Origin of the sequence: Streptomyces asoensis, from assembly GCF_016860545.1 — a bacterium.
In the GTDB taxonomy this organism is placed as follows: Bacteria; Actinomycetota; Actinomycetes; order Streptomycetales; family Streptomycetaceae; genus Streptomyces; species Streptomyces asoensis.
In genome coordinates this window covers 2,362,840-2,824,212 of the sequence record NZ_BNEB01000005.1, presented here as the reverse complement: position 1 = coordinate 2,824,212, position 461,373 = coordinate 2,362,840, and the positions used below count along the sequence as shown (strand labels likewise).

General features: G+C 71.4%; 379 protein-coding genes, 6 tRNA genes, 7 pseudogenes and 2 riboswitches (2 of these 394 cut by a window edge). Of the genes and pseudogenes, 249 read left to right on the top strand and 143 right to left on the bottom strand.

Going from position 1 to position 461,373, the window contains the following annotated elements; genetic code table 11:
* The 3 genes in view from Saso_RS34965 to fxsT are tightly spaced (each overlapping or abutting the next) and all read left to right on the top strand, a layout consistent with a single transcriptional unit that may run on beyond the window.
* On the top strand, positions 1–681 hold the 3' portion of the coding sequence (locus Saso_RS34965; protein WP_189919820.1) for a magnesium chelatase. It extends 1,188 nt beyond the left edge of the window; 681 of the gene's 1,869 nt are visible here — the last part of the coding sequence; its start codon lies beyond the left edge, outside the window; its stop codon occupies positions 679–681.
* The gene (locus tag Saso_RS34960) at positions 671–1,981 is read left to right on the top strand and encodes a CHAT domain-containing protein (RefSeq protein WP_229901166.1); all 1,311 of its coding nucleotides are present in this window, start codon (positions 671–673) and stop codon (positions 1,979–1,981) included. The genes Saso_RS34965 and Saso_RS34960 overlap by 11 nt, the downstream gene beginning before the upstream one ends.
* A complete protein-coding gene (gene fxsT, locus Saso_RS34955; RefSeq protein ID WP_189919816.1) occupies positions 1,975–5,517 on the top strand; it encodes an FxSxx-COOH system tetratricopeptide repeat protein in 3,543 nt (1,180 codons plus the stop codon). Before Saso_RS34960 ends, fxsT begins: the two co-directional genes overlap by 7 nt.
* 99 nt (positions 5,518–5,616) lie before the next feature.
* Here fxsT and Saso_RS34950 read toward each other — a convergent pair whose 3' ends face one another.
* The 4 genes from Saso_RS34950 to Saso_RS34935 form a co-directional block, all read right to left on the bottom strand.
* Positions 5,617–9,417 carry a multifunctional oxoglutarate decarboxylase/oxoglutarate dehydrogenase thiamine pyrophosphate-binding subunit/dihydrolipoyllysine-residue succinyltransferase subunit gene (locus Saso_RS34950; RefSeq protein WP_189919814.1) on the bottom strand — a complete coding sequence of 1,267 codons (3,801 nt, stop codon included), beginning with the start codon at positions 9,415–9,417 and terminating at the stop codon, positions 5,617–5,619.
* 302 nt (positions 9,418–9,719) lie between these two features.
* Positions 9,720–10,835: a HAMP domain-containing sensor histidine kinase gene (locus Saso_RS34945; protein ID WP_189919812.1), complete on the bottom strand. Its 1,116-nt coding sequence runs from the start codon at positions 10,833–10,835 to the stop codon at positions 9,720–9,722.
* Positions 10,832–11,572 (bottom strand): response regulator transcription factor, encoded by a 741-nt coding sequence (locus Saso_RS34940; protein ID WP_189919810.1) that lies wholly within the window; start codon positions 11,570–11,572, stop codon positions 10,832–10,834. The genes Saso_RS34945 and Saso_RS34940 overlap by 4 nt, the downstream gene beginning before the upstream one ends.
* Before the next feature lie 122 nt (positions 11,573–11,694).
* On the bottom strand, positions 11,695–12,381 hold the full coding sequence (locus tag Saso_RS34935) for a spermine/spermidine synthase domain-containing protein (protein WP_189919808.1): 687 nt from the start codon (positions 12,379–12,381) through the stop codon (positions 11,695–11,697).
* Between the two features lie 618 nt (positions 12,382–12,999).
* Between Saso_RS34935 and Saso_RS34930 the strand changes: the two genes are divergently transcribed.
* Positions 13,000–13,704, top strand: coding sequence for a rhomboid-like protein (locus Saso_RS34930; RefSeq protein WP_359070369.1), 705 nt, complete (start codon positions 13,000–13,002; stop codon positions 13,702–13,704).
* Between the two features lie 18 nt (positions 13,705–13,722).
* Here Saso_RS34930 and Saso_RS34925 read toward each other — a convergent pair whose 3' ends face one another.
* Together Saso_RS34925 and Saso_RS34920 are read right to left on the bottom strand one after the other, a co-directional pair.
* Positions 13,723–14,742 (bottom strand): DUF5954 family protein, encoded by a 1,020-nt coding sequence (locus tag Saso_RS34925; protein WP_189919806.1) that lies wholly within the window; start codon positions 14,740–14,742, stop codon positions 13,723–13,725.
* Between the two features lie 131 nt (positions 14,743–14,873).
* Complete coding sequence (locus tag Saso_RS34920) at positions 14,874–15,530, bottom strand: GNAT family N-acetyltransferase (RefSeq protein WP_189919804.1); 657 nt, start codon at positions 15,528–15,530, stop codon at positions 14,874–14,876.
* 179 nt (positions 15,531–15,709) lie between these two features.
* On the opposite strand from Saso_RS34920, the gene lon reads away from it, so the two are divergent.
* Positions 15,710–18,124: an endopeptidase La gene (gene lon, locus Saso_RS34915; RefSeq protein WP_189919802.1), complete on the top strand. Its 2,415-nt coding sequence runs from the start codon at positions 15,710–15,712 to the stop codon at positions 18,122–18,124.
* Between the two features lie 183 nt (positions 18,125–18,307).
* Positions 18,308–18,787, top strand: a complete 480-nt coding sequence (locus tag Saso_RS34910) for a MarR family winged helix-turn-helix transcriptional regulator (protein WP_372442545.1) — start codon at positions 18,308–18,310, stop codon at positions 18,785–18,787.
* A gap of 52 nt (positions 18,788–18,839) precedes the next feature.
* On the opposite strand, the gene Saso_RS34905 is transcribed toward Saso_RS34910, so the two are convergent.
* The gene (locus tag Saso_RS34905) at positions 18,840–19,631 is read right to left on the bottom strand and encodes a hypothetical protein (RefSeq protein ID WP_189919799.1); all 792 of its coding nucleotides are present in this window, start codon (positions 19,629–19,631) and stop codon (positions 18,840–18,842) included.
* Between the two features lie 368 nt (positions 19,632–19,999).
* Between Saso_RS34905 and Saso_RS34900 the strand changes: the two genes are divergently transcribed.
* The 5 genes from Saso_RS34900 to Saso_RS34880 are packed head-to-tail and all read left to right on the top strand — an operon-like array spanning position 20,000 to position 25,954.
* Positions 20,000–23,113, top strand: a complete 3,114-nt coding sequence (locus Saso_RS34900; protein WP_189919798.1) for a sensor histidine kinase — start codon at positions 20,000–20,002, stop codon at positions 23,111–23,113.
* On the top strand, positions 23,110–23,613 hold the full coding sequence (locus Saso_RS34895; protein WP_189919797.1) for a roadblock/LC7 domain-containing protein: 504 nt from the start codon (positions 23,110–23,112) through the stop codon (positions 23,611–23,613). Before Saso_RS34900 ends, Saso_RS34895 begins: the two co-directional genes overlap by 4 nt.
* Entirely contained in the window at positions 23,610–24,041 is a 432-nt protein-coding gene (locus tag Saso_RS34890; protein ID WP_189919796.1) for a DUF742 domain-containing protein, read from the top strand. Before Saso_RS34895 ends, Saso_RS34890 begins: the two co-directional genes overlap by 4 nt.
* Entirely contained in the window at positions 24,022–24,678 is a 657-nt protein-coding gene (locus Saso_RS34885; protein WP_189919795.1) for a GTP-binding protein, read from the top strand. Before Saso_RS34890 ends, Saso_RS34885 begins: the two co-directional genes overlap by 20 nt.
* Before the next feature lie 22 nt (positions 24,679–24,700).
* On the top strand, positions 24,701–25,954 hold the full coding sequence (locus Saso_RS34880) for a styrene monooxygenase/indole monooxygenase family protein (protein ID WP_189919794.1): 1,254 nt from the start codon (positions 24,701–24,703) through the stop codon (positions 25,952–25,954).
* On the opposite strand, the gene Saso_RS34875 is transcribed toward Saso_RS34880, so the two are convergent.
* The 10 genes from Saso_RS34875 to Saso_RS34830 all read right to left on the bottom strand — a co-directional run bounded on the left by Saso_RS34875 (position 25,927) and on the right by Saso_RS34830 (position 36,449).
* Positions 25,927–27,225, bottom strand: a complete 1,299-nt coding sequence (locus Saso_RS34875) for a C40 family peptidase (protein WP_372442544.1) — start codon at positions 27,223–27,225, stop codon at positions 25,927–25,929. The two genes, Saso_RS34880 and Saso_RS34875, sit on opposite strands and share 28 nt — an antisense overlap.
* A gap of 207 nt (positions 27,226–27,432) precedes the next feature.
* A complete protein-coding gene (locus tag Saso_RS34870) occupies positions 27,433–27,780 on the bottom strand; it encodes a hypothetical protein (RefSeq protein ID WP_189919792.1) in 348 nt (115 codons plus the stop codon).
* 14 nt (positions 27,781–27,794) lie between these two features.
* Entirely contained in the window at positions 27,795–28,445 is a 651-nt protein-coding gene (locus tag Saso_RS34865) for a TetR/AcrR family transcriptional regulator (RefSeq protein WP_189919790.1), read from the bottom strand.
* A gap of 46 nt (positions 28,446–28,491) precedes the next feature.
* On the bottom strand, positions 28,492–29,430 hold the full coding sequence (locus Saso_RS34860) for an AurF N-oxygenase family protein (protein WP_189919788.1): 939 nt from the start codon (positions 29,428–29,430) through the stop codon (positions 28,492–28,494).
* Positions 29,431–29,565: 135 nt separating this feature from the next.
* Positions 29,566–31,023 (bottom strand): peptidoglycan D,D-transpeptidase FtsI family protein, encoded by a 1,458-nt coding sequence (locus Saso_RS34855; RefSeq protein WP_189919787.1) that lies wholly within the window; start codon positions 31,021–31,023, stop codon positions 29,566–29,568.
* Positions 31,020–32,468 (bottom strand): FtsW/RodA/SpoVE family cell cycle protein, encoded by a 1,449-nt coding sequence (locus tag Saso_RS34850; protein WP_229901164.1) that lies wholly within the window; start codon positions 32,466–32,468, stop codon positions 31,020–31,022. Before Saso_RS34850 ends, Saso_RS34855 begins: the two co-directional genes overlap by 4 nt.
* 62 nt (positions 32,469–32,530) lie before the next feature.
* Positions 32,531–33,346 (bottom strand): SH3 domain-containing protein, encoded by an 816-nt coding sequence (locus tag Saso_RS38995; protein WP_307822323.1) that lies wholly within the window; start codon positions 33,344–33,346, stop codon positions 32,531–32,533.
* Between the two features lie 70 nt (positions 33,347–33,416).
* Complete coding sequence (locus Saso_RS34840; protein WP_189919785.1) at positions 33,417–34,715, bottom strand: ATP-binding protein; 1,299 nt, start codon at positions 34,713–34,715, stop codon at positions 33,417–33,419.
* Positions 34,712–35,536 (bottom strand): hypothetical protein, encoded by an 825-nt coding sequence (locus Saso_RS34835; protein ID WP_372442543.1) that lies wholly within the window; start codon positions 35,534–35,536, stop codon positions 34,712–34,714. Before Saso_RS34835 ends, Saso_RS34840 begins: the two co-directional genes overlap by 4 nt.
* A 403-nt stretch (positions 35,537–35,939) precedes the next feature.
* Entirely contained in the window at positions 35,940–36,449 is a 510-nt protein-coding gene (locus tag Saso_RS34830) for a protein-tyrosine phosphatase family protein (RefSeq protein WP_189919783.1), read from the bottom strand.
* 111 nt (positions 36,450–36,560) lie between these two features.
* Here Saso_RS34830 and Saso_RS34825 point away from each other — a divergent pair, with 111 nt between their 5' ends.
* Positions 36,561–37,364, top strand: coding sequence for a nuclease-related domain-containing protein (locus Saso_RS34825; RefSeq protein ID WP_189919780.1), 804 nt, complete (start codon positions 36,561–36,563; stop codon positions 37,362–37,364).
* Between the two features lie 226 nt (positions 37,365–37,590).
* Here Saso_RS34825 and ligD read toward each other — a convergent pair whose 3' ends face one another.
* Complete coding sequence (ligD, locus tag Saso_RS34820) at positions 37,591–38,472, bottom strand: non-homologous end-joining DNA ligase (RefSeq protein ID WP_189919778.1); 882 nt, start codon at positions 38,470–38,472, stop codon at positions 37,591–37,593.
* A gap of 100 nt (positions 38,473–38,572) precedes the next feature.
* Here ligD and ku point away from each other — a divergent pair, with 100 nt between their 5' ends.
* The gene (gene ku, locus Saso_RS34815; RefSeq protein ID WP_455712502.1) at positions 38,573–39,691 is read left to right on the top strand and encodes a non-homologous end joining protein Ku; all 1,119 of its coding nucleotides are present in this window, start codon (positions 38,573–38,575) and stop codon (positions 39,689–39,691) included.
* Positions 39,692–40,048: 357 nt separating this feature from the next.
* Here ku and Saso_RS34810 read toward each other — a convergent pair whose 3' ends face one another.
* Both Saso_RS34810 and Saso_RS38860 read right to left on the bottom strand, forming a co-directional pair.
* On the bottom strand, positions 40,049–41,296 hold the full coding sequence (locus Saso_RS34810; protein WP_268253208.1) for an acyltransferase family protein: 1,248 nt from the start codon (positions 41,294–41,296) through the stop codon (positions 40,049–40,051).
* On the bottom strand, positions 41,221–41,553 hold the full coding sequence (locus Saso_RS38860; protein WP_268253207.1) for an acyltransferase family protein: 333 nt from the start codon (positions 41,551–41,553) through the stop codon (positions 41,221–41,223). The genes Saso_RS34810 and Saso_RS38860 overlap by 76 nt, the downstream gene beginning before the upstream one ends.
* Before the next feature lie 353 nt (positions 41,554–41,906).
* Between Saso_RS38860 and Saso_RS34805 the strand changes: the two genes are divergently transcribed.
* From Saso_RS34805 to Saso_RS34795, 3 genes are all read left to right on the top strand, one after another.
* Positions 41,907–43,661: a glycoside hydrolase family 35 protein gene (locus tag Saso_RS34805; RefSeq protein WP_189919775.1), complete on the top strand. Its 1,755-nt coding sequence runs from the start codon at positions 41,907–41,909 to the stop codon at positions 43,659–43,661.
* On the top strand, positions 43,661–46,099 hold the full coding sequence (locus Saso_RS34800) for a beta-galactosidase (protein ID WP_189919773.1): 2,439 nt from the start codon (positions 43,661–43,663) through the stop codon (positions 46,097–46,099). Before Saso_RS34805 ends, Saso_RS34800 begins: the two co-directional genes overlap by 1 nt.
* 100 nt (positions 46,100–46,199) lie before the next feature.
* Positions 46,200–47,270 carry a LacI family DNA-binding transcriptional regulator gene (locus tag Saso_RS34795; RefSeq protein ID WP_189919771.1) on the top strand — a complete coding sequence of 357 codons (1,071 nt, stop codon included), beginning with the start codon at positions 46,200–46,202 and terminating at the stop codon, positions 47,268–47,270.
* Positions 47,271–47,300: 30 nt separating this feature from the next.
* Here Saso_RS34795 and Saso_RS34790 read toward each other — a convergent pair whose 3' ends face one another.
* Positions 47,301–48,200 carry an ANTAR domain-containing protein gene (locus Saso_RS34790; protein WP_189919769.1) on the bottom strand — a complete coding sequence of 300 codons (900 nt, stop codon included), beginning with the start codon at positions 48,198–48,200 and terminating at the stop codon, positions 47,301–47,303.
* 58 nt (positions 48,201–48,258) lie between these two features.
* Between Saso_RS34790 and Saso_RS34785 the strand changes: the two genes are divergently transcribed.
* Positions 48,259–48,795: a hypothetical protein gene (locus Saso_RS34785; protein ID WP_189920590.1), complete on the top strand. Its 537-nt coding sequence runs from the start codon at positions 48,259–48,261 to the stop codon at positions 48,793–48,795.
* Between the two features lie 81 nt (positions 48,796–48,876).
* On the top strand, positions 48,877–49,359 hold the full coding sequence (locus Saso_RS34780; protein WP_189920588.1) for a hypothetical protein: 483 nt from the start codon (positions 48,877–48,879) through the stop codon (positions 49,357–49,359).
* Between the two features lie 113 nt (positions 49,360–49,472).
* Here the strand turns inward: Saso_RS34780 and Saso_RS34775 are convergent, their stop codons facing one another.
* Positions 49,473–49,955, bottom strand: coding sequence for a hypothetical protein (locus tag Saso_RS34775; protein WP_189919767.1), 483 nt, complete (start codon positions 49,953–49,955; stop codon positions 49,473–49,475).
* Between the two features lie 271 nt (positions 49,956–50,226).
* Here Saso_RS34775 and Saso_RS34770 point away from each other — a divergent pair.
* Positions 50,227–50,448 (top strand): annotated as a pseudogene (locus Saso_RS34770) (tyrosine-type recombinase/integrase); the annotation flags it as partial.
* Positions 50,449–50,834: 386 nt separating this feature from the next.
* Here the strand turns inward: Saso_RS34770 and Saso_RS34765 are convergent.
* From Saso_RS34765 to Saso_RS34740, 6 genes are all read right to left on the bottom strand, one after another.
* Positions 50,835–52,535, bottom strand: coding sequence for an Hsp70 family protein (locus Saso_RS34765; RefSeq protein ID WP_189919766.1), 1,701 nt, complete (start codon positions 52,533–52,535; stop codon positions 50,835–50,837).
* Positions 52,532–53,857, bottom strand: coding sequence for a hypothetical protein (locus tag Saso_RS34760; RefSeq protein WP_189919763.1), 1,326 nt, complete (start codon positions 53,855–53,857; stop codon positions 52,532–52,534). Before Saso_RS34760 ends, Saso_RS34765 begins: the two co-directional genes overlap by 4 nt.
* A complete protein-coding gene (locus Saso_RS34755) occupies positions 53,854–55,191 on the bottom strand; it encodes a hypothetical protein (protein WP_189919761.1) in 1,338 nt (445 codons plus the stop codon). The genes Saso_RS34760 and Saso_RS34755 overlap by 4 nt, the downstream gene beginning before the upstream one ends.
* A 434-nt stretch (positions 55,192–55,625) precedes the next feature.
* Positions 55,626–61,076: a DEAD/DEAH box helicase gene (locus Saso_RS34750; RefSeq protein WP_189919759.1), complete on the bottom strand. Its 5,451-nt coding sequence runs from the start codon at positions 61,074–61,076 to the stop codon at positions 55,626–55,628.
* On the bottom strand, positions 61,073–62,044 hold the full coding sequence (locus Saso_RS34745) for a hypothetical protein (RefSeq protein ID WP_189919756.1): 972 nt from the start codon (positions 62,042–62,044) through the stop codon (positions 61,073–61,075). Before Saso_RS34745 ends, Saso_RS34750 begins: the two co-directional genes overlap by 4 nt.
* Positions 62,038–64,068: a hypothetical protein gene (locus tag Saso_RS34740; RefSeq protein ID WP_189919754.1), complete on the bottom strand. Its 2,031-nt coding sequence runs from the start codon at positions 64,066–64,068 to the stop codon at positions 62,038–62,040. The genes Saso_RS34745 and Saso_RS34740 overlap by 7 nt, the downstream gene beginning before the upstream one ends.
* Positions 64,069–65,216: 1,148 nt before the next feature.
* Between Saso_RS34740 and Saso_RS34735 the strand changes: the two genes are divergently transcribed.
* Positions 65,217–66,536 (top strand): ATP-binding protein, encoded by a 1,320-nt coding sequence (locus tag Saso_RS34735; protein WP_189919752.1) that lies wholly within the window; start codon positions 65,217–65,219, stop codon positions 66,534–66,536.
* A 17-nt stretch (positions 66,537–66,553) separates the two neighbouring features.
* Here Saso_RS34735 and Saso_RS34730 read toward each other — a convergent pair whose 3' ends face one another.
* The 9 genes from Saso_RS34730 to Saso_RS34690 form a co-directional block, all read right to left on the bottom strand.
* Positions 66,554–68,527: a DNA cytosine methyltransferase gene (locus tag Saso_RS34730; protein ID WP_189919750.1), complete on the bottom strand. Its 1,974-nt coding sequence runs from the start codon at positions 68,525–68,527 to the stop codon at positions 66,554–66,556.
* A gap of 600 nt (positions 68,528–69,127) precedes the next feature.
* A complete protein-coding gene (locus Saso_RS34725; protein ID WP_189919748.1) occupies positions 69,128–71,131 on the bottom strand; it encodes an AIPR family protein in 2,004 nt (667 codons plus the stop codon).
* Positions 71,124–72,125: a PD-(D/E)XK motif protein gene (locus tag Saso_RS34720; RefSeq protein ID WP_189919746.1), complete on the bottom strand. Its 1,002-nt coding sequence runs from the start codon at positions 72,123–72,125 to the stop codon at positions 71,124–71,126. Before Saso_RS34720 ends, Saso_RS34725 begins: the two co-directional genes overlap by 8 nt.
* Positions 72,122–74,908, bottom strand: a complete 2,787-nt coding sequence (locus tag Saso_RS34715) for a Z1 domain-containing protein (RefSeq protein ID WP_229901163.1) — start codon at positions 74,906–74,908, stop codon at positions 72,122–72,124. Before Saso_RS34715 ends, Saso_RS34720 begins: the two co-directional genes overlap by 4 nt.
* A gap of 67 nt (positions 74,909–74,975) precedes the next feature.
* Positions 74,976–76,478: an ATP-binding protein gene (locus Saso_RS34710; RefSeq protein ID WP_229901162.1), complete on the bottom strand. Its 1,503-nt coding sequence runs from the start codon at positions 76,476–76,478 to the stop codon at positions 74,976–74,978.
* 1,723 nt (positions 76,479–78,201) lie between these two features.
* Positions 78,202–78,645: a hypothetical protein gene (locus Saso_RS34705; RefSeq protein ID WP_189919742.1), complete on the bottom strand. Its 444-nt coding sequence runs from the start codon at positions 78,643–78,645 to the stop codon at positions 78,202–78,204.
* A gap of 246 nt (positions 78,646–78,891) precedes the next feature.
* A complete protein-coding gene (locus Saso_RS34700; protein WP_189919740.1) occupies positions 78,892–79,515 on the bottom strand; it encodes a hypothetical protein in 624 nt (207 codons plus the stop codon).
* 881 nt (positions 79,516–80,396) lie between these two features.
* A complete protein-coding gene (locus Saso_RS34695; RefSeq protein ID WP_229901161.1) occupies positions 80,397–80,783 on the bottom strand; it encodes a hypothetical protein in 387 nt (128 codons plus the stop codon).
* Between the two features lie 234 nt (positions 80,784–81,017).
* Positions 81,018–81,332: a hypothetical protein gene (locus Saso_RS34690; protein WP_203833578.1), complete on the bottom strand. Its 315-nt coding sequence runs from the start codon at positions 81,330–81,332 to the stop codon at positions 81,018–81,020.
* A 555-nt stretch (positions 81,333–81,887) separates the two neighbouring features.
* On the opposite strand from Saso_RS34690, the gene Saso_RS34685 reads away from it, so the two are divergent.
* Positions 81,888–82,850 (top strand): restriction endonuclease, encoded by a 963-nt coding sequence (locus Saso_RS34685; protein ID WP_189919738.1) that lies wholly within the window; start codon positions 81,888–81,890, stop codon positions 82,848–82,850.
* Between the two features lie 243 nt (positions 82,851–83,093).
* Here Saso_RS34685 and Saso_RS34680 read toward each other — a convergent pair whose 3' ends face one another.
* Entirely contained in the window at positions 83,094–83,579 is a 486-nt protein-coding gene (locus Saso_RS34680; protein ID WP_189919736.1) for a DUF4265 domain-containing protein, read from the bottom strand.
* 553 nt (positions 83,580–84,132) lie between these two features.
* Here Saso_RS34680 and Saso_RS34675 point away from each other — a divergent pair.
* Positions 84,133–85,878, top strand: a complete 1,746-nt coding sequence (locus Saso_RS34675; RefSeq protein WP_189919734.1) for a DUF4209 domain-containing protein — start codon at positions 84,133–84,135, stop codon at positions 85,876–85,878.
* Positions 85,879–86,200: 322 nt separating this feature from the next.
* On the opposite strand, the gene Saso_RS34670 is transcribed toward Saso_RS34675, so the two are convergent.
* Together Saso_RS34670 and Saso_RS34665 are read right to left on the bottom strand one after the other, a co-directional pair.
* Positions 86,201–86,458 (bottom strand): hypothetical protein, encoded by a 258-nt coding sequence (locus Saso_RS34670; RefSeq protein WP_189919732.1) that lies wholly within the window; start codon positions 86,456–86,458, stop codon positions 86,201–86,203.
* Positions 86,455–87,567, bottom strand: a complete 1,113-nt coding sequence (locus Saso_RS34665) for a DUF1152 domain-containing protein (protein WP_189919730.1) — start codon at positions 87,565–87,567, stop codon at positions 86,455–86,457. Before Saso_RS34665 ends, Saso_RS34670 begins: the two co-directional genes overlap by 4 nt.
* A gap of 81 nt (positions 87,568–87,648) precedes the next feature.
* On the opposite strand from Saso_RS34665, the gene Saso_RS34660 reads away from it, so the two are divergent.
* The 3 genes from Saso_RS34660 to Saso_RS34650 all read left to right on the top strand — a co-directional run bounded on the left by Saso_RS34660 (position 87,649) and on the right by Saso_RS34650 (position 89,923).
* A complete protein-coding gene (locus Saso_RS34660; RefSeq protein WP_189919728.1) occupies positions 87,649–88,389 on the top strand; it encodes a GntR family transcriptional regulator in 741 nt (246 codons plus the stop codon).
* Between the two features lie 284 nt (positions 88,390–88,673).
* The gene (locus Saso_RS34655; RefSeq protein WP_189919726.1) at positions 88,674–89,111 is read left to right on the top strand and encodes an ATP-binding protein; all 438 of its coding nucleotides are present in this window, start codon (positions 88,674–88,676) and stop codon (positions 89,109–89,111) included.
* Positions 89,112–89,194: 83 nt separating this feature from the next.
* Entirely contained in the window at positions 89,195–89,923 is a 729-nt protein-coding gene (locus Saso_RS34650; RefSeq protein ID WP_189919724.1) for a GntR family transcriptional regulator, read from the top strand.
* Between the two features lie 49 nt (positions 89,924–89,972).
* Here Saso_RS34650 and Saso_RS34645 read toward each other — a convergent pair whose 3' ends face one another.
* The gene (locus Saso_RS34645) at positions 89,973–90,188 is read right to left on the bottom strand and encodes a hypothetical protein (protein WP_189919722.1); all 216 of its coding nucleotides are present in this window, start codon (positions 90,186–90,188) and stop codon (positions 89,973–89,975) included.
* 364 nt (positions 90,189–90,552) lie between these two features.
* On the opposite strand from Saso_RS34645, the gene Saso_RS34640 reads away from it, so the two are divergent.
* The 11 genes from Saso_RS34640 (at position 90,553) to Saso_RS34590 (ending at position 97,783) form a co-directional block, all read left to right on the top strand.
* A complete protein-coding gene (locus Saso_RS34640) occupies positions 90,553–90,909 on the top strand; it encodes an SCO3933 family regulatory protein (protein WP_189919721.1) in 357 nt (118 codons plus the stop codon).
* Positions 90,910–90,914: 5 nt separating this feature from the next.
* Positions 90,915–92,300 (top strand): FtsK/SpoIIIE domain-containing protein, encoded by a 1,386-nt coding sequence (locus tag Saso_RS34635; protein ID WP_189919719.1) that lies wholly within the window; start codon positions 90,915–90,917, stop codon positions 92,298–92,300.
* Positions 92,301–92,303: 3 nt separating this feature from the next.
* Positions 92,304–92,939: a DUF2637 domain-containing protein gene (locus tag Saso_RS34630; protein ID WP_189919717.1), complete on the top strand. Its 636-nt coding sequence runs from the start codon at positions 92,304–92,306 to the stop codon at positions 92,937–92,939.
* A 19-nt stretch (positions 92,940–92,958) separates the two neighbouring features.
* The gene (locus Saso_RS34625) at positions 92,959–93,159 is read left to right on the top strand and encodes a hypothetical protein (protein ID WP_189919716.1); all 201 of its coding nucleotides are present in this window, start codon (positions 92,959–92,961) and stop codon (positions 93,157–93,159) included.
* Positions 93,159–93,350 (top strand): mobile element transfer protein, encoded by a 192-nt coding sequence (locus Saso_RS34620; RefSeq protein ID WP_189919714.1) that lies wholly within the window; start codon positions 93,159–93,161, stop codon positions 93,348–93,350. Before Saso_RS34625 ends, Saso_RS34620 begins: the two co-directional genes overlap by 1 nt.
* A gap of 9 nt (positions 93,351–93,359) precedes the next feature.
* On the top strand, positions 93,360–93,554 hold the full coding sequence (locus Saso_RS34615) for a hypothetical protein (protein ID WP_037680541.1): 195 nt from the start codon (positions 93,360–93,362) through the stop codon (positions 93,552–93,554).
* A gap of 13 nt (positions 93,555–93,567) precedes the next feature.
* On the top strand, positions 93,568–93,813 hold the full coding sequence (locus Saso_RS34610; RefSeq protein ID WP_189919712.1) for a SpdD protein: 246 nt from the start codon (positions 93,568–93,570) through the stop codon (positions 93,811–93,813).
* 130 nt (positions 93,814–93,943) lie between these two features.
* Positions 93,944–95,266: a replication initiator gene (locus Saso_RS34605; RefSeq protein WP_189919710.1), complete on the top strand. Its 1,323-nt coding sequence runs from the start codon at positions 93,944–93,946 to the stop codon at positions 95,264–95,266.
* Positions 95,266–95,436, top strand: coding sequence for a helix-turn-helix transcriptional regulator (locus Saso_RS34600; protein ID WP_060900682.1), 171 nt, complete (start codon positions 95,266–95,268; stop codon positions 95,434–95,436). The genes Saso_RS34605 and Saso_RS34600 overlap by 1 nt, the downstream gene beginning before the upstream one ends.
* Entirely contained in the window at positions 95,433–96,806 is a 1,374-nt protein-coding gene (locus Saso_RS34595) for a tyrosine-type recombinase/integrase (RefSeq protein ID WP_189919708.1), read from the top strand. Before Saso_RS34600 ends, Saso_RS34595 begins: the two co-directional genes overlap by 4 nt.
* 119 nt (positions 96,807–96,925) lie before the next feature.
* Positions 96,926–97,783, top strand: a complete 858-nt coding sequence (locus tag Saso_RS34590; protein ID WP_229901160.1) for a nuclease-related domain-containing protein — start codon at positions 96,926–96,928, stop codon at positions 97,781–97,783.
* Between the two features lie 61 nt (positions 97,784–97,844).
* Here the strand turns inward: Saso_RS34590 and Saso_RS34585 are convergent, their stop codons facing one another.
* A complete protein-coding gene (locus Saso_RS34585) occupies positions 97,845–98,477 on the bottom strand; it encodes a hypothetical protein (protein ID WP_229901159.1) in 633 nt (210 codons plus the stop codon).
* Positions 98,478–98,754: 277 nt separating this feature from the next.
* Positions 98,755–98,826: transfer RNA gene (locus Saso_RS34580), tRNA-Arg, on the bottom strand.
* Positions 98,827–98,922: 96 nt separating this feature from the next.
* Here Saso_RS34580 and Saso_RS34575 point away from each other — a divergent pair.
* The 26 genes from Saso_RS34575 to Saso_RS34450 all read left to right on the top strand — a co-directional run bounded on the left by Saso_RS34575 (position 98,923) and on the right by Saso_RS34450 (position 128,322).
* The gene (locus Saso_RS34575; protein ID WP_189919702.1) at positions 98,923–99,408 is read left to right on the top strand and encodes a response regulator; all 486 of its coding nucleotides are present in this window, start codon (positions 98,923–98,925) and stop codon (positions 99,406–99,408) included.
* A gap of 184 nt (positions 99,409–99,592) precedes the next feature.
* On the top strand, positions 99,593–100,759 hold the full coding sequence (gene nrtL, locus Saso_RS34570; RefSeq protein ID WP_189919700.1) for an ArgS-related anticodon-binding protein NrtL: 1,167 nt from the start codon (positions 99,593–99,595) through the stop codon (positions 100,757–100,759).
* 15 nt (positions 100,760–100,774) lie between these two features.
* A complete protein-coding gene (gene lysA / locus Saso_RS34565; RefSeq protein WP_189919698.1) occupies positions 100,775–102,166 on the top strand; it encodes a diaminopimelate decarboxylase in 1,392 nt (463 codons plus the stop codon).
* A 214-nt stretch (positions 102,167–102,380) separates the two neighbouring features.
* Positions 102,381–103,679: a homoserine dehydrogenase gene (locus tag Saso_RS34560; RefSeq protein WP_189920489.1), complete on the top strand. Its 1,299-nt coding sequence runs from the start codon at positions 102,381–102,383 to the stop codon at positions 103,677–103,679.
* 6 nt (positions 103,680–103,685) lie between these two features.
* Positions 103,686–104,744 carry a threonine synthase gene (gene thrC / locus Saso_RS34555; protein ID WP_189919696.1) on the top strand — a complete coding sequence of 353 codons (1,059 nt, stop codon included), beginning with the start codon at positions 103,686–103,688 and terminating at the stop codon, positions 104,742–104,744.
* A gap of 1,359 nt (positions 104,745–106,103) precedes the next feature.
* Positions 106,104–107,048: a homoserine kinase gene (thrB, locus tag Saso_RS34550; RefSeq protein ID WP_189919695.1), complete on the top strand. Its 945-nt coding sequence runs from the start codon at positions 106,104–106,106 to the stop codon at positions 107,046–107,048.
* 424 nt (positions 107,049–107,472) lie between these two features.
* On the top strand, positions 107,473–109,512 hold the full coding sequence (rho, locus tag Saso_RS34545; RefSeq protein WP_189919693.1) for a transcription termination factor Rho: 2,040 nt from the start codon (positions 107,473–107,475) through the stop codon (positions 109,510–109,512).
* A 192-nt stretch (positions 109,513–109,704) separates the two neighbouring features.
* Positions 109,705–111,510 carry a trypsin-like serine protease gene (locus Saso_RS34540; protein ID WP_189919691.1) on the top strand — a complete coding sequence of 602 codons (1,806 nt, stop codon included), beginning with the start codon at positions 109,705–109,707 and terminating at the stop codon, positions 111,508–111,510.
* A 169-nt stretch (positions 111,511–111,679) separates the two neighbouring features.
* On the top strand, positions 111,680–112,819 hold the full coding sequence (locus Saso_RS34535; RefSeq protein WP_189919689.1) for an LCP family protein: 1,140 nt from the start codon (positions 111,680–111,682) through the stop codon (positions 112,817–112,819).
* Positions 112,820–112,969: 150 nt separating this feature from the next.
* A complete protein-coding gene (gene rpmE / locus Saso_RS34530) occupies positions 112,970–113,194 on the top strand; it encodes a 50S ribosomal protein L31 (RefSeq protein WP_189919687.1) in 225 nt (74 codons plus the stop codon).
* Between the two features lie 108 nt (positions 113,195–113,302).
* On the top strand, positions 113,303–114,379 hold the full coding sequence (gene prfA / locus Saso_RS34525; protein ID WP_189919685.1) for a peptide chain release factor 1: 1,077 nt from the start codon (positions 113,303–113,305) through the stop codon (positions 114,377–114,379).
* Positions 114,380–114,424: 45 nt separating this feature from the next.
* A complete protein-coding gene (gene prmC, locus Saso_RS34520) occupies positions 114,425–115,270 on the top strand; it encodes a peptide chain release factor N(5)-glutamine methyltransferase (protein WP_189919683.1) in 846 nt (281 codons plus the stop codon).
* A gap of 56 nt (positions 115,271–115,326) precedes the next feature.
* On the top strand, positions 115,327–115,974 hold the full coding sequence (locus Saso_RS34515) for an L-threonylcarbamoyladenylate synthase (protein ID WP_057584058.1): 648 nt from the start codon (positions 115,327–115,329) through the stop codon (positions 115,972–115,974).
* The gene (locus Saso_RS34510; RefSeq protein WP_189919681.1) at positions 115,971–116,648 is read left to right on the top strand and encodes an arsenate reductase/protein-tyrosine-phosphatase family protein; all 678 of its coding nucleotides are present in this window, start codon (positions 115,971–115,973) and stop codon (positions 116,646–116,648) included. Before Saso_RS34515 ends, Saso_RS34510 begins: the two co-directional genes overlap by 4 nt.
* 147 nt (positions 116,649–116,795) lie before the next feature.
* Positions 116,796–118,058, top strand: coding sequence for a serine hydroxymethyltransferase (locus Saso_RS34505; RefSeq protein WP_189919679.1), 1,263 nt, complete (start codon positions 116,796–116,798; stop codon positions 118,056–118,058).
* 174 nt (positions 118,059–118,232) lie between these two features.
* On the top strand, positions 118,233–119,621 hold the full coding sequence (locus Saso_RS34500) for an MraY family glycosyltransferase (protein WP_189919678.1): 1,389 nt from the start codon (positions 118,233–118,235) through the stop codon (positions 119,619–119,621).
* 304 nt (positions 119,622–119,925) lie between these two features.
* Positions 119,926–120,381 carry a hypothetical protein gene (locus tag Saso_RS34495; RefSeq protein ID WP_189919676.1) on the top strand — a complete coding sequence of 152 codons (456 nt, stop codon included), beginning with the start codon at positions 119,926–119,928 and terminating at the stop codon, positions 120,379–120,381.
* 225 nt (positions 120,382–120,606) lie between these two features.
* A complete protein-coding gene (gene atpB / locus Saso_RS34490; protein WP_189919674.1) occupies positions 120,607–121,428 on the top strand; it encodes a F0F1 ATP synthase subunit A in 822 nt (273 codons plus the stop codon).
* A 68-nt stretch (positions 121,429–121,496) separates the two neighbouring features.
* Entirely contained in the window at positions 121,497–121,727 is a 231-nt protein-coding gene (gene atpE / locus Saso_RS34485; protein ID WP_009321656.1) for an ATP synthase F0 subunit C, read from the top strand.
* 37 nt (positions 121,728–121,764) lie between these two features.
* Positions 121,765–122,310, top strand: coding sequence for a F0F1 ATP synthase subunit B (locus Saso_RS34480; RefSeq protein WP_189919672.1), 546 nt, complete (start codon positions 121,765–121,767; stop codon positions 122,308–122,310).
* The gene (locus Saso_RS34475) at positions 122,307–123,128 is read left to right on the top strand and encodes a F0F1 ATP synthase subunit delta (RefSeq protein ID WP_189919671.1); all 822 of its coding nucleotides are present in this window, start codon (positions 122,307–122,309) and stop codon (positions 123,126–123,128) included. Before Saso_RS34480 ends, Saso_RS34475 begins: the two co-directional genes overlap by 4 nt.
* 134 nt (positions 123,129–123,262) lie before the next feature.
* On the top strand, positions 123,263–124,852 hold the full coding sequence (atpA, locus tag Saso_RS34470) for a F0F1 ATP synthase subunit alpha (protein ID WP_189919670.1): 1,590 nt from the start codon (positions 123,263–123,265) through the stop codon (positions 124,850–124,852).
* Between the two features lie 21 nt (positions 124,853–124,873).
* Positions 124,874–125,791, top strand: coding sequence for a F0F1 ATP synthase subunit gamma (locus Saso_RS34465; protein ID WP_189919669.1), 918 nt, complete (start codon positions 124,874–124,876; stop codon positions 125,789–125,791).
* Complete coding sequence (gene atpD, locus Saso_RS34460) at positions 125,791–127,227, top strand: F0F1 ATP synthase subunit beta (RefSeq protein WP_189919668.1); 1,437 nt, start codon at positions 125,791–125,793, stop codon at positions 127,225–127,227. The genes Saso_RS34465 and atpD overlap by 1 nt, the downstream gene beginning before the upstream one ends.
* A gap of 132 nt (positions 127,228–127,359) precedes the next feature.
* Positions 127,360–127,734: a F0F1 ATP synthase subunit epsilon gene (locus Saso_RS34455; protein WP_189919667.1), complete on the top strand. Its 375-nt coding sequence runs from the start codon at positions 127,360–127,362 to the stop codon at positions 127,732–127,734.
* A gap of 141 nt (positions 127,735–127,875) precedes the next feature.
* A complete protein-coding gene (locus Saso_RS34450; RefSeq protein ID WP_189919666.1) occupies positions 127,876–128,322 on the top strand; it encodes a DUF2550 domain-containing protein in 447 nt (148 codons plus the stop codon).
* A 122-nt stretch (positions 128,323–128,444) separates the two neighbouring features.
* Here Saso_RS34450 and Saso_RS34445 read toward each other — a convergent pair whose 3' ends face one another.
* From Saso_RS34445 to Saso_RS34435, 3 genes are all read right to left on the bottom strand, one after another.
* On the bottom strand, positions 128,445–130,268 hold the full coding sequence (locus Saso_RS34445; RefSeq protein WP_189919664.1) for a glycoside hydrolase family 18 chitinase: 1,824 nt from the start codon (positions 130,266–130,268) through the stop codon (positions 128,445–128,447).
* 112 nt (positions 130,269–130,380) lie between these two features.
* Positions 130,381–131,061, bottom strand: coding sequence for a response regulator (locus Saso_RS34440; protein WP_189919662.1), 681 nt, complete (start codon positions 131,059–131,061; stop codon positions 130,381–130,383).
* Entirely contained in the window at positions 131,058–132,254 is a 1,197-nt protein-coding gene (locus Saso_RS34435) for a sensor histidine kinase (protein WP_189919660.1), read from the bottom strand. Before Saso_RS34435 ends, Saso_RS34440 begins: the two co-directional genes overlap by 4 nt.
* A gap of 144 nt (positions 132,255–132,398) precedes the next feature.
* On the opposite strand from Saso_RS34435, the gene Saso_RS34430 reads away from it, so the two are divergent.
* Positions 132,399–132,968, top strand: coding sequence for a hypothetical protein (locus tag Saso_RS34430; RefSeq protein WP_189919658.1), 570 nt, complete (start codon positions 132,399–132,401; stop codon positions 132,966–132,968).
* On the opposite strand, the gene Saso_RS34425 is transcribed toward Saso_RS34430, so the two are convergent.
* On the bottom strand, positions 132,965–133,537 hold the full coding sequence (locus Saso_RS34425; protein WP_189919655.1) for a cob(I)yrinic acid a,c-diamide adenosyltransferase: 573 nt from the start codon (positions 133,535–133,537) through the stop codon (positions 132,965–132,967). The two genes, Saso_RS34430 and Saso_RS34425, sit on opposite strands and share 4 nt — an antisense overlap.
* Before the next feature lie 424 nt (positions 133,538–133,961).
* On the opposite strand from Saso_RS34425, the gene Saso_RS34420 reads away from it, so the two are divergent.
* The gene (locus Saso_RS34420; RefSeq protein WP_189919653.1) at positions 133,962–134,285 is read left to right on the top strand and encodes an STAS domain-containing protein; all 324 of its coding nucleotides are present in this window, start codon (positions 133,962–133,964) and stop codon (positions 134,283–134,285) included.
* A gap of 235 nt (positions 134,286–134,520) precedes the next feature.
* Entirely contained in the window at positions 134,521–137,064 is a 2,544-nt protein-coding gene (locus Saso_RS34415) for an ATP-binding protein (protein WP_189919651.1), read from the top strand.
* A 73-nt stretch (positions 137,065–137,137) separates the two neighbouring features.
* Here the strand turns inward: Saso_RS34415 and nucS are convergent, their stop codons facing one another.
* Positions 137,138–137,809: an endonuclease NucS gene (gene nucS / locus Saso_RS34410; protein WP_189919649.1), complete on the bottom strand. Its 672-nt coding sequence runs from the start codon at positions 137,807–137,809 to the stop codon at positions 137,138–137,140.
* A 356-nt stretch (positions 137,810–138,165) separates the two neighbouring features.
* Between nucS and Saso_RS34405 the strand changes: the two genes are divergently transcribed.
* Entirely contained in the window at positions 138,166–138,558 is a 393-nt protein-coding gene (locus Saso_RS34405; protein ID WP_189919647.1) for an SCO5389 family protein, read from the top strand.
* Positions 138,559–138,641: 83 nt separating this feature from the next.
* Here the strand turns inward: Saso_RS34405 and Saso_RS34400 are convergent, their stop codons facing one another.
* Complete coding sequence (locus Saso_RS34400) at positions 138,642–139,670, bottom strand: LLM class flavin-dependent oxidoreductase (protein ID WP_189919645.1); 1,029 nt, start codon at positions 139,668–139,670, stop codon at positions 138,642–138,644.
* Positions 139,671–139,893: 223 nt separating this feature from the next.
* Between Saso_RS34400 and Saso_RS34395 the strand changes: the two genes are divergently transcribed.
* Positions 139,894–140,226: an ATP/GTP-binding protein gene (locus tag Saso_RS34395; RefSeq protein ID WP_189919642.1), complete on the top strand. Its 333-nt coding sequence runs from the start codon at positions 139,894–139,896 to the stop codon at positions 140,224–140,226.
* Between the two features lie 16 nt (positions 140,227–140,242).
* On the opposite strand, the gene Saso_RS34390 is transcribed toward Saso_RS34395, so the two are convergent.
* The 7 genes from Saso_RS34390 to mce form a co-directional block, all read right to left on the bottom strand.
* On the bottom strand, positions 140,243–141,124 hold the full coding sequence (locus Saso_RS34390; protein WP_189919640.1) for an ABC transporter permease subunit: 882 nt from the start codon (positions 141,122–141,124) through the stop codon (positions 140,243–140,245).
* The gene (locus Saso_RS34385; RefSeq protein ID WP_189919638.1) at positions 141,121–142,440 is read right to left on the bottom strand and encodes an ABC transporter ATP-binding protein; all 1,320 of its coding nucleotides are present in this window, start codon (positions 142,438–142,440) and stop codon (positions 141,121–141,123) included. The genes Saso_RS34390 and Saso_RS34385 overlap by 4 nt, the downstream gene beginning before the upstream one ends.
* A gap of 110 nt (positions 142,441–142,550) precedes the next feature.
* A complete protein-coding gene (locus Saso_RS34380) occupies positions 142,551–143,321 on the bottom strand; it encodes an ABC transporter permease (protein WP_189920487.1) in 771 nt (256 codons plus the stop codon).
* Positions 143,321–144,307, bottom strand: coding sequence for an ABC transporter ATP-binding protein (locus tag Saso_RS34375; RefSeq protein ID WP_189919636.1), 987 nt, complete (start codon positions 144,305–144,307; stop codon positions 143,321–143,323). The genes Saso_RS34380 and Saso_RS34375 overlap by 1 nt, the downstream gene beginning before the upstream one ends.
* A gap of 85 nt (positions 144,308–144,392) precedes the next feature.
* Positions 144,393–145,331 carry a coiled-coil domain-containing protein gene (locus tag Saso_RS34370; protein ID WP_079659495.1) on the bottom strand — a complete coding sequence of 313 codons (939 nt, stop codon included), beginning with the start codon at positions 145,329–145,331 and terminating at the stop codon, positions 144,393–144,395.
* Between the two features lie 183 nt (positions 145,332–145,514).
* On the bottom strand, positions 145,515–149,396 hold the full coding sequence (scy, locus tag Saso_RS34365; RefSeq protein WP_189919634.1) for a polarized growth protein Scy: 3,882 nt from the start codon (positions 149,394–149,396) through the stop codon (positions 145,515–145,517).
* A 232-nt stretch (positions 149,397–149,628) separates the two neighbouring features.
* On the bottom strand, positions 149,629–150,069 hold the full coding sequence (gene mce, locus Saso_RS34360; RefSeq protein ID WP_189919632.1) for a methylmalonyl-CoA epimerase: 441 nt from the start codon (positions 150,067–150,069) through the stop codon (positions 149,629–149,631).
* 151 nt (positions 150,070–150,220) lie between these two features.
* On the opposite strand from mce, the gene Saso_RS34355 reads away from it, so the two are divergent.
* From Saso_RS34355 to Saso_RS34345, 3 genes are all read left to right on the top strand, one after another.
* On the top strand, positions 150,221–151,432 hold the full coding sequence (locus Saso_RS34355) for an acetyl-CoA C-acetyltransferase (protein ID WP_189919630.1): 1,212 nt from the start codon (positions 150,221–150,223) through the stop codon (positions 151,430–151,432).
* Positions 151,433–151,495: 63 nt separating this feature from the next.
* Positions 151,496–152,452 (top strand): methylmalonyl Co-A mutase-associated GTPase MeaB, encoded by a 957-nt coding sequence (gene meaB / locus Saso_RS34350; protein WP_189919629.1) that lies wholly within the window; start codon positions 151,496–151,498, stop codon positions 152,450–152,452.
* A 562-nt stretch (positions 152,453–153,014) separates the two neighbouring features.
* The gene (locus Saso_RS34345; protein ID WP_189919627.1) at positions 153,015–154,247 is read left to right on the top strand and encodes an MFS transporter; all 1,233 of its coding nucleotides are present in this window, start codon (positions 153,015–153,017) and stop codon (positions 154,245–154,247) included.
* Positions 154,248–154,361: 114 nt separating this feature from the next.
* Here Saso_RS34345 and Saso_RS34340 read toward each other — a convergent pair whose 3' ends face one another.
* The 4 genes from Saso_RS34340 to Saso_RS34325 form a co-directional block, all read right to left on the bottom strand.
* On the bottom strand, positions 154,362–154,838 hold the full coding sequence (locus Saso_RS34340) for a MarR family winged helix-turn-helix transcriptional regulator (RefSeq protein ID WP_189919625.1): 477 nt from the start codon (positions 154,836–154,838) through the stop codon (positions 154,362–154,364).
* A gap of 92 nt (positions 154,839–154,930) precedes the next feature.
* Positions 154,931–155,737, bottom strand: a complete 807-nt coding sequence (locus Saso_RS34335; RefSeq protein ID WP_189920485.1) for an AIM24 family protein — start codon at positions 155,735–155,737, stop codon at positions 154,931–154,933.
* 2 nt (positions 155,738–155,739) lie between these two features.
* Positions 155,740–156,390, bottom strand: a complete 651-nt coding sequence (locus tag Saso_RS34330; protein ID WP_189919623.1) for an AIM24 family protein — start codon at positions 156,388–156,390, stop codon at positions 155,740–155,742.
* A gap of 1 nt (position 156,391) precedes the next feature.
* Positions 156,392–157,024, bottom strand: a complete 633-nt coding sequence (locus Saso_RS34325) for an AIM24 family protein (protein ID WP_189920484.1) — start codon at positions 157,022–157,024, stop codon at positions 156,392–156,394.
* 195 nt (positions 157,025–157,219) lie between these two features.
* On the opposite strand from Saso_RS34325, the gene Saso_RS34320 reads away from it, so the two are divergent.
* The 3 genes from Saso_RS34320 to Saso_RS38855 all read left to right on the top strand — a co-directional run bounded on the left by Saso_RS34320 (position 157,220) and on the right by Saso_RS38855 (position 158,984).
* The gene (locus Saso_RS34320; protein WP_189919621.1) at positions 157,220–157,564 is read left to right on the top strand and encodes a DUF3817 domain-containing protein; all 345 of its coding nucleotides are present in this window, start codon (positions 157,220–157,222) and stop codon (positions 157,562–157,564) included.
* Positions 157,561–157,890, top strand: coding sequence for an MTH1187 family thiamine-binding protein (locus Saso_RS34315; protein ID WP_189919619.1), 330 nt, complete (start codon positions 157,561–157,563; stop codon positions 157,888–157,890). The genes Saso_RS34320 and Saso_RS34315 overlap by 4 nt, the downstream gene beginning before the upstream one ends.
* Positions 157,891–158,006: 116 nt before the next feature.
* Positions 158,007–158,984 carry a matrixin family metalloprotease gene (locus Saso_RS38855; protein WP_189919617.1) on the top strand — a complete coding sequence of 326 codons (978 nt, stop codon included), beginning with the start codon at positions 158,007–158,009 and terminating at the stop codon, positions 158,982–158,984.
* Between the two features lie 9 nt (positions 158,985–158,993).
* Here the strand turns inward: Saso_RS38855 and Saso_RS34305 are convergent, their stop codons facing one another.
* Positions 158,994–159,980: an ArsR/SmtB family transcription factor gene (locus tag Saso_RS34305; protein ID WP_189919615.1), complete on the bottom strand. Its 987-nt coding sequence runs from the start codon at positions 159,978–159,980 to the stop codon at positions 158,994–158,996.
* 74 nt (positions 159,981–160,054) lie between these two features.
* On the opposite strand from Saso_RS34305, the gene Saso_RS34300 reads away from it, so the two are divergent.
* The 4 genes from Saso_RS34300 to Saso_RS34285 all read left to right on the top strand — a co-directional run bounded on the left by Saso_RS34300 (position 160,055) and on the right by Saso_RS34285 (position 164,144).
* Positions 160,055–161,392: an MFS transporter gene (locus tag Saso_RS34300; RefSeq protein WP_189919614.1), complete on the top strand. Its 1,338-nt coding sequence runs from the start codon at positions 160,055–160,057 to the stop codon at positions 161,390–161,392.
* 11 nt (positions 161,393–161,403) lie between these two features.
* Positions 161,404–161,913, top strand: coding sequence for a MarR family winged helix-turn-helix transcriptional regulator (locus tag Saso_RS34295; protein ID WP_189919612.1), 510 nt, complete (start codon positions 161,404–161,406; stop codon positions 161,911–161,913).
* A gap of 43 nt (positions 161,914–161,956) precedes the next feature.
* A complete protein-coding gene (locus Saso_RS34290; protein WP_189919610.1) occupies positions 161,957–162,295 on the top strand; it encodes a DUF3817 domain-containing protein in 339 nt (112 codons plus the stop codon).
* Between the two features lie 148 nt (positions 162,296–162,443).
* Complete coding sequence (locus tag Saso_RS34285; RefSeq protein WP_189919608.1) at positions 162,444–164,144, top strand: acyl-CoA mutase large subunit family protein; 1,701 nt, start codon at positions 162,444–162,446, stop codon at positions 164,142–164,144.
* A 214-nt stretch (positions 164,145–164,358) separates the two neighbouring features.
* Here the strand turns inward: Saso_RS34285 and Saso_RS34280 are convergent, their stop codons facing one another.
* On the bottom strand, positions 164,359–165,018 hold the full coding sequence (locus Saso_RS34280; protein WP_189919606.1) for a TetR/AcrR family transcriptional regulator: 660 nt from the start codon (positions 165,016–165,018) through the stop codon (positions 164,359–164,361).
* Between the two features lie 239 nt (positions 165,019–165,257).
* Here Saso_RS34280 and Saso_RS34275 point away from each other — a divergent pair, with 239 nt between their 5' ends.
* The 4 genes from Saso_RS34275 to Saso_RS34260 all read left to right on the top strand — a co-directional run bounded on the left by Saso_RS34275 (position 165,258) and on the right by Saso_RS34260 (position 169,669).
* Positions 165,258–166,232, top strand: a complete 975-nt coding sequence (locus Saso_RS34275) for a tetratricopeptide repeat protein (RefSeq protein ID WP_189919604.1) — start codon at positions 165,258–165,260, stop codon at positions 166,230–166,232.
* Between the two features lie 645 nt (positions 166,233–166,877).
* A complete protein-coding gene (locus Saso_RS34270; protein ID WP_189919603.1) occupies positions 166,878–167,510 on the top strand; it encodes a DUF6230 family protein in 633 nt (210 codons plus the stop codon).
* Positions 167,511–167,628: 118 nt separating this feature from the next.
* Positions 167,629–168,255, top strand: a complete 627-nt coding sequence (locus Saso_RS34265) for a DUF6114 domain-containing protein (protein WP_189919600.1) — start codon at positions 167,629–167,631, stop codon at positions 168,253–168,255.
* Positions 168,245–169,669, top strand: a complete 1,425-nt coding sequence (locus Saso_RS34260) for a hypothetical protein (protein ID WP_189919598.1) — start codon at positions 168,245–168,247, stop codon at positions 169,667–169,669. The genes Saso_RS34265 and Saso_RS34260 overlap by 11 nt, the downstream gene beginning before the upstream one ends.
* Positions 169,670–169,838: 169 nt before the next feature.
* Here the strand turns inward: Saso_RS34260 and pyk are convergent, their stop codons facing one another.
* From pyk to pta, 3 genes are all read right to left on the bottom strand, one after another.
* Complete coding sequence (pyk, locus tag Saso_RS34255) at positions 169,839–171,269, bottom strand: pyruvate kinase (protein WP_189919597.1); 1,431 nt, start codon at positions 171,267–171,269, stop codon at positions 169,839–169,841.
* A 127-nt stretch (positions 171,270–171,396) separates the two neighbouring features.
* Positions 171,397–172,602, bottom strand: a complete 1,206-nt coding sequence (locus Saso_RS34250) for an acetate kinase (protein WP_189919595.1) — start codon at positions 172,600–172,602, stop codon at positions 171,397–171,399.
* Entirely contained in the window at positions 172,599–174,689 is a 2,091-nt protein-coding gene (pta, locus tag Saso_RS34245) for a phosphate acetyltransferase (protein ID WP_189919593.1), read from the bottom strand. Before pta ends, Saso_RS34250 begins: the two co-directional genes overlap by 4 nt.
* A gap of 175 nt (positions 174,690–174,864) precedes the next feature.
* Here pta and Saso_RS34240 point away from each other — a divergent pair, with 175 nt between their 5' ends.
* A complete protein-coding gene (locus Saso_RS34240) occupies positions 174,865–175,890 on the top strand; it encodes an ATP-dependent 6-phosphofructokinase (protein ID WP_189919591.1) in 1,026 nt (341 codons plus the stop codon).
* A gap of 22 nt (positions 175,891–175,912) precedes the next feature.
* On the opposite strand, the gene Saso_RS34235 is transcribed toward Saso_RS34240, so the two are convergent.
* The 3 genes from Saso_RS34235 to Saso_RS34225 all read right to left on the bottom strand — a co-directional run bounded on the left by Saso_RS34235 (position 175,913) and on the right by Saso_RS34225 (position 179,123).
* Positions 175,913–176,701 carry an XRE family transcriptional regulator gene (locus Saso_RS34235; RefSeq protein ID WP_229901158.1) on the bottom strand — a complete coding sequence of 263 codons (789 nt, stop codon included), beginning with the start codon at positions 176,699–176,701 and terminating at the stop codon, positions 175,913–175,915.
* 74 nt (positions 176,702–176,775) lie between these two features.
* Positions 176,776–177,471, bottom strand: coding sequence for a response regulator (locus Saso_RS34230; protein ID WP_189919589.1), 696 nt, complete (start codon positions 177,469–177,471; stop codon positions 176,776–176,778).
* A complete protein-coding gene (locus tag Saso_RS34225) occupies positions 177,468–179,123 on the bottom strand; it encodes a sensor histidine kinase (RefSeq protein ID WP_189919587.1) in 1,656 nt (551 codons plus the stop codon). The genes Saso_RS34230 and Saso_RS34225 overlap by 4 nt, the downstream gene beginning before the upstream one ends.
* 120 nt (positions 179,124–179,243) lie before the next feature.
* Between Saso_RS34225 and Saso_RS34220 the strand changes: the two genes are divergently transcribed.
* From Saso_RS34220 to Saso_RS34205, 4 genes are all read left to right on the top strand, one after another.
* A complete protein-coding gene (locus Saso_RS34220; protein WP_189920482.1) occupies positions 179,244–180,671 on the top strand; it encodes a cation:dicarboxylate symporter family transporter in 1,428 nt (475 codons plus the stop codon).
* 186 nt (positions 180,672–180,857) lie between these two features.
* Positions 180,858–181,286 (top strand): MerR family transcriptional regulator, encoded by a 429-nt coding sequence (locus tag Saso_RS34215; protein WP_189919585.1) that lies wholly within the window; start codon positions 180,858–180,860, stop codon positions 181,284–181,286.
* Complete coding sequence (locus Saso_RS34210) at positions 181,283–181,630, top strand: thioredoxin family protein (protein ID WP_307822313.1); 348 nt, start codon at positions 181,283–181,285, stop codon at positions 181,628–181,630. The genes Saso_RS34215 and Saso_RS34210 overlap by 4 nt, the downstream gene beginning before the upstream one ends.
* Before the next feature lie 143 nt (positions 181,631–181,773).
* Entirely contained in the window at positions 181,774–184,050 is a 2,277-nt protein-coding gene (locus Saso_RS34205; RefSeq protein WP_189919583.1) for a HelD family protein, read from the top strand.
* A 59-nt stretch (positions 184,051–184,109) separates the two neighbouring features.
* On the opposite strand, the gene glgB is transcribed toward Saso_RS34205, so the two are convergent.
* The 4 genes from glgB to Saso_RS34185 all read right to left on the bottom strand — a co-directional run bounded on the left by glgB (position 184,110) and on the right by Saso_RS34185 (position 191,968).
* Complete coding sequence (gene glgB, locus Saso_RS34200) at positions 184,110–186,350, bottom strand: 1,4-alpha-glucan branching enzyme (protein ID WP_351010003.1); 2,241 nt, start codon at positions 186,348–186,350, stop codon at positions 184,110–184,112.
* Between the two features lie 262 nt (positions 186,351–186,612).
* Entirely contained in the window at positions 186,613–187,992 is a 1,380-nt protein-coding gene (locus Saso_RS34195) for a maltokinase N-terminal cap-like domain-containing protein (RefSeq protein ID WP_189919579.1), read from the bottom strand.
* A 92-nt stretch (positions 187,993–188,084) separates the two neighbouring features.
* Entirely contained in the window at positions 188,085–189,809 is a 1,725-nt protein-coding gene (gene treS / locus Saso_RS34190; RefSeq protein WP_203833577.1) for a maltose alpha-D-glucosyltransferase, read from the bottom strand.
* Entirely contained in the window at positions 189,806–191,968 is a 2,163-nt protein-coding gene (locus Saso_RS34185; protein WP_203833576.1) for an alpha-1,4-glucan--maltose-1-phosphate maltosyltransferase, read from the bottom strand. The genes treS and Saso_RS34185 overlap by 4 nt, the downstream gene beginning before the upstream one ends.
* Positions 191,969–192,784: 816 nt before the next feature.
* Here Saso_RS34185 and glgP point away from each other — a divergent pair.
* The 5 genes from glgP (at position 192,785) to Saso_RS34160 (ending at position 201,042) form a co-directional block, all read left to right on the top strand.
* Positions 192,785–195,409 (top strand): alpha-glucan family phosphorylase, encoded by a 2,625-nt coding sequence (gene glgP / locus Saso_RS34180; RefSeq protein ID WP_189926836.1) that lies wholly within the window; start codon positions 192,785–192,787, stop codon positions 195,407–195,409.
* Positions 195,410–195,530: 121 nt separating this feature from the next.
* Positions 195,531–196,742: a hypothetical protein gene (locus Saso_RS34175; RefSeq protein WP_229901481.1), complete on the top strand. Its 1,212-nt coding sequence runs from the start codon at positions 195,531–195,533 to the stop codon at positions 196,740–196,742.
* A gap of 112 nt (positions 196,743–196,854) precedes the next feature.
* Entirely contained in the window at positions 196,855–198,345 is a 1,491-nt protein-coding gene (locus Saso_RS34170; RefSeq protein WP_189926834.1) for a hypothetical protein, read from the top strand.
* A gap of 118 nt (positions 198,346–198,463) precedes the next feature.
* Complete coding sequence (locus Saso_RS34165; protein WP_189926832.1) at positions 198,464–199,771, top strand: AAA family ATPase; 1,308 nt, start codon at positions 198,464–198,466, stop codon at positions 199,769–199,771.
* Entirely contained in the window at positions 199,768–201,042 is a 1,275-nt protein-coding gene (locus Saso_RS34160; protein WP_372442529.1) for a vWA domain-containing protein, read from the top strand. Before Saso_RS34165 ends, Saso_RS34160 begins: the two co-directional genes overlap by 4 nt.
* A 762-nt stretch (positions 201,043–201,804) precedes the next feature.
* On the opposite strand, the gene Saso_RS34155 is transcribed toward Saso_RS34160, so the two are convergent.
* From Saso_RS34155 to glgX, 8 genes are all read right to left on the bottom strand, one after another.
* Positions 201,805–202,323: a DUF1990 domain-containing protein gene (locus Saso_RS34155; RefSeq protein WP_189926830.1), complete on the bottom strand. Its 519-nt coding sequence runs from the start codon at positions 202,321–202,323 to the stop codon at positions 201,805–201,807.
* Between the two features lie 71 nt (positions 202,324–202,394).
* Positions 202,395–204,059, bottom strand: a complete 1,665-nt coding sequence (locus Saso_RS34150; RefSeq protein WP_189926829.1) for a M4 family metallopeptidase — start codon at positions 204,057–204,059, stop codon at positions 202,395–202,397.
* A 318-nt stretch (positions 204,060–204,377) separates the two neighbouring features.
* Positions 204,378–206,423 carry a M4 family metallopeptidase gene (locus Saso_RS34145; protein ID WP_372442528.1) on the bottom strand — a complete coding sequence of 682 codons (2,046 nt, stop codon included), beginning with the start codon at positions 206,421–206,423 and terminating at the stop codon, positions 204,378–204,380.
* A 301-nt stretch (positions 206,424–206,724) separates the two neighbouring features.
* Positions 206,725–208,590, bottom strand: coding sequence for an ABC transporter ATP-binding protein (locus Saso_RS34140; protein ID WP_229901480.1), 1,866 nt, complete (start codon positions 208,588–208,590; stop codon positions 206,725–206,727).
* Positions 208,587–210,395 carry an ABC transporter ATP-binding protein gene (locus Saso_RS34135; protein WP_189926825.1) on the bottom strand — a complete coding sequence of 603 codons (1,809 nt, stop codon included), beginning with the start codon at positions 210,393–210,395 and terminating at the stop codon, positions 208,587–208,589. The genes Saso_RS34140 and Saso_RS34135 overlap by 4 nt, the downstream gene beginning before the upstream one ends.
* Before the next feature lie 54 nt (positions 210,396–210,449).
* Positions 210,450–212,315 carry an ABC transporter ATP-binding protein gene (locus tag Saso_RS34130; protein WP_189926823.1) on the bottom strand — a complete coding sequence of 622 codons (1,866 nt, stop codon included), beginning with the start codon at positions 212,313–212,315 and terminating at the stop codon, positions 210,450–210,452.
* Positions 212,312–214,177, bottom strand: a complete 1,866-nt coding sequence (locus tag Saso_RS34125) for an ABC transporter ATP-binding protein (protein ID WP_189926821.1) — start codon at positions 214,175–214,177, stop codon at positions 212,312–212,314. The genes Saso_RS34130 and Saso_RS34125 overlap by 4 nt, the downstream gene beginning before the upstream one ends.
* A gap of 208 nt (positions 214,178–214,385) precedes the next feature.
* Positions 214,386–216,617 carry a glycogen debranching protein GlgX gene (gene glgX / locus Saso_RS34120; protein ID WP_189926819.1) on the bottom strand — a complete coding sequence of 744 codons (2,232 nt, stop codon included), beginning with the start codon at positions 216,615–216,617 and terminating at the stop codon, positions 214,386–214,388.
* Between the two features lie 153 nt (positions 216,618–216,770).
* Between glgX and Saso_RS34115 the strand changes: the two genes are divergently transcribed.
* The 6 genes from Saso_RS34115 to Saso_RS34090 all read left to right on the top strand — a co-directional run bounded on the left by Saso_RS34115 (position 216,771) and on the right by Saso_RS34090 (position 223,665).
* Positions 216,771–218,012: a L,D-transpeptidase gene (locus Saso_RS34115; RefSeq protein ID WP_189926817.1), complete on the top strand. Its 1,242-nt coding sequence runs from the start codon at positions 216,771–216,773 to the stop codon at positions 218,010–218,012.
* A gap of 170 nt (positions 218,013–218,182) precedes the next feature.
* Complete coding sequence (locus tag Saso_RS34110) at positions 218,183–219,436, top strand: L,D-transpeptidase (protein ID WP_234483094.1); 1,254 nt, start codon at positions 218,183–218,185, stop codon at positions 219,434–219,436.
* A 128-nt stretch (positions 219,437–219,564) separates the two neighbouring features.
* Positions 219,565–220,332 carry an enoyl-CoA hydratase/isomerase family protein gene (locus Saso_RS34105; protein ID WP_189926815.1) on the top strand — a complete coding sequence of 256 codons (768 nt, stop codon included), beginning with the start codon at positions 219,565–219,567 and terminating at the stop codon, positions 220,330–220,332.
* 288 nt (positions 220,333–220,620) lie between these two features.
* Positions 220,621–221,124, top strand: a complete 504-nt coding sequence (locus Saso_RS34100) for an ATP-binding protein (RefSeq protein WP_189926813.1) — start codon at positions 220,621–220,623, stop codon at positions 221,122–221,124.
* 538 nt (positions 221,125–221,662) lie between these two features.
* Positions 221,663–222,475 (top strand): polysaccharide deacetylase family protein, encoded by an 813-nt coding sequence (locus tag Saso_RS34095; protein ID WP_189926812.1) that lies wholly within the window; start codon positions 221,663–221,665, stop codon positions 222,473–222,475.
* Entirely contained in the window at positions 222,475–223,665 is a 1,191-nt protein-coding gene (locus tag Saso_RS34090; protein WP_189926810.1) for a YncE family protein, read from the top strand. The genes Saso_RS34095 and Saso_RS34090 overlap by 1 nt, the downstream gene beginning before the upstream one ends.
* On the opposite strand, the gene Saso_RS34085 is transcribed toward Saso_RS34090, so the two are convergent.
* A complete protein-coding gene (locus Saso_RS34085) occupies positions 223,662–224,426 on the bottom strand; it encodes a GNAT family N-acetyltransferase (RefSeq protein ID WP_229901479.1) in 765 nt (254 codons plus the stop codon). The two genes, Saso_RS34090 and Saso_RS34085, sit on opposite strands and share 4 nt — an antisense overlap.
* A gap of 130 nt (positions 224,427–224,556) precedes the next feature.
* On the opposite strand from Saso_RS34085, the gene Saso_RS34080 reads away from it, so the two are divergent.
* Together Saso_RS34080 and Saso_RS34075 are read left to right on the top strand one after the other, a co-directional pair.
* Positions 224,557–224,769, top strand: coding sequence for an EF-hand domain-containing protein (locus tag Saso_RS34080; protein ID WP_189926865.1), 213 nt, complete (start codon positions 224,557–224,559; stop codon positions 224,767–224,769).
* Between the two features lie 175 nt (positions 224,770–224,944).
* Positions 224,945–225,607 carry an NADPH-dependent F420 reductase gene (locus Saso_RS34075; protein WP_189926807.1) on the top strand — a complete coding sequence of 221 codons (663 nt, stop codon included), beginning with the start codon at positions 224,945–224,947 and terminating at the stop codon, positions 225,605–225,607.
* Positions 225,608–225,649: 42 nt separating this feature from the next.
* Here Saso_RS34075 and Saso_RS34070 read toward each other — a convergent pair whose 3' ends face one another.
* The 4 genes from Saso_RS34070 to gcvT form a co-directional block, all read right to left on the bottom strand.
* Positions 225,650–227,017: an L-serine ammonia-lyase gene (locus tag Saso_RS34070; protein ID WP_189926805.1), complete on the bottom strand. Its 1,368-nt coding sequence runs from the start codon at positions 227,015–227,017 to the stop codon at positions 225,650–225,652.
* Between the two features lie 76 nt (positions 227,018–227,093).
* On the bottom strand, positions 227,094–228,371 hold the full coding sequence (gene glyA / locus Saso_RS34065) for a serine hydroxymethyltransferase (RefSeq protein WP_203833575.1): 1,278 nt from the start codon (positions 228,369–228,371) through the stop codon (positions 227,094–227,096).
* Positions 228,372–228,385: 14 nt separating this feature from the next.
* Positions 228,386–228,763 carry a glycine cleavage system protein GcvH gene (gene gcvH, locus Saso_RS34060; protein ID WP_020131386.1) on the bottom strand — a complete coding sequence of 126 codons (378 nt, stop codon included), beginning with the start codon at positions 228,761–228,763 and terminating at the stop codon, positions 228,386–228,388.
* 118 nt (positions 228,764–228,881) lie between these two features.
* Complete coding sequence (gcvT, locus tag Saso_RS34055) at positions 228,882–230,024, bottom strand: glycine cleavage system aminomethyltransferase GcvT (protein WP_189926803.1); 1,143 nt, start codon at positions 230,022–230,024, stop codon at positions 228,882–228,884.
* Between the two features lie 82 nt (positions 230,025–230,106).
* Positions 230,107–230,222, bottom strand: a riboswitch (glycine riboswitch).
* A riboswitch (glycine riboswitch) is annotated at positions 230,223–230,322 on the bottom strand.
* 169 nt (positions 230,323–230,491) lie between these two features.
* Here gcvT and Saso_RS34050 point away from each other — a divergent pair.
* From Saso_RS34050 to Saso_RS34010, 9 genes are all read left to right on the top strand, one after another.
* Complete coding sequence (locus Saso_RS34050; RefSeq protein WP_189926861.1) at positions 230,492–231,184, top strand: AAA family ATPase; 693 nt, start codon at positions 230,492–230,494, stop codon at positions 231,182–231,184.
* Positions 231,185–231,312: 128 nt separating this feature from the next.
* Complete coding sequence (locus tag Saso_RS34045; protein ID WP_189926801.1) at positions 231,313–232,131, top strand: enhanced serine sensitivity protein SseB; 819 nt, start codon at positions 231,313–231,315, stop codon at positions 232,129–232,131.
* A gap of 176 nt (positions 232,132–232,307) precedes the next feature.
* Entirely contained in the window at positions 232,308–233,057 is a 750-nt protein-coding gene (locus Saso_RS34040; RefSeq protein ID WP_189926858.1) for an enhanced serine sensitivity protein SseB C-terminal domain-containing protein, read from the top strand.
* Positions 233,058–233,369: 312 nt separating this feature from the next.
* Positions 233,370–234,377: an ABC transporter permease gene (locus Saso_RS34035; protein ID WP_189926799.1), complete on the top strand. Its 1,008-nt coding sequence runs from the start codon at positions 233,370–233,372 to the stop codon at positions 234,375–234,377.
* Between the two features lie 119 nt (positions 234,378–234,496).
* Positions 234,497–236,296, top strand: a complete 1,800-nt coding sequence (locus Saso_RS34030; RefSeq protein ID WP_189926798.1) for an ABC transporter substrate-binding protein — start codon at positions 234,497–234,499, stop codon at positions 236,294–236,296.
* 110 nt (positions 236,297–236,406) lie between these two features.
* Complete coding sequence (locus Saso_RS34025; protein WP_189926796.1) at positions 236,407–237,405, top strand: ABC transporter permease; 999 nt, start codon at positions 236,407–236,409, stop codon at positions 237,403–237,405.
* Positions 237,402–238,499, top strand: a complete 1,098-nt coding sequence (locus Saso_RS34020; RefSeq protein ID WP_189926794.1) for an ABC transporter ATP-binding protein — start codon at positions 237,402–237,404, stop codon at positions 238,497–238,499. Before Saso_RS34025 ends, Saso_RS34020 begins: the two co-directional genes overlap by 4 nt.
* On the top strand, positions 238,496–239,818 hold the full coding sequence (locus Saso_RS34015; protein ID WP_189926792.1) for an ABC transporter ATP-binding protein: 1,323 nt from the start codon (positions 238,496–238,498) through the stop codon (positions 239,816–239,818). Before Saso_RS34020 ends, Saso_RS34015 begins: the two co-directional genes overlap by 4 nt.
* Before the next feature lie 64 nt (positions 239,819–239,882).
* Positions 239,883–240,566 carry a trimeric intracellular cation channel family protein gene (locus tag Saso_RS34010; protein ID WP_189926790.1) on the top strand — a complete coding sequence of 228 codons (684 nt, stop codon included), beginning with the start codon at positions 239,883–239,885 and terminating at the stop codon, positions 240,564–240,566.
* Here Saso_RS34010 and Saso_RS34005 read toward each other — a convergent pair.
* On the bottom strand, positions 240,448–241,692 hold the full coding sequence (locus Saso_RS34005; RefSeq protein ID WP_189926788.1) for an alpha/beta hydrolase: 1,245 nt from the start codon (positions 241,690–241,692) through the stop codon (positions 240,448–240,450). The genes Saso_RS34010 and Saso_RS34005 overlap by 119 nt on opposite strands.
* 188 nt (positions 241,693–241,880) lie before the next feature.
* Here Saso_RS34005 and Saso_RS34000 point away from each other — a divergent pair, with 188 nt between their 5' ends.
* Both Saso_RS34000 and Saso_RS33995 read left to right on the top strand, forming a co-directional pair.
* Positions 241,881–242,762 carry a thioesterase family protein gene (locus tag Saso_RS34000; protein WP_189926786.1) on the top strand — a complete coding sequence of 294 codons (882 nt, stop codon included), beginning with the start codon at positions 241,881–241,883 and terminating at the stop codon, positions 242,760–242,762.
* A gap of 220 nt (positions 242,763–242,982) precedes the next feature.
* Positions 242,983–243,366 (top strand): hypothetical protein, encoded by a 384-nt coding sequence (locus tag Saso_RS33995; RefSeq protein ID WP_189926784.1) that lies wholly within the window; start codon positions 242,983–242,985, stop codon positions 243,364–243,366.
* 181 nt (positions 243,367–243,547) lie between these two features.
* On the opposite strand, the gene Saso_RS33990 is transcribed toward Saso_RS33995, so the two are convergent.
* On the bottom strand, positions 243,548–244,174 hold the full coding sequence (locus Saso_RS33990; protein ID WP_189926782.1) for a TetR family transcriptional regulator: 627 nt from the start codon (positions 244,172–244,174) through the stop codon (positions 243,548–243,550).
* 122 nt (positions 244,175–244,296) lie between these two features.
* Here Saso_RS33990 and Saso_RS33985 point away from each other — a divergent pair, with 122 nt between their 5' ends.
* Genes Saso_RS33985 through Saso_RS33975 form a run of 3 tightly spaced genes read left to right on the top strand, consistent with a single transcriptional unit; the run spans position 244,297 to position 245,988 of the window.
* Positions 244,297–244,464, top strand: coding sequence for a hypothetical protein (locus Saso_RS33985; RefSeq protein ID WP_189926780.1), 168 nt, complete (start codon positions 244,297–244,299; stop codon positions 244,462–244,464).
* A gap of 35 nt (positions 244,465–244,499) precedes the next feature.
* Complete coding sequence (locus Saso_RS33980; protein WP_189926779.1) at positions 244,500–244,766, top strand: DUF4190 domain-containing protein; 267 nt, start codon at positions 244,500–244,502, stop codon at positions 244,764–244,766.
* A gap of 58 nt (positions 244,767–244,824) precedes the next feature.
* Positions 244,825–245,988, top strand: a complete 1,164-nt coding sequence (locus Saso_RS33975; protein WP_189926777.1) for a cysteine desulfurase family protein — start codon at positions 244,825–244,827, stop codon at positions 245,986–245,988.
* Positions 245,989–245,993: 5 nt separating this feature from the next.
* On the opposite strand, the gene Saso_RS33970 is transcribed toward Saso_RS33975, so the two are convergent.
* Both Saso_RS33970 and Saso_RS33965 read right to left on the bottom strand, forming a co-directional pair.
* Positions 245,994–247,577, bottom strand: coding sequence for a multicopper oxidase family protein (locus Saso_RS33970; RefSeq protein ID WP_189926775.1), 1,584 nt, complete (start codon positions 247,575–247,577; stop codon positions 245,994–245,996).
* A gap of 311 nt (positions 247,578–247,888) precedes the next feature.
* Positions 247,889–248,548: an N-acetylmuramoyl-L-alanine amidase gene (locus Saso_RS33965; RefSeq protein WP_189926773.1), complete on the bottom strand. Its 660-nt coding sequence runs from the start codon at positions 248,546–248,548 to the stop codon at positions 247,889–247,891.
* An 83-nt stretch (positions 248,549–248,631) separates the two neighbouring features.
* On the opposite strand from Saso_RS33965, the gene mnmA reads away from it, so the two are divergent.
* On the top strand, positions 248,632–249,762 hold the full coding sequence (gene mnmA / locus Saso_RS33960; RefSeq protein WP_189926771.1) for a tRNA 2-thiouridine(34) synthase MnmA: 1,131 nt from the start codon (positions 248,632–248,634) through the stop codon (positions 249,760–249,762).
* Positions 249,763–249,766: 4 nt separating this feature from the next.
* Here the strand turns inward: mnmA and Saso_RS33955 are convergent, their stop codons facing one another.
* The gene (locus tag Saso_RS33955) at positions 249,767–250,552 is read right to left on the bottom strand and encodes an alpha/beta fold hydrolase (RefSeq protein ID WP_189926768.1); all 786 of its coding nucleotides are present in this window, start codon (positions 250,550–250,552) and stop codon (positions 249,767–249,769) included.
* 53 nt (positions 250,553–250,605) lie between these two features.
* Positions 250,606–250,938, bottom strand: coding sequence for a DUF427 domain-containing protein (locus tag Saso_RS33950; RefSeq protein ID WP_189926766.1), 333 nt, complete (start codon positions 250,936–250,938; stop codon positions 250,606–250,608).
* A gap of 50 nt (positions 250,939–250,988) precedes the next feature.
* Here Saso_RS33950 and Saso_RS33945 point away from each other — a divergent pair, with 50 nt between their 5' ends.
* The 16 genes and pseudogenes from Saso_RS33945 to Saso_RS33870 all read left to right on the top strand — a co-directional run bounded on the left by Saso_RS33945 (position 250,989) and on the right by Saso_RS33870 (position 270,236).
* Complete coding sequence (locus tag Saso_RS33945) at positions 250,989–251,552, top strand: LOG family protein (RefSeq protein WP_189926764.1); 564 nt, start codon at positions 250,989–250,991, stop codon at positions 251,550–251,552.
* 27 nt (positions 251,553–251,579) lie between these two features.
* On the top strand, positions 251,580–252,269 hold the full coding sequence (locus Saso_RS33940) for an SDR family oxidoreductase (protein ID WP_189926762.1): 690 nt from the start codon (positions 251,580–251,582) through the stop codon (positions 252,267–252,269).
* Between the two features lie 86 nt (positions 252,270–252,355).
* A complete protein-coding gene (locus Saso_RS33935; protein ID WP_189926760.1) occupies positions 252,356–253,357 on the top strand; it encodes a methionine synthase in 1,002 nt (333 codons plus the stop codon).
* Positions 253,358–253,372: 15 nt separating this feature from the next.
* Positions 253,373–255,565: an NAD-dependent DNA ligase LigA gene (gene ligA, locus Saso_RS33930; RefSeq protein WP_189926758.1), complete on the top strand. Its 2,193-nt coding sequence runs from the start codon at positions 253,373–253,375 to the stop codon at positions 255,563–255,565.
* A gap of 267 nt (positions 255,566–255,832) precedes the next feature.
* Positions 255,833–258,163: a putative bifunctional diguanylate cyclase/phosphodiesterase gene (locus Saso_RS33925; RefSeq protein ID WP_189926756.1), complete on the top strand. Its 2,331-nt coding sequence runs from the start codon at positions 255,833–255,835 to the stop codon at positions 258,161–258,163.
* Between the two features lie 257 nt (positions 258,164–258,420).
* The gene (gene gatC, locus Saso_RS33920; protein ID WP_007384860.1) at positions 258,421–258,717 is read left to right on the top strand and encodes an Asp-tRNA(Asn)/Glu-tRNA(Gln) amidotransferase subunit GatC; all 297 of its coding nucleotides are present in this window, start codon (positions 258,421–258,423) and stop codon (positions 258,715–258,717) included.
* A 5-nt stretch (positions 258,718–258,722) separates the two neighbouring features.
* Positions 258,723–260,225: an Asp-tRNA(Asn)/Glu-tRNA(Gln) amidotransferase subunit GatA gene (gene gatA, locus Saso_RS33915; protein ID WP_189926754.1), complete on the top strand. Its 1,503-nt coding sequence runs from the start codon at positions 258,723–258,725 to the stop codon at positions 260,223–260,225.
* On the top strand, positions 260,222–260,461 hold the full coding sequence (locus Saso_RS33910; protein WP_020131415.1) for a hypothetical protein: 240 nt from the start codon (positions 260,222–260,224) through the stop codon (positions 260,459–260,461). The genes gatA and Saso_RS33910 overlap by 4 nt, the downstream gene beginning before the upstream one ends.
* A 15-nt stretch (positions 260,462–260,476) precedes the next feature.
* Positions 260,477–261,991 carry an Asp-tRNA(Asn)/Glu-tRNA(Gln) amidotransferase subunit GatB gene (gene gatB / locus Saso_RS33905; protein WP_189926753.1) on the top strand — a complete coding sequence of 505 codons (1,515 nt, stop codon included), beginning with the start codon at positions 260,477–260,479 and terminating at the stop codon, positions 261,989–261,991.
* 507 nt (positions 261,992–262,498) lie between these two features.
* A pseudogene (locus Saso_RS33900) lies at positions 262,499–262,750 on the top strand (hypothetical protein); the annotation flags it as partial.
* A 235-nt stretch (positions 262,751–262,985) separates the two neighbouring features.
* A complete protein-coding gene (locus Saso_RS33895) occupies positions 262,986–265,214 on the top strand; it encodes an MMPL family transporter (RefSeq protein WP_189926751.1) in 2,229 nt (742 codons plus the stop codon).
* Entirely contained in the window at positions 265,192–265,767 is a 576-nt protein-coding gene (locus Saso_RS33890; protein WP_189926749.1) for a GNAT family N-acetyltransferase, read from the top strand. Before Saso_RS33895 ends, Saso_RS33890 begins: the two co-directional genes overlap by 23 nt.
* Positions 265,768–265,802: 35 nt before the next feature.
* On the top strand, positions 265,803–266,399 hold the full coding sequence (locus Saso_RS33885) for a hypothetical protein (RefSeq protein ID WP_189926747.1): 597 nt from the start codon (positions 265,803–265,805) through the stop codon (positions 266,397–266,399).
* 197 nt (positions 266,400–266,596) lie between these two features.
* Positions 266,597–266,806 (top strand): hypothetical protein, encoded by a 210-nt coding sequence (locus tag Saso_RS33880; protein ID WP_189926745.1) that lies wholly within the window; start codon positions 266,597–266,599, stop codon positions 266,804–266,806.
* A 95-nt stretch (positions 266,807–266,901) separates the two neighbouring features.
* Entirely contained in the window at positions 266,902–269,991 is a 3,090-nt protein-coding gene (locus Saso_RS33875) for a helix-turn-helix transcriptional regulator (protein ID WP_189926743.1), read from the top strand.
* 23 nt (positions 269,992–270,014) lie between these two features.
* Positions 270,015–270,236: a DUF6191 domain-containing protein gene (locus Saso_RS33870; RefSeq protein ID WP_189926741.1), complete on the top strand. Its 222-nt coding sequence runs from the start codon at positions 270,015–270,017 to the stop codon at positions 270,234–270,236.
* A gap of 16 nt (positions 270,237–270,252) precedes the next feature.
* Here the strand turns inward: Saso_RS33870 and Saso_RS33865 are convergent, their stop codons facing one another.
* Entirely contained in the window at positions 270,253–271,413 is a 1,161-nt protein-coding gene (locus Saso_RS33865; protein ID WP_189926739.1) for a PQQ-dependent sugar dehydrogenase, read from the bottom strand.
* Positions 271,414–271,527: 114 nt separating this feature from the next.
* Positions 271,528–272,523 (bottom strand): aldo/keto reductase, encoded by a 996-nt coding sequence (locus Saso_RS33860; RefSeq protein WP_189926737.1) that lies wholly within the window; start codon positions 272,521–272,523, stop codon positions 271,528–271,530.
* A 77-nt stretch (positions 272,524–272,600) separates the two neighbouring features.
* On the opposite strand from Saso_RS33860, the gene Saso_RS33855 reads away from it, so the two are divergent.
* From Saso_RS33855 to serA, 6 genes are all read left to right on the top strand, one after another.
* A complete protein-coding gene (locus Saso_RS33855; protein WP_189926736.1) occupies positions 272,601–273,554 on the top strand; it encodes a 2-hydroxyacid dehydrogenase in 954 nt (317 codons plus the stop codon).
* A gap of 412 nt (positions 273,555–273,966) precedes the next feature.
* A complete protein-coding gene (locus tag Saso_RS33850) occupies positions 273,967–277,077 on the top strand; it encodes a putative bifunctional diguanylate cyclase/phosphodiesterase (RefSeq protein WP_189926735.1) in 3,111 nt (1,036 codons plus the stop codon).
* 271 nt (positions 277,078–277,348) lie between these two features.
* Entirely contained in the window at positions 277,349–279,199 is a 1,851-nt protein-coding gene (locus tag Saso_RS33845) for an acetolactate synthase large subunit (protein WP_189926734.1), read from the top strand.
* A gap of 21 nt (positions 279,200–279,220) precedes the next feature.
* On the top strand, positions 279,221–279,745 hold the full coding sequence (gene ilvN, locus Saso_RS33840; protein WP_020131429.1) for an acetolactate synthase small subunit: 525 nt from the start codon (positions 279,221–279,223) through the stop codon (positions 279,743–279,745).
* A 139-nt stretch (positions 279,746–279,884) separates the two neighbouring features.
* Positions 279,885–280,883, top strand: a complete 999-nt coding sequence (gene ilvC, locus Saso_RS33835; RefSeq protein WP_020131430.1) for a ketol-acid reductoisomerase — start codon at positions 279,885–279,887, stop codon at positions 280,881–280,883.
* A 234-nt stretch (positions 280,884–281,117) separates the two neighbouring features.
* Positions 281,118–282,707, top strand: coding sequence for a phosphoglycerate dehydrogenase (serA, locus tag Saso_RS33830; RefSeq protein WP_189926733.1), 1,590 nt, complete (start codon positions 281,118–281,120; stop codon positions 282,705–282,707).
* 177 nt (positions 282,708–282,884) lie between these two features.
* Here serA and Saso_RS33825 read toward each other — a convergent pair whose 3' ends face one another.
* Entirely contained in the window at positions 282,885–284,405 is a 1,521-nt protein-coding gene (locus Saso_RS33825) for an MFS transporter (protein ID WP_189926732.1), read from the bottom strand.
* Positions 284,406–284,502: 97 nt separating this feature from the next.
* Here Saso_RS33825 and Saso_RS33820 point away from each other — a divergent pair, with 97 nt between their 5' ends.
* Positions 284,503–285,099 carry a TetR/AcrR family transcriptional regulator gene (locus tag Saso_RS33820; protein ID WP_189926731.1) on the top strand — a complete coding sequence of 199 codons (597 nt, stop codon included), beginning with the start codon at positions 284,503–284,505 and terminating at the stop codon, positions 285,097–285,099.
* Between the two features lie 15 nt (positions 285,100–285,114).
* Here the strand turns inward: Saso_RS33820 and Saso_RS33815 are convergent, their stop codons facing one another.
* Positions 285,115–286,302: a PucR family transcriptional regulator gene (locus Saso_RS33815; RefSeq protein WP_229901478.1), complete on the bottom strand. Its 1,188-nt coding sequence runs from the start codon at positions 286,300–286,302 to the stop codon at positions 285,115–285,117.
* A 164-nt stretch (positions 286,303–286,466) separates the two neighbouring features.
* On the opposite strand from Saso_RS33815, the gene Saso_RS33810 reads away from it, so the two are divergent.
* Both Saso_RS33810 and pruA read left to right on the top strand, forming a co-directional pair.
* Positions 286,467–287,447, top strand: a complete 981-nt coding sequence (locus Saso_RS33810) for a proline dehydrogenase family protein (RefSeq protein ID WP_189926730.1) — start codon at positions 286,467–286,469, stop codon at positions 287,445–287,447.
* 128 nt (positions 287,448–287,575) lie between these two features.
* Complete coding sequence (pruA, locus tag Saso_RS33805) at positions 287,576–289,207, top strand: L-glutamate gamma-semialdehyde dehydrogenase (RefSeq protein WP_189926728.1); 1,632 nt, start codon at positions 287,576–287,578, stop codon at positions 289,205–289,207.
* Positions 289,208–289,317: 110 nt separating this feature from the next.
* On the opposite strand, the gene Saso_RS33800 is transcribed toward pruA, so the two are convergent.
* Entirely contained in the window at positions 289,318–290,214 is an 897-nt protein-coding gene (locus tag Saso_RS33800; protein WP_189926726.1) for an alpha/beta fold hydrolase, read from the bottom strand.
* A 403-nt stretch (positions 290,215–290,617) separates the two neighbouring features.
* Between Saso_RS33800 and Saso_RS38850 the strand changes: the two genes are divergently transcribed.
* The 8 genes from Saso_RS38850 to cimA all read left to right on the top strand — a co-directional run bounded on the left by Saso_RS38850 (position 290,618) and on the right by cimA (position 299,448).
* A complete protein-coding gene (locus tag Saso_RS38850) occupies positions 290,618–290,749 on the top strand; it encodes a hypothetical protein (RefSeq protein WP_107085114.1) in 132 nt (43 codons plus the stop codon).
* A gap of 160 nt (positions 290,750–290,909) precedes the next feature.
* Positions 290,910–291,953: a 3-isopropylmalate dehydrogenase gene (locus Saso_RS33795; RefSeq protein ID WP_189926725.1), complete on the top strand. Its 1,044-nt coding sequence runs from the start codon at positions 290,910–290,912 to the stop codon at positions 291,951–291,953.
* Positions 291,954–292,202: 249 nt separating this feature from the next.
* Positions 292,203–293,291, top strand: a complete 1,089-nt coding sequence (locus tag Saso_RS33790) for a branched-chain amino acid aminotransferase (protein ID WP_189926723.1) — start codon at positions 292,203–292,205, stop codon at positions 293,289–293,291.
* A 153-nt stretch (positions 293,292–293,444) separates the two neighbouring features.
* Complete coding sequence (gene ureA / locus Saso_RS33785) at positions 293,445–294,170, top strand: urease subunit gamma (protein WP_189926721.1); 726 nt, start codon at positions 293,445–293,447, stop codon at positions 294,168–294,170.
* Positions 294,167–295,840, top strand: a complete 1,674-nt coding sequence (locus tag Saso_RS33780) for an urease subunit alpha (protein WP_189926719.1) — start codon at positions 294,167–294,169, stop codon at positions 295,838–295,840. Before ureA ends, Saso_RS33780 begins: the two co-directional genes overlap by 4 nt.
* A 9-nt stretch (positions 295,841–295,849) precedes the next feature.
* Positions 295,850–296,887 carry an agmatine deiminase family protein gene (locus Saso_RS33775; protein ID WP_189926717.1) on the top strand — a complete coding sequence of 346 codons (1,038 nt, stop codon included), beginning with the start codon at positions 295,850–295,852 and terminating at the stop codon, positions 296,885–296,887.
* 34 nt (positions 296,888–296,921) lie between these two features.
* A complete protein-coding gene (locus Saso_RS33770; RefSeq protein WP_189926715.1) occupies positions 296,922–297,536 on the top strand; it encodes a TetR/AcrR family transcriptional regulator in 615 nt (204 codons plus the stop codon).
* Positions 297,537–297,843: 307 nt separating this feature from the next.
* On the top strand, positions 297,844–299,448 hold the full coding sequence (gene cimA / locus Saso_RS33765; protein ID WP_189926713.1) for a citramalate synthase: 1,605 nt from the start codon (positions 297,844–297,846) through the stop codon (positions 299,446–299,448).
* A gap of 102 nt (positions 299,449–299,550) precedes the next feature.
* On the opposite strand, the gene Saso_RS33760 is transcribed toward cimA, so the two are convergent.
* A complete protein-coding gene (locus tag Saso_RS33760; RefSeq protein WP_189926711.1) occupies positions 299,551–301,416 on the bottom strand; it encodes a ricin-type beta-trefoil lectin domain protein in 1,866 nt (621 codons plus the stop codon).
* Positions 301,417–301,656: 240 nt separating this feature from the next.
* Here Saso_RS33760 and Saso_RS33755 point away from each other — a divergent pair, with 240 nt between their 5' ends.
* Both Saso_RS33755 and Saso_RS33750 read left to right on the top strand, forming a co-directional pair.
* The gene (locus Saso_RS33755) at positions 301,657–304,680 is read left to right on the top strand and encodes a glycoside hydrolase family 3 protein (protein ID WP_189926709.1); all 3,024 of its coding nucleotides are present in this window, start codon (positions 301,657–301,659) and stop codon (positions 304,678–304,680) included.
* A 61-nt stretch (positions 304,681–304,741) separates the two neighbouring features.
* Entirely contained in the window at positions 304,742–306,112 is a 1,371-nt protein-coding gene (locus Saso_RS33750; protein ID WP_189926707.1) for a hypothetical protein, read from the top strand.
* 88 nt (positions 306,113–306,200) lie between these two features.
* Here the strand turns inward: Saso_RS33750 and Saso_RS33745 are convergent, their stop codons facing one another.
* The 3 genes from Saso_RS33745 to Saso_RS33735 all read right to left on the bottom strand — a co-directional run bounded on the left by Saso_RS33745 (position 306,201) and on the right by Saso_RS33735 (position 308,593).
* On the bottom strand, positions 306,201–306,986 hold the full coding sequence (locus tag Saso_RS33745; RefSeq protein WP_189926705.1) for a S1 family peptidase: 786 nt from the start codon (positions 306,984–306,986) through the stop codon (positions 306,201–306,203).
* A 269-nt stretch (positions 306,987–307,255) separates the two neighbouring features.
* Positions 307,256–307,894, bottom strand: coding sequence for a hypothetical protein (locus Saso_RS33740; RefSeq protein WP_189926703.1), 639 nt, complete (start codon positions 307,892–307,894; stop codon positions 307,256–307,258).
* Between the two features lie 93 nt (positions 307,895–307,987).
* A complete protein-coding gene (locus Saso_RS33735; protein ID WP_189926701.1) occupies positions 307,988–308,593 on the bottom strand; it encodes a YceI family protein in 606 nt (201 codons plus the stop codon).
* A gap of 356 nt (positions 308,594–308,949) precedes the next feature.
* Between Saso_RS33735 and Saso_RS33730 the strand changes: the two genes are divergently transcribed.
* Both Saso_RS33730 and Saso_RS33725 read left to right on the top strand, forming a co-directional pair.
* Positions 308,950–310,554, top strand: coding sequence for an acyl-CoA carboxylase subunit beta (locus tag Saso_RS33730; protein ID WP_189926699.1), 1,605 nt, complete (start codon positions 308,950–308,952; stop codon positions 310,552–310,554).
* 67 nt (positions 310,555–310,621) lie between these two features.
* A complete protein-coding gene (locus Saso_RS33725) occupies positions 310,622–310,813 on the top strand; it encodes an acyl-CoA carboxylase subunit epsilon (RefSeq protein WP_189926697.1) in 192 nt (63 codons plus the stop codon).
* Positions 310,814–311,005: 192 nt separating this feature from the next.
* On the opposite strand, the gene Saso_RS33720 is transcribed toward Saso_RS33725, so the two are convergent.
* The 8 genes from Saso_RS33720 to Saso_RS33685 all read right to left on the bottom strand — a co-directional run bounded on the left by Saso_RS33720 (position 311,006) and on the right by Saso_RS33685 (position 321,615).
* A complete protein-coding gene (locus Saso_RS33720) occupies positions 311,006–311,587 on the bottom strand; it encodes a GTP-binding protein (RefSeq protein WP_026248371.1) in 582 nt (193 codons plus the stop codon).
* Positions 311,568–312,146 (bottom strand): DUF742 domain-containing protein, encoded by a 579-nt coding sequence (locus Saso_RS33715; protein WP_189926695.1) that lies wholly within the window; start codon positions 312,144–312,146, stop codon positions 311,568–311,570. The genes Saso_RS33720 and Saso_RS33715 overlap by 20 nt, the downstream gene beginning before the upstream one ends.
* Positions 312,147–312,242: 96 nt before the next feature.
* Complete coding sequence (locus Saso_RS33710) at positions 312,243–312,656, bottom strand: roadblock/LC7 domain-containing protein (RefSeq protein ID WP_037737006.1); 414 nt, start codon at positions 312,654–312,656, stop codon at positions 312,243–312,245.
* Between the two features lie 10 nt (positions 312,657–312,666).
* A complete protein-coding gene (locus Saso_RS33705) occupies positions 312,667–315,987 on the bottom strand; it encodes a sensor histidine kinase (RefSeq protein WP_189926693.1) in 3,321 nt (1,106 codons plus the stop codon).
* Positions 315,988–316,363: 376 nt separating this feature from the next.
* The gene (locus tag Saso_RS33700; protein ID WP_054239771.1) at positions 316,364–316,939 is read right to left on the bottom strand and encodes a GTP-binding protein; all 576 of its coding nucleotides are present in this window, start codon (positions 316,937–316,939) and stop codon (positions 316,364–316,366) included.
* Positions 316,920–317,318, bottom strand: a complete 399-nt coding sequence (locus tag Saso_RS33695; protein WP_009190816.1) for a DUF742 domain-containing protein — start codon at positions 317,316–317,318, stop codon at positions 316,920–316,922. Before Saso_RS33695 ends, Saso_RS33700 begins: the two co-directional genes overlap by 20 nt.
* A gap of 112 nt (positions 317,319–317,430) precedes the next feature.
* Positions 317,431–317,844, bottom strand: a complete 414-nt coding sequence (locus Saso_RS33690; protein WP_020128762.1) for a roadblock/LC7 domain-containing protein — start codon at positions 317,842–317,844, stop codon at positions 317,431–317,433.
* A 9-nt stretch (positions 317,845–317,853) separates the two neighbouring features.
* Entirely contained in the window at positions 317,854–321,615 is a 3,762-nt protein-coding gene (locus Saso_RS33685; protein WP_189926691.1) for a sensor histidine kinase, read from the bottom strand.
* Between the two features lie 604 nt (positions 321,616–322,219).
* On the opposite strand from Saso_RS33685, the gene Saso_RS33680 reads away from it, so the two are divergent.
* The 9 genes from Saso_RS33680 (at position 322,220) to Saso_RS33640 (ending at position 326,313) form a co-directional block, all read left to right on the top strand.
* Entirely contained in the window at positions 322,220–322,408 is a 189-nt protein-coding gene (locus Saso_RS33680) for a hypothetical protein (protein ID WP_189926873.1), read from the top strand.
* Positions 322,409–322,554: 146 nt separating this feature from the next.
* Positions 322,555–323,340 carry a fumarylacetoacetate hydrolase family protein gene (locus tag Saso_RS33675; RefSeq protein WP_189926689.1) on the top strand — a complete coding sequence of 262 codons (786 nt, stop codon included), beginning with the start codon at positions 322,555–322,557 and terminating at the stop codon, positions 323,338–323,340.
* Positions 323,333–324,856, top strand: a complete 1,524-nt coding sequence (gene gltX, locus Saso_RS33670) for a glutamate--tRNA ligase (protein ID WP_189926687.1) — start codon at positions 323,333–323,335, stop codon at positions 324,854–324,856. Before Saso_RS33675 ends, gltX begins: the two co-directional genes overlap by 8 nt.
* Before the next feature lie 120 nt (positions 324,857–324,976).
* On the top strand, positions 324,977–325,705 hold the full coding sequence (locus tag Saso_RS33665; RefSeq protein ID WP_189926685.1) for an HAD family hydrolase: 729 nt from the start codon (positions 324,977–324,979) through the stop codon (positions 325,703–325,705).
* 92 nt (positions 325,706–325,797) lie between these two features.
* A tRNA-Gln gene (locus tag Saso_RS33660) sits at positions 325,798–325,869 on the top strand.
* A 42-nt stretch (positions 325,870–325,911) separates the two neighbouring features.
* Positions 325,912–325,984 (top strand) — tRNA-Glu (locus Saso_RS33655).
* A 62-nt stretch (positions 325,985–326,046) separates the two neighbouring features.
* Positions 326,047–326,119 (top strand) — tRNA-Glu (locus tag Saso_RS33650).
* Positions 326,120–326,140: 21 nt separating this feature from the next.
* Positions 326,141–326,212, top strand: a tRNA-Gln gene (locus Saso_RS33645).
* A gap of 28 nt (positions 326,213–326,240) precedes the next feature.
* Positions 326,241–326,313, top strand: a tRNA-Glu gene (locus tag Saso_RS33640).
* Positions 326,314–326,364: 51 nt separating this feature from the next.
* On the opposite strand, the gene Saso_RS33635 is transcribed toward Saso_RS33640, so the two are convergent.
* Entirely contained in the window at positions 326,365–327,009 is a 645-nt protein-coding gene (locus Saso_RS33635) for a MerR family transcriptional regulator (RefSeq protein WP_189926683.1), read from the bottom strand.
* 38 nt (positions 327,010–327,047) lie between these two features.
* Between Saso_RS33635 and Saso_RS33630 the strand changes: the two genes are divergently transcribed.
* Entirely contained in the window at positions 327,048–327,545 is a 498-nt protein-coding gene (locus Saso_RS33630) for a DUF4188 domain-containing protein (protein ID WP_189926681.1), read from the top strand.
* A 142-nt stretch (positions 327,546–327,687) separates the two neighbouring features.
* On the opposite strand, the gene ndgR is transcribed toward Saso_RS33630, so the two are convergent.
* The gene (ndgR, locus tag Saso_RS33625; RefSeq protein ID WP_007384919.1) at positions 327,688–328,404 is read right to left on the bottom strand and encodes an IclR family transcriptional regulator NdgR; all 717 of its coding nucleotides are present in this window, start codon (positions 328,402–328,404) and stop codon (positions 327,688–327,690) included.
* A gap of 190 nt (positions 328,405–328,594) precedes the next feature.
* On the opposite strand from ndgR, the gene leuC reads away from it, so the two are divergent.
* The 4 genes and pseudogenes from leuC (at position 328,595) to Saso_RS33605 (ending at position 331,932) form a co-directional block, all read left to right on the top strand.
* Positions 328,595–330,025 carry a 3-isopropylmalate dehydratase large subunit gene (gene leuC, locus Saso_RS33620; protein WP_189926679.1) on the top strand — a complete coding sequence of 477 codons (1,431 nt, stop codon included), beginning with the start codon at positions 328,595–328,597 and terminating at the stop codon, positions 330,023–330,025.
* A 6-nt stretch (positions 330,026–330,031) separates the two neighbouring features.
* Positions 330,032–330,625 carry a 3-isopropylmalate dehydratase small subunit gene (gene leuD / locus Saso_RS33615; protein WP_189926677.1) on the top strand — a complete coding sequence of 198 codons (594 nt, stop codon included), beginning with the start codon at positions 330,032–330,034 and terminating at the stop codon, positions 330,623–330,625.
* Between the two features lie 274 nt (positions 330,626–330,899).
* The gene (locus Saso_RS33610) at positions 330,900–331,130 is read left to right on the top strand and encodes an SCO5555 family protein (RefSeq protein ID WP_189926675.1); all 231 of its coding nucleotides are present in this window, start codon (positions 330,900–330,902) and stop codon (positions 331,128–331,130) included.
* Positions 331,131–331,268: 138 nt separating this feature from the next.
* Positions 331,269–331,932: pseudogene (locus Saso_RS33605) on the top strand (HU family DNA-binding protein).
* Positions 331,933–332,004: 72 nt separating this feature from the next.
* On the opposite strand, the gene Saso_RS33600 reads toward Saso_RS33605, so the two are convergent.
* Positions 332,005–332,208 (bottom strand): hypothetical protein, encoded by a 204-nt coding sequence (locus Saso_RS33600; protein WP_189926671.1) that lies wholly within the window; start codon positions 332,206–332,208, stop codon positions 332,005–332,007.
* Between the two features lie 9 nt (positions 332,209–332,217).
* Positions 332,218–332,856 carry a 2-phospho-L-lactate guanylyltransferase gene (gene cofC / locus Saso_RS33595; protein ID WP_189926669.1) on the bottom strand — a complete coding sequence of 213 codons (639 nt, stop codon included), beginning with the start codon at positions 332,854–332,856 and terminating at the stop codon, positions 332,218–332,220.
* Positions 332,857–333,019: 163 nt separating this feature from the next.
* Between cofC and Saso_RS33590 the strand changes: the two genes are divergently transcribed.
* Genes Saso_RS33590 through Saso_RS33580 form a run of 3 tightly spaced genes read left to right on the top strand, consistent with a single transcriptional unit; the run spans position 333,020 to position 336,104 of the window.
* A complete protein-coding gene (locus Saso_RS33590; RefSeq protein WP_189926668.1) occupies positions 333,020–333,880 on the top strand; it encodes a lysophospholipid acyltransferase family protein in 861 nt (286 codons plus the stop codon).
* Positions 333,877–334,887, top strand: coding sequence for an NAD(P)H-dependent glycerol-3-phosphate dehydrogenase (locus Saso_RS33585; RefSeq protein ID WP_189926667.1), 1,011 nt, complete (start codon positions 333,877–333,879; stop codon positions 334,885–334,887). Before Saso_RS33590 ends, Saso_RS33585 begins: the two co-directional genes overlap by 4 nt.
* A 59-nt stretch (positions 334,888–334,946) precedes the next feature.
* Positions 334,947–336,104: a D-alanine--D-alanine ligase family protein gene (locus tag Saso_RS33580; RefSeq protein ID WP_189926666.1), complete on the top strand. Its 1,158-nt coding sequence runs from the start codon at positions 334,947–334,949 to the stop codon at positions 336,102–336,104.
* 69 nt (positions 336,105–336,173) lie between these two features.
* Here Saso_RS33580 and Saso_RS33575 read toward each other — a convergent pair whose 3' ends face one another.
* Both Saso_RS33575 and Saso_RS33570 read right to left on the bottom strand, forming a co-directional pair.
* The gene (locus Saso_RS33575; RefSeq protein ID WP_189926665.1) at positions 336,174–336,674 is read right to left on the bottom strand and encodes a DUF3515 domain-containing protein; all 501 of its coding nucleotides are present in this window, start codon (positions 336,672–336,674) and stop codon (positions 336,174–336,176) included.
* 20 nt (positions 336,675–336,694) lie between these two features.
* Positions 336,695–336,928: an Lrp/AsnC family transcriptional regulator gene (locus Saso_RS33570; RefSeq protein WP_020128743.1), complete on the bottom strand. Its 234-nt coding sequence runs from the start codon at positions 336,926–336,928 to the stop codon at positions 336,695–336,697.
* Positions 336,929–337,134: 206 nt separating this feature from the next.
* Here Saso_RS33570 and Saso_RS33565 point away from each other — a divergent pair, with 206 nt between their 5' ends.
* Together Saso_RS33565 and thiD are read left to right on the top strand one after the other, a co-directional pair.
* Positions 337,135–338,100: a thiamine-phosphate kinase gene (locus tag Saso_RS33565; RefSeq protein WP_189926664.1), complete on the top strand. Its 966-nt coding sequence runs from the start codon at positions 337,135–337,137 to the stop codon at positions 338,098–338,100.
* A complete protein-coding gene (gene thiD / locus Saso_RS33560; protein WP_189926663.1) occupies positions 338,097–338,912 on the top strand; it encodes a bifunctional hydroxymethylpyrimidine kinase/phosphomethylpyrimidine kinase in 816 nt (271 codons plus the stop codon). Before Saso_RS33565 ends, thiD begins: the two co-directional genes overlap by 4 nt.
* Positions 338,913–339,075: 163 nt before the next feature.
* Here the strand turns inward: thiD and rpmB are convergent, their stop codons facing one another.
* Complete coding sequence (rpmB, locus tag Saso_RS33555; protein WP_013000438.1) at positions 339,076–339,261, bottom strand: 50S ribosomal protein L28; 186 nt, start codon at positions 339,259–339,261, stop codon at positions 339,076–339,078.
* Between the two features lie 279 nt (positions 339,262–339,540).
* On the opposite strand from rpmB, the gene Saso_RS33550 reads away from it, so the two are divergent.
* Complete coding sequence (locus Saso_RS33550) at positions 339,541–341,268, top strand: DAK2 domain-containing protein (RefSeq protein ID WP_189926661.1); 1,728 nt, start codon at positions 339,541–339,543, stop codon at positions 341,266–341,268.
* 42 nt (positions 341,269–341,310) lie between these two features.
* Here Saso_RS33550 and Saso_RS33545 read toward each other — a convergent pair whose 3' ends face one another.
* Together Saso_RS33545 and Saso_RS33540 are read right to left on the bottom strand one after the other, a co-directional pair.
* Positions 341,311–344,298 (bottom strand): tetratricopeptide repeat protein, encoded by a 2,988-nt coding sequence (locus tag Saso_RS33545; protein WP_189926659.1) that lies wholly within the window; start codon positions 344,296–344,298, stop codon positions 341,311–341,313.
* Positions 344,298–346,154, bottom strand: a complete 1,857-nt coding sequence (locus Saso_RS33540) for an HSP90 family protein (protein WP_189926658.1) — start codon at positions 346,152–346,154, stop codon at positions 344,298–344,300. The genes Saso_RS33545 and Saso_RS33540 overlap by 1 nt, the downstream gene beginning before the upstream one ends.
* A gap of 167 nt (positions 346,155–346,321) precedes the next feature.
* On the opposite strand from Saso_RS33540, the gene recG reads away from it, so the two are divergent.
* From recG to mutM, 8 genes are all read left to right on the top strand, one after another.
* Positions 346,322–348,541 (top strand): ATP-dependent DNA helicase RecG, encoded by a 2,220-nt coding sequence (recG, locus tag Saso_RS33535; protein ID WP_189926656.1) that lies wholly within the window; start codon positions 346,322–346,324, stop codon positions 348,539–348,541.
* A gap of 122 nt (positions 348,542–348,663) precedes the next feature.
* Entirely contained in the window at positions 348,664–349,248 is a 585-nt protein-coding gene (gene rsmD, locus Saso_RS33530; RefSeq protein WP_189926654.1) for a 16S rRNA (guanine(966)-N(2))-methyltransferase RsmD, read from the top strand.
* Between the two features lie 26 nt (positions 349,249–349,274).
* Positions 349,275–349,754, top strand: coding sequence for a pantetheine-phosphate adenylyltransferase (gene coaD, locus Saso_RS33525; RefSeq protein ID WP_189926853.1), 480 nt, complete (start codon positions 349,275–349,277; stop codon positions 349,752–349,754).
* A 111-nt stretch (positions 349,755–349,865) separates the two neighbouring features.
* A complete protein-coding gene (locus Saso_RS33520; RefSeq protein ID WP_189926652.1) occupies positions 349,866–350,996 on the top strand; it encodes an ATP synthase F0 subunit B in 1,131 nt (376 codons plus the stop codon).
* A 202-nt stretch (positions 350,997–351,198) separates the two neighbouring features.
* Positions 351,199–351,852: a YceD family protein gene (locus Saso_RS33515; protein WP_189926650.1), complete on the top strand. Its 654-nt coding sequence runs from the start codon at positions 351,199–351,201 to the stop codon at positions 351,850–351,852.
* A gap of 2 nt (positions 351,853–351,854) precedes the next feature.
* Positions 351,855–352,028: a 50S ribosomal protein L32 gene (gene rpmF, locus Saso_RS33510; protein WP_007493396.1), complete on the top strand. Its 174-nt coding sequence runs from the start codon at positions 351,855–351,857 to the stop codon at positions 352,026–352,028.
* 19 nt (positions 352,029–352,047) lie between these two features.
* Positions 352,048–352,848, top strand: a complete 801-nt coding sequence (gene rnc, locus Saso_RS33505; RefSeq protein WP_189926648.1) for a ribonuclease III — start codon at positions 352,048–352,050, stop codon at positions 352,846–352,848.
* Between the two features lie 81 nt (positions 352,849–352,929).
* A complete protein-coding gene (gene mutM / locus Saso_RS33500) occupies positions 352,930–353,790 on the top strand; it encodes a bifunctional DNA-formamidopyrimidine glycosylase/DNA-(apurinic or apyrimidinic site) lyase (RefSeq protein WP_189926646.1) in 861 nt (286 codons plus the stop codon).
* Here mutM and Saso_RS33495 read toward each other — a convergent pair.
* The gene (locus tag Saso_RS33495) at positions 353,763–354,164 is read right to left on the bottom strand and encodes a winged helix-turn-helix transcriptional regulator (protein WP_189926644.1); all 402 of its coding nucleotides are present in this window, start codon (positions 354,162–354,164) and stop codon (positions 353,763–353,765) included. The two genes, mutM and Saso_RS33495, sit on opposite strands and share 28 nt — an antisense overlap.
* A 116-nt stretch (positions 354,165–354,280) precedes the next feature.
* Between Saso_RS33495 and Saso_RS33490 the strand changes: the two genes are divergently transcribed.
* On the top strand, positions 354,281–354,898 hold the full coding sequence (locus tag Saso_RS33490) for a flavodoxin family protein (protein WP_189926642.1): 618 nt from the start codon (positions 354,281–354,283) through the stop codon (positions 354,896–354,898).
* Positions 354,899–354,965: 67 nt separating this feature from the next.
* Here Saso_RS33490 and Saso_RS33485 read toward each other — a convergent pair whose 3' ends face one another.
* On the bottom strand, positions 354,966–356,120 hold the full coding sequence (locus tag Saso_RS33485; RefSeq protein ID WP_189926640.1) for a CAP domain-containing protein: 1,155 nt from the start codon (positions 356,118–356,120) through the stop codon (positions 354,966–354,968).
* Positions 356,121–356,318: 198 nt separating this feature from the next.
* Between Saso_RS33485 and Saso_RS33480 the strand changes: the two genes are divergently transcribed.
* From Saso_RS33480 to Saso_RS33465, 4 genes are all read left to right on the top strand, one after another.
* Positions 356,319–356,600 (top strand): acylphosphatase, encoded by a 282-nt coding sequence (locus Saso_RS33480; RefSeq protein ID WP_189926638.1) that lies wholly within the window; start codon positions 356,319–356,321, stop codon positions 356,598–356,600.
* Between the two features lie 380 nt (positions 356,601–356,980).
* Positions 356,981–357,184: a hypothetical protein gene (locus tag Saso_RS33475; protein ID WP_020128723.1), complete on the top strand. Its 204-nt coding sequence runs from the start codon at positions 356,981–356,983 to the stop codon at positions 357,182–357,184.
* A gap of 280 nt (positions 357,185–357,464) precedes the next feature.
* Positions 357,465–361,022, top strand: a complete 3,558-nt coding sequence (gene smc, locus Saso_RS33470) for a chromosome segregation protein SMC (RefSeq protein WP_189926636.1) — start codon at positions 357,465–357,467, stop codon at positions 361,020–361,022.
* 218 nt (positions 361,023–361,240) lie between these two features.
* Positions 361,241–362,659, top strand: a complete 1,419-nt coding sequence (locus tag Saso_RS33465) for a sugar porter family MFS transporter (protein WP_189926634.1) — start codon at positions 361,241–361,243, stop codon at positions 362,657–362,659.
* An 85-nt stretch (positions 362,660–362,744) separates the two neighbouring features.
* Here the strand turns inward: Saso_RS33465 and Saso_RS33460 are convergent, their stop codons facing one another.
* Complete coding sequence (locus Saso_RS33460) at positions 362,745–363,716, bottom strand: LLM class flavin-dependent oxidoreductase (RefSeq protein ID WP_189926632.1); 972 nt, start codon at positions 363,714–363,716, stop codon at positions 362,745–362,747.
* A gap of 171 nt (positions 363,717–363,887) precedes the next feature.
* Here Saso_RS33460 and ftsY point away from each other — a divergent pair, with 171 nt between their 5' ends.
* Positions 363,888–365,093: a signal recognition particle-docking protein FtsY gene (ftsY, locus tag Saso_RS33455; protein WP_189926630.1), complete on the top strand. Its 1,206-nt coding sequence runs from the start codon at positions 363,888–363,890 to the stop codon at positions 365,091–365,093.
* 90 nt (positions 365,094–365,183) lie between these two features.
* Here the strand turns inward: ftsY and Saso_RS33450 are convergent, their stop codons facing one another.
* Positions 365,184–365,840: a bifunctional DNA primase/polymerase gene (locus Saso_RS33450; protein ID WP_189926628.1), complete on the bottom strand. Its 657-nt coding sequence runs from the start codon at positions 365,838–365,840 to the stop codon at positions 365,184–365,186.
* A 448-nt stretch (positions 365,841–366,288) separates the two neighbouring features.
* On the opposite strand from Saso_RS33450, the gene nsdA reads away from it, so the two are divergent.
* The 5 genes from nsdA to ffh all read left to right on the top strand — a co-directional run bounded on the left by nsdA (position 366,289) and on the right by ffh (position 373,926).
* On the top strand, positions 366,289–367,773 hold the full coding sequence (nsdA, locus tag Saso_RS33445; RefSeq protein ID WP_189926626.1) for a transcriptional repressor NsdA: 1,485 nt from the start codon (positions 366,289–366,291) through the stop codon (positions 367,771–367,773).
* 337 nt (positions 367,774–368,110) lie between these two features.
* On the top strand, positions 368,111–369,454 hold the full coding sequence (locus tag Saso_RS33440) for an ammonium transporter (protein ID WP_189926624.1): 1,344 nt from the start codon (positions 368,111–368,113) through the stop codon (positions 369,452–369,454).
* The gene (locus Saso_RS33435; RefSeq protein WP_003997576.1) at positions 369,451–369,789 is read left to right on the top strand and encodes a P-II family nitrogen regulator; all 339 of its coding nucleotides are present in this window, start codon (positions 369,451–369,453) and stop codon (positions 369,787–369,789) included. The genes Saso_RS33440 and Saso_RS33435 overlap by 4 nt, the downstream gene beginning before the upstream one ends.
* Before the next feature lie 26 nt (positions 369,790–369,815).
* Positions 369,816–372,263 (top strand): [protein-PII] uridylyltransferase, encoded by a 2,448-nt coding sequence (locus tag Saso_RS33430; protein ID WP_189926622.1) that lies wholly within the window; start codon positions 369,816–369,818, stop codon positions 372,261–372,263.
* Positions 372,264–372,375: 112 nt separating this feature from the next.
* Positions 372,376–373,926 (top strand): signal recognition particle protein, encoded by a 1,551-nt coding sequence (ffh, locus tag Saso_RS33425; RefSeq protein ID WP_189926620.1) that lies wholly within the window; start codon positions 372,376–372,378, stop codon positions 373,924–373,926.
* A 215-nt stretch (positions 373,927–374,141) separates the two neighbouring features.
* On the opposite strand, the gene Saso_RS33420 is transcribed toward ffh, so the two are convergent.
* Positions 374,142–375,014 carry an SAM-dependent methyltransferase gene (locus Saso_RS33420; RefSeq protein ID WP_189926618.1) on the bottom strand — a complete coding sequence of 291 codons (873 nt, stop codon included), beginning with the start codon at positions 375,012–375,014 and terminating at the stop codon, positions 374,142–374,144.
* A gap of 200 nt (positions 375,015–375,214) precedes the next feature.
* Here Saso_RS33420 and proS point away from each other — a divergent pair, with 200 nt between their 5' ends.
* From proS to Saso_RS33330, 18 genes are all read left to right on the top strand, one after another.
* The gene (proS, locus tag Saso_RS33415; RefSeq protein ID WP_189926616.1) at positions 375,215–376,630 is read left to right on the top strand and encodes a proline--tRNA ligase; all 1,416 of its coding nucleotides are present in this window, start codon (positions 375,215–375,217) and stop codon (positions 376,628–376,630) included.
* 282 nt (positions 376,631–376,912) lie between these two features.
* Positions 376,913–377,509 carry a hypothetical protein gene (locus Saso_RS33410; RefSeq protein ID WP_189926614.1) on the top strand — a complete coding sequence of 199 codons (597 nt, stop codon included), beginning with the start codon at positions 376,913–376,915 and terminating at the stop codon, positions 377,507–377,509.
* A gap of 372 nt (positions 377,510–377,881) precedes the next feature.
* Complete coding sequence (gene rpsP / locus Saso_RS33405; protein WP_189926612.1) at positions 377,882–378,310, top strand: 30S ribosomal protein S16; 429 nt, start codon at positions 377,882–377,884, stop codon at positions 378,308–378,310.
* Between the two features lie 5 nt (positions 378,311–378,315).
* Positions 378,316–378,555: an RNA-binding protein gene (locus Saso_RS33400; RefSeq protein WP_189926610.1), complete on the top strand. Its 240-nt coding sequence runs from the start codon at positions 378,316–378,318 to the stop codon at positions 378,553–378,555.
* A gap of 124 nt (positions 378,556–378,679) precedes the next feature.
* Positions 378,680–379,321 carry a ribosome maturation factor RimM gene (rimM, locus tag Saso_RS33395; RefSeq protein WP_189926608.1) on the top strand — a complete coding sequence of 214 codons (642 nt, stop codon included), beginning with the start codon at positions 378,680–378,682 and terminating at the stop codon, positions 379,319–379,321.
* On the top strand, positions 379,321–380,154 hold the full coding sequence (trmD, locus tag Saso_RS33390; protein ID WP_189926607.1) for a tRNA (guanosine(37)-N1)-methyltransferase TrmD: 834 nt from the start codon (positions 379,321–379,323) through the stop codon (positions 380,152–380,154). Before rimM ends, trmD begins: the two co-directional genes overlap by 1 nt.
* A gap of 137 nt (positions 380,155–380,291) precedes the next feature.
* Complete coding sequence (gene rplS / locus Saso_RS33385; protein WP_023416775.1) at positions 380,292–380,642, top strand: 50S ribosomal protein L19; 351 nt, start codon at positions 380,292–380,294, stop codon at positions 380,640–380,642.
* Positions 380,643–380,687: 45 nt separating this feature from the next.
* Positions 380,688–381,419: a signal peptidase I gene (gene lepB, locus Saso_RS33380; protein WP_189926605.1), complete on the top strand. Its 732-nt coding sequence runs from the start codon at positions 380,688–380,690 to the stop codon at positions 381,417–381,419.
* Positions 381,412–382,512, top strand: coding sequence for a signal peptidase I (gene lepB, locus Saso_RS33375; protein ID WP_189926603.1), 1,101 nt, complete (start codon positions 381,412–381,414; stop codon positions 382,510–382,512). Before lepB (Saso_RS33380) ends, lepB (Saso_RS33375) begins: the two co-directional genes overlap by 8 nt.
* Complete coding sequence (gene lepB, locus Saso_RS33370) at positions 382,400–383,380, top strand: signal peptidase I (protein ID WP_189926601.1); 981 nt, start codon at positions 382,400–382,402, stop codon at positions 383,378–383,380. Before lepB (Saso_RS33375) ends, lepB (Saso_RS33370) begins: the two co-directional genes overlap by 113 nt.
* A gap of 142 nt (positions 383,381–383,522) precedes the next feature.
* Positions 383,523–384,308, top strand: a complete 786-nt coding sequence (gene lepB, locus Saso_RS33365) for a signal peptidase I (protein WP_189926599.1) — start codon at positions 383,523–383,525, stop codon at positions 384,306–384,308.
* 40 nt (positions 384,309–384,348) lie between these two features.
* Positions 384,349–384,870 carry an NUDIX hydrolase gene (locus Saso_RS33360; RefSeq protein ID WP_189926851.1) on the top strand — a complete coding sequence of 174 codons (522 nt, stop codon included), beginning with the start codon at positions 384,349–384,351 and terminating at the stop codon, positions 384,868–384,870.
* 56 nt (positions 384,871–384,926) lie between these two features.
* Positions 384,927–385,235, top strand: a complete 309-nt coding sequence (locus Saso_RS33355) for a DUF2469 domain-containing protein (RefSeq protein ID WP_005311352.1) — start codon at positions 384,927–384,929, stop codon at positions 385,233–385,235.
* Between the two features lie 162 nt (positions 385,236–385,397).
* Complete coding sequence (locus Saso_RS33350; RefSeq protein WP_189926849.1) at positions 385,398–385,805, top strand: YraN family protein; 408 nt, start codon at positions 385,398–385,400, stop codon at positions 385,803–385,805.
* Position 385,806: 1 nt separating this feature from the next.
* Positions 385,807–387,429 (top strand): YifB family Mg chelatase-like AAA ATPase, encoded by a 1,623-nt coding sequence (locus Saso_RS33345; RefSeq protein WP_189926597.1) that lies wholly within the window; start codon positions 385,807–385,809, stop codon positions 387,427–387,429.
* Positions 387,426–388,715, top strand: a complete 1,290-nt coding sequence (dprA, locus tag Saso_RS33340) for a DNA-processing protein DprA (protein WP_229901477.1) — start codon at positions 387,426–387,428, stop codon at positions 388,713–388,715. Before Saso_RS33345 ends, dprA begins: the two co-directional genes overlap by 4 nt.
* A 263-nt stretch (positions 388,716–388,978) precedes the next feature.
* The gene (gene whiG, locus Saso_RS33335) at positions 388,979–389,821 is read left to right on the top strand and encodes an RNA polymerase sigma factor WhiG (RefSeq protein ID WP_189926595.1); all 843 of its coding nucleotides are present in this window, start codon (positions 388,979–388,981) and stop codon (positions 389,819–389,821) included.
* Between the two features lie 107 nt (positions 389,822–389,928).
* Positions 389,929–390,486 (top strand): TetR/AcrR family transcriptional regulator, encoded by a 558-nt coding sequence (locus Saso_RS33330; RefSeq protein ID WP_189926846.1) that lies wholly within the window; start codon positions 389,929–389,931, stop codon positions 390,484–390,486.
* 207 nt (positions 390,487–390,693) lie between these two features.
* On the opposite strand, the gene Saso_RS33325 is transcribed toward Saso_RS33330, so the two are convergent.
* A complete protein-coding gene (locus Saso_RS33325; RefSeq protein WP_372442542.1) occupies positions 390,694–391,287 on the bottom strand; it encodes a murein hydrolase activator EnvC family protein in 594 nt (197 codons plus the stop codon).
* 424 nt (positions 391,288–391,711) lie between these two features.
* Here Saso_RS33325 and rpsB point away from each other — a divergent pair, with 424 nt between their 5' ends.
* From rpsB to Saso_RS33275, 10 genes are all read left to right on the top strand, one after another.
* The gene (gene rpsB / locus Saso_RS33320) at positions 391,712–392,626 is read left to right on the top strand and encodes a 30S ribosomal protein S2 (RefSeq protein WP_189926591.1); all 915 of its coding nucleotides are present in this window, start codon (positions 391,712–391,714) and stop codon (positions 392,624–392,626) included.
* A 149-nt stretch (positions 392,627–392,775) separates the two neighbouring features.
* Positions 392,776–393,612 (top strand): translation elongation factor Ts, encoded by an 837-nt coding sequence (gene tsf / locus Saso_RS33315; protein ID WP_189926589.1) that lies wholly within the window; start codon positions 392,776–392,778, stop codon positions 393,610–393,612.
* A 186-nt stretch (positions 393,613–393,798) separates the two neighbouring features.
* Positions 393,799–394,557, top strand: coding sequence for a UMP kinase (gene pyrH / locus Saso_RS33310; protein ID WP_189926586.1), 759 nt, complete (start codon positions 393,799–393,801; stop codon positions 394,555–394,557).
* Between the two features lie 173 nt (positions 394,558–394,730).
* A complete protein-coding gene (frr, locus tag Saso_RS33305) occupies positions 394,731–395,288 on the top strand; it encodes a ribosome recycling factor (protein WP_057580535.1) in 558 nt (185 codons plus the stop codon).
* Positions 395,288–396,484, top strand: a complete 1,197-nt coding sequence (locus tag Saso_RS33300; protein WP_189926584.1) for a phosphatidate cytidylyltransferase — start codon at positions 395,288–395,290, stop codon at positions 396,482–396,484. The genes frr and Saso_RS33300 overlap by 1 nt, the downstream gene beginning before the upstream one ends.
* A gap of 233 nt (positions 396,485–396,717) precedes the next feature.
* Positions 396,718–397,551 carry a hypothetical protein gene (locus Saso_RS33295; RefSeq protein WP_189926582.1) on the top strand — a complete coding sequence of 278 codons (834 nt, stop codon included), beginning with the start codon at positions 396,718–396,720 and terminating at the stop codon, positions 397,549–397,551.
* Positions 397,552–397,699: 148 nt separating this feature from the next.
* Positions 397,700–398,806 (top strand): dual-specificity RNA methyltransferase RlmN, encoded by a 1,107-nt coding sequence (gene rlmN / locus Saso_RS33290; RefSeq protein ID WP_189926580.1) that lies wholly within the window; start codon positions 397,700–397,702, stop codon positions 398,804–398,806.
* Between the two features lie 209 nt (positions 398,807–399,015).
* Entirely contained in the window at positions 399,016–400,107 is a 1,092-nt protein-coding gene (locus tag Saso_RS33285) for a thiamine ABC transporter substrate-binding protein (protein WP_229901476.1), read from the top strand.
* Entirely contained in the window at positions 400,083–401,762 is a 1,680-nt protein-coding gene (locus tag Saso_RS33280) for an ABC transporter permease (RefSeq protein ID WP_189926576.1), read from the top strand. The genes Saso_RS33285 and Saso_RS33280 overlap by 25 nt, the downstream gene beginning before the upstream one ends.
* Positions 401,762–402,781, top strand: a complete 1,020-nt coding sequence (locus Saso_RS33275; RefSeq protein WP_189926574.1) for an ABC transporter ATP-binding protein — start codon at positions 401,762–401,764, stop codon at positions 402,779–402,781. Before Saso_RS33280 ends, Saso_RS33275 begins: the two co-directional genes overlap by 1 nt.
* An 83-nt stretch (positions 402,782–402,864) precedes the next feature.
* On the opposite strand, the gene Saso_RS33270 is transcribed toward Saso_RS33275, so the two are convergent.
* The 7 genes from Saso_RS33270 to Saso_RS33240 form a co-directional block, all read right to left on the bottom strand.
* Complete coding sequence (locus Saso_RS33270) at positions 402,865–403,578, bottom strand: LAETG motif-containing sortase-dependent surface protein (protein ID WP_189926571.1); 714 nt, start codon at positions 403,576–403,578, stop codon at positions 402,865–402,867.
* Between the two features lie 162 nt (positions 403,579–403,740).
* On the bottom strand, positions 403,741–404,868 hold the full coding sequence (locus Saso_RS33265) for an LOG family protein (RefSeq protein WP_189926569.1): 1,128 nt from the start codon (positions 404,866–404,868) through the stop codon (positions 403,741–403,743).
* 35 nt (positions 404,869–404,903) lie between these two features.
* On the bottom strand, positions 404,904–405,323 hold the full coding sequence (locus tag Saso_RS33260; RefSeq protein WP_189926568.1) for a VOC family protein: 420 nt from the start codon (positions 405,321–405,323) through the stop codon (positions 404,904–404,906).
* 100 nt (positions 405,324–405,423) lie between these two features.
* Complete coding sequence (locus Saso_RS33255; RefSeq protein WP_189926566.1) at positions 405,424–407,028, bottom strand: hypothetical protein; 1,605 nt, start codon at positions 407,026–407,028, stop codon at positions 405,424–405,426.
* Positions 407,010–407,753 (bottom strand): ABC transporter ATP-binding protein, encoded by a 744-nt coding sequence (locus Saso_RS33250; protein ID WP_189926565.1) that lies wholly within the window; start codon positions 407,751–407,753, stop codon positions 407,010–407,012. The genes Saso_RS33255 and Saso_RS33250 overlap by 19 nt, the downstream gene beginning before the upstream one ends.
* A gap of 196 nt (positions 407,754–407,949) precedes the next feature.
* Entirely contained in the window at positions 407,950–409,314 is a 1,365-nt protein-coding gene (locus tag Saso_RS33245; protein WP_189926564.1) for an aspartate aminotransferase family protein, read from the bottom strand.
* Positions 409,315–409,333: 19 nt separating this feature from the next.
* Positions 409,334–409,852, bottom strand: coding sequence for an Lrp/AsnC family transcriptional regulator (locus Saso_RS33240; protein ID WP_189926563.1), 519 nt, complete (start codon positions 409,850–409,852; stop codon positions 409,334–409,336).
* 164 nt (positions 409,853–410,016) lie between these two features.
* On the opposite strand from Saso_RS33240, the gene Saso_RS33235 reads away from it, so the two are divergent.
* A complete protein-coding gene (locus tag Saso_RS33235) occupies positions 410,017–411,456 on the top strand; it encodes a gamma-aminobutyraldehyde dehydrogenase (RefSeq protein ID WP_189926562.1) in 1,440 nt (479 codons plus the stop codon).
* A 374-nt stretch (positions 411,457–411,830) separates the two neighbouring features.
* Positions 411,831–413,024 carry a polyamine ABC transporter substrate-binding protein gene (locus tag Saso_RS33230; RefSeq protein ID WP_189926561.1) on the top strand — a complete coding sequence of 398 codons (1,194 nt, stop codon included), beginning with the start codon at positions 411,831–411,833 and terminating at the stop codon, positions 413,022–413,024.
* Between the two features lie 264 nt (positions 413,025–413,288).
* Here the strand turns inward: Saso_RS33230 and Saso_RS33225 are convergent, their stop codons facing one another.
* On the bottom strand, positions 413,289–415,463 hold the full coding sequence (locus Saso_RS33225) for an FUSC family protein (protein ID WP_189926560.1): 2,175 nt from the start codon (positions 415,461–415,463) through the stop codon (positions 413,289–413,291).
* A gap of 408 nt (positions 415,464–415,871) precedes the next feature.
* The gene (locus tag Saso_RS33220) at positions 415,872–417,005 is read right to left on the bottom strand and encodes a hypothetical protein (protein ID WP_189926559.1); all 1,134 of its coding nucleotides are present in this window, start codon (positions 417,003–417,005) and stop codon (positions 415,872–415,874) included.
* Between the two features lie 214 nt (positions 417,006–417,219).
* Here Saso_RS33220 and uvrA point away from each other — a divergent pair, with 214 nt between their 5' ends.
* Positions 417,220–419,688 (top strand): excinuclease ABC subunit UvrA, encoded by a 2,469-nt coding sequence (gene uvrA, locus Saso_RS33215; protein ID WP_189926558.1) that lies wholly within the window; start codon positions 417,220–417,222, stop codon positions 419,686–419,688.
* A 142-nt stretch (positions 419,689–419,830) separates the two neighbouring features.
* Here the strand turns inward: uvrA and Saso_RS33210 are convergent.
* The 4 genes and pseudogenes from Saso_RS33210 to Saso_RS33195 form a co-directional block, all read right to left on the bottom strand.
* A pseudogene (locus Saso_RS33210) lies at positions 419,831–420,398 on the bottom strand (type 1 glutamine amidotransferase domain-containing protein).
* Between the two features lie 124 nt (positions 420,399–420,522).
* Complete coding sequence (locus tag Saso_RS33205; RefSeq protein WP_189926556.1) at positions 420,523–420,972, bottom strand: DUF1931 family protein; 450 nt, start codon at positions 420,970–420,972, stop codon at positions 420,523–420,525.
* A 274-nt stretch (positions 420,973–421,246) separates the two neighbouring features.
* The gene (locus tag Saso_RS33200; protein ID WP_189926554.1) at positions 421,247–422,092 is read right to left on the bottom strand and encodes an aldo/keto reductase; all 846 of its coding nucleotides are present in this window, start codon (positions 422,090–422,092) and stop codon (positions 421,247–421,249) included.
* Positions 422,093–422,194: 102 nt separating this feature from the next.
* Entirely contained in the window at positions 422,195–423,577 is a 1,383-nt protein-coding gene (locus tag Saso_RS33195; protein WP_359070989.1) for an MFS transporter, read from the bottom strand.
* Positions 423,578–423,622: 45 nt separating this feature from the next.
* Here Saso_RS33195 and Saso_RS33190 point away from each other — a divergent pair, with 45 nt between their 5' ends.
* The 3 genes and pseudogenes from Saso_RS33190 to Saso_RS39265 form a co-directional block, all read left to right on the top strand.
* Positions 423,623–424,723, top strand: coding sequence for a LysR family transcriptional regulator (locus Saso_RS33190; RefSeq protein ID WP_229901474.1), 1,101 nt, complete (start codon positions 423,623–423,625; stop codon positions 424,721–424,723).
* Positions 424,724–424,772: 49 nt separating this feature from the next.
* Positions 424,773–426,197, top strand: coding sequence for an NAD-dependent succinate-semialdehyde dehydrogenase (locus tag Saso_RS33185; protein WP_189926550.1), 1,425 nt, complete (start codon positions 424,773–424,775; stop codon positions 426,195–426,197).
* A 69-nt stretch (positions 426,198–426,266) separates the two neighbouring features.
* Positions 426,267–426,371 (top strand): annotated as a pseudogene (locus tag Saso_RS39265) (IS982 family transposase); the annotation flags it as partial.
* Between the two features lie 151 nt (positions 426,372–426,522).
* Here the strand turns inward: Saso_RS39265 and Saso_RS33180 are convergent.
* Entirely contained in the window at positions 426,523–428,301 is a 1,779-nt protein-coding gene (locus Saso_RS33180) for a PucR family transcriptional regulator (protein WP_189926548.1), read from the bottom strand.
* Positions 428,302–428,590: 289 nt separating this feature from the next.
* On the opposite strand from Saso_RS33180, the gene dnaK reads away from it, so the two are divergent.
* The 13 genes from dnaK (at position 428,591) to Saso_RS33115 (ending at position 440,293) form a co-directional block, all read left to right on the top strand.
* Positions 428,591–430,492, top strand: coding sequence for a molecular chaperone DnaK (dnaK, locus tag Saso_RS33175; RefSeq protein WP_189926546.1), 1,902 nt, complete (start codon positions 428,591–428,593; stop codon positions 430,490–430,492).
* Between the two features lie 8 nt (positions 430,493–430,500).
* Entirely contained in the window at positions 430,501–431,109 is a 609-nt protein-coding gene (locus tag Saso_RS33170; protein ID WP_057604185.1) for a nucleotide exchange factor GrpE, read from the top strand.
* A gap of 6 nt (positions 431,110–431,115) precedes the next feature.
* The gene (locus tag Saso_RS33165; RefSeq protein WP_189926544.1) at positions 431,116–432,066 is read left to right on the top strand and encodes a DnaJ C-terminal domain-containing protein; all 951 of its coding nucleotides are present in this window, start codon (positions 431,116–431,118) and stop codon (positions 432,064–432,066) included.
* Complete coding sequence (locus Saso_RS33160) at positions 432,066–432,473, top strand: chaperone modulator CbpM (RefSeq protein WP_189926542.1); 408 nt, start codon at positions 432,066–432,068, stop codon at positions 432,471–432,473. The genes Saso_RS33165 and Saso_RS33160 overlap by 1 nt, the downstream gene beginning before the upstream one ends.
* Complete coding sequence (clpB, locus tag Saso_RS33155) at positions 432,464–435,103, top strand: ATP-dependent chaperone ClpB (protein WP_189926540.1); 2,640 nt, start codon at positions 432,464–432,466, stop codon at positions 435,101–435,103. The genes Saso_RS33160 and clpB overlap by 10 nt, the downstream gene beginning before the upstream one ends.
* Positions 435,100–435,546, top strand: coding sequence for a thioredoxin (trxA, locus tag Saso_RS33150; RefSeq protein WP_189926538.1), 447 nt, complete (start codon positions 435,100–435,102; stop codon positions 435,544–435,546). Before clpB ends, trxA begins: the two co-directional genes overlap by 4 nt.
* 5 nt (positions 435,547–435,551) lie before the next feature.
* Positions 435,552–435,815, top strand: a complete 264-nt coding sequence (locus Saso_RS33145; RefSeq protein ID WP_067378125.1) for a UBP-type zinc finger domain-containing protein — start codon at positions 435,552–435,554, stop codon at positions 435,813–435,815.
* On the top strand, positions 435,815–437,629 hold the full coding sequence (locus Saso_RS33140) for an FAD-dependent oxidoreductase (protein ID WP_189926536.1): 1,815 nt from the start codon (positions 435,815–435,817) through the stop codon (positions 437,627–437,629). Before Saso_RS33145 ends, Saso_RS33140 begins: the two co-directional genes overlap by 1 nt.
* Positions 437,630–437,843: 214 nt before the next feature.
* Positions 437,844–438,014 carry a hypothetical protein gene (locus Saso_RS33135; RefSeq protein ID WP_189926534.1) on the top strand — a complete coding sequence of 57 codons (171 nt, stop codon included), beginning with the start codon at positions 437,844–437,846 and terminating at the stop codon, positions 438,012–438,014.
* Between the two features lie 246 nt (positions 438,015–438,260).
* Positions 438,261–438,638, top strand: a complete 378-nt coding sequence (locus tag Saso_RS33130) for a Tat pathway signal sequence domain protein (RefSeq protein WP_189926532.1) — start codon at positions 438,261–438,263, stop codon at positions 438,636–438,638.
* Positions 438,635–439,270, top strand: a complete 636-nt coding sequence (locus Saso_RS33125; protein ID WP_189926530.1) for a class F sortase — start codon at positions 438,635–438,637, stop codon at positions 439,268–439,270. The genes Saso_RS33130 and Saso_RS33125 overlap by 4 nt, the downstream gene beginning before the upstream one ends.
* Positions 439,267–439,767, top strand: coding sequence for an RNA polymerase sigma factor (locus Saso_RS33120; RefSeq protein ID WP_189926528.1), 501 nt, complete (start codon positions 439,267–439,269; stop codon positions 439,765–439,767). The genes Saso_RS33125 and Saso_RS33120 overlap by 4 nt, the downstream gene beginning before the upstream one ends.
* Positions 439,751–440,293: a hypothetical protein gene (locus tag Saso_RS33115; protein WP_189926871.1), complete on the top strand. Its 543-nt coding sequence runs from the start codon at positions 439,751–439,753 to the stop codon at positions 440,291–440,293. Before Saso_RS33120 ends, Saso_RS33115 begins: the two co-directional genes overlap by 17 nt.
* A gap of 85 nt (positions 440,294–440,378) precedes the next feature.
* On the opposite strand, the gene Saso_RS33110 is transcribed toward Saso_RS33115, so the two are convergent.
* The 3 genes and pseudogenes from Saso_RS33110 to Saso_RS33100 all read right to left on the bottom strand — a co-directional run.
* Complete coding sequence (locus Saso_RS33110) at positions 440,379–441,530, bottom strand: serine hydrolase domain-containing protein (RefSeq protein WP_189926526.1); 1,152 nt, start codon at positions 441,528–441,530, stop codon at positions 440,379–440,381.
* A 256-nt stretch (positions 441,531–441,786) separates the two neighbouring features.
* Entirely contained in the window at positions 441,787–442,530 is a 744-nt protein-coding gene (locus Saso_RS33105) for a glycerophosphodiester phosphodiesterase (RefSeq protein ID WP_189926524.1), read from the bottom strand.
* A 26-nt stretch (positions 442,531–442,556) separates the two neighbouring features.
* Positions 442,557–443,767, bottom strand: a pseudogene (locus tag Saso_RS33100) (adenosine deaminase); the annotation flags it as partial.
* A 255-nt stretch (positions 443,768–444,022) separates the two neighbouring features.
* On the opposite strand from Saso_RS33100, the gene Saso_RS38845 reads away from it, so the two are divergent.
* Positions 444,023–444,871, top strand: coding sequence for a DUF4190 domain-containing protein (locus Saso_RS38845; protein ID WP_268253250.1), 849 nt, complete (start codon positions 444,023–444,025; stop codon positions 444,869–444,871).
* 139 nt (positions 444,872–445,010) lie between these two features.
* Here the strand turns inward: Saso_RS38845 and Saso_RS33090 are convergent, their stop codons facing one another.
* Positions 445,011–445,571 carry an NADAR family protein gene (locus tag Saso_RS33090; RefSeq protein WP_189926522.1) on the bottom strand — a complete coding sequence of 187 codons (561 nt, stop codon included), beginning with the start codon at positions 445,569–445,571 and terminating at the stop codon, positions 445,011–445,013.
* A 222-nt stretch (positions 445,572–445,793) separates the two neighbouring features.
* On the opposite strand from Saso_RS33090, the gene Saso_RS33085 reads away from it, so the two are divergent.
* The 7 genes from Saso_RS33085 to Saso_RS33055 all read left to right on the top strand — a co-directional run bounded on the left by Saso_RS33085 (position 445,794) and on the right by Saso_RS33055 (position 453,516).
* Positions 445,794–447,308, top strand: a complete 1,515-nt coding sequence (locus Saso_RS33085; protein WP_189926520.1) for a gamma-aminobutyraldehyde dehydrogenase — start codon at positions 445,794–445,796, stop codon at positions 447,306–447,308.
* Positions 447,309–447,364: 56 nt separating this feature from the next.
* Positions 447,365–448,612 (top strand): ABC transporter substrate-binding protein, encoded by a 1,248-nt coding sequence (locus tag Saso_RS33080; protein ID WP_189926518.1) that lies wholly within the window; start codon positions 447,365–447,367, stop codon positions 448,610–448,612.
* 5 nt (positions 448,613–448,617) lie between these two features.
* Complete coding sequence (locus Saso_RS33075) at positions 448,618–449,763, top strand: ABC transporter ATP-binding protein (protein ID WP_372442526.1); 1,146 nt, start codon at positions 448,618–448,620, stop codon at positions 449,761–449,763.
* Positions 449,763–450,692, top strand: coding sequence for an ABC transporter permease (locus Saso_RS33070; protein ID WP_189926514.1), 930 nt, complete (start codon positions 449,763–449,765; stop codon positions 450,690–450,692). Before Saso_RS33075 ends, Saso_RS33070 begins: the two co-directional genes overlap by 1 nt.
* Entirely contained in the window at positions 450,692–451,492 is an 801-nt protein-coding gene (locus tag Saso_RS33065) for an ABC transporter permease (RefSeq protein ID WP_189926512.1), read from the top strand. The genes Saso_RS33070 and Saso_RS33065 overlap by 1 nt, the downstream gene beginning before the upstream one ends.
* 29 nt (positions 451,493–451,521) lie before the next feature.
* Positions 451,522–452,940 (top strand): NAD(P)/FAD-dependent oxidoreductase, encoded by a 1,419-nt coding sequence (locus tag Saso_RS33060; protein WP_189926510.1) that lies wholly within the window; start codon positions 451,522–451,524, stop codon positions 452,938–452,940.
* A 123-nt stretch (positions 452,941–453,063) separates the two neighbouring features.
* Positions 453,064–453,516, top strand: coding sequence for a bifunctional DNA primase/polymerase (locus tag Saso_RS33055; RefSeq protein WP_189926508.1), 453 nt, complete (start codon positions 453,064–453,066; stop codon positions 453,514–453,516).
* Positions 453,517–453,619: 103 nt separating this feature from the next.
* On the opposite strand, the gene Saso_RS33050 is transcribed toward Saso_RS33055, so the two are convergent.
* The gene (locus Saso_RS33050) at positions 453,620–455,242 is read right to left on the bottom strand and encodes a PucR family transcriptional regulator (protein ID WP_189926506.1); all 1,623 of its coding nucleotides are present in this window, start codon (positions 455,240–455,242) and stop codon (positions 453,620–453,622) included.
* A gap of 169 nt (positions 455,243–455,411) precedes the next feature.
* On the bottom strand, positions 455,412–457,793 hold the full coding sequence (locus Saso_RS33045; protein ID WP_189926504.1) for an ATP/GTP-binding protein: 2,382 nt from the start codon (positions 457,791–457,793) through the stop codon (positions 455,412–455,414).
* A gap of 237 nt (positions 457,794–458,030) precedes the next feature.
* Here Saso_RS33045 and gabT point away from each other — a divergent pair, with 237 nt between their 5' ends.
* The 4 genes and pseudogenes from gabT to Saso_RS33030 all read left to right on the top strand — a co-directional run.
* On the top strand, positions 458,031–459,365 hold the full coding sequence (gene gabT / locus Saso_RS33040; protein ID WP_189926502.1) for a 4-aminobutyrate--2-oxoglutarate transaminase: 1,335 nt from the start codon (positions 458,031–458,033) through the stop codon (positions 459,363–459,365).
* Positions 459,366–459,487: 122 nt separating this feature from the next.
* A pseudogene (locus Saso_RS38565) lies at positions 459,488–459,715 on the top strand (phosphatase PAP2 family protein); the annotation flags it as partial.
* A gap of 156 nt (positions 459,716–459,871) precedes the next feature.
* A complete protein-coding gene (locus tag Saso_RS33035; RefSeq protein ID WP_189926501.1) occupies positions 459,872–460,633 on the top strand; it encodes a phosphatase PAP2 family protein in 762 nt (253 codons plus the stop codon).
* Positions 460,634–460,654: 21 nt separating this feature from the next.
* Positions 460,655–461,373: the beginning of an aldehyde dehydrogenase family protein gene (locus Saso_RS33030; protein WP_372442525.1), read on the top strand. Its footprint extends 745 nt past the window's final position; the window shows 719 of its 1,464 coding nt (coding positions 1–719); the start codon lies at positions 460,655–460,657; its stop codon lies beyond the right edge, outside the window.

Below are 461,373 nucleotides of genomic sequence, written 5' to 3'. Positions count from 1 at the left end.
GTCCATCAGCGCGTACGGCAGACCGCGCGCTTCACCGTCACCCCTGCCGACCTGCGCAGTCATCTCCGGGCAGGCGCCTCCGAGCGCCTGCTGGTACTTCTTTTGGACCACACCTGCCGGGACGCTGCCTGGGACTGGACGCACGCGCTCACCCCGTTTCTGCAGTGGGCGTACACCGGAAGGGCTGCCGCGCAGGTGATCGAGGTCGGCGGTGCCGACGCCGCGGACGAACTGAAAGCCCAGTCCTTCTCCGCGCGCAACGTGCTCGATCCGCGTGTCCTCACCGCCCTGGAGCGCCCCGCCGGACGTGCGACGCCACTGGCACACGGGGTCCACGAGGCGGGCCGGGTCCTGCGTGCGGCCTTCCGGCAGCATGGCAATGCACTCGTCGAGGCCTGGCTGGTCGTCGTCACCGACGGCCGGGGCAACGTGCCACTGACGGTCAGTCAGAGCGGTCGGCTCGCAGGTCAGGTGGGCGCGGAAGGCGTCGAGGACGCTTTGGGGGCTGCGGAGAGGATCGGAGCCATGGACCGTACGAGAGTGCGGACGGCGGTCGTGGACCCGGCTCGGGAACCCTATGGCGATCTGCCCTTCAGACTGGCCGCCGCTCTGGGCGCCACCGTCGTCACGGGACGGCCGGCACCGGAGACGGACGATACGGGAGAACCTGGTGAGCGGTGAGCAGCAAGCACGTCCGCCGTGGCAACAGGTGCCGGCACTCCTGTCCAAGGTGCCCCGCATCCCGGCCGTGACCCGGCGCAGAGTGAAGGACGCGCCCCGGGCCGGTGGCCCCTCGGGCCCTCCCGCCGGCCTCGGCGGCAACGACGCCCGGCTCGGGACCCGGCTGGAGGACGGGCTGGCCGTCCTCCAGGTACAGCGCAGTCTGGGCGCCGACGGAGGGGCGGGCTACCGGCTCCTCGGATGGTGCGGCGACCTCAGTGTGTCGTGCCCTGCCGGTCCGACCCGGCGCGCCGCACCTGCCGTCAGGCTCGCCAACCTGCGCCAGGAGAACGGCGCCTATCCTTCGGAGGTACTGCGCGCCATCCGCCTGTGGTCCGGCAACCAACCCGAACTGGTGCGCTGGATCAACCGCATCCGCAGCCGACACGGTGACGCACTGCGCGTCATCATCTGCGACGACACCGGGTACGAACTGCCTTGGGAACTGCTCTGGCTGCCCGCGGACGGCGAGAAGGGGCTGTCAGCCGGTCTGTTGGGCGCTCTTGTCGTCGTCGTCCGCTGGACCACCGTGCGCGACGTCGGCCTCGGTCTGCCGCACCGGATCGGTGACTGCCACGGCCGGGTCCTCGGGTATCTGCACAAGGACATGGCCGACGACAGCATGGTGTTCACCCGGTACGCCCACCGGTTGCACCTGGAGATGACACCGTTCCTCCAAGCGCTCGACACCGAGCTGGACCGGACCGGACTGGTGTACCTCGGTTGCCATGGCGGATACGGCGACTCGGTCACCCACCTCACGCTGGGTGACCGCACCTGGGCCGAGTTCGACGGGGAGACGATGCTCGTGCTGCGCAGGGACCGTTCGCTCGTCTGCCTCAACGCCTGCCACTCCGGTCGGTTCGTCGACAACAGCGCCCAGGGGGAGGAGGCACTGCGTGGATTCGCCGAGCTGTTCCTGAGGAAAGGAGCGGGAGGCTGCATTGTGACCGCGGGGAAGGTCGGGGACATCGAAGCGCGCTTACTGGTAAGGCAGTTGATGCACGAGGTCGCGGCCCGTCCGCAGAGTCCGGTCACCCGCACCCTGCGTTCCTTCAGGGCACGGGCCGTCGATGAGTTCGGCTCTCTGACCGACATCCCGAGCGTCCGCGACGACGACGGGCGGATCGACAGGGTCGGCCAGAAACGCGTGCTGAGGCTTCTGTCCACCTTCATGTTCCACTTCTACGGACATCCGGACACCACCTTGCGTCTCTCCGAAGGCGGCACCCGTGCCGCGGGAGGACGGGAAGGATGGTGAGCAACGCCGGAAGGCACCGGGAACAGTCCCTCCGCGTCGACCCCGTCGTGGCATGGCCACGGACGGCAGAGGCCGGATGCGCGTACCTCGTCACGGTGGACCTGCGCGGTCCGTTGCCGTCCGCGGACGGCACGTCCGACGGCTGGCCCCACAGCGCCGAGGAGTTCACCTTCTCCGTCTCGTTGGAGGGCGCCCCGTCCTTCGTCTGCGACGCCGTCGACGAGCCGAGTGTAGTCCTGCACCGGTTCGGCGGGACCTACGGGCCGGCCTGCTTCCAGGTGACGGCGGTACAGGCGACGGGATCTGCCTCCCTGTGGCTGACCATCAGCAACCAATGGGGTGTACCGGTCCGCAAGGCGGAACTGCGGTCGCGGATCCTGCCCCGAGAACACCCGGCTGGTGGCGCTCGCGAAGCAGGGCAGGAAGAGCCGGCAGGACAGACGGAACGGCTGTCGACGCCGACGTTCGAACCCTCGGCTCGGGGCCAGTCATCCCTGGAGCGAGTCGAGGGCCAGCCGCACACCGTCGGATCACCTCGCGGCGCCCGGCCGCTGCCGCCGCCGGACCGCCTCGGAGCGGATACACGCCGGCAGACCCTCACCGTTCACTACGCTGGCTTCAACCGGGCCTGGGCGAACTGGATCTCGGACCGGCTGGAGCGGCGTGGGCTGCGCGTGGTGCTCCTGCGCTGGGACGCTCCGGTGGCCGTGCCGCTGGCGGAGGTGCTGCGCGACCTCCTGCTGGCCCCCGGCACGGTCCTTCTGGTGCTCAGCGAGGGCTACCTCCTCCTCGGTTCCCGCGCGCGTGATGAGTGGATCGCGGCTCTGCGAGAGGTGGTGGGCCGGAATCCGTCCCGCTTCGCCGCGGTCTCGGTGACCGCCGCGCCGCTTCCCGTGGACACGGAGATCCTCGCGCCGGTCGTCCTGGCGGAAAAGGGCGAGGAGGAAGCCGAACGCCTGCTGCTGACCCGCCTCGGCCTGGCACGCGAGCCTCTGCCGGACCCCCGGGAAGAGCGGGCCAGAGCGCCGCGGTACCCGGCCGTGCTGCCGGAGGTGTGGGGAGGAGTGCCACGTCGCAACACACGCTTCACCGGTCGTGAGGTGCTTCTGAACCAGGCGTACGACCTGTTGCAGGGCGCGGCGCCAGGTGCGGGCGTGGTGACGTTCCATGGAATGTCGGGGATGGGCAAGACGCAGATGGCCACGGAGTACGTCTACCGGTTCGGCACCGAGTACGACGTCGTGTGGTGGGTCAATGCCCAGACGCGCGCCACCTACCGGCGGGCGATGGCGGAGCTGGCGCCGAAGCTCGGGTTGCCGACGGGCCACGAATACGGGGAGCGGTTGCGCGCGGTGCGCGACTCCCTGCGCCGGGGCGACCCGTTCGCCCGTTGGCTGCTGGTCCTCGACGGCGCCGACGAGCCGGAAGCCGTAGGGGACCTGGTGCCGACGGGGCCGGGACACGTGATCATCACCTCACGCAACCTCGAATGGGGGCAGCACAACAGCAGGTTGCTCGAGGTGCCGGTATACACCCGGGACGAGTCGGTCGCCTTCATCCGGCGCCGCGCCCAGCGGCTGACGCGTGCCGAAGCCGATCAGCTGGCGGACGCCTTGGAGGATCTGCCACTGCTGCTGGACCAGACAGCGGCATGGCTGGACGACTCGGACCTCTCGGTGAGGGACTACATAGCCCTGCTGGAGGACGGTGTGAACAGCGCTGTGGTGAAGGTGTCGGCGGACTTCCCCCTGGCCTTCCAGACAGCCTGGTGGATCTTGCTGGAGAGACTGGCCCAGAGTGTTCCCGAAGCGGTTGAGCTGCTGCGCCTGTGCACCTTCTTCGCTCCTGGATTCATCCCCGCCCACCTGCTGAAACAGATGCCGACCAGCGGACTTCCACCGACCGTTGAGCCCCTGCTGACGGATCAGGTCCTGTGGAACAGGGCCATCAGCCAACTACGACGGTACTCCGTGATCCGCCTCGAGGCGCGCGACGCCGACTCGCCGGGTGAGACCTTCTACCTGCACCGCATGGTCCATCAGATCGTCCACCAGGGCATCCCGTTCGACGTACGGCAGCAGCTCAGGGAAGTCGTCCGGACCGCACTGGCTGCCGCCGACCCGGGCCGTCCCACCGATACCGATCTGTGGCCGGGTTACGCGGAGATCGTCCCCCACCTGAAATACGCCGACGTCCTCAGAACCGACGACCAGGACGTACAGCGCTTGGTCTTCAACTGCCTGCGCTACCTGTACTTCTCGGGCGAGTACGCCTCGGGCATTAGGTTCGGCGAGCGTGCTCTGACCGCGTGGCGGACCTTGCTGGGCGAGAACCATCCACGTCTGTGGGAGCTGATCTACCACTACGGCAACCTGTTGCGCGCGGCCGGTGACTACCGGCGCACGGCCGAGATCGAACGAGAGGCCGTCGTGCACCTGCGGGAACAGCGAGGCGAGCGCGACCTGGAGTACCTGCGCGCACTCGGCGGTCTGGCCGCCGATCTCAGGGGGCTCGCCGCCTACGACGAGGCCATGCATCTGTCGGTCCAGGTCCTCGACACCTGCCGCGAAGTCGTCGGGGACCAGGACGCCAGGACCCTGGCGGCCCAGAACAACCTCGCTGTCTCCATGCGCCTCCTGGGCAGGTACGAGGAATCGCTCGAGGTCGACCGGCGCACCATGGAGGCGCGACGCGACCTGCTACGGGCCCGGCATCCCTGGACCCTGTACTCGGAACTCTCCGTCGCCGTCGGGCTGCGGTTGCTCGGCCGGTACCCGGAAGCCGAGTCGGTCCAGACCCGGAACCTGCGGGAGTGCCGCATCGTGATGGGCCACGCCAACCCGCAGACCCTGCAGGCCGAGTACAACCTCGCCCTGTGCCTGTACCGGGGAGGTGACCGGCAGGAGGCGGGCCGCATCTTGGCCGGGGTGCTGGAACGTGGTGAGCGCGTGTTGAGCGAGAGCCACCCGCTGACTCTGATCTTCGCCTCGGCGCAGAGCTGCTTCGCCCGCGAGCACGGCGACGTGGACCTGGGGCGCGAGTTGAGCGAGACGGTTCTCTCGCGCTATGCGACGTCGCTGACCGACGAACACCCCTACACAGCCGGAGCCCGTGCCAACCATGCCCTGGTCCTGCGACGGGTCGGCGAACGGGAACAGGCCCTGGCGGCGTCCGAGGAGTCACTGAGGGTCATGATCCGGGCCGTACGGGAGGACCACCCCTGGGCTCTGGGCTGTGCTCTGAACACCTCGGCTCTGCTCAGTGCGGTCGGCGACCACGACGGGGCCCTGGCGCTCAGCGGCGCCACGGTGAGAGGTGCCGTCGCACGACTCGGCGACAGCCATCCGCTGACCCTCGCCGCCCAGGTCGCGCTGGCCGCCGATCTTCGTGCTACCGGGCAGCGGACGGACGCCGACAAGACAGAGACGCACACCCTGGCCGCGCTGGCCGCCACTCTCGGCCCGCAGCACCCCGATACACTCCTGGCTCGCACCCGCAGCCGCCCGACCTGGGACTTCGAGCCACAGCCGACATGATCGGCCGAACCGTCGGGGACGCGTGACCGCGGACAGACTAAGGGCCCGCCCCCGGAGAACTCCCGGGGGCGGGCCCTTGTGCGGTGCGGGGTGGGGAGGCTACGCCTCGAACACCTCGCGGACCAGCTGTTCCTGCTCCGCCTGGTGGCGCTTGGCGGAACCGACCGCCGGGGACGAGCCGTGCGGTCGCGAGATGCGGCGCAGGCGCTCACCGTGCGGGATGTCGGCGCCGACCGCCAGGTCCAGGTGGTCGATCAGGTTCAGGGCGATGAACGGCCAGGCACCCTGGTTGGCCGGCTCCTCCTGGACCCACAGGTACTTCTCGGCGTTCGGGTACTTGTTGACCTCGGCCTGGACCTCGGCACCCGGCAGCGGGTACAGCCGCTCGAGGCGGATGATCGCCGTGTCGGTGATCCCGCGCTTCTGCCGCTCGGCCTCGAGGTCGTAGTAGACCTTGCCGGCGCAGAAGACGACCTTCTTCACCGCGTTCGGCTCGACCGAGGTGTCGCCGATGACCGGGCGGAACTGGCCGCTCGTGAACTCCTCCGCCTTGGACGCGGCGGCCTTGAGGCGCAGCATCGACTTCGGGGTGAAGACGACCAGCGGCTTGTGGTGCGGGTTGTGCACCTGCCACCGCAGGAGGTGGAAGTAGTTCGACGGGAGCGTGGGCATGGCCACCGTCATGTTGTTCTGGGCGCAGAGCTGGAGGAAGCGCTCGACACGGGCCGAGGAGTGGTCCGGGCCCTGGCCCTCGTAGCCGTGCGGGAGGAGCAGGGTGACGCCGGACGTCTGGCCCCACTTCTGCTCGGCCGCCGAGATGTACTCGTCGACCACCGTCTGCGCGCCGTTGACGAAGTCGCCGAACTGCGCCTCCCACATCACGAGCGCGTCGGGGCGGGCCAGCGAGTAGCCGTACTCGAAGCCCATGACCGCGTACTCGGACAGCAGGGAGTTGTAGACGTTGTAGCGCGCCTGCTCCTCGGCGAGGTACTGGAGCGGGGTGTGCTCCTCGCCCGTCTCGCGGTCGATGAGCACCGCGTGGCGCTGACCGAAGGTGCCGCGCTGGGAGTCCTGGCCGGAGAGCCGGACCGGGGTGCCCTCGAGGAGGAGGGAGCCGACGGCCAGCGTCTCGCCCATGCCCCAGTCGATCGTCCCGTCCTCGACCATCGTCGCCCGGCGCTGGAGCTGCGGCAGCAGACGCGGGTGGACGTGGAAGTAGTCCGGGATGTTGACCTGCGACTCGGCGATCCGCTTGACGGTCTCCGTGGAGATCGCCGTGTTCACGGCGACCGGGAACTCCGCCTGCGGGTCCGACTCCGGGCCGCTGCTCGGCTGGGCGGTGACGGCCTCACGGACCTCCGTGAAGACCTTCTCCAGCTGGCCCTGGTAGTCCTGGAGCGCCTGCTCCGCCTCTTCCAGGGTGATGTCGCCGCGACCGATCAGGGACTCGGTGTAGAGCTTGCGCACCGAGCGCTTCTTGTCGATCAGGTCGTACATCAGCGGCTGGGTGAAGGCCGGGTTGTCCGACTCGTTGTGACCGCGGCGGCGGTAGCAGATGAGGTCGATCACCACGTCCTTGTTGAACGCCTGGCGGAACTCGAACGCCAGACGCGCGACGCGCACGACGGCCTCGGGGTCGTCGCCGTTCACGTGGAAGATCGGGGCCTCGATCATGCGGGCCACGTCGGTGGCGTACATCGAGGAACGCGACGACTCGGGAGCCGCCGTGAAGCCGACCTGGTTGTTGATGACGATGTGGACCGTGCCGCCGGTGCGGTAGCCGCGCAGCTGCGACATGTTCAGCGTCTCGGCCACGACGCCCTGGCCCGCGAAGGCCGCGTCGCCGTGCAGGGCGACCGGCAGGACCGTGAAGTCCGTGCCGCCCTTGTTGATGATGTCCTGCTTGGCGCGGGCGATGCCCTCGATGACCGGGTCGACCGTCTCCAGGTGGGAGGGGTTCGCGGCCAGCGAGACCTTGATCTGCTCGCCGTCCAGGCCGGTGAAGGTGCCCTCGGCGCCCAGGTGGTACTTCACGTCGCCGGAGCCGTGCATCGACTTCGGGTCGAGGTTGCCCTCGAACTCGCGGAAGATCTGCGCGTACGACTTGCCGACGATGTTCGCGAGGACGTTGAGGCGGCCGCGGTGGGCCATGCCGATGACGACCTCGTCCAGGCGCGACTCGGCGGCGCTGTCGATGACCGCGTCCAGCAGCGGGATGACGGACTCGCCGCCCTCCAGGGAGAAGCGCTTCTGGCCGACGTACTTCGTCTGGAGGAAGGTCTCGAAGGCCTCCGCCGCGTTCAGCCGGCGCAGGATGCGCAGCTGCTCCTCGCGCTCCGGCTTGCTGTGGGCGCGCTCGATGCGGTCCTGGATCCAGCGGCGCTGCTTGGGGTCCTGGATGTGCATGAACTCGACGCCCGTGGTGCGGCAGTACGAGTCGCGCAGCACGCCCAGGATGTCGCGCAGCTTCATCAGGGACTTGCCCGCGAAGCCGCCGACGGCGAACTCGCGCTCCAGGTCCCACAGGGTGAGGCCGTGCTCGGTGATGTCCAGGTCGGGGTGCTTGCGCTGGCGGTACTCCAGCGGGTCGGTGTCGGCCATGACGTGGCCGCGGACCCGGTAGGAGTGGATCAGCTCGAAGACGCGGGCGGCCTTGGTGACGTCGTCGTCGTGGCTGGCGTCGATGTCCTTGAGCCAGCGGACCGGCTCGTAGGGGATGCGCAGCGCCTCGAAGATCTCGTCGTAGAAGCCGTTCTCGCCGAGGAGGGCGTTGGCGACGACGCGGAGGAACTCGCCGGAGGCGGCGCCCTGGATGACCCGGTGGTCGTAGGTCGACGTGAGCGTCATGACCTTCGAGATGCCGAGCTTGTTCAGGGTGTCCTGGCTGGTGCCCTGGAACTCCGCCGGGTAGTCCATGGAGCCGACGCCCATGATGACCGACTGGCCGGGCATCAGGCGCGGCACGGAGTGCACGGTGCCGAGGCCGCCGGGGTTGGTCAGGGAGACGGTGACACCGGTGAAGTCGTCCATCGTCAGCTTGCCGTCGCGGGCGCGGCGGACGATGTCCTCGTAGGCCTGCCAGAACTCGAAGAAGTTCAGCGTCTCGGCCTTCTTGATGCCGGCGACGACGAGCTGGCGGTCACCGTTCGGCTTGACCAGGTCGATGGCCAGGCCGAAGTTGACGTGCGGCGGCTTGACGAGGGTGGGCTTCCCGTCCTTCTCCGCGTAGTGCCAGTTCATCGACGGCATGGCCTTGATGGCCTGCACCATCGCGAAGCCGATCAGGTGCGTGAAGGAGATCTTCCCGCCCCGGGCGCGCTTGAGGTGGTTGTTGATGACGATGCGGTTGTCGAACAGCAGCTTCACCGGGACGGCGCGCACGGACGTGGCCGTGGGCAGCTCCAGCGAGGCGTTCATGTTCTTGGCGACCGCGGCGGCCGGGCCGCGCAGCGTCACGAACTCGGGACCGTCCGCGGGCGCGGCCGCAGCCGCGGCGGGCGCGGGCTTCGCGGCGGCCGGCTTGGCCGCGGGGGCCGCCTTGGCCGGAGCCGGGGCGGCGGGCGCGGCGGCCGCGGGCTTGGGGGCGGCGGCCGGCGCGGGGGCCGGAGCCGGGGCGGCGGGTGCCGCCTGGGCCGGAGCGGCGGGTGCCGGGGGAGTGGTGGTCGCTGCGGCCCCCGCGGCCGCAGTACCCGCCGGAGCCGGGGGAGTGGCCGCCCCCGGCTTGTAGTCGGCGAAGAAGTCCCACCAGGCACGGTCTACCGAGTTCGGGTCCTGGAGGTACTGCTGATAGATCTCGTCGACGAGCCACTCGTTCGGCCCGAACGCGGCAGCGGGATTCTTGCCCGCTTGGTCTGCGTCGGTCGAGATGCTCGATGCGTTACTGGGGGACTGTGGCGACACGGCGGCAACCGCCCTCTTCCGCTTCACAAGGTGATGGACAGCGGGAATAAAGGCTACGCCCCCTGGAGGGGGAAGGTCAGGCCGGGCCCGTGCATCGTCGTGTAAGTCACATCGGAAAAGGCGTTTCGCGGCCGTAAATGGCGGGAAACAAGCGCGGTTGCGCGTCAAAAGGGTGTGTTGGTGCCCGGTCGCGCACGCCTGGCGTACGGACCCGTGCCGACCTGGGACGGCCCGCGGCCTGATCACACGTGTCAGGCTGCGCGGACGCCGGTGGATCTTGTGGCTCCGGTTCGAACTTTACGTCAACTTGGGACGGAGGAGTCCCCGGGAAGGGTGACAAGAATCCGGCAACCTCGATCGGATTCGGCCACCCCGATGCGGCCGCCGTGAAGATCGACCGCCCAGCGGGCGATCGCCAGTCCCAGTCCCGTGCCGCCGTCGCTGCCCGGGCCGTGCGGCCGGCGGACGGCTCCCCGGTTGAAGCGCTCGAAGACGCGGCGCCACTCCGAGCGCGGGATCCCGGGTCCCTCGTCCAGCACCTCGAGCTCCAGCGACTCCGGCAGCGGGCCGCGTCGTGCCTTCACCGTCACCCGTCCGTGCGGCGGGCTGTGCTTGACCGCGTTGTCGATCAGGTTGGCCACGACCTGGTGGATGCGCTCCGGGTCCGCGTGCGCGGTCAGCTCCGGCGGGGTCACGTCCAGGTGCAGATGGACGTCCGTGCGCGTGTGGGTGCCGCCCGAGCCCATCGTGGCGCGCGCCGAGGCGACCATGTTGGCCTCCTTCAGCACGCCCGACAGATAGGGCCACACCTCGAAGCGCCGCTTGCGCAGCGGGACGACGCCGTTGTCGAGGCGGGACAGGTCCAGCAGCGTCTCCACCAGCCGACCGAGGCGCTCCGTCTGCTTCAGGGCGGTGCGCATCGTCTCGGTGTCCGCCTCGGCGATGCCGTCGACGACGTTCTCCAGGACGGCCCGCAGACCCGCGATGGGCGTGCGCAGCTCGTGCGAGACGTTGGCCACCAGCTCCTTGCGCTGGCGGTCCTGCGCCTCCAGCTCGTCCGCCATGACGTTGATCGTCTGGGCCAGGTCGCCCAGCTCGTCGCGGCGGTTCTCGCTCACCCGGCGGGTGTAGTCGCCGTGCGAGATGGACCGGGCGACCGTGTTCATCTCGTCCAGCGGCGCGGTGAGCGAATGCGCCACGAACTGCGTTATCAGCAGTGTGGCGATCATCGAGAAGACCGTGATGAAGCGCAGCTCCGTCTTGGTGTGCACCGCGATCATCGACAGGCCGGTGGTGATCAGCACCGAGATGACGACCAGCGCACCCAGCTTGGTCTTGATCGAGAACGGGCGCACGCGGCCCCAGGGCTCCTCGGTTCCGGGAGCGGGGCTTCTCGGTCCGTCCGGCCCGGGGCTCATGGCGTGGGGGTCTCCAGTGCGTAGCCGACGCCGTGCACCGTGCGGATCCGCTCGGCGCCGATCTTCCGTCGCAGCGCCTTGATGTGGCTGTCGACGGTCCGGGTGCCCGAGGCGTCCGCCCAGTCCCAGACCTCCGCGAGGAGCTGCTCGCGGGAGAGCACCGCGCGCGGGGTGTTCGCCAGGCAGACCAGCAGGTCGAACTCGGTGGGCGTGAGGTGCACGTCCTCCGAGCGGACCCGCACCCGGCGCTGTGCGTGGTCGATCTCCAGCTCGCCGAGCCGCAGGATCCCGCTGCGGGGCGTGGTCGCCGCGACCGCGGCCCGCTCCACCCGGCGCAGCAGGACGTGCACGCGGGCCGCCAGCTCCCGCATCGAGAAGGGCTTGGTCATGTAGTCGTCGGCGCCCACGCCGAGCCCGACCAGCATGTCGGTCTCGTCGTCGCGCGCGGTGAGCATGAGCACCGGCACCGGACGGGCGGCCTGCACACGACGGCAGACCTCCAGGCCGTCGAAGCCGGGCAGCATGATGTCGAGGATCAGCAGATCGGGCTGCCAGGCCTCCGCCGTGTCGACGGCCGCCGGGCCGTCACCCGCCGTTTGCACGAGGAATCCCTCGGCGCGCAGCCGGGCCGCGATGGCGTCGACGATCGTCGCGTCGTCCTCGACGACCAGAACGCGCCGCTGCGCGCCCTGTGTGGCCGTCGCCGTGCTGTTGTGTGCGGTGTGTGTCTGCTCCATCGCCCGCCCCTGAGTGTGCTTTCCGGAACCAGTGGGGTGATCCCATGTCTGCGCATGACTGCGGTTGACGCGTAAATGATCGGCGTCAGGGGTGCAGCGTACGGGGAGTCACCACGGCTTTGCTATTCAGGTCGGACGGCGAGGTGCACGACGTCCGGCACGCCTCGGGCAACGGGGATCTCTTCGGTACGCACCTGATGGAACCCGGCATTCCTCATGGTTCCCTCGAATTCCGGAGAGGGGCGGGCCGACCACACCGCCAGTACCCCGCCGGGTTTCAACACCCGTGCGCAGCCTGTGAGTCCGGCCGCCGAGTAGAGGCTGTCGTTGCCCTCGGTGACGGTCCAGTCGGGCCCGTTGTCGATGTCGAGGCATACCGCATCGAATGTGTCGCAAGTCTCATTGACGTAATCGAGCAGATCCGCCTCGACGATCTTCGTCCGCGGGTCGGCGAGCGCGTCGCCCGAGAGCGCGGCCAGCGGGCCGTCGAGATGCCAGTCGATGACGGCGCGCTCGCGCTCCACGACCGTGACCGCGCCCCAGCGGGGTTCGGCGGCGGCGTGCGCGAGGGAGAAGCCGACGCCCAGGCCGCCGATCAGCAGGTCCGGCGAGGGGCGGTCGTCCAGCGCGGTCAGGGCGGCGTCGACCAGCAGCCGTTCCGAGCGGCCGTCGGAGGTGTCCATCAGGAAGCAGCCGTTGGCGATGATCTGGAGGAACTCCCCGTGCCGGCGCAGGACCACCTCACCGTAGGGGCCCTCGCGACGGTCCAGGACGACGGGCGCGTCGGGGATGTCGTACGGGATGGGCATCGGCCCATCCTGGCACTTCCGCGACCGCCCGTTGCGGAATTTTCGTGCGCCGCCCATCGGCCGCCCATGAGCCTCCCCGGAGCCGGGCGTGCGTCGCTCGTGGACGGGCCGAGGACGCGTCGGCATCGCGTGAGGAACGGGTGGGAGCCGGCCCGCAGGAGCCTCGGAGCTTCCTGTGAATCCCCTCGGGCGTGGCGCCGGTCACAGACAGCGGGCGCCCGCGCCACGAAAAGTGAGGCGCGACGCAAGGAGGGCCTCACGGTGGAACGCACGGCCGCAGCGACGGGTCTGCCGTCGCACGACACGCGGGGGCTGCTGGACGGCATCCCGTGCCAGCCCGCCCCCGTCCGGTCCGCTCCGCCGCGCACCGGGCCCCCGCCCGCCCCCCGGACCACCGAGGCTCCCCTCGGCACACCGATCTCTGCCGAGCCACTCCCCACCGAGCCGCCCCTCGCCGTGCCGCCCCCGGCCAAGCCGCTCTCTGCCGCGCCGGGCACTGTCGAGCCGCTCTCTGCCGCGCCGGGCACCGCCGTGCCGCTCTCTGCCGAGCCGGGCACCGTCGTGCCACTCCTCGTCGTGCCGCTCTCCGTCGAGGCGGGCGGTGCGTCGGCCGCCACCGTGCGCCCCCGTGCCGGGGTGCTCGACGCCTCGGGTGCCGGGGCCGTCCGGCCGGCCGGACGGGGCGGCGCGCCGTCGGACGCCGGTGCGCGCCGGCGCCGGTTCCGGGTGCCGGCTCCCTTCACCCTGGCGTACACCGCCGTCCTCGCCGTGACCTCGTACGTCACCGCCCACGCCGGTCCCGCCCTGGTGCACGCGCTGCACCAGGGCTCCAGTACCGACGTCGCGCATCTGGTGCGGACCCCCGTCCTGGTGCTGCTGGCCAGCGCCCTGTGGGTGGCGGGAGGTTTCGCCTCCCCGTTCACGCTCGGGTTCCTGGTCGTCCTGACCGCGCTGGAGCGGCGCGTCGGCGGGGCCCGCACGGCCGTCGTCTTCCTCCTCGGGCACGTCCTGGCCACCCTCGCCACGGAGGTCCCGGTGGGCCTCGCGGTACTCGCGGGCGGGCTGCCCGGCAGTTCGCTGCACCGTCTCGACTACGGCATCAGCTTCGGCGTCGCCGCGAGCGTGGGTGCGCTGGCGGGCCTGTTGCGCCCGTGGCTGCGGCTGCCGCTCCTCGCCGGCTTCGGCGCGATGCTGCTCCAGGACCTCGTCGCCTATACCGACCCGCTGACGAACTGGGGACACCTGATAGCCCTGGCGATCGGCGTCGCCACCTGGCCCCGGCTGCGGAACTGGGAGCGGGCGCACCGGCTCGCGGCCGGCTGAGGGGACGCGCAGCCCCTCTCAGTCGTCGAACTGCACCGTGCCGTCCTCGCGCAGGGTGGGGTGGAGCTTCATCGGGCCGTACTCGTCGAGGTCGGACGGCCGGGGCGGTTCCGGGCCGTCGGGCCCCAGGCGGACCATGCGTTCGACCCGGCAGATCCGGAACAGCCGGTCCTCCACCCGCGCCTCGTCGGCCCGCCCGGCGGCACGGAAGGCCTCCGCGGCCCGTGCGTACAGGACCTTCTTGTGCTCGTCGAAGCGGTAGAGCATCGCCCAGACGCGGGCCATCCCCTCGTACAGCGAGCGGCGCGCCTCGTGCGGGGTGGCCGACAGCGGCCCGCAGGGGGTCCAGCCGCAGTCGTCGCGTTCGGCGACGGAGAAGCCGACGGGGAGGCGCACGACGTCCGGGTGGGTCCGGGCCGCCCACTCGGAGTCGGCGCGCACGTCCGAGGGGAAGCGGGCGCCGGTGTACGTGAAGTCGCGCAGGCCCAGCCGCAGGGCGCCCGCCATCGGGCCCTCGTCGCGTTCGGGGTCCAGGACGTAGCCGACGTCCGGTGAGGGGGCGGCGCCCGGGTCCTCCCACGACGGGTCGGGGGGCTCGACATCGGTGGGGCGGGGCGGCTCCAGGCCGTCGTCACCGGTGCGGGCGAACTCGTCGCCGCGCACCACCCGGTAGCGCACGCCCAGCGCCTCCACCTCGTCGGCCGGGGCCCGCTCCAGCACGGCGACGGCCGCCAGCAGTTCCCGCCGGACGGCGGGGTCGTCGGGACCGTCCTTGGCCTTGAACCACAGGTGCGAGTTCAGCCCGTCGCGGGCCTGCTGGGGCATGCCGTCGACCACGGGCTTGAGCAGCCGCCAGCCCGGTTCGGCGGCGGCCTCGTCCCGCGCGGCGACACCGAAGACGGGTCCGCGCAACGCGATGTGCGGATAGCGCCGTGAGGCCTCGACGGCGTCCGCCTCCGTCACCCAGGCGACGGGGTCGTCACGGCGGACCAGGTCGGCGTGGAGGGCGTCGAGACGTCGCTTCCAGTCATCGGTCATACGCGCATTGTGGTCGCGGCGGCGGGCGGCTTCGGGGTGAATGCCGGAAGTGGGCGGGGTACGGGCCGGGGGCGCGAGGGGCGTGCCCCGTCGTGCGGTGCCGGAGGGTGCGCCCCCCGGGCCGCCGGACGTCATGCCCGCGCGTCCCCCGTGAACTCGGCGCTGGTGAGCGAGGACTCGACGCGCCACCCCAGGGACTCGTACAGTGCCCGCCCCTGCGGGGTCGCGCCCAGCACGCCGGTGCGGGCGCCCTGGCCGGCCGCCGCGTGCTGGAGGGTGCGCATGACGAGGGCGCCGAGTCCGCGGCGGCGGTGGTGCGGGGAGGTCTCGATCTGGTCCACGACGGCCGTGGCGCCGGTCGGGGCGATCTGCCCGCGCGCCGCCAGGGAGCCGTCGGGTGCGGCGATCATGGTGCGGATCACGCCGCCGCGCGACCAGGTGCGGGTCCGGTACCCCGCGGGTGCCGAGCCGGGCGGGACGGCTGTGAGCGGGGCCGTCATCAGGGAGCCGGGTTCGGGGTCGATCCACCAGCCGGGCCCCAGCCAGGGGCCGACCACGGACGGGTCGGCGAACGCCTTCAGCCACACGCCGGCCCCGGTGACCGCGCCCGCCACCGTCCGCACGGCCGACTCGGTCACCGCGTCGTTCGTCGCGCCGAGGACGTGCCGGGTGGCGTGCCGGGTCCCCGTTCCCACGTCGATGGTCCAGCCCCAGGGCCGGGCGACGGGCGGTGCCGCCCCGCGCGAGACGACCCAGCCGTCCACCCAAGCACGGACGAAGCGGTCCATACCGACCCCCTGGTAATAGCCTTAAGTATGCGGCGTCTATTACTTCCGACCGTATGCCGGGAGGCCGTCCGGGCGGCAGGCGTGATCGCCCACAGCGAACGCGACGGCCTCCGGGGAACATCCGGGGGCTCATGTGCATTGAGTCGGCATAGCTCAACTTGACTGCCGAAGGGGAGATCATGGCATCGACGTCCGCTCCGCTCACTCTGCCCGTACTGCCTCTCGACGACGAGGTCGTGCTCCCCGGCATGGTGGTTCCGCTGGACCTCAACGACGCCGACGTGCGGGCCGCCGTCGAGGCGGCCCAGGCCGCCGCCCGGTCGGAACCGGGCAAGCCCCGCGTGCTGCTGGTGCCGCGCATCGACGGGACGTACGCGAGCACCGGTGTGCTCGGCACCGTCGAACAGGTCGGCCGGCTGGCCGACGGCGACCCGGGCGCGCTGATCCGCGGCCGCGGCCGCGTACGGATCGGGGCCGGCACCACCGGGCCGGGTGCGGCCCTGTGGGTCGAGGGGACCCGGGTCGACCAGACCGTTCCCGAGCCGCTGCCCGGTCAGGTCGGCGACCTCGTGAAGGAGTACAAGGCCCTCGCCACCGCCTGGCTGCGCAAGCGCGGCGCCTGGCAGGTCGTCGACCGCGTCCAGGCCATCGACGACGTCTCCGCGCTCGCCGACAACTCCGGCTACTCGCCGTTCCTGACCACCGAACAGAAGGTGGAGCTCCTGGAGACCACCGACCCGGTGGCCCGGCTGAAGCTCGCCACCCAGCAGCTGCGCGACCACCTCGCCGAGCAGGACGTGGCCGAGACCATCGCCAAGGACGTCCAGGAGGGCGTCGACAAGCAGCAGCGCGAGTTCCTGCTGCGCCGCCAGCTGGAGGCCGTGCGCAAGGAGCTGCGCGAGCTCAACGGCGAACAGGAGGGCGAGGAGTCCGACGACTACCGAGCCCGCGTCGAGGCCGCCGACCTGCCCGAGAAGGTCCGCGAGGCCGCCCTCAAGGAGGTCGACAAGCTCGAGCGCTCCAGCGACCAGTCGCCAGAGGGCTCCTGGATCCGCACCTGGCTGGACACCGTCCTCGAACTGCCGTGGAACGAGCGCACGCAGGACAGCTACGACATCCAGGGCGCCCGCGGCGTCCTCGACGCCGAGCACGCGGGGCTGGACGACGTGAAGGAGCGGATCACGGAGTACCTCGCGGTGCGCAAGCGGCGCGGCGAGCGCGGCCTGGGCGTCGTGGGCGGGCGGCGCGGCGGTGCCGTGCTCGCCCTGGTAGGGCCCCCCGGTGTCGGAAAGACCAGTCTGGGCGAGAGCGTCGCGCACGCCATGGGCCGCAAGTTCGTCCGGGTCGCCCTCGGCGGCGTCCGCGACGAGGCCGAGATCCGCGGCCATCGCCGCACCTACGTCGGCGCGCTGCCCGGCCGGATCGTGCGGGCGATCAAGGAGGCCGGGTCGCTGAACCCGGTGGTGCTGCTCGACGAGATCGACAAGGTGGGGTCCGACTTCCGGGGCGACCCGGCGGCCGCCCTCCTGGAGGTGCTGGACCCGGCGCAGAACCACACGTTCCGCGACCACTACCTGGAGGTCGAGCTCGACCTGTCGGACGTGGTGTTCCTCGCCACCGCCAATGTGCTCGAAGCCATCCCGGAGGCCCTGCTCGACCGTATGGAGCTGGTCCGCCTCGACGGCTACACCGAGGACGAGAAGGTCGTCATCGCCCGCGACCACCTGCTCCCGCGCCAGCTGGAGCGGGCGGGCCTCGACCAGGACGAGGTGACCCTCGACGAGAGCGCGCTGCGCAAGCTCGCCGGTGAGTACACCCGCGAGGCGGGGGTGCGCACCCTGGAGCGGTCCCTCGCGCGGCTGCTGCGCAAGGTCGCGGCCCAGCACGAACTGGGCGAGCGGGAACTGCCGTTCACCATCGGGGACGGGGACCTGCGCGCACTGATCGGCCGCCCGCACCACGTGCCCGAGTCCGCCCAGGACCCGGCCGAGCGGCGGACCGCCGTGCCCGGTGTCGCGACCGGACTCGCGGTCACCGGCGCCGGGGGCGACGTCCTCTACGTCGAGGCGTCGCTGGCCGACCCGGAGACGGGCGCGGCGGGCCTGACCCTCACCGGTCAGCTCGGCGACGTGATGAAGGAGTCGGCGCAGATCGCGCTCAGCTTCCTGCGCAGCCACGGCGCCGAACTGGAACTGCCGGTGGGCGATCTGAAGGACCGGGGCGTGCACATCCACTTCCCCGCGGGCGCGGTCCCCAAGGACGGCCCGAGCGCCGGCGTCACCATGACGACGGCCCTCGCGTCCCTGCTCTCCGGGCGGCTCGTGCGCACGGACGTGGCGATGACCGGCGAGGTCTCGCTGACCGGGCGCGTCCTGCCGATCGGCGGGGTGAAGCAGAAGCTGCTCGCCGCGCACCGGGCGGGTGTCACCACCGTGATCATCCCCAAGCGCAACGAGCCCGACCTGGACGACGTCCCGGCGGAGGTGCTGGACAAGCTGGACGTCCACGCCGTCACCGACGTCCGCCAGGTCCTGGAACTGGCGCTCGCGCCCGCCGCGAGCGGAGCGGCGCCGGAGGTTCCGGTCGCGGCGTGACGAGCGCGCTCCCGCGGGGGCGCCGTCCGCGGTGACCGGACGGGGAGGGCCCGGGTCCTGTGACGGAGACCCGGGCCTTCCCCGTGCCCGGCGCGCGGCCCCGGGACCGGCCGCCTGCCTCGGCCTGCGAAATACTGAGGAGCTGCACCGATGGCAGCGACCGGCGAGATCAGGGGTGCTGACGTGCACGAGGACACAGGCGGCGGGACGCCGTCGCGTGGGGTGGAGCAGGGCGACCGGGAGTTCCTGTCGCTGGAGCGGGAGCTCACGGTGCTGCTGCGCCGCGCCCGCTCCAACCAGGGGGAGATGGCCCGCGAGGTCCACCCGGACCTGGAGTCCGCCGCGTACGGCCTCCTCGTCCGGCTCGAGGAATGCGGCCGCCAGCGCGCCACCGAGCTGGCCGGCTACATCGGCGTCGGCAAGGCCACCATGTCCCGGCAGCTGCGCGCCCTGGAGCAGCTCGGCCTGGTCGCCCGCGAGCCCGACCCGGCGGACGGACGCGCCTGGCTGGTCGACCTCACCGAGGAGGGCCGCACCCGGGTGAGCCGGGTCCGCGAGGCCCGCCGCGAGCGGTACGTCAGCCACTTCTCCGACTGGGACCGCAGGGAGGTCGCGGAGCTGGCCCGGTTGCTGGGCCAGCTGAACCGCGGCATGGAGAAGTGACCCACCGCCCCCGCAGGGCCGGACGGCACACGCTCACCTCCGCCGCCGTCCGTCAGAGGTCCACGCAGACCACCGTCGCGTCGTCGTGGGTCTTCGCGCGGCCCAGCAGGGGGCGTCCCGCCCGGTCGTCCGCCCGTTCCAGGTCCCGTACCCGCCGGACCAGCGCCCCCGCCCCCTCCCGGCCGACCAGGGCGGACAGGGCCGTCCAGTCGCCCTGCCGGAACAGCTCCGTCCAGCGGGCGGCCCCGTCCGAGAGGCCGGCCAGCGAGCCGACCTCCTCGCGCGGCACGCTCACGGTGACGGCGCGGGCGGCCACCGCGGGGTCGGCCGCGGCCGTGAAGAACCCGCCCTCCCGGTTGCGGAGCGTGCCGTCGACGGTCTCGGCGCTGCGCAGCAGGGCACGCGGCAGACGGGCCAGCCGGTCGTCGCGGACCGGGGTCACCGTGCCGTCCGGCGCCGTCAGCAGCAGCGTCGCGTCGCACAGGACCAGGCACTCGACGGTCCGCGGCGACCAGCGCGCGAGCGCCACGGTGGCCTGCGGGGTGCGCGGGTGAGAAAGGTCACAGGATTCCCGGTGGGCGCCGGCGGTGCGCGTGATGGCCAGGGCGAGCGCCTCGGCCAGCGGAACATCCGGGAGTGAAACGGTCAGTTCGGTCAGGGCGCCGCCCAGGCGTGCCGTGAACCAGGGGACCGAATGCAGACAGCCCGCGCCGTCCGGCGGTGGTGTCACCCCGTCCAGGAGGACGAGCGAACCGCCCTGTCCGGAGGCGGGAAGTCCGATGCTCGCGAAGTCCTCGTTGGGGCGGGCCGGATCGCCGGCCTCCGACACAAGTTCCGTACGCATCACGCCAGTCTGCACGACCCCTTCACGACCTTCGCGAAAGGCTGGCATCGCCCCCCGAACTCCCGTACAGCCGCAGGTCAGACGCCTGGTTTGGGCGGGAATGAAGCAGTCCGGGAAGGCGTGGCGGCGAATACTGTCAAAGCGCGCCGCCCACGTCCAACCGGCCTGCCGCGCAAGGCGGCTGCACACGCCAGAGGAACTTGCCCGCCCGCTCCCCTCCGATGTTCACTCCTTCGGGTGGCGGGGCAAGCGATGCGCGGCCCCTGCCCACCGGCACTGGGAGGGTCGGGAACCGTACCGGACGTACGCACCAGTTGACGGAGCGTCATATCCGGCCCATGGCACACGAGTCAGGAATGCGAGCACCGGTGCAGAAGACGCGGCCTCGGCGTACGGGCAGGCAGACGGCCTCCGAAGGGGGCGCGCAGCACACCCCTGTCGGCAAGGGCCGCCCGACCCATGTACGCAACCGGCTGATCGTCGCGGTGGCCGTCGTGGCCGCCGCCGTCGCCGGGGCGGGCGCCCCCTCCGTCCTCGCCGCCTCCGGGCAGCTGAAGGACTCCCAGGACCTGGTCACCCTGGCCGAACAGTCCCAGGACGCCCTCGCCCTCGCCCAGTCCCTCGCGGACGAACGCGACGAGGTGACCGCCTACGTGGCGGCCGGCCGGGTGAAGACACGGGCGCCCTCCACCGAGGGCAGCGCCCGGGTGGACCGGCAGACCCGCGAACTGACGGCCGACACCGAGGTGTCCCTCGCGCTGCGCGAGGCCCTCGCGGCCGTGCCGTCCGTACGGCAGTCCGCGCTCACCGGCAAGGACACCGCGCTCGAGGCGCACCAGGCGTACTCCAAGGCCATCGCCGCGCTGCACACCCTCGTCGACCGGCTGGCGGAACAGATGCCGCCGCGCGCCGGATCCGGCGCCTACGCCCTCGCCGAGCTCGACACCGCCGTCCAGCAGGCCTCCGCGACCCGCGGGCTGCTCCTCGCGGCGCTGAACGTGCCGACGCGCGAGGAGAGCTCGTACGACCCGGTGAGCGGCCGCACGACCACCGAGAAGGTCTCCTCCGCCGCCGACGCCAAGCAGCGCGACGCCCTCACCGCCGCCGCCCAGCAGGCCCGGGTGCGCTCCGACGCGGCCCTCGCGGACTTCCGGGAGGGCGCGCCGCAGGACGCGGTGGCCACGTACGACTCCACGGTCACCGGCGGCGACGCCGACACCGCCGAGGCCTACCTCGCCTCCCTCACCGACCAGCCGGAACTCAGCGACCGCGAACTCGGCACCGGCGTCAAGAAACTCGACGCCGCGCTCTCCGCCCGGGTCGACCTGATGCGCGGGGTCGAGTCCTCCCTGTACGGCAAGCGCGGCCAGGACCTCGCCGCGCTGCGCGACGACGACGTCACCGACCTCGAACTGCGCGTCACCCTGCTCGGGGCCCTGATGCTGCTGGCGGTCGTCGTCGCCACCGGTTCGGCGCGCAGCCTCACCAGGCCGCTGTCCGTGCTCCGCCGCGGCTCGGCGAGGCTCGCGGAGGCCGAGGACCCCGCGGCGCAGGAGCCGGTCCGGTTCACCGGCCGCAACGACGAGTTCGCCCAGGTCGTCCGCTCCGTCAACGCCCTGCACCAGCACGCCGTCGCGCTGCACGAGCGGGTCGGCACCCTGGAGTCCGACCGCAAGCACCTCGTCGGACAGCGGCAGCGGATGGCCGACGCGCGCGAGGAACTGCGCGCCGCGCTCGACGGGTCCGCGGCCCAGCTGGACGGCCTGCGGGACAGCATCAGCGGCACGTTCGTCAGCCTGGCGCTGCGCACCCTCGGTCTCGTCGAACGGCAGCTGGCCGTCATCGAGAGCCTGGAGGAACGCGAGCAGGACCCGGACCGGCTGGCCACGCTCTTCAAGCTCGACCACTTCGCCACGGTCATGCGCCGGCACAGCGAGAACCTGCTGGTCCTCGCCGGCACGGAACACGTCCAGCAGCACGCGGGACCCATCCCGCTGGTGGACGTGGTCCGCGCGGCGGTCAGCGAGATCGAGCGCTACGAGCGCGTGCGCATCTCCGCGCTCCCGCCCCACGCGCACGTGGTGGGCTTCGCCGCGGACGACCTCTCCCACCTGCTCGCCGAACTCATGGAGAACGCCACCTCGTTCTCCCCGCCGGACCTGCCCGTCGAGGTCTCCGGCTGGCTCCTGGAGAACGGCGAGGTCATGCTCTCCGTCCAGGACGAGGGCATCGGCGTGGCCGAGGAGCGGATGAGCCGCCTCAACGCCCGCCTCGCCGAGTTCGACCCGGAGACGCCCTACGACCAGGAGGGCGAGGAGGGCCTCGGCCTCGGCCTGTACGTGGTGGCCCGGCTCGCGCACCGGCACGGCGTGCGGGTACGGCTGCGCGAGCAGAAGCAGGGCGGGGTGGCGGCGGTCGTCGTCCTCCCGGCGGCGCTGCTGTCGGCGGCCCCGGCCGCCGCGATCCCGGTGACCGGCACGGCGTCCGCGGCCGCGCACGCCTTCTCGCTGCCGGGCGCGGACGCGGAGGCCAACTCCAACGTCCTGCCGGGCCGTACCGACCCCGCGGATCCGCTGGTCGCCCTGGCGGAGCGGGCCGTACGCGACTCCGGCCCCGTCCCGGACGCACCGGCGCACTCCCCGGCCGGCGCCGCACCGCAGGCCACCGACACCCCGCACCCGGCGCCGGAGGAAACCCCGGCCGGCTCCCGGGACACCACCGCGGACGCCTCGGCCGAGGCCCCGCCCCGGCCCGCGCCCGACACGGCGGCCGGACCCGCGCAGGAGTCGCCGGACACGCCGGTCCCGTCCCCGGCGGAGACCCCGGACGGGACGGCTTCGCAGGCCCCGGAGGAAGGGGCGGCACGCTCCCCGAAGGTCCCGGCGCAGCTCTCGCGGCGGAGCGCCGCGGGCCCGACCCGGGCGCCGGCGGAGACACCGGCCGAGACGACCATGGAGCTGCTGCTGCCGAGCCCGCAGGGCGAGGAGGCAGCAGCGGCGAAGGACCGGGACGCCGCCGACGGCCCCGGCCCGGAGTCCGCCGCCCCCGACGGGGACGGGGCGACCCACCGCGGACCGCAGGACCCGCCCGCACCCGGCCGCGGACCCGCCGGGGAAGGAATCCGGGGCGCGGACGCGCAGGCCGCGCCGGAGGCGGAGCACGCGCGGACGCCGGACGCCCCGGAAGAGCTCGTCACCGACAAGGGTCTCCCCAAGCGCACCCCCAGGATCACCGCACCCACCCAGGCCCCGCGGCAGCGGACCGGATCCGTCGACGCGGACGCCCTCCGCCGCCGGCTGGGCGGTTTCCGCCGGGGGGCGGAGGCGGGGTACCGCGACGTGGAGGCGGAGATCGCCGAACGGACGGGCCAGAACCGGGTCCCGTCCCCCGACGCGGCGCGTGACAGCCGCCGCACGGCTCAAGAAGTACCCGCACACGCCGAAGAAGACACGGGGGGCACAGTCGAGGAGGCAAGCAGTTGACCGCGCCCAGTACCTTCGGACTGAGCAGTGAAGCCCGTAACCTGCACTGGCTGTTGACCAACCTCGTGGAGGAGGTCCCCGGCATCCAGTCCGTCGCCGTCGTGTCCTCGGACGGCCTGCTCCTGCTGTCCTCGGACGCCACGCGCAACGTCCAGGCCCGCGAGGCCCGCGAGGCCAAGGTCTCCGGCCCGCGCGGCTCCTCCGCCGATCTCGCCACCATCGTCTCCGGCATCGGCAGCCTCACCATCGGGGCCGCCAAGCTCATGGCGTTCGGCGGGGTGAAGCACACCATGATCGCCATGGACGAGGGCAGCCTCTTCGTCATGTCGATCAGCGACGGCTCGCTCCTCGGCGTGCACGGCTCCGCGGACTGCGACATGAGCGTGGTGGCCTACCACATGGCGTTGTTCGTGGGCCGCGCCGGCCACGTCCTGACGCCCGAACTGCGCAGCGAGCTGCGGCAGTCACTGGAGTCCGCGACGGCGGGAGGCGTGCGATGAGCGCCTTCCCGCAGCCGCCGCAGGGCGGCAGGCAGCAGCTCCCCGTCCGCGGCGGCGACCGCAAACCGGCCCGGGTGCGCCCCTATTCGCTCACCGGCGGCCGCACCCGCTTCGGTCACGTCCTGCTGGTCGAGACCTTCGTTGCGGCCCTGGACGCTCCAGAGGAGCGCAAGGAGCTGACCAACGGCTCGCTCAAGTCGACGGTCATGCCCGAGCTGCGGGCCATCGTCGAACTGTGCCGCCGGATGCGCACGGTGGCCGAGATCGCCGCGCTGCTGAAGATGCCGCTCGGCGTGGTCCGGGTGCTCCTCAGCGACCTCGCCGACCAGGGAAAGATCCGTGTGTACGGCACCGGTACCGCTCACGGTACGGGCCGTCCCGACCGCGCTCTGCTGGAAAGGGTGCTGAGTGGACTCCGTCGTCTCTGACGCCGCCTCCTCCTTTGGCGTCGCTCCCCTCGTCGGCCCCGGGACCGAGCCCGACGAACCCCTCCAGCCGTGGCAGACGGACCGCACCCGTGCCCCCATCGCCACGAAGATCGTGGTGGCGGGCGGGTTCGGCGTCGGCAAGACCACCCTCGTGGGCACCGTCTCGGAGATCGAGCCCCTCCAGACGGAGGCGCTGATGACCGAGGCCAGCGAGGAGACCGACGACCTGACCGGCACCCCGGAGAAGGTCACCACCACGGTCGCCATGGACTACGGCCGGCTGACCCTCGACGACGACCTGGTGCTCTACCTGTTCGGCACGCCGGGACAGCAGCGGTTCTGGTTCATGTGGGACGACCTGGTGCGCGGCGCGATAGGCGCGGTCGTGCTGGCCGACACCCGCCGTCTGAAGGACTGCTTCCCCGCGCTGGACTACTTCGAGAGCTGCGGACTGCCGTACGTCGTCGCCGTCAACCACTTCGACGACAGCGAGCTGTTCGAGCCGGCGGACGTGCGGGAGGCGCTGACGATCCCCGCGCACATACCTGTCATGATCATGGATGCGCGGCGCCGGATCTCGGTGATCGAGACCCTCCTGGCCCTGGTGGGCCACGCGCTCGACGAAACCCCCGAGTAAGGCCCTCAAGGAGAGTCCCCCCATGCGGAAGATACTCGTCGTCGGAGCCGGTCAGTCCGGTCTCCAGCTCGCCCTCGGCCTCCAGTCGCGCGGGTACGAGGTCACCCTGATGTCGAACCGGACGGCGGACGAGATCCGCTCCGGCCGGGTCATGTCGACGCAGTGCATGTTCGACACGGCCCTCGGGCACGAGCGCGACCTCCAGCTGAACTTCTGGGAGCAGCAGGCCCCGAAGATCGAGGGGCTCGGCGTCTCGGTGGCGGCCCCGGGCTCGCACGACCCCGGTCCCACGCAGCGCGCGATCGACTGGCTGGGCAGGCTCGACGGGTACGCGCAGTCCGTCGACCAGCGGGTGAAGATGGCCGGCTGGATGGAGACGTTCGCCCAGCGCGGCGGTCAGCTGGTGATCCACGGAGCGGCGGTCTCCGACCTCGACTACTTCTCCCGCGCCTACGACCTGGTCCTGGTCTCGGCGGGCAAGGGCGAGCTCGTCCAGATGTTCGCCCGGGACGCGGAGCGTTCCCCCTACGGCGAACCGCAGCGCGCCCTCGCCGTCGCCTACGTCCACGGCCTCGGCCCGCGCCCGGAGCACCCGGACGTGGACGCGGTCCGCTGCAACCTGGTGCCCGGTGTCGGCGAACTGTTCGTCATGCCGACGCTCACCACCTCGGGCCGGGCGGACATCCTGTTCTGGGAGGGCATACCCGGCGGCCCGCTGGACGTCTTCAAGGGTGTCAAGGACCCCGCGGAGCACCTCTCCCTGACGCTGGAGCTCATGGAGAAGTTCACGCCCTGGGAGTACGCGCGGGCCACCCGGGTCGAACTGACCGACGCCGGCGGCACCCTGGCGGGCCGCTACGCGCCCACCGTCCGCAACCCCGTCGGCCGCCTCCCCGGCGGCGGGCTGGTGCTCGGCGTCGCGGACGTCGTGGTCGCCAACGACCCGATCACCGGCCAGGGCTCCAACTCGGCGTCCAAGTGCGCGGCCGCGTACCTCTCCGCCATCCTCGAGCACGGGGAGAAGGAGTTCGACGAGGACTGGATGCGGGCCACCTTCGACCGGTACTGGGACACCGCGCAGCACGTCACCAAGTGGACCAACGCGATGCTCGCCCCGCCGCCGGAGCACATCGTCAACCTGCTGGGCGCGGCCGGCCAGCTGCCCCCGGTGGCCGACCGCTTCGCCAACGCGTTCGACAACCCGGCCGACTTCGAGAACTTCTTCTACGACCCGGAGAAGACGGCCGCCTACCTGGGGTCCGTCTCCGGGGTCTGAGCGGCGGACCCGGCGGGGGTCCGGGCGGGTGAGCGGACGGGGGGCGCGTCCGGGCGTACGGCGCCGAGCACCGGCTGGGCGGCGATGCCGGTGATCTTGACCTGTTCGCCGGTCCTGGGCGCCTGGACCACCTTGCCCCCGCCGATGTACAGCGCGACATGGGTGGCGTCGGGGAAGTAGATCACCAGGTCACCGGGGCGCAGCTCCTTCAGCGGGATCCTCCGCAGCCGCGCCCACTGCTCCTGGCTGGTCCGGGGGATGGGTGTCCCGGCGTCGCCCCAGGCCCGGGAGGTCAGCCCGGAGCAGTCGTACGATCCCGGGCCCTGCGCACCCCACGCGTACGGCTTCCCGAGCTGCCGCACGGCGTAGCGCACGGCCTTCTCGCCCCCCTTCGACGGCTTGCCGTCGTCACCGAGCGCGCCGGACGCCACGAGCGCCTGCTGGGCCCGGTCCGCCCCGTCCTTCTCCAGCGCGGCCAGGGCGGTGAGCTGCTCCGCGGTGAGGGAGGCGAGGAGTTCCTCCACGTCGTCGAGGCGCCGGCGCACGTCGTCGCGTTCCTTCTTCCGGCGCTCCATGAGGGTGAGCTGTCCGTCGAGGGCGGCGCGGGCCTTGCGCGCCAGGCCGTCGGCCTTGTGTTCGCCGCTGGTCAGCCGCCCGAGCGTGCCGGCCCGCTCGCGCGCCAGCCGGCCGAGCAGATGGCCCTCGTCCAGGGCGTGCTGCGGATCGCGGGCCAGCAGCAGCCGTACGTACGAGGAGATCTCCGTGCTGCCCTGGTACTGCTGGCGGGCGAGCCGTCCGGCGGCGCCCCGGCTCGCGTTCAGGGAGAGCCGGGCCTTCACCAGGTCGGCGTCCAGCCGCCCGGTCTCCGCCCGCCGCCGCTTCAGCTGTTCCTCGGTGGAGTTGAACGCCTCGGTGGCCTTCTCGGCTTCCCGGTACAGCCGCTGAAGCTCCGTCAGCAGCTCGGCCACGGTCCGCTCCTCGCCGTCCGGGGGGCCGCCGTCCGGTGTTTCGCTCTCCGGGGACGCATCGTCCGAAGGGCCGCCGTCCGTGGGCTCGGTGTCCCGCGGGGTGCCGGTGGCGTCCGGGCCGGGGGAGGCGGCGGGAGCGGCGGGAGCCGCGGGACCGGCCGGGGTGGCCGTCCCGGCCGTCGGCGGTGCGTCCGGCCCGGGGACCCGCCGGGCGGCGGCCGGTGTCCGGCCCGGCGCCGGGGGCGGGAGGACGGCCGGCGGCCTGGCCCCGGCCGGTGCGGTGACGGTGCGCCCGCCCGGCACCCGGTGCTCGGGTACGGCCACGGCGAGCGCGGGGACCAGGGCGGCCTGCGCGGCGAGCGTCGCCGTGGAGACCGTACAGGCCAGTCGCAGCAACCTTCCTGACACGCCATCACCTCCGCCGGGGGCGGCCCCTCCGCCCCCTACGGCGAGCATCGGGGGTGGGCGCCCGGCCCGCGCGCCGGAGGTGCGCGGTTCGGCGCAACCGGGTCACTCGTCGGCGTCATCCCGTCGGCCGTCCGGCGTGGCGTCGGGCGTGGCGTCCGGTCCGGTGCGGGGTTTCGACCACGGCCAGCGCAGTCCCCTCGGGCCGCCGAGCCCGCCCGCCCCCTTGTCGCCCTCGGCGGCGAACTCGTACTTCCAGCCCTGGGGCAGTCCGAGCCGTTTGCCGTGGCCGCGGGGCACACGCCGGTAGACCAGCACGGTCGGCGGGCCGCCGGCCGCGGCGGGGACGGGGATGCGGTACGTCTTCGGCGGGTGCCCGGTGGGGCCCAGCAGCACGGGCAGGACCCGGCCGTCCATGGGGCCGCCCTCGAAGGGGGTGTCTTCGCTCTTCACCGCACCAGTGTCGATCAGGTCTGCGCGCTCAGCGCGCGCCGGACCAGATCGGCGGTCTGTGCGTCCCGCGCCGCCGTCACCGACAGGACGGCGACGAACTGGTCGACCAGCCAGTCGCGCAGCTCGTCCGCGGGCGGCTGCTTGTCCTCGTCGAGCCAGATCAGGGAGGCCGCCTCGACCGCGGTGATCCACATCCGTACGGTCATCCGCAGCCGGGGCCCGGGCTCGGGGAGCCCGAGGTGGCTGTAGATGGCCTCGGCGGCGGCCCGTCGCACACCGTCCACGATGGCCGTCGTCCGCGAGGTCTCGACGACGCTGCCGCCCTGGAGCAGGGCGCTGAAACCGGCGTCGTGGCGGCCGACGAAGGTCAGGTAGCGGTCCAGGACGCGGGCGAGACGGGGGAGCAGCGGGCCGTCCTGCGGCTCGTCGAAGCAGTGGCGCAGCTCCTCGGCGGCGGACCGCAGGGCGGCCTCGTAGAGCTGCTGCTTGCCGCCGGGGAAGTACCGGTAGACGAGCGGCCGGGAGACCCCGGCGGCCTCCGCCACGTCGTCCAGCGAGACGTCCTCGGGGACGCGGTGCGCGAAGAGCGACAGCGCGGCCTCGAGCAGCTGGCTGCGGCGTTCCTCGACACTGAGACGGCGGTACGCGGGGGCGGCGGGGGTCATGACGTGCAGCGTAATCGCCCGCCCCCGCCCCGTGCCCGCCGTCCGCTCAGGCCAGCAGCCCGGACGACCGCCACAGCCGCCGCCCGACGCCCCGCAGCACGCCGATGTCGTCGAGGAAGTCGGTCAGCCGCTTCGAGCCGGTCTGCATGACCTCCCGCCGGTGCCCGCTGGCCCGTACCTGCGACATGGCCTCGCGCTTGTCCAGTCCCACGTTCGTGTAGACGTCCGGATTCACGAACGCCACCGAGAAGACCCGCGCGAACTCGCCGGACGTGACCCGGGTGAACTCCTGCGACCACCGCGGCGCCGTCACCATCTGGCGGCGCAGCTCCTCACGGGCGTAGCGCACGTGCCGGGCCTCCTCCACGACGTGGATGCGGGTGACGCCCCGCACCAGCGGCTGCACCCGCTCGTCGGGGAAGGTCAGCCGCTGCATCCAGTCGAGGACCTCCTCGCCGAGCAGCGTCGCGGTGAACGAGCCGGGGGTCGTGGAGATCGTCTTGAACAGGCGCCCCAGGTGCTGGTGGGCGCGGCTCACCGGGTACCAGGGCGTCCCGCCCTGAGTGATCAGCCGGGCGAACATCCTCGAGTGCCGGCACTCGTCCTCGATCTCGGTCAGCGCGTACCGCACGTGCGCGCTCGTCGCGGCCTTGTCGTAGATGTGCCGGACGAGCAGCTGCATGAGGATGATCTCGAACCAGATGCCGAGCGAGGCGAGGGCCGCGGCCTCGTGCTGGGACAGCAGGATGCGCTGCTCCTCGCTCATCCGCCGCCACATCGGCGTGTCGTACAGGGACACCAGCTCCGGCGGCCAGAACCACTTGCCCTCCTCGAAGGGGGCGTCCCAGTCCAGCTCCTTGTCCGGGTCGAAGGAGTGCTTGGCGGAGGACGCGAGGAGCCGCTCGGCCACCTGCTCCCGGTCCTTGAGCGCGCCCAGCGCGTCCCGCAGGCCGTCCAGCGCGTCGGCATCGGTGAGGGTCGTCATGCCCTTATGAGACTGCTTGTCAGCAAGGCCGTCAATCCCTCGCGCGGCAGCAATCCGCCCCGTTCCCCGCGGCGAAGGGCCGGCGCCGGGACGAACCGGCACATCCCGCCGCACCGACGGGACCGGCCGGCGGTCTCACGAGCCGAGCACCGCCTCCATCACGGCACGCGCGATCGGCGCCGCCATGCCGCCACCGGTGATGTCCCCGCGGCGCGCCGACCCGTCCTCCACCACCACCGCGACCGCGACCCTGGGCTCCACGTCCCGCTCGCCGCGCGCCCAGGAGACGAACCAGGCGTACGGGATGCCGGCGTTGCCGACGCCGTGCTGGGCGGTGCCGGTCTTGCCGCCGACGACCGCGCCGGGGATCGCCGCGTTCGTGCCGGTGCCCTCCCGCACCACGCCCTCCATCAGCTCCCGCATCCGCCGCGCCGTCGAGGGGTACATCGCCTGGCGCGACGGCCGTGAACCCGCCGTGGCCACAGTGGCGCCGCCCTGCCGCGTCGTCCGCTCCACCAGGTACGGCGTCCGCACCTGCCCCCCGTCGGCCACGGCCGCCGACACCATCGCCATCTGGAGCGGGGTCGCCCGCGTGTTGAACTGGCCGATCGAGGACAGCGCCAGCTGGGCCCGGTCGAGCGAGGTGTCGAAGGTGCTCGGCGCGACGGCGAACGGGATCCGCACGTCCGTGTCGTTGAAACCGAACGCCTGCGCGGTCCGGGTCATCCGCGCCAGCCCCGTGTCCACCCCGAGCTTCGCGAACACCGTGTTGCACGACCACTCGAAGGCGTCCCGCAGCGGAGCGTCCTCGCAGCCCTCGCCCTCGTTCGTCAGCCGTGTCGTCGTCCCGGGCAGCCGGTAGGGATCGGGGGAGCGGGTGGCCGCGTCGAGGTCGGTGACGACACCCGCGTCCAGTGCCGCCGCCGCGGTGACCACCTTGAACGTCGACCCGGGCGGATACGTCTGCCGCACCGCCCGGTTGAGCATCGGCCGGTCGGGGTCGCCGTTGAGCCGCGCCCAGGCCCGCGCGGCCCCCGCGTCGTTCCCGGACAGCACCGCAGGGTCGTACGAGGGACTGGACACCAGCGCCAGCACCCGTCCCGTCGACGGTTCGATCGCCGCGACGGCGCCCTTGCGCCCGTCCAGCCCTTCGTAGGCGGCGCGCTGGGCCGCGGGGTTCAGGGTCGTCACCAGGTTGCCGCCGGGGGGCCGGCCGCGGGTCACGTCGTTCCACAGCGGGAACGCCGAGAGCAGCGGATCCGCCCCTGACAGCACGTCGTCCCCGGCGTGCTCCAGGAACGTCGTCCCGTACACCTGGGAGGCGAAGCCGGTCACCGGCGCGTACAACGGCCCGTCGCGGTAGGTGCGTTCGTAGCGCAGCTGCTCGCCGGTGTCCCGGGAGCCGGTCACGGGAACCCCGCCGACCAGGATGTCACCGCGCGGCTGGGCGTAACGGGCGATGGCGTCACGCCGGTTGGCCGGGTTGCCGTCGTAGGTGCCGGACTGGACGACCTGGACGCGCAGGGCGTTGGCCAGGAGCGCCACCAGCAGCAGGGCGCAGAACGCGGCGGCGTGCCGGATGTGCCGGGTCAACCGGACCTCCCGGAGATCTTGTCGCCCGGCGTGCCGTGCGGCTCGTCCCGCGGGGCGTCGGACGGTGTCCGGCCGGGCCGCCTCGCCGAGTGGCTCACCCGGATCAGAAGCGCCACGATCGCCCAGTTGGTGACGACCGAGGAACCGCCCTGCGCGAGGAACGGCATCGCCATACCGGTCAGCGGGATCAGGCCGGTGACCCCGCCCGCGATCACGAACGCCTGGAGCGCCACGATCGAGGCGAGACCGGTCGCCAGCAGCCGGCCGAACGGGTCGCGCAGGGACAGCCCCGTCCGGTAGCCCCGCTCGACCAGCAGGCCGTACAGGAGGAAGAGCGCCGACAGGCCCGCGAGCCCCAGCTCCTCGCCCGCCGTCGCCAGGATGAAGTCCGACTTCGCGGCGAAGCCGATGAGGACCGAGTGGCCGAGGCCGAGCCCGGTGCCGGTCACCCCGCCGGCCGCGAAGGAGAACAGCGACTGCGCGAGCTGGTTGGCGCCCTGACCCGCCTCGATCGTCGCGAACGGATGCAGCCAGTCCTCGACCCTGCTGTGCACGTGCGGCTCCAGGCGGCCCACGGCGACCGCGCCGAGCGAGGCGAGCAGCAGACCGACGGCGATCCAGCCGGTGCGGCCCGTGGCGACGTAGAGCATGACCACGAACAGCCCGAAGAAGAGCAGCGACGTGCCGAGATCCCGCTCCAGGACCAGCACGCCGACGCTGAGCAGCCAGATCGTGACGATGGGACCCAGCACCCGCCCGGTGGGCAGCTGCAAGCGGTCGAAGCGCGAGAACCTGCGGCCCGCGTACGTCAGCGCCGTGCGGTTGGCCGCCAGGTAAGCGGCGAAGAACACCGCGAGCAGCACCTTGGCGAACTCGCCCGGCTGGATGGAGAACCCGGCGATCCGGATCCAGATCCGGGCACCGTTCACGGCGGGGAAGAGGATCGGCAGGGCGAGCAGGGCGAGCGCGGCCACCACGCACAGGTACGCGTACCGCTGGAGCTCGCGATGGTCGCGCAGCGCCGCCACGACCAGGATGAACAGCGCCACGCCCAGCGTGGACCACACCAGCTGGGTGGGCGCCGCCCGGTCGTGCGGCGTCTCCAGGTCGAGGCGGTAGATCAGCACCAGGCCGATCCCGTTGAGCAGCACGGCGATGGGCAGCAGCAGCGGGTCGGCGCACGGGGCGCGCAGCCGCACCGCGAGGTGCGCCAGCAGCGCGAGCACGCCGAGCCCGGCGCCGTAACCGGCGGCGCCGGGCGGGACGGTGCCGGTCTTGGCCAGACCGACGGCGCAGTAGCCGTAGACGCAGAGCAGTACGGCCAGGACGATGAGGGACAGTTCGACGCCGCGGCGCCGGGGGAGACGCGCCGCGGGGGCGGGGGCGTCGGCCGCCGCCACGGTGGCACCGGCTCCCGCCCTCGCCCCGACTCCGGCTTTCGTCATGTCCGGAACCTACCTAAACATGGCTCTTTGTGAGCCTCGGACGCTTCGGTGTCGGTATCGGGTCAGCACCAGCGGGGCGTCGTCCCGATCGTCTGGATGTACCGTGCGGAACCCCAGGCCCAGGTGCCGTCCGTGAGCAGGTACCACACGGAGTTGCCCTGCACCTTCTGTCCGGGGGTCCGGCAGAAGATGGAGACGATCTGGCCGCGGCGGACCACCCGGATCACCTGGCTGGCGCGGGTGGGCGCGCTGCGCAGCAGCAGTTCGCCCGCGGTGACGCGTCCGCGGTAGCGGCGCGCGTCGTTGTGGCCGCCCTGGTTGCCGCCGCCGTTCTGCCAGTTGTCGCCGCCACCGCCACCGCCACCGTTCTGCCAGGTGCTGGTGCCGTTGCCGTTGCCGTTGCCGTTGCCGTTCTGCCAGGTGCCGGTGCCCCCGGACTGCCAGGGCGCGTTCTGGTTACCCTGACCGACACCGTTGGCCTGGTTCTGACCCTGACCCTGGCCCTGGCCCTGGGTCTGGTTCTGGCCCTGACCCTGGTTCTGGTTCTGGCCTTGGGGTCGGCCTTGGCCCTGGGGCTGACCTTGGCTCTGCGTCTGGCCTTGGCCCTGACCCTGGGTCTGGCCCTGGCCCTGTGTCTGACCTTGGCCCTGGCCCTGGTTCTGGCCGTTGCCCTGGGTCTGGCCTTGCTGTTGTGCGGTGCCGCTCTGGCCGTCGCCGCCCTGGTTCTGCCAGTCGTACGAGCCGTCGTCCTGGCTGCTGACGGCGTCGTCCTGGCCGTCCCAGTCGTCGGCGAGCACCGGGGTGACGGTCGCGGTGAGGGTGAGGGCACCGGCTGCGGTGACTATGGCGAGACGAGTGAGAGCGGTACGCAGGGGCATGGCGATACCTCCATGAAGAGGGTGAAGCTGACTAATCGCCACATTAGGAGCGGTTCACGCGGGTCGCCCGTCACGCTGCGCCATCGGGAGGGCCGCTCCCGGCGGGCGGGCTCTGAGGGAGCGTCAGCGTGGCCACCGCGCCGCCGTCCGGCGCGTCGGCGAACGTCAGCCGCGCTCCCAGCACTTCCGCCTGGCCCGCAGCGATCGTCAGCCCGAGCCCGTGCCCCTTCGCCCCGCCCTCGGTGCGGAACCGCTGCGGCCCGTGCGTGAGGAGGTAGTCCGGATAGCCGTCCCCGTGGTCCCGCACGGTCACCACCGGACCGTCCACGCTCAGCACGACGGGCGGCCGCCCGTGCCGGTGCGCGTTGGCGAGCAGATTGCCCAGCACCCGCTCCAGACGCCGCCGGTCGGTCTCCACGCGCGCGTCCCGCACGATCCTCACCTCGGTCGCCGGGGCGCCCTCGGCGTCCGGGGCACCGGCCGCCCGCACCACCCGCAGCGCCAGCGCGCCCAGCGCCTCGGTGTCCAGTTCCAGCCGCTCCCGTCCGGTGTCCAGACGGGAGATCTCCAGCAGGTCCTCGGTCAGCGTGCGCAGTGCCGCCACCCGGTCCCTGACCAGCTCCGTCGGCCGTCCGGGCGGCAGCAGTTCCGCCGCCGCGTGCAGCCCGGTCAGCGGAGTGCGCAGCTCGTGCGCCACGTCGGCGGTGAACCGCTGCTCGCTCAGCAGCTTGCCCTGGAGCGAGGACGCCATGGAGTCCAGCGCGACGGCGACCGCGCCCACCTCGTCCTGCGGCCGGCCCGGCTCCCTCGCCCGGGAGTCGTCCACCCGGGCGTCCAGATCGCCGGCGGTGATCCGCCGGGCCACCCGGGCCGTGGCGTGCAGCCGCCGGGTCACCCGGGTCACCGCGACCGCGCCGACCAGCAGCGTCGCGCCGATGGCCAGGACCGACGACCACAGGATCGCGGTGTCGAGGGCCTCGATCGTGCGGGCGCTCTGCGAGTAGTCGACGCCGACGGCGAGGGCGCGTCCCCCGTCGGCCGGGCCCGCAGCCCACATCGTGGGGCGCCCTTCGTGGTCGGCGACCATCGTGCCGCGCTCCCCGGACAGCGCCAGCGTCCGCAGCGACGCCGGCAGGCCCGGCGGGTCGAGGCTCGCGCCCCACCCGGGGGTGTCACCGGCCTCGAAGGCGGTCGTCGCGTCCTTCAGCCGGGACAGCGCGAGGTCACGGGCCTGACCGACGGTCTGGTTCGTCACCGAGACGTGCACCAGGATGCCGAGCAGGGCGGCCAGCGCGCAGCACATCACCGTGATGAACGCGGCGGCCTTCACGGCGAGCGTGCCGGCCCACGAGGGGAACGCGAGCCTCATCGGCCGCTCGCGGAGCCGGAAGCGGAATCCGGGGCGGAGGTGGGGGAAGGCCCGGGGCTGGAGGAAGCCGGGCGAGGACTCGTGGAGGCGTGGGGGCCCTTGGAGACGTGGGGCCGGGGCGCGTGCTTGCGGTTCCCGGCGCGCAGCATCTCGTCGTGGGTGAGCAGCATCGCCCGCTGCTGCGGGTCCCAGGTCCACTGGAGCCGGTACTCGTACCCGGCGACCTCCGAGGGCGCCCGGATGATCACGGACCGCCCGGCCAGCTCGACCGAGCTCACGGCGTCCTCGTAGGCCATGACCTTCACGAGTCGGTCCTTGCGGACGGTGTAGACGCGTACGGCCGTCAGGTTGCCGGGCAGCTGCCGGAAGCCCAGCGTCAGATCGTCGTGGCCGTCGCCGGTGAGGTCCCGGTAGTACGCCTTGAGCACGGGGCACCGCGATCCCGCGGCCCCGCTCTTGCCGCAGTCGGCCATCCGGCGGGCGGTCTCGTAGTAGGCGCCGGCGCCGTAGTCGCCCGGGTTCGCGGCGATCTCCGCGCGCACGACCGCCACGGGGTCCACCTCGCGGATGCCGCCGCCGGGCACCTTGATGCCCTTGACGACCTCGGTGTCCACCTCGCCGATGTCGAAGGCGGGACTGGACGCGGGCGTCAGATCCGGCCACAGCTTGTCCGGGCTGACGGCGGTCGGGGTCGCCCCCGCGCCCTGGAGGTCACCGGCGTCACCGCAGCCCACGGCGAGCGAGGCCAGCAGCACGACACCGACGGCGGCCGACCCGCGCCGCGCGGTCCCCGAACGGCCCGCGGTCCCCGAGCGGCGCACCGCCTCCGAACGGCCCGCCGCCCGGGAGGAGCAGGCCGCCTCGGAGGAGCGCACGGCCCCGGAAGAACGCACCGCCTCGGGCGAGCGCGCCGCCCCGAAAGAGCGCATGGCGTCGATGAGCGAGATCCCGGAGACGCGTGCAGCCCTCAAGAGGCTCGCGGGACCGGAGGGGCGCGGGGCGCCGGTGGGGCCGCCGGAGCCGGTGGGGCCGGTGGGACGGACGGGGCGGGTGCGGGGCACGGGGACTCCTGGGACTCCTCTGGGTCGCGACGGTGTCAGACCCGTTCACCTTATTCGTAAGGAAGTCCGTTTTGCGTACCGGTGAGCGCCGACGAGGTCCGGGCTCTGATCGCGGCGGAAGGTGACGGATGGTGACGGATGGTGACGGATCATGGTGAAACGATTATTCGGCCAGTTCCTCCAAGAGTCTGGCCGTCGTCAGCCCCGCCCGCAGGTACTCCACGAACAGCTCGTTGTGCAGGGCCCACGGCGAGCGCCGTGACCGTATCAGCCGGATCGCCGCCTCGGCCGAGTGGCCCCGGCGGGCCAGCGCGTGGGCGACGACCAGGCCGGACCGGTTGTAGCCGCTGTAGCAGCGGACGAGGACCGTGCGGCCGTCGTCCATCGCCTCCTCGGCGGCCCGCGCCAGCCGGATCACCCCGGCCAGCTGCGTACCGTCCAGCGGACCGTCCGGAATCGGCCACACGTGGTGCCGTACGCCGGGGTCGGGCCCGTGCCCCGGACGGGCGCGGGTCAGCGTCTGGACGAGATCGAACTCGGCCCGCACCACGGCGGGTTCCACCGCCCCCGAACGCCCCCGGAACTCATGGCCGCCCATCCACAGGCCGGGCACGATCTCGCTCCACGGACGGTCCGGAACCGGTACGTCGGACTGCTTCCTGCGGGTCCGCAACGGCGCCTCCCCAAACGCGCTGTCCGGTCCCTGCCCAACTCGTCCGGGGACTAACCGCCTTCTTGCCCCGCGGCGCCCCTCCTGTTCCCATGGTCATAGGGGTGGTGCTGCATGAACGGACTGCGTGTCGTACCGGCCTGGCGGCATGGCCAGGAGCGGCTCTACGTCTGTCTCAAGGACGGCAGGAACATCGCCTGGTACGACCGTGAGGCGGCCAGGATCAACCTGATCGGGGACGACCGCAGGGAGGCCGTCCTCGAGGTCCTGGGTCCCTTCATCACCGGCCCCGTGACGGTGGGCCCGCCCCCGGTGCCCACCCCCGCGGAACTGGCCCGCCTCTCCCTCCATCCGGACGACGACCTGGCGCCGAACCGCCCGGGTGAGGCTCTGCTGGTCGACCTGGACCGCGACCCCGGCCCCGCCCACCGGCTGCGGGCCGACCCGCGCCGCCGCGCTCTGGCGGCCGAGCAGACGGTCGGCGAGGCCCTGGACCGCCTCGACGGCGCGGGATGGCGCACGGTGCACTCCCTGCCCCTGCCCGGCGGGGACCGTGTGCACCACCTGGCCATCGGCCCGGGCGGCCTCTTCGCGATCCACGCGCTGTACGCCCGTAAGCAGCGGGTCAGGGTCGCCGACCCGCTGGTCGCCCTGGGCCGCCGGGACCCGCAGCCGCTGCTGCGCCGGGTGCGCGCCGACGCCGACCGCGCCTCCCACGCCCTGACCGCCGAGGTCCGGCCCGTGCTGGTCCTGGTCGGCGCGGCGGACGCCCTGGTGACCGTCCCGGCGCGTGAGGTGCGCGTCCTGCGCGACGGCGAGATCGGCGGGCTGGCCCGGCTCGGCGGTGTGCTGAAGCCGGCGGACGTGGAGGCGCTGCACGCGATGGCCCGCGACCGGGGGACGTGGACCAGGGTCTAAGGGGTGTCGGACAGCCCCTGGACCAGCCCTTGGAGGGTGGCGGACACCCCCCGAGGGCGCGGCCCGGAAGGAGCGGCGTCGGCCCGCAGGCCGGGCAGAGGGGACCTGCGCTCGGGGCGCTCCCCGGCGGTCCCTGGTGCCCCCCGGGCGCTCCCCGGCGGTCTCTGGTGCCCCCGGGTGCTCCCCGGCGGTTCCTGGTGCCCGGTGGCGCCCCCCCGGTGCTTCCTCACGGCACCGACCCGGCCCGGTCCGCGTCGAGCACCGGGGCGAGCAGGTCGCCGTGGTCCTGGAGGCGCGGGGCGATGTCCGCGGCCAGGAAGGCGAGCGGGTCCGCGGACCGGCACCGAGCGACCTCGTCCCAGGTGACGGGCGCCGACACCGCCGGCTCGGCCCGCGCCCGCAGCGTGTACGGCGCGGCCGTCGTCTTGCGTGCCGCGTTCTGGCTCCAGTCCACGAACACCTTCCCCGGCCGCAGGCTCCGCGTCATCCGGTGCACCACCAGCCCGGGCATCGCCTCCTCGGCCTCCACCGCCAGCCGCTTCGCGTACTCCGTCACCCGTTCGGAGGACGCCCCGCGCACCGCCGCCAGCAGGTGCAGCCCCTTCGAGCCGGAGGTCTTCGGGTACGCCTCGATCCCGTCCGCCGCGAGCCGCTCCCGCAGCCACACCGCGACCTCGCAGCACTCGACCACGGTCGCGGGCGCGCCCGGATCGAGGTCGAGGACGAGCCGGTCGGCGATCTCGGGCTCCTGGACGACCCACTGGGGCGTGTGGAACTCCGTGACGAGGTTCGCCGCCCAGACCAGACTCGCCAGGTCCTGCACGACCACCATCCGGGCGGGCCCGTCGGACCGGGGCACCCGGGCGGTGGTGACCCATTCGGGCGTCCCCGGCGGCACGTTCTTGGCGAAGAAGACCTGGCCGTCGGGACCGTCCGGATAGCGCAGGAAGGACAGCGCCCGGTCACGCAGATGAGGGAGCAGGGCGTCGGCGACGGTCGCGTAGTAGTGCAGCACCTCGCCCTTGGTGAAGCCGGTCGCCGGATACAGCACCTTCTGGAGGTTGCTGAGCGCGAGCCGTCTCCCCTCCACCTCAGTGATCGGCGTCATACGATGAGAATCACACGAAATTACCGGCTATCGCCTCATCTCATGTCAAAACGTATGAAACACCCTCATGGCGCACTCTGTGGCCGGAAAGGCGCTGCACGTGAGATCCATCTGGAACGGTGCCATCTCCTTCGGTCTCGTCAGCATCCCGATCAAGCTGGTGAACGCCACCGAGAACCACTCGATCTCGTTCCGCCAGATCCACACCGAGGACGGCGGCCGCATCCGCTACCGCAAGGTCTGTGAACTGGACGACCACGAGGTCAGCTCGGCGGAGATCGGCAAGGGGTACGAGGACGCGGACGGCACGATCGTCCCGATCACCGAGGAGGATCTGTCCCACCTGCCGCTCCCCACCGCGAAGACGATCGAGATCGTGGCCTTCGTGCCGGCCGACCGGATCGACCCCCTCCAGATGGACGCCTCCTACTACCTCCAGGCGGGCGGCGCCCCCGCGGCGAAGCCGTACACGCTGCTGAGGGAGGCGTTGAAGCGCAGCAACAAGGTGGCCATCGCCAAGTACGCCCTGCGCGGCCGCGAGCGCCTCGGGATGCTGCGCGTCGTCGGCGACGCCATCGCCATGCACGGCCTGCTCTGGCCGGACGAGGTCCGCGCACCGGAGGGCGTGGCGCCGGAGACCTCGGTCACCGTCCGCGACAAGGAACTCGACCTCGCGGACGCCCTGATGGACACCCTCGGGGAGGTCGACCTGGAGGACCTGCACGACGAGTACCGCGAGGCCGTGGAGGAGGTCGTGGCGGCGAAGGCGGCCGGCGAGACACCCCGCGAGATGCCGGCTCCGCCGTCCAGCGGGAAGGTACTGGACCTGATGGCGGCCCTGGAGAAGAGCGTGCGGGCGGCCAAGGAGTCGCGGGGCGAGAAGCCGGACGGCGGGGCCGGGGGGCCGGGGGAGGAGCAAGAGGAGGAGCAGGGGGGCGAGGTGGCCGCGGAGGCCGGGGTCACCCGCCTCGCGCAGCGCAGGTCCGTCCGTACGGCGCCCAAGGGGACGGGCGGCAAGAAGTCCACGTCGACGGCGAAGAAGACCGCGGCGGCGCCGAGGAAGTCGACGGCGAAGACGGCCCGGGCCGAGAAGAAGCCGACGGCGTCGAAGAGCACGGCCAGGAAGACCGCCGCGAAGAAGGCGACGGCGTCCAAGGCGGCGACGGCGACGAAGAAGACGGCCGCGAAGAAGGCGGCCCCCCGCAAACGCACGGCCTGACCCCACCCGGCCTGCCCCCGGCGGCCTCTCCCCGGTGCGCCCACCGGCAGTCCGCTTCCCCGGCCGGCCCTCACCCCACCCACGCCCCCTCGCCGACGCGCCCGCCGGCACACGCCCGCGCAGGATGCCGTAAGGCCCCTCGCCAGTTCAGACGGCCCGCCCGGCCCCCCCACCGGGTCAGGTGGCCCGTCCGGCGCGCCCGCCGGGTCAGGCGGCCCGCCCGGCCCCTCCACCGGGTCAGGTGGCCCGTCCGGCGCGCCCGCCGGGTCAGGCGGCCCGCCCGGCCCCTCCACCGGGTCAGACGGCCCGTCCGGCGCGCCCGCCGGGTCAGGCGGCCCGCCCGGCCCCTCCACCGGGTCAGACGGCCCGTCCGGCGCGCCCGCCAGGTCGGACGGCCTGCCCGGCGTGACCACCGGACGTGCCCGTCCCGGCCGTGCCGTCCTCCGCACCCTCGTCCGAGGCCCCGTCCCGCAGCTCGCCCCGGCCGTACGGGAGCGTCGCGCACAGGGTGCCTGCCGCCAGGGCGGCGGCCGGCCAGGCCGGGAACGTGCCGCCGTACGCGAAGCCGTGGCCCGCGAACCAGGTCAGTGCCCCGCCGCTCAGGGCGAGCCCCGCCCACACGCGCCAGGCCGCCGCTCCCCGCAGGCCGGGGCCGGGGCGCACTCGTGCGTCGAGGGACGCCAGCGCCCGTTCGAGCGGCCGCAGTGCCCGGACCACCGCCGCCAGGACGGCCGCGAGCACCAGGAGCCACGGACCGCGCAGGGCCCACCAGCCGGGTGAGCCGTAGCGGGGCTGCGGGGCCAGGTCCGTCAGATAGAACGCGGCGGCGACGATCAGCACCGGCAGCATGTGCCACAGGTAGAGCGTCATGCTGCCCGCCCCCAGCACCCGCACCGCCCGCCGCACCCCGGCCCGTTCCAGTACCCGCCGCACGGCCGGTGCGACCAGCAGCGCCACCCCGACCTGGGCGAGGCTCCAGGCCAGCAGAGCCGCCGACGGGGGATCGGTGTTGCCCGGTTCCTGCCCGGTCACCAGGATCAGACTGACCGGGAACGGCCCGGCCCCGACCAGCAGCGCGAACCCGGCCAGCCCGCCCGCCGCCAGGGCCGCGGCCCGTCCGTACACCCGCCACCCCGTCGGTCCCTCGCCCTGCCTTCCCTCGTCACCCTGCCGTGCCGTGCCGCCCTGCCGGGCTCCGCCACCCCGCCGACCCTGCCCGCCCAGCAGCCCGTCCCGCCAGCAGAAGCCGAGCTGGTGGACGACGCCCCACACGAGCAGGTAGTTGAGCGCCCCGACCGCCTCGACGGCCGTGCCGCGCGAGGAGGCGTCGCCCACCGCCACGAGCGCGCCCACGCCGAACCCCGCCACGCCCATGGCCACGGGGACGCGCGTCCCCCACCGCTCGTGCAGGGCGTACAGGACCGGCGTCAGGGCGCTGATCAGGAGGTACACCGGCAGGAACCAGAACTGCATGGCCATCGCCCACCCCACCAGCGCGAGGGTGGCGGGGTCGACGCCGAGCGCCGCGCTCACCCCGACGGCGAGCAGCACCAGGCCGCTGTACGCGGCGGTGGGCAGCAGCAGGCGCACCGCCCGCTTGCCCACCCACCCCGCGGCGGTCCCGCCGGCCGCCCGCCGCGGGACCAGGAGCCCGCGGCGGCGTGCCCGCCGGCGAGGAAGAACAGCGGCATGATCTGGAAGCCGAGGGTCAGCCACTGCGTCCAGGGCAGCGTCGCGAGCAGCTCCGGCGCGGTGATCGTGCCGTCCGGCCGCCGGACCAGCGCGGTGATCAGCCAGTGCCCGAGGACCACGAGCAGGATCGCCCAGGCCCGCAGGAAGTCGACGTACCGGTCTCGGCTCATGCCTCGATGCTCGCGTCCCGCCGACTCCCGGTCAGGCAAAAGGCCTTGTCGCAACCAACCCGTGCCCGGGACGACACCGGCTGCCCACGCGCGGCCCCTCCCTGCGTCCCGCACACAGCCCGTCCCGGCTGCCCACGCGCGGCCCGTCCCTGCGTCCCGCGCGCGCACGGCCCGTCCGGGGCCCGTCCCGGGGCCGTCCCGGGGCCGTCCCGGGTCAGGCTCGCCACCCGCCCTCCCAGGTCCACCCCAGGTCCATCCCGGGCCCTCCCCGGACCCTTCCCCTGCCCTTCCCCGGCATCTTGACGAGCCGTATGTTACCGGTAACATCGTTGTCCCCCGACGAAGGGACCCGTATGCCTGCCCTGACCACGACCCCCGACGGATTCCTCCTGCACGGCGAACCGTTCCGCATCCTCTCCGGCGCCCTGCACTACTTCCGCGTCCACCCCGACCAGTGGGCCGACCGGCTGCGCAAGGCCCGTCTCATGGGCCTGAACACCGTCGAGACGTACATCCCGTGGAACCTGCACGAGCCCGAACCCGGCACGCTGGTCCTCGACGGACTCCTCGACCTGCCCCGCTTCCTGCGCCTGGCCGCAGCGGAGGGTCTGCACGTCCTCCTGCGCCCCGGACCCTTCATCTGCGCCGAGTGGGACGGCGGCGGCCTGCCCCACTGGCTCACCACCGACCCCGGCATCCGCCTGCGCACCAGCGACCCCCGCTTCACCGAGGTCGTGGACCGCTACCTGGACCTCCTCCTCCCGCCGCTCCTGCCCTACCTGGCCGCGTCGGGCGGACCGGTGATCGCCGTGCAGGTGGAGAACGAGTACGGCGCCTACGGCGACGACATCGCCTACCTCGAACACCTCGAACGCTCCCTGCGCTCACGCGGCGTCGGCGAACTCCTCTTCACCTGCGACCAGACCGACGGCGACCACCTCAAGAACGGCGTCCTGCCCGGCGTCCTCGCCACCGGCACGTTCGGCAGCCGGGTGGACCGCTCCCTCGCCCGCCTGCGCGAGGCACAGCCCGAAGGCCCCCTGATGTGCGGGGAGTTCTGGATCGGCTGGTTCGACCACTGGGGCGGCCCCCACCACGGCCGGGACGCCGCGGACGCCGCCGCCGACCTCGACCGGCTCCTCGCGGCGGGCGCCTCCGTCAACATCTACATGTTCCACGGCGGCACCAACTTCGGCCGCACCAACGGCGCCAACCACCACCACACCTACGTCCCCACGGTCACCTCCTACGACTACGACGCCCCCCTCACCGAGAGCGGCGACCCGGGCCCGAAGTACCACGCGTTCCGCGAGGTCATCGCCCGCCACGCCCCGGTCCCCGACGAACCGGTGCCCGCCCCCTCGCCGAAACTCCCGCCGGCCACCGTCCGGCTGACCCACCGCGCGCCCCTCCTCCCGCTCGCCGACCGCCCCGTGCACGCACCCGACCCCCGCTCCGCCGACGACCTCGGCCTGCGCGCCGGATACACCCTGTACCGCACGACCGCCCCGGCCGCTGGGACCGGCCTGCTGCACTTCACCGGCGGGGTCGGCGACCGCGCCCAGGTCTTCCTGGACGGCGCCCCCGCGGGCGTGCTCGAACGCGAGCGCCGGGAGGAGACCCTGCCCGTCCGCGTCCCCCGCGCCGGAGCCGTCGTCGAGGTGCTCGTGGAGAACATGGGCCGCGTCAACTACGGCCCCCGCATCGGCGCCGCCAAGGGACTGCTGGGCCCGGTCACCCTCGACGGCGCACCCCTGCGCGGCTGGGACTCGTACGCCCTGCCCCTGGACGACGTACCGGCCACGGCACGCTTCGCGCCCGCCGCCACGCCCGCCTGCGCCGAACCGGCCTTCCACCGCGGCACCTTCGAGGTGACGACCCCCGCCGACACCTTCCTCTCCCTGCCCGGCTGGACCAAGGGCGAGGCCTGGGTCAACGGGTTCCACCTCGGCCGCTACTGGAACCGCGGCCCGCAGCGCACCCTCTACGTCCCCGGCCCCGCCCTGCGCCCCGGCACCAACGACCTCGTCCTCCTCGAACTCCACGGCACCATCACCCCCGAGGCGCACCTCACCGACGCCCCCGACCTCGGCCCGGCGGCGTCCTGATGCGGCACACAGCGAGCGTCGCGCCCGCCCCGGCACCTCCGCCGCGCGGCCACCTGCCGTTCACGGACGCCCCCGCCGTCCCCGACCCCGTCGAGGTGACCGGCCGCTGGCTGACCAGGGGCGGCCGGCCCTGGTTCCCGGTCTCCGGCGAGTTCCACTACTCCCGCCACCCGGCCCGCCACTGGGAGGAGGAACTCCTCAAGATGAAGGCGGGCGGGATCACGGCCGTCGCCTCCTACGTCATCTGGATCCACCACGAGGAGACCGAGGGCCGGATCCGCTTCGACGGCGACCGCGACCTGCGCCGCTTCGCCCGGCTCTGCGCCCGCCACGGCCTGGACTTCGTGCCCCGCATCGGCCCCTGGTCCCACGCCGAGGTCCGCAACGGCGGCCTGCCGGACTGGGTCCTGGCCCGCACCGCCGCCACCCGCACCGACGACCCCGCCTACCTGGCCGCCGTCCGGCCCTGGTTCGAGGCGATCGGCCGCCAACTGGCCGGGCTGGAGCGGGCGTCGGGCGGCCCGGTCGTCGCGATCCAGATCGAGAACGAGCTCTACGACCGCCCCGGCCACCTGAGCACCCTGAAACGCCTGGCCCAGGAAGCCGGCCTCAGCGCCCCCCTGTGGACCTCGACGGCCTGGGGCGGGGTCCGGCTCCCCGGCGACGAACTCCTCCCGCTCTTCGGCGGCTACTCCGAGGCGTTCTGGACCGAGGCCGACGGCGGCTGGCCCGACACCTGCCGCAAGCACTTCTTCTTCACCCACCAGCGCGACGACGAGGGCATCGGCGCCGACCTGCGCCCGACGGCCACCGGCGGCGCACGCCCCCGGTCGTACGAGGACCGCTTCCCGTGGGCCACCTGCGAACTGGGCGGCGGCATGGCCGTCGCCTACCACCGCCGCCCCCGGGTCGACGCCGCCGACGTCGGCGCCCTCGGCCTCACGAAGATCGGCTGCGGCTCGGTCTGGCAGGGCTACTACATGTTCCACGGCGGCACCAACCCCACCGGAGAACTCACCACCCTCCAGGAGTCCCACGCGACCGGCTACCCCAACGACCTCCCGGTCCTCACGTACGACTTCCAGGCGCCGCTGGGCGAGTACGGCCAGTACCGCCCCTCCTACGACGAACTGCGCCTGCAACACCTGCTGCTGGCGGACTTCGGTGAACTGATCGCCCCCATGCGGTCGGTGCTGCCCGACGACCGCCCGCGCGACCAGCACGACCGCGACACCCTGCGCTGGGCGGTCCGCGCCGACGGACGCGCCTCGGGCTTCCTCTTCGTCACCAACCACCAGCCGCACGAACCGCTCCCGGACCACCCGGACACGACGTTCACCGTCGCCTTCCCCGACGCGCCGCCCCTCTCCCTGCCCAGCACCCCCGTCACCGTCCCCGAAGGCGCCTACTTCTGCTGGCCGCTGCGCCTCGACGTGGCGGGCCTGCGCCTGGACTGGGCCACCGCCCAGCCGGTCTGCACCCTCGCGGACGGCGACGGCCGTACGGTCCTGGTGCTCGCCGCCACGGACGGCGTCCCGCCCGAACTCGCCCTGGACGCCCGCACGGTGACGGCCGTCACCACCCCGGACGGCGCGGTCGCCACCGCCGTGCCCGCGGACGACCGCCTCCTGATCACCGGCCTGCGCCCCGGTACGGACGCCCTGGTCGAGACAGAGACCCCGGACGGCCACCGGGTCGCCCTGCTCGTCCTGGACGCCGCCACCGCCCGTACCGCCTACCGCGGCGAGGCCTGGGGCGCCGAACGGCTCGTCCTGTGCGCCGGGGGCGTCGTCTTCGACACCACCCGCGACGAGGTGCGCGTCCACCCGCGCACCCCCTGCGACGAAGACCCCCGCACCCACCGGCCCGACACCCCCGCCCCACCCGTCTCCCTCAGCGTGCTCCCCGCCCCGCACCGCCCGCCCACGGCGACCGGCGCCACCGTGCGGGAGAGCCGGGACGGCGCCCTGACCCGCTACACACCGGTACCCGACGAGGAGCCGCCCACCGCACCCGCCCCGGTCCTCACCCGGATCCGTCCCGCGGGCCCGCCACCGGCGCCCGTCACGGGCGTCCAGGGCCGGGCGAGCGCCCCCGCCGACGAGCACTACGACACGGTGGCTGCCGTCTACCGCGTCGACGTCCCGCCGTCCCCCACCGGAACCCCGCCCGGCGCCGACCTGCTGCGGCTGCACTGGACCGGCGACGTGGCCCGCGCCCACGTGGGGGAGACGCTGGTCGCCGACCAGTTCTTCACCGGACGCCCGTGGGACATCGCACTCGACCGCCTCCCGCCCGGCGCACCCCTCACCGTGCGGATCCTGCCCCTCGCCGCCGACGCGGCCGTCCACCTCCCCGTGACCCCCGCGCCGGGCGCCGCCGAACTGCGCCACGCCGAACGCGTCACCACCCGGGTGCTGCGGCTCGGCAGCGGCTGACCTGAGCCCCGCTTCCCCGGCCGCCCGGCCTATCCTGTGGTTCCGCCGGGCGGCCCGCCGCGACCGGTCCCGGACCAGTCCCGAGGAAGAAGCCGCCACCATGACCCGAAGCGCCGCCGACGGCCCGGCCGGCCCGGCGACCAGGGGACGCAGCAGACGCAACTTCGCCGGCGCGCGCCCGGTCATGGCTGACGTCGCGAAACTGGCCGGTGTCTCCAAGCAGACGGTCTCCCGGGTGCTCAACGACCACCCCGCCGTCCGCGCCGAGACCCGGGAGGCGGTCCGGGCGGCCATGCGCACCCTCGGCTACCGCCCCAGCAGCAGCGCCCGTTCGCTGGCCAGCGGCCGTACCCGCATGCTCGGCGTGATCTCCTTCGACGCGGCCCGCTACGGCCCCGCCTCCACCCTCACCGCGATCAACACCGCGGCGCAGGAAGCCGGTTACCTGGTGAGCTCGATCGCGCTGGACACCGCGGACCGGGACACCGTCGTGCGGGCCGCCGACCGGCTGTCGGCCGAGGGCGCGGACGGCGTGATCGCGATCGCGCCCCAGATCCGGGTCGCCCGGGCCCTCGCGGAGGCCCGGCTCGACACCCCCCTGGTCGTCATGGACAACGACCTCGGTGACGGCACCCCCATGGTCACCTCGGACGCCCGCACCGGCGCCCGCAAGGCCACCCGGCACCTCCTCTCCCTCGGCCACCGCACGGTCCACCACCTCGCGGGCCCGACCGGCTGGACCTCCGCGGACCGGCGCGCCGAGAGCTGGCGCGCCACCCTTGAGGAGGCGGGCGCCGAGGTGCACGCCCCCCTCACCGGCGACTGGAGCTCCGACTCCGGCTACGACCTGGGCCGCGAACTGGCCAAGGACCCGGACGTCACCGCGCTGTTCGTGTCGAACGACCAGATGGCCCTCGGCGTCCTGCGCGCCCTGCACGAGGCGGGCCGCCGCGTACCGCAGGACGTCAGCGTCGTCGGCTACGACGACATCCCGGAGGCCGCCCACTTCCTCCCGCCGCTGACCACCGTCCGCACCGACTTCACGGACATCGGCACGATCTCCCTGCGCATCCTTCTGGACCGCATCGACGACCCGTCGGCGCCGGGGAGCCCCCTCACCCTCGTCCCCGTCGAGCTCTGCGTCCGCCACAGCACCGCACGCCCCCGCTGAGCCGGCCCCGCCCCACCGGCCGCCGCCCCGTCAGCCGCGGACGCCCCGCCCGACCGTGGAGTGCAGGTGCTCCAGGGCGTCCAGCACGACGGTGTTCCAGTGCCAGGCCAGCCAGCGGCCGACGTCGTGACCCGTCTGACGCAGCGCGGCCAGCTGGGCGTGGGTGAGGTCGGTCAGCGGCCGCTCGTGATGGGAGGAGATCATGCCGATCGGCACGCCCGCCCGGTTCACCAGCGGAACGCTGTGCGAGGCACGGCTGCCCGTCTGGAGGATGGCGTACCGGGAGGCCTCGTCGAACACCTCCGCGGTCGCCACGTCCCGCACGGTCACCTGCCGGCGCTGGGCGGCCGCCTGCGCGCAGGAGGTGGTCGGGCCGTCGACGAAGGCGAAGAAGTCCGTGAAGTACTTGTTGAGACCGGCGTGCCGCGCCATCCGCAGCAGGCCGCCCTCCGCCAGCTGGACATTGCCCATCGGCGTCTGGGTCACCGACAGCACCCGGTGCAGGGCGGCCTTGACCACCGCGCCCTGACCGGCGCCGTTCCCCTCCCCGGGGAGACCGCGCAGAGCGGGCCGCGCCGGCCGGACCCGGCGGGGGAACCAGAGCCTCGCGTCCCGGTCGGGGGCCGGCGTGCGCACGACCGCGTCGGCGAGGGTGGAGAGCTTGATGTTGAACCGCTGGGAGACACCTCTCAACAGCGCGAACGCCTCGTCGGTGGAACCGAGGCCGTAGCGCTCCAGCAGAACGCCCTCCGCGCGGGCGACCCCGGCGTGGCCGTACCGGCGGTTGCGCACATCGAGATCGTCCTGCCGCCACCGCGGCGCGTCTCCCTGCCCGGACGCGGAGGCGGAGGCAGGGGCGGGGGCGCAGGCAGGGGCGGAGGCCTCGGCACACGGACCGTCGTCGGCCGGGTGCTGGGACAACTGGCTCATACCGGGGATTCCCCTCCGCGTGACGGCCCGAGGCGACCACGACGGCCGCCTCCCGGGGATGCCGAGGACACACCTCTGCCGCCAGGCATCGAAGGGACCTGATATCCGCGAACGTGCCGGACAAACCCGGCCGCACCGGCCCGGCCACCCGCATCCGGCCATCGCGGACGGCCGCGGAGGGGTTCCGCAGCGGGGTTCGCCAGGGGGCGACTGGTCCGACGGGTCCGACGGGTCCGACTGGTCCGGCGGGTCCGACGGGTCCGACGGGAAGTGCCGGGCGACCGTCCGGGAGAGGGCGACACAGATCCTGAGCCGCCGCCCGGAAGCCGGCCTGCTGCTCCTGCGCGACCTGCGGTACCTGCACCTGGCCGCGACCGAGAACTCCCCCGACCGGGAGATGCTGGATCAGGCCGTACAGGCCGCACAGGCCGTACCGGCCGCACAGGCCGTACCGGCCGCACAGGCCGTACCGGCCGGGAGGGACGACGCGCTGCCGGCCCTCGCCTCCTCCCGCCACCCGCAGACCCTGCGGCAGCCGCGCTGGTCCAACACGATGATCAAGAACCTCTCCCCGCAGATCCTGACCGCCCTGTAGCCCCGCCGCCCCGCCCCCGGGATTCGGCCGCCGGACGCGGGGCACCCGGAATGGGTCACCGCGAGGCCCAGAGGAGCGACAGTGTCGATCGGCCGACTCCCCGACCGGGAGCAGCGCATCCTGGACGAGATGGAGCGTGTCCTGCGCCGCGACCGCCGCTTCCAGCGCCGCCTGCGCAGACTCAGCCGCTCCGCCCTCGTCCTGCCGTCGAGCCCGAGGCTCCGCGCGAGCGGCCCGGGGCCCTTGGGCGACCGAGGCGCCTTGGGCCATTCCGGCAGGTCGGGCCTCTCTGGCGAGTCGGGACTCCCTGACCGACCTGAGCCCTCCGGCCATCCGGACCCCTCCGGCCGCCCGCGCCTCTTCCGCCGCCGTGAACGGACCCGCCCCCGTCCGGCGTTCCACAGGTACCTGCGCCCGTGGACCGTGGCCGTGCTGCTCGCGCTCTCCGTGACCCTCATGGTCTACGGCATCACCACCTCCGAACCCGGCGTGATCTGGGCGTTCGCCGCTGTCTGGCCTCTGACCCTGTACACGGCGTTCCGACTGCTGTGCCGGCAGCTGTGAGCCCTCGGACGGCTGGTGCTTGTCCACAGATGGATCACGGCCCCTTACCACCTCCCGAGGAGACAGGCGGATGAGGCTGCCCACACCGTGAGGTGCTGCGGCGGTGCGTGTTCCTACCGGCTCGGCAGCAGTTTGTGCCCTGCGGTGCGGATGGAGGCGGTGCCGTCCTCGTCGATGCGGCGGAGTTTGTCGACGCCGTCGTACGTGCGGGCGTTGATGAGGTAGCCCAGGCCGAGGAGAGGGAGCAGGACGCCGGGTATGCCGGTGTATACGAACCAGGAGGCGATGTCCGGGTCCATGTCGGGGTCCGAGCCGTCCGGCTGCATGGCGACGTCGAAGGTGAGCCAGAGCAGCAGGGCGGCGAGGGCCAGGCCGGCGAGGCCGAGGACGAAGTAGCGGACTCGCTTGGCGGTGGTGCGGGTGCGGCTGTGGACGGTCACCAGGAACTGCCGGCCGCATGCCTGGCAGACGAGTTTGCCCGTGCTGCTGCCTTCCGCGGGCCGCAAAGGCAGCGGCTGGACCCGGTGATTGGTGACCATCACCGCGACCCCCTGCACACTCAGCACGTGGGCGAACATGGTTCTCGGCTGATCCATGACGATGCTGCTCCCGAACGCCATGTGGCGCCCCCCTCTTGGCAGTTGCCCCTGAACAGACGGCAATCATGCCCGCAGGACGGAGAACCGAACCGCATGGACAGTCGCCCCCTTCTGCTGTGGCGTGTCGGCTCGCAGAACAGGGGAGCGTCCGATCCGTAGCTCTGCAGGGACCGCCCATTGGAGGTCATACAGGCTGCGGGAAAGGGCTTGGCGGCCGGTGGTGGTCGCTGCCGGTTGCTGGGGTCGCTGTACCTCGTGCGCGAACATGCGGCCTCCCGACCACGCCTTGCGGCACGCGGCGCTCTCCCAGCGGCTCAACGCCCACTTCGACCCCACCGGGGTTGCGGAGCGCGCGGGCAACAGTGTCGACGTCCTCCTCAGCCGCTACGCGAAGTGCCTCGACGGCCGCCAAGACGTCGCCGATCGCCAGATCGCCGAACTCCTCAGCGAGGACGACAGCCAGGAGGACGAGCCCGCCAACGGGCCCTGATCGCGACATGCCTCTGACATACGCACTGCGGCACGATGGCCCCTTGAATCCGCCTACGACCCGGGGGCCCGTCGATTCTTGGGTTCCACCCGCGATCTTCTGCCCTGCGGCCTGGCCGCGAACAGCCCGCGACTCCGACATACGCCCGCTCCGAGCGACACCCGCCTGCACATACGCCAAGACCCCGTCCTCAGCGAAAGCGCTGGTGGCGGGGTCTCTGGGCACCTGATTCAAGGTGCCCCCGGCAGGATTCGAACCTGCGCACACGGCTCCGGAGGGCCTGTGCGTATCTGATCATTTGGCTGGTCAGGTCGCAGGTTCCCTAATCGGGAAGCACGCCCGTCCACGAATGGTCCGCGTTCACCAGATGCTGCCTGTCGTATGGGTCACAGCCGCTGCTGGGCCACGCCGTTCACCGACAGGTCCGGGTCCGCAGCAGGCTGCGGCGCATCCTGCCTGCCTTCAGCCACCCGCCCCGGACCCTCCTCCTTCGTCGAGGGGACCCCGGTGTCCAGGAAGGGCACCTCGGAGTGGGACAGCAGCCGTACCAGTTCTTCGCTGAGGCCGGCTTGGAGCGGGGTGCCGTCCTTGCCGAACGAATCGATTTCGCCGTCGAACAGAGGCGTCTTGGTGGCCTCGTGCGTGACCTTCACTCCGAGGATGCCGCTGTGGTCGTAGCGGAACTGCACCAGCACCGCATTGCGTTCGGGGTCCCGCTCTGGCTTCGGCAGCGGGACTTCGAGGTGGGAGAGGGGGAAGGCGCGGTCGCTGTCTGCCGGGTAGCCCGCTTCGCCCTCGATGATCTCCACGTTGACGGAGACCGCATCCGGCCGCGACGGCGTAAATCGCCCCCCTCCCCGCGCGATCAGGGTGCGGTTGCGGCGGATGATGGGCTGGAAGCCCTTACGGGGGCCGGCGTCGAAGGCTGTGCCCAGGTCGTAGCTAGTGACGAGGCTGAAGCGGTCCTTCTGGTCGGGGTCCTCCAAGGCCGCGGAGTAGATCGCCGCGCCTCGCGCGACTGCCGTCATGGGATGGCACAGCTCCGCTGGGACGATCCGGTCGGTGCCCAGGATGCGGCCCACGGCCTCCCGTGCTTCGGGGATCTGCGACGTGCCGCCGATCATGAGCACGGTATCGATTCCGCCGGGGGCGATACCGGCGTCGTCAAGGGCCTGCTCCAGCGGCTGCATCGCGCGCTCGATCAGTGGTGAGACGGACGCCAGGTACTCGGCTCGCGAGACCGTCAGCGTTTTGCCGAGAGCGGGAAGGTCAAAGGGCACTTCGTCGGCGTCTCGCCGCAGTAGGACGATCTTTTTGAGCTCTACATCGCGGCGCCACCGGTTGCGTTCTTCGGGGCTCAGGTGCTCGGGCAGCTGGCCGAGTTTGGCAAGGAAGAGCCGGGCCAGTGCTTCATCGAATTCCAGCCCGCCCAACGCCGCGATGCCGCGAGAGGACAGCTCTTCGAAGTACTTCCCGTCGTAGTGCAGGACGGTGACATCGATGGTGCCGCCACCCCAGTCGAAGATGAGGAAGCGGCCCGGGATGTTGATGTCGTTGGTGTAGGAGACGGCAGCGGCCGTGGGTTCGTTGAGCAGGGCCTTGACCTTGATGCCGGCTAGCCGTGCAGCCGCACGGGTCCGGTAGCGGGCGCCGCCTGTCGCATTGGCCGGAACGGTCACTACGGCATCAGACAAATCCAGGAATTGGCGCTGCGCAGCTGTCTTCATCTGGGCGAAGAGTGCTGCGGCGGCGGCCGTTGTGCGGAAGGGCTCGCCGCCCAGCCATACGTGGTGCTCCTCGAGGGCTGGCGCTCCCACATCGCCCTCTTGCGCTCCAGCGGAGCGCGTGCCCAGCATCCGCTTGACCGCGTCCACGGGCTCACCCGGTGCCGTCTTGGCCGCCCAGCCGAAGCAGAGGGTGCGCTGCAGTTCGCGGACGGCCAGGACCGAGGGGAAGAGCTCCTCGAACTCTGGCTGGAGCCACTGGGCGGGGATGCCGTGGCTGTCTATCGGCAAGGTCTCAGTGGTGGCGCCGTCGGACCGAGCGACCACCGAGTTGCTGGTGCCGAAATCAATGCCGAAAGTCAACTCGTGCTCCTGGGCTGCTGGTCGTCGTAATCCTGCGCGGTGCCGGGCTGCTGCAAGCGGTACCGTCGGGGCATGGCGACGCCGCCGATGGCACCCGGCATCCGCTCGGCGGTGCGCCCGCGGGCTCTGGCACCGGGTGAAGACGGGGCCTGAGGCGCCGGATGGCAGGGCCCGGTCGCGTCCGGTTCGGTGCGGAGGGCTTCGGTGGCGGGCTCAGTGGTGCCCGAGCCGCCAAAGCGCGTGCCAGCAACGCGGCCTGCTCCCGGCTGGGACTGCGGATGTGCGGTAGGCCGGGGGTCTGTAGGTGCCGGACGCATATCGCTCTGTGTCGCAGAGGGGCTGCCGTGGCCTTCAGGTTGCAGCTCATCGCAAAGGGTCGGCCCGGGCGCGGTGCAGTGCCCGCTTGGGCGCGTCTCTTGGTGCTGGGCGGTCTGCTCTTCGGCTGCAGGCTCTTGGGCGGTGGGCCGTGCCCGGACGCCGGGATGCTGCCTGCTGCTGTAGGCAGCGAACTCTTCCTGTGTGCCGTGCCTGTGCAGCTGCCCGGCCGCTTCAGGCGGCGCGTCGCTGCTGGCGGCGGACTCGGATCGGTGGCGGTCCTTGTGCGGGCGCGATACCGACCCGTGGAGCTTGCCTCGGGGCGCCGGAGCCGGGCCTGCGGGCAGGGAGCGGATCCAACCCCGCTCGATCGTGCGCCCGGTTTCGGCGTCGACGTAGGCGGGACTGACCAGTTCGTAGGCGTCGCTGCCCGCGGGGCTGCTGCCGGGGGTACCGGTTGCACCGGCCAGGTTGAACGCGGCCAGGTCGGTGACCTCTGAGATGCGGCGCAGCCCTGCTAGTGCCAGTTCCCGGTCGATGCGCTCCTGGAGCTCGGCGAGGGCGCTAGCCTGTGCCGCAGCGCGGTCGATCACAGCCAGTTGGGCAAGGTGGCGGTCACGGGATCTCATGCCATCCACGACGCCCGCCCGCACAGCGTCCGCGAGCTGGCGGCCGGCGGCCCGGATGGCCTGCGCCACCGCTTCAGCGCTGCCGCCTGCGTCGGCCGCGGCGCCTTCAAGGGAACGCAAGCCCTCAGTTATCGCTGGTTCGACGGATTCCAGGACGGATGCCAAGAGGGCGGCGGCGTCGAAAGTCCCTGCCTCGCAGCGGGGATGGCCGTCCCCGATGCGGACGACGACTTCACGGCCGGCGTGGCCCTGCCCCTCCTGCGGCGCTGTCTGGGCCCGCTGGGGCTGCGTGCGGCGGCCCTTGCCCTTGACAGGCGGCTGTCCCGCCCTGCCGGTGCCCGCGGACGGCCCGCTGCCGCCATGGGACTTCTCGCTCACTGGTTGCTGCTCTCTGGGAAGGAGGCCGGGAAGGCCGCGGCGTCGGCTGGGAGCCCTACATTCTGGCAGGCGGCACGGATGATGCCCCGTGCTGCGCGGTCGCGGGCGTAGTCCCGCTCCTGCTGCGTCGGCGCAGCCGTGCGGCGCGGCATCGGCGGTGCTCCGGCTCCGGTCGCAGCCGCCCCCGCGGTGGGGTTGGCCCACCGCGGGGGCAGTAGCGGTACGAGGAAGGGCTCTACGGCGGCCCGGCCCCGCTCGAGGGACTGAATGGCGTCCTTGGCCTGGTTGACTGCGGCTTCGCCGTCGTCGTCGAGCGCGCGGCGCAGAGCCCGCCACTTCTCCTTCCACACCTCCGTCGGCGCACCGTCTGCTACGCCCAGGATGAGATAGGGGTTCAGGAGATGGTCGTCGTCGCGGTGGCGCTGCAGCTGGCGCAGCACGGTGCGGTTGTGCTCGAGATGGGTGCGGCCTGCGCCGGGTAGCTGGTCCTCGCGCAGACCGCCGCCCGCCGCTACCGGGCTGATCATTTCGAGGGCCTCGTCGTAGGACTCCTCTCCGGTCGCATTGAGTACCAGGAGGTAGGCGAGGAGGTTCTTGGCCTCCCATCCGCCGGGCGTCCAGATCTCCCGCAGCGCGTTGGCGTCATTGCGCGCGTGCTTGAGCAGGGAGTCGGCCCGCCTGTGGTCGTTGAGCAGCTGCTCGCGGTGCGCGGCCCGAAGAGCCCGGTGCATGCGCCGTACGACGAACCAGCTGCCGAAGGCCTTGTCGCGGCGGAGGTTGACGGGGGCTTGCGGGGCAAGCCTTTCAAGTGCCGGCCACAGCCACTTCATGGCGGACAGCTCGGCGGGGATCCGGCCTGCGGCACGTACCTTGGCCAGGTCCGCAGCAAGCTTGAGCTGCTCGTCCGTCAGCCCGCGCGCTTCATCGAGTACGGCGAGGTCTCCGCGGGCGAGGCGGAGGCGGAACTCCCGGCGGGCCTGCTCCTGCGCCCATCCAAGTCGCAGGAGTCCCTCCGTGTCCACCTGCGAGGGGGTGAGCCGGGCCTGCAGGTAGAGGCGGCGGTCGCCGTCTTCAGGGACTGCTCGGGGTACCAGGTGCCCGTCGTCGACGAGGTCGTCGACGACGGGCAGCGGCAGCAGCTGGGCAAGCCGCTGCTGGTCTTCGGCCGGCACCCGGCCGTACTGGGTGAGCCGCACGTAGTGGGCGTAGACCTGCCACGCGTCGTCAGCGCTGCTTCCCGGCGCACTGCCGTAGTCGGCGGCTACTTGACCGGGGGCGTCGGCAAGGAGTGCGCGGGCCCGGGCAGCGTGGCCCGGCGGGAGGAGTGCCTCCATCGCTGCCGCTGCTTCTGCAAGCATGCGGACAGCGGCAATCGGGGCAAGCGGCAGGGCAGCGGCGACCACGAGTCGCGCTAGCTGGTCGGCATCCGTGTCCGGGGCGAGGTGTTCGAGCGGCGGCGAGGGGTGGCTGGCCTCCCGTGCGGCAGCGGCCGCTGCGCGGGCTGCCTGCTGCGCTGCCTGCCAAGCCGGCTCGGATGGGAACCCTTCAGGGACGGCTGCTGGGGCAGGGCGGTCGGCGGGCGCCGCGGTTTCGCCTGCCAGGGCGCCCTGGGGGCGCGGCTGCGGAGGGGGCGCGGTTGGCGAGCCGGACGTCCGCTCCGCGATCAGAGCCAGTCGGCGCTGCCGCTCGCGTTCGATCAGCTCCTCACGGCTCAGGGCGGAAGCGGGGCGGCTGCCGTCCGCGGGGTGGGAGAACAGCGGGTTTGCCATCACAGCCCGCTTTCCTCGGCGAATGCGACCATCTGGCTGGTCACGGCCGCGGGGATGCGGTCCAGGCAGTAGGCGTCGGCGAAGGCTGTGCGCTCGGCTAGGCCGCTGCTGCGGACGGAGTCGTCCAACTCGCGCAGCCGGGGAGCCATGGCCGTCGCTTCCGCGGACTCCAGCGGGTGTTTGACCACTACCGCGAAGGTGTCCTCGGCGAACTCGCTCTGCGCCAGGGCTACGGGGCCCAAGGGGGTGTCGCGTACCTGCACGCTGAGGTCTGTGCGGTCCTCGGCCCAGCGTTCCAGCAGCCTGCCGTGCGCGGCGGTGTCCACCGGCAGGTGCCGTCCGCGCAGGACACTGAGCAGGTCTGCAGCGAGCCGCCAGTCCAGCAGCGGATGAAGGCGCATGTTGGAGTAGTCGCGCAGGCAGCGGTAGCAGGAGCCGCTGCACTCCTCCGGGTGCTGCGGGCCGAGTTGTGCGAGGTACCCCTCTACAGCGTCGAGGAAGCCCTCGATGTGCTCGGGCGCTCCCAGGTGTGTGCTGAATCCGGCGCCGTTCTCGAGGCTGTCGGCGAGGTAGGCGAGGACGGGGGAGGAAGCTGTGGCCGAGCCGTGGATACCGGCGAGGAGCTCTTCCGGCTGGACGTCGAGGAAGGGCGCTGCGGCCCGGCGCAGCAGTGCGGCCAGCGAGTACCAGGCTGCACGCCTGCCGTGGTAGGCGTCGCGGAATCCGTGCGGCTGCTCGTAGGGGGAGAGATCGAACCGCAGTCCGCGGTCTGCGTCGAGAGGGGCCCGGGCGCCGAGGAACAGCATGTCGGTGTGCTCTGTGGCTCCCAGTGCGGTCTCGAGGTCGGCCTGCGCTTTCGGGCTGTCGACGACGTGGTAGCCGCCCCATGAGCCGTGCACCTTCTTGAACCGGTACAGGCGGCCGTTGTTGCTGTTGACTGTGAAGCGGTCGCCGCTTCCCGCGTGGACGACGAGCCAGTCGTCGGTACGCCGGTCTACGCGGGGGGCTTCCTTGTCGAGGTCGGCTGCGGTGCGGGAGCTTGCACCGCCTTGGCCCCATTCGCGCACGCCGTCGTAGTCGCGGGGTACTCCGGCGCGGAAGCCTGAGGGTTCGCGCATGGGCAGAAGTGTGTAGTTGCGGCCCGTTGCCCCGCATGCGGGGCACGACTTGGGCTGCTGGCTCTCCCCGAGTTTCTGGATGTGCGCGCACAGGCGGCACAAAGCGACGTGGATCTCCGGTCCAAAGGGCTCTTCTTCGGCCCACGGGCGGGTGCGTCCGGGTCGGAAGGCGACGACGCCCATGGACTGGTAGAGGCGACCGTCGCGCGGAGTCTCCGACCCTGGTGCGAACTTGGTCAGAGCTACGGCCAGGTTGCGGTCGATGGCTCCGGCCGGCGGCCAGGGGAAGTTCGCCTCGGGCCGCTCGGTGTAGAGGTAGCGCACGCGCGTGGGGAAGCCGAACATCGGCAGGAGTCCTGCTTCGGCGAGCCGCTGGCTGAGCTCGGCGTGCCCGGTGGGCGAGGCGGCCTCGCCGTCCACCCGGTCCAAGAGCTCCTTGATGCACAGGAGGGGATCGATGGACGCCACCGGCGCAGGGGTCTCCGCCTTCAATGCGCGGGCTGCCGACTCGATCTCCGCGTGGTGCTGGTCCACCCACCGGTGCACCGCCTCCCGGTGCACCGGCCAGTCGGCGGCGAATCCGAACTGGCCGTGGATGTTCCTGGTGAGGTCGGGGCTGCCCTTCCCTCGCGCTGCGGCCACCGCTTTGAAGGCCTGTCGCAGGACTTCGCCGAGTAGCACCCGCTTGAAGATCGAGGGCATGCCGAGGGCGAGGTACGGCGGGGGCGTCGGGGCGTTGGTGATCTCTTCGGGCCTGGCGAAGTAGTGCTCGTCGTGGCTGCGCCCCCGGCAGACGGTCAGAGCCGTGGCCGTAGGGCTGCCGCGGCGGCCCGCCCGGCCGACGCGCTGCTGGTAGTTGAACCGGGTGGGCGGCATATTGGCGAGCAGTACGGTATTGAGCGAGCCGACGTCGACGCCGGCCTCCATGGTGGTCGTCACCGACAGGACTTCAATGCCGTCGGCGGCTGGCACCTCGTCTTCGCCGAGGAAGACATCCTGGAAGCGGGCCTGGCGCGATTGGGCGGCGATGCGGTCGGTCTGCCCAGTGAGCTCAGCGGCGCGCAGCGGGAAATTACCGGTGCGGGTCTGGGCCTTCCATGCGTAGTAGTCGTCGTTGAGTGCACCAGCGAACTGCGCCGGTTCGGCAGGCAGTTCGGACTGGCACTTCGTGCACAGTCCGACGCCCGGGTGCAGGTGCGGTCGGCGGCAGCTGCCGCAGATCCAGGCGCGCCCGTCTCCAGGGCGCAAAGACGCTTTGGACGGGTCGATGGTGTACTGCACGACTGCCTGGCCCCATGCGGCCAGGACGCGGTCCTGGACGCTGCCGACGTCGCTGCCCTCGCGCTGCGCCACCTGCCGCCAGAAGCGCAGGAGTGGGGCTGGCGGTTTCACGGACGCGGCGCGCAGCCCCGTGAAGCGGCGCAGAAGGCCGAGGATGCGCAGGCTGGAGCGGGCGAGTGCGGTGTCGGAGTCCGGCGCCACATCGACGGTGAGCCGGTCGCCGGACAGGCACAGCCAGCCCAGTCCGAGCGACTCGAAGTCGCGGCCGGCACCGGAGAACAGACCGAAGACGAACTCGCGTCCGAGGCTGTCCTCGATCCGGTTGAGGTAGTCCTCCTGCTCTTCGGTCAGCCCGGGCCGCAGACCGCGGTCCTTGTCCCAGTCGAACAGGGCCGTCCAGGGCACCCCGTTGCGGTGTTGCAGCGAGGCAGCTGGACCGCCTGGGTTGACGCCGCAGTCGAGGAGGAGACCGCGCAGATCGTGGCGGAGGTCCCGCAGCGATGGCAGAGAGCCGAGTATCGCCTCGAGTTCGGGCTGCCGCTCGGGCTCTGCGTCTATCTCGTCGTTGAGGATGTCGCGCAGCGCGGACAGTTCCCGGGGGTGGCGGTCGCGCAGCCGCTGGAGCGCGGCCTTGACTTGATCGCGGTCGACGGGCTGTCGCGCGTAATGCGCCTTGACCATCTGCAGGTCTGCGTGGGGGTCGCCCTGCTTCTCGACGACCTCAGCCGCCATGAGCCGCAGCAGGTCCTGGTAGTGGCGAAGAGCGAGTCCGCTGGCGAGTTCTGCGGCGTCGTCGCGGCTGTCGGAGAAGGCGATGACCTTGCGCTCGCCTTCGGGCATATGGCCGAGGGCCTCGGTGGTGAGCACCTGGTTGAGCTTGTCGAAACCGGTGCGCATCCGGCGTACGGGGGCGCTGCGCAGGCGGGCGGGGTCCTCCAGGCCGATGGGCTTCATCGCGCCTGTCTTGGCATCGCGTGCCCGCTTGGCCTCCCAGTCGTCCCCGCATGCCGGGCAGCGGGTCGGGAAAGCTCTCAGGCTCTGGATGTCGAGAGCCGGCTTCCCGTCCTTGCCGGCTTCTGCCACGACGTGGAAGGACCAGCCTGTGTACTGCGCTTGGTCGTTGGCGAGCCGCCCGGTGCCCGGCTGGTACCGGCTCTGCCTGAACTGGAAGGTCGCTTTGGCGCCCTGGTTGGAGGTCGAGCCCGTCCATTGGGGGCTCTCCAGGCCGAGTTGCGCCGTGCGCGGCCAGTACACGACGTAGTTGCCGGCGCTCGCGGCTGCGCTCGCTTCGTCTGGCAGCTGGTCGAAGTCGGGGAAGTCTGTGTGCAGCGAGCCGCGGAAAGTGGACTTGCCCAGCAGAGAGGGGCTTGCGAAGCCTCCGAGCATGAGGTCGCCGCAGTTCTGGCAGTACAAGAGCTCCAGGACCCGGGCCCCGCAGCTGCACCGGGATGTCGGGGCCTTGAAGAGGCGCCCGACCCGCCGCTGCGGGTGCCTGTCGACGGGGATGTGGGGGCATTGCGGATCAGAGCAGGCCCAGATGCCGTCGATGTTCCGGAAGAACATGTGCGCACGCAGTTTGGGCAGTGCGGGGTCCGCTGCTGCGTCCAGTGCGCGGAGCACTCCTTGGAGTGCCGCGGCCTGCTTGTCGTGCGGCAGGAGGCCCGGGAAGAGCCGTGCGGCCGCGCGCGGAAGTGGCTGTGCCTGCGGCTTGCCGTCCGGCGCGAGGGTCAGGGCGAGGGCGTCGGCTGCGCCGGTGGAACGCAGCAGTCTGCCCGCTGCTTCTGCCGTCAGCTCTCTCTGCGCCGCGGCGGCCAGGTCCTCTGCGTGGGCGGTCAGGTCGGTAGAGCCGCGCTCGGGTAGGACCAGAGTTCCGGGAACGACTACGTGCCGGCCGCTGGGCAGCGCGAAGAACGACTGGAGGAACTCGTCGTCCCTTCCGGCTTCGAGCGAGGCGGAGGCGGCCAGCACCCGGAATTTCTCCGGCGCGTCGTCGAGCCCGAGCCGGTGGCGCAGTTTGCGCAGCAGGTAGGCGACTTCGGTGCCGGCGGTTCCGCGGTACATGTGCAGCTCGTCGAGGACCAGCGTGAAGCGCGCCTGCGGGGTCTTGTGCAGCCAGCGGCGGGTGGCCTCGAACATCGCTTCTTCCTGCGGGCGCAGGAGCATGATGTTGAGCATCGAGTAGTTGGTCACCAGGATGTCCGGCGCGGCGTGCTGCATGTCCCAGCGGGCGTGCATTTCCGCGCCGCCGACGCGCGGAATGAAGTCGTGGATCCGTCCGGCGGCACGCTTCTCCCGCTCGTCCACCTCTTGCATATACGTGCGCAGCCGCTCCAGGGCGGGCATCGACTCCGTGGCGCCCGACACCGGTGTCGCGCTCGTGTAGCGGCCGAAGTAGAAGCGGTGGCCGGAGCGGTTGCGGTCCAGCCAGGCGCGGGCCTCATCGCTGTCCAGCGCTCTGCGCAGGCGTGCCAGCTGGTCGTCGGCGAGCGCGTTCGTCGGGTAGAGGACCAGGGCGCGCACGGCGGCCGGGTGCCCGTCTTCGCCTCCTCGGCTCTGCTCGTGGCCACCGCCCCTCTTCCACCACGCCGGCTGGGCGCTGCCGCGGCCCCGCCACCGGGCGGACTCTGCGACCAGATCCGCGATGACGGGCAGCATGAAGGCCTCTGTCTTGCCCGAGCCCGTACCTGCGGTGACAACGAAGTCCCGGCCGTCCCGGCAGGCGGCGACGAGCGCGTCGTGCTGGTGCCGGTATAGCTGCTCTACCCCGCTGGGGAGGGCGAAGCGGGCGAACTCAGCGGCCTGCGGGTGCGCGCCCGCGGCGCGGAAGGACTCGGCGACGGGGACGCCGCTGGTGGCGTACTGGGGGCGCAGTTCCAGCAAGGGGTCACGCCAGGCGCCGCCGTCGGTGTCCAGGAGTTCGCGGCGCTCGGCCATGACTGAGGGATCGTCGACGGCGAACGGCGTGTCGTAGTAGCGCATGAGGGTTTCCCGCAGCGCCCGGAACGTGCTGGGGATGTCTGTGGCTGCGTGCCGCCGGGTGGGGTCAGTCATCGCTCCGCCTTCCCGGGCGCCGCATCGGACTTCTGGATTTCGAGCTCCTGGTGCAGGGATGCGGCCAACCGCTCGGCGACCGCAAAGGGGACGTTGTCGTAGCCGGCGGTCTGAGCCAGCTCGTGGAAGCGCGGCTGCAGACCACTGCACAGCACCGCGGCCCGGGCGTGCAGGGGCGGCAGGGGGGCTCCCCAGTCGACTGCTAGGCGGCCGACGCGCTGGCGCCCCGCGCCTTCTTCGGCCTTCCACCGCATCGCTCCGGTGCCCAGCCGCTCGTGCTCGAGGTAGACGCCGTACTCGTGCTCGGTACTGAAGAACCGATCCCCCCTCCGTATTTGCACCAGCCGCACCCAGTCTGCGCTCCGCCAGCGGTAGAGGCCGTCCTCGCTGTACCCATGGGCTGGCTCGTATTCACGCCTCTGGCTGTTGTACCGCTCGACGGTGTGGGTATTGCCCAGTCCTGGCGGTGCAGCTGCAGGGCCCGCCGCGATCTCGGGCAGAAGAGACACCGCTTGGAGTGCCGCGCAGGGGGCATAGGCGCATCCGAGATGCTCGGCGTCCCGCGGCAGACGCTCTGCTGCGTCGTACTGCAGGTAGAGAGTGTCCGGCACCGGGATGTCGCCCTCGGCTACCTCGTTTTCCACCCACAGCAGCTCGGCCCACTTCTCGGCTGCAGCGTCGGCTGCTTGGTCGAAGGAGGCGGTCCGGCGTCCGACGACCACGGCGAGACCGTCGGAGAATGGCACGCGTGTGAGCACCGCAGGGGCCGCGGACCACACCCCCTGGCGCCAGTCCACATCTAGATGCCCCAGGGCCGACACATCGCGCAGCCATCGGCCGTCCGCGCCCTCGCGCACCGGGATGCCCCTGCTGCGGGCGGCACGCGCCACACCAGCCCTCAAGTCTGCGACCTTGCCGCCCCCTAGCTCGCTCGCCCACCGCAGGAGGAGGTTTCCGATGCTCAGCACTGCGTGACCTCCCGAGCCAGTTCGACGAACGAATCCCACAGCTCTCCGCTGCCTGCGCCCGCCGCGCGCAGGACTGCGTCGGCCCACCCCCGGTGCTCCGGCCCGGGTGCGAACGAGGGAGCCTGCGGATAGGCCGGTTCGGCTGACCATTCGCCCTGCCTCAGTTGCAGGACCCATCCGCCGCCGGCACGGACGTAGACCTCGAAGTGGTAGTCGGACGGCGACTGCGGCAGTCTCGACCACCATGAGGGAACACTGGGCTCGGCTACCCGCCAGGCCCGCCCGTCCGAGGAGACGAAGAGGGTTTCCTCAGCCCGGCGGCGGCACAGGACCACACGGGGCGCGGCATCCAAGCCGACGGTGTCCAGATCGGCTCCGCGGACCAGCACGGGGTCGCTGCCGGGGGAAGCGAACGCCGCAGCTTCCCCGTCGGCAGCGGGGAATCCGACCGGCTGCTCCGGCTCCGCCACGCCCGGGGCACCGTCCGCGGTGGCGAAGGCCAGCGCGCTGCCCTCCGCCTCCAGGGTGTGATCGCCCGGCCCCAATGCCCGCGGCCACAGCGGGATCGGTACTCCCCTGGCTTGGAAGGGCGGCTCCTGGCGCTGCCCGTCGAGCACCGCCTCGCCCGAAGCGCCGTCGGGCAGCACGAGGTCCGGCTCACCCCCGGCGAGGTACAGCTTCCTGCTGAGCCTGGGTGCGAGGAGCAGCCCCCCTTGCAGAGCGGCCTTGAACTGCGGAGCGGGCTGGACGGCGAGCAGCGCCCCTTTCACATCGCGGATGGCCTCCGTCAGGGTCACCGCATCTTCGAAGACCACCCTGGGGTAGAGGACCCACCCGCGGGGCAGCCACGACAGCGTTCTGGGCGCAGGCCGGGGGGAAGCTGCCTTCTGTAGCACCGCCTCGACGTCGCGGGCCGCATCAGGCGCTGCGAGGACGATGTGCTCATCGCCGGGCGTGAACCTGTCTACGCTGGTGCGGCAGTCCAGCGACTCGTTCTGGGTCAGCACGACAAGGGAGGAGGCCGGGCGACTGACGGCCACTCCTTCTCCGGTGAGCTGCAAGCCCGCACGCAGGGAGCGGTCCGTGGGCAGCTCCAGCCCGTCCACCGCGTAGTAGTTCGTCTCCCCCAGCCGACGCAGGGCGACGCCGCTGGCCAGCTGGTATGCAACCGCGCCAGGGCGGGGGAACCTGGCGATCCAGCCAAGGCGCCGGTTCTCAAAGCGCACCAGGAGCTCTCCTCGCGGAGTACCGTGGGCGACGTACTGCGCGGAGCCGTCCCACACATTGGCGAGGCGGCCCAGCAGTCGCTCGACGAGCGGCCGGAACTCGGGGTGGTCGAGCGCCCTCCGGAACGCTGGCGAGAACTTCGCGGCCTGGTCCCAAAGACGCGCGCCCTGCGCTAGGGCCGCCCCCGGCTGCGGCCACGCCCCGGTGTTGCGCGCTCTCATGACGTCGAAGAACTTCGGCAGCAGCTGGCGGTCGGTCCCACGCAGCACGGCCTGCGACAAGGCGTACCCGATGCGCGCCTGGCTGCGGGGCAGGTCACCTGGTGACGGAATCGTGCACAGGCCCCGGTAGGAGCCCCACTGCACCTGCCAGGCAGCCAGCCGTTGCCACATACCGGCGACTGCCGTGTAGTCGCCCGACGTGAGCACGCCTTCCCTGCCCGCGAGAAGCTCGGAGAAGTGGCTGTGGTAATTGCTCGCCCTGCGGTTCCCGTCGTGCGCCATCCGGGTCGCGGCAATCACGGAGCACGCAAGCAAGGGCAGCACCGCCGGCGCGTCCTCGCTGTCCGCGCTCTTCGATGCCTCGTACCGCTCGACGTCCTGGTAGGGCCTGGGCCCGCCGGGCCATACGACCTGGCGCACGGCCTCGGCAAGCGGCACAGCAAGGCGGAAGCGCTCCTGCATCTGCTCCGCCGCCGTGTCGTCGACATACATGATGACCGGGTGGCCATCCCAGTCCGGACTGAAGAAGGTCTCCTCCAAAGCCCGCTGCCAGTCCTCATACGGCGCGAAATCCACGTCCTGCCCCCACCTCTTGCCCCCGGTCCGCCCGCTCCGGGTCCCATCACTCCCAAAAAGCGCGCACAGCAGACGCGGCCGCCGCCCGCGCAGTGCAGCCCGCACCCTGGACGCTGCACCCTACAAACCACCACCCACATCGCATAGTTGCACTGGTCAAGCAGAGCTACCAGGCAACGAGAGGCCCCCAACCACACCAAACGAGCACTCCCCCGTGAAGTCGCGCAGCCGCGGACAACACCGACGCCCGCCCACCCCCCCCGCCGCAACATAGGGGACGCCTGGCAGATCGCCGTAGACGTCGTTCAGCAGGCGTCAAAGGCAGCCCTCTATCAGCCTCGCCCCGCATCACGCACAAGAAGAAACCTGACAGGCGGCACAGAATATCCATGGCAACTGCACGGAATCGACACCTGTACTGCAACCGTGATCTTGCCTGGCAGGCAATAAACCAAGGCCGAAGCACGCTCGCACCAAAAGCGCGCCCGGCCCAGGCCCGACGAAGCCCCGATTCCTCGGACACATCCAACGCCCTCGCAGAGAACTGCGGCCCTAGGAGCGCACGTCACCGCCGTCAGATAGGCAGCGGGCGGGGTCGGTCTACCAGCGGGGCGCCCGGCCATCGCCGTTGACGCGGATAGTGCCTCCGCTAGAGCCGATGTACCTGCGGCGTCGCCGAATTCCGTGGCAGCATCCCGCAGAGGGCTAGGACTGCCCATGCCGGACGACCCAGCGGCCGCCTTCCTCGCAAGACGCGGCCATGAGCCGATCTCGGTCAGGATGTCCGCCACGCGCTGGCCCTGTTCCTGGGACACGGACTCCGAACTGCTCCAACCGCTGCGGCCAGCTCCCGTCGACGGATGCGACTTCACTCAAACGTCGATGATGGATGGTGATAGACCGGCTTCCCGGATAGGCGAATCTCAGCTTTCTGCACGGTGTGTAGCCCCGAACGTGGTGCGCCCCGATGGGCGGCGGTGAGTGCTCTCCCATTCGGAGCTGGCGACCGGCCGTCCTCCTGTCAGTATCGGTCGCTGCGCCCCGATCCCGCGGCTACCGCAGGCCCTCGCAACCCGGGCCCGCGGCATGGCTGATGGTGGGGTGTGGGATCCTGGACGCCCTCGTCGACGTCTCGGAGCACCTGATCTATGACTCCACCGAAATTTGAGAGCATCACCCCCTCCGCGGCTCGTCTCACCGAGTCGTTGCGGGACATCGGTTACGACTTCCCTGCCGCCGTAGCAGACCTTGTCGACAACAGCGTTTCTGCAGGCGCCGATCATGTAGACATCTTCATAGAGTTTGACGGCCCCGACTCGTACGTTCTGATTGCCGACGACGGCGCCGGCATGAGTGAAAGTCAGTTGACGGAAGCGCTCCGGTACGGGAGTCGGCGCGACTACGCCCAAGGGGAACTTGGGCGCTACGGGCTGGGGTTGAAAACGGCATCGTTGTCCCAGTGCCGTGCTGTCACCGTTGCTACTCGAACGTCGGTTAACGCGCCTCGTCTGTACATCCGCACCCTCGATCTCGACGTGGTCTCGGAATCGGACCAATGGGTGGTTCTGCGCCCCGGGCGTGACGGCCTGCCTCAGCGTGCAGTTGCCTACCTCACCGAGGCGACCGGCACGGTAGTCGTCTGGGACAAGCTGGACCGGGTTCTGCCAGAAAGCCGACCCGAAGGCGGCTGGGCGCGTCGGAGACTGGATGCCATGGCCAAACGCACGGCTGCGCATCTCGGTATGGTCTTTCACCGCTTCCTTGAGGGGACTGGCAGCGGGCGAAGGATCATCATCACGGTCAACGGTGAAAAGGTTGAGCCGTGGAACCCATTTGCTCCGCACGAGCCTGCACGCGCGGACCTTCCCAGCCAACGGTTCGAAGTGACCATAGGGAAAGTCAGCGGAACTGTGCAAATGAATCGCTACGTGCTGCCCGCGAAGGAAAATTTCAGCTCGCCAGAACAATTTGAGCGCTTGTCGGGTCCATTGAAGTGGAACCGTCAGCAGGGGCTCTACATCTATCGAGCAGATCGCCTTGTGCAATGGGGTGGTTGGAACGGTATTCGCGGCATCGACGAACACACCAAGCTGGCTCGCGCTTCATTGGACTTTGACACTGATCTAGACGGCGCATTCAATATCAACGTTGCTAAGGTTCGCGTAACCGTCCCGATTCAGCTGCGCCAGATGCTTGAGCGGCCGATCAACGAGCTGTGCAGCCGAGCGGACGAGGCGTACCGCAAGACTGCTCGTTTTACGGGAATCGGAACTGTCGTTCCCTCTTTGCCTCGTCAGACGGCATGGAATGGTCCCGAATCACAGGAAGCAGCCGCGATGAAAGATGCCGGGCTAGCGCTTCGTGCCGCGTCGATGCAAGCGGGGGAGTACGCAGCCTTGCTGCGCATCGTGGCGGTCCTTGAGAGGGAAGCCCCTGCGGTGGCTCAGGTGCTGGGGTTGAACACGTGAGCCACCAGCCGGCGCTGTCAGTAGAGAAGTTGTTGTTTCTGCTCTTCGGCTTTAGAGCCAGCGCATAGCTTCTGCAGCGGGCATTCGACGCACAGCGGGTCAGCGGGTCGGCAGAGGCTGGTGGCGAGCTCGAGCAGTCCCAAATGTGCGTTGCGTGCGTTTGCGCCGTAACCAATCAGGCGTGCCACGGCCAGACGTCCGTCGGTCAGGCGGTTGCGCCGGTGGACGTCCTCACCGGACATACGCGCAGCGACACGAAGAACCCCTTGGCGCGCGAGCACCGGTTCTTCCGACTCGGAATCGTCGGCTTCATCTGCCTCATCGTCGTTGGCGCTGACGGGTACGGTCAGAATGGCCAGGTCGGCCACGGCTTGGCTGATGCCGGCAACTTTGGGCAGCAACTCATCATCGGAAAGCATGTGAGGAGCGCCGACGAGTTCGGTAGCTACAGCGAGAAGCTGCTCGCCACGCTTCTCCCGACCGATCCATCGGGAAATCTCCAGTAGTTCCTTCTCTGCAGTGAGTGTGTCGGTAGGCGTGGTCCAGCGCGCTAGCAATGGCCAGAGGGGGCGGGATTGTTGAGGTGGCATTCTGTCCAGCAGGATCTCTGCCGAGATGACCTGCCAGCGAGACGAGGCCGTGAGCCATGGGAGATTGCGATGCGACAGGCTTGTGAACCAGGTGGCCAAGGTTTCGGCGATGTGCTGGGTGGTGGGCCCGGCAGGTCGCGCTTCGTCTAGGGCAGCCATGACTGCACCGCCGAGGTGCTCACCTAGGAACGGAGGCACAGCGTTACCGACCTGCCGGAATGCAGCTGAGGGGGGGCCCGCAAAGCGGAATCCATCCGGGAACGTCTGCAAGCGGGCCGCTTCGCGCACGGTCAGTGTGCGGTTCTGCCGGGGATGGATGTACCAATATCCGTCCTTAGCGATATGGGCCGTGATAGTTCGCGACAGGCCGTCTTCGTCAAGACGCTTGTATTTATCGCGAAAAATGTCGTCCCGATAACGCTTCAATTCATCGGGGAGGTCCGAGTACCGGGTGCTAGTAGACATCGACTCGAATGCGATTTCGTCATCTTCTCGAACCGGTCGCGTGATGTGGTCGAAAACCTTACCCGCGTCTGTGCTCGGCACCTGCTTGCGCATCTTCTTTTGAAAGCGGGTGAGGGGTTGTGTGTACTCTTTCCATCCATGCGCGCCGCCCTCTGGGCGCCAACCCCCCTCGACCTCAGGTAGATCCCCGATGGCGTTCCATACCGTGACCTTGTCCGGAGTCTCATCGGGCCATTCGAAATGACGTCCGTCGCGCAGCGCTACTAGTATCAGCCGCTGTCGGAACTGCGGCACGCCATAGCGCCAGGTATCAACGACACGCTCCTCGACGGCGTATCCCAGGGACTCCAATTCGTGGACCATCGTCCGCAAAATGAACATTTCACGGTCTAGAGCCATGTCTGGAACGTTCTCCATGACGACGGCAGGCGGCAGGGCGAGACGGACAACCTCCAAGAATGAGCGCCAAAGGTCCCGGCGCTCGTCATAGGGGTCACGTTGTCCTTCTCGGACGCGATGCCGGATCTTGTAGCGTCCCGCCTTGGAGAACGGCTGGCATGGCGGTCCGCCGGAGAGCAGGGTGATACCGGCCTGTTTGACTAGCTCGGCCACATGCTTGACCCGGTCCGCATCGCCCAGATCCCAGTCCAAGGTCAGGCCGCCGAAGTGGTGCCGGTGCGTCTCCAAGGCCTCACGGTCATGGTCGGCGGACAGGACGACACGGAACCCGGCAGACTCCAGGCCGTAACTCAGACCGCCGGCTCCGCAGAACAGGTCTGCTGCCAGCAGCTTTCCTTCCGAACGCAGCTGCTCGGCGTAGTGCAAGAAGGCTGTGTCATCCCCGCACTCCTCCGGGTGCGGTTCCAGACGCAGGAACGGGCCCCGTACCAGTTTCACTTTGTATGGGCTGCGCGAGGATTCCGCGATCTCCGTCATGACGCCTCCTGAGAAAACACCAACACAGGTTACCTTTGCTACTTCGGACGCGATGGCGGGACCGCGCTGCGCCGCACGGCTGACGCCATCCTCGGACCTGCCAAGGAGGGGCGCTGGGTCCGCTGCGCGGGGCCAGCGCTAGAGGGGTAGCGAGCACAACTGCGACCGACGCTGAGCGCCTGCTGCGCACCTCCGGGGCATGCCCTGGCCGTGATGGCCTGATCTTGCCTTCGCGGGGCCCGCTTCGTAGCGATCGTCGCCGCAAGCTGCTGCTCGGAGAGCTCCAGCCAGTGTCTGTCGGATTCGTCCAGGAGCTTCTCTCTGCGGCGTCGATTTCCTCCTTGCCGGTCAGGCAACGAGTCGTCGCGGCGTTCGGCCGCTCTTGGTGTGATTGTCCCGCGCTATTGCAAGTCAGACAGCCCGGCCGCGCGCAGTGCCCGCTCTGCGAGCACTGCGTCGGCGAACGCTTGGAAGCCGATCTGTACAGCCAGGCCTCCAGAGAGGAGGACGACGGCCAGGCCGCGCCCTGATCAAGGCTGGCGAGGGCCTGACCCCAAAGCGTTCCGTCTCGGGAGTCGGCCCTCAGGCTCAGGCGCAGTCCTATGGCGCGAACGCGCTGAAGCCCTCTTCGATCGCGTTGTCGTAGACCTCCAAGGCCTTCCTGACCTGGGCAGCCGTGATGGTGGCGTTGGTCGCCAGTTTGGCAGCGATCGTAGTGGCGATCTGCTGCTCGGCCAGCTCTAGGGCACGCGTTTCCCGTGCCCAGTCGGCCAGCATCTCCCACTCGCTCAGCTCGATCTGCTTGAGCCTGGAGAGCTGCTCTTCCTCTTCCTCCCGGGTGTCCACCGCGAACTCGACGGGCCTCGCCAGCAGCTCCTCGGCCAGTTCCTCCGGAACAGTCCAAGGGATGCGGGAGACCTCCTCCCAGCACTTGCTGCTCTTCGCCCACTCGGTGACGTGCTTGCCCTCCTGGATGACCATGTCCATGATCAGCGGACATAGATCATGGGCGGCCTGGACGATGGCGTCGCTAACCTGCTGCTCCCGCCAGATGCGGTCGAGGTCGATACGCCGACCGGTCTCCTCGCAGAGGCGGGCCGTCGTGTAGGCCGTGATCAGGGCCTTGTGGCTTCCAGCGTCGTGCGCCTTGGCCACCTTGTCGACTTCCTTGAAGAGGATGCCCATGGCGATCGTTCGGCGGCAGTAATCCGCATCGATGACCGGGGGCTGCTCTTTGACGTTGGCCTGGAAGGCAGCGAAGCTCTTCTGCGCTCCGCGGCTGACGAGGTGCGGCAGTCCGCTCCAAGCGTTCACGAACTTGGCCAGGTCAGATTTGGCGAATCGCTGGGCGGCTGGATTCTCGGCCTTGAACTTGCGCCGAGCGACGATGGAAGTCTGCTGCTTCGCTTCTTCCACCGCGTACGAGCCGCGGGCCCGCTCGTAGAACCAGCGTGTCTGCGGTCCGCCGGGGGTGGTTGGCGGCGCCCACAGGGTGCGACTGACCCGTTCGAATTCGACATGGAACTTGTCGTTGGCCGAGAGATCGACCAGCGTGACTTTGTTCTGGGTGTTCGAGTACCGCGAGATGCTTGGGACGATTGCCATCAGGTCGTCCGAGCCCATCAGCGTCAGCTTCATCTGGACGCTGACGCCGTCCAGGTCCTTCTTGTCCCGTTTGAAGACGTGGTGGAGGGTGGCGGTGGTCTGCCCACCGTTCACGATCTGGAGGCCAGTGAGACTGCGGATGCCGACGCGCCTGCCTTCAGCGTCCTCGACAAATTCCGCGGCGGTCGCTGTTGCCGTGATGCCGTTGTTGTAGGTCAAGAACCGTCCCGGCTCATTGAGCAGGGTAAGGCGGATTCCCCGGTTGACCGTGCTGCGGGCCTGCAGAAACGCGCGCACGTTCAGTTCCAGGAGACGCGTGCGGTGCTCCTCGTACAGCTCAGCGAGGTGGCGTCCGGGAACGACGGCGAGGGTGACGGAGAGATTGGGCTCGACGCTCTGCACCGACAGGCAGTTGATCGGTGGGTCGAACTGCACAACGATCGGTTCGCTAGCGGCACCGGACGTCTGGTGGCGGTAGAGCCGGGCGAGGTCCCAGAGGTGATGCTCGACGGGGAGGCCTTGGAACTCGGTGGGCTCCGGCTGCGTGCGGGCCGCCGATTCACAGTTGCTGAACAGGAAGAGGCGTACTTTGGAGGCGTTGGAAAGCAGCTTCTCGACGCCCTCGCACAGTTGGTGCACCTCGGTGGGCTGATCGAAGTTGCCCCGGATGCTGCCGGCCTTTTGCAGAAAGGCGAGCAGCCTGCGGTAGTGCCTTGTTACGTCGGCCTTGGTCAGCCTGTCGACCATGGGGTCGAGGCTGAAAGCCGTGGTGTAGAGGTCGAGGACCGAGCGGTCGTCGCTGTATCCGAAGCCGTACACCATGACGCCGTGCCCGCTGTGGTAGGCGACGGTCATGTTGGAGACGAAGCCGGACTCCTCCAACTGCTCCAGAGCCCAACGGGTGAACGTCCTCGGGATGGAGCCGTCCTCCGCTTCTGCCAAGGTCTGTATGTCGCCCGTGAGCGTACGGGCATAGTCGGCAAGGGGCAGCTCAGCCATCAGTTCCTCTGATTACCTCGGTGACCTCATCGGTCGTGGTGCGGTGCTTCTCAAGCGCGATGACGCTGATGTCGTAGGCGCAGTTGCCGATCCCGTCGGGAAGGCCGGTCTCCACGATGCGCGGGAATCCCTTGCCGACGGTCCACAAGTCGGCTCGACGAAGGGTGTAGCGCGGTTCATCGTAAAGGTCCCGCTGGTGCGGCAAATAGCCGGTCTGGAGCAGACGGTTCTCAAACAGGGCGGATGCCGAGGTGCCGCTGGCGGCCGTGCGGATATCGTCCACCACTGAGTTGAGACTCTCGCCCAGACCGCCCCGGCGCTCGTCGAGTACCAGATGTACGAGCACCAGGCGGCTGACGCCGCGATCGTCGAGTTGCCGTTCGTTGGCGATCCGGACGGTGTTCGGGTTCTTCTTCGTGGTCGTTTTGACCTCGATGGCGACGCGCGCCAGCTGAAAGTCCTGGTTGCTGCCTTCTGGTCCGGTCCATGCCTCCACCGCCACATGCGTCGGGAGGACAGCGAGCAGGTGGCGAAGCCAGCGCAGCTCCCCGTAGAGCCCCAACCGGGCCTCTCTGCCCAGACCCTGCGTTCCGACGCTGCGCATGAGCTGCTGCCAGTGCGTGAAACGTCGGACCGCCCGCTCGAGAACTGTCTCCGGTGACGCGTCCTTCGAGGTAAGCGCGATGTCTTCTGCGAGAGGGGTGAAAACCTCCCGCAGCTCACCGGCGGTCAGGGAGATCTGCAGCTCGAACTCGCGACTGCTCACCGAACTGCAGGACAGGCTCAGGCCGTGAGTCTCGCGCAGGTCGGCAAGGAGGGGGCGCGCACGGTCGACCGCCCGTGAACCGCCCCTCACCAGCAGCATGCGTTGCCGCCCCGGTTGGGACACGCCCACATGGATGTCGTGCCCGCTCTCGGGGAACAACCGCCGGGTGGAGCGCCCTCGGTTCGGCTGCGGTGCCTCCAGCTCCTGCCACAGCGCTTCGTTGATCACGCGTCTTCGGCCCCGTCGTCGTCACTGAGGTCGTCCGAGTCGTCCTTCCACCAGGGAGCATTCACGACGTACTCGGTCGCGGTGTGGGCCTTGGAGAAGGGGAAGCTGGCGGCGAACCCGATCAGTGGTACCTCGGGGTTCGCCTCCGGCGGCTCCATCAGGTAGATGAGCAGGTGAGCCTGGTCGGGGCGGCGCTGCCAACGAAGCGGCTCACCTGTGGGCAGGGTGGGTGCAAGCGGTCCGCCGTTGCGGTTTTTGCGCCCTTCAGCGGCCTTTTTCGTCGCCTCCCAAGCAGCCTCGTACTGCTCTGGGTCGAGGTCGAGCGACTCGTCCTTGGGGTTCAGGATGCGCTTGATGGTGTGTTTCGTGGAGTCCGGGCGCGCGGTCTTAGAGGCTGCTCGTGTGACCGCGCCCAAGGTGTATTCCGCGAGGTCGACGGACATATCCGCTCCACCTCGGGAGACGATCCGGACGGTCCACCGGCCGAGCTCCCCGGCTTTGGCGCACTGCTGGATGTAGGCAGAGATGGCGTCAGGACGGATCCGGTTAGCCTCCGGCGCGGACTTGTAGGGGTCGAAGAAGCCGGACGCCACCAACTCGGCAGGGATGTTCGACCACACGAGACTGCCAGTCTTCGGGTCGACCTCCGGTGCAGTGTGTGCCAAGAGCATGCCGACGAATGTCTGCAGGCTGTCGAAGTTGTGCTTCGGGTACCCGTTGGTGAGAGGAAAGATGGTCGTTTCAGCGAGTTCGCCGGAAAAGCTGAGCCGCACCCGCGTGCCCTGACGCATCTTGTTGGCAGCTGTGATGCTCAGACCCAAGGAGGAGGTGCGAACCTTGAGACCGAACTCACGGGGCGTGAAACCGATCGCCGCCATCTCCTCGATGTCCCGGCGGAGTTCATCGGTCGCGGCTGTGATCTCCTCGTAGGCCGCCACCAACTGCGGAGTCGTATGAAGCCGGCACAGGTCCTCGTAGCCGGGCCGGTAGCCAAACCAGCGGCCCATCTGCAGCAGGGTGTCGTAGGTCTTGGCGAAGCGCAGGTAGTAGCTCACCGAAAGACCCTCAAGGGTGAGGCCACGCGACAGCTTCTGTCCGCCGACAGCGATGACGTACATGCCTGTGTGGCGGTTCGAGTAGTAGTCGAGTACGTCCTTGGCCACCCCGTTGATGGCCTTGACCTCGAGCTTCTGGATCGCGGGGAGGATTTCGGCGGCGGTTTGCTCCCAGGACAGCCGTTCGGCCTCGTCCGCGGTGAAGAATGCGGTGGTGGGCTCGAAGTCCTCCTCCCACATCAGCCGCAGTTCGTTCATGTGCGCACGAGATGCGTCTCCATAGCGGTCCCTTAGACCGTTCCGGAGCAGCCTCACGTAGTCGTCGATCTGGTCTCGGACCTGCCCTTGGACCTTCGTGAAGCGGGTGACGTGCACCAGCATCGAGTTGTGGACATCCACCTGCCCGCGCGCGCGGCGGGCGGCGCAGGTCAGCACGAATGAGTGAATGGCGCGCCGCAGCGAATCCGGCAGCTCGGCGGTCACTGTGAAGCCGGACTTGTGCTTTTCGGGCACCCAGTTCTCGGTGTCGTCGACATGGTGTACCAGCGGCAGTGGGTCGATGTCCTCTTCTTCCGCGTAGGCACGCAGACCGAACAGGCGCTCGGGACCGAGGTAGTTGGATGGCGCGCGCAATGTACGGATGAAGCTCTCGGGGAACAGGTCGCCGCCGAGGCTGTCGTGCTCAGCATCTGGGTCTATGTAGATGTTCGCATAGGGGGTCGCCGTGTAGCCGACGTAGGAAGACTTGTCGAAACTGGTCAGCAGCTTGCGGATAGCGGCGTTGATGCTGGTGGGGTCCGCACCGTCACTAGCCGTGTTCACGGATGCGTTGTCGGCCTCGTCGTCGATGACGAAGAGCGGGATGTCCTGCACTATCTTGCGACCCGTTTTGGGGTCCTCGACGCCGTGGACCTCCGTGACCCAGGTGCGCAGGTAGTCAATGATCTTCGGGTGCTTCTTGACTACCAGAACAACAGGGAAGTTGCCGATCGGCAGGTTTGCCTTAGAGGCAGTCTTCCGGTCGAAGTCGCCCTTCTCGGTGCTGTTGGTCAGCGACGCGACGTGAAGACGGGGCTCACCGGCCATGGCGCCGACGCCGATGTAGCGGTCGGCGCCCTCTTGGTCGGACCGGAGCTGGTACTGAGTGTCGAAGCCCAGCAAGCCCTCGTCGACGCGGAGTTGTGTCTGGGCGCGTAGGTCGTTGAGGACGCCGGCGAAGACTACGATCAGCCGGTATCCGGCGTCGGCAGCCTTTGCCGCCAGACCGATGAACTGGCCGGTCTTCCCGGACTGGACTTGGCCGATCACCAGCCCCATTCGACGCCAAGAGCCGGGTCGGTGCGGATCCTCCAACTCCCCGAGAACCTCGTCCGTCGTCCGGTCGATGCTGTTCACTACTTGTAGCGGCATGCCTCGCGAATGCTTCAGAAAGCGCTCATACCGGGTCCAGAAGGCCCACGAACGGTCGTTCTTGGCATCGGGCAGCCATCGGACGTGGTTCTCACTGTCACTCAGCCCTGCTGAACTTTCCTGGAAGATGGTGGTGCGGGACTCGACCAGCTTGCGCAGATCGGCTGCCTCCACCCTTACGCCGTTGAGGCCGGCGACCATCTTGGCCGTCTCAACAGCCTTGGTCACCTCGTCTGAAGTAGCCTGCCGGTCTTCCGGCAGAAACTGAATGGCTACCTTCAGCGCAAAGGACAGGTCCTTACTGACTGCCGGATCCACGAATTCCTCCCCCTGGAGATATGTGACTTGCTGGACGGGAATGGGAGGGTACGCCCCACCCGTGCGGTCACTTGTTCCAGAATCCATTCAGCTGGTCGAAAGGTTGCGTTGTGCGGATGACCCGTCGTGCCTCATCCGGAGAGCGGCCTTGGGCGACAAGTACATCGAACATGCGCTGAGCCACTTTGATCGCCTCATCAGTGGCCCTTCCCGGACCACCGAAGGGTTCGGGATCATCTGCTGTGTCGACCTCGTGCAGCACTCGCAGCGCCGGCACGGGTACTGTCTCCTCCAGCAACCGCAGCAGCGCCCGGATGTTCGCCGGATCGCCGCCCCCCTCCTGTAGCACCGCCTCCACCAAGGGGTGCTTTCGGTTGATCCGGCAGTGGACCATGTTCTCGTCCCGCCGTACGTTCCACGCGAATGACAGGTTCTCGGCGCGCTGCCGTGCCGCTATCTGACCCCGGTTGCGGACGGTCTCGGCTGCGGCGGACCGAACCGTGCGCGCTATGCGCTGAAGATGCTGGCGCAGTACGACCGGCGGCACCACTGTCGCCTTCCGCACATCAACCTGCCATTGGGCGTCGGTCTCCGCCGGAATGTCGACGGCGATGCGGGCCAGGTTGTACTTCTCCTCGCGCCGGAGCCCACGTATGCCCAGCCAACTCCCGGCGAGAAGCAGTCGGTTCCGGCGGTACACGTAGAAACCCTGCTGCCGAAGCCACCCCCTGGGTCCTCCGGCACGTTCCGCCTCGGCAGAGGTCAGCCGCTGCAGTCCCGGGAGTATGTACGGCTCGACCCTGACCTTGTGCCCTTCGAGTGGCAGGTTCTCCACCGGGTGATGCAGCACCGACGGGTGGTTGGACAGAAATGGGTCCCACGGCTCGACGGCCAAGCCCGTGACACGCAACGTCAACGCGGCCGAGCCAGAGAGGAACCGGGCGAAGATGAGACCGAGGTGGCCGCGGACCTTCTCAGCCTCGTCGTAGAACTGCCGTTGAGTCTTGCGATCGGCGGCGGTGATCTCCCCGTACCCGGCGAGCCGCTGCCACAGAACTATTGTGCCGACGGACCGTCCTGCGGTGAGTTGCTCCAAGGCCTTCTCGGCCTCGGCCGGCGGCTGTCGGAGCAGGCGCCACTCACCTGTCTGTTCAACCACGTCCAGGTCCCACGTCCGCGAGTGCCAAGGGCCGTCGACCTCCGCGGTGCAGACCGTCAGCAGCCGGCACTGGGAGAAGGAAGCTGACTTCAGCCCCACTCCGTAGCGGCCCAGGTCCCGGGAAGTGCGGTCGGTTGCTGACCAGCGGGCCGCGACGGTCATCGCGGTGACCAAGGCATCCTCCGACATGCCATGACCATCGTCGACCACGGCTATCCACGAGAAGCGCCCGTCCCAGGTGAACTCCACATCGATCGTCCCCGCTCTGGCCGAGACGCTGTTGTCCACCAAGTCTGCGACGGCATCAGGGAGTGAGTAGCCCAGCGAACTCAGGGAGGCCACCATCCCAGCAGGCTCGGGAGGTGCGAGGTCATACGCCATGCGGTACTTGGCCCTGCCCTTCCAGTCCAAGACGGTTGGATGATGAAGATATCCCCTCGTCGCCGATTGTGGAGCTTCTGTGCGCAAGGCGATCTTTAGGCGAGAGGACGACCACGGCGCACCTCGCGTACGTCACCACTGCAGGTTTCGATGACAGGCGCGGTCTCATATAGGACCGGTAGCCTCATGAAGGATTCGACCTCGGTGGGAACAGTTGGCCCGACGGTCCAGGGGGACCACTCTTGCCCTGATCCGTTGACGGTGGCCACCCTCCGTGCGACGCCTGCAACTCAGCCGATGACCGTCCGCCACGGCGACGGGCGCGCCGACCGACCACGCACGCGTGTACATGTCGCACCTCCACCGGCCTCAGCCACGCCGCGATGCTGTCGACCAGAGCAAGTCGCGCCGGTAGAAGGGGTCTGCTGCCCGTCCAGGTGGGCGAAGCTTGACGACTGAGCGCCAAGCGCAGCCGGTCTACTTCTTCTTGCCCTGGGTCTTGCCGGGGATCTTGCTGATCTGCGTTTTCGCTGGTCAGGAGTAGTGGGCTCGTGCACCTGGTGGTCGTCGTTGGTCGTCATTGGCCACTGTCGAGCGGCCTCGGACGGCCCAGGGACGGCCCGGCCGAACCCGATCTCGCGCGCGTCTGCCAGAAGCCGGTCACTACTGCCCGGTACTTCCCTACTCTGTGGCCACCACGCGGGGTTGGGGAGCCCACGCAACTGCAGGGGGGCAAAGTGCTGATAGTTCTCATTGGGCTGTCTGTGGGCGCCGCATACGTGTGTTACGGAACACCACTCTTCGTCCCAGCCGTCATCGTCGCGATCTGCGCCTTCTGGTCTAACGGCGTCATGTCCAACTTCCGTCACACTGGCGAGGTCCCCCGCCTTGCGACGGCAGTGAGTCTGATCTGCTTCGTCCTCACACTCGTCTTCGGCATCACAGGGCTGGTCATCAGCTAAGTGCGGGGTGCCGGCATCCAGCTCGCGCCCTCAGCTTGGGAAGCTAAGGTGATCTGGGGCCTAATCCGCGGCTGACCCTGCTGCTGAGCGGAATCGGTGTCTGCAGCGAGACTGGCTCGTTCCCCGGTGTTCCCCGTGGTTCCCCGCACGATCTGGCACGCGTCTGGCACGACCTCTTCGTCCCGAACTCTCGGCGGGGAAGTCATTGGGGTCTGGTGGGCTGATCAGATGGCCGCTGACGGACCTTGTCGGTCACCGTCGGTTTCGGTGGTTGTTGTACTCCGCTGCTGTACAGCAACTCCATCACCCCGATCGACAATCAGCATCGGGCCTACGATTGACACGACCTGCCTCGGTCGGTGGCTGCTTCCCCCAGTGCCGTAGAGGGGACCAGCCCGTTCGAGCCGGGTTGGGTGGGGAAGCGACATCCGCTTTTGGAGTTCGATCTAACCCTGGCCTGGTCAGGCCTCGCCTCGTGCGGCGGTGCCGTCTGCGACCGTTGTATGTCCGTCCTATCTGGGGTCGTTGATGTCAGCGGAACAGGTCCGGCACCGGACAGGCCTCCAAAGGCTCATCCGGTCGATCGGCCCAGCGCCACCAGACATGTCGACCAGTACACCTCCATAGCGTCCGACACGTCCGCCGGCCATCCTCCCGCTGAGAGAGGACGATTCCGCCGGACTTCATAGGCTGGCTGCAGTCGGGACACGCCGAGGCGTCGTCGGTCATGCGGCGCACCCTAACCGAGCGACCGCTTCGTCCCGAAGCGATGTGGCTGGGAGCTCTGTGGCTCACTCATCCCCGTCCCTGTTCAGATACAGCGGGGAGGAGAGGCCCGTGTCCAGGTCCAGGAACCACATGGTGACGGCGCGCTCGAACTTTGCGCAGGCGTTGAGGTGCTGGTCTTTGAGGTGAGCGACGTACCGGGCGGCGGCCGCGCTGTGCCGGGCGGACTCGTCAGTGCCGGTCGGCAGGTCGTTCTCCAACGAAAGGATCGCCAGCCACCAGCGGTTGAGGAGGTCGGTCGAGAACGAGTGCAACATCTTGCGGGCTTCGCCAACTCCGTGTTCGGACGCGAGGCGGCGGATCCCGTCGGCGTCGAAGCCCGTGAAAGCGATGTCCGGGACGCCGGATAGGTCTTCGCGGAAGCGGGCAATCGCCTTCAGCTCGGCCGCGGTGAATGGGTCGGTCCCGGACTCGTACTTGGACAGGTCGTCAATGCCGGCGTCAGCCATCGTGCTCCTTCGGTGGCGCGAGGGGTGGGACGTGGATCAGCGGAGGTAACAACACAGGTGCAGGCTCGGCCGCTCCTGCAGGGGCAGGATGCCGAGGACAGTGAGGGCGGCCTGAGCCGCGAGCGCCAGAGACTTAGAAGGCGCTGGAGTGGATCATTGGGGACACCTGTCTGTCTTCCCACGCCAAGTTTCGGACGCGTGGCTTCCACACGCATTCAACAGGTCAGCGAACGGCGTGCCTCGCAATCACTGCTCTGAGACTTCGGCGCCAAATTGGCTGACGACTGCTAGATGATCAAGCACCACTTCGCAGCTGGCAACGAAGTCGAACGCCGCGTCCGGGAAGACGGTGTGATCACCATGGGAGACACGAGCTCGCAGCCGTGCAAGGCGGACCATCGTCTCGGCGACCGAGTGCGGCAGCCCTCTCCCCTCAAGTTGTCGCGCGGCCTCCTGCACGGAACGTGTACCGCCGAGCAGATCACGGTAAGCGACTTCAACAGCCCGCCAGGCAAGCATCACGGCACTGTCGGGTGAATGACCGACCAAGTCCAGCGCCTGGTCGAGAGCTTCGTATTGAGTGGAGCGCGCACGCAAGTGAGTCCGGACCACGTTGCCAGACTGCGAGGGCAGCGGCCTAGACGGTTGTCCGGGCACTCTGGGAGGCGACGAGGAGGCTTGTTCCCGGGTGTCGTCGTAGGTGCGCCGTGCCTCTTCAGCGAAGTCGATCGCTCCTGCTGGAGTCTCCAGCCGCGTCATACGGTCGAAGGCCCGCTTGAGGTGATGCCTGCACGCCCAGGCAAGCACTAACGTCACTACGGGCCACACAAGCGCCTCAACGTACTTGAGGACCAGTTCAGCTACTGCCACGCGGCCATCTAACCGCATCTCTAGCGTGCCAGATTGCAGTTCGACCGCTTCGTCCCGAAGCAACTTGAGTGAGGGCTCTGCCTGGGACGGGGCACCTCTCACCTGCGCTGACGGTCCGCCGACGTCCGCGCTTGTCCGCCGCTGTCCGTCGGCGTTGTCACGCAGTTAGACACTCATGGCTGCTGCGCAGCTTGCTTCGCCGCCGTGTTCCGGGCGTGAGCTTCGCGCCGCAGTCGGCGTTCGTACTCCGCGATCTGGCGGCCTATGGGAACGCTGGTGGAAGTTCGGATCAACCGCTCGCTTTCACGATCCACCAGAAAAGGACCGTTGCCTCCCAACCGAGGGCGCTGCCCGCTCTGACCGTCCCCCAGTAGAAGATCCACCCGAAGGGCAAGGCCTCCACGCGCAGGATCTGAAGGTCGCACGTGACGTGGCCCCGCACGTCCGATGATGGCATGGCACCTTCACATGCTGGCTCGCGTACACCCGCTTTAGGAGTTCATCCGAACCCGCTCCCGCTGGTGTCGGCGACTGGTTCTACGGCCGGACAGAGTCGCTGATGTACGCCCCCGTCCGGCGTCGTTGATGTCAGCCGTGGATGTCAGAAACCCTCTGGGGTTGCTGTGCTTCGTTGCTGTACCGCGGCGAGGCACCGTCGCTCCTCCTGGTCCCGGGCCGTTGTCAGTGCCGCTTGCTAGTTTGCCTGGTGGAGTGAGACCGGTCAGAGAACCTTCGAGGTCCGCGGTCAAGGGGGGTGGGCATAAAGGTCCCCGGGAGCCACCTCGGGACTATGTTCCAGGCCGTAGATCCCCACCCCCCTCATCCTCCATGAGGCGAGCGGTCGGCACCTCCACTGAAACGACGGTGCGCAGGAGGCTCCCTCACTCCTCCCCAGGTGGGATAAGGCGATCGGCGCTCTCAGCGTCGTCCACGTGTCCGTGGGCGTCAACGGTGATCGGGGTGGCGCGTCCTCTGGCCGTGACCAGCCAAGCAAGAACCTGCTCGGTCAATGGCCCGTTGCTGGGCCCTTCGTCCTTCCAGTACGCGCGCCAGCCGCCACCTGGTACAGCGGCTACCACCTGGTCGGCCTGCTCCAGGTGGGAGAAATCCGGGTAGTCCGTCACGGGGCGGCGGGTACCGCGTTTGGGATCGACCACAAGTGCCACGCCCGTTGCCTCGTCCCAGGCGTCCACGTGCACTGTCCGACCGATCGTCATCTCTGTGCCGGTGAAGATTGCGAGCCAGCCTGTCCCGTTGAAGTACCGCATGCGGTCATCGTCCATGACGGCGGCCGGCCCCGACGTGGAAGTGCCCACTTCGGTGCCTTGGCGGGCCCTCAGCTTGGGAAGCTGCGATCATTCACGGCCGGTTTGGGCGCTGACCTGGTCGAACGTACGGCCCGTCCTCCTTCTGAGTTCGGCTGTCTTCACCGTGATTCCCCGTGGTTCCCCGCTGGATCTGGTGCGGTTGTGGTGCAGAGCTGCGGCGTCCGCAGGAGGCGATCAACTGGGCACGTTCCATTCATCGAGGCGGATCTTCACCTGATGGTTGTGATCCGCGTGCCAGATCACCTCACCGGCGACAGCAGCGCCCATGGCGGGCAGCTCCATGTGGTGAGGCATGGCAGTGATCTCGGCAAGACCGACTGCATTCGGCACGATTTCGATCAGGAGGAAGACGCCAAACGGCTGTCGGCCGATGACGCGACCGCTGACGTGAGATCCAAGGGGCAGTGCGGAGACGGTTGCTGGCCAGTTTTGTTCTACGGCATCCGCGGTCGGAACCTGTGAGCGGTCCGGCCAACTGAACTCGGGCATTCGCCAATCATGGTCAGGACGGTGGAAGCTGTCGACAGCCGGCATGGGCCCGATGTCGCGGGCGCGAGGCACCACACGCTTTCCAACTGTGCTGGTGGTGCCTTGGGCTGAGTTCGGGGGCGTTCACCTGCGTTCATGGGCGACTGTCCCGTGCGGCGAGCCTGACTGGCGGACTCCGCTGAACGGCCGTGAACGGGGGTGAATGAGACGGAAACTGAGACGGCGGTGCGTGGGGAAGCTGTCTCGCTCCACTACGGGTGGGATGGGCGATCCGCACTCTCGGCGTCGTCCACGTGTCCGGGGGCGCCGACGGTGGTCGGGGTGCTCGTCCCATGCACGTGACCAGTCATGCAAGCACCTGCTCGGTCAGCGGCCGGTTCCCCGGTGTCTCGCCCTTCCAACCCGCGCGCCATCCGCCTCCTGGGATGGCTGCGCTCTTCTTGCGTTTGGTCGTCGTCCGGAAAGGGGAGCTCTCGCGGTAAGGGATTAATGGTTCTTCCGCCTACAGTAGACTCGCTAGCAATCTCGGAGATATCGGAGCGTCGGGAGCGCGTAATGCCTGAATATGCATTAGACGAATGGCGCGCCATTATGCGCGGCGAGAAGCCTCAACCATCGGACGACTACATCGTAATTGCCTTTCCGGATGATGAGCTACGAACCGCCTATCTGAGTCAGGTTTCTTCGTGGCCCGAGATGGAAGTTCGAGCGATCCTTAGGAACATGCTCGGCGGGCCATCTCGTCTGTCTATTCTTGATCAGATCCATTTGCAAGTTCTGAAGGCGAAGGGTCCGTCGCGATCGTTGGATCCGGATTCGCCAGACGAGCGTCACTTTAGCGAGTATGAAGGCCGGGCCATACTTGCAGCAGCTGGCAGGAGTTCGGAGCCGGTTTGGCAGGGTATTTCATGGGTGTTGGATCTCCTCCCGGATTCCCCACGTGACGCGCTTGGTGCGGTGTCAGCCTACTTCATGGCTCACTTTCAGGTGCTGTCTGACTGGAGGGAAGTGGGCCTCTCTGATGCTATTGCGCTGATCCGTCATCGGTACATCACGCAAGGGCGAACGGAACGCGAACGGAAGATCAAATTACTGCGAAGCCTTGATCCAAGGGATCTTGAGTTTCTGATCGCTGACCTGTATCGAGCCATGGGCTATGCGGTGCGCGTTACTCCTCGACAGAAGGATGGGGGAAAAGATATTGAGGCGGAGCGTGGCAACGAGAGAATCTATATTGAGTGCAAGAATTGGGAGCAGAAGGTTGACGTCAACACTGTTCGTAGCTTCGGGTTTGTCGTAATGGATAAGAATGTGACTTCGGGAGTTCTTGTTTCGGTTTCTGGCTTCACAGAGAGAGGGCCGGAGACTGCGGAAAAACTGGTTATGGAATCTTCTGTGCGACACCGCATGATTCTGCTCGATGGCCATCGAGCCGTTCAGCAGCTTAACGAATACCTCGGTGCAGGCTGGCACCTGCGAGCTGACCAAATCATTGCTCGCCAGAAGCGCAGCGGCTGATACGACTGCCGCGATACACCTGGGCCGACCGTCTCCGCAGACGTGCCAGCTCACCGAGTCCATGGGCTAATCAAGAACTGTCTTCTTGCCCTGGGTCTTGCCGGGGATCTTGGTGAGCTGGGTCTTTGCTGGTCAGGGGCGGTGGCCTCGTGCGCCTGGTGGTCGTCGTTGGTCGTCATTGGCCACTGTCGAGCGACGTCGGACGGCCCAGGGACGGCCCAGCCGTGGGCCGCGTGGACGGCGTCAGCCGACGGAAGCAGCCCGCCACTGCGCGGTGACGCACCCCTCTTCCATGTCCCACCACTCCTTGGCCACACCGTGGTTGAGCAGCTTATGCACCTTGGCGAGATTGGCGGTGGGCGGGATGTCCAGGGCGACCATGCGGAACCGTTCTATGCCCTCGCCGCAGACGCCGAGTTCATGAAACGCGTTGAGCACGCTCTGCCGTGCGGCTCCGGAACCGCCGTCACGAAGCACGATGAGGCGGATGGTGCAGTTCTCCGAATGACGAACTACCTCGCCGGCCCATCGCACGCCTTCGTCATCGGGCTCGGTGGCCACGATGTCTCCGCATGCGATGCCTCGGACGAACCAGGGGATGTTGTCGAGCCGTGCGGTGCCGTCGCCTTGGTCCACCGCCCACAGACTCTCCACTGATGCCGGGGGCCAGTCGTCTTCGATCTCAAGCCGGAAGTGCACCTTTATGTAGGGGGCTTCGGGAGTCGTCATGGTGCCCAGGATGCAGAACCCTGACGCGTCGGCCGCAGGTGGGTGACCGATGACGTCTGCTCAGAGCTGGATACGGGCCCGTGTGTGCCTCAGCCGACGACAGCCAGCCACGACGCCGGGTGCGCCGACCGACCAGGCGCGCGTATGCCTCGCTGCACCCCCACTGGCCTCCGCCACGTTGCCGGTGCCGTCGACGAGAGCAAGCCACGACGGTCTACCCGCAACCACGATGCAGGTGGCAGATCAGGCGGGACGAGTCCACGGATCGTCCAGAGCCGAACGAGTACCGCTTGGGGTGAGAGGCTCGGGCACCATGTCGGCGACCTGCGACCTGCGACCTGCGACCTGCGACCTTCGTCGTCGAGCCTCAGGGCGTTAGCGTCCCTGCCAGCACCTTTGTTGACCGAAGGTCGCCCCCGGCATCTGGCTCGACTACGCCCGCGGCTACTCGGGGGTGGCGGAGTCTTAGGGGTAGGTAGATGCAATACCCGGGTCGCGGTCGGGATTAGGGAAACTGGTGGTGCGCTGACCGGAAGCTGGCGATAATCTGGTCATGATTTCACGAGATGACCAAATTGGGAGCATAGCTTCTGCCATTGATCAAGCAGCCCAGGCTTCATCTAAGTTTGAAGCTGTACGAGCTTTGCGTACGACCTTGCTCTGCGGAATACCAAGCGATGTACCGGTAGAGGAAATTACCGATCTTCCAGTAAAGGCGGCCATTTGGGCTTTCGATTACAGAATTTCGGTTCAGCGTGACAATGATCGACAAAGGGCGGTGGTGGAGCCGCGCTTCCGTGGAGCTTCAGGAGAAACAGACCCGCCGAAGGTCGCTGCTGTTGCCGAAGAAGTCGTTGAGGTGTGGCATGCGTTGGCCTCAAAAGTGACATCCCCTTGGGGATTGGCACGCCTTCAGCATTTGCTATTTGAACGACGCTTTGGGCGGGCCCATGAGTATGCAATCGCAGCGGCTAAAAGCTATCTAGCAGCTGCGATGAATTGGGAAATAGGACTTGATCGAGCGGGGCTTTTGGGGATTGCGCTGAGGGTCGCGCGATCGGTGAATTCTCGCGATCAGGCAGACCTGATCGTGAGTCAATTGATGAGTGATGCACGCCAGGAACTTTCTGGGGATGGCCGACGCCCTGGTGTATTTATGCGCCTGATGGAATCAATTCTCGCGGAACGCAATCCTCCAAGTGGAGTTGATGATCTCCTGAAGGATGCCTTTACTAAATATGCCGACCCCTTCATTCGCGACAATGTTTTGAGACTTCAGATTGCTAGGGCCTCAGACGCGGAGGCGAAGAATCAGCTCTGGGGGAAGCTGGTAGAGGTATGGAATGAGGCGGCAAAAGACTCTCAGGGAATCGTCCGAGCCGCCCATCTAAAGAAAGCGCTCGAATGTGCCGAGGGTAGCCAAGACCGTGAACTGGTTGAGCGTGCGGCTGCTAACTTGCAGGGCCTACGCAAGGATGACCTGGGGTTGGCCACCTTTACGGCGTCGACCAGTATTGATGATGCAGAGATTGAGCGTTTGCTCGCACCCATGGGTGAAGCGGGTAATTGGCAGCAAGCCTTGATTGATCTCTATCAGATTTATGGTCCAGCAACCGGAGGCCTGACGCAGAATAAGGCCAGAGTGGAACAACATGCACGCGAGTTTGTGCTTAGTGGGCTATTCTCGAAAGAGCTGCTTGGGGGCGACGGTCTGCCACGATATCGTGCTCAATCGGACGAAGATCGCGATGCCATGGCTCTTGCGGAGCAAGAGTCTTACAACATTCAGATTTTTGCCCCGATTCTAGCCATGGCCCTTTCGAGGATAGCTGATACATATGGAATCCCTAGCGAAAGTGAACTGGCAGAATTCTTTGCGCAAGCGCCACTCACTGATGAAGATCTGGCCCATGCACTAGCGCGAGCCTTCATTCGCTATTGGACGGGCGATGCCGAAGGCGCGGCATTCACTATCATCCCCAGAATCGAGACCATAGTTCGCAATCTAGTGATCGCTATGGATCGGGGCGTCTATCGAATTCAGCGCGACCAGAAGCCTGGACAGTATCCCGGGTTGGGATACCTGCTTGATATCTTGAAAGTCCACGGCATGGATGAGTCGTGGCATCGATGCGTACTGACAGTTTGCGCTAACCCTGCTGGTGGTTGGAATATCAGAAATGAGGTGGCTCATGGATTTATTCCGAACATTGGAATACCGCCCGCTGCCGTGGTATTGCAGCTTGCAGTTTATCTGTGGTCTCTAAACGCTATTCAGGACGATGCTGCTGACGATTGATGACCGAGCGAATCAGAATGGGAAAATGCCCAGAATGCTGTCCATGGCCGAGGGAGAGCGCAACGAGGCAGAAGCACCCACATTCCTGTAATAAGCAGCCGAGGTGGCTCGGCTGCTGGACCCCGACGGCACAGCCAGCGGAGCTGGCCGCCCCAGACACGACCTACCGCTTCTCTGCATCAGGTGGCTCATTGCTGTGTGCGTGGCGCGGGCGCCGGCCGGGCTGGAGCGGGGCGGAGACAGGAGCGCAGGCCCGGCCGGGGGCCGGGCCGCGCGCGGGGAGCGAAGCGAGCCGCCTTGAACCCGTGAAGAAGGTTGTAACTCAGGCTGCTGGTGGGCCTGACGGGTCCTCGGTGGCTTGAGCTTCCTTGGTCATCGCGAGGCTTCGGGATTCCGCGGCTGCTCGCTGGAGGGCGTCGGCTACCTGGTCGGCATCGTCGGCGGAGAGTTGGATTTCTTGCGTCCAGAGGATCGACAACCTGATGTTGCCGGTCGCCAGATTCAGGGCCACGTCGGCTTCCGCCCCGGTGCCGGTGGCGTCCCGTGCCTCCAAGCTGAGATCGCTCCTGAAGACGCTCATCGCGGTTGAGTCTTGTGCTCCACGGCTGTCAGCTCCCAGAGAGGGGCTGCGTATCGATCTGGCCGGCTATGGATGAGCAGTGCCCGGAGGTCTTCGCGCTGGCTGCCGGGCATGCCCAAAGCCTCGGTGAGCCGGCGGAACGTCGTGTGGGTGACTCCGCGGCTTCGAGCCTCGTTCTCGAACTCGGCGAGCTGCGGCAGCACGGTCTCAGGATCGAGCTTCACCGTCGGCTGCTCTTTGAGCCACGCGGCCTTGTTGCGCTCGTAGTCGATTTCCGAGTAGCCGCAGACCTCGCGGCTGTGCGCCTCGACCTCACCCAGAGCGGTGGTCGAGAGGATGGCGCGGGCCAGCTCGTTGCGGTTCAGCGCGTCGTCCAGGTCGACTTCGTGGACCGTCGGGCCGGCGTCTGTGAGTGGGATGGGCAATCCGGCGTCCCGCACTTCGCAGACGCCGCGTATCCCTCGTGCTGTCGCTGCGAGCATCCCGGTTGCCTCGGACGGGTGCCACTCCAGGACTGCGCTGACCGGCTCAGTGTCCTTCGCGGTGAAGGTGTGGACGAGGGGGCCAAGCACGCTGCGCACCTCGTCGAGCGGAAGTTCACCGTCCAGGCCGGGGCCTGCGACCAGAAGTCGCACGGGAGCGTTCACCTGGCAGCACGCGGCCAGAGTCAGAGCGTCGGCAAGCGGGCTCTTGAGCGTCGGCTCATCGCCTCGCGCGAGGATGTCACCCCCCACGTCCAGGAGGTCGATTGAGTCCGGCCTCAATCGGCTGATCAGCTCTTCGAGTTGGCGCGTGACACCTTCGACGCCGTGATGCGGATCGATCAGGGCGAAGGTGTGTGGGAGCTCTGCCGCGAGCCGGGGGAGTGTGGAGCCTGCTGGAGCGATCGGGCGGGCTTCGGCCGGCACCGACCAGACAGACGGGGTGAGTGGTTCGAGTCCCGTGAAGTCGGCGGGGCCGCGGGGGCCTGGGATCGGGTCGACCAACAGGCGGTCCCACGCGTAGGTGAGGATCACCGCCTGGTCGTCGTCGCCGTACAAGGCGGCGTCAAGCATTGCGGAGGCGACTGCGTCGCCCCCTCCTCCTGCTGCGACGATCAACCGCGTCATGTGCGCAACATTACGGGTTCGGGGTCTGGCCACTCACCCTATAGTGGCTAGAGGCCATAGCCACTTGGACGAGGAGGGGACATGCCTCAGATCGAAGAGGCGCAACCGAAGTATCTCCAGATCGCTCACTACATCCGCGATCAGATCCTTCGGGGCGACCTCAGGCCGGGGGACGAGGTGCCCTCGGAGCGGCAGCTTGCGACGAACTGGAAGGTGTCCAGGCCGACGGCCGCGCGGTCGTTGGAGGCGCTGAGCAATCAGGGGCTCGTGGAGAAGCGGCAGGGTTCTGGCACGTACGTGCGCAGCCTTGAAGTGAACCGAAGGGCAAGGGAGTTGTACGGGCGGGCGCGGCAGACGGGGAAGATCTACACCCCTGGTGAGTACGCGGTCATCACCTCGGCCGGCTGGTTGGATGCTCCGGACCACGTCGCTGAGGCGCTGGGCCTGGTGAAGGATCGGCGGGCCGTGCACCGCCGGCGAGTGACGAACAACCAGGACGGGCCCATCACCCTGTCCACTTCGTGGTTCGCGCCGGACGTCGGGCAGCGGGCGCCCAAGCTCCTGGAGCCGGAGCGGATCCAAGAGGGCACCCTGATGTACGTCGAGAACATGACGGGGCGGCAGGGGAGTTACGCCGAGGACCGGATGTGTGCCCGGCAGGCGACCGACGAGGAGTCGGCAGACCTGCAACTGGATTCTGGATCAGCGGTCTTGATCGTGCACCATGTCGTCTTCGACCTCCAGGACCGGCCATTGGAGTTCGCCGAAGCCACGTACCCGCCGCAGCGCTGGGCGTTCGAGCAGGGCTACCCCCTCACCTGAGCGCACCTGATGGATCGTCATTTGGCAGTTTCGCTTGCGCAGCGTGAGTGGCTAATGCCACTATCCATTAAGTGGCTAAGGCCACTTCAGGAAGGGGGCACGTTGTGACGGGTCAGCGGCCGGAGCAAGGCGCGCACTTAGCTTGCCGGGGATGCCGTGGGCGGGGCTGGAAACGCGTCAGCTCGCGCACGGCCCTGGTGCTGTCCACCGTCGGCGACCGTGCCCGTGCCGCATCGAAACGGCGCTGCCTCGACTGTGACGGCAGCGGCAAGGAGTGAGCACGGATGGCCTTTACGATCGATCGCTATCCCTCTGAGGACTCGCCGCGACTCGGGGCGATGACCCTGTATCCCGTCGCTGAGTCCGTGCACCTGGCCAGGCGTTGGTTCCGGAAGTTCATCGCTCCGTACAACCCGGCCTGTTCGGTCGACGACTGCGTACTGATGATCTCGGAACTCGTGACGAACGCCATCGTCTACGGGCGGTCCGATGAGGTGTGGCGTGTCCGGGTGGAGTGGTTCCGGGACGGGGCCTCGCTCAAGGTCGAGGTGCACAACGCCGGCTTCCCGGCCAGGGCGCGGCTGCGGCAGCCTGACGCTGTCGACGCGCACGGGCGCGGACTGCTCCTCGTTGACTCCATCGCCGAGTCCTGGCACTCGGGGCCCAGTCGCTTCGGCGGGACGGTCGTCTCCTTCGTGATGGCCGATGCCTGGCCGACCTGAAGGCGGAGCCGGGTTCTTTTCTATATGCACTGTCGCTAGTCTGGTTGACCAGTTGACTTGGCCAATCCTGACGGGCGGCGTGCATGGCGTATGAAGTAGAGGCGCCGAAGTACCTACGCCTCGCGCAGACGATTCAGCAGCGCATCGAGGACGGCACCTACCCGCCGGGCACGAAGGTCCCCAGTGAAAATCAGCTGGTCCAGGCGTTCGGAATGTCCCGCCCGACCGTCGTGCGTGCTCTTGAGCTGCTGAAGCGGGACGGCTGGTTGGAGTCCCGCCAGGGGTTCGGCACCATCGTGCGCGGCCGGCCTGCCGCCGCCGAGCAGAAGGACCGCCGCGGGCGCGAAATGCTGGAGCGCGACGAGTCGCAAACTCCGGGGCGTCTGGTCGTGGTCGACCAGGTGCCGGTGCCCGCGCGCGTCGGCTCCGTCCTGGGGCTGCCCAAGCGGGCCAAGGTCCTCATGCGCCGATTCCTGGTCGAGGTGGATGGCGAGGCTGTTGAACTTGCGTCCTCGTACTTCCCGGCTGGCCTCGTCGAAGGCACTGAGCTCGGGCACTCCGAACCGCTGGGCGTCGGCGTCCGAGAACACCTTGAGGGCCGGAAGAAGGTCCGATTCGACCATGTGACGGAGCGCGTCTCGGCCCGCATGCCGGATGCCGCTGAGGCTGAGCTCCTCGGCCTGCCTGATGGCGTGCCCGTCCTCAGCGTCCTGGTCGTCGCCCGCGATGCGTCCGGCCAGGCTTTGCAGGTCTCTGACGTGCTGCTTCCTGCCGATGGGCAGGAACTCGAAGATACCTACCGACTCGGCTGATCTGTCCGGATGCGCGGGGCACGTGTGCTGCGTAGTGCGGTGGCCCGTCTCAGGTGCGTCGGTTGGCGAGCCGGTAGACCACGTATGTGAAGCCGAGAATGATGTCGACGGCCGCCCATAGGCCGATGATGAGGCCCACGCCGATTGTTGTTCCGACCTCGCTCGCGTCCTCGCACAGTTTCAAGGCGTCGCCTGTGCGGCTTCGGCAGTCTTCGGGGGTGCCGCTGGCGGTCGAAGCACCCGTGATCACCCAGATCAGGAACAAGAGCTGGACGGCAAGAAAGAGCCACAGGAAGACGCGTCGTCGCTTCTTCGGTTGAGACGGCGGCCCGCCCTGGTAGGGACTGCTTGGCGGGGGCCCCTGTGGCGGTGTCGGCCAGGCGTCCGGTGGTGGCGTGGACCCTTGCGAGTCACGTGGATCCCATGGTTGTGGACCTTGAGCGCGGTCTCTTCGGCCCATGTCCCGCCCTCCTCTGCGCCGGCTGGCTTCATGGTGCGCTCGCGGAGCTGGTGACGCTCGTTGACGGGCACGGGAATCACTTGACAAGTCAACCTGGCATCTCTAACTTCGAACTTGCTAAGTCAACTTGTCAGGTGGCGAGTTGGTCGACTCCAAAGGAGAAATCTCTGTGCGTGTGATCCGCGTTGACGCCTCGACCGCGACGATCCTGCTCACCGAAGCGCCGGCGCCGAAGGTGCGTGACCGGCAGACCGGTGAGATTGCCAAGGACGCCGTGAGCGGTGAGGCGCTGATGACCGTCGGCGTCGTCTTCATCGACGAGGGGGACTCGTCGCTCATCCAGGTCACGCTTCCCGAAAGCGGTGTGACGGAGGGCCTGACCGTCGGCGCTCCGGTGTCCCTGCCGGGGCTCATCGCCCGGCCGTGGGAGAGCGTGTTCAACGGCCAGCAGCGGCACGGCATCGCCTACCGCGCCACCGCGATCGCGCCGGGTGCCTTCCCGGTCCCGGTCGCTCAGGCGGGCTGATCGTCGTGACGGACCTGATCACGCTGGCCGAGCTGGGCGCACCGCTCGCTGCGATAGGCGGCGCGGCCTACGTCCGGCACGCCAACCCGGCCGCGTACTGGTCCACGGTCGGGCTGCCGGTCTCGGTGGCCCGGCTGCTGGCCTCGTACTCCTCGACCATGGACGCCTGCGGCCTGACTGTCGCGCCGTCCCGGTTGCGGGTGCTGGCCATCAAGGCGACCAGCCGACGGGAGATCCGTCCGGTCCCGCCTCGGCGGGGCATCATCCGGCCTACTACGACCGGCCTGCGCGTCCGGCTCCGCCTCGCGCCGGGCCAGGAACCCGCCGACGTCGCCGCCTCGGCGGAACGGCTCCGCCATGCCTGGGGCGTCCACGGCGTGTACGTGAAGGACGTCAAGCCCGGTGTCGTCGAACTGCGGCTCATCGGCTTCGACGTCCTGCGCAAGGTCCGGATGCCCCGGCGGATCGAGGACGGGCTCCTCAAGGTGCCGGTGGCGCTGCGGGAGGACGCCACGGCGTTCTTACGTGACTATCGCGCCGTCCCGCATGAACTCGTCCTCGGCGCAACGCTGTCGGGCAAGTCCATGTACCTGCGGAACCTGATCACCGGGCTTGCCCGGCAGTCCGTCGCCCTGGTCGGCGTCGACTGCAAGCGGGGCGTGGAGCTGGCTCCGTTCGCTTCCCGCTTTGCCGCGCTGGCGACCGATCCGGGAGAGGCTGCCGAGCTGCTCCCGGTCCTGGTTAAGGAAATGGAGGACCGATACGACCTGATCAAGGCCCGACAGGGCATTGCCCCAAGCGCGCCCGACGAGGAGATCACCTCAGACATCTGGGGACTGCCCGAGAGCGAACGCCCGGTACCCATCGTGCTGTTCGTCGACGAGGTCGCCGAACTCTTCCTCGTCGCGACCCGTAAGGACGAGGAACGCCGGGACGAGATGGTCACCCACCTCATCCGCCTGGCCCAGCTGGGCCGCGCGGCCGGCATCTACCTGGAGGTCTGCGGGCAGCGCTTCGGCGCCGAACTCGGCAAGGGCGCGACCATGCTGCGGGCCCAGCTCACCGGCCGTGTCTGCCACCGGGTCAACGACGAAGCCTCGGCCAAGATGGCCCTCGGCGACATCGCCCCCGAAGCGGTCGACGCCTCCTGCGCCATCGCCGCCGAGCTGCCGGGCCTGGCCGTGGCCGGTGACACGTCGGGCGGCTGGTCCCGCATCCGTACTCCGCACCTCTCCCTCGCCGCCGCTGCGGCCACCTGCCGCGACACGGCTCACCTCGCTCCGGACGTTCCGGCGCTCACGCCGTTCCGGCCGTACGTCCCGCCCGTAGTCCTCGACAGCCCCCAACCGGTACCCACCGCGCGCCTCGCCTCCTCCACGCCGGAGGACTGAGCGATGCGCACCCACCGCATCCGCATCGACCCCGTACTGGTCCAAGCGGCCATCGCCGCAGCGCTCTCCTTCGCGCACCTGCACGACCTCGCTGCGGCGGCCGGACAGGACGGCTGGAAGGCGTGGGCCTACCCGATCAGCGTTGACCTGCTCCTCGTCGCGGCCTGGCGACGGCTGCGCTCCGGTGCGGCGAAAGCCGCTGGCTGGTGTTGGTTCGTCGTCGCCCTGGTCGCGTCGCTGGGCGCGAATGTCGGCACGGCCGGCCTGCTCGACCTCGGGGACGTCCCGGCTTGGCTGCGCATCCTCGTCGCCGGGTGGCCCGCGGTTGCCTTCCTCGGCGGAACGCTCCTCGCGCACGGTGCCTCGGCCCCGGACGGCGACGAGGTACCGGTCCCGAATCAGGACGAGGCTCCGGCCACGCCAGTCACGAATACCGCCCCTGCGCTGCCCGCCGCCGACCCACAACCGGCCGCACCGCCCTCCGCCGCCCCTGTCCCGCCCGCGCTCGTCGCCCTCGCTCGCAAGGTCGCCGATGACCACCGGACCCGGACCGGGACTGACATCGACACCCCAACCCTTCGCACCCGCCTCGGCATCCCGCTGCCGCTCGCCGAAGCCATCGCCGTCCAACTCACCTGATCCCGGAGGACCTTCCATCTTGCGTCCGTCCACGCTCCGCGCGCTCAACCGCGCAGCCGAGCTGACCCGTCAGAACCGCCTCACCGAAGCCATGCTCATCGCCGAACCCGTGATCCTCATCGCCGACGAGTACGAGGGCGCAGAGATCCGGCGGTGGCTGCTCGACCACGTCGCCGACTTCACCGGCGAGAACCACGACGAACCGAAGGAGCTGCCCTGATGCCCGCCAACCGCCGCTTCCGCAACGTCGCCCGCATCGGACCCGTCCAGGTCGGCACCGCCTACGACGGCCGCGGCCGCGAGAAGCACACCGCCGTCTGCACCGCCCCGCGCTGCGGCTTCTCCAACGACTTCGACACCCGCGCCGCCGCCGAGCTCGCTGCCCGCACCCACCGCTGCCGCGTCCGCTGAGGAGATCCTGTGACCGTCTCGCTCCCGCTCGTCTTCGTCCTGGGCGTCATCGCCTGGGCAGCGATCAAGTTCCTTGGCGTGCGCATGTGGGTCGCCGTCGTGATCGCTCTGTTCGGCTTCTGGCTCTCGCACACCTTCCTCGCCCCCGCCATCGAGTCCGGCACCCGCTCCGGGGTCGGCGTCGTCAACGGCGACAACCGCTGAAAGGAGCTCCGCCATGTTCCGCCCCAAGCTGCCCGACGTCCCCGCTCCGCCGTCGACCCCGACTCACCAGCCGCAGCACCACTACCCGGCGCCCACAGCCGGCCGCTTGCTCAGCCCCTACGCGGGCCCCGTCGCGGCCGTCCTGGCTGGCGGAGTAGTCCTCACCGCACTCCTGGCGGCCGTCGCCATCACGGCCATCTCCGTGGCCATCGCCGCCGTGGTCCTGCGCTCCCTGCTCAACAACGCCAACAGGCGCTGACCGGCCGCCGGGGCGGCAAACGCCGCCAAGCATCTCGCCGCCCCGGGGCCGTCCCTCCCAACCGCAGAAACAGCCGAAAGGAACACCCATCATCACCCGGCAGACTCCGCCCCCGCTGGCGGAACTCTCCATGCTGGCCTCTCTCGGCACCATGCCCGAGCTGGCCCGCCAACTCTCCGGCCTGGGCGGCTGCACCCACCCCGTCCGCCTCGACGGCCACCGCACCGAATACGCAGTCGAAACGGCAACCGGCGAAATCGGCCGCACCCTGCACCACCTCGACTCGGCCGCCCTCCCGGCCGGCCAACTCCTCATCCGCTGCAACAACCGCCGCGCCACCCGATGCCCGGCCTGTGCCGAGACCTACCGCCGCGACACCTACCACCTGATCACCGCCGGACTACGCGGGGGAAAAGGCACGTCCGACCAGGTCGCCACACACCCGCGCGTCTTCGCCACCTTCACCGCCCCCGGCTTCGGCCCCGTCCACAACCGCCGCACCGACGGACGCCCCTGCCGCTGCGGTGCTCGCCACGACGAGAACGACAGCAGGTTAGGTACGCCCCTCGACCCGGACCGCTACGACTACGAAGCGGCCGTCCTCTGGAACGCCCACGCCGGGCACCTCTGGCGGCGCTTCTCCATCTACCTCCGCCGGGAGATCGCCAAGCGCGCCGGCCTCACCCAACGCACCTTCCGCGACCACGCACGGGTCTCCTTCGCGAAGGCCGCGGAGTACCAGAAGCGCGGTGCCGTGCACTTCCACGCGGTCATCCGCATCGACGGTCCGGAAGGCGGCGACACCCCACCGCCCGCTTGGGCGACGGCAGAGCTCCTGACGGACGCCATCCAGGCCGCGGCCACTGCCGCGCGCGTCGACGGCCCGACCGTCGATGGACGCGCACACGCCTTCGCATTCGGCCGCCAACTCGACGTCCGCACGATCCGGTCCGCCGACTTCGACGACGGCCAGGAGCTCACCGAACGAGCCGTCGCCTCGTACATCGCGAAGTACGCGACCAAGGGAGCCGAGACGGCGACCGGCACCCTCGACCGCCCGCTCAAGTTCCTCGCCGAACTCGCCCAGGCACGCATCAGCGAACATGCCCGACGCATGATCCGCGTCGCCTGGACCCTCGGCGCACGCCCCGAGCTCGCCGAGCTCCGCCTACGGGCCTGGGCGCACATGCTCGGCTTCCGCGGCCACTTCTCCACCAAGTCCCGCCGGTACTCGACCACCCTCGGCGCCCTGCGTACTGCCCGCGCCGACTGGCGACGCGCACAGGTTGCCGCGGTGGTCGAGACAGAACCGGCGGAGACGACCCTCGTCCTCTCGCACTGGGTCTTCGCCGGTACCGGCCTCTCCCGCGCCGAAGCCTGGCTGTCCGCATCCCTCGAACCCGCCCCCGGAACGGAAGGAGAACCGACATGGACGCCCGTCGCGACGAGCTGATGACCGTTCGCCAGGTCCTGGATGAGCTGGGCGGCGTCTCTCGCCGGACGTTCTACCGCTGGCGGGAGCTGGGATACGGGCCGGCCGCGTTCAAGCTGCCCAACGGAGAGCTCCGGGTATGGCGGAGCGACTTCACCACCTGGCTTCGACAGCTGGAGGCAGCCGCGTGAAGTCCCTTGACGTGAAGGTCTGGGCGGTTCGCAAGCGGGACACCAAAACGCCCTCGTACGGTGTCCGCTGGTCCGTTGCCGGCAATGTGCTCTCGGAGTCCTTCCGCACGAAGGCGCTCGCCGACCACTTCCGCACGAAGCTCATGCGAGCGATGCGCGACGGTGAAGAGTTCGACACCGAGTCGGGCCTCCCGGCCTCGATGGAAGAGAAGAAGTCGGCCGTGTCCTGGTACGCCTTCGCCCTCAGATACCTGGCCATGAAGTGGCCCCATGCCGCCCCCAATACGAGGGACGGCATCAATGAATCCCTCACCAGCGTGACGCTGGAGCTCCTCGACGAGCGTGCCGGACGGCCGTCCGATGAGGTGATCCGCAAAGCATTGCGCAGCTGGGCCTTCGTGTTGCCGGGGCCCGACGATCGGGAAGTCCCCGACGACGTGCGGAACGTTCTGCACTGGGTGTCCAAGGCCTCCCGACCGCTCGCCGATCTTGCTGAGCCCGCCACGGCCCGCGCGGTCCTCGACTCGCTGAAGCTCAAGCTCGACGGTACGGCGGCAGCGGCAGAGACCGTGCGGCGCAAGCGTCGGACGCTCGTCAATGCCACGAACTACGCGGTCGACCTGGGGGAGCTGCGCGAGAACCCCATCACTGCGGTTCGCTGGCAGAAACCGAAGGTGTCCAATCAGGTGGACCCGCGCGTAGTCGCCAACCCGGAGCAGGCTCGCAACCTCCTGGCGGCCGTCTCCTACGTGGGCGGATACCGGCGTGCCCGCGGCCGTCGTCTTGTGGGTCTGTTCGCCGCGATGTACTTCGGTGGCCTCCGGCCGGCTGAAGCGGTCGGCCTCGCCGAGACGGACCTGATCCTCCCGGGACAGGGCTGGGGCTCGGCGCTGCTCCATCGGACCCGCCCCTCGGTCGGCAAGCAGTGGACCGACTCGGGGGAGACCCACGACGACCGCGGGCTGAAGAACCGGCCGAACGAGGACGTCCGGCGGGTACCTATTCCGCCTCACCTCGTCGCCGTGTTCCGTGAGCACCTGGCCACCTTTGGCACGGCGGACGACGGGCGCCTGTTCTTCAGCGAGAAAGGTTCGGTCGTCCCGTCCTCGACCTACTACCGCGTGTGGCAGGAGGCCCGGCTCCTCGCGCTCCCGTCGGCCGCCGCCTCCTCGCCGCTCGCGAGTCGGCCATACGACCTTCGACACTCGGCGCTGTCGACCTGGCTCAATGCCGGTGTCGACCCGACCGAGGTCGCCGAGCGCGCCGGCAACAGCGTCGAGGTGTTGCTGACCCGCTACGCGAAGTGCCTCGACGGACGGCAGGACGTCGCCAACCGGCGTATTGAGGATCTTCTGCGCGAGTACGAGTGAGACACCCTGCACCCCACCGCGGCCCCGGGCATCTTGTCCGGGGCCTCTCTCGTCTTGAGCCTTACCTGCTGCGATGCTTCGAGCCGAGGGCGGACGAGGGGGGACTCGTGGAGCTGAGGGTGACGCGCTGGAAGCGGTACGGACATGATCGCCTGTACGCGAACCTGCCTGAAGGCACGGCGGTCGGTTGGGCGGATGCGAAGACGGGGGAGATCACGGTCCTGGTCGCCGAGTATCGCGACGACGTGATGGCCGTGCTGACTGATCACTTACGGAACAACCCCGAACCGGTCGCGCCGCAGAGGACGCCCAGGACGTCCAAGGCCGAGGGGCCCCCGCTGCTGCCGCCTCTGACGGCGGCCGACGACCTGTCCACCAACCGTCCCGGTGAGTCTCTGCTCGACAAATCCGGGCCAGGCCTGATCAAGCGATTCGTCTTACAGCTCCTGCGGCGCCCCGCCGAGTGGGACTCCTGGCGGAAGGGTCTGGCGGGGGAGCAGCGGGTGGGAGCCGAGCTGAACCGCTTGGAGCGGCACGGCTGGCGCGTCCTGCATTCCATCCTCTTGGCTGAGAAGGTGGACGTGGACCATTTGCTGATCGGGCCCGGTGGCGTGTTCAGCATCAATACGAAACACCATCACAAAAGGGCTGTGTGGGTCGGCGACGACTCCGTGAAGGTGGATCACGGAAAGCCGGCGCCCTATGCGCGTAAGAGCAGGGCTGAGGCCAAGCGGGTAGCCCGAGTGCTTGAGCGATACTGCGGATTTCCCGTACCAGTGGAGCCGGTGCTCGTTTTCGTGGGCGTGACTGATTTGAAGGTGGTTGCCACGCAGCTCAGCGTGCGCGTGTACCGGGAGCGTGACGTGGCGGCACTGGCGCCGCTCTCAGGGGTGCTGACAGTCGAGCAGGTCGAGCAGGTGTACACCGTCGCACGCCATCGCCAGGCTTGGAGCCAGGTCCCGCCGGCGGCGACATGACCTTGCTCGTGTTTGAGGTCTGTGGCGTGATGCCCAGAGACCTCGTCGTTTCCTTGGCCCGTCAAGCAGGCCGGGTCGCCTGGGCCTGTTCGGAGGAGAGCAGGCGTTCAAGGTTTTTTCGCTCGCTATCGAGCGCGGCAAGTATCCGTGTGCAGGTGCGTTCGAAGTCGGGCTCGACCTCGACACCGAGGTCATGGCGCAGAGTGACCCGCAGCAGATATACCCCGTCGGACATTGGACCGCTGAACCAAGCTTTGGCACGGCTGTACGCCTCGTCCGGGTCAGGACTGTTCGGCAACTGCTTGACTACGGAATACCCGACGCCGAGCGCCCTGTTGAGGATCGAAACAATCTCGTGGACATACTTCGGCAGCGCCATCTGTGCCGAAGAGTATTGCTCCAACCAAGCGTCCCTGGCGGTGTCAAGGACTGCTGGCTTGACGGTTTCACCACGCTCGGCAGCTCGGACGGAGTCTCGGGCAGCGACCCGGTAAGCGCGAGCCGTGGTATTCAAACGGGCATAGAGATCCCGCCTGGCTTCCTGCGCTCGGTCGTGGCGGTCCTCAGTCCGTTCACGATCGGCGCGCTGGTTCTGCTCCCGGGTGACGCGCTGGCTGAGCAATGCCCCACCCAGGGTTCCACCCAACGTTCCTCCGACGCCGATGAGCGCAACTGCAAGCGTGGTCACGTCCACGAGATCCCCCACCTCGTCCGATCATTTGCCCGCTGGCGGCGGTCGTCAGTCTTCCCACCCTCGACGTTGTCCACTACCGGGACGACGATAGCGAGCGGCGCGGCTGCCCGACTTCGATGCGCTGCGCCACCTGCGGGAATGCCTCAAGATCCCGTCCACGCCTCGTCCACAGACGCCGACATATGGTCGCTCCGGGCTGCATCCGCCTGCACATACGCCAAGACCCCGTCCTCAGCGAAAGCGCTGGTGGCGGGGTCTTTGGGCACCTCGTACAAGGTGCCCCCGGCAGGATTCGAACCTGCGCACACGGCTCCGGAGGCCGTTGCTCTATCCCCTGAGCTACGGGGGCGTGTCGGTTGCGAGGTGTTGCTCGCGGCGACGGGTAGAACACTACCAGCTCGTCCGGGGTGTTCATGAACAGGTTTCCTCCCGGGCCGTGGCCGGGGTGGAAGTGGGGAAAAGCCGGACGCGGTGGCCGGTCCGGATCTACTCTCGAGTGGTGCCAGGCGCGTCGGGTCGGGTGCTTGTTGTGGACGACAACAAGGTCATCCGGCAGCTGATCAGGGTCAATCTCGAGCTGGAGGGCATCGAGGTCGTGACCGCGTCCGATGGTGTCGAGTGTCTGGAAGTCGTTCATCAGGTCCAGCCCGATCTCGTGACCCTCGATGTCGTCATGCCCCGGCTGGACGGGCTGCGGACCGCCGCGCGGCTGCGTGACGACCCGCGTACGCGTGAGCTCCCCCTCGTCGTCATCAGCGCCTGTACGCAGCACGAGGTCGAGGCCGGTCTCGACGTCGGCGTCGAGGCGTTCCTGGCCAAGCCCTTCGATCCAGCCGAACTCGTCACCGTCGTACGTGGGTTGCTGGAGCGCGGGGACGGGTTCGGGACCGTCCTCGGAGCCGGGGAGGGCATGGCGCCCGGGAAGGCGTAGGAGCTGGGCGCGGGAGGCGGGCTCCGGATCCGTAGGTGTCGAGGTCTCGCCGCCCTGGGTGGCCTGGGTGGCCTGGGTGCCCGGGGTGTCGCCCTCCCCCCCCCACAGCGGCCCCCCGTCCACATCCCGGACCTCTGGGCCATCGGGTCGCCTGGGGACCCCCCTCCTCCCCTAGGCTTGTGCCGTGACTCCCGTCGAGCTCTCCCGGACCGTGCTGTGCGCGGTGCGTCGTGCTGTCGACGACGGGGAGCTCAGCGTGGTCGTGCCGGGGCAGGCGCTGGTCACCGCTCCCGGGCCCGGGGGGTGCGGGGACTACGCCACCACCATCGCCCTCCAGCTGGCGCGCCCGGCCGGGCAGCCGCCGCGGCGGGTCGCCGAGGTGCTGCGCCCGTATCTGCTGGGGGCGAGCGGAGTCCGGGACGTCGTCGTCACCGGGCCGGGGTTCCTGAACATCAGCCTGCGCCGGGCCGAGGTGTCCGCGGCGCTCGTGGGGGAGATCCTGCGCGCCGGGACGCGGTACGGGCACGCCGACGGGCCCACCGGGCAGCTCGTGCAGCTCCATGCGCCCCATGAGGTGCGGGCCGTCGTCGTCATGGACGCCGTCGCCAGGGTGCTGCGTTCGCAGGGCGTCCTCGTCCGCACCAGTTGCGCGGCTCGGCCCGAGCCGGGATGGACCGAGGTGCTCGGCGCCCGGGTGGACGCCTACGGCACGCCCGATTCGCCCGCACCCCTCGACGTCAACGTGCGTCCCGTTCCGGCACCCGTCCCCGCCACATCCGACCCCGCCGCGCTCGACGCCGTCGCGCTCGGGCGGGACGCCGGGCGGTGGGCGCTGCTCCAGCCGGCCGCCCACGACCGGCCCCGCATCGGTGACGAGCACCTCTCCCAGCGGGAGGCCAATCCGCTCTTCCGGGTCCGTTACGCCCACGCGCGGGTCCGGGCGCTCGGCCGGAACGCCGCCGACCTCGGGTTCGCCGCCCGTCTCGGTGACCTGGACATCCCGGAGGCGGAGGTGGAGGCGGAGGACTCGCGAGGAGCGGAGGGGGCGCGGGGTGCGGCCGGCTCCCCCCAGGGGGTCGGCGCCGCGCGGGTCCGGGAGCTCGAGGCGGCTCTCGCCGACCACCCCCGTGTCCTCGCCGCCGTAGCGGCGCAGCGTGCTCCCGATCGGCTGGCCCGGCATCTCGTCGCCGTGGCCGACGCCGCCGTCCCCCTGTTTCCAGCCGTCCTTCCTCGTGGTGAGGAGAAACCCTTGGCCGCCCACCGTGCCCGGCTCGCGCTCGCCGAAGCCGCCGGGGCGGTGCTGGCCGGCGGCCTGTCCCTGCTCGGCATCGACGCACCCGACCATCTCTGAAAGAGCACGCCCAAGATGAGCCGTTCAGCCCACCCCGCCGGGCCCCGTCACGCCGACGTCCTTCCGGAGGGGCACTACTCCGCCCCGCCCGCCGATCTCAACGCCCTCGACCCGAAGGTGTGGGCGCACACCGTCCGCCGTGACGCCGACGGCGCGCTGACCGTGGGCGGCGTCGGCGTCGGCACGCTCGCCGAGCAGCACGGCACCCCCGCCTACATCCTGGACGAGGCCGACTTCCGCGAGCGGGCCCGCGCCTGGCGCACCGCGTTCGGGACCGACGCCGACGTCTTCTACGCCGGGAAGGCGTTCCTGTCCCGCGCCGTCGTGCGGTGGCTGCACGAGGAGGGGCTCAACCTCGACGTCTGTTCGGGCGGCGAGCTCGCCACCGCCCTCTCCGCCGGCATGCCCGCCGACCGCATCGCGTTCCACGGCAACAACAAGTCCGTCGACGAGATCCGGCGCGCCATCGAGGCCGGGGTCGGACGCATCGTCCTCGACTCGTTCCAGGAGATCGTGCGCGTCTCCCATGTCGCGCAGTCCCTCGGCCGGCGCCAGCGCGTCCAGATCCGCATCACCGTCGGCGTCGAGGCGCACACGCACGAGTTCATCGCCACCGCCCACGAGGACCAGAAGTTCGGCATCCCGCTCGCGGGCGGGCAAGCTGCGGAGGCCGTCCGGCGGGCCCTCCAGCTCGACGGGCTGGAGCTCATCGGGCTTCACTCCCACATCGGGTCGCAGATCTTCGACATGTCCGGCTTCGAGGTCGCCGCGCACCGGGTGGTGGGGCTGCTCAAGGACATCCGTGACGAGCACGGCGTCGAGCTGCCCGAGATCGACCTCGGCGGCGGCCTCGGCATCGCGTACACCAGCGACGACGATCCCCGCGAGCCGCACGAGATCGCCAAGGCGCTCACCGAGATCGTCACGCGCGAGTGCGAGGGGGCGCGGCTGCGCACCCCGCGGATCTCCGTGGAGCCGGGGCGTGCCATCGTCGGGCCGACCGCCTTCACCCTCTACGAGGTCGGCACCATCAAGCGCCTCGACGGGCTGCGGACGTACGTCTCCGTCGACGGCGGCATGTCGGACAACATCCGCACCGCGCTGTACGACGCGGAGTACAGCGTCGCGCTGGTCTCCCGGACCTCCGACGCCGAGCCGATGCTCGCGCGGGTCGTCGGCAAGCACTGCGAGAGCGGCGACATCGTCGTGAAGGACGCGTTCCTGCCCTCGGACCTGGCACCGGGTGACCTGATCGCCGTACCCGCCACGGGTGCGTACTGCCGGTCCATGGCCAGCAACTACAACCACGTGCTGCGGCCGCCGGTCGTCGCCGTGCGCGAGGGGGAGTCGCGCGTCATCGTGCGGCGGGAGACCGAGGAGGACCTGCTGCGGCTGGACGTCGGCTGACGGCCGTGAAGGGGGCCGTGGGCGGGGCCGCGCGACGGCCCGCGGAAGCGCGCGGAGGCCTGCTGAGCAGGGCGCAAGATCTCCTGTCGGGTGCCCCCTCGAAAATGAAATAGATGTCTCACGATCCGGACCAGGGATAGAAACTCCGGTCCGGTGAGTGAGACTGGGTCAACCGGAAACAACCGTAGACGGTATGAGGAAACGAGGTCGGATGATGCGTACGCGTCCGCTGAAGGTGGCGCTGCTGGGCTGTGGAGTGGTCGGCTCAGAGGTGGCGCGCATCATGACGACGCACGCCGACGACCTCGCCGCGCGGATCGGGGCCCCCGTCGAGCTCGCCGGTGTGGCGGTGCGGCGGCCGTCCAGGGTCCGTGAGGGCATCGACCCCGCCCTCGTCACCACCGACGCGACCGCCCTCGTCAAACGCGGCGACATCGACGTCGTCGTCGAGGTCATCGGGGGCATCGAGCCCGCGCGCACGCTCATCACCACCGCCTTCGAGCACGGCGCGTCCGTCGTCTCCGCGAACAAGGCGCTCCTCGCCCAGGACGGCGCCGCGCTGCACGCCGCCGCCGAGGAGCACGGCGAGGACCTCTACTACGAGGCCGCCGTCGCCGGCGCCATCCCGCTGATCCGGCCGCTGCGCGAGTCCCTCGCCGGGGACAAGGTCAACCGCGTGCTCGGGATCGTCAACGGCACGACCAACTTCATCCTCGACAAGATGGACTCCTCCGGCGCCGGGTACCAGGAGGCCCTCGACGAGGCCACCGCCCTCGGGTACGCCGAGGCCGACCCCACCGCCGACGTCGAGGCCTTCGACGCCGCCGCCAAGGCCGCCATCCTCGCCGGGATCGCCTTCCACACGCGCGTGCGCCTCGACGACGTCTACCGCGAGGGCATGACCGAGGTGACGGCCGCCGACTTCGCCTCCGCCAGGGAGATGGGCTGCACCATCAAGCTGCTCGCCATCTGCGAGCGCGCGGCCGACGGCGGCTCGGTGACCGCGCGGGTGCATCCCGCGATGATCCCGCTGACCCACCCGCTCGCCTCGGTGCGCGGCGCCTACAACGCCGTCTTCGTGGAGTCGGACGCGGCCGGGCAGCTCATGTTCTACGGCCCCGGCGCCGGCGGTGCTCCCACCGCCTCCGCCGTGCTCGGCGACCTCGTCGCCGTCTGCCGCAACCGGCTCAGCGGGGCGACGGGGCCCGGCGAGTCGGCGTACGCCGCGCTGCCGGTGTCGCCGATGGGCGACGTCGTCACGCGGTACCACATCAGCCTCGACGTCGCGGACAAGCCTGGCGTTCTCGCCCAGGTGGCCACCGTCTTCGCCGAGCACGGAGTGTCCATCGATACCGTGCGCCAGCAGGGACGACTGGACGGAAGCGGCGAGGCCTCCCTCGTCGTCGTCACCCATCGCGCGTCCGACGCCTCCCTCACCGGGACCGTCGAGGCGCTGCGCAAGCTCGACACCGTGCGGGGTGTCGCCAGCATCATGCGGGTTGAAGGAGAGTAACCAGCAATGACCCACCAGTGGCGCGGAATCATCGAGGAGTACCGGGACCGGCTGCCGGTATCCGACAGCACGCCGGTCGTGACGCTCCGTGAGGGCGGCACGCCCCTCGTCCCCGCGCAGGTGCTCTCCGAGCGCACGGGCTGCGAGGTCCACCTCAAGGTGGAGGGCGCCAACCCGACGGGGTCCTTCAAGGACCGCGGCATGACCATGGCCATCACGCGGGCCAAGGAGGAGGGCGCGCAGGCCGTCATCTGCGCCTCCACCGGCAACACCTCGGCCTCCGCCGCCGCCTACGCGGTGCGGGCCGGGATGGTCTCCGCCGTGCTCGTCCCGCAGGGCAAGATCGCGCTCGGCAAGATGGGGCAGGCGCTGATCCACGGCGCGAAGATCCTCCAGGTCGACGGCAACTTCGACGACTGCCTCACGCTCGCCCGCGCGCTCAGCGACAACTACCCGGTGGCGCTGGTCAATTCGGTGAACCCGGTGCGTATCGAGGGGCAGAAGACGGCCGCGTTCGAGATCGTCGACATGCTCGGCGACGCCCCCGACATCCATGTCCTGCCGGTCGGCAACGCGGGCAACATCACCGCGTACTGGAAGGGGTACCAGGAGTACGCCGCCGACAAGATCGCCTCGCGGGCGCCCCGCATGTGGGGGTTCCAGGCGTCCGGCAGCGCGCCGATCGTGCGCGGTGAGGTCGTCAAGGACCCGTCGACGATCGCCACGGCGATCCGTATCGGCAACCCGGCCTCGTGGAAGTTCGCGCTGGCCGCGCAGGAGGAGTCCGGCGGCTTCATCGACGAGGTGACGGACCGTGAGATCCTGCGCGCCTACCGGCTGTTGGCCTCGCAGGAGGGCGTCTTCGTGGAGCCCGCGTCCGCGGCGTCCGTGGCCGGTCTGCTGAAGGCGGCCGAGCAGGGCAAGGTCGACCCGGGGCAGAAGATCGTGTGCACCGTCACCGGCAACGGTCTGAAGGACCCCGACTGGGCCGTCGCGGGCGCTCCGCAGCCGGTCACCGTCCCGGTCGACGCGGTGACGGCGGCCGAGCGGCTCGGACTCGCGTAGGCCTCGCGCAGCGCGCGTTGCCTCCGGCGGCGGTCCGCCGGTCGTCCCGGGCGGTCGGTCACGGCCGCCCGACGGCGCCCGACGGACCGCTTCCGGGCAGTCCCGGCGGCTCGTTTCGGGGCCGGCCCCCTTCGGCGGGCCGTCACCGGCGTGCCGTCCGGGTGCTCCGCCGGACGCGACCCGTCGCCCGGATCGGTCGGACGCCCGGACCGGTTGGCCGTCCGGATCGGTCGGCAGTCCGGATCGGTCGGCCGCGAGTGGCGAGCCCGCGCGGCGAGCCGCACGTGTCGCCCGGTGGGCGGTAAGCCGTACGACGTCGGTCGCGGGCGACACGTCGCCGGTGGTCAGCCGCAGGCGGCGAGCCGTCCGGCGCTTCGCCCGCGAGGGTTCCGCCGTCCGGGGCCGCCATCAGCGGGCGGCGAGCCCGACGCGGTGGGCTGCATGCGAGGACCATTCCTTGCGAGGCAAGCCGCATGTCAGGTCCTGTGCCTGCGCGGTGGGCGACACGCCAGGTCCCGTGCCTTGCGCGGTGAACCGCATGTCAGGCCCCTTGCGTGGTCGGCCGGCGGCGACAGCCGTGTGCGGCGGGTCTGCTGCGCCAGCCCTGCGTGGCGGGCCGACGGCAGCAGCCGTGTGTGGCCGGCCGATGGCGACAGCCGTGTGCGGCCGGTCTGCGGCGACAGCCCTGAGTGGTCGGCCGGCGGCGCCAGTCCTGTGCGGCCGGTCTGCGGCAGCAGGCGCGCGTGGTGGGCTGGCGGCAGCAGCCGCGCGTGGCCGGGTCTGCGGCGCCAGCCGTGTGGGTCGGCCGGCGGCGACACCCGTGCCTGGCCGGCCGACGGCAGTCGACGTGCGCGGTCGGGCAGGTGCGGCGCGTCGTATGTGCTCGGTCGGGTCCCGCCGGTCGTTCGGTGGTCCGGATCCGGCGGTGCCTTCGGCTGCGGGGCGTCGACGGGCCGTCGTACCGGAGCCCGACGGGCGCGAAGACCCGCAGCCTGCCGACGCCCCCGGCGTGCGCGGAGAGCGTCCGCGGAGTGTCGGTGGTCGTCGGGCCTTCCGTGGGGGCGGACCGGTGGTCGTCGGGGGCCGGGTGCCGCGGAGGAAGGGCTTTCCCCTGCGGGGGTGCACGAGGGGCTTGCGACACGCATCATGCGCCGCCCGTGCGCCCTATGTCGCCACAGAACCTTCCTTCGATAGGCTGTACCGAATCCGCCCGCCGCATATGCCTCAGTGGCGCGTCGTCGCCGCGTCGTCTCCGCGGAATCCTGGGTTCCCCCGCAGATGCCGCCCGTACCGCCCGCACCGCCCGTACATGTCGAATGTCGTTCGACAGTCCCGCAGCTCAAGGAGAGTCATCGCGAGATGGCCGGTCCCGCCTTCCGCGCCGCCCCCGTCCGGGTGCGCGTTCCCGCCACCAGCGCCAACCTCGGCCCGGGCTTCGACGCCTTCGGTCTCGCGCTGGGGCTCTACGACGACGTAGTCGTCCGGGTGGCCGACTCCGGGCTGCACATCGACATCGCGGGGGAGGGCAGCGAGACGCTGCCGCGCGACGAGAAGCACCTCCTCGTCCGTTCCCTGCGCACCGCGTTCGACGTCCTGGGCGGCCAGCCGCGCGGCCTGGAGATCGTCTGCGCCAACCGCATCCCGCACGGCCGCGGCCTCGGCTCGTCCTCGGCCGCCATCTGCGCCGGGATCGTCGCCGCGCGCGCGGTGACGATAGGCGGCGAGAGCAAGCTCGACGACGCCGCCCTGCTCGAGCTCGCGACCGAGATCGAGGGCCACCCGGACAACGTGGCGGCCTGTCTGCTGGGCGGTTTCAGCCTGTCCTGGATGGAGGCGGGCGCCGCGCGGGCCATCAGGATGGAGCCCGCCGATTCCATCGTTCCGGTGGTTTTCGTGCCCGGGAAGCCGGTCCTCACCGAGACCGCGCGCGGCCTGCTCCCGCGCTCCGTCCCGCACGTCGACGCCGCCGCCAACGCGGGCCGTGCCGCCCTGCTCGTCGAGGCACTCACCCGCCGCCCCGAACTGCTGCTGCCCGCGACCGAGGACCGGCTGCACCAGGAGTACCGCGCGCCGGCCATGCCGGAGAGCGCCGCGCTGGTGGAAAGGCTGCGCGCCGACGGGATTCCCGCGGTCATCTCCGGCGCCGGACCCACCGTGATGGCCCTGGCCGACGCGGGAACGGCCGACAAGATCGAGGCCTCGGCCGGCGCGGACTGGGCCGCGAACCGCCTGGCCCTGGACCTGAAGGGCGCGTGCGTACTGCCGCTCGCGCCCGCTGGTGACACGCACTCCGGCGACATTTAAGGGCACGGTTGCCGGATTTCGAGAGGGGGAATGTTTGTTGGATCCGGTAGTGTTAACCTCAAGTCTGCACCCGACCCCACCATGGCGAGGTGCTTCGTGTCCCCCTTCGGGACAGACATTCTTCCGGGAGCTCCCCAAGCCGCACTGCGTTCCGTACGTCGTATCTGGGCAGTACGCAGTACAGCGACGCTGAGCGGTCCACAGACGGGGATCCCCCCTCTGGGGGAGCTTCGGAATCGGTGCGACCACGCCACGTGACACTGGGTGCCACGGCTCGTCGCGGTAGCGCCATCACCAGCAAACACTCTTCCGCCGCTTTGGGCGGACCACCGCCCCGGCTTCGCCTCAGCAAGGACCGAAGTCGGACAGCACAAACGGTCGCCGAGCCAGACAGGCCGACGTCCGCTCCAGGGAAGGACCCTTCGTGAGCGACACCACCGATCTGATGGGCGCACGTGTCGAGGAGACCGCTGCCGCGCCCGCCACGGACGCCTCCGCGCCTGCCACCGGTGCCGGCTCCCGGCGGCGCCGCGGTACCGGCCTCGACGGCATGGTGCTGGCAGAGCTTCAGCAGGTCGCATCCGGCCTCGGCATCAGGGGCACGGCGCGTATGCGCAAGAGCCAGCTGATCGAGGTCATCAAGGAGGCGCAGGCGGGAGGCGGAGCCGCTCCCAAGGCCGCGGCCCCGGCCGGTGACGCCGCCGAGACCAAGCCCAAGCGCCGCGCCACCTCCAAGGCCCGTACGGGCGACGAGGCCGCCGAGAAGAAGGCGCCCGCCGCCAAGGCCGAGGCCGCCGCCGAGCAGGCCGTGGCCCAGCAGCAGATCGAGATCCCCGGCCAGCCGGCCGGCGGGAACGAGGCGCCGGCCGAGCGCCGCCGCCGTCGCGCCACCGCCGACGCGGGCAGCCCGGAGACGGTCGTCGCCGAGGCGAAGACCGCCGCGAAGACCGAGACGTCCGCCCCCGCGCAGGCCGAGAGCCAGGCGCAGCCGCAGGGCGAGGCCAAGGGTGACGCCGACGGCGTCGAGGGCCGCCGCCGCGACCGCCGTGAGCGCGGCCGCGACCGCGGTGAGCGTGGCGAGCGCGGTGACCGCGGTGACCGCCGCAAGGGCGACGACCAGCAGGGCGGCCAGCAGCAGCGCGGCGGCCAGCAGGGCCAGCAGCAGGGCGGCGGCCGTCAGGACCGCCAGCAGCGCGACAACGGCCCCCAGGACGACGACGAGTTCGGCGACGGCCGCCGCGGCCGCCGTGGCCGCTACCGCGACCGCCGTGGCCGTCGCGGGCGTGACGAGATCGGCGCCGCCGAGCCGCAGGTCGCCGACGACGACGTCCTGATCCCCGTCGCGGGCATCCTGGACATCCTCGACAACTACGCCTTCATCCGGACGTCGGGTTACCTGCCGGGCCCCAACGACGTGTACGTCTCGCTCGCCCAGGTCCGCAAGAACGGCCTGCGCAAGGGCGACCACGTCACCGGCGCGGTCCGCCAGCCCAAGGACGGCGAGCGCCGCGAGAAGTTCAACGCGCTGGTCCGTCTGGACTCCACCAACGGCATGGCGCCCGAACACGGCCGCGGCCGCCCGGAGTTCAACAAGCTGACGCCGCTCTACCCGCAGGACCGCCTCCGTCTGGAGACGGACCCGGGCGTGCTGACGACCCGCATCATCGACCTCGTGTCGCCGATCGGCAAGGGCCAGCGCGGCTTGATCGTGGCCCCGCCGAAGACCGGCAAGACCATGATCATGCAGGCGATCGCCAACGCGATCACGCACAACAACCCCGAGTGCCACCTGATGGTCGTCCTGGTCGACGAGCGTCCGGAAGAGGTCACCGACATGCAGCGGTCGGTCAAGGGCGAGGTCATCTCCTCGACCTTCGACCGTCCGGCCGAGGACCACACCACGGTCGCCGAGCTCGCCATCGAGCGCGCCAAGCGGCTGGTCGAGCTGGGCCACGACGTCGTCGTGCTGCTCGACTCGATCACCCGTCTGGGCCGTGCGTACAACCTCGCCGCCCCGGCCTCCGGCCGCATCCTGTCCGGTGGTGTCGACTCGACCGCGCTCTACCCGCCGAAGCGCTTCTTCGGTGCGGCCCGCAACATCGAGGACGGCGGATCCCTCACGATCCTCGCCACCGCCCTCGTGGACACCGGGTCCCGCATGGACGAGGTAATCTTCGAGGAGTTCAAGGGCACCGGCAACATGGAGCTCAAGCTCGACCGCAAGCTCGCCGACAAGCGCATCTTCCCCGCGGTGGACGTCGACGCGTCCGGTACCCGTAAGGAAGAGATCCTGCTCGGCAACGAGGAGCTCGCGGTCACCTGGAAGCTGCGCCGTGTGCTGCACGCGCTCGACCAGCAGCAGGCGATCGAGCTGCTCCTCGACAAGATGAAGCAGACGAAGTCGAACGGCGAGTTCCTGATGCAGATCCAGAAGACGACGCCGTCGACGGGCAACAACGACTGACGACGGACGTCCGCGTCCGGCGCGCTCGCGCCGCACACGACCGAGGGCCGCTCCCCGCACGGGGGGCGGCCCTCGGTCGTGTCGTACCCGCGGGTTACGATCTCGCTCTTCACGCAATCTTCAGATCGAACTTCTTCGAGACTTGCTTCTTCGAGACTGCTTCGAACTTCTCGATCCCTAGGGGGGACTTGAGTGGACACATCCACGTCGGGGGGCGGTCGCCACAGACGCCGGATACGGATCGCGCTGCCCGTCGCCGCGGCCGGACTGGCCGCCGCGATCGCCGGTGCGCTGTTCCTGTCCCCGGCCGAGGCCGCCGAGACGCCGCCGTCGCCCGCGCCGGCGCGGACGATGCCGGCCAAGGAGCTCCACAAGCTCATCGACGTCGCCGTGAACGGTGACGAGGTCCCGGGGGAGACCGCCAAGTCGTCCCTGAGCGCGAGCAGCAGCACCGGCAAGGTCGACCCGAAGATCATCGGTGGTACGACGGCGAGCATCACCAACGCGCCGTGGATGGCCCAGCTCTGGTACGGGGACGACCGGGGCACCACCACGACCGCCGACGACATCGGCTTCTTCTGCGGTGGCTCGGTCGTCTCGCCGACGAAGATCCTCACCGCCGCGCACTGCGTCAAGGGCTACAACTGGTACGGCCACGGCTACGTCGTCACCGGCAGCACGCAGCTGCTGTCCGACAGCGGCGACCTGCACGGCGGCACCGGCACCTTCGTCGCGCGGCAGTGGAACCACCCGTCGTACAGCGCGACGACGCTGGACAACGACATCGCCGTGCTCACGCTCGACGCGCCGGTCACCGCCACGCCGATCAAGATGACCACGAACACCGACAGCGCCTCGTACGCCACCGGCACCAAGGCGACGCTGTACGGCTGGGGCCGCACCACCTCCACCACGCAGGACATCTCCGAGACGCTGAAGACGGCCCAGCTGCCGATCCAGTCGAACGCCACCTGCTCGGGCTTCTACGGCACCGACTACCTCCAGGGCCACATGGTCTGCGCGGGCACGCCCGCCACCGGCAGCGACACCGGCACCACCACCGCCTGCAACGGCGACTCCGGCGGTCCGCTGATCGTCAAGAACGCGGCCGGCGAGAACCGGATCGTGGGCGTCGTCTCCTGGGGTGTGAAGGACTGCGTCGAGAGCGGCGCGTACAGCGTCTTCAGCAAGATCTCCACGTACGCCGCCAGCGCCTACCCGCGCCTCGACGACGCCAATCTCAACGACGACCAGCTCGCCGACGTGTGGGTGCGCAACGCTTCCACCAAGGTCGCGCGCGACCTGTACTCCAAGGGCACCTCACTGGTCGGCGGCGACTCCTGGGGCTCCATGAGCGCCTACAACCTCGTCGTGCAGAGCGACCTGGACCGGGACGGCATCCAGGACCTGATCCTGCGCCGCGCCTCGGACGGCGACGTGTTCTGGAAGCACTGGGTCGCCTCCAGCGGGACCTGGGCGACCAAGCTCATCGGCGACAACTGGAAGACCCGCACCCAGATCGTCGCCCCCGGTGACGTCACGGGCGACTACCTCGCGGACCTGATCGCCGTGGACTCGGCCGGCGCGATGTGGGTCTACCCGGGCAAGGGCAACGGCACCTTCGCCGCGCCCGTCAAGAACGGCACCGGCTGGAACGCGTACAACGTCGTGCGCGGTCACGGCGACTTCAGCTTCGACGGCAAGACGGACCTGATCGCCCGCGACAAGGCCACCGGCGCGCTCTACCTCTACAAGGGCACCGGCACCGCCGCCACCGCCTTCGCGGCCCGCATCAAGGTCGCCACCTGGAGCAACACGACGTACAACGTCATCGCGGCCGTCGGCGACGTCAACGGCGACGGTCTGGCCGACCTGCTGGCGCGCACCCCGGCGGGCACCCTGTATCTGTACAAGGGCACCGGAAAGGCCAGCAGTGCGATCTTTGCCACAAGGGTCTCACTCGGGACGTCTTTCAAGCAGTACGACCTGTTCGGCTGAGTCCGGCCGAACGCGCAGGTGAGCCGGGGTAGACCCCGCTCACCCGTGTCACGCAGCGTGCCCGGTCCACCGCGGACCGGGCACGACGCGTTGTGCAACCCTGTCCCGAGTTTCCCCGTCTGACCTGGCGGAGTGACGATGGTGAGGTTGTACGAGAACAGAGGAGCACATGGCCGCCGAGAGCACGCCGGAGCCCGGAACCCCGGGTGACGCCGGCACAACGAGCGGGGCGACCGGCAGCGACGGTCCGCGCCACCGCAGACAGCGTGGCCGCCGCAAGGGGGTGCTGATCGCAGCGTGGACAGCCGCGGGTGTCCTCGTGCTGGGCGGCACCGGCGTCGGCTACCTCTACTTCAAGCTCAACGGCAACATCAAGAGCGTCGACATCGACCAGGCCCTGGGCACCGACCGGCCGACCAAGGTCGACAACGGCTCCGAGAACATCCTCGTGCTCGGCTCGGACACCCGCTCCGGCACCAACAAGAAGCTCGGCGGCGGCACGGACGACGGCAGTGCCCGCTCGGACACCGCGATGGTCATCCACGTGTACGAGGGCCACAGGAAGGCCAGCGTGGTCTCCATACCCCGCGACACGCTCATAGACCGCCCCGCCTGCACCGACACCCACGGCACCACGCACGACGCGGCCTCCGGCGTGATGTTCAACTCGGCGTACTCGACGGGCGGCGCGGCCTGCGCCGTGAAGACGGTCGAATCCATCAGCGGCATCCGTATGGACCATTACCTCGAGGTGGACTTCTCCGGCTTCGAGAAGCTCATCGACGAGCTCGGCGGCGTCCGGGTCACCACGACCAAGGCGATCGACGACCCCGACAGCCACCTCCGGCTCAAGGCCGGCACGCACACCCTCACCGGCGAGCAGGCCCTCGGCCTGGTCCGCACCCGGCACGGCGTCGGCGACGGCTCCGACCTCGGCCGCATCCAGCTCCAGCAGGCCTTCGTCAAGGCGCTCGTCAACCAGGTCAAGCACGTCGGCCTCTTCACGAGCGGCACCAAGCTGTACGACCTCGCCGACACCGCGACCAAGGCCGTCACGGCCGACTCCCGGCTCGGCTCGCTGAACTCCCTGATGTCCTTCGCGAACGGGCTCAAGGGCATCAGCGCCGCCAACATGAACATGGTCACGATGCCGGTCCGGTACGACCCGTCCAACCTCAACCGGGTCATCGTCGCCGAGGCGAAGGCCAAGCAGGTCTGGACGGCCCTGAAGAACGACCGGGCCATCCCGAAGGCGGCCACCGAGGGCACCGCCACGGGCGAGGCGGCAGGGGTCGTGACGTCGTCCTGAGGGGCTCGTCGGGGCCCCGGGGAATAGATCGCCCCGCCCCCCGGTTTTGGGGGATGCGGCCAGTCCTGGCAGACTGGTACGTCGGCTCCGGTTCACGTTTGCCGTATCCCGCGGCAGCGACCCGGCGCCCTCCCGAAACTAGGAGACACCTTGAAGCGCGACATCCACCCCGAGTACGTCGAGACCCAGGTCAGCTGCACCTGTGGCGCGTCGTTCACCACCCGCAGCACGATCGAGAGCGGTTCCATCCGCGCCGACGTCTGCTCCGAGTGCCACCCGTTCTACACGGGCAAGCAGAAGATCCTCGACACCGGTGGCCGTGTGGCCCGCTTCGAGGCCCGCTTCGGCAAGGCTGCTGCCGGCTCCAAGAAGTAGCGAGCCCCTCTTCGCCGGTCCACGGCAGTGTCCCCGCCCAGGGGCACGCCGGGACCGGCGTTTTTGGTCGCCCGCCCTTCCCCCACGTTCGTCATTCAGGAGCCCACCATGTTCGAGGCCGTCGAGGAGTTGCTCGGAGAGCACGCCGACCTGGAGAAGAAGCTCGCCGACCCGTCGGTCCACAGCGACCAGGCCAACGCGCGCAAGCTGAACAAGCGCTACGCCGAGCTGACCCCCATCGTCGGCACGTACCGCTCCTGGAAGCAGACGGGCGACGACATCGAGACGGCGCGCGAGTTCGCCGCCGACGATCCCGACTTCGTCGCCGAGGTCAAGGAGCTGGAGAAGCAGCGCGAGGAGCTGACGGAGAAGCTGCGGCTGCTGCTCGTGCCGCGCGACCCGTCCGACGACAAGGACGTCATCCTCGAGATCAAGGCGGGCGCGGGCGGCGACGAGTCGGCGCTGTTCGCCGGCGACCTGCTGCGCATGTACCTGCGGTACGCCGAGCGCGTCGGCTGGAAGACCGAGATCATCGACTCGACGGAGTCCGAGCTGGGCGGCTACAAGGACGTCCAGGTCGCGGTGAAGACCAAGGGCGGACAGGGCGCCACCGAGCCCGGACAGGGCGTCTGGGCGCGCCTGAAGTACGAAGGCGGCGTGCACCGGGTGCAGCGCGTGCCCGCCACGGAGTCCCAGGGGCGGATCCACACCTCCGCGGCCGGTGTGCTGGTGACGCCGGAGGCCGAGGAGGTCGAGGTCGAGATCAACGCCAACGACCTCCGCATCGACGTCTACCGGTCCTCCGGGCCCGGCGGGCAGTCCGTGAACACCACCGACTCCGCCGTGCGCATCACGCACATTCCCACCGGAGTCGTCGCCTCCTGCCAGAACGAGAAGAGCCAGCTTCAGAACAAGGAGCAGGCGATGCGTATCCTGCGCTCCAGGCTGCTCGCGGCGGCGCAGGAGGAAGCGGAGCGGGAGGCCGCCGACGCCCGCCGCAGCCAGGTCCGCACCGTCGACCGCTCCGAGAAGATCCGCACGTACAACTTCCCGGAGAACCGCATCTCGGACCACCGCGTGGGATTCAAGTCGTACAACCTGGACCAGGTCCTGGACGGCGACCTCGACGCGGTGATCCAGGCCTGCGTCGACGCGGACTCGGCCGCCAAGCTCGCGGCCGCGTAGACGCTGTAGGACGTACGCACGACGAGGACGACACGGAGGACTTGCGTGAACCTGCTGCTCGCGGAGGTGGCCCAGGCCACCCAGCGGCTGGCCGACGCCGGCGTGCCCTCGCCGCGCAACGACGCGGAGGAGCTCGCCGCGTTCGTGCACGGCGTGAAGCGCGGTGAACTCCATTCCGTGAAGAACTCCGACTTCGACGCCCGCTACTGGGAGGTCATCGCCCGGCGCGAGCAGCGTGAGCCGCTCCAGCACATCACCGGGCGGGCCTTCTTCCGGTACCTGGAGCTCCAGGTCGGCCCCGGCGTCTTCGTACCGCGCCCCGAGACGGAGTCGGTGGTCGGGTGGGCCATAGACGCCGTCCGCGCGATGGACGTCGTCGAGCCCCGCATCGTCGACCTGTGCACCGGCAGCGGCGCCATCGCGCTCGCCCTCGCCCAGGAGGTGCCGCGCTCGCGCGTGCACGCCGTGGAGCTGTCCGAGGACGCCCTGCGCTGGACGCGCAAGAACATGGAGGGGTCCAGGGTCGACCTGCGTCAGGGCGACGCCCTCGACGCCTTCCGCGACCTCGACGGCCAGGTCGACCTGGTCATCTCCAACCCTCCGTACATCCCGCTGACGGAGTGGGAGTACGTCGCCCCCGAGGCCCGTGACTACGACCCGGAGCTCGCCCTGTTCTCGGGGGAGGACGGCCTCGACCTGATCCGCGGCATCGAGCGCACCGCGCACCGGCTGCTGCGCCCCGGCGGGGTCGTCGTCATCGAGCACGCCGACACCCAGGGCGGCCAGGTGCCGTGGATCTTCACCGAGGAGCGGGGCTGGGCCGACGCGGCCGACCACCCCGACCTCAACAACCGTCCGCGCTTCGCGACCGCCCGCCGGGCGACGCCGTGAGCACCCCCCACCCCACTTCCGACCCGCAGCAGTACGTGTACGAGGAGGCCCGCTAGATGGCACGGCGATACGACACCAATGACGCGACCGACCGGGTGACCGGTCTGCGCGAGGCCGCGTCCGCCGTCCGCCGTGGCGAGCTCGTGGTCCTCCCGACCGACACGGTGTACGGCATCGGCGCCGACGCGTTCTCCTCGGAGGCCGTAGCCGACCTCCTCGACGCCAAGGGCCGGGGCCGCAACATGCCCACCCCCGTGCTCATCGGCTCCCCGAACACGCTGCACGGCCTCGTCACGGACTTCTCCGAGCTGGCCTGGGAACTGGTCGACGCGTTCTGGCCGGGCGCGCTGACGCTGGTCGCCAAGCACCAGCCGTCGCTCCAGTGGGACCTGGGCGACACCCGCGGCACGGTCGCCGTGCGCATGCCGCTGCACCCGGTCGCCATCGAGCTGCTGACGGAGGTCGGCCCGATGGCGGTCTCCTCCGCCAACCTCACCGGCCACCCGGCGCCGGAGAACTGCGACTACGCCCAGGAGATGCTCGGCGACTCCGTCTCCGTCTACCTCGACGGCGGTCCGACCCCCGGCAACGTGCCTTCCTCGATCGTCGACGTCAGCCGGGAGGTGCCGCTGCTGCTGCGGGCGGGCGCGATCTCCGCGGACGAGCTGCGGAAGGTCGTACCCGACCTCGAGGTGGCGAATTGACAGCCCCTGACGCGGGGCGTGGCATAGGCAACGGGGACCGTGCCGCGGAACAGACGACGACGTTCGGGTTTCCGCGCGACACCTTCCGCATCCTCCACGTCAGCACCGGCAACGTCTGCCGCTCGCCGATCACCGAGCGGCTGACGCGGCATTTCGTGTCGCAGCGGCTCGGGGTGCTGGGCGGGGGGCTGATCGTGGAGAGCGCGGGCACCTGGGGCCACGAGGGCGCCCCGATGGAGGCCAACGCGGAGACCGTGCTGGCCGACTTCGGCGCGGACGCCGGCGGGTTCACCGGCCGTGAGCTCCTCGACGAGCACGTCATCATGGCCGACCTGGTCCTGACGGCGACGCGCGACCACCGCGCGCAGGTCATCTCGATGGGCCACTCGGCGGGCCTGCGCACCTTCACCCTGAAGGAGTTCACCCGCCTGGTGAACGCCATCGACCCGGCGACCCTGCCCCCGGTGGACGAGGGCGTGGTGATGCGCGCCCGGGCCCTGGTCCGCGCGGCGGCCGCGCTGCGGGGGTGGCTGCTGGCCCCGACCCTGGAGGCGGACGAGGTCTACGACCCGTACGGGGCGCCCCTGCCGTTCTTCCGCTCCATCGGCGACGAGATACACCAGGCGCTGGACCCGGTCGTCACGGCGCTGACGGGGGTCCCGGCGAGGACGTAGGCCCCGCACCACCCGTGCCCACGCGCGGGCGCGGCCGCGGTGCGCACCGCCCTGTCCGGGGTCCTTCCCGGGGGCGCCGAGACCGCGCGCACCGTCGACCCCGGGCCTACATTGGACGTACGTCACCGTCGACGCCCGGAGTCCACCATGTCGGTCACCCATGCCCCCGAGACCGACGTCCTGCGCGGACAGGACCCCGAGATGGCCGGGATCCTGCTCGGGGAGCGGGAGCGGCAGGCTTCGACGCTCCAGCTGATCGCCGCCGAGAACTTCACCTCGCCCGCGGTGCTCGCCGCCCTCGGCTCGTCCCTGGCCAACAAGTACGCGGAGGGCTATCCGGGCTCGCGGCACCACGGCGGCTGCGAGATCGTCGACGTCGCCGAGCGGACCGCCGTCGAGCGGGCCAAGTCGCTGTTCGCCGCGGAGCACGCCAACGTGCAGGCGCACTCGGGTTCCTCGGCCGTGCTGGCCGCCTACGCGGCGCTGCTGCGGCCCGGGGACACCGTCCTGGCCCTGGGCCTCGCGGACGGCGGCCACCTCACGCACGGCTCGCCCGCGAACTTCTCCGGCCGCTGGTTCGACTTCGTCCCCTACGGGGTGGACGGCGAGACCGGCCTCATCGACCACGACCAGGTCCGCACGCTGGCCCGCAGCCGCCGGCCCAAGGCGATCGTGTGCGGGTCCATCGCCTATCCCCGCCACATCGACTACGCCTTCTTCCGGGCGGTCGCCGACGAGACCGGCGCGTACCTGATCGCCGACGCCGCGCACCCCATCGGGCTCGTCGCCGGGGGAGCGGCGCCGAGCCCGGTGCCGTACGCCGACATCGTCTGCGCCACCACGCACAAGGTGCTGCGCGGGCCGCGCGGCGGGATGCTGCTGTGCGGCGCCGAGCTCGCCGAGCGGGTGGACCGGGCGGTCTTCCCGTTCACTCAGGGCGGGGCCCAGATGCACACGATCGCCGCGAAGGCGGTCGCGTTCGGGGAGGCGGCGGCGCCGGCGTTCACCGTGTACGCCCATCAGGTGGTCGCCAACGCGAGGGTGCTCGCGGCGGCCCTGGAGGCGGAGGGGCTGCGCGTCACCACCGGGGGCACGGACACCCACGTCGTCATCGCCGACCCGGCGCCGCTCGGCGTCGACGGGCGCACGGCGCGCGGGCTGCTCGCGGCCGCCGGGATGGTGCTGGACTGCTGTGCCCTGCCGCACGTGGGCGGTGCCGACGTCACCGCCGCCCACGCGCGCGGCCTGCGCCTGGGCACCGCCGCGCTGACCACGCAGGGCATGCGGGAGGCGGAGATGGCGCGGGTCGCGGCACTGCTGGCGGGGGTGCTGCGGGGCGCGACCGACAGCCGCAGGATCCGGGAGGAGGTGCGGGAACTTACCGGGGCGTTCCCGCCGTATCCGGCCTGATCCGGGGTAGGCGTCCCCGGGACGCGCCCTCCCGCGCGCCCCCTGAACGTCCACGCGCACAGCCTCACGTGAAACCATCGTCACTACCCGGCAGTCCTCACACATATGCGCCGTGCGGCAGTCGATCGCTAGGGTGTGGGACTGAGATGGCCAGCGAGACCTGTGGGGAAGCCCGTGCGTGAATACCTGCTGACGCTCTGCATCACGGCCGCGGTGACGTATCTGCTGACAGGGCCGGTACGGAAGTTCGCGATCGTGGCCGGGGCGATGCCGGAGATCAGGGCCCGTGACGTGCACCGGGAACCCACTCCGCGGCTCGGCGGGATCGCCATGTTCTTCGGCCTGTGCGCCGGCCTGCTGGTCGCCGATCACCTCACCAACCTGAACGAGGTCTTCGAGAAGTCGAACGAGCCGCGCGCCCTGCTCTCGGGGGCCGCGCTGATCTGGCTGATCGGCGTCCTGGACGACAAGTTCGAGATCGACGCCCTGATCAAGCTGGGCGGCCAGATGATCGCGGCCGGCGTCATGGTCATGCAGGGTCTGACGATCCTGTGGCTGCCGGTGCCCTGGGTCGGCACGGTCGCGCTGACCCAGTGGCAGGGCACCCTGCTGACGGTCGCGCTGGTGGTCATCACCATCAACGCGGTCAACTTCGTGGACGGCCTCGACGGTCTCGCGGCCGGCATGGTGTGCATCGCCTCGGCGGCGTTCTTCATGTACGCCTACCGCATCTGGTACTCGTACGGCATCGAGGCTGCCGCTCCGGCGACGCTGTTCGCGGCGATCCTGATGGGCATGTGCCTGGGCTTCCTGCCGCACAACATGCATCCCGCGCGGATCTTCATGGGGGACTCCGGCTCGATGCTCATCGGGCTGGTGCTCGCGGCGGGCGCGATCTCCGTCACCGGACAGGTCGATCCGGACATCATGCGGCTGTTCTCCGGTTCCGAGCGCAACGCGGTGCACCAGATGGTGCCCGTCTACATCCCGCTGCTGATGCCGCTGACGATCATCGCGATCCCCGCCGCCGACCTGATCCTGGCGATCGTGCGCCGCACCTGGCGCGGTCAGTCGCCGTTCGCCGCGGACCGCGGGCATCTGCACCACCGGCTGCTGGAGATCGGGCACTCGCACAGCCGCGCGGTGCTGATCATGTACTTCTGGTCGGCGCTGATCGCGTTCGGGGCGCTGACCTACTCCGTCAACGCGGCCTCCATGTGGATCGTCCTCGGTGTCGTGATTCTGAGCGCGATCGGCCTGGCGCTGCTTCTGCTGCCGCGCTTCCGGCCGCGTGCCCCGCGCTGGGCCGAGGCCTTCGTCCCGCCGCGCTACCGGCGCCGCAGGGCCGCCGCCACAGCCGCCGCCACGGCCGCCGTGGAGCGGTCCGCGGTGTCCGCCGGGCAGTACGGTCCGGACGCCGGTCCGCATGCCCCTGCGGACGCCGTGGAGCCCGACGGGGCCGGCGCTCCCGCCGGGGGCCAGGCCCCTGTGACGGTGGGGGTGACCGGGGCGAACGGGGCCACGGCGATCGGCGGCAGGCGCAGTTCCAAGGTAAGAATCTGACTAGAGCATTGCCAACTCGTGGGACAGTGCGGGGTGGGCAAAGACCCCCAATACCAGACAAGACCCTCTGGATCCCGCACAGACGCGCACTGTCACTCTCATGTGTGACAGCAGGCACACCTGCCAGGTAAAGACCTCATCAAATAGTTTGTGATACGGTTCACGAGAACCCCGAACACAACCGAAGGGCCCCAGTGCGAGGGTCCGTCGGAGCGAGGCAGGCGTGAGTTCTTTCGCCCCTCGAACCGGGACTACGCTCGTCCATGACGACACCCTGCCCCCTTTTGAAAGCGGAGTTGCCGCCATGCCGTCCAATGACGTCCGGATCCTGGCCCAGGCCGCCGTGCCCACTGTCGCCGTCGGTGCTGTCGCCGCCGTCGTCAGCGGCGTGGTCGCGGGCGGCAAGGGGATCGTCGGAGCCGTCGTCGCGACGGTGGTGGTGCTCGCCTTCATGGGTCTCGGGCTCTACGTCCTCCAGCGCACCGCGAAATCGCTTCCGCACCTGTTCCAGGGCATGGGCCTCATGCTCTACACGACGCAGATCCTGCTGCTGTTCGTCTTCATGGCCGCGTTCAAGAACACGACCCTGTTCAACCCCAGGGCCTTCGCGATCACGCTGCTGGTGGGCACGCTGGCCTGGATCGGCGCGCAGACCCGGGCCCACATGAAGTCCAAGATCCTCTACGTCGAACCCGAACCGTCCTCCTCGACGACGTCCTCGAAGGGCGAGAAGCCCGCAAAATCGGGGCACTCGTCGTGAGGGGTAGGGCCGGGATAAAGACGTCTGAGATCTCCTGCTATCGTCCGGTGCCAACTGCGGCATCGCGGGCGCGGGCATCTGAGCTGACGCCTGCTCAATCGCGAGGCACGATGCCCCCAAGCCGCCTCCACATCCGAACCACCAGTCCCGTGCCGAACCGCGGCCGTGCGCCGCGCCGACACAACGAGGTTGCCGTACCTATGCGCCACGCTGAAGGAGCCCGCGGTGAGTGCTGACCCGACGCAGGTGCTCGCCTTCGAGACCGATTGCCACATCTTCGACGGCTGTGGCTTCCCCTCTCCCGGCCTGCACTCGTTCCTGTTCGAGCCCATCTGGGGCGACGGGGACAGCAACGTGTACTTCAACAAGACGATGCTGCTGGCGCTGCTCGGCTCGATCATCATCGTCGGGTTCTTCTGGGCGGCCTTCCGCAAGCCGAAGGTCGTGCCGGGCAAGCTCCAGATGGTCGCCGAGGCTGGCTACGACTTCATCCGACGCGGAGTCGTCTACGAGACCATCGGCAAGAAGGAAGGCGAGAAGTACGTACCGCTCATCGTCTCGCTCTTCTTCTTCGTCTGGATGATGAACCTCTGGTCGATCGTGCCGATCGCCCAGTTCCCGGTCACCTCGATCATCTCGTACCCCCTGGTACTGGCCCTGATCGTCTACGTTCTCTGGGTGTCGCTGACCTTCAAGAGGCACGGCTTCGTCGGCTTCTTCAAGAACGTGACGGGCTACGACAAGTCGCTCGGCCCGGTGCTTCCGCTGGCCATGCTGATCGAGTTCTTCTCGAACATCCTGATCCGCCCGTTCACCCACGCCGTGCGACTGTTCGCGAACATGTTCGCCGGGCACACGCTGCTGCTGCTCTTCACGATCGCCAGCTGGTACCTGCTCAACGGCATCGGGATCGCCTACGCGGGTGTCTCGTTCGTGATGACCGTCGTGATGACCGCCTTCGAGCTGTTCATCCAGGCCCTTCAGGCGTACGTGTTCGTCCTGCTGACCTGCACCTACATCCAGGGCGCGCTCGCCGAGCACCACTGAGCACCCCCGCTCCCCGAGTCGTCCGGTGGCCAACCCCCACCGGTCCGTAAAGAAAAGGAAGAACTGGCATGTCCCAGACCCTTGCTGCTGTCGAAGGCTCCCTCGGCTCCATCGGTTACGGCCTCGCCGCGATCGGCCCCGGCGTCGGCGTCGGCATCATCTTCGGTAACGGCACCCAGGCCCTCGCCCGTCAGCCCGAGGCGGCCGGCCTGATCCGCGCCAACCAGATCCTCGGCTTCGCGTTCTGTGAGGCGCTGGCCCTGATCGGTCTGGTCATGCCGTTCGTCTACGGCTACTGATCACACCGGACCAGCCGACCAGACGAAAGGCATACACATGAGCCAGCTGCTCATCGTGGCGGCCGAGGAGATGGAAAACCCCCTCGTTCCGCCGATCCCTGAGCTCGTCATCGGCCTGCTCGCCTTCGTCATCGTCTTCGGCTTCCTCGCCAAGAAGCTCCTCCCGAACATCAACAAGGTTCTGGAGCAGCGGCGTGAGGCCATCGAGGGCGGTATCGAGAAGGCCGAGGCCGCACAGACCGAGGCCCAGAGCGTTCTGGAGCAGTACAAGGCCCAGCTCGCCGAGGCCCGCCACGAGGCCGCGCGCCTGCGCCAGGAGGCGCAGGAGCAGGGCGCCGCGCTCATCACCGAGATGCGTGCGGAAGGCCAGCGCCAGCGCGAGGAGATCGTCGCCGCCGGGCACAGCCAGATCGAGGCGGACCGCAAGGCCGCCGCGTCCGCGCTGCGTCAGGACGTCGGCAAGCTCGCCACCGAACTGGCCGGCAAGCTCGTCGGGGAGTCCCTCGAGGACCACGCCCGCCAGAGCCGCGTCATCGACCGCTTCCTCGACGAGCTCGAGGAGAAGGCCGAGGCGTCTCGATGACCGCACACGGAGCGAGCCGCGAGGCATTCGCAGCAGCCCGTGAGCGTCTCGACGCGCTGACGGACTCCACGTCCGTGGACGCCGCACAGCTCGCCGGCGAGCTGGCGACCGTCACCGCGCTGCTCGACCGCGAGGTCTCGCTGCGTCGGGTCCTCACCGACCCGGCGCAGGCCGGCGAGGCGAAGGCCGAGCTGGTCCATCGTCTGCTCGGCTCCCGGATCAGCGGCCCCGCCGCCGACCTGGTGTCCGGTCTGGTGCGTTCGCGCTGGTCGCAGTCCCGCGACCTGGTGGACGTGCTGGAGGAGCTGGCGTCGATCGCCGACCTCACCGCCGCGCAGAAGGCCGGCACGCTCGACAACGTGGAGGACGAGCTGTTCCGCTTCGGGCGGATCGTCTCCTCGAACACCGAGCTGCGCGCCGCACTGACCAACCGGAAGGCCACCGTCTCGGCCAAGAGCGCGCTGCTGAGCAGCCTGCTCGGCAGCCGGGCCGACGCGGCCACCGAGCGACTGGTGACGCGCCTCGTGACCGCGCCGCGTGGACGTAGCCTGGAAGCGGGCCTCGACGCCCTGTCCAAGCTCGCCGCCGAGCGCCGGGACCGCATGGTCGCCGTCGTCACCTCGGCGGTACCGCTGAGCGACCCGCAGAAGCAGCGCCTCGGCGCCGCCCTCGCCAAGCTCTACGGCCGTCCGATGCACCTCAACCTCGACGTGGACCCCGAGGTCCTCGGCGGGATCCGGGTGCAGGTCGGCGACGAGGTGATCAACGGCTCCCTCGCGGACCGCATCGAGGACGTCGCCCGCCGCATGGCGAGCTAACAGCAACTCAAGACCGCAGTACGAACTGATGGCGGCCCTGGTTGGGCCGTGCAGAGGATTCACCTCTTTCAGGGGGGAGTCCCCATCCCCCCAAAGTGAAACTTCGGGCCCAACAAGGAGAGCAGGGAACCCAGATGGCGGAGCTCACGATCCGGCCGGAGGAGATCCGGGACGCGCTGGAGAACTTTGTCCAGTCGTACAAGCCGGACGCGGCCTCGCGCGAGGAGGTCGGTACGGTCACCCTTGCCGGCGACGGCATCGCGAAGGTCGAGGGCCTCCCCTCGGCCATGGCCAACGAACTGCTGAAGTTCGAGGACGGCACCCTCGGTCTCGCGCTCAACCTCGAAGAGCGCGAGATCGGTACCGTCATCCTCGGCGAGTTCAGCGGCGTCGAGGAGGGCCAGCCGGTCACCCGCACCGGAGAGGTCCTGTCCGTCGCCGTCGGCGAGGGCTACCTCGGCCGCGTCGTCGACCCGCTCGGCAACCCGATCGACGGCCTCGGCGAGATCGAGACGTCCGGCCGCCGTGCCCTGGAGCTTCAGGCTCCCGGTGTCATGGCCCGTAAGTCGGTGCACGAGCCGATGGAGACCGGCTACAAGGCCGTCGACGCGATGACCCCGATCGGCCGTGGTCAGCGTCAGCTGATCATCGGCGACCGCCAGACGGGCAAGACCGCCCTGGCCGTCGACACGATCATCAACCAGCGCGACAACTGGCGCTCGGGCGACCCGAAGAAGCAGGTCCGCTGCGTCTACGTCGCCATCGGCCAGAAGGGCTCGACCATCGCCTCCGTGCGTGGCGCCCTCGAAGAGGCCGGCGCGCTGGAGTACACGACCATCGTCGCCGCCCCGGCGTCCGACCCGGCCGGCTTCAAGTACCTGGCGCCGTACACCGGTTCGGCCATCGGTCAGCAGTGGATGTACGAGGGCAAGCACGTCCTCATCATCTTCGACGACCTGTCGAAGCAGGCCGACGCCTACCGCGCCGTGTCGCTGCTGCTGCGCCGCCCGCCGGGCCGCGAGGCCTACCCGGGTGACGTCTTCTACCTGCACTCCCGTCTGCTGGAGCGCTGCGCGAAGCTCTCCGACGACCTCGGTGCGGGCTCGATGACCGGTCTGCCGATCGTCGAGACGAAGGCCAACGACGTCTCGGCGTTCATCCCGACCAACGTCATCTCCATCACCGACGGCCAGTGCTTCCTGGAGTCCGACCTGTTCAACGCCGGCCAGCGTCCGGCCCTGAACGTCGGTATCTCGGTCTCCCGTGTCGGTGGCTCCGCCCAGCACAAGGCCATGCGCCAGGTCTCGGGCCGGCTCCGCCTCGACCTCGCCCAGTACCGCGAGCTGGAGGCGTTCGCCGCCTTCGGTTCCGACCTGGACGCCGCGTCGAAGTCGCAGCTGGAGCGTGGTCAGCGTCTGGTCGAGCTGCTGAAGCAGCCGCAGTACCAGCCGATGCCGACCGAGGACCAGGTCGTCTCCGTCTGGGCCGGCACCACCGGCAAGATGGACGATGTCCCGGTCTCCGACGTCCGCCGCTTCGAGAAGGAGCTGCTGGAGTACCTGCACCGCAAGGAGCAGGGCCTCATGACCTCCATCAAGGAGGGCGCGAAGATGTCGGACGACACCCTCACCGCTGTTGCCGACGCGATCGCCGACTTCAAGAAGCAGTTCGAGACCTCGGACGGCAAGCTTCTCGGCGAGGACGCCCCGGCCTCGGCCAAGTGACGTAAGGAAGGGACCTGACTCATGGGAGCCCAGCTCCGGGTCTACAAGCGTCGCATCCGATCCGTCACCGCGACCAAGAAGATCACCAAGGCGATGGAGATGATCGCCGCCTCGCGCGTCGTCAAGGCGCAGCGCAAGGTGGCGGCCTCCGCGCCGTACGCGACCGAGCTCACCCGCGCGGTCTCGGCGGTCGGCACCGGTTCGAACACCAAGCACCCGCTGACCACGGAGGCGGAGACGGCGACCCGTGCCGCGGTGCTGCTCCTCACGAGCGACCGCGGACTGGCCGGCGCCTTCAACTCCAACGCGATCAAGGCCGCCGAGCAGCTGACGGCGCGCCTCGAGGCGGAGGGCAAGGAGGTCGACACGTACATCGTCGGCCGCCGCGGTCTGGCCCACTACAACTTCCGTGAGCGCAAGGTCGCGGAGTCGTGGTCGGGCTTCACCGACGAGCCCACCTACGCGGACGCCAAGAAGGTCGCGGGTCCGCTGATCGAGGCGATCGAGAAGGAGACGGCGGACGGCGGCGTGGACGAACTCCACATCGTGTTCACCGAGTTCGTCTCGATGATGACGCAGACGGCGCTCGACGACCGCCTGCTGCCGCTCAGCCTCGACGAGGTGGCCAAGGAGTCGGCGCCGAAGGGCGAGATCCTTCCGCTGTACGACTTCGAGCCCTCGGCGGAGGACGTCCTCGACGCCCTGCTGCCGCGCTATGTGGAGAGCCGCGTCTACAACGCGCTTCTCCAGTCGGCAGCCTCGAAGCACGCCGCCACGCGGCGCGCGATGAAGTCGGCGACCGACAACGCGGGCGAGCTCATCGAGACGCTCTCCCGCCTTGCCAACGCGGCCCGCCAGGCCGAAATCACCCAGGAAATCAGCGAGATCGTCGGTGGCTCCGCAGCCCTGGCCGACGCGACCGCGGGGAGTGACAGGTAATGACGACGACAGTTGAGACGGCCGTTGCCACGGGCCGCGTCGCCCGGGTCATCGGCCCGGTCGTCGACGTGGAATTCCCCGTCGACGCCATGCCGGAGATCTACAACGCCCTTCACGTCGAGGTGGCCGACCCGGCCCAGGACGGCGCGAAGAAGACGCTGACCCTGGAGGTCGCCCAGCACCTGGGTGACGGCCTGGTCCGCACGATCTCGATGCAGCCCACCGACGGTCTGGTCCGCCAGGCCCCGGTGACCGACACGGGCACGGGCATCACCGTCCCGGTCGGCGACTTCACCAAGGGCAAGGTGTTCAACACCCTCGGTGAGGTGCTGAACGTCGACGAGAAGTACGAGGGCGAGCGCTGGTCCATCCACCGCAAGGCCCCGAACTTCGACGAGCTCGAGTCGAAGACCGAGATGTTCGAGACCGGCGTCAAGGTCATCGACCTCCTCACCCCGTACGTCAAGGGTGGAAAGATCGGTCTGTTCGGTGGTGCCGGCGTCGGCAAGACGGTGCTCATCCAGGAGATGATCTACCGCGTCGCCAACAACCACGACGGTGTCTCGGTGTTCGCCGGTGTCGGTGAGCGCACCCGTGAGGGCAACGACCTCATCGAGGAGATGGCCGACTCGGGCGTCATCGACAAGACTGCGCTGGTCTTCGGCCAGATGGACGAGCCCCCGGGCACCCGTCTGCGCGTGGCCCTCGCCGGTCTGACCATGGCGGAGTACTTCCGCGATGTGCAGAAGCAGGACGTGCTGTTCTTCATCGACAACATCTTCCGCTTCACGCAGGCCGGTTCCGAGGTCTCGACCCTGCTCGGCCGTATGCCCTCCGCGGTGGGTTACCAGCCGAACCTGGCCGACGAGATGGGTCTCCTCCAGGAGCGCATCACCTCGACCCGTGGTCACTCGATCACCTCGATGCAGGCGATCTACGTCCCCGCGGACGACCTGACCGACCCGGCCCCGGCCACCACGTTCGCCCACCTCGACGCGACGACGGTTCTCTCCCGTCCGATCTCCGAGAAGGGCATCTACCCGGCCGTGGACCCGCTGGACTCCACGTCCCGCATCCTGGACCCCCGCTACATCGCGGCGGACCACTACAACACCGCGATGCGCGTCAAGACGGTCCTCCAGAAGTACAAGGACCTTCAGGACATCATCGCGATCCTCGGTATCGACGAGCTCGGCGAGGAGGACAAGCTCACCGTCCACCGCGCCCGTCGTGTGGAGCGCTTCCTCTCCCAGAACACCCACGTCGCCAAGCAGTTCACCGGCGTCGACGGGTCGGACGTGCCGCTCGACGAGTCGATCACCGCGTTCAACGCGATCATCGACGGTGAGTACGACCACTTCCCGGAGCAGGCGTTCTTCCTGTGCGGTGGCATCGAGGACCTGAAGGCCAACGCCAAGGAGCTGGGCGTCTCCTGAACTCCCTGAGTTCGAAGTGAGTCCTACGGCTCACGTCTGAGGGGGCGGGCGCGTCCCGCCCCCTCACTCACGCCCATTAGACTTGTAACCAACACCCGGCAGACCCGCCGGGTGGTGACCCGAGGAGCCACCTTGGCTGCTGAGCTGCACGTCGCGCTGGTCGCGGCCGACCGAGAGGTCTGGTCCGGCGAGGCCACCCTGGTCGTCGCGCGCACCACGTCCGGCGACATCGGCGTCATGCCCGGTCACCAGCCGCTGCTCGGTGTGCTGGAGTCGGGCCCCGTGACCATCCGTACGAGTGATGGTGGAACGGTCGTCGCCGCGGTGCACGGCGGTTTCGTCTCGTTCGCGGACAACAAGCTGTCGCTGCTGGCCGAGATCGCCGAGCTGTCGGACGAGATCGACGTCCAGCGCGTGGAGCGGGAACTCGAGCGCGCGAAGGCGGAGGGCGACGCCGCCGCCGAGCGTCGCGCGGACGTCCGACTGCGTGCGGCGGCCTCGCGCTGACCCAGGGCACAACCGCATGACGTCACTCAGCCGCGGTCGGGTCCGGAGCAATCCGGCACCGACCGCGGCTGAGGCAGATATGGATGTTTTTTCCGTTCCGTTACCTATTCCGGTACCTAGGAGACGAGGAGGTCGGTGTCGATGGTCCTCGCTCTGACTGTGTGCGGAATCGTCGTGGCCCTGGTGGCGCTGGGGCTGTTCGTCTTCGGCCTGCGCCGCAGACTCATCCAGCGGTCCGGCGGAACCTTCGACTGTTCCCTGCGCTGGGACGTCCCCGAGAAGGCGGACACCAGCGGAAAGGGCTGGAGCTACGGCGTCGCCCGCTACAACGGCGACCGCATCGAGTGGTACCGGGTCTTCTCCTACGCCTACCGTCCGCGCCGGGTACTGGAGCGCGGTTCGATCGAGGTGGCCGGCCGTCGTCTGCCCGAGGGCGAGGAGGAGCTGGCGCTGCTGTCCGACGCCGTGATCCTCACCTGTGTGCACCGCGGCACGCGTCTCGAACTCGCGATGAGCGAGGACGCGCTGACCGGTTTCCTGGCGTGGCTGGAGGCGGCGCCTCCCGGCCAGCGGGTGAACGTGGCCTGAAGCGCGTTCACCCTCCCCCGGAAGGCGCCCGGGAGAGGGTGAAGGCCGTTCGGTCAGGCGCGGCAGGTCACAGGTACCGGGTCACGCGTCCCGGCGCCCGCGGTGCGGCCGGGTGAACCCGCTCACGACAGGCCGCTGTTGATGGCGCTGACCAGTTCGCCGTTGGCGGTGTCCCCGCTGAACTCCCAGAAGAACGCGCCGCCGAGGCCCTGGTTCTTGGCCCAGGTCATCTTGGAGCCGATGGTGGCCGGGGTGTCGTAGGACCACCAGTTGCTGCCGCACTTGGCGTAGGCCGTGCCGGCGATGGTGCCGGTGGCCGGGCAGGACGTCTTGAGGACCTTGTAGTCCTCGATGCCCTGCTCGTAGGTGCCGGGCGCCGGGCCCGTCGCCGTGCCGCCCGGGGCGTCCTGGGTGACGCCGGTCCAGCCGCGGCCGTAGAAGCCGATGCCGATGAGCAGCTTGTTCGCGGGGACGCCCTTCGACTTGAACTTGGCGATCGCGTCGGCCGTGGTGAACCCGGGCTGCGGGATGCCGTTGTACGTCGTCAGCGGGGAGTGCGGGGCGGTCGGACCGTCCGCGTCGAAGGCGCCGAAGAAGTCGTACGACATCACGTTGTACCAGTTGACGTACTGCGCGGCGCCCGCGTAGTCGGCAGCGTCGATCTTGCCGCCGGAGGTGCCGTCGGCCGTGGTGGCCGCGGTGACCAGGTAGCCGGCGCCGAACTTGGCGCGCAGGGCCTGCATCAGGTTCTTGTAGGCTGCCGCCCCGCTGGTGTCACAGGACAGGCCGCAGGCGTTCGGGTACTCCCAGTCGATGTCGATGCCGTCGAAGACGTCGGCCCAGCGCGGGTCCTCGACCAGGTTGTAGCAGGACTGCGCGAACGCGGCCGGGTTGGCCGCGGCCTGGGCGAAGCCGCCGGACCAGGTCCAGCCGCCGAAGGACCACAGCACCTTGATGTTCGGGTACTTGGCCTTCAGCTGGCGCAGCTGGTTGAAGTTGCCGCGCAGCGGCTGGTCCCAGGTGTCGGCGACGCCGCTGACCGACTGGTCCGCGGTGAAGGCCTTGTCGTAGTCGGCGTAGGAGTCGCCGATCGCGCACTGGCCGTTCGTGACGTTGCCGAAGGCGTAGTTGATGTGGGTGATCTTCGCGGCCGAACCGGACGTCACGAGGTTCTTGACGTTGTAGTTGCGGCCGTAGATGCCCCACTCGGTGAAGTAGCCGAGCTTGACCGTGTTGCCGGTGGTCGGGGGAGTGGTGCCGCCGCCGGTGGTGTGCACCGCGACGGCGCCACTGGCCGGTCCGGTCTGGTCGGCGGTGTCGCGGGCCCGGACGGTGTAGGAGTAGTCGGTGCCGGCGGTCAGGCCGGTGTCGGTGTACGAGGTCGTCGTCACCGTGGCGACCGTGGCGCCGTCGCGCAGGACGTCGTAGTTCTTGACGCCCTTGTCGTCGGTGGCGGCGGACCAGGACAGCTTCACCGAGGTGTCGGTGACGGCGGACGCGGTCGGGGTGCCGGGGGCGGACGGGGCGGCGTCGCCGGGGACCGTCGTGCCGTCGCAACCGCCGCCGTTGAGCTTGCAGTTGGAGGGGGAGCCGGAGCCCGCGCCGTTGAACCCGAAGGCGACGGTGGCGCCGGGGGCGATGGAGCCGTTGTAGGACTTGTTCTTGGCGGTCCAGTGGGTGCCGGAGGAGGTGACGTCGGCGTCCCAGGCGGAGGTCACGGAGGTGCCCGAGGGGAAGTCCCACTCGACCGTCCATGAACTGATCGCGGTGGTGCCGGTGTTCTTGACCGTCCAGCGGCCCTCGAATCCGGTGCCCCAGTCCGAGGCCTTGGTGTAGGTGGCCGTGGCGGTCGTCGCGGCCTGGGCGGGGCTCGCGAGACCGACGAGGCCTGCCAGCGGGAGCGACAGTGTCGCGAGCACTGCCGCGACTCTGTGTCTGAAGCGCATCTAGCGCCTCCTCGGGGGGAGTCGGGGGGCGTGACTGAGCCTTCACACCCACGGTGCCGCGAGAATAGAAAGGTCTGGACCACAGGTCAATAGGTCTGGACCAGTGCGGAAGTTAAACCTCCGGACACCCCTCGGATCCCGCCCTGATCCCCAACTCCTGCGCCAGCACCGCCGCTTGCACCCGGCTGCGCAGGTCCAGCTTGCCCAGCAGCCGGCTGACGTGCGTCTTCACCGTCGCCTCCGCCATGTCGAGGCACCCGGCGACCTCCGCGTTGGACATCCCCTCGCCCAGACAGGCCAGCACCTCGCGCTCCCGCCGGGTCAGGGCGCCGAGGACGGCCGGGTCGGCCCTCGGCGCGCGGGCCGGCCCCGCGGCGAACTCGGCGATCAGCCGCCGGGTCACGGCCGGCGCGATCAGACCCTCGCCGCCCGCCACGGTCCGCACCGCCGCGAGCAGGTCCGCCGCCTCCGTGTTCTTCAGCAGGAATCCCGCCGCGCCGGCCCGCAGCGCCCCGAACACATACGCGTCGAGGTCGAAGGTGGTCAGCACCAGGACGTCGGCCAGCCCCTCCCCGACGACCTCCCGGGTCGCCGACACCCCGTCCATACGCGGCATCTGCACGTCCATCAGCACCAGGTCGGGCCGCAGCGCGCGGGCCAGCGCCACCGCCTGCTCCCCGTCCGCCGCCTCGCCGACCACCTCCACGTCGGCGGCGCTGTTCAGGATGAGGACGAGCCCCGCGCGCACGGCGGCCTGGTCCTCGGCGACGAGCACCCGGACGACGGCGCTCATGCGGGATCTCCTTCCACGAGGGGGAACGTGGCGCGCACCGTCCAGCAGGAGTCCTCGGGCCCGGCGCCGAACGTGCCGCCGAGCAGCACCGCCCGCTCCCGCATCCCGACGAGCCCGGCGCCGGAACCGGGCGCGCGCGGCCCGCCCCGGCGGCCGTGGGGACTGCGCACCCGCACATCGAGTTCGTCCCCGCGCCGTACGAGGGCGACGGTGACCCGGCCGGGACAGGCGTGCTTGAGCGCGTTGGTCAGCGACTCCTGGACGATCCGGTAGGCGGCGAACTCGACGGGGGCGGGCACCTCACCGTGCTCGGCGACGAGAGCGACGTCCAGCCCGTTGGCGCGGGCGCCCTCGACGAGCGCCTCCACGCCGTCCAGGGTGGGGGCCGCGGCGGGCTCACGGTCCCCGCTGCCGTCGCGCAGGATCCCGATCAGCCGCCGCATCTCCGCCAGTCCGTCGACGCTGTTCTCCCGGATGACGGACAGCGCCTGCCGGGAGGTGTCCGGGTCGTCGATGGAGAGGGCCGCCGTCGAGTGGATGGCGATCGCCGACAGATGGTTGGCGACCATGTCGTGCAGCTCGCGCGCCATCCGCGCCCGTTCCGACGTCACGGCCTGGGCGCGGTCGATCCCGGCGAGCAGCGCCGTCTGCTCGGCCCGCAGCCGGGCCGCCTCGGCGGCGTCGCGGTGATCGCGCACGATCCAGCCGGTGGCGGCCGGCGCGTAGGCCACGATGCCGACCACCACACCGATCAGCAGGGCCTGCGGGACCCGCCACACCGCGAACGGCACCAGCGCCCCGGCCACCGTCAGCAGCCCGGTGATCCACTGGATGCGGCGGGCCGAGGCGAGCGTGCCGTACAGGACGGCCGCGTACACGAGGTCGGTGTACATCAGGACCGTGCACAGGTTGCCCCGGGTCAGGGTGTCCAGGACGATCGCGGCCGTGCCGGTGAGCAGCGCCGTGCGCGGCGCCGTCCTGCGCACCGCCTCACAGCCGGCCATCACCGCGAGCGCCACCAGGACCGGCCAGGGGCCGTCGAGGAGCACGAGCGGATCGTGTCGCGGGCGGGTGGCCAGACCGACGGCGGCGAGCAGCAGCCCGCCGAGCAGTCCGCCGGCCGCGAGACACACGTCGAAGCGGTGCGGGTGGCTCCGCGGGCGCAGCGCTACTGGGACGGCCATGCCCTCCATCCAACACGCCCCGCACGGCGCCGGCCTGCTCCCCGGGGACGGTCCCCGACTGCATCTTTCGATGTACCGCGGCCTCGTCACCGCCGACGACGCGGACGGCCGTGCCCGGCGGGAGCCTGGGAGGGTGAACGAGAGGAGCGGACCGTGATCGTCGCGCTGGTCGTCGCCTGCGAGGTCGCCTTCTGGGTGCTGCTGGCCGCCGGACTCGCCCTGAGGTACCTGCTGCGGATGCCGCGGCTGGGCCTCGCGCTGCTGCTGTGCGAGCCGCTGCTGGAGGCCGCGCTGTTCGCCGTCACCGCCGTCGACCTGCGCAACGGCGCCGAGCCGGACTGGCGGCACGGCCTGGCCGCCGTCTACATCGGGTTCACGGTGGGCCTCGGCCGCTCCACCGTCCGGTGGGCGGACGCCCGGTTCGCCCACCGCTTCGCCGGCGGCCCGCCGCCCGTGCGGCCGCCGCGATACGGCAGGGCCCGCGCCGTCCACGAATGGAAGGTCGCGGGCCGCTGGACCCTCGCCGCGCTCACCGCCGCCGCGCTGCTCGAGGCGGCCGTCCGCTACGTCGGCGCGGACGGGGACACCGGCTCGCTGCGTGACTGGCAACTGCGGATGGTGTGGGTCGTCGGCGTCAACCTGGTCATCGCCCTGAGCTACACCCTGTTCCCCAAGGCGGAACCGGCGGGCGCGGCGGAGCGGGAACCGGCCAAGATGCGTTAGCGCTCGCCGCCCGGCACCCACAGCACGTCCCCGACCGCCTTGTTGGCGGTGCGTGCCAGGATGAACAACAGGTCCGAGAGCCGGTTGAGGTAGGTCGCCGTGAGCGGGTTCATCAGCTCGCCGTGCACCTCCAGCGCGGCCCAGGTGGAGCGCTCGGCGCGGCGCACGACCGTGCAGGCCTGGTGGAGCAGGGCCGCGCCCGGGGTGCCGCCGGGCAGGATGAACGACCGCAGCTTCTCCAGCCGCTCGTTGAACAGGTCGCAGTCCGCCTCCAGCCGGTCCACGTAGAACTGCTCGACCCGCAGCGGCGGGTAGGCCGGGTTCTCCACGACCGGCGTGGACAGGTCCGCGCCCACGTCGAACAGGTCGTTCTGCACACGGGTGAGGACCCGCACGAGTTCCTCGTCCAGCCCGCCCAGGGCGAGCGCCGTGCCGAGCGCCGCGTTCGCCTCGTTGACGTCGGCGTAGGCGGCGATCCGCAGGTCGGTCTTGGCGACCCGGCTCATGTCCCCCAGGGCGGTGGTGCCCTGGTCGCCGGTCCTCGTGTAGATGCGTGTCAGATTGACCATGCGGCCAATCTAGACCGTCCCGGCGGATCGGTTCCGTTCCCTTCGTCACTGCCCCGGGCACCCGGCCAGTCCCGGGCCAATCGCCGTGAATCGGACAGTATTTGACGACGTGACCGGCGTCTCACGCCCTGAGACGTGAGCCGCGTTACTAACCGGTCACACAGCGCCTCACTGCCGATAGCCTCCCGCCGAGAGGCATGCGGAGCGGCTGCGCCGGATGGTTGACGCCGGTGACATCGGACGCCTGAGCGGGCAGGGCTTCTACAAGCACCGAAACCGCACAGGCCCCATGGGCCTCACCCCTGCGAGTGAATTCGGTATCGGTTCGCTCACAGACGGCAACCTTCGGCCGCTTCACGCAGTCAGAGGATGCAACACCGGACACCACACCGCGGAGCACGAGACGCACGCTTAGGGGAGCGCTATGCACATCAGGGGCGACCACGTAGAGCTGGTCGTCGGGGGCCGCCTCGACGTCCGCAGCGCGGCGGACGCCCGTACGGCCCTGCACGCGGCCGTGGACGACGGCGCCGGCGACCTGGTGCTCGACCTGTCCGAGCTGGACTCCTGGGACGCCACCGGACTCGGCGTCATCATGGGCGTCCACCGACGGGCCGGGCGGTGCGGCCGGCGTCTGGTGCTGCGCGGGGTTCCTCCGCAGATGCAACGCCTCCTGGTGGCCACCCGCCTGCACCGGATCCTCGCGATCGAGGGCGGCATCGGCGTGGAGTCCCTGCCCCGGGTGTGACCGGCGGGGCGTGTGGCCTGCGGCGGAAATCGTGCGACGGGCGCAATCCTCACGAGACTGTGACGCTTCGGGCGGCCCGGCACCCCGGGCTGTCGTAGATACTGTGCGAAGGTTTACGGTTCGTCTGCCCGCCGCCCTCGACCCAGAGCGGGTACCGGACCAGAAGCGACAGCGCAGTGTGCAGCAAGGCCGGGAGGGGCTACCGCCACACGACGCTTTTGGGGGGCTTGGACCTATGGACCCGAACACCCGGGGACCCGAGGAGTACGGCCAGGACGACGAAGGCACCGTGCCGCGCCCGCGCCCGTCCAGGGACCCCCTCGCACCCGACTTCGGCCAGCAGGCGCCGGCCCTGGCGCGCACCGTGCGGCTCGTCGTCGGCGAACACCTGCTCACGGTCAACCCGGTCGACGGCAGCGAGATAGAACTCCGCCCGCCCGGCAATCCCGTAGGCCCGGGCGCGGCCGAGGGCGCGGGGGAGATACCCGAGCGCCCCGTCAAGCGCACTCCCGAACAGCGGGCCGAGGCCGAACGCGCCGCCCGGCCGCCCGCCCCCGCCGGACCCGCCCGGCCCGCGCGCCCGCTCCAGGGCCGTCAGGACGAACGCGAGCAGCTGGTCAGACTGCTGGCCCGGGGCCGCTCCGTCCGGCTCACCGGTCCGGCCGGCTCCGGCCGCACCAGCCTCCTCGACCTCGTCGCCGAGGACTGCGAGGACCTCGCCCCCGACGGCGTCGTCCGCCTCACCGGCTTCCGCCGCACCACCACCGACCTGCTCGGCGACCTCTTCCACGCCGTGTACGACGCCCCTCGGCACCGTCCGGCCGACGACGACCTGCGGGCTCTCGTCCGCGAGATCGGCGCGGTCGTCGTGGTCGACGACCTCGACCTCGGCGGCCCGGCCCTCGACGAACTGCTGGACGCCACCCCCGAGTGCGCCTTCCTGCTCGGCGCGACCCCCGACACCCCGCTGCCCTCCGCGGACTCCGCCGTCGAGGAGGTCACGCTCAGCGGGCTGGACCGCGCGGGCGGCGTCGAGGTGATCGAGAACGGCGTCGGCCGCGTCCTCACCGAGGAGGAGGCCAACTGGGCCGGCGACCTGTGGTTCGAGTCCGAGGGCCTGCCGCTGCGGTTCGTCCAGGCCGGCGCTCTGCTCGCCCAGCGCGACCGGCTGCGGGCCGGTGCCGACGCGGTCGACGCGTTCGGCGTCTTCGAGGACGCCCGCCCGTTCACCGAGACCGTCGACGGGCTCGCCGGAGCCGGTGAGGCGGAGGAGATACCGTTGCCCTCGCTCGGCGAGGCCGCCGCCCCCGCCCCGCTGCTCGCCGCCCGGCTCAGCGCCAGCGCCCGCGCCACCCTGCGCTTCGCCGTCGCCCTGGACGGCGAGGTGCCGCACCAGGCCCACCTGCCCGCACTGGTCGGCGACACCCACGCCGACGCCGCCCTCGGTGAACTGGCCGCCTGCGGACTCGTCTCCCCGGTCGGCACCCGCTACCGGCTCGCCGCCGGTGTCGGGACCCAGCTGGAGGCCGCCGGATACGCCGACGACGCCGAGGAGCGCGCCCGGACCGCCGCGCAGCACTACGCCTGGTGGGCCGGGCACCCCTCGGTCACTCCCGAGCGGGTCTGCGCGGAGGCCGACGCCCTGCTCGCCGCCCTCACCGTGATCGTCCCCGCCACCACCCGGCCCGGCGAGGACGAGGAGGCCACCTCCGTCCGGCTCGCCCGCACCGCCGCCCCCGCCTTCGCCGCGGGCCTGCACTGGAGCGCCTGGGAGACCGCCCTGCACGAGGGCGCCGAAGCGGCCCGTCTCGCCGGTGAGTCGGCCGACCGCGCCTACTTCCACCACGAGCTGGGCGTCCTCGCCCTGTGCGGCGGACAGCTCGACCGGGCCCGCTCCGAACTGGAGGCCTCCCTCGCCCTGCGCGGGGCGATCGCCGACAAGCGCGGCACCGTCACCGGCCGCCGCGCCCTCGCCCTGGTCGCCGACCGCTCCGGGGACGTGCCCGGCCTGGCGGTGGCGACGGCCGGCGAGGAGGTGCCCGAAGCGCGCCACGAGGAGTCGGCGTCCCCGCCGCGCGGCATCCAGGCGGCGCTGCCGACGTACCCGCCGGAGGCCCCGACTGTCGTCGGCCGCCGGGAGCCCGCCGGCCCGCCGGTCCGCCACAACCGGGGCGGCCTGAAGAGCCTCGCCAAGCGCAACCTCGTCGCGGCGGGCGCGGGCGCGCTGCTCGTCGCCGTGCTGGGCACGGTCGTGACGCTCGGCGCGACCTCCAACAACGACGCCAACGACCCGTCGGACCGGGTCGGCGTCAGCCCCTCCAGCAGCACCGGCCCGGACGACGGAGGCCTGGAGTCGGACGCCCCGGGCGACGACAGCGGCTCCGCCGACACGGGGGAGGCGACCAGCAGGCCGACGGACCCGGGCCCGGACGGCACGATGGGCACCCCGGACGACCCGACGGCCACGGGGGAGGCCCGGCCGTCCTCGGAGCCGAGCAGCTCGCAGGGACCGGGCGACGGGCAGCCGTCGGGTACCCCGAGGCCTTCGTCGTCGAGTACGTCGTCCAGGCCGTCGACGACGCCGACCGGCGAGCCCTCGACGCCCACGGACGAGCCCTCGACGCCCACGGAGGACCCGACGACCCCCACGGGCGACCCGTCCACGCCCTCCACCGGAGGCCCGTCGGCCGGAACCTCGGCCAGCGGCACCACCTCCGCCGCCCCGGTGTCGCCGAGCACGGTGGACACCGCACCCTCCTCGCCGGACGAGGTGATCTGAGCCCCGGGGCATACGTGAAGGGCCGGGTTCCCGCGTGGGAACCCGGCCCTTCACGTCAGGGGCGGACCGTGGGTCAGAAGAGCCGCAGCTTGTCGTCCTCGATGCCCCGCATCGCGTCGTAGTCCAGGACCTGGCAGCCGATGCCGCGGTCCGTGGCGAGGACGCGGGCCTGCGGCTTGATCTCCTGGGCCGCGAACACCCCGCGGACCGGGGCGAGATGCGGGTCGCGGTTCAACAGCTCCAGATAGCGCGTGAGTTGCTCGACGCCGTCGATCTCGCCGCGCCGCTTGATCTCCACCGCGACGGTCTGCCCCGCGGCGTCCCGGCACAGGATGTCGACCGGGCCGATGGCCGTCATGTACTCGCGGCGGACGAGGGTGTAGCCCTCCCCGAGGATCTCGATGCGGTCGGCGAGCAGTTCCTGGAGGTGCGCTTCCACGCCGTCCTTGATCAGGCCGGGATCGACGCCGAGTTCGTGCGACGAGTCGTGGAGGATCTCCTCCATCGTGATGATGAGCTTCTCTCCGCCCTTGTTGACGACGGTCCAGACGCCTTCCTCGTCGCCCGTACCCTCCTTCAGGGTGCAGGGCGGCGACATCCAGTTCAGGGGCTTGTAGGCCCGGTCGTCCGCGTGGATCGAGACGCTGCCGTCCGCCTTCACCAGGATCAGGCGAGGGGCGGACGGGAGGTGGGCGGTGAGCCGGCCGGCGTAGTCCACGGAGCACCGGGCGATGACGAGACGCATGGTCCGCAACGCTATCCGACGCGCCGCCGCGCACGCGATTCCCCCACCCTCCCCCGCGCACCGCCGCCGCCCTCGCCCCGGCGGCGTCACGGGCCACCACGGCCTCCGGGGACCCTGCGGACCCGCCCCTTTCGGACGGGAAAAAGATCGTTCGGCAGTGGATCGACCGTGGCCGATTGTGTGCCCAATAGGGGTTCCCTATGTGCCCATTCTCCTGGTGCGGTCACGGTCCGTTGCCTACCGTAGTGAACGGGAGGTCGCGATGCGTGTACTCAGCGTGTGCGGTGTTTCGGCGCGCGAACTCCCTTTCCCTGTCCGGCAACCCCTGTTGTTCCGGGGGTGCGAGAGGAGTACCCATGTCGCTCGACGTCTCACCGGCCCTACTCGAACAGGCCGAGCGAGGCGAGGTCGACGAAGCAGAATTCGTCGACTGCGTCCGGACCTCCCTGCCCTACGCATGGGAGATGGTCAGCTCCCTGGTGGCACAGCTGAAGGTGGACGGCGCGGACTTCGCCGACAACCAGACGCCCCCGCCGGACGAGCAGGCACGCGGGCAGCTGCTGCGCGCGCTCGCGAGCGACGCCATACGCGGCGCGCTCCAGCGGCACTTCGGTGTACGGCTGGCCTTCCAGAACTGCCACCGGGTGGCGGTGTTCCCGCTGGAGCCGGCCGTCGACGAGAAGCTCGCCCGCTTCACCTCGGTCCGTAGCCAGGTGCTGAACCAGTCCCCGGAATTCCGGGACTGCTGACACGTGAGCCTGTCGCCTGCCGCTCCTGACGCGGGAGGTTCCATCAGTACGGGAGCGGCAGGCCCCGCGGACGGCTGGGCTGTTCACCGGAGGTGGGGGAGCACCTCCGAGCCCAGCCGCCGTACGTTCTCCTCGGTGGCCGCGAGGTCGCCCGAGCCCTCGACCAGCAGGGCGAAGCGGGAGATGCCGGTCCGCTCGCCGGTCGCCGCGAGCCGGTCGGCGCACAGCCGCGGGGTGCCCACCGGGTGCAGCCCGCAGAGCAGTTCGGTGTACGCCACCGGGTCCCGCATGGAGCGGGGCCGACCGTCCACGGTCACATGCGCGTCGAGTCCCTGCCGCAGCCAGCCCGGCATCGACTTCACCAGGGTCTCCACCGCGTCCGTGCGCCGGTCCGCGATCTGGCAGACGCCGGCCGAGACATGGGCCGCGTCCCGGATCTCGTCCCCGGACCGCCCGGCCGCGCGCGCGTGCCGGCGCCACAGGGAGACCATCTCGGCCTTCTCCTCGTCCCCCACGTGCATCCCGAGAAGCATCGGCAACCCGCGCTCGGCGGCCAGGCGGACGCTCGCCGGTGAGGTGCACGCGACGACGACCTCCGGCCCCGGCGTCTCCGTCAGCGCCTCCGACGGCCTGGGCACCACGGGGACTTCACGGAAGCGGAAGCGCTCGCCGTCGGCGCCCACCGAGGGTTCGCGCAGCCAGCGCACCAGCAGATCGAGTGATTCCGGGAAGCCCTGTTCGTACGCCTCCAGGCCCGACCCGAACACCTCCAGGTCGACCCAGGGTCCGCCGCGCCCCACGCCCAGCGAGAAGCGGCCGCCGCTCGTCAGGTGCAGCAGCGCGGCCTGTTCCCCGAGGGCCACGGGGTGGACCGTGGGCAGTACGCTGACCGCGGTGCCCACCCGGATCCGGCGGGTGCGGCCCAGCAGCAGGGCGGCGAGCGTGACCGCCGAAGGGCATGTGCCGTACGGCACGAAGTGGTGCTCGGCCAGCCAGACCGAGTCGAGGCCCGCTTCCTCGGCCACCTCGGCCGAGCGCACCGCACGGTGCAGTGCCTCGCCCTGACCCTGGCCGGGGAACTGGGCTCCCAAGACGAAACTTCCAACGCGCATGGACTTTCCTGCTTCCTTGGCTCCGACACGGAGCTCCCCCACCCGGCATAACCGTCTGACACGTGCCGAGGACACGGCCTGGCGGAGAGATTTGCGGATTGTCTGGAGAATGGGACGTCCGGGAGGGCGACTTGTGGGGATCGCTGCCCTATGAGTACCCGTGTCCGCGCCGCGTAGGCTGGAGCACGAACCCTGCTTCCTGTATAGCCCCGTGAGGTGTCCCGTGTCCCCGCGCCGCAACCGACCCAAGGGTGAGGGCTCGTCCGGCCGGAGCGCCGAGGACGACCGCGACAGCCGCTACGGCGGCTGGCAGTCCGGGGAGAGCTGGCAGGGCGAGCAGTGGAGCGTGCGGCACGTGGCGGGCGCGAGCGCGCAGGGCAAGGCGTACCGGTGCCCCGGATGCGACCAGCTCATCCCGGACGGCGTCCCGCACGTCGTCGCCTGGCCCGAGCACGCCGGCGTCGACGACCGCCGGCACTGGCACAAGGCGTGCTGGAACGCACGGGACCGCCGCACCCCGGGGGTGCGGCGGTCCCGTAACGCGCCGAAGTTCTAGGGCGTGCCCCAGCGGCTCAGACGTCGCGCTTCTCCAGCAGGGCGAAGGCGGCGCCCAGCACCACGGCGGTCGCGCCGAGCGCGATCCACAGCGGGTCCCAGCCGCTCGGGCCGCTGTCGCTGAGCGAGGTGGAGTAGAACACGCTCAGCTGGTTGGGGATGGAGTACTCGAAGAGGGCCTGGCGCAGGTCCTCCAGCGAGGACGAGAACATGAAGATCGCGATGACCAGCGGGGCCAGCAGGACGCCGATCATGATGGTGATGGCGCCGGCCGAGTGCCGGATGATCGAGCCGACGGCGAGCGAGATCAGCCCGAGCAGCGCGACGTAGAGGGAGACGCCGAAGGTGGCCTTGAGCCACTCCTCGCCGTTCGGCTGCCGGGCGTCGCCCAGCATGCCCACGTGCACCAGGGCGACGAAGCCCGAGGACACCAGGGTGACGACGAAGGCGACGGCGAAGAACACGACGGCCTTCGCGGCGAGGACCCGGCCGCGCGAGGGGCAGGCCACCATCGTCGTCCGGATCATGCCGGTGCCGTACTCGGAGGCCGTGGTCAGCACGCCGAGCGTCATGACGCACATGGTGCCCAGGAGCAGCCCGAAGAAGCCGAACGACAGGGCGGTCTCGCCCTCCAGGTCACTGGGGGAGGCGTTCGCGGCGACGACGGCTCCGGCGAGCAGGCCGATGCCGACGACCAGCAGGACGAAGACACCCAGCGTCCACATCGTGGAACGCACCGACCGGATCTTGGTCCACTCCGAGGTGACGGCGTGGCCCAGGTGCGTGCGCACGATCGGGATCGGCGAGGTGTAGGCGGGACCGGCCGGGGCGTACGAGGGGCCGGGCGCCGTCTGCCAGGCGGGCGCGGCCTGCGGCGAGGGGTGCTGCGGGGTGCTCATCGGGCGTCCTCGGACTTGGTCGGGGCGGCGTCGGGGGCGGGAACGGGCGCGGCGGGCGCGGACGGGGCCTGGTCCGCGGTCCCGGCGGCTTCCGGCGCCGGTGCGGCTGCCGGGGCCTGGGGTGCCGGTGCGGCCGGGGCCGGCGGCTGGGCCGGCGCCTGTGCGGGTGCCTGGGCGTACGGGTTGGCACCGTTCGGGCCGGGAGCCGCCGCGGGCGCTCCGGGGGCGCCGTACGCCCCGTAGGAGGCCCCCGGAGGCGCCTGGGCCGGCTGCGGGTGCCCGTAACCGGAGTGCTGCGGGGGCGGCGGGGCGTACCAGCCCGGCTGGCCCTGGCCCGGGACCGGCATGGGCGGCTGCGCGCCCGGCGGCGGCTGCTGCTGGAGGCCGGCCTTCTGGTCGATGGTGGACCGGTAGTCGACGGCGCCCTGCGTCATCCGCATGTACGCCTCCTCCAGGGAGGCCTGGTGCGGGGACAGCTCCCACAGGCGGACGTCCGCCTCGTGAGCGATGTCGCTGATGCGCGGCAGCGGCAGCCCGGTCACCCGCAGCGCGCCGTCCTGCTCGGGGAGCACGTGACCGCCCGCCTCGGTGAGCGCGGAGGCCAGCTTCTCGCGCAGCGAGGGCTCGGTGTGCGGGGTGCGCACCCGCGCGAAGTCGGCGGAGTTGGCCGAGATGAAGTCGGTCACGCTCATGTCGGAGAGCAGCTGGCCGCGCCCGATGACGATCAGGTGATCGGCGGTCACCGCCATCTCGCTCATGAGGTGGGAGGAGACGAACACCGTGCGGCCCTCGGCGGCCAGCGACTTCATGAGGTTGCGCACCCAGAGGATGCCCTCCGGGTCGAGGCCGTTGACCGGCTCGTCGAAGAGCAGCACCTGAGGGTCGCCGAGCAGCGCGGCCGCGATGCCGAGCCGCTGGCCCATGCCGAGGGAGAAGCCCTTGGAGCGCTTGCGCGCCACGTCCTGGAGTCCGACGACACCGAGCACCTCGTCGACCCGCCGGGCCGGGATCCCGGACAGCTGGGCCAGGCTGAGCAGGTGGTTGCGCGCGTGCCGGCCGCCGTGCACCGCCTTGGCGTCCAGCAGGGCGCCCACCTGGCGGGCGGCGTTCGGCAGCTTGCGGTACGGGTAGCCGCCGATCGTCACCGTCCCGGCGGTCGGGTTGTCCAGGCCCAGGATCATCCGCATCGTCGTCGACTTGCCCGAGCCGTTGGGCCCGAGGAAGCCGGTGACCGCACCGGGCCGCACCTGGAAGGAAAGGTTGTACACAGCGGTCTTGTCGCCGTAGCGCTTGGTCAGGCCGACTGCTTCGATCATGCTCCGCACCCATCGAAAGGTTCAGGACAGCAGGGCACACGCCCCCGTAAGGGTTAGGAGGATATCGGGGCGCTGACGGTTCCGCTCAAATGAAAGCAAAGCCCAAAGCGTTACGCGTCGCGTTTCTTCAGCAGGAGGTAGCCGCCGGCGAGCGCCGCGAGGGCCCACAGCGCCATGATGGCGAACCCGCCCCAGGGCCCGTAGGGGGTGTCGTCGTCGATCGGCGTGACCACCCGCATGATCTTGCTGCCGGCCTGGTCGGGCAGATACCGGCCGATCTTCTTCGTCGCCGAGACGTTGCCGAGGATGTTGGAGATCAGGAAGAAGAACGGCATCAGGATGCCGAGCGACAGCATCGGCGAGCGCAGCATCGTGGCCACACCCATCGAGAACACCGCGATGAGCGTCATGTACAGACCGCCGCCGATGACCGCCCGCAGGACCCCGCTGTCCCCGATCGACGCCCGGTGGGAGCCGAGCATGGCCTGCCCCAGGAAGAACGTGACGAAACTGGTGGCGAGCCCGACCACCAGCGCGAGCCCGGTGGCCACCGCGATCTTGCTGAACAGGAAGGTGCCGCGCTGGGGCACCGCGGCCAGCGACGTGCGGATCATGCCGGTGCTGTACTCGTTCGACACCACCAGCACCCCGAACACGATCATGGCGAGCTGGCCGAGGCTCATCCCGGCGAAGCTGATGAAGGTCGGGTCGAAGGAGAGCCGGTCGTTGCGGCTCATGTCGTCGAACTCGTGCCGCGACAGCGCCGAGATCAGCATGCCGAGGGCGATGGTGACGATCACGGCGAGGGAGAGCGTCCACACGGTGGACGCCACCGACCGGATCTTGGTCCACTCGGACCGGATGACCTGGGTCGCCGCCATCATCGGCTCCTCGTCCAGTCGTCGCCCCACGGCTGCGGAGGTCCCGCGGGCGGCGGGTCCGCTGGTGCGCCCGCATCCGCCCCGGCGTGCGCGTGGTACTCGACCGACTCCGCGGTCAGCTGCATGAACGCCTCCTCCAGGGAAGCCCGCTGGGGACTCAGCTCGTGCAGCACGATCTGGTGCTGCGCGGCCAGCTCCCCGATGTGCTCGGACTTGCCGTCGTCCACCTCCAGCACCCCGCTGCCCGTCTCGACGACGAGGAACCCGGCACCGCGCAGCACGTCGAGCAGCCGCTCCCGCTGCGGGGTGCGGATACGGACGAACGAGCGCGAGTTCTGCGCGATGAAGTCGGCCATCGAGGTGTCGGCGAGCAGCCGGCCCTGACCGATGACGACGAGGTGATCGGCGGTCAGCGCCATCTCGCTCATCAGGTGGGAGGAGACGAACACGGTCCGGCCCTGGGCGGCCAGCGATTTCATCAGGTTGCGGATCCAGTGGATGCCCTCGGGGTCGAGGCCGTTCACCGGCTCGTCGAACATCAGGATCCGCGGGTCGCCGAGGAGCGCCCCCGCGATGCCCAGCCGCTGGCCCATGCCGAGCGAGAACCCCTTGGCCTTCTTCCTCGCCACGGAGGTGAGCCCCACGGTGTCCAGCACCTCGTGCACCCGGCTCTTCGGGATGCCGTTGCTCTGCGCCAGGCACAGCAGATGGTTGAAGGCGCTGCGCCCCCCGTGCATGGCCTTGGCGTCCAGCAGGGCCCCGATGTACTTCAGCGGGTCCTTCAGCCGGTCGTAGTGCTGCCCGTCGATCCGGACGTCCCCCGCGGTCGGCCGGTCCAGACCGAGCATCATCCGCATCGTGGTGGACTTGCCCGCGCCGTTGGGACCGAGGAAGCCCGTGACGATGCCCGGTCTGACGGTGAAGGTCAGGTTGTTCACCGCGACCTTCTCGCCGTACCGCTTGGTCAGCCCCGACAGCTCGATCATGCGGCCACGCTAGAACGCGGCAAAGCCCTCTGCCACCGGAGTGGCAAAGGGCTTCACCGATGTTCGGGCGACGTACCCCCGGGCGTTACCGGGACTGCTGCGCCGGGACCCCGCGGGAGATCGGCTCGTCGTCCGTGGACGGCGTGCCGGCCGCGGCCACCGCGGCACCGGTCAGCGTGGCGAGCATCTCGCGGACGTTCGTCAGCTGGGCGTTGATCGAGTCGCGGCGGTTGGTCAGGGCCGCCAGCTCGCGCTCGGATTCGGAACGGATGCGGTCGGCCTTGGCGTTGGCGTCCGCCACGATGTCCTCGGCCTGGCGCTGCGCCGTCTCGACGGTCTGACGGGCGCGACGCTCGGCGTCGGTGCGCAGCTTCTCCGCCTCCAGACGCAGCTGCTCCGCGCGGTGCTCGATCTCGGCGAGACGCTTCTCCGCCTTCTGCTGACGCGAGGCCAGGTCCCGCTCCGACTGCTCGCGGCGCTTGGCGAGGTTGGTCTCGAAGTCGGCGGCGGCCTGCGCGGCCTTGGCGCGGGTCTCCTCGAAGAGGGCGTCCGCCTCCTCACGCTTCGACTGCGCGTCCTTCTGCGCCTCGGAACGCAGCTGCGACGCGTCGCTCTTGGCCTTCTCGACGATCCGGACGCCCTCGTCCTCCGCCTTGGCCTTGCGCTCGGCGGCGAACGACTCCGCGTCGTTGCGCACCTGCTGGGCCGCCGACTCGGCGAGCTCCCGGTGCTGCTCCGCGGCGCGGCGGGCCTCCTCGCGCAGGTCCTTGGCCTCTTCCTCGGCGAGGCGGAGGATCTTCTCGACACGCGCGCCGAGACCGGCGTACGACGGCTCGGCGTCGCTCACCTGGGCCTGGGCGTTCTGCGTCTCGAGGTGCAGCTCCTCGATGCGCTTTTCCAGAGCAGTGATACGAGCCAGAGCGCTGTCACGGTCGGAGACGAGCTTCGAGATGCGTTCGTCCACCTGAGCGCGGTCGTATCCACGCCGCACAAGCTCGAAGCCGTAGGGGGAAGTGTCGCTCATGGGGTTCCTGTCGAATGAGACCGGTGAGGTGATAGGTGGAATCCTAGGGCCCTGAACGGTGTGTCATCGAGCGTATACGTGTTTGATCTGGAGAATGACACCCCTTTTGGGTGGCTGAGCCGCAGACCGCTTGCCAAAGGTCCGGTCAAAGACGCCAGACTTTAACGCAATTCACACATTCCGCTAGCCGTCCGACGCCTTCCCGCCCGACCGGGGCGCCCCGATCGCCGCGCTCGCCTTGACGCCCCCGTCCTTGCCCCCGGTCGGGATCTCGAACGACTCCAGCGCCTCCAGCACGTCCTGCACCCGCGAGATCTCGGCGTTGATGTCCTCACGCCGGCGCACCAGGACCTCCAGCTCGCGCTTGCCCTCCTCGACGGTGCGGCGCGCCTCGCGGATCGCCTCGGCCTTGAGCTCCTCGGCCTCACGCACGAGCGTCGCCTTCTTCTGCTCCGCCTCCTTGAGCAGCCCCTCGGCCTTCTTCACGGCGGCGATGCGGACCTTGCCGGCCTCGGAATTGGCGTCCGACACCAGCTCCTTCGCCTTCGCCTGCGCCTTGGCGAGCTGTTCCTCGGCCGCCTTGATGAGCGCGTCGCAGCGGTCGCCGGTCGACCTCATCGTCTCGGCGGCCTCACGGCGGGCCCGCTCGTGCAGCGCCTCGATCTCGGTCGTGATGCGGTCGCGCAGCTCCTCCGCCCGCTCCCTTATGGCGGTCGCGTCCCGACGGGCGCCGACCAGCAGCTCGTCCGCGTCCGTACGGGCCTTCTCCACCCGCGAGTTGCCCTCGACCGTCGCCTCGGACACCAGCCGCTCGGCCTCGCTGCGGGCCGCGCCGACCATCGAGTCGGCCTGTGCCTCCGCGTCCGCCGTCGTCTTCTGCGCCTGCTGCTGCGCCTCCGTGAGGAGCTTGTCCGCCTCGGCCGCCGTCTCCGTGATGAGGGTGTCGACCTGCTCGGCCGCCTCGGAGCGCCGCTTGTTGGCCTCCTTGCGGGCCTCGTCCAGCGTGGAGTCGGCCTCCTCGCGGGCCACGCTCATCAGCCGGTCGGCCTCCGCCGCCGCGTCGGTCCTGACCCGCTCGGCGTCGGCGCGCATCCGCTCGGCGTGCTGCTGCGCGGTGCCCACCGTCTCGGCGGCCTCGGCGCGCAGCCGCTCCGCGTCCCCGGCGGCGTCCGAGATCAGCTTCTCCGCCTTGGCGACCGACTCGGCGCGCAGCCGCTCCGCCTCCGTGACCGTCTCGGAGTGGAGCCGCTCGGCCTCCGCGATCGTCTCCGTCTGGAGCCGCTCCGCCTCGTTGCGGGCCTCGGTGATGAGGGTGTCCGCCTGCGTCGCGGCGTCCGAACGGATGCGGTTCGCGTCGTCCCGGGCGTCCGCCCGGGTGCGCGACGCGTCCTGGTCGGCCTGGGCGATGGCGTCCGACGCCTCGGTGCGCACCCGCTGGGCGTGCGCGGACGCCTCCGAGCGCAGCCGCTCCGCCTCCGCGATCGCCTCGGCCATGGTCTGCTCGGCCAGCGCCTGCGCGGCATCCGCGGCCTCGCTCGCCTCGCGCCGGACCCGGTTGGCGTCCTCGGCGGCCCGCTCCTGCACCGCGTAGGCGTCGGAGCGGACCCGGTCCGCCTCCTCCTCCGCCTCGCGCCGGGTGCGCTCGGCCGCGTGCTCGGCGGCGGAACGCAGCCCGTTGATCTCGTCCTGCGCCTGCTCGTGCAGCCCGGCCACGGACTCCCGGACCTGCTGCGCGTGCTGCTCGGCCGCGGACACCATCTCGTTCGCGCGCCGGTCGGCCTCCTCGACCAGCCGGACGGCCTCGGTCTGCGCCTCCTCCACGCGCTTGCGCGCCGAGGCCAGCAGCTCCTCGCTCTGCCGGCGGGCCTGCTCCCGCTCCTGGTCGGCCTCCTGGCGCGCGGAACCGAGCAGCTCCTCGGCCTCGCGGCGGCGCCGCAGCGCCTCCTCCTGGGCGGCGGCCAGCGTCTCGGACGCCTCCGTGGCCAGCCGCTCGGCCGCGGCCTGCGCCTCGGCGCGTACCCGGTCGGCGGTGTCCTGCGCCTCCGACTTCAGCCGCTCCGCCTCGGCAGCGGCCTCGGAACGCAGCCGTACGGCGACGGCCTCGCCCTCGGCGCGCGAGGCGGATGCGTCGGCGGCGGCCTCGTCGCGGATCCGGTCCGCCTCGGTGCCCGCCTGCTGCTGGAGCGTACGGATCCGCTCGGCGGCCTCCGAGCGCAGCCGCTCGGTCTCCTCGCCGGCCTCGCGGCGGATCCGGGCGGCCTCCTCGCGCGCGTCGGTCAGCGCCTGCTCGGCGGAGGCGAGCCGTGCCTCCGCCTCCGTGTGCAGCCGGGTCAGCTCCTCGGCTGCCTCCGCCTGCCGGGCCTCGACCCCGCGCTCGGTCTCCTCGCGCAGTTCGAGCGCGGCCTGCTCGGCGTTGGAGGTGATGGTCTCGGCGAGCTCCACCGCCTCCTCGCGGGAGCGCTCGGCCTCCGCGCGGGTGCGCTCCAGGGTCTCCTCGGCCTGCCGGCGCAGCGTGGTGGCGCGCTCGATGGCCTCGGTGCGCACCTTCTCGCTGTCCGAGGTGGCCTTCTGGCGCAGCTCGTCCGCGTCGGCCTTCGCCTTGGACAGCAGCTCCTCGGCGGTCCTGGCCGCCTCCTCGATCTGCTGGACGGCCTCCTTGCGGGCCTCCGCGCGGATCTTCTCGCCCTCGCCGACTGCGTCGGCGCGCAGCTGCTCGGCCTCGCCGCGCAGCCGGCGGGCCTCCTCCTGGAGCTCGACCGTCTTGGCGCGGTACTCCTTGGTGTCGTCCTTCGCCGACCCCTTGAGCTGCTCGGCGATGTCGTGCGCCTCGGCGCGCAGCCGGTCCGCCTCGGTCTCCGCCTCGCGGCGGATCCGCTCGGCCTCCTCGGCGGCCGCCTTGGTGGTGTTCTGCGCGTCCTCCTGCGCCTTGTTGAGGACGTCCTCGGCGGTCTTCGCCGCCTTCGACAGCTGGGTGGCGCTCTCCTCGGCGGTGAGCGTGCGGGCCTTCTCCGAGGCCTCCGCGACGATCTTCTCCGCCTCGGCGCGGGCGTCGGCCACGACCTGCTCGGCGTCCGCCTTGGTGGTCTCGGCCTCCTTGGTGGCCTCGCTGACCAGCCGGGCGACCTGCTCCTTCGCCGTACGGGTGCGCTGCTCGTTGGTGGACTCAGCGCCGGCGAGCGCCTTCTCGGCGGCGGCCTTCGCCTCGGTGAGCACCTTGTCGGCCTCGGCCTGCGCCTTGCGCAGCGCCTCCTCGGCCTCGGACATGCGCTGCTCGGCGGCGCGGCTGAGCTCACCGGCCTGGCGGCGGGCCGCGTCGGACTCCGTGGCGGTGGAGGTGCGCAGCTGCTCGGCGTGGTCGCTGGCCTCCTGCGCCTGGCTGGAGGCGGCGTTCAGCAGCCGTTCGGCGTCCGTGCGGGCCCGCAGCAGCAGCTGCTCGGCCTCCGCGCGGGTCGCCTCGGCGTCGGCCTGGAGACGCTGGCGGGCTTCCGCGGCCACCCGTTCGGCCTCGGCGCGTGCGGCCGTCAGGGCCTGTTCGGCCTCGGCGCGCGACTCGTCGAGCAGCCGGCGGGCCTGCGCCTCGGTGCGGGCCCGCAACTGCTCGGCCCACGCCACGTTCTCGTTGACGTGCGACTCGACGTTCTGCCGGCGCTCCGCCAGTTCCTGGTCGAGCTGCTGGCGGCGGGCCACCGCCTCCTGGTGCAGCTCGGCCTGGAGCCGGGCCGCCTGCTCGGCGTGCTCCTGGAGGATCCGCTGCGTCTGCGCCCGGGCCTGGCTCAGCTCCCGTTCGGCGTCCTGGCGCAGCTGGTCGGCCTGCATCTGCGCGTTGCGCAGCAACTGCTCGGCCTGGTACCCGATGTCGCCGCCGTCGAAGGCGGGCCGGGACATGATGGTGCGCCGCGCCTCGTGCAACTTGGCGCGCAGCACCTCGACCTGGTAGCCGAGGTCCTCGGCATGCTGGATCGCCTTTTCCCGCTCGGTCTTCAGCCGCTTCATCTCGGCTTCGAACCGAGTCAGGTGGTCGACGTCAGCCGCCGGCTCCCGCTCCTGGCTCTCATAGCCCCGCACTGCGCGGTCCCATCCGTCCCTGGTCGCAAGCTTCCCGAACGAGCTCCGTCCATCCGCCGAACGGGGCCCCCGGGGAATGGTGTCAGATCAACGGCGGAGCATGGGCTGCCGCCCCGACGCTCGTCCCCCGAAACCCGGACCCCGGCTGGGTCCCGCCGCCGTACGGCAGGACCGGGTCGCCCCGGTGTGAGCGGCGACCGAGCCCAACCCTACCGGCCCATATGTACGAGGGTCAGTGCTCAGGTGACTCAACAGCCGCCGATGTGACCAGTTCTGTCAGTACACCGTGGCAATCCTTGGGGTGCAGGAAGGTGATTCGTGACCCCATGGAGCCGCGTCGCGGCTCTTCGTACAGAACGCGTACGCCCTTGTCCTTGATGTCCGCGGCGTCCGCGTCGACATCCGCCGTACCGAAAGCGATGTGGTGGACGCCCTCGCCGTTCTTGTCGAGCCACTTGGCGACGGTCGAGTCGGGCCGGGTCGGCTCCAGGAGTTGCAGGTAGGAGGCGCCCCCGTCGGACGTATCGTTGATCTTGAGCATGGCCTCGCGCACACCCTGTTCCTCGTTGACCTCGGTGTGGAACACCTCGAAGCCGTACGTGGAGCGGTAGAACTCGACGGTGGCGTCGAGGTCGTGGCAGGCGATCCCGATGTGGTCGATTCGCGTCAGCATGCAGTCAGTGCAACGCGGCGGAGGTGGTTACGCAACGTGCGCGCGATCACACCGACGGCCCGGTGACGGCACGGAGTGCCACTCAGTACATTCGAAGTAAACCCTCGTTCACTCCTCGGCCCGTGCAGGCCGGTAAGGGGAATCGCAGCTCATGACTGGATCGACTGGTTCCAACGGCACTACCTCGGTGATCGTCGCGGGCGCGCGGACGCCCATGGGACGGCTGCTGGGCTCCCTCAAGTCCTTCTCCGGAGCCGACCTCGGCGGCTTCGCGATCAAGGCCGCCCTCGACCGTGCGGGGATCGGTGGCGACCAGGTGCAGTACGTGATCATGGGCCAGGTGCTCCAGGCCGGGGCGGGGCAGATCCCGGCACGCCAGGCCGCGGTCAAGGCCGGCATCCCGATGAACGTCCCGGCACTCACCGTCAACAAGGTGTGCCTGTCGGGCCTCGACGCGATCGCGCTGGCCGACCAGCTGATCCGCGCGGGTGAGTTCGACGTCGTGGTGGCCGGCGGCCAGGAGTCCATGACCAACGCCCCCCATCTGCTGCCGAAGTCCCGCGAGGGCTTCAAGTACGGGGCGATCGAGATGCTCGACGCGATGGCGTACGACGGTCTGACCGACGCCTTCGAGAACATCGCCATGGGCGAGTCCACGGAGAAGCACAACACGCGCCTCGGGATCGAGCGCCCGGAGCAGGACGAGATCGCCGCGCTGAGCCATCAGAGGGCCGCCGCCGCGCAGAAGAACGGCATCTTCGAGGCGGAGATCACCCCGGTGGAGATCCCCCAGCGCAAGGGCGAGCCGGTCGTCTTCAGCAAGGACGAGGGCATCCGCGCCGACACCACGGCGGAGTCCCTGGGCAAGCTCCGCCCGGCGTTCACCCGGGACGGCACGATCACCGCGGGCACCTCCTCGCAGATCTCCGACGGCGCGGCGGCCGTGGTCGTGATGAGCAAGACCAAGGCGCAGGAGCTCGGCCTGGAGTGGATCGCCGAGATCGGCGCCCACGGCAACGTGGCCGGCCCGGACAACTCGCTCCAGTCCCAGCCCTCGAACGCCATCCTGCACGCGCTGAAGAAGGACGGCCTGGAGGTGTCCGACCTCGACCTCATCGAGATCAACGAGGCCTTCGCCGCCGTCGCGGTGCAGTCAATGAAGGACCTCGGCGTGTCCACGGAAAAGGTGAACGTCAACGGGGGTGCGATCGCCCTGGGTCACCCGATCGGCATGTCCGGCGCCCGGCTCGTGCTGCACCTGGCCCTGGAGCTCAAGCGCCGGGGCGGCGGCGTCGGCGCGGCCGCGCTGTGCGGCGGCGGCGGTCAGGGCGACGCGCTGATCGTCCGGGTCCCCAAGGCCTGAACCCGTCGTACGTCTGCCGTACGACGGTCCGAACGGAACTGAGCGGAACTGAACGGAGCTGTGATGCAGGACGTCTCCTCGCTGGTCGCCCAGGCCAGGGAAGGCCGGCCGCGGGCCGTGGCCCGGCTGATCTCCCTGGTGGAGGGGGCGTCGCCGCAGCTCAGGGAGGTCATGGAGGCGCTGGCCCCGCTCACGGGCAACGCGTACGTGGTCGGCCTGACCGGCTCACCGGGCGTCGGCAAGTCGACGTCGACGTCCGCGCTGGTCACCGCCTACCGCAAGCAGGGCCGCAGGGTCGGCGTGCTGGCCGTCGACCCCTCCTCGCCGTTCTCCGGCGGCGCCCTGCTCGGCGACCGCGTCCGGATGTCGGAGCACGCCTCCGACCCCGGCGTCTACATCCGCTCGATGGCCACCCGGGGCCACCTGGGCGGCCTCGCCTGGGCGGCGCCGCAGGCGATCCGGGTCCTGGACGCGGCGGGCTGCGACGTGATCCTGGTGGAGACGGTCGGCGTGGGCCAGTCGGAGGTCGAGATCGCCTCCCAGGCCGACACCTCCGTCGTCCTGCTCGCACCCGGCATGGGCGACGGCATCCAGGCGGCCAAGGCCGGGATCCTGGAGATCGGGGACGTCTACGTCGTCAACAAGGCCGACCGGGACGGCGCCGACGCCACCGCCCGGGAGCTGAACCACATGCTCGGCCTCGGCGAGGCCCGCGGGCCCGGCGACTGGCGCCCGCCGATCGTGAAGACGGTCGCCGCCCGCGCCGAGGGGGTCGACGAGGTCGTGGAGGCGCTGGAGAAGCACCGCGCGTGGATGGAGGAGCACGGCGTCCTCACCGAGCGGCGCCGCTCGCGCGCGGCCCGCGAGGTCGAGACCATCGCCGTGACGGCCCTGCGTGAGCGCATCGGTGACCTGCACGGGGACCGCCGGCTGAGCACCCTCGCGGAACGCATCGTCGCCGGCGGACTCGACCCCTACCGCGCGGCGGACGAACTGGTGGCAGGCCTCACGGAACACTGACCTGCCGACCCCGGCCGGGTGAGCCGGACGGCGCGGGGATGCGTGGCGGGCGTGTGCCCGGCGCTGGGCGAGCGGCTCGGGGATGCGTGGTCCGGCGCTGGGGTGAGCGGCCGGGAGCGAGGGTGCCCGGCGCTGCCGGGTGAGGCGCGCGGTGCGGAGGCAGGTGCGCGGCGCGGCGCCGGGGTACGTGGCGCGGGGCGGGGGTGTGCCCGGTGCGGGAGCGGGCGGCCGGGGCAGAGGTGCGTGGTGCGGTCCGGCGTGCGGGTGTGCGAGCGCGGGCCGGGGTGGCGGAGCCCGGCGTGAGGGGGCGCGGGCGCGGGCTTGATGTGGGAGCCCGGCGGGGGAGTGTGCGGCCGTGGTGCGTGGTGCGGCGGAGGCCGGTTGGGGGCCGGTGCCGAGAAAAGGGGTCGGTGGGTTCGCGGGCGGGCTGGTAGCGTCCGGGGCGTGTTCCTCCTCTTGGCATAGGGCCCGCCCAGGCCCGCGACCGGTGAGCGGCGTACGGCCGCACCGCTCGCGGCGATCAGGCGTCCCCGTTTCCCTGCCATGAGTCGAGGAACTCCTCATGTCCGCTCCGCCTGCCCCGCGGCCCTCGTACGCCGCCGTCCTGCGCGTCCCGCACGCCCGCCGCACCTTCGCCGCCGCCCTGACCGGCCGGCTGTCCTACGGGATCGTCCCGCTGTCCGTCATGCTCGCCGTGATCCGGTCCTCGGGCTCCTACACGGTGGCGGGCACCGTGATGGCCCTGTTCGGGGCCGCCACCGTGTTCCTGTCGCCCGCCCGGGCTGCCCTGATCGACCGGCACGGGCCGCGCCGGGCGCTCGTGCCGATGACCGCGGCCCATCTGGCGGCGCTCGCCCTGCTGGCGTTCGTCCTCGCCGGCCCGGGCCGCACGGGTGCCGTGCCGGTCGCCGTTCTCGCCGCCGCCGCGGGCGTCTGTGTGCCGCCGCTCGGGCCGACGATGCGGGCGGTGTGGGGCACCCTCACCCCCGACCGCGCCCTGCTGCAACGCGCCTACAGCCTGGACGGGGTCGCCGAGGAACTGCTGTTCGTCACCGGTCCGCTGCTGGTCGGGGTGCTCGTCGGCGTCGCGCCGCCGGTCGCCGGCATCGCCGTCGGGGCGGCCCTGATGGCCGTGGGCACGGCCGGGTTCGTGTCGTCGCCTGCCGTACGGGAGGTCCGTCCGGAGAAGAGCGGCGGCGCCGGCCGGGGCGGCGCCGGGCTGCGCGGGATCGGACGGCCGGTGGCCGCCGTCGCGGGCGTGGGCCTCGCGCTGGGCGTCCTCGATCTGCTGGTCGTGGCCTTCGCCGAACGCCACGGGCCGGGGAGCGGCGGGGCGGGCGCGGCCTGGGTGCTCGCCGCGCTGTCGGCGGGCAGCGCGGTCGGCGGGCTGCTCAACGGCGCCGTGGCCTGGCGGGCACCGGCGACGGCGCGGCTGCCGCTGATCACGGCGGGGCTCGGGCTGGCGCTGTGCGGTGCGGGACTCGCGCCGGGCATCGGCACGCTCACCGTGGCCGTCACGGCCGCCGGGTTCTTCGTGTCCCCGGCGATCACCACGGCCTATCTCCTCGCCGACGAGGCCGCGGCCCCGCAGGCCCGGGTGCGGGCCGGGGCGTGGGTGAACACGGCCGTCAACGCGGGCAGTACGGCCGGTGCGGCGATCGCCGGGGCGCTGGCCGGGCGGCTGCCGGTGGGGCTGTGCTTCGCGGTCACCGGGGCGGTCGTGCTGGCGACGGCGGCGGCCGTGGCCGTCCGCCGGGTCGGGCGGGCCGCGACCGGCCTCGCACCCCTCGCCTGAGCCGAGCCCCCCGTCGAGCCGAGCCGCGGACGCGGACGCCGGCCGCCCGTGCCCTGGTCGGGCACGGGCGGCCGGCGTCCGGTGGTGGTCCGGGTCCGGTGGTCCGGTGGTCCCTCAGGGACGCCCGCGCTGCCCGCGCAGGTGCTCCGCGACGGGCTTCAGGGCCCTGGACAGTTCCGCGGTGGCCTCGGGGGTGAGCAGGTCGACGAAGTGCCGCCGCACGGAGTCCACGTGGTGCGGCGCGACCTTCTGCATCGTCTCCATGCCGTGCTCGGTCAGCACCGCGTACAGGCCGCGGCGGTCCGACTCGCAGTTCTCACGGCGCACCAGGTTCGCGCTCTCCATCCGCGTGATCTGGTGCGAGAGACGGCTCTTGGACTGGAGGGTCGCGGACGCGAGGTCGCTCATCCGCATCCGGACGCCCTCCGACTCGGAGAGGTTCACCAGGATCTCGTAGTCGTTCATGGTCAGGCCGAACGGTTGGAGATCCTTCTCGAGCTGGTACGTCAACAGCCTGTTGACCTCCAGGTGGGTGCGCCAGGCGCACTGCTCCGCATCGGTCAGCCAGCGCGTGGCCGTTTCGGTCTCCATAATTGAAGTCTACCTAAAATGTTGAAAGGCGAACTAGTGTGGGCGGTGTGACGGTGCGCACGCGTTCGATGTCACCCTCCGCAGACTACCGCTCACAGCCCGAAGCGACGTTGCAGGTCCCCGAGCTGTCCGGGAAGGCGCGGTGCGCCGGTTTGCCCTCCGTGGCCGCCGTGCCCACCTGCTCCGGGGCCCCCGCCGGGTACTCCCGGCTCGTGCGGGACCGCTCCCGTGGCCTGCTCCGCCATGAGCAGTTCGGTCGACTGGAGCAGCACCGTACCGGCGCCCACGAACTCGAACTGGTGCTCCTCGCCGGAGGCCCCGCCCAGGCCCGTCAGTGCACGTAGACCGCCCATGACGCCGGTCATGTACCCGTGGTCGTAGTGATGGCACGGGGACGGGCAGTCGGCCCAGCCGACGAGTGCCTGCGGGTCGACCCGGATCGGGGGTTCCATGAACACCACCGGACCGTTAGATGCGGCGACGAACTTGCCGGTTCCGATCAGCGTCAGAAATCCCGGCACGATCGACTGCTTGAGCGACAGACTTGGCTGAAAAGCGAGGAGATTGCCCGAGCGAATGGTCAGGTTGCCGTCGTCCAGATCGTACGAATTCACGTCGAAGGCCCGGTCGGCGAGGAGCATCTTGCCCGAGCCCTCCGCCACCACCCAGTCGCTCGCGTGCAGAGGCGAATGGAAGGAAGTGCGCACCAGACGGTCCAGTCGGCCGTGCCCGACGCCGTTGAAGTCGATCGACCCGTAGTAGGCGATCATCTTCCCCTTCTGGAGGAACCACTGGCTCCCCTTGAGCTCCACGCAGAAGGTGTAGCTGTTGACGTTGTCGTCGACCGGCAGGGTCATCGGGTCGTGCACCGTCGGGCCGCCGCCCGGAGCCCCGTACATGCTCACAGCTTCTCCTCCGACGCCTGGACGAACACCGCACCGCTGCCGCTCAGCTCCAGCTGGAACGCCTCGCCGGAGCCCCGGCCCACCATGTCCCGCCAGCCCAGCGCCGTCGACAGCTTGTTGCGGACGTCGCCGTGGTGGGCGACGTAGGCCTGGGGGTCGACGTGCACCGGGCGCTGCGGGGTGATCGGCACCTCGAAGACCCCGCCGTGCGCCATGACGGCGACCGCGCCCTGGCCCTTGAGGGTGGTGGTGAACAGGCCCTGGCCGCTGACCTGGCCGCGGACCATGCCCATGACCCCGCCCTGGGAGCCGAGGAACATCGTGCCCTGCTGGAGCGTGCCCTCGAAGGCGAGCAGCCGGTCCGCCTCCACGTACAGCGTGTCCCCGCTGAGCCGGATGACCTGGACGTGGTGGCCGCCGTGCCCGAACAGCACCGTGCCGCTGCCCTCGACGGTCATCAGGGGGGTGTCCTCGTTGGCGAGCCGCCGCCCGATCATGGACATCACCCCGCCCTGGCCGCCCTGGACGTTGGGGGTGAAGGACACCTCGCCGCGGTAGGCCAGCATGGCCCCGCGCTGACTGAAGAGCCGCTGACCGGGGACGACGGTCGCCTCGACCATCTTGGAGTTGATCTCACGGAAGGTCATCTCACACGTCCCCCGCGATCGTGTTGCGCTCGCTCGGCTGGACGTACACCAGGCCGTCCCCCTCGAAGCGGATCTGGAAGGCCTCGCCGCCGCCCTCGCCCATCAGGGTGCGGAAGGTCACACCGGACTGGAAGGACTGCCGGACGTTCCCCTGGTGCGCGACATAGGCGCCGGGGTCGACGGTCAGCGGGAACTGCGGGCTGACCCGCAGCACCACCGCCGGGCCGTCCGAGGTGATCGCCGCCTGGCCGGTGCCCTCGACGGTCGTCGTGAACAGCCCGTTGCCCTGCGTCGCGCCGCGCAGGCCGGTGAAACTCGTCCCGGTCCTGAGCCCGCTGTCGGTCGCGAGCAGGTTGCTCGACTCGACGTACAGCTTGTCCCCCTGGAGCCGCACGAGATTGATCTCGGAGGCCCGGTCGGCCAGCCAGCAGATCCCCTGCCCCCTCACCTCCATCATGGTCATCTGCTCACCGGTGAGCCTGCGGGTGACCATCCCCCGGATGCCCTCACCGCCCCCGCTGAGCTTCTTGAACGCCATCTGCCCGTCGTACGCGACCATCGAGCCGTTCTTCGCCTTCACGGCGTCCCCGGTCATGTCGACGGCGAGCACTTTGCTGCCTTGAAGTCGAAACATCGCCACGCTGGGAAGGTATCCGCCACAGGGGTGCGCCGAACAGCACCCAGGGGTGGAGAACGACCCTGAACGCACCCTCACAGGGACGGTTTGCCACAATGGACGAACGCTTGTGCGTGCGTTCACAAACCGTCCGCCGCCGTGCCGCCCCACCCTTGCCGCCCCACCTCTGCCTCCCCACCCCGAAGGTGACCCGTGGACCTGAAGACAGCCTCCGCCCTCCGCCGACTGCGCCTGGTCTCCGCCCCCGAGGCCGTGTCCTTCCTCCTGCTGCTGGTCTGCTCGGTGCTGAAGCGGACCACCGACTTCAACGCGGTGCCCGTGATGGGCATGGTCCACGGCGTGCTCTTCGTCCTCTACGTGCTCTTCTGGGCCGACGCCTGGAACCGCGCGAAGTGGCCGCTGGGCACCGCGGCCCTCTACTTCGTCCTGTCGGTCCTGCCGACCGGCGGCTTCTTCGCCGAGCGCCGGCTGCGCCGCGAGGCCGAGGACGCGGTCATCGCCTCCCGCGCCCGCAAGGAAGGCGTCGTGAACGCATGATCGTCGCCTTCTCGGTCACGCCGCTGGGTGTCGGCGAGGACGTCGGCGAGTACGTCGCCGACGCCGTCCGGGTGGTCCGCGAGTCGGGCCTGCCGAACCGCACGGACGCCATGTTCACCTCCGTCGAGGGCGAGTGGGACGAGGTCATGGACGTCGTCCGGCGCGCCGTCGCCGCCGTCGAGGAGCGCGCCCCCCGGGTCTCCCTCGTGCTGAAGGCGGACATCCGCCCCGGCGTCACGGACGGCCTGACCTCCAAGGTCGAGACGGTGGAACGCCACCTGGAACGGCCCCCTAGCGCCCCGGGCCGCCACGGGACACCCGTTTGAGCGGTAGTCGCTCGAACGGGTCATCCCGGATGACGGTTCGGCCGGTGCCGCCTCGCTAATCTCTCCCGGAGTCGATCAAGTCCCGCTCCCGGCGTGGCTTCGAAGGGGAGTGTGCGGTGGCACGGCGGCGCGGACCGGGGCTGGTCGGCAGGGCGGTCGCGGCGTTCCTGGTGGCGGTGTCGCTGTCGGCGGTCCGCGAGGGGGAGGCCCCCGGGCCGCCCGCCTGCGCGCTCACCCGCGGCGACCTGACCGTCGGCGACCTGCCCGCCGGCTCGTCCGCGCTCGGCTGCCGGGCCGTCGGCCGGGTGGTCACCCACGGGGGCGTCGGAGTGGCGGTGCCCGAACCCGGTACGACGGTCAGCGTCGACGCGCTCACGGCGGACGGCTCGGCGCACGATTTCACCCTGACGGTCGCCGCCGACGGGACGGTCTCCTACGCGTACGAGGCCGCCCGTACGGCGGCACCCCTCACGCGGGCCCGCGCCGACGCCCCCGCGCCCTGCGCCGACGGCGCCTTCTCCACGGCGGGCCGCAAGGAGTACGGCACCTACGAGTGGTTCATCGGCGACGGACCGCTGCCGGGCCGGATCTCCCTCGCCGAGGGCCGGCGGGCCTTCGAGGACGCCATCGCCACCATCACCACGAGCCGCAACGACTGCGGCTACGACGACAGGGTCGCGGCGAAGGCCAGGTTCCTGTCCATGACCGGCAACGAGGCGGGCATCGACCGGGAGGCCCGCTGCGTGCGCCGGGACGGTCTGAGCGTCTGGGACGCGGGCGACATCGGCGGCGACACGGTGGCGACGACCTGTTCGTGGAGCCGCCCGGTGCCGGACGGCCCCGAGGAACTGATGGAGGCGGACGTCCGGTTCAACACGCACGACTTCCCGTTCACCGACCGCCCCGCCGGCGGCTGCACGCGCGCGTACGACATCCGCAGCGTGGCCACGCACGAGGCCGGACACGTCTTCGGCCTCGGCCACGCCGGTCCGGGGCACGAGAACCTGACGATGTACGCGACCTCCTTCGCCTGCTCCACGGGCGCCCGCACCCTGGGCAAGGGCGACGTGCTGGGGCTGCGCAGCCTGTACTGAGCGCGGGTCCTACCGGGCGCCGCCCGCCACCAGCGCCATCCCGAGCGGTGTCCGCTCGTACAGCACCTGGTGGCCGTAGCGCCGGGACACCAGCAGTCCGCCGTCGCGGAGCACCGTCAGGTGCGCGGACACCGAGGACGGGGCGAGGCCGAGCCGGTGGGCGAGCACCGAGGTGGTCGCCGGTTCGTCGAGCGCGGTGAGCACGGCGGCGCGGCCCCGGCCCAGCAGCCGTACCAGCGTCTCGGGGGAGTGCGCGGCGGCCTCGGTCCACAGACCGCCGATACCCCGCGCCGGGTACACCAGCGTCGGCTGCCAGGGTGGGTCGAAGCCGCTCACGACGTCCGGCCAGGAGAACACGCTCGGCATCAGCACCAGGCCCTGGCCGCCGAGGTGACGCTCGTGGTCGCCGTTGGAGTCGATGGTCAGCGTCCCGGCCCGCCAGCCGCACCGGGCATTGATCTCCGGCAGCACCCCGCCCAGGCCCACTTCGGCCAGCCGGCGCGAGTGGAAGGCGACGTCCGCCTCCAGCAGGGCGCGCAGCCGGGGCCAGTCCGGGGCGAGGAGGGTGTGCCAGATCTCCTCCAGCACGTCCGTCAGCTCGCGGATCATCCGCTGCGGGTCGGCCAGCCAGGCCCGGCCGCGGGGCGAGTCCAGCGCGCCGGGGGTGTCCGCGAGGGAGCGGGCGGTGTCCGCGACCGCGGCCCGCGGGTCGGCGGCCCGGACCGCCGCGATCTCCTCCTCGAACCCGGCGGCGGGTCCTACCGGCGGGGGGCACAGCCAGTCGGGGGAGTGGCCGCGGCGCGGCATCAGCAGCCACAGCCCGCTCAGGTCGAGCGCCTCGGCGGCCGTGCGGATCCGGCGCAGCCAGGGTGTGTGGTAGCCCTGCCGGTCGGGCCGTTTCAGGGTCCGCGCGACCTCCTGCGTCTCCCACAGCGGGGACACCGCGAAGCGGCAGCGCAGGAAGTCGTCCTCCCCGAAGTGCAGATGTGACGGCACGGACCTGGCCTCCCGGACATTCGGCTGTGGCCGAAACTTTAGGCCCTGCGGGTCCGTCCGAGCACGCTGCTGCCATGCAAGAAGCCCCCACCCCGCCACCCGCCACGCCCGCCATGCCCCCCACGGGGGCCGGCGCCGCGGTACCCCCGGCGTCCCCGCCCGCCGCCGCGCCCGCCGAGCCCGGGACGGCCTCGGCCGGGTACCTCCGGGTGTTCGCCGTCCGGGAGTTCCGGGCCGTGTTCGCCGCGCACCTGCTCTCCATGCTCGGTGTGATCGTCGCCGAGGTCGCGCTGTCCGTCCTGGTCTACGACCTCACCGGCTCGCCCCTGATGAGCGCCCTGGCCTGGGCCCTCGGCTTCCTGCCCTACGTCGTCGGCGGCACGCTGCTCGCCGGGGTCGCCGACCGCTTCCCGGCCCGGCGCGTACTGGTGGCCTGCGACCTGGTGTGCGCGGCGTGCGTGGTGCCGATGACGGCGCAAGGGGCGCCCCTCGCCGCACTGCTCGCCCTGCGCTGCTGCCTCGCCGTCGTCTCGCCGGTCTTCGCCGGCACCCGGATGGCCACCCTCGCGGACATCCTCGGCGACGGCGACCTGTTCGTCCTCGGCCGCTCCCTGCTGCGCATCACCGCGCAGAGCGCGCTGCTCGCCGGCTTCGGACTGGGCGGGCTGCTGCTCACCGTGGCCTCCCCGCGGCAGGCCCTGCTGGTCACCGTCGCCACCTTCCTCGCCTCCGCCGCCCTGCTGCGCCTGGGCACCCGCCGCAGGCCCGCGCGGGCCCGGACCGGCGGCGCGCTGGTCACGGACTCCCTCGAGGGCGCCGGGCGGATCCTCGCCGACCGGAGGGTGCGGGCGCTGCTGCTCCTCTTCTGGGTGCCGCCGTTCTTCACGGTCGCCCCGGAGGCGCTGTCCGCGCCGTACGCCGACGAGCTCGGTGCGGGGTCCGCCGGCCTGGGTCTGCTGATGTGCGCGCTGCCGGCCGGTGCGATCGCCGGTGAGCTGTACGCGGGGTCCCGGCTGCGTCCCGTCACCCGTGAGCGCGTCGCGCTGCCGCTCGTCTGTGTGACCCTGCTGCCCTACCTCGGGTACGCCCTCCACCCCGGCCTCGCCGTGTCCCTGATCCTGCTGGTGGTCTCGGGCGCCGGGTCGGCGTACACCCTCGGCCTCGACCAGTGGATCGTCCGGGACGTGCCCGACGAGCTGCGCGGACGGGCCATGACGCTGCTCACCGCCGGGCTCATGACGTTCCAGGGCGTCGGCATGGCCCTGGCGGGGGTGGCCGCGGAGCTGGTGGGGGTCACGGGGGCGGTCACGGGGGCCGGTGCGCTGGGCACGCTCTGCTGCGTCCTGGCGGCCCGGGAGGTCCGGCGGACCGAAACGCGAGACGGGGCTGACCATGATGTGACCGGCCGGTAAGGTCTGGAGGCGTGCCGAAACCGCCCAGTCTCCCCTTCGACCCCATCGCCCGCGCCGACGAGCTCTGGAAGCAGCGCTGGGGGAGCGTGCCGTCCATGGCCGCGATCACCTCGATCATGCGCGCGCACCAGATCCTGCTCGCCGGGGTCGACGCCGTGGTCAAGCCCTACGGCCTGACCTTCGCGCGCTTCGAGGCACTGGTGCTGCTCACCTTCTCCAAGGAGGGCGAGCTGACCATGTCGAAGATCGGCGAGCGGCTCCAGGTGCACCCCACCTCGGTGACGAACACCGTCGACCGGCTGGTCAGGTCGGGTCTGGTGGCCCGCCGTCCCAACCCCAACGACGGCCGCGGCACCCTCGCCGTCATCACCGACAAGGGCCGTGAGGTCGTCGAGGCGGCCACCCGCGACCTGATGGCGATGGACTTCGGGCTCGGGGTGTACGACGCCGAGGAGTGCGGGGAGATCTTCGCGATGCTCAGGCCGCTGCGGGTGGCCGCGGGCGACTTCGACGAGGAGTGACCCGGGGCAAGATCTCCCGGAACGGGTCGTTACGCTCGTCGGCATGAAGAAGAGCGTGCTGACCCGCTACCGCGTCCTGGCCTACGTCACCGGTGTGCTGCTGGTCCTGCTGTGCCTGGGCATGATCGCCAAGTACGGCCTGGACGTCGACGGGGCCGCGGACTTCACCCGCGTCGTCGCCATCGCGCACGGCTGGCTCTACGTCCTCTACCTGGTCTTCGCCTTCGACCTGGGCTCCAAGGCGAAGTGGCCGGTCGGCAAGCAGCTGTGGGTGCTCCTCGCCGGGACCGTCCCGACGGCCGCCTTCTTCGTGGAGCGGAAGATCAGCCGCGAGCTCGACGCCGGCTCCGCGGGCCAGGCGCCCGTGGCCGCCAAGGTCTGAACCCCGCCGGTCCCGGCGCGGTACGCACGCCACGCGCGGGTGCACGGCGCCGTGGGCGCGCACCCGTACCGGTGGTCACGGACAGTTACTAGGACGTCCCAGCGGTTTCCCATCGACATTTACTTGGACGTCCTAGTAAATTCGAAGCATGGACGCTGACGCCATCGAGGAGGGCCGCCGCCGCTGGCAGGCCCGGTACGACGCATCGCGCAAGCGCGAGGCCGACTTCACGACGCTCTCCGGGGACCCCGTGGAGCCGGCGTACGGGCCCCGGCCCGGTGACGCCTACGAAGGCTTCGAGCGGATCGGCTGGCCGGGGGAGTACCCCTTCACGCGCGGCCTGTACCCGACCGGCTACCGGGGGCGTACGTGGACCATCCGGCAGTTCGCCGGGTTCGGCAACGCCGAGCAGACCAACGAGCGCTACAAGATGATCCTCGCCAACGGCGGCGGGGGACTGTCCGTGGCGTTCGACATGCCCACGCTGATGGGACGCGACTCCGACGACCGGCGCTCGCTCGGCGAGGTCGGGCACTGCGGCGTCGCGATCGACTCGGCCGCCGACATGGAGGTCCTGTTCAAGGACATCCCGCTGGGCGACGTCACGACCTCCATGACGATCAGCGGGCCGGCCGTCCCCGTGTTCTGCATGTACCTCGTCGCCGCCGAACGGCAGGGCGTCGATCCGGGCGTCCTCAACGGCACGCTCCAGACCGACATCTTCAAGGAGTACATCGCCCAGAAGGAGTGGCTCTTCCAGCCCGAGCCGCACCTGCGCCTGATCGGCGACCTGATGGAGTACTGCGCGGCCGGCATCCCCGCCTACAAGCCGCTGTCCGTCTCCGGCTACCACATCCGCGAGGCCGGCGCGACGGCCGCCCAGGAGCTGGCCTACACGCTGGCGGACGGCTTCGGGTACGTCGAACTGGGGCTCAGCCGCGGTCTCGACGTGGACGTCTTCGCCCCCGGGCTCTCCTTCTTCTTCGACGCGCACGTCGACTTCTTCGAGGAGATCGCCAAGTTCCGCGCGGCGCGCAGGATCTGGGCGCGCTGGATGCGCGACGTCTACGGGGCCCGCTCCGACAAGGCGCAGTGGCTGAGGTTCCACACCCAGACCGCCGGGGTGTCGCTCACCGCCCAGCAGCCGTACAACAACGTCGTGCGCACGGCCGTGGAGGCCCTCGCGGCGGTGCTCGGCGGGACCAACTCGCTGCACACGAACGCCCTCGACGAGACCCTCGCGCTGCCCAGCGAGCAGGCGGCGGAGATCGCGCTGCGCACCCAGCAGGTGCTGATGGAGGAGACCGGCGTCGCCAACGTCGCCGACCCGCTGGGCGGTTCCTGGTACGTCGAGCAGCTGACGGACCGTATCGAGGCCGACGCCGAGAAGATCTTCGAGCAGATCCGGGAGCGCGGGCTGCGGGCCCACCCCGACGGACGGCACCCGATCGGGCCGATCACCTCCGGCATCCTGCGGGGGATCGAGGACGGCTGGTTCACCGGGGAGATCGCGGAGTCCGCGTTCCGCTACCAGCAGGCCCTGGAGAAGGGGGAGAAGCGGGTCGTCGGCGTCAACGCGCACCACGGTTCGGTGACCGGGGACCTGGAGATCCTGCGCGTCAGCCACGAGGTGGAGCGCGAGCAGGTGCGGGCGCTGGCCGCGCGCAAGGCCGCCCGGGACGAGACGGCGGTGCGGGGCGCGCTCGACGCGATGCTGGCCGCCGCCCGTGACGGTTCCAACATGATCGCGCCGATGCTGGACGCGGTACGGGCCGAAGCGACCCTGGGGGAGATCTGCGACGTGCTGCGCGACGAGTGGGGGATCTACACCGAGCCCCCGGGCTTCTGACCGCCGCCACCATCGCTGCCGCTGCCGCCCGCCGGGGTTTTCGCCCCCGGTCCGGGCGGCAGCGCCGTCTCGGGGGTGCGGGGCGCGGGGCGTGAGGCCGAGGGGGCGCGAGCGAGGCCGGGGTCGGGGCCGCTCGCGGGGCCCGGGTGCGACTCGCGGGGCCGGTGGAGCCGACTCGCGGGGCCGGTGGAGCCTGCTTGTGCGGCGGGTGTGCTCAGGCCGGGGCGGGAGGTCCGGACGGCGGGTCGTCGGGCGTGGTGGTGGACGCCGTGAGGCCCAGGAGCAGGACCCGGGTGAAGCTGCGTACCCACTCCTCGTCCGCCGGTTCCGCGCTGACCAGGGTGCGGTGCACCACCGCGCCCGCCACGACGTCGAAGATGAGGTCGACCGTGCGGGCGGCCTCGGCCGGGTCGGTCTGCGGGGGGAGCTCGCCGCGCGCCTGGGCGCGGGCGCGGCCCTCCAGGACCAGATCCTTCTGCGGGTCGACGATGGAGGCGCGGATGCGCTCGCGCAGGGCGTCGTCGCGGGTGGACTCGGCGACGGCCGCCATCAGCCCGCTCTTGGCCTCCGGCCGGGCCAGGATGGCCGCGAACTGGAGGACCACGCCCTCGATGTCGGCGGCGAGGCTGCCGCGGTCGGGGAGTTCGAGTTCGCCGAAGAGTTCGGCGACCGCGTCGACGACCAGTTCGTTCTTTCCGGCCCAGCGGCGGTAGAGGGTCGTCTTGGCGACCCCTGCGCGCGTCGCGACGTCCCCCAGCGTCAGTTTCGACCAGCCCAGTTCGACCAGCGCCTCCCGGGTCGCGGCCAGGATCGCGGCGTCCGCGGCGGCGCTGCGCGGACGGCCGGGACGGCAGGCGGGGGTGCGGATCTGCATTCCCCGACCATAACCGGCGGTTTGTCATGGCCTTTGGTGAGGGAGATCACCGGGGTGTGGTGTTGCGCAGGCACCCGGTGCCATTACGCTACGACTCGTAGCGAAAGCTCGCGCTGGACGTGCGCGGGCCGGTGGCCCGACGGGGCGCGGGGTGGGGACCCCGGCGCTCGTGTTCGGGATGTTCGGGACGTATTCGGAACGCTTTTCACGTACACGCGCGGACGGGGGAGGATAGACGCATGCAGCCACGGAACATGTCCATGAGCGGAGTCGTCGACCTCGCCGCGGTGAAGGCGGCCCAGGAGGCCAAGGCGAAGGCGGAGCAGACGCGCGCCGAAACGGCACGGCAGGGCGGCGCGGGGGCCGTCTCCCCGGCCGATCTCGTCATCGACGTAGATGAGGCGGGCTTCGAGCGGGAGGTTCTCCAGCGCTCCGCCGAGGTGCCCGTCGTCATCGACTTCTGGGCCGAGTGGTGCCAGCCCTGCAAGCAGCTGAGCCCCGTCCTCGAACGGCTCGCCGTCGAGTACGACGGCCGCTTCCTGCTCGCCAAGATCGACGTCGACGCCAACCAGATGCTGATGCAGCAGTTCGGGGTGCAGGGCATCCCGGCCGTCTTCGCGGTCGTCGCGGGACAGGCGCTGCCGCTCTTCCAGGGGGCCGCGAGCGAGGGGCAGATCCGCCAGACCCTCGACCAGCTGGTGCAGGTCGCCGAGCAGCGGTTCGGGCTCACGGGCCTGACGGTCGACGCCGACGCGGGGCCCGGCGCCCCGGAGGCCGCCGAGGCCGAACCCGTCGGGCCGTACGACGCGCTGCTCGAGGCGGCCGTGCGGGCCCTGGACGCCGGTGACTTCGGGGGAGCGGTCCAGGCCTACAAGAACGTGCTCGCCGACGACCCGGGCAACAGCGAGGCGCGACTCGGGCTCGCGCAGGCCGAGTTGCTCGAGCGGGTCGGCGGCATGGATCCGCAGCGGGTGCGCGGGGACGCCGCCGCCTCGCCCAAGGACGCCGCGGCCCAGATCGCCGCTGCCGACCTGGACCTGGTGGGGGGTCATGTCGAGGACGCGTTCGGGCGGCTCATCGACACCGTGCGCATCACGGCCGGCGACGACCGGGACGCCGTACGGGTGCGGCTGCTGGAGCTGTTCGAGGTGGTGGGGCCGGACGACCCGCGGGTGGCGGCGGCCCGGCGTGCGCTGGCGCGCGCCCTGTTCTGAGGTGCCCGGGCGCCGGTTCTGACCAGTCACTAAACGTCGGAGCCCGTGGTGCCCGAGTGAAAATTTCGCCGAGGTGGTTCCCCAGCGGCCGCGCTTTACCAAATCTTGGTAAACGCGGCCGCTGTTACTGCAAGTAAGAGTCGGGCGTTGGTCTGTCGGTTTCTGTCCATCGATCAACAGTTTTGTCCCGGGCTCCGATGACACCCTGTGTTGCCGGTCGAGACCTGCGGGTCGTTGTTCGGTTATCCCGCCGTTACTAGCGAGTAACGAACCCCCTTGTGCGGGCGGCGAGAATGCACCACGATCGGCCACGCTCGGTCCAATCCCGTACCCCGACAGCCGGTTGGGTCAACGGGTTTTCCTGGGTCCCCACCGAGCAGAGCCGCCGGCAGTGGAGTCGGCTCTTGGACAGGGGGGTCTTCGCTGCGTCGAAGCCTGTCCAGCAAGGTTGTGCGTGATGCGTGTCAGGCGCGACCAGTGGTTGTCGCTCGGGGGTGATCGCCGGTGATCGGTGCGCGGTTCGCGCCTCCGGAACAGGCGCTCCCCTTCCCGAGGACGTAGCACTTCTCCCATCCCTGCCCGGCTGAGCCGCCGTACCAGGGGGCCAGTCAGGGGCAGGAGATGTACGTCCGAGAAGGAGGAAATATGGAGTCCCAGGTGCGTGGCGGGACCAGATGGAAGCGCTTCGCTGTGGTCATGGTGCCCAGCGTCGCGGCTACGGCTTGTATAGGTGTCGCCCTCGCGCAGGGTGCGCTGGCCGCGTCGTTCAGCGTCTCCGGTCAGTCGTTCAAGGTGAGCGCCGACCGGCTCGACGGCACGGGCTTCTCGCAGTACGGCGCGATCGACTCGGGTTACACCCTCGACGGCAAGAAGACGGCTCACCCCGTCGCCGTCTCGGCGTTCAAGAGCGCCTCGATCACGAACATGTGCCAGTCCGTGGTCACCCCGAACATCCCGCTGCTCGGCTCCGTCAGCCTTCAGCTGAAGGCGGGCGGCAACGGTACTCCGGTCGAGGCCGAGAACCTGTACATCGACGTCGAGGACCTGAGCGCGGACGCCGTGTTCCGGGGCATCGACATCGGTGTGGCCGCGAAGGACGCCACCAAGGGTCCGGGCCTCAAGAGCGGTGACACGGCCAACCCGTACGGGTTCGCCCAGCAGGCGGACTCCGCCACGCTGACCGACGTGAAGCAGACGGCGTGGGCCACCACCGCCGGAACCTTCAAGCTCAGCGGCCTGAAGATGTCGCTGTCGACGGGTGTCAAGGAGTGCTACTAAGCACTCTCTGACGGGCGGGGGAGCCTATGGCGCCCCCGCCCGTCCAGTCTGAAGCCAGGGGCTTCACCAGACGTACGACTCACCACCACAGCAAAGCCGCACCAGGGAGCTGTTTTCCATGAGCGCCGAGACCCCTGTAGCCCCCGGCCAGTTCACCCGCCGGAGGCAGCAGTTCCGCGCCTGGCGGGGAACCAGGCCGTTCTGGGCGGGCCTGTTCGTCCTACTCGCCGGCTTCCCCATCGCCTACTTCCCTTACGCGCACCTCCAGGTGGGCCACCTGACCCTGGCGATGGCGACCACCGCGGGAGCCGGGTCGCTGATCATCGGCGGTCTGCTCGGCGTCCTCGGCATCAGTCTGTGGTTCCAGAAGCACGTCCAGGTCTTCGCGGGTGTCGCGGCCATCCTGCTCGGCCTGGTGTCGATCCCGGTGTCCAACCTCGGCGGCTTCCTCATCGGCTTCCTGCTGGCGCTCGTCGGCGGGGCCATGGCCGTGTCCTGGGCGCCGGGCACCCCGCCCGCCGCTCCGGCGCCGGAGGCCGGAGCCACCGCCGGAGACGCCCCCGAGGGCGTGTTCCCTGCACCCCCCGCCGGCGACCTCACGGCGAACCCGTACAGCACGGGCCCCGCCCCCACCGCGAAGCCGTCCTTCACCAAGGACGACGGGGCCGGCGAGCCGCACGATCTGCACGATCTGTCAGGAACGAGCCCGGCCAACGGGGCGAACGGGAGGCACAGTGCCGGCTGACGAGGTTTCCACCGGGAGCGATGTGGACGCTGCCCGCGTGAGAACCACCGGGCCGCGGCACGCGGCACCCAAGAAGCCCCTCTTCACCAGGCTCCACATGCCGGCCGGCAAGGCGATAGCCCTGGCGGCCATGCCCACCGCCGTCCTGATGGGCATGGGCTTCACGCCCACCCTCGCCAACGCCGAGGACCAGCCGGCGTCCAAGAGCCTCACCATCGACGAGTACAAGGACTGCGTGGCGGCCCTGGAAGGCGCGGACGCCTCCGCGTCGGCCTCCCCGTCGCCGTCCTCCTCGGCGAGCGCGAGCGAGTCCGCCGACGACTCGAAGGGCGACTCCAAGGACGACGCGAAGGACGACTCCAAGGGCGGCTCCTCGGACGGTTCCGCGGACGACTCCAAGGGCGGCTCCAGCGGTTCGGGCGGTTCCGGTTCGTCGGATTCAGGTTCCGACGACACGGCCGAGCCCGCACCGAGCGCGTCCTCCGAGGCGGCCGCCCCGGAGAAGGCGGCGACGTCGGGCGACACTGCTACGGCGAGCCCTTCGGCCACCGAGACGAGCAAGAACGTCCTGGAGACCATCGGCGACGCCATCACCGACCTCTTCGACGGCAAGGACTCCGGCACGACGGCCACTCAGAGTCCCTCGCCGTCCGCCTCGGCCTCGGCCGGCGACGCGTCCGGTGACTCCGGCTCGGGCTCCTCGGACACCTCCGGGTCCTCCGGCTCGGGTTCCTCCGGTTCCTCGGGCAAGGACTCGACGGGCACGTCCGGTTCGTCCGGCACGACGAAGGACACCACCGACGCCGTCACCGGCACGGTGAAGGACACCGCCAAGGACGCCGCCGGCACGGCCGGGAAGGCCACCGAGGACACCGAGAAGGCCGCCGAGGACGCCACGGCGTCGCCGAGCCCCTCGGAGAGCGCGACCACGGACGCCGAGGACTGCCCCGCCGCCACGGACGACGAGGGCGGCATCGACAACAAGATCCGGCTGCCCGACGACCCCTGGTTCCTGAACGCCAGCTCGCTGCTCCTCAAGGGCGCCGACTACCAGGGTGTCGTCAAGGTCAAGACCGCCAACGGCACGGTCAAGGAGGTGCTGAAGTACGTCATCTCCGGCGGCACCGACATCGGCGACCTGCACCAGACCGTGAACGACAAGCAGAGCGGCAAGACCTACCACGTGCAGGCGGGCAAGGGCACCACGTCCACCATCAAGGACGGTGACACGGTGATGTACACGGAGAGCATCTCCGGCAACCTGTTCGGCCTGATCCCCGTGACGTTCAGCCCGAAGAGCCCGCCCCCGCTGAACATCCCGCTGATCTACTTCACCAACGCGAAGGTCCAGCAGGCCGGCCAGTTCGGCGGCACGCTCACCGTCCCCGGGCTGCACCAGTACACGACCGACTGACACCGCGGGGCGAGGCCGGGACGCCGAGCCCCCAGGAGCCCGTCCGGGAGCCGCGACGACGCGAAGGGCGCCCCCTGTCACAGGGGGCGCCCTCCGTGTGTTCCGGAGCCGCTCCCGGACGGTGCGGCGCCCGGGGGGAGCCGCACCGGCCCGGGAAGGGGCCGCGGGGTCAGTCGCGCGCGCCGCCGCCGAGGTGGTGGACGCGGAGCATGTTGGTGGTGCCGGGCACGCCGGGGGGCGAGCCGGCGGTGATGATGACGATCTCGCCCGGGTTGAAGCGGTTGATCTTGGCGATCTCCTGGTCGACCATGTCGACCATTTCGTCGGTGCTGTTCACGAACGGCACGATGTGCGACTCGACGCCCCAGCTGAGCGCCAGCTGGTTGCGGGTGCCCTCGTCGGTGGTGAAGGCGATGATCGGCTGGGACGCGCGGTAGCGCGACAGCCGGCGCGCGGTGTCACCGGACTGCGTGAAGGCCACCAGGCCCCGGCCGCCCAGGAAGTCGGAGATCTCGCACGCGGCGCGGGCGATCGAACCGCCCTGGGTGCGCGGCTTCTTGCCCGGCACGAGCGGCTGGAGACCCTTGCTGAGCAGCTCCTGCTCGGCCGCGGTGACGATCTTCGACATCGTCTTCACGGTCTCGATCGGGTACGCGCCCACGCTCGACTCGGCGGACAGCATGACCGCGTCGGCGCCGTCCAGGATGGCGTTGGCCACGTCGGAGGCCTCGGCGCGGGTCGGCCGGGAGTTGGTGATCATCGACTCCATCATCTGGGTCGCCACGATCACCGGCTTGGCGTTGCGCCGGCACAGCTCGATGAGGCGCTTCTGCACCATGGGGACCTTCTCGAGCGGGTACTCGACGGCCAGGTCGCCACGGGCCACCATGACGGCGTCGAAGGCCGCGACGACGTCCTCCATGTTCTCCACCGCCTGCGGCTTCTCCACCTTGGCGATGACGGGGACCCGGCGGCCCTCCTCGTCCATGACCTTGTGGACGTCGGTGACGTCCTTGGCGTCCCGGACGAAGGACAGCGCCACCAGGTCGGCGCCCATGCGCAGCGCGAACCGCAGGTCCTCGATGTCCTTCTCGCTCAGCGCGGGCACGTTGACGGCCGCGCCGGGCAGGTTGATGCCCTTGTGGTCGGAGATGACACCGCCCTCGATGACGATGGTCTTCACCCGCGCGCCCTCGACGTCCAGGACCTTCAGCTCGACGTTGCCGTCGTTGATGAGGATCTGGTCGCCGCGCGAGACGTCGCCCGGCAGGCCCTTGTACGTCGTGCCGCAGATCGTCTTGTCGCCGGCGACGTCCTCGGTGGTGATGGTGAACTCGTCACCGCGCACCAGCTCGACGGGACCCTCGGCGAAGGTCTCCAGACGGATCTTCGGGCCCTGGAGGTCGGCGAGGACACCGATGGCCCGGCCGGTCTCCTTGGCGGCGGCCCGGACCCGGTCGTAGCGGCCCTGGTGCTCTGCGTGCGAGCCGTGGCTGAAGTTGAAGCGGGCCACGTTCATGCCGGCTTCGATCAGCGACACGAGCATTTCGTGGGAGTCGACCGCGGGGCCGAGAGTACAGACGATTTTCGAACGGCGCATGGGGCGATCCTATCGGTTTGTTTCGCTACGGAATATTCCGTCTGGCGGAAGATACAAATGAGAGGGCTTGTGCTCAGTTGCTTTCCTGCCCGGTTACTTCCGTGGCCGAGCCGCCGAGCCGCAATCATTACCGCCTCACCAGTGCGTAGGTCTGTGTCGCGATCTCCAGTTCCTCGTCCGTCGGTACCACCGCGACCGCCACCCGCGCGCCCGCGGGCGAGATCAGCCGCGGTTCGTCGCCGCGTACCGCGTTGCGTCCGGCGTCCACCGCCAGGCCCAGGGAGTCCAGTCCCGCCAGGGCCGCCGCCCGCACCGGCGCCGCGTTCTCCCCGACGCCCGCGGTGAACACGACCGCGTCCACGTGTCCGAGTACGGCGTAATAGGCGCCGATGTACTTCTTCAACCGGTGAATGTAGATGTCGAAGGCCAGCTTCGCCCGTGCGTCGCCCTCGTCGATCCGGCGCCGGATCTCCCGCATGTCGTTGTCACCGCACAGCCCCACGAGCCCGCTCTTCTTGTTGAGAAGAGTGTCGATTTCGTCGATGGACATTCCGCCAACGCGCGCCAAATGGAAGATGACGGCCGGGTCGGTGTCCCCGGAGCGCGTACCCATCACGAGGCCTTCCAGCGGTGTCAGCCCCATCGAGGTGTCGACGCACCGGCCCCGCTCGACGGCCGAGGCGGACGCCCCGTTGCCGAGGTGCAGCACGATGACGTTCACCTCCTCGGGGGCCTTGCCCAGCAGCTTCGCCGTCGCCCGCGAGACGTACGCGTGGGAGGTCCCGTGGAAGCCGTAGCGCCGCACGCGGTGCGCGTCGGCGGTCTCCACGTCGATGGCGTAGCGGGCCGCCGACTCCGGCATCGTCGTGTGGAACGCGGTGTCGAAGACGGCGACCTGGGGCAGGTCGGGGCGCAGGGCCGTCGCGGTGCGGATGCCGGTGAGGTTGGCCGGGTTGTGCAGCGGGGCCACCGGGATCAGCCGCTCGATCTCGGCGAGGACCGCGTCGTCGATCACCGTCGGCTCGGTGAAGTGCTTGCCGCCGTGCACGACGCGGTGCCCGACGGCGGCGAGCTCGGGGGAGTCGAGACCGAGCCCGTCCTTCGCGAGCTCCTCCGCCACCGCCTTCAGCGCGGCGTCGTGGTCGGCGATCGGCCCGGTCCACTCACGGCTTCCGCCGCCGGTCGCGAGGGGCGTGTGCGCGAGCCGGGAGGACTGCTCACCGATCCGCTCGACGAGCCCGCTCGCCAGGCGGCTGCTGTCCCGCATGTCGAGCAGCTGGTACTTCACCGACGAGGAGCCGGAGTTGAGGACGAGGACACGGGTTGCGGTCACTGCCGGGAAGCCTTCTCGCTCGGGGTCTGGGCCTGGATCGCCGTGATGGCAACGGTGTTGACGATGTCCTGGACCAGGGCGCCCCGGGACAGGTCGTTGACCGGCTTGCGCAGGCCCTGGAGCACCGGCCCCACGGCGATCGCGCGGGCCGAACGCTGCACGGCCTTGTAGGTGTTGTTGCCGGTGTTGAGGTCGGGGAAGATCAGCACGCTCGCCTGTCCGGCGACCTCCGAGCCCGGCAGCTTGGTGGCGGCGACGCTCGGCTCGACGGCCGCGTCGTACTGGATCGGCCCCTCGATCCGCAGATCCGGGCGCCGCTCGCGGACCAGCTTCGTCGCCTCCCGCACCTTGTCCACGTCGGCGCCCGACCCGGACGTGCCCGTGGAGTACGACAGCATCGCGATCCGCGGCTCCACCCCGAACCGGGCGGCGGTCGCGGCCGACTGGATGGCGATGTCGGCGAGCTGCTCGGCGTCCGGGTCGGGGTTCACGGCGCAGTCGCCGTAGACGAGGACCTTGTCGGTGAGGCACATGAAGAACACGGACGACACGATCCCGGCGTCCGGCCGCGTCTTGATGATCTCGAACGCGGGCCGGATGGTGGCGGCGGTGGAGTGCACCGAACCGGAGACCATGCCGTCGGCGAGGCCCTCCTGGACCATGAGCGTCCCGAAGTAGTTCACGTCCGAGACGACGTCGTAGGCCAGCTCCACCGTGACGCCCTTGTGGGCGCGCAACTGCGCGTACTTCTCGGCGAAGGAGTCGCGCAGCTCGGAGGTGGCCGGGTCGATCAGCGTGCAGTCGCCGAGGTCCATGCCCAGGTCGGCGGCCTTCTTGCGGATCTGGTCGACGGGGCCGAGCAGGGTCAGGTCGCAGACGCCCCGCCGCAGCAGCACCTCGGCCGCGTGCAGCACCCGCTCCTCGGTCCCCTCGGGCAGCACCACCCGGCGCCGGTCGGAGCGCGCCTGCTCCAGGAGCTTGTGCTCGAACATCATCGGGGTCACCCGGTCGGTGCTGGGCGCGGAGACCCGTCCGAGCAGTTCCCCCGTGTCCACGTACCGCTCGAAGAGCCCGAGGGCGGTCTCCGCCTTGCGCGGGGTCGCCGCGTTGAGCTTGCCCTCCATGGAGAACAGCTGCTCGGCGGTGAGGAAGCTGTTGCCGGGCACCGAGACCACGGGGGTGCCGGGGGCGAGGCGCGCGGCCAGGGTGAGGATCGCGTCGCTCGGCACCTCGTCCAGGGTGAGCAGCAGACCGGCGATCGGCGGGGTGCCGGCGCTGTGCGCGGCGAGCGAGCCGATGACCAGATCGGCCCGGTCGCCCGGCGTCACCACCAGACAGCCCGGGGTGAGCGCGTCGAGGAAGTTCGGCAGCATCGCCCCGCCGAAGACGAAGTCGAGCGCGTCCCTGGCCAGCCCCGAGTCGTCGCCGAGAAGCACCCTCGCCCCGAGCGCGTGGCTGATCTGGGCCACGGTGGGCGCGGCGAGCGCGGGCTCGTCGGGCAGGACGTAGCACGGCACGGGCAGCCGGGTCGCGAGGGCGGCGGCCGTCTCCTCCCGGTCCTGCGGGGCCACCCGGTTGGTCACCATGGCCTGCACGTCGCAGCCGAGCGCCTGGTAGGCGCGGTAGGCGTTGCGGGTCTCCGCGAGCACGGACTCCACGGTCTGGCCGCGGCCGCCGACCACCGGGACGACGGACGCGCCGAACTCGTTGGCGAGCCGGGCGTTGAGGGCGAGTTCGTCGGGGAACTGGGTGTCGGCGTAGTCCGTCCCCAGGACCAGGACGACGTCGTACTCGCGGGCCACGCGGTGGAAGCGCTCGACGAGGGTGGAGACCAGTTCGTCCGTCCCCTGGTCCGCCTGGAGGGCGGAGGCCTCGTGGTAGTCCATGCCGTAGACCGTGGCCGGGTCCTGTGCCAGCCGGTAGCGCGCCCGCAGCAGCTCGAAGAGCCGGTCGGGCCCGTCGTGGACGAGGGGACGGAAGACGCCCACCCGGTCGACCTGCCGGGTCAGGAGTTCCATGACTCCCAGCTCGACGACCTGGCGGCCGTCGCCGCGGTCGATTCCGGTCACGTACACGCTGCGGGTCACGCGAGCTCTCCGTTTCCTCACGAGGGCACAAAAATCGCCCACCTAGGTGAGCAGATCCCTCTTGACAATACCTCCGGCCGTAGTTAAGGCGCCCGTCAAGCGACAGCCCGTTCCGCGGCGTGAAACAATCGGATCCGGCTCACCGGCATCAACAGCGAGCAGGAGACACAGCACGATGCGCATCGGAGTTCTCACCGCAGGTGGCGACTGCCCCGGCCTGAACGCAGTGATCCGGTCGGTCGTGCACCGCGCCGTCGACAACTACGGCGACGAGGTCATCGGCTTCGAGGACGGCTACGCCGGCCTGCTGGACGGCCGTTACCGCGGGCTCGACCTCAACGCGGTGAGCGGCATCCTGGCCCGCGGCGGCACCATCCTCGGCTCGTCCCGCCTCGAGCGCGACCGGCTGCGCGAGGCCTGCGAGAGCGCCTCCGACATGATCCACGACTTCGGTATCGACGCGCTCATCCCGATCGGCGGCGAGGGCACGCTGACCGCGGCCCGGATGCTGTCGGACGCCGGTCTGCCGGTGGTCGGCGTCCCGAAGACGATCGACAACGACATCTCGTCGACGGACCGCACCTTCGGCTTCGACACCGCGGTCGGCGTCGCCACCGAGGCGATGGACCGTCTCAAGACGACCGCGGAGTCACACCAACGGGTGATGGTGGTCGAGGTCATGGGACGCCACGCGGGCTGGATCGCGCTGGAGTCCGGGATGGCCGCGGGCGCGCACGGCATCTGTCTGCCGGAGCGGCCCTTCGACCCCGCCGACCTGGTGAAGATGGTCGAGGAGCGGTTCTCGCGCGGCAAGAAGTTCGCGGTGGTCTGCGTCGCCGAGGGTGCGCACCCGGCCGACGGCACGATGGACTACAGCAAGGGCGCGATCGACCAGTTCGGTCACGAGCGCTTCCAGGGCATCGGTACGGCACTGGCCTACGAGCTGGAGAAGCGGCTCGGCAAGGAGGCCCGGCCGGTGATCCTCGGCCACGTCCAGCGCGGCGGCGTCCCGACCGCGTACGACCGTGTCCTCGCGACCCGCTTCGGCTGGCACGCGGTGGAGGCCGCGCACCGCGGCGAGTTCGGCCGGATGACGGCGCTGCGCGGGACGGACGTGGTGATGGTGCCGCTCGCCGACGCGGTGACCGAACTGAAGACCGTCCCGGCGGACCGCATCGAAGAGGCGGAGTCCGTCTTCTAGCCCCCGGGCTTCCCCCGGACTTCTAGCCCCCGGGCTTCCAGCCCCCGGACTTCTCACTCCCGGACGGCAGGTCCCGCGGTTGCGGGGCCGGGTGGCCGGCGGGGGCGAGGGTGGTCCAGAAGGTGTCCGTGACGCGGTCCAGGTAGGTGCGGCCGGCGTCGCCCGCGTCGGCGGCCGTGCCGCCGTCGCTCCAGCTCAGGGTGGCGGCCATTTGCCCCTGGTACTCCCGGTGCATGGCCCGGAGGGTGTCCTCCAGGAGCCGCCGGTCCAGCGGGACGATCGTGTGCACGGGCCCCGCGTACGCCTGCCAGCGCGTGCGCACGGCGGCGCGCAGCAGTTCGGCCAGCCTGTCCTCCTGGCCGGTGACGGTGATCAGGTCGCGCAGCGAGAGACGGAGCAGTCCGGCGAGGGCGGCGGTCTGCCGTTCCGTGCCGTGCCACTGCCCGCTCTCCTCCATCCGCGCGTACGCGGGGAAGTCGTGTCCGACGGCCCGTGCGACGTCCTCGGGTGCGTGTCCCTGGGCGACGCGGTGCTCGCGCAGGGTGCGCGGCCGTCCGATCAGCTCACCCGGAGAACACCACAACACGCCTGCCAGGGCGGTGAGTTCGGCATACGCCGGGGTGAGGGCCCCGCGTTCCCAGGCGACGACGAGATCGGCCGTGGCGTGCGCGAGCGCGTAGGACGCCCGCAGCCCGTGGGCCACGTGGTCCGGGGTCATACCGAGGGCGGTGCGCAGCCGGCGGGCGGCCGCCGCGTCGAAGGGGGGACCGGGCTGACGGGTGTGGGACAGGGGTCTGGGCACGGGGGACAAGGTAGGGGCGCCGGGGACGCGGTGACTACGGGAAGTTCGGACATGGTCACCGGTTGTGCGAACCTACGGGCCGCTCACTTCCCGCGAGCCGTCCGCACCCACCGGTACACCAGCTCCGGCCTGCCCACCTGTCCGTACAGCGGCTTGCGTTCGGCCCTGCCGGACTCCACCAGGTGCTCCAGATAGCGCCGGGCCGTGATGCGGGAGATGCCCACCGCCTCGGCGACCCCAGCCGCCGTCAGCCCCTCCACCGCCTCCCGCACGGTCTGCGTCACCCGTTCCAGCGTCGGCGCGCTCAGCCCCTTGGGCAGCGCTGCGGGACCGGGCGCGCGCAGGGCGGCCAGGGCCCGGTCGACCTCGTCCTGGCCGCTCGCCTCGCCCGCGGCGCCACGGAACTCGGCGTACCGCACCAGCCGGTCGCGGAGCGTGGCGAAGGTGAAGGGCTTGAGCACGTACTGCACCACTCCGAGCGAGACGCCCTCGCGCACCACGGTCAGGTCCCGCGCCGACGTCACCGCTATCACGTCCGCGTGGTACCCCGCCGCCCGCAGCGAGCGGGCCAGCTGGAGCCCGTGGGCGTCCGGCAGGTGCAGGTCGAGGAGGAGCAGGTCCACCGGGGTCCGGTCGAGCAGGCGCCGGGCCTCCGCGCCCGTGTGCGCCTTGCCCACCGCGACGAACCCCGGCACCCGCCCCACGTACATCACATGGGCGTCCGCGGCGACCGGGTCGTCCTCCACCACCAGCACTCTGATCGGCTCGTCGCCCGTCATCCCTCGTCTCCCGTCCCGCCGGCCCGCCCGCCGGACCCGGCCGCGCCCGCCGCGGCCGGCGCCGGCAGCGGCAGGCGGACGAGGAACTCGGCGCCGCCGCCCGGGGCCTGCGCCACCGACAGCGTGCCCTCGTGGCGCTGGACCGCCTGGCGGACCAGCGCCAGCCCGAGACCCCGGCCGCCCGGCCCCGCCGGTTTCGTCGAGAACCCGCGCTCGAAGACCAGCGAGGCGTGCGCGGGGTCGACGCCCGCTCCGGTGTCCGCCACCCGCAGCAGCAGCTCGGCGCCCTCGGTGGCCGCGGTCACCGTGACCTGCGCCCGGGTGCTGCCCTGGGCGGCGTCCACCGCGTTGTCGATGAGGTTGCCCAGGATCGTCACCAGGTCCCTCGCCGGCAGCGACTCCGGCAGCAGCCCGTCGTCGAGGGTGCTCTCCTGGGACACCACCAGCTCCACGCCCCGCTCGTTGGCCTGGGCCGTCTTGCCCAGCAGCAGGGCCGCGAGGACCGGTTCGCTGACCGCGGCGACCACCTGGTCGGTCAGCGCCTGGGCCAGTTCCAGCTCCGCCGTCGCGAAGTCCACGGCCTCCTCCGCGCGGCCCAGCTCGATCAGCGACACCACGGTGTGCAGCCGGTTCGCCGCCTCGTGGGCCTGGGAGCGCAGCGCCTGGGTGAATCCGCGTTCGGAGTCCAACTCACCCATCACGGACTGGAGTTCGGTCACATCGCGCAGGGTGACCACGGTGCCCCGGCGTTCACCGCCGGACACCGGGGAGGTGTTCACCACCAGCACCCGGTCGGCCGTCAGATGCACCTCGTCCACCCGGGGCTCCGAGGAGAGCAGCGCGCCCGTCAGCGGGGCGGGCAGGCCCAGGTCCGCCACCGACATGCCCACCACCTCTCCCGTCACGCCGAGCAGCTCCCGGCCTCCGTCGTTGATCAGCGCCACCTTGTACTGCCCGTCCAGCATCAGCAACCCCTCCCGCACGGCGTGCAGCGCGGCCTGGTGGTAGTCGTGCATGCGGCTGAGCTCGGCGGCGTTCATGCCGTGGGTGTGCCGGCGCAGCGACGCGTTGATCACGTACGTGCCGACCGCGCCGAGCGCGAGCGCCCCGACGGCCACCGCGAACAGGGCGGTCACCTGGTCCTGCACCCGTTTGCTGATCGACTCCACCTTGATGCCTGCGCTGACCAGGCCGACGATCCGGTCGCCCTCCCCGATCGGGGTGACCGCGCGGACGGACGCCCCGAGCGTGCCGGTGTACGTCTCGGTGAACGTCTCGCCCTTCAGCGCCCTCGCCGTGTTGCCGCGGAAGCGCTGGCCGATCTGCTCCCGGTCCGGGTGGGTCCAGCGGATGCCCTGCGGATTCATGATCGTGACGAAGTCGACCTCCGTGTCCTTCATGACCCGCAGCGCGTACGGCTGGAGCTGGGCGGTGGGGTGCGCGGTCCCGATCGCCGCCCGCACGGAGGGGGAGTCGGCGACCGAGCGGGCCACCGCCGTGGCCTGGCGGCCCGCGGCCTCCTCGGCCTGGTTGCGGTCGCTGACGTAGGTGAACAGCGCGTACCCCGCGACGAGCACCGCTATCAGCACGGCCTGCATGGCGAAGAGCTGGCCGGCCAGGCTGCGGGGTCTGGGCAGGGCGGGGATGCGCATGCCGTCAGTGTGCCTCCGGCGTCGGGCGTGAACTAAATGAACGGAAGGGTGACCGCCCTCACAGGGCGGGAGATAGTCACGGCTATCCCCCATAACCCGGACGTGAGCCGCACGCCGGTGATGCCGACGAAGACGTCAAGGAGGGCAGCCGTGGCCGCCAGCAGCACCCCCGATACGGCACCTGCCGCACCCGCAGTCAAGCGGGACCGCACCCACTACCTGTACATCGCTGTGATCGTCGCGGTCGCCATCGGCATCGCCGTGGGTCTCGCCGCCCCGGACTTCGCCGTCGAGCTGAAGCCCATCGGAACCGGCTTCGTCAACCTGATCAAGATGATGATCTCGCCGATCATCTTCTGCACGATCGTGCTGGGCATCGGTTCGGTGCGCAAGGCCGCCAAGGTCGGCGCCGTCGGCGGTATCGCCCTCGGCTACTTCATGGTCATGTCGCTGGTGGCCCTCGGTATCGGCCTCGTCGTCGGCAACATCCTGGAGCCGGGCACGGGCCTCGCCATCACGGACGCCGTGAAGGAGACCGGGCAGGCGCAGGTCTCGCCGGAGGCCAAGGACACCACCGAGTTCCTGCTGGGCATCATCCCCACCACGATCGTCTCCGCCTTCACCGGGGGCGAGGTCCTCCAGACCCTCCTCGTCGCCCTGCTCTGCGGCTTCGCGCTCCAGGCCATGGGCGCGGCGGGCCAGCCGGTCCTGCGGGGTGTCGAGCACATCCAGCGGCTGGTCTTCCGGGTCCTGTCGATGGTGATGTGGGCGGCCCCGATCGGCGCCTTCGGCGCCATGGCCGCGGTCGTCGGCTCGTCGGGCGTGGACGCGCTCAAGAGCCTCGCCGTGCTGATGCTCGGCTTCTACGTCACCTGTTTCCTCTTCGTCTTCATCGTCCTCGGCGCCCTGCTGAAGATCGTCTCGGGCCTGAACATCTTCTCCCTGTTCAAGTACCTCGCCCGTGAGTTCCTGCTGATCCTGTCCACCTCGTCCTCGGAGTCCGCGCTGCCGCGGCTCATCGCGAAGATGGAGCACCTGGGCATCAGCAAGCCCGTCGTCGGCATCACCGTCCCGACCGGCTACTCCTTCAACCTCGACGGCACCATGATCTACATGACCATGGCGTCCCTGTTCATCGCCGACGCGATGGGCACGCCGATGTCGCTCGGCGAGCAGATCCCGCTGCTGCTCTTCCTGTTCGTCGCCTCCAAGGGCGCGGCCGGTGTCACCGGCGCGGGCCTCGCGACCCTGGCCGGTGGTCTCCAGTCGCACAAGCCCGCCCTGGTGGACGGCATCGGCCTCATCGTCGGCATCGACCGCTTCATGAGCGAGGCCCGCGCCCTCACCAACTTCGCGGGCAACGCCGTCGCCACCGTCCTGGTCGGCACCTGGACGAAGGAGATCGACAAGGCCCGGGTCCGGCTGGTGCTCGCCGGCGGGCTGCCCTTCGACGAGAAGACCCTGCTCGACCACGACGACGACGCGGCCGCTCCCGTGGATGTGCCCGAGCAGCGCGAGGGCGGCGAGAAGGAACTCGCCAAGGCCTGAGGTCCGCGCGCCCCTGTGCGGCGCGCCCTTCCACTCCGGGTGTCCGGCCCCGCCTGAACCGGGGCCGGACACCCGGGCCCAGCCCCACCGTCTCCGGGCGGCCGAGCCCTCCCCGTGGCCCGGCCGCCCGGTCCCGTGTTCCGGGCCCTTGCCTTGACGTCGGCGTCAAGGCTTACGTTCGTGGGCATGCGCATCGGCGAGCTGGCCGCACGGGCCGAGACCACCACCCGGACGCTGCGGTACTACGAGTCGCGCGGGCTGCTGCCCGCGCGGCGCGGCGACAACGGGTACCGGACGTACGACGAGGGCGATCTGCGGCTGGTGCGGCAGATCAGGACCCTCCAGCACTTCGGGTTCGACCTGGAGGAGACCCGGCCCTTCGTGGAGTGTCTGCGGGCCGGGCATCCGGCCGGTGACTCGTGTCCGGCCTCGCTCGCGGTCTACCGGCGCAAGCTGGACGAACTCGACGCGCTCATAGGTGAGTTGCAGGCGGTGCGGGAGACGGTCGCCGGGCAGCTGGTCCGGGCCGAGCTGGCGCGGGACGAGTTGGCCGCCGAGGCGCGGGTTCCGGGGGGTCCGGAGCCCGAGTGCGAGCTGGGAGGGCAGGAACGGTGATCAAGGCGGACGGGGTGGCCGAGGTGACGGACGCGGACTTCGCGAGGGAGGTGCTCGGGGCGGACCTGCCGGTGCTGGTGGAGTTCACCGCCGACTGGTGCCCGCCGTGCCGGCAGATGGGCCCGGTGCTCACCGCGCTCGCCGCGCAGGAGGGCGAGCGGCTGAAGGTGGTGCAGCTGGACGTGGACACCAATCCGGAGACCACCCTCGCGTACCAGGTGCTGTCCATGCCGACGTTCATGGTGTTCCGCGGCGGTGAGCCGGTGAAGTCGATGGTCGGTGCCCGGCCCGCGCGCCGGCTCCTGGCGGAACTGGAGGACGTCCTGCCCGGAGGGGTCGGCTGAGCCGTCCGGACCGGGCCGTCCGGACCTGCGCCGGAACGAAGAAATCCCCCGGGCAATTGCGCCCGGGGGATTTCTCTGCGTATATTCGATGGTTCGCGACTTTAATTGAATTAAGTCGCAAAGAAGTTCAGTGACCACAGTATATGCGGGCAGGAGTGGAATTGTCAAACGCCGACTTTCCTGACAGTGAATTGCGCAGCGAACAGGAATTCATCGACGGCCTGTACGCACGCGTGGACGCCCTGCGCGGCGACACCGAGGGCGCCGTCACGGACGCGCTCGCCCAGGGCAACACGCCCATGCAGGCCCGGCTGGAGCGCGACATCCTGGTCGCCGAACGGTCCGGGCTGCTCGCCGCGCTGAACGCGGTCGACGGGTCCCTCTGCTTCGGCCGCATCGACCTCACCTCCGGCACCCGCCACCACATCGGCCGCATCGGTCTGCGCGCCGACGACGCCGAACGCACCCCCGTCCTCGTCGACTGGCGCGCCGACGTCGCCCGCCCCTTCTACCTGGCTACCGGCCACACCCCGATGGGCCTGCGCCGGCGCCGGCACCTCACCACCGAGGGCCGCACCGTCACCGCACTGCACGACGAGATCCTCGACATCGGCGACACCACCCGCACCGGCCACGAGGACCCGACCGGCGACGCCGTCCTGCTCGCGGCGCTCGACTCCGCGCGCACCGGCCGGATGAACGACATCGTGCAGACCATCCAGGCCGAGCAGGACGAGATCATCCGGGCTCCCCACCGCGGGGTCCTCGTGGTCGAGGGCGGCCCCGGCACCGGCAAGACGGCCGTCGCCCTGCACCGCGCCGCCTACCTGCTCTACGAACACCGCGAACTCCTGGCCAAGCGGGCCGTGCTGATCGTCGGCCCCAACCCCGCCTTCCTCGGCTACATCGGCGAGGTGCTGCCCGCGCTGGGCGAGACCGGCGTGCTGCTGGCCACGGTCGGTGAACTCTTCCCCGGCGTGAAGGCGACGGCCACCGACACCCGTGCGGCGGCTGCCGTGAAGGGCCGCGCCGACATGGCGGACGTCCTCGCGGAGGTCGTACGCGACTGGCAGGCGCTGCCCGATCCGGTGATCGCGATCGCCCACGACCGCGAGATCCTGATGCTGGACGACGGCCTGGTGAACATGGCCCGCGAGCGCACCCGCGCCGCCCGGCTGCCGCACAACGCGGCCCGCGAGATCTTCGAGGGGCACATCCTCAACACGCTCACCGACATGGTCGCCGAACGCATCGGCACCGACCCCTACGACGGTTCCAACCTCCTCGACCCGAGTGACATCACCCAGATCCGCGACGAACTCGCCGAGAACCCCGAGGTCTGGGCCGCCATCGACCAGCTGTGGCCCCGGCTGACCCCGCAGCGCCTGGTCGCCGACTTCCTCGCCGACCCCGTGGGCTACGTCTCCGACGACGACGCGGCCGCCGTCCGCCGGCCGGTGACCCGCGCGTGGACGGTGGCGGACGTCCCGCTGCTCGACGAGGCGGCCGAGCTGCTCGGCGAGGACGACCGGGTGGCGCGGGCCCGCGCGGAGCGCGAGCGCGAGACGCAGGTCGCCTACGCGCAGGGCGTGCTGGACGTCTCCTACGCCTCACGCACCTACGAGTTCGACGACAAGGACGAGGAGGACTCCGAGGTCCTGTCCGCGCACGACATCATCGACGCCGAACGCTTCGCCGAACGCCACGAGGAGGACGACCACCGCAGCGCCGCCGAACGCGCGGCCGCCGACCGCACCTGGGCGTTCGGGCACATCATCGTCGACGAGGCGCAGGAGCTGTCGCCGATGGCGTGGCGGCTGCTCATGCGGCGCAGCCCGACCCGCTCGATGACCCTGGTCGGCGACCCGGCGCAGACGGCAGAGGCGGCCGGCGTCGGCTCCTGGGACGCGATCCTGCGGCCGTACGTCGAGGACCGCTGGGAGCACACCCGGCTGGGCGTCAACTACCGCACCCCGGCCGAGATCATGGACGTGGCCGCCGCGGTGGTCCGCGCGGAGCACCCCGGTTTCGAGCCGCCGAGCTCGGTGCGGTCGACGGGGGTGCGGCCCTGGGCCCGCGCCACCGGCGACCTGCCCGCGGCGGTCGCCGAGGCCGTCGCGGAGCTGACCCCCGCCGAGGGCCGGCTCGCCGTCATCGCCCCGCGCGACCTGCACCGCAGGCTGGCGGCCCGGCTGGACGGGGTCACCGCGGGCGCCGAGCCGGACCTGACCCGCAACGTCGTCCTGCTCGACCCGCGCCAGTCCAAGGGCCTGGAGTTCGACTCGGTGCTGGTGGTGGAACCCGCCCGGTACGGCACCAGCGACCTGTACGTGGCGCTGACCCGGGCGACCCAGCGGCTGGCGGTGCTGCACAGCAGGCCCCTGCCGAAGGCACTGGCCGCGGCCCTGGAAGAGGCCTGAGGGAAGCCGGCGGAAGTCCGCGGGGCGGGCATGGCGCCGGCCCCGCGGTCCCGCGGGGCTCAGGCCGGACGGAGCCAGACCGTGGCCAGCGGGGGCAGCGTCAGCCGGACGCTCGCCGGCCGGCCGTGCAGGCCCTGCGGCTCCGGCTTCACCGGGTCGGCGTGGGCCACACCGCTGCCGCCGTACCGCTCGGCGTCGGTGTTGAGGACCTCGTGCCAGGCGGGGACGTCGTCGGGTATGCCCAGGCGGTAGTCGTGGCGGACGACGGGGGAGAGGTTGGAGACGCACAGCAGCGGGGCGCCGTCGGCGTCGTAGCGCAGGAAGGCGAAGACGTTGTCCTCGGCCGCGTCCCCCACCACCCACTGGAATCCGGCGGGGTCGGTGTCCCGCTGCCACAGCGCCGGAGCCGCCCGGTAGACCGTGTTGAGGTCGCGGACCAGGTCCCGCACCCCCCGGTGGTCCGCCTCGGCGCCGTACGCCGGATCCAGCAGCCACCAGTCGGGGCCGTGCGCCTCGGACCACTCGGCGCCCTGGGCGAACTCCTGGCCCATGAAGAGGAGCTGCTTGCCCGGATGGGCCCACATGTACGCCAGGTACGCCCGCAGCCCGGCCCGCTGCTGCCACCAGTCACCGGGCATCTTCGACACCAGCGAACGCTTCCCGTGCACCACCTCGTCGTGCGAGATGGGCAGCACGTAGTTCTCGCTGTACGCGTACACCATCGAGAAGGTCATCTCGTGGTGGTGGTACCTGCGGTGCACCGGCTCGTGGCTCATGTACTCCAGCGAGTCGTGCATCCAGCCCATGTTCCACTTCAGCCCGAACCCGAGCCCGCCGAAGCCGCTCGGACCCGCGTGGTGCGTGGCCCGCGTGACCCCGTCCCAGGCCGTGGACTCCTCCGCGACGGTGACGACCCCGGGGTTGCGGCGGTAGACCGTCGCGTTCATCTCCTGGAGGAACGCCACCGCGTCCAGGTTCTCCCGGCCCCCGTGCTCGTTCGGGGTCCACTGGCCGGGCTCGCGCGAGTAGTCGAGGTAGAGCATCGAGGCGACGGCGTCCACCCGCAGCCCGTCGATGTGGAACTCCTCGCACCAGTACGTCGCGTTGGCCACCAGGAAGTTGCGCACCTCGCGCCGCCCGAAGTCGAACTCCAGCGTCCCCCAGTCGGGATGGGCGGCGCGCAGCGGGTCCTCGTGCTCGTACAGCGGACGCCCGTCGAACTCGGCGAGCGCCCACTCGTCGCGCGGGAAGTGCGCCGGCACCCAGTCCATCAGGACGCCGATGCCGGCCCGGTGCAGCGCGTCCACCAGGAACTTGAAGTCGTCGGGCGTGCCGAGCCGGGCGGTCGGCGCGTAGAAACCGGTGACCTGGTAGCCCCACGAGCCGCCGAAGGGGTGCTCGGCGACCGGCATCAGCTCCACATGGGTGAAGCCCAGGTCGCCGACGTAGGCGGGCAGCTGCTCCGCCAGCTGACGGTACGTCAACCCCGGTCGCCAGGAAGCGAGGTGGACCTCGTAGACGGAGAACGGCGCCTCGTGGACGGGTATCTCGGCCCGCCGGGCCAGCCACTCCCCGTCGTCCCACTCGTGGTGCGAGGCGTGCACGATCGACGAGGTCGCCGGCGGGACCTCCGTACGCCTGGCCAGCGGGTCCGCGCGCAGGGTGTGCGAACCGTCGGGGCGGGTGATGTCGAACTTGTACAGCTCGCCCTCCCCGACCCCGGGCACGAACAGCTCCCACACCCCGGACGAGCCGAGCGACCGCATCGGGTACGCCGTGCCGTCCCAGAAGTTGAAGCCGCCGACCACCCGCACTCCGCGCGCGTTCGGCGCCCAGACGGAGAACGAGGTGCCGCTCACGCCCTCGTGGGTCACCGGATGCGCGCCCAGCACCGTCCACAGCTGCTCGTGCCGGCCCTCGCCGATCAGGTGCAGGTCCAGGTCGCCCAGGGTGGGCAGGAAGCGGTAGGCGTCCTCCGTCTCCACGGTCGCGTCCTCGTAGGTCACCACGAACCGGTGGGCCGGGACCTCCGTCAGGGGCAGCAGGGCGGAGAAGAAGCCGTCGCCGTCGTCGTGCAGGTCGGCGCGCAGGTCCCCGGCCAGCACCGTCACGGACCGCGCGTACGGGCGCAGCGCCCGGAAGACGACCCCTCCGGGCACCGGATGCGCGCCCAGCACGGAGTGCGGGTCGTGATGGGTCCCGTGCAGCAGACGCTCCCGGTCGGCGGCCCCCGCGGCCGGGTCGACCGCCGCCCGGGGGGTGCCGGCGGGGTCCGTGGGCGGGGTTCCGGTGGTGTCCATGGGGTGCCCTTCCGGCTCCTCGGCGGTGCGCTGCGCGGCCGCTCGGTCCGTGGCGGCCGCGGCCACCGCCGTCTCCCTCGCCGGCTTCCCGGCCTTCGGCTTCCCGGCCTTCGCCTTTCCGCCCGCCGCCTTCGCCTTCCCGCCCGTCGTCCTGCCGTCGGCCGCCTGCTGGGCCGCGGCCTTCCGGGTCGCCGCCTTCTTCGCGGCGTCCTTCTTCTTCGCGGTGGCCTTCTTCTTGCCGGACGTCACGTGCGGAGCCTCCTCAAGGCAGGTCGGGGGCGGCGAGACGGTGTATCGCGGACAGGGGCACGGGCAGCCAGTCGGGCCGGTGCCGGGCCTCGTAGACGACCTCGTAGACCGCCTTGTCCGTCTCGTGGGCCCGCAACAGCACGGGGTCGGTGCGCGGATCGGCGCCGGCCACCTCGGCGTACCCGGAACAGTAGGCCGCCCGGCAGGTCCGTGCCCAGGCCGGGGAGGCGGGGTCGGCCGAGTGGGCGGCGTAGTCGAAGGACCGCAGCATGCCGGCCACGTCCCGTACGGCCGGCTGCGGCATCCGCCGCTCGGCCAGCGGCCGGGCCGGCTCCCCCTCGAAGTCGATCAGCGACCACTGCCCGGAGGCCGACCGCAGGCACTGCCCCAGGTGCAGGTCGCCGTGGATCCGCTGGGCGGTCCAGGTGTGCCCCTCCGCCGCCAGGTCGGCCAGGGCGGTGAAGGCCGTGCGCAGGGCCGGCGCGTAGGGGCGCAGCGCGGGTACCGCCTGCGCGGCCGCGTCGAGCCGCTCGGTCATGCCGTGCACCATCGGCCGTATCTGCGCCTGGCCCAGGGTCGCCGTGGGCAGGGCCCGGGCCAATGCCCCGTGCACCTCGGCGGTGGCCCGCCCCAGCGCGCGTGCCTCGGCGGCGAAGTCCTCGCCCTTGGCCATCTCCCGCAGGGCCAGCTCCCAGCCGTCCGCCGCGCCCTGCACATAGGGCTGGAGCACGGCCAGGACATAGGGCTCGGTCTCGCCCTCACCGGGGTCCCCGTACATCCACGCGGTCGGCGCGGGCACCCGGGCGCAGCCCTCGCGGGCGAGCGCCAGCGGCAGCTCCAGATCCGGGTTGACGCCGGGCACGACCCGCCGCAGCAGCTTGAGAATGAACGTATCTCCATAGATGACGGACGAGTTCGACTGCTCGCCCGTCAGCCGGCGCGGGACCAGTCCCGACCGGATCTCCTGCCCGGGGTCCCGCTCGCAGCGCAGCCCGCCGATCCGGGCCCCGGTGCGCAGGGCCTCCAGGAGCACTTCGGCGGGCCGGCTGTCGTACAGGGCGTCGAAGACGGTCCGCCCGGCCAGCGGCCCCTGGGTCACATGCCCGATCAGGGCGGGTGCCAGCCGGGGCGGGAGGGCCGTGCGGACGCCGATCAGGAGCTGGTAGCAGTCGCCCGGCCCGGCCTGCTGCCGGGCGCGCACCAGCAGGTGGTACAGCCCGGGGCGGGTGCCGACGGGCAGCAGTTCGGTGGCCGCCACCAGCGAGAACCCGCTGATGGGGCGCCCTTTGCCGGCGAACCAGCGCTGCCGCGGCAGCCACTCGCGCAGCAGGGGGTCCAGCGATATCAGGAGGCCGGGGTCCGTCCGGCCGGAGACTGTGACAGTTGCCGCCATGGGTGTCACATTCCTTTCCCCGGGGGGTCGGGGGCGGGGCGTTACTGTTGCGTGCCCCGGGCGGGGCGGGGGAAACCGCCCCGCCCGGAGTTCTAGGCGGTGGCCGCGTCCCTGCGCAGCCGGAACCAGTAGAAGCCGTGACCCGCCATGGTCAGCAGGTACGGCAGGTCGCCGACCGCCGGGAATCGCACCCCGCCGAACAGCTCCACCGGGTAGCGCCCCTTGAACCGGCTCAGGTCGAGTTCGGTGGGTTGGGCGAAGCGGGAGAAGTTGTGCACGCACAGCACGATGTCGTCGTTGCCGTCGCCGGTGAGGGGTGCCTCGCGCAGGAAGGCGAGGACGGCCGGGTTGGAGGAGGGGAGTTCGGTGTAGGTGCCGAGGCCGAAGGCGGGGTTCTGTTTGCGGATCTCGATCATCCGGCGGGTCCAGTGCAGCAGCGAGGAGGGCGAGGACATGGAGGCCTCGACGTTGGTGACCTGGTAGCCGTGGACGGGGTCCATGATGACGGGGAGGGAGAGGCGGCCGGGGTCGCAGGAGGAGAAGCCGGCGTTGCGGTCGGGGGTCCATTGCATGGGGGTGCGGACGGCGTCGCGGTCGCCGAGCCAGATGTTGTCGCCCATGCCGATCTCGTCGCCGTAGTAGAGGATCGGGGAGCCGGGCAGGGAGAGCAGCAGGGCGGTGAAGAGTTCGATCTGGTTGCGGTCGTTGTCCAGGAGGGGGGCGAGGCGGCGGCGGATGCCGATGTTGGCGCGCATGCGCGGGTCTTTGGCGTATTCCGCGTACATGTAGTCGCGTTCTTCGTCGGTGACCATTTCGAGGGTGAGCTCGTCGTGGTTGCGCAGGAAGATGCCCCATTGGCAGTTGGCGGGGATCGCGGGGGTCTTGGCGAGGATCTCGGAGACGGGGTAGCGCGATTCGCGGCGGACGGCCATGAAGATGCGGGGCATGACGGGGAAGTGGAACGCCATGTGGCATTCGTCGCCGCCGGAGGCGTAGTCGCCGAAGTAGTCGACGACGTCCTCGGGCCACTGGTTGGCCTCCGCCAGGATCACCGTGTCCGGATAGGCGGCGTCGATCTCCTTGCGGACCCGCTTGAGGAACTCGTGGGTGGCGGGCAGGTTCTCGCAGTGGGTCCCCTCGGCCGCGTAGAGATACGGCACGGCGTCGAGCCGGAAGCCGTCGATGCCGAGGTCCAGCCAGAACCGCAGCGCCGAGATCATCTCCTCCTGGACGGCGGGGTTCTCGTAGTTGAGGTCGGGCTGGTGGGAGAAGAAGCGGTGGAAGAAGTACTGCTTGCGGACGGGGTCGAAGGTCCAGTTGGAGACTTCGGTGTCGACGAAGATGATGCGGGCGTCGGCGTACTGTTTGTCGTCGTCGGCCCACATGTAGTAGTCGCCGTAGGGTCCGTCGGGGTCTTTCCTGGATTCCTGGAACCACGGGTGCTGGTCGCTGGTGTGGTTCATGACGAAGTCGATGATGACGCGCATGCCGCGTTGGTGGGCGGCGTCGACGAATTCGACGAAGTCGGCGAGGTCGCCGAACTCGGGGAGGACGGCGGTGTAGTCGGAGACGTCGTATCCGCCGTCGCGCAGGGGGGATTTGAAGAAGGGCGGCAGCCAGAGGCAGTCGACTCCGAGCCATTGCAGGTAGTCGAGTTTGGCGGTGATGCCTTTGAGGTCGCCGACGCCGTCGCCGTTGCTGTCCTGGAAGGAGCGGACGAGGACCTCGTAGAACACGGCGCGTTTGAACCACTCGGGGTCGCGGTCCTTGGCGGGCGTGTCCTCGAAGGTGTCCGGAACGGGCTCGTTGACGATCATGTTGTGGGTGACCCTCCGATCTGCGGGTTGGACGGTCGCAGGACGGTGAGGACGTGCGCGGGCCGGGTGCCCGGTTCGAGGCGCACGTAGTTGGCCCTGCCCCAGTGGTAGGTCTCGCCGGTGAGCTCGTCGCGCACCGGCACCGACTCGTGCCAGTCCAGGCCGAGTTGCGGCATGTCCAACGACACCGTCGCCTCCTGGGTGTGGTGGGGGTCGAGGTTGACGACCACCAGAACCGTGTTCGAACCGCTTCTGTCCGCGATCCTCTTCGAGTAGGCGATCACCGCTTCCTTGTCGGTGGGATGGAAGTGCAGGTTGCGCAGTCGGTGCAGGGCGGGGTTGGCGCGGCGGACGGCGTTGAGGCGGGTGACGAGGGGGGCGATGGTGGTGCCCTCGCGTTCGGCGGCGTCCCAGTCGCGGGGTTTGAGCTGGTACTTCTCGGAGTCGAGGTATTCCTCGGAGCCCTCGCGCAGGGGGGTGTTCTCGCACAGTTCGTAGCCGCTGTACAGGCCCCAGGTGGGGGAGAGGGTCGCGGCCAGGACGGCGCGGATCTCGAAGGCGGGGCGGCCGCCGTGCTGGAGGTAGGCGTGCAGGATGTCGGGGGTGTTGGCGAAGAGGTTGGGCCGCATGTAGGAGGCGGCCTCCCCCGACAGTTCGGTGAGGTACTGCGTCAGTTCTTCCTTGGTGTTGCGCCAGGTGAAGTAGGTGTAGGACTGCTGGAAGCCGATCTGGCCCAGGGTGTGCATCATCGCGGGGCGGGTGAAGGCCTCGGCGAGGAAGATCACGTCGGGGTCGGTGCGGTTGACCTCGGTGATGACGCGTTCCCAGAAGACGACCGGTTTGGTGTGGGGGTTGTCCACGCGGAAGATGCGCACCCCGTGGCCCATCCAGTGGCGCAGGACGCGGACGGTCTCGCCGATCAGGCCGTCGAGGTCGGCGTCGAAGGCGACGGGGTAGATGTCCTGGTACTTCTTCGGCGGGTTCTCGGCGTGCGCGATGGTGCCGTCGGGGCGGTGGTGGAACCACTCGGGGTGCTTGTGGACCCAGGGGTGGTCGGGGGAGCACTGGAGCGCGAAGTCGAGGGCGATCTCCAGGCCGAGGTCGCGGGCCTGCCCGACGAACCAGGTGAAGTCCTCCAGGGTGCCCAGATCGGGGTGGACGGCGTCGTGGCCGCCCTCCGGCGAGCCGATGGCCCACGGCACCCCGACGTCGTCGGGCCCGGCGTCGAGGGTGTTGTTGCGGCCCTTGCGGAACGTCGTCCCGATCGGATGGATCGGCGGCAGGTACACGACGTCGAAACCCATCGCGGCGATGGCCGGCAACCGCCGCGCGGCCGTCCGGAACGTCCCGTGCGGAGTCTGCGCCGTCCCCTCCGAACGGGGGAAGAACTCGTACCACGAGCCGTACAGCGCCCGCTCCCGCTCCACCAGCAGCGGCAACGCCTGCGACGCGGTGACCAGCTCCCGCAGCGGATACCGGGCCAGCACCGCGTCCACCTGCGGCGTCAGCGCCGCCGCCAGCCGGGAGACGGCCGGACGGGACTCGTCGCGCAGCGCGTCGGCCGCCGTCCGCAGCACGGTCCGGCCCGCTTTCTCCGGGACCCCGCCGACCGCCCGTTCGTACAGCCGGGCGCCCTCCTCCAGGACCAGTTCCGTGTCCATGCCCGCGGGAATCTTGATCTCCGCGTGGTGGCGCCAGGTGCCGACCGGATCGCTCCACGCCTCCACGGTGTACGTCCAGTGGCCCGGCGCGTCCGGGGTGACGTCCGCGCCCCAGCGGTCGGTGCCCGGGGCGAGCTCGCGCATCGGCGTCCACGGGCCGGGTCTGCCCTCAGGATCCCGCAGGACGACGTTGGCGGCGACCGCGTCGTGCCCTTCCCGGAACACGGTGGCCGAGACCTCGAACGTCTCACCGGTCACCGCCTTGGCGGGCCGGCGCCCCTGCTGGACCAGGGGACGGACGTCGAGGACGGGTATGCGCCCCACGGCGGTGCCGCCGCAACTCTCGGTCCCCTCGCGGCTCCGGGGCGCCTGCGGGCTCCGGGGGGCCTCGGGATCCACGGCGGCCTCGGCCTTCCCTAGGCCCTTGCCGCTCTTGCCGCTCTTGCTGTTCTTGTCGCGAGGCGTCGGGGGTGATGACGGGTGGTGCCTTGCTGGCATGACCGCTCCTGTCCGCATCGAACGGGGGGTAGGCGGATGGATGTGGTGGGGAGGGGGTCCTGCGGAGGAGTACCGGAGGAGCCTTCCACCCTATTCGGGTGTGCAATCCGGCGCTTTGTTAACTACTCGTGCGCGTTTCTCCACACAAGACCGGCCATGTCCGCGGCCGACCGGGCCCGCCCCGGGGCTCTGCCGCCCGGAGAGCGGGCCCGGCGGAACGCCTCCGGCGGACCCGGCCCCCGGCCGCCGACCCTGCCGTCCGCCGCCGCCCACGGCCGCCGCGTGCCCGGCCTGCGCGGACGCGGCCCGCGCCCGCCCGGCCGCTCCCGTCGCGGTGCCCGGCGGGGGCGGCCGGGACACCCGGGACACCCGGCGCCGTGCGCCGTGCCGTCCGCCGCGGCGCACGCGGGCGGGACGACGGCCGCAAGGGCCACGCCGCGGGCGGGACGACGGCCGAAAAGACGACGCTCGTGACGACCGCGGCCGGCCCACCGCCCGGCGCAGACGCCGTGTCCGCGTCCGTGCCATGGTTCGAGTTCCCCTCCTCGACTCGGCGCACGACGGCGGCACGGGCGTCCGTGACCCCTGTGGCCCCGCCGGGGTACGCCACTGCGCAGCCTCTCGTGCGGGGCGGCAGGTCACAAGGTGGCCTACCGGGACGAAACAGGTTTCGGCCCGTTGTCGTGGGTCGGTCCGAAAAGCATGGGTACGGGGGCGGCCAGCCCTCAGCGGGGGCCGCTCCGACGCCGGTACCGTCGTAGACGACGTGGACGCACACCGCCGTGCGTCTGTTCCTCACGCACGCCGAGGTGGAATGTGAAGGCGATCCGTCGATTCACCGTCCGGCCCCTCCTCCCCGAACCTCTCAGGCCGCTCAGCGACCTGGCGCGCAACCTGCGCTGGTCCTGGCACGCGGAGACCCGCGACCTCTTCCAGTCCGTCGACCCCGAGCGCTGGGCCCTCTCCGACGGGGACCCGGTCAGACTGCTCGGCGGCCTGCGCGCCGCGCGCCTCGCCGAGCTCGCCGACGACCGGCGCTTCCTGCGCAGGCTCGGTGCCGCCGCCGACGACCTGCACGACTACCTGACCGGCGACCGCTGGTACCAGGCACAGCCCCGCTCCGCCGGGCTGCCCGCCGCCGTCGCCTACTTCTCACCCGAGTTCGGCGTCACGGCCGCGCTGCCCCAGTACTCCGGCGGTCTCGGCATCCTCGCCGGCGACCACCTGAAGGCCGCCAGCGACCTGGGCGTCCCGCTGATCGGCGTGGGGCTGCTCTACCGGCACGGCTACTTCCGCCAGTCGCTCTCCCGGGACGGCTGGCAGCAGGAGCACTACCCCGTCCTCGACCCCAACGAGCTGCCCGTCAGCCTGCTGAGGGAGGACGACGGCACCCCCGCCCGGATCTCCCTCGCCCTGCCCGCGGGCCGGCAGCTGCACGCCCGGGTCTGGCTCGCGCGGGTGGGCCGGGTCCCGCTGCTGATGCTCGACTCCGACGTCGAGGAGAACGACTTCGGCGAACGCGGGGTCACCGACCGGCTCTACGGCGGCGGCAGCGAGCACCGGCTGCTCCAGGAGATGCTGCTGGGCATAGGGGGTGTCCGGGCCGTACGCACGTACTGCCGCCTGACCGGCCACGCCCCGCCCGAGGTCTTCCACACCAACGAGGGCCACGCGGGCTTCCTCGGTCTGGAGCGGATCGCCGAACTGTCCGACACCGGGCTGGACTTCGACTCCGCGCTCGAAGCCGTCCGGGCCGGCACCGTCTTCACCACACACACGCCCGTCCCGGCCGGCATCGACCGCTTCGACCGCGAGCTGGTCGCCCGCCACTTCGGGCCCCAGGCGGAACTGCCGCGCATCGCCGTCGACCGCGTCCTGCGGCTCGGCATGGAGACCTACCCGGGCGGTGAGCCGAACCTCTTCAACATGGCCGTGATGGGCCTGCGGCTGGCCCAGCGCGCGAACGGCGTGTCGCTGCTGCACGGCCAGGTGAGCAGGGAGATGTTCGCCGGCCTGTGGCCCGGCTTCGACCCGGAGGAGGTACCGATCACCTCCGTCACCAACGGCGTCCACGCCCCGACCTGGGTCGCGCCCGAGGTGCTGCGCCTCGGCGCCCGCCAGATCGGCCCCGGACGCACCGAGGACGCCCTCAGCGTCGGCGGCTCCGACCGCTGGGACGCCGTCGCCGACATCGCCGACCAGGACATCTGGGAACTGCGCCGCGATCTGCGGGAGCAGCTGGTGGTCGAGGTGCGCAAGCGACTGCGGGCCTCCTGGCGCCAGCGCGGCGCGGGGACCGCGGAACTCGGCTGGATCGACGGCGTCCTGGACCCGGACGTCCTCACCATCGGGTTCGCGCGCCGGGTCCCCTCGTACAAGCGCCTGACGCTGATGCTGAGGGACCGCGACCGGCTGAGGGACCTGCTGCTGCACGCGGAGCGGCCGGTCCAGATCGTCGTCGCGGGCAAGGCGCACCCGGCGGACGACGGCGGGAAGCGGCTGGTCCAGGAACTGGTCCGGTTCACCGACGACCCCCGTGTCCGGCACCGGATCGTCTTCCTGCCCGACTACGGCATGGCGATGGCGCAGAAGCTGTACCCGGGCTGCGACATCTGGCTCAACAACCCGCTGCGGCCCCTGGAGGCCTGCGGCACGTCCGGGATGAAGGCGGCGCTCAACGGCTGTCTCAACCTGTCCGTGCTGGACGGCTGGTGGGACGAATGGTTCAAGCCCGACTTCGGCTGGGCCATCCCCACCGCGGACGGCATCGGCACCGACCCCGACCACCGCGACGACATCGAGGCGGCGGCCCTCTACGACCTCCTCGAGCAGCGCATCACCCCGCGCTTCTACGAGCGCGGACGGGCGGGCCTGCCGGACCGCTGGATCGAGATGGTCCGCCAGACCCTCACCCTGCTCGGCCCGAAGGTGCTGGCGGGGCGCATGGTCCGCGAATACGTCGAACGGCTCTACACGCCCGCCGCCCACGCGCACCGGACGATGGTTCCCGACACGGCGCGCGAACTCGCCTCCTGGAAGCAGCGGGTGCGTGCCGCCTGGCACGCGGTGCGGGTGGACCACGTCGAGACGGCGGTGGCCACCACCAACGCCGAGCTCGGCAGCACCCTCGCCCTGCGGGTCCGCGTCGGCCTCGGCGACCTCACCCCCGACGACGTCGAGGTGCAGGCCGTCTCGGGCCGGGTCGACGAGGAGGACCGCATCACGGACGCGGCGACGGTCCCGCTGAAGCCGGCGGGCGGCCCGGACATGGAGGGCCGCTGGCTCTACGAGGGCCCGCTCTCCCTGGACCGGACAGGCCCCTACGGCTACACGGTCCGCATCCTCCCGTCCCACCGCCTGCTGGCCTCCGGAGCGGAACTGGGCCTGGTGGAAGTACCGTCCGAGGACGCGACGGAAGGAGCGGGAGTCCTCCTGCGCTGACCGCCCTCGGGGGGCGCCGCCGTCGACGACGCCGGCGCCCCCCTTTCTCTCGACGCCTCCCCGGCGGGCTGGCATAGGCTTTGGCGCTCGGTTGTCCTACACACAGAGAGGCCGAGGGCGCGTGTCCGACAGATCTTCCGAGGAGCACAGATCCGGTTCGGACAAGGGGGAGGGGGACAAGGGCGGGGGGCCTTCGGGGGCCGACGGTTCCATATCCGACGAGGAGTGGGCGACGTTCCTCCGGGAGAGCGCGGCGGGCATACCCGACTCCGCTCCCAAGGAGCCGTCCGCGCGGGCCCGTATGGTCACCGAGCGGCTGCGGCAGCAGGAGGCGCGGGGCGAGCTGCCCGAGGGCTGGCGCAGCGTACCGGACCTGCGGGGGACGACCGCCAGGGCCCGGCGCAAGCGGCGGCTGTGGATCTTCCTGGGGCTGCCCGTCGCCGTCGCGCTCGCGGCCGTGGCCATGCGGCCGTCGCTGCTGCCCGGCGACCCCTTCGGCACCGGCGGACACGAGCCCGCCGTCGCCGCGTCGCCGCTGCCCGCCGAGACGGCGGCACCGAGCGGCGCGCCCGCCGCCGTCGACCCCGAGACACCCACCCTCGCCCGGCCGTTCGCCGGCTCACCGGCCGCGCAGTGGGCCGACGGTGCGGCCGGCATCGTCCTGCCGAAGGCGAAGTCCGTCGGGAAGCTGTCCGGGGCGCAGGTCGAGCAGGCGCTCGAGCGGACCAGGAAGCTCCTGATCGACGCCAACCTGGACCCCGTCACCCTGCGCGGCGGACGCCCCGAGACCGCCCTCGCGTTGCTCGACCCCCATCAGAAGGACCTGCTGGACCGGCTGACGACCGCGCTGAAGAAGCCGGACAAGAACCACGACCCGCTGTCGATGTTCAGCCGCTTCGACCCCGCGCAACTGCGCCTGGCCGGCTCGGTGGTCAAGACGCGCGGCCGGATGACGTTCGCCGCCGGCGAGCGCGCCTCCCTCGTCGTCCACGCCGACTACACCTTCGTCTACCCGCTGACGCGCGTCGACAAGGACGCCCCGCCCGAGGTGGTGCGGACCATCGTCCGCCGGGTGCTCGACATCGAGGTCTACGACCCCGCCAAGTACGTCGCCACCCCGGGGAAGCTCTCCGTCGCGAAGTACGACGAGAACATCGGCAACTCGGCCTGTGACGTCTACGACGGCTATCTGCACCCCGCCTTCTCGACGAACGGGACGACGGACGAGCCCACCGGCGCGCCCGCGACCGGGCCGACCACCGATCCGTACGACCGCAGCAAGGAACTCGACGACAACCGTGAGGACGGCTGCGGCGTGGTGTCCCGTACCTGAGGGGCACCCGGAAAACTCCTGGCGGGCCTCGAACGGGAGGGCTACGCTTCCCGGCGATGACTACTCCTTCTGTCGACAGATCGGGGGACCCGTCCGCGCAAGGTGAGTGCTGATGCTCACCCCCACCGCGAACGAGGATTCCCGCCTTTCCTTCTGGCTGCGCGTGCGCGAGTTCGCCGTGCCGGCCTCCATGATCGAGACCGCGACCGCCCGTCGCCGTGCCGGCGACTGGGCGGGGGCCTGCGCCGCGGCGGGCATCGACGTCGATCTCGACCTGCGGACCGTGGCGCGCGAGCACGGCCGCGACCTCACCTCCCGGCTCCGGGCCGACCTGCGTCACCTGGCGCCCGACCTGCTGCGCTGGCACATGCCGAGGGTCGCCCCCGACGGGCTGCTGCGGCCCGGCGTGACCGTCTCGCTGGCCCGGTACGCGGGCGGCGGCGCGGGGCGGGACGACACCCGGTGGCCCGTGCACCTCGTGGTCCGCACCCCGCCCGCCTGGGCGGATGCCGGACAGCGGTTCAGCCTCGGCCTGTGGGACGGGTCCCACGACGCCCGCGCGCACCCCCATCCGCGGCCCAGCCGGCGGTTCCGGCTCGACCTGCACCGTCACCTCTGGGACGCACGCCGGGCGGACGAGCTGCGGGTGCGGGCCGGGAACGGCGGCGGCACCCTGCCGGGCCCCGGGCCGGCCGTGCCCGACGGGCACGGCTGCGCCGTCGACCGGTGGGCGGACGAGGCCGGGATCCTGCTGCGGGCCGGGGCGCCGACCCGGGACGGTCCCGCCACGGGGGCCGTCCTCGTGCGGCTCGGAGGGCGGCAGCGGCTGGTGCTCGGCGTCGGCCCAGGTCCGGGCCCCGCGGTCGGCTTCGGCACCGTCCCGGGATCCGGCCCCGCCGTCGGCCTCGGCACCGGGCCGGGTGTCGAGGTGCCGGGGCCGCGGATCCTCACCGCCTCCGCCGGTGGCGGGCGCGGGAGGTCCCTGCCGGTCCTGCCGGACGCGGCGACCTGGGTGCCGCCCGATCTGGAGCTGATCCGCGCCGGTGCGATCTCGGCCGACCGGCTCCATCCCCTCGTCGCCTCGGCCCTGACGCCCGGTCGGCTACCGGACCCGGCGGACCCGGACCGCCCGCCGGGTCCGGCCCCGGCACCGGCCCGGGGCGGCGCACGGCAGCATGTCGTGGACTGCCGGGGCGAGCCGCACCGCATCGGGCTGGTCGACGGGGTGCTGGCCCCGCTCGACCACGGCCCCGACGAACTCCGGCGCGAGGAACTGCTGGCCGCGCTGACCGGCACCCCGCTGCCCTGTCTTCAGGCCGTCGACGACGCCCATCGCCGCCCCGACTGCCTCACCGGAGTACGCGAACGCCTCGTCCACGGGGACGTCGACGGCGCCCTGGACGTCGTGGAGGGGCTGCTCGGACCCGGGGCCGTCCTGCGGGACGGCCCGCTGCGGGACGCCCTGGAGACGGCCGCGCGGCGCCGGATCTCCTACGGCCTGTTCCGCGCGGGCCTGTCCGGGCCCGGGCCCCACCGGCACCGCCCGGGCCCCACCCGTCCCGCGCACCACCGCTCACACCCCCGCCACACGATTTCCCGCTGACCGCCCGTCGACCGCCCGCCGACCGGTGACGCCGTCGCCCGGCGGTTGCGCAGCGCCCGTTCTCCGGGGCCACGCCCCGCGCCCCCATGCCCCTCCACACACCCGAAGGTGATCCCTCATGCCCACGCGCACCCCTCCGGACCCCACCGACAAGCCCTTCGCCCCGGCCGGGACGGCCCGCCCTGCCGGTCCCGCCGACCCCGCCGCCTCTCAACTCGACGTGGCCGCCGATCTGTCGGCCCTGCTGCGGGATTCCGCCACCGAGCCCCGTCCCGACACCCAGCTCGAAGCGCTGACGCTGGCGGTCGCCGCCGACCTGCCCGTGCTGCTCTGGGGCGAGCCGGGCATCGGCAAGACCGCGGCCCTGACCCAGCTCGCCGCCTCCCTCGACCTGCCGCTGACCACCGTCATCGCCAGCGTCCACGAGCCGTCGGACTTCTCGGGACTGCCCGTCCTCGGGGACGATCCCGCCGTGCAGGGCGTGCCGCTGGCCCCGCCGGACTGGGCGGTGCGGCTGGTGCGGGCCGGCAAGGGGCTGCTGTTCCTCGACGAGTTGTCGACCGCGCCGCCTGCCGTGCAGGCCGCCCTGCTCCGTCTGGTGCTCGAACGCAGGATCGGCTCCCTGCGACTGCCGCCCGGCGTGCGGATCGTGGCCGCCGCCAACCCGCGGTCCTCGGCCGCCGACGGCTGGGAACTGAGCCCGCCGCTGGCCAACCGGTTCGTCCATCTGCAATGGACCCACGACCACGAGGTCGTCGTACGCGGTCTCGGCGGGACCTGGCCGCGGGCCACGCTGCCCCGGCTCGACCCGGAACGGCTCCCGCAGGCCGTGGAGTTCGCCCGCCGCGCGGTGTGCGGGCTGCTCACCGCACGCCCCGCGCTCGTGCACCGGCTGCCGAGCGCCGAGGCGCGCCGGGGCGGGCCCTGGCCGTCGCCCCGGAGCTGGGAGATGACCCTGGTCCTGATCGCCTTCGCCACCGCGGCCGGCTCCTCCCGGGACGTGCTCTCCCAACTGGTCAGGGGCACGGTCGGGGACGGGCCCGGGCTGGAGCTCCTCGCGAGCCTGGACCGGCTGGACCTCCCGGACCCCGAGACGCTGCTCGCGGACCCGGTGGCCGCCGTGCTCCCGGAGCGGGGCGACCTGCGGCAGGCCGTGCTCGACGGTGTGGTGGCGGCGGTCCGCGCCCGGCCGGACCGCCCCCGCTGGGACGCGGCGTGGGCGCTGCTGGTCAAGGCGGTGGAGACGGGCGCCCCCGACCTGGTGGTCGTCCCCGCGACGACCCTGGCCACCCTGCGCCGGGAGGACTGGGACGTGCCCGTCTCCATCGAGAGCCTCGCGGGCGTCGTGGCCCTGTCCCGGCGGGCGGACCGGGCGGCGGGCCGGGCGACCGCGCGGATCGCCGCGACGACGCGGACGGGCCGGTGACCCCGCCCACGACGCCACCGGTGTCACAACGGCCCCCGGCCCCGGTGCTGGACCTCGACAAGTTGCTCGCCGCCCGGCTTCAGGCCGCGCGGGCGCGGCCCTATCTGGCGACCGCGCTGTTCGCCCTGCACGTCGTCGCGTCGCGGCAGGTGCCGACCATGGGGGTCGACCGGCACTGGCGCTGCTACGTCTCACCGGCGTTCGTGGACCGGACACCGGTGGAGGAACTGGCTTCGGTGTGGGTGCACGAGGTGTCGCACCTGCTGCGCGACCATCACGGGCGCAGCGACCGGGTGGCCCGGGAGCGCGGGCTGACGGGGCCGGGGGAGCGGCTGCGGATGAACATCGCCGCCGACTGCGAGATCAACGACGACGCGTTCGGGGACGGGCTGGTCGAGCCCGAAGGCGCCGTGCGCCCCGCCTCGTTGGGGCTGCCCGACGGGGAGCTGATGGAGGAGTACCTGACCCGGTTCCGGCTCGGACCGCACACCGAGGGGCTCGCCTGGCTGGACTGCGGCAGCGGCGCCGACGGACTGGACCGGGAGTGGGAACTGGGTCCCGACGGCGCGTGCGGGCTCAGCCAGGAGGAGCGGGACGCGGTGCGGTTCCGGGTGGCGCAGGGCATCAACGGCAGTCCGGGCTCCGCTCCGCGGCAGTGGAAGCGCTGGGCGGAGGAGGCCTTCCATCCGCCGCAGCCCTGGCGGGAGTTGCTGGGCGCGGCCGTGCGTTCGGCGGCCTCGGGTCCTGGCGCGGGCGAGGACTACGTCTACGGCCGCCCCGCGCGCCGTTCGGCGGGGCTGCCCGGTGTCGTCCTGCCGAGTCTGCGGCGCAGGCCGCCCCGGGTGTGCGTGGTGATCGACACGTCGGGTTCCGTCAGCGACACCGAGCTGGGCAGCGCGCTGCTGGAGGTCGCGGCGATCGCCCGTGCCGTGGGCGGCCGGCGCGATCTGGTCACCGTGGTGCCCTGCGACGCGGCGGCCCGGGTCGCGCACCCGCTGTGCCGCTCCGAGGGGATCCCGCTGCTGGGTGGCGGCGGCACCGATCTGCGCACCGGCTTCGACAGGGCGCTCGGGACGAGGCCCCGTCCCGACGTGATCGTCGTCCTCACCGACGGGCAGACCCCCTGGCCGCAGAGCCGCCCGCCCTGCCGCACGGTCGTCGGCCTCTTCCCGCGGGGCGCCGCGGCCTACGACGAGGAGGACCCCGACTACGTCCCGGACGACCCGCCCGCCTGGGCGCGGGTGGTGGAGATCGGCGCTGCGGCGCGGTGACCCGCACGGCCGGGCCGGTACGCGGTCGCGGCCGGCGGGGCAGGGGCGCCACCCGGAGGGCACAGGGGACGGACAGTCCGTCACAATGATCCGCACAGGATTCCGGAGCGGTGGACGGGCGGGGCGGGGCACGTGAGCGGAGAAGGACCGGGCGGCGCGGGGCGACCGGGGAGACAGGGGAGTCCGCGAGCGGGGCGGCTGCGGTGGGCGGTGACGGGGACCGCCGTCGCCCTGGTGGCGCTGGGCGTGGCGGGATGCTCGTCGGCCGGTGCCAGCGGCGGCGCCGACCCGGCCGACGGGGCGAGCGCACCGGCCGCCGCCTCGGTGTCCGCGCCGGCGGGTTCGCCGAGCGGTCCCGCCGCGACGAGCCCGGTCCCGGGCCGGACGGCTGCCGTGTCCCCGACACCGACACCGACACCGACCCCGCCCGCGACGCCTGCGCGGTCGAAGACCCCCGCTCCCCGCAAGGAGGCTGGCGGGGGCGGGGGCGGGGGCGGGGGCGGCGGTTCCACCGGGTCGAACGGGTCCGGTACCACGGACGGCGGTTCGGGTGCGAAGGGCTCCGTCCCGCAGAACCCCCACCGTGGCTCGAATCCGCCGCCCGCCCCGGCCCGTCCGGCCCCGACGCCGGAGTGGACCTCGGCGCAGTGGAAGCCGGGGGACCCGGCGAAGACGGTGGCCCCGGCGCCCCGTTGAGGCCGGACGCCCGCGGGCCGCTCCCCGGCGGCGGGCGGGTGGCGACGTGCCCGGGAGGGCTTTGGGCTACGACTCCTCGCCGCCGCTGAGCCCCCGCAGTACCGTCCCGCACCGCCGGGCGTACGCCTGTTGCAGGCCCCTGGTGGCCGGGCCGCCCATCTTCGCGTACCACTTGGCGGCCCGGCTGAAGGCGGAGACCGTCAGCCACACCGTGCCGTCTCCCGTGCGGTCGACGACGAAGGACTCCTCGCCGCATTCGGGGTGGCCGGGCAGGGTGCCGTAGGCCCAGCCGGCGCGCCGGTGTTCGTCCACCGTCCAGACCACCCGGCAGGGGGCCCGTATGAGGCCCGCCACGGTGACCGTGACGTCGACGTCGGGGGCCGCCCGCTGCGCCGAGGTGTCGATGCCGACCCCCAGCGCGCGGTGCATCTCCCACGTCATGACCGCTTCGGCGGCGCGGCGGAAGACCTCGTGGCCCTCGCCGAGGCGGGTGCGGACGTGGAGCGGGCGGAAGCCCTCGGGGCAGTGGCCGGGCAGGTCGCGGGTCGCGCCGACGTCGGCGTAGGTGAAGTCCTGCAAAGACATGGGGCCCAAGCGTAGGGCGGCACCCGGGACGAGAACGTCCCGGGTGCCGCCCTGTGCGCACTGCGTCCGCGTCAGCTGACGTTGACGCCCGTCCAGGCCGCCGCGACGGCCTTGTACTCGGTGCTGGTGGAGCCGTACAGGGCCGAGGCAGCGCTGAGCGTGCCCGTCCGCGCCGACTTGTAGTTCGTCGTCGACGTGAAGTAGGTCGTCAGGGCCTTGTACCAGATCTGGAGCGCCTTGGCGCGGCCGATGCCGGTGACCGCGGTGCCGCTGTACGTCGGCGAGTTGTACGTGACGCCGTTGATCGTCTTGGAGCCGCTGCCCTCCGAGAGGAGGTAGAAGAAGTGGTTCGCGACGCCGGACGAGTAGTGGACGTCCTTGTTGCCGACGGTGGAGGACCAGTAGTCCGACGAGCCGCCGTCCTTGCTGGGCTTGTCCATGTAACGCAGCGGCGTGCCGTCGCCGTTGATGTTGATCTTCTCGCCGATGAGGTAGTCGCCGACGTCGTTGGAGTTGGCCGCGTAGAACTCCACGCCCGTGCCGAAGATGTCGGAGGTGGCCTCGTTGAGGCCGCCGGACTCACCGCTGTAGTTCAGGCCCGCCGTGTTCGAGGTGACGCCGTGGCTCATCTCGTGGCCGGCCACGTCCAGCGAGGTCAGCGGGTGGGTGTTGCCCGAGCCGTCGCCGTAGGTCATGCAGAAGCAGCTGTCGTCCCAGAACGCGTTGACGTACGCGTTGCCGTAGTGGACGCGGGAGTAGGCGGCGACGCCGTTGTTCTTGATGCCGCTGCGGCCGAAGGTGGACTTGTAGAAGTCCCAGGTGACCTGCGCGCCGTAGGCGGCGTCGACGGCGGCCGTCTGGTCCGTGGTGGAGCTGGAGGCCGCGCCGGTGCCCCACGTGTCGTCCGCGTCGGTGAAGAGCGTGCCCGCCGAGGAGGTCGTGGTGTGCGACTTGTTGTACGTCTTGTGGCCGCCGCGGGTGCCGTCGGTCAGCTGGTACGTCGAGCCCGACAGCGTCGTGCCCAGCGTGACCGTGCCCGAGTAGAGGCTCTTGCCGGTGCCGGTCTCGATGCCCTGGTACTCGTAGAGCTTCTTGCCGGTGGCCGCGTCGGTGATGACGTGCAGCTCGCTCGGGGTGCCGTCGTCCTGGAGACCGCCGACGACCGTCTCGAAGGCAAGGACCGGGGTGCCGCCCGCGGCCCAGATCACCTTGCGGGGTGCCTGGTCGGCCGAGGTGGACTCGGAGCCCACGGCCTTGGCGGCGGTGAGGGCCTGCTTCTCGGCCTTGGCCGGGGCGACCTTCGCGGTCAGCGTGGCCACCTTGATGGTGGCCGGGTTGGCCTTGGTGACGCCCTTGGCCGCGCCGCTCGCGGACTCGTGGACGACGAGGTCGCCGCCGAGGACCGGCAGTCCGCCGTAGGTGCGCTCGTACCGGGTGTGGACCGTGCCGTCGGCGTCCTTGACGACGTCCTTGACGACCAGGGCCTCCTTGGTGCCGAGGCCTATGGTCCGGGCGGTCTCGGGAGCGTCGGCCTGCTGCTGCTTGATGAGCGTCGTGCGGGCGGCGGCCGACAGCTGGACCGGTGCGGCCAGCGGGGCGGACTTGCCGCCGGCCTCAGCCGGGGTCTGGGCGGCGGCGGTACCGGAGGTCAGTCCGGTGGTGACCAGGGCTCCGGCCGCGACGGCGGTGGCGATGGCCAGAGTGGTGCGCTTGTGACGCGCGTAGAGGGAGGTCACACAAGCTCCTTGGGTGTGGGGGTGCCCGGTCGGCGTGGGGCGGCCGGCCGTGGCGGCTGTGAAGTTGTGCGGCGGGTGACACGAAGACTGGCATCAAGGCGCGTACATGTCAGGACCCCGAAGTGATGTTGGCCGAAAACCGTCTACCGAGTGAACATTGCCGGAATGTAAACGGACTTGACCTCGGTAAAAGGCCAACAGGGCGTGGGTATGGCGGCGGTAAAAAGCGGGTGCCGTCCCGGAGGGGTGGGACCTCCGGGACGGCACCCTGTGCGCTGCCTTGCAGACGTCTGTGCGCGGCCCGTGCGGGCGCGCGGCCTACGGGAAGGTCAGCTTGAAGCTGTTGATGTAGCCGGTGTCCTGGGCCGCGTTGTCCTGGACCCGCAACTTCCATACACCGTTGGCGACTTCGGAAGACGCGTTCACGGTGTACGTGGTGTTGATGTTGTCCGTGCTGCCGCCGGTGCCGTACGCCTTCAGCGTGTACGCCGAGCCGTCGGGGGCGACCAGCTGCACCTGGAGGTCACCGATGTAGGTGTGCACGATGTCGACGCCCACCGCGAGGTTCGAGGGCGCGTTGCCGGTCCGGCCGGAGACGGTGACCGAGGAGGTCACCGCCGCCCCGTTGTCCGGAATCGATACGTCGGCCGTGTTCTCGAACGAGGTGCCTCCGCCGCCGCCCCCGCCGGACCGGGCGCCGACCGCGACAGCGGCCCACGCGTCCTGCACCGCCTTGTACTCGGTGGAGGTCGTGCCGTACAGCTCGCCCGCCGCCGCGAGGGTGCCGGTGCGCGCCGCCGCGTAGTTGGTGGTCGAGGTGAACTTGGTGCTGAGCGCGCGGAACCAGATCTTCTCCGCCTTGTCCCGGCCGATGCCGGTGACCGGAAGGCCGTCCGAGGTCGGCGAGTTGTAGCTCACGCCGTTGATGACCTTCGCGCCGCTGCCCTCGCTCAGCAGGTAGAAGAAGTGGTTCGCCGGGCCGGACGAGTAGTGGACGTCCACCGACCCGATCCCGGAGTACCAGCTGTCCTTCGACGAGCCGTCCTTGCTCGGCTTGTCCATGTAACGCAGCGGCGAGCCGTCGCCGTTGATGTCGATCTCCTCGCCGATGAGGTAGTCGCCGACGTCGGAGGAGTTCTGGGCGTAGAACTCGACGGAGGTGCCGAAGATGTCCGAGGTGGCCTCGTTGAGGCCGCCGGACTCACCGCTGTAGTTGAGTCCCGCGGTGTTGGCGGTGACGCCGTGCGTCATCTCGTGGCCGGCCACGTCGATGGCGGTGAGCGGGTGGGTGTTGCCCGAGCCGTCGCCGTACGTCATGCAGAAGCAGCTGTCCTGCCAGAACGCGTTGACGTAGTTGTTGCCGTAGTGGACCCGGGAGTACGCGCCGACCCCGTCGCCCCTGATGCCGGAGCGGCCGTGCACGTTCTTGTAGTAGTCCCAGGTCAGGGCCGCGCCGTAGTGGGCGTCGGCGCCCGCGGTCTCCGTGTTCGACGCCGCTCCGTTGCCCCAGGTGTCGTCCGGGCCCGAGAAGAGGGTGCCGGTGCCGGAGGTGCCCCGGTTCAGGTTGTACGTCTTGTGTCCGCCGCGTGCCGCGTCGGTCAGGTTGTACGTCGAACCCGACTGCGTGGTGCCCAGGGTGACCTGGCCGCTGTACATGGTGTTGCCGATGCCGGTCTCGACGCCCTGGTACTCGTAGAGCTTCTTGCCGGTGGCCGCGTCGGTGACGACGTGCAGCTCGTTGGGGGTGCCGTCCTCCTGGAGGCCCCCGACGACCGTCTCGTACGCCAGGACCGGGGTGCCGTTCGCCGCCCAGATCACCGTGCGCGGCGCCCGGTTGAGGGCCGGGCTCTCGGCGCCGGCCGCCGTGGCGAGGCTCAGCGCCTGCTTCTGCGCCTTGGCCGCGCTGAGGGCCGGCGAGAGCGAGGCGACCTTGATGGCGGCCCGGGTGGCCTTGGTGACGTCCTCGGTGGCGCCGGACGCGGCGGTCTGGACGACGAGGTCGCCGCCGAGGACCGGCAGTCCGCCGTAGGTGCGCTCGTAGCGGGTGTGCAGGGTGCCGTCCGCGTCCTTGACGACGTCACGGACGACGAGCGCCTCCTTGGCGCCCAGGCCCAGCTGCTTGGCGGTGGCCGCCTTGCCGGCGTCCGCCTCGTGGATCAGCGCGGCGCGCTGGGCGGGGGTGAGGCGCACGGACTCGGCGCCCGGGTTCGCCCGGCCCGCCTGCGGCGTGCCCTCCGGGGCCGCGACCGCGGCGCCGGACTGTACGGCGGCGGCGATGAGCGCGCAGACGCCGACGAGGGCGACGGCCGCGGCGCGACGGGGGGTGTGGGGGGTGCGTCTGCGAGAGAGACTGCTGCTCAACACTGACTCCTTCTGCGCGGCCGCGGGTCACGCGGCCAGGGGAGACCCGACGGCGGGTGAGCCGTGCGGGCACGACAGAGGCGGTACGCAGAACAAAGGCGGAACGTGGAGCGTGCGCATGGAGCGGGCGTAGCTGTGGGGTTGCTGTGAACCAGCAGTGGGAAGAGTGGCAGTGGATTGCGCTGTCTGTCAGGAGCGCGTCAGAAAGTTGGCCGGAAACGGTTCGTTGTCCGGGAATTCATGTTCGATATGCGGACCCGTGGTTTCCGGGCCGCTCCCGCCCGGGACGGACCCCGGCAGGACCTCAGGCCGGGCTCTCGCTCCGGCTCCGCCCGGCGTCGTCGCCGCCCTCTGCGCCGTCCCCTTTTCCAGCCCCGGCCTCTGCCGCGGCCCCGGTTCCCGCCCCGTCCCTTTCCCCGTGCCACGTCCGCCACAGCGCCGCGTACCGCCCGCCGGACGCCACCAGCGCGTCATGGGTGCCGAGTTCGGTGAGCCGGCCGTCCTCCATGACGGCGACCCGGTCCGCGTCGTGCGCGGTGTGCAGACGGTGGGCGATGGCGATGACCGTCCGGCCCCGGAGCACGGCGGCCAGCGCGCGTTCGGTGTGCCGGGCCGTCGTCGGGTCCAGCAGGGCCGTCGCCTCGTCCAGGATCAGCGTGTGCGGGTCGGCCAGCACCACCCGGGCCAGGGCGAGTTGCTGCGCCTGGGATCCGTCGGTGCGGCGTTCACCCGTACCGAGCACGGTGTCCAGGCCGCCGGGCAGCTCCCCGACCCAGCCCGCGGCGCCGACCGAGGCCAGCGCCGCCCACAACCGCGCGTCGTCGGCAGCCGGTTCGGCGATCAGCAGGTTCTCACGGACCGTGCCGAGGAAGACATGGTGTTCCTGGGTGACCAGCACGACCTGCCGGCGCAGCGTCTCCGGCGCCAGATCCGCGACCGGCACCCCGCCCACCGTCACCGTGCCCGTGCCCGGCGCGTCCACGCCGGCCAGCAGCCTGCTCAGCGTGGTCTTGCCCGCGCCCGACGGACCGACGACGGCGAGCCGTTCCCCGGGCCGCACCGTCAGATCGACTCCGCGCAGCACCTCGCCGCCGTGCTCGTACGCGTACCGCACGCCGGTCACGTCGATCCGGTCGTCCGCCGGGACGGGCGCCCCGCCGGCAGGCCCGGTGCGCGGCGCGCGGGCCAGCCCCTCCACCCGGGCGAACGAGGCGCCGCTGCTCTGGAGCTGCTCGACGCGCAGCAGGATCTGGTCGAGCGGTTCGGTGAACTGACGCAGGTACAGCGCGGCCGCCACCACCGCCCCCAGACTCATCGCACCGCGCGCGTGCAGCACGCCGCCCAGCAGCAGCACGCCCGCCACCGGCAGTGAGTACGACACCTCGATCACCGGGAAGAACACCGAGCGCAGGCCCAGGGTGCGCAAGCGGGTGCGGCGCGAGGTCTCCAGCGCGTCCCGGCTCGCCGCCGTCCGCCGTTCCCGCAGCCGGAACGCCTCGACCGTCCGGGCCCCGGACGCCGTGGCGGCGACGATCTCCGCGACCTCCGAGGTGGCCGCGCCCTCCGCGAGATAGGCGGCCCGGGCCCGCCGCAGGTACCAGCGCAACGCGAACCAGATCGGGGTCAGCCCCAGCACCCCGATCGCTCCGAGCAGCGGGTCGATCAGGAACACCGCGCCGAGCGTGACCAGCGCCTGGACCGTGCAGACCAGCAGCTCGGGCCCGGCGTCGCGCAGGGTCGTGCCCACGGCGGCCACATCGGCCGTGCCGCGCGTGGTCAGATCGCCGGTGCCGGCCCGCTCCACCACGGACGCGGGCAGCGCCAGCGCCCGCCCGACGAACTCCTCACGCACCCGGGCCAGCGTCCGCTCGCCGAAGCGGTGCCCCGCGTACCGCGCCCAGCGGGTCAGCAGCAGCTGGGCGACCGCGCACACCGTGATGGCCGCCGCGAGCCGGTCCACGGACGCGGTGCCGTGCCCGGCCCGCACCTCGTCGATGATCCGTCCCAGCAGCCACGGGCCGGCCAGCCCGGCCCCGGCGGCGAGCACGTTCAGGGCGAGGACGCCGGCGAACGCGCGCCGGTCGGCGCGCAGCAGCCGGGCCGCCGCCCGGCGCACCTCGGCGGGCCCGGCGACCGGCAGCCGTCCCGCGGTCCCGTCGGCCACCGTCATCGCACGGCCTCCCCCGTGTCCACGCCCGCACCCGCCCCGGCGTCCGTACCCGCCCCGGCGTCCGCGTCCGTCTCCGCGTCGTGGGCTTCCGTGTCGTCCGTGTCGCGGGCCACCAGGGTCCGGTAGCCCGGTTCCCGTTCCAGCAGGTCCCGGTGGCGGCCGCTCGCCGCCACCTTCCCGTCGACCAGGTAGTGCACGGTGTCCGCCCGGGCCAGCAGCAGCGGGGAGGTCGTGGTCACGACCGTGGTCCGGCCGGCCCGCTCCGTGCGCAGCCCCTTTGCGACCGCCGCCTCCGTGTGGGCGTCGAGCGCCGACGTCGGTTCCACGGCCAGCAGGACCTCGGGATCGGCGAGCAGCGCCCGCACCAGCCGTACCCGCTGCCGCTGGCCCCCGGAAAGGCTGCGTCCCTGCGCGGTCACGGGCGAGGCGAGCCCCTGCGGCAGCCCCTGCACGATGTCGTCGGCGGCCGCCGCCCGGACCGCCCGCGCCACCCGGGCCGGGGAGGGCTCGCGCCGTCCGCCCACCACCTCGCGCAGGGATCCGGCGAACAGGTCGGCCTCGGGGTCGGCGACCAGGATCGCGGCCCTGACCCGGTCCAGCGGCACGGCGTCCAGCCGTACACCGCCCCAGGTGGCGTCCGAGGGACCGTAGCGCCCGAGCCGGTCCACGACGGCGGACACCTCCGCGTGCCGCGCGCCGACCAAGGCCGTCAGCCGGCCCGGCGCCACGTGCACACCCGAGGCGGGATCGTGCAGCGCCGCCGGTTCGCCCGGCGCGTCCGCGCCCCCGGGGACGGTGCCGGGCGCGGTGTCGGGATCCGGCTCCAGCCGCAGCAGGTCCACCACGCGCCGGGCCGCCACCACCCCCCTGCCGAGCTGGTAGCCCATGTCCACGAGGAACGCCACCGGCCCGACCAGGACGGCGACATAGCCGTACACCGACACCAGCTGGCCCACCGTCAGGTCCCCCTGGGCGGCGAGCCGGGCCGCCAGCCAGGTCACCACCGCGAGGAACAGCGTCGGCAGGCCCGTCCCGAGCGCCTGCATCCAGCTGGTGACCGCGCCGACCCGGTAGCCCTGCTCGCGCAGCCGCCGCGAGTCCCGGCCGAAGGAGTCCGCGAACAGCCCCTTGCCGCCGAGCCCGTTGAGCACCCGCAGCCCGGCCGCGAGATCACCGATCCGCGCGGTGAGCACGCCCTGCCGCTCCCGGTACTCGGTCTCCGTGCCCTGCAACCGTGACATCAGCGGCCCGACCAGCACCGCGACCGCCGGCATCCCCAGCAGGACGACCGCGGCGAGCAGCGGCGACACCGACAGCAGCAGTCCGGCGACGAAGACGTAGACGACGACCGAGCCGACGCCCGGCCCCACCACCGTCAGGGCGCCCGCGATCGTGTGCACGTCGCTCACGCCGATGGTGACGACCTCCCCGGTGCTCACCTGGCGCGGCAGGGCGGCACCGAGCCGGACCGTGTGTCCGACGACGACCTTGGTGGTGCGGAGGTAGGCGTCCATGCGCACCCGGGTCATGGTGCGGTGGCGCATGATGCTGATCCATGCGTTGAGCGCGCCCACCACGAACAGCGCCGTGGTCCAGCCCACCAGCGCCCCCGTGTCACCGGGTTCGAGACCGTCGTCCACGGCCCTGGACAGCAGGTAGGGCGCCGCGGCCAGCAGCACCATCCATACGCTGGCCAAGGCCGCCCCGGCCAGCGACCGCCACGGCTGGCAGCGCACCAGCCAGGCCAGGTACGCCCAGCCGCCGCGGCGGTCGGGCGTCCCGGGATCCTCGTACGCGTCGATCATCCACCCGTCCTTCCGGCACCCGTGATCCCCGTGACCTCCCCGTCCCGCGGGCCGCTAGGCGAGACTGTCCCGCCAGGCCCGGTGCAGGTCCGCGAACCGGCCGGTGCCGGCGATCAGCGCGTCCGGGCTGCCGTCCTCGACGATCCGGCCGTGCTCCATGACCAGGACCCGGTCGGCGATCTCCACGGTCGACAGCCGGTGCGCGATCACCACCGCCGTGCGGCCCTTCAGCACCGTCGTCATCGCCGCCTGCACGGCCCGCTCGCCCGGGACGTCGAGCGAGCTGGTCGCCTCGTCGAGGATCAGCACCGCCGGGTCGGCGAGCAACGCCCGCGCGAAGGCCACCAGTTGGCGCTGGCCGGCCGAGATGCGCCCCCCGCGCTTGCGGACGTCGGTGTCGTAGCCGTCGGGCAGCGCGCTGATGAACTCGTGCGCCCCGATCGCCTTGGCCGCCCGCTCGATCTCCGCCCGGTCCGCGTCCGGCCGCCCGATGGCGATGTTCTCGGCGACCGTGCCGGAGAACAGGAACGCCTCCTGCGTCACCATGACCACCCCGCGCCGCAGTTCGGGCAGGTCCAGGTCGCGCAGATCGACCCCGTCCAGCAGCACCCGCCCCGCGGACGGGTCGTAGAAACGGGCCAGCAGCTTGGCCAGTGTGGACTTGCCCGCGCCGGTCGAGCCGACCACGGCCACGGTCTGCCCGGCGGGCAGGGTGAGGCCGAAACGGGGCAGGACCTCGCCGCCCGTGCGGTACTTGAAGGAGACGTCGTCGAAGACGACCTCGCGGCCCGGCAGCTCGGTCTCCAGGGGCGGGAGCCGCAGCGCAACGGCCGGCTCGGGAACGGACGGCGTCTGCGCGAGCAGCCCCGCGATCTTGTGGAGCGAGGCGGCCGCCGACTGGTAGGAGTTGAGGAACATGCCCAGCCGGTCGATCGGGTCGTACAGCCGTCGCAGGTAGAGCACGGACGCGGCCAGCACTCCCAGCTCCAGCGAGCCGTCCGCGACCCGCATCGCGCCCCACAGGACGATCACCGCGACCGCGCTGTTGGCGACCAGCCGCGATCCGACGACGTAACGGGCCATCTCCAGCAGGGCGTCGCCGTTCCTGCGCTCGTGCCGCCGGTTCAGGACGCGGAAGCCTTCGTCGTTGACGGCCTCGCGGCGGAAGGCCCGCACCGGCCGGATGCCGTTCATCGTCTCGACGAACTTCACGATCACGGCCGCGATCGCCGTGGAGCGGGCGGCGTAGACCCGGCCGGCCCGCCGCTGGTAGAGCCGGACGAGGAGGTACAGCGGGCCGAAGGAGGCCACCGCGACCGCGCCCAGCCCGAGGTCCAGCCAGAGCAGCATCGCGGAGATGGACAGGAAGGACAGCACGACCGTCACGAGCTCCTGGAGACCCTCCTCGAGGAGCTCGCGCAGCGCCTCCACGTCACTGGTCGAGCGGGAGATCAGCCGGCCCGAGGTGTAGCGCTCGTGGAAGTCGAGACTCAGCGCCTGCGCGTGCCGGAAGATCCGGCCGCGCAGGTCCAGGAGCACGTCCTGGTTGACGCGGGCGGAGGCGATCAGGAACGCGTACTGGAGTCCGCCGGAGGCCAGCGCGCACAGCAGGTAGCCGACGCCCACAGCGACCAGCGGGCCGTCGTCGCCGGCGCGGAACGCCGGCACCGCCCGGTCGATGGCGTACGCCACCAGCAGCGGACCCGCCTGCACGGCCGCCTGCTGGAGCAGCAGCAGGAGCGAGGTGAACGCGACCCGGGCCCGCAGGGGCGCCAGCAGCGAACGCAGGAGCGCGCCCGTCGCGCCGGGCGGGGCCGGCAGGACGTCCCTGTCGAAGGGGTCGTCGGCGGTGGTCCGCGGGGCGGCCTCGGCGTCGTCGTCGGCGACGGCGGAGGCCGAAGCGGTGGTGGGAGCGGTCATCGGCGGTCGGCCTCCTGGTGCGCGAACCGGGCGCCGGATTCCTCTCCGGACATGAGGTGGGCGTACTCGCTGTTGGTGCGCAGCAGTTCGTGGTGGGTGCCCACGGCGGTGACGCGCCCGCCGGACAGCAGGGCGACCCGGTCCGCGAGCAGCACGGTGGACGGGCGGTGCGCCACGATCAGCGCCGTGGTGCCGCTGAGGACCTGGCGCAGCGCGGCCTCCACGGCGGCCTCGGTGTGCACGTCCAGCGCCGAGAGCGGGTCGTCCAGGACGAGGAAGCCGGGCCGCCCGACGACGGCTCTGGCCAGCGCGAGGCGCTGGCGCTGACCGCCGGAGAGACTGAGCCCCTGCTCGCCGACCTGGGTTTCGACGCCCTGCGGCAGGTCGTGCACGAACCGGGCCTGCGCCACGTCCAGCGCCCGCTCCAGCTCGACGGGGCCCGCGTCGTCGTCGGCGCCCATCAGGACGTTCTCGCCGACGGTCGCCGAGAAGAGGGTGGGCTCCTCGAAGGCGACGGCGACGCGGGCGCGCAGCTGCGCGCGGGACAGGGCGGTGATGTCCTCGCCGTCGAGGGTGATGCGGCCGGCGGTCACCTCGTGCAGCCGGGGGACCAGGGCCGTGAGGGTGGTCTTCCCGCTGCCGGTCGCCCCGACCAGCGCCATCGACTCGCCGGAGCGGATGTGCAGGTCGACGCCGTCGAGGGTGGGCGGGGAGTCGGGGGAGGCGTCGGGATAGCGGAAGGTGACGCCGTGGAACCGCAGACCTCCGCCGGACGGCACGGGCGGCCCGGCGCCGCCGGAGGGCGCGTCTTCGGCGGGGCGCTCGGCGCCGCCCGTGTCCGCGGTGCGGCCCGAGGGTGTGCCGGGTTCCTCCGGCTCCTCGTCCATCACCTCGAAGTACCGCTCCGTCGCCGTGGCCGCCTCCTGGCTCATCGCCAGCAGGAACCCGATCGAGTCCACCGGCCAGCGCAGCGCCAGCGCGGTGGACAGGAAGGCGACCAGGGTGCCCGCGGACAGCTCGCCGTCCGCGACCCGGACGACGCCGAGCACCAGCGCGGCGCCGATGGCCAGCTCGGGGAGCGTCACGATGACGGCCCAGATGGTGGCCAGCAGCCGGGCCTTGCGCAGCTCCGTGCCGCGCAGGCTCCGCGACAGCTCCCGGAAGGCCCGCGCCTGGGTGCGGTGCCGGCCGAAGCCTTTGATGATCCGGATCCCGAGGACGCTCTCCTCGACCACCGTCGTCAGATCGCCGACCTGGTCCTGGGCACGCCGCGCCACGTGCGCGTAGCGGCGCTCGAAGAGCACGCACATCACCACGACGGGGACGGCCGGGCCGAGGACGACCAGCCCCAGCCGCCAGTCCTGGACCAGCATGACGGCGACGCCGAGGACGATCGTCACCGAGTTGACCAGCAGGAACGTCAGGGGAAACGCGAGGAACATGCGCAGCAGCCCGAGATCGGCCGTCGCCCGGGACAGCAGCTGCCCCGAGGGCCAGCGGTCGTGGAAGGCCACCGGCAGCCGCTGGAGCCGCCCGTACAGATCCGCCCGCATCTCCGCCTCGACGTGCGACAGCGGACGCGCCACCAGCCAGCGCCGCATGCCGAACAGCAGCGCCTCCGCGAAGCCGAGCAGCAGCAGCCAGAGCGCTCCGAGCCACACGCCGGCGGTGTCCCGGTCGGCGACCGGCCCGTCCACCATCCACTTCAGGACGAGCGGGATGACCAGCCCCGTACAGGACGCGAGGACGGCGACGAAGGCGGCCGTGGACAGCCGCAGGCGCACCGGACGCACGTACGGCCACAGACGCAGCAGCGAGCGGACGGCTGAACGGTCGGCGGGGGTTGCAGGTGTCCTGGGCATCACCCGCGAGCCTACGGACCGGCACTGACAACGCCCAACGGGTTTTGGTCCCGTCGGGCTCGGCCATCGGTCCTACGACCTGCGGGTCCGGCCGGTCGCGGGACACGCGTCGACCGAGGCGCCGTACCGTCCGGGGCGCCCCGCCGTCCGGTCGTCGTGTCACCCGGAGAGCCGTATCACCGGGGGAGTCGTCACCTGGGGCGTCGTGTCAGCCGAGCACCCGCAGCAACAGGACCGCCCGCCCCGGCACGGTCACCGGCACCCCCGCCGGATGCGTCACCCCCGGCGCCGCCCCCTGGTCCTCCCTCGACGTGTCGACGACCACCTCGTAGCGCTCCGCCCACGGCGGCCCGGGCAGCACGAAGCTCACCGGCTGCTCCCCGGCGTGCAGCACGGCGAGGAAGCTGTCGTCGGTGATCGGGACGCCCCGTTCGTCCCGGCCGGGGATGTCCCGCCCGGACAGGTACATCCCGAGGGTCGCCGCCGGCGCGTACCAGTCCCCCTCGGTCATCTCCGTGCCCCGCTCGGTGAACCAGGCGAGGTCGCGCAGCCCGTCCGCCGAGTGCGCCCGTCCGGAGAAGAACGCGCGGCGGCGCAGCACCGGATGGCGGTGGCGCAGCGCGATCAGCCGGGACGTGAGGTCGAACAGCGCCCGCCACCCCGGCTCCTCCAGCAGCCCCCAGTCCACCCAGCTGATCTCGTTGTCCTGGCAGTAGGCGTTGTTGTTGCCGCGCTGCGTGCGCCCCAGTTCGTCGCCCGCGACCAGCATCGGCACGCCCGTGGACAGCAGCAGCGTCGTCAGCAGGTTGCGCAGCTGCCGGCGCCGCAGCGCCCGTACCCCCTCGTCGGAGGTGTCGCCCTCGGACCCGCCGTTCCAGGAGCGGTTGTCGTTGGTGCCGTCCCGGTTGCCCTCGCCGTTGGCCTCGTTGTGCTTGCGGTCGTACGACACCAGGTCGCGCAGGGTGAAGCCGTCGTGCGCGGTGACGAAGTTGACCGACGCGTACGGCCGGCGCCCGCCCCACGCGTACAGGTCGCTCGACCCCGACAGCCGGTAGCCCATCTCCCGCACGTCCGGCAGCGCGTGGCGCCAGAAGTCCCGCACGGTGTCGCGGTAGCGGTCGTTCCACTCGGTCCACAGCGGCGGGAAGGCACCCACCTGGTACCCGCCGGAGCCCACGTCCCAGGGCTCCGCGATCAGCTTCACCCGGCGCAGCACCGGGTCCTGCGCGATCACCGCCAGGAACGGGGACAGCATGTCGACGTCGTGCATGGAGCGGGCCAGCGCCGCCGCCAGGTCGAAGCGGAAGCCGTCGACACCCATCTCCGTGACCCAGTAGCGCAGCGAGTCGGTGATCAGCCTCAGCACGTGCGGCTGGACCACGTGCAGGGTGTTCCCGCAGCCCGTGTAGTCGGCGTAGCGCCGGGCGTCGGACTGGAGGCGGTAGTAGCCGCGGTTGTCGATGCCCTTGAGGGACAGCGTCGGCCCCAGCTCGCCGGCCTCCGCCGTGTGGTTGTAGACGACGTCGAGGATCACCTCGATGCCGGCCGCGTGCAGGGCGCGGACCATCCGCTTGAACTCGCCGACCTGCTGGCCGGTGGTGCCGGCGGCGGCGTACCCGGCGTGCGGGGCGAAGTAGCCGATCGAGTTGTAGCCCCAGTAGTTCCGCAGGCCGCGGCGCAGCAGGTGGTCCTCGTGCGCGAACTGGTGGACCGGCAGCAGCTCCACCGCCGTGACGCCCAGCTCCGTCAGGTGCGCCACGGCCGCCGGGTGCGCCAGCCCGGCGTACGTGCCGCGCAGCTCGGGCGGGATCTCCGGGTGCAGCCGGGTGAAGCCCCGCACGTGCAGCTCGTAGATCACGGAGTCCGCCCAGGGGGTCTTGGGGCGGCGGTCGTCGGCCCAGTCGTCGTCGTCGTGCACGACGACGCCCTTGGGGACGTGCGGCGCGGAGTCCCGTTCGTCGCGCACGGTGTCGGCGACCTGTTGCTGGGGCCAGTCGCGGACGTGCCCGTAGACCTCCGGCGGCAGCCGGAAGTCGCCGTCCACGGCGCGCGCGTAGGGGTCCAGGAGCAGCTTCGCCGGGTTCCAGCGGCCGCCGGTCCACGGGTCCCAGCGGCCGTGCACCCGGTAGCCGTAGCGCTGGCCCGGCATGACGCCCGGCACGAAGCCGTGCCAGATCTCGTGCGTGAGCTCGGTGAGCCGGGCGCGGGTCTCCCGGCCGCTCTCGTCGAACAGGCACAGGTCGACCGCCTCCGCCCCGCCCGCCCACAGCGCGAAGTTGGTGCCCGCGACGCCGTCCGGGCCGACCCGGAACCGGGCGCCCAGGGGTGTGGACGCGCCGGGCCACACGGGTGGACCCGGCACCTTGCGCGACGCACCGTTCACGACGGTGTCCGGCGTGGCGCGCTCGGCCACCGCCTCCTGCTCGGCTGCGCTGGACACCGTTCAGCCTCCCGCGGCTCGTGGGACGACGGGGGAAAAGAGCGCGCGGTGTCCCGGCCGCGGCTCCTCGTCAGGTCGTCCTCCCCCCATTTCTGCCCAGAGCGGCCCTCGCACTCACGTTTCCCCGGAGCATGCCCGCTCGTTGGGCACAGTGTGAGGCACGTACATGGGCGCGCAGGGCGCGCGGGGGTCGCACTGGCCGCCGTACTGACATGGGCAGGACTACTCGCCGGGGCGGCCGGTTGCACCGGCGCGGACAGCCGGAGCGGACTCGACCGGGTGCTCGGCAAACCCCCGGCCCCCGAGGACGTCATCCGGGTCACCCCGCAGGACGGCGCCAAGGGCGTGCGGCCGCAGACCCCTCTGCTGGTCCGGGTGCCCGGCGGGCGGCTGGAGTCGGTGAAGGTCGTCAGGTCGCAGGACGCCCAGGAGACACCGGTGCCGGGCCGGATCGCCGCGGACGGCCTGAGCTGGCGGCCGGACGGCCACCGGCTCGGGCTCGCCGCCCGCTACACCGTCGACGCGGTGGCCCTGGACCGCGACGGCAACCGCTCGGCCCGGCACACCACCTTCACCACCTACGTCCCCGAAAAGCGTTTCATCGGCTACGTGACGCCGGAGAACCGCTCCACCGTGGGCACCGGGATGATCGTGTCGCTGGAGTTCAACCGCGAGATCGAGAACCGGGCCGCGGTCCAGCGGGCCGTCCGGGTCACCGCCGAACCGGCGGTGGACGTGCGGCCCCACTGGTTCGGCTCCACCCGGCTCGACTTCCGGCCCGAGGAGTACTGGGCGCCCGGCACCCGGGTCACCGTCGCCCTCGGGCTGCGCGACGTCGAGGGGGCGCCCGGGGTCTACGGGCTCCAGGACAAGTCGTTCTCCTTCACCGTGGGGCGCAGTCAGGTCTCCTTGGTGGACGCGGCGGAGCACACCATGCAGGTGCGCCGCGACGGTGATCTGCTGGCCACCGTGCCGATCACCGCGGGCTCGCCGAAGAACACCACCTACAACGGGAAGATGGTGGTCACGGAGATGCTCGAGCTGACCCGGATGAACGGCGCCACGGTCGGCTTCAAGAAGGCCGACGGCAAGGGGGAGTACGACATCCCGGACGTGCCGCACGCCATGCGCCTGACGGCCTCCGGCACCTTCCTGCACGGCAACTACTGGGCCGACGACGTCTTCGGCAAGGCCAACGTGAGCCACGGCTGCGTGGGCCTGCGGGACGTCAAGGGCGGCGCGGCGGACACGCCCGCGGGCTGGTTCTTCGACCGCTCGCTCGTCGGGGACGTCATCGAGGTCGTCCACAGCAGGGACAAGCGGGTCGCGCCGGACAACGGGCTCGGCGGCTGGAACCTGAGCTGGAGGGAGTGGAACGCCGGCGCCCTGGAATGACCTCGTCCCCGAGGGCAACCTTCCCCGCGTTCCCATGGTCCAAGTTGGGACTGAACGGTGACAATCCTGTCCCGTCCGGGCCGTTGACCATGTGGTTAATATGCGGCGAACGCGGGGGACGCGTCGCGGTGCGGGCCCGGGGAGGGCCCGGGGGAGTGGGGAGAAGTACTTTGAACGTGCGACCGATATCGGGGGCGTCGGTTGGGGGGCGCTCACGCGGCCGTGACAGGCGGCTGGCGCTGATCGTCGGGGGGCTGCTGCTGGCCGTCACGGCCTGCGGCGGGGGCGGGGACAAGGACTCCGGGTCCGCGAAGGACGCCGGCTCCGACGGCAAGGGCGCCTCGGCCGTCGCCGAGAGCAAGCAGTCGGAGGCGGTCGTGACCATCGCCCCGAAGACCGGCGCCAAGGACGTCGACACCAGCGGTGTCCTGAAGGTGACGGCCGCCAAGGGCAAGCTGACCGAGGTCGTCGTCAAGGACGACAAGGGCACCGCGGTCACCGGCGCGATCTCCGCGGACGGCGCGGGCTGGACGCCGGCCACCCACCTGGCGGCGTCCACCAAGTACCAGGTGCACGCGGTCGCCAAGGACTCCGCGGGCCGTACGGCCGCCGAGGACTCGTCCTTCACCACGCTGAGCCCGCAGAACACCTTCACCGGCAACTTCACGCCCGAGGACGGTTCCACGGTCGGCGTCGGCATGCCGTTCTCGGTGCGCTTCACCCGGGGCATCACCCACCCGGACGACGTGAAGAAGGCCATCACCGTCACGACCGTGCCGGCCGTCGACGTCCAGGGGCACTGGTTCGGCAACGACCGCCTCGACTTCCGCCCCGAGAAGTACTGGAAGGCCGGCACCAAGGTGACGGTGAAGCTGAACCTCGACGGCGTCGAGGGCCGCAAGGGCGTCTACGGCAAGCAGGCCAAGACGGTCACCTTCACCATCGGCCGTGACCAGGTATCCGTGGTGGACGCCAAGAAGCACACGATGAAGGTCACCCAGGACGGCAAGGTCGTCAAGACCATCCCGGTCACCACCGGCAAGCCCGGCTACGCGACCTGGAACGGTCAGATGGTCATGAGCGAGAAGTTCACCGTGACCCGGATGAACGGCGACACCGTCGGCTACGACGGCGAGTACGACATCAAGGACGTCCCGCACGCCATCCGCCTGACCGACTCCGGCACCTTCGTGCACGGCAACTACTGGGGCGGCGACGCCTTCGGCAACTACAACGCCAGCCACGGCTGCATCGGCCTGCGGGACGTGCGCGGCGGCTACGACAGCTCCGTGTCGGCCGCGTGGTTCTTCAACCACTCGATGGTCGGCGACGTGGTGGTCGTGAAGAACTCCACCGACCCGGTGGTCGACCCGTCCAACGGCCTCAACGGCTGGAACATCTCCTGGGCGGACTGGACCAAGTAGTTCCCGCCCCCGCCCCCCGACGGGCCCGGTGCCGCGACCACGGCGCCGGGCCCGTCGTCGTCGGTCCGCGGCCGCCTGTGACCGACGGCACCGGGTCCGCCCGCGTTAGTCCCCGTTAACCTGCTGGCATGACCGTGAATCTCGAAGTCGCCGACGGCGTCGGCACGCTGCGTCTCGACCGCCCGCCCATGAACGCGCTGGACGTCGCCACCCAGGACCGGCTCAAGGAGCTCGCCGAGGAGGCGACCCGCCGTGACGACGTCCGCGCGGTCGTCGTGTACGGCGGGGAGAAGGTGTTCGCGGCGGGCGCGGACATCAAGGAGATGCAGGCGATGGACCACACCGCGATGGTCCTGCGTGCCCGCGCCCTCCAGGACGCCTTCACCGCGGTGGCCCGCATCCCCAAGCCGGTCGTGGCGGCGGTGACCGGGTACGCGCTCGGCGGCGGCTGCGAGCTCGCGCTGTGCGCGGACTTCCGTATCGCGGGGGACAACGCCAAGCTGGGCCAGCCGGAGATCCTGCTCGGGCTGATCCCCGGCGCGGGCGGGACCCAGCGGCTGGCGCGGCTGGTCGGGCCCTCCAAGGCGAAGGACCTCATCTTCACGGGCCGGATGGTCGAGGCCGACGAGGCGCTCACCCTCGGTCTGGTGGACCGGGTCGTCCCCGCCGCCGACGTCTACCAGGAGGCGCACCGCTGGGCCGCGAAGCTGGCACAGGGACCGGCGATCGCGCTGCGGGCCGCGAAGGAGTCGATCGACACCGGTCTGGAGACCGACATCGACACGGGTCTGGCCGTCGAACGCAACTGGTTCGCGGGTCTGTTCGCGACGCCGGACCGCGAGACGGGCATGCGCAGCTTCGTGGAGGAAGGACCCGGCAAGGCCAAGTTCCTGTGAGACAGATCTCGCTCGAACTCCCGGTCATCACTTGCAATTGACGGGGTGTCTCATCCGGATCCCCCGATGGGGCGGTTTAGGGGAACCTTAAGGCGACCTTAAGCCTGTCTTGTCGGGGGTCCCCGAGAGCGCTTACGGACCTGTTGTCGCCGCAGGTCAGTCACGGTTTGTCAGTTTTTGATCTGTCCCTGGCATATGCCGATCCGGGCATCCGGAGCCATCGGTTCCGAGGGGCGTATTCCGGCGGAACGGCCCCCGAGGGGGCTCTGGGCGGCCATGATGGGGGGCATGGCGGGGCTGGAGGGCATCGAACAGCCGCGGGGATCGAGCCGTGCGGCCGCGGCGCGCTGGTCGCCTGCGGTCGAGGACGAACGGGCGCTGAAAGCGCTGGAGTTGTTCGGCAATCCGACCGACGGCGAGGTGCCGCTGCCGTCCCTGCCCGAGTCCGCCGCCACGGCCCGCCGGCTCGTCCAGATCGTCGTACTGCGCCAGTGGGGACTGACCCCCAAGATGACGGAGGACGCGGTCCTGCTCGTCTCCGAACTCGTCGGCAACGCCGTGCGCCACACCGGCGCCCGTGTCTTCGGCCTCCGGATGCGCCGCCGTCGCGGCTGGATCCGCGTCGAGGTCCGCGACCCCTCCCGGGGCCTGCCCTGTCTGATGCCGGTCCAGGAACTGGACGTCAGCGGCCGGGGGCTGTTCCTGGTCGACAAACTGGCCGACCGCTGGGGCGTCGACCTGCTGCCCCGGGGAAAGACCACGTGGTTCGAAATGCGAGTGGCCGACCGCTAGCCCAACCCGCCCACCGGACCTCCCCGTCCCCCCGCCGGGCCCCGCCCCCGGCCGACGGGCCCCGCCTCCAACCGCCGGGCCTTGGCGCCGGCTGCCGGGCCGCCATGCTGCCGTATCGCCGGGTCGTGCCGGGCCGCGGGGCCTTGCCCCGGACCGCCGGGCCTTCCCGTCCCACCGCCGGGTCCTGCCCCCAGTCGCCGGGCTGCCTTGCTGTCGTATCGCCGGATCGCGCCGGGCCGCGGGGCCTTGCCCGACCATCGGGCCTTGCCCGACCGCCGGGTTCTGCCCCCGGCCGCCGTACCCTGCCCCCCCCCGGCGGCCGGGGCCTGCTCCCGGCCGCCGGGTCGTGTCGGGTCGCTGGGCTCCGTCCTGCTGCCAGGTCCTGCCCGGCCGCTCGCGTTCTCGCTTGCTGGGCGCGCGTCCTCGTGCCGGTCCGCCGTGTAAGCCCCCGGTATGAGCTCGGTGAGGGCCGGGGTCGTCCGCGAGCCGGGTGGCGTCAATCGCCGGAATCGGTGCAATTCACCCCTTAAATGGTGCGGTGACCACATCCGACCGCCGTTCCGCGCTGCGGGCGGGCGCCGGGCTCGTCGCCGGGGGCGCGTTCGCGGCCGCGTGCTCGCCCTCCGGGCCCCCGTCCGGCACCACCGCCCGGCACGCCCCCACCTCCCCGGACTCCCGTTCCGCGGCCCCGGCCCCCGGCACGGCGACGCCCGCCTCCCCGGTCGCCCCCGCCCCCCGCGCGTTCCCGGGGCAGCCCGCCCAGATCACCCACGGCCCGCGCGACCGGGCCAGGGTTGCCCTCACCTTCCACGGCCAGGGCGAGCCGGCCATCGCCGAGGCGCTGCTCCAAGAGGCCGAGCGGCACGGCGCCCGGGTCACGGTGCTGGCCGTCGGGACCTGGCTCGACGAACACCCCGGCCTCGCCCGCCGGATCCTCGACGGCGGCCACGACCTGGGCAACCACACCCAGCGCCACCTGGACATCAACGCCATGTCCGAGGCCGAGGCGACGGCCGAGATCACCGGCTGCGCCGAACGGCTGCGCAGGCTCACCGGGTCCGTCGGCACCTGGTTCCGCCCCTCCCGGGCGGCCCGCGCCTCCCCGCTGGTGGAACGGCTCGCCCGCCGCGCCGGCTATCCGCACGTCCTGTCCTACGACGTCGACTCCCTCGACTTCACCTCGCCGGGCGCGTCCGCCGTCGCCCGCACCATCCTCGGCCGGGTCCGCGGCGGGTCCGTCGTGAGCCTGCACTTCGGGTACGCGGACACGGTCGCCGCGCTCCCCGCCGTACTCGACGAACTCGCCCGCCGCGGACTGCGCGCGGTCACCACCACGGAGCTGATCGGCTGATGCACCGCAACCTCGTGAAAAGCGCCCTGCTCGCCGGCGCCGCGCTCACCGTCCTGGCCGCCTGCGGCGGGGGAGGGGGCGGGACGGCCGGCGAGGGGGCCGACGGTGCCACGAAGCGGGCCGTGCCGGCGCCGGCCAGGAAGGCCGTGCCCGCCGTCGACGGTCTGCCCGGCATGCCGCCCGTGCTCGACCCGAAGGACCTCTACGCCGCCGACCGCCCCGGCAAACTCTCCCCCGTGGTCAAGGACTTCCCGCCCCGGGTCTACGTCCCCAACACCGAGTCCGACACCGTCTCCGTCATCGACCCCCGCACGTACGAGGTCGTCGAGACCATCCACGTCGGCCGCCAGCCCCAGCACGTGGTGCCCTCCTGGGACATGAAGACCCTGTGGGTCAACAACGACCGCGGCAACACCCTCACCCCCATCGACCCCAGGACCGGCAAGGCGGGCAAGGAGGTGCCGGTGCACGACCCGTACAACCTCTACTTCACCCCCGACGGCAAGTACGCCGTCGTCATGGCCTCCCTCGACCGCGAACTCGTCTTCCGCGACGCCCACACCATGAAGCGGGTCAAGACGGAACCGGTCAGCTGCTACGGCGTCAACCACGCCGACTTCTCGCCGGACGGCCGGTACTTCATCGTGTCCTGCGAGTTCAGCGGCGAGCTGCTGAAGGTCGACACGCAGCGGATGGAGGTCGTGGGCCAGCAGAAACTGCCCTTCGAGGGCGCCATGCCGCAGGACGTGAAGATCTCGCCCGACGGGAAGCGGTTCTACGTCGCGGACATGATGGCCGACGGCATGTGGATCGTCGACGGCGACACCTTCGGCAAACCCGGCTTCCTGCCCACCGGCAAGGGCTGCCACGGGCTGTACATCAGCCGGGACTCGCGCGAGATGTACATCTCCAACCGGGGGGAGGGCACCGTCTCGGTCTTCGACTTCCACGAGAACGCGCTCACCAAGAAGTGGCGCCTCCCGCACGGCGGCAGCCCCGACATGGGCGGGGTCTCGGCCGACGGCAAGGTGCTGTGGCTGTCCGGGCGCTACAACGCCGAGGTGTACGCCATCGACACCCGCACGGGGGAGCAGCTCGCCCGTATCAAGGTGGGCCGGGGGCCGCACGGGCTCGCCGTCTATCCGCAGCCCGGCCGCTACTCGCTCGGCCACACCGGCATCTTCCGTTAGGAGGCCGCCGGCCCCGCCCGGGTGCCGGCCCGGCTGCCGCGTGTGCCGTCGCCGCCGTCCGCCGTGCCGTCCCCGCCGTCCGCCGTGCCGCCTCGGCCGTCCGCCGTGCCGTCCCGCCCGGCCGCCCGCCGGAGCGTGAGCAGTGCCTCCGCTCCGACGGGCCGGTAGCCCGCCGCCTGGAACGTCCGTGTGCTGCGGGCGTTGCCCGGAGAGACCTGCGCCCACACCGGCTCGCCGGCGCTCAGGTGCCGGGCCGCGCCCACCAGGGCCCGCCCCAGGCCCCGGTGCCGCACGTCCTCGTCGACCTCGACGGCCACCTCCAGCCGTCCCGCGACCCCGCGCCCCAGGACGACCACACCCCCGTCCGCGGCCCACACCCGCACCTCGTCACGCCGTCTGCGGGAACTGACCACCCGGGGATGGTCCGGGTCCTCGATCTCCCGCAGCGCGAGCGGCGGCGCGCCCGGCAGTGGGGAGCCCACCACCAGCGCGTCCACGGTCTCCGCGGCACGGCCCGTGCGGTCGAGGAGGGCCGTCAGGAAGCGGGGGCTCATCGACGCGGCGAGCGCGTCGCAGCCGGCGGCGCGCAGTGCCTCGTGGACCCAGCGCGGGTCCTCGTCGGTGAAGACCACCGAGTGCGCGGTGAAGGAGAGGACGCCCGCGTCGCGGGGGGAGGGCTGGGGGAGGACGACCGTGCGCCCGTCGGGCGGAGGAAAGACGCCGCGCGCGGCGGCGTCCAGAATGTCCCGCAGGTGCTCCACCGCACCGCTCCCCTCGGTTCCCCGGGTCCTGGGTGGTCGCCGCACTCCGCTTCCACCAGGGCCGTTAACCTGACCTGCGTCAGTAGAACAGTGAGTATGACCGCAAGGCATGACGAAGAGGGGCGGACCGGTGGCCGACATCGAAGAAGCGCGCAAGGAGTTCCAGCGGATCGACACGGACGGTGACGGGTTCATCACCGCGGCCGAGTTCAAGTCCGCACTGGCCCAGGGGGGTGACTGGAACGTCACCGAGTCGGTGGCCGAGGCCGTCATCAAGAGCCGTGACCTCAACGGCGACAAGCTCCTCTCGTTCGACGAGTTCTGGGCGCACCTGGACAAGTGAGACGAGCGGTGACGGGGGCGCCTCGCCGACGCGGGGCGCCCCCGTCCCGTCCGCCCGGATCGCGCGCGTACGGCCCCGAGGCCGTCGGGCGCGGCGCGGAATAGCTCGCGGCCGGGCACGGTTGACCCGAACGAACGCATGCATGTGCATCGATTCGGAGAGGGCAGGGCCTGTCATGAAGATCGGCATCATCGGCGCGGGCAACATCGGCGGCAACCTCACCCGGCGGCTCACCGCGCTGGGCCACGACGTGTCCGTCGCGAACTCCCGTGGACCGCAGACGCTGCGGGAACTCGCCGAGGAGACGGGCGCCACCCCCGTCGCCGTCGAGGAGGCGGCACGCGGCGCGGAGGTCGTGGTGATCACGATTCCGGTCAAGGCGGTACCGAGCCTGCCGTCCGGCATCCTGGACGGCGCGGCCGACGGCGTGGCCGTCATCGACACCAACAACTACTACCCGCAGCAGCGCGACGGCCGGATCGCGGAGATCGAGGACGAGGGCATCACCGAGAGCCGCTGGACCGAACGGCAGATCGGCCACCCCGTGATCAAGGCCTTCAACGGCACCTACGCCCAGGACATCCTGGACCGCCCCCGCGACGCGGGCGACCCCGGCCGCATCGCGCTCCCCGTCGCCGGCGACGACGAGACGGCGAAGGCGACGGTTCGCGCCCTGATCGACGAGATCGGCTTCGACACCGTCGACGCGGGCGGCATCGACGACTCCTGGCGCCAGCAGCCCGACACCCCCGTCTACGGGTTGCAGGCCGGCGTCGAGGCGGTCACCAAGGCCCTGGCCGAGGCGAGCCCGCAGCGCCCGGCCGCCTTCCGCGGCTAGCAGTAGCGGCGCGCCCCGCCCGGCGGGGCGACGGCGCGCCCCTCAGCACTCGATGATGTTCACCGCGAGCCCGCCGCGCGCCGTCTCCTTGTACTTGACGCTCATGTCGGCGCCCGTGTCCTTCATCGTCTTGATGACCTTGTCCAGGGACACCTTGTGCGAGCCGTCGCCGCGCATCGCCATGCGGGCCGCCGTGACCGCCTTCACCGCGGCCATGCCGTTGCGCTCGATGCAGGGGATCTGGACCAGTCCGCCCACCGGGTCGCAGGTCAGCCCGAGGTTGTGCTCCATGCCGATCTCGGCCGCGTTCTCCACCTGCTCGGGGGAGCCGCCGAGGACCTCGGCGAGGGCGCCCGCCGCCATCGAGCAGGCCGAGCCGACCTCGCCCTGGCAGCCGACCTCGGCGCCGGAGATGGAGGCGTTCTCCTTGAACAGCATGCCGATCGCGCCGGCCGCGAGCAGGAAGCGGACGACCCCGTCCTCGTCGGCGCCGGGCACGAAGTTCATGTAGTAGTGCAGGACCGCCGGGATGATGCCGGCCGCGCCGTTCGTGGGCGCCGTCACCACCCGGCCGCCGGCCGCGTTCTCCTCGTTGACCGCCATCGCGTAGAGCGTGATCCACTCCATGGAGAGCGCCAGCGGGTCGCCCTCCGCCCGGAGCTGGCGGGCCGTCATGGCCGCCCGGCGGCGCACGCGCAGGCCGCCCGGCAGGATGCCCTCACGGGACATGCCCCGCGACACGCACGCCCGCATCACCTGCCAGATCTCCAGCAGCCCGGCCCGGATCTCCTCCTCGGTGCGCCAGGCGCGCTCGTTCTCCAGCATCAGCGAGGAGATCGACAGACCGGTCTCCTTCGCCAGGCGCAGCAGTTCGTCGCCGGTGCGGAAGGGGTACTTCAGGACCGCGTCGTCGAGCTTGATGCGGTCCGCGCCGACCGCGTCCTCGTCCACGACGAAGCCGCCGCCGACCGAGTAGTACGTCTTCGACAGCAGCTCGGCGCCCTGGGCGTCGTGGGCCCATATCGTCATGCCGTTGGCGTGGTACGGGAGGGCCTTGCGGCGGTGCAGGACCAGGTCGTCGTCGAAGGAGAACGGCACCTCGTGCGAGCCCAGCAGCCGCAGCCGGCCTGATTCCTTGATCTGCTCCACCCTGTCGTCGGCGCCCTCCACGTCCACCGTGCGCGGCGAGGCGCCCTCCAGACCGAGCAGCACCGCCTTCGGCGTGCCGTGGCCGTGGCCGGTAGCGCCCAGCGAGCCGTACAGCTCGCAGCGCACCGAGGCGGCGGACTCCAGCAGCCCCTCGCTGCGCAGCCGCCGCGCGAACATGCGCGCCGCGCGCATCGGGCCGACCGTGTGGGAGCTGGACGGGCCGATGCCGATCGAGAACAGGTCGAAGACCGAGATGGCCACGGTGGAACTCCTCAATACGGGGTGGTGCGGGGTGCCGCCCACACCTCACAGTGTGCGCGGCACCCGGGAAAGGGAACTACTCGCTCAGAGCGGGGTACAGCGGGTGCTTCTCGGCCAGGGCTGTGACCCGGGCCTTCAGCGCCGCCGCGTCGGCCTGCGTGAACGGGGACGGCGCCTTCAGCGTCTCGGCGATCACGTCCGCGACCTCGGCGAAGTCCTCGGCGGTGAAGCCGCGGGTCGCCAGCGCGGGCGTACCGATCCGCAGACCGGAGGTCACCATCGGCGGCCGCGGGTCGTTGGGGACCGCGTTGCGGTTGACGGTGATGCCGACCTCGTGGAGACGGTCCTCGGCCTGCTGGCCGTCCAGCTCGGACTCGCGCAGGTCGACCAGGATCAGGTGCACGTCGGTGCCGCCGGACAGGACGTTCACCCCGGCCGCGCGGGAGTCCGGCGCGGTCAGCCGCTCGGCGAGGATCTTCGCGCCCTCGACGGTGCGGGCCTGCCGCTCCTTGAACTCCTCGCTCGCGGCGACCTTGAAGGAGACCGCCTTGGCCGCGATCACGTGCTCCAGGGGGCCGCCCTGGAAGCCCGGGAAGACGGAGGAGTTCAGCTTCTTGGCGAACTCCTTCTTCGCGAGGATGATGCCGCCGCGGGGGCCGCCCAGCGTCTTGTGGGTGGTGGACGTGACGACGTCGGCGTATGCGACGGGGTTCGGGTGCAGACCCGCCGCGACCAGGCCCGCGAAGTGCGCCATGTCGACCCAGAGGTAGGCCTCGACCTCGTCCGCGATCCGGCGGAACTCGGCGAAGTCCAGCTGCCGCGGGTAGGCCGACCAGCCCGCGATGATCACCTTGGGGCGGTGCTCCTTGGCGAGCCGCTCGACCTCGGCCATGTCGACGAGACCGGCGTCGTCGACGTGGTAGGCGACCACGTCGAACTGCTTGCCGGAGAAGTTCAGCCGCATGCCGTGGGTCAGGTGGCCGCCGTGCGCCAGGTCCAGGCCGAGGATCTTGTCACCGGGCTGAGCCAGCGCGAACAGGGCGGCCTGGTTGGCGGAGGCGCCCGAGTGCGGCTGGACGTTGGCGTACTCGGCGCCGAACAGGTCCTTGATCCGGTCGATCGCGATCTGCTCGGCCACGTCGACGTGCTCACAGCCGCCGTAGTAGCGGCGGCCCGGGTAGCCCTCGGCGTACTTGTTGGTCAGGACCGAGCCCTGCGCCTCCATGACCGCGAGCGGAGCGAAGTTCTCCGAGGCGATCATCTCGAGCGTGGACTGCTGGCGGTTCAGCTCGGCGTCGACCGCGGCGGCGATCTCCGGGTCGAGCTCGTGCAGGGGCGTGTTCAGGACGGACATGCGTCTACGACTCCTCAGCCGGCGGTGAAGGCGGTGTACTCGTCGGCGGTGAGCAGGTCGTCCTGCTCGCCCGCGGTGCGTACCTTGAACAGCCATCCGCCCTCGAAGGGGGCGGAGTTGACCAGCGCCGGGTCGTCGACGACGTCCTGGTTGACCTCGACGATCTCACCGGAGACCGGCGCGTACAGCTCACTGACCGACTTGGTCGACTCCAGCTCACCGCAGGTCTCGCCCGCGGTCACCGTGTCACCCACCTCAGGGAGCTGCACGAAGACCACGTCGCCGAGCGCGTTGGCCGCGTGCTCCGTGATGCCGACCGTCGAGACGCCGTCCTCGGCGACCGACAGCCACTCGTGCTCCTTGCTGTAGCGCAGCTGCTGGGGGTTGCTCATGGCCTGAATTCTCCTGTACGCGGGGGAGTGCTGGTGAATGGGGGACTGCTGCGGGCGCCCGTGAACAGCGGAAATGTGCGCAGGGTCACGTGCGGGGGTGCGGGCTCGAGCCCAGTGTCTACTTCTGGCGCTTGTAGAACGGCAGCGGCACGACCTCGTACGGCTCGTGGCTGCCTCGGATGTCCACGCCCACGCCCGCGGTACCGGGCGCCGCGTGGGCCGCGTCGACGTAGGCCATCGCGAGGGGCTTGCCCAGCGTGGGGGAGGGCGCACCGGAGGTGACCTCGCCGATCACGTCGCCGCCGGCGACGACCGCGTATCCGGCGCGCGGGACCCGGCGGCCCTCGGCGACCAGGCCGACGAGGACGCGCGGGGGCTGCGACGCGGCGCGCTCCGCGGCCGCCTCCAGCGCCGCGCGACCGACGAAGTCGCCCTCCTTGTCGAACTTCACCACCCGGCCCAGTCCCGCGTCGAAGGGGGTGAGGGAGGTGTTCAGCTCGTGCCCGTACAGCGGCATGCCCGCCTCCAGGCGCAGCGTGTCCCGGCAGGACAGGCCGCAGGGGACGAGACCGACGCCTTCGCCGGCCTTCGTCAGCGCCTGCCAGAGCTCGACGGCGTGTTCCGGGCGGACGAACAGTTCGAAGCCGTCCTCGCCGGTGTAGCCGGTGCGCGCGATGAGCGCCGGGACGCCGGCGACGGTGCCGGGCAGTCCGGCGTAGTACTTCAGGCCGTCGAGGTCGGCGTCGGTGACGGACGCGAGGATGCCGGGGGACTCGGGGCCCTGCACGGCGAGCAGCGCGTAGGCGTCGCGGTCGTCGCGGACCTCCGCGTCGAAGCCGGCGGCCCGCTCGACGAGCGCGTCCAGCACGACCTGCGCGTTGGAGGCGTTGGCGACCACCATGAACTCGGTGTCGGCGAGCCGGTAGACGATCAGGTCGTCCAGGATGCCGCCGTCCGCCCGGCAGATCATGGTGTAGCGGGCGCGGCCGGCCTTGACCGCCCCGATGTTGCCCACCAGGGCGAAGTCGAGGAGGGCCGCGGCCTGCGGGCCGGTGACGGTGATCTCTCCCATGTGCGAGAGGTCGAAGAGCCCGGCCCGGGTGCGGACGGCCAGGTGCTCGTCGCGCTCGGAGCCGTAGCGCAGGGGCATGTCCCAGCCGGCGAAGTCGGTCATCGTCGCGCCGAGGGCGCGGTGGACGGCGTCGAGGGCGGTGCGGCGCTGCTCGGCGGGCCGGGCGGATGCGGGGTCGGTACTGCTCATCGGGCGTTCGTCTCCCAAGGCGACGTAGATCCCCCCGTGCGAGCGAAGCGGATCGCGCGGGCACGGGGGAAGGCGAGGTCGTTCCTCCCCATCTGTCATCGGAACCTGAGAGGTTCGCCATGACGGCCCGCCAGGGACGTCCATGACTTGCACCTTGGGTGGGACCGCCGAGGACGGCGGCCCGCTTTTCAGATGTGCCTCGCCCGCGCGGTAACGGGGCCTGAGAGATTCAAGGGAGGGACTTGCTCCTTCGGCGCCCCGGCAAAGCTGCTGCCGAGGACTCTCCCGCGCGGATTCAAACGGCCGGTATGCAGTTGGCGCGGCCATCATTGCACGGTTCGCCCCGATCCCGGCAGGCCGGATCTGTAACCGGGCTGTGGCGGTACGCGCACGAAATCACCGGGCGTCGCGCATTACCTTCTCTTTACGCTCGACGGGGATGAGACACCTGACCCCAGGGGAGGACGATCACGGTGAACAGGACGAGCACGGCGAGGTCCACGGCACTCGCGACCGGCGGCGCGGGGATCGCGCTGCCCGCGCAGCCCGCCGCCGGGGCCCGCGGAGCGCGCGGCCGGCGGCAGCCGCCCGTCGTCCGCGACCTGCGCGAGCGGGCCGGGCGCAGTCCGCACGGCCTGCTCTTCGGCCCCCGCGACCTGGTCGTGGTCACCGGGCTGCCGGGCAGCGGCAAGTCGACGCTCATGCGCCGGGCGGTCCAGGGGCTGCGTATCGACTCCCAGGACACCCGGGACCGCTGGGACGCCGGCGTTCCCCGCTTCCTGCCGTACGCCCTCTACCGCCCCCTGGTCCGTCTCGCCCACTACGCCGGGCTGCGCCGCGCGCTGCGCGGCGGCGAGGGAGTGGTCGTGCACGACTGCGGGACCCAGACCTGGGTCCGCGACTGGCTGGCCCGTGAGGCCCGCCGCCGCGGCGGCACGCTCCACCTGCTGTTCCTGGACGTCGGCGCGCGGACGGCGCTGGAGGGGCAGCGCGAGCGCGGCCGGGGCGTCTCCCGCTACGCGTTCCTGCGTCACCGTCGCGCGGCGGCCCGTCTGGTGCGCTCGGTGGAGAAGGGCCGGCTGCCCGCGGGCTGCGGCTCGGCGGTGCTGCTCGACCGCGAGGCGGCCGACGCGCTGCGCCGCATCGGCTTCACCGGCTGACCGGCCGACGGGCTGACCGGCCGTCACGGGCCGACCGGATTCCGGGCCGAGGGCTCGGGGGCCGACCCCGGCACCCGCTAGCCTTTCAGCCACACCAGAGCGAGCGGTTCTCAGCAGGCGGTAGGCAGATGGATTTCCCCCCGGCGAACTTCCCCACGGACTTCTCCCCGGACTTTCCGGCGCAGGCGCACCCCCATCCGCACGGCGGATGGCCCGGCAACGAGCTGGAGGAGGTGCTCTCCGTCTCGCTCGGCGTGCCGGGAGCCGGCGGCCGGATCGTCGAGGTGCTCGGGCGCAGTTTCGTCTGGGTCCCGCTGCCCGGCGGCGGCGGCCCGCACAGCGGCCCCCTCGACCTGCCCACGATCGAGCTCGGCGGCCAGGTCTACGTGCCGGTGTTCAGCTCGGAGGAGCAGTTCCGCCAGGTCGTCGGCTCGCACATGTCGTTCACCATCGCGCCGGCCGTGGAGTTCGCCCGGGGACTGCCCCCGCAGGTGGGCATCCTGGTGAACCCGGACGGTGTGGTCGGCGTCCCGCTGCCGCCGGCGGCCGTGGCCGAGCTGTGCCGCGCGGGCCGCACCCCGCTGGACGGCACGGCGGCCGGCGGCCGGGTCCGCCTCTACGAGCCCGACTGGCAGGACGACCCGATGGACTTCCTGGCCGCGGCCTCGGCGGAGTTCGACGCCACGGGCGTGGTCGGCACGGCCCGCCGCTGCCTGGCCGCCATCGAGACCGCGGACCCGGTGATGTTCGTCGGCGTGGAACTGACGCAGTGGGAGGGCGATCTGCGGGCCCTTCCGCTGGAGGCGCTGGAGCGGGCGCTGACCAGGGCACCGGCCCCCTGGCCCGTCAACCTCGTGCTGCTGGACGTGGCGCAGGACCCGGTGGGCGACTGGATGAGGGAGCGGGTCCGCCCCTTCTACACGAAGCTCCACCAGGTACCGGGCTGAGAGCGGCCCGCCCGCCGCGGCGTACCCGGCGGGCGCCCGCCGGCGTACGGTCCGCCCCGGGCTCTCAACGGCCCGGGCGGGCGGAGCGCCTAAGCTGGACCCCGACGCGGGGCAACTTCTCGAAGGGGCGATAAAAAGTGAGCGCTGGCACTGCCGCGACCGGCTCGGTCGAGCACATGCTGCGCCAGGTCACGCCCGGGCGCTACGACGCCTACGAGGCGCTCCTGCGCGCGCTCGCGACCCCCTCCTCCGGCCAGGTCTGGATGCTGCTCTGGCACGGCCAGGCCGGTTCCCCCGACGCCCAGTACGGGAACATGGAGGTCGACGGGCACGGTTACGCGCCCTGCGTCACCTCCGCCCAGGAGCTCAGCGCGAGCGGCTGGAACAGATCGTACGAGGTGCTCGACGGGCTCGACGTGGCCCGCACCCTCTATCCCGACCGCTACGGCCTCTGGCTGAACCCGCACGCCCCCGGCGGCGGAGTCGGCATTCCCTGGCTGGATCTGCGGCGCATCGCCACCGGACTGGACCGCCAGCCCGCGGGGCCGCTGCGGCTGTCCGAACCCGGGATCGAGATCCCGCAGTTCTACGCCCTGCTCGCGCAGAACGCCCACCGTACCCCGGCGGTCCGCGCTTTGCGCCGGGCCTGGGTGCAGCCGGCGCTGGGCGCGCCCTATCTGGCCATCGGGCTCGACGTGTACGACTCCTCGCCGCCCGCCGTGGACGCCGTGCGGCAGATGATGCAGCAGTCCATCGGCGCGGTGCCGGACGGACTGCCGGTCTCGACGGTCGCCATGACGGACGAGTACGACCCCGTCGTGATGTGGATGCGCGCGGCCGCCCGGCCCTTCTACGACCGTGAGGCGCACGCCCCGGCCCCGGCTCCGGCCGGCGGCTACGGGTATCCGCCCAGCGGACGTTACTGATCCTTCGGCGGGTGTGGCCGTGCGGTGTGATCCGGACTTCTTCGCGCGTAGATAGCGGTTGTTGGTACCGGTTTAGTCCGATTCGGCCCAATTAGTCACTGTCCGGGGGCCGTTACCCGCCGTCCGGATAACGGAACCCCTCTACCCGGATCACGTTTACGCATCCATTCACTGCCAAGTCTGGCTACAGATCGCCAAACCGTTGAAGACTCCGGCGTCAGGGGACTTATCCCCTGCGTATTACGGACTGATCACGCCGCTACAGCGGCAAGTGCGGGCCGGCTACCGCCGGTTGAGAGGGGTCCCTGCCAGATGACGGCACCATTGCACGAGCCGACCGCGGAAGCGGCCCCGAGCGCGGCCGAGGAAGCGTCGGTCGCCAACAGCGGCGCCAAGGCCGTTCAGGGCCGTTCCCTGGGCCGGATCGCCTGGGAACGCCTCAAGCGGGACAAGCTCGCCCTCACGGGCGGCGTCGTCGTGCTCGCCCTCGTCGTGATCGCGCTGCTCGCGCCGGTCATCACGAGCCTCCTCGGGCAGGACCCGAACGAGTACCACGAGAACCTCATCGATCCGCTCTTCGGCACGCCCACGGGCTCCCTGGGCGGCATCAGCGGTGACCACCTGCTCGGCGTCGAGCCGGTCAACGGCCGCGACATCTTCGCCCGCATCCTCTACGGGGCCCGGATCTCCCTGCTGGTCGGCTTCCTGTCCGCCGTGGTGGCCGTGATCCTCGGAACGGTGCTGGGCATCCTCGCCGGCTTCTTCGGCGGCTGGGTCGACTCCCTGATCAGCCGGGTGATGGACGGCCTGCTCGCCTTCCCGCAGCTGCTCTTCATCATCGCGCTGGTCTCCGTCATGCCGAACCACATGCTGGGCCTCACCGGTTCGAGCGTGCGCGTGTTCGTGATGATCCTGGTCATCGGCTTCTTCGGCTGGCCCTACATCGGACGCGTCGTGCGCGGCCAGACGCTCTCGCTGCGCGAGCGCGAGTACGTCGAGGCCGCCCGGTCGCTGGGCGCGGGGCGCCTGTACATCCTGTTCAAGGAACTGCTGCCCAACCTGGTCGCCCCGATCGTCGTGTACACGACGATGATGATCCCCACCAACATCCTCACCGAGGCGGCGCTCAGCTTCCTGGGCGTCGGCGTCAAGCCGCCCACCGCCTCGTGGGGACAGATGCTCTCGAGCGCGATCGACTACTACGAGTCCGACCCCATGTACATGGTGGTCCCGGGTGTGGCGATCTTCATCACCGTGCTGGCGTTCAACCTCTTCGGTGACGGCATCCGGGACGCGCTCGACCCCAAGGCCTCGCGCTGATCCGCCCCTCAGGGGATCCGCGACCACAGCGAGCCGCAGAACCGCCGAGAACACGGCACCCCAACCGTCCCGTGGCCTTCACACGGGGTATCTCTCATCTATCCGGAGGATCCGAGATCGTGACTACCCAACGCACCTCAGGGCGGCGGAAGCAGGCGTTCGCCGCTGCTGCCGCGGTCGCCGCGCTGCTGACCACCGCGGCGTGCGGCGGCGGTGGAGATGACGGCGACAAGGGCTCGAGCTCCGGCGCCGCCGGCTTCGACGCCGCGAACAACAAGGTCGCCCAGGCCTCCGCCGCCAAGAAGGGCGGCACGCTGAAGTTCGGTGCCGCGCAGGACGCCGACTCGTGGGACACCACGCGTGGCTACTACGGCATGATGTGGAACTTCGCGCGCTACTACAGCCGCCAGCTCGTCACCAACAAGGCCGAGCCGGGCGCCGCGGGCGCCGAGATCACTCCGGACCTCGCCACCGAGACCGCCAAGGTCACGGACGACGGCAAGACCTACACGTACACCCTGCGTGACGGCGTCACGTGGGAGGACGGCAAGCCGATCACGTCCAAGGACGTGAAGTACGGCATCGAGCGCGTGTGGGCGCAGGACGTCCTGTCCGGCGGTCCGACGTACCTGAAGGACGTGCTCGACCCCAAGGGCGCGTACAAGGGTCCCTACAAGGACACGTCCGCGGACAAGCTCGGTCTGAAGGCGATAGACACGCCCGACGACAAGACCATCGTCTTCCACCTCCCGCAGGCCAACTCGGACTTCGAGGAGATGCTGGCCCTGGTCTCGGCCTCGCCGGTCCGCCAGGACATGGACACCAAGTCCAAGTACGGCCTCAAGCCGTTCTCCTCGGGCCCGTACAAGTTCGAGTCCTACGCCCCGGGCAAGGACCTCAAGCTGGTCCGCAACACCTCCTGGAAGCAGGCCTCGGACCCGGTCCGCAAGGCCTACCCGGACCAGATCACGATCCAGTTCTTCTCGGACGCCAACCAGCTCGACCAGCGTCTGCTCAGCGGTGACCTGGACCTTGACCTGAACCAGACCGGCATGTCGCCGCAGGGCCGCACCACCGCCCTGAAGCAGCACAAGGGCAACCTGGACAACCCGGTCTCCGGCTACGTCCGCTACGCGGTCTTCCCGCAGAGCGTCGCGCCGTTCAACAACATCGAGTGCCGCAAGGCCGTCATCCTCGGCGCCGACCACGTGTCGCTCCAGACCGCCCGTGGCGGCCCGGTCGCCGGTGGCGACATCGGCACCAACATGCTCCCGCCGTCCGTCCCGGGCGCCGAGGGCCAGAAGTACGACCCGTACGAGATCGCGGGCGCGAACAAGAGCGGCAACGAGGCCAAGGCCAAGGAGGCCCTGAAGGCCTGCGGTCAGCCGAACGGCTTCAAGACCACCATCGCGGTGCGTAACAACAAGCCGGTCGAGGTGGCCACCGCCCAGTCGCTCCAGGCGTCGCTGAAGAAGATCGGCATCAACGCCGAGATCGACCAGTACGACGGCTCGCAGACCGCCGGCATCATCGGCAGCCCCTCGAACGTGAAGAAGAAGGGCTACGGCATCATCATCATGGGCTGGGGTCCGGACTTCCCGTCCGTGCAGGGCTTCGGTCTCCCGCTGTGGAACAGCAAGTACATCGCGCAGAGCGGTAACAACAACTACGCGCTGATCAACGACAAGACCATCGACGGTCTGTTCTCGTCCTACGTCACCACCCTGGACGACGCCGGCAAGACCAAGATCGCCACGGAGATCAACCACAAGGTGATGGAGGGCGCGTACTACCTGCCCTTCGTCTTCGAGCGGTTCATCAACTGGCGCTCGGACAACCTGGCGAACGTCTACACCACCGACGGTTACAGCGGTCAGTACGACTTCGTGAACCTCGGTCTGAAGAACCCGAAGAAGTAGTCCCGGCACACCCGCCGAACGGCACGAAAGGCAGGTGAAGGCCGGCGCGGCGGATCCGCGGGTCACTGGACACAATCCGGTGGCCCGCGGTCCGCGGCGGGCCGAGAGCTGTGCTCGCTTACCTCATCAGGCGGCTGTTCGCCGCCGTAGTGATGCTCGTGGTCATCGTCATGGTGGTCTTCGGCATCTTCTTCCTCATCCCCAAGTGGGCTGGCGTAGACATCGCCTTGAGCTTCGTGGGCAAGCAGGCCGACCCTGCCGCCGTCGAGGGTGTGCGCGAGAAGCTGGGCCTGGGCGACCCGATCTACGCCCAGGTCTGGGAGTTCTTCAAGGGCATCTTCGCCGGTCGCACCTACACGGGCGGTGGCGACTCCATCCACTGCGCCGCCCCGTGCTTCGGCTACTCCTTCCGCAGTGAGCAGGCCGTCTGGCCGGTGCTGACCGACCGCTTCCCGGTGACCCTGGCGCTCGCGCTCGGTGCCGCCGTGCTGTGGCTGATCTTCGGTGTCTCGGCGGGTGTGCTCTCCGCGCTCAAGCGGGGCAGCCTGTGGGACCGCGGCGCGATGGTCATCGCGCTCTCGGGTGTCTCCCTGCCCATCTACTTCACCGGCATGGTCGCCCTGTCGATCTTCGTGTACGGACTCGACCTGTTCGACGGTCAGTTCGTGCCCCTGGACGACAGTTTCACCGGATGGTTCGGCGGGATGATCCTCCCCTGGGTCACCCTCGCGTTCCTGTACGCGGCGATGTACGCCCGTATCACCCGGGCCACCATGCTCGAGATCCTCGGCGAGGACTACATCCGCACGGCCCGCGCCAAGGGCCTCAAGGAGCAGACCGTCATCGGCAAGCACGCCATGCGCTCCACGATGACCCCGCTGCTGACCATGCTCGGCATGGACCTCGGCGCCCTCATCGGCGGTGCGATCCTGACCGAGACGGCGTTCAACCTGCCCGGTCTCGGCCAGGCGGTCCTCAACGCCATCAAGAACCAGGACCTGCCCATCATCCTGGGCGTCACCCTGATCACTTCTCTGGCGGTGCTCGTCGCCAACCTCGTGGTGGACATTATGTACGCCGTGATCGACCCCCGAGTGAGGCTGGCATGACCGAACTCAGCAAGAGCGGAGCGGCCGTGGGCGAGCCCACCCCCGCCTCGCCCGCGCCGACCGCCTTCCTCGAAGTGCGCGACCTCAAGGTGCACTTCCCGACCGACGACGGCCTGGTCAAGTCCGTCGACGGGCTCAGCTTCCAGCTGGAGAAGGGCAAGACCCTCGGCATCGTCGGCGAGTCCGGCTCCGGCAAGTCGGTGACCTCGCTCGGCATCATGGGCCTGCACACCGCCGGCCAGTACGGCAAGCGCAAGGCCCAGATCTCCGGCGAGATCTGGCTGGACGGCACCGAGCTGCTGTCCGCCGACCCGGACCACGTGCGCAAGCTGCGGGGCCGCGAGATGGCGATGATCTTCCAGGATCCGCTGTCGGCGCTGCACCCGTACTACACGATCGGTCAGCAGATCGTGGAGGCGTACCGGATCCACCACGACGTCGACAAGAAGACCGCCAAGCGCCGTGCGGTCGAGATGCTCGACCGGGTGGGCATCCCGCAGCCGGACAAGCGCGTGGACAGCTACCCGCACGAGTTCTCCGGCGGTATGCGCCAGCGCGCGATGATCGCGATGTCGCTGGTCAACAACCCCGAGCTGCTCATCGCGGACGAGCCGACGACCGCCCTGGACGTGACCGTCCAGGCGCAGATCCTCGACCTGATCCGCGACCTCCAGAAGGAGTTCGGCTCCGCGGTCATCGTCATCACCCACGACCTGGGCGTCGTCGCCGAACTGGCCGACGACATCCTGGTGATGTACGGCGGCCGCTGCGTCGAGCGCGGCCCGGCCGACAAGGTGTTCTACGAGCCCAGGCACCCCTACACCTGGGGACTGCTCGGCTCGATGCCGCGCCTGGACCGCGAGCAGCAGGACCGCCTGATCCCGGTCAAGGGATCGCCGCCCTCGCTGATCAACATCCCGTCCGGCTGCGCGTTCAACCCGCGCTGCCCGTACGCGGACCTCCCGAAGGACAACGTCACCCGCACCGTGCGGCCCGAGCTGTCCGAGGTGGGCAGCCGCCACTGGGCCGCCTGCCACCTGAGCACGGAGCAGCGGGAGCGTATCTGGACCGAAGAGATTGCGCCGAAGCTGTGAGTGACGACGAGAAAGCGGTGAAGATCCCCGCGCAGGCCGACGGGCCGAGGGAGCAGGGCGCCACCCTCACCGAGGGCGCCGCCCCCGGCGAGGTCCTGCTGAAGGTGAGCGGGCTCCAGAAGCACTTCCCGATCAAGAAGGGCCTGCTCCAGCGGCAGGTCGGGGCGGTGCACGCGGTCGACGGCATCGACTTCGAGGTCCGCTCCGGCGAGACGCTCGGCGTCGTCGGCGAGTCCGGCTGCGGAAAGTCCACGATGGGCCGGCTCATCACCCGGCTGCTCGAACCGACCGCCGGCAAGATCGAGTTCCAGGGCAAGGACATCACGCACCTCGGGGTGAGCGGCATGCGTCCGCTGCGCCGCGATGTGCAGATGATCTTCCAGGACCCGTACTCGTCGCTGAACCCGCGCCACACCATCGGCACGATCGTCGGCGCTCCCTTCCGGCTCCAGGGTGTCGAGCCCGAGGGCGGCATCAAGAAGGAAGTGCAGCGGCTGCTGTCGGTCGTGGGTCTCAACCCCGAGCACTACAACCGCTACCCGCACGAGTTCTCCGGCGGTCAGCGCCAGCGCATCGGCATCGCCCGCGCGCTCGCGCTGAACCCGAGGCTGGTCGTCGCCGACGAGCCGGTCTCGGCGCTGGACGTGTCGATCCAGGCCCAGGTCGTCAACCTCCTCGACGACCTCCAGGAAGAGCTCGGCCTGACGTACGTGATCATCGCGCACGACCTGTCGGTCGTCCGGCACGTCTCGGACCGGATCGCGGTGATGTACCTCGGCAAGATCGTGGAGCTGGCCGACCGTGACCTGCTCTACAAGACGCCGATGCACCCGTACACCAAGGCGCTGATGTCCGCGGTCCCGATCCCGGACCCGCGGCGCAAGGACGCCAAGAGCGAGCGCATCCTGCTCAAGGGCGACGTGCCCTCGCCGATCTCGCCGCCCAGCGGCTGCCGCTTCCACACCCGGTGCTGGAAGGCGACGCAGATCTGCACCACCAAGGAGCCGGCGCTCGTCGAGCTGCGGCCGGGCCAGCAGGTCGCCTGCCACCACCCGGAGAACTTCGCGGACCAGGCTCCGCAGGACACCGTCCTGCTGACCGTCGCGAAGGAGGCCGCGGAGCTGGTGGCCGACGAGGTGCTCGCGGAGTCGGCGGAGACGTCGGCCGCGGTGGCGGCGGAGGTGGCGGCCGAGGCCGCCGCGCAGTCCGCCGAGCCGGTCGTGGCCGCCGAGCCCGCGGAGCCCGTCACCGGGCCGGCCGAGGGTGCCGAGGGCACTCCGGAGGTCTCCGGGGACGACACTCCGGCCAAGGAGAAGTAAGCAACATCGAAGCCCCCGCCTTGCAATGTAAGGCGGGGGCTTCGTGCTGGGTGAGAATGTAGGGGTGCTCCAGCAAATCTTCAGCCCCTCCGTCCAGCACACGCTCGATCTGGTCGGCATCTTCGTCTTCGCCATATCGGGCGCGCTGCTGGCCGTCCGCAAGAACTTCGACGTGTTCGGCATAGCGATGCTCGCCGAGGTCACCGCGCTGGGCGGCGGGGTCTTCCGCGACCTGGTCATCGGGGCCGTGCCCCCGGCCGCCTTCACGGACCTGGGGTACTTCCTCACCCCGCTGCTGGCCGCCCTCCTGGTCGTCTTCCTGCACCCCCAGGTGGAGCGCATCCAGACGGGCGTCAACGCCTTCGACGCGGCCGGCCTCGGCCTTTTCTGTGTGACGGGGACGACCAAGGCCTACGACTACGGTCTGGGCCTGACCGCGTCGGCCGCGCTGGGCGTCGCCACCGCCGTGGGCGGCGGTGTGCTGCGCGACGTGCTGGCCAACGAGGTGCCCTCCCTGCTGCGCTGGGACCGCGATCTCTACGCGGTCCCGGCGATCGTCGGCGCCACCATGGTGGTGCTCTGCATCCGCTACGACGCGCTCACACCGCTGGCCAGCGGCCTGGCCGCGGTCACGGCTTTCGTGCTGCGGCTTCTCGCGATGCGTTTCCACTGGCGAGCGCCGCGCGCCTGGAACCGGCGTTCGACGGTGCGTGAGGAGCAGCCGCCTTCCCCGCGCCCGCGCCCGTGACGCGCTGCTGGCCCAGCTGGGTCGTCAGCCAGCGGAAGGCCGGCACGACCTGCGGACGCCACAGCGCCATGGTGTGGCCGCCCGCGGTGCTCGGGATGTAGACGACGTGCACGGTCGTCGGTGCCTTGGCCTCCTGGCGCAGGGCCACGGCGGCCTCGTAGCCGTCCTTCGGCTGGCCGGACAGGTAGAGGGCCACGGGGGGCGCCACGGCGGCCTTGCGCAGCAGCAGGTACGGGTTGTTGGCCCGGCGCAGGGCGGGGCTCTGCGCGGCGAGGGAGTTCGGCTCGACGATGGGGTCGCTGTACCCGGACAGGCTCACCGCCGCCCGGTAGCGGTCGGGGTGGGCGACGGCGAGCTTGGTCGCGCAGTGCGCCCCCGCCGAGTACCCCGCGACCGCCCAGCCCTTGGGCGCGGACTGGACCCGGAAGTTGTCCTTGACCATCTTCGGCACGTCGATGCTCAGCCAGCTGTCGGCGTTGACGGTGCCCGGCACGTTGGCGCAGCCGGTGTCCACGCCGGGCAGGAGGGTGGTGCGCGGTGCGACCAGGACGAACGGGGCGACCTTGCCCGAGCGCATCAGCGGTGCCAGTTGCTGGTGCACCCGCAGCGTTCCGTACCAGGACTTCGCCGAGCCCGGGTAGCCCGGCAGCAGCTCCACCACGGGGAAGGCGCGGTGCGCGTAGGCGGGCTCGTCGTACTGCGGGGGCAGCCAGACGTAGACCTCGGCGTTGACGCCGGAGACCTGGCCCTTGAGCTGGGTGACGCGTACCCCGCCGGCCGCGTGCATGCCCGGCCCCTCGGCCTGGGTGAAGGTCTGCCGGACCTTGGGCAGCCGGTCCAGGGCGATGCCGCCGGTGCCGTCGGGTCCCAGGTCGGCGGCCTGGTTCACATGGGTCCCGGTGCCCAGCAGGTCCTCCCAGGTGTCGTACAGGCCGTTGGCGTTGTTGACCAGGACGAACACCAGGGCGACCGCGGTGCCCTGGGCGAACAGCAGCATCACGACCCGGGCCACGGCGCGCAGGACGCGCGGCCCGCGCAGCCGCGACCACAGCAGCAGCGGCAGCGCCACGGCGAGGACGGACAGCGCGATCAAGGTGTAGAGGAACGGAGTCCCGGTGAGGCTCATGTCTTTGCAGAGGGGAAACGGGGCGCCGAGGTTACGGACGAGTTCGGACACTTACCAAGAAATTGCCGACCGCTCACCCGTTCCGGTCATGAAGGTCCCGATTGACCGGTCCGTCCCCGAGGTCGGCGGCGGGATGCGGCCCCTCGCCAAAGCTACCGCTTAGTAATCACCTGTTGTACGGTTCAGGCATGTCAGAAGCAGCTACCGCGGCGGCCGAGCGGGCCCCCCACGCCCTGGGCACGGCCTCGATCGGCGACAGCGAGTTCGACCGCGACACCGCGCTCACCCGGCGGGCGCCCGGCGTCTACGACATCGACCTGTCGGCCGGCTGGACGATCATCAGCGCCGTCAACGGCGGCTACCTCCTCGCCGTCCTCGGCCGCGCGCTCGCGGACGCCCTCCCGCACGGCGACCCCTTCACCGTCTCGGCGCACTATCTGACGGCGTCGCAGCCCGGCCCGGCCGTCGTGCGCACCGACGTCGTCCGCACCGGCCGGACCCTGTCGACCGGACAGGCCTCGCTCTTCCAGTACGACGAGAACGGCGCCGAGGTCGAGCGCATCCGGGTCCTCGCCTCCTACGGCGACCTGGCCGCCCTGCCGGACGACGTCCGCACGACGGCACGGCCGCCCGCGATCCCGCCGATGGACCAGTGCTTCGGGCCCGAGGACGGACCGGCACCGGTCGACGGCAGTTCCGCGATCGCCGACCGACTGATGCTCAAGCTCGACCCGTCGACCCTCGGCTGGGCGCTCGGGCAGCCGTCCGGCAGGGGGGAGATGCGAGCCTGGTTCGGCCTCAAGGACGGCCGCGACCCCGATCCGCTCTCCCTCCTCCTCGCCGTGGACGCCCTGCCGCCCACGGCCTTCGAGATCGGCCTGCGCGGCTGGGTCCCCACGGTCGAGCTGACGGTGCACGTGCGCTGCCGTCCGGCTCCGGGCCCGCTGCGCGTCTCCATCACCACCCGCAACCTCGCCGGCGGCTTCCTGGAGGAGGACGCCGAGGTCTGGGACAGCGCCGACAGGCTGGTCGCGCAGTCGCGCCAGCTGGCACGGGTCAGGCTCGGCTGAGCCGCTGAGCCGCTGAGCCGCCGGGCCCGGCACGGTTCTGTCACGGAGCTGTACCGGCCGGTCGGCGGCTGCCTCGGCGAATTCCCAGGTCGGCGGGGTGCGTCGAGGCGCGCTTTGCCCGATTGACAGGCGGTGGACAGAGAAGCCCCAAGGAAGCCCTAAGCGCCCTTGGTTGAGTTCCGGTCTCAGGTATTCCTCATCTTCCCTGGAGCCGTCTCTCATGAAGCGTGCGCTGATGCCCGTCCGACTGGTGCCCGCGGTGGCCCTGCTGGCGCTCTCGCCCCTCGCCCTGGTGGCCTGCGGTTCGGGCGACTCGTCCTCGGTGGGCGACGGTTCGGCCCAGTCCTGCCGGCCGCCGTCCGGCAACCCCTCGGGCCTGCCGAGCGGCACCCCCTCCACGATGCCCTCGGGTGCGCCGACGGGCGCCGCCTCGGGGCGGCCGACGGGCACTCCCACCGGTATGCCGAGCGGCGTCCCCTCGGGCCTGCCCGGCGGCGGCCCCGGCGGCCAGGGCGGTCCCGGCGGCGGCCAGGGCGCAGGCGGTCAGGGCGGAGGCTGTGGCGGTCCGGGCGCGGGCCAGGGGCAGCAGGCCCAGCAGGGCTGAGCGGCGGTCCCACCGCAGGGGCGGCGCACCCGACCACGGGGGGCGCTGCCCTTGTCCGTCCCGGCACGTCCGTCCCGGCACGTCTGCCCGGAATGCGGCCGCCGTGCGGAATGCGGTCGCAGCGCGGAATGCGGTCGCCGCCCCGGGGCGCGTGGCCGCCCGGCGGGCCCGCGGCGCCGCGTCAGTCCAGCCAGTGATGCCGGCCGATGCTGATGAGCCGCAGCTGGCGGGCCGCGAGCCGCCCGACCCGCTCCCGCTCGTCCGGCGAGGCCTCCAGCGACTCCAGGAACAGCGAGGCCGTGATGAGCATCTGGTCGACGTAGAGGTGCGAGAGCATCAGCAGGTCGTCGCCGCTCCAGCCGTCCGCGTCCGCGTCCTTGGCGAGTTCGGTCCTCACCTCCTCGGCGAACCGGGCCAGTTGGTCCCGGATCGCCTCCCGCACCGGCTGGACTCCGCCATGTCGCTCACGCGCGATGAAACGGACGTGGGCGGGGTACGCGGTCACGTGACCGGCGATCAACTCCACAGCGCGCGCGATGCGTTCCTCGCTCGTGTCGGCCGTGGTCACGGTGGTGCGGATCATCGGGTGCAGGCTGCCCAGCGCCTCTTCGACCAGGGCCACGCCCAGGTCCGCGGTGGAGCGGAAGTGCCGGTAGAAGGCGGTCGGGGCGACACCGACGGCGCGGGTGACCTCGCGCAGCCCCAGGCTGCTCAGGCTCTGCTCCTCCAGCAGCAGCAACGCCGCGTCCATGAGCGCCTGCCGGGTCTTCTGCTTCTGGGCCTGCCTGATGCCGAAGGTGTGACTCATGTCATCCAGTTAACAACTGTTCTCTGGAATTGGAAAGCCGGGGAACACGCTAGACTCAAGAGTCAGTGAACAAGTGTAACCACAACTGTTCACCCAAATTTTACGGAGGGGGATCCGATCCCATGCTGTTCCTAGTCGCCGCACTCCTGCTGTTCGGCCTGGTCATGGGCACCGTGGCCCACGCGCCGTTCACCTTCACGCTGGTCGCCGCCGCCGTCATCGCGGCCTGGCTCGGTGTCTTCGCCATCCGTGAGCGCCACGGCCGCCGCCGGCACACCTCCACCCACTGACCGCCGTACACCCGTCCCCCAGGAGCTGACCCGTCATGCAACTCACCGCACCGGCCTCCCGCCGCACCGGCGTCCGGGACACCGACGGCATGGCCGTCGCGTCCTTCGTCCTCGGCCTGCTCGGCCTGCTCGTCCTCAACGTCTTCCTCGGCCCGATCGCGATCGTGCTGGCCACGGTCGCCCTGCTCCGCGGCACCGCCCGCCGCGGCCGTGCCTGGCTGGGCCTGGCGCTGGGCATCGCCGACCTCGTGGTCCTGGTGGCGTTCATGCAGGCGGACTCGACGATTTCCTGGAGCTTCTGACCGCGGCGCCCCCGCGCAGCGAGGCGTGCCGGACCGCCCCCGTAGAATCGGGGTCACCATGGCATACCTCGACCACGCCGCGACCACGCCGATGCTCCCCGAGGCGGTCGAGGCACTCACCGCGCACCTGGGCGTCACCGGCAACGCCTCCTCCCTCCACGCGGCAGGCCGGCAGGCCCGCCGTACCGTCGAGGAAGCCCGGGAGACCCTCGCGGAGGCGCTCGGCGCCCGCCCCAGCGAGGTCGTCCTGACCTCCGGCGGCACCGAGGCCGACAACCTCGCGGTGAAGGGCCTGTACTGGTCCCGCCGCGACGCCGACCCGGCCCGCACCCGGGTCCTGGCCAGCCCCGTCGAGCACCACGCGGTCCTCGACGCCGTGCACTGGCTGGGCGAGCACGAGGGCGCCACGGTCGAGTACCTGCCGGTCGACTCCTACGGGCGGGTCCATCCCGACGCGCTCCGCGAAGCCCTCGCCCGTGACCCCGGCGACGTCGCCCTCGCGACCGTCATGTGGGCCAACAACGAGATCGGCACGATCCTCCCGGTCCGCGAACTGGCGGACGTGGCAGCGGAGTTCGGCGTCCCGCTGCACGCCGACGCGGTCCAGGCCGTCGGCCAGGTCCCGGTCGACTTCGCCGCCTCCGGTCTCGCCGCGATGACCGTCTCCGGCCACAAGATCGGCGGCCCCTACGGCATCGGCGCCCTGCTCCTCGGCCGCGAACACACCCCCGTCCCCGTGCTGCACGGCGGCGGTCAGGAGCGCCACGTGCGCTCCGGCACGCTCGACGTCCCCGCCGTCGCGTCCTTCGCCGTCGCCGCCCGGCTGGCGGCCGAGCGGCGCGAGTGGTTCGCCCGCGAGGTCGGGGCCCTGCGCGACGCGCTGATCGACGCGGTCCGTACGGCCGTCCCGGACGCGATCCTCGGCGGGGACCCGGTGGACCGGCTCCCCGCCAACGCCCACTTCACCTTCCCGGGCTGCGAGGGCGACTCCCTGCTGCTGCTTCTCGACGCCCAGGGCATCGAGTGCTCCACCGGTTCCGCCTGCACCGCGGGTGTCGCGCAGCCCAGCCACGTCCTGCTGGCCACCGGCACCGATCCCGACCTGGCCCGCGGAACCCTGCGCTTCTCCCTCGGCCACACCTCCACCGAGGCCGACGTCGAGGCGGTCGCCAAGGCCATCGGCCCGGCGGTGGAGAGGGCGCGCGCCGCCGGGCTCACCTAGGCCGGCTAGCCGTCCGTGACCATGAGCGCGGCCATCATCCCCTCGTCCTCGTGCTGGAGGAGATGGCAGTGGAGCATGTACATGTACGTGTCGTCGGTGAAGTCGGTGAACTTCATCGCGATCTTGATGGAGCCGCCGCCGACCACCTCGAAGGTGTCGCGCCAGCCCAGGTCGACGCCGGTCGGTGTCTCACCGTTGATCTCGACCACCTGGTAGGGCACGTCGTGCAGGTGGAACGAGTGCTCCAGCTGGGTGCCGTTCTTGATCGTCCACACCTCCTCGGCGTCCAGAGTGGTGCTGATCATCGCCATTCCGGCCATGGTGGTGCCCACCGAGCCGTTGATCGTCATCGTCCCGCCCGTGCCCTGGCCGAGGGTGATCGTGCGCGCGGTGAACGCGCTCGTGTCGTAGCGGGTGATGGTGTTGAGCGTGCTCGGCAGGTCGGCCGGGCTGTCGGTGGCGTCCGGGGTCACGGTGAGGAAGTCGTACGTGCCGCTGCCGCCGCGGATCCAGCCGGTGGTCACGACGGCCTGGAGCGTGACCGCGTCCTCGAGGTCGAGGACGAACTCCGCGCGGGCGCCCGCCACCAGCCGGATCGTGGTCACCTCGGTGGGCTCGGTGAGGTAGCCCTGGTCGGTGGCGATCTGGGTGAGCGTCCCGCCGTCGCCGCGCTGGACGGTCATGATGTCGGCGGGGGAGGCGTTCAGGACCCGGAACCGCGTGCGCTTCCTGGTCGCGGTGAAGCCGAGGGTGGTCGAGTCGACGTTGGTGCCGTTGACCAGCACCGGGAAGCCGACGCCCGAGGCGCGGTAGCCCGTGGCCTCGTACTTGATGTCGCCCGCGGTGTCGACGGCCAGACACTGGAGGATGATCGGGATGTCGTCGACGCCGTACTCGCTCGGCAGCGCGGCCGAGGCGTCCGAGTCGTCCGCCACGATGATCATGCCCGCCAGGCCGTGGACGACCTGCTCGGCCGTGGTCCCCAGGGCGTGCGGGTGGTACCAGAGGGTCTTGGCCTCGTCGAGGACCTCGAAGGTCGGCGACCAGGTCACGCCGTCGGCGAAGGCGTTCTGCGGGCCGCCGTCCATCGCGGGCGGGATGTGGGCGCCGTGGAAGTGGACGGTGGTCTCCGCGCCCAGGGTGTTGGTGAAGTCCATCAGGACCGTGTCGCCCTTGGTCCACTTCATGGTCGGGCCGAGGTACGACCCGTTGTAGCCGGCCGTGGTGCTGGTGACGCCGCTGATCACCTCGTTCGTGCCGGACTTCGCGGTCAGCGTGTAGGTGGTGGTGCCCCCGGAGGCGGTGCCCTCCAGCAGGTCGGGGATGGTGAGCGTGCCGGTGGCCTCGGCGGCGGCCGCCTTGCCGGAGTCGCCGCCGGTCAGCAGGGAGAAGGTCGCCCCGGCCGCGCCGACGGCGGCCAGTCCGGCCGCCCCGGCCATCCCGCCGAGGAACTTCCGCCGGTGCAGACCCTTGCCGCCGGTGCTCCTCGGCTCCTTGGTGTGGCCCTCCCCGCCGTCCCGGCCGGTTCTGGCGTGCGCGCCCCTGCCCTGCCGGTCCGCGCCGGAGGTGGGCTCTGTGGTGGGTGTCATGGCCGTGGAGCCTCGGCCCGTGAGCTGTGCGAGGGCTGAGGTCAACTTAGGAGCGGGCCGGGGAGGCTGTGCGGCCGCTCTGCGCGGGCGGGGCCGTCAACTCCGTTGAAGAAAAGCCAAGTTGGGTGGCACGCAGGTCAAGATGAGCGGGCGGGACACAACGGACGGACACCGTCCGGCCTTGTTGACGGAAATCGTGCGCATGTGAGGTACGTCACTCGCCGAGTCCGCCCCCGGACGCGGCGGGCGGAACGTCACACGTTGATCGTTTTCGTCGGGCGTCGGGCGTCGGGCGTCGGCGGGGCGCCGCGTCACGCCGAAGCGGTCAGGGCCTTCCGTACGAGCGGCAGGTACCTGTCCCAGTCCCAGTGCTCGCCCGGGTCGGTGTGGTCCGTGCCCGGCACCTCCACGTGCCCGATGATGTGCTCACGGTCGACGGGTATGCCGTACCGCCTGCAAATACCGGCGGTCAGCTCGGCGGAGGTGGCGTACATCGCGTCGGTGAAGTCCTTCGGCCGGTCCACGAAGCCCTCGTGCTCGATGCCGACGCTGCGTTCGTTGTACGCGCGGTTGCCCGCGTGGTACGCCACGTCCAGCTCGCGGATCATCTGCGTGACGTGCCCGTCCTTGCCCACGATGTAGTGGGCGGCCGCCCGGTGGCCCGGGTCCTCGAACGCCTTCACCGCGCTGCTCAGATCGCCCTGGGTGACATGGACGACGACCATGTCGATCGTGTAGTCGTCCGGCCGGTCCGCCCAGCGGAAGTTCGCCTCCGACGCCGCCACCCAGCGCGCGCCCCGGAAGTCCACCGCACCCGCCACCCGCGGCCTGCGCACACCCGGCAGCCGCCAGTACAGCCGCGCCAGTTCGTCCCGCGCCAGCACCCCGGTGCCCACGGCCGCCGCCGCCCCGCCGACGAGCAGGGCGCGCCGCCCTATCCGCCGGTCGGAGTCGCTCTTCTTCGCCCCCATGTCCGTGCCCTTCCTCGCCCCTCGTGATCGTCAACGGATACTCGCGGGCTCCGGTTCCCGGTGACCCGTACCCTGGAAGGGTTATGACTGAGACCTCGCCGCGCCCCCGCCCCCTTCGCGTACTCGCCGCCATGTCCGGCGGAGTGGACTCCGCCGTCGCCGCCGCCCGCGCCGCGGAAGCCGGCCACGACGTGACCGGCGTCCACCTCGCGCTCTCCGCGAACCCGCAGTCGTTCCGCACCGGCGCGCGAGGCTGTTGCACCATCGAGGACTCGCGCGACGCCCGCCGCGCCGCCGACGTCATCGGCATCCCGTTCTACGTGTGGGACCTGGCCGATCGCTTCCGCGAGGACGTCGTCGACGACTTCGTCGCCGAGTACGAGGCCGGCCGCACCCCCAACCCCTGCCTGCGCTGCAACGAGAAGATCAAGTTCGCCGCGCTGCTCGACAAGGCGCTCGCCCTGGGCTTCGACGCGGTGTGCACCGGCCACTACGCGCAGGTACTGGTCCGCGAGGACGGCACGCGCGAGCTGCACCGCGCCTCCGACATGGCGAAGGACCAGTCGTACGTCCTCGGCGTGCTCGACGACCGGCAGCTCGCCCACGCGCTTTTCCCGCTGGGCGACACGGTGACGACCAAGGGCGAGATCCGCGCGGAGGCCGAGCGCAGGGGCCTGGCGGTCGCCAAGAAGCCCGACTCGCACGACATCTGCTTCATCGCCGACGGCGACACCCAGGGCTTCCTCGCGAAGCGGCTGGGCCGGGCGGAGGGCGACATCGTCGACGAGTCCGGCGCCAAGGTGGGCACCCACGAGGGTGCGTACGGCTTCACCATCGGACAGCGCAAGGGGCTGCGCATCGGCACCCCGGCCGCCGACGGCAAGCCGCGCTACGTCCTGGACATCTCCCCGGTGGACAACAGGGTGACGGTCGGCCCCGCCGCCTCCCTCGACGTCTGCGCGCTGACCGCGATCAAGCCGCGCTGGTGCGGCGCCGCCCCGAGCGGCCCCGGCACCTACACGGCGCAGCTGCGCGCCCACGGCGGCGAGACCGAGGTGACCGCCGAACTGGTCGACGGCCACCTCGAGGTCACCTTCACGGAGCCCGTCCGGGGCGTGGCTCCGGGGCAGGCGATCGTGCTGTACGACGACACGCGCGTGGTCGGCTCCGCGACGATCGCGACCACCGTGCGCGCCACGGCCGGGGTGGCCTGACCCGTCAGCCGGGCAGCCCGAAGAACTCGGCCAGCAGCGGCGCGAGGACGGCCGGGTCCACCATGTGGGTCTGGCCCTCGAGCGTGCGGTACGTGCCCTCGGGGACCGCGTCCGCGACGGCCCGCACGGCCTCGCGCAGCCACGGCGGACTCGCCTCGCCGGCCGCCGCCAGGACGGGGACGGCGACCGAGGCCAGCCGCTCGCGGGGGACCCGCCCGCCGCCCATCACCTTGTCGTCGTAGGCGAGGGTCGGCGCGACGGCCTCCATGCCGGCCCACATCGGTGACCGGCGGGCGCTGCCGATCATCTCCTCGGCCAGCCCCGTCAGCCGCAGGAACAGCTCGACGGCGTCCCCGCGCCGCCCCTGCGCGAGCGCCTCGGTGAGGTTCGCCGTGTACGCGGCGCGACTTCGGGCGTCGTCCTCGTCGACGGCGAACGGCGTCTCGTACACGGCCGCGCGCCGTACCGGCAGCCCGGCGGCGACCGCCTCCAGCACCAGCGCCCCGCCCGACGAGATGCCGTACAGACAGGCCTCGCCGCCCGCCGCGTCGACGAGGGCCGCCAGGTCCTCGACCTCGCGCTCCACCGCGTACGGCGCCGTGTCACCGCTCTCGCCGCGGCCCCTGCGGTCGTACCTGATCACCGTGCAGCGGTCCGCGAGCAGGGCTGCCAGGGGCGCCATGGTGGCGCCCGTGGACATCGCCCCGCTCACCAGGACGACCGCGGGGCCCTCGCCTGCGCGCGCGTACGCGAGTTCCGTACCGTCACGTGAAATGGTCTTCTTGTCCATGCTCATGCAGACTGCCGCACGGCGCGCCGCTCATCGGTCTGCGACACCTGCGGTCACGGCACTTGCGCGACCTCCACGTCGTAGAAGCAGAGATGGTCCTTGATCTGCGCGACGTCCGGCTTCGGATCGGGGTAGGACCAGACGAGGTCCGCCGCGTCCGGCAGCGACCAGTAGGACGCCGTTCCCTTGAACGGGCAGTACGTGTGGGTGTCGGAGGGGGTCAGCAGGTCGAGCCGTACGTCCTGCGCGGGGATGTAGTACCGCACCGGACAGCCGGTCTCGCGCAGCGCGAGCGCCCGGTCGGTCTCGGCGAGCACCTGGTCCCCGTGGACGGCCCTGACGCGCCGGCCGTCCCGCTCGATCGTGATCGTGTGTCCGTTGGCCATACCGGAACAGCGCCTGCGGGCCCCGGGTTCTTCCCGCGTACCGTGGCCCCATGCGTATCTGCGTCTTCCTCTCCGCCGCCGACCTCGACGACCGCTACACCCGCCCCGCGCGTCGGTTCGCCGAGATGCTCGGCAAGGGCGGTCACACGCTCGTCTGGGGCGGTTCCGACGTCGGCCTGATGAAGGTGGTCGCGGACGGCGTCCAGGAGACCGGCGGACGGTTGTGCGGCGTGTCGGTGGGCTTCCTCGCGGCCACCGCGCGGGCCGGGGCGGACGAGATGGTCGTCGCCCGGGACCTCGCCGAGCGCAAGCGGCTCCTCCTGGAGAAGTCCGACGCGGTGGTGGTCATGGTCGGCGGGACCGGGACGCTGGACGAGGCGACCGAGATCCTCGAACTGAAGAAGCACGGGCACACCGACAAGCCGGTCGTGCTGCTCAACACGGCCGGGTTCTACGACGGCCTCCAGCAGCAGTTCCGGCGCATGGAGGACGAGGGATTCCTGCCCCGCCCCCTCGCCCATCTGGTGTTCTTCGCCGAGGAGCCGGCCGACGCGCTCGCCCACCTCGAAGCCGTGACGTCGGCGGCCGCCGACGCGGGGCAGGGCGCCGGGTGACCCGCGGGTGATGCGAGCATGGCGGGCATGGCAACTCATGTGATCACCGGGGCCGGTTCCGGCATCGGCGCGGCCGTCGCCCGCCGTCTGCACGCGCGCGGGGACGAACTCGTGCTCCACGCGCGCGACGCGGGCCGCGCGAAGGAACTCGCGGCGCAGTTCCCGGGCGCCCGGACCCTGGTCGGCGACCTCGCCGATCCCGCCAAGCTGAGCTGGGCCTTCTCCCACCAGACGCTTCCCGACCGGGTGGACTCGCTCCTGCACATCGCGGGCGTGGTCGACCTGGGACCGGTCGGCGACCTCACCCCCAAGTCCTGGCGCCACCAGCTCGACGTCAACCTGATCGCCCCGGCCGAGCTGACCCGGCACTTCCTGCCCCAGCTGCGGGCCGCCCGCGGGCACGTGCTCTTCGTGAACTCCGGGGCCGGTCTGCGGGCGAGCGCCGACTGGTCGGCGTACGCCGCCTCCAAGCACGGACTGAAGGCCCTGGCGGACGCGTTGCGCCAGGAGGAGCACGGCAACGGCGTGCGGGTCACCTCCGTCTACCCGGGACGCACCGCGAGCCCCATGCAGGCCAGGGTCCATCAGCAGGAGGGCAAGGAGTACGACCCGGGGGAGTGGATCGACCCCGAGTCCGTCGCGACGACCGTCCTGATGGCGCTCGACCTGCCCCGGGACGCGGAGGTCAACGACCTGACGGTGCGCCCCGGCCGGTGAGCGGGCCCCGGACGGGGCGGCCGCGGCCCTCGGGAGCGCGGCCCCGGGGAGCGCGGCGGACGTCCGCGCCTACGTAGGCTGCACGTGTGAACGCACACTTCAGCTTCGGCCCCGCCACCGGCGTCGGCTCCCTGCCCGGCGGGGACGCCCGCGAGGCCGCCAAGGCCGCCACCGGGTCCTTCGAGGACTTCCCGTTCCTCGCCGAGCTGCCGGCCCGGGGCCCCGGCGCGGACATGATCGGACGCACCGCGGGGATGCTCGTCGAGCTGTACGCGCGCGTGGAGCCCAGCGGCTGGCGGATCGGCGACGGTCCCGGACGCGACACCAAGCGGGCCCGCTCCTGGCTGGGCGAGGACCTCGACGCCCTGGAGGAGTTCACGCAGGGCTACGAGGGCCAGGTGAAGGTGCAGGCCGTCGGGCCCTGGACGCTCGCATCCGCGCTGGAGCTGAAGAACGGTCAGGCGGTGCTCTCCGACCACGGAGCCCGCCGCGACCTCGCCGGTTCCCTCGGCGAGGGACTGCGTCTGCACCTCGACGAGGTACGCCGCCGTCTGCCGGGCGCCCAGGTCGTGCTCCAGCTCGACGAGCCGTCCCTCACCTCGGTCCTGCGCGGCCGGGTGCGGACCGCCAGCGGCTACCGGACGTACCGCGCGGTCGACCGGCAGCTCGTGGAGTCCACGCTCCGCGACATCGTGGCGGTGCACGGCGACGGCCCCGTCGTGGTCCACTCCTGCGCGCCGGACGTCCCGTTCGCCCTGCTGCGCCGGGCCGGCGCGGCCGCGGTCTCCTTCGACTTCTCGCTCCTCACCGAACGTGACGACGATGCGATCGGTGAGGCGCTGGAAGGGGGGACCCGGCTCTTCGCCGGTGTCGTCCCGGGAGTGGACGGCCCATTGTCGGACCCTGCCGGTAGCGTCATGGGTGTCAGGACGCTGTGGCGCAGGCTGGGGCTGCGACCGGGGCTGCTCGCGGAGGCGGTCACCCTCACGCCGTCGTGCGGCCTCGCGGGTGCCTCCCCGGGGTACGCGCGCCAGGCCCTCGCCCACTGCGTCCGGGCGGCGAGATCCCTCGCGGACAACCCAGAGTAACGGGAGGACGACACGGTGGCCGGCGACAGGCAAGCGGAGACGACGGTGCCCAGCGAGGCACGGGACAAGCACGCGCAGCTGGCTGAGCAGATCGAGGAGCACCGCTTCCGGTACTACGTGAAGGACGCTCCCGTCGTCAGCGACGCCGAGTTCGACAGGCTGCTGCGTGCCCTGGAAGCCCTGGAGGAGGAGCATCCGCAACTGCGCACGCCCGACTCCCCCACCCAGAAGGTCGCGGGCGCGTACGCCACGGAGTTCACGGCCGTCCAGCACCGCGAACGCATGCTGTCGCTCGATAACGCCTTCGACGACCTGGAGCTCGCCGCCTGGGCGGAGCGTGTCCACAAGGACGTGGGCAGCTCCGCCCACCACTTCCTGTGCGAGCTCAAGGTCGACGGTCTCGCCGTCAACCTCACCTACGAGAACGGCCGTCTCACGCGCGCGGCGACCCGGGGCGACGGCCGCACGGGCGAGGACATCACGCCCAATGTGCGCACCATCGCCGATATCCCCGACCGGCTCACGGGGGACGGCGTCCCCACCCTGGTGGAGATCCGCGGCGAGGTGTACTTCCCGATGGAGAAGTTCGAGGAGCTGAACGCCCGTCTGGTCGAGGCGGGCGACAAGCCCTTCGCCAACCCGCGCAACGCCGCGGCGGGCTCCCTGCGCCAGAAGGACCCGCGCGTCACCGCGACGCGCCCGCTGCACATGGTGGTGCACGGCATCGGCGCCCTGGAGGGGTACGAGGGCCTCGACCGGCTGTCCGGGGCCTACGACCTCCTCAAGACCTGGGGTCTGCCCACCTCCCGGCACAACAAGGTGGTCGGCGACCTCGACGGCGTACGGGCGTTCATCGCGTACTACGGCGAGAACCGGCACTCGGTGGAGCACGAGATCGACGGCGTGGTCGTCAAGCTCGACGAGATCCGCCTCCAGGGCCGGCTCGGCTCCACCGCCCGGGCTCCCCGGTGGGCGATCGCCTACAAGTACGCGCCGGAGGAGGTCAACACCCGGCTCGTGGACATCCGGGTGGGGGTCGGCCGCACCGGCCGTGTGACGCCGTACGCCCAGGTCGAGCCGGTCACGGTCGCGGGTTCCGAGGTCGAGTTCGCCACGCTGCACAACCAGGAGGTCGTCAAGGCCAAGGGCGTCCTGATCGGCGACACGGTGGTGCTGCGCAAGGCCGGTGACGTGATCCCGGAGATCCTCGGCCCGGTCGCGGACCTGCGGGACGGCAGCGAGCGCGAGTTCGTGATGCCCGCCGAGTGCCCGGCGTGCGGCACGGCGCTGCGGCCGATGAAGGAGGGGGACATCGACCTGCGGTGTCCCAACGCCCGTTCCTGCCCCGCCCAGTTGCGCGAGCGCCTGTTCTACCTGGCCGGGCGCAGGGCCCTGGACGTCGAGCACTTCGGCTATGTCGCGGCGGCCGCCCTCACCAACCCGCTGGAGCCGTCCGAGCCGCCGCTGCGCGACGAGGGCGACCTCTTCGACCTCACCATCGAGCGGCTGCTGCCCATCAAGGCGTACGTCCTCGACCAGGACAGCGGACTGCCCAAGCGGGATCCGAAGACCGGCGAGGAGAAGATCGCCACCGTCTTCGCCAACCAGCAGGGCGAGCCGAAGAAGAACGCGCTCGCCATGCTGGAGAACATCGCCGCCGCCAAGGAACGTCCGCTGGCGCGCGTCCTCACCGGACTGTCGATCCGTCACGTCGGACCGGTCGCGGCGGAGGCCCTGGCCCGCGAGTTCCGCTCGATCGAGCGGATCGAACAGGCGTCGCAGGAGGAGCTGGCGGCCACCGACGGGGTGGGCGCCATCATCGCGGCCTCGCTCAAGGAGTGGTTCGCCGAGGAGTGGCACCAGGAGATCCTGCGCAAGTGGCGGGCGGCCGGGGTCCGCATGCAGGAGGAGGGCTCCGGGGAGGACGAGGGGCCGCGCCCGCTCGAAGGGCTGACGGTCGTGGTCACCGGCACCCTCGAACACTTCACCCGGGACGGCGCCAAGGACGCCCTCCAGAGCCGTGGAGCGAAGGTGACCGGTTCGGTCTCGAAGAAGACGTCGTTCGTCGTTGTGGGTGACAGCCCCGGATCGAAATACGACAAGGCGATGCAGCTGAAGGTTCCGGTTCTGGACGAGGACGGCTTCACCGTCCTGCTGGAACAGGGCCCCGAAGCGGCCTCCGAAGCGGCCCTGCCGATCGAGGAGTAGGCGGCAACGGCGGTTGAAGGCCACCCGATCGGCGCATACCAGATGCATACGGGTGGCCGGGGCGCATTCGGGCAACCGTCGACGACCGCTGCCCGCGGATGCCTTCCGCGGCCTACTGTTGGGACGTGCGCCTTCCGTGCCCAGCTGCGGTCGGGGCAACCCCGGTCCCCGGAGACAGGGGAAAGGGTTTTCCGACGCGGCGCCGCCCGGGGTTGTCGGGCAACGGGCCGCGTGGCGTGGGCACCGCCGGCTGTGAGAGGGACGGGAATGGAACCGACCGAGAGCGCCGCCCCGGACTCACGGCTGCGCCGACGCCGGGTCGCCGGCGTCTGGTGGGGAAGCTGGTGGACGGAGCGCTCCGAGCGGCAGACCGGCGCCCCGGCACGGCAGCCGCGCGACACCGCGTCCCAGGGCGCCCCGTACACCGGGGCCCAGGGCGCCCTGCCCACCCCCGCGCACAGCGCCCCGTACAGCCCGCCCCGCCCGGCGCCGCGTCCCGCCCCGGACCCCCGTGGGTCCGCCGCCCCGCATCCGGGGCCGTCCGACGCCGAGGCCGACCGGCACCTGTCCTGGCCCGCGCTGCCCTCGGCCGTCATATCCGCCGCCGCGTTCGCCCTCGGCGCCGGTTTCTACCGCGCCTTCACCGGCCACCACGCGCTCTTCCCCTCCGGCACGGCCGGCTGGTCCCTGGCCGTCCTGGCCGGGGTCATCGTCGGCCACCTGGTGCTGCTCGGCCGCGCCCGCTGGTGGGGCGGCACCGGTTCGGGAGCCGCCCTCACCCTCGCCGTCCTGCTGCTGTACGGCTGGGTGCCGGCCGGCCTGGTCAGCCTCACCGTCGTCGTCCTGGTCGGCATAGCCCGGCGCCACCGCTGGCGGCAGGGCGTCCTGCACGGCGCGGTGGACATCCTCGGCATCGGCACCGGCGCCCTGCTGCTGGCCGCCTGCGGCCGGATACCCTCCGTCGAACACCCCTGGACCCCGGACAGCTGGACCGTCTACACCGGTCCCCAGGTGGTCCTGGTGGCCGTCGCCTACCTCGCCGTCACCCGCGTGCTGCTCTGGCACCTGCACGCCCCGCGCGCCGCCGGAGTGCCCACCGTCGCCCGGACGGCCCTGGTCCGGCAGGGCCTGGTCGCCGTCGCCCTGCTCGGCATCGCCCCGCTGGTCTGCGTGGTGGCCGTGGCCAAGCCGATCCTGCTGCCGCTCTTCGCCATCCCGCTCATCGCCCTCGACTCCACCCTGTGGATAGCCCGCGCCCGCGCCGAGGAGCAGCTGCGCGACCCGCTGACGGGGCTGCCCAACCGCCAGTGGCTCCTGGAGCGCATCTGGACCGCCCTGGACGACGCGGAACGCATCGGGGCCCGTACCGCACTGATGCTGATCGACCTCGACCGCTTCCGGTCGGTCAACGACACCCTCGGTCATCTCGCCGGGGACCGGCTGCTCCTCCAGATAGCCGAACGGCTCCGGCTCGCCCTGCCCCGCGGGGCGGAGGTCGCGCGGCTCGGCGGGGACGAGTTCGCCGTCTTACTGCCCGTCGCCGACTCCACGACCTCGGCCTCGCGGGTCGCCCGGGGGCTGGTCGCCGACCTCGGCTCACCGCTCGACCTCGACGGCCTGACCCTCGTGCTGGAGGCCAGCGCCGGCGTCGCCGTCTTCCCCGACCACGCCCTCGACGCGGAGGGCATGCTGCGCCGGGCCGACGTGGCGATGTACCAGGCCAAGCGGGACCGCACGGGCGTCGAGGTGTACGAGTCCAAGCGCGACTCCAACACCCCCGACCGGCTCGGCCTGCTGGGCGACCTGCGGCGGGCGCTCGACGCGCACGAGGTGCAGCTGCACTACCAGCCGAAGGTCCGCTTCGACGGACATGTGGCCGGCCTCGAGGCGCTGGTGCGCTGGGTGCACCCGGAGCGCGGGAAGGTGCCGCCGGACGAGTTCATAGCGATCGCCGAATCGTCCGGGCTGATGCCCCATCTGACGGACTACGTGCTGGAGACGGCGCTCGCCCAGGTCGCGCGCTGGCGGGCCCAGGGCCTGTTCGTGCCGGTCGCGGTCAACGTCTCCCCGCGCGACGTCCACACACCGGGTTTCGCCGGCTCCGTCGCGGCGCGGCTGGCCCGGCACGGAGTGCCCGCGGGAGCGCTCCAACTGGAGATAACCGAACACGTCCTGCTGGAGGACCCGCAGCGCGCCGCCGACACCCTCAACGGGCTGACCGGGCACGGCGTGAAGATGTCGCTGGACGACTTCGGGACGGGCTACTCCTCCCTGGTGCACCTGCGCCGCCTGCCGGTGAGCGAGCTGAAGATCGACCGCTCCTTCGTGGCCCGGCTGGCCGTCGACACCGAGGACGCGGAGATCGTGCGCTGCACGATCGACCTCGCGCATTCCCTGGGACTCCTGGTCGTCGCCGAGGGCGTCGAGGACGACGAGACCTGGGAACGCCTGCGCGACCTGGGCTGCGACGCCGTCCAGGGCTGGCTGGTCGCGGCGGCGATGCCGCCGGAGGAGACGACGGCGTGGCTGCGGGCCCGGGGCTCGCGCGGATGGCAGCGCCCGGCCGCTGCGCTGCCCGCGGCGGCCTCCGACGAGTGAGGCGACCCGGCTCTGCGTGGCGCCGGCACCGCTCGGCGACACCGTGAACGTCCTGCGGCACGGCGGCACGAGGGCCCTGGCCTTCGGCATCCGCATCGCCGCCGCGGCGGTCGACCTGATCGGCACGGTCCCGCTCTTCCCCGTCCGAACCCCGGACCGTCCACCCCGCCCGGGCGAAACCGAGTCACGGCCACCGTCCCCGGCACCCTAGGATTGGGCCCAAACCACACACTCACTCCACCCCAGAGGAACGCTGCATGCCTGGCATCACGCGCGAGGAGGTCGCCCACCTCGCCCGGCTGGCGCGTCTGGAGCTGAAGCCCGAAGAGCTCGAACACTTCGCGGGACAGCTGGACGACATCATCGGCGCGGTCGCCCGCGTCAGCGAGGTCGCCGACCAAGACGTACCGCCGACCTCGCACCCGCTCCCGCTGACCAACGTCATGCGGGCGGACGAGGTCCGTCCGTCGCTCACCCCCGAGCAGGCGCTCTCCGGCGCCCCGGCCCAGGAGCAGCAGCGTTTCAAGGTGCCGCAGATCCTGGGGGAGGACTAACCGCCATGACGGACAACGTCACCATCATCAAGCTCACCGCCGCCGAGACCGCCGAGAAGATCGCCTCCGGCGAGCTCACGGCCGTCCGCGTCACCGAGGCGCACCTGGCCCGTATCGAGGCCGTCGACGAGAAGGTCCACGCCTTCCTGCACGTCGACCGTGAGGGCGCCCTCGCACAGGCCCGCGCCGTCGACGAGAAGCGGGAGCGCGGCGAGAAGCTCGGCCCGCTGGCCGGTGTGCCGCTCGCGCTCAAGGACATCTTCACCACCGAGGGCATCCCGACGACCGTCGGCTCGAAGATCCTCGAAGGCTGGATCCCGCCGTACGACGCGACGCTCACCAAGCGGCTGAAGGCCGCCGACGTCGTCATCCTCGGCAAGACCAACATGGACGAGTTCGCCATGGGGTCCTCCACCGAGAACAGCGCCTACGGCCCCACCGGCAACCCCTGGGACCTCACCAAGATCCCCGGCGGCTCCGGCGGCGGCTCCTCCGCCGCGCTCGCCTCGTTCCAGGCGCCGCTCGCCATCGGCACCGACACCGGCGGCTCCATCCGCCAGCCGGCCGCCGTCACCGGCACGGTCGGCGTGAAGCCGACGTACGGCGCGGTCTCCCGTTACGGCATGGTCGCCTTCTCCTCCTCCCTCGACCAGGGCGGCCCCTGCGCCCGCACGGTCCTGGACGCGGCGCTGCTGCACGAGGTGATCGCCGGGCACGACCCGCTGGACTCCACGTCCATCGACGCGCCCGTCCCGCCGGTCGTCGAGGCCGCACGCAACGGCAGCGTCGCGGGCATGCGCGTCGGCGTGGTCAAGCAGTTCCGCGGCGAGGGCTACCAGGCCGGAGTCATCCAGCGGTTCGACGAGTCCGTCGCGCTGCTGAAGGAGCTGGGCGCCGAGATCGTCGAGCTGGACTGCCCGTCCTTCGACCTCGCCCTGTCGGCGTACTACCTGATCGCGCCGTCCGAGTGCTCCTCCAACCTCGCCCGCTTCGACGGGCTGCGCTACGGCCGGCGCACCGGGGACGACGGCACCCGCTCGGCGGAGGAGGTCACCTCCCTCACCCGGGAGGCCGGCTTCGGCGCCGAGGTCAAGCGCCGCATCATGCTCGGCACGTACGCGCTGAGCTCCGGCTACTACGACGCCTACTACGGTTCGGCCCAGAAGGTCCGCACGCTCATCACGCGGGACTTCGAGAAGGCCTTCGAGCAGGTCGACGTGATCGTGTCGCCCACGACGCCGACCACCGCCTTCGCGATCGGCGAGCGCGCCGACGACCCGATGGCGATGTACCTGGCCGACCTGTGCACGATCCCGACCAACCTCGCGGGCAACGCGGCCATGTCGCTGCCCTGCGGTCTCGCCCCGGAGGACAACCTCCCGGTGGGCCTTCAGATCATCGCCCCGGCACTGAAGGACGACCGGCTGTACAAGGTCGGCGCCGCCGTCGAGGCCGCCTTCGTGGAAAGGTGGGGGCACCCGCTTCTCGAGGAGGCTCCGTCGCTGTGAGCGCACTGAACAAGGCCAAGGGCTTCAAGAAGTCCAAGTCCGGTACGTACCTGTCCATCGCCGGGACCGCGTTCGGCGCGTTCGGTGTGGCCAAGCGGCTCAAGAAGGCCCGCGCCGAGAAGGACACCCTGGTCCTGATCGACGCCACCGTGTCCGCCGTCGCCATCGTCACCGGCCTCGCCATCCTGTACCGCGAGCTGAAGCGGCTGGGCGACGACGACGTCCTGCTGGGCTGAGAGGGAAGTTTCACCGTGACCACCACGACCGACCTGGTGTCGTACGAGGACGCGCTGGCGTCGTACGACCCCGTCATGGGCCTCGAGGTCCATGTCGAACTCGGCACCAAGACGAAGATGTTCTGCGGCTGTTCGACCGAGCTGGGCGCCGAGCCCAACTCGCAGACCTGCCCCACCTGCCTCGGCATGCCCGGCGCGCTTCCGGTCGTCAACGCGATCGGCATCGAGTCCGCGATCAAGATCGGTCTCGCGCTGAACTGCGAGATCGCCGAGTGGTGCCGCTTCGCGCGGAAGAACTACTTCTACCCGGACATGCCGAAGAACTTCCAGACCTCCCAGTACGACGAGCCGATCGCCTTCGACGGCTACCTCGACGTACAGCTGGAGGACGGCGAGACCTTCCGGGTGCAGATCGAGCGCGCCCACATGGAGGAGGACACCGGCAAGTCGACGCACGTCGGCGGCGCCACCGGCCGTATCCACGGCGCGTCCCACTCCCTGCTGGACTACAACCGCGCCGGCATCCCGCTGATCGAGATCGTCACCAAGCCGATCGAGGGGGCCGGCGAGCGCGCCCCCGAGGTCGCGCGGGCGTACGTCCGTGAACTGCGCGAGCTCATCAAGGCGCTCGGCGTCTCCGAGGCGCGCATGGAGATGGGCCAGATGCGCTGCGACGTGAACCTGTCGCTGCGTCCGCACGGCCGCGAGAAGTTCGGCACCCGCTCCGAGACGAAGAACGTGAACTCGCTGCGGTCCGTGGAGCGCGCGGCCCGCTTCGAGATCCAGCGGCACGCCGCCGTGCTGAACGGCGGCGGCACGATCGTCCAGGAGACCCGCCACTTCCACGAGGACACCGGGTCGACGACCTCGGGCCGCGTGAAGGAGGAGGCCGAGGACTACCGGTACTTCCCGGAGCCCGACCTGGTGCCGGTCGCCCCGTCCCGCGCGTGGGTCGAGGAGCTGCGGGCCGGTCTGCCGGAGCTGCCGCTGGTCCGCCGCAACCGGCTGGTCGCCGAGTGGGGCATCACCGCCACCGACATGCAGTCGATCCTGAACGCCGGCGCGCTGGACCTGATCGTCGCCACCATCGACGCCGGGGCCGACGCGGCCTCCGCTCGCAAGTGGTGGATGGGCGAACTGGCCCGCAGCGCCAACGAGTCGGGCACCTCGCTCGACGACCTGGCGATCACGCCGGAGCAGGTCGCGCGGGTCACCGAGCTGGTCACCAAGGGCGACCTGAACGACAAGCTGGCCCGTCAGGTCATCGAGGGCGTCCTCGCGGGCGAGGGCACCCCGGACGAGGTCGTCGACAAGCGCGGTCTGAAGGTCGTCTCCGACGAGGGCGCGCTCACCACCGCCGTCGAGGAGGCCATCGCCGGCAACCCGGGCATCGCCGACAAGATCCGCGGTGGCAAGGTGGCCGCGGCCGGCGCGCTGGTCGGCGCCGTGATGAAGGCCACGCGCGGGCAGGCCGACGCGGCCCGCGTCAAGGAGCTCATCCTGGAGAAGCTGGGCGTCAGCGAGGGCTGAGCCCGGGATTTCTCTTCACCCAGGGGGGATGCGCCGCACCGGCGCATCCCCCCTGGGCGTCCTGCCGCACGGGCCGACGCGCTACGCTCGCCCGCCATGAGGGCACGAACCGACTCCGACCCGCAGGACGGCATACACGGCGGCCCGCGTGCCGCGATCCCCCGCACGACCGCACCGACCGCACCGACCGCAGCGCCCGCACGGCCCGTGCCGACCGACGAGTCGCCCGCGCCGACCGGCGAGCCGGCCGCGACGAACGGCCCGACGCGACCGGCCGCCGCCCCCGCCCCCGGCGAAGCCCGTGACACGGTCGCCCCCGCCGCCACCGCTGCCCTCACCCCAGAAGCCCCCGCCCTCACCCCAGAAGCCCCCGCCCTCACCCCGGAAGCCCCCGCCCCGGACGCCCCCGCCCTCGCCCCGGACGCGGCCCCGGCCCCCGGTGCGGCCGATGCGGAGGCCGGGGCCGGTCCCGGTGGGGCCGGGGACGTCGACCCGGACGAGGAGTACGGGCCCGAGGACGCCCGGCGGGCGCGCTGGACGGCGGCCGGCACCGGAGCGCTGCTGACCCTCGCCGGACTCGCCGCGTCCCTCATGCGCCTCACCGGCTCGTCCCCCGCGTTCGTCCCCGCCGCCTATGCCTGCGGAGCCGCCGTCTGCGCCGTCGCCGCTCTCCTCGGGTCCCGCGGCCGCACCCGGCGGGCGCTGTGGCTGCTGATCGCCGGGGTGATGGTGATGGCGATCGGCGACCAGGCGGACTGACCCGCGCAGCCGCCCCCGACGGCCTGACATGCGCCTGACGAGGGCGGACGCGTTGACCGTTATTGTCCTGTGACGTGACTCGCACTCCTGTGAAAAGTGCCACGAACGACTCAAACGATCATTTTCGCCTGCAAGAGTGGCCGCGTATCGCTCATACGTTCTTTGCGGGCTGTTCGTTCCAGGTACGGCTGTTCCCGGTCAAAGATCCACAATTCGCCCTCCGGGAGCACGTCAAGTGGCAGCCCTCGCACGCTGGTGTGTCCGCAACCGCCTCATCGCGGTGCTGATCTGGCTCCTCGCTCTCGGCGGCACCGCCACCGCCGCACTCGCCGTCGGCTCCGCCTACTCCGACGACTACGAGGTCCCCGGCACCGAGTCCGGCCGCGCCGCCCGGCTGCTCGCCGAAGGCTTCCCGGGCCTCGGCGGGGACAGCGACACCGTCGTCTGGCACACCGCCTCCGGCTCCGTGCGCGCCGCCGACGTCGAACAGACCATGAACGGCGCGCTCGACAGGATCGCCGAACTCCCGGGCGTGGCCTCCGTGACCGGGCCCTACGACGGCCAGGGACAGGAGCGGATCAGCAAGGACGCGCACACCGCCTACGCCACCGTGATCTTCGAGGACCGCGCCGAGGACGTCACCCGGGGCGAGGCGCAGGCCGTCGTCGACACGGCGCGCGCCGCGGGGACCGACGGGCTCCAGGTCGAACTCGGCGGCAGCGCCGTCGCGCTCACCGAGTCCTCCGGCGGGCATCTCGCCGAGATCGTCGGCGTGGTCGTCGCCGCGGTCGTGCTGTTCCTCGCGTTCGGGTCGCTCGCCGCCTCCGCCCTGCCGATCGCCACCGCCCTGGTCGGGGTCGGGACCGCCTACGCCGGCATCGTGCTGCTCGGGCACGCCATGACCGTCGCCGACTTCGCGCCCATGCTCGGCATGCTCGTCGGACTCGGCGTCGGCATCGACTACGCGCTCTTCATCGTCACCCGGCACCGGCGCGGACTGAAACGGGGGCTCACGGTCACCGAGGCCGCCACGAACGCCGTCGCCACCACCGGCCGCGCCGTCGTCTTCGCCGGCGCCACGGTGTGCATCGCCCTGCTGGGCATGCTGACCCTGCGGCTGGGCTTCCTCGACGGCGTGGCGATCGCCGCCTCCCTGACCGTCGTCCTCACCGTCGCCGCCTCCGTGACCCTGCTGCCCGCCCTGCTGTCCTTCATCGGCATGCGCGCCCTCAGCCGCCGCGAACGCCGCCGGCTCGCCGAGCACGGGCCCCGGCCGGAGCTGCCGACGGGCCTCGCCGCCCGCTGGTCGGCGTTCGTCGAACGCCACCCCAGGAAGCTCGGCGCGTGCGCCCTCGCCGTCGTCGCCGTCCTCGCCCTGCCCACCCTCTCCCTGCGCCTCGGCACCTCCGACCAGGGCAACGGACCCGAGTCCGCCACCACCCGGCAGGCCTACGACCTCCTCGCCGAGGGCTTCGGCGCCGGTGTGAACGGGCCGCTCACCCTCGTGACCCGCGTCGGGGGCGCCGAGGACCGGCTCGCCCTCGACAATCTCGGCACCACCCTGCGCGCCACCGAGGACGTGGCGTCGGTGACCCCGGTGACCTTCGGCTCGGGCGGCCGTACCGCGTACCTCACCGTCGTCCCCGGGTCCGCACCCCAGTCGCAGCGCACCAGCGAACTCGTCGAACGGCTGCGCACCGAGGTGCTGCCCCGCGCCGAGACCGGCACCACCCTCGACGTGCACGTCGGCGGAGTGACGGCCGGCTACGACGACTTCGCGGACGTCATCGTCGGCAAGCTCCCGCTGTTCGTCGGCGCCGTCGTCGGCCTGGGCTGCCTGCTGCTCCTGCTCGCGTTCAGGTCCGTCGGGATACCGCTCAAGGCCGCCGTGATGAACGTGGCCGCCGTCGCCGCCGCCTTCGGGATCGTCGTGGCCGTCTTCCAGTGGGGCTGGGGGAGCGAACTGCTGGGGCTCGGCCGCGCGGGGCCCATCGAGCCCTTCCTCCCCGTGATCATGGTGTCGGTGCTCTTCGGGCTCTCCATGGACTACCAGGTGTTCCTGGTCAGCCGGATGTACGAGGAATGGCTGGAGACCGGCGACAACCGGCGCGCCGTCCGGGTCGGGCTCGCCGAGACGAGCCGCGTGATCAACTCCGCGGCGGTCGTCATGATCTCCGTCTTCCTCGCCTTCGTGCTCAGCGGCGACCGGGTGATCGCCATGTTCGGCATCGCCCTCGCCGCGGCCGTCGCCCTCGACGCCTTCGTGCTGCGCACCCTGCTGGTGCCCGCCCTCATGCACCTGCTCGGCAGCGCGAACTGGTGGCTGCCGCGCCGCCTCGACCGGTACCTGCCGCGGATCAGCATCGAGCCGCCCGAGTGCCGTGCCACCCATGAGAGGCTCACCGAGACAGTGGAGGCACTGGAGAAGGAGCGCCGGCCGGATGTACGCGATATCGCTGGGTGACGACGGGGCGGAGCTGCGCCCGCTGGAGCCCTGGCACGCCGAGGAGTTCCTGGCGCACCTGGAGCGGGGCCGGGAGTTCATCAACCAGTACGTGCCCTTCGGCTCCAAGGCCACCGACGTGGCCACCGCACGGGCGGCGCTCCAGCGGTACGCCGACATGCGCGCCGCCGACACCGGCTCGCTGCACGGCCTGTGGCTGGACGGCCGGCTCGTGGGCGGGGTCCTCTTCCTCAACTTCGACGCCGCCGACGCGAACTGCGAGGTCGGCTGCTGGCTGGAACCCGCCGGTACCGGACGCGGCCTCGTCACCCGGGCCATGCGCGTGCTGATCGACTTCGCCGTGGAACAGCGCGGGATCCAGCGCGTCGAGTGGATCGCCTCCGCGGGGAACACCCCCAGCCTGGACGTCGCCCGGCGGCTCGGGATGACCCGCGACGGCGTACGCCGGCAGTCCTACCCCTATCGTGGGGTGCGGCACGACCTCGAGGTGTGGTCCGTGCTGGCCCAGGAGTGGCGCGACGCACGCGCGCGCGACGCTCACAGCGATCATTAAGGGACCTCTCAGAGAGCGTCCGTACGGTGCGAGGTATGGGAACCAAGACTGTGGACGAGGCCGGCGCGCAATCCGGTACCGAGGCGAAGCGCGACGAGGAGAAGGTGGACGTCACGAAGACCGCGGCACCCGAGGAAGCGGCCGGGGCGCAGGCGGAGGCGGCCGACGGCCCCGCCGCCGGCACCGAGGACGGTGACGAGCTCCTCGCCGGGGAGGCCGCGGACCGGTCGGAGGGTTCCACCGGCGTCGGCCAGGGCGCCGGGGCCGTGGTCTCCGTCGCCCTCGGCGTCGTGTCGCTGACCGGTGGCTGGATCGGCACCGTCGCCGCCGCCCGCGAGACGCTCGTCGGCCAGCTCCAGACCTCCTCCAACGCCGGCGTGGCCACCCAGCTCAAGGAGGTCTACGGCGACGCCTGGCAGACCACCGCGCTGTGGGCCGGCCTGTTCGCGCTGGCCGCCCTGGTCATCGGTGTCGTCGTCCTGGCCCGGCCCGCGTTCGGCGCCCCCGGCCGCCCGCAGGCCCCCTGGATCAAGTCCGTCGCCTGGGCAGGCGTGGCGATCGGCGTCATCGGCCTGCTGCTGGCCGTGCTGAAGTACACCGACGCCCTGCTCGGGCTGCCGCCCGCGAGCTGAGCACCCGCAGGCCAGGAGGGGTCTTAGGGGGTCGTGAGCCACTCACGGCCCCGTCTAAGGCCCCTTCGGCGCGTCTAAGGCGCCGCCCGCCGCCGAAGATGCGGAACTCTCCCGATGTGGCGGACCCCCCTGGGAGACGAAGGTTGGGTCATCGCGACAAGCGAAGCCGGAACAACCGACCCACCAGGGGACACACCATGTACGAGTACGAACTCCAGCAGGCCCGCTCCGCCGAACTCCGCCGCCGGGCCGCCGGCGAGCGACAGGCCCGCGAGGCCGTCCGGGGCCGCCGCGCCGCCCGGCGCGCGCAAGCCGAACGCGCCGCCGCCGAAAGCGCGGACGCAGGCGCCGCCGGCGCGTCCCATACCGGCCTCCTGCACCGGCTCCGGTTCGCCCGGCCCGCGTGAGCACCGGCACGGCGCAGGGCGGCCGCACGGGGGTCGGCCGCCCTCCCACCAGGGCCGCGGCGATATCCGCTGGGCCGTCCGCGCACCCGCGTGCGATGCTCGCCCCCGTGGAGAACCGGTCCGTCAGCCCCGTGTTCGTCGGTCGCTCCGAGGAGTCGGGCACCCTGGACGAGGCGCTCGCCCGTGCCGCCGCGGGGGAGCCGCAGGCCCTGCTCATCGGCGGCGAGGCCGGGGTCGGCAAGACCCGGCTCGTCGAGGAGTTCACGGCGGCCGCCGGACGCGGGGGAGCCGTCGTCGCCGTCGGCGGCTGCGTCGAGATAGGCGCCGACGGACTGCCCTTCGCCCCCTTCTCCACCGCCCTGCGCGCCCTGCGCCGGGCCCTGCCGGACGAACTGGCCGCCGCCGCGGCCGGCCAGGAGGAGGAACTCGCCCGGCTGCTGCCCGAACTGCGCGGGACGGACCCCGCACGGCGCCACGACGGGGAGGGCACGGCCCACCTCTTCGAACTCACCGTCCGGCTCCTGGAACGCGTCGCCGCGCGGCGCACGGTCGTGGTCGCGCTGGAGGACCTGCACTGGGCCGACGCCTCCACCCGTCACCTGCTGTCCTACCTGGTGCGCACCCTGCGCACCGGCCGCCTCGTCGTCCTCGCCACCTACCGCTCCGACGACATCCACCGCCGGCACCCGCTGCGCCCCCTGCTCGCCGAACTCGACCGGCTGCGCACCGTGCGACGCCTGGAACTGGCCCGCTTCACCCGCGACGAGGTCGGCCGCCAGATCGCCGGCATCATCGCCGCCGAACCCGACCCCGCCCAGGTCGACGCCATCTTCGACCGCTCAGACGGCAACGCCTTCTTCGTCGAGGAACTCGCCGTGGCGGCCCACGAGGGCTGCTGCACCGGCCTCACCGACACCCTGCGCGACCTGCTGCTCGTCCGGGTCGAGGCGCTGCCCGAGAGCACGCAGACGGTCGCCAGGATCGTCGCCGAGGGCGGCTCCGCCGTCGAGTACCCGCTGATCGCCGCGGTCGCCCGGCTCGCCGAGGACGAGCTGATCGAGGCCCTGCGCGCCGCGGTCGGCGCCAACATCCTGCTCGCCACCCCCGACGGCGACGGCTACCGCTTCCGGCACTCCCTGGTCCGCGAGGCCGTCAGCGACGACCTGCTGCCCGGCGAACGCTCACGCCTCAACCGCCGTTACGCCGAAGCCCTCCAGGCCGACCCGAACCTCGTCCCCGCCGACGAACGGGTCATGCGGCTGGCCAGCTACTGGTACCACGCCCACGACCCGGCCCGAGCCCTCCCCGCCGTGCTCGACGCCTCCGCCGAGGCCCGCTCCCGGCGCGCCTACAGCGAGCAACTGCGGCTGCTGGAAAGGGCGATGGAGCTGTGGGAGGCCGTGCCCGAGGACGTCAGGGCCACGCTGCGCGCCGCAGACCACACCGGGGGTCGTTTTCCCGTACCGCCCGCGCGGCCCGGGGGGACCGCCGACGGCGGGGATCCGGCCGCCACCCCGCTGCGCTACCTCGACCTGATGGCCGAGGCCGCCGTCGCGGGCCGCTACTGCGGCGAACGCGAACGCGCACTGAAGATCACCAAGCGTGCGCTGCGCCTGCTCCAGGAGGAGGACGACCCCCTGCGGGCCGCGTGGTTCTGGTTGCAGTGCTCCCGGCTGACGCACTCCCTGGGCCGGGGCAGCGGCCGCGAGGAACTGCTCACCGCCCAGGAACTGCTGCGCGGCCTGCCGCCCAACGAGGTCCACGCCGAGGTGCTCACCCACCTCGCGTGCTGGTCCCTGGTGAACGTCCCCGGCCCCGAGGCCTACGGAGCCGCCGAACGGGCCGTGGAGTACGCCCGCATGATCGGCGCCCGGGAGACCGAACTCGACGCCCGCCAGGTCCTCGGCGTCCTCATGGTCGACGCCGGACACATCGAGGCCGGACTCGCGGAGCTGCGCGAGGTCAGGGAACGGGCGCTCGCCGAGGACACGCCCGCCGTCGCGCTGAACGCCTTCGTCAACCTGCCCGCCGAACTGGAGGCGGTCGGGCGCTCCCGCGAGGCCGTCCCCGTCCTGGAGGAGGGACTGGCCTTCGCCCGGCACCACGGACCGCCCGACGCGCAGGCCTGGGTGTGGGGCAACCTCTCCGAGTCCCTGTTCTCCCTCGGCCGCTGGGAGGAGGCCGACCGGGCCTGCGCCGCGGCAGGACGGGTGGGCCTCGGAGCCTCGGTCCGCGGCTGGCACGCCACCCAGCTCGCCGAACTCGCCCTCTCCCGCGGCGACCTCGCCGAGGCGGACCGCCGGCTCACCGCCGCACACCACCTCTACGGCCCCCACGACAACGCCCCCCAGAACCGGCTGCCGCTCCACCGTCTCGCCATCACGCTCGCCGCGGCGCAGGGCCGGCTCGCGGACGCCCGCGCCCACGTCGGCCGCGCCCTCGGACACGATCTCCAGCCCGGCACCCAGCGCTACGCCTGGCCGCTGCTGCTCGCCGCCGCCGGTGCCGAGAGCGACGCCCGCGCGTCGAACGCCGCCGACCCGGGCCGCGCCGCCGTCCTCGACCTCATCCGCGCGGCCGCGAAGAAGCTCGCCACGATCGCACCCGTCTGGCACGCCCACGAACGCTGGGTGCGGGCCGAACTCCTGCGCGCCGAGGGCCGCATGGACCCGGACGACTGGGCCGAGACGGTCGCGGCCTTCGAATGCCTGGAGCGCCCCTACGACCTGGCCCGCACCCGCCTGCGACTGGCCGAGTCCCTGCTCGGCCGCGGCGGCGACGACGAACGCGAACGGGCCGCAGAGCTGCTGAGGCTCGTCCGCGCGGTCGCCGCCCACCTGGGCGCCCGCCCCCTCACCGAGGCCGTGACCCTCCTCGGCCGGCGTGCCCGGCTGTCCCCGGCTCCCGCCGAGGCCCCGGTGAGCGCGCCGGCCGGTCCCCCGGACCCGCTGGCGACCCTGGGGCTGACGGGCCGCGAACGCGACGTCCTGCGGCTGGTCTCCGCCGGGCGCACCAACCGGCAGATCGCCGAGGTGCTGTTCATCTCCCCGAAGACGGCGAGCGTGCACGTGTCGAACATCCTCTCCAAGCTCGACGTCTCGGGGCGCGGCGAGGCCGCGGCCGTGGCCCACCGGCTGGGGCTGTTCCCGCCGGAGGCCGGGGAACGGCTCACCGCGCGACAATGAGGTCAGCCCACAAGGGAGAACGCATGTTCAACGCCTTCGAGGACCTCTTCGCGCCGGGCCGCAAGCACACCCGGGACGAGCAGAACCGGCTGGAACTGACCCGGGAGGACGTCGGGGACGGCGACCCCGGGCGCGGGCCGATAGACCTCGCGTCCGGGAGGGTCGTGGTGCGGCCCTCCGAGCCGGGAGGACCGGCGGAAGCGGGAGGACCGGAGGATCCGGAGCAGGCGGACCGGCCGGGGTGAGCCGGGACCGCCCGCCTCAGCTCACCTTCAGCTCCAGGATGCGGTCGTCCCCCTTCTTCGGGTCGCCCCGGCCGTCCGTGTTGCTGGTGGTGACCCACAGCCTGTCGCCCCCGGCCGCCACCACGGTGCGCAGCCGCCCGTACTCGCCCTTCAGGAAGGCCTGCGGGTCGGCGGAGGCGGCCGTGCCCTTGAGCGGCACCCGCCACAGACGCTGCCCCTTGAGCCCGGCCGTCCAGATCGAGCCCTGCGCGTAGGCGACACCGCTGGGGGAGGCGTCGTCGGTGTGCCACTGGGCGATCGGATCGCGGAACCGCGCGTCCCCGGAGCTGCCCTCGGCCGTCGGCCAGCCGTAGTCGGCGCCGGGCTCGATCGCGTTCAGCTCGTCCCACGTGTCCTGGCCGAACTCCGAGGCGAACAGGCGCTGCCGGGAGTCCCAGGCCAGCCCCTGCACGTTGCGGTGGCCGTACGAGTACACCGCGGAGTCCGGGAAGGGGTTGCCGGGGGCGGGGTCGCCCTCCGGGGTCAGCCGCAGGATCTTGCCGCCCAGGGACTTCTTGTCCTGCGCGAGCCCCCGGTCGCCGGTCTCGCCCGTGCCGACGTAGAGCAGCCGGTCGGGGCCGAAGGCGATCCGGCCACCGTTGTGGATCATGCCCTTCGGGATGCCCTTGAAGACCGTGTCGGGTGCCCCCAGCTGATCGCCCGCGGGCCGGGCGGGGTCGTAGATCATGCGCAGGACCCGGTTGTCCGAGGCAGAGGTGACGTACGCGTAGACCATGCGGTCCGAGGCGTAGTCGGGGGAGAGCGCGAGGCCCAGCAGACCGCCCTCGCCGGCCGCCGAGACCCCGGGCACCTCGCCCAGCTCCGTCTTCCTGCCCGTCCCGGTGTCCACCCGGGTGATCGTCCCCGCGTCGCGTGAGGCGACCAGCAGGCCCCCTTCGGGGAGCGGGGCGAGACCCCACGGGGTGTCCAGGCCCTCGGCCACGGTGCGCACCACCTCGACCGTGCCCTTGGCGGGCGGGGTCGCCTCGGCGGCCGGGGAGGTCTGCGCCGCCGTACGGCTCGGGGACGCGTCGGCGGAGGGGGCCGACGGCCCGCCGGCGCCGGAGGAGCAGCCGGCCGTCACCAGCAGTGCACTCGCGGCCAACACGGCCGATACAGCTCGTCGTCGCACGATCATGGTCCCTTCGGCACGGCGCTTCCCGCGGCGGGCTTCACCTGTCCTACGTCGTTCGGGCCTCCCGGGTTCCCGGTCCGGGCCGTCGCGACCCGAAAGCGGCACCCGGACCACGTCTCAGTCCCACGATCCCCGGGCCGCCGGCAGCTCCGCGACCTCCGCCAGGTCGCGCGCCGTCAGCCGCAGTCCGCAGGCCGCCGCGTTCTCCGCCACCCACCGCTGCCGCTTGGCGCCCGGCACCGGGATCACGCCCGGGCCCTGTGCCAGTACCCAGGCGAGGGCCACCTGCGCGGCCGTCACCGCCGCGCCGTGCCGGGCCGCGATCCGGCGCAGTCCGACGACGATCGGCTGGTTCGCGGCCATCATCTCGGCGGTGAAGCGGGGGTGCCGGGCCCGCATGTCGTCGGGCTCGAAGCCCTGGCCGGGGGTGAGGGTGCCGGTGAGGAAGCCGTTGCCCAGCGGCATCGCCGCCAGGAATCCCACACCGCGCGACGCGCACCAGGGCACCAGGGTCTCCAGCGCCTCGGGCGACCACACCGACAGTTCCGCCTCCACCGCGCTCACCGGGAACACCTGCTGGATCCGCCGCAACTGACGAATCGTTCCGTCGTACAGCCCGCCCGACCGCCTGCCGCCCCGGGCCCCCACCGCGCACAGTCCGAGCGCCCGCACCTTCCCCGCCCGGACGAGCTCGGCCATCGCCCCCCAGGTCTCCTCGACCGGGACCTCGGGATCGGCCCGGTGCAGCTGGTAGAGGTCGATCACGTCCGTCTGGAGCCGGCGCAGCGAAGCGTCGCAGGCCCGTCTCACGTACCCGGGGCGGCCGTTGGCCACGATGTGCTGGTCCCCGACGAGCAGACCGACCTTCGTCGACACGAACGCGTCCCCGCGCCGCTCCTTCAACACCCGCCCCATCAGCAGCTCGTTGGTGAACGGGCCGTACATGTCGGCGGTGTCCAGCAGGGACGAGCCCTCGTCCAGCGCCCGGTGCACCGCTCTGAGCGACTCGTCGCCGCGCTGCCGCGACCCGCTGTAGCCCCAGCTCATCGGCATGCACCCGAGACCGACGGCTCCCACCTCGAGCGCCCCCGCGCCGATCGTCCTGCGCTCCACCTGCCCGTGACCCTCCCTCTCCCGAGCCCCCCAACCTAGCCGCTGCACACGCGCGTGCCTGACATAGCCTCCTGACCATGAGTGCTGACGTCTGGCTCCCCCTCCCGCCGGAGGAGATCGAGGGCCTCCCGCAAGGGCCGAACTACCGCTTCTGGGACGGTGCGCAGGACTACCCGGCGGACCCCGCCGACTGCGTCTTCTACGTCGTCCCCTACATGAAGCCCGCCGCCCTGGGGCAGCGGCCGCTGGCGGCCATGAGCTCGCTCGAGGTCGTCCAGACCCTGTCCGCCGGCATCGACCACGTCGAGCCCGCCCTTGCGTCCCTGCCACCCGGAGTGCGGCTGTGCAACGCGCGCGGGGTGCACGAGGCGAGCACGGCCGAACTGACGCTCACCCTGATCCTCGCCTCGCTGCGCGGCATCCCCGATTTCGTCCGCGCCCAGGACCGGGGGGAGTGGCTGGCCGGGTTCCGGCCCGCGCTCGCCGACAAGAACGTCCTGATCGTGGGGTACGGCTCCATCGGCTCCGCCGTCGAGGACCGGCTCGTGCCCTTCGAGGTGGCGCGGGTGGCGCGCGTCGCGCGCTCCTGGCGCGCGACGGCGCGCGGTCCCGTGCACCCGATCGCCGAACTCCCCGCCCTCCTGCCCGAGGCGGACGTCGTGATCCTCTGCACGCCCCTCAACGACAGCACGACCGGTCTCGCCGACGCCGCGTTCCTGGCCCGTATGAAGGACGGCGCGCTGCTCGTGAACGTGGCCCGCGGCCCGGTCGTCGACACCGAGGCGCTGCTCACCGAGGTGCGCGGCGGCCGTCTCACCGCGGCGCTCGACGTCACCGACCCCGAACCGCTGCCGCCGGGGCATCCGTTGTGGACCGCCCCGGGCGTCCTCGTCAGTCCGCACGTCGGAGGGCCCACCTCCGCCTTCCTGCCCCGGGCCGTACGCCTGCTGGTGGACCAGTTGGGCCGCTTCGTGAACCGGGAGCCGTTGCGCAACGTGATCCTTACGACGGGCACGGCGAACGGATCGTGACGGGCGGGGGTGCCCCACTGCCCCGGTCCGGGCACCCTCCGCAGTCCTGCGGACGCGTTCCGTACCTCATCCGGGCGCATATGCCGATGATCGTCACGCAGCGTAGAGGAACTATGTCCCTGAGTGACGAGACTGGTGTATCGTCCCGACAGGGGCTGCGCCGCGCACGTTCGGCGTCAGGGATGGACATCTGAGACATGTGAGGGGGGCGACGGGCGATGCACGGCCTATGGACGAACGATCCGACGCGGCGGAGCCGCCGGCGGCGACCCTGGCGCTCGGCCGCGCGCCGGTCCGGTCACGGCGCTCATCACGGCCCTCACCGTCACCGGTGCGGTGGTCACGGAGAGCACGCGCCACCGGCGGCCCGGCACCCGAGGGACCCGGGAGCGACGCGAACCGGGAGGATCCGGTGAGTTCCCCGTCGACCACCTCCACGCCCCTCCTCGACGGAGCGCTGCGGACAGCGCCTGCGACGGGGACGCCCCGCACCGTGCCGCCGTCCGCCGGCGGCCCCGGATCGAACCTGGTCCACCAACTGCTGCTCGCCCTCCTGTGCGCGGGATACGCCGTCGGTTCCGCACTCGGCTGGGGCTCGGACCGGCTCGCCCTGATCATGGGCGACTTCGGACTGACCGCGGCCGCCGGCACCGCCGCGGTCTCCTGCTTCCTCTACGCGCGCACCCGGCGCGTCCGCTTTCGACCCGCCTGGCTGCTGTTCTCGCTCTCCTCGGCGATGGCGGCCCTCGGCAACCTCGTCTGGGGCTGGTACGAGGTGGTCCTCGGCCGGCCCGTGCCCAGCCCCAGCTTCGCCGACCTGTTCTTCCTGTGCTTCGCACCCCCCGCCATCGTGGGGCTGCTCGTGCTCGCCGCCCGGCCCATGTCCAAGGCCGGCTGGGTCTGCCTGGCCCTGGACGCCTGGCTGATCGCCGGCTCCCTGCTCACCCTGTCCTGGAGCCTCGCGCTCGCCCAGGCGGCCAAGTTCGACGGGCCGAGCGTGGCGCACGCCGCGCTGTCCCTGGCCTACCCGCTGCTCGACATCGCCCTGGTGAGCATGGTGCTGGTCCTGCACTTCCGCCGCACGGCGGTGAACCGCACGGCCGTCAACACGGCCGTCGGCGCGCTCGCGCTGACCGTCATGTGCGACGCCCTGTTCACCTCGCCGCTGCTGCACAACAACTACCGCTCGGGCCAACTCCTCGACGCGGGCTGGTTCGCGGGCTCGCTGCTCCTGGCGTACGCACCCTGGGCCGCCGCGCGCGGGCGGGGGCCGGCCGCGGGGGAGGGGCACACGCGTGTGGTGCACGAACACGTACCCGGCCAGCGTTCCGCGGGACACCCCCACGGTCCCGCCCGCCCGCCGGTCTCCACGCCGCGACCGGCCGGCCGCCGGCCCGAGCCCGCGTCCGAACAGGCGCCCGGCCGGCCCGCCCCGCAGGGCGGCGACCACGGCCGCTACCCGGTCACCCGGCCCATCACGGGCTCCCTGGCCGCGCTCACGCCGTACCTCGCCGCCGCCGTCTGCACGCTGGGGATCCTCTACAACGTCCTCAACGGCCGCAGCGTCGACCGTGTGGTGCTGCTGACCGGGGGCACGGTCGTGCTCGCCCTGGTGGTGCGTCAGGGGATCATGCTGCTGGACAACATCACCCTCACCCAGGAACTGGCGCAGAAGGAGAACCACTTCCGCTCCCTGGTGCAGGGATCCAGCGACGTCATCATGATCGCCGCGCCCAGCGGTGTCCTGCGCTACGTCTCCCCGGCCGCCGCCGGGGTCTACGGACGGCCCGCGGAGGACCTGGTCGGCTCCGAACTGGCCGACCTCATCCACCCGGAGGACCTCGGCTGCGTGGTGCACGAGGTGCGCCGCTTCCTCGCCGCCAGCCCCCAGGAGGAGCCCACCACCCGCATCGAGTGCCGCTTCACCTCCGGTGACGGCGGCTGGCTCAACGTCGAGTCGACCGTCAACCGCCACCACGGCGGCCTGATCTTCAACAGCCGGGACGTGACCGAGCGCGTGCGCCTCCAGGCGCAGCTCCAGCACAACGCCGAGCACGACCCCCTCACCGACCTGCCCAACCGCGCGCTGTTCACCCGCCGGGTCCAGCAGGCCCTCTCCGGCCGCCGCAGCTCCGACCGGGGCCCCGCCCTGCGCAACACGGCCGTCCTGTTCATCGACCTCGACGGCTTCAAGGCGGTCAACGACACGATCGGCCACGCGGCCGGCGACGAACTGCTCGTCCAGGCCGCCCGCAGGCTCCAGGACGCGGTCCGCAAGTCGGACACCGCCTCCCGGCTGGGCGGTGACGAGTTCGCGGCCCTGATCGTCGGCGACGGCACCCGCGACCGCGCCGCCCGCGAACGCCATATAGGGGAACTCGCCGACCGCCTCAGGCTCACGCTGTCGCAGCCGTACCTCATCGACGGCAACGAGGTCCGCGTCGCCGCCTCCATCGGCGTGGCCTTCGCCGAGCCCGGTCTGGGCGCCGGTGAACTGCTGCGCAACGCCGACCTCGCCATGTACCGCGCCAAGGCGGGCGGCAAGGGCCGGGTCGAGCTGTACAAGCCGCAGATGCAGCAGGACGTCGTACGCAAGGCGGAGCTGGCCACGCGGCTGCGTGCCGCGCTGCACGACGGCGAGTTCGCGCTGCTGCACCAGCCCGTGGTGCGTCTGGAGGACGGCCGGATCTCGTCGGTCGCCGCGCAGGCCCGCTGGCGCTCCTCGCAGGGAGTGCTGTTCACGCCCGCCGAGTTCCTGCGGGTCGCCGAGGACGGCGACCGGACGGCCGAGCTCGGGCGCTGGGTGCTGGAGGAGGCCGTCGAACAGGCCGCCGACCGGGCCGCGAGCGGACTCGACCTGCCCGTGGTCGTGCGGGTGGGCGCCCGCCGGCTGCTGGACCGGTCGATGCCGCTGGGCTCCGTCGAAGCGCTGCTGACCCGGCACGGGCTGCCCTCAGGCTCCCTCGTGGTCGAGCTCTCCGACACCGACCCCCGGGTCCCGCTCGACGAGCTGGAGCGCCGTCTGGGGGCCCTCAGGCGCCTCGGGGTGCGGATCGCCCTGGACGGTTTCGGCAGCGGTCAGGCGGCCCTCACGGCGCTGCGGCGGCTCCCCGTCGACGTGCTCCGGCTCGACCGCTCGCTGGTGGAGGGGGTCGTCGAGTCCGCGCGGCTGCACAAGATCACCAGCGGTCTGCTGCGCATCGCCTCCGATCTCGGGCTCCAGTCCGTCGCCGAAGGGGTGGACCTGCCCGAGCAGGTCGTCGCCCTGCGCGCGATGGGCTGCACCCACGGGCAGGGCATGGCGTTCTCCGGCCCCCTGGACGAGTACCGCCTGCGCCGGGCCCTGGCGACCGGCCGCTACCCGGTGCCGCACGGACCCGCCGAACCCGCGTTCGCGGGCGGTGGCGCCGGGGTGTACACCAGTGGTGTCCATGCCGGTGGCGCCGCCGGAACCGTCACGGCCGTCCTGGGGAGCGGTAGTGCCCTTCGCTCACATAATGAGACTCCCGTCCCACCCACTTGACAGTCGGTGCGCGCCGGGGGGAGGGTCAATGCCATGCGCACCCGAATTCTCGTACTTGGAAAGCGCGTCGGCTGAAGCTGGTGACGCTCCGGATGACCGGAACTCCCAGCGAACCCACCCGGCGCGCTCCCCTCGCTTGCCTTATGGCACGAGGGGTTTTTTGTTGCACAAAACCCGGCGCGGCCCCCCGCCGTACTCGGGAAAAGACCGGTAGGACCCTGAGTCAGACCTCGGGGAAACCCTCAGTAAAACCCTCAGCATCGAGAAGAGAATGCCGATGACCGAGCAGGCCACCGGGGCCCATCCGCAGCCGCGGCCCCGATCCGGAGGACACTCCGCGACCGTCGAGCACGTGACGGGTGCGCAGTCCCTCATCCGTTCTCTCGAGGAGGTCGGCGCCGACACGGTATTCGGCATTCCCGGCGGCGCGATCCTTCCCGCCTACGACCCGCTGATGGACTCGACGAGGGTCCGCCACGTCCTGGTCCGGCACGAGCAGGGCGCGGGCCACGCGGCCACCGGTTACGCGCAGGCCACCGGCAGGGTCGGCGTCTGCATGGCCACCTCGGGCCCCGGCGCCACCAACCTGGTGACGCCCATCGCCGACGCGCACATGGACTCGGTGCCGCTCGTGGCGATCACCGGTCAGGTGGCGTCGAAGGCGATCGGCACGGACGCCTTCCAGGAGGCGGACATCGTCGGCATCACCATGCCGATCACCAAGCACAACTTCCTGGTCACCAAGGCCGAGGACATCCCGCAGGTGATCGCGCAGGCGTTCCACATCGCCTCCACCGGCCGGCCCGGCCCGGTCCTGGTCGACATCGCCAAGGACGCCCTCCAGGCGAAGACCACGTTCTCCTGGCCGCCCGCCATGGACCTGCCCGGCTACCGCCCGGTCACCAAGCCGCACGCCAAGCAGATCCGCGAGGCCGCCAAGCTGATCACCGCCGCGAAGCGGCCGATCCTGTACGTCGGCGGCGGTGTCCTCAAGGCCGGCGCCACCGCCGAGCTGAAGGTCCTCGCGGAGCTGACCGGAGCGCCGGTCACCACCACGCTGATGGCGCTGGGCGCGTTCCCCGACAGCCACCCGCAGCACCTCGGCATGCCGGGCATGCACGGCTCGGTGGCCGCGGTCACGGGTCTCCAGAAGGCCGACCTGATCGTCGCCCTCGGCGCCCGCTTCGACGACCGGGTCACCGGCAAGCTGGACAGCTTCGCCCCGTTCGCCAAGATCGTGCACGCGGACATCGACCCCGCGGAGATCGGCAAGAACCGCGCCGCCGACGTGCCGATCGTCGGAGACGCCCGTGAGGTCATCGCCGACCTGGTCCAGGCCGTGCAGAAGGAGCACAGCGAGGGCCAGCAGGGCGACTACACCGCCTGGTGGAAGGACCTGAGCCGCTGGCGCGACACCTACCCGCTCGGCTACGACCAGCCCACCGACGGCTCGCTCTCCCCGCAGCAGGTCATCGAGCGCATCGGACAGCTCGCCCCCGAGGGCACGATCTTCGCGGCGGGCGTCGGCCAGCACCAGATGTGGTCCGCGCACTTCGTCCAGTTCGAGAAGCCCGCCACCTGGCTCAACTCCGGCGGCGCGGGCACGATGGGCTACGCGGTGCCGGCGGCGATGGGCGCCAAGGCGGGCGCGCCGGACCAGACGGTCTGGGCCATCGACGGCGACGGCTGCTTCCAGATGACCAACCAGGAGCTCACCACCTGCGCCCTGAACAACATCCCGATCAAGGTCGCCATCATCAACAACGGCGCCCTCGGGATGGTCCGCCAGTGGCAGACCCTGTTCTACAACCAGCGCTACTCCAACACCGTGCTGCACTCCGGCCCCAACGACGTCAACCCGGAGGCCCGGGGCACCCGCGTCCCCGACTTCGTGAAGCTGTCGGAGGCCATGGGCTGCTACGCGATCCGCTGCGAGTCCCCGGACGACCTCGACAAGGTCATCGAGGAGGCGAACTCGGTCAACGACCGTCCCGTCGTCGTCGACTTCATCGTCCACGAGGACGCGATGGTGTGGCCGATGGTCGCCGCAGGCACCTCCAACGACGAGATCCTGGCCGCCCGGGACGTCCGCCCCGACTTCGGCGACAACGAAGACGACTGAGCGAGAGAGACGTAAGAAGACATGTCCAAGCACACGCTCTCCGTCCTGGTGGAGAACAAGCCGGGCATCCTGGCCCGCATCGCCGCCCTGTTCTCCCGCCGGGGCTTCAACATCGACTCGCTCGCCGTGGGGGTCACCGAGCACGCCGACATCTCCCGCATCACGATCGTGGTGAGCGTCGACGCCCTGCCGCTGGAGCAGGTCACCAAGCAGCTCAACAAGCTCGTCGAAGTGCTGAAGATCGTCGAGCTGGAGCCGGGGCAGGCCGTCCACCGGGAACTCGTTCTGGTGAAGGTGCGCGCCGACAACGAGACGCGCTCGCAGATCGTCGAGATCGTCCAGCTGTTCCGCGCCAAGACCGTGGACGTCTCCCCGGAGGCCGTGACCATCGAGGCCACCGGCAGCAACGACAAACTGTCCGCCATGCTCAAGATGCTGGAACCGTACGGCATCAAGGAGCTGGTCCAGTCCGGCACGATCGCCATCGGCCGCGGCGCCCGCTCGATCACGGACCGGTCGCTGCGCGCTCTCGACCGGTCGGCGTAAGTACGCAACCGGTCTTCGTGACGAACGGATCCGGGCGGTCGCCGATCGCCGACCGCCCGGATACCGAGACCCCGAGACTTCCCTTCCGCCCGCCGTCATACGGTGGACGCAACACCTGCACTCAAGGAGAGAACCCAAAGTGGCCGAGCTGTTCTACGACGCCGACGCCGACCTGTCCATCATCCAGGGCCGCAAGGTCGCGGTCATCGGTTACGGCAGCCAGGGCCACGCCCACGCGCTGTCGCTCCGTGACTCGGGTGTCGACGTGCGCGTCGGTCTGCACGAGGGCTCCAAGTCCAAGGCGAAGGCCGAGGAGCAGGGCCTGCGCGTGGTGACCCCGGCCGAGGCCGCCGCCGAGGCCGACGTCATCATGATCCTCATCCCGGACCCGATCCAGGCCCAGGTCTACGAGGAGTCCATCGCGCCGAACCTGAAGGACGGCGACGCGCTGTTCTTCGCCCACGGCTTCAACGTCCGCTTCGGCTTCATCAAGGCCCCGGCCGGTGTCGACGTCGCCCTGGTCGCCCCGAAGGGCCCGGGTCACCTGGTGCGCCGCCAGTACGAGGAGGGCCGCGGCGTCCCCGCGATCGCCGCCGTCGAGCAGGACGCGACCGGCAACGCCTTCGCGCTGGCCCTGTCCTACGCCAAGGGCATCGGCGGCACCCGCGCCGGCGTCATCAAGACGACCTTCACCGAGGAGACCGAGACCGACCTGTTCGGTGAGCAGGCCGTGCTCTGCGGCGGCACCTCGGCGCTGGTCAAGGCGGGCTTCGAGACCCTGGTCGAGGCCGGCTACCAGCCGGAGATCGCCTACTTCGAGTGCCTGCACGAGCTGAAGCTGATCGTGGACCTCATGTACGAGGGCGGCCTGGAGAAGATGCGCTGGAGCGTCTCCGAGACCGCCGAGTGGGGCGACTACATCACCGGCCCGCGCATCATCACCGACGCCACCAAGGCCGAGATGAAGCAGGTCCTCGCCGAGATCCAGGACGGCACCTTCGCCCAGAACTGGATGGACGAGTACCACGGCGGCCTGAAGAAGTACAACGAGTACAAGGACGCGGACTCCGAGCACCTGCTGGAGACCACCGGCAAGCAGCTGCGCAAGCTGATGAGCTGGGTGAACGAAGAGGCGTGAGCCTCGCGGACAGGGGCCGGAGCGCGACGCTCCGGCCCCGTTGTCCATTCCGTCCGACCACGGACGGGTGATCCTTCCGCGGAGGCATGAGGCGACCTCCGCCGCAGCACTACACTGCTGCCTACATACGCGTTCAGGCCCACAGCGTCGTGCGTCTTCCACGCGGCTAGCCCCTCCTTCCGCCTGCGGCCGTCGGGACGGCCGTCCGCACGCTTTGGACTTGTGAGGACTCACGTGAGCTCGAAACCTGTCGTACTCATCGCTGAAGAGCTGTCGCCCGCGACCGTGGACGCGCTTGGCCCGGACTTCGAGATCCGGCACTGCAACGGAGCGGACCGAGCCGAACTGCTCCCGGCCATCGCCGACGTCGACGCGATCCTGATCCGGTCGGCCACCAAGGTGGACGCCGAGGCGATCGCCGCCGCGAAGAAACTGAGGGTCGTCGCACGAGCCGGCGTCGGCCTGGACAACGTCGACGTTCCCGCCGCCACCAAGGCCGGCGTGATGGTCGTCAACGCCCCCACCTCCAACATCGTGACCGCGGCCGAACTGGCCTGCGGTCTGCTGCTCGCCACCGCCCGCCACATTCCGCAGGCCAACGCCGCGCTGAAGAACGGCGAGTGGAAGCGCAGCAAGTACACCGGCGTCGAGCTGGCCGAGAAGACCCTCGGCGTCGTCGGCCTCGGCCGTATCGGCGCGCTCGTCGCGCAGCGCATGTCGGGCTTCGGCATGAAGGTCGTCGCCTACGACCCCTACATCCAGCCCGCGCGCGCCGCCCAGATGGGCGTGAAGGTCCTCTCGCTGGACGAACTGCTCGAGGTCTCCGACTTCATCACGGTGCACCTGCCCAAGACCCCCGAGACGGTCGGTCTGATCGGCGACGAGGCGCTGCGCAAGGTCAAGCCGAGCGTGCGCATCGTCAACGCCGCCCGCGGCGGGATCGTCGACGAGGAGGCGCTGTACTCGGCGCTGAAGGAGGGCCGCGTCGCCGGCGCCGGCCTCGACGTGTACGCGAAGGAGCCCTGCACGGACTCCCCGCTGTTCGAGTTCGACCAGGTCGTCGCCACCCCGCACCTCGGTGCCTCGACCGACGAGGCTCAGGAGAAGGCCGGTATCGCGGTCGCGCGTTCCGTGCGCCTCGCCCTCGCCGGCGAACTGGTCCCGGACGCGGTGAACGTCCAGGGCGGGGTCATCGCCGAGGACGTCAAGCCCGGTCTGCCCCTCGCCGAGCGGCTCGGCCGCATCTTCACCGCGCTCGCGGGCGAGGTCGCGGTCCGCCTCGACGTCGAGGTGTACGGCGAGATCACCCAGCACGACGTGAAGGTGCTGGAGCTGTCCGCTCTCAAGGGCGTCTTCGAGGACGTCGTCGACGAGACCGTCAGCTACGTCAACGCCCCGCTGTTCGCGCAGGAGCGCGGTGTCGAGGTGCGACTGACGACCAGCTCCGAGTCGGCCGACCACCGTAACGTCGTCACCGTGCGCGGCACGCTCTCGGACGGCGAGGAGGTGTCGGTCTCCGGCACGCTGGCCGGTCCCAAGCACCTCCAGAAGATCGTCGCGGTCGGCGAGTACGACGTCGACCTCGCGCTCGCCGATCACATGGTCGTCCTGAGGTACGAGGACCGTCCGGGTGTCGTCGGCACCGTGGGCCGGGTCTTCGGCGAGGCGGGCATCAACATCGCCGGGATGCAGGTCGCTCGCGCGGTCGCGGGCGGCGAGGCGCTGGCCGTCCTCACCGTCGACGACACCGTGCCCGCGGCGGTGCTGGCGGAGGTCGCGGAGGAGATCGGCGCGACGTCCGCTCGTGCCGTGAACCTCGTCTGAGGTTCGCCGCACGTCCGGGGGCTGCCGCCCCCGGGCCCCCGCTCCGGCCCCGAAAGGGCCTCGTCCCCAAACGCCGGACGGGCTGAAATGCACGGACGTGCACGGACGGTTGCTCGAAGACGCACGCCGGACGGGCTGAGGTTTCTCAGCCCGTCCGGCGTTTTCTTGTCCGTGCCGTCACTCGGCGTCGTCGACGCGGCTTCGTCGCAGGGTTGCCGTCGCCGCCACCCCGGCGGCCGCGAGGACCACCGCTCCCGCGATCGCCGCGCCCTGCATCCCGTGGGTGAAGGCCTCGCGGGCCGCCGTGGCCAGGGCGTCTCCCGTGCGCCCGGGCAGCCGGCCGGCGACCGCCAGGGCCCCGCCGAGGGTCTCGCGGGCCTCAGCCGGGGCCGAGTCCGGCATGTCGTGGCGGTAGAGCGCCGTGCCGATGGAGCCGAGCACGGCCATCCCCAGCGCGCCCCCGAACTCGGCGCCCGTCTCCAGCAGGGAGGACGCCGAACCGGCGCGCTCCACCGGGGCCGCGCTCATCGCCAGGTCCGTCATCTGGGAGAGGACCATGACGATGCCCGAGGCGAGGACCCCGCAGGCGGTGAGCACGAGCCACATCGAGTCGGTGCCGGCGAGGGCGAGCAGGCCGTAGCCGGCCGCGCCGGTCACGAAGCCCGCGGTCACCACGTGGGCGCGGTCGACGCCCTTCTGCACCAGCGACGTGGCCAGCGGCGCGGCCAGGCCGATCGGCACCGAGGGGAGCAGCGCCCACAGGGCCGCCTCCAGCGCGCTCCTGCCGAGGACCGACTGGAGGTACTGCGTGGTGAAGAAGGCCGAACCCAGCATCCCGAACGAGGAGACGAGGTTCAGGACGACCGCCGGGGCGAAGCCGGGACGGCGGAACAGGGCGGGGGAGATCATCGGGTCGGCGGCCGTGCGCTGGCGGTGCACGAAGAGGGCGGCGAAGAGCAGGCCCACCGTGACCGGGACGACATGGGCGGCGTGCCAGCCCTCGGCGGCGATCTCCTTGAGGCCGTAGATCACGGGGAGCACGGCGGCCATCGACAGCGGGACGCTCGGCCAGTCGAAGCGGCCGGGGGCGGGGTCGCGGGACTCCGGGAGCAGGACCGGGCCGAGGACGAGCAGCAGGACCATCGCGGGCAGGTTGACCAGGAAGACCGAGCCCCACCAGAAGTACTCGACCAGGACCCCGCTCATCACCGAGCCGAGGGCGATGCCGCCGGTCATGACGCCCGACCACAGTCCGATCGCCTTCGCGCGCTGGCCGGGGTCGGTGAACATCGTGCGGATCAGGGCCATCGTCGAGGGCATCAGGGTCGCGCCGCCGATGCCGAGGACCGCGCGGGCGGCGATGAGCGTCCCGGCGCTGTCGGCGTACGCCGCGATCAGCGAGGCGGCGCCGAAGGCGGCGGCGCCGATCAGCAGCAGCCGGCGGCGCCCGATGCGGTCGCCGAGCGAGCCCATCGTCATCAGCAGGCCCGCCAGGACGAACGCGTAGATGTCGAAGATCCACAGCTGCTGGGTGCCGGTCGGCGCCAGGTCCGCGCTGATCGCCGGGATGGCGAAGTAGAGGACGGAGACATCCATGGAGACCAGCAGCAGCGGCAGCATCAGGACGCCGAGGGCGGTCCATTCACGGCGGCCGGCGCGGACCGCCGGGGGTGTGGTGGTGCTCGTCGGGTTCGTCATGCCGAGGACTGTACGGGCGTCTTAAACGGTTGTCTAGAACGATTGTATAATTCGTTTGTATAGGACGGCTGTATGGATCGGGAGTAGGGTGACGGCCATGGGACACCGCGAAGATCTGCTGGAAGGCGCCAGGCGCTGCCTGCTGGACAAGGGGTTCGTGCGCACGACCGCACGCGACATCGTGAAGGAGTCGGGAACCAACCTCGCGTCCATCGGCTACCACTACGGGTCCAAGGACGCCCTGCTGGTGCAGGCGTACGTCTCCCTGATCGAGGGTCTCGGCGACTCCTTCGACCCCGGCTGGGGGGCGGGCGGCGGGACCTCGTCGGAGCCCGGGACGCTCGAGCGCTTCGAGGAGGTCTGGGCGAACGTCATCCGCTCCCTGCCCGAGGCGCGGGCCGTGTGGATGCTCAGTCTGGAGGTGATCATCTACTCCGACCGGCTCCAGGAGGTGCGCAAGCTGCTCGCCGAGGCCCAGGAGCAGGGGCGGTCGGGGATCGTGCCCATGTTCAACGGCGTCCCGGAGGACCGGCTCGACCGGGAGACCGTCGACACCGAGGGCCGCTTCTACCAGACCCTCCTCAACGGGCTCATGGTCCAGTGGCTCTTCGACCCCGACTCGGCCACCGACGCGGCACAGCTCACCGAGGGGCTGCGGCGGGTGATCGCGGGGGCGCGGGCGGCGCGCGACTGACCGCCCGCCGTGCCGTCAGGGCAGGCGGGCGGCCTTGAGCGCCATGTGCAGCAGCAGCCGGTCCTCGCCGTCGTCCAGGTCCAGGCCCGTCAGCTGCTCCACCCGTGACAGCCGGTAGTAGAGGGTCTGCCGGTGCACGCCCAGCTCGGCGGCCGTGCGGCCGGCCTGGCCCGCGCGGTCGAGGTACACCTCGGCGGTACGCGCCAGTTCCCGGTGGGCGGGCGCCAGCAGGGGCCGCACGGAGGGGTCCTCGGCGGCCGCGGGCGGCAGCGAGGTCAGCAGACGGTAGGGGCCGACGGAATCCCACCGCGCGACCGGGCCGAGGCGCGGCTCGGCGAGCGCGGCCCGCGCCGACATCGACGCCTCCTTCCACGCCGCCCCGATCCCCTCCAGCCCGGCCCGTCCGGCGGCCACGCCGGCCGCCGCTCCGGGCGCCCGCTCCAGCAGCCGGGCCGCCGCGGAGGTCGCCGGGGTGAGGGTGTCCGCGGAACGCAGCCGCACCAGCACCGCCAGGCACGGCCCGGCCGCCGTCCATGGCACCGTGCACAGGGCCGTCGCCCCCGGCAGGGTGCGCAGCGAAGGGGCGTCGTCCGGGTCCGCGGACGGCCAGGGCGCCACGCACACCACCGTGTGCGGTCCGTCCGCACGGGCCCCGAGCGCCGTGCGCAGGTCGGCCACCGCGCTCTCGCCCTGCCAGGCGGAGACCGCGGTCAGCGCCGCCCGCAGTTCCCGGGTGAGGTCGGCGCCGTGCAGGGCCTCGTCCGCGAGGAGGGCGCCGATCCGCACGGTCACCTCCATCGCGGCGGCCAGCTGCGCACGGGTGGGGCCGGGGTCGTCGTCCAGCAGCCACACGTAACCGAGGACCACGCCTCGGTGGCGCACCGGGAGGCAGACGCGCCCCCGGAACACCCCGGCCTCCGGGGTGGGCGGGATGTGCACCGGGCCGCTCGCGCGGGTGATGCCGAAGCCCTCGAACCAGGTGCGCACGGCGGGTGTGGAGCGGCGGGTCAGGATCGAGCGGGCGCGCACCGGGTCCAGCGCGGACGCGTCCAGCTCGTCCTCGCTGTCGTACACGCCGAAGGCGATCAGCTCGAAGTCGCGGTTCTCCAGGGTGGCGGGGGCGCCGAGCAGTTCGGAGATCTCGTCGACCAGCTCCTGGTAGTCACCCTTGTTGTCGGCCGTCACCACGGCATTCTCCCCCATCCCCGCCGCCCCTTCATACATATGTCTGAGATCGGCGGCACGGATGCGTGACAGCTGTCGATGGCCCACGATCGGAGGGATCCTTAGGTTTCACGGTGGTTCTCCGTGCCGTTCCCCGGACGTCGGGTATCGGCCTCGTATGGGTTGGTATGTGGAGGTTCCCCGTGCTGGGTCCCGTGATTCTCGCCGCGTCGCGCAGCGACCGGATGCGACGCCTGATCTCGGCGGCCCCGGTGACGAAGCAGGTCGTGGACCGCTTCATCCCCGGTGAGACGGTCGACGACATCGTTCCCGTCATCGAGCAGCTCACCGCCAGGGGGCTGGAGCTGACGATGGACGTCGTCGGCGAGGACATCACCGCCCCTGAGCAGGCCCGCGCCGCCCGGGACGCCTATCTGGCGCTGATCGACCGGCTGCGCGACCTCGGTCTGGGCGAGCGGGTCGAGATGTCGGTGAAGCTGTCCATGTTCGGCCAGGCCCTCCCGTCGCCCACCACCGCCCCGATCGAAGGGCCCTCCGGGCCCGCCCCCGCATTCGGCGGCGGGCACGAGCTCGCCCTGGCCAACGTCCGGCCGGTCGTCGAGGCCGCCGCCGCCATCGGCACCACCGTCACCCTGGACGCCGAGGACCACACCACCCTCGACTCGATGTTCGCGATCCACGAGGAGCTGCGGAAGGACTTCCCGCAGACCGGCTGCGTCATCCAGGCCTACCTGTTCCGCACCGAGGCCGACGCCCGCCGGCTCGCCGCGAGCGGCAGCCGGGTCCGGCTGGTGAAGGGCGCGTACAAGGAGCCCGCCGAGGTCGCGTACCAGCAGAAGCACGAGATCGACAAGGCGTACGTCCGGATCCTGCGCACCCTGATGGAGGGCGAGGGATACCCGATGATCGGCTCCCACGACCCGCGCCTCATCTCCGTCGCGCAGGAGCTGGCCCGCAAGGCCGGACGCAAGCTCGACGAGTACGAGTTCCAGATGCTGTACGGCATCCGCGGCGACGAGCACCTGCGGCTGGCCGCCGAGGGGCACCGCATGCGCGTCTACACCGCCTACGGCACCGACTGGTACGGCTACTTCATGCGCCGTCTCGCGGAGAAGCCGGCGAACCTGCGGTTCTTCGTCCGCTCCATGCTCACCCGGGGCTGACCGACGACGCCGGCGACGCGGCCCCCGCGCCGCCCGCCGGATCCGCGGCCCCCGCCCCCCGACCACCGCCAAGCGCCGAGCCCGCACCCCCCGCTCGAAACACCCGCTCAGAAGGAGTAACGGAAGACATGGACGCGGTAACCCAGGTCCCCACCCCCGTCAACGAGCCGGTGCACGGCTACGCCCCCGGCTCGCCGGAGCGCGCCCGGCTGGAGGCCAAGCTCAAGGAACTGGCCGACAACCCGGTCGACCTGCCCTGCACCATCGGCGGCGAGCGCCGGATGGGCGGCGGTGAGCGGTTCGACGTCGTGCAGCCGCACAACCACAAGGCCCGCCTCGGCACGTACGCCAACGCCACCCGGCAGGACGCGCAGGACGCGGTCGACGCGGCCCTCGCCGCCGCGCCCGCCTGGCGCGCGATGTCCTTCGACGACCGCGCCGCGATCATCCTGCGCGCCGCCGAACTGCTCGCCGGCCCCTGGCGCGAGACGCTGGCCGCCTCCACGATGCTCGGCCAGTCCAAGACCGCCCAGCAGGCGGAGATCGACTGTCCCTGCGAACTGGTCGACTTCTGGCGCTTCAACGTCGCCTACGCCCGCCAGATCCTCGCCGAGCAGCCGCCGGCGAACTCCCCGGGCGTGTGGAACCGCCTCGACCACCGCCCGCTCGAGGGCTTCGTCTACGCGATCACGCCGTTCAACTTCACCGCCATCGCCGGCAACCTGCCGACCGCTCCCGCGCTGATGGGCAACGTGGTCGTGTGGAAGCCGTCCCCGACGCAGACCCACGCCGCCGTGCTGCTGATGCAGCTGCTGGAGGAGGCCGGGCTGCCCAAGGGCGTCATCAACCTGGTCACCGGTGACGGCCTGGAGGTCTCCGAGGTCGCCCTGAACCACCGTGACCTGGCCGGCATCCACTTCACCGGCTCGACGAAGACCTTCCAGTACCTGTGGAAGACGGTCGGCGCCAACATCGAGAACTACCGTGCCTACCCGCGTCTGGTCGGCGAGACCGGCGGCAAGGACTTCGTCGTCGCCCACCCGAGCGCGGACCGGGCGGTCCTGAAGACCGCGCTCACCCGTGGCGCCTTCGAGTACCAGGGCCAGAAGTGCAGCGCGACCTCCCGGGCCTACATCCCCGCGTCGATCTGGAACTCCGGTTTCAAGGAGGAGTTCGCGGCCGAGGTCGACCACCTGACCATGGGTGACGTCACCGACCTCTCGAACTTCATCGGTGCGGTCATCGACGAGCGGTCCTTCGCCAAGAACAAGGCAGCCATCGACCGCGCCAAGGCGGACCCGACCTGCACGATCGTCGCGGGCGGCACGTACGACGACTCCGTCGGCTACTTCGTGCGCCCGACCGTCGTGGAGTGCACCGACCCGGCCAACGAGGTCTTCACGACCGAGTACTTCGGCCCGTTCCTCGCCGTGCACGTCTACGAGGACGACCAGTACGACGCCATGCTGACGCAGATGGAGTCGGTGTCGGACTACGCGCTGACGGGCTCGGTCGTCTCGGGCGACCGCGCGGCGGCCGCGTACACGATGGAGAAGCTGCGCTACGCGGCCGGCAACTTCTACATCAACGACAAGTCCACCGGTGCCGTGGTCGGCCAGCAGCCCTTCGGCGGCGGGCGTGCCTCGGGCACCAACGACAAGGCCGGCGCCCCGCAGAACCTGACGCGCTGGACGCTGACCCGCGCCATCAAGGAGACGCTGGTCCCGCCGACCGACTACCCGTACCCGCACATGGGCTGACACCGCACGGCGGACGGTGCGCGCACGGGCCGGGTCCTTTTCGGACCCGGCCCGTCCGTGTGTCCGGGTTCCGCCGGGCGGCGGCGGTGGTGGTGCCGGGGCGGGAGCGCTCAGCCGGTGAGACGGCGTCCGAGGAAGTCCCGTGCGAGCGCGGCGATCTGGCCCGCGTGCGTCTCCAGCGCGAAGTGCCCGGTGGGCAGCAGATGCACCTCCGCCTCGGGCAGGTCCCGGCGGAAGGCGAGCGCGCCCGCCGGGACGAAGATCTCGTCGCCCGCGCCCCAGACCGCGAGCAGCGGGACCCGGCTGGTGCGGAAGTACTCCTGGAAGGCCGGGTAGAGGGCGAAGTTGGAGCCGTAGTCGGAGATCAGGTCGAGCTGGATCTCCGACTGGCCGGGCCGGGCCATGAGGGCGGCGTCGTGCTCGTACGCGTCGGGGCTGACCAGGTCCTGCTGCTCGGGCGGAACCCCGTGCAGGTACTGCCACCTGATCCCCTCGGGGCTGCTGATCTCCCGCACCGGGGCCTCGGTCGCGGGGGTGCGCTGCGCGATCAGGGCCAGCACCGGCGCCCAGGCCTGCGCGCCCAGTCCCTCCTCGTAGGCGTTGCCGTTCTGGGTGATGATCGCGCTGACGCGGTCGGGGTGGGCGAGGGCGAGGCGCAGTCCGATGGGGGAGCCGTAGTCCTGGATGTAGAGCGCGAACCTCTTCAGCCCCAGCACCTCGGTGAACTCCGCGGTGATCGCGGCGAGTTCCTCGAACGTCCAGGTGAAGCCGGCGGGCACCGCCGAGCGGCCGAAGCCGAGGTGGTCGGGGGCCAGGACGCGGTAGCGGTCGGCGAGCAGGGGGATCAGGTCGCGGAACATGTGCGAGCTGCTGGGGAAGCCGTGCAGGAGCAGCAGGACGGGCGCGTCGGCCGGGCCCGCCTCCCGGTAGGCGATCTCGTGGCCGCGGACCGTCGCGGTGCGGTGGTGAACCCGGCGGTGGACCTCGTGGTGGTCGTGGAGGGTCATGCCCCGAGTGCACCACGCGGCGCACTAACCGGTCAAGTGGCTTTTAGGGGTTAGGTGATCGGTGTGCGCCGGGAGGGGGTGGTCGCGGAGGGGGCCGTCCGGGTGCTCGCGCGGGGTCGCCGATGTCCGTGAAACCGCAGGTCGGCGCCCGGTGCCCCGGAGTGCCGTCTCAGATAGTAGGAAGTCCGAGTAACTGTAGAGACATGCGCGCGCTGCTCCCTTAGTTTTGTAGGAGCCGAACGTCTCGCTCGACCAAGCGAATGGCGGTCGTGAGCCGGGCCCCCGGCAGGCAACCCCTGCGGCCCCGCTCCCCGCCCTTGCGGTGCCCCCGGCCCTGTGGGCGAAGGGGGAGTCTCGTAACCCTTTCCGCACTCCGTGCTGTTCTCGAAGGAGTCGATCTCCCATGGCCGAGACGACCGTCCGCCGCCGCGTCCGCCACACCTCCCGTACGAGCGAGTCCGACCGCAAGAACGCCGCCGCGGCGCTCCAGCGCGCCCTCGACCGCCGTGACAACGGCGGCGAGACCGGCCACTGAGCCGAGCCGCCCCGCAGTCCGGGAGCCGCACCCGACCGGGGTGCGGCGCGGGCCCCGAACGGGACTTCGGGCCCCGCGCCGCACCTCGGCACCACCCGACCTACTGTCCGTATGGCGGACGGTCTGTGTCATCCCATGGGACGCGGAGTAGGGTTCCCGCATGTCTCGCAGCCTCAATCTCGCAGTGATCCCCGGTGACGGCATCGGCCAGGAGGTCGTGGCCGAAGGTCTCAAGATCCTCTCCGCCGTCCTCCCGCAGGATGTGAAGCTGGAGACCAAGGAGTACGACTTCGGCGCCCGGCGCTACCACGCCACCGGTGAGACCCTCACCGACGCCGACGTCGAGGCGCTCCGGCGGCACGACGCCATCCTGCTCGGCGCGATCGGCGACCCGAGCGTGCCCTCCGGCGTCCTGGAGCGGGGCTTCCTGCTCAAGCTGCGCTTCCTCTTCGACCACCACGTCAACCTGCGTCCCTCGAAGCTCCTCCCGGGGGTCGCCACCCCGCTGGCCGGCCAGCCCGAGATCGACTTCATCGTGGTCCGCGAGGGTACCGAGGGCCCGTACACCGGCAACGGCGGCACGATCCGCAAGGGCACCCCGCACGAGGTCGCCACCGAGGTCTCCGTGAACACGGCCTTCGGTGTCGAGCGCGTGGTCCGGGACGCCTTCGCCCGGGCCCAGGCCCGCCCCCGCAAGAAGCTCACGCTGGTCCACAAGAACAACGTGCTGGCCTTCGCCGGCCACCTCTGGACGAACGTCTTCAACAAGGTGGCCGAGGAGTTCCCCGACGTCACCACGGACTACATCCACGTGGACGCCGCGACGATCTACCTGGTCACGGACCCCGCCCGCTTCGACGTGATCGTCACCGACAACCTCTTCGGCGACATCATCACCGACCTCGCCGCGGCCGTCTCCGGCGGCATCGGCGTCGCCGCGAGCGGGAACATCAACCCGTCCGGCGAGTTCCCGTCGATGTTCGAGCCCGTGCACGGCTCGGCCCCGGACATCGCCGGCCAGGGCAAGGCCGACCCGACCGCCACGGTCCTGTCCGTCGCCCTGCTCCTGCGCCACCTCGGCTACGACGCGGAGGCGGTCCGCATCGAGGAAGCCGTCTCCGCCGACCTCGCGGAGCGCGGCGCGCTGCCCGCCCGCAGCACCTCCGAGATCGGCGACGCGCTCTCCGTACGAGTAGCAGGCTGACCCGCGCCGCACGAAACCATTCGAAGCCGCCGGGTTGCATCCGCACCCGGCGGCTTCCGCATGTCCCCCGCCGGGTGCCACCATCGACCCCGGGTCGCATTCCCGCCGTTTTGGCCGTCGTCCGCCCCTTGCGATAATCGGACGAGGAGCCGCGGTATGAGGGAATGCTCGGACGTCCTACCATCGGCCACTGGCCGTACGGACGTGAGCGCGGCCCGTCACTACACAACCGGTGAAGGACAACCACTCATGACGACGCCCACGATCGAGCTCAAGCCCTCCGCCAGCCCCACCTCCGCCGCCGAGCGGCAGGCGATCCTGGCGAACCCCGGCTTCGGCCGCCACTTCACCGACCACATGGTGACCATCAAGTGGACCGAGGGCCGCGGCTGGCACGACGGTCAGCTCGTCCCGTACGCGCCGATCCCCCTCGACCCCGCCACCAACGTCCTGCACTACGCGCAGGAGATCTTCGAGGGCCTCAAGGCCTACCGCCGGCCCGACGGGTCCGTCGCCACCTTCCGTCCCGACCAGAACGCCAAGCGCTTCCAGCGCTCCGCCCGCCGGCTGGCCATGCCCGAGCTGCCGGTCGAGACGTTCATCGAGGCGTGCGACGCGCTCGTCGGCCAGGACAAGGACTGGGTCCCCGCGCACGGCGGCGAGGAGTCCCTCTACCTGCGCCCCTTCATGATCGCGACCGAGGTCGGCCTGGGCGTGAAGCCGGCCAACGAGTACCTGTTCCTCGTCATCGCCTCGCCGGCCGGCGCCTACTTCCCGGGCGGCGTCAAGCCCGTCTCCATCTGGGTCTCCGAGGATCACGTCCGCGCCGTCCCCGGCGGTATGGGCGATGCCAAGACCGGCGGCAACTACGCCGCCTCGCTGCTCGCCCAGGCCGAGGCCGCCGCCCAGGGCTGCGCCCAGGTCTGCTACCTCGACGCGGTCGAGCGCACGTGGGTCGAGGAGCTCGGCGGCATGAACCTGTACTTCGTCTACGAGGACAGGATCGTCACGCCGTCGCTGACGGGCTCCATCCTGGAGGGCGTCACCCGTGACTCCCTCCTCACCGTCGCCCGCGACCTCGGCTACCGGGCCGAGGAGGGCCGCGTCTCCGTCGACCAGTGGCAGCGCGACTCCGAGAACGGCACGCTCAAGGAGGTGTTCGCCTGCGGCACCGCCGCCGTGATCACCCCCGTCGGCACGGTCAAGCGCACCGGCGGCGAGTGGCGGCAGGCGGGCGGCGAGCCCGGTGAGGTCACCCTGCGGCTGCGCCAGGCCCTGCTGGACATCCAGCGCGGTACGGCGGAGGACCGCCACGGCTGGATGCACGAACTGGGCTGAGCACCCTCCTCCGTCAGGGCCACCCCGTCCGGGGTGGCCCTTCGGCGTTCCTGGAGGCCGCCGATGTTTGAGCAGCGTTCAAAAGTTTCTCCTGTGGTCTTCTGATCATCGTCAGGAACATTTAGAGTGCTGCTCAAAGAAAGGGGCGGTAACGTGCGACTCACCCCCACCGAACGGGACCGGCTGCTGCTCTTCGGCGCGGCGGAGCTGGCCCGGGCCAGAAGGGCCCGCGGACTGCGGCTCAACGTGCCGGAAGCCACCGCGCTCATCGCGGACACGGTCTGCGAGGCCGCCCGGGACGGGGTCCGGCTCGCCGAGGCGATCGAGCGCGCCCGCTCGGTCCTCGGCCCGGACGACGTCCTGCCCGGAGTCGCGGACGTCGTCACCGAGGTCCATGTCGAGGCCGTCTTCGACGACGGCTCGCGCCTCGCGGTGGTCGGCGATCCCTTCCGCGGGGGCACGCTCGGCGACCGGGCGCCGGGAGCCCTCCTGCCGGGCCCCGGACACTCCGGCCCCGGACACACCGGTGCCGGGGACGGCGGGCCCGCGGCGGCCGTCCGGCTGGCGGTCACCAACACGGCGGGTGTGCCCGTCTCCGTCACCTCCCATTTCCACTTCTTCGAGGCCAACCCGCGGCTCGACTTCGCGCGCGAGCGGGCCTACGGGATGCGGCTCGCCGTGCCCGCCGGCTCCTCCGTGCGCTTCGGCCCCGGGGAGAGCCGCGAGGTCGCCCTCGTGCCGATCGGCGGCGACCGCGTCGCCGTCGGCTTCGCCGGGCTGGTCGACGGGCCGCTCGACGCGCCGGGCGCGAAGGACGAGGCGCTGCGCCGCGCCGCCGCCTGCGGATACCTCGGCGCGGACGTGGAGGCGGACCGGTGAACCCCTACGAGTACGCGGCCACCCACGGCCCCCGGGCCGGCGACCGCGTCCGGCTCGGCGACTCGGGGCTGGTCGTCCGGGTGGAGTCGGACTCCCAGCTGCCCGGCGACGAGTTCCTCGCCGGTTTCGGCAAGACCGCCCGCGACGGACTGCACCTCAAGGCCGCCGCCGTGCGCGACACCTGCGACGTCGTGATCAGCAACGTCGTCGTGATCGACGCCGTGCTGGGGATCCGCAAGGTCTCCATCGGCATCCGGGAAGGCCGCATCCACGCGATCGGCAGGGCCGGGAACCCCGACACCCTGGACGGGGTCGACGTGATCGTCGGCACGGGGACGTCCATCGTGTCCGGTGAGGGGCTGATCGCCACCGCCGGCGCCGTCGACACCCACGTCCATCTGCTGTCGCCGCGGATCATGGAGGCCTCGCTGGCCTCCGGGGTCACCACCGTCATCGGGCAGGAGTTCGGTCCGGTGTGGGGCGTCGGCGTCAACTCGCCCTGGGCGCTGCGGCACGCGTTCAACGCGTTCGACGCCTGGCCGGTCAACATCGGCTTCCTCGGCCGGGGTTCGTCGTCCTCCGACGCCCCCCTCGTGGAGGCCCTCGCCGAAGGCGGCGCCTCGGGCTTCAAGGTGCACGAGGACATGGGCGCCCACACCCGGGCACTGGACACGGCACTGCGGGTCGCCGAGGAACACGACGTGCAAGTCGCCCTGCACAGCGACGGGTTGAACGAATGCCTGTCGGTCGAGGACACCCTCCGGGTGCTCGAGGGCCGCACCGTCCACGCCTTCCACATCGAGGGCTGCGGCGGCGGGCACGTACCCAACGTGCTCAAGATGGCCGGCGTCCCCAACGTCATCGGCTCCTCCACCAACCCCACCCTCCCCTTCGGCCGGGACGCCGTCGCCGAGCACTACGGCATGATCGTCTCCGTCCACGACCTCAAGACCGACCTGCCCGGCGACGCCGCCATGGCCCGCGACCGCATCAGGGCCGGCACCATGGGCGCCGAGGACGTCCTGCACGACCTGGGCGCGATCGGCATCACCTCCTCCGACGCCCAGGGCATGGGCCGGGCGGGCGAGACGGTCCGCCGCACGTTCGCCATGGCCGGGAAGATGAAGGCCGAGTTCGGCGCCCCGGACGACGGCCACGACAACGAGCGCGTCCTGCGCTACATCGCCAAGCTGACCGTCAACCCGGCCATCGCGCACGGTCTCGCGCACGAGGTCGGCTCGATCGAGGTGGGCAAACTCGCCGACATCGTGCTGTGGCGGCCCGAGTTCTTCGGTGCCAAACCGCAGCTCGTGCTCAAGTCGGGGTTCCCCGCGTACGGCGTGGTCGGCGACCCCAACGCCGCCACCGACACCTGCGAACCCCTGGTCCTCGGACCGCAGTTCGGAGCGTACGGGGCGACCCCGGCCGACATCTCCGTCGCCTTCGTCGCCCGGGCCGCCCTGGACCAAGGCGGCGACTCGATGCCGACCCGCCGTCGCCGGGTCGCCGTCCGCGGCACCCGCGGCATCGGCCCCGCCGACCTGCGCCGCAACTCCCGTACCGGATCGGTCGACGTCGACCAGCGCACCGGGCTCGTCACCCTCGACGGCGAGCCGCTGCGTTCCGAGCCGGCCGAGTCCGTCTCCCTCAACCGCCTGTACTTCCTCTGAGGACCGCTGATGTCTGCTGCCGCCGACGGCTTCCGCATGCCCGCCGAATGGGCCCCGCACGAGCGCACCTGGATGGCGTGGCCGGGCCCCAACCCCACCTTCGGCGACCCCGCCGACCTGGCCGCCTCCCGCGCCGCCTGGGCCTGCGTCGCCCGCGCGGTCCGCCGGTTCGAGCCGGTGACCGTGGTGTGCGGCCCCGGAGGGTCGGCGGACGCCCGCGCCCTCCTCGGCCCGGGGATCGACACGGTCGAGCGGGAACTCGACGACGCCTGGATGCGGGACATCGGCCCCACCTTCCTGACCGGGCGCGGCGGTGAACTGGCGGCCGTGGACTGGACGTTCAACGGCTGGGGCGCCCAGGGCTGGGCCCGCTGGGAACACGACGCGAAGATCGCCGCGTATGTCTCGGACCTCGCGGGGGCCCGGACGTACGCCTCCGGTCTGGTCAACGAGGGCGGCGCGATCCATGTCGACGGCGAGGGGACGGTCCTGCTCACGGAGACGGTCCAGCTCGGTCCGGAGCGCAATCCGGGCTGGACGCGGGAGGAGACCGAAGCGGAGATCCACGCCCTGCTCGGCACCCGCAAGGCGATCTGGCTGCCCCGCGGACTCACCGCCGACTACCCTCCCCACGGCTACGGCACCCTCGGCCACGTCGACATCGTCGCCGCCTTCGCCCGCCCCGGCGTCGTCGTCGCCCACCACCAGCCCGACCCCGCGCACCCCGACCACGAGGTGACGAAGGAGGTCATCGCACTGCTGCGGGCGCAGACCGACGCATGCGGCCGCCGGCTGGAGGTCGTCGAGGTCCCCGCCCCGACGGTCCTGGAGGCCGACGGCCACTGGGCCGACTACTCCTACATCAACCACTACCTGTGCAACGGCGGTGTGGTGCTCTGCGGCTTCGACGACCCCCGCGACGAACTCGCCGCCGGCATCTTCCGCCGCCTCTTCCCGGAGCGGACGGTCACACTGGTGGACGCCCGTACGATCTTCTCCGGTGGCGGTGGCATCCACTGCATCACCCAGCAGCAGCCGAGGGTCTGAGACCCGGGGACACCGAGGACAGGGGAGCCGGGACATGGCCGCAGCGGCACGGGCACGCAGGAACGCCCCGCCCCGCGAGGACGTCCTCGCCGCCGCCATGGCGATGATCGCCGAGAGCGGTCTGGAGAAGCTGACCATGGCCGGCCTCGGCCGCGAGGTGGGCATGAGCAGCGGCCATCTCCTGTACTACTTCCATTCCAAGGACGAACTGCTGCTGCGCACCCTGGAGTGGAGCGAGGGCCGGCTCGGCGCCGAGCGGGCCCGGCTGCTGACCCGTGACGCCCCGGCGCGCGAGCGCCTCGACGCCTACGTCGACCTGTACGTCCCCGACGGCCACCGCGACCCGCACTGGACGCTCTGGCTGGAGGTGTGGAACCGCTCGCAGAACGCGGCCGCCGAGGCGGTGGCCCGGGACCGGCAGGCGGCCATCGAGGGCGCCTGGCACCGGGACCTGGTCGCCCTGCTGGCGGAAGGGGTCTCCCGCGGCGAGTTCCGGCCGGTGGACCCCGACCGCTTCGCGGCCCGGCTGCGGGCTCTGCTCGACGGCTTCTCCATCCATGTGGCCGTCGGCCTGCGCGGCACCGACCGGGAACAGGTCCTCGGACACGTCCGCGAGTTCCTCGCGGAGGCCCTGATCACGGCGCCGTGAGAACGCGCTGCTCGCATCCTGAGACGCCCCGTGAGCACCGGGGCGGTCTGTGCCAGACTGCCGCCGTGCTCTCGTTCGCCACGATTATTGGCAGCAGGCGCGCCGGTCCGCAGTGACCGCTCCGTACGACCAGGTACGAGCGGCCATCGTCGTCCTCGACCCGCGCGCAGACCTCTCGCACCCGCGAGGGGTTTTTCGCTTTTCTGGCCCACCCACAGCCGGGAGCGAGAGCGCGAGGGACCATGGGGGGACGGTGGAGCCGGTCATTCCGGTAACGACCGAGATCCGACACAGGAGCCTTCAGACCATGACCGCAACCAGCGAACCCGACGATTCGTTCCACGTCTTCGACACCACCCTGCGCGACGGCGCGCAGCGGGAGGGCATCAACCTCACCGTCGCCGACAAGCTGGCCATCGCCCGGCACCTGGACGACTTCGGCGTGGGCTTCATCGAGGGCGGCTGGCCCGGCGCCAACCCGCGGGACACCGAGTTCTTCGCCCGCGCCCAGGAGGAGATCGACTTCAAGCACGCCCGGCTCGTCGCCTTCGGCGCGACCCGCCGCGCAGGCGCGAAGGCCTCCGAGGACCCGCAGGTCAGAGCGCTGCTGGAGTCGGGCGCCGGCGTGATCACCCTGGTCGCCAAGTCCTACGACCGGCATGTCGAACTGGCTCTGCGCACGACGCTGGACGAGAACCTGGCCATGGTCGCCGACACGGTCTCCTTCCTCAAGGGAGAGGGCCGCCGCGTCTTCGTCGACTGCGAGCACTTCTTCGACGGCTACCGCGCGAACCCCGAGTACGCGAAGGCGGTCGTGCGCGCGGCGGCCGGGGCCGGCGCCGACGTCGTCGTCCTGTGCGACACCAACGGCGGCATGCTCCCGGCGCAGATCCAGGCGGTCGTCTCCACGGTCCTCGCCGACACCGGCGCCCGGCTCGGCATCCACGCCCAGGACGACACCGGCTGCGCGGTCGCCAACACCCTGGCCGCGGTGGACGCGGGCGCGACGCACGTGCAGTGCACGGCGAACGGCTACGGCGAGCGGGTCGGCAACGCGAACCTCTTCCCGGTGGTCGCGGCCCTGGAGCTGAAGTACGGCAAGCAGGTCCTGCCCGAGGGCAGGCTGCGGGAGATGACCCGCATCTCGCACGCCATCGCCGAGGTCGTCAACCTGACGCCGTCCACGCACCAGCCGTACGTGGGAGTCTCGGCCTTCGCGCACAAGGCCGGTCTGCACGCCTCGGCCATCAAGGTCGACCCGGACCTCTACCAGCACATCGACCCCGAGCAGGTCGGCAACACCATGCGGATGCTGGTGTCGGACATGGCCGGACGCGCCTCGGTCGAACTCAAGGGCAAGGAGCTCGGCGTCGACCTGGGCGGGGACCGCGAGGTCGTCGCGCGGGTCGTGGAGCGCGTCAAGGAACGCGAGCTCAGGGGCTACACCTACGAGGCGGCGGACGCCTCCTTCGAACTCCTGCTGCGCGGCGAGGTCGAGGGCAGGCCGCTGAAGTACTTCGAGGTCGAGTCCTGGCGGGCCATCGTCGAGGACCGCCCCGACGGCACCCACGCCAACGAGGCCACCGTCAAGCTCTGGGCCAAGGGCGAGCGCATCGTCGCGACGGCGGAGGGCAACGGCCCGGTCAACGCCCTGGACCGCGCCCTGCGCGTGGCCCTGGAGAAGATCTACCCCCAGCTCGCCAAGCTCGACCTGGTCGACTACAAGGTCCGCATCCTGGAGGGCGTCCACGGCACCCAGTCCACCACCCGCGTCCTGATCTCCACGACGGACGGCGCGGGGGAGTGGTCCACGGTGGGCGTCGCGGAGAACGTGATCGCCGCGTCCTGGCAGGCCCTGGAGGACGCCTACACGTACGGGCTGCTGCGGGCCAAGGTGGAGCCCGCCGAGTAGACGGCCCCCGCCCGGACCCGCCCGGACCCGCGGCGGGTCCCGGCGGGTCCCCGGCGAGCCGCACGCGCTCGGCGGGGACACCGCACGGCCCCGAGGCCGGTCCTACCGCAGCTGCCACTTCTGGTTGGCCGCCCCCGTGCAGGACCAGATCTGGCCCCGGGCCCCGTTGGCCGGCGAGTTGTCCGTGACGTCGAGGCACTTGTTCGCCGCGGTGTTCACGACGTCACCGGTGCCGGCGTCGAACGACCACCGCTGCGCGCCCGTCCCGTTGCACGTGTACAGCTGTGTCCTGGCCCCGTCGGACGTCGAACCCCCGACGACGTCGAGACACTTGCCCAGCGCCTGGAGCGAGCCGTCCGGCTGGACCGTCCAGCGCTGCGCGGCCGACCCGTTGCAGTCGTACAGCTGCACGGCCGTGCCGTCCACCGCCGCGCCGCCCGCCACGTCCAGGCACTTGCCGGCGAGCCCCACGAAGGAGCCCGACCGGCTCGGGTCGCCCGACTGCGTCCCCGACCAGGTGAACGTCGCCGACGTCTTCCCCGGCAGCGAGTACGTCGCGTGCTGCCCGCCCCAGCCGATCGTCACCGTCCGCGCGGCCGACGCGTCGTTGTAGGCGATCAGCGCCTTGGAGCCGTCGGGATTGCGCCAGGCCACGTTCGGCACGGACGAGGACGCCGTCGACGCGATCCGCTGCGCGCCCGGCCGGACGAACTTCGTCAGGTGCCCCGTCGTGTAGTACTCGACCGTGTAGTCGACGGTCCCGCTCGCCCCGTCCCCGTGGTGCACGGTGACCAGCCCGTCGCACGTCCCGCAGCCCCCGTTGTGCGGACCCCGGTTCTGGTCCACGGCCAGCGACCACTTGGTCACCGACTTCGCCCAGTTGCGGGTGTAGTCGACGATGTTCATCATGTCCTCGCGCTGCTGGTTCGCGATCCACGTCCCGCCGGAGTGCTCGGTGCCGAAGGCGTCGAGCTGCGGATAGCGGTCGTGCACCGCCGTCTGCTTCGTCACGTCCCCGCCGTAGCCGTGCCAGGCGATCCCGCCGAAGTTCGGGTGCGCACGGACCGCCGGGTCGTCCACCGTCTGCGCCGCGTACGCGTCGTAGGTGTCCCAGTTCCAGTCGTGCGCGAGCACCTTCGTGGGCAGGCCCGCCGCCGCCAGTTTCGGCAGCAGTTCGTTCTTGGTGAAGTACGCGAGCCCCGAGCCGTTCCAGCTCATCGAGGGGTAGCCCGAGCAGCACGTCGGCTCGTTCTGCGCCGTCACGTACGCCACCGGTACGCCCTGGTCGCGGTAGGCCTGGAGGTACTTCACGAAGTACGAGGCGTACGCCCCGTAGTACTCCGCCTTCAGCCAGCCGCCGTTGAGCTGCCCGCTGTCCTTCATCCAGGCGGGCGCGGTCCACGGCGACGCCATCACGGTCAGCGCGGGGTTCAGCTCCCGTGCCCGCCGGGTCAGCGGCACCACGTCCGCCAGGTCGTGGGCCACGGAGAAGGCGGACAGGCCGGGGTCGGTCTGCCCGGCCGGCACGTCGTCGTAGGTGTAGCCGAAGCGCGCGAGGTCCGAGCCGCCCATCGGATTGCGCAGGAAGGACAGCCCGATGCCCTCGGTCGGCGAGAACAGCTTGCGCATCGTCGCCTCCTGGGTCGTCGCGGACAGCGCCCCGCTGCTGTTGAGCAGCCAGGCCGCGGTGTCCGTGAAGGACGCGCCGCCGCCCGTGAACGTCTGGTACCGGGTGTTCTCGTCGACGGTGATGTTCTCGCCCGCCCCGCCGGCGCCCGCCTGGAAGGCGAAGCCGGGCTGGGCCTGGAGCCCGCGGACCACGTGCCGTCCGCCGGCGTCGTCGGTGGTGGTGAGCCAGGCCGTGACCTGCTCGCCGGCCGCGTGCGCGGGCACGGCCGCCGCGGTGATCCCGGCGGAGGTGAGCAGACCGGCCAGGAGCAGCCGCAGGACGCTGATGGATCTCCTCATGGGTCGCCGCCCTTCTGGGTGTGGGGGAACGGGAGGCGTATCGAGGCGTGAGTAAATGACGGCTCCACGGGCCCGTCAAGGGGTCGCGCGTTCAGCTGTCGAACGAACAACGTCCCTGATCCGGACGGGAGTTGCGGCCGTACCAGTTCCGGTGTGAAGTCTTGACGGCGCGGCAGGTCCTCAGTTAACTCACGGCGTGATCTAAGTCATGAGTGGACCACGAGAGTAGAGGGACGTTCCATGCGAAGAACCGCCCTGCTCGCCTCCGCCGCCCTGCTGGCCGCCCTGCTCCCGCTGACCGCCGCAGCCGGCGCGTCCGGCGCCGACGACCCCGCACCCGTCCCGGTCGACCGCTTCGAGGGGGAGGTCCCCTTCGCGAACCCGCCCGCCGGGGGTCTCTTCACCTGGGGCGGCGACAGCGACGACCCGCCCGCCCTGCGGCTCACGGCCCGGGCGGACGCCCCCGAGGGCGACCGGGTCCTGACCGGCAGCTACGGCATCAGCGGCTACGGCGGCTTCACCCACGACTTCGCCTTCGCCGAGCCTGCCCACGACTGGTCCGCCCACCGGGGCGTCCGCTTCTGGTGGGAGGGCCACGCCGACGGCCGAAGGATCGCCTTCGAGATCAAGGACGGCGGGGCGAACGGAGAGGCCTCCGAGCTCTGGACGACCTCCTTCACCGACGACTGGACCGGCTGGAAACAGGTCGAGATCCCCTTCGCCGACTTCACCTACCGCACGGACTACCAGCCCGTCGGCGGCATCGACCACGTCCTCGGACTGACGCAGACGTGGGGCTACGCCCTCACGCTCCCGGTCGGCGCGCCGGGCGACTTCGCCATGGACGGCGTCGAGCTGTACGGCCGGGCCGACCAGTCCCTGCGCGCCTCCGTCCTTACCGACGCCGTCGTGCACCCGGTGAAGGAGGGCGCCACCGCTGCGGTGAAGATCTCCGTCGCCACCACCGGGGCCGCCCCGCTCGGCGAACCCGTCACCGTGCGGTACACGAGCGCGGGCGGTACCGCCGAACCCGGCAAGGACTTCACCCCGGTCCAGGGCGAGATCACCTTCCCCGCGGGCACGGTGTCCGGCGCGAGCCGCACCGTCCGGATCCCCACCCTGCGCGACCGGTCCGCCGAGGCCGCCGAGACCATCCCCCTCGCCCTCACCGTGACCGGCGCCAGGCCCCCCGCCGAGACCCCGCAGGTCGTCATCGACGCCCACGGACTGCCGTACCTCGATCCTCGGCTGCCCGTGCGCAAGCGGGTCGCCGACCTCGTCTCCCGGATGTCCCTGGCGGAGAAGACCGGACAGATGACCCAGGCCGAGCGCGGTGCCGTCGGCACGGGCGGGGACATCGCCGCGTACGACCTCGGATCACTGCTCTCCGGCGGCGGCTCCACCCCGACCGCCAACACCGCCGGGGCCTGGGCCAAGATGATCGACGGCTACCAGCTGCGGACGCGAGCCACCCGGTTCCAGATCCCGCTGATCTACGGCGTGGACGCGGTGCACGGGCACAACAACCTCGCCGGCGCGACCGTCATGCCCCACAACATCGGCATCGGCGCCACCCGCGACCCCCGGCTGGCCGAGCGCACGGGCGCGGTGACCGCGGCCGAGGTCCGGGCCACCGGTGTCCCCTGGGACTTCGCCCCGTGCCTGTGCGTGACCCGCGACGAACGCTGGGGCCGCTCCTACGAGTCCTTCGGCGAGGACCCGGCGCTCGTCGCGTCCATGGAGACGGTCGTCCAGGGACTCCAGGGCGCCCGCGACGGGCGGGACCTGAAGGACGCCGACAAGGTCCTCGCCACGGCCAAGCACTTCGTCGGCGACGGCGGCACCGGGTACGGCACGTCCACGACCGGCTCCTACACCGTCGACCAGGGCGTCACCGAGGTCACCCGGCAGGAGCTCGAGGCCGTGCACCTGGCGCCGTTCCAGGAGGCGGTCGACCGGGGCGTCGGCTCGGTCATGCCGTCGTACTCCTCGCTCGACATCGCCGGAGACGGCCGGGGGCCCGTGAAGATGCACGCCCGCGGCGACATGATCGACGGCGTGCTCAGGGGCCGGATGGGCTTCGACGGCTTCGTCGTCAGCGACTGGAACGCCATCGACCAGCTGCCCGGCGACCGGGCGGCGCAGGTGCGCACCTCGGTCAACGCGGGCGTGGACATGATGATGGTGCCGTACTCCTACCAGGACTTCCGCACGACGCTCATGGCCGAGGTCACCGCCGGCCGCGTCACCGAGCGGCGGATCGACGACGCCGTGACGCGCATCCTCACGCAGAAGTTCGCCCTGGGCCTCTTCGAGAAGCCGTACGCGGACACCCGCGGCGCCTCGCGCATCGGCTCGGCCGCGCACCGGGCCGTGGCACGGCAGGCGGCCGCCGAGTCGCAGGTGCTGCTGAAGAACTCCGGTTCGCTCCTGCCGCTGAGGAAGGACCAGAAGGTCTACGTCGCCGGCTCCGACGCCGACGACATCGGCAACCAGACCGGCGGCTGGACCATCACCTGGCAGGGCTCCTCCGGCGACATCACCCGGGGCACCACGATCCTGGACGGCATGCGCAAGGCCGGCGGCGACGTCACGTACTCCGAGGACGCCTCGGCGCCGACGGACGGGTACGACGTCGGTGTCGTGGTCGTCGGCGAGACCCCGTACGCCGAGGGCGTCGGCGACGTCGGCAACGGCCACGACCTGGAGCTGACGGCCGCCGACCGGGCGGCCGTGGACAAGGTGTGCGCCGCCATGCGGTGCGCCGTGCTGATCGTCTCCGGGCGGCCCCAGCTGATCGGCGACCGGCTCGGCGCCGTCGACGCCCTGGTGGCCTCCTGGCTGCCGGGCACGGAGGGCGACGGCGTGGCCGACGTCCTCTACGGCAGGCGGCCCTTCACCGGGCAGCTCCCCGTGACCTGGCCGAAGTCCGAGGCGCAGCTGCCGATCAACGTCGGCGACGCGGCGTACGACCCGCAGTTCCCCTACGGCTGGGGCCTGACGACCCTGACCAGGGTGCCCGACGGCGGGGCCGCGACCCTGAAGGGACTGGCCGCCTCGGCCGCCGCGGCCGAGCGGACCCACGCCGACGGACTCGGCCGCGCGCTGGTCGGGAAGGCCCGGCTCGTCGTCCAGCGGAAGGTGGGCCAGGCCGTCACGGCGGCGGTTGCCAAGCCCTTCGCCGAGGCGGAGCACCTCCTGCTGACGGGCCGGTACGCGAAGGCGGTGGAGCGGCTGACGGCGGCCTACCGGGCGGCGTCCTGACCCCGCGCCCCCGGCTGTCCGAAGAGGCCGCTTCCGAGTGCTTTCGGGTAGCTTCGGGAGTATGAAGGTCGCCCTACCGACCCGAAGCCCCGCCGGACCGCTGATCGCACTGGTGCTCGCCGTGCTGACCGCCTTGGCGGCCATGACGGCGGGCGCCCCGCGCGCGGGGGCGGCCACGAGCGTCTCGGCCGTCGCCGCGGCCCTGCGCGAGAGCCCCGTCTACGTCGACCCGCAGGCGTCCGGGCAGCTCTCCCAGGCCGAGGCGCACGCGCTCCGGCAGCGGATCGAGAAGGCGGACAAGCCCCTCTTCATCGCCGTCCTGCCGGCCGGTTATCCCACGCAGGACCTCTTCACCGACCTGCGCACCGCCACCGGAGTCACCGGGCTGTACGCGATCCGCCTCGGCGACCGCTTCGACGCCCGCGCCGACTCCGCGGTGCTCTCCCGCACCGCCGTGCGCAACCTGGTCGGCAGCGTCCGGGGCGAGAGCGACACCGGCACCCAGCTCGCCGACTTCACCGACCGCGCCCTGGCGAACATGGACGGCTCGGCTCCCGCGAGCTGGGGTTCCGGGGGAGGCGACCGGATCTCGTCCACCGCGCTGATCACGGCGGGCGCGGTCCTGGTGGCCGGCGGGGCGGGCGCGTACACCCTCGTACGGCGCAACCGGCGCCGGCGGGAGCAGGAGCGGCGGGCCGCCCTGGAACGGCTGCGGGTCGTCGTGGACGAGGACATCACCGCCTTCGGCGAGGAACTGGACCGCCTGGACTTCCGTCCGTCCGAACCGGGCGCCGACGACGCCATGCGCGCCGACTACGAACGCGCCCTGGACGCCTACGAGCAGGCGAAGTCCTTCATGGCGGCCGCGGCCCGGCCCGAGGACGTCCGCGCCGTCACGCAGTCCCTGGAGGACGGCCGCTTCTCGCTGGCCCTCCTGGCCGCCCGCCGGGCCGGACGGCCGCTGCCCGAGCGGCGTCCGCCCTGCTTCTTCGACCCCCGCCACGGGCCCTCGGTCACGGACGCCACCTGGACGCCGCCGGGCGGGGCCACGCGGGAGGTCCCGGTCTGCGCCGCGGACGCCACGCGCCTGGCGGACGGCCGCGACCCGGTGATCCGTGAGGTGGACAGCGACTACGGCCGCCGCCCGTACTGGGAGGCGGGCCCCGCCTACGGTCCCTGGGCGGGCGGCTACTTCGGCGGCGGCATCCTTCCCGGCCTGCTCGTCGGCACGATGCTCGGCGGCATCATGGCCGCCCCGTCCTACGCGGCGGACTACGGCACCGGCTACGGCGACTTCGGCGGGGGCCACGAGGGCGGTGACGTCTCCGGCGCGGACTTCGACCCGGGTGACTTCTCGGGCGGCTTCGGGGACGGCGGCGGAGGCGGCGGGGACTTCGGCGGGGGCGGCGGGGACTTCGGCGGAGGGTTCTGAGGGTCACCCCCTCGGATCGGGCGGCGCGCGCGGGCCCGGCACGGGACGGTGCCGGGCCCACGCGCGCCGACGATGTGGGGGGAGCGGGTCAGAGGGTGGCCGCCGCCGCGGCGATGGCCGAGGCGAAGGTGGACACCTCGGAGTAGACGCCGGGTGCGTTGGCCCGGGCGCAGCCGATGCCCCAGCTCACGATGCCGACCTGGATCCACGCGTTGTTGGCGTCCCGGCGGAACATGGGGCCGCCGGAGTCGCCCTGGCAGGTGTCGGTGCCGCCGGCGGTGTACCCGGCGCAGATCTCGTCACTGGCGACCAGTCCGCTGTAGCCGCTGTACGTGCGACAGGTCGCGTCGCTCACGAACGGCACGGTGGCCTTGAGCAGGTAGCGCTGCTGGGCGCCGCCCTCGGTGGCCGAGCCCCAGCCGGCGATGGTGAAGGTGCCGGTGTTGTACTGCGTGGTGGTGGCGATCTTCAGGGTGGACTGGGTGGTGATGGGCGAGGCGAGCTTGATGAGTGCCCAGTCCTTGCCGTTGCCGTTGTAACCGGGGGCCCGGTAGACGTAGGTCGACCTGACCTGGACGCGGCCGCTGGTGGACTGGAGGTCCACGACGCCGGCGGTGGCCGTGATGCCGGTGTTGGCCCCGGTCCCGCTGACGCAGTGCGCGGCGGTGAGCACGATCTGCTGGGTGTAGAGCGCTCCGCCGCAGCCCATGGAGAGCCGGACCATGAAGGGGAACTCGCCCTGGGCGGCCCGGGTGCCGCCGACGACGGGGGCGGGGGCGGCCTGGGCGGCCGACAGGGGCTGGAGGCTGGCTATCGCGAGCGCGGCCGCGCCGACGGCGGCGAATCTTCTGAGCGCTGTGAGGAGCTTCTTCAAGGCATTGCCTTCCGTGGGGGGTTGGCTTGACGTGATCATGTCAACTCAGATCGCGCACCGCAAAGAAACAGCCATGGGCTGGCATGGTCAGGTCAAATCTGTTGCTGGATTATGGGAACCCCGCAACCCCGACCGCAAGGGGCCCGTTCCAGCCACCCGCCGGCCGCCACATCCGCCGGACCTCGCGCCCACCGGGCGGGCGGCGCTCACCGGGCCGGGTGGCCGCCCTGTCCGGCAGTCGCCCGCCCCGGCGGGCGTGGGGGTGGCTGTCAGTCCTGGGCCGCCGACTTCGCGAAGCCGATCAGTGCCTCGAAGTCGATCGCCCCCGGATCGCCGTGTGTGTTCTCCGGTACGTGCATGTGTCCGCACACGCCCTTGAACGCGTTCCAGCGCGCCCCGCTCATGCGCTGGCCGCCCCCGTTCCCGGAGGACTTGGGGTACGCGGGCCACAGCGCCGGTCCGCGCAGGGGGACGTCGTGGTGGATGTTCATCCACGCCAGGTACGCGGCGACGGCGCGCAACGCCCACTCGGGGGCCTTCGGCCAGTAGATGTGGGCCTGGTCGCGGGCCGCCCACTTGGTGTGCGTCTCGGGGTCGCAGGTGCCGACCAGCTCGACCTGGCAGACGTTCAGGGTGTTCGTCTCGACACCGCCGCGCTTGTTCATCAGCGCGCGCGACGAGATGTCGATGTCGAAGTGCTGGTACCACTTCAGTTTTCTGGCGGCGAAGTCCGGTACGGCCGTCAGGTTGGGCGCGACGGCGCCGCCCTGGTAGTCGGGCAGCGAACGCCCCTCGGTGGTGTGCAGGACGACGACGTTGACCTCCATGCGGTCACCGCCGAAATCGTCCTGGTACCAGTGGTCACGGTTGGCGCCGGGATAGTGCTGGGGTCCGGTCCTGGTGCTCATGGCCCCTGACTGTGACACGGGACACACCAAGGGGCCGGGAGCTCTTCGCTTCCGACCCCTTCTGGATGCTTTCAGGCGCTTTCGTCCAGGCGATTAGGCGTTCTTGATCGCCGAGATGTCGAAGTTCAGCTTGATCTTGTCGGAGACCAGCACGCCGCCCGTCTCGAGCGCCGCGTTCCAGGTCAGGCCCCAGTCGGAGCGCAGGATCTCCGCCTTGCCCTCGAAACCGACGCGCTCGTTGCCGAACGGGTCCTTCGCGGCGCCGTTGAACTCGAGGTCGATGGTGAGCGGCTTCGTGACGCCGAGGATGGTCAGGTCGCCGGTGATCCGGTAGTCGTCGCCGCCGAGCGCCTGCGTCGCCGTGGAGCGGAAGGTCATCTGCGGGAACTCGTCGGTCTTGAAGAAGTCGGCGGTCTTCAGGTGGCCGTCGCGGTCGGCGGAACCGGTGTCGATGCTGTCCATCGTGACGTCGATCGAGGCGCTGGACTTCGACGGGTCGGTGCCGTCCAGGTGCAGCGCGCCGGTGAACTCGTTGAACTTGCCCTTGACGTTGGTGACCATCGCGTGGCGGGCGACGAAGCCGATCGTCGAGTGCGCCGGGTCGATCGTGTACGCGCCGGTCAGGGCGGCCAGCTCGGGGCTCACCGTGGCGGTGGCGGCGGCGGTGGTCTCGGTGTCCTTGCGGCCGAAGATGCCCATGACGTGCTCCTTGGGGACGGGAAGATCGGGGATGTTTAATCTTCAATCAGGTGAACGACTACGACGGTAGACCTATTCCGTTCAATGTTCAACATCTTCTCGGTCCGGGTTTCCCGGGCGGGGCGCCGACCGCCGTCCGGGCTCTCCGTTTCACTCCGGGGAGGGCATGCGCGCGGCGGGATGTGAGCGGTGTCTCAGGTGCCGGGTTTGTGAGACCCCTACAAGCAGCGGGCCCCCTGAGCAGTCGGAACGGCTGCATGTGCGGCCGGTTCTGTTCAGGGGTACCAGGAAAACGCGCCGGAGACTGTACGGAGTCGACGTCCCTCTTTCCTTGGTGGGCTTCGTAAGGTCACTACATGACCGTTTTGGAAGAGACGACGGGCGATCCCACCGAGGTGCCTTCGGAACCCACGGATGCGCGCGGCCGCGTGGCCGAGCTGCACGAGATCCGTGCCCAGGCGCTGGCCGGCCCGAGCGAGAAGGCGACCCAGGCGCAGCACGCCAAGGGCAAGCTGACCGCCCGGGAGCGGATCGAGCTGCTGCTCGACCCGGGGTCCTTCCAGGAGGTCGAGCAGCTGCGCCGGCATCGGGCGACCGGCTTCGGGCTCGAGGCCAAGAAGCCGTTCACCGACGGTGTCATCACCGGCTGGGGCACGGTCGAGGGCCGCACGGTCTTCGTCTACGCCCACGACTTCCGCATCTTCGGCGGCGCGCTCGGCGAGGCCCACGCCACCAAGATCCACAAGATCATGGACATGGCCATCGCGGCCGGCGCTCCGCTGGTCTCCCTCAACGACGGCGCCGGCGCCCGCATCCAGGAGGGCGTCTCCGCGCTCGCCGGCTACGGCGGCATCTTCCAGCGCAACACCCGCGCCTCCGGCGTCATCCCGCAGATCTCGGTGATGCTCGGCCCGTGCGCGGGCGGCGCCGCCTACAGCCCCGCGCTGACCGACTTCGTCTTCATGGTCCGCGAGACCTCGCAGATGTTCATCACCGGCCCCGACGTGGTCAAGGCCGTCACCGGCGAGGAGATCAGCCAGAACGGCCTGGGCGGCGCGGACGTGCACGCCGAGACCTCCGGCGTGGCCCACTTCGCCTACGACGACGAGGAGACCTGCATCGCGGAGGTGCGCTACCTCCTGTCGATGCTGCCGCAGAACAACCGCGAGAACCCCCCGCGCACCGAGTCCGGCGACCCCGCCGACCGCCGCGGCGACGTCCTGCTCGACCTGGTCCCGGCGGACGGCAACCGTCCCTATGACATGGCCAAGGTCATCGAGGAGATCGTCGACGACGGCGACTACCTCGAGGTCCACGAGCGCTGGGCCCGCAACATCATCTGCGCCCTCGCCCGCCTGGACGGCCAGGTCGTCGGCATCGTCGCCAACCAGCCCCAGGCCCTCGCCGGGGTCCTGGACATCGAGGCGTCGGAAAAAGCTGCGCGCTTTGTCCAGATGTGCGACGCTTTTAACATCCCGATCATCACTTTCCTGGACGTCCCCGGGTTCCTCCCCGGTGTCGACCAGGAGCACGGCGGCATCATCCGGCACGGCGCGAAGCTGCTCTACGCCTACTGCAACGCGACCGTCCCGCGGATCTCGCTGATCCTGCGCAAGGCGTACGGAGGTGCCTACATCGTCATGGACAGCCAGTCGATCGGCGCCGACCTCACCTACGCCTGGCCGACGAACGAGATCGCCGTGATGGGCGCCGAGGGCGCGGCCAACGTCATCTTCCGCCGCCAGATCGCCGCCGCCGAGGACCCCGAGGCCATGCGGCAGAAAATGGTCAAGGAGTACAAGTCCGAGCTGATGCACCCCTACTACGCGGCCGAACGCGGTCTGGTCGACGACGTCATCGACCCCGCCGAGACCCGCGAGGTCCTCATCAAGTCGCTGGCCATGCTCCAGTCGAAGCACGCGGACCTGCCCTCGCGCAAGCACGGCAACCCCCCGCAGTAACCCGGCAGATCCCACGGGTAACCCACTGGATCCCCCGCGGAAACCTCACCCACGGAGACTTGCACCCATGAACGCTCCCGACATCCGCGTCGAGAAGGGCCACGCCGAGCCCGAGGAGGTCGCCGCCATCACGGCCGTCCTCCTGGCCCGCGCGGCCGCCCAGTCGTCCCCGACCGAGACCCACCACCGCCGCCCGAAGGCCGGCTGGCGCCGCCTGGAGCGCGAGGGCGGCTTCCGCGCCCCGCACAGCTGGCACTAGGCACCGGCAGCGCGCCGCGGGCCGGACCCGCGGCCACCGCCCGGACAGGGGCCCCTCCGCACGGAGGGGCCCCTGTCCGCGTAGGTGAGGCCCTCCGCGGACGGACCTCCCGGACGGTCGGACCCGGACAGACAGATGGGCGGCCCCTCCCGAACCGGGAGGGGCCGCCCATCTGCTGTCTGTGTGCCGGGTCTACCGCAGGCGGGCCATCAGCGCGTGCTCGACCAGGGTGATCAGCGCCGACTTGGCGTCGGCACGGTGCCGGGCGTCCGTCGTGATGATCGGGGTGTCCGGGCCGATCTGGAGCGCCTCGCGCACCTCGTCCGGGTTGTACGGCTGGTTGCCGTCGAAGCCGTTGAGGGCGATCACGAACGGCAGGCCGCTGTTCTCGAAGTAGTCGACGGCGGGGAAGCAGTCGGCGAGGCGGCGGGTGTCGACCAGCACGATGGCGCCGATGGCGCCGCGCACCAGGTCGTCCCACATGAACCAGAAGCGGTCCTGGCCGGGCGTGCCGAACAGGTACAGGATCAGGTCCTGGTCCAGGGTGATACGGCCGAAGTCCATGGCCACCGTGGTGGTGGTCTTGTCCCCGGTGTGGGTGAGGTCGTCGATGCCCGCGGACGCGGACGTCATGACGGCCTCGGTGCGCAGCGGATTGATCTCCGAAACAGCCCCGACGAACGTGGTCTTGCCCACGCCGAAGCCGCCCGCCACCACGATCTTCGCGGAAGTGGTGGAGCGGGAGGGACCCCCGCTAGAGCTTGCGAAGTCCACTGAGCACCCTTTCGAGCAGTGTCACGTCTGGCTGGCCGCCGGCGTTCTCGTCGCCGCCGGGCTGATGGATGGCGACCAGTCCCGCTTCCGCCAAGTCGGCGACGAGGATCCTGGCCACGCCGAGAGGGATGGTCAGCAGCGCCGAGATCTCGGCGACCGACTTGATCTCACGGCAGAGGTTGCAGATCCGCTGATGCTCGGGCAGCTGGCCCTGCATCTGGTGCGGCTGCGCAGTGGTGTGCACCAGCGCCTCGATGGCGAGCTGGTAACGCGGGCGGGTCCGGCCACCGGTCATGGCGTACGGACGCACCAGCGGGTTGTTCGACGCCCCGGCGGGCGCGGGCTCCGGGGTGCGGCGATGCGGCTGCACGGGCTGGATGCGCGGTGCCGAGGGCTGGTCGTACGGGGACGGCCCGGGGCCCTGGGGCGTGTACGGCCGCTGCTGACCGGGCGCGGAGGGGAAGTTGTAACGGTTCGGGTTCTGGGAACCGTCGCCCTGGCCCTGGGCAGGGCCGTACGACCAGTTGCCCGAATTGGAACCGCCTGGGGGTGTTGCCACTCTCTCTCCTCCTCCGACTGCGCCTGGCACCCGTCACGTGGAAACCGCGTCCCGAAACCCTACGGCCTCGGGACGCCAAAACGCACCGTCCGTCTGTTAGTTGAGAAGGCTTCCTTGGAGCTCCGCACGAAGATCGGGGGTCAGGACCGAGCCCGCCCGGTCCACCAGAAGGGCCATCTCGTACCCAATGAGGCCGATGTCCGCCTCGGGGTGGGCGAGAACCGCGAGCGAGGAACCGTCGGAAATGGACATCAGGAAGAGGAATCCCCGCTCCATCTCCACAACCGTCTGGTTCACGCTGCCCCCCTCGAAGATCCGGGAGGCGCCCGCCGTCAGGGACGTCAGGCCGGAGGCGACGGCCGCGAGCTGGTCGGCACGGTCGCGGGGGAAGCCTTCGGACATCGCCAGAAGGAGTCCGTCGGCGGAGACCACCACCGTGTGGGACACCCCCGGGGTGTTGTCCACGAAGTTGGTGATCACCCAGTTCAGGTTCTGTGCCGCCTGGCTCATCGGGCTCACACTAACGCTCCTGGTTGTAGGTGCTGTCAGGACCGAAGCCCTGGCCGTTCGTTTCACTGCTGCCTGCGCTGCGTCCGCGCTGGACACCCCTGCGCAGGTTGCTCAACCTGCCTCGGACGTCCTCCGGGGCGCGGGAGACCTGAGGGCCTCCCTGGGGGGTGCTCTCGGCGGCGCCCTCGATCAGGTTGGCCTTGGGCACCCGCCGCGGCAGACCGGAGGAGGTGACTCCACCCGCCTTGGGCTTCTTCAGGGCGGAGGCCTGCTGCCAGCGCTCGTCGTTCGCCGAGCGCCAGATGTCGCCGCCGCCGTTGCTCTCCGCGGGGGAGGCCGCCGGTTCCTTCGCGGGCCGTGCGCCGTTCGCACCGCTCGCGGCGGAGCCGCGGCGGGGAAGACCGGCGTCGGTCAGGGCGTGGGAGGCGGAGGAAGCCGGTCCCGGACGGTCGAAGCCTACGCCGTTCTGCTCGGCCGCGTCAGCGGCCTTCGCGGATTCCGCTTCCGGAGCGTACTGGTCCGGGTAGCCGTTGCCGTAACCGTTCGTGTGACCGTTCTGCTGCGGCCAGTCGTCCTGGTAGGACTGCTGTTCCGGGTACGCCTGGTAGCCCTCGGACGCGGCGGCCCGCGCCCCGTCCGGGCTCTCCTGTACGGGCTCCGCAAACGCGGGGTCCGGGTAGCCGCCGTTCGACGGGAAGCCGTCGTTCTGCGGCAGGCCGCCGTTCGCGGTGAACGACTCGCCCTGCGGATGACCGTTGTTCGACCCGAAGTACTGGTCGTCGTACGCGGGACGCTGCTGCTCCCCGTACGGCGTCTGCTGGTCGAAGGCCGCGGCCTGCTCCTGGTATCCCGTCGCGCCGTTGTCGTAGGCGCCCACGGAGCCCTGCCCGGCGGGGTCGTAGCCGTTGTGGCCGGCGTCGTACGCCTGCTGCTGGTGGCGGTCGTCGAAGCCCTCACCGAACGCGGGGGACTCGGCGGACTGCTGTGCCGTCGGCTGCTCGCCCTCGCCCGACTGGGACTCCAGGGCCGCACGGCGTTCCTCTCGCATCAGCGAGCGGCCCACCGGGTCCAGGTCGCGGATGTCGTCGGGGACCTCGTACTGGCTGTCGTCGAAACCGAGTTCCGCGGCGGTGCGCATCGGCAGACCGTTGCTGAAGTCCTCGCCGGCGCCGTAGTTCTGCTCCGGGATGATCTGCGAGACCGTGAACTCGTCGCGCGGCTGCTGCTCGCCGCCACCGCCGTGGGTGATGGCGTCGGGGAGCATGACCAGCGAGGTGGTGCCGGCCTGCTCGCCCGAGGGGCGCAGCTGGACGCGGATGCCGTGCCGGTCGGACAGGCGGCCGACCACGAACAGGCCCATGCGCTGCGAGATCGCGGCGTCCACCGTCGGCGGGTTGGCCAGCTTGTGGTTGATGTCGGCGAAGTCCTCGGCGGTGAGGCCGATGCCCTTGTCGTGGATCTCGATCATCACGCGGCCGTCGGGGAGACGGGTCGCGGTGACGCGGACCTTGGTCTGGGGTGAGGAGAACGTGGTGGCGTTCTCAAGGAGCTCGGCGAGCAGGTGCACGAGGTCGGTCACGGCACGGCCGTGGATCTCGGCCTCCGGGACGCCCGACAGCTCGATGCGCTCGTACTGCTCCACCTCGGAGGAGGCGGCGCGCAGCACGTCGACCAGCGGGACCGGCTGGTCCCAGCGGCGGCCCGGCTCCTCGCCGGCGAGGACCAGGAGGTTCTCGCCGTTGCGGCGCATACGGGTCGCGAGGTGGTCCAGGCGGAAGAGGTTCTCCAGCTGGTCCGGGTCGGCCTCGTTGTTCTCCAGGTCGGTGATCAGGGTCAGCTGGCCCTCGATCAGGGACTGGTTGCGGCGCGAGAGGTTGGTGAAGATCGCGTTGATGTTGCCCCGCAGGAGCGCCTGCTCGGCGGCCAGTCGCACGGCCTCGCGGTGGACCTGGTCGAAGGCGCGCGCGACCTCGCCGATCTCGTCCTTGGTGTTGATGGGGATCGGCTGGACACGGGTGTCGACCCGGCCCGGGTCGGTGCGTGAGAGCTGGTCGACCAGCATCGGCAGCCGCTGCTCGGCGATGCCGAAGGCGGCGTTGCGCAGCTGGCGCATGGCCTGGCTCATCTGGCGGGCCATGAGACTGGCGACGATGAACGCGGCGAGCAGGGCGATGATGACGATGGCGCCGTTGATGATGGCGTCGCGCTGGGCGTCGGAGGCGATCTGTCCGGCGTCGGACACCGCACGGTCGATGAGCTCGCTCTCGACCTGGCTGTAGCCCTCGAACTTCAGCGTCGCGGCCGCCATCCAGCTGTCGGCGGTGATGCCCTGCTGGGCGAGCTCGGACGGCGTGAACAGCCCGCTGCCGATCGCCTGGATCATCTTGTCCATGGCGGGCGGCGTGACGTAGTCCTGTCCCGCGGCCTCGGCCTGGGACTTGGCGTCGGCGGCCTTCTTCGCGCCCTCCTCGGTCTTCTCCTTCATGACCTGGGTGAGGCGCGCCGCGTCGTCGACGGTGCCGCCGGAGACGTACTCCTGCTGGGCGACGCCCTCGAGGTAGGCGTACGAGGTGAAGGCCGTGAGCTGCTGGCGGTAGACCGTCTTGTCGGGGCTGGGCCGCACGAGCAGGTGCGTGCCGATCGCGCGCTGGAGGGACTCGGCGCCCTTGGCCAGGGCGACGGCGTAGACGGTGCGGCCGTAGGCGGTGATGTTGCCCGTGCCGAGGCCGAGTTCGTTGGAGAACTCCATCAGCAGGTGCTCGACCGCGACGTAACCCTCTTCGGTCTTCACCGGGTCGAGGGACTTGGTGTAGGCGGCCGCGCGGATCTTCGCGAGGGTCGGCTCGGCCTCCTCCACCAGGTTCAGACGGCGCTTGAGGCCTTCCTTGTCCGGCATGCCGACGACTTCGTCGTGGAAGGCGGTCGCCGCGGCGTCCGTGGCGGCGCGGGCCTTCTTGACGCCGTCGTCGTCCTTCTTGTTCTGGAGCAGCGGTGCGGCGGTGAGGTCGCGCTCGTCGAGGAGGGCCTCGGCGTACGTGCCGGCGGCGGCCACGATCTTCGCGACCTTCTCGGCGTCGCGGGCCTCCTGCCAGGTGTCGATGGAGTTCTTCACCTGGAAGCCGCCCATGACGAGGCCGACCACCACGGGTATGAGCAGGATCGCGTTCAGCCGGGTGGGCACCCGCCAGTTGCGCGGGGAGAGACGGCCACCGCTCTTGGCGGGCGCTGCCGTCGGCTCAGGACCGGCCACAGGGGCGGGCGCCGCTCCGCGCGGCGGCGGGGTGAAGTTGCCCCGGGCCGCCGGCTCGGGACTTTGCTTGCTTCGCCTCACTCGACCAACAACCTCTCGGCGGTCGGCACCTTCGTCGTGCCGCAGTGTCTCAGAGCCCGGTCAGCCATCGACCATCAGTACGTCATTGACTATTGGGCAGTTCAGGCATTCCAGCATGACGACCGACGCTCTTCCAAACATGGGAAAGAGCTGGTTCGACGTGATGTAAGCCCCACATAAAACGGTCAAAAAGAACGAGCCCCGCCAAAAGGCGGGGCCTTCGTGCGCGCAGCGAGACCGAATGACCGCGACGCGTTGCGGTACCACCCGATTCCTCTGCCGAAACGTTATGAACGTCGGAGCCGGCCGTGTCAAAGGCCACAGCCGGCTCCAGAACGTCTACGACAACTGGCGTACGGCACCAGATGCTTGAAAATTACCGCAGTCGCGCCATCAGCGCGTGCTCGACCAGGGTGATCAGCGCGCTCTTGGCGTCCGAGCGGTGCCGGGCGTCCGTCGTGATGATCGGGGTGTCCGGGCCGATCTGGAGCGCCTCGCGCACCTCTTCGGGCTGGTAGGGCTGCGAGCCGTCGAAGCCGTTGAGGGCGACGACGAACGGCAGGCCGCTGTTCTCGAAGTAGTCGACGGCGGGGAAGCAGTCGGCGAGGCGGCGGGTGTCGACCAGCACGATGGCGCCGATGGCGCCCCGCACCAGGTCGTCCCACATGAACCAGAAGCGGTCCTGGCCGGGCGTGCCGAACAGGTACAGGATCAGGTCCTGGTCGAGCGTGATACGGCCGAAGTCCATGGCCACCGTGGTGGTGGTCTTGTCCCCGGTGTGGGTGAGGTCGTCGATGCCCGCGGACGCGGACGTCATGACGGCCTCCGTGCGCAGCGGGTTGATCTCGGAGACGGCGCCCACGAACGTGGTCTTGCCCACGCCGAAGCCACCCGCCACCACGATCTTCGCGGAGGTGGTGGCCCGCCCTCCGTCAGAGCTTGCGAAGTCCACTGAGCACCCTTTCGAGCAGCGTCACGTCAGGTGCGCCGCCGTTGTTCTCGTCGCCGCCCGGCTGGTGGATGGCCACCAGTCCGGCCTCGGCGAGGTCCGCGACCAGGATCCGCGCCACCCCCAGCGGCATCGCCAGGAGCGCCGAGACCTCCGCGACCGACTTGACCTCACGGCACAGGTGGCAGATGCGCTGGTGCTCGGGAAGCAGCCCCATGAGCGCTGCCGGGTCGGCCGTGGTGCTGATCAGCGCCTCGATGGCGAGTTGATAGCGCGGCCGGGTCCGGCCACCGGTCATCGCGTACGGACGCACCAGCGGCTGGTCGCCCTCATCCCCGTACGGCTCCGCGTACGGATCATGATGGGCGGTGGGCGGGGTCATGGATCCTCCGGGCGGGACAGCATTCGCGGTCAGTCGTGCCGTCCGTCTAGGCCGGTGGGGGGTTTGTGTCGGCCGGACGGTGATTTCGTGAGGTGGGTAGTGCTGGGGCGGATCAGTGGAGCAGACTGCCCTGGAGTTCGGCGCGCAGGTCGGGCGTGAGGACCGCGCCCGCGCGGTCGACGAGCAGCGTCATCTCGTAGCCCACGAGACCGATGTCGCACTCGGGGTGTGCGAGAACGGCGAGCGACGAGCCGTCCGAGACGGACATGAGGAAGAGGAATCCTCGTTCCATCTCGACGACGGTCTGTGCCACGCTGCCGCCTTCGAAGATCCTGGAGGCGCCGGCCGTCAGCGAGGTCAGGCCCGACGCGACGGCCGCCAGCTGGTCGGCACGGTCGCGCGGGAATCCCTCTGACATCGCGAGCAGGAGCCCGTCGGCGGACACGACAACGGTGTGGGACACCCCGGGGGTGTTGTCCACGAAGTTGGTGATCAACCAGTTCAGGTTCTGTGCCGCCTGGCTCATCTGACTCAACTAACGCTCCTGCTGGTGAGTGGGGCTCGGGAAACTGCCGGTCTGACCGTTGCCGGCCTGACGGCCCTGCGCGATGCCCCGACGGAGATTGGTCAGCCGGCCGCGTACGTCGTCAGGCGCACGCGAGACCTGCGGACCGGGTTGGTGCTGTTGCTGCTGAGCCGTACCCGGGACGAGGTTCGCCCTGGGCACCCGGCGCGGAAGGCCGGAGGTGGTGACGCCGCCCGCGGCCGGCTGCCTGACCCGCTCGGCCTGCCGGACGAGTTCGTCGTTCGGCGAGGAACGCCAGGAGGCGTTGGCCGCGGGACGCTGAGGTGCTGCCGGTGTCTGCTGCTGCTGCTGCGGAGCCGGAGCCGCCGGGTCGCCCGCCTGCTGACCGTGGAACCAGTTGGTCTCCAGCGTGTCGTACAGCGGGGTGCGGCCGTCGCCGGGACCCGAGGCCGGGGGCAGAGCCCAACCGTCACCCGGTGCCCGTCCGTTGTCGGGCCGCTGCTGGGCGCCCCGGTTCTCCTGCTCCGGGCGTCCGGCGGGACGCGACGGGACCGGAGCCTGGGACGCGTTGCCGTAGCCACCCGCCTGCTGGGCGGGGAACTGGCCGGTGGCCGAGGGGTCCTGGCGGCCGGGCAGCGAGTGCTGGCCGGTCGAGGAGCCGTCGTAGCCGTTCGCGGCGAACTGGCCGGTGGAACCGTTGTCGTAGGCCTGCGGAGCGAACTGGTTCGGGGCCGCCTGGGCGTTCTGACCGCCCGCGGAACCGAAGACGTCGGACCGGGTGAAGCCGTCGTCCTGCTGACCGCCGTTGCCGGGGCGCGGGAACTGACCGGTGTCCTGGCGTCCGCCGAGCTCCGCCTGCGGGCTGCCCACGGCCGGGAACTGGCCCGTGCTCTGGACGCCGTTCACGACGGGGCGGCCGAAGTCGGCGGGGCCCGCCGGGCCCTGGCGCTCGTCGATCCGAGGGACGGCCGGTATCTCGGCGGTGGCGCCGGGACCCTGCCGGTCGTCGAAGCGCGGCATGCGGGACGTCTGGGCGACGTCCGGCTCCTCGTGACCGCGCGGCGCGTCCAGCGGGCTGCGCGGCACCGGCGGCTGGGCGTTCTCGTCGCCCCAGCTGGTGACGCGCGGCTGGGTGTTGCCGCCCGGCAGCTCGGCGCGCGGACCACCGCGCGGCGGCAGCTGCGGCTGACGGCCGCGGCCGCCCTGCTCCGCCTTGTTGCCCCGCTGCGCGGGACGTGCGCCGAACATGTCCGTGCCCTGCGAACCCGTACCGGCCGCCTGGAGACCCTGCGGCGCGCCGGGCGCCTGTCCGCCGCCGAAGCCCGCACCCGCCGGGGCCGGACGGCCCTGCTGCGGGGAGGCCGACGGCTGCTGCGGTCCGCGCGGCGGCTGGCCACCGGGGCGGCCACCGCCGTCCCGGCCGGGCAGCGCGGCCCGGGGACCCTGTCCCGCGGCGAGCCGGCCGCCGTTGCCGTTGCCGGCGCCGAGGGCACCGCCCTGCGAACCGTTCTGCGAGCCGTTCTGGCGACGCGCCGCCGCGGCGCCCGCGGCGGCCTGCGCGGCGGCGGGACCGCCCGCGACACCGGCCTGACCGGGCTTGGGCTGGGGCTTCTTGCCGCCCTGCGCGACGTCGACGGGCAGCATGACCAGCGCGGTCGTGCCACCGGAGTCGGAGGGGCGCAGCTGGATGCGGATGCCGTGCCGCTGGGACAGCCGGCCGACCACGAACAGACCCATGCGCCGGGAGACCGACACGTCCACGGTGGGCGGCGAGGCGAGCCGCTCGTTGATCGCCGCGAGGTCCTCGGGGGAGAGGCCGATACCGGTGTCGTGGATCTCGATCAGCACGCGCCCGTCGGGCAGCGCGTGACCGGTGACCTTGACCTTGGTCTGCGGGGAGGAGAACGAGGTGGCGTTCTCGAGCAGCTCGGCGAGGAGGTGCACGAGGTCGTTGACGACCCGGCCGGCCACTTCGGTGGTCGGCACGGAGGCCAGTTCGATGCGCTCGTACTGCTCCACCTCGGAGGCGGCGGCGCGCAGCACGTCGACCAGCGGCACCGGACGGGTCCAGCGGCGGCCGGGCTCCTCACCCGCGAGGACGAGGAGGTTCTCACCGTTACGGCGCATGCGGGTCGCGAGGTGGTCGAGCTTGAAGAGCGAGGACAGCTGGTCCGGGTCGGCCTCGCGGGACTCCAGTTCGGAGATGAGCGAGAGCTGACGCTGGATGAGGCCCTGGGAGCGGCGCGAGAGGTTGGTGAACATCGCGTTGACGTTGCCCCGCAGGAGGGCCTGCTCGGCGGCGAGGCGGACGGCCTCGCGGTGCACGTCGTCGAAGGCCGCGGCCACCTGGCCGATCTCGTCCCGGGAGTGCACACCGACCGACTCCACGGACGTGTCGACGTCCTGCGGGTCGGACTCTGACAGCTGCTTGACCAGCTCGGGCAGCCGGTCCTGGGCGACCTTGGTGGCGGTCTCCTGGAGGCGGCGCAGCGAACGGATCATGGACCGGGCGACGACGAAGGCGCCGACCAGCGAGACACCGAGCACGAGCAGGATGAGCGCACCGGAGATGATCGCCTCGCGCTCCGACTCGGCGCGCAGCTCACGTGCCTTCTGCTCCATGTCCTCGAGCAGCGTGAACTCGATGTTCTTCATCTGCTTGATCTTGGTGGAGCTGGCGTCGGTCCAGTCCCGGTAGGACTGCTTGTCCAGCGACTCCAGACCGTTGGCCGAGTTGAGGGCACGGTTGGCGTAGGTGTCGGCGTCCTCGATGACCGGGTTGCCCTGCTCGATCGGCGCCAGCAGGCTCTCGGCGCCGCTGTCGCCGTAGATGCTGCGGAAGATCGAGAGCTCGGAGGCCTGGTTCTCGAGCGCGGCCTCGGCGTACTGCCGGTCGTTCTCGGAGAGGTCGCCGTAGGTGGTGATGCCCACCGGCAGCGCCGCCGCGAGCACGGCGCGCTGGACGGAGGCGAACTCCTTGGCGGAGGAGAAGGCGGCCAGCGCACGCGTGCGCTGGATCATCTCCGGGTTGCTGGTGGCCTGCGCCATGTCCTGCGAGAGGTCCAGCAGACCGGTGATGAGGCGGTGGTAGGCCTCCACCGTCTGGGTGGAGTTGCCCTTCTCCGCGTAGGCCGTCGAACGGACCTTGGCGAGGCCCTGGAGGTCGCCCAGCAGGGCGACGAGGCTGTCGCGGACACCCTGGAGGTTGCCGTCCGTGGTGGCGCCGTCGATCTCCTCCGACGCGTCCTGGAAGGCGCTCAGCGCGCGGTCCGTGCTCTCGCGCAGACCCTTGATGCCGGGGTCGCTCGCCTTGCCGCCGTGCGACAGGGGGCCGGCCGAGAGGTCGCGCTCGTCCTGGAGCTGGACCGCGAGCTCGGTGGCCTGGTTGGTCATGTCCGTCAGCAGCTTCATGTTGTCGAGCTGCTGGATGTCGTCCATCGACTGGTTGATGCGCAGCGCGCCCAGCGTCGTGGCCGCGACCACGGGGAGCGTCAGCAGCGCGACCAGACGCGTGGAGATGCGCCAGTTGCGCAGCGCCACGCGCGGACCCGGACCCGTGGGACCGGCCGGTGGCTTGTTCGGAGCCGGGGGAGGAGAGCCCGCCGTCGTGGACGCGCCGGGGCGCCCGGGGCGCTCACCGCCGTCTCCGGACGGGGCCTGACCCGGGTTCTGGGCGTGCTGGGGCGAGGAGCCGACTGCCATCGGGCCAGTCCCGCCGTGCGGCTCCGGCTCGGCCGAAGCGCTGCCATCCCTCTTGAAACGTCCCTGCACTAGCGTCGCAACCTCTGGACCAGGCGCCCCTCCGGGTGAACGGAAGGACGGTGTCGGCGTGTTGAGGGGCGCCCTGAATTACGCCCCCCGGGTGGTCGTGAGTACCGGCGCTGGCTCCCCCTGATCTCGCCGCCACCGGGCGCTCTGGACGCCCTCTGCGCGCCGGCTCGATCCCGCGGCGGTCCGAGGAATTCCAGCACAGTGCAGAATCTCGAACAAGGCCCGTTGGCCAGGCTGTGACATCCGTGACACCACGTGAGGGTCGCGTCACGGGACGTAGAAAGTCTTCCCGCATAAGGCGGACATAAGGGTGTGAAGCGGTGGTCTCCGGAGGGTGTCCCAGTCGCCATGATCAGGAGCGGAATGAGGGCTTCAGGTACCTGATGTCCGTTTGATGTGGGTGTGACGAAGGCGAGAAATGACCGTTATGCCCATGGATTCGTGAGCAAACTCACACGCTGATCATGCGACCTTCACGCGTTCACCGGGAATCGCGTGTTTAGCCTGACGTTTTACAGGGATGGCATTTCCGACAACCCGCGTCCGCGCCCAGGTCCTTGGGGGCCTCCCCGGACGCCCGGACACGACAGGGTCGAGTACACCAGTGAAGACGACGACGATGTTCCACAAGATCGCCAACCCGCGGCGCACGACCCTGGCCCATCTCAAGGACGCCGACGACGTCCAGCTCCCGGAGCTGCTGGAGCACTCCCTGGAGCTCCCCGCCCAGACCGCCAACCCCAAGCGCACCGTCCTCATGGAGGCCCCGGTCGCCGCCTCCGTCGTGGAGTAGATCTTCACGCGGAGATACGGGCACCGGCCGCAGATTGCTCAAAGCGGCCACCACGGATGTCAAGGGCGTCCCCGGCCGGGGGCGCCCTTCCGCGTTAGCCTGGGACGTCACACTCCAGCCAGCTCAGTCAAGGGGCCAACCAACCCGTGCGCATCGCCAGGTTCTCCATCGACGGGAACGTCGCCTTCGGCGCGGTCGAGGGCGACCAGCCGGACGAGCTCGTCCTCGACATCATCAAGGGCATCCCGTTCACGGACTTCGAGCTCTCCGGCACCAAGGTGCCGCTGAGCAAGGTCCGGCTGCTCCCGCCCGTCCTGCCCAACAAGGTCGTGGCCTTCGGCCGCAACTACGCCGAGCACGCGCGTGAACTGGGCAACGAGGTGCCCGACGCCCCGTTCGCCTTCTTCAAGCCGTCCACCTCGGTGATCGGGCCGGGTGACGCCATCCAGTACCCGGCCTTCTCCTCGGAGGTCCACCACGAGGCGGAGCTCGCCGTCGTCATCGGGCGGCTGTGCCGCGAGGTGCCCCGCGAGCGCGTCGCGGACGTCGTCTTCGGCTACACCTGCGCGAACGACGTCACCGCACGCGACGTCCAGAAGCGGGAGAAGCAGTGGGCCCGGGCCAAGGGCTTCGACACCTCCTGCCCGCTGGGCCCCTGGGTGGAGACGGGCCTGGACCTCGAGACCGCCGGCGACCTCACCGTCCAGCTGACGGTCAACGGACAGCAGCGGCAGCTCGGCCGCACCAGCGAGATGATCCACTCGATCGAGGATCTGATCGTCAACATCTCCGAGGCCATGACGCTGCTCCCCGGCGACGTGATCCTCACGGGCACCCCGGCAGGGGTAGGCCCCCTGGCTGTCGGCGACGAGGTCGCCGTCACCATCGAAGGCATCGGCACTCTCACCAACAAGGTTGTCAAGCGTGGCTAGCGCACCCGGCTCCCCCTCCCCCAAGTCCTCGGCCCCACTCGGACAGGGGGTACCCCCACGCGTCCGTTTCTGCCCCTCGCCCACCGGCAACCCCCACGTGGGCCTGGTCCGCACCGCCCTGTTCAACTGGGCGTTCGCCAAGCATCACCAGGGCACCCTGGTCTTCCGCATCGAGGACACCGACGCCGCCCGTGACTCCGAGGAGTCCTACGAGCAGCTCCTGGACTCGCTGCGCTGGCTGGGCTTCGACTGGGACGAGGGCCCCGAGATCGGCGGCCCGCACGCGCCGTACCGCCAGTCGCAGCGCATGGACCTCTACGCCGACGTGGCCCGCAGGCTCCTCGAGGCCGGCCACGCCTACCACTGCTACTGCTCCCAGGAGGAGCTGGACACCCGCCGCGACGCCGCCCGCGCCGCCGGCCGGCCCTCCGGCTACGACGGCCACTGCCGCGACCTCACCGACGAGCAGGTGGCGCAGTACGAGGCCCAGGGCCGCACCCCGATCGTCCGCTTCCGGATGCCCGACGAGACGATCACCTTCACGGACCTGGTCCGCGGCGAGCTGACCTTCACCCCGGAGAACGTGCCGGACTTCGGCATCGTCCGCGCGAACGGCGCCCCGCTCTACACCCTGGTCAACCCGGTCGACGACGCGCTGATGGAGATCACGCACGTCCTGCGCGGCGAGGACCTGCTCTCCTCCACCCCGCGCCAGATCGCCCTGTACAAGGCGCTGATCGAGCTGGGCGTCGCCAAGGGGACCCCCGCCTTCGGCCATCTGCCGTACGTGATGGGCGAGGGCAACAAGAAGCTGTCCAAGCGCGACCCGGAGTCCTCGCTCAACCTCTACCGGGAGCGCGGCTTCCTCCCCGAGGGCCTGCTCAACTACCTCTCGCTCCTCGGCTGGTCGCTCTCGGCCGACCAGGACATCTTCACGATGGACGAGATGACCGCGGCCTTCGAGATCGCGGACGTCAACCCCAACCCGGCCCGCTTCGACCTCAAGAAGGCCGAGGCGATCAACGCCGACCACATCCGCCTGCTCGACGTGAAGGACTTCACCGAGCGCTGCGCCCCCTGGCTGAAGGCGCCCTTCGCCCCCTGGGCCCCGGAGGACTTCGACGAGGCGAAGTGGGCGGCGATCGCCCCGCACGCCCAGACCCGTCTGAAGGTGCTGTCGGAGATCACCGACAACGTCGACTTCCTCTTCCTCCCCGAGCCGGTCTCCGACGAGGCGAGCTGGGCCAAGGCCATGAAGGAGGGCAGCGACGCCCTGCTGGCCACGGCGCGGGAGAAGCTGGAGTCGGCCGACTGGACCTCGGCCGAGTCCCTGAAGGAGGCCGTCCTGGCCGCCGGCGAGGCCCACGGCCTCAAGCTCGGCAAGGCCCAGGCCCCCGTGCGGGTCGCGGTCACCGGCCGCACGGTCGGCCTGCCGCTCTTCGAGTCCCTGGAGATCCTGGGCAAGGAGAAGACGCTGGCCCGCGTCGACGCGGCGCTCGCCAGGCTCGCGGCGTAACGCCGTCACACGGCCGAGGGGCGGCTCCCGGACTCCGGGGGCCGCCCCTCGCACGTGCGCGGGCCCGGATCGGCGGATGTCCCCGTTCATGCGACGGCGGCCCCGCGATACCGTCGGGGCATGAGCATTCGTGCCGTGGTCTGGGACGTGGACGACACCCTCTTCGACTACACGACCGCCGATCGTGAGGGCATGCGGTCGTATCTCGCGGCCGAGGGGCTGCTCGACCGGTTCGGCACCGCCGAGGCGGGGCTCGCGCGGTGGCGCGAGGTCACCGACGAGCACTGGGCCCGGTTCTCGGCGGGCGGCATCACCTTCGAGGACCAGCGCCGCGACCGGGTGCGCGCGTTCCTCGCCCGCGAGATGACCGACGCGCAGGCCGACGACTGGCTGGGCCGCTACCACGCGCACTACGAGGCCGCCTGGTCGCTCTTCCCGGACGTCCTGCCCGTGCTGGACGCCCTCGCCGCCAGCCACCGGCACGCGGTGCTCTCCAACTCCAGCATCCACGTCCAGGACCACAAGCTGCGCGTCCTCGGCGTCCACGACCGCTTCGAGGCCATCCTGTGCGCCGCGGAACTCGGCGTCTCCAAGCCGGAGGCCGGCGCCTTCCTCGCGGCCTGCGAGGCCCTGTCGCTGGCCCCGCACCAGGTCGCCTACGTGGGCGACCATCCGGAGATCGACGGACGGGGCGCCGCCGACGCCGGACTGCTCTCGGTGTGGATCGACCGCCACGGTGCGGCCACCGTCGAGCTGCCGTCCGGACGCCACCGGATCGTCTCGCTCGCCGAACTGCCCGCCGTCCTCGGCCCCGATACCCGTTTTGGAGCCCGGTCCACCTTCGGGTAATGTTCTTCCTGCGCCGCCGAGGAGCGGGCCGAAAGGCCGGAAACCGGGGGAGCAACGCTAGAACAAGAACCCCCACGGGGATTGCGTTCCAGTGGCCTATGGTGTAATTGGCAGCACGACTGATTCTGGTTCAGTTAGTCTTGGTTCGAGTCCAGGTAGGCCAGCTCGCAGAGCTTATCTGCGCCTGTGGAGATCTACTCCACGAAGCCCCCGTTGTGTAGCGGCCTAGCACGCTGCCCTCTCAAGGCAGTAGCGCCGGTTCGAATCCGGTCGGGGGTACTGATCCTTCCCGCGAGGAGAGTCAGGGTAGCTCCCTCTCACCTCGATGCAGGATCGCTAGGGCCCCCGTTGTGTAGCGGCCTAGCACGCCGCCCTCTCAAGGCGGTAGCGCCGGTTCGAATCCGGTCGGGGGTACTGAACTGGTCTAAACCACTTTGGTCTATGGTGTAATTGGCAGCACGACTGATTCTGGTTCAGTTAGTCTTGGTTCGAGTCCAGGTAGACCAGCTCGGACCTGCGGAAACGCAGTGTCCAGGCCCCCGTTGTGTAGCGGCCTAGCACGCCGCCCTCTCAAGGCGGTAGCGCCGGTTCGAATCCGGTCGGGGGTACATCACCGGAAAGCCCCTCGCTTCGGCGGGGGGCTTTCCGCGTGTCCGGGCTCACTCGAAGCCGTACCGCCGCGCGGACTCCTCCTCCTGCGCCAGCCGGTGCAGCGCCTGGAGCATCGGGTCGACGAGGATCGCGCCCAGCACCGCCGTCTCGATCCGCTCCGCCTCCGACTCCCGGCGCTCCACGAAGTCCAGATCGAGCTCGGCCGCGCGGTGCATCAACCGGGCGTAGGGCAGCAGGAGTTCGGCGTCCCAGTCATGGCCGAGCCGCCGCAGCGCGGCCACTGCCACCACCAGGGAGCGGTAGGCGGGGGAGACGGTCGTCAGCAGCCGGGCGTTCGACCAGCCCAGGGCCCGCAGCAGTTCGTCCGTCTCCCGGCGGGCGGCGCGCACGTACTCGTCCTCGGCGTCCGGCTCCGGGACCTGCGGCAGCGCCCACAGGGCCGCGCCGAGCCGGATCGTGCGGCCCAGGGAGTCGTCGTCGACATGGCCGAGGACCTCGCGGACCGTGGTCACCGGCAGTCCGCCCACCTGGATCATCGCGCGCACCAGCCGCAGCCGGCGCAGATGCTCCGCGTCGTACTCGGCGGTCGTGGCGTTGATCTGGCGGCCGGGCGGCAGGAGCCCCTCGCGCAGGTAGTACTTGATCGTCGCGGTGGACACACCGCTCGCTCCGCTCAGTTCGGCCAGCCGCACGTCTTGCGCCCTTCGTTGGTCAGCGGCACTATCCAAGCATGTCTGCCACAGCCGCCCGAACCACCGCGGATGCCCGGGGGGACGTGGTCGTCCTGCTGATCGGGATGCGCGTCAACCACTTCTGGGCCGTGCACCAGTGGGTGCCGGTCATGCTCGCCATGTTCCGGATGCTGGCGGAGCTGAAGAAGGACCCGGGCCGCGGACTCCTCTCCCGGGTGCTGCTGACCGCGTCGCCGCGGACGTACTACGTCGTCCAGTACTGGGAGTCCGAGGAGAAGCTGTACGCGTACGCGAGCGCCCCGGACGCGTTCCACCGGGAGGCGTGGGCGAAGATCAACCGCCTGGAGAAGGGCGGGAAGGTACGCGGGCACGTGGGGATCTGGCACGAGACGTACGTCGTGCCGGAGGGGTCCTACGAGGCGATCTACGGGGACATGCCGGCCTTCGGCCTCGCCGCCGCGCACGGGCAGGTCCCGCTGGAGCGGCGGGGGAGGTACGCGAAGGACCGCTTCGCGCACCGGTCGACCACGACCTGAGGGGTCCACGACCTGAGGGGTCCATGACCCGAGCGGTCTGAGCGGTCCACGGCCCGAGCGGTCCTGGAAGCGGCCGGGCGGGACATCGGCGTACGGGAGAGGGCTGCCGCGGCGTTGAGGCCGCCCTCTCCCGTCGCCGGCGTCAGCCGGTGCGGCGCAGGGCCTCCGAGAGGCGGGCCGCCGCGTCGATGACCGCCTGGGCGTGCATACGGCCCGGGTGACGGGTCAGGCGTTCGATGGGGCCGGACACGGAGACCGCGGCCACCACACGGTTCGACGGGCCGCGCACGGGGGCCGACACGGACGCGACGCCCGGCTCGCGCTCCCCGATGGACTGGGCCCAGCCGCGGCGCCGTACGCCCGAGAGGGCCGTCGCCGTGAAGCGGGCGCCCTGGAGGCCGCGGTGCAGGCGCTCGGGCTCCTCCCAGGCCATCAGGATCTGGGCCGAGGAGCCGGCCTTCATCGTGAGCGTGGAACCGACCGGGACGGTGTCCCGAAGGCCGGACAGGCGTTCCGCCGCGGCCACGCAGATGCGCATGTCGCCCTGGCGGCGGTAGAGCTGGGCGCTCTCGCCCGTGATGTCGCGCAGATGCGTGAGCACCGGGCCGGCGGTGGCCAGCAGGCGGTCCTCGCCGGCGGCCGCGGCCAGCTCGGCGAGCCGGGGGCCGAGGATGAAACGGCCCTGCATGTCGCGCGCCACCATACGGTGGTGTTCCAAAGCCACGGCCAGCCGGTGGGCCGTGGGTCGTGCGAGTCCGGTGGCAGCGACCAAGCCTGCGAGGGTGGCCGGACCGGACTCCAGGGCGCTCAGGACAAGGGCTGCCTTGTCCAGGACGCCGACGCCGCTACTGTTGTCCATGCAACGATACTCCCGTCTCACTCTGTGAAACGCAAGTTCATTTTTCCGTGAGACGCGCAACCCTTGGACGCATGGTGGCCCGCGGACCGACGGGCCTGGCGGCCGGTGCCCGGGAACAGGGGCCCGAGGGCGTCGCCTCCACAAGATCTCTAGTTGGGCCGGTGCGTCATTGCCGGCCGGAGGGAAAGCGATGGGTAGGACACTCGCGGAGAAGGTCTGGGACGACCACGTCGTCCGGCGCGCCGAGGGCGAGCCCGACCTCCTCTTCATCGATCTGCACCTCCTGCACGAGGTGACCAGCCCGCAGGCCTTCGACGGACTGCGGCAGAACGGCCGCCCGGTGCGCCGTCTCGACCTCACCATCGCGACCGAGGACCACAACACCCCGACCCTCGACATCGACAAGCCGATCGCGGACCCGGTCTCGCGCGCCCAGCTGGAGACGCTGCGCAAGAACTGCGCCGAGTTCGGCGTGCGGCTGCACCCGCTCGGCGACGTCGAGCAGGGCGTCGTGCACGTCGTCGGCCCGCAGCTGGGTCTGACCCAGCCCGGCACCACCGTCGTCTGCGGCGACTCCCACACCTCCACGCACGGCGCCTTCGGCGCGCTGGCGTTCGGCATCGGCACCTCGCAGGTCGAGCACGTGCTGGCCACCCAGACCCTGCCGCTGGCCCGCCCGAAGACCATGGCGATCACGGTCGAGGGCGAGCTGCCCGAGGGTGTCACCGCCAAGGACCTGATCCTCGCGATCATCGCGAAGATCGGTACCGGCGGCGGCCAGGGCTACATCCTGGAGTACCGCGGCTCCGCCATCGAGAAGCTCTCGATGGAGGCCCGGATGACCATCTGCAACATGTCGATCGAGGCCGGCGCCCGCGCGGGCATGATCGCCCCCGACGAGACCACCTTCGCGTACATCAAGGGCCGTGACCACGCTCCCGAGGGCGCGGACTGGGACGCGGCGGTCGAGTACTGGAAGACGCTGCGGACGGACGAGGACGCCGAGTTCGACGCCGAGGTCGTCATCGACGGCGCCGCGCTGTCGCCGTTCGTCACCTGGGGCACCAACCCCGGTCAGGGCGCGCCGCTTTCGGCCGACGTCCCCGACCCGACCTCGTACGAAGACGCTTCGGAGCGCCTCGCCGCCGAAAAGGCCCTGGAGTACATGGGGTTGGAGGCCGGCCAGCCGCTGCGCTCCATCAACGTGGACACCGTCTTCGTAGGTTCCTGCACCAACGGCCGCATCGAGGACCTGCGGGCCGCCGCTGCCGTCGTCGAGGGCCGCAAAGTCGCCGACGGCGTGCGGATGCTGGTCGTCCCCGGCTCGGTGCGGGTCGGCCTCCAGGCCGTCTCCGAGGGCCTGGACGTCGTCTTCAAGGAGGCCGGCGCCGAGTGGCGGCACGCGGGCTGCTCGATGTGCCTCGGCATGAACCCCGACCAGCTGGCCCCGGGCGAGCGCTCCGCGTCCACCTCCAACCGCAACTTCGAGGGCCGGCAGGGCAAGGGCGGTCGTACGCACCTGGTGTCGCCGCAGGTCGCGGCCGCCACGGCCGTCCTGGGCCACCTGGCCTCCCCGGCCGACCTGTCCGACGCCGAGACCCGTACGCCCGCTGGAGTCTGATCAGTCATGGAAGCATTCACCTCGCACACCGGCCGGGCCGTCCCGCTGCGCCGCTCCAACGTCGACACCGACCAGATCATCCCTGCTCACTGGCTCAAGAAGGTCACGCGGGACGGGTTCGAGGACGGGCTGTTCGAGGCCTGGCGCAAGGACGCCGACTTCGTCCTCAACCGCCCCGAGCGGCAGGGCGCGAGCGTCCTGGTGGCCGGCCCCGACTTCGGTACCGGCTCCTCGCGCGAGCACGCCGTCTGGGCGCTCCAGAACTACGGCTTCAAGACCGTGATCTCCTCCCGCTTCGCCGACATCTTCCGGGGCAACTCGCTGAAGAACGGCCTGCTCACGGTGGTCCTGGAACAGAAGACCGTGGACGCGCTCTGGGAGCTCACGGAGAAGGACCCGCAGGCCGAGATCACGGTGGACCTCGAGGCGCGCGAGGTGCGGGCCGAGGGCATCACCGCCGCCTTCGAGCTGGACGAGAACTCCCGCTGGCGGCTGCTGAACGGGCTGGACGACATCTCCATCACCCTCCAGAACGAGGGCGACATCTCCGCCTACGAGGCCAAGCGCCCGTCGTACAAGCCGAGGACGCTCCAGGTCTGACCCCTCGGCCCGCAAGGGCCCGCACAGGTCGAATTCCGGCCACCGCGACACCCCCGCCGTACCCCCGATCGGTCCGATCGGGGGTACGGCTGTGTCTGCACCCGTTCGGCCCCGGGAGCCTCCACCGCTCCCCTCAACTTCCCACGTTAAAGGGGTTGTTGCCGGGGTACGCGTGCTGTGGGGACCCGGCCGCCGACAGTGCCGGGGCGCCCCGGCGAGGCGGCAGTTGCCCCCTGGGCGGGCGACAACTCGCCCCAGATGGCACAATCTGTGCATGGAACACGACGGCCAACTCGAGCTCTATACGGCGGTCGCGAACCAGCTCAAGGACGCGCACACAAGAGTGCGCGCACTGCAAGTCCCGGAGGGCGTACGGATGGCGCTGACCCGGAAGCTGCTGGTCATTACGGCCGCGGCCAAGCACGATCTCGCCGATGCGACAAGGCGTCTGGAGCGGTTCATTGCGGACCTCGACGAAGGGCGAATGCCCGAAGAGGAGCGTTGATCGTCTCGGAAGCAGCCGATTTCGTTGCGGCACAAGGGTGATTAGCCCGTTTCGTGTTTGATTTGCGGTATATATCTGCCTAACGTGCGAAAAAGCTTGAACAGTTTCGTTCCGGCTGATGTCTCCGAAGGGGAAGACGTGAACAAGGCGCAGCTCGTAGAAGCGATTGCCGACAAGGTGGGCGGCCGCCAGCAGGCCGCCGACGCGGTCGACGCGGTCCTGGACGCCATCGTCCGCGCGACCGTCGCCGGAGACCGGGTCTCGGTGACGGGCTTCGGCTCGTTCGAGAAGGTCGACCGGCCGGCCCGCTACGCCCGCAACCCCCAGACGGGCGAGCGGGTTCGGGTCAAGAAGACGTCCGTGCCGCGCTTCCGCGCCGGTCAGGGCTTCAAGGACCTGGTGAGCGGCTCGAAGAAGCTGCCGCGCGGCGGCGAGGTCTCGGTCAAGAAGGCGCCCAAGGGCAGCCTCTCCGGCCCGCCGGCCACCATCGCGAAGGCCGCGGGCAAGAAGGCCGCCACCAAGAAGGCCGCGACCGCCTCCAAGACCGCGGCGGCGAAGAAGACCACCGCGAAGAAGACCACCGCGGCCGCCAAGAAGACCACGGCGAAGAAGACCACGGCGACGGCCAAGAAGACCACCGCCCAGCCGAGCGCAGCCAAGAAGACGACGGCCACGAAGGCCACCGCGAAGAAGACGACGGCGAAGAAGGCCCCGGCCAAGAAGGCGACGGCCAAGTCGGCCCCCCGCGAAGTCGACAGCGCGCAAGACCACCGCCAAGAGGGCCACCGCCCGCAAGAAGTAACGGCACAGGGCACTCACGCGCCGGGCCGGACTCCCTCTCGGAGTCCGGCCCGCGGCCTGTCCGGCGCGGACCTCAGAACGTCTGGAGCGTCACCAGGGTGATCCGGGGGCTCTCCTTCGGCCCCTCCACCTCGATCCGCACCCGCTGCCCGGGGCGCAGCAGCCGCAGCCCGCCCGCGTCGAACGCCGCTTCGTCGAAGGGCACCGGTGTGCCGTCGTCCAGCAGCACCTGTCCGCTGCGCGTGCCGGGGTCGTACGTGTATGCGGTCGCCTGCATGGCGGCAGCCTACTGCCCCGGAATCAGCAGGTGCGCCGCCGCGACGGCCGTCCGGGGGCCCACCCCCAGGGACAGCGCCGCCCGCAGGTCCTCGCCGGTGTCCACGTCCTGGCGCACGGAATCCACCGCCCCCGGACGCAGTTCCACGGCCCCGGAGGCGCGGTGCCGCGCACGGGAATCCACGCCGAATGCGGGAAGCAATTCACGTCCCGCCGCCACCGACAGAAGTGTCGTGCCGATGCCGGCCGCGTCCGGGAGAAAAGCGCGGGGGAATTCCCCGGCCGCGTCCAGGACCCGGGCCAGTTCCCGCGGCCGCAGCGCCGGCAGATCCGCGTTGAGAGCGGCGAGCGGGGCTTCGGGGCGCACGGCGCGCACTGCGGCGGCGCCGTGGGCCAGGGCGGCGTTGAGGCCACCGCCCGGCTCGTCGGGGACGATCCGGGCACCCAGGGCCGCCAGGACGCGCCCGGCCAGCGCGTCGTCCGTGACGACTGCCACATCCCGGACCGCGGCGCAGGCCAGCGCGGCCGCCACGGTGTCCTCGGCGAAGGCGAGGGCGAGACCCGGGCGAAGCCCGTCGGTGGCGGTGTCCGCGAGCCTGCTCTTGGCCAGCGCCAAGGGCTTCAGGGGTATGACCAAGCTCCACTGCACCGGCGTACCGTCCCTCTCTCGTCGCGGCCATTGTCACCCGGCTCATCCGCCGGTCGGGCGGGCGGGCGTACGGTGTTCTCGACAGACCGGCGGCCCGGGGCGACACTTGTGCGGCCCCAGGCCCCGGAGCAGGCCTTGGGAAGTCCTAGAGGAAGGTGTCCGCGTGCCCCGCCGCAGAATCGGCTTCTGGTACCGCTTCGCTGCGGTCCTCTGCAAACCCTGGCTGGTGGTTCTGATCAAGCGGGACTGGCGCGGAATGGAACATATTCCGGCCGAGGGCGGCTTTATCACCGCGGTCAACCACAATTCGCATGTGGACCCCTTCGCGTATGCGCACTTCCAGTACAACAGCGGCCGGGTGCCGCGATTCCTCGCGAAGAGCGGGCTTTTCAAGGAGGGATTCGTCGGCGCCGCGATGCGCGGCACCGGACAGATCCCCGTCTACCGCGAGAGCACGGACGCGCTCAGTGCCTTCCGGGCCGCGATCGACGCCGTGGAGCGCGGCGAGTGCGTCGCGTTCTACCCCGAGGGCACCCTGACCCGTGACCCCGACGGCTGGCCGATGACCGCCAAGACCGGTGCCGCGCGCGTCGCCCTCCAGACCCGGTGCCCGGTGATCCCGGTCGCCCAGTGGGGCGCCAACGAACTGCTGCCGCCCTATGCGAAGAAGCCCGACCTGCTTCCGCGCAAGACCCACCACGTGCTCGCGGGCCCGCCCGTGGACCTCGACCGGTTCTACGGCCACGAGATGACCCCCGAGCTCCTGAAGGAGGCGACGGAGGTCATCATGGCCGCCGTCACCGGCCTGCTGGAGGAGATCCGCGGCGAGAAGGCGCCCGAGACGCCCTACGACCCGCGCCGCGAGCGGATCGAGCAGCGCCGCCGCACCCAGGCGGAGGCGGCCTCGGCGACCGCCGCCGGGAACGGCGCGGAGACCGACGGCGCACAGATCGACGGCGCGGAGTCCGGCCGTGCGCGGACCGGCCGCGCGAAGACCAGTCACGAGGGGGAGAGCGGCAAGTGAGCAAGTCCGTGAAGGCGGCCGTCTTCGGCACCGGATCATGGGGGACCGCCTTCGGTACGGTCCTCGCCGACGCGGGCTGCGAGGTGACGCTGTGGGCGCGCCGCCCCGAGCTCGCCGACGCGGTCAACTCCACCCGCACCAACCCCGACTACCTCCCCGGCGTCGAACTCCCGCGCAACCTGCGCGCGACCGCCGACGCGGCCGAGGCGGCCCGGGACGCCGACTTCACCGTCCTCGCGATCCCCTCGCAGACCCTGCGGGCCAACCTCGCCGAATGGACGCCGCTGCTCGCCCCCGGCACCGTCCTGGTGTCGCTGATGAAGGGCGTCGAGCTCGGTACGACCATGCGGATGAGCGAGGTCGTCGACGACGTCGCCAAGGTGGGCGCCGACCGGATCGCCGTCGTCACCGGGCCCAACCTGGCGAAGGAGATCGCCTCCCGGATGCCGGCCGCGGCCGTGGTCGCCTGCACCGACGAGGCCGTCGCCCGCAGACTCCAGGCCGCCTCCCACACGCCGTACTTCCGCCCGTACACCAACACCGACGTGGTCGGCTGCGAGCTGGGCGGCGCGGTGAAGAACGTGATCGGTCTCGCGGTGGGGATCGCCGACGGCATGGGCCTCGGCGACAACGCCAAGGGCTCCCTCATCACCCGCGGCCTCGCCGAGACCACCCGGCTGGGCCTGGCGATGGGCGCGGACCCGCTCACCTTCGCCGGACTCGCCGGCCTCGGGGACCTCGTGGCGACCTGCTCCTCGCCGCTCTCGCGCAACCACACCTTCGGCACCAACCTGGGCAAGGGCATGACCCTCCAGGAGACCATCGCGGTCACCCGCCAGACCGCCGAGGGCGTCAAGTCCTGCGAGTCGGTGCTGGATCTGGCCCGCCGGCACGGGGTCGACATGCCGATCACCGAGACGGTCGTCGGCATCGTCCACGAGGGCAAGCCCCCGGTGGTCGCGCTCAAGGAGCTGATGTCGCGCAGCGCGAAGCCCGAACGACGCTGAGCGAACCCGGCGGGTGGACGCTGACTCCCGGCTCCACCACCGGGTACTCTCAACCCGATATGAGCACCGAGAACCTCCCCCAGAGCCCTCAGCAGCCCCTCCGCAAGCCGCGGGTGGCGGTTGTCTTCGGCGGTCGCAGCTCCGAGCACGGGATCTCCGTGGTCACGGCCGGCGCGGTCCTGCGGGCCATCGACCGGACCAAGTACGAGGTCCTGCCGATCGGCATCACGCGAGAAGGACGCTGGTTCCTCACCGCCGACGAGCCCGAGCGCATGGCGATCACCGACCGCCGTACGCCCGACGTCGACGAACTCGCCGAGTCGCGGGACGGCGGCGTGGTGCTCCCGGTCGATCCCGCCAACCGTGAAGTCGTCTACTACGAGCCGGGTTCGGTGCCCAAGGCGCTGGGCGAGGTCGACGTCGTCTTCCCCGTCCTGCACGGCCCGTACGGCGAGGACGGCACCCTCCAGGGCCTGCTGGAGCTCTCCGGAGTCCCGTACGTCGGCGCGGGCGTGCTCGCCTCGGCCGTCGGCCAGGACAAGGAGTACATGAAGCGGGTGTTCACCTCCTTCGGGCTCAAGGTCGGCCCGTACGTGGTGATCCGGCCGCGCGAGTGGGCCCAGGACGAGGCGGCCGCCCGCAAGAAGATCGTCGACTTCGCGGGCGAGCACGGCTGGCCCCTCTTCGTGAAGCCCGCGCGCGCGGGTTCCTCCATCGGCATCACCAAGGTCGACGACCTGGCCGGGCTCGACGAGGCGATCGCCGAGGCCCAGCGCCACGACCCGAAGATCCTCGTCGAGGCGGCGCTGCGGGGCCGCGAGATCGAATGCGGGGTGCTGGAGTTCGAGGACGGTCCGCGCGCCTCCGTCCCGGCCGAGATCCCGCCGCCGGACACGCACGCCTACTACGACTTCGACGCGAAGTACATCGACTCGACCCCCGGGATCGTCCCGGCCCCGCTGACGCCCGAGGAGACGGCGGACGTGCGGCGCCTGGCGGTGGAGGCCTTCGACGCGGCGTCCTGCGAGGGCCTGGTCCGCGCCGACTTCTTCCTCACGGACGAGGGCGAGTTCGTCATCAACGAGATCAACACGATGCCCGGCTTCACCCCGATCTCGATGTACCCCAAGATGTGGCAGGAGACCGGGATCGGCTACCCCGAGCTGGTGGACCGCCTGATCCAGGCGGCCCTGCGCAGGTCCACCGGCCTGCGCTGAACCGCGGGTCCTCGCCGGTCCGGGTGCGGGCGGTCCGGAGTCGGTGGGGGACCGGTCCGGACGGACGGTCTAGTCGGCGATCCCCTCGGGGATCGCCTTCTTGATGGCGGGGGCCAGGTCGATCAGGGCGCCGGAGCTGTCCGTGCCGTCCGGCACCGTCACCTCGACGTAGGCGCTGCGATTGGCCGTGGTGAAGCGGTTGCCCCCGCCGTCCCGCGTCTCCATCAGCCAGTCGACGCCGTCGACCCCGCCGGCCACCGCGTCCGGGTCGGAGCCCACCGCGACCTTGGGGTCGATCATCTTCGGCGGCTGCGTGACACCGCAGCGCAGTATGATCTCCGGACCTCCCCAGCCCGCGGTGAGCGCGGAGGCGGGCTCGGGATCGTGGCGGCTCTCACCGTCCACCTTCGACGGCAGTACCTTGTCCAGGTCCCGGCACAGCTTCACGGCTTTCGCGCCGGGACTGGGAACCGCCGCCGACGCGTTGTCGTCTGCTGAGGAGCAGCCCGCGACCGTGATCAGCAGGACGAGCGCGGGCAGGCCGACGGGCCGGTGACGGAAAAGGTTCACCGGCCAAGGGTAGACGGGGGCTACAGATGCACGACCGGACAGGTCAGGGTGCGGGTGATCCCGTCCACCTGCTGCACCTTGGCGACCACCATGCGGCCGAGGTCGTCCACCGTGTCGGCCTGGGCCCGCACGATCACGTCATAAGGTCCCGTCACGTCCTCGGCCTGGACGACGCCAGGGATTTTGCCGATCTCTTCGGCGACGGTCGACGCCTTGCCGACCTCCGTCTGGATCAGGATGTACGCCTGTACCACGGAACCTCCAGGGCGGCCACGAGGATCATGTGGGGAAAAGGAACGCCACGGTATCGCGTCGCCGCTCCTCGCGGGGAGACCTGCGGGAACCACGACCCGCGCGCCGGGGTACGGGCCCTACCGAAGTTGACGGCTGACTCGACCGTATCGAGGACACTGGTTACGCGCGACCGGGCACAGACAGGTACAGAAGGGGCGAAAGGACAATGAAGGGCACTGTTGGTGAACTCGGGGAGTTCGGGCTCATCAGGGAGCTCACCTCCCGTCTCACCACCACCCCCGCGGTCCGGGTCGGCCCCGGCGATGACGCCGCGGTGGTCGCCGCGCCCGACCGCCGGGTCGTGGCCAGCACCGACATCCTGCTGGAGGGCCGGCACTTCCGCCGCGACTGGTCCACGGCCTACGACGTCGGCCGCAAGGCCGCCGCGCAGAACCTCGCCGACATCGCCGCCATGGGCGCGGTGCCGACGGCCCTGCTGCTCGGTCTCGTCGTGCCTGCCGAACTCCCGGTGACCTGGCCGTCCGAGATGATGGACGGCCTGCGCGACGAGTGCCAGGTGGCCGGTGCCTCGGTGGTCGGCGGTGACGTCGTACGGGGTGACACGATCATGGTGTCGATCACCGCGCTCGGCGATCTGCGCAACCAGGAGCCGGTCACCCGCGGCGGCGCCCAGCCCGGCGACCTCGTGGCGGTCACCGGCTGGCTGGGCTGGTCCGCCGCCGGGTACGCGGTCCTCTCCCGGGGCTTCCGCTCGCCCCGCGCCTTCGTCGAGGCCCACCGCCGCCCCGAGCCGCCGTACCACGCGGGCCCCGCGGCCGCCGGGCTCGGCGCGACGGCGATGTGCGACGTCAGCGACGGGCTGATCGCCGACCTCGGGCACATCGCGGAGGCCAGCAAGGTCCGTATCGACATCCGTTCCGGGGCCATCGACATCCCGACGCAGATGAACGACATCGGTCAGGCCGTCGGCGTCGACCCCATCCAGTGGGTGCTGACCGGGGGAGAGGACCACGCGATCGTGGCGACCTTCCCGCCGGACGTGAAGCTGCCCGCCCGCTGGAAGGTGATCGGCGAGGTCCTCAACCCGTCCGCGCTGCCCCAGGTGACGGTCGACGGGGCGCCCTGGACCAGCAAGGGCGGCTGGGACCACTTCGGGGACCTGGAGTCGTGAGCGCGCCCGGCGTCCCGCCGCGGGTGCTCACCGTCGCCGGCTCGGACTCCGGCGGCGGGGCCGGGATCCAGGCCGACCTGAAGACGATGCTCGCGCTCGGCGTGCACGGCATGAGCGTCGTCACGGCGATCACCGCACAGAACTCCCTCGGCGTGCAAGGGGCTTGGGAACTGCCCGCGGACGCGGTGCGGGCCCAGTACCGCAGCGTCGTGGACGACATAGGGGTCCGGGCGGTGAAGACCGGGATGCTCGCCTCCGCCGAACTCGTCGAGACGGTGGCGGAGTTGCTCTCCGGCACCGACGCTCCCGTCGTCGTCGACCCGGTCGGGGTCTCCAAGCACGGGGACCCGCTGCTCGCCGCCTCCGCGCTGGACGCCGTACGGACGGCTCTGCTGCCCCTCGCCACCGTCGCCACCCCCAACCTCGACGAGGTGGCCCGGCTGACCGGGGTGCGGGTCGGGTCGGAGGAGCAGCTGAGGGACGCGGCGGCCGCCGTGCTGACGTACGGACCGCGGTGGGCGCTCATCAAGGGCGGCCACCTCCCCGGCGATGCGGTGGACCTGCTCACGGACGGCCGCGAGGAGCACTGGCTGCGGGCGCCGAGACACGACAACCGGCACACGCACGGCACGGGCTGCACCCTCGCCTCGGCCATCGCGGCCCACCTGGCGAAGGGGGACTCCGTGCCGCGGGCGGTGCGGGCGGCGAAGGACTACGTCACCGGGGCGATCGCCGCCGGCTTCGCGCTCGGCACCGGCATCGGCCCCGTGGACCACGGCTGGGACCTCACCCGGGGTGCGGCGGGGGCGTGACGCCGGCCGCGGTACGCGCGGCACGAAGCCCTCGCGCGGGGAGCCGGGGACAGCAGAAAGCCGGCCCATCGAGATGGACCGGCTCTATGCGGCGAACCAGCAGTGGCCGCGCACGTTGGGGTTCCTCCCGGCTCGAACGGAGTCGAGAACAGGAGGATGTGCGTCAGCGCGAGACCTTGCCGGCCTTGATGCACGAGGTGCAAGCGTTCACGCGCTTCGGCGTCCCGCCGACCACGGTACGGACGCGCTGGATGTTCGGGTTCCAGCGACGGGACGTACGGCGGTGCGAGTGCGAGATGTTGTTGCCGAAGCTCGGCCCCTTGCCACAGACGTCGCAGTTGGCAGCCACGGGTCACTCCAAAGACTTCAGATGCACTTACGGATGATCCCGGCATGCCGGGATCAGGATCTAGGATCTGAGTGGCGGTGCCAGGGGGATGGCCCGATGCGGATCGGGCAACCGGAGCAGCATACAACGACTGCGCCAGTACAACGAAACTACCATGGCTGCTCAGGGGCCCGGCCCCCGCCCCGGTCGGCCCCCGTCCGCTCCGGTCCGGCCCGCTTTCCTGCGGACACCGGCCCGGGGTCTACGCTGCGTCCAGTCCAGCAGCCCGAGGAGGCGCAGGTGGCGCAGGTGCCGCAGACATTCTTCGATGCTCTCGCGGTGCGCACCTGGTGCGGCCTCGCCCTCACGGCGCTGGGGCGGGCGCGCGAGGAGATAGACGCGATCAACGTCTACCCCGTCGCCGACGGGGACACCGGCACCAACCTCTACCTGACCGTCGAGTCGGCGGCCACCGCCGTCGAGGCGGTGTTCGCCGGGCACGAGGCCGGGTCCGGCGCAGGACCCGCCCGCAAGCCCTCCCTCGCCGACGCCGCACGCGCGATGGCGCACGGTGCGCTCATCGGGGCGCGCGGGAACTCGGGGACGATCCTCGCGCAGCTGCTGCGCGGCATGGCCCAGGTGCTCTCCGCCGACGGGGAGACCCCGCACACCGACGGGGACGGGCTGTCCCGGGCGCTGCGGTACGCGGCCGACTCCGCCCGCCAGGCCGTCGCGCACCCCGTCGAGGGCACCGTCCTCTCCGTCGCCTCGGCCGCCGCCGACGCGGCCCAGGGCGCCCGGGGCGACTGCGGGACGGTCGCCCGGGCGGCCTACGCAGGAGCGTGCGCGGCGCTGGCCGCGACCCCCGGGCAGCTGGCGGTCCTGGAGCGCGCCGGGGTGGTGGACGCGGGCGGCCGCGGGCTGGTGGCGGTCCTCGCGGCCCTGGTGGAGACGTTCACGGGGGAGCTGCCCGCGCTGTCCGCGCTGTCGGGCTCCCCGTTCCCGGCACGCGCGCGCGTGGAGCCCGCCGACGTCGTGACGCACCCGGCCTGCGCCGACCCGGCGGCCGGGGAGGACCGGGGCGACGGGCCGGACGGCGAGGGCGGCCCCGCCTTCGAGGTGATCTACCTCCTGGAGGCCGAGGACACGGCCGTGGCGCGGCTGCGGCGGCGGCTTGACGCCCTGGGTGACTCCCTGGTCGTGGTCGGCGGCGACGGCCTGTGGAACGTCCACGTGCACGTGGACGACGCGGGCGCCGCCGTGGAGGCGGGCGTCGAGGCGGGCCGGCCCTACCGGATCAGGATCACGCACTTCGGCCTCGACGACGCCCACACGCGCGGGGGCGGGCGTCCGCCGCGCGAACGCGTCCAGCGGGCGGTCGTCGCCGTGGTGCCGGGCGAGGGCCTGGCCGGGCTGTACGCCGAGGCGGGCGCGACCACCGTGCTCGCGCGCCCCGGGGAGCCGCCCGCCAGCGGAGAGCTCGTCGAGGCCGTGCGACGGGCCCACGCGCGCGAGGTCGTGCTGCTGCCCAACGACGCCGATCTGCGGCACACCGCGGCCGCCGCGGCCGAGCAGGCGCGGACCGAGGGCATCCGGGCGGCGCTGATCCCCACCCGCTCGGCGGTCCAGGGGATCGCGGCCCTCGCCGTGCACGAGCCCGGGCGGCGCTTCGACGAGGACGTGGTCGCCATGACCTCGGCGGCCGGCGCCACCCGGTACGCCGAGGTCGCGGTCGCCGAGCGCCAGTCGTGGACCATGTCCGGCATCTGCCAGGCCGGAGACGTCCTCGGGCTGATCGACGGCGACGTGGCCGTCATCGGCTCCGACGTCACCACCGCCGCCGAGACGGTCCTGAACCGGATGCTGGCGGCGGGCGGTGAGCTCGTCACCCTCGTGCTCGGCGACGAGGCCCCCGAGGGGGTCGCCGAGCACCTGCGGGCGCGGGTGCGGGAGGCGTACCTCGCCGTCGACACGGTGGTGTACCGAGGCGGACGGCAGGGCGCGCTGCTGCTGATCGGCGTCGAGTAGCCAGGAGCCGCCCGGAGCGGCGGGAGGGACCGCGCGGCGCCGTCAGCGGTCCTTCTGCTCCTCCGTGGCCTGGAGCAGCTGCTCCGCCTCGGCCCGCCGGGCCCGCACCGTCTCCGCCTCCCCCCGCTCCTCGTCCCCGGCGTCGGGATCCGGGTCGCCGTCCGCGTCCGCGTCGGCGTACGCCCTCAGCACCGCACGCGCGCGTGCCGCCGCCCGCCCCGGACGACCGAGGTCGGTCTCCAGCCAGCCCGCGGCCAGCTCCGCGCCGGTCCGCGCGTGCAGCGCGTCCTCGCCCAGGGCGACGAACACCGCGACGGCCTCCGCCATCTGGGAGAGGGCCTCGTCCAGGGCGGCCCGGATCGAGTCGTCGTCGGCGTCCTCGGCCGCCGAACGGGCCAGGAGGTCCCCGAACTGGCGGTGCGTGTGCCCGAGTTCGGCGACGAGCCGCAGCCGGGCCTCGTCGTCGTCCGCCGCGCCGAACGCGTCCGCGCACTCCTCCAGGGCGCCCGTCATCAGGGCGCGTGCCGCGTCCGTCCCGTCCTCGGTGCGCAGCGCCAGCCACGCGCGGGCCCGCAGGGACCGGACGAGCCCGTGGACGTTGCCGAGCTCGCGCCACAGCTCGCCCGCGCGCGCGTAGGACCGGTCGGCCTCGGCGCTCAGGCCGGCGTGTCCGAGCGACTCGGCGGCCAGGTGCGCGAGGGTCGCGTGGTCGTGCTGCTCGGGCCAGTGCCGGGCGATCTCGGCGGCCTGGAGCCGGCGTTCGGCGGCGTCCCGGTGCTCGCCGAGCTCGCTCAGGCAGTCGCCCAGCCACCACTGGGTCTGGACGACCGCGCCGTCGCCGTGCGTCTCGGCGGTCAGGTCGGCGAGCGCGGACTCCAGCACCTCCGCCGCCTCGGCCCAGCGGCCCTGGTGCACCAGGAACCCGCCGAGCTGGTGGCGCGCCCAGGCGCCGAACGTGGGACCCGCGCCCGCCTCGTCCGCCCAGTGCGCCGCCTCCAGCGCGTGTTCCGCGGCCTCACCGGCCAGCCCGCGGCCCCCCACGACCTCGGCGAGCTGGAGATGCAGCTGGGCCCGCCCGATCGGCTCCAGGTACGGTCCGCCGTGCTCCAGGGCGGCGCGCAGGGCACGCTCCGTCTCCCGCAGGTCGTCCAGCTGATGGGCGACAGCGGCCAGCCGGGCCTCGTACTCCACGGCGAACCACGGCAGACCCGCCTCGACGAACTCCGCCGCGGCCCGCGCGAACAGCTTCGCGCCCGCCTCCGGCTTCCCCGCGCGCGTCGCCAGCTCGGCCAGCATCGCGTGTCCCTCGGCGACCCGCGCGGCCAGCCGGACGTCGTTGCCGGCCCGCCCGTCCACGAGCGCCAGCAGCTCGCCCACGGCCGCCTCGGCCTCCGTCAGGACCGTCTCCTCGACCTCACCCTCGGCCTCGTGGACGCGCCGCATCAGGATCCGTGCCCGTCCCATCAGCACGCCCGCCGCCTGCGGCACCTCCGTACCGCCCTCGGCGTACAGCGCGAGCACCCGGTCGTACAGGCCGGCGACCGTCACGACCGCCTCGTCGACCTCGCCGCCCAGTGCCCGGACGTACGCCGCACGCGCGCGTGCGGCCAGGGCCTCGCCGGGGTCGCCCGCCCGTTCGTACAGCTCCGCCGCCCGCGCGAACGCCTCCGCGCCCTCGGGGCCGAGGCCGATCGCCTCGTGGTCCGCGATCTCCGCGAGGTCCCGCGGCTCCAGCTCGTCGCCCTCCGCCTCCTCGGCCAGCAGCGCCACGCGCGCCCATGCCTCGACGGCGTGCGGCTGGAGGGTGTCGGAGAGCCGCCGGGCCTCCGCGAGCAGGTCCGCCAGACCGGGTTCACCGCCGCGCGCTACCGGTGCCGGAGCCCCGGGCGCCTTCGCGGCCGCGGCGGAGGCGGGGCGGGCCGCCCGTACCCCCAGGGGCAGCCGCTCCACCAGGGGCCGCCGGGACATCCGCGCGCGGGCCCGCTCGCTGACGTACGAGGTGCCGTTGCGCTCGTCGAAGAGCGCGGCCAGCGCGAGGGCCTCGGCGCGCGCGTGCGCGCCGAGCTCCGCGGCCGTCCACTCCCGCCCGGCCGGACCGGGCACCCGCTGACCGGCGTGACCGAGCTCCGACAGACGGTCCATGAGCAGCACCACGACGTTGAGGAAGTCCAGCCTGCTCTGCGGGTGCCCGTCGTCGGTGAAGTAGGCGGGCCGCTCCGCCAGCAGCTCCAGCCCCCGCGCCTCGTTGCCGGTGAGTGCGCAGAACTCGACATGGTCGGCGTAGGCGCCCCGCATGCTCTCCATGGACCGCACCAGACGGAAACCCCGCAGATGGTGGGCGCGGGCCTCGTCCACGCGGTTCAGCCGCAGCAGCGGAAGGAGCGACGAGGCGAGCACGGCGTGCGGCTCGTGCGCGCACGTGTACTCGCCCTCCAGCACGGGCGCCCACAGGTCGAGCGCCTCCTCGTCCCGGCCCCGCTCCGCGTGCCACCAGCCCTGCCCGCGCAGCTCGCACGCGTGACAGTCGGCCATGGTGTCCCGGTCCGCGGCCAGCCAGGCGGTGAAGGCCCGTTCGGCCCGTTCCATGTCGCCCACGTGGGCGGCCACGCTGAACTCGGCGCTGCGCACCGCCCGCGCGGAGTGACCGGCGAGCCGGTAGCGGTGCTCCATCTCGCCGAGCCACTTCTCCACCGACGCCAGCGGCACGTGCGGCTGGTCGAGCATGCCCGCCGACACCCACTTGAAGACCCAGTGCAGGGCGTGCGTCTCGTACGCGTCGAAGTCCTCGGGCCGCTCGTCCCACAGGCGCAGCAGCCGCGCGAACGGGACGAACATCTTCGCTTTCTCGGAGCTGTAGTTGTAGACCTTCAGCTGGTGCCCGAGCGCCTCGATCACCGCGAGCGGGATGCCGAGCCGCTCGGCCTCCACCAGCAGCTCCTCCGCGCGTGCGTTGCGTGCCGGACCCTCCGGCTGCTCGCCGTTCTCCGCCATCGCCCGGCGGAGGGAGTCGAAGTCCGTGATCTGGCTCATCAGTGACCGCCCTGTCCCTCTGCCGGCTCCCCGGGGGCCGGCTCGCCGTGCGTGGCCCACTCCAGCAGGCCGATGAACGCCCGGTTCAGCAGCGCCGAGTCCGCGGGCCGCAGCGGACGCTGCGCCATCAGCAGCGCCTGCCCGTACAGCGACTCCGTGGCCGTGCCGATCAGCTCGGGGTCGTTCAGCGAACCGATCCGCCGGACCAGCGGGTTGAGATGGTTGAGCACCAGACGCGCACGGGGGGCACTCCCGCGCAGCGAGCCCAGGATGCCCGCCCACAGGTCGTCGGCCGACGCCTCGGCCTGCGCGCGTGCCTGCTCGTGCCGGGCGCCCCGGTCGTCGAGGTGCAGCGCGGGCACCGACAGCGGGAGGAACGCCCGCAGGACGACGTCGCAGCCCAGCGGGTCGAGGCTCGCCCGCGCCGCCGCCAGGAAGTCCCCGAGCGCCAGCTCGTCGTCCGGGGCGACGGCGTCCAGGTGGGCCGTCACGGTGTCCGCGTCCAGCTCGGCCACCGCCGTCCCCGGCCGCACCGACGGCAGCGCCTCGACCAGCTCCCCGTCGTAGGTGTAGCCGCCGTTGACCACCCCGATGCCCTGCGCGGCCGCGATCGGCGCGACCTGCCGGAACTCCTCCACCGTCCGCGTGAAGTGCACCACCGGGTGCCGCTGCGCGAACTCCTCCAGCGACAGCCGTCCGTCGGTCGTCTCGAAGGGCAGCCACGGCAGCATCGTGCGCAGCATCTCCTCGTCGTGCCGCGCCAGGGACTTCACGCCCAGGTGGTGCACCTCCAGGAAGGCCGCGAGGCGCTGCGGATCACCGGCCGCGAGCCCCGTCAGCCACGACCGGATCCGGCCCCCCAGCGCCTCCCGGACGGCGGCCAGCGTCTCGTCCTCGTACAGCGCCTCCCGTGAGGCGGTCGGCCGCAGACTGTCGGTGTCCAGGACGCAGCGCACGAAGAACGCCCAGTCGGGCAGCAGCTGTTCGCCCCGCTCGGTCAGCAGCATCCCCTTGAGGTGCACCCGGTGACCGGCGCGCTGCGCGGGACTGACCGCCGACGGCAGCACGTACGCGACCCCGCGCACCCCGGCCACCGGCAGGTCCAGCTCCACCGAGTCCAGCGGCGTGAACCCGAAGAGCTCGTGGCAGTGCCGGGCCAGTGCCACCCGCCGGGCGGCCGGGGAGGGGTAGGAGCGGCTCCAGGGCGCCGGGAGGTCGGTGACCGCCTCGTCGCCCACCCGGACGTCGTACGGCAGCAGCGATCCGAAGTCCCGGGCCAGCGCCAGGACCCGCGGCTGCGTGAGCCACTCCCCGGCACCGGCCCGCGCCACCAGGTGCACGGTGGTGCCCGGCTCGGGACGCTCCGCGTGCGGCAGCGTCCGCACGGTGTAGGAGCCGTCGTCGCACGCGGTCCACTCCACCGGCGGCGCGTCCGGCCTACGGGCGCTGCGGCTGACCACCCGGATCCGCTCCGCCACCACGAAGCAGGCCAGCAGCCCGATCCCGAACTGCCCGAGGAAGTCCGAACGGACCTCCTGGAGCCCTTCGGCGCGCTTGGAACTGCGCCCGATCGTCGCCAGCAGGCTGTGCACGTCGGCCTCGGTCAGCCCGATGCCCGAGTCCTCGACCCGCAGTCCGCCGTCCGCGGCGGACAGCCGTACGCACGCCGGGGCGCCGGGCTCCTCGGCCCGCCGCGCGGTGATGGCGTCCACGGCGTTCTGGAGCAGCTCGCGCAGGTAGACCTTGGGACTGGAGTAGAGGTGATGGGACAGCAGGTCCACCAGACCACGCAGGTCGACCTGGAAGGTGTGGGGCTGCTGGGATGCCTGGGATGACTGTGAGGTCTGGGAGTCCATCGCTGCAGCGCCGCGGGCTGGGGGGAGGACACGGCGCGGGGTCGGGCGGTCCCGGTGGGGCGGTGACCGCGGATGATGGCCGGAGCGCGTCATCCTAGAGCCCGAACGAACCGCCTGACCAGGGGTTTCAGGACACATATACGGCAATGTCAGTGGGGTGGTGTGCAATGGATCTCGTGCCCGCACTGGAAGAACCCCTGGAACAGCCCCTCAAGTCAGTGCTCGGCCCCGCCACCGCGAAGGTGATGGCCGAGCACCTCGGCCTGCACACGGTCGGCGACCTCCTGCACCACTACCCCCGCAGATACGAGGAGCGCGGCCAGCTCACCCACCTCGCCGACCTCCCCATGGACGAACACGTCACCGTGGTCGCCCAGGTCGCCGACGCCCGCCTGCACAGCTTCGCCTCGGCCAAGGCGCCCCGCGGCAAGGGCCAGCGCCTGGAGGTGACCATCACCGACGGCAGCGGCCGGCTCCAGCTGGTCTTCTTCGGCAGCGGCGTCCACAAACCCCACAAGGACCTCCTGCCGGGCACGCGCGCGATGTTCGCCGGCAAGGTCTCGGTCTTCAACCGCCGCCTCCAGCTGGCCCATCCCGCCTACGAGCTGCTGCGGGCCGACACCGAGGAATCCGTCGAGACCTGGGCGGGCGCCCTCATCCCGCTCTACCCCGCGACCGCGAAACTGGAGTCCTGGAAGATCGGCAAGGCGATCCAGACCGTCCTGCCGCACGCCCAGGAGGCGATCGACCCCCTCCCGGACTCGCTGCGGGAGGGCCGCAACCTGGTCCCGCTCCCCGAGGCCCTCCTGAAGATCCACCGCCCCCACACCAAGGCGGACATCGCCGACGCGCGCGCCCGGCTGAAGTGGGACGAGGCGTTCGTCCTCCAGGTCGCCCTGGCCCGCCGCCGCCACGCCGACGCCCAGCTTCCGGCGGTCCCCCGCGTGCCCGCCGCCGACGGCCTCCTCACCGCCTTCGACGCCCGCCTGCCCTTCACCCTCACCGAGGGCCAGCGCAAGGTCTCCGGGGAGATCTTCGACGACCTGGCGACGGACCACCCGATGCACCGGCTGCTCCAGGGCGAGGTCGGTTCGGGCAAGACCCTGGTCGCCCTGCGCGCCATGCTCGCCGTGGTCGACGCCGGCGGTCAGGCCGCCCTGCTCGCTCCCACCGAGGTCCTCGCCCAGCAGCACCACCGTTCCGTCGTCGAGATGATGGGCGAGCTCGCCGAGGGCGGGATGCTGGGCGGCTCCGAGCGGGCCACCAAGGTCGTCGTGCTGACCGGGTCCATGGGCACCGCCGCCCGCCGGCAGGCCCTGCTCGACCTCGTCACCGGCGAGGCCGGCATCGTGATCGGCACCCACGCGCTCATCGAGGACAAGGTCAAGTTCCACGACCTCGGCCTCGTCGTGGTCGACGAACAGCACCGCTTCGGCGTCGAACAGCGCGACGCCCTGCGGAGCAAGGGCAAGCAGCCCCCGCACCTCCTCGTCATGACGGCCACGCCCATCCCGCGCACCGTCGCCATGACCGTCTTCGGCGACCTGGAGACGTCCGTCCTCGACCAGCTCCCGGCGGGCCGCTCGCCCATCGCCAGCCATGTCGTCCCGGCCGCCGACAAGCCGCACTTCCTCGCCCGCGCCTGGGAGCGCGTGCGCGAGGAGGTGGACAACGGCCATCAGGCGTACGTCGTCTGCCCGCGCATCGGCGACGAGGAGGACAAGAAGGGCGGCCGGGCCGGGAAGAAGTCCCCCGAGGACGAGGCCGAGAAGCGCCCGCCGCTCGCGGTCCTCGACATCGCGGGCCACCTCGCGCAGGGGCCCCTGCGGGGTCTCGGGGTGGAGGTGCTGCACGGCCGCATGCCCCCGGACGACAAGGACGCCGTCATGCGCCGCTTCGCCGCGGGCGACACCGACGTCCTGGTCGCCACCACCGTCATCGAGGTCGGCGTGAACGTGCCGAACGCCACCGCGATGGTGATCATGGACGCCGACCGCTTCGGCGTCTCCCAGCTGCACCAGCTGCGCGGCCGTGTCGGCCGTGGCTCGGCGGCCGGCCTGTGCCTCCTGGTCTCCGAGATGCCGGAGGCCAGCGCGGCCCGGCAGCGGCTCGACGCCGTGGCCTCCACCCTCGACGGCTTCGAGCTCTCCCGCATCGACCTCGAACAGCGCCGCGAGGGCGATGTGCTGGGCCAGGCCCAGTCCGGCGCCCGCTCCAGCCTGCGGGTCCTCGCGGTCATCGAGGACGAGGAGGTCATCGCGCAGGCGAGGGAGGAGGCCGCCCGCCTGGTCGCCGCCGACCCGGAACTGACGAGCCTCCCCGGCCTGCGCACGGCCCTGGACGCCCTCCTGGACGAGGAACGGGAGCAGTACCTGGAAAAGGGCTGAGCACACCCCCGGCGGGCGGCGACCCGCTGCTCCCCGCACGGCTCCCGGCGCGGCGCGCGCCCGCGGCACCGCCTGCGAGACTGGACGCGTACCCGCACCCGACCCCGGACAAGGACCCCGAGATGACCCGCGTGATCGCCGGCGCAGCCGGTGGACGTCGTCTGGCAGTGCCGCCAGGGACCGGTACCCGCCCCACCTCCGACCGCGCGCGCGAAGGTCTCTTCTCCACCTGGGAGTCGCTGCTGGGCGGCCCCCTCGACGGCGAGCGGGTCCTCGACCTCTACGCGGGCTCCGGCGCCGTGGGCCTGGAGGCCCTGTCCCGGGGCGCGGGCCACACCCTGCTCGTGGAGGCCGACGCGCGGGCGGCCCGCACGATCCGGGAGAACGTGAAGAGCCTCGGCCTGCCGGGCGCCGAAGTCAGGGCGGGCAAGGCCCGGCAGGTCGTCGAGACCCCGCCGGCGGGCCCGTACGACCTCGTCTTCCTCGATCCCCCGTACGCCGTCACGAACGACGATCTTCGGGAGATTCTCCTCACACTCCGCTCGGGGGGCTGGCTCGCGGCCGACGCCCTCGTCACCGTGGAGCGCAGCACCAGAGGCGGGGAGTTCCCCTGGCCGGACGGTTTCGAAGCGCTGAGGGCCCGTCGCTACGGCGAGGGAACGTTTTGGTACGGTCGCGCCGCCTCTACGTGCGAAGACGCACGATGACCGGACCGGAGAGCGAGGGACCACAAGTGCGCCGTGCCGTCTGTCCCGGGTCGTTCGACCCGATCACCAACGGACACCTCGACATCATTTCCCGCGCCTCTCGTCTGTACGACGAGGTCTATGTCGCGGTCATGATCAACAAGTCCAAGAAGGGCCTGTTCGAGATCGACGAACGGATCGACCTGATCCGCCAGGTCACCGCCGAGTACGGCAACGTCCGCGTCGAGGCGTTCCACGGCCTCCTCGTCGACTTCTGCAAGCAGCGCGAGATCCCGGCCATCGTCAAGGGCCTGCGGGCGGTAAGCGACTTCGACTACGAACTCCAGATGGCCCAGATGAACAACGGCCTCTCGGGCGTCGAGACGCTGTTCGTGCCCACGAACCCCACGTACAGCTTCCTCTCCTCCTCCCTGGTCAAGGAGGTCGCCACCTGGGGCGGTGACGTCTCCCACCTGGTGCCGCCGCTGGTCCTGGAGGCCCTCGGCGAGCGTCTGCGCCAGGGCTGACCCCGGGCAGGGACTCCTGACGGCCCGTCACCCGCTGTCCGGCGGACACCTCATGGCCGTACAGTCGTCCCGTCCGTCTCCAACACAGCTGTAGAGAGTGGCGAGCAACCGGTGGACGTGCAGAAGAAGCTCGACGAGATCGTCACGGCGGTCTCCAGTGCCCGGTCGATGCCGATGTCGGCCTCGTGCGTGGTCAACCGCGCCGATCTGCTCGCCCTGCTCGAAGAGGTGCGCGCGGCCCTTCCGGACTCCCTCGCCCAGGCCGAGGAGCTGATCGGCGGCCGCGAGCAGATGGTCGAGCAGGCCCGCCAGGAGGCCGACCGGATCATCTCCACCGCGCACGCCGAGCGGGGCTCCCTGATCTCCGACACCGAGATCGCCCGCCGCTCCCAGGACGAGGCGGACCGCATCCTCGCCGAGGCGCGCAAGGAGGCCGAGGAGGTCCGCGCGGAGGCCGACGACTACGTGGACTCCAAGCTTGCCAACTTCGAGGTCGTCCTCACCAAGACGCTCGGCTCCGTCGGCCGTGGCCGCGAGAAGCTCCTCGGCACCGGACCCGGTACCGACGAGAACGGCTACGAGGACGAGGACGCCCCCGAGCGCAGCCACGACCCCGAGACCCTGCGCCGCGACGCCGACGCCTACGTCGACACCAAGCTGGGCGCCTTCGAGGCGGTGCTGGCCAAGACCCTGGAGGCGGTCGGCCGCGGCCGGCAGAAGCTGCACGGCCGTATCGCCTCGGACGACCTGGGCGTCCTCGCCGACGACGCCACCACGTTCCAGCACTCCTCCGACGCCGACTACCTCGCCGACCTGACCGCCCTCGCCGAGCAGGATGCCGCGGCCGCGCAGCCCGTCCAGCAGCCGTACGAGCAGCAGGAGCCGCAGCCGCCGTACGGCTACCAGCAGCAGCCGGACCCGTACGGCGGCTACCAGCAGCCCCAGCAGCAGGGGTACGCCCAGCAGGACGTGTACGGCTACCAGCAGCAGGCCGACCCCTACTCCCCCGCTTTCGACTTCGCTCAAGCGGGAGGGGCCCCCATCCAGGGCTACGACGCCCAGCAGGTGCCGTACGACCCGAACCAGGCCGACCAGCAGGCGCAGAACGCCCAGCAGGGCCAGCACGCCCAGCAGGGCCAGCACGCCCAGCAGGGCTACGCGCTCGACGAGACCAGCCTCTTCGACACCGGCATGATCAGCGCCGAGCAGCTGCGCGCCTACGAGCAGGGGCGCGGCCTCTAGGCCCTGCGGCCCGCGCCGGCCCGCTGCCGCTGTCGCGGTCGGGCGGGCGGGACAGGGCCCGATTGGGCTGTGGGCGAAAGCTCCAGTATCCTGTCTCTTCGGTCGCGTGTGCGCTTCGCTTGTTCCGTATACGCCCGCGATCAGCGCTGCCCGCCGTACCGAGGGGCAGCGTCCCCCCGAGCTCAGAAGATCGAAAGCAGGAATGGCCCTGAACGCCCGCCTCGACCACCGCAAGCCTCTCGTGTTCGACACGCACGAGCTGGGGCGGCGGCCCGGTGCGCAGCAGCGCCTGACCCGCGAGATCGAAGCACCCCGGGATCTCGGGATCCAGGGAGTGATCGGCGTGCCGGAAGGCGCACCGCTGGAGCTCGACCTCCGACTCGAGTCGGTCATGGAAGGGGTGCTCGTCACAGGCACCGCCCGTGCACAGGCCGAGGGGGAGTGCGTAAGGTGTCTGGAGCCGCTGGAGCTGGAGCTCGATGCGGACTTCCAGGAGATGTTCTCGTACCCTGACGCCGACGACCGGGGCCGCCCCAAAGCGGAGCCGGTCGACGACGCCGAGGAAGACGAGGACATGCTCTTCCTCGAGGACGGCTTGTTCGACCTCGAACCCGTGCTGCGTGATGCGGTGGTGCTCGCACTGCCGATGCAGCCGGTGTGCCAGGACGACTGCCTGGGTCTGTGCTCCGAATGCGGAGCGCGGCTCACGGACGACCCGGACCACCACCACGACGCCACCGACATCCGTTGGGCGGCACTGCAGGGACTCGCCGGTTCACTCGAAGACGGCGAGAAGGACGAGATGAGTGGCGAAGCGCCTCGACCGGCGCGCGCCAACGAGAAGCAGGAGAAGTAGCCGTGGCTGTTCCGAAGCGGAAGATGTCGCGCAGCAACACGCGCCACCGCCGGTCGCAGTGGAAGGCTGCGGTCCCCACCCTGGTTGCGTGCGAGCGCTGCCACGAGCCCAAGCTGCAGCACATCGCGTGCCCGTCTTGCGGTACCTACAACAAGCGCCAGGTCCTCGAGGTCTGAGCGGCTGGTGAGAGGCTTCATGTCTGACGCCAAGGCGGACACGACCGCCAAGAACAAGGCGGACACGGCCTCGTCCCACACGCTTCTGGAAGGGCGGCTCGGCTATCGGCTCGAGTCCGCCCTTCTGGTGCGTGCGCTGACCCACCGTTCCTTCGCGTACGAGAACGGCGGCCTGCCGACGAACGAGCGTCTTGAGTTCCTCGGGGACTCCGTGCTCGGTCTCGTCGTCACGGACACGCTGTACCGCACCCACCCCGACCTGCCCGAAGGCCAGCTGGCCAAGTTGCGGGCCGCGGTGGTCAACTCGCGTGCGCTGGCGGAGGTCGGCCGTGGCCTCGACCTGGGTTCCTTCATCCGGCTCGGCCGTGGTGAAGAGGGCACGGGCGGCCGGGACAAGGCGTCCATTCTCGCCGACACCCTCGAAGCGGTGATCGGCGCGGTCTATCTCGACCAGGGCCTCGACGCGGCCTCCGAACTGGTGCACCGCCTGTTCGACCCGCTGATCGAGAAGTCCTCGAACCTCGGTGCCGGCCTGGACTGGAAGACCAGCCTCCAGGAGCTCACCGCGACCGAAGGCCTCGGGGTCCCCGAGTACCTGGTCACGGAGACCGGCCCGGACCACGAGAAGACCTTCACTGCTGCTGCCCGCGTCGGAGGCGTCTCGTACGGCACCGGCACCGGCCGCAGCAAGAAGGAGGCGGAGCAGCAGGCCGCCGAGTCCGCGTGGCGGTCCATCCGGGCCGCGGCGGACGAGCGCGCCAAGGCGGCCGAGGCCGCCCCGGCCGACGGCAGCCCGGACACCGAGTCCGCCTCCGCCTGAAGAACAGCGGATCAGTAGAACAGCGGTACGAGACGAGCGCCCGCCCCCATCGGGAGGCGGGCGCTCCGTACGGGGGAACCCATGCCCGAGTTGCCCGAGGTCGAGGTCGTCCGGCGCGGACTGGAGCGATGGGTGGCCCGGCGCACGGTCGCCGACGCCGAGGTCCTGCACCCGCGCGCCGTACGCCGTCATCCGGCCGGCGGCGAGGACTTCGCGCGCCGTCTCGAAGGTCACCGCATCGGCACCCCCAGCCGCCGCGGCAAGTACCTGTGGCTGCCGCTGGCGGACACCGGACAGGCGATCCTGGCCCACCTGGGCATGAGCGGTCAGCTCCTGGTCCAGCCGCCCGGGGCCCCCGACGAGAAGCACCTGCGCGTGCGGGTGCGCTTCGCGGACGAGGTGGACACCGAGCTGCGCTTCGTGGACCAGCGCACCTTCGGCGGCCTCTCGCTGCACGACACGGGCCCCGACGGCCTTCCCGACGTCATCGCGCACATCGCCCGTGACCCCCTCGACCCGCTGTTCGACGAGGAGGCCTTCCACCAGGCGCTGCGGCGCAGGCGCACCACCATCAAGCGCGCGCTGCTCGACCAGTCGCTGATCAGCGGTGTCGGCAACATCTACGCGGACGAGGCGCTGTGGCGCGCCCGGCTGCACTACGACCGCCCCACGGGCAACTTCACGCGTCCGCGCACCGGCGAACTGCTGGGCCACGTGCGGGACGTGATGAACGCGGCCCTGTCCGTGGGCGGCACCAGCTTCGACAGCCTGTACGTCAACGTCAACGGCGAGTCGGGCTACTTCGACCGGTCACTGGACGCCTACGGCCGTGAGGGTCTGCCGTGCAGGCGCTGCGGCACGCCGATGCGCCGCCGTCCCTGGATGAACCGGTCCAGCTACTTCTGCCCGGTGTGTCAGAAGGTGCCGCGCATACCGTCGTAACGCTCGCGGGCGGCCAGCACGTCGTCCATGCGCCCCTCCACGCAGTGGATGAGGGACAGCAGCCGTTCGGCCACCTCCCGCCCCAGCGGGGTCAGCTCGTAGTCCACGCGGGGCGGGTTGGTGGGCTGGGCCTCGCGGTGCACCAGGCCGTCGCGCTCCAGCGCGTGCAGGGTCTGCGACAGCATCTTCTCGCTCACGCCGTCCACCCGGCGGCGCAGCTCGTTGAAGCGCAGGGAGCCTTCGTGGAGCGCGCCGAGCGTGAGCCCGCCCCAGCGCCCGGTGACGTGCTCCAGCGTGCCGCGCGAGGGGCAGGCCCTGGCGAACACGTCGAACGGGAGGTTCCGGTCCTCCGTGCGCTCCTGGGTTATGTCCATGCGTCAAGCGTACGCGAAGGCAGCGCTAGCCGACAGGTTGCACTAACAAAAAGTTAGTGCTTTTCTTTGGTTACTGCTTCCGAGCTGCCCCTTCATCGATCCGTCAAGGAGTACGTATGTCCGCCCCCGTGGTTTCCCCCTCCGTTGCGGCCTCTCCGGTGATCTCCGTCGCCTACCACTCCGGCTACGGCCACACCGCCGTCCTCGCCGAGGCCGTCCGCGCCGGGGCCGCCGACACCGGTGCCCAGGTGCACCTGATCAAGGTCGACGAGATCACCGAGGAGCAGTGGACCCTGCTCGACGGATCGGACGCGATCGTGTTCGGTTCACCGACCTACATGGGGACCGCGTCCGCCGCGTTCCACGCCTTCGCCGAGGCGACGTCCGCGCGCTGGGCCACCCAGGCCTGGCACGACAAGCTGGCCGCCGGGTTCACCAACTCGGGCTCCAAGAGCGGCGACAAGCTGCACACGCTCCAGTTCTTCCAGATCCTGGCCGCGCAGCTGGGCATGCACTGGGTGAACCTCGGCCTGCTGCCCGGCTGGAACAGCAGCACGGCCTCCGAGAACGACCTCAACCGCCTCGGCGTGTTCCTCGGCGCGGCGGCGCAGACCAACGTCGACGAGGGCCCGGACGCCGTCCACAAGGCCGATGTGGCGACGGCCGAGCACCTGGGCCGGCGGGTCGCCGAGACCGCGCGCGTCTTCCTGGACGGCCGCGCCCGCACGGCATGACCCCCGCAACGGGGCCGCAGCCGACCCGCCGAGCGACCTCCAGGGGGCCGGTAGCCGTACGGCCGGGCTAGTACCCGAAGTCCTGCGTCCACCAGGGGCCGCCGGAGCCCAGGTGGACGCCGACGCCCAGCGTCTTGAAGTCGCAGTTCAGGATGTTCGCCTTGTGGCCGGGGCTGTTCATCCAGGCCTCCATGACCGCGGCCGCGTCGGCCTGGCCGCGGGCTATGTTCTCGCCGCCGAGGCCGGATATCCCCGCCTTCGCCGCACGGTCCCACGGGGTCGCCCCGTCCGGGTCGGTGTGGTCGAAGAACCCGCGCGCGGCCATGTCGTCGCTGAACTGCTCGGCGAGATCCGACAGCGCGCTGTTCGCGGAGACGGCGCTGCAACCGACCTTGGCCCGCTCCTCGTTGACGAGCTTGAGCACCTCGGCCGCGGCCTGCGCCTCGGCCGACACCGTCACCGGGGTCTCCGCCTTCGGCGGAGCCTTGGTGGCGGTCCGCTTCGACTCGGACGGCGTGGTCTCCTGCTCCTTCGAAGGGGTGGCCTTCGGCTTCTCGGTCGCGGTCTCGCTCGGCGCGGCCGCCGAGGCGGACGCGGAGGCCGAGGGCGAGGACGGCGCGGCCGACGACGCCGGGGCGGCGGGCGACGCCGACCGGCCGGCGTCGCGGCTGGTCGACGTGCCGCCCCGTCCGGAGTCGGCGGAGCCGGAGGTGCCGCCCTGCTCGGAGGCCGAGTTGGTCGGGGAGTTCGCGGCCTGCACCTTGTCGGCCGAGCCGCCGCCCCCGCCGAGCTGGTAGTTGTCGAGGCCGGGCACGACGCCCGTGGCCACCGCGACGGTGCCGATGGCGACCGCGGCGGAGACGCCCAGCAGTCCCGTCTTGACGGGCGTGGCGACCCTCTTCTTGCGGCGGCGGCCCGCGGCCGCGCGCGCCGAGCCGCGCTCCGGTGCGCCGCCGTCGGGCCGGAAGCCGTCCGCCGCGAAGACCGCGGTGTCGTCGTGGGCGTACCCCTCGCCGGTGGCGAACAGGTACTCCTGGCTCCTGGCCACGGAGTCGGCGTACGCCTCCGGGTTGAGATACGGCGCGATGCCCATGGTGGGGCGGTCGCCGGCATACGAGTCCCGCGAAGTGCGACTGTCCGCGTGCGAGCCGTGCGTCTGTGTGACCCCCGTGGCGCGGCTCGTGGCGGCGCGGCCGGCGGCGGAGCGTCGGTGGCGTCCCATGTCCTTGCCTTCCTCGTCCAAGCGGTGTTCCCCACGGTCGGCCGAAGTGCCGGGGCGCAGCGCGCCTCCTGCTTCCTCTGGTCGACCTGACTCACACGATCGAGTGAGTTTCATATGAGAATCATTGGGTGGGGACGGTACCGCATGGCTCTGAGAGAGGAAGTGCTCCGAGCGTCTTTGCCCGGTTAGGTTGCACCCATGAGTGAGGATGTACGGCTGGTCGCCTGGGTGCGCGGACACGTCCAGGGCGTGGGTTTCCGCTGGTTCACAAGGGCGAAGGCTCTGGAGATCGGCTGCCTGAGTGGTTTTGCTCTCAATTTGGCGGACGGACGGGTCCAGGTAGTTGCGGAGGGGGCCCGTGAGGGCTGTGAGGGACTGCTCGACTGGCTTCTGAGTGACGACACGCCCGGACGCGTGGACGGCGTCACCGAGATCTGGGACACACCGCGCGGGGGTTACGACGGCTTCGCGATCCGCTGAGAAGCGCGGGCGCGACACCGCCGTACGGGATCCGGAACATGCCGTCGGCACCTGCCCCCAGCAGAAAGAAGCAGGTGGTTGCCAAGAATCGCTTGCAGTGGCAGGCTCCGCACGCAAGGATGATCGCCACGCCCCGAGGGCCCCGCAGGAGTCGCAGCGCCGCCGTTCAGGCCGCGCGCCACCGGGCCGCCCGCCAATACGGGGCGTGATCGTGTTGACCGTCAAACTTTTTGGTGAGACGCTGAAAGCACCCCGCGCACCTCAGCTGTTTGGCATGGATGAACGTCAGCACCAGCAAGATCATGCCAAGCACCGCGGGTGCGAATCCCTCACGACCCACACCGCTTCGGTCGGTCACTCATTGTGGAGGACCATCCATCATGGCAAAGGCGCTTCTCGGTTACGTCGGCGGCTCCGACCCGCGACTCCTCGCCGAGATGCGACGGCTCCAGCAGCGTGTACAAGATCTGGAATCCGAGCTCGGACGGATCCAGGCCGAGAACGACGCGCTGACGGCTGCCGCTTCTCACGAATCGCTTCTGGAGAGCATCGACGCACGCCAGGCGGAGCCTGCGCTCACCTGATCGCTGCACCGCTGCACAACGGCACACGCAGTGGTCGGGCGGCTCTACTCACCCGCGTCGGACCGCTAGGTTGTCAGAGTTTGCAAGGGACGCTTCGGCGTCCCTTCTTTCTTTCCCCGCCGTTCTTTCCCCCGTCTTTTCAGCCCGTCGTCCCCGCCCGCTCCATTTAATTCCCCCGCGCACCCTTTCAGTCTCTTAACGTTTGGTCTGCCCTGCGCGTTCACGGGCGAAACCGCGGGTTCATGGAGTGAGACACCCCCGGAAGGTAGAGTCCAGCGCCGTGCACCTCAAGGCCCTGACCCTCCGGGGTTTCAAGTCGTTCGCCTCGGCGACCACGCTCCGGTTCGAACCGGGTATCACCTGTGTGGTCGGACCGAACGGCTCGGGCAAGTCCAACGTCGTCGACGCGCTCAGCTGGGTCATGGGCGAGCAGGGCGCCAAGTCCCTGCGCGGCGGCAAGATGGAGGACGTCATCTTCGCCGGCACCACCGGCCGTCCGCCGCTGGGCCGGGCCGAGGTGTCCCTGACCATCGACAACTCCGACGGGGCGCTGCCCATCGAGTACGCCGAGGTCACCATCACGCGGATCATGTTCCGCAACGGCGGCAGCGAGTACCAGATCAACGGCGACACCTGCCGGCTGCTCGACATCCAGGACCTGCTGTCCGACTCCGGCATCGGCCGCGAGATGCACGTCATCGTCGGCCAGGGCCAGCTCGACTCCGTGCTGCACGCCGATCCCATGGGGCGGCGTGCCTTCATCGAGGAGGCCGCGGGCGTCCTCAAGCACCGCAAGCGCAAGGAGAAGGCGCTCAGGAAACTGGACGCGATGCAGGCCAACCTCGCGCGCGTGCAGGACCTGACCGACGAACTGCGGCGTCAGCTCAAGCCACTGGGCCGCCAGGCCGCCGTCGCCCGCCGCGCCGCCGTCATCCAGGCCGACCTGCGCGACGCCCGGCTGCGTCTGCTCGCCGACGACCTCGTACGGCTGCGGGAGGCGCTGCGGGGCGAGATCGCCGACGAGGCCGCCCTCAAGGAGCGCAAGGAGGCCGCCGAGCAGGACCTGCGCAAGGCGCTCCAGCGGGAGGCGCTCCTCGAGGACGAGGTCCGCAGGCTCGCGCCGCGGCTCCAGCGCGCCCAGCAGACCTGGTACGAGCTGTCCCAGCTGGCCGAACGCGTCCGCGGCACGGTCTCCCTCGCCGACGCGCGCGTGAAGAGCGCCACCTCCGCGCCGCCCGAGGAACGCCGGGGCCGCGACCCCGAGGACATGGAGCGCGAGGCCGCCCGCGTCCGCGAGCAGGAAGCCGAACTGGAGGCAGCCCTCGAAGCGGCCCAGCACGCGCTCGACGACACCGTCGCCCACCGCGCCGACCTGGAGCGGGAGCTGGCCCTCGAAGAGCGGCGCCTGAAGGACGTCGCCCGCGCCATCGCCGACCGCCGCGAGGGCCTGGCCCGGCTGAACGGCCAGGTCAACGCGGCCCGCTCGCGCGCCGCCTCCGCCCAGGCCGAGATCGACCGGCTGGCCGCCGCCCGGGACGAGGCCCAGGAGCGGGCGGTCGCCGCGCAGGAGGAGTACGAGACGCTCAAGGCGGAGGTCGACGGTCTCGACGCGGACGACCAGGAGCTGGGCGACCGGCACGAGGGCGCCAGGCACCGGCTCGCCGAGGCGGAGGCCGCCCTCACCGCCGCCCGCGACGCGGCCACGGCGGCCGAGCGCCGGCGTGCCGCGACCCGGGCCCGTCACGAGGCGCTCGCGCTGGGCCTGCGCCGCAAGGACGGCACGGGCGCGCTGCTCGGCGCGCGGGACGCGCTCGGCGGCCTGCTGGGCCCGGCGGCCGAACTGCTGAGCGTGACCCAGGGGTACGAGACCGCCCTCGCCGCCGCTTTCGGCGCGGCGGCGGACGCCCTCGCGGTGACCACCCCGTCCGCCGCGGCCGAGGCCATCCGCCTCCTGCGCAAGCAGGACGGCGGCCGGGCGGCGCTGTTGCTCGGCGGCGCGCCGGACGACGTACCCCGGGAGCCGGGGGAGTCCGGCGGGCCGCGGTACGCCGCCGACCTGGTGCGAGGTCCCGCCGAGCTCATGCCCGCCGTGCGGCGCCTCCTGCGGGACGTCGTCGTCGTGGACACGCTGGAGGACGCCGAGGAGCTCGTCCACTCCCGTCCCGCCCTCACCGCCGTCACCGCCGAGGGCGACCTGCTCGGGGCGCACTTCGCGTACGGCGGGTCCGCCGGGGCGCCCAGTCTGCTGGAGGTGCAGGCCTCGGTCGACGAGGCGGCCGCCGAGCTCGACGAACTGGCCGTGCGCTGCGAGGAGCTGGCGCGGGCCCAGGAGGCGGCGGGGGAGCGGCGCGGGGAGTGCGCCGCGCTCGTCGAGGAGCTGGGGGAGCGGCGGCGGGCCGCCGACCGGCAGAAGTCGGCCGTGGCCCAGCAGCTCGGGCGGCTCGCGGGGCAGGCGCGGGGTGCCGCGGGGGAGGCCGAGCGCTCCACGGCGGCCGCGGCACGGGCGCAGGACGCGCTGGACCGGGCCGTGGAGGAGGCCGAGGAACTCGCCGAACGGCTGGCGGTGGCCGAGGAGATGCCGGTCGAGGAGGAGCCGGACACCTCCGCGCGCGACCGGCTGGCCGCCGACGGGGCCAACGCCCGGCAGACCGAGATGGAGGCCAGGCTCCAGGTCCGTACGCACGAGGAGCGGGTGAAGGGGCTCGCCGGCCGGGCCGACTCGCTGGACCGGGCCGCGCGCGCGGAGCGTGAGGCACGCGCGCGTGCCGAGCAGCGGCGGGCGCGGCTGCGGCACGAGGCGGCCGTCGCGCAGGCCGTGGCCGGCGGGGCGCGTCAGCTGCTCGCCCATGTCGAGGTGTCCCTCGGGCGGGCCGAGGCGGAGCGGGTCGCCGCCGACGCCGCCAAGGCGCTGCGGGAACAGGAGCTGGCCGCCGCACGCGCGGCGGGGCGGGACCTGAAGGCCGAGCTGGACAAGCTGACGGACTCGGTGCACCGGGGCGAGGTGCTGGGCGCCGAGAAGCGGATGCGGATCGAGCAGCTGGAGACCAGGGCGCTGGAGGAGCTCGGGGTGGAGCCCGCGGGGCTCGTCTCCGAGTACGGGCCGCACCAGCCGGTGCCGTCCTCCCCGCCGGCCGAGGGCGAGGTGCTGCCGGAGGACCCCGACGACCCCCGCAACCGGCCGAGGCCGTTCCTGCGGGCCGAGCAGGAGAAGCGGCTGAAGGCGGCCGAGCGGGCCTACCAGCAGCTGGGCAAGGTGAACCCGCTCGCGCTGGAGGAGTTCTCCGCGCTGGAGGAGCGCCACAAGTTCCTCAGCGAGCAGCTCGAGGACCTCAAGAAGACCCGTGCCGACCTCCTTCAGGTGGTGAAGGAGGTGGACGAGCGGGTCGAGCAGGTCTTCACCGAGGCGTTCCGGGACACCGCCCGCCAGTTCGAGGGAGTCTTCGGGCGGCTCTTCCCCGGCGGCGAGGGGCGGCTGATCCTGACCGACCCCGACAACATGCTGACCACCGGTGTCGACGTCGAGGCCCGGCCGCCCGGCAAGAAGGTCAAGCGGCTCAGCCTGCTCTCGGGCGGCGAGCGGTCGCTGACGGCCGTCGCCATGCTGGTGTCGATCTTCAAGGCCCGGCCCAGCCCGTTCTACGTCATGGACGAGGTCGAGGCCGCGCTCGACGACACCAACCTCCAGCGGCTGATCCGGATCATGCAGGAGCTCCAGGAGTCCTCGCAGCTGATCGTGATCACGCACCAGAAGCGCACGATGGAGGTCGCCGACGCGCTGTACGGCGTCTCGATGCAGGGCGACGGTGTGTCGAAGGTCATCAGCCAGCGTCTGCGCTGAATCGCCGATGAGCGGGTATCCGGAGTGAAGCTCCGACTGTCCCTTCAAGAGTTGAACACGAGCCCCTCACCTGTGTGCTGAAACGTCACAGTCACCACCTCTTGACTTCGATACTTGAAGGCATAGTCTCGGCACCGTTGCTTTTACCTTCAGATACCACCTATCTGGAGGGGTTGAGTCCCCGTCGGCGGCGTTGCCGACGGCCCGAGGAGTTGAACGTGACCAGCACAGAGCAGGCACAGAAGTCAGGAGCCGCCACGGCTCACCCCGATCATCTCGGGCACGTCATCTTCATCGCCGCGGCGGCCGCGATGGGCGGCTTCCTCTTCGGCTACGACAGCTCCGTCATCAACGGCGCCGTCGAAGCCATCCGGGACCGCTACGACGTCGGCTCCGCGGCCCTGGCGCAGGTCATCGCCATCGCCCTGATCGGCTGCGCCATCGGCGCGGCGACCGCGGGACGCATCGCCGACCGCATCGGCCGCATCCGCGTCATGCAGATCGCCGCCCTGCTGTTCACCGTCAGCGCCGTCGGCTCGGCCCTGCCCTTCTCGCTGTGGGACTTCGCCCTGTGGCGGGTCGTCGGCGGCTTCGCCATCGGCATGGCCTCCGTCATCGGCCCGGCCTACATCGCGGAGGTCGCCCCGCCCGCCTACCGCGGCCGCCTCGGCTCCTTCCAGCAGGCCGCCATCGTCATCGGCATCGCCGTCTCGCAGCTGGTCAACTGGGGTCTGCTCAACTCCGCCGGCGGCGACCAGCGCGGCAAGCTCATGGGCCTGGAGGCCTGGCAGGTCATGCTGGGCGTCATGGTCGTCCCGGCCGTCCTCTACGGCCTGCTCTCCTTCGCCATCCCCGAGTCCCCCCGCTTCCTCATCTCCGTCGGCAAGCGCGAGCGGGCCCGTGCCATCCTCGAAGAGGTCGAGGGCGACAAGATCGACCTCGACGCCCGCGTCACCGAGATCGAGCACGCGATGAAGAGCGAGCACAAGTCCACCTTCAAGGACCTGCTCGGCGGCTCCTTCTTCTTCAAGCCGATCGTCTGGATCGGTATCGGCCTGTCGGTCTTCCAGCAGTTCGTCGGCATCAACGTCGCGTTCTACTACTCCTCGACGCTGTGGCAGTCGGTCGGCGTCGACCCGACGGACTCGTTCTTCTACTCGTTCACGACGTCGATCATCAACATCATCGGCACCGTCATCGCGATGATCTTCGTGGACCGCGTCGGCCGCAGGCCGCTCGCCCTCATCGGCTCGGCCGGCATGGTCGTCGGCCTCGCCCTGGAGGCCTGGGCCTTCTCCTTCGACCTCGTCGACGGCAAGCTGCCCGCCACCCAGGGCTGGATCGCCCTGATCGCCGCCCACGTCTTCGTCCTCTTCTTCGCCCTGTCGTGGGGCGTGGTCGTCTGGGTCTTCCTCGGCGAGATGTTCCCCAACCGCATCCGCGCCGCCGCCCTCGGTGTGGCCGCGTCCGCGCAGTGGATCGCCAACTGGGCCATCACCGCGAGCTTCCCCTCGCTGGCCGACTGGAACCTCTCCGCGACCTACGTGATCTACACGGTCTTCGCCGCGCTCTCCATCCCGTTCGTCCTGAAGTACGTCAAGGAGACGAAGGGCAAGGCGCTGGAGGAGATGGGCTGAGCCTCCCCGAGGCCCTCCGACTCGAGGAGCCGGGCCAAGTCCCCGCCGCCCGCTCCTCGACCCCCGTGGGACGTGCTGCCCCGGCTCACCCGCTGAGCCGGGGCAGCACGTTCTCGCAGAACAGCCGCAGCCCGCGCCACCCCTCGGCCGTCGGCATCCCGCCCGCCAGCGGATGCAGGACGAGACTGTCGAGCCCCTGCTGCACGCACTCGTCCGGTGTCAGGATCCGGTAGACCCCCTCGTTCCGCAGTTCCTGGACGCTGCCCGCCGCCGACCGCACCGCCGAGCGGATCTCGTGGGACTGCCAGGAGGCGTACGTGCGGGCCTCGTGCAGGAAGTGCCGGCCGTACTCGGCCCAGGCCCGGTCCGGGTCCTCGGCGATGTGCAGCAGCGGGGTCTCGGCCGCGGGCATCATCGTCCAGCCCTGCGTCCCGTACTCCACGAGCCGCTCCTTGTAATAGGCCTCCAGCTCCGGCAGGTGGGCGCTCGGGAAGAAGGGCAGGCCGAGGCGGGCCGCCCGGCGGGCCGCGGCCTCGGAGGACCCGCCCACCAGCAGCAGGGGGTGCGGCTCGGTGGCCGGACGCGGGGTGACCCGTACCGTACGGCCCCGGTAGGTGAACTCCTCGCCGGTCCACGCCTTGAGCAGGGTGTCGAGCAGCTCGTCCTGGAGCCGCCCGCGCCGTTTCCAGTCCACCCCCGCCCGGGCGTACTCCTCGGGCCGGTAGCCGATCCCGGCGACCGTGACCAGCCGGCCGCCGCTCAGCAGGTCGAGCACCGCGATGTCCTCGGCCAGCCGCAACGGGTCGTGCAGCGGGCCGATCACAGCCGAGACCGTGACCGCGAGCCGCCGGGTCGCGCCCAGCACCGCGCCCGCGAAGGCGAACGGCGACGGGAGCCAGTTGTTCTCGGCCCCGTGATGCTCCTCGGTCTGCACGGTCGTGACCCCGCACTCGTCGGCGTACGCGGCCATCTCCAGCGCGGTCCGGTAGCGCACGCCCAGCTCGGCGGGGGTCGCGCCGGGAGCGACGAGGTTGAAACGGACGACGGTGACGGGCATGGAGGAGCCCCCTTCGCCGGGTGGACGGGTGTCGATGCGGGGAGGACGTTAGCTGACAGACCGTCAGGTAACCAGGGGCAGGGCACCGCCGGCGCCCGGCGGGTGTTCCTCGCGGTTCGGCCGTGCGGCCACCCGCCCCGGCGGGGAGGGGTCACGCATACTGGACGGGTTATGGAAACCGTCATCCTTGCTGTAGTCATCGCCGTGGTCGTGCTCGGTGTGCTGGGCGGGCTCGTCGTCGGCAGCCGACGGACGAAGTCGCTGCCGCCCCCGCCCCCCACCGCGCCCGACATCACCGCCCCGCCGGCCGAGCCGCAGGTCGGCGACGAGGCCGAGACACCGCGCGACGAACCGCGCCGCACGATCGAGGAGGTGGATCTACCCGACGGCGCCCAGGCCGGTACCGCCGTCGAGGAGCCGCCCGTTGTCGAGGCACCGGGGATCGAGATCCCCGAGCCCACCGAGGGGCGGCTGGTCCGCCTCCGCGCCCGGCTGTCCCGCTCGCAGAACGCCCTCGGCAAGGGCCTGCTCACGCTGCTCTCGCGCGAGCACCTCGACGAGGACACCTGGGAGGAGATCGAGGACACCCTGCTCACCGCCGACGTCGGGGTGCAGCCCACCCAGGAGCTCGTCGAGCGGCTGCGCGAGCGCGTCAAGGTGCTCGGCACCCGTACCCCCGAGGAGCTGCGCGGCCTGCTGCGCGAGGAGCTGCTCAAGCTGGTGGGCACCGAGGTCGACCGCACCGTGCGGACCGAGCCCGAGGAGCGCAAGCCGGGCATCGTGATGGTCGTCGGGGTCAACGGCACCGGCAAGACCACCACCACCGGCAAGCTCGCGCGCGTCCTGGTGGCCGACGGGCGGACCGTCGTCCTGGGCGCCGCCGACACCTTCCGGGCCGCCGCCGCCGACCAGCTCCAGACCTGGGGCGAACGGGTCGGCGCCCACACCGTGCGCGGCCCCGAGGCGGGCGACCCCGCCTCCGTCGCGTTCGACGCGGTGAAGGAGGGCAAGGAGATGGGGGTGGACGTCGTCCTCATCGACACCGCGGGCCGGCTGCACACCAAGACCGGGCTCATGGACGAGCTCGGCAAGGTCAAGCGGGTCGTCGAGAAGCACGCGCCGCTCGACGAGGTGCTGCTCGTCCTCGACGCCACCACCGGCCAGAACGGCCTGGTCCAGGCCCGCGTCTTCGCCGAGGTCGTCGACATCACCGGCATCGTCCTGACCAAGCTGGACGGCACGGCCAAGGGCGGCATCGTGGTCGCGGTCCAGCGCGAACTGGGCGTTCCGGTCAAGCTGATCGGACTCGGCGAGGGCGCCGACGACCTCGCGCCCTTCGAGCCGGAGGCGTTCGTGGATGCCCTTATCGGGGACTGACCGGCCGCCCGCCGCACACGGTACGTCCGCGAGAAGCGCCCGCCCCCAGGTGCAGTGGGAGCGGGCGCTTCGCTGTGCGCGCGCCGGTGATCAGGCGCGTGAGCGGTGGGCCAGATAGGCCAGCGTGCCCAGCAGCAGGCGCGCCCGAGGGGGGCGGGTCGCCGAGTCCAGGGCGGGCGGGCGCAGCCAGCGCACCGGGCCGAGTCCGCCGCGGTCGGAGGGCGGGGCCGTGAGGTACGCACCCGGGCCGAGGCCGCGCAGGTCCAGGGCCGTCGGGTCGTCCCAGCCCATGCGGTAGAGCAGGCCGGGCAGTTCGGCGGCGGCGCCGGGCGCGACGAAGAACTGGGTGCGGCCCTCGGGGGTGGCGGTGACCGGGCCGAGCGGCAGGCCCATGCGCTCCAGCCGGACCAGGGCGCGCCGGCCGGCCTGCTCGGCGACGTCGATCACGTCGAACGCGCGCCCGACGGGCAGCATGACCGCGGCCCCGGGGAACTCGGACCAGGTCCTGCCCACGTCGTCGAGGGTGGCTCCGGCGGGGACCTGCGGGGCGAACTCCAGCGGGTGCGCGCCGGGTTCGCGGCAGTCGGGCCGCCCGCACGAACAGGCGCCCGCGGCGGCCCGGGCGCCGGGCACCACGTCCCAGCCCCACAGTCCCGTGAACTCGGCGACGGCGGTGCACTCGGACGAGCGGCCGCGCCTGCGCGTGCCGGAGCGGATCTCGCGAATACCGCCGATCGTGAAGCCCATGCCCCCTCCAACGGGTCCGACGCACCGATGGTTACGCAGCGGTCCGGTCCGGTGACTCTCTGTGTCTCCGCTTCCCGCCGGTCCTGCGATCCAGCCGGGCGCCCGGAAGTGCTCCGGGTGGTGTGCCCTGCCGAGTGCGCCCCTGAGTGCTTCGCTCCGCTCATTCCCGGCCGTCCCGTGTCAAGTGAATCGCGCGCAGGTCATCGGTAGTTCATTCGAAGGGGTGGCGAATGGTGGCGTTTCCGGGATCCTCGTGGCTGGAGCCGTGATCGTAGGATTACTTTGAGTGTGCGGGTCCTGGAGGCACATGCGCTTGTGGGTATGCCGGAGGCAAGTCGGCTTTCCGTTCGAAGGGTGACAAGAGGCGTACGGAGGGCCGTATTTACCGGCATTCTGATAAGGTTTGGCGCACTCAGTGACAAGTGGTCTCAGGGATGGGGGCGTTCCAGTGAGCGGCAACGGCGGAAGCGGAAGTAGCGCTGCGGGTGCGGAGAAGCGCCCGAACGAGTTGCTCGCCTCGTGGTTCGTGCGAAGCGGCTGGTCGAAGGGTGAACTGGCCCGTCAGGTCAACCGCCGGGCCCGCCAGTTGGGCGCCAACCACATCTCCACGGACACCTCGCGCGTGCGCCGCTGGCTGGACGGCGAGAACCCGCGCGAGCCCATCCCCAGGATCCTCTCCGAGCTGTTCTCCGAACGGTTCGGCTGCGTCGTCTCCGTCGAGGACCTCGGGCTGCGCGCGGCGCGCCAGGCGCCCTCCGTCACGGGCGTCGACCTCCCGTGGACGGCCCCCCAGACCGTGGCCCAGCTCAGCGAGTTCTCGCGCAGCGACCTGATGCTGGCCCGCCGCGGCTTCCTCGGGACCTCGCTGGCCCTGTGCGCCGGCCCCTCGCTCATCGAGCCCATGCAGCGCTGGCTCGTGCCCTCGCCGCCCGCCCCGCTCGGGGAGCCCGGCTCGATGCCGACCAGCAGGGCCCGCGGCCGGCTCTCCCGGCCGGAGCTGGACCTGCTGGAGTCCACCACCGTGATGTTCCGGCAGTGGGACGCCCAGTGCGGCGGCGGGCTGCGCCGCAAGGCCGTCGTCGGACAGCTGCACGAGGTGACGGACCTGCTCCAGGAACCCCAGCCCGAGGACACCGCGCGCAGGCTGTTCAAGGTCGCCGCCGAACTGGCGGAACTCGCGGGGTGGATGAGCTACGACGTCGGGCTCCAGCCCACCGCCCAGAAGTACTTCGTGCTCGCCCTGCACGCCGCCAAGGAGGCCGGAGACCGGCCGCTCGGCAGCTATGTGCTGTCCAGCATGAGCCGGCAGATGATCCATCTCGGCCGCCCCGAGGACGCCCTGGAGCTGATCCACCTCGCCCAGTACGGCAGCCGGGACTGCGCGAGCCCGCGCACCCAGGCCATGCTGTATGCGATGGAGGCCCGCGCCTACGCCAACATGGGCCAGCCCGGGCGGTGCAAGCGGGCCGTGCGGATGGCCGAGGACACCTTCGCCGAGTCGGACGAGTGGGACGAGCCCGACCCCGACTGGATCCGGTTCTTCTCCGAGGCGGAGCTCTACGGCGAGAACAGCCACTCCTTCCGCGACCTCGCCTATGTCGCCGGCCGCAGCCCCACCTACGCCTCGCTGGCCGAGCCCCTGATGCGCAAGGCGGTGGAGCGCTTCGCGGGGGACCACGACCACCAGCGGTCCTACGTGCTGAACCTGATCGGCATGGCCACGGTGCACCTCCTCCGGCGTGAGCCCGAGCAGAGCGCCACCCTCGCGACACAGGCCATGAAGGAGGCCAAGAAAGTGCGCTCCGAGCGCGTCAACACTCGTATCCGAAAGACCGTCGACAGCGCGGTACGCGAATTCGGTGATCTCTCCGAGGTCGTGGATCTGACCGAGCGGCTCACCATCGAGCTGCCGGAGACCGCCGAAGCCGTCTGACCCCCCTGATCCACAGGGTGAAACCCATGAACCCCGGCCGCGGCCGGTCCTCCCGAACTGCCCGACTCGGCTCCCCCATGCCAGGTCATCGGAAGGCCGACCGCGGCCGGTTCCCTGTCTTCTCACAAGGTTGCGCCACGATAACGATCCGCCCGGCGGACATCAGCCGGTTCATCGAGGCGTAACGCGCAGGCCGTCTTCGTCACAGCGGCGAAACAACGAGGGGCCTCCACCGAAACCGCGCTGCGCGAATCTCATGGCGCATAACCGGCCCACCCCTCACGAACCCGCTCTGGCTTCGCCCGCACGGGGCCGTACCTACGACGAGGAGACGCCGATGGCAGCAGCCATCACGCTTGCCGCGGAGGCACCCAAGCTGTCCTCCGCGAACACAGGCTTCATGCTCATCTGTTCCGCCCTGGTGCTGATCATGACCCCGGGCCTCGCCTTCTTCTACGGCGGCATGGTCCGCGTGAAGAGCACGCTGAACATGCTGATGATGAGCTTCATCAGCATGGGGATCGTCACCATCCTGTGGGTGCTGTACGGCTTCTCCCTCGCGTTCGGGACCGACTCCGGCAGCCTCATCGGCTGGAACTCCGACTGGCTCGGCCTGAGCAACATCGGCCTGACGGAGCTGTGGGACGGCTACACCATCCCGATCTTCGTGTTCATGGTCTTCCAGATGATGTTCGCGATCATCACGCCCGCCCTGATAAGCGGTGCGCTCGCCGACCGCGTCAAGTTCTCCGCGTGGGCGCTGTTCGTCGCCCTGTGGGCCACGGTCGTCTACTTCCCGGTCGCCCACTGGGTCTGGGGCGCCGGCGGCTGGGCCTTCGAGCTGGGTGTCATCGACTTCGCCGGCGGTACGGCGGTCCACATCAACGCCGGCGCCGCGGCCCTCGGCGTGATCCTCGTCATCGGCAAGCGCGTCGGCTTCAAGCGGGATCCGATGCGCCCGCACAGCCTGCCGCTGGTCATGCTCGGCGCCGGTCTGCTGTGGTTCGGCTGGTTCGGCTTCAACGCGGGCTCCTGGCTCGGCAACGACGACGGCGTCGGCGCGCTGATGTTCGTCAACACGCAGGTCGCCACCGCCGCCGCCATGCTGGCCTGGCTCATCTACGAGAAGATCCGCCACGGCGCCTTCACGACGCTGGGCGCCGCCTCCGGCGCGGTCGCCGGTCTGGTCGCCATCACCCCCTCGGGCGGCGCGGTCTCCCCGCTCGGCGCCATCGCCGTCGGCGCGGTCGCCGGTCTGCTGTGTGCCATGGCCGTCGGCCTGAAGTACAAGTTCGGCTACGACGACTCGCTCGACGTCGTCGGCGTCCACCTCGTCGGCGGTGTCATCGGCTCCCTGCTCATCGGCTTCTTCGCCACCGGCAAGGGGCAGTCCACGGCGACCGGCGTCTTCTACGGCGACCACTCCTTCGACCAGCTGTGGAAGCAGTGCGCCGGCGTCTTCGCGGTGCTCGCCTACTCGCTGGTGGTCTCCGCGATCCTCGCCTTCCTCCTCGACAAGACCATCGGCATGCGGGTCCCCGAGGACGACGAGATCGCCGGCATCGACCAGGCGGAGCACGCCGAGACCGCATACGACTTCAGCGGGGCCGGCGGCGGCGCCGCCCGCACGACCGCCCTCCCGACCGCGGTCACCGACGCGAGCAAGAAGGTGGACGCATGAAGCTCATCACCGCCGTCGTCAAGCCCCACCGGCTCGACGAGATCAAGGAAGCCCTCCAGGCGTTCGGGGTCCACGGTCTGACGGTCACCGAGGCCAGCGGCTACGGTCGTCAGCGGGGACACACCGAGGTCTACCGCGGTGCCGAGTACACCGTCGACCTCGTCCCCAAGATCCGCATCGAGGTACTGGCCGAGGACGACGACGCCGAGCAGCTGATCGACGTCATCGTCAAGGCGGCCCGCACCGGCAAGATCGGTGACGGCAAGGTCTGGTCCCTCCCGGTCGAGACGGCCGTACGGGTCCGCACCGGCGAGCGCGGCCCGGACGCGCTCTGACGGCAGAACAGAACAGGAGTCGCTGGGTGACGAGTACGGACGTGCGCAACGAGGCAGAGGACTCGGGACCCAGCGGCTACGCGGCGGCCCGGCTGCGCCTCCTCACCGAGGGGGCGCGGTCCGGGCCGCCGCGCCGTACGGCCCTCGCGGAACTGACCGACGACTGGCTCAGCGGGCTCTTCACCGCCGGCGCCGAGGTGCCGAGGGGCGCCTCCCTGGTCGCCGTCGGCGGCTACGGCCGCGGCGAGCTGTCCCCGCGCAGCGACCTCGACCTCCTGCTGCTGCACGACGGCGACGACCCCAAGGCGGTCGCCGCCCTCGCCGACCGGCTCTGGTACCCCGTGTGGGACCTGGGCCTCGCCCTGGACCACTCCGTCCGCACCCCGGCCGAGGCCCGCAGGACCGCGGGCGAGGACCTCAAGGTCCAGCTCGGCCTCCTCGACGCCCGCCATCTCGCGGGCGACGCCGCGCTGACGGCGGGACTGCGCACGGCCGTCCTCGCCGACTGGCGCAACCAGGCGCCCAAACGCCTTCCCGAACTCCAGGAACTCTGTGTCGAGCGCGCCGAACGCCAGGGCGAGCTCCAGTACCTGCTGGAGCCCGACCTCAAGGAGGCCCGGGGCGGGCTGCGGGACGCCACCGCGCTGCGGGCCGTCGCCGCCTCCTGGCTGGCCGACGCGCCCCGCGAGGGCCTCGCCGACGCCCGGCGCCGGCTCCTCGACGTGCGGGACGCCCTGCACCTGGCCACCGGCCGGGCCACCGACCGGCTGGCCCTCCAGGAGCAGGACCAGGTGGCCGCCGAACTGGGCCTGCTGGACGCCGACACCCTGCTGCGGCAGGTGTACGAGGCGGCCCGGGTCATCTCCTACGCCAGCGACGTCACCTGGCGCGAGGTGGGGCGCGTGCTGCGCTCGCGCGCCGTGCGGCCCAGGCTGCGCGCCATGCTGGGCGGCGGCAAGCCCGCGCCCGAGCGGTCGCCGCTGGCCGAGGGCGTCGTCGAACAGGACGGCGAGGTGGTGCTCGCCCGGGCCGCCCGCCCCGAACGCGATCCCGTGCTCCCGCTGCGCGCCGCGGCCGCCGCGGCGCAGGCCGGCCTCCCGCTCTCCCTGCACGCCGTACGGCGTCTCGCGGCCACCGTGCGCCCGCTGCCCACCCCCTGGCCCGCCGAGGCGCGCGAACAGCTGGTCACCCTGCTCGGCTCGGGGCAGCCCACCGTCGAGGTCTGGGAGGCGCTGGAGGCCGAAGGGCTGATCACCCGGCTGCTGCCCGACTGGGAGCGGGTGCGCTGCCGCCCGCAGCGCAACGCCGTGCACATCTGGACGGTCGACCGGCACCTCATCGAGACCGCCGTGCGCGCCTCCGAGTTCACCCGCCGCGTCGGCCGCCCCGACCTGCTGCTCGTCTCGGCCCTGCTGCACGACATCGGCAAGGGCTGGCCGGGCGACCACTCGGTCGCGGGGGAGATCATCGCCAAGGACGTCGCCGCCCGCATCGGCTTCGACCGCGCCGACGTCGCCGTCCTCTCCACGCTCGTACGGCACCACCTGCTGCTGATCGAGACCGCCACCCGGCGCGACCTGGAGGACCCGGCGACGGTCCGCTCGGTGGCCGACGCGGTCGGCTCCCAGGGCACCCTGGAGCTGCTGCACGCGCTCACCGAGGCGGACGCGCTGGCCACCGGCCCGGCCGCCTGGTCCTCCTGGCGGGGTTCGCTCGTGGCGGACCTGGTCAAGCGGGTCGGGGCGCTGCTCGCCGGTGACGAGCCCGACGAGCCGGACGCCGCGGCGCCGACCGCCGAGCAGGAGCGGCTCGCCATCGAGGCGGTCGCCACCGGCAGCCCCGTGCTGGCGCTGCGCGCCCAGACCGAGGCGCCCGCCGAGAACCCGGCCGCCGAGGACCCCGAACCGCTCGGCGTGGAGCTGCTCATCGCCGTACCGGACCAGTCGGGCGTGCTGCCCGCGGTGGCCGGCGTCCTCGCCGTGCACCGGCTGACCGTGCGCACCGCCGAGCTGCGCGCGCTGGACCTGCCGGCCGGCGTCGAGGGCTCGGTGCTGCTGCTGAACTGGCGGGTCGCCGCCGAGTACGGCTCGCTGCCCCAGGCGGCCCGCCTCCGCGCCGACCTGGTCCGCGCCCTGGACGGTTCCCTGGACATCGCCGGGCGCCTCGCCGAACGGGACGCCGCCTACCCCCGCCGCCGGGGCGTCGTCGCGCCGCCGCCGCGGGTCACGGTGGCCCCGGCCGCCTCCCGGCACGCCACGGTCATCGAGGTGCGCGCGCAGGACGCGCCCGGACTGCTGTTCCGGATCGGGCAGGCCCTGGAGGACGAGGGGCTGCGGGTCCGCAGCATGCACGTCTCGACCCTCGGCGCCAACGCCGTGGACGCCTTCTACGTCACCGGAGCGGAGGGCGTGCCCCTGCCGGGCGACGAGGCCGCCTCGGTGACCCGCAAGCTGGAGGAGACGCTGCGGGCCTGACCCGGCCGGTGTCCCCGCCCGGCGATTGCGGCGGGCGGGGACGAATGTCTTGCGCGGCCGGATACCCTGGAAGACGCTCAGACTGCCCCCGACTCCGAGGACCGACGCCGCCGTGTTCGATACTCTCTCCGATCGCCTTTCAGCGACCTTCAAGAACTTGCGCGGCAAGGGGCGCTTGAGCGAAGCGGACATCGACGCCACGGCGCGCGAGATCCGCATCGCGCTCCTCGAGGCCGACGTGGCCCTCCCGGTCGTCCGCACGTTCATCAAGAACGTCAAGGAACGCGCCCTCGGCGCCGACGTCTCCCGGGCGCTCAACCCCGCCCAGCAGGTCCTCAAGATCGTCAACGAGGAACTCGTCACGATCCTCGGCGGGGAGACGCGCCGGCTGCGCTTCGCCAAGCAGCCGCCGACCGTGATCATGCTGGCCGGTCTCCAGGGTGCCGGTAAGACCACCCTCGCGGGCAAGCTCGGCCGCTGGCTCAAGGAGCAGGGCCACTCGCCGCTGCTCGTCGCCTGTGACCTCCAGCGCCCCAACGCCGTCAACCAGCTCAGCGTCGTCGCCGAGCGCGCCGGTGTGGCCGTGTACGCCCCGCAGCCCGGCAACGGCGTGGGCGACCCGGTCCAGGTCGCCAAGGACTCCGTCGACTTCGCCAAGGCCAAGGTCCACGACATCGTGATCGTGGACACCGCCGGCCGTCTCGGCATCGACGCCGAGCTGATGCGGCAGGCCGCGGACATCCGCGACGCCGTCTCGCCCGACGAGATCCTCTTCGTCGTCGACGCCATGATCGGCCAGGACGCGGTCAACACCGCCGAGGCCTTCCGTGACGGCGTGGGCTTCGACGGCGTGGTGCTCTCCAAGCTCGACGGCGACGCCCGCGGTGGCGCCGCCCTGTCGATCGCCTCGGTGACCGGCAAGCCGATCATGTTCGCCTCCAACGGCGAGAAGCTCGACGAGTTCGACGCGTTCCACCCTGACCGGATGGCCTCCCGCATCCTCGACATGGGTGACCTGCTCACCCTGATCGAGCAGGCGGAGAAGACGTTCAGCCAGGAAGAGGCCGAGAAGATGGCCTCCAAGCTGGCGTCCAAGAAGGGCCAGGACTTCACCCTGGACGACTTCCTGGCCCAGATGGAGCAGGTCAGGAAGATGGGCAGCATCTCCAAGCTGCTCGGCATGCTGCCCGGCATGGGCCAGATCAAGGACCAGATCGCCAACCTCGACGAGCGTGACGTCGACCGGACCGCCGCCATCATCAAGTCGATGACCCCGGGCGAGCGCCAGGACCCGACGATCATCAACGGCTCGCGCCGCGCCCGTATCGCCAAGGGTTCCGGTGTCGAGGTCAGCGCGGTGAAGGGCCTGGTCGAGCGGTTCTTCGAGGCGCGCAAGATGATGTCCCGCATGGCCCAGGGCGGCGGCATGCCGGGGATGCCGGGGATGCCGGGCATGGGCGGCGGCGCCGGCCGGACGAAGAAGCAGCCGAAGCAGGCCAAGGGCAAGCAGCGCTCCGGCAACCCGATGAAGCGCAAGCAGCAGGAGCTGGAGGCGGCCCGGCGCCGCGAGGCGCAGGCCCAGGGCGGCAACGCGCTCGGGCTGCCGCAGCAGGGCGCCCAGGACTTCGAGCTGCCGGACGAGTTCAAGAAGTTCATGGGCTGACCGGATCGCACGGGGCCCGCAGCCGGGCCCGTCCGTCCGCACCGTCACACCGCGTGGGGCGCTCTTCCGTTCACGGAGGGGCGCCCCACGCGCGTGCCGCCACCGGCGCCAGGCCCTCTCCGGCGTCCGCCGCTTCCCGGCGCCCGCCGCTTCCCGGTGGGCAGCTCTGGGGGAGGGCCCGCCGGACGGCACGGCCCCGGGGTGGCGGGGGAGCGTCAGGGAGTGCGCGCGATCAGGTACCGGAACACGTTCGGCATCCACACGGTGCCGTCCGGGCGGCGGTACGGGTGCAGCGCCTCCGTCAGTTCCTTGTCGACCTGCGCCTGGTCCGTCGCCATGACGGCGGCGTCGAACAGGCCGGTGGACAGCAGGCCCCTGAGGGCGCTCTCCACGTCCGCGTAGCCGAAGGGACAGGCCACCCGGCCCGACCCGTCCGGCCTCAGCCCGGCCCGTCCGGCGACCTCCTCCAGGTCGTCGCGCCGCGCCCGGCGCAGCCGGACCGTGCCGGTGCGCAGCGGATCGGCGAGGCGGGTCGCGACCCGCAGGACCGAGGAGGTGGCGCAACGTTCCGGCGGACCCCAGCCGACCAGCACCACGGGCGCCCCGCGCACCGCCAGGGGCGCGGCCGCCGCGAGCAGGACGGCGAGCCCGTCCGCGTCACCGGCCCGGCACCCCACCGGCTCGAACGCCGTCACCAGGTCGTACGCGCGCGTGCCCGGACCGGCGGCCTTCCCCGGTAACCGGTCGGTGAGGCGGACACCGCCGCCCCGCCCGCCCGCTCCCGTGCCCGGCTCCCTCGGCAGCAGCCGCTCGCGCGCGAGGGCCAGCCGTTGCGGGGAGGCCGGCTCGACGCCGGTGAGGACCGTCGCGCCCCGGGAGGCCGCCGCCAGCAGGGCCAGCCCCGAACCGCAGCCGAGACCGAGGAGCCGGGTGCCGGGCCCTACGTCCAGTCGCTCGTAGACGGCCTCGTAGAGCGGGACCAGCATCCGCTCCTGGATCTCCGACCAGTCACGCGCGCGTGCACCCGGGTCCGCGCGGGGCGTCGGCCCCGCGAGTGGCAGGTGCTGCCGCACGAGCGTAGGTGTCATGGATAAGCGCCCCAATCCGCCGAGAGTTGCCGCAGTAACCGATCAGGTGGCCCCCGTGCAGTGCGCTCGCACTTCCCCCGTATGCCAGGTAACTCCCCGTACGCGACGGCGTCCAGGGGTCTCGGGGCCCCGCTTGTGCGCAGGCCGCCCCTGTGGCGAGAATTCACATTCCGGCAACCCGGCCCCGTACCATTCGCGCCATGGCAAAGGCTCCCGTTCTCACCCCGCGGGCGGACGACTTCCCTCGCTGGTACCAGGATCTGATCGGCAAGGCGGAACTGGCCGACAACGGACCCGTGCGCGGCACCATGGTCATCCGGCCGTACGGGTACGGGCTCTGGGAGCGGATGCAGGCGGAGATGGACGCCCGCATCAAGGAGACCGGTACCGAGAACGCCTACTTCCCGCTGCTGATCCCGCAGTCGTACCTCACGCGCGAGGCCGACCATGTCGAGGGATTCGCGCCCGAGTTGGCCGTGGTGACCCACGGGGGCGGCAAGGAACTGGAGGAGCCGGCGGTCGTCCGGCCCACCTCCGAGACCATCGTCAACGAGTACTTCTCCAAGTGGGTGCAGAGCTACCGCGACCTGCCCCTGCTGATCAACCAGTGGGCCAACGTGGTCCGTTGGGAACTGCGGCCGCGCCTCTTCCTGCGCACCTCCGAGTTCCTGTGGCAGGAGGGGCACACCGCGCACGCCACGTACGAGGAGGCCCGCGACTTCGCCGCGCGCATCCAGCGCGAGGTCTACGGGGACTTCCTCGAGAACGTCCTCGCGATCGACTTCGTCTCCGGCCGCAAGACGGCCAAGGAGCGCTTCGCGGGCGCCGTCAACACGCTCACCCTCGAAAGCATGATGGGCGACGGCAAGGCCCTCCAGATGGTCACCAGTCACGAACTGGGCCAGAACTTCGCCAAGGCCTTCCAGACCCGCTACCTGTCGCGGGAGGGCACCCAGGAGCTGGTGTGGCAGACCTCCTGGGGGTCGACGACCCGCATGATCGGCGCCCTGGTGATGACCCACGGCGACGACGACGGACTGCGGGTGCCGCCGCGGCTCGCGCACATCCAGGTCGTCGTCCTGGCGATCAAGGGCGACGAGGCGGTTCTGGCCAAGGTCCGTGAGGTGGGCGACCGGCTGAGGGCCGCCGGGCTCCGCGTCCGCGTGGACGACCGCACCGACGTCCCCTTCGGGCGGCGCGCGGTCGACTGGGAGCTCAAGGGCGTTCCCGCGCGGGTCGAGATCGGGCCCCGTGACCTGGAGAACGGCACCGCGATGCTGGCCCGCAGGATCCCGGGAGGCAAGGAGCCGGTGGCGACCGACGCCCTCGCCGGGCTGCTGCCCGCCCTCCTGGAGGAGGACCAGGCGCTGCTGCTGGAGCAGTCCCGCGCACGCCGCGAGTCCCGTACGACGGACGTGTCGACGATCGCCGAGGCGGTCGAGGCGGTCACCGCCGGCGGCTGGGCGCGCATCCCCTGGGCGGACCTCGGCGAAGAGGGCGAGGCGCGACTGGCCGAGCAGTCGCTCACCGTACGGTGTCTGATCGCACAGGACGGGTCGGTGCCGGACGCCGAGGACGCCCCGGGTAACCTCGCCGTCGTCGCGCGCGCTTACTGAGACGGCGCCCTCCGCTCGCGAGAGCGGCCGAAACGCCTCTTGCGCCCCCGCGCGACACCCCCGCCCCGGCGCGCGTTGCCGCCTACGCGCCGCGCGAGTGGGTACCCGGCGGGGTGGACGTACGCGGCCTACGCACCAGCTTGGGGGGAGCTGTGAGGCTTCTCCGCAGATCAGCGCACCCGCCCTCGTCAGGACGCATCAGTGGCAACTGACGGGTACGTGCAAATTATTTGGGATGGCCCGGAATAGGAACACAGGGGCATCCCCGCTCGTTGTCATTACGTGAGCACGACACAGACACCACCTGTTCTCGCCGCAGAACTGGCAGAGGCGTGGGCCGACATTCAGCGGTACCACCCCGAACTGCCCGATCTTGCCGCGCCAGAGTCCCTGATCGGGGAGTCGTCGTCCGCCTGCGGTCACGAGCTCTCCTTCGAGCGACTGCTTCACGAGGCAGTCCATGGCATCGCCGCCGCCCGCGGCGTCCGCGACACCTCCCGCGCCGGCCGCTACCACAACCGCAGATTCCTCGCGATCGCCGAGGAGCTGGGTCTCGACCATCCGGAGGAGCCGCACCCCAGCAGCGGCTTCTCCCTGGTCACGCTCAACCCGGAGGCCAAGCGCCGCTACCGTCCGACGATCGAGCGTCTCCAGCGGGCCCTCAAGGCCCACCTGGCGGCCACCTCCGCCGACACCGCCCGCACCTTCCGCGGTCCCGCGGCCCGGCACGGCTCCTCCGGCGGTGGCGTCCGGGTCAAGGCCGTGTGCGACTGCGGACGCAACGTGCGCGTCGTGCCCTCGGTCCTGGCCCAGGCGCCGATCGTGTGCGGCGGCTGCGGCAAGCCGTTCCGGATCCCGGAGATCGTCGGCGCGGCGTAACCCCTGACGGCCCAGCACCGGCAACTCGTGGCTGCCGGTCGACGGCGAGGGCGCGGGGTGACCGTGCGGCGCGCCGGTCGTGCCTCCTCGAAGCGGCACGGCCGGGCGCGGCCGGCACTCCGCGGCGCCGGGCCGCGCACCCGACGCGCGCGCACCGCGGCGCCGGGTGCCGCTCACGCGCGCCCGCGGGCCGTCACGGCCCCTCGGCCGAGGACGACCCGCGGGGTGTGGCACAATGGCTAGCTGTACTCGACAGTCGCACAGGACCCCTCTCTCCTCCGGCTGACGCGTCCATCGGGCACTCGGGTACCGCAACCCCACGCGGCCTTCTCGCCGTGCCCAACCACGTCAAGACCAGGAGACACCACTTCCGTGGCAGTCAAGATCAAGCTGAAGCGTCTGGGCAAGATCCGCGCGCCTCACTACCGCATCGTCGTCGCCGACTCCCGCACCCGTCGTGACGGTCGTGCGATCGAGGAGATCGGCAAGTACCAGCCGACGTACCACCCGTCGATCATCGAGGTCGACGCCGACCGCGTGGCCTACTGGCTGGGTGTCGGCGCGCAGCCGACCGAGCCGGTGCTCGCCATCCTGAAGAAGACCGGCGACTGGCAGAAGTTCAAGGGCGAGCCCGCCCCGGCGCCGCTGCTCGTCGCCGAGCCGAAGAAGGCCCGCCCGTCGTTCGAGGCCCTCGGTGGCGACGACTCGGGCAAGGGTGAGGCCATCACCCAGAAGAAGAAGGCCGAGAAGAAGGACGAGGCTGCCGCCGAGTCCTCTGCGGCTGAGTCGACCGAGGCCTGAGCAGCATGCTCGAAGAGGCGCTTGAGCACCTCGTGAAGGGCATCGTCGACAACCCCGACGATGTGCAGGTCGCCTCGCGCAACCTGCGCCGCGGGCGCGTGCTCGAGGTCCGGGTCCACCCGGACGACCTCGGCAAGGTGATCGGCCGCAACGGCCGCACCGCGCGCGCTCTGCGCACCGTCGTGGGCGCCATCGGCGGCCGTGGCGTCCGCGTCGACCTCGTCGACGTGGATCACATCCGCTGACGCGTTTCGCAGCACCGGCTCGGGCCGGGGAGGGCCACTGGGCCGTCCCCGGCCCGTAGTCGTTACGGCAGTCGTGACGACCACGTACGACAGGTACGACAGGTACGACAGGAGAACTTCACAAGTGCAGCTCGTAGTCGCGCGGATCGGCCGCGCCCACGGCATCAAGGGCGAGGTCACCGTCGAGGTACGCACCGACGAGCCGGAGCTGCGGCTCGCGCCCGGCGCCGTCCTGGCCACGGACCCGGCCTCGGCCGGCCCGCTGACCATCGAGACGGGCCGTGTCCACAGCGGCCGTCTCCTCCTGCGCTTCGAAGGCGTGCGCGACCGCACCGCGGCCGAAGCCCTGCGCAACACCCTCCTGATCGCCGAGATCGACCCCGCCGAGCTGCCCGAGGAGGAGGACGAGTACTACGACCACCAGCTGATGGACCTGGACGTGGTCACCAAGGACGGCGTCGAGGTCGGCCGGATCACCGAGATCTCGCACCTGCCCTCCCAGGACCTCTTCATCGTCGAGCGCCCGGACGGCAGCGAGGTGATGATCCCGTTCGTCGAGGCCATCGTCACCGAGATCGACCTCGAGGAGCAGCGGGCCGTCATCGACCCGCCGCCGGGCCTGATCGACGACCGTGCCGAGATCGTCTCCTCCCGCGACGCGGACGAGGACGCGGACGACGACGGGGCCGAGGAGGCGGACGGCGACGAGGCCGGGGCCTCCGCCACGGCCGACGGCGGCACCGACACCGACGGGGACCGCCCGTAATGCGCCTCGACGTCGTCACGATCTTCCCCGAGTACCTCGACCCGCTGAACGTCTCCCTCGTCGGCAAGGCACGCGCGCGTGGCCGGCTCGACGTGCGCGTCCACGACCTGCGCGAGTGGACCTACGACCGCCACAACACCGTCGACGACACCCCGTACGGCGGCGGCCCCGGCATGGTCATGAAGACCGACCCGTGGGGGGACGCCCTCGACACGGTGCTCGCCGACGGCTACGAGACGGGCTCGCACGCGCCCGCGATCGTCGTCCCGACACCCAGTGGCCGGCCCTTCACCCAGGAACTCGCGGTCGAACTCTCCGAGCGCCCCTGGCTGATCTTCACACCGGCCCGCTACGAGGGCATCGACCGGCGGGTCGTCGACGAGTACGCCACCCGGGTCCCGGTCTACGAGGTCTCCATCGGCGACTACGTCCTGGCCGGCGGGGAGGCCGCCGTCCTCGTCGTCACCGAGGCTGTGGCGCGTCTGCTGCCCGGCGTGCTCGGCAACGCCGAGTCGCACCGCGACGACTCCTTCGCCCCCGGAGCCATGGCCGGTCTCCTCGAAGGCCCCGTCTACACGAAGCCCCCCGCCTGGCGCGGCCGGGACATCCCCGACGTGCTGCTCAGCGGCCACCACGGCAAGATCGCCCGCTGGCGCCGCGACGAGGCCCTGCGGCGCACCACGGCCAACCGGCCCGACCTGATCGAGCGCTGCGCACCGGCCGGCTTCGACAAGAAGGACCGCGAGATGCTCTCCATCCTGGGCTGGACGCCCGATCCGGAGGGTGCCCCGTACGGCCGATTTTGGCGCAGGACCGACGCCGTGGAAGAATAGGCCGCTGTTGTGCGCCGTCCGGTGTGCGCCCCTGCCACAGGGGGACACGACGCCCGCCTCGACGGGCACACGGCACTCGATCCCCGAACTTCTAGTTCCGTTGATGACCTGTGGCATCAGCGAAGAAAGCAGACGAAATGTCCCACCTGCTCGACTCCGTCGACGCCGCGTCGCTGCGGACCGACGTCCCGGCCTTCCGCCCGGGTGACACCGTCAACGTCCACGTCCGCGTCATCGAGGGCAACCGCTCCCGTGTGCAGCAGTTCAAGGGCGTAGTCATCCGCCGCCAGGGCGCCGGTGTCCGCGAGACCTTCACGGTCCGCAAGGTCTCCTTCTCCGTCGGCGTCGAGCGCACGTTCCCCGTGCACACCCCGATCGTCGAGAAGATCGAGCTCGTCACCCGCGGTGACGTGCGTCGCGCCAAGCTGTACTACCTCCGTGAGCTGCGCGGCAAGGCCGCGAAGATCAAGGAGAAGCGCGACAACTGAGTGCCCTGCGGCGTTCGTGGAGGGGCCGGATAGCATCTGGCCCCGATGGACACCGAAGCTCAGCAGCCGACGGAGCGCGACCGCTCCTCCCAGCCTCCCGTATCCGCGGACGTCTCCCAGGAGACCCCGGAACCGGAGGCGGCGGAGGGACGGTCGCGTTTCGCGTTGGTGGCACGCGTCACGCGGTGGGTCCCGGGCGGCCGGGTCAGTCTCACCCTGCTGATCTGCCTGCTGTTTTTGCTGGTCCTCAACGCTTTCGTGGTCCAACCATTCCAGATTCCCAGCGGATCCATGGAAAACGGATTGAGGATCGGCGACCGGGTTCTCGTAGATAAGTTGGCGTACCGTTTCGGTGCCGAGCCGCGGCGCGGCGATGTCGTCGTGTTCGACGGCACCGGGTACTTCGGGAACTCCGACTACATCAAGCGCGTCGTGGGTGTAGGGGGAGATCACGTGGTCTGCTGCGACAAGGAGGGGAGGATCAAGGTGAACGGCCGGTCGGTCGACGAGTCCGCGTTCCTGCATCCCGGCGACCCTGCGTCCACGGTGGACTTCGACGTGGACGTGCCGCAGGGCACCCTCTTCGTCCTCGGTGACCACCGCAGCCGCTCCAGCGACTCCCGGGACCACCTCGGCTCACCGGGCGGCGGCATGATCCCCGTCGACCGGGTGGTGGGCCGTGCCGACTGGATCGTCTGGCCCTACGCGCACCTCACCCGGCTGTCCCGTCCCGGCGCCTACGCGCGCGTACCCGCCGCGGAGCGCGCCCATGGGTAACCGCGGCAAGCCGCGCGGCATCCCGACCAGCGCCGCGGACAACCTCCTGCCCACCGGCGCCCGGCGCACCTCCAGCCCCGGCGCCGGAGGGCGCTCGCGCGCGGAGCGGCGCAAGCTCCAGCGCAAGGTCAAGCGCAAGCGCAGGCGTTCGGCCGCCCGGGAGATACCGCTGCTGGTCGGCGTCGCCGTGCTGATAGCCCTGGTCCTGAAGACCTTCCTCGTCCAGGCCTTCGTGATCCCCTCCGGCTCCATGGAACAGACGATCCGGATCGGCGACCGCGTCCTGGTCGACAAGTTCACCCCGTGGTTCGGCTCCAAGCCCGAGCGCGGGGACGTCGTCGTCTTCAAGGACCCCGGCGGCTGGCTCAACGACGAGCAGACCACGACGAAGAAGAGCGACCCGGTCGTCGTCAAGCAGATCAAGGAAGGGCTCACCTTCATCGGTCTGCTGCCGTCCGACAACGAGAAGGACCTCATCAAACGGGTCGTCGGTGTGGGCGGCGACCACGTGGTGTGCTGCGACACCCAGGGCCGGGTGACCGTCAACGGCGTTCCCCTTGAGGAGGGCGCCTATCTTTACCCCGGCAACGAGCCCTCCGCCTCGGCCTTCGACATCACCGTCCCGCAGGGGCGGCTGTGGGTGATGGGCGACCACCGCGCCAACTCCGCCGACTCGCGCTTCCACCAGAACACCGACTACGGCGGGACCGTCTCCGAGGACGAGGTCGTGGGGCGGGCCATGGTCATCGCCTGGCCCCTCGGCCACTGGGTCCGTCTCAAGGAACCGCAAACTTTCGCTTCCGTGACCGGCTCGGCCGCCACGGCGACCGCGTCCGCCCGGCTGTCGCATAGGGTTGCTCCCGGCGATCCGAACGAATCGATCCGACAACTCCCGAGCCCTGCGGAACTCCCGCTCGTTATGGGAGTGGTGGGCCTGCGCCGCACGTGGAGCAGGCAGCGGCACAGAGTGAGGAGTTGGCGTGGGGGATGTGGCGGTTGGCGCACGGTCCGGGCACGACGGCGAGGAGCACCGCGGTCATCCCGTGGGGGCCGCCGACCCGGCTTCCGACGGCGCCGTGACCTCCGGGAGTGACCCCGTGGCGGGCGGCGACGGCCCGCCGGCGGACGAGCCGCCCCGGACCGGTGGCGAGGGATCGGGCGGCCCGGCCCCGAAGCCCAAGAAGCCGCGCTCCTTCTGGAAGGAGCTGCCGATCCTGATCGGTATCGCGCTCGTCCTCGCGCTGCTGATCAAGACGTTCCTGGTGCAGGCGTTCTCCATCCCGTCCGCCTCGATGGAGAACACCCTCAAGGAGGGTGACCGGGTCCTGGTCGACAAGCTGACCCCGTGGTTCGGATCCGAGCCGGAGCGCGGCGAGGTCGTCGTCTTCCACGACCCCGACAACTGGCTGGCGGGCGAGGCCACCGTCGACCCGAACGCCTTCCAGACCGTCCTCAGCTGGATCGGCCTGATGCCGTCCGCGGAGGAGAAGGACCTGATCAAGCGGGTCATCGGCGTCGGCGGCGACACCGTCTCCTGCAAGGGCACGGGCCCGCTGACCGTCAACGGCAAGGCGCTGAACGAGCCGTACGTCTACCCCGGCAACACCCCGTGCAGCCAGGACGACCAGGGCGGGCAGTTCACCGTTAAGGTCCCCAAGGGCTTCATCTGGGTCATGGGCGACCACCGTCAGAACTCCCGTGACTCGCGCTACAACCAGTCCGACAAGAACCACGGCATGGTCCCCGTCGACCAGGTCGTCGGCCGCGCCGTCGTCAAAGCCTGGCCGATCACCCGCTGGGGCACGCTCCCGGTGCCGGACACCTTCGACCAGGACGGCCTGAGCGCCGGGTCCGCGGCGCCCGCGGCCCTGACGGTCGCCCCGCAGGGCCTCGCCCTCGCCGGGGTCGTGCCGGTGGTCCTGTGGCGCCGTCGGCGCACGGAGGACGCCGGGAACCGCTGAGGCGGCCCGCCGCCCGCGGCCCGCTCCGCGATGGCGCACCGCTCGCGCTCGGCAAACCCTTTCCCAAGCTTGCGGCCAGGGCCCGGACGAGCCGGGAAGAGGGGCTGACCGGGTTCGGTACCGCCGGGTAGGGTGCGGATCCATGGGTGGCGAGAGCACTACGCGTACGGCCCCGCACAGTGGCGGTGGCACCAGCAGTGGCCCGGTGGGCAGCCGGACCGGACAGCGTCTGTCCGGACTGGCCGTCGCACTGGGCCTCGTGCTGTTCCTCGGCGGATTCGGCTGGGGAGCCCTGCTCTACCGGCCGTACACGGTGCCCACCAGTTCCATGAGCCCGACGATCGCCGCGGGTGACCGGGTGCTGGCCGAGCGGATCGACGGCGACGAGGTGCGCCGCGGGGACGTCGTGGTGTTCACCGACAAGACCTGGGCGAGCAACGCGCCCGTGGTCAAGCGCGTGGTCGCGGTCGGCGGCGACACCGTGTCCTGCTGCACCGACGGCAAGCTGACCGTCAACGGCAAGCAGATCGAAGAACCGTATCTTCCGGCGGGCAGCCTCGCCGAGAACAAGAACATCCCGACCGTGAAGGTCCCGGACGGCCGGCTGTTCCTGCTCGGTGACGAGCGGGAGGGCTCGCTCGACTCCACCGCCCACCTGACGGACGCCGCCCAGGGCACGGTCGCGCGCAGCGCCGTCAAGGCCCGGGTCGACGCCGTGGTGTGGCCGATGAACGGCATGCTGAAGCGGCCCACCGGCTTCGAGCAGCTCGGTGCGCTCTCCCGGCCCGGTCCGCTGAGCACGGTCGGCTGGCTGATCGTCGCCGGCGGGGTGCTGGTCCTGGGCGGGGGTGCGTACGGCCCCATCGCCAAGCGGACGTCCGGCCGTCGCCCCACCGGTGCCCGGCCGGAGGCCGCCGGTGCCCGCTGAGGCCACGGACGGACCGCCGGACGCGGGGACGGCCTCCTCCGTGGACACGGGCTCGCTCGCGGGCACGGATTCGTACGAGGGCGGGCTGCGCAAGGTGGCGCGGGTCGTGCTCCTCGACCCGCAGGACCGCATCCTGCTGCTGCACGGCCACGAACCGGACGACCCGGACGACACATGGTGGTTCACTCCGGGCGGCGGGGTGGAGGGCGACGAGACCCGTGAGGAAGCCGCGCTGCGGGAACTCGCCGAGGAGACCGGCATCACCGATGTCGAGCTGGGCCCGGTGCTGTGGCGGCGGACCTGCTCCTTCCCGTTCGCGGGCCGCCGCTGGGACCAGGACGAGTGGTACTACCTGGCCCGTACGACGGTGACGGAGACCCGGCCCACGGGCCTCACCGAGCTGGAGCGGCGCAGTGTCGCCGGAGCGCGCTGGTGGACGTGTCAGGAACTGACCCGGGCCCATGAGACGGTGTATCCGACCAGACTCGCCGGGCTGCTGCGCGGGCTGCTCGACGAAGGTCCTCCGGCCGGACCCGTAACCCTCGACACGGAAATCGTCTAGAGGCGCACGGGACTGGCGCACAATAGGGGGATCGCACGGCTGAAGGGGAACATGCCATGAGCGCCGAGGACCTCGAGAAGTACGAGACCGAGATGGAGCTGAAGCTCTACCGGGAGTACCGCGATGTCGTCGGTCTGTTCAAATACGTGATCGAGACCGAGCGGCGTTTCTACCTCACCAACGACTACGAGATGCAGGTGCACTCGGTCCAGGGCGAGGTGTTCTTCGAGGTGTCGATGGCGGACGCCTGGGTGTGGGACATGTACCGGCCGGCCCGGTTCGTGAAGCAGGTGCGGGTGCTCACGTTCAAGGACGTGAACATCGAGGAGCTGAACAAGAGCGATCTGGAGCTTCCGGGCAGCTGACCGGGTCGGGACTTCGCGTACGACGGTCGGCGCCGGAGGCGGGGGCGGCCGGTGCCGGGGTGCTCGGTGCCGGTGCGGCGGTGGTGCGCCACCCGTGGGGGTGACGGAGTTGTCCACAGGCGTCCGCCCGTCCACCAAGATCCTTTCCGGGCCGCCGGATGCCTGAACGTGGGTGCCGGAGGTGGTGCCCACATGAGCACGCACACGGATCTGGCCCGAGGCGCACTCGGCAGGTACGGCGAGGACCTGGCCGCCCGACGGCTGGCCGACACGGGGATGACGGTCCTGGAGCGCAACTGGCGCTGCGGCAGGACCGGCGAGATCGACATCGTCGCGAGGGACGGTGACGTCCTGGTCCTCTGCGAGGTCAAGACCCGCAGGGGCGGCGGATTCCAGCACCCGATGGCGGCGGTGACCCCACAGAAGGCCCAGCGGCTGCGCGACCTGGCGCAGCGGTGGATCCAGGAACACGGGGGAGCCCCGCCGGGCGGCGTCCGCATCGACCTGGTCGGCGTGCTCCTGCCCCGGCGCGGGGCGGCCGTCGTCGAGCACGCGCGGGGGGTGGCCTGAGATGGGCTTCGCGCGTACGTGCTCGGTGGCGCTGGTCGGCGTCGAAGGGGTCGTCGTCGAGGTGCAGGCCGACCTCGAACCGGGCGTGGCGGCGTTCACGCTGGTGGGGCTGCCGGACAAGAGCCTCACCGAGAGCCGGGACCGGGTCCGGGCGGCCGTGGTGAACTCCGGGGGCGAATGGCCGCAGAAGAAGCTCACCGTCGGACTCAGCCCGGCCTCGGTGCCCAAGGGCGGCAGCGGCTTCGACCTGGCCATCGCCAGCGCCGTGCTCGGCGCTGCGGAACGGATCGACCCCCGGGTGCTCGCCGACATCGTCATGATCGGCGAGCTGGGCCTGGACGGGAGGGTCCGGCCGGTCCGGGGCATCCTGCCCGCGGTCCTGGCCGCGGCCGACGCCGGCTACGAGCAGGTGGTCGTCCCCGAATGCGCCGCCGCGGAGGCGGCGCTGGTCCCCGGAATCTCCGTGCTCGGGGTACGCAGTCTGCGGCAGCTGATCGCCGTCCTCGCCGACGAACCCGTGCCCGAGGAGGAACCGGACGAGGCGGGCCGCCCCGACCCGCTCCTGGCCGGACTGCGGATGCCCGGCACCGGCGCGGCCACCGGCATACAGGGCATCGGGGCCCAGCACGACCAGGGGCACGACCTCGCGGACGTGGTCGGACAGTGCTCCGCGCGGACCGCGGTGGAGGTGGCCGCGGCCGGTGGTCACCACCTCTTCCTGGAGGGCCCGCCCGGCGCGGGCAAGACCATGCTCGCGGAGCGGCTGCCGGCCGTGCTGCCCCGGCTGGACAGGCAGGAGTCGCTGGAGGTCACCGCCGTCCACTCGGTGGCGGGACTGCTGCCGCCGGGCAAGCCCCTCATCGAGGTGCCGCCGTACTGCGCTCCGCACCACTCGGCCACGATGCAGTCGCTGGTCGGGGGCGGGGCGGGGTTCGCCCGGCCCGGTGCCGTCTCGCTGGCCCACCGCGGTGTGCTCTTCCTCGACGAGACCCCGGAGTTCGGCAGTCACGCGCTCGACGCCCTGCGGCAGCCCCTGGAGGCCGGCCATGTGGTGATCGCGCGCAGCGCGGGGGTGGTGCGCTTCCCGGCGCGGTTCCTGATGGTGCTCGCCGCCAACCCCTGTCCGTGCGGCCGGTTCTCGCTGCGGGACACCCTGTGCGAGTGCCCGCCCTCCGCCGTCCGCCGCTACCAGGCCCGGCTGTCCGGCCCGCTGCTCGACCGGGTCGACCTGCGGGTGGAGGTCGACCCGGTCAGCCGGGCCGAGCTCGCCCACCGGGGCCCCGGCGGCGAGTCCACGGCGACCGTCGCCGACCGGGTCAGAGCCGCGCGGGAACGGGCGGCCGCCCGGCTGGCCGGCACTCCGTGGCGGACCAACAGCGAGGTGCCGGGCAGAGAGCTGCGCAACCGCTGGCACGCCGCGGTCGGTGCCATGGACGAGGCGGAACGGAGCCTGGAGCGGGGGACGCTGACCGCCCGCGGGCTCGACCGGGTGCTGCGCGTCGCCTGGACCGTCGCCGACCTGGTCGGCCACGACCGGCCCGGCGTGACGGACGTCAACCTCGCCCTCCAACTGCGCACGGGGGTGCCGCGCGGCGTGCCGATGGCCCTGGGGGCACCGACATGAGCGCCGGGGAGACGCGTCGCGGCGCCGGTGACGGTGAGCGGTCGGACGGCGCGGCCCCGGGCGGCGGCCCGGACGGCGCGGGCCCGGGCGGCGGGGGTGCCGTGGACGGGGCCGACACCGGCGACGGTGAGGGCGGCCGCGACCGGGCCGGCGAGCGGCACGCCCGGGTCTTCCTCGGGCGGGTCCTGGAGCCCGGGGACGAGGTGGGCGGCCAGTGGGTACGGCGGAGAGGCGTGCGCGAGGTCGTGCGGCGCCTGCGGGACGACGGTGAGCCGCTGCCCGGCGTGACCGCGCGGCGCTGGGCGGGACTGCGGGCCCGGGCCGAGCGTGCCGAGCCGGAACGGGACCTGGCCGTCGCACGCGAGGCGGGCGTGCGGTACGTGTGCCCCGGGGACGCGGAGTGGCCGGGGACGCTGGACGACCTGGGGGACGCCCGCCCGCTCGGGCTGTGGGTGCGGGGGCGGCCCAGTCTGCGGATGTGGGCGCTGCGCTCGGTCGCCGTGGTCGGGGCCCGCGCCTGCACCGAGTACGGCGCCCACATGGCCGCCACCCTCGCCGCGGGCCTCGCCGAACAGGGCTGGGTCGTCGTCTCCGGCGGCGCCTACGGGGTGGACGGCGCCGCGCACCGGGGCGCCCTCGGCGCGGGCGGCGCCACCGTCGCCGTCCTCGCCTGCGGGGTCGACCGGCCCTACCCGCGCGGCCACACGACGTTGATCAACAGGATCGCCGAACAGGGTCTGGTGGTCGGCGAGTTGCCGCCCGGCGACCACCCGACGCCCACCAGGTTCATCCTGCGCAACCGGGTCATCGCCGCGCTCACCCGGGGCACGGTCGTCGTCGAGGCCGCCTACCGCAGCGGTGCGCTGGTCACCGCCCGGGCCGCCCAGCGGTTGGGCCGTCACACGATGGGGGTGCCGGGGCCGGCCACGAGCGGCCTCTCGGCCGGGGTGCACGAACTGCTGCGTGCGGAGGCCGTGCTGGTCACCGACGCGGCGGAGATCGTCGAACTCGTCGGAGAAATGGGCGAGCTGGCCCCCGAACGGCGCGGGCCGGCCCTGCCCCGCGACCTGCTGGAGCCGGCCGCCCGGCGGGTCCTGGCCGCGCTGCCCGCGCGCAGATCCGCGGCGGTCGACGAGGTCGCCCGCGAGGCGTGGACCACGCCGGACGACGCGATCGCGAGACTGTACGAACTCAGAGCGCTCGGTTACGTCGAACGACACGGCGACGGCTGGAAGTTGACACGCCAGGCGGTGGTCTCCGTTCGAGGGGACCGCCGTCCGTGTTGACCCGGGGGGTTCGGCCGTCCGGGGGAACTCCGAAAGCCTTGGCAGTGGCGGCAGTTGACCCGCGCCGGGGTCGACCGGGGTGACCGCCGTGACCCGGGAGGGGTCCCAGCGGAACGTATCTGCGCACCGGTCCGGCCCCGCCCTTCGCTCACCGCGACACGTCAGTCACGCTACGCTCACATGGGATTACGGCACAGACCGGACCTCTGCATCACGCGGTACCGACCACACGCACTTCACGGCAGAACGGCACAAGGCGACGAATGCCCCAGCACACCTCCGGCTCCGACCGGGCGGCGATCCCCCCAGCCGCCCGCGACGGTGGCAGCGTGCGCCCGCCCGCTCCTTCGACGCTCGACGAGCTGTGGCGGTCGTACAAGGCGACGGGGGACGAACGGCTGCGTGAGCAGCTGATCCTGCACTACTCGCCGCTGGTGAAATACGTGGCGGGCCGGGTGAGCGTCGGCCTGCCGCCCAACGTGGAGCAGGCCGACTTCGTCTCCTCCGGGGTGTTCGGACTGATCGACGCCATCGAGAAGTTCGACGTCGACCGGGAGATCAAGTTCGAGACCTACGCGATCACCCGGATCCGCGGCGCGATGATCGACGAGCTGCGTGCCCTGGACTGGATCCCGCGGTCGGTGCGGCAGAAGGCCCGCAATGTCGAGCGGGCCTACGCGACGCTCGAGGCACGGCTGCGGCGCACCCCGTCGGAAGGCGAGGTGGCCGCCGAGCTGGGCATCGCGGTGGACGACCTGCACGCCGTGTTCAGCCAGTTGTCGCTGGCCAACGTGGTGGCGCTGGAGGAGCTGCTGCATGTCGGGGGCGAGGACGGCGACGGCCTCAGCTTCATGGACACGCTGGAGGACACCGCCGCCGACAACCCCGTGGAGGTGGCCGAGGACCGGGAGCTCAGACGGTTCCTCGCCCGGGCGATCAACACGCTGCCCGACCGGGAGAAGACCGTCGTCACGCTCTACTACTACGAGGGGCTGACGCTCGCCGAGATCGGGAACGTGCTGGGCGTCACCGAGAGCAGGGTCAGCCAGATCCACACCAAGTCCGTGCTCCAGCTGCGCGCGAAACTGGCGAGCTTCGGCCGCTGAACGCACCGAGCGCCCCGGCCGGTTGACGCGAGCGCGGGCCGAGTCACTCCCGCCGGGCGGGTGGCGTCCGTACAGTGGTTGCCGTGCCAAGGATTCGAGCGGCCTCCGTGGCCGAGCACCGGTCGATGCAGCGTGCCGCCCTGCTGGACGCGGCGCGTTCCCTGCTGTCCGAGGGCGGGACGGAGGCGCTGACCTTCCCGGCCCTCGCCGAGCGCACGGGCCTCGCGCGCTCCTCCGTGTACGAGTACTTCCGGTCGCGCGCCGCCGTGGTCGAGGAACTGTGCGGGGTCGACTTCCCCGTCTGGGCGGCGGAGGTCGAGGCGGCGATGGCCGCGGCCGACGGGGCCGAGGCCAAGGTGGAGGCGTATGTGCGCCGGCAGCTCGCCCTGGTGGGGGACCGGCGCCACCGTGCCGTCGTGGCGATCTCGGCGAGCGAGCTGGACGCGGGCGCCCGCGAGAAGATCCGGGCCGCGCATGGCGGGCTCGTGACGATGATCGGCGCGGCGCTGGAGGAGCTGGGGCACGCCCGGCCCCGGCTGGCGGCCATGCTGTTGCAGGGCGTGGTGGACGCGGCGGTACGGCGGATCGAACTGGGCGCGGCGGAGGATCCCGCCCTGATCACCGAAGCGGCGGTGGCCATGGCGCTGCGGGGCGTCCAGGGCTGAGCGACACCGGCCACCGGGCCCGCCGTCCGGCCCGGGTCGAGTCGGTTCATGGGCCGTGGGCGGATCGGCCCGCGCTTCCCGGCGTGGACCGGCCCGCTGTTCCCGGGGCGGATCGGCGCGCGCTCCCCGGCGTGGACCGGCCCGCGGAGCCCGGTCGCATCGGCGCACGGCCCCTGGGCGGTCGGTCCATGGGATCCGGGGCCGTGCTCAGGGCAGGGGGACGCCGAGGACCGGCAGCAGGCGGGACGGGCCGCTTCGCCGCAGCCACGGGGGCAGGAGCGACAGCGGGTCCAGATAGGTGTCGCCCCTGAGCAGCCCCCAGTGCACGCAGGTTCCCGCGCAGTGCGAGCCCGTCGGCTCCACCGTGCCGACGACCTGCCCCGGGGCCACCTCGTCACCCTGGTGGACCAGCGCCCGTACCGGCTCGTAGGTCGTCCGCAGGGGCGGCAGGCCCGTCGCCGACAGTTCCACGGAGACGACGCCCCGGCCCGCCACCCGGCCCGCGAAGGACACCCGGCCCGCGGCCACCGCCCGTACCGCGGTCCCCGGCGCCGCTGCGAGGTCGACGCCCCGGTGCCCGGTGGCGTAGGGACCCGCCGGGGGTTCCCAGCCGCGCAGCACCGGCGGGCGGACGCCCACCGGCCAGACCCGGCCGACCGCGGGGACCGGCGGCGCGGGCACATCCGCCCGGGCCGCAGTGGCCGCCCTCGCCACCCCCACCGTGTGCGTCACCGCGACCGTCCCCGCCGGGCGGGCGGACGGCGCGGACGGCGCCGGCACGGTCACCGACATGATCACCAGGACTGTCCGCAGGGCCCTGCCCGTCCGGACGCGCAGGGCCGGCCTCGGCGGCCGACGTGAGTCCCGTCCGCCCCGTCCGCCCCGCTCGCCCCGCCGCTCCCGTCGGTCCCGTCGGCCTCGTGCGGCCCGTCGCTGTGCGTGCATGACGGCACCGTCCCGCGTTCCGCCGGTCGCGGCCCGCACCTGTGGACCACCCGGCGCTTGTGGACAGCGGCGTCACCCGCCGCCCCGCCGGTCCCGTACACTTCCTATGGCGATCCGGGTCACCGGGTCGACTTCGCACGCCCCGATATCGGGAACCGGCCACGGCCTGGTCTCCGGTATCCGCGCCCCTCGGTCCTTCGTGGCTCGGCGCATCGCGGGCGTCAGGCGCGGGAGCCGTCCGGTTCCCGCGGCACAACCGAGAAACCCAAGGAGAACGGCCATGGCCGTCGTCACGATGCGGGAGCTGCTGGAAAGCGGCGTCCACTTCGGTCACCAGACCCGTCGCTGGAACCCGAAGATGAAGCGCTTCATCTTCACCGAGCGCAACGGCATCTACATCATCGACCTGCTCCAGTCGCTGTCGTACATCGACCGCGCCTACGAGTTCGTCAAGGAGACCGTCGCCCACGGCGGCACGGTCATGTTCGTCGGCACGAAGAAGCAGGCGCAGGAGGCCATCGCCGAGCAGGCCACCCGCGTCGGCATGCCCTACGTCAACCAGCGCTGGCTGGGCGGCATGCTCACCAACTTCTCGACCGTCTACAAGCGCCTCCAGCGCCTCAAGGAGCTCGAGCTCATCGACTTCGAGGACGTCGCCGCCTCGGGTCTGACGAAGAAGGAGCTCCTGGTCCTCTCGCGTGAGAAGGCCAAGCTCGAGAAGACCCTCGGTGGTATCCGCGAGATGTCCAAGGTCCCCAGCGCCGTCTGGATCGTGGACACCAAGAAGGAGCACATCGCGGTCGGTGAGGCCCGGAAGCTCAACATCCCGGTCGTCGCCATCCTCGACACCAACTGCGACCCCGACGAGGTCGACTACAAGATCCCGGGCAACGACGACGCGATCCGCTCCGTCACCCTGCTCACCCGCGTGATCGCCGACGCCGTCGCCGAGGGCCTCATCTCCCGTTCCGGTGTCGCCACCGGTGACAAGGGCGACAAGGCCGCCGGCGAGCCGCTGGCCGCGTGGGAGCGCGACCTGCTCGAGGGCGAGAAGAAGGCCGACACGGACGAGGCCGCCGACAAGCCGGCCGAGGCCGCTGCCGAGGCCGCGACCGAGGCGCCCGCTGCCGAGGCCCCCGCCGCCGAGGCCCCCGCCGCCGAGGCCGCTCCGGCCGCCGAGGGCGAGCAGGCCTGAGTCAGGCCGTAGGCCGTACGGCCGGCCTGGTCGTCCGTAGGGCCCCAGGGACGAAGTGACGGCGGGAGGTGCCGAGTGCACCCCCCGCCGTTCACCCACAGCCCCCCAAGATCTTCGAGACTTCGAACTCCGAGAGAGATTCACAGATCATGGCGAACTACACCGCCGCTGACGTCAAGAAGCTCCGTGAGCTCACCGGCGCCGGCATGATGGACTGCAAGAAGGCCCTGGACGAGGCCGACGGCAGCGTCGACAAGGCCGTCGAGGCGCTCCGGATCAAGGGCCAGAAGGGCGTCGCCAAGCGCGAGGGCCGCTCCGCCGAGAACGGCGCCGTGGTCTCGATCATCGCCGACGACAACTCCTCCGGCGTCCTCGTCGAGCTGAAGTGCGAGACGGACTTCGTCGCCAAGGGTGAGAAGTTCCAGGCCGTCGCCAACGCGATCGCCGAGCACGTCGCCAAGACCTCCCCGGCCGACCTCGAGGCGCTCCTCGCGTCCGAGATCGAGGCCGGCAAGACCGTCCAGGCGTTCGTGGACGAGGCCAACGCCAACCTCGGCGAGAAGATCGTGCTGGACCGCTTCGCGCAGTTCGCCGACGGCTTCGTGACCGCGTACATGCACCGCACGATGCCCGACCTGCCCCCGCAGATCGGTGTCCTCGTCGAGCTGGACAAGCCGAACGCCGACGTCGCCAAGGGCATCGCCCAGCACATCGCCGCCTTCGCGCCGAAGTACCTCTCCAAGGAGGACGTGCCGGCCGAGGTCGTCGAGTCCGAGCGCCGCGTCGCCGAGGAGACCACCCGCGCCGAGGGCAAGCCCGAGGCCGCCCTGCCGAAGATCGTCGAGGGTCGCATCAACGGCTTCTTCAAGGACGCCACGCTGCTCGGCCAGCCCTACGCGCTGGACAACAAGAAGTCCGTCCAGAAGATCCTGGACGAGGCCGGTGTCACCCTGAAGCGCTTCACGCGCATCAAGGTCGGCATCTGAGTCCGTACCGCGATCGGTGCCCCGGCCCTATAGGGTCGGACGCAGCCGTCCGGTACGCCGTCACGCACGCGTGTGACGGACGACAGCAGATCTGACGAGGAGGCCATTGCCGCGCACGGGTTGCGAACACCCCACCGGCAGTGGCCTTCTTCGCATGTGCACCACGTGAAAGAGGCGGGATCTCCCATGACCACCAAGGCCCACAAGAGCGACGACGGCAAGCTGCGCGGCCGGTTCATGCTGAAGCTGTCCGGAGAGGCGTTCTCCGGCGGCGGTGGCCTGGGCGTGGACCCCGACGTGGTGCACAAGGTCGCCCGTGAGATCGCCGCCGTCGTCCGCGACGGCGCCGAGATCGCGGTCGTCATCGGCGGCGGCAACTTCTTCCGCGGCGCCGAACTCCAGCAGCGCGGCATGGACCGCGCCCGCTCGGACTACATGGGCATGCTCGGCACCGTCATGAACTGCCTGGCCCTCCAGGACTTCCTGGAGAAGGAGGGCATCGACAGCCGCGTGCAGACCGCCATCACCATGGGCCAGGTCGCCGAGCCGTACATCCCGCTGCGTGCCGTGCGCCACCTGGAGAAGGGCCGTGTGGTCATCTTCGGCGCCGGTATGGGCATGCCGTACTTCTCCACCGACACCACCGCCGCGCAGCGCGCCCTGGAGATCGACGCCGAGGCGCTGCTGATGGGCAAGAACGGCGTGGACGGCGTCTACGACTCCGACCCGAAGACCAACCCGGCGGCCGTCAAGTTCGACGCCCTCGGCTACGGCGAGGTCATCACCCGCGACCTGAAGGTCGCCGACATGACCGCGATCACGCTGTGCCGTGACAACAAGCTCCCGATCCTGGTCTTCGAGCTCCTGACCGAGGGCAATATCGCTCGGGCCGTCAAGGGTGAGAAGATCGGCACGCTTGTGGGTGAGCAGGGCAGCCGGTCCTGACCGGAACAGTCCCGGTCCCGCACGACTACGCCTGACCGGGCGACGGACCCTGGTCGGGGGATGGACAATGTCCTGCCGGTCGGGAACCGTGCAGGAAGAAGACGCGACGCAGCCGGCCGCCGCCTCCGCAAGGAACCGCAGCCGGGCCTACTCAAGACACGCAGGAGCAAGTGGTGATCGAAGAGACCCTCCTCGAGGCCGAGGAGAAGATGGAGAAGGCCGTCGTGGTCGCCAAGGAGGACTTCGCCGCGATCCGCACCGGCCGTGCGCACCCGGCGATGTTCAACAAGATCGTTGCCGACTACTACGGCGCACCGACGCCGATCAACCAGCTGGCTTCGTTCTCCGTGCCGGAGCCGCGCATGGCGGTCGTGACCCCGTTCGACAAGACCGCGCTGCGCAACATCGAGCAGGCGATCCGCGACTCGGACCTCGGCGTCAACCCGAGCAACGACGGCAACATCATCCGAGTGGTGTTCCCCGAGCTGACCGAGGAGCGCCGCCGCGACTACATCAAGGTCGCCAAGGGCAAGGGCGAGGACGCCAAGGTGTCCATCCGCGCGGTCCGCCGCAAGGCCAAGGACGCGATCGACAAGCTGATCAAGGACGGCGAGGTCGGCGAGGACGAGGGCCGCCGTGCGGAGAAGGAACTCGACGACACCACCGCGAAGTACGTCGCCCAGGTGGACGAGCTCCTCAAGCACAAGGAATCAGAGCTGCTCGAGGTCTGATGAACGACTCTTCCTGGGGCTCACCGCCGCACGCCGGGTCGCGGACCGGGTACTGGGGGCCCGCCGACCAGGGGCCGGTCCAACGGGCCGCCCCGGCGGGTCCCGCGTACGATGCGCCTGAGGCGCAGCAGACTCGCCCCATGCCCATCGTCCCCGACGTACCCGCGCACGGCGGAAACCAGGATGACGACCGGGGGGCCGCTCGGCTGGGCGGCCCCCTGTTCCCAGCCGGGTCCTACGGCGACGCGTCCTACGGCGACCAGCCCTACGGCGACGCCGCCCGACGTCACGACACACCGTCGGCACAGCCCTCTGCGGCGGTGCCGCAGAATCCGGAGCCCATGCCCGACGCCCCTCTCCCGGCGCCCGCACCGCAGAAGAAGAGCGCGGGCCGAGACCTGGGCGCGGCCATAGGGGTCGGAGTCGGGCTCGGCGTGGTGATCGTCGCGTCGCTGTTCGTCGTCAAGGCCGTGTTCGTCGGCGTGGTGGCGGTCGCCGTGGTCGTCGGTCTGTGGGAGCTGACCAGCAGGCTTCAGGAGCGCAAGGGGATCAAGGCGCCGCTCGTGCCGCTGGCCGTCGGCGGCGCCGCGATGGTCGTCGCCGGATACGTCCGCGGGCCCGAGGGCGCGTGGGTCGCCATGGCCCTGACCGCGCTGGCGGTGCTCGTCTGGCGGATGACGGAACCGCCCGAGGGCTACCTCAAGGACGTCACGGCCGGAGTCTTCGCGGCCTTCTACGTCCCGTTCCTCGCCACCTTCGTCGCCCTGATGCTCACCGCCGACGACGGGGCGTTCCGCGTCATGACGTTCCTGGTCCTGACGGTCGTCAGCGACACGGGCGCGTACGCCGTCGGCTGGCGCTTCGGCAAGACCAAGCTCGCGCCGCGCATCAGCCCGGGCAAGACCCGCGAGGGCCTGTTCGGCGCGGTGTCCTTCGCGATGGTCGCCGGCGCGCTGTGCATGCAGTTCCTGATCGACGACGGCACCTGGTGGCAGGGTCTGCTGCTCGGCTTCGCCGTCGCCGCCAGCGCCACGCTCGGCGACCTCGGCGAATCCATGATCAAGCGCGACCTGGGCATCAAGGACATGGGCACGCTGCTCCCGGGCCACGGGGGCATCATGGACCGCCTCGACTCGCTCCTGCCCACGGCTCCCGTGGTCTGGCTGCTGCTCGTCCTGTTCGTCGGCTCCGGCTGATCCGACCCACGGCACACCACCGCGCCCGAAGGCTCGCACGGGCCCCGTCCTACCCCAAGGACGGGGCCTACGCACGTCACGGCCCGGGCCGTGACGTGCGTAGGCACTCCGACCGGCTCATTCGCCCCTCGCGCCCCGACGCCCGCACCGATCACCCACCGACATCGGACGCCCTCTATCGTCGTCGTTCACCGGCCGACGACCGGGTGCCGGGCACTACGAAGGGGGCGGCTATGACCGAGGACGGGGTGGGGTGCGGGTTCAATGTCGCGCCCATGGCGACGGGCGAGCGGGAGCGGGGCGCACTCGCTGTGCTGCGCACTGCTCGCGAGGCTGCTCGGCTTCTTGGCGATCCGGCGAAGAAGGACGCGCTGAACGACAAGGTGGACGAACTGTGGGTCTTGCTCGGCGGTCTGCTTGAGCCCGAGCTTCCGGTCCCCGTGCCTCTCGACGGAGATTCCCAGGCACAGCTGATCGCGGACGCCGGCGAACTGGCGGTCCTCCTTCGTGCCTACAACTGGGCCGACGCGGACCTTGCTCCGGCCCAGGCGGAGGCGGCCGTGAGTGCCACGAGCGCCGGCGAGAGGGCGGCGGCCGAGGGCTTCGACGCGTTGGGCAAACTCATTTTGCCGTCGGCCTCCGCCGAGGGCTGGGCCGCCGAAGTCATCACGAGAGCGGCAGAGGGTGACAAGCGGCGGGAGCACGCCGTCAAGTTCGTCAAGTACGCCTTGCACCCCACGCCGCTGCTCATCCTCGACGATCTGACGAAGATGGGCGGTGACGTGCTGCGCTCCCTCAACGTCGCGAAGCTGAATGCCTGCGTGGACGGCATCATCGCGGCCATGACGTGGGGTTTCCTCACCGCGCCGTGGCAGGGGGACGACATCGATCCCGGCACCGACCATCCGGCCGAGATGGCCCCGGTGCCGACCGGCGCCCAGCCGCGGCTGGACGACCTGCGGCCCTTGGAACAGGAGTGGATCCACGGGGGCGGGATCGTGCGGCACGACGGCGACATTGCCCCGGACGACGCTTTGACCGACCACGACGGTCTCTCGCTCCACTGAGCCTCGGTACGGCCAGGCGCCGTCCACCGCAGCCACGGCTCCTGGCCCAGGACACGAGATTCGATCCGCCAGTCGGTACCCGAGGGTGACCACCCCCACCCCGCTCCGGCCCGGGCCCCCGGCGATGATCTGCCACACTGGACGTGTTATGCCTGCACCCGGAGAACTTACTTTCGTCGCCCCCCGCGGAGCCAAGAAGCCGCCGCGGCATCTCGCCGACCTCTCGCCCGCCGAGCGGAAGGAGGTAGTGGCGGAGATCGGGGAGAAGCCGTTCCGTGCCAAGCAGCTGTCGCAGCACTACTTCGCGCGCTACGCGCACGACCCGGCGGAGTGGACCGACATCCCCGCCGGTGCCCGGGAGAAGCTGCGTGAGGCGCTGCTGCCGGATCTGATGTCGGTCGTCCGGCATCTGTCGACGGACCAGGGAACCACCCGCAAGACCCTGTGGCGGCTGTTCGACGGCACGCTCGTGGAGTCGGTGCTGATGCGGTACCCGGACCGGGTGACCATGTGCATCAGCTCGCAGGCCGGGTGCGGGATGAACTGCCCGTTCTGTGCCACCGGCCAGGCGGGCCTGGACCGGAACCTGTCGACCGCGGAGATCGTGCACCAGATCGTCGACGGGATGCGGGCTCTGCGGGACGGCGAGGTGCCGGGCGGCCCCGCCAGGCTCTCCAACATCGTCTTCATGGGGATGGGCGAGCCGCTCGCCAACTACAAGCGGGTCGTCGGCGCCATCCGGGCGCTCACCGACCCCGCGCCGGACGGCCTCGGTCTCTCGCAGCGCGGGATCACGGTGTCGACGGTCGGCCTGGTGCCCGCCATCCACCGGTTCTCCGACGAGGGCTTCAAGTGCCGGCTGGCGATCTCCCTGCACGCGCCGGACGACGAGCTGCGCGACACCCTGGTCCCCGTGAACACGCGGTGGAAGGTGCGCGAGGTGCTGGAGGCCGGGTTCGAGTACACCGAGCGCTCCGGACGGCGGCTGTCGATCGAGTACGCGCTGATCCGCGACATCAACGACCAGGCCTGGCGGGGCGACCGGCTCGGCCGGCTGCTGCGCGGCAAGCCGGTGCACGTCAACCTCATCCCGCTCAACCCGACGCCGGGTTCCAAGTGGACCGCCTCGCGGCCCGAGGACGAGAAGGCGTTCGTCGAGGCGATCGCCGCGCACGGGGTGCCGGTCACGGTCCGGGACACCCGCGGTCAGGAGATCGACGGGGCGTGCGGTCAGCTCGCGGCCACCGAGCGGTAGTCTGAGGACCGTACACATCTTCATATTCCGACAGGGGAGCGCCACAGCGCTGAGAGTGCGGCACCCAGGCCCGCAGACCCTCTGAACCTCGCCCAGGTCATTCTGGGTAGGAAGTTCGGTCATCACTCGAGCTGTTGCGCCCTGCCCGGCGTCCCGCGCGGACCCGGGCGGGGCCGCGTCTCTTCCTGGTCAACCCAGGAGGAAAACCAGTGCAGAACAAGACTTTCGTGGCCGTGGCCGTGGCCGTGGCGGTGGGGCTCGGCCTCGTCGCGCTGTCCGCGTGCGGTTCGACGGACGGGAAGGCGGCGGGCTCGGACGGCTCCGGGACCGTCACCCTCGTCAGTCACGACTCGTGGGCCGTGTCCAAGAGCGTGCTCGCCGCCTTCGAGAAGGAGTCCGGCTACAAGGTGAGGGTCCTCCAGGACGGCGACGCCGGGCAGGCCGTCAACAAGGCGATCCTCACCAAGGACAACCCGCAGGGCGACGTCTTCTTCGGCGTCGACAACACCCTGCTGTCCCGCGCCCTCGACAACGGGCTGTTCCAGCCGTACGAGGCCGCGGGGCTGGCGCGGGTCGGCGCCCCGTACCAGCTGGACGCGACGAAGCACCGGGTCACGCCCGTCGACTTCGGCGACATCTGCGTCAACTACGACAAGGCGTACTTCACCGAGCACAAGCTCGCGCCGCCCGCCTCCTTCGACGACCTGGTCAAGCCCGCCTACCGCAACCTGCTCGTCACCGAGAACGCCGCCACCTCCTCGCCCGGCCTCGGCTTCCTGCTCGGCACCGCCGCGAAGTACGGCGACGGGGGCTGGGAAGGGTACTGGAAGAAGCTCAAGGCCAACGGCGTGAAGGTCGTCGACGGCTGGGAGCAGGCCTACAACGAGGAGTTCTCCGGTTCCGCCGGCGGGAAGAAGGCCAAGGCCGACCGCCCGCTCGTCGTGTCGTACGCCTCCTCGCCGCCCGCCGAGGTGATCTACGCCGACCCGAAGCCGAGCACCGCGCCGACCGGCGTCGTATCCGGCACCTGCTTCCGGCAGGTCGAGTTCGCCGGGCTCCTGTCGAACGCCTCCGAGAGCAAAGGCGGCAAGGCGCTGATCGACTTCCTGATCAGCAAGCGGTTCCAGGAGGACATGCCGCTCAACATGTTCGTGTACCCCGTGGTGAAGGACGCGGCCGTCCCCGCCGAGTTCACCGCGTACGGGCCGGCGGCCGAGCACCCCGAGACGCTCGACCCGGCGAAGATCGCCGGCCACCGTGACGACTGGGTCAAGTCATGGACCTCGCTCGTACTGAAGTGAGCGAGGTGAGCGGGCGCGGGTCCCGTGCGGGGAGCGCGGCGCGGCTCGGACTCATGGCCGTGCCCGTCGCGTTCTTCGCGGTGTTCTTCGCCTACCCGGTCGCCGCGATCGTCGCCCGGGGACTGGGCGCCGACGGCGGATGGCGCTTCGGGGCGCTGCGGGACGTGCTCGCGCAGTCCGGCATCCGGCACGTGCTGTGGTTCACGACCTGGCAGGCGCTGGCCTCCACCGCGCTGACGCTGCTGGTCGCGCTGCCCGCCGCCTACGTCTTCGCGCGGCTGGAGTTCCCGGGACGGCAGGTGCTGCGCGCCGTCGTCACCGTGCCGTTCGTCCTGCCGACGGTCGTGGTCGGTACGGCGTTCCTGGCGCTCGTGGGGCGCGGGGGACTGCTGGACGACCTGTGGGGCGTACGGCTGGACACCACGGTGTGGGCGATCCTGCTGGCGCACGTCTTCTTCAACTACGCGGTCGTCGTGCGGACGGTGGGCGGGCTGTGGTCCCAGCTGGACCCCCGCCAGGAGGAGGCGGCGCGGATGCTCGGCGCGTCCCGGCTCACGGCCTGGCGCACGGTCACCCTGCCCGCGCTGGGACCCGCGGTCGCGGCCGCCGCGCTGATGATCTTCCTCTTCACCTTCACCTCCTTCGGGGTGGTGCAGATCCTCGGCGGCCCCACCTTCTCCACCCTGGAGGTGGAGATCTACCGGCAGACCTCCGAGATCTTCGACCTGTCCACGGCCGCCGTGCTCACGCTCGTCCAGTTCGCGGCCGTCGGCGCGATCCTCGGTGTGCACGCCTGGACCGTGCGGCGGCGGGAGAGCGCGCTGCGGTTGGTCGACGCCTCGACGACGGCCCGCCGGCCGCGCGGGGCGGGGCAGTGGGCGCTGCTGGCCGGGGTGCTCGCCACGATCGCCGTCCTGCTGGTACTGCCGCTCGCGGTGCTGGCGCAGCGCTCGTTCGACGCACCCGGCTTCGCCTACTACCGGGCGCTGACCAGTGACGACGGCAATGTCTTCCTGGTCCCGCCGATCGAGGCGATCGGCAACTCGCTGGAGTACGCCGTCGTCGCCACCGCGATCGCCGTGCTGGTCGGCGGGCTCGCCGCGGCCGCGCTCACCCGCCGGGACGCCGGACGGCTGGTCCGCGGCTTCGACGCGCTGCTGATGCTGCCGCTCGGCGTCTCCGCCGTGACCGTCGGCTTCGGCTTCCTGATCGCGCTCGATGAGCCTCCGCTGGACCTGCGCGGTACGTGGATCCTGGTGCCGCTCGCGCAGGCGCTGGTCGGTGTCCCCTTCGTCGTACGGACCATGCTGCCGGTGCTTCGGGCGGTGGACCACCGGTTGCGCGAGGCGGCGGCCGTGCTCGGCGCGTCGCCCTGGCGGGTGTGGCGGGAGGTCGACCTGCCGATGGTGCGGCGTGCGCTGCTCGTCGCGGCCGGGTTCGCCTTCGCGGTGTCGCTGGGGGAGTTCGGGGCGACGGTGTTCATCGCCCGTCCCGACAATCCGACGCTGCCGGTCGCCGTGGCGCGGCTGCTGGGGCGCGCGGGAGAGCTGAACTACGGCCAGGCGATGGCCCTTTCGACGATTCTGATGGTGGTGTGCGCGGTGGCCCTGCTGGTGCTGGAGCGGCTGCGCACCGACCGGGCGGGGGACTTCTGATGCTGCTGGAGCTGGAGCGGGCGACCGTGCGGTTCGGTGGACGGGCCGTGCTCGACGCCGTCGACCTCGCCGTCGCCGAGCACGAGGTGGTGTGTGTGCTCGGGCCGAGCGGCAGCGGCAAGTCGACGTTGCTGCGGGCGGTGGCCGGGCTCCAGCCGCTGGACGCGGGCCGGGTGCTGCTCGACGGGAAGGACCGCACGGGGGTGCCCGCACACCGGCGTGAGGTCGGTCTGATGTTCCAGGACCATCAGCTGTTCCCGCAGCGGGACGTGGGCGGCAACGTGGCTTTCGGGCTGCGGATGCGCGGTGTGCCGAAGGGCCGGCAGGGCGAGCGGGTGGCGGAACTCCTGGAGCTGGTCGGGCTGCCGGGCGCCGGTGACCGCGCGGTGGCCTCGCTGTCGGGCGGGGAGCAGCAGCGGGTGGCGCTGGCCCGGGCTCTCGCGCCGCAGCCCCGGCTGCTGATGCTCGACGAGCCGCTCGGGCAGCTCGACCGTTCGCTGCGCGAGCGGCTGGTCGTCGAACTGCGGGAGCTGTTCGGCCGGTTGGGGACGACCGTGCTCGCGGTCACGCACGACCAGGGCGAGGCGTTCGCGCTGGCCGACCGGGTCGTGGTGATGCGGGACGGGCGGATCGCCCAGTCCGGTACACCTCTGGAGGTGTGGCAGCGGCCGGCGGACGCGTTCGTGGCGCGGTTCCTGGGCTTCGACAACGTGGTGGAGGCGACCGTCACGGGGGCGGCCGCGGTCACGCCGTGGGGCAAGGTGCCGGTCCCGGACGGATCGGGTCAGGGGGCCCGCACGCTGCTGGTCCGGCCCGCGGGTGTGCGTCTGGTGGGCGCGGACGAGGGGCTGTGCTGCACCGTCACGGCCCGCACCTTCCGCGGTACCCATGTCGCCGTGCGTCTTCAGCCCGAGGGCGCGCCGGGGCTCGAGGCGGCGTGCGCGCTGCGGGACGCGCCGGAGGTCGGGGACGCGGTGGGTGTCGGCTTCGACGCGGACGAGACCGTCGTACTGGACTGACGGCCGGGTCCGGACGCGCGAACGGCCCGTCTCCGCGAGGGAGTCGGGCCGTTCACGTACGTCGGTGGTGCCGGGGGTGCGGGTCAGCGGTTGCCGGACCCGCGGCGGCGCATTCCGAAGAACACCGCGCCACCGCCGACGACGACCAGGGCGGCCGCGACGCCGACTATCAAGCCGGTGTTGGAGTTGGCGCCGGTCTCGGCGAGGTTGGACTCCTGGGCCGCGGCGGACGGGGCGTTGCTCGCCGAGGGCACGGGAGCCGCGCTGTCGTCGGACGTCTCGGAGGGAGAGGCGGACGGGGTGGCCGTCCCGGCCGGCGGAGTGGTCTTGGTCTCCGACGGCGACGCGGACGGGGTGGTGCTCGGGGTCGAGGTGTCGTCGGCCTTGCAGGCCTTGGACGGGGTGGTCACGTTCGGGCTGATGTCGGCGTCGACGAACGTCTTCTTGCCCTTGACGGCCAGGACGTGGACCCGGTACTCGGCGTTCGGCTCCCAGTCCTCGGCGAAGGTGACGGTGACGCCCTTCTTCGAGCCCACGACCGTCTGTTCGGTGCCGACCTGCCGGAGGTCGGCGCCGTTGTTCTCGAGGAAGACCGTGATGACGGCAGGGACGCCCGTGGGGTCCTTGTCGGTGACGGTGATGACGCCCTTGGCGCCGTCACAGGCGGCAGTGGCGGAGAACTCGCTGATGTCGCAGGCCAGCGCGGTGCCGGCGGCGCTGAGCGCGAGGGCGGCGGAAGCTGCGGTGACACCGAGCATGCGCACCGAACGGGCGGCGGTACGGCGGGAAAGGGACACGTTTGTCCTTTACGGGAAGCGCAACTGCGGGGGGTGGAGGGGGAGATGGCGCCCCCGGTGAGCCGAGTGCGTCACCATCCCCAGCAGACACACAGGTCTATAAGCGTTCCATAAGAAGTGTCAATGCGAGGACGCCTCTGAGCGGCCGCCTTTGCCGTCTTATTAACCACGGAGACGTTTCAACGCCTCCGGAGCCTCCTCGATCCGGTCAACCAGGGCGATACGGGACTCCATCGCCCGCTCCCGGGCGAGTGACTGCAAGAGCGGCCACGCGGGCAGCCGCCGGGTCCAGTGCTCCCGGTCCACGAGCACCATCGGCGTCGGCTCGCCCCGCGATCCGTAGTAGTTGGGCGTCGCGTTGTCGAAGATCTCCTGAACGGTCCCCGCGGCGCCCGGCAGGAACACCACGCCCGCGGTGCAGCGGGCCAACAGGCCGTCCTCGCGCGTGGCGTTGGAGAAGTACTTGGCGAGGTGCGCGGCGAACGCGTTCGGCGGCTCGTGGCCGTAGAACCAGGTGGGTATGCCGACCGAGGGGCCGCCGTCCGGCCAGCCGGCCCGCACCTCGAAGGCGGCCTTCGCCCAGTCGGTGACCGAGGGGGTGAACCCCGGCGCCTTGGCCAGGATGTCCAGGGCGCCGGCGAGCATGCCGTCGTCGAAGGGGGCGGCGTAGGCGCCGAGGTTCGCCGCCTCCATCGCGCCGGGGCCGCCCCCGGTCGCCACCGTGAGCCCCGTGCGGGCCAGTTCACGGCCGAGGCGGGCCGCGCCGGCGTACTCCTGCGTGCCGCGGGCCATCGCGTGACCGCCCATGACGCCCACCACGTCCTGTCCGGCGAGGAGTTCGTCCAGCGCGTCGCTGACGGCGTCGTCGTGCAGGGAGCGGAGCATCGAGCCGAAGATGTCGCCGTCGGCCTTGGTCCGCTGGAACCAGGCGTAGGTGCGGGCGTCCGGTGTCGCCTCGTAGCCCTCGTCCAGGGAGGCGAACAACTCCTCGGGGGAGTAGACGAATCCGCGGTAGGGGTCGAAGGACAGGCCCGGTACGGGCGGGAAGACCAGGGCGCCCGAGGCACGGGCCTTGGCGGCCGCCTCCGGTGTCATCGGGCAGCCGAGGAAGACGGCGGCCGAGGTGTCGAGGGCGAGGAGGACGTCCGTACGGTCCGTCAGGTCGACGGACTGGACGCGGAAGTGGGACAGCGTGCCGTGGTCGCGGGTCACCTCGTCGAACTCGGCGAGGGACTCGATCTCACGATCGTGGGAGCCGTCGAACGGCTGGGCGGGTGTCGTCGGATGCACCCGCCCATGCTAGGCAGTGTCTGCCGGCGGGCCGGTCAGCCCTGGACGGCCGACGGGTCCATCCACACGACCTCCCAGGTGTGGCCGTCGAGGTCGTCGAAGGAACGGCCGTACATGAAGCCCATGTCCTGCGTCTCGCCGCTCGGGGAACCGCCCAGCGCGAGCGCCCGGTCGACCAGCTCGTCGACCTTCTCGCGGCTGGGGGCGCTCAGGGCGATCAGGACCTCACTGGTCTTCGAGGCGTCCGCGATCTCCTTCTTGGTGAACGTCGAGTAGAACGGCTTGGTGAGCAGCATCGCCACGATCGTGTCGCTGATCACCACGGAGGCCGCGTTGTCGTCGCTGAACTGCGGGTTGATCGTGTAGCCGAGCTCCGTGAAGAACTTCTTCGAGGCGTCGAGGTCGTTCACGGGCAGGTTCACGAAGATCATCTGCTGGTAGGCCGGGGTGGTCATCTGGTCGCTCCCTGGGGGTTCTTGCCGCTGGGCGGTGCTTTCGGTGGGGTAGACCGGCGGCTCCCGGCGAACTCATCGGCCGGCGGGGATCTTTTTTCGTTCAGCGCATCAGGGGGAGGGCCGCCAGTTCGGCGACGATCAGGGTGAGCGGGACGAAGAGGGCCAGCAGCGCGCCCGTGCGCAGGGCGGCCGCGCTGCGCAGCGTCTTGGCGGGGGCGCCGAGGCGGAGCAGGGCGGCGGTGGTGTCGGCGCGGACCTGCCGCGCCTCCACGGCCGCCGTCAGCAACGTGGCGACGGTGCAGCCCACCACGACCAGCGCGCCGAGGGTGGTCAGCGGCCCGAAGGACGGGTCGTCGGGGTCGTACAGTGCGGCCATCGTGTAGGCGCCGGAGGCCACCGCGCAGACCACGCCCAGCGGCCGGCCGATGCGCGACGCCTCCTGCATCAGCCCGCGGCCCGCGAGGAGGCGCAGGGCGCCGGGGCGGGCCGTCTGCAACAGACGGCCGCAGAGGTGGGTGAGGCCGGGACCGGCCAGGGCGAGGCCCACGGCGGTCAGGGTCCAGCCGAGGAGCACCGCGGCGGGTCCGGTGGGCAGGCCGCCGGGCAGCGGAAGGGTGGTGGGGTGCGCGGTGCGGTTGGCGTACGCCTCCACGGCCAGACCGGCGGCGAGCAGGGCGATGCCCCAGGGCAGGGCGGTGGGGTGCGGCGGCCCCGTCCGCGGCGCCGGCCCCCCGGTGGTGTCGCCGAGCGGGGACGCGGGGGCCGGGACCGGGTGCACCGTCAGCGACAGCAGCGGGGAGCCGTCCGCCGCCCGCGCGCCGCCGTCGGCCGGCGCCGGTCCGGGGGCGATCGACACGGCGCCGGTGTCCGGCGCCGACGGGGCACCGCCCGGTGCCCGGTCGGTCACCTCCTCGCCGGGACGGCCGTCCGCGGCGGACGCGGGGGCGGGCCGGCCGTCCGCCGTCCGGGCGGGAGCGGCCGGGACCGCGGCGTCGTCGCCGGCCGCGGGGGACCGGCGGGTGCCGCTCGTGGCCGCCCCGTCCGGATCGCCGTCCGCCGCCGGACGGGACGGGCGGGTGCTCGGCCACCTCGCCCCGAACCGGCCGTACTCCCCGAATCCGGCGCTCGGCGCCGTCCTCCCGTACGCCCCGAACCGGCCGAACATCCGCGGGGCCGCCTGGGCCGCGACCCGGGCGTCGCGCGGGCGGAGCATCAGGGCCACCGCGAGGGACGAGGTCACCGGGACCAGGGCCAGGAGGGTCAGGGAAGCGGGCAGCGGGAGGGGCCGGCCCGCCGCGAGGAAGTCGCCGGCCGCTCCGTCGAACGGCATGCCCCTGAGGTCGCCGCGCAGATGGAGGAAGACCAGCAGCGCCAGCATGGAGCCGAGCAGGGTCGACAGGGCCGTCGTCATCGCCGAGACGGCCATCAGACGGGCCGGGCCGAGGCCGATCGCCGCGAGTCCCGGCCGCGGCCGGGTCCCGGGGTCGGTGCGGGCCACCGCCAGCGCGAAGTAGACCGTCGAGGCCAGCGGAACCGCGCACCAGGCGAGCCGGAGCACGGACGCGGCCGGGGTGTCGGGGTGGGTGAGGGCGTGACCGAGGGTGCACAGGAGGAGGAAGCCGGTGCCCGCCGAGGCCGTGGCCACCAGGAGGCGGCGCAGCTGTACGGCGGGGCGGGCGCTGCGCGTCAGACGGAGAGCGAGCACGCGGCCCCCCGGCCTTCCGGTTCCGTGACCGGCGGCAGATGGACCGTCCTCACCCGGCGGCCGTCCAGCAGTGGCACGGTGCGGTCGGCGAGAGCCGCGGTCTCCGGGTCATGGGTGGCCAGTACCACGGTGATGCCGTGGGAACGGGCCGCGGTGGTCAGGGTGCGCAGGACGTGGGCCCGGTCCGCGCGGTGCAGGGGAGCCGTCGGCTCGTCGGCGAAGAGGACCGAGGGCGCGGGGGCCAGCGCGCGGCCGATGCACACCCGCTGGCGCTCGGCCTGGGTGAGTTCGTGCGGACGGCTGCGCGCCCTCTCGCCGATGTCCAGGCGCTCCAGCCACTCCAGCGCGGCGGCCTTGGCCCGGCGGCGGCCGGTGCCGCGCAGCATCAGGGGCAGGGCCGCGTTCTCCCAGACGTTGAGTTCCGGGACGAGGACGGGTTCCGGGTCGATCCAGCCGAAGCGGTCGCGGCGCAGCCGTTCACGGGCCATCGGGCCCATCGTGTGCACGGGCACGCTGTTGAACCAGACCTCGCCGCGCTGGGCGCGCACCAGACCGGACAGACAGCGCAGCAGGGTCGTCTTGCCGCTGCCGCGCGGCCCGCTGACGGCGAGGATCTCGCCCTCCCGCACGCCCAGCGAGACACCGCCGAGCGCCGGTGAGCCGTCGCGGTGCGTGAAATGCAGGGAGCGTGCCCACAGCACGTCGTCGTCCGGCGGGGCCTCCATGGGCGTACACCTCGGTTCAGATCCGTAGTTCCCGTGCCGATCCCCCGTGCGGGGGAACGAAGGCAGGGGCCGATCGGTCACTCGCACGCTAGGCAGCCGGAACGGGAAGCCCGGACAGCACACGGCCCCGGGGCGCCGTTTCTCACTCGAACGGTCGACACCGGGGCCGGTGTTGATCAGCTGATCAGGCTGACGGTCACAGCTTCGTCCACGCCTCCGTGAGCGTGGCGCGCAGGATCTGCTCGATCTCGTCGAACGTCTCCTGGTTGGAGATCAGCGGCGGCGCGAGCTGCACGACCGGGTCGCCGCGGTCGTCGGCACGGCAGTACAGGCCGTTGTCGAAGAGGGCCTTGGACAGGAAGCCGTACAGGACGCGCTCGGTCTCCTCGTCGTTGAACGACTCCTTGGTCGCCTTGTCCTTGACCAGCTCGATGCCGTAGAAGAAGCCGTTGCCGCGGACGTCGCCGACGATCGGGAGGTCGTGCAGCTTCTGGAGCGTCTTGAGGAACGCGCCCTCGTTGTCCAGCACGTGCTGGTTGAGGCCCTCGCGCTCGAACAGGTCGAGGTTGGCGACGCCCACCGCGGCCGACACCGGGTGGCCGCCGAAGGTGTAGCCGTGCAGGAAGGTGTTGTCACCCTTGTAGAACGGCTCGGCGATCCGGTCGGAGATGATGCACGCGCCGATCGGGGAGTAGCCCGAGGTCATGCCCTTGGCGCAGGTGATCATGTCCGGGACGTAGCCGAACTTGTCACAGGCGAACATCGTGCCCAGGCGGCCGAAGGCGCAGATGACCTCGTCCGACACGAGCAGCACGTCGTACTGGTCGCAGATCTCGCGCACCCGCTGGAAGTAGCCGGGCGGGGGCGGGAAGCAGCCGCCCGCGTTCTGGACCGGCTCGAGGAAGACCGCGGCGACCGTCTCCGGGCCCTCGAACAGGATCTGCTGCTCGATCTGGTCGGCGGCCCAGCGGCCGAAGGCCTCGGGGTCGTCGCCGTAGATCGGGGCGCGGTAGATGTTGGTGTTCGGCACCTTGTGCGCGCCCGGGACGAGCGGCTCGAAGGGGGCCTTGAGGGCGGGCAGACCGGTGATCGACAGGGCGCCCTGCGGGGTGCCGTGGTAGGCGACCGCGCGGGAGATGACCTTGTACTTGGTCGGCTTGCCCTGGAGCTTGAAGTACTGCTTGGCGAGCTTCCACGCGGTCTCGACGGCCTCGCCGCCGCCGGTGGTGAAGAAGACCTTGTTCAGGTCGCCCGGCGCGTAGTCGGCGAGGCGCTCCGCCAGCTCCACGGCCTTGGGGTGGGCGTAGGACCACACGGGGAAGAACGCGAGCTCCTGCGCCTGCTTGAAGGCGGTCTCGGCCAGCTCGGTGCGGCCGTGACCGGCCTGGACCACGAACAGACCCGCGAGGCCGTCGAGGTAGCGCCGGCCCTTGTCGTCGTAGATGTAGGTGCCCTCGCCCCGGACGATGGTCGGGACCGGGGAGTTCTCGTACGAGGACATGCGGGTGAAGTGCATCCACAGGTGGTCGTACGCGGTGCGGCTGAGGTCCTTGGTGCTCACGGTTATCGGGTCCTCACGGTTATCGGGTTCCCCACATGTAGGTCTGCTTCTTCAGCTTCAGGTAGACGAAGCTCTCGGTCGAACGCACGCCCGGCAGGGCACGGATGCGCTTGTTGATGACGTCCAGCAGGTGGTCGTCGTCCTCGCAGACGATCTCGGCGAGGATGTCGAACGAGCCCGCGGTCATCACCACGTACTCGACTTCCGACATGTCGGTCAGCGCTTCCGCGATGGATTCGACGTCACCCTCGACATTGATCCCGACCATCGCCTGCCGGCGGAAACCCACGGTGAGCGGGTCCGTGACGGCGACGATCTGCATCACGCCCTGGTCGAGCAGCTTCTGGACGCGCTGGCGCACGGCCGCCTCGGAGAGGCCGACGGCCTTGCCGATCGCGGCGTAGGGCCGGCGGCCGTCCTCCTGGAGCTGCTGGATGATGGCGAGGCTGACGGCATCCAGGTGAGGGGTGCTGCCGTTCCTGGACTCGCGGGAGTCCCTGTGCTCTGCGCTTCGACTGGCCACGGCCTCACTGTGCACGACGTCTCGACAGTTCCGCAAGGCCGCAGCGATGAAATTCGTTGTTTACGTATGTGAGATCTACGGAATCCGCAGCCTTGGCGGGATCGGGGGTGTTGAAAACGTCGGGGCAACGATTAGTGTGGGTGTCTCAGTCAATGGACACCGAACTTGGAGGGCCGGCAGTGAGCACCGAGCTGCGTCGTCTGCGCAATCACATCGACGGTGAGTTCCGGGACGCCGCCGACGGACGGACCACCGAGGTGGTCAACCCCGCGACGGGCGAGGCGTACGCGACCGCCCCGCTGTCCGGCCAGGCCGACGTCGACGCCGCCATGGCGGCCGCTGCCAAGGCGTTCCCCGGCTGGCGGGACACGACCCCCGCCGAGCGCCAGAAGGCCCTGCTGAAGATCGCGGACGCGTTCGAGGAGCGGGCCGAGGAGCTCATCGCGGCCGAGGTGGAGAACACGGGCAAGCCCATCGGGCTGACCCGCTCCGAGGAGATCCCGCCGATGGTCGACCAGATCCGCTTCTTCGCGGGCGCGGCGCGGATGCTCGAAGGCCGCTCGGCCGGCGAGTACATGGACGGCATGACCTCGATCGTGCGCCGTGAGCCGGTCGGCGTCTGCGCGCAGGTCGCGCCGTGGAACTACCCGATGATGATGGCCGTGTGGAAGTTCGCCCCGGCGATCGCCGCCGGCAACACGGTGGTGCTCAAGCCGTCCGACACCACGCCTGCCTCCACGGTCCTGATCGCCGAGATCATCGGCTCGATCCTGCCCAAGGGCGTCTTCAACGTCGTCACCGGCGACCGTGACACCGGCCGCCTGATGGTGGAGCACCCGACCCCGGCGATGGCGTCCATCACCGGCTCCGTGCGCGCGGGCATGTCCGTCGCCGAGTCCGCCTCCAAGGACCTCAAGCGGGTCCACCTGGAGCTGGGCGGCAAGGCGCCGGTCGTCGTGTTCGAGGACACCGACATCGCCAAGGCCGTCGAGGACATCTCCGTGGCGGGCTTCTTCAACGCCGGCCAGGACTGCACGGCGGCCACCCGTGTCCTCGTCCAGGAGGGCATCCACGACGAGTTCGTCGCCGCGCTCGCGAAGGCCGCGGCGGAGACCAAGACCGGGCAGCCGGACGACGAGGACGTGCTCTTCGGCCCGCTGAACAACCCCAACCAGCTCCAGCAGGTCACCGGCTTCATCGAGCGCCTGCCCGCGCACGCCAAGGTCGAGGCGGGCGGTCAGCGGGTCGGCGACAAGGGCTACTTCTACGCCGCGACCGTCGTGTCCGGGCTGAAGCAGGACGACGAGATCATCCAGAACGAGGTGTTCGGACCGGTCATCACCGTCCAGTCGTTCACCGACGAGGACCAGGCCGTGGAGTGGGCCAACGGCGTCGAGTACGCCCTCGCCTCCTCGGTGTGGACCAAGGACCACGGCCGCGCGATGCGGATGTCCAAGAAGCTGGACTTCGGGTGCGTGTGGATCAACACCCACATCCCGCTCGTCGCCGAGATGCCGCACGGCGGGTTCAAGAAGTCCGGCTATGGCAAGGACCTTTCGGGGTACGGGTTCGACGACTACACGCGGATCAAGCATGTGATGACTTCGTTGGACGCGTAGCGCTCCGCTGGGTGGGCGGGTCCTTCTTCGGGTGGGGCCGTCTGGTGGGTGCGGGTCGGTGTGAGTGATGTGCGCAGTTCCCCGCGCCCCCAGGGGAGTTCGGTCCTCGTTTCTTCGGGAGCGGGGGCCGTTTTCTTTGCGGGTGGGTGCGGGTCGGTGGGGGTGATTCGCGCAGTTCCCCGCGCCCCTAAAGGGGGTGGGTCGCCGTTTGTCGGGAGTGTGGGCGAAGTCCGCGCCCCTGGGGGGAGTTCGGTCCTTGCTTCTTCGGGAGCGGGGGGCGTTCGTCTTGGGGTGGACAAGGTGTCCGGTGGGGGTGGGTGGGGTTGACGGTGCGTCGATTGTTCGGGGGTGGGGGTGCGCGGGATGCTGCTCGGGTGTCCCGGAATCCTTCGTTTCCCCGTGCCGTCTCCCGTCGGTCCCTGCTGCGCGGCGCCGGTGGCGCCGCCGCGCTCGCGGCCCTCACCGGCTGCGGGGTGCGGGCCGCCTACGTACAGCCCGGTGACCGCGGCGCGGCCGACCTCTCCGCCGAGGACAAGCGGCTGACCTGGTCCAACTGGCCCCTCTACATCGACACCGACGACGAGGACGCGGCCGCGCGGCCGACGCTCGACGCCTTCGAGCGGGAGACGGGCATCTCCGTCGACTACGTCGAGGAGATCAACGACAACGACGAGTTCTTCGGCAAGGTCAGCCCCGCGCTGATGAACCATCAGCAGACCGGCAGGGACCTGATCGTCATCAGCGACTGGATGTGCGCCCGGTTCGTCCGGCTCGGCTGGGTGCAGGAGATGGACCGGGCCGCGCAGCCCCATGTCACCCGGTACCTCGACCCGTTGCTGCGGTCGCCCGCCTTCGACCCCGGCCGGATGTGCAGCGTGCCGTGGCAGTCCGGCATCACCGGCATCGCCTACAACCGGCGGAAACTGGGCCGGGAGATACGCAGCGTCTCGGAGCTGTGGGCGGACGACCTCAGGGGCCGGGTGACGCTCCTGTCCGGCCTGGACGAGGCGTTCGCGCTGCTGATGCAGGGCAACGGCGTCGACGTCACCCGGTGGACCGCCGACGACTTCCACCAGGTGTGCGACGAGGTGGAGAAGCAGGTCGGCCGCGGCCAGATACGCCGCTTCACCGGCAACGACTACACCAAGGACCTGGTCGGCGGAGACGTCCTGGCCTGCCAGGCGTACTCGGGTGACGTCATCCAGCTCCAGGCCGACAACCCCGACATCCGCTTCGTGGTGCCCGAGGAGGGCGCCGAGCTGTGGGCGGAGTCCCTGATGATCCCCGACCTCGCCCGGCACAAGGCGAACGCCGAGAAACTGATCGACCACTACTACCGGCCGGAGGTCGCCGCCGAGCTCGCGGCCTGGGTCAACTACGTCTGCCCGGTGCCCGCCGCGCAGGCGGTCCTGGCCGACTCCGACGACGAGGAGACGGCGGCCCTCGCGGAGAACCCGCTGATCTTCCCGGACACCGCGATGCGCGGCCGGCTCGCCATCGCGCGGGACATCACCTCCACGGAACGGCTGGAGTTCGCCAAGCGCTGGAACGCCATCGCGGGCCTCTGACCAGTCACTTCCCTTACTGTTGTGACCAAGCACTTTAGTTGTCACATAGGCGCGATAGTTGTCACCAAGATCGTTCCATGGTCGGACAGGGCCATGGAGCGGGGAGGTCGGACCATGGCCGCGCTGACGTCGATGTTCAAGGATCTTTCTGCATCGCAGGCCTTTGACAGGAGCGAGGCGTAGTGATCGAGGCGTTGTCTGAGAGCGCGCCGGGGAGACTGCTTGCCGCTCCAGGAGGCGAGGCGCTCCCCGTGGCCGACTTCGTCACCCACCCTGGTGCGCGGGTCCTGATCCGTCACCTTCCGCCGCCACGGCGGCTTGCACCCGCTGCTCCTCACGAGCAGAGCCGACGTCCCGTTCCAGGGGTGTGCGGCTCACCGCTGTCGCGAGGTCTTCCAAGGCCCGTTTTTGCAGCTCCGCCTCGCGCCGCACGACCGGGCTCCCATAGCCGGCGGCGTCCTCCCACGCGTGGAGCGCCTCCTCCACGCGTCCCCAGTCCGGATTTCTGTGCTCGCGCACGGCGACTGCCGCCTTCGCGGTGTCCGTCTCCAGGGCTTCGGCGAACCGCTCAGCCCCGGGGACGACACGGCTGTCGGCCTGCGGGACGTGGCTCTCCATGAGCATCGCCGCGCGGCCGAACCCTTTGAGCGCCTCCTGCGCCTCCTGCGCCTCGCGCGACGTCAGTCCCCTGGGGCGGACCGGTTCCTGCCTTGCCCGGTCGTATGTCTCCTGCCAGGCGGCACGTGCCTCCCTGCTCGCCAGCAGTGCCCTGCGCATGTCGGTGTGATGCTCTCGGTTCGGTTCGGCGTAGTTGCGGAGCACCGCGGCCGCGTAGTGGCCGTTGGCTGCGAGCCAGTCCGCAAGCCGGCCCGGCAGCCGGGGTGTCTCCCATGCGGGGAACACCACGTACGCCAGCATCGCCAGGGCCCCGCCGAGCAGGGTGAGCACCACCCGCTCCGGGACTGTCTGCTCCCATGCCTGGCCGCCCATGCCGAGCAGGAAGACGACGTACGCGGCGGTGAAGCACTGGGAGTAGGCGTAGCCGGTACGGATCAGCGTGTACGACAGGCCGGCCGAGACCACCGCCAGCGCGCCGAACACATGGGCGTCCGGCCCCAGAGCCCGCACCATCCCGGTGGCGAGCGCGACCCCCGCCAGGGTTCCGACGAAACGGGCCACCGCACGCGCGTACGTGCGGTGGAAGTCCGGCCGCATCACCATCACCGAGGCGATGGGCGCCCAGTAGCCGTGGCCCAGGGGGAGCCGGGCGGCGATCAGATAGCCGAGCGTGGCCACCGCCGCCAAGCGGACGGCGTGCCGGAACACGGGCGAGTCCCGCCGCAGCTCACGGCGGACCGCCCTAACGACCACCGGGACCAGCCGGAGCATCGTCGGGCGCACCAGGAACTGGGTGCCCGCGGGGCCGGGCGGCGTGGGCGTCCTGCCGCGCGCGCCGCCGCAGTCGGCGATCTCCAACGCCTCGCCGAGCAATTCCACGAGCCGCTCGGCGGCCTGCCGCGCGGGCCCCTCCAGCACCTCGTGCTCCTCGTCGACGCGCAGGACGTCCAAGCTCCCGGGCCGCACCTCGGCGGGAATGCCGCGGCGGATCAAACGGGCGACCGCATCCAGGACGTCGGCGGCCGCGTCGAGCAACTCCCGCGCGCGGTCCCGCCCGGGTCCCTCCGCCGGAGCGCCCACGTCCGGGTCGGCGAGCGCGGCGACGACCGGCCGAATGCGCTCGGCGAGTCCCCGGGGGCCGTGCAGGACGGACGGACGGGTGCGGGCCTGTGACGGCGTCACGGCAGCCGCGTCCCGGGCCGTCATCAACGGCTCCGGGTCGAACGGGGCGGTCGGGTCGTGCCGCAACCGGCGGGCGTAGTCCGCCACGGCGGCCAGGGCGTCGGCGAGCGCGTCACGATGCGCTCCCCAACGCCGGATCGGGAACAGCAGGATCAGCACGGCCTGCGTCGCGCCCCCGAGTGCGATGACCCCGGCGTGCTCCAGGGCCCGCCCGATGCTCGTGGGCAGGGTGATGGTCACCAGCATGCTGCCCACGGTCGTCGCCGCGACGATCCCGGCGGTCGATCCGACGGCCCACGCCATTCCCGCGGCGAAGGCCCATACGGCCAGCAGCGGGAGGAACGTCACGAGTCGCCCCGCCGCCAGGTAGCCCACGAAGGTGCTGAGCGCCAGGCCCGCGCCCGCGCCGAGCGCGATCACCTTGCGTGGACGCCAGGTGCGCTGGAAGGTGGCCCCACCCGCAGAGTAGGCGCCGAGGGCGGCGGACGCGGCATACGCAGGGGAGACCAGCCACAGCGCCGGCCCGACGACGATCGCGACCCCAGCGGCCGTGCGCAACGCGAGCAGGGGCTCCAGCCGCGTCTCCTCGATCGTGAGCCCGGATCGCACGACCTCCCCGAAGGCCCGCAGCCACGTCACGGGTCTGAGCCTGGCCGCAACGCCCTGCCGGGTCGCGTCGGCCTGGTCGAGGTGCGGCAGCGGTCGGACAAGGAAGCCTCCCACATGGGCCTGCGAACAGGCTGCGGCCGCAGCCGCTGGACGGGGTGCAGCCACTGCGGACACTGCCAAGCACGCCGTTCGTCCTGCCGGGCCGGAGCGCGGGCAGATCGCGCCCGTCCCCGGGACCGGTCCGGGGGAACCGGCGGGGCTGCGGCCCGGGTCCCTTACCGCTTGTGGCCGTTCCCGTGTCCGGTCGGATGCAGGACCACGCGGCGTGCCGTCCGGGTCCCCGCCGGTCCCCGACGCGAAACAACCACGCACCGATCGATCAGCGGAGTCTTCGTGGGTGGACGATCATCGGCCACCCGCCACCGACGAATCCCCGACTCAGGTCACCACCTGGTCCCCGTCGTCGTCCTGGAGCATCCGGCGGCGTTCCTGTTCGCGCTTGGAGTAGGCGGCTGCCCGGATCGCCTCGTCGCTCTCCAGGCCTGATCCCAGCGCGCCGCCCACGGTGGCGACCGAGGCGACGAACCAGGACAACGTCCAGTATTCGGCGGCGTCGAGCGGGGTTCCTGTCGTGGAGGCGAACACGTGGCCGTTGAGGATGAACAGGGCCCACACCAGGTTGATGACGATCAGACCCAAGTAGCAGACGAGCACCCCGATGCCCACGGTCATGACCGTCGACACGTTGTAGAGCCTCGCCCTCTGCCTCGCCTCAGGAGAGTGCTCCGCCGTTCGGTGCCACAGGTTCGCGTCCACGATCAGCCAACCGATCATGAGTGCGACAGATCCGACCGTGGCGATCACGAGGCGCGGCGCGCTCAGGGACTGGGCCAGGCTCCAGATGGTGGAGTTCACGGTGGCGACGGCTCCGGTGGCGAGTGCGGCCGCCAGGGCTTTCGACAGGCCCGGCACCAAGCGCCACGGCCGGTTGGCACGGACCATACCGAGGAGCACCCTCAGGTATCCGCGCGGCCCGCTGACGACGTACCGCAGATCAGCGGTCTCCTCCGCACCGACCTGGCCCGGGTGAATAGGCGCGAAACGACTGACGAAGGGGGCCAGCAGCGGCTGACTCTGCGCAGGTCCCTCCACCCCGGAGGCCCGCGGACCGGCCAGACTGAGCACGGCTACTTCCACGGCCCGCCGCGCCCTCGTCTGCAGCCGCAGGCCCCCCAGCGTAGGAAGAGACAGCAGTGCCAAGCCGTGTTCGTGACTCAGATCCACCACGAGCTTGCGCCCATGTGAGTGCAGCGGAAGGTCGGTGAGGGCCACGACGATGTCCCAGTTCTGCGCACTTCCACGGTCCATGATCCGATGCATCAGGGTGGGCAGGTCCTCGGTCCCCGCGGTGAAGGGCTCACTGACCACCTCGACGTCGAACCGTCGCCCCCGGCCGGACCTGTCGGCGAGCCGAGCAGGAAGTATCCGGGCCATGCGCTGCGCGATCTCCGTGGGCGCGTCCGGATCGGCCAGGATAGTCACGACCGTAACGCCCTGAGACGACATCCGCATGACTCCTTCTCGTCGGCTGCCCGCGACGCCCCGTGCCCACAGGATGCCCCCGGGGTATCGCCGATACAGCGTGACACGCTGGCCCCTCCCGGCGGGTGCAGGCGTTACGGTCGGATCTCGAAATCGGATCCGGGATGCTCCCGACGCTCCTGTGGGCGGGCCCGGTGACGGCGCCTGCCGCGCGGTTCCCGGCGCGATCAGGTAATCAGGAACGGTGAACAAGGACGCGAACGATTCCTTCGTGCAGGTCCGGGGCGCCCGTGAGAACAACCTGCGGAACATCGACGTCGACGTTCCGCGGGACGCGATGGTCGCCTTCACCGGCGTCTCCGGTTCGGGCAAGTCCTCGCTCGCGTTCGGCACGCTCTACGCGGAGGCCCAGCGGCGCTACTTCGAGTCCGTGGCACCGTACGCCCGAAGGCTCCTGCAACAGGTCGGCGCACCGCACGTGCAGGAGATCACCGGACTGCCACCGGCCGTGGCCCTGCAGCAGCGACGCGGGTCGCCCAGCTCGCGTTCGACGGTCGGCACCATCACCACGCTGTCCAATCTGCTGCGCATGCTGTACTCCCGCGCCGGCACCTATCCGCCCCGGGCCGCACGGCTGGAGGCCGAGTCGTTCTCACCCAACACCGCGGCCGGCGCCTGCCCGGAGTGCCACGGACTGGGCGTCGTGCACGACGTGGCCGAGGACCTGCTCGTCCCGGACCCCTCGCTGAGCATCCGCGAGGGGGCGATCGCCGCCTGGCCGGGCGCGTGGCAGGGCGCCAACCTGCGCAGTGTCGTGAACGGTCTGGGGATCGACATCGACCGACCGTGGCGCAGGCTCAGGAAGAAGGACCGCGACTGGCTGCTGTACACGGACGAGCAGCCCTCCGTGTACATCGAGCCGGAGGAGGACCGCGTCGACTACGGCTACCAGGGCAAGTTCTGGAGCGCCCGCAAGCACGTCATGCATGTCCTCGCCGACTCCAAGAGCGAGAAGATGCGCGAACGGGCCCTCCGGTTCGTCAGGAGCGTGCCCTGCCCCGAGTGCCACGGCAGCGGACTGCGGCCCGAGGCGCTCGCCGTGACCTTCGCCGGACGTTCCATCGCCGAGATCAACGCGATGCCGCTCGCCGAGGTCGTGGCGCTGCTGCGGCCCGTCGCGGCGCGGTCCGAGGCCGGCGCCACCACGTCGACCGCCCGATCCGGCGAGACGACCGAGGTCGCGGTCCGGATCTGCGGCGATCTGGTCGCGCGGCTCGACGTACTGCTCGACCTGGGCCTCGGGTATCTCAGCCTCGGGCGCCGCTCGACGACCCTCTCGCCCGGCGAGGCGCAGCGCCTGCGGATCGCCACCCAGCTGCGCTCGGGGCTGTTCGGCGTCGTCTACGTGCTGGACGAACCCTCCGCGGGCCTGCACCCGGCTGACGCGGAACCGCTGCTGGACGTGCTGGACCGCCTCAAGGCGGCCGGCAACTCGCTGTTCGTCGTGGAGCACGACATGGACGTCGTACGGCGGGCGGACTGGGTGGTCGACATCGGCCCCGGCGCGGGCGAGGGCGGCGGACGCGTGCTGTACAGCGGCCCGGTCGCCGGTCTCGAGCGGGTCGGGGAGTCGGCCACGAGCCGGTACCTGTTCGGGCGCGCCGAGCCGCTCGAGCACCGTCCGCGCGCACCACACGGCTGGCTGCACCTGAGCGGCGTCTCCCGCCACAATCTGCGCGACGTGTCCGTCGACGTACCGCTGTGCGTACTGACGGCGGTGACGGGCGTGTCCGGTTCCGGGAAGTCGACGCTGGTGACGCAGGTGCTCGCCGAGGTCGTCCGCGGCCACCTCGGACTCGCACCCGAGGAGCCCGAGGATGCTCAGCTGGAGGTCGACGTCCAGGACGCGTCGGGGATCGAGTCGTTCGACCGGCTGGTCCGGGTCGACCAACGGCCCATCGGCCGGACTCCCCGGTCCAACCTGGCCACGTACACGGGGATGTTCGACGCGGTGCGCAAGCTGTACGCGGCGACGGACGAGGCCGGGGCGCGCGGCTACTCGGCCGGGCGGTTCTCCTTCAACGTGCCCGAAGGGCGGTGCGAGACCTGCCAGGGCGAAGGATTCGTCGCGGTGGAACTGCTGTTCCTGCCCGGCACCTACGCGCCGTGCCCGACCTGCCAGGGCGCCCGGTACAACGCCGAGACGCTGGAAGTCACCTACCGCGGCAAGAACATCGCGGAGGTGCTCGGGCTGTCCGTCGACGCCGCCGCCGACTTCCTGTCCGCCGTCCCGGCCGCCTCCCGCAGTCTGGAGACGTTGCGCGAGGTGGGACTGGGCTACCTGCGGCTGGGCCAGCCCGCGACGGAACTCAGCGGTGGTGAGGCACAACGCATCAAGCTGGCCACCGAACTGCAGCGAGCCCGCCGCGGGCACGCGCTCTACCTGCTCGACGAGCCGACGGCGGGGCTGCACCCCGCGGACATCGCGCTGCTGCTGCGACAGCTGCACCGGCTCGTCGACGCCGGCAACACGGTCGTCCTCGTCGAGCACGACCTGGACACGATCGCCACCGCCGACTGGGTCATCGACCTCGGGCCGGGCGGCGGCGACGCGGGCGGACGGGTGGTCGCGGCGGGCCCGCCGGCCAAGGTGGCGAGGTCCCGCCGCAGCGCCACCGCGCCCTATCTCGCGGCCCGGCTCGCACGCCCCTGACGGCGGCGCGAAAGCGCCCGCGCATCGCTGGCACTCGTCGGCAACAGCGGCTCCGGCACCGCCCACTGCTCGTCCGGGAGATCTCCCCGCCCTCGTGAACCGTGATCATTCACAGCCCGAGATCCCATTCCGGGCCGCCGGGTCAGCCGGGCATGGGGTGGTGCGCCCCGGCGAACTGTTCCACGACGGCAGCGCAGAAGGCGGGCAGGTCGGCCGGGCCGCGGATGGTGACCAGTGGCCCGTCGACGACCACCTCCTGGTCGGCGACGATCTCCGCGCCGGCGTTGCGCAGGTCGGTGCGGATGCTGGGCCACGAGGTCAGGCGGCGGCCGCGTACGGCGTCGGCTTCCGCAAGGGTCCACGGGCCGTGGCAGATCGATGCGACCGGTTTCCCGCTGGCCATGAAGTCCTTGACGAACTGCACCGCGTCGCGGTCCATGCGCAGCTGGTCAGGGTTCATGGTGCCGCCGGGCAGCAACAGGGCGTGGTAGTCGTCGACGGAGGCGTCGGCGACCAGGCGGGTCCACGGGGAAGGTTCCGGCCGCGTTGAGGTCGAACTGGCGGGCCTGGATCTCGCCGGGGTGGAGCGAGACGATCTCGGTCTTCGCCCCTGCGCCCTGCAGCGCACCGCGCGGCTCGTCGAGTTCCACGCGCTCGACGCCGTCGGTGGCCAGAATTGCCACGCGCATCCCCCGGAGTTCCTGTGTCATGGTCGGTTCCCTTCACGAGTCGCTCGTGGTACGACGCGAGCGGCAGGGACACCCGGCAGGGCCTGTCCGGATCCCAATCCCCGGACCGGGGACCGGTTCGGCGCCACGCACCGGGGCGCGACTGCTACAGCAGCCGGTCGAACACCGCGGTCACGCCCTCCCAGTGACTCGTCTGCGGGTTCTTGACATCCGGATACATGGTTTTGAACGTCTCGGCGAGGGCGACGCTGAGACCGCCGATGATCTCGGGGTAGCGCTCTTCGGCCTCCTGGGTGGGTGTCCTGTCGAGGGGAGGGTGCGTGGCGAGCTGTTCCAGGATCGGCTTCAGCTCGACCTCCTCGTCGAGCCGCCGGAACCGGTGGATGCTCTCCTGCAGGCCCTTGGTGATCGGTAGGTCCCACGGTTCGACGGTATCCCTGCCGTTGGCCTTGGCCGACGCCTGGCCGACGACCAGGAGGTCGTATAGCTTGGCGTCGACGAAGTCGCCGTACCGCTTCAGGTCGTTCTTGTCCACGTCGAGGCTTGCGGCGGCGCGGAAGAACCTCTCGAACTTCGACACACCCATCACGGTCATGCCTCTCGCCTCCTTACCCGGAACGGACGACGTTGTTCGCGCCCGCCCGCGCCGCCGTCGGCTGTTACCCGGTCGAGGTTCGCAGAGCCCCCTGCCGAGCGCCTCCTCACCCGAGGCCGAAAAAGGGCGCCCCTTCTTCCCCTGGCAGAGCAGCATGAAGTGCGCAGGCATCCCTCGGCCGGCCGTACGGCCGGCCGGCCGTCGGCGGGAAGCTGCACGGCGTTGCAACGCCTCAAGAGCGACGAGCGGGGGACACGGCATCCCGTCAACGCCGTCAGAGCACATCCAGGGGCGCGGGCCCGCTGGGCGGCGGGAACGCCTTGTCGAGGGCGTCGAGCGCCTCGGTGGGAAGGCGGAGGTCCACCGCGCCGCGGTTCTCCCGGACGTGGTCGGGTGATCCGGAACGCGGGATCGCGGCCACCCCCTGCGCCAGCACCCAGGCGAGTGCCACCTGGGCCGGCGTGGCTCCGAGGGCCCGGGCCACGGCACCCAGAGCCTCGACCTGCAGCAGCCGCCCCTGCTCGATCGGTGAGTAGGCCTTGACCGCCACCCCGGCCTCGCGGCACCAGGGGAGCAGATCCCACTCGATGCCGCGCCGGGAGAGGTTGTACAGCACCTGGTCGACGGCCACGGCACCACCGCCGGGGAGGGCGGTCAGCTCGACCATGTCGGCGACGTCCAGATTGCTCACGCCCCAGTAACGGATCTTCTCCGCCTCCATCAGGTCGGTGAATCCCGCAAGGGTCTCCTCGAGTGGCCACCGTCCCCGCCAGTGCAGCAGGTAGAGGTCCAGCCGTTCCGCACGGAGCCGCCGCAGGCTGCCCTCGCAGGCGGCGACGGTGCCTTTCCGATCGGCGTGGCCGGGCAGCACCTTGCTGACCAGGAAGACCTCCTCGCGGCGTCCCCGGAGGGCCTCGCCGACGAGCTCCTCGGCTGCGCCGTCGCCGTACATCTCCGCCGTGTCGACGACGGTCATGCCCAGGTCCACGCCCAGCCGCAGTGCGGCGATCTCCTGTTCCCGCCGGGCCGGGTCCTCGCCCAGGTACCAGGTGCCCTGCCCGAGCGCCGCGATCTCCTCACCGGAGGGAAGTGCGATCGTTCCGGCCGATTCCGCAGACATCTCGTGCCTCCCGTCTGCCGCGGGTCAGTGTCGCGCGCACCCGGACCGGGTGCCCAGGTCCGCGCCTCCCAGACAGCCGGTGTCGCATGCGCCGCAGGGAGGTCAGGAGGGGCTAGCGGGCTGCGCCGAGAGCGTGCCGGGACCGGGTGCGCGGTCGCGCAACGCGACGGCGACCGACACGACGGCGCCGCAGGAGAGGACCGCCGCGAAGCCGATCATCGCGGTCTGCACGGCGAAGTGCCGCAGGGCGATGCTGAACAGGACGGAGGGCAGGCCCATTCCCGGGTACGCGACGACGAAGAACACGGCGAGGACCCCCGCGCGCGAGGCGGGACCGGCCACTGAACCGGCACGTTCGACTCCTGCCTTGAACAGCAGCCCGGAGCCGGCTCCCGACAGGGACACGGCGACCAGGTAGAGCCAGAGCGCCGGGTGATGGAGGGCGAGGGCGCACAGGGCCAGGCCGACCGGGAAGACGACCGCCCCCACGGTCAGGAGCCGGGGCAGCGGGAGCCGGCCCAGCACCAGCTGGGCGGCCGCCGCGCAACCGAACATGAGGAAGGCCGCCAGGCCGACCACGAGGTGCGAGTCGGTGTGCAGGGTGCCGTGGAGCACGCTCGCCCCGAGGGAGGCGAAGGCGCCCAGCGCGCCGGCCGCGCCGAACGTCCGCCGGCCGCCGGGGCACAGGACGAACCTGCTGGGCGGATCGGCCGCCGGCAGTTCCAGGTCCACGGTCTCCGGGGTGCACAGCACCAGCGCCAGGCACACTGCCATGGCCAGCGTGAAGATCGCCTGGGTGGTGATCAGGGGCGTGGGAAGCCACTCGGCGGCGGCACCGGCGATCAGGGGCCCTGAGGCCAGCCCGCCGAGGTTGGCGGCGGTGGCCACGATGCCGGGCAGCACCGAATCCCTCCGATCCGGACGGGCCTCGTGGTAGAGGTCGTGCAGGTACGTCGTCGCGGTCGAGGCCATCAGCCCCAGTCCGACACCGTTCAGGATCCTGCCCGCGATCAGCCCCGGCAGGTCCCGCCACACGATCAGCACGACCGACGCGACGATGCCGACCAGCAGCGCCGGGACGATGATGCGCCGCCGGCCGACCCGGTCCGACAGGTGTCCCAGTCCGAGGAAGGCGCCCGCTGCGCCCACGACCATCGAGGCGTACGCCACCGTGACCGTGGTCGCCCCGAAGTGGTCCCGGGCCTCGTACAGCGGCCACAACGGGGTCGGCGCGGTGCCGAAGGCCATCAGCACGGTGAAGGCGACCGCCACGAACCAGAAGCCGGTCGCGTGCGAGGCACGACGCCGGGCGGGGGCGCGGGGCGGCGGGTCGGCGGGCGTGGGTGCCGGGACCCGACGGCTCGGGCCGTCGGGGGCGTCGGCTGTGGGACGGCTGAGCGGCGTCGGAACGGCAGGCAGGGGGCCCTCCCCGGGCGGAAGTGGACGGTGCTTTCCATCCTCCTCACCAGCCAGGATCAGTGCCAACGAATGTTTTTGCTGGGCTCCAGCAATGCGAGTGACACTTCCCGTGTGGAGCTACGTCAGCTGGAGCACTTCATCGCGGTCGCCGAGGAGCTGAGTTTCACGCGTGCCGCCCGTCGGCTGCACGTGGTGCAGTCCGGGGTGTCCGCCGCGATCCGCTCCCTGGAGCGCGAGCTCGGCTGCGCGCTGTTCGAGCGCACGTCGCAGCGGGTCCGGCTCACCGGGGCGGGCGCGGCGCTGCTGCCGGAGGCTCGGGCCACCCTGCACGCCGCTCAGGCGGCCCAGGACACCGTGCGCGCCGCACAGGACACGCTGCGCGGCACGGTGAACGTGGGCGCCATGGCCTCGGTCGAGGTGGTGGACCTGCCCGCGCTCCTCGGACAGCTCCACGGGAGGCATCCGGCGATCGACGTCCGGCTGCGGCTGGCGACGACCGGCTCGGCGGGACTGGCGCACGCGCTGCTCGGCGGAGACCTGGACGTGGCCTTCCTGTCGCTGCCCGAGCACAGACCCGCCGGGATCGACGCACGGGAGCTGGCCACCGTGCCGCTCGTCCTGGTGGTGAGCGACGCCCATCCGCTCGCGCAGCGGACAGAGGTGGCACTTGCGGACCTCGCCGGGGAGCCCTTCGTGGACTTCCCGCCGGGCTACGGCAACCGTGAGGTGCTCGACCGGGCGTTCGCGGCGGCGGGTGTCGCACGCCGGGTCGCACTGGAAGTGCCCGACATCGACATGGGGGCGGCACTGGCCCGGCACGGTCTGGGCATCGCCTTCCTGCCCGCGTTCGGCGTTGCCCGCACCCCCGGCCTGCACGTCCTGGACGTCGCCGGCACCGTGCTCCGCTGGAGCATGCATCTCGGCACGTCGTCGACCCGGCGACCCAGCTCGGCGCTGCGGGCGCTGCTCGACCTGGTCGACCTCCACGTCGTCGCCCTGCGTTCGCCTCGCTCCGGACGGGCCAGGCTCGGCCACCAGCAGCACGACGCGCACGGATCTGCCGGAAGACGTCTCCCCGCGAGCGACCAGTGGGCCGCGGGCGTCACCCGCCGTGCCGTCCGTCCCCGGCGCACACCCAGCGTCCGGGCCGCTGCCGCCGTGAGCGGGAGGCGTACCGAAGGCCGAGCCACGGGACAGACTGAGCAGGTGTGAGCGGGGCCGGGCATGGAAACCCGAGGAACCCCGACTCCAGGGAGGCGCCATGGACGCCAATGTCACTGCCCAGGGAAGCCCCATCGCCACAGTCAATCCGTACACCGGCGAAAGAGTTCGGGAGTTCCAGGCGCTGAGCGCGCAGGACGTAGAGCGCGCGATCGACGCGGCGCACGGTAGCTTTCCGGACTGGCGTGCCCGGTCGACGGCTGACCGTGGGGCCCTCGTGCAACGCGCCGGCCGGCTCATGAGGGAGCGCAAGGAGGAGCTGGCGCGGCTGCTGACCCTTGAGGTCGGCAAGCTGATCGACTCGAGCCGTGCAGAGGTCGACCTCGCGTCCGACATCCTCACCTTCTACGGCGAGCACGGCCCCGAGCTGCTGGAAGAGCGGCCCCTGCCGGTACCCGAGGGCACGGCCGTGCTGGTGAACGAGCCGCTCGGTGTCCTTCTCGGTGTGATGCCCTGGAACTTCCCGCTCTACCAGGTGGCCCGATTCGCGGGTCCGAACCTCGTCCTCGGCAACACGATCCTGCTCAAGCACGCGAGCAGTTGCCCCCAGTCCGCACTGGCACTCGAGCAGCTGTTCACGGATGCGGGCGTGCCGACCGGGGTCTACACCAATCTCTTCGTGCGGGGCAGGGACGTCGGAAAGATCATCGATGACTCTCGTGTGCAGGGAGCGTCACTGACCGGAAGCGAGCGGGCGGGCGTGAGCTTGGGCGAGATCGCCGGCCGCAATGTCAAAAAGTCCGTCCTCGAGCTGGGCGGCAGTGATCCCTTCGTCGTGCTGGACGGTCACAACCTCGAGCGCACCGTGTACGCCGCGTTCCTCGGCCGGATGGGCAACACCGGGCAGTGCTGTGTGGCGGCCAAGCGCTTCATCGCCCTTGCCGACGTCTACGACGCCTTTCTCGCCGGGCTGCGTGACCGGATGAGCGAGGTGCAACCGGGAGATCCGGCCGACCCCGCCACCACGCTCGGCCCGCTGTCCTCCGAGGCCGCGGCCGAACTCCTGATGGAGCAGGTCCGTGACGCGGTGGACAAGGGAGCCACGGTGGTGCTGGGCGGCGGGCGGCCCGACCTGCCGGGCGCCTTCGTCGCGCCGACCGTCCTCACCGACGTCACACCGGACATGCGGGCCTACCGGGAAGAGCTCTTCGGCCCCGTCGCTACGGTCTACCGGGTCGAGGACGAGGACGAGGCCGTGGCATTGGCCAACACCTCCCCCTACGGCCTGGGAGGCGCGGTCTTCGCCGCCGACCCGGAACGTGCTCGCGGGGTCGCGGACCGGCTGGAGGCGGGCATGGTGTGGATCAACCACCCGACCGCGTCCCGACCGGAGCTGCCCTTCGGTGGCATCAAGCGCTCCGGCTACGGGCGCGAACTCGGCGACGCGGGCATCGTGGAATTCGCGAACCGCAAGCTCGTGCGCTACGTGGACGCCGACGCCCCGATCGGCGAGGTGCTGGGCTGACCTGCGGTCCGGTCGACCGCGCTCGGCGGATGCCGACCGTCGGATGGTGAAGCGCTTTTTGCCGAGGGAGGGACAGTTGATCTCGAACGGCCCCGAGGACGCACGCCCGGCCGTGTCGTCGCCCGCGTCATGGAACGAATCCTCGCGATGGCCACCGCGTTCTCGCACAGCGACGCTCGACCGGATCGCCGCCGGCGGTCCCGGCATGCGCAGGGCCGGCAGATGCTCCTCCTCCGCCCGGCCCACGCCACCGCAGCGCTGTTGGCAGGGCACCCCGCCCCACTACTGCTGCTGATGCCACCCGCACACAAGTTCCAGCCAGGCATCAGCCCGGCCCGCCCAGCACGACCTTCCACACTCGGGTCGCCACCTGGAGGTTCAGCCGGTCCTCGACGTTCGCGAGGTCGTTGCCGCTGATGTCGCGGATGCGCTGGAGCCGGTAGCGCAGCGTGCTGCGGTGGATCGCGAGGGATTCCGCGGTCTCGTCGTAGTTGCCGCCGCAGTCGAAGTACCGGGACAGGGTCTTCACCATGGCCGTGCGGTGCCGGGAGTCGTAGTCGATGAGCTGCCCGAGCCACTCCTGGACGAACGTCTCCAGTTCCCGGTAGTCGTTGCCGGGTCCCAGGATGCGGTAGAGGCCCATCTCGTCGAAGAACGTCGTGCCGTAGCGCTCGCGGGAGTGACGGCGCACCTCCACGGCACGCTGCGCCTCCTGGTAGCGGTGGGGGATGTCGTCCAGGGAGTCGCAGGGGGCGCTCACCCCGATCGTCCCGGACCGTGTCCCGGTCTCCCGGGCGAGCGCCTCGTACAACGCCCGGGCGTGCGGCCTGTCGTCGGCGACCAGGACCACGTGGTCGGAACGTCGGGTCAGCAGCGAGCGCATGCCCACGGCAGAAGCCGCCCGTCCCACGGTCTGCGCGAAGGAATCGTCCGCGGTCCGGTTCGGCCACTGCACCACGACGACGTAGTGGCTGCGGTGCAGGTCGTATCCGACCGCCTCGGACCGGGCGTACGCGCTCGCCTCGTCCGTTCCCGCCAGGAGGTCGTCGACCAGCTCGCGGTGCAGCCTGAGTTCCACTTCGGCCAGGTCGCGCAGGTGCGTCAGCTCCGGGGCGAGCGACGCGGCGGCGTGTTCCAGCGCGAGCACGGTGTGCCCGTCGGCCTCGTCCCGGGCATCGACCACGGCCAGTACGCCCAGGATCTCGCCGTGCGGGCGGACCAGGGCGATCAGCCGGTCCTTCACCCGCACCGGCCCGGCCTGACGGGCGACGGCGTGCAGCATTGCGTCCTGGCGCACGGGGTCCGGCTCGGGATAGGGGTCGGGGCGGCTGGGGCCGGTCCAGGACCTCAGCCGGCCGAAGCGGTCCTCGACCAGCGCGGGGAGTCCGGTGAGCCTGTGCAGTGCGCGGGTGATCGCCTCCTCGCCGTCGCTCGAGGCTGCGACGTCGGCCATGAGCGAGTGCACGGCCCGCTCGTACCCCAGCTCCGCCACGACGGAGATCAGCTGCCGCTGGAGGGTCGTGCGTTCGTCCCTCAGCCGGTGCAGCTCCAACGCGTCCTCGCGTTGGCGGTGGTGTGCGAAGGCGAGTGACAAGGCGGCAGCGGTGTGCCGGACGATCGTGGCGAGCAGGGACCGATCGGCCTCGGACGGCCGGGAGCGGGACGTCACCACGAGGTAGCCGTGGAGTCCCTCGAGGCCGCGCAGCCCCAGAGCCCGGCCCCACGACCTGCCGGGTACGGTCACGGGACCGTCCCGCCCGGCCAGATCCCGCACCCTGCGGCCCACGGCCGAGGCGTGCGCCCGCCCGTTCCTCGGACTGGGGACCAGGTCGCCGCCCACCTTCAGGTATCCGGCCTCGGCGCGGTACGGCCCCGCGGCGGCTATGTGGTCCATGGCCAGTCGCAGGATCTCGTCTTCGTCCGGGGCGTCGGACAGGGCGCGGGAGAGCGCCATCAGCGCGCGGAGGTGATCGGCCGGGGTCGGAGCGGGTGGGCGGGGGAATCTCCGCGCGCCTGTGAGGCGCCCGCCGGCGCTGTCCCGCGGAAGGCTGCCCTCCCAGTCGGAGCGGCGGTGGTACAGGCTGTGCGTCCGACTGTCGGCCATGGGATCACTCCGTTCTCCCCGAGTCTTCAGGAAGGAGAGTGCTATCGCGTACCCGCTCCCGGCCGGCCTACCCGAGATGTCCGGAATCTTTCTCTCGTCCTCGTGGGGCGACCGGGCCCGTGCATTCCTGGCCCGCCAGGCGCAGGCGTGGAGCCGTCCGGCTCGTCACCCTGGGGAGTGTTCGGGATCCTCCGTGCGCATCGTCGGGAAACCGGCGGAGGTCCCTCTTCTACCTGAACGAACGTGATCCGCAAGGTCGGCGCAGGCGCCGTACCGGGAGGAGTTCCCCATGGCCAAGGCAGTGGGCATCGACCTGGGCACCACCAACTCGGTGATCGCCGTGTGGGAGGGCGGCGAGCCGTCCGTCGTGCCCAACAGCGAGGGCAACCGCACGACACCGTCCGTGGTGGCCTTCACCGACACCGGGGAACGTCTGGTGGGCCAGCTGGCCCGCCGCCAGGCCATTCTCAACCCCAAGGGCACCATCTACTCGGCCAAGCGGTTCATCGGCCGGCACTTCGACGAGATCTCCGAGGAGGCCAGGGCGGTGGCGTACGACGTCGTCGAGGGCGACGGCGGGGCCGCCCGCTTCAAGGTGCGCGACAAGCTGTACGCGCCTGAGGAGATCAGCGCACAGGTGCTGCGCAAACTCGCCGACGACGCCTCCAAGCAGTTGGGGGAGCGGGTCACGGAGGCGGTCATCACGGTGCCCGCCTACTTCAACGACGCTCAGCGCACCGCCACCAAGGACGCCGGACGGATCGCCGGACTGGAGGTGCTGCGGATCATCAACGAGCCGACGGCGGCCGCTCTCGCGTACGGCATGGACAAGAAGGAGCACGAGACCGTCCTCGTCTTCGACCTGGGCGGCGGCACCTTCGACGTGAGCATCCTCGACGTCGGCGACGGCGTGGTGGAGGTGCGCTCCACCGCCGGTGACAGCCACCTGGGGGGTGACGACTTCGACCGGCGTCTGGTGGATCACCTCGCCGACGACTTCCAGAAGGAGAACGGCATCGACCTGCGCAAGGACCCGCAGGCGCTGCAACGACTGTTCGAGGCGGCGGAGAAGGCCAAGACTGAGCTCAGTTCGGTGACGCAGACACAGGTCAGCCTGCCGTTCATCACCGCCGACGCCTCGGGCCCCAAGCACCTCACCGACTCGATCATGCGGTCCACGTTCGAGCAGATCACCGGCGACCTGGTGGAGCGCTGCCTCGGACCGGTGCAGCAGGCGATGGCCGACGCCAAGGTCGGCGACAGCGACATCGACGAGGTCATCCTCGTCGGCGGTTCCACCCGCATCCCCGCTGTCCAGACCCTGGTCCGCCGGCTGACCGGCGGCAAGGACCCCAACATGAGCGTCAACCCCGACGAGGTCGTGGCCCTGGGCGCCGCGATCCAGGCCGGGGTACTCAAGGGCGAGGTCAAGGATGTCCTGCTGCTCGACGTCACACCATTGTCGCTGGGCGTGGAGACGCGCGGCGGAGTGATGACGAAGATCATCGAGCGGAACACCACCATCCCGGTGCGCCGCAGCGAGACCTTCTCCACCGCCGAGGACAACCAGCCGGCCGTCGATGTGGTGGTCCTCCAGGGCGAGCGCGAGCGGGCCGCCGACAACCGGGTGCTGGGCCGGTTCCAGCTCACCGACATCCGGCCGGCGCCGCGGGGCGAAGCACAGATCGAGGTCATCTTCGACATCGACGCCAACGGCATCCTCAACGTCAAGGCCCGCGACCGGGACACCGGCAAGGAACAGGGCATCACCATCAGCGAGAGCTCCAACCTGGACCGCAGTGAGGTCGAACGCATGGTCCAGGAGGCCGAGAGCAACCGGGGCCAGGACCAGGCACTCCGCGAGGCCGTCGACGCCCGCAACGAACTCGACGCCGTCGCGTACCAGGTCGAGAAGCGTCTCACCGAACTGGGCGACGCAGCGCCCGCGCACGAGAAGGCACGCGCCGAGATGCTCGTGTCCGACGCCCGGGCGGCTGTCAAGGAAGAGGCGGGCGTGGAGCGCGTGCGGCCCCTGACCTCCGAACTCCAGCAGGTACTCGCGGGGCTGACGGCCCATCAGGGCGCGGGCGCCACGGGCAAGGGTCCCGGCCAGGACGCCGCCGCCGGCGGTCCCACGAGTGGCGGTGGCGATGACGATGATGTCATCGACGCCGAGTTCGACAAGGGCTGAGGCGCGCCATGCCCACCCACCCCCAGGAACCCGACCGGCCCGCGTCGGATCCGGTCGTACCGGTCCCCGAAGGCGCCGGACGCCCTCCGCGAGAGGATCTGCCCCAACCGGGCCCGCCCCGGTCCGAAGCGGGGAACGGCGAACCGGGACCCGACGCCGCAGGCCCCGCGCGTGCCGAGGACGAGTACACGACCGCGATCCAGGAACTGGAGGACCGCTGGCGGCGCGCACTCGCCGACCTCGACAACCTTCGCAAGCGTCACGCCAGGGAACTGGAGCGCGAACGGGCGGTCGAGCGGTCCCGCACGGCGGCCGCCTTCCTGCCCGTCCTCGACAACCTCGAACTCGCCCTGACCCACGCGGGCGCCGATCCGGGCGCGATCGTGGAGGGCGTCCGGGCCGTACGCGACCAGGCGGTGAACGTCCTCGAACTGCTCGGCTACCCGCGGCATGCGGAGACCGGCGTGGCCTTCGACCCGGCCCTGCACGAGGTGGTCGGTGTCGTCCAGGACCCCGACGCCCCACCGGGCACGGTCGTCCAGGTGCTGCGCCCCGGGTACGGGGACGGCGAACGACAGCTCAGGCCCGCCGCCGTGACCGTCGCGAAGCGGGAGTGACCCGCCATGGCACGGGACTTCTACGAGGTGTTGGGCGTGTCGCCGACCGCGAGCCAGGACGAGATCCAGCAGGCATATCGCAAACTCGCCCGCAGGCATCACCCCGACGTCAACAAGGACCCCGGGGCGGAAGAGCGCTTCAAGGACCTCAACGAGGCGTACAGCGTCCTGTCCGATCCCAAGACCCGAGCCCGCTACGACCGCTTCGGCGAGGATTTCCGCAAGATCCCGGAGGACTTCGACGAACGGGTCGCGGCGGGAGCGGGCGGAGGCTTCCGCGGTCGGAGGACCGCAGGCGGTGGCGGTCCCCGTGTCCGGTACGCCACCGGCTTCGGCGACGACCTCGGCGCGGAGGGCATCGACATCGAGGACCTGCTCGGCTCCATGTTCGGAGCCGGAGCCGCGCGCGGCGGGGTCCCCGGAGCGGACCAGGAGGCCGAACTGCCGCTCACCGTCGAGGAGGCGTACCGAGGCGGCCGTCGAACCGTCACGCTCGCCGGTCCCACCGGGCAGCCGCGGCGGTACGAGGTCGACGTGCCGCCGGGCGTCACCGACGGGCAGCGCATCCGGCTGGCGGGTGAGGGTGGCCGGGGCAGTGGTGACGCCGCCGCGGGCGACCTGTACCTGCGGGTGCGCGTCCAGCCCCACCCGCGGTTCCGGCTGGACGGCCGTGACGTGCACGTCCAGGTCCCGGTCACCCCCTGGGAGGCGGCCCTGGGCGCGACCGTGCCGGTGCCCACACCCGGCGGTGGCACGGCCAAGGTCACGGTGCCCGCGGGCTCGTCCAGCGGCCGGCGGCTGCGGCTGCGCGGCGAGGGCATGCCGAACCCGCGGGGCGCGAACGGCGACCTGTACGCCGAACTCCGCGTCATGGTGCCGCCCAAGCTCGGCGACCGGGAGCGCGAACTGTTCGAGGAGCTCGCCGCCACTTCCCCGTTCGACCCCAGGAGGACGTGATGAACGACCGACCCGCGGGAGCGGCAGGCATCGGCCGGGCCGGCGTGGGCGCCCGTCCGGTGCGGACGGGCGCGGACCTCACCGCCTCGACGGCTGTCCGGTACGCGCTCGTGCCCGTCCCCAGGCTCTCCCTGGCCGCCGTGGCCCTTCGCTCGGGCCTCCACCCCGATCTGATCCGCAGGTTCGTCGCCCTCGGCCTGGTCGACGCCGAACGCGACGCCGCGGGGCGCCTGGTGTTCGACCCCACGGCCCCTGCGGTCCTCGCCCGCATCCAGCGGCTGCGCACCGGACTCTGCCTCAACTACGCATCCATCGGCCTGGTGCTCGACCTGCTCGACCGCATCAGCCTGCTCGAAGCCGCCCTGCGCGGCCGCGGCACGAGGAGTGACACACCCCCATGGACATGAACCGTCTCACCCAGAAGTCCCAGGAAGCCCTCCAGGAGGCACAGACCGCGGCCGTCGGCATGGGGCACACCGAGGTCGACGGGGAACACCTGCTGCTCGCACTTCTCGACCAGGAGGACGGTCTGATCCCGCGGTTGCTGCAACAGGCCGGCACCGATCCGCAGGAACTGCGCGCTGCCGTGGGCGAGGAACTCTCCCGCCGCCCGAAGGTCACGGGCCCCGGCGCGGCACCCGGCCAGGTCTTCGTCACCCAGCGCCTCTCCCGCCTGCTCGACGCCGCCGAACGGGAGGCCAAACGCCTCAAGGACGAGTACGTGTCCGTGGAGCACCTCCTGCTCGCGCTGGCCGAGGAGAGCTCTTCGACCGCCGCCGGGCGACTGCTCAAACAGGCCGGCATCACCAGGGACTCGTTCCTGAGCGCGCTCACCCGGGTCCGCGGCAACCAGCGTGTCACCTCCGCCAACCCCGAAGTGGCCTACGAGGCTCTGGAGAAGTACGGCCGGGACCTGGTCCTCGAGGCTCGGTCCGGGCGGTTGGACCCGGTCATCGGCCGGGACGCGGAGATCCGCCGTGTCACCCAGATCCTCAGCCGCAAGACCAAGAACAACCCCGTCCTCATCGGCGACCCCGGCGTCGGCAAGACCGCCATCGTCGAGGGCCTTGCCCAGCGCATCGTTCGCGGCGACGTCCCCGAGGGCCTGCGCGACAAGACGGTGTTCGCCCTCGACATGGGCTCCCTGGTCGCCGGCGCCAAGTACCGCGGCGAGTTCGAGGAACGCCTCAAGGCCGTGCTCAGCGAGGTCAAGGCCGCCGAGGGCCGGATCCTGCTCTTCGTCGACGAGTTGCACACGGTCGTCGGAGCAGGCGCCGCCGAAGGGGCCATGGACGCGGGCAACATGCTCAAGCCGATGCTCGCCCGCGGCGAACTCCACATGATCGGCGCCACCACCCTCGACGAGTACCGCAAGCACATCGAGAAGGACGCCGCCCTCGAGCGCCGCTTCCAGCAGGTCCTGGTCGACGAGCCGAGCGTGGAGGACACCATCTCCATCCTGCGCGGACTGCGCGAACGCCTGGAAGTCTTCCACGGCGTGAAGATCCAGGACACCTCGCTGGTCGCGGCGGCGACGCTGTCCCACCGCTACATCACCGACCGTTTCCTGCCCGACAAGGCCATCGACCTCGTCGACGAGGCCTGTGCCCGGCTGCGTACGGAGATCGACTCCATGCCCGCCGAACTAGACGAGATCACCCGCCGGGTGACCCGCCTGGAGATCGAGGACGCGGCCCTGTCCAAGGAGACCGATCCCGCCAGCAAGGCCCGTCTGGGGGAGCTGCGCAGGGAACTGGCCGACCTGCGCGGTGAGGCCGACGCCAAACGCGCCCAGTGGGAGGCCGAACGGCAGGCGATCCGCCGCGTGCAGGAACTGCGCCAGGAACTGGAGCAGGTCCGCCACGATGCGGAGGAGGCCGAACGCGCCTACGACCTCAACCGCGCCGCCGAACTCCGCTACGGCCGACTCCAGGACCTGGAGCGCCGACTCGCCGCGGAGGAGGAGCAACTGGTCTCCAAACAAGGGCAGAACCGGCTGCTGCGCGAGGTCGTCACCGAGGAGGAGATCGCCGAGATCGTCGCCGCCTGGACCGGCATCCCCGTCGCCCGCCTCCAGGAGGGCGAGCGCGAGAAACTGCTGCGTCTCGACGAGATCCTGCGCGAGCGCGTCATCGGCCAGGACGAAGCCGTCAAACTCGTCACCGACGCCATCATCCGCGCCCGCTCCGGCATCCGCGACCCTCGACGCCCCATCGGTTCGTTCATCTTCCTCGGCCCCACCGGCGTCGGGAAGACCGAGCTGGCCAAGACCGTCGCCCGGACTCTGTTCGACTCCGAGGAGAACATGGTCCGCCTCGACATGAGCGAGTACCAGGAGCGGCACACCGTCAGCCGGCTCATGGGCGCGCCGCCCGGATACGTCGGCTACGAGGAAGGCGGCCAGCTCACCGAGGCCGTACGCCGCAAGCCGTACTCGGTCGTGCTGTTCGACGAGATCGAGAAGGCGCACACCGATGTCTTCAACACCCTGCTGCAGATCCTCGACGACGGTCGCATCACCGATGCGCAGGGCCGCACCGTCGACTTCCGCAACACCGTGATCATCATGACGTCCAACATCGGCTCCGAGCACCTCCTCGACGGCGCCACCGCCGAAGGTGAGATCAAGCCCGATGCCCGCGCCCTGGTGATGGGCGAGCTGCGCGGGCACTTCCGCCCGGAGTTCCTCAACCGCGTCGACGACATCGTGCTGTTCAAGCCGCTCGGCGAGCGGCAGATCGAGCGGATCGTGGAGCTGCAGTTCGACGAACTGCGGCAGCGGCTCGCCGAACGCCGCATCACCGTCGAACTCACCCCCGCTGCCCGGGAAGTGATCGCCCACGAGGGCTACGACCCGGTGTACGGGGCCCGGCCGCTGCGCCGCTACATCTCCCACGAGGTCGAGACGCTGGTCGGACGCGCCCTGCTGCGCGGCGACGTCCAGGACGGCGCGACGGTCCGCGTCGACGCCGAACACGGAGAGCTGGTGGTCACCTACGACCGGCCCGAGGACCTGAAGGGAGCGCGGGCGGCATGAGCACGATGCAGGCGACGACCGTCAGTTGTCCGAACTGCGGGCGCACCAACCGGGTGCCCGTGGCCGCGGAGGGCCGCCCCAGGTGCGGCCACTGCAAGCAGCCCCTGCCGTGGATGGTGGACGCGGGCGACGACGACTTCACCGAGGTCGCCGAGAGGGCCGACGTCCCCGTCGTGGTCGACCTGTGGGCCACATGGTGCGGCCCCTGCCGCATGGTGAGCCCCGCGCTGGAGAAGGTCGCCACCGATCTCGCCGGCCGCATCAAACTCGTCAAAGTCGACGTCGACAAGAACCCGCGGCTGTCGCGGCGTTTCGACGTCCAGGCGGTACCGACACTGCTCGTGCTCGACCGGGGCGAGACGGTCGCCAGGCAGGCGGGGGCGGCGCCCGCCCCCGCTCTGCGCCAGTGGGTGGAACAGTCGATCACGACCCGGGAAGGGTGATCCGGATGACCCTGCACGCAGACCCCCACCTCGCGCTCGTTCGGCCGGTCCAGCCGCTGACCCCAGAGGGCTGTCAGGAGTGTCTGCTGCTCGGCTCCCCGTGGGTCCACCTGAGGCTCTGCCTGACCTGCGGGCACGTCGGCTGCTGCGACTCCTCGCCGAACAAGCACGCGCGTAGGCACGCAGCTGCGGACGCACATCCGATCGTGCAGTCGTTCCAGCCCGGCGAGGAATGGCGCTGGTGCTACGTCCACGAGGCGTTCGTCTGATGTCCGGCGACCAGCCGCTGCCGGGCGGAGAACCGGTGCCGGAGGAAGCGGACGAGACCGGCTTCCAGGAGACCCCGGACACCTGCGGCGCGTATCCGCGCCTTACGGAGGACCAGACAGCACGTCTGGCGGAGCACGGGCAACGCCGGAGCATGGCTCCCAACGACGTGCTGATCCAGGAGGGGGAGCGCTGCGAGACGTTCTTCGTCGTCCTCAGCGGTACCGTCGCCGTCGTCGAGGACTACGGCACTCCCGAGGAGCACGTGCTGCGCGTGCACGGCCCCGGCCGCTTCATCGGCGAACTCGGGCTGCTGCACGGGCAGGTGGCCTTCTACACCGCTGTCGCCAGGGAGCCGGGCGAGGTCCTCGTCGTCTCCCTGGACCAGTTGCGCCACCTGGTGTCCCAGGACCCCACCATCGGGGACGTCGTGCTGCGCGCCTGTCTGGGCCGTCGCGCGCTGCTCGTCGGACAGGGCGCTGGCTTCCGCATCATCGGCTCGCGCTACTCGCCCGACACCAGGCGGCTGCGCGAGTTCGCCATCCGCAACCGGCTGCCGCACCGCTGGATCGACCTGGAGACCGACGAGGAGGCCGAGGACCTGCTGCGCCGCTTCGGCGTCGGCCCGGAGGAGACACCGCTCGTCATCTGGCGGGACACCACCCTGTTGCGCAACCCCAGCAACGCGGACCTGGCCCGGCTCATCGGCCTGCCCTCACTGCCCGCCGGAAACCGACACGGCGACGTCCTCATCGTCGGCTCCGGACCCGCCGGCCTCGCTGCCGCGGTGTACGCCGCCTCCGAGGGCCTGAGCACCACCGTGGTGGAGGCGATGGCCGCCGGTGGCCAGGCCGGCACGTCGTCCCGCATCGAGAACCTGCTCGGCTTCCCCGCCGGCATCTCCGGCGCCGAACTCACCGAACGCGCCGTGCTCCAGGCCGGCAAGTTCGGCGCCAGGATCAGCATTCCGGTGGAGGCGACCGGTCTCCATCCCAAGGACGAGGACCACTACGTGGTGGCGTTCGCCGACGGCAGCGAGATCGCCGCCCGCGCCGTCGTCCTGGCCACGGGCGCCCGCTATCGCCGGCTCCAGGTGCCCGGCATCGAACGCCTTGAGGGAACGAGCGTCCATTACTCGGCGACCGTCTACGAGGCCCAGCAGTGCCGCACCGACCCGGTGGCCGTCGTCGGCGGAGGCAACTCGGCGGGCCAGGCGGTGCTGTTCCTCGCCGGGTACGCGCCGAAGGTGTGCCTGCTGGTCCGAGGACCCAGCCTTGAGGCCAACATGTCCCGCTACCTGGTCGACCAGGTCGAACGCCATCCGCGGGTGGAGGTCATGCTGCACACCGAGGTCACCGAGGTCATCGGCCAGGAGGTGCTGGAGGAGCTCGACGTGGTCGACAACCGCACGGGCGGGCACCGCCGACTCGCGGTAGGGGGCCTGTTCGTCTTCACCGGCGCCGACCCCCACACCGAGTGGCTCGCCGGCATCATCGCCCTCGACTCCCGCGGCTTCGTCCTCACCGGCCCGGAGGCCCAGGAAGCCTGCGCCCACCCCGAGGTGTGGCACGGCCGCGGGCGCCCGTGCATGACCCTGGAGACCAGCCTGCCCGGGGTCTTCGCGGTGGGGGACGTCCGCAGCGGCTCGGTGAAGCGGGTGGCCTCGGCGGCCGGCGAGGGCGCGATGGCCATCCACTTCGTGCACCGGCACCTGGGGCACTCGGCCGCACCCGGCACCACGGGCACGTCAGCTGTCGCGGGCCACTCGGACGTCTCCCCACGCGTACGTCACAAGGAGTCCGCATGGCTCGCATGACGAATGGCGCCTGTCCGGCGTCACCGCGGTGGCGGCCTGCTGGACTACTCCATGCGGGCGCGAGAGGCCGCCGGAGACCCCACGGGAGGCTGGGACGCTACATGCCCGGGGCCGAGACGGCAGGCTGCGTTCGGGGCTCACGCGTCGGCGATGCTCTCTGGCCGGCCTGCAATCGCGTGTCCTTCCGTAACCCCTGGTTCGCACTGTCAAGACCGTGATCGTCGAGCACGCCACGAAGGCGCGTGTGATCGATGACATCACCCGCATCAAGCTCCACCGGGAAGCCGATCAGGACGTCCTCGACCTCATCCGCGAGATGATGATCAAGGTGCGGCATGGGCCAGGAGTCGGAGCGTGCCGCCCTCGTCACAGCGGAGGGCCCTAGTTGGATTGGATGCCCAAGTGCGGCGGCACCCCTTGTGACCTGCGCTGTACCAAAGTGCCAACTATCTCTCTGATTCCGGGCCTCCGGTTGCTGAAGCCAGTTGGCATCAGCACAGGTTGCGAACGTGGCCTAGTGTCAACTACCGATCCTGGTCACACTTACTTTGCCATCTCTTTGCAACCTGTGCCCCGGCTGTCTCGTCTCTTCGCCCGATCCCGTCAACGGACCGACGAAAGAGAGCGATTCATGCGAGTCAAGACGCGAACGGGCCTTGCCGCCCTCATGGTTGCGGGCACCGCCCTGCTGATCGGTACGGCGCCCGCGTCGGCCGACGACCGGACGCCCACCCCCGTCCCCAGCACCGGCGGGCAGCGGAGCACGACCCCGGCCCCGGCCGAGGCGGGCAGCGACGCGACCCCGGCTCCCGCCCCTCCCCGGGACGCCGCCGAACCGGCCACCGCGCCGAGCCAGGTCGGCGTCGTCCCGCGAGGCGCCGCCGACACCGGGGTGGCGGAGCCCTCCGACAGCCACGGCGGTCTGATCGGGGGCGGCGCGGCCGCGATGGTCGCGGCGGCCGGCACGGGCTTCTGCGTCGTACGGCGCCGGAGGGCGACCGGCGCATGAGCCCGCTCTCCAGACGCGCCCTGATCCTCTCGGCCCTCGCGGCGCCGCTGCTCGCCGGCTGCGCCGCCGACCCGGCCGGCCCCGAGGCCACCGGTACCGGGGCCGGCGCGCGCCCGGCGGGGGGTTCCCCGGGGGCCTCCGCCCCCTCGGCCGGGGCCGCGCGTCCCCTCGCCCGCTCGGTGCCGGTCCGGCTGCTGATCCCGGCCATCGGGGTCGACGCCTCCGTCATGCGGCTGGGTCTGGCCGCCGACGGGAGCGTGCAGGTGCCTCCGATCGAGCGGCACGACCGGGCCGGGTGGTACGTGAACTCCCCGACGCCGGGCCGGACCGGGCCGTCGGTGATCCTCGGCCACGTCACGGTCGGCGCGTACGGGGACGGCGTCTTCCGGCACCTCGACCGGCTGCGCCGGGGCGACCGGGTCGGGGCGCGTCTGGAGAACGGCACCACGGCCGACTTCACCGTCACCGAGGTGACGGCCGTCCGCAAGGCGCAGTTCCCGACGGAACGGGTCTACGGGAACGTGGACCGGCCCGAACTGCGTCTCATCACGTGCGGCGGCCCCCGCACCGGCGACGGATACCGCGACAACGTGATCGTCTTCGCCGCTCTGACCTCCGCGGGAGAACGTTGAAACGGCCCGGTCGGTCCCGTGAGAGGGCGGCGTCCGAACTGTTCGCCGCCCTCTACCCGCGCCTCGCCGGCTGGTGCCGGCGTCTCGTGGACGACGACGGGACGGCGCACGAGATCGCCTCGGAGGCGTTCACCCGGCTCTGGGCCCGCTGGACCGCCGTCGCGGAACCGCAGGGGTTCCTCTACGTCACCGCCGCCAACCTGGTCCGCGACCACTGGCGCAGACTCGAACGCGAGCGCCGCGCCCTGCGCCGGGTCACCGCCGAGGCCGCGGTCGCCCCGTCCGCCGAGCCCGCCGACCCCTCGGTGCGGCTGCTGGTGCAGTCCCTGCCCGACCGGCTGCGCGTGCCGATCCTGCTGCACTACTACGCTGACATGCCGATCCGGGAGGTGGCCGTACTGACCGGGCGCAAGGAAGGAACCGTCAAGGCCGACCTGCACGCGGCCCGCGAACTGCTCCGCGCCCACCTGAGGAGGAGCCTTGATCACACCCGCTGACGACTTCGACGACGGTCCGGCGTCCGACCCCGACGACCCCCTCACCGTGATCCTGCGGCCCGCCCCCGGTCACCTCGGACCGCCGCCCGGCCGCTACGAGGAGATCCGCCGCGGCGCCGCCCGCCGCCGTCTGGTGCGCACCGCGGCCGGGGCCGGCGCGGCCTGCGCGGTCGCCGCGCTCGCCGTCCTGCTGCCGCTGCACCTGACCGCGGCGGACGGACCCGCCCGCCCGACGGTGCCGCTCGCGCCGCCGCCGGCGACCGGCACCCCGTCCACCCTGCCCCCGTCCTCGTCGCCCTCGCCCGTGCCCGCCACCGGGGATCCCGTGGAGGGATCCCGGTCCCCGGCCGCGGACCAGCGGGCCTCGGCCGCCGCCGGGGACAGCACCGCCCCCGACACCGGCCGCGGACGCTCGCCTCGGTCCGAGCCCTCCTCGGGAGGGGAACGGAGCACGACCGCGACCGCGCCGCCCACGCCGTCCGCCGCACCCTCGGACGTGCCGTCCGCGTCGACCGCCCGCCGGTGAGGCCGGCTCCAAGAGCCGGGGCGGGCGCCGGATGCTCCCCGGGCGCCGGACGCTCCCCGGGGGCCGGGCGGCTGGGGGCCGCCGGCTAGCCGAGCGCGGCCATGGCGATGCGCTGTGCCACCGGGTTCATGCCCTCGCCCTTCGCGTCCGTAGAGTTGACCGAGTACACCAGGGTGCGGCCGAGGTCCCGGGTGCCGGCGATCAGCGCGTTGTAGCCGTACCGGCCGCCGGACTTGAGCCAGTAGACCTCGCCCGCGTACGCGAAGCGCTGAAGTCCCGCGCTGTAGGTGGCGCCCTCGATGCCGGCCGGGAGCGTGAACATCTCCCGCAGCTGCGGCTCCGGCACGATCCGGCCCCTGAACAGGGAGGTGAGCAGACGCTCCAGGTCGGCGGTCGTGGAGATCATGTCGCCGGCCGCGAACCGGTCCGCCTGGTTCCATTCGGTGACGTCGACGAACCGGGTCGTCCCGTCGGCCTCCTTCACCGCCTGGTAGCCGCGGTTGTGCGGGCCGAGGATGCGCGGGTCGGTACCGGGGAAGGAGGTGTCGCGCATCCCGGCGGGTGCGAGGACCAGACGGCCGGCCTCGGACGCGTACGGCCGGCCGGTCACCTTCTCGATCAGCAGCCCCAGAACCGTGTAGTTGATGTTCAGGTAGTGCTGTCGCTCGCCCGGGCGGAACTCGGGCTCCTTCGCCGCCGCCGAGGCCACCACCCGCTGCGGGGTCAGCGTGTCGAACCGGTGCGCGTACACCTCCTCGAAGGAGTCGCCGAGGCCGTCGCCCGCCGGGATCCCGCTCGTGTGGTTCAGCAACTGCCGTACGGCGATCGGCCGGTACTGCCTGCCGAACACGCCGGGAAGATAGTGCTGGACCGGGGTGTCCAGGTCGATCCGGTGCTCGGCCGCCAGCCGCAGGACGGCCGCGGCCGTCACCACCTTCGTCGTCGAACCCGCCCTGAACCGGGCCCGGGGATCGGCCGCGGTGCCGCTCGGCAGGTCGTGCACGCCCGCGCTGCCGCGCCAGGTGCCGTCGGCGCCGCCGACCCGGACGAGGGCGGCGGTCGCGTCGGCGTCCGGGAGCCCGCCGAGCGCTGCGCTCAGCGCCTCGGTGTCGAGCGCGTCCACCTGCCGGGCCGCACTCCGGTCGGGCGCCGCGAAGGCGGGCGCGGCCAGCGGGCCGGCGGCGAGGACGGTCACCAGGGAGGCGGCGAGCAGGACGGTACGGCGGCGCGTGGGCATACGGACTCCGGGAAGTGAGGGCGGGCGGGGAGAGCGGCGGGGCAGCAGGCTCGCCGGGCTGTCGCCATGATCTTCCGACGGGGCGCGGCGGTTGCGGATCGTCACCGAGGAGGGTGCCCGACCCTGGTGCGACCCTGAGCAACTTCCTTACGGGCGGCGGAAGTTGTCCGGGTCGCCCCTTACGGGTGCGCGGCCGGTCGGCCGGATGTGCCGGTGCCGCCCGCCGGTCAGAGGCGTGCCGCGGTCTGCCGGCCCGTCAGCCCGTCGGCCCGTCGAGCTGACGGTCCGTCCGGTGTCCGTGTCCCGTGTCCGGTCGGTCGCGCTCGCGCAGGGCCGTGAGCACCTCGATCCGGTTGGTGGTGATCGAGTCCACGCCCAGGTCGAGGAGCCGGCGCATGGAGCGGCGGGTGTCCGGGGTCCAGACGGAGAGCAGGTGGCCGCCGCGGTGCACGCGGGCGGCCAGCTCCCGGTTCACCAGGGAGAAGCGGTAGTTGAGCCAGCGGGGCTTCACCGCCTCGAGCAGGGCGGGCCGCGGCGGAGCCAGGCTGGTGCGGGTCAGGGCGATCTCGGCGGACGGGTCGGCGGCCCGCACGGCGAGCATGGCGACGGCGTCGGCGGTGTAGTAGACCCGGTCCGCCGCGCCGGCCCCGCGCACGACGTCGACGATCCGCCGCGCCGTGCGCACGTCCCGGGTCCCCGGCAGGTCGAGCATCAGACGGCTGTCGCCGGTCGCCGCGAGCGCCTCCTCCAGCGTCGGCACGGCGCCGGCCGTCAGCCCGCGGACCTCGGCGGCGGACAGCGTCCGCAGCGGCCGGTCCTGCTCCCACAGCCGCTTCAGCGTCTCGTCGTGCAGCAGGACGGGCACGCCGTCACGGGTGAGCCGTACGTCGGTCTCGACGGCGTCCGCGCCCAGGGCGAGCGCGGAACGCAGCGAGTCGATCGTGTTCTCGCGGAAGCGGTAGGGGTCGCCGCGATGGGCCACGGCAGTCACGTTCTGCATGGGCCCATTGTGGCGGGCGCCGGTCCTCAGGGGGCCGGCCAGCCCGCCGTGTACGTGTCGATCTCGTCCTTGATACGGGACTTCCCGGCGCCGTCCAGGAACGAGGCGTCGACCGCGTCGGCCGCGAGGCGGGCGAGACCCCGCTCGTCCAGGTCGAGGAGACGGGCGGCGACCGCGTACTCGGTGTCGAGGTCGGTGCCGAACATGGGCGGGTCGTCGGAGTTGATCGTGACCAGCACGCCGGCCTTCACGAACTCCTTGAGCGGGTGCTCGTCGAGGGTGCGGACCGCGCGCGTCGCGATGTTGGACGTCGGGCACACCTCCAGGGCGATGCGGTGCTCGGCGAGGTGGGCGAGCAGCTTCTCGTCCTGCGCGGAGCTCGTGCCGTGGCCGATCCGCTCGGCGCGCAGATGCGTCAGCGCGTCCCACACCGTCTGCGGGCCGGTGGTCTCGCCCGCGTGCGGCACCGAGCGCAGCCCGGCGGCGATGGCCCGGTCGAAGTACGGCTTGAACTGCGGACGCGGCACGCCGATCTCGGGCCCGCCGAGCCCGAAGGAGACCAGACCCTCCGGGCGGATCCGGTCGTCGGTGGCGAGCCGGGTCGTCTCCTCGGCGGCCTCCAGTCCCGCCTCGCCGGGGATGTCGAAGCACCAGCGCAGCAGGGTCCCGAACTCCGCCTCGGCCGCCTTGCGGGCGTCCTCGATGGCGTCCATGAAGGCACGCTCGTCGATGCCCCGCCGGGTCGAGGAGAACGGGGTGATCGTCAGCTCGGCGTACCGCACCTGCTGGCGGGCCAGGTCCCGGGCGACCTCGTAGGTCAGCAGCCGGACGTCCTCGGGGGTGCGGATGAGGTCCACGACGGAGAGGTACACGTCGATGAAGTGGGCGAAATCCGTGAACGTGAAGTAGTCGGCCAGGGCCTCGGGGTCGGTGGGCACCTTGGAGTCGGGGTGCCGGGCGGCCAGTTCGGAGACGATACGGGGGGACGCGGAGCCGACGTGGTGGACGTGCAGTTCGGCCTTGGGCAGCCCGGCGATGAAGGCGTGCAGCTCGCGGGAGCCGCCCGCGGCGGCCGCGGTGGGGCCGGCGGGCACACCGGTGGCGGGGGAGCCTGCGGCGGCAGAGGCTGCGTCGAGGCGGTCGGTCATGGGGTCCTCCCCGGGACGGCGCCCCCGGCCTGGCCGGCCTGACGGGACGCGGGTGATCGGCTGATCGATGGGTCGGGATCATCGTAGGCGCACCCGTCGAAACCCGTCCGCGCCTCTTGGCCGCGGGTGGTCCTGGGGGGTTCGCGGGTGGTCCGCGGACTGCCCGAGGACGGTCTGCGGGCTGCCGGTCGTCGCCGGGCGGCCGCGGCCCGGCGTCCGTCGTGTCGGTGGCGGGTCGTAGCATGACGGGACGTGCGCAGGGTGGAACGGCGTACGGACGACGGAACGCGACGAGGGGCGCCCGACGGAACGCCGGGCGGAGGCGACAGAGGGGACCACCACGCATGTCCGACGACGCGCCGACCCCGGCCGGTGACGCCGCCCGCGACCCGTGGTCCGCGCCCCCTTCCGGCGGCCCGGACGGACCGCGGGACGCGACCCCCAAGGTGCCGTTGGACAAACGCGCCGCGAACGAAGGCGCCGGTGCCGCCGCCCCTCCGGCCGAGGCGGACCCGTGGGCCGCGCCCGCGGACGGCGCGGGGAGCGGTCCCGGTCACACCGTCGCCGGTGACGAACCGCTGACGCCGGCGTACGGTTCTCCCGGTCAGGCGCCGCCCGCGGTGCACGACCAGCGGACGGTCACCGCGATGCCCGGGGTGACGCCGCCGCCGGGGCACGGCCACCCCCAGGCCTGGGCCGCCCCGTTCGCGAGCCCGCCCGGCGGTGGGGCGCTCGGCTCCTTCCCGCCGCCGCACCCGGGTACGGCGGCGGCCGGTGGCCCGCCCCCCAACCCCTTCGCGCCGCCCGCGCCGGGTGCCACGGTCCCTCCGCCGCCCATCGCACCCCACGGCCCCGGGCAGGTCCCCTACGGATACCCGGGCGGGTACCCCGGAGGCTATCCCGGTGCGTACGGCTACCCCGGCCCCTACGGCTGGCCCGGCGGGGCGGGGCCCAGCAATGGGATGGGTGTCGCCGGGATGGTGCTGGGCATCGCCTCGGCGGTCCTCTTCTGCCTGTGGCCGCTGGCCGCGATCCTGGGCGTCCTCGGCGTCGTGTTCGGTTCGATCGGACGGGCGAAGGCCCGCCGCGGCGAGGCCTCCAACGCGGGACAGGCACTGGCCGGGATCATCTGCGGAGCGGTAGGAGCCGCGCTGGCGGTGGCCCTGGGCGTCCTCCTGATCGTCCAGACCTGACGCCCCCCGAGCCGCCCGATACCCGCCCGGCCGGGGGCGTGGAGGCCGGAGCCGCTCACGTCGGGCCGGGGCCGGGGTCGCCGCTCCTCGTCGTTCGCCCCAGGGGCGTAGCCCGGGGCAAGGCGTGGGGCGGCCTCGGTCAGGACAGGGTGCGCAGGTGTGCGCGGGCCTCCATGAGGGCGAAGCCGAGGAGGTTGTCGCCTCGCCACCGCTGCGGGTCCCGCGCCGCCTCCTCGTCCGCCGTCAGACCGATGCCCCAGACGCGGTCCACGGGGCTGGCCTCGACCAGTACGCGCGTGCCCGTGCCCAGCAGGAACGACCGCAGCGCGGGGGACGAGGCGAACTTGTGGACGCTGCCCTCGACCACGAGCCCGAACCGCTCGCGGCGCCAGACCTCCTCGTCGAAGCCGCGCACCAGGCGCCCCTCCTTCTTCGCCTGTGCGGGGGAGCGGGCGGCCAGGGCGCGCTCCTCCGCTTCCGCGTCTTCGAATAGGCGGGCCTTCCCGGCCATCATCCAGTGCTCGGCGGTCGCGTAGGACACCCCGTCGATCACGAACGGTGACGGCCACCACTGGCTCAGACAGCTCGGGCCCAGCCGTCCGCCGGGCAGCGGCCGGTGTCCCCAGAAGTGCAGATACTTGATCCTCGCCCCCGCCCGGGCCTGCCTGACCAGCGCCTCCCGGCAGTCGATCCTCTCCATGCACGCGAGTCTGGCACGCACCACTGACACTGCGTCCCGCCTTTCCCGCTCCGACTCGACACCTGGTCGACCCCCAGTCGACAGATTCCGTCGCGTAACCAAAAGGCAACAACGGAATCACTTGTTGGAGTGCCCCGGCTCTGTCAGGATCGGCAATCAAATCAGGCTGGAGCTACGTCACCCGCCGCCGCACACAGCGGGGCGAAGGCGGAGGAGAGCGACATGCAGGACCGGTTCCCCGCGCAGGAACGATTCGCGGCCGGCGCCCAGTACATCGGAGGCCGTCTCACCCGCGGCACGTCCGGCCGGACCCACTCCGTGGTCGACCCGGCGACCGGCGAGGAGGTGTACACCTACGAGCTGGCCGGCGCCGACGACGTCGACGCGGCCGTCGCCGCCGCCCGCGCGGCCTTCCCCGGCTGGGCGGGCACCACGCCGGGCGAGCGCTCCGACGCCCTGCACCGGTTCGCGGCGGTCCTCGCCGACCGGGCCGAGGACCTCGCCCGCGCCGAGTCCCTCCAGTGCGGCAAGCCGCTGAAGCTGACCCGCGAGTTCGACGTGCCGGGGACGATCGACAACACCGCGTTCTTCGCCGGCGCGGCCCGCCACCTCGCGGGCCAGTCCGCCGGTGAGTACTCCGGCGACCACACCTCCTACGTCCGCCGCGAACCCATCGGCGTCGTGGGCTCCATCGCCCCCTGGAACTACCCGCTCCAGATGGCGGCCTGGAAGATCCTCCCGGCGATCGCGGCGGGCAACACCATCGTGCTCAAGCCTGCCGAACTGACCCCGCTCACCTCGCTCCTCTTCGCCCGGGCGGCGACGGAGGCCGGGATCCCCGACGGCGTGATCAACATCGTCACCGGGACCGGGAAGGAGGCCGGCGAGCGGCTCGTGGGACATCCCGACGTCGCCATGACCTCGTTCACCGGGTCCACGGCCGTGGGCAAGCGGGTCGCCGAGGTCGCGGTCGCGACCGTCAAGCGCCTCCACCTCGAACTGGGCGGCAAGGCACCCTTCGTCGTCTTCGACGACGCCGACCTGGAGGCCGCGGCCAACGGCGCGGTCGCGGGGGCGCTCATCAACACCGGGCAGGACTGCACGGCCGCCACGCGCGCGTACGTGCAGCGGCCCCTCTACGAGGCGTTCGTCGAGCGGACGGCCGCCCTGATGGAGACCGTCCGGCTCGGCGATCCCTTCGCCCCCGGAACCGATCTCGGGCCGCTGGTCTCGCACCTCCAGCGCGACCGGGTCGCCGCCTTCGTCGACCGGGCGCGTGCCTACGCGCGCGTGGTGACCGGCGGCGAGGCCCCACAGGGAGATCTCAAGGCCGGCGCGTACTATCGCCCCACCCTGATCGCGGACGCGGCCCAGGACAGCGAGGTCGTGCAGTCCGAGATCTTCGGTCCGGTCCTGGTGGTGCTGCCCTTCGACGGTGACGACGAGGGCATCGCGCTCGCCAACGACACCCCGTACGGGCTCGCCGCCTCGGCGTGGAGCCGGGACGTCTTCCGGGCGAACCGGGCGACACGCGAGATCAAGGCCGGGTGCGTGTGGATCAACGACCACATCCCGATCATCAGCGAGATGCCCCACGGCGGATACAAGGCGTCCGGCTTCGGCAAGGACATGTCAGCGTATTCGTTCGAGGAGTACACACAGGTAAAGCACGTTATGTTCGATAACACCGCGGTGGCCCGCAAGCCCTGGCACCGCACCATCTTCGGGGACTGTTAGAGCGACGACGACCGGCCGCCGACCACGGCCGACCCTCCCGAAAGGGCACCACGCGCATGGAGCAGTACGAGCCCGACCGCCTGAGCCCGGCCCAAGTGGCCGCCATGCGGCGCAGCGTTCGCAACGGCAGGGCGGCCATGACCCGCCGGTCGCTGCTGCGCGCCTCCACAGGGGGCGCCCTCGCACTGGGCGGCCTCGGGGCGCTCAGTGCCTGCGGGATCCCCGCGGCAGGCAAGTCCCAGGGCGGCGTCTCCGCGGACGACCACTCGGCGAAGGAGAAGGTCGTCAACTTCTCCAACTGGCCCGAGTACATCGACGTGGACGACAGCGGGAAGAACCATCCCACGCTGGACGCGTTCCGCCGCCGGACCGGCATCACGGTCAAGTACACCGAGGACATCAACGACAACGACGAGTTCTTCGGCAAGATCCAGCCGCAGCTCGCCGCGGGCCAGGACACCGGCCGCGACCTCATCGTCGTCACCGACTGGCTGGCCGCCCGCATGATCCGGCTCGGCTACGTGCAGAAGCTGGACGCCTCCCACCTGCCGCACGCCTTCGCCAACCTGTCGGACCAGTTCCGCAGCCCCGACTGGGACCCCGGACGCGCCTACTCCTACCCCTGGCAGGGCATTTCGACGGTCGTCGCGTTCAACAAGAAGGCGCTGGACGGCGTCGAGGTGAAGTCGGTCTCCGACCTGCTCGACAACCCGGCGCTCAAGGGCCGGGTCGGACTGCTGACCGAGATGCGCGACACCGTCGGCATGACCATGCTCGACATGGGCAAGGACCCGGCGAAGTTCACCGACGACGACTACGACGCCGTCATCGCCCGCCTCCAGAAGGCGGTCGACAAGGGTCAGATCCGCCGCTTCACCGGCAACGACTACACGTCCGACCTCAGCAAGGGCGACCTGGCGGCCTGTGTCGCCTGGGCCGGTGACATCGTGCAGCTCCAGGCCGACAACCCGGACGTCTCCTACGTCATCCCGGACAGCGGCTACATGACGTCGACCGACAACATGCTGATCCCCAACAAGGCGCGCCACAAGACGAACGCCGAGCGCCTGATCGACTACTACTACGAGCCCGAGCCGGCCGCGCAGCTCGCCGCGTACATCAACTACGTGAGTCCGGTCGCGGACGTGAAGCCGTACCTTGCCAAGATCGACAAGTCGGCGGCGGACAATCCGCTGATCCTTCCCGACAAGGCCATGCAGGCCAAGTCCCACGCCTTCCGCTCCCTGAGCTCGAAGGAAGAGACGGCCTACCAGCAGAAGTTCGCGAAGCTCACAGGGGCGTGACGACCATGACAACGGACAGCAGCGGCGACGTCCGCCTCTCCGGCATCAGCAAGACCTACGGTTCCTTCACGGCCGTGCACCCGCTGGACCTGACCGTCCCGCAGGGCTCCTTCTTCGCCCTGCTCGGCGCGTCCGGCTGCGGCAAGACCACCACCCTGCGCATGATCGCCGGCCTGGAGGAACCTTCCTCCGGGACCGTCCACCTCGGCGACCAGGACGTGACGGTACTCCCGCCCTACAAACGCCCGGTGAACACCGTCTTCCAGTCCTACGCCCTCTTCCCGCACCTCGACATCTTCGAGAACGTCGCCTTCGGCCTGCGCCGGCGCGGCATCAAGAGCGTGAAGAAGCAGGTCGAGGACATGCTGGAGCTCGTACAGCTCGGCGAGCAGGCCCGCAAGAAGCCGCACCAGCTCTCCGGCGGCCAGCAGCAGCGCGTCGCGGTCGCCCGCGCCCTGATCAACCACCCCAAGGTGCTCCTGCTCGACGAGCCCCTCGGCGCCCTCGACCTCAAGCTGCGCCGCCAGATGCAGCTGGAGCTCAAGCGCATCCAGACCGAGGTCGGCATCACCTTCGTGCACGTCACGCACGACCAGGAGGAGGCCATGACGATGGCCGACACGGTCGCCGTGATGAACGCGGGCCGCGTCGAGCAGCTCGGCTCCCCGGCCGACCTCTACGAGAACCCGCACACCACGTTCGTGGCCAACTTCCTCGGCACCTCCAACCTCATCGAGGCCGAGGTCGACACCAAGAACGGCGACGACATCGTGCTGCGCGCGGGCGGCGGCAAGCTCGTGCTGCCCGAGTCGCGCTGCTCGGCGCCGACGACCGCCGGCGGCAAGGTGCTGGTCGGCGTCCGTCCGGAGAAGATCTCCCTCACCCACGCCGACGACGCGGGCGAGATCCCCGAGGGCCGCAACCGCATCACCGGGAAGATCGCCCATTCCTCCTTCATCGGCGTCTCCACCCAGTACGTCATCGACAGCGCGGTCTGCCCCGAGTTCGAGGTCTACGCCCAGAACATCGACCGCGACGGCCGGCTCACCCCCGGCGCCGAGGTCGTCCTGCACTGGAGCCCGGCCCACACCTTCGGCCTCGACGCGGCCCAGGACATCGACGCCGGCATCCAGGAAGAGGCGGCGCTGTGATGGCGACGCTCACCGAGGCGCCCCCGCCCCTCTCCCCGACGGCCCCCACCGGCAAGCCGCCCCGCAGACGCGGGCGCTGGACGCCGTACCTGCTCCTGCTGCCCGGTCTGCTCTGGCTGTTCGTCTTCTTCGCGCTGCCCATGATCTACCAGGCCTCCACGTCCGTGCAGACGGGCTCACTGGAGGAGGGCTACAAGGTCACCTGGCACCTGGCGACCTACTGGGACGCGCTGAGCGAGTACTGGCCGCAGTTCCTGCGCTCGGTCCTGTACGCGGCCGCCGCCACGATCCTGTGCCTGGTGCTCGGCTACCCGCTGGCGTATCTGATCGCCTTCCGGGCCGGCCGCTGGCGGAACCTGATCATGATCCTGGTGATCGCGCCGTTCTTCACCAGCTTCCTGATCCGCACCCTCGCCTGGAAGACGATCCTCGCGGACGGCGGTCCGGTCGTCGGCGCCCTGAACACGCTGCACGTCCTCGACGTCACCAGCTGGCTCGGCTGGACCGCGGGCGACCGGGTGCTGGCCACCCCGCTCGCGGTGGTCTGCGGCCTGACGTACAACTTCCTGCCGTTCATGATCCTGCCGCTCTACACCTCGCTCGAACGCATCGACGGACGGCTGCACGAGGCCGCCGGCGACCTGTACGCGCGACCGGTCACCACCTTCCGCAAGGTCACCTTCCCGCTGTCGATGCCCGGCGTCGTCTCCGGGACGCTGCTGACCTTCATCCCGGCGGCCGGCGACTACGTCAACGCCGAACTCCTCGGCTCGACGGACACCCGCATGATCGGAAACGTGATCCAGACGCAGTTCCTGCGGGTGCTCGACTATCCGACGGCGGCGGCCCTCTCCTTCATCCTGATGGCCGCGATCCTGCTCATGGTCACCTTCTACATCCGTAGGTCCGGGACGGAGGATCTGGTCTGATGCCTCTCGTCAACTGGCTCAAGCGCCATTTCGTGGTCATCGCGGGGCTTCTCACGCTCGCCTATCTCCTGCTGCCGAACGTCGTCGTCACGGTGTTCTCCTTCAACAAGCCGAAGGGGCGCTTCAACTACGAGTGGCAGCAGTTCTCCACCGACGCCTGGAAGGATCCCTGCGGGGTCTCCGGCCTGTGCGGCTCGCTGTCCCTCAGCCTCCAGATCGCCGTCTGGGCGACCCTCGGGGCGACCGCCCTCGGCACGATGATCGCCTTCGCGCTCGTGCGCTACCGCTTCCGCGCGCGGGGCGCCGTCAACTCGCTGATCTTCCTGCCCATGGCGATGCCCGAGGTCGTCATGGCCGCCTCGCTGCTCACCCTGTTCCTCAACCTCGGCGCACAGCTCGGGTTCTGGACCATCCTCATCGCGCACATCATGTTCTGCCTCAGCTTCGTCGTGACGGCGGTGAAGGCCCGCGTGATGTCCATGGACCCGCGCCTCGAACAGGCCGCCCAGGACCTCTACGCCGGCCCGGCCCAGACGTTCCTGCGCGTCACCCTGCCCATCGCCGCGCCGGGCATCGCGGCGGGCGCGCTGCTCGCCTTCGCGCTTTCCTTCGACGACTTCATCATCACCAACTTCAACGCGGGCTCGACCGTCACCTTCCCCATGTTCGTCTGGGGTTCGGCGCAGCGCGGAACACCCGTCCAGATCAACGTCATCGGTACGGCCATGTTCCTGATCGCCGTACTCCTCGTCCTGACCTCGATGGTCATCGGAAACCGCCGCAACAGGCAAAAGGCGTAATCGCAAAACCCCTGTAGGGAGTTGAAATCATGGCCCCGAGCGCCATGAACCGGTGGATCACTTCTCTGTCCGACGCGCAGCCGGTCCCGTACTGGCTGGAGGATCCCGGCAAGCCGCACCCCGAACCCGCGCTCACCGGCCCCGAGACCTGCGATCTGCTGGTCGTCGGGGGCGGTTACAGCGGACTGTGGACCGCGCTCGTCGCCAAGGAGCGCGATCCGCAGCGGGACGTGGTGCTGCTGGAGGGCCGCGAGGTGGGCTGGGCCGCCTCGGGCCGCAACGGAGGCTTCTGCGCGGCCTCCCTCACCCACGGGCTGCCCAACGGGCTCGCCCGCTGGCCCGACGAGATCCACCGGCTCGAGGAGCTGGGCCGGCGCAACCTCGACGAGATCGAGGCGGCGATCGCCCGGCACGGCATCGACTGCGACTTCGAGCGCACGGGTGAGATCGACGTCGCCACCGAGACGTACCAGGCGTGGGAACTGCGCGACTGGTACGCGGAGCTGGAGAGCAAGGGCCTCGCCGACGGCCTGGAGTTCCTCGACGCGGACGCGGTGCGCGAGCAGGTCGCCTCGCCCACCTTCCAGGCGGGTCTGCACGACCGCCGGGGCGTGGCCATGCTCCACCCCGCCAAGCTCGTCTGGGGACTGAAGCGGGCCTGCCTGCGGCTCGGCGTCCGCGTCTACGAGCACACCCCCGCCCTCGGCCTGAAGCCGTACGGCGCGGGGATGGCCGTGGGCACGCCCTACGGAGAGGTCCGGGCCCGGCAGGTCGCGCTGGGCACCAACATCTTCCCCAGCCTGGTCAAGCGGGTGCGGGCGTACACCGTCCCGGTCTACGACTACGCGCTGATGACCGAACCCCTGACCGCCGCACAGCTCGACTCGATCGGCTGGAAGAACCGGCAGGGTCTCGGGGACTCGGCCAACCAGTTCCACTACTTCCGGCTGTCGGCCGACAACCGGATCCTGTGGGGCGGCTACGACGCGGTCTACCCCTACGGGGGGCGGGTGCGCGCCGAGTACGACGACCGGCCCGAGACGTACGCCAAGCTCGCCGGGCACTTCTTCACCTGCTTCCCGCAGCTGGAGGGTGTGCGCTTCACGCACGCGTGGGGCGGGGCGATCGACACGTGCTCGCGCTTCTCGGCGTTCTTCGGCACGGCGCACCAGGGGAAGGTGGCCTACGCCGCCGGGTACACCGGCCTCGGTGTCGGGGCCACCCGGTTCGGGGCCGAGGTGATGCTGGACCTGCTGGCGGGCGAGAGCACCGAGCGCACATCGCTGGAGATGGTCCGCAAGAAGCCGCTGCCCTTCCCGCCGGAGCCGTTCGCCTGGACCGGCATCGCCCTCACCAAGTGGTCGCTGGCCCGCGCGGACTCGCACGGGGGGCGGCGCAACCTGTGGCTGCGGACGATGGACAGGCTGGGCCTCGGCTTCGACAGCTGACGGACGCGGGGACGCGTGACCCGGTTCACTCCTACGAGTGGCCCGAAGCCGCGTAATGCCCGCCGGGAACCTCCCTCTCCCTCGTGACGCCGACGCGTCGACGAGTGAAGGGGAGGTCTTCTCATGACTGGGGCGAAGACGGCCGTCGAATGGCTGGCATCCGTCGCACCGGACCCCGAGGCGTGCCGGTGGGAGTGGGAGCGCAACCCCCTCGGAGTGGCGCTGCTGCCGGCGGGGCGGGCCTGGGACGTGCTCATCCTGCCGGGCCGGCTGGGCTACCCCACCCTCGACGTGCTCACCCGGATCCTGCACCGGCCGGGGCCCGTGCTGGTCGACTTCGGGGACGACCGCATGGGCTTCTTCGTCGCGCCCGGCACGGCCGCCCGCTGGCTCGGCACCGGCATCCGCACGGCCGGGGCGGGCACCTGGATCGTCGTGCCGTACCCGGGCCGTTCGACGCGGGGCGTGCGCTGGCTGGTCCCGCCGGACGGATCCGGCACCCTCACCGACCCGGCGCTGCTGGAACTGGCGATGCACGAGGCGGCGGCGGGCCTGGCCGCCGGGGAGGAGCCCTGAGGCCGCCCGGCCCGGGGTGCGCCGGTCGTCGCTCGCCGCCGCCGGACCGCTCGGGTGGCCGCTCGGGAGGTCCCTCCGGGTGACCGGCCGGACCGGTGCCGCGTCAGTCCGGTGTCGTCGCCTTCAGGGCCAGCCACAGCTCCATGCGGACGTCCGGGTCGTCCAGCGAGCGGCCGAGGATCTCCTCCACCCGCCGCATCCGGTAGCGCAGGGTGTGCCGGTGGACGCCCAGGTCGGCCGCCGCGGCGTCCCACTGGCCGTGGCGGGAGAGCCAGGCCCGCAGGGAGGCCACCAGATCGCCCCGGCCGGTCGCGTCGTGCTCGTGCAGGGCCCTCAGCAGACCGTCCGCGAACGCCTTCACCGCGTCGTCGGCCAGCAGCGGCAGCACGGAACCCGCCGCGAGCTGCTCGTGCTCCACGAGGACCCGTCCCCGGCGCCGCGCCACCGACAGCGCCTGCTCCGCCTGCTTGTAGGCCGCGGCCGCCGCGATCGGCCCGGCCGGCGCCGACAGGCCCACGACGAGCGGGTCCTGCTCGCCGGAGTCCGGCGCGACGCTCCCGGCCGCCCGCGCCGGCTCCAGCGCGGCCGCGTACCGCACGCACGCCGCCGCGGCGGCACCGCCGTCCGGGACCAGCGCCACCAACCGCTCGCCCTCGGGCACCAGCAGCACGGCCTCCCCGGCCCGGGCGGCCGCCGACTCGACGGCCTCGGTCAGCCCGTCGAAGGGGTCGCCGTCCGGCTCCGCCGCGGCCGAGTCGGCGACGATCACCCGGAACGGGGCGTCGAGCAGCCCGTCGTACAGATCGCCGGCGACGGCCCGCGCGTGGTCCGGTTCGCCCGCCAGGAGCATGCGCAGCACCGCCGCGCCGATCCGCTGCTGCGCCGCGTGCAGGGAGCGGGAGCGTTCCGTGGTGAGGGTGAGCAGGGCGACGGCCGAGTGGACGGCGTACCGCTCGGCGGTGCCGGGGGCCGCGGCGGTGCCCACGGCGAGCGCGGCGCGCGGACGCCGGCCGGTGCCCAGGGAGTGCAGCTCGACCCGGTCGTCGTACCGGGCGGAGCCGCCGGACCCGGAGGGCTCCGCCTCCTGCGCGCCGCCGACGACCGCGGAGGCCGGGGCCGGGCGCTCGCGCAGCCGCTCCACCTCGGCCGTGAGCCGCGCCGCGCGGCGGCCGGCCCACTCCGGCGCCGCGGCCACGACGGCGCCCGAGGCGTCGTACAGGGCGGTCCACCCGTCGACCTGCGCGGCGAGCGCGCGCAGCAGCCCCTCGGGGCCGTCCGTCAGCGCCTGCCTCGTCAGCTCGCGCTGGGCGGCGAACCCGGCCGTGACCGCGCGGTACTGGTCGGCCGCGATGGCCGCCGACACCGCCTTGCTGATCGCGAGGAAGGGGGTGCGGCGCGGCACCTCCAGCAGGGGCAGGCCCTCCTCCTCGGCCGCCTCCACGAGCGCCTCGGGGATCTCCTCGTAGTTGACGCCCACGGCGAAGCCCAGTCCGACCACCCCGGCCTTGGCCAGCCGCCGCACGTAGCGCCGCATGGCCTCGGGGTCCTCGGCGTCCAGCTTGAGCGCCGTGATCAGCAGCAGCTCCCCGCCCTCCATGTACGGCACGGGGTCCGCGAGCTCGCTGACGTGCGCCCAGCGCACCGGCACGTCCAGACGGCCCTCGCCCGCCCGCACGGTCAGCTTCAGCGCGGAGTGGTGGACGAGCGAGGCGAGCGTGGGAGGCATGGGGCCCTCGGGTCGGGGAGCGATCGGCGGTGATCGGCGGGGCGGTCGGGGTGATCTTTTGGCCGCCGCGTATGAACGGCCGGTCCCGATTCTTCCTCACTGTACGGGCTGCCGGACGTGTCTTCGGCCGAGCCCGGGGCCCGGCCCGGGACCCCGGCCCGGACCCGCCTCAGCCCCGCAGGTCCACCAGCAGCGGCGGCGCGTGCTCGCCCGCCGTGCTCGTCAGGGACAGCACCGCGTGCCCGGCCGGCACCTCGTGCGCCAGCCGGGAGGCCGACCAGCGCTCCCGCTCGACCTCGCGGACGGTCACCGCGTCCGTGGTCACCGCCTTGCCGGTCACCAGCTTGCGCAGGGCGTGGATGGCGCGGGTCATCGGCTGGTCGGCGAAGACCGTGTGCTTGGCGACCTCCGTGGTCTCCACCCACTCGGTGCCCCAGGTCTGCGCGAACCTGCTGCCGTCCCAGGTGGTGATGCCGGAGAACGCCATCCGGCAGCCCACGGCCCCGTACAGCGGCCCGTGCAGTGCCTCCGGCACGTCACCGATCGTGCGCAGCGCGAGCACCACGCCCGCGTTCTGCGAGCGCAGCCGCTGGAGCCGGCGCACCGAGCCGTCGGTGACGGCGCCCGTGGCATCGTCCAGGACCAGACAGGCGAAGTGCTCGCGCCGCTCCCGCACGACGGTGTGGAACTGGGCGAGGACCAGCCGGGTGATCAGCCGGGAGGCCTCCTCGTGCCCCCGCTCGGGCAGGTCCACGCGGACCCGCAGCGGGTGGTGGGCGACGGCGCGCAGCGAGAACGCCCGGTGCGCCTCGCCACCGCCGCCGAAGAACTCCGCGAACACCGGGCGGCTCAGCAGCGCCAGCCGGTCGGCGAGGGCCCGGCCCGCGTCGCCCGGCGTCCCCGTCTGCCGCACCCGCGCCTCCAGCTCGCGCCGCATCACCTCGTCGCCTGCCACGGCCTCGCGCAGCGCGGCCAGCGCGGCCGGCTCGCCCTCCAGGAGCTCGCGCAGCCCGGGGAGGGCGGGGAAGCGCCCGTACGCGCTCCGGTAGGGGCCCAGCAGCTGGGCGAGGGCCGTGGTCGCGCCCTGAGCGCTCACCGTGTCGAGATCCCCGACCAGCGCCTCGGCGAGGACCGCCGCCGCCTCGTCGGGGTCGTCGCTGCCCGCGTACGGGTCCAGGTCGTGCACGGACGAGGGGTCCCCGATCCGGACGATCACGTCGAACGCGGAGTCGGAACCGAGCGGGCCGCTGCCGGGCGAGGACACCGCGACGACGGCGCACGCCCCGGTGAGCGCCTGGAGCGCCAGCGCCTCGGTCAGCGGCTCGATCAGGGTCCTGGTCTTGCCCGACCCGGACGGCCCGACCGCGAGCAGCGAGGTGCCCAGCACGTCCGGGCCGAGCGCGGCGCCCGCGTCGTGATAGGCGACGGGCGTGCGTTCGGCGGCCACCCAGCGGCCGACCCGCACCTGTCCGGTGAGCAGATCGTGGCGCGCGCCGCGCCGGGGCAGATCACGGGCGCCGGACGGATGGGCCCAGGCCGCCCCGCCCCGGCGCAGCACGGTGTCCCGGAACTCCGTGAGCCCCGCCGTCCACGCCCGGCGCACCCGCACGCAGTCCACGTCGTTCATCCGGCCGGCGGCCAGCTCGGCGGTCAGCAGGTCGGCGGCCTCGTCCTGGCCGGCGTCGCGCAGCCCGGGCCACTGGGAGAGCGGCCGAGCGAGCGCCGGCCGGACCTGTTCGGGACCGGCCCGGCGGGCGGCGAGCAGCTGCCTGCCGTACGGCAGCCAGCCGCCGACCCGGGCGAACGGCCACACCACCAGCGCGGTGATGACGGCGTACAGGGCGTTCGTGAACAGGGGCGAGGCGAACAGCTCGTAGCTGCCGGAGACCAGCACGATCAGCGAGAACAGCGGGTCGACGACGGGCAGGGCGTCCCAGCCGACCCCGAAGGCGCCGGGGAAGACGAAGGCGAGGGCGGCGAGCGCGCCCAGCAGGGCGACGAGGGCCCGCGCGGGCTGCGGCCTGCGTGCGACGAAGTGCCGCACCGCGTGCGGCCAGCTGCCCAGCCGGCCCATCGCGTAGACGAGGACGGCGAAGAACACCCCGTCGTACACCACGCGCGCCTCGGCGCCCTCCATGGACTTCGGGGAGGCGATCGTGCCGCCCCACCACCAGTCGTCCGGGGTGAACAGCCTCAGCAGGGTGAACTGGTACGGCAGACCGCCCCGGCGCCACAGCGACCACAGCACCAGCGCGATCACCAGCGGCACCAGCATGCCGACGACGGTCACCGGCGCGAGCCGCTCGGCCGTGCGCGGGGCGCTCGGCGGCCGGTACCCGAGGCGCCAGATCCCGGTCCTGGCCGCGGGCCGCTCCTCGTCGAGCCAGTCGGCGACGGTGGATGCCGCCCGCGGGGAGGGCATCACGGCAGGTGGGAGACCCGGCGCCCGGTCCGGCCGGGGCGGCGCCGAGGGCGGCCGCGGCGGTCCCGCCGGGCGGGGCACGGGATTCGCGTGCGTGCCCCGGGCGTCCTGCGTCCCGTCGCTGTCCATCGCCCCTGCCCCCTGACCAGCCGTTCCGTCCACCATCAGCGAGTCAATCTAACGCGCCCGCAAGGGGAGTTCACCGCTTACGCGGCCGGGCCGGTGACGATCGCCGTCCGGGGGCACTGTCCACGACGGACAAGCCGCCGCGCCGACACCGCCCACATGGAGCATGCCCACCCCCCGTTCCCCGTCCTAGCCTGCGAGAAAAGAACGAAAGTGTCCGCAACACCCCAGGAGCCCCTCATGACCGCCCTTCCGCAGGAGCGCCGCATCGTCACCGCCATCCCCGGCCCGAAGTCGCAGGAGCTCCAGTCCCGCCGCACGGCCGCGGTCGCGGCCGGCGTCGGTTCGGTGCTCCCCGTGTTCACCACGCGCGCGGGCGGCGGCATCATCGAGGACGTCGACGGCAACCGCCTGATCGACTTCGGCTCCGGCATCGCGGTCACGTCGGTCGGCGCCTCCGCCGAGGCCGTCGTGCGCCGGGCCACCGCGCAGCTCGCCGACTTCACCCACACCTGTTTCATGGTCACCCCCTACGAGGGCTACGTGGAGGTCGCCGAGGCGCTCGCCGAGCTCACCCCGGGCGACCACGCCAAGAAGTCCGCGCTGTTCAACAGCGGCGCCGAGGCCGTCGAGAACGCCGTCAAGATCGCGCGGGCGTACACCAAGCGGCAGGCGGTCGTCGTCTTCGACCACGGCTACCACGGCCGCACCAACCTCACCATGGCGCTGACCGCGAAGAACATGCCGTACAAGCACGGCTTCGGCCCGTTCGCGCCCGAGGTCTACCGCGTCCCGGTCGCCTACGGCTACCGCTGGCCCACCGGCGCCGAGAACGCGGGACCCGAGGCCGCCGCGCAGGCCATCGACGAGATCACCAAGCAGGTCGGCGCGGACAACGTGGCCGCGATCATCATCGAGCCGGTGCTCGGCGAGGGCGGCTTCATCGAGCCCGCCAAGGGCTTCCTGCCGGCCATCAGCAAGTTCGCCTCCGACAACGGCATCGTCTTCGTCGCCGACGAGATCCAGTCCGGCTTCTGCCGCACCGGCCAGTGGTTCGCCTGCGAGGACGAGGGCATCGTCCCGGACCTGATCACGACCGCCAAGGGCATCGCGGGCGGTCTGCCGCTCGCCGCCGTGACCGGCCGCGCCGAGATCATGGACGCCCCGCACGCGGGCGGCCTGGGCGGCACCTACGGCGGCAACCCGGTCGCCTGCGCCGGCGCGCTCGGTGCGATCGAGACGATGAAGGAGCTCGACCTCAACGCCCGGGCGAAGAACATCGAGGCCGTCATGAAGGGCCGCCTCTCCGCCATGGCCGAGAAGTTCGACGTCATCGGCGACATCCGCGGCCGCGGCGCGATGATCGCGATCGAGCTGGTCAAGGACCGCGCGACCAAGGAACCGAACCCCGAGGCGACCGCCGCGCTCGCCAAGGCGTGCCACCAGGAGGGCCTGCTCGTCCTGACGTGCGGCACCTACGGCAACGTGCTGCGCTTCCTGCCGCCGCTGGTCATCGGGGAGGACCTGCTGAACGAGGGCCTCGACATCATCGAGCAGGCTTTCGCGCGCATCTGAGCACGGACCTCGCACAGCTGATCCACGTCCGCCGCAGAGCGTGTGAAGAAGGTGTGCGAGGAGGATGGCGGGACGGGATACGGCCTGTCTTACCGCCGGTCACTGCCGTAGGTTCTCACCAGATGAGAGATACACCCCGTCCGCAGGGGACTGTGGACGGGAACCGGGCCGGGGCCTCCCCAGCTTCGACCTGGTCGTGCCCTCGCGCACACAACCGGAGCTTCTGGCTCCGGCATCTCCACACCGATCGGACGGCCGCCCGCCCCAAACCCCCCGGGGCGGCCGGTTTCCGGTCCGGACGGCCGCCCCGGAACCACCCCCCCTGTTCCGGGGCGGCCGACCTCCTCCTTCCGAACGGACCACGCAGAAGACCCCGGCCTCGTGCCGGGGTCTTCTCCGTCCGGCAACCCCACCACGCCGCGTCCGGCCCCTGCGCCGTGGTCCGGTGGGGCCGGCTGCCCGGCTCGCCGCTCCGCCTGCCGGCCGGGCCTGACAAGCTGGGGGCCATGCCGTCCCGCCCGAGCCGCGCCCTCCTGGGCCTCCTGCCGCCCGCCGTCGTCCTCGCGCTGATCACCTGGCAGGTCGCCGCCGACGGGCCGCTCCTGCGCACGGACGAGCGCCTGAGCCACGCGCTCGTCCGGCCCGACCGGTTCTCCGAACTGCTGTCCGACCTGGGCGAGGTGCAGATCGCGGTGCCCGCCCTGGTGCTGGTCGTCGGATACGCGGCCTGGCGGGGGAGAGCGGCGGGTGCGGCGCGGTGGTGGGCGCCGTCCCTCGCGGCGCTCGCGCTGATGGCGCTGGTGCCGCTGATCGTCGTCCCCCTGAAGGAGTGGACCGACCGGCCCGGCACGCCCGCCGTGCCCCCGGCCACCGGCTACTACCCCTCCGGGCACACCGCGACGGCCGGCGTCGCCTACGGCTCGGCCGTGCTGGTCCTGCTGCCGTGGCTGCGCACGCCGGCCGCCCGGCGGCTGGCCGTCGCCACGGGCGCCCTCCTCGTCGCGGCTGTCTCCTTCGGGCTGGTGCGGCGCGGCTACCACTGGCCGCTGGACGTCGTGGCCAGCTGGTGTCTGTGCGCCGTGCTGCTCGGCGCACTGCGGCTGCGGCTCGCGGCGGACGCGCTCCGGGTCGGGCGCCGGCCGGCGTGCGCACCGGCCCGACCGCGCCAATCCGGCGCACCCCGGCCGCCCACCCGTACGACTCGGACAAGCGAACCTTCGGCTTCCCGGACCTACGGTGGAGCACGAAAACCACAGGACACCCCCTAAGCGGAAGGGCCGGGAAACACCATGTCCCAGGAAAAGAACGTGGGGGCCGCCCACGCCTTCTGGCTCGCCGGCCGCCAGGTCACCGGCGAGGACGGCTTCGACGTCACCTCCCCGTGGGACGGCCGGCTCGTCGCCCGGGTCAGCGTGCCGACGGACGCCCAGGTCGAGGAGGCCGTGGCCGCCGCGTACGCCGTGCGCGACGAGTTCGCCGCCACCCCGGCCCATGTGCGCGCCGCCGCCCTCGACCACGTCAGCAAGCGGCTCGCCGAGCGCACCGAGGAGATCGCCCTGCTGATCTCCGCGGAGAACGGCAAGCCGATCAAGTGGGCGCGCGGCGAGGTCGGCCGGGCCGTGTCCGTGTTCCGGTTCGCGGCCGAGGAGGCCCGCCGCTTCAACGGGGGCGAGGCCCAGCGCCTCGACACCGACGCCGGCGGCCAGGGACGTCTCGCCCTCACCCGGCGCTTCCCCAAGGGGGTCGTGCTCGGCATCGCGCCGTTCAACTTCCCGCTGAACCTGTGCGCACACAAGGTCGCCCCGGCGATCGCGGCCGGCGCCCCGATCATCCTCAAGCCGGCCCCCGCGACCCCGCTGTCCGGCCTGATCCTCGGCGACCTGCTCGCCGAGACCGAGCTGCCGGCCGGTTCCTGGAGCATCCTCCCGGTCGCCAACGACCGCATGCCGGCCCTCGTCCAGGACGAGCGTCTGCCGGTCATCTCCTTCACCGGCTCCGAGAAGGTCGG

Excerpts from the sequence above, each read along its gene's own strand:
- Saso_RS33545 (WP_189926659.1), bottom strand. The coding sequence starts at position 344,298 with ATGAGCCAGATCACGGACTTCGACTCCCTCCGCCGGGCGATGGCGGAG.
- Saso_RS34300 (WP_189919614.1), top strand. The coding sequence starts at position 160,055 with ATGCAAGAAGCCCCCACCCCGCCACCCGCCACGCCCGCCATGCCCCCC.
- Saso_RS34425 (WP_189919655.1), bottom strand. The coding sequence starts at position 133,537 with ATGGTCAATCTGACACGCATCTACACGAGGACCGGCGACCAGGGCACC.
- Saso_RS34005 (WP_189926788.1), bottom strand. The coding sequence starts at position 241,692 with ATGAGCCTCACCGGGACTCCGTTCCTCTACACCTTGATCGCGCTGTCC.
- Saso_RS33820 (WP_189926731.1), top strand. The coding sequence starts at position 284,503 with ATGGGACACCGCGAAGATCTGCTGGAAGGCGCCAGGCGCTGCCTGCTG.
- Saso_RS33065 (WP_189926512.1), top strand. The coding sequence starts at position 450,692 with ATGCCTCTCGTCAACTGGCTCAAGCGCCATTTCGTGGTCATCGCGGGG.
- Saso_RS33460 (WP_189926632.1), bottom strand. The coding sequence starts at position 363,716 with ATGCCCGTCACCGTCGTCCGTTTCAACCTCGTCGCTCCCGGCGCGACC.
- Saso_RS34880 (WP_189919794.1), top strand. The coding sequence starts at position 24,701 with ATGCGGAAGATACTCGTCGTCGGAGCCGGTCAGTCCGGTCTCCAGCTC.
- Saso_RS33070 (WP_189926514.1), top strand. The coding sequence starts at position 449,763 with ATGGCGACGCTCACCGAGGCGCCCCCGCCCCTCTCCCCGACGGCCCCC.
- Saso_RS34415 (WP_189919651.1), top strand. The coding sequence starts at position 134,521 with ATGGACCCGAACACCCGGGGACCCGAGGAGTACGGCCAGGACGACGAA.
- Saso_RS34795 (WP_189919771.1), top strand. The coding sequence starts at position 46,200 with ATGACCCGAAGCGCCGCCGACGGCCCGGCCGGCCCGGCGACCAGGGGA.
- Saso_RS33710 (WP_037737006.1), bottom strand. The coding sequence starts at position 312,656 with ATGAGCCAGGCGGCACAGAACCTGAACTGGGTGATCACCAACTTCGTG.
- Saso_RS33845 (WP_189926734.1), top strand. The coding sequence starts at position 277,349 with ATGCCGATGACCGAGCAGGCCACCGGGGCCCATCCGCAGCCGCGGCCC.
- Saso_RS34270 (WP_189919603.1), top strand. The coding sequence starts at position 166,878 with ATGGAGTCCCAGGTGCGTGGCGGGACCAGATGGAAGCGCTTCGCTGTG.
- Saso_RS33160 (WP_189926542.1), top strand. The coding sequence starts at position 432,066 with ATGAACGACCGACCCGCGGGAGCGGCAGGCATCGGCCGGGCCGGCGTG.
- Saso_RS33060 (WP_189926510.1), top strand. The coding sequence starts at position 451,522 with ATGGCCCCGAGCGCCATGAACCGGTGGATCACTTCTCTGTCCGACGCG.
- Saso_RS33300 (WP_189926584.1), top strand. The coding sequence starts at position 395,288 with ATGAACGACTCTTCCTGGGGCTCACCGCCGCACGCCGGGTCGCGGACC.
- fxsT (WP_189919816.1), top strand. The coding sequence starts at position 1,975 with ATGGTGAGCAACGCCGGAAGGCACCGGGAACAGTCCCTCCGCGTCGAC.
- recG (WP_189926656.1), top strand. The coding sequence starts at position 346,322 with ATGGATCTCGTGCCCGCACTGGAAGAACCCCTGGAACAGCCCCTCAAG.
- Saso_RS34215 (WP_189919585.1), top strand. The coding sequence starts at position 180,858 with ATGCGCATCGGCGAGCTGGCCGCACGGGCCGAGACCACCACCCGGACG.
- Saso_RS33050 (WP_189926506.1), bottom strand. The coding sequence starts at position 455,242 with ATGCCTCCCACGCTCGCCTCGCTCGTCCACCACTCCGCGCTGAAGCTG.
- Saso_RS33750 (WP_189926707.1), top strand. The coding sequence starts at position 304,742 with ATGAAGGTCGCCCTACCGACCCGAAGCCCCGCCGGACCGCTGATCGCA.
- Saso_RS34140 (WP_229901480.1), bottom strand. The coding sequence starts at position 208,590 with ATGACGGTGGCCGACGGGACCGCGGGACGGCTGCCGGTCGCCGGGCCC.
- Saso_RS34240 (WP_189919591.1), top strand. The coding sequence starts at position 174,865 with ATGCGCATCGGAGTTCTCACCGCAGGTGGCGACTGCCCCGGCCTGAAC.
- Saso_RS33165 (WP_189926544.1), top strand. The coding sequence starts at position 431,116 with ATGGCACGGGACTTCTACGAGGTGTTGGGCGTGTCGCCGACCGCGAGC.
- rsmD (WP_189926654.1), top strand. The coding sequence starts at position 348,664 with ATGACCCGCGTGATCGCCGGCGCAGCCGGTGGACGTCGTCTGGCAGTG.
- Saso_RS34420 (WP_189919653.1), top strand. The coding sequence starts at position 133,962 with ATGCACATCAGGGGCGACCACGTAGAGCTGGTCGTCGGGGGCCGCCTC.
- Saso_RS33185 (WP_189926550.1), top strand. The coding sequence starts at position 424,773 with ATGGACGCCAATGTCACTGCCCAGGGAAGCCCCATCGCCACAGTCAAT.
- Saso_RS34685 (WP_189919738.1), top strand. The coding sequence starts at position 81,888 with ATGCCTGAATATGCATTAGACGAATGGCGCGCCATTATGCGCGGCGAG.
- Saso_RS34475 (WP_189919671.1), top strand. The coding sequence starts at position 122,307 with ATGACCGCACACGGAGCGAGCCGCGAGGCATTCGCAGCAGCCCGTGAG.
- Saso_RS34345 (WP_189919627.1), top strand. The coding sequence starts at position 153,015 with ATGTCCGCTCCGCCTGCCCCGCGGCCCTCGTACGCCGCCGTCCTGCGC.
- Saso_RS33990 (WP_189926782.1), bottom strand. The coding sequence starts at position 244,174 with ATGAGTCACACCTTCGGCATCAGGCAGGCCCAGAAGCAGAAGACCCGG.
- mce (WP_189919632.1), bottom strand. The coding sequence starts at position 150,069 with ATGCTGACGCGAATCGACCACATCGGGATCGCCTGCCACGACCTCGAC.
- Saso_RS33760 (WP_189926711.1), bottom strand. The coding sequence starts at position 301,416 with ATGAGGAGATCCATCAGCGTCCTGCGGCTGCTCCTGGCCGGTCTGCTC.
- Saso_RS33815 (WP_229901478.1), bottom strand. The coding sequence starts at position 286,302 with ATGGGGGAGAATGCCGTGGTGACGGCCGACAACAAGGGTGACTACCAG.
- dprA (WP_229901477.1), top strand. The coding sequence starts at position 387,426 with ATGAGCGCCGGGGAGACGCGTCGCGGCGCCGGTGACGGTGAGCGGTCG.
- Saso_RS33580 (WP_189926666.1), top strand. The coding sequence starts at position 334,947 with ATGAGCACCGAGAACCTCCCCCAGAGCCCTCAGCAGCCCCTCCGCAAG.
- Saso_RS33985 (WP_189926780.1), top strand. The coding sequence starts at position 244,297 with ATGCTGTTCCTAGTCGCCGCACTCCTGCTGTTCGGCCTGGTCATGGGC.
- Saso_RS34840 (WP_189919785.1), bottom strand. The coding sequence starts at position 34,715 with ATGAGGCTCGCGTTCCCCTCGTGGGCCGGCACGCTCGCCGTGAAGGCC.
- Saso_RS34850 (WP_229901164.1), bottom strand. The coding sequence starts at position 32,468 with ATGACGAAAGCCGGAGTCGGGGCGAGGGCGGGAGCCGGTGCCACCGTG.
- Saso_RS33250 (WP_189926565.1), bottom strand. The coding sequence starts at position 407,753 with ATGGAGGCCCCGCCGGACGACGACGTGCTGTGGGCACGCTCCCTGCAT.
- Saso_RS34330 (WP_189919623.1), bottom strand. The coding sequence starts at position 156,390 with ATGACCTTCCGTGAGATCAACTCCAAGATGGTCGAGGCGACCGTCGTC.
- atpE (WP_009321656.1), top strand. The coding sequence starts at position 121,497 with ATGTCCCAGACCCTTGCTGCTGTCGAAGGCTCCCTCGGCTCCATCGGT.
- Saso_RS34165 (WP_189926832.1), top strand. The coding sequence starts at position 198,464 with ATGCCCACGCGCACCCCTCCGGACCCCACCGACAAGCCCTTCGCCCCG.
- Saso_RS34450 (WP_189919666.1), top strand. The coding sequence starts at position 127,876 with ATGGTCCTCGCTCTGACTGTGTGCGGAATCGTCGTGGCCCTGGTGGCG.
- Saso_RS34675 (WP_189919734.1), top strand. The coding sequence starts at position 84,133 with ATGATTTCACGAGATGACCAAATTGGGAGCATAGCTTCTGCCATTGAT.
- thrC (WP_189919696.1), top strand. The coding sequence starts at position 103,686 with ATGACCCACCAGTGGCGCGGAATCATCGAGGAGTACCGGGACCGGCTG.
- Saso_RS34355 (WP_189919630.1), top strand. The coding sequence starts at position 150,221 with ATGACTGGATCGACTGGTTCCAACGGCACTACCTCGGTGATCGTCGCG.
- Saso_RS34600 (WP_060900682.1), top strand. The coding sequence starts at position 95,266 with ATGACCGTTCGCCAGGTCCTGGATGAGCTGGGCGGCGTCTCTCGCCGG.
- Saso_RS33565 (WP_189926664.1), top strand. The coding sequence starts at position 337,135 with ATGAAGGGCACTGTTGGTGAACTCGGGGAGTTCGGGCTCATCAGGGAG.
- Saso_RS33980 (WP_189926779.1), top strand. The coding sequence starts at position 244,500 with ATGCAACTCACCGCACCGGCCTCCCGCCGCACCGGCGTCCGGGACACC.
- Saso_RS33770 (WP_189926715.1), top strand. The coding sequence starts at position 296,922 with ATGGCCGCAGCGGCACGGGCACGCAGGAACGCCCCGCCCCGCGAGGAC.
- Saso_RS33475 (WP_020128723.1), top strand. The coding sequence starts at position 356,981 with ATGGCAAAGGCGCTTCTCGGTTACGTCGGCGGCTCCGACCCGCGACTC.
- Saso_RS33355 (WP_005311352.1), top strand. The coding sequence starts at position 384,927 with ATGAGCGCCGAGGACCTCGAGAAGTACGAGACCGAGATGGAGCTGAAG.
- Saso_RS33110 (WP_189926526.1), bottom strand. The coding sequence starts at position 441,530 with ATGCCCACGCGCCGCCGTACCGTCCTGCTCGCCGCCTCCCTGGTGACC.
- atpD (WP_189919668.1), top strand. The coding sequence starts at position 125,791 with ATGACGACGACAGTTGAGACGGCCGTTGCCACGGGCCGCGTCGCCCGG.
- Saso_RS33880 (WP_189926745.1), top strand. The coding sequence starts at position 266,597 with ATGTACGAGTACGAACTCCAGCAGGCCCGCTCCGCCGAACTCCGCCGC.
- Saso_RS34655 (WP_189919726.1), top strand. The coding sequence starts at position 88,674 with ATGGCCTTTACGATCGATCGCTATCCCTCTGAGGACTCGCCGCGACTC.
- Saso_RS34560 (WP_189920489.1), top strand. The coding sequence starts at position 102,381 with ATGCGTACGCGTCCGCTGAAGGTGGCGCTGCTGGGCTGTGGAGTGGTC.
- Saso_RS33730 (WP_189926699.1), top strand. The coding sequence starts at position 308,950 with ATGACCGTTTTGGAAGAGACGACGGGCGATCCCACCGAGGTGCCTTCG.
- Saso_RS33610 (WP_189926675.1), top strand. The coding sequence starts at position 330,900 with ATGGAACACGACGGCCAACTCGAGCTCTATACGGCGGTCGCGAACCAG.
- Saso_RS34000 (WP_189926786.1), top strand. The coding sequence starts at position 241,881 with ATGTCAGAAGCAGCTACCGCGGCGGCCGAGCGGGCCCCCCACGCCCTG.
- Saso_RS34435 (WP_189919660.1), bottom strand. The coding sequence starts at position 132,254 with ATGGAGGGCATGGCCGTCCCAGTAGCGCTGCGCCCGCGGAGCCACCCG.
- Saso_RS33940 (WP_189926762.1), top strand. The coding sequence starts at position 251,580 with ATGGCAACTCATGTGATCACCGGGGCCGGTTCCGGCATCGGCGCGGCC.
- gatA (WP_189926754.1), top strand. The coding sequence starts at position 258,723 with ATGACGGACAACGTCACCATCATCAAGCTCACCGCCGCCGAGACCGCC.
- Saso_RS34505 (WP_189919679.1), top strand. The coding sequence starts at position 116,796 with ATGTCGGTCACCCATGCCCCCGAGACCGACGTCCTGCGCGGACAGGAC.
- Saso_RS33490 (WP_189926642.1), top strand. The coding sequence starts at position 354,281 with ATGTCCGCCCCCGTGGTTTCCCCCTCCGTTGCGGCCTCTCCGGTGATC.
- Saso_RS34280 (WP_189919606.1), bottom strand. The coding sequence starts at position 165,018 with ATGCAGATCCGCACCCCCGCCTGCCGTCCCGGCCGTCCGCGCAGCGCC.
- Saso_RS34020 (WP_189926794.1), top strand. The coding sequence starts at position 237,402 with ATGACCGAACTCAGCAAGAGCGGAGCGGCCGTGGGCGAGCCCACCCCC.
- Saso_RS33480 (WP_189926638.1), top strand. The coding sequence starts at position 356,319 with ATGAGTGAGGATGTACGGCTGGTCGCCTGGGTGCGCGGACACGTCCAG.
- rpsB (WP_189926591.1), top strand. The coding sequence starts at position 391,712 with ATGGCCGTCGTCACGATGCGGGAGCTGCTGGAAAGCGGCGTCCACTTC.
- Saso_RS34315 (WP_189919619.1), top strand. The coding sequence starts at position 157,561 with ATGATCGTCGCCTTCTCGGTCACGCCGCTGGGTGTCGGCGAGGACGTC.
- Saso_RS33945 (WP_189926764.1), top strand. The coding sequence starts at position 250,989 with ATGCGTATCTGCGTCTTCCTCTCCGCCGCCGACCTCGACGACCGCTAC.
- Saso_RS33825 (WP_189926732.1), bottom strand. The coding sequence starts at position 284,405 with ATGACGAACCCGACGAGCACCACCACACCCCCGGCGGTCCGCGCCGGC.
- Saso_RS38995 (WP_307822323.1), bottom strand. The coding sequence starts at position 33,346 with ATGCCCCTGCGTACCGCTCTCACTCGTCTCGCCATAGTCACCGCAGCC.
- Saso_RS34285 (WP_189919608.1), top strand. The coding sequence starts at position 162,444 with ATGGACGCTGACGCCATCGAGGAGGGCCGCCGCCGCTGGCAGGCCCGG.
- Saso_RS34705 (WP_189919742.1), bottom strand. The coding sequence starts at position 78,645 with ATGGCTGACGCCGGCATTGACGACCTGTCCAAGTACGAGTCCGGGACC.
- Saso_RS33965 (WP_189926773.1), bottom strand. The coding sequence starts at position 248,548 with ATGGGGGCGAAGAAGAGCGACTCCGACCGGCGGATAGGGCGGCGCGCC.
- Saso_RS34670 (WP_189919732.1), bottom strand. The coding sequence starts at position 86,458 with ATGAGCGTCTTCAGGAGCGATCTCAGCTTGGAGGCACGGGACGCCACC.
- lepB (WP_189926603.1), top strand. The coding sequence starts at position 381,412 with ATGGGTAACCGCGGCAAGCCGCGCGGCATCCCGACCAGCGCCGCGGAC.
- Saso_RS33035 (WP_189926501.1), top strand. The coding sequence starts at position 459,872 with ATGCCGTCCCGCCCGAGCCGCGCCCTCCTGGGCCTCCTGCCGCCCGCC.
- trxA (WP_189926538.1), top strand. The coding sequence starts at position 435,100 with ATGAGCACGATGCAGGCGACGACCGTCAGTTGTCCGAACTGCGGGCGC.
- Saso_RS33690 (WP_020128762.1), bottom strand. The coding sequence starts at position 317,844 with ATGAGCCAGGCGGCACAGAACCTGAACTGGTTGATCACCAACTTCGTG.
- glyA (WP_203833575.1), bottom strand. The coding sequence starts at position 228,371 with ATGTCCGTCCTGAACACGCCCCTGCACGAGCTCGACCCGGAGATCGCC.
- Saso_RS34390 (WP_189919640.1), bottom strand. The coding sequence starts at position 141,124 with ATGAGCACCCCGCAGCACCCCTCGCCGCAGGCCGCGCCCGCCTGGCAG.
- Saso_RS33950 (WP_189926766.1), bottom strand. The coding sequence starts at position 250,938 with ATGGCCAACGGACACACGATCACGATCGAGCGGGACGGCCGGCGCGTC.
- Saso_RS34400 (WP_189919645.1), bottom strand. The coding sequence starts at position 139,670 with ATGCGCGTTGGAAGTTTCGTCTTGGGAGCCCAGTTCCCCGGCCAGGGT.
- ndgR (WP_007384919.1), bottom strand. The coding sequence starts at position 328,404 with ATGGACAACAGTAGCGGCGTCGGCGTCCTGGACAAGGCAGCCCTTGTC.
- clpB (WP_189926540.1), top strand. The coding sequence starts at position 432,464 with ATGGACATGAACCGTCTCACCCAGAAGTCCCAGGAAGCCCTCCAGGAG.
- mutM (WP_189926646.1), top strand. The coding sequence starts at position 352,930 with ATGCCCGAGTTGCCCGAGGTCGAGGTCGTCCGGCGCGGACTGGAGCGA.
- Saso_RS34075 (WP_189926807.1), top strand. The coding sequence starts at position 224,945 with ATGAAGATCGGCATCATCGGCGCGGGCAACATCGGCGGCAACCTCACC.
- Saso_RS34290 (WP_189919610.1), top strand. The coding sequence starts at position 161,957 with ATGAAGAAGAGCGTGCTGACCCGCTACCGCGTCCTGGCCTACGTCACC.
- Saso_RS33495 (WP_189926644.1), bottom strand. The coding sequence starts at position 354,164 with ATGGACATAACCCAGGAGCGCACGGAGGACCGGAACCTCCCGTTCGAC.
- Saso_RS34445 (WP_189919664.1), bottom strand. The coding sequence starts at position 130,268 with ATGCGCTTCAGACACAGAGTCGCGGCAGTGCTCGCGACACTGTCGCTC.
- ilvN (WP_020131429.1), top strand. The coding sequence starts at position 279,221 with ATGTCCAAGCACACGCTCTCCGTCCTGGTGGAGAACAAGCCGGGCATC.
- Saso_RS33925 (WP_189926756.1), top strand. The coding sequence starts at position 255,833 with ATGGAACCGACCGAGAGCGCCGCCCCGGACTCACGGCTGCGCCGACGC.
- gcvT (WP_189926803.1), bottom strand. The coding sequence starts at position 230,024 with ATGAGCAGTACCGACCCCGCATCCGCCCGGCCCGCCGAGCAGCGCCGC.
- Saso_RS33890 (WP_189926749.1), top strand. The coding sequence starts at position 265,192 with ATGTACGCGATATCGCTGGGTGACGACGGGGCGGAGCTGCGCCCGCTG.
- Saso_RS34940 (WP_189919810.1), bottom strand. The coding sequence starts at position 11,572 with ATGGAGCAGACACACACCGCACACAACAGCACGGCGACGGCCACACAG.
- cimA (WP_189926713.1), top strand. The coding sequence starts at position 297,844 with ATGACCGCAACCAGCGAACCCGACGATTCGTTCCACGTCTTCGACACC.
- Saso_RS34405 (WP_189919647.1), top strand. The coding sequence starts at position 138,166 with ATGTCGCTCGACGTCTCACCGGCCCTACTCGAACAGGCCGAGCGAGGC.
- Saso_RS34785 (WP_189920590.1), top strand. The coding sequence starts at position 48,259 with ATGCCGAGGACACACCTCTGCCGCCAGGCATCGAAGGGACCTGATATC.
- thrB (WP_189919695.1), top strand. The coding sequence starts at position 106,104 with ATGGCCGGTCCCGCCTTCCGCGCCGCCCCCGTCCGGGTGCGCGTTCCC.
- Saso_RS34805 (WP_189919775.1), top strand. The coding sequence starts at position 41,907 with ATGCCTGCCCTGACCACGACCCCCGACGGATTCCTCCTGCACGGCGAA.
- Saso_RS33870 (WP_189926741.1), top strand. The coding sequence starts at position 270,015 with ATGTTCAACGCCTTCGAGGACCTCTTCGCGCCGGGCCGCAAGCACACC.
- Saso_RS34730 (WP_189919750.1), bottom strand. The coding sequence starts at position 68,527 with ATGACGGAGATCGCGGAATCCTCGCGCAGCCCATACAAAGTGAAACTG.
- Saso_RS34610 (WP_189919712.1), top strand. The coding sequence starts at position 93,568 with ATGTTCCGCCCCAAGCTGCCCGACGTCCCCGCTCCGCCGTCGACCCCG.
- Saso_RS34690 (WP_203833578.1), bottom strand. The coding sequence starts at position 81,332 with ATGCCCGAGTTCAGTTGGCCGGACCGCTCACAGGTTCCGACCGCGGAT.
- Saso_RS33085 (WP_189926520.1), top strand. The coding sequence starts at position 445,794 with ATGCAGGACCGGTTCCCCGCGCAGGAACGATTCGCGGCCGGCGCCCAG.
- Saso_RS33145 (WP_067378125.1), top strand. The coding sequence starts at position 435,552 with ATGACCCTGCACGCAGACCCCCACCTCGCGCTCGTTCGGCCGGTCCAG.
- Saso_RS34220 (WP_189920482.1), top strand. The coding sequence starts at position 179,244 with ATGCCGACGAAGACGTCAAGGAGGGCAGCCGTGGCCGCCAGCAGCACC.
- Saso_RS33140 (WP_189926536.1), top strand. The coding sequence starts at position 435,815 with ATGTCCGGCGACCAGCCGCTGCCGGGCGGAGAACCGGTGCCGGAGGAA.
- Saso_RS34340 (WP_189919625.1), bottom strand. The coding sequence starts at position 154,838 with ATGGAGACCGAAACGGCCACGCGCTGGCTGACCGATGCGGAGCAGTGC.
- Saso_RS33975 (WP_189926777.1), top strand. The coding sequence starts at position 244,825 with ATGGCATACCTCGACCACGCCGCGACCACGCCGATGCTCCCCGAGGCG.
- gcvH (WP_020131386.1), bottom strand. The coding sequence starts at position 228,763 with ATGAGCAACCCCCAGCAGCTGCGCTACAGCAAGGAGCACGAGTGGCTG.
- Saso_RS34750 (WP_189919759.1), bottom strand. The coding sequence starts at position 61,076 with ATGACTGACCCCACCCGGCGGCACGCAGCCACAGACATCCCCAGCACG.
- Saso_RS34375 (WP_189919636.1), bottom strand. The coding sequence starts at position 144,307 with ATGATCGAGCTGTCGGGGCTGACCAAGCGGTACGGCGAGAAGGTCGCG.
- Saso_RS34205 (WP_189919583.1), top strand. The coding sequence starts at position 181,774 with ATGCGGGCAGGAGTGGAATTGTCAAACGCCGACTTTCCTGACAGTGAA.
- Saso_RS34680 (WP_189919736.1), bottom strand. The coding sequence starts at position 83,579 with ATGACGACTCCCGAAGCCCCCTACATAAAGGTGCACTTCCGGCTTGAG.
- Saso_RS33275 (WP_189926574.1), top strand. The coding sequence starts at position 401,762 with ATGCTGCTGGAGCTGGAGCGGGCGACCGTGCGGTTCGGTGGACGGGCC.
- Saso_RS34935 (WP_189919808.1), bottom strand. The coding sequence starts at position 12,381 with ATGCCCATCCCGTACGACATCCCCGACGCGCCCGTCGTCCTGGACCGT.
- Saso_RS34620 (WP_189919714.1), top strand. The coding sequence starts at position 93,159 with ATGCCCGCCAACCGCCGCTTCCGCAACGTCGCCCGCATCGGACCCGTC.
- Saso_RS33600 (WP_189926671.1), bottom strand. The coding sequence starts at position 332,208 with ATGCAGGCGACCGCATACACGTACGACCCCGGCACGCGCAGCGGACAG.
- Saso_RS34090 (WP_189926810.1), top strand. The coding sequence starts at position 222,475 with ATGCACCGCAACCTCGTGAAAAGCGCCCTGCTCGCCGGCGCCGCGCTC.
- Saso_RS33200 (WP_189926554.1), bottom strand. The coding sequence starts at position 422,092 with ATGTCTGCGGAATCGGCCGGAACGATCGCACTTCCCTCCGGTGAGGAG.
- gabT (WP_189926502.1), top strand. The coding sequence starts at position 458,031 with ATGACCGCCCTTCCGCAGGAGCGCCGCATCGTCACCGCCATCCCCGGC.
- Saso_RS34230 (WP_189919589.1), bottom strand. The coding sequence starts at position 177,471 with ATGACGGGCGACGAGCCGATCAGAGTGCTGGTGGTGGAGGACGACCCG.
- Saso_RS34945 (WP_189919812.1), bottom strand. The coding sequence starts at position 10,835 with ATGAGCCCCGGGCCGGACGGACCGAGAAGCCCCGCTCCCGGAACCGAG.
- Saso_RS33345 (WP_189926597.1), top strand. The coding sequence starts at position 385,807 with ATGGGCTTCGCGCGTACGTGCTCGGTGGCGCTGGTCGGCGTCGAAGGG.
- ligD (WP_189919778.1), bottom strand. The coding sequence starts at position 38,472 with ATGACGCCGATCACTGAGGTGGAGGGGAGACGGCTCGCGCTCAGCAAC.
- Saso_RS34660 (WP_189919728.1), top strand. The coding sequence starts at position 87,649 with ATGCCTCAGATCGAAGAGGCGCAACCGAAGTATCTCCAGATCGCTCAC.
- lepB (WP_189926605.1), top strand. The coding sequence starts at position 380,688 with ATGGACACCGAAGCTCAGCAGCCGACGGAGCGCGACCGCTCCTCCCAG.
- Saso_RS33055 (WP_189926508.1), top strand. The coding sequence starts at position 453,064 with ATGACTGGGGCGAAGACGGCCGTCGAATGGCTGGCATCCGTCGCACCG.
- Saso_RS34130 (WP_189926823.1), bottom strand. The coding sequence starts at position 212,315 with ATGACCGCTCCCACCACCGCTTCGGCCTCCGCCGTCGCCGACGACGAC.
- Saso_RS34385 (WP_189919638.1), bottom strand. The coding sequence starts at position 142,440 with ATGATCGAAGCAGTCGGCCTGACCAAGCGCTACGGCGACAAGACCGCT.
- Saso_RS33075 (WP_372442526.1), top strand. The coding sequence starts at position 448,618 with ATGACAACGGACAGCAGCGGCGACGTCCGCCTCTCCGGCATCAGCAAG.
- Saso_RS34035 (WP_189926799.1), top strand. The coding sequence starts at position 233,370 with ATGACGGCACCATTGCACGAGCCGACCGCGGAAGCGGCCCCGAGCGCG.
- Saso_RS38850 (WP_107085114.1), top strand. The coding sequence starts at position 290,618 with ATGGCCGAGACGACCGTCCGCCGCCGCGTCCGCCACACCTCCCGTACG.
- Saso_RS34695 (WP_229901161.1), bottom strand. The coding sequence starts at position 80,783 with ATGCGGTACTTCAACGGGACAGGCTGGCTCGCAATCTTCACCGGCACA.
- Saso_RS33790 (WP_189926723.1), top strand. The coding sequence starts at position 292,203 with ATGACGACGCCCACGATCGAGCTCAAGCCCTCCGCCAGCCCCACCTCC.
- Saso_RS33295 (WP_189926582.1), top strand. The coding sequence starts at position 396,718 with ATGACCGAGGACGGGGTGGGGTGCGGGTTCAATGTCGCGCCCATGGCG.
- tsf (WP_189926589.1), top strand. The coding sequence starts at position 392,776 with ATGGCGAACTACACCGCCGCTGACGTCAAGAAGCTCCGTGAGCTCACC.
- Saso_RS33080 (WP_189926518.1), top strand. The coding sequence starts at position 447,365 with ATGGAGCAGTACGAGCCCGACCGCCTGAGCCCGGCCCAAGTGGCCGCC.
- rlmN (WP_189926580.1), top strand. The coding sequence starts at position 397,700 with ATGCCTGCACCCGGAGAACTTACTTTCGTCGCCCCCCGCGGAGCCAAG.
- Saso_RS33855 (WP_189926736.1), top strand. The coding sequence starts at position 272,601 with ATGAGTGCTGACGTCTGGCTCCCCCTCCCGCCGGAGGAGATCGAGGGC.
- pruA (WP_189926728.1), top strand. The coding sequence starts at position 287,576 with ATGGACGCGGTAACCCAGGTCCCCACCCCCGTCAACGAGCCGGTGCAC.
- Saso_RS33795 (WP_189926725.1), top strand. The coding sequence starts at position 290,910 with ATGTCTCGCAGCCTCAATCTCGCAGTGATCCCCGGTGACGGCATCGGC.
- ftsY (WP_189926630.1), top strand. The coding sequence starts at position 363,888 with ATGGAAACCGTCATCCTTGCTGTAGTCATCGCCGTGGTCGTGCTCGGT.
- Saso_RS33775 (WP_189926717.1), top strand. The coding sequence starts at position 295,850 with ATGTCTGCTGCCGCCGACGGCTTCCGCATGCCCGCCGAATGGGCCCCG.
- Saso_RS34800 (WP_189919773.1), top strand. The coding sequence starts at position 43,661 with ATGCGGCACACAGCGAGCGTCGCGCCCGCCCCGGCACCTCCGCCGCGC.
- Saso_RS33205 (WP_189926556.1), bottom strand. The coding sequence starts at position 420,972 with ATGACCGTGATGGGTGTGTCGAAGTTCGAGAGGTTCTTCCGCGCCGCC.
- Saso_RS34125 (WP_189926821.1), bottom strand. The coding sequence starts at position 214,177 with ATGCCCAGGACACCTGCAACCCCCGCCGACCGTTCAGCCGTCCGCTCG.
- Saso_RS34515 (WP_057584058.1), top strand. The coding sequence starts at position 115,327 with ATGGCACGGCGATACGACACCAATGACGCGACCGACCGGGTGACCGGT.
- Saso_RS34105 (WP_189926815.1), top strand. The coding sequence starts at position 219,565 with ATGACCGTGAATCTCGAAGTCGCCGACGGCGTCGGCACGCTGCGTCTC.
- Saso_RS34725 (WP_189919748.1), bottom strand. The coding sequence starts at position 71,131 with ATGGCTGAGCTGCCCCTTGCCGACTATGCCCGTACGCTCACGGGCGAC.
- Saso_RS33125 (WP_189926530.1), top strand. The coding sequence starts at position 438,635 with ATGAGCCCGCTCTCCAGACGCGCCCTGATCCTCTCGGCCCTCGCGGCG.
- Saso_RS33800 (WP_189926726.1), bottom strand. The coding sequence starts at position 290,214 with ATGACCCTCCACGACCACCACGAGGTCCACCGCCGGGTTCACCACCGC.
- pyk (WP_189919597.1), bottom strand. The coding sequence starts at position 171,269 with ATGCGCCGTTCGAAAATCGTCTGTACTCTCGGCCCCGCGGTCGACTCC.
- Saso_RS33665 (WP_189926685.1), top strand. The coding sequence starts at position 324,977 with ATGAGCATTCGTGCCGTGGTCTGGGACGTGGACGACACCCTCTTCGAC.
- Saso_RS34370 (WP_079659495.1), bottom strand. The coding sequence starts at position 145,331 with ATGAGCGACACTTCCCCCTACGGCTTCGAGCTTGTGCGGCGTGGATAC.
- Saso_RS33045 (WP_189926504.1), bottom strand. The coding sequence starts at position 457,793 with ATGGACAGCGACGGGACGCAGGACGCCCGGGGCACGCACGCGAATCCC.
- Saso_RS34225 (WP_189919587.1), bottom strand. The coding sequence starts at position 179,123 with ATGCGCATCCCCGCCCTGCCCAGACCCCGCAGCCTGGCCGGCCAGCTC.
- lon (WP_189919802.1), top strand. The coding sequence starts at position 15,710 with ATGGCATCGACGTCCGCTCCGCTCACTCTGCCCGTACTGCCTCTCGAC.
- Saso_RS33865 (WP_189926739.1), bottom strand. The coding sequence starts at position 271,413 with ATGATCGTGCGACGACGAGCTGTATCGGCCGTGTTGGCCGCGAGTGCA.
- treS (WP_203833577.1), bottom strand. The coding sequence starts at position 189,809 with ATGATCGTCAACGAGCCCGTTCCGGACACCTTCGAGGACACGCCCGCC.
- Saso_RS38845 (WP_268253250.1), top strand. The coding sequence starts at position 444,023 with ATGTCCGACGACGCGCCGACCCCGGCCGGTGACGCCGCCCGCGACCCG.
- Saso_RS34275 (WP_189919604.1), top strand. The coding sequence starts at position 165,258 with ATGCAGCCACGGAACATGTCCATGAGCGGAGTCGTCGACCTCGCCGCG.
- rplS (WP_023416775.1), top strand. The coding sequence starts at position 380,292 with ATGTCCCACCTGCTCGACTCCGTCGACGCCGCGTCGCTGCGGACCGAC.
- Saso_RS33735 (WP_189926701.1), bottom strand. The coding sequence starts at position 308,593 with ATGGGCATCTTCGGCCGCAAGGACACCGAGACCACCGCCGCCGCCACC.
- Saso_RS34775 (WP_189919767.1), bottom strand. The coding sequence starts at position 49,955 with ATGGATCAGCCGAGAACCATGTTCGCCCACGTGCTGAGTGTGCAGGGG.
- Saso_RS33105 (WP_189926524.1), bottom strand. The coding sequence starts at position 442,530 with ATGCAGAACGTGACTGCCGTGGCCCATCGCGGCGACCCCTACCGCTTC.
- Saso_RS33995 (WP_189926784.1), top strand. The coding sequence starts at position 242,983 with ATGAAGCGTGCGCTGATGCCCGTCCGACTGGTGCCCGCGGTGGCCCTG.
- Saso_RS34170 (WP_189926834.1), top strand. The coding sequence starts at position 196,855 with ATGCTCACCCCCACCGCGAACGAGGATTCCCGCCTTTCCTTCTGGCTG.
- Saso_RS34905 (WP_189919799.1), bottom strand. The coding sequence starts at position 19,631 with ATGCGTACGGAACTTGTGTCGGAGGCCGGCGATCCGGCCCGCCCCAAC.
- Saso_RS33400 (WP_189926610.1), top strand. The coding sequence starts at position 378,316 with ATGCTCGAAGAGGCGCTTGAGCACCTCGTGAAGGGCATCGTCGACAAC.
- Saso_RS34920 (WP_189919804.1), bottom strand. The coding sequence starts at position 15,530 with ATGGACCGCTTCGTCCGTGCTTGGGTGGACGGCTGGGTCGTCTCGCGC.
- Saso_RS34605 (WP_189919710.1), top strand. The coding sequence starts at position 93,944 with ATGCTGGCCTCTCTCGGCACCATGCCCGAGCTGGCCCGCCAACTCTCC.
- Saso_RS34860 (WP_189919788.1), bottom strand. The coding sequence starts at position 29,430 with ATGACGACCCTCACCGATGCCGACGCGCTGGACGGCCTGCGGGACGCG.
- lepB (WP_189926599.1), top strand. The coding sequence starts at position 383,523 with ATGGGTGGCGAGAGCACTACGCGTACGGCCCCGCACAGTGGCGGTGGC.
- Saso_RS33420 (WP_189926618.1), bottom strand. The coding sequence starts at position 375,014 with ATGACACCTACGCTCGTGCGGCAGCACCTGCCACTCGCGGGGCCGACG.
- Saso_RS34335 (WP_189920485.1), bottom strand. The coding sequence starts at position 155,737 with ATGTACGGGGCTCCGGGCGGCGGCCCGACGGTGCACGACCCGATGACC.
- rnc (WP_189926648.1), top strand. The coding sequence starts at position 352,048 with ATGTCTGACGCCAAGGCGGACACGACCGCCAAGAACAAGGCGGACACG.
- trmD (WP_189926607.1), top strand. The coding sequence starts at position 379,321 with ATGCGCCTCGACGTCGTCACGATCTTCCCCGAGTACCTCGACCCGCTG.
- Saso_RS34535 (WP_189919689.1), top strand. The coding sequence starts at position 111,680 with ATGGCCGCCGAGAGCACGCCGGAGCCCGGAACCCCGGGTGACGCCGGC.
- lysA (WP_189919698.1), top strand. The coding sequence starts at position 100,775 with ATGAGCCGTTCAGCCCACCCCGCCGGGCCCCGTCACGCCGACGTCCTT.
- nucS (WP_189919649.1), bottom strand. The coding sequence starts at position 137,809 with ATGCGTCTCGTCATCGCCCGGTGCTCCGTGGACTACGCCGGCCGGCTC.
- Saso_RS34325 (WP_189920484.1), bottom strand. The coding sequence starts at position 157,024 with ATGTTTCGACTTCAAGGCAGCAAAGTGCTCGCCGTCGACATGACCGGG.
- Saso_RS34380 (WP_189920487.1), bottom strand. The coding sequence starts at position 143,321 with ATGGCGGCGACCCAGGTCATCCGGTCCGAGTGGACCAAGATCCGGTCG.
- leuC (WP_189926679.1), top strand. The coding sequence starts at position 328,595 with ATGGGTAGGACACTCGCGGAGAAGGTCTGGGACGACCACGTCGTCCGG.
- Saso_RS33485 (WP_189926640.1), bottom strand. The coding sequence starts at position 356,120 with ATGGGACGCCACCGACGCTCCGCCGCCGGCCGCGCCGCCACGAGCCGC.
- Saso_RS34135 (WP_189926825.1), bottom strand. The coding sequence starts at position 210,395 with ATGATCGACGCGTACGAGGATCCCGGGACGCCCGACCGCCGCGGCGGC.
- Saso_RS33740 (WP_189926703.1), bottom strand. The coding sequence starts at position 307,894 with ATGAGCACCAGGACCGGACCCCAGCACTATCCCGGCGCCAACCGTGAC.
- Saso_RS33180 (WP_189926548.1), bottom strand. The coding sequence starts at position 428,301 with ATGGCCGACAGTCGGACGCACAGCCTGTACCACCGCCGCTCCGACTGG.
- Saso_RS34045 (WP_189926801.1), top strand. The coding sequence starts at position 231,313 with ATGGATTTCCCCCCGGCGAACTTCCCCACGGACTTCTCCCCGGACTTT.
- Saso_RS33755 (WP_189926709.1), top strand. The coding sequence starts at position 301,657 with ATGCGAAGAACCGCCCTGCTCGCCTCCGCCGCCCTGCTGGCCGCCCTG.
- Saso_RS33090 (WP_189926522.1), bottom strand. The coding sequence starts at position 445,571 with ATGGAGAGGATCGACTGCCGGGAGGCGCTGGTCAGGCAGGCCCGGGCG.
- Saso_RS34100 (WP_189926813.1), top strand. The coding sequence starts at position 220,621 with ATGGCGGGGCTGGAGGGCATCGAACAGCCGCGGGGATCGAGCCGTGCG.
- Saso_RS34265 (WP_189919600.1), top strand. The coding sequence starts at position 167,629 with ATGAGCGCCGAGACCCCTGTAGCCCCCGGCCAGTTCACCCGCCGGAGG.
- Saso_RS34495 (WP_189919676.1), top strand. The coding sequence starts at position 119,926 with ATGCCGTCCAATGACGTCCGGATCCTGGCCCAGGCCGCCGTGCCCACT.
- Saso_RS34185 (WP_203833576.1), bottom strand. The coding sequence starts at position 191,968 with ATGCCAGCAAGGCACCACCCGTCATCACCCCCGACGCCTCGCGACAAG.
- meaB (WP_189919629.1), top strand. The coding sequence starts at position 151,496 with ATGCAGGACGTCTCCTCGCTGGTCGCCCAGGCCAGGGAAGGCCGGCCG.
- Saso_RS34865 (WP_189919790.1), bottom strand. The coding sequence starts at position 28,445 with ATGACCCCCGCCGCCCCCGCGTACCGCCGTCTCAGTGTCGAGGAACGC.
- Saso_RS34735 (WP_189919752.1), top strand. The coding sequence starts at position 65,217 with ATGACTCCACCGAAATTTGAGAGCATCACCCCCTCCGCGGCTCGTCTC.
- Saso_RS34825 (WP_189919780.1), top strand. The coding sequence starts at position 36,561 with ATGAACGGACTGCGTGTCGTACCGGCCTGGCGGCATGGCCAGGAGCGG.
- Saso_RS34890 (WP_189919796.1), top strand. The coding sequence starts at position 23,610 with ATGAGCGCCTTCCCGCAGCCGCCGCAGGGCGGCAGGCAGCAGCTCCCC.
- Saso_RS33170 (WP_057604185.1), top strand. The coding sequence starts at position 430,501 with ATGCCCACCCACCCCCAGGAACCCGACCGGCCCGCGTCGGATCCGGTC.
- proS (WP_189926616.1), top strand. The coding sequence starts at position 375,215 with ATGGCAAAGGCTCCCGTTCTCACCCCGCGGGCGGACGACTTCCCTCGC.
- prfA (WP_189919685.1), top strand. The coding sequence starts at position 113,303 with ATGTTCGAGGCCGTCGAGGAGTTGCTCGGAGAGCACGCCGACCTGGAG.
- Saso_RS33540 (WP_189926658.1), bottom strand. The coding sequence starts at position 346,154 with ATGGACTCCCAGACCTCACAGTCATCCCAGGCATCCCAGCAGCCCCAC.
- Saso_RS34790 (WP_189919769.1), bottom strand. The coding sequence starts at position 48,200 with ATGAGCCAGTTGTCCCAGCACCCGGCCGACGACGGTCCGTGTGCCGAG.
- Saso_RS33450 (WP_189926628.1), bottom strand. The coding sequence starts at position 365,840 with ATGGGCTTCACGATCGGCGGTATTCGCGAGATCCGCTCCGGCACGCGC.
- Saso_RS34440 (WP_189919662.1), bottom strand. The coding sequence starts at position 131,061 with ATGAGCGCCGTCGTCCGGGTGCTCGTCGCCGAGGACCAGGCCGCCGTG.
- Saso_RS33260 (WP_189926568.1), bottom strand. The coding sequence starts at position 405,323 with ATGACCACCCCGGCCTACCAGCAGATGATCTTCGTGAACCTGCCCGTG.
- whiG (WP_189926595.1), top strand. The coding sequence starts at position 388,979 with ATGCCCCAGCACACCTCCGGCTCCGACCGGGCGGCGATCCCCCCAGCC.
- Saso_RS34040 (WP_189926858.1), top strand. The coding sequence starts at position 232,308 with ATGCTGCGCCAGGTCACGCCCGGGCGCTACGACGCCTACGAGGCGCTC.
- Saso_RS33440 (WP_189926624.1), top strand. The coding sequence starts at position 368,111 with ATGGCAGCAGCCATCACGCTTGCCGCGGAGGCACCCAAGCTGTCCTCC.
- dnaK (WP_189926546.1), top strand. The coding sequence starts at position 428,591 with ATGGCCAAGGCAGTGGGCATCGACCTGGGCACCACCAACTCGGTGATC.
- Saso_RS34195 (WP_189919579.1), bottom strand. The coding sequence starts at position 187,992 with ATGGCGGCAACTGTCACAGTCTCCGGCCGGACGGACCCCGGCCTCCTG.
- Saso_RS33725 (WP_189926697.1), top strand. The coding sequence starts at position 310,622 with ATGAACGCTCCCGACATCCGCGTCGAGAAGGGCCACGCCGAGCCCGAG.
- Saso_RS33130 (WP_189926532.1), top strand. The coding sequence starts at position 438,261 with ATGCGAGTCAAGACGCGAACGGGCCTTGCCGCCCTCATGGTTGCGGGC.
- mnmA (WP_189926771.1), top strand. The coding sequence starts at position 248,632 with ATGACTGAGACCTCGCCGCGCCCCCGCCCCCTTCGCGTACTCGCCGCC.
- Saso_RS33955 (WP_189926768.1), bottom strand. The coding sequence starts at position 250,552 with ATGGACAAGAAGACCATTTCACGTGACGGTACGGAACTCGCGTACGCG.
- Saso_RS33630 (WP_189926681.1), top strand. The coding sequence starts at position 327,048 with ATGTCTGCCACAGCCGCCCGAACCACCGCGGATGCCCGGGGGGACGTG.
- Saso_RS38860 (WP_268253207.1), bottom strand. The coding sequence starts at position 41,553 with ATGAGCCGAGACCGGTACGTCGACTTCCTGCGGGCCTGGGCGATCCTG.
- pyrH (WP_189926586.1), top strand. The coding sequence starts at position 393,799 with ATGACCACCAAGGCCCACAAGAGCGACGACGGCAAGCTGCGCGGCCGG.
- Saso_RS34650 (WP_189919724.1), top strand. The coding sequence starts at position 89,195 with ATGGCGTATGAAGTAGAGGCGCCGAAGTACCTACGCCTCGCGCAGACG.
- Saso_RS34630 (WP_189919717.1), top strand. The coding sequence starts at position 92,304 with ATGCGCACCCACCGCATCCGCATCGACCCCGTACTGGTCCAAGCGGCC.
- Saso_RS33435 (WP_003997576.1), top strand. The coding sequence starts at position 369,451 with ATGAAGCTCATCACCGCCGTCGTCAAGCCCCACCGGCTCGACGAGATC.
- Saso_RS34155 (WP_189926830.1), bottom strand. The coding sequence starts at position 202,323 with ATGTCTTTGCAGGACTTCACCTACGCCGACGTCGGCGCGACCCGCGAC.
- gatC (WP_007384860.1), top strand. The coding sequence starts at position 258,421 with ATGCCTGGCATCACGCGCGAGGAGGTCGCCCACCTCGCCCGGCTGGCG.
- Saso_RS33875 (WP_189926743.1), top strand. The coding sequence starts at position 266,902 with ATGCTCGCCCCCGTGGAGAACCGGTCCGTCAGCCCCGTGTTCGTCGGT.
- leuD (WP_189926677.1), top strand. The coding sequence starts at position 330,032 with ATGGAAGCATTCACCTCGCACACCGGCCGGGCCGTCCCGCTGCGCCGC.
- Saso_RS33280 (WP_189926576.1), top strand. The coding sequence starts at position 400,083 with ATGGACCTCGCTCGTACTGAAGTGAGCGAGGTGAGCGGGCGCGGGTCC.
- Saso_RS33515 (WP_189926650.1), top strand. The coding sequence starts at position 351,199 with ATGGCCCTGAACGCCCGCCTCGACCACCGCAAGCCTCTCGTGTTCGAC.
- Saso_RS33220 (WP_189926559.1), bottom strand. The coding sequence starts at position 417,005 with ATGCGGATGTCGTCTCAGGGCGTTACGGTCGTGACTATCCTGGCCGAT.
- Saso_RS34465 (WP_189919669.1), top strand. The coding sequence starts at position 124,874 with ATGGGAGCCCAGCTCCGGGTCTACAAGCGTCGCATCCGATCCGTCACC.
- Saso_RS34665 (WP_189919730.1), bottom strand. The coding sequence starts at position 87,567 with ATGACGCGGTTGATCGTCGCAGCAGGAGGAGGGGGCGACGCAGTCGCC.
- Saso_RS34755 (WP_189919761.1), bottom strand. The coding sequence starts at position 55,191 with ATGGAGGCACTCCTCCCGCCGGGCCACGCTGCCCGGGCCCGCGCACTC.
- atpA (WP_189919670.1), top strand. The coding sequence starts at position 123,263 with ATGGCGGAGCTCACGATCCGGCCGGAGGAGATCCGGGACGCGCTGGAG.
- Saso_RS34480 (WP_189919672.1), top strand. The coding sequence starts at position 121,765 with ATGAGCCAGCTGCTCATCGTGGCGGCCGAGGAGATGGAAAACCCCCTC.
- Saso_RS33970 (WP_189926775.1), bottom strand. The coding sequence starts at position 247,577 with ATGACACCCACCACAGAGCCCACCTCCGGCGCGGACCGGCAGGGCAGG.
- glgB (WP_351010003.1), bottom strand. The coding sequence starts at position 186,350 with ATGGACACCACCGGAACCCCGCCCACGGACCCCGCCGGCACCCCCCGG.
- Saso_RS34925 (WP_189919806.1), bottom strand. The coding sequence starts at position 14,742 with ATGACCGATGACTGGAAGCGACGTCTCGACGCCCTCCACGCCGACCTG.
- Saso_RS33885 (WP_189926747.1), top strand. The coding sequence starts at position 265,803 with ATGGGAACCAAGACTGTGGACGAGGCCGGCGCGCAATCCGGTACCGAG.
- Saso_RS33695 (WP_009190816.1), bottom strand. The coding sequence starts at position 317,318 with ATGACCCCGCCCACCGCCCATCATGATCCGTACGCGGAGCCGTACGGG.